Consider the following 389,422-nt stretch of genomic DNA (forward strand, 5'->3'; position numbering starts at 1 on the left):
CTGCCAGCGCTGGCGCGCGGCGTCATCCAGCCTGTCGCTCTCCGCCAGTAGCAGGCCGGAGAGGGCATCGTCCTGCGCGGCTTCGCTGATATCCAGCAGCTGGCCGAGCCAGCCGTCGGCATCGCTGGCCAGCAACAGCAGACGGCAGGGGAACAGCGTGCGATGGTAGAGCGAGGTGGCGGCGTAATCGGCCAGCGCAAAGCCCGGTTCGCGGTCGCTGAGACGCGCCACATGCTGCTGCGCCAGCGCGCGCAGCGCCGTTGGGGTGCGCGCCGACAGCAGCAGCGGGAACAGCTGATGTTCGGCGCGGGTCGCCCTGCGTGGCGGGGCCGCTTCCAGAATGGCATGGGCATTGCTGCCGCCAATGCCAAACGAACTGACGGCGGCGCGGTGCAGGCTGTTTTCCGGCTGCGGCCAGGGTTCCAGATGCGTCGGCACGCGGAACGGCGTCTGGTCAAAATTGATAGCCGGATTCGGCGTGGTGAAGTGCAGGCTGGGAGGAATCTGCTGCTGCCACAGCGCCAGGCTGGCTTTCAGCAGGCTGGCGATCCCGGCGGCGGTATCCAGATGACCGAGGTTGCTTTTCAGCGAGCCGATGGCCGCCTGGCCCGGCGTCGGGGCATCCGCTGCCCAGGCATCGGTCAGGGCGGCGATCTCCAGCGGGTCGCCGAGCGGCGTCGCGGTGCCGTGCGCTTCGACCAGGCCAATGCTGCTGGCCGCGACACCGGCGATCCCCAGCGCATCGCGGATCACCGCACGCTGCCCGGAGAGCGACGGTGCGGTAAACCCGGCTTTATCGTTGCCGTCATTGTTGGTGGCGGTGCCGCGCACCACCGCCAGAATCGCATCGCCATCCGCTAACGCGCGGTCGAGCCGTTTCAGCAGCACCACGGCGGCACCGTTGCCCACCAGGGTGCCATCCGCCTCGGCGGAGAACGGTCGGCAATGACCATCGCGTGAGAAGATCATCCCCTCGCGATGGATATAACCCGCCTGCTGCGGGAAGCTCAGGCTGGCACCGCCCGCCAGCATCATATCCGCCTCGCCGCTGGCAATGGCTTCACACGCCAGATGGGTGGCGATCAGCGAACTGGAGCAGGCGGTTTGCACCGTATAAGCCGGGCCGCGCAGCCCAAGTTTGTAGGCCACGCGGGTGGCGAGATAATCTTTGTCGTTACCGATCAGTTTCTGGAAGGTGGCGGGCGCGACAATATTTTGTGCGTCTTCCGGCTGCGCCGTCAGCCAGGTACTCATGCGCGAACTGCCGATTACCCCGACGCGTTCCTGCAACGCGCCGGGCTGATAACCGGCCATCTCCAGCGCTTCCCAGGCACACATCAGGAATAAACGCTGCTGGGGATCGATGCTCTCCGCCTCCTGACGTGAATAGCCGAAAAAGCCCCAGTCAAAACGCTCGGCATCGTCCACCACCGAGGCGGCTGGCACGTAGTCGGGCCGATCCAGCCACGCCGGATCTACCCCCGCCGCCTGCAACGCCGCCGCATCGAAGCGGGTGATCAACTCTTCGCCATCGGCAATGCGCCGCCAGAACTCAAACAGCGAACTGGCCTGGGGAAAACGGCAACCGGCACCGATAATCGCGACAGGCAGCGTGTCGCCGTAGTGTTGAGAAAACTGCTCAGTACTCATTGTGCTCATGGATGTTCTCATCGATAAAGTCGGCGCATAGCAATCTATGTGCCGCGAGATTAACGTTGGCGTTGATGGCGACGGCGCTGCCGGGCCTGTAAACGGGCGTCCGCCTGCGGCTGGCTGGCATCCGCCGTTGCCGCGCCGCTGGCGCGCAGCCGCGCGGCCAGTGCCTGCGGAGAAGCGGCATCAAACAGCGTGACCAGCGGGAAACTGATGCTGAGCGCCGCCTGCAACTGCTGGCGCAGGCGAATCAGATGCAGTGAGGTTGCGCCCGCTTCAAAGAAGTTACGTTCTGGCGCCACCGTGGTTTCCCCGGTGATCTGCTGTAACAGCTGGCAGATCAGTTGGATCAACCCGGCATCGGCCTCCGCGTCCAGCGGCGTGGCGACTGGCGCCGTCGGGATGACGGCGGCCGGGGTCGCCGCCTGCCAGGCGGGCAGCCATTGAGCGGCATCCTGTTGCCAGGCCTGCGCGTCATCCGCCAGACGTTGCAGCAGTTGGTGATAATGGTGGAACATGCTGGCGGTCAGCCCCGCCGGGAACAGCGCATCAACGCAGTCCCAGCTGAACACCAGCGCGCCGTGGCGCTCCACCACCTGATGGTCGATCCACACCTGCGGCGTCTGACTGACGCTCCAGCCAAACTCACCCAGCCAGTCAGCAGCCACGCTGGCGTCGCTGCCGCTGGCCTCCACCCCCAGACCGCTGGTGAACACCACCGGCATCGCCATGGCAGCGACCTGGCCCAGACGACGGGCGGCCTCGCGTAGCACGCGCACCGCCGACACCGCGTCGTGGCTGAGGTCGTTACCCAGCTGCTGCTGAATGGCCTGCGCCTGTTGCAGGAAACCGGTCGGGTTTCGGTAATCACAGGCCAGCAGGCTGAGCGAGGTGAAGTCACCGACCAGCGCGCCGATCTGCGGGTGCAGTTCAGGACGCTGGAACAGCGTCAGGTTTAGGGTGAAGTCGCGCGCCGCGCTCCAGTTGGCGAGCACATACCCCCAGGCAGTAAGCAGCAGCGCATTGGCGGTGATCCCGGCTTTGCTGGCCTGCTGACGCAGCTGCTGCCAGGCCTGCGGGGCCAGCTCGGCCTGGTAACGGGTAAAGTGCGGCGTGACGTCCTGCGCGGCAGCCTGCTGGATCGGCAGCTGCGGCGCACGCGGCAGGGTATCGATACGCGACAGCCAGTAATCCAGCGCGCGTTGCCAGCGGGGATGCTGTTGCCACTGCGGCTGCGCCATCACGTAATCACGGAAGCTGAGGGCCAGCGCGGGCAGCTGGTGCTGCGGCTGACGCGCCAGCAGCGCCCATTCGCTCAGCAACATCACCATCGAACGGCCATCGCAGATCAGGTTGTCGAGGCTGACGCACAGCCGCAGACGGTTATCCGCCAGCTGTCCGGCACGCAGGGTAAACATCGGCCACTGCGTGGTGTCGTGCACTTCGTGGGCGAGGCTGTCGCGCACCGCGTTTTCCCATGCCTGGCGTTGATCGGCAGAGGCGTGACGCAGATCGTCACAGGCGATGGCATAGTCCGGCACCTGCGGCAGAATGCGCTGATAACCCTGTTCATCTATCACCGCGCGCAGCATGTCATGCCGCGTCACCAGCCGTTGCCACGCCTGTTCCAGCGCCGCATGGCTGAGATCCGCCACCTCAATTTCCACATACAGATGGGTTGCCACGCCGCTTAACGGCAGGCCGCTCTGGCGGCCAATCCAGTAAGCCTGCTGCACATCGGTCAGCGGGAAGGGTTGCTCACGCTGGGCAAGGTCGATCGGCAAGGTCAGCGGCAGTTCTTCGCCCTGCTGAGCGGCGGCCACGCAGGCGGCAAACTCAGCAAAACGCGCGGCGACAAACAGGTCGCGCAACGCCACCTGGCGCTGCATCCGATGACGCACTTTTTCCACCAGGCGCACCGCCATCAGGCTATCGCCGCCCGCTTCAAAGAAGTGGGTCTGCGCCGACGGCCATTGACCGCCCAGCAGCTCGCTCCAGATCTCCGCCAGCGTGGCGTCATCGCCCTGCCAGCGGGTGCGTTCCCCCGTCAGCGGCTGGGCTTTGCTCTGCGGACGCGGCAGCGCGGCGCGCGCCACTTTGCCGGTCGGCGACAGTGGCAACGCCGTCAGACAGAAGAACTGCTGCGGGATCATATAGCCCGGCAGATGCTGGCGCAGCGCCTCCGCCAGTTGCGCCGGGCGGAACTGCCAGACGGTGGCGGGCATCTGCGCCATCACCAGATGGAAACCGCTTTCTCCGGCATCGCCGCTCAGGGTTTCGCTGCTGACAAAGCCTTGCTGCTGGCAGAGCTGCTGCCATTGCGCGGCGCTGAGCAACGGCAGGCCGCTGACGGCGCGCAGGTCGTCAAAGTGACTGTAGCCACCCTCCAGCAGCGCGACGGTCGCCAGCTGGAACGGGCTGTTGCGCGTCATCTCTGCCGCCCACAGGCTGCCGCCGGGCAGCAGCAGCGTCTGGATACGCTGCAACAGCTGCGGCAGGTTGCCGCTGCGATGCAGCGCGTTGAAAGCGATCACCACATCGACCCGTGGCACTTCGCTCAGCAGCGGCTGTTCGAGGTTGAGGGTGCTGAATTGATAGCGATGCTGCGCTGTCTCCCCGAGACGACGCTGCGCCTGCTGCACCAGCAGCGGCGAGGCATCGCTGAAGTGATATTCCAGCGCCATATCGTCCAGGGCGGTTAACAACGCCTGGCTGGCGACGCCGCTGCGGCCGCCCATTTCGAGGATACGCGGCGCACGCCCCAGACGCTGCGCCAGCGCGCGGATGGCGGCCGCCAGCGCCGTAATTAACGCATCGTTAAGCGGATGCGCGCGCGTCAGCTGCTCCGGCGATAAACGGTCATCATCGCTGTAGAACAGCTCCAGCGCGCTGATCTCGCCGCGCAGCACGCGCAGACGATCGGCCGCGCTGTGTTGCAGGCGCGTTACCGCTTCAGCGGGCAGATGGCAGGCAGCCGCCCGCGCCTGTAACGTCGCCCAGTCGGGCAGCGGCTCGCTCAGCAGACTTTGCCAGCGAGGCAGCAGGGCGCTGAATTCGGCTGCCGGTGCCAGCGGGGCGTCACCGGCGGCGGCGAACACATCCGCCACCGCGCGCTGGCCCAGCTGGTCGATCAACTGCCAGAAGTCCGCCAGCGCCGCAGCGGACGCCGTGGCATGGAGTGGCCGCTGCGCCTGGGCGATCACCTCGCGCCATGCTGCGGGCGTCAGATCGGCGTGCAGCGCTTCATGCGCCTCGCGCGCCTGCGGCTGCAACACCAGCCAGGCCGCCAGCCGTTTCTCGCCACGCGCATCGCCAACGGTATCGACCACGGCTTCCTTCACCGCCGCCTGCTGCAACAACACCGCTTCGATTTCACCCAGTTCGATGCGGTTACCGGCGATTTTGACCTGGAAGTCGCGACGGCCGAGAAACTCCAGCGTTCCGTCCGGCCAGTAGCGCGCCAGATCGCCGGTGCGATACAGACGCTGGTTGTTGTGCTGAATAAAACTTTCGGCGGTGCGCAGCGCATCGTTCTCATACCCCAGCGCCACGCCGATGCCGGAAATATAGAGATCGCCGGTGACATAATCGGGACGGTCGCGCAATGCCGCGTCCAGTACGTGATATGCCTGGTTGGTGAGCGGATAGCCGTAAGGAATGGCGCTCCAGTTCTCGCCGATCGCCTCCACCTGATACCAGTTGGACCAGATAGAGGCTTCGGTCGCACCGCCCATCGCCACCAGTCGCGCCTGCGCCGCGCATTCGCGCAGCCGTTGCGGCAGGGTGAGCGGTATCCAGTCGCCGCTGAGGAACACGTTACGCAGCGACGGCAGCGGTTGCTGGTGATGCGCGGCTTCGCTCAGCAGCAAATCAAGCAGCGCAGGCACCGAGTTCCAGACGCTGACCTGCTCCTGTTGCAGCCAGGCTAACCAGCGTTCCGGATTGCGGATCGCCTCCGCTTCCGGCAGCACCAGCGTGGCGCCCGCCGCGAAAGTGCCAAACAGGTCGTAGACCGCGAGGTCAAACCACAGCGACGACAGACCAAAGATCGTATCCTCTGCGCCGACCGCAAAACGGCGGTTGACGTCCAGCACCGTGTTCACCGCACCGCGATGATCGATCAGCACCCCTTTGGGCGTACCGGTGGAGCCGGAGGTGTAAATCACGTAGGCGGCATCGTCAGGCTGATGCTGACTCGCCCGTACGCTGTCGGAGCAGACCGGCGCGGCGGCATCCACCACCACGCAGCGGGCGAAGGCGCTGAAGGTGGCGCGATGCTCCGCCTGCACCAGCAGCAGGCGAATCTGGCTGCCCGCCAGAATCGTTTCCAGACGCCGCACTGGCGTCTCATCCGACAGCGGCACCCAGGCCGCGCCCAGCGACTGAATCGCCAGACAGGCGGCAACCTGCGCCGCGCCTTTGTGCATCACAATCGCCACGCGATCGCCGCGCTGGACGCCCAGCTGATCCAGCTGTTCGGCGATCCCCTGGCTCCAGCGTGCCAGCTGCTGATAGGACCAGCGGCCTTCGGCGCTGATCAGCGCCATGGCATCCGGTGTGCGCTCTGCCTGGCGGAAGAACAACCCGTCGAGCGTCTGATCGCTGATCGGCTGCGCCGTGGCGTTGATCTGCTGACGCACCGCGCGCTGGGTCGGCGGCAACAGCGCGGGCAGCGGGGCGCTCCACAGCGTGGTTTCACTGGCCAGCTGCGCCAGCAGCTGCGCGTAGGCGCTGAACATCGCGTCGGCAACGCCGGGCAGGAACAGGTCGTCGATGATGTCCCAGTTGTACACCAGCGCGCCGTCCTGCTCGCTCGCCTGATGATCCAGCCACACCTGCGGCGTCTGGCTCAGGCCATAACGGATTTCGCCCAGCGGGCTTTCCGGCGCCCCTTTGGTGGGATCGTTGACCCCGAGCTGGCTGGTGAACACCACCGGCATACTGATCAGCGCCTGCTGCTCACGGCCACGGTTCCATTCGCGCAGCACGTCCACCGCGCTGAACTGACGATGTTGCAGACTTTCCAGCACCTCGGCATTCACCTGCGCCGCATGGCGGGCAAAGCTCAGGCTGGGATCGTTGTCCAGCGCCAGCAGGGTCACGGCGGTGAAATCACCGACCATGCGTTGGACATCGTCATGACCGGCCAGACGATCAAAGATGGTCAGATTGAGGCAGAACTGCGGCTCACTGCTCCAGCTCGCCAGCACCTGAGAGAAGGCGGCGATCAGCAGCGAAGCCGGGGTGATGCCATGCTGCGCCGCGCGCTCGCGGAGCCGCTGCCACTGCGCGGCGGCCAGCGTCTGCTGACGGCGGCTGAAGCGCGGGTGGATCTGCATCAGGCGGTCGCTTTGCAGCGGCAGCTGCGGCGCGCCGGGCAGCGTGGGCAGGCGTTGCAGCCAGTAGTCACGATCCTGCTGCCACTGGGTCAGGCGCGCACCTGTTCGCGTCTGGCGAGCCAGCACGTAGTCGCGGAAGCTAATGTCAAACGGTTGCAGCCCGGCACGGGCGCTATCGCCCCCGGCGGTATACAGCGCCACCAGCTCCTGCCACAGCAGCTGGCTGCTGGTGGCGTCGTTGATCAACATATCGATGCTGATATACAGCCGACTGCCACCCTGCGGCAGCAGCGCCACGCGCAGATCAAACAGCGGCCAGCGATCGGTCGGCAGCACCTGATGCGACAGCGTGTCGCGCCACGCATGGCTATGCCGATCCGCCTCGGCCGGGGAGCGATCGCGCAGATCGGCGAGCTGAATCCGGTACGGCGGCAGATCGCTCAGCACCCGTTGCTGCCCGCTCTCCTCAATAATCAGGCGCAGCGCATCGTGGCGGCCAATCAGCTGGTTCCAGCAACGCTCCAGCAGCGCGACATCAAGCGGCTCCGGCGCGTCGGCCTCCAGATAGGCATGGCAGGCCACGCCGCCTAACGCGTAGTGATCCTGACGGCCGATCCAGTAGGCGTATTGCAGCTCGGTCAGCGGGAAGGGCGCATAACGGTTGGCGGCATCGTGTTGCAGGCTGATGCCGTCAGCGGCAAACGGCGTCGGCGCGACCGCGTGGGGCAGCTGGGTTTGCAGATAATGCACCAGCCGCGCCGGGGTGCTGTGTTCAAACAGCGCCTTCAGTTCGCAGCGGATACCCAGCTGGGTTTCACAGCGGCGGGCAAAATCCATCACCAGAATCGAATCCATACCCAGCGCCAGCAGTTCGGCGTCCGGCTCAATCGCCTGCGGCGACATACGCAGCGTGCGCGCCAGTTCGCTGCGCACGAAGGTTTCGATCAGATGCTGCTGCTCAGTCTCCGACAGGCTGGCGAGCTGGCTGATATCGGGAGCGTCTGCCACCGGCGCGACGCTCGCCTGTTGCGCCAGGCAGCGGCTGAACAGATGCACCGGATGGTAAAGACCAAACATCGGCACAAATTTCGCCCAGTCCACCTCGGCGGCCAGCCAGACCGCAGCCTGAGCGCTGGCGCGCGCTCCGGCGGCAAACAGCTGGTCAAGGGTAGCGATATAGCGGCCCGGCGACTGGCGATAGATCCCCGCCATGCGCAGATAATGCAGCAGGGAGGCGTCCACTTCGGACATGCCAGCGCCACCGCTCCACGGCCCCCAGGAAACGCTCATGCCCGGCAGGCCGAGATGACGGCGCTGGCGCATCAGCGCATCCTGCCACGCATTGGCGGCGCCGTAGTGAATTTGCAGACGGCTGCCCCACACCCCGGCAATCGAGGTGAAGCAGACAAACCAGCGATGGGCGCGCTGACGCGTGGCGCTATCGAGCAGCGCGGTGCCGCGCATTTTCGCAGCGGTGACAGCGTGGTAATCCTCTTCGCTGATGCTTTCCAGCGGGTTGAAACGGCCCACCCCGGCGCAGTGGAACACGCCTGCCAGCGGACGATCCAGCGCGTCGATGCGCGCAAACAGCGCATCAACCTGCTGAGGCTGGCTGATGTCCGCTTCGATGCAGCAAATCTCCACCCCGCGTGCGCGCAGCCAGTTCAGCCACGGCTGCCAGTGCGAACCCGGCGCTTTGCGCCCCGACAGCACCAGATGGCGTGCGCCGTTACGCACCAGCCACTCGCTGATATGGCGGCCTAACGCGCCCCAGGCACCCACCACCAACAGGGTTTCCTGCTCATCAATGCGGAACGGCTGGTCGGCGGCCAGTTGTTCCGCAGGCACCGGCGTCAGGCAGGGGCGCAGCCAGCGGCCGTCGCGCAGCATCAGCGCATCTTCCTCTCCGAAGCTGGCGCTGGCCTGATGCAGTGCCGCCACCCGCTGGGCGGCGCTGGCGCTTTTTTCCACATCCAGCAGCAACCATTTGCAGGCCGGATATTCAATCGCCAGCGCGCGGGCCGCTCCCCAGACGGCGGCCTGATCCGGCTGACAACCGGCATTGCCGCAGTCCTGCGCCTCTTCACTCAGCACCAGCAGACGCAACGAGGCGTTGTGCTGCTGCACCTGTTTGAGGGTGGCAATCAGCGGCCAGACATCATCCCCTGGCAGATACACCGCCACGTCGCCATCGCGCCAGTTTTCCAGCAGTTGCGCGGTGCTGGCGCACCAGCTGGCGTTGAGCTGCTGTGCGGCGAACGCCGCCAGTAGCGGCGTGGAGCAGGACGCTGCACCAAACAGCCAGTAACGGCTGTTGTGCCGGGTATTCTCCGCCAGCGTCAGTGTTTCCCATTGCTGCACATAGAGCGGTACCGGCTCGGCCCGACTCTGCGTCGGCTGCGGTTGCAACGGCAGCGGTTCGCGCGGGGCATCGCCGTCATATTCCAGCCACCAGGTCTGACGATGGAAGGCATAACGCGGCAGCTGGCGCGCCGCCAGCGGTGCGGCGGCAAAGGCGGCGGCCTGCGGGTGATCCCAGTTGAAATCGACCCCGTGCAGGTAGAGGGTTTGCATCGCCTCGCGCAGGGTGGCGATCTCATCCGCGCCACGGCGCAGGCTGCCAAGCGGGGTCACCGGATGCGGCGCGGGTTGCTGCAACAGATGACGCTGCGCCAGCGCGGTAAGAATGCTGTGCGGACCGATTTCCAGCAGCAGGTCGCACTGGGCGGCCATCTGATCGAGCGCCTGCCAGAAGCGCACCGGCTGACGCGCATGATCGCGCCAGTAATCCGCATCAGGCGCGGCGGTCAGCGCGGCGCCGGTCAGGGTCGAGATGAACGGGATACGCGGCGCGCGGCAGTTTAGCGTCGCGCAGGCCTGGTGCCAGTCGCTGAGCATTGGCTCCAGCAGCGGCGAGTGGAAGGCATGGGAAACCTGCAACGGCCGCGCGCTGATACCGGCCTCTTCCAGCTGCTGGCGCAGCGTCTCCAGCAGCGCCGCATCACCGGCGATCACCGTGTCATCCATGCCGTTAAGCGCCGCCAGCGATAAGCGGTCAGCCGGGAAGGCGGCAAGATAGTGGGCGCAGCGCCCGGCATCGAGCCGCACTGCCAGCATCCCGCCACCCGCCGGCAACGCCTGCATCAGGCGGGCGCGGGTGACAATCAGGCGCGCGGCATCATCCAGCGTCCAGCCACCGGCGATCACCATCGCGGCAAATTCCCCAATCGAATGGCCCGCCACCGCCACCGGCGTGACGCCATAGGTTTGCCACAGGCGCGCCAGCGCGTAGCCAATGGCGAACAGCGCGGGCTGAGTCCAGGCGGTTTGATGGATGCCGCCCCAGTCCGGATCGTGCAGACGGGCAAGCAATGATTCGCCCAGCCAGGGGGACAGCGCGGCGTCGGCATCATCCAGCGCCTGGCGGAACGCCGGTTCCACGGCATACAGCTGGCGCGACATCCCGGCGTATTGCGCGCCCTGGCCGGTAAATAGCAGACCGACGCGCGGTGCGCGGGTGACGCTTTCGGCGGCGCTGGCGTGGGCCAGACGCTCACGCAGTTCGGCGCTGTCGCGCGCGACCAGCGCGATACGCAGCGGATGGTGCTCACGCTGACGTGCCAGGCTGGCCGCCACGGCATTCAGCGGCAGCGCCACATCCAGCTGTGCGCACCACTGCTGGCGCAGGGCGTCCAGCGCTTCGGCGGAGCGCGCCGAGAACAGGCACAGCTGTGGCAGCCCATCAGCGACAGGCGCAGCGGTCGCCTTTTCCGGAGCCTGCTCCAGAATGATGTGCGACAGGGTACCGGCAAAGCCATAGGAGGTGACGCCGGCGCGACGCGGTGCCGCGCGCTGCGGCCAGGGTTGGCTGACCCTGGGGATCGCCGCCGGAATTTTTTCCAGATCGATCAGCGGATTGAGCTGCTTCAGCCCGGCGTGGGGCGGAATGATGCCTTTTTCCAGCGCCAGAATGGTTTTCACCAGACCTGACGCGCCCGCCGCCGCTTCCAGATGGCCGATGTTGGTTTTCACCGATCCCAGCCACAGCGGCGCGGCGGCCTGGCGTCCGTTGAACACCGCAGCCACCGACTGATATTCAATCGGATCGCCGAGGCGGGTACCGGTGCCGTGCAGTTCCAGATAATCAATATCGTCCGGGCGCAGACTGGCGCGCTTCAGCACCCGCTGCAATAAGCGGCGCTGCGCCTCGCCGTTCGGCGCGGAGAGGCTGCTGCTGGCGCCATCCTGACGCACCAGGCTGCCACGGATCACCGCGCGGATGGCATCGCCATCCGCCTGCGCCTGGGACAGCGGCTTCAGCAGGAAGGCGACACAGCCCTCGCCACGCACGTATCCATCTGCGGCGGCATCAAAGGTTTTACAATGCCCATCCGCCGCCAGCATCCCGGCTTTATGCAGCACCTCATCCACTTCCGGCAGCAGTTGCAGCTTAACGCCAGCCACCATGGCCATATCGCATTCGCCGAGGCGCAGCGCCTGACACGCCATATGCAGCGCGCTGTGCGAGGAGGAGCAGGCGGTATCGACCGCCACCGACGGGCCTTCCCAGCCGTAGAAATAGGAGATGCGCCCGCAGGCGGCGGCGAACGAGTTGCCGGTGCCGTAGTAGGCATCAAGGTGGCTGCTGTCGCCGGTGATAAACGGCAGGTGCGCGTAGTCACCGGTGCCGATACCGACATACACGCCCACATCCGCGCCGCGCAACGTCGCCGGACGCAGCCCGGCATCTTCCAGCGTATGCCAGCTCACCTCCAGCAACATACGCTGCTGTGGATCGGTGTTGATGGCTTCACGCGGCGACAGGCCGAAGAAGGCCGCATCAAAGTCTGCCGGGTTGTTCAGATAGGCGCCAAAGCCGGGGATAGTGTCGCTGCGGCGGAAACGCTCGGCGGGCATCGGACGGATAGCCGACTGGCCGCGCGCCAGCAACTGCCAGAAGGCGTCGTCATCCTGCGCCTCTGCGCCGTCCGCGCCGGGCAGACGAAACGCCATGCCGATAATGGCGATCGGTTCATCCTGCGCACTGCGACGAGTGACATCGTCACTTTCGGTCGTTCCCGCCAGCTGACCGGTTATGCGTTCAGCCAGCGCCTGGGCGCTCGGGGCGTCGTAGAGATCGCTTTCGTGCAGCGTCACCGCGTAGTGCTGACGGATTTGCGCCAGCAAAGAGGTCGCGCCGAGGGAGTCCAGTCCGTAGCTGAACAGCGAACGTTGCGGATCGATATGGCGCGCGGCCACATTGCCCAGCAACGCCGCGACCTGCTGGCTTAACCAGCGGGTGACCGCATCCTGCGGTGGCGCCCCGGCTGGCGTCGCCGCCTGGGGATCGGGCAGCAGGGCGTGCAGCTGCTGCTGAAGAAACGCCTCGCGCATGGCGCGACGGCGAACTTTGCCACTGGTGGTTCGCAGCAAGGTACCTTTGCGGATCGGCACAATGCGCCAGGCGTTGAGCTGATGCTGTTCGGCGATGCGCTGACGCACCGCATCCACCAGCGCGGCAAGTTCCGGCCCGCTGGCTCGCTGGCACTCCAGCACCAGCACCAGCCGTTCATCGGCGTTGTCGTCGGCAGGCAGCGCAAAGGCCGCCGCGCCATCGGCGATCGCCAGCGCATGAGCCGCGACCGCGCTGGCTTCGATGTCATTGGGGTAATGACATTCGCCGCGCACGATAATTACGTCTTTCAGGCGGCCGGTGATAAACAGCTGACCCTGGTGCACAAAACCGAGGTCGCCGGTCCGCAGCCAGTGACGATCGCTGCCGCTGACGGTGGCCTGAAACGTTTGCTGCGTCTCCAGCTCGCGCTGCCAGTAGCCGCTGGCGACGGCAGGGCCGCTCAGCCAGATCTCACCCACTTCATCATCGGCACAGAAACGCCCGGCCTCCGGTTCGACGATACGCAACAGCTGCGGACCAAAATCGTTGCCGCAGCCGACGTAACGCCGGGTGTTGCCTGCCGGGGCGCTGGCGATATTAACCTGGTTAGCCAGCAACGCTTCGGTGTCGAGGTCGAGGAACACCGGCTCCGGGGCGCGGTTGCCTGCGGCGATCAGCGTCGCTTCGGCCAGGCCATAGGAGGGTTTTAACGCGTCGAGGCGCAGTCCGCAGGGAGAGAAACGCTGCCAGAAACGCATCAGCTGCTGGGCCGAAACCGGTTCCGCCGAAGGCACCAGACTGCGGATGCGGCTGAGATCCAGCGCGGCGAGACGTTCGGGTTGTTGATCGGCCGCATCACAGCAGCGTTGCAGAGCAAAATTGGGGCAGGGCAGCACCGTCGCGCGGTATTCACTCGCCAACTCCAGCCAGCGCAGCGGATCCTGCACAAAGGCCATCGGCGGCAGGTAAACTGCGGTGTTGCCGTACACCAGCGGGGACAGGATCCCCATGATCAGGCCCATGTCGTGGTAGAGCGGCAGCCAGCTGGCCACCACGCAATCCTCATCGGGCAGCGTCAGGCAGGTGAGAAACGTCAGATTAGCCATCAGGTTGGCGTGGCGGTTAATCACCCCTTTCGGCTGACCGGTCGAACCTGAGGTGTATTGCAGGAAAGCGATGGTCTCGCCATCAATCGGCGGCGCGATAAACGCGGATGCAGTTTCCCCTGCCGCATCGGTCAGCAGGCAGCGTAGCTGGTATTTTTCTGAAAATGCGCTGAGGGATTCCCCCGACTGCGCAACGATATCGCTGCCGGTCAGGATCAGCTGCGGCTGGCAGTCACTGGCAATGGCATCCAGCTTGCTCAGCACGCGCTTCACGCGCGCGGCGCCGGACAGATTGACCGGTACGGCGATGATCCCGGCGTACAGGCAGCCCAGCAGCGAGATCACATAATCGATCCCGGAAGGGTGCAGGATCAGCGCGGTGCTGCCCGGCGCCGCCTGGTGTTGCAGACGTGCTGCGAGATGATGCGCTCCCTGCGCGACTTCGGCAAAAGTCAGCGTCTGACACTGACCCTCAAGAGAGAGAAAACGTAGTGCAGGCCGATCGGGCGTATGTGTTGCGTGATGATCGATCGCTGCGGTAAGCGTACCCCAACCTAAGTTGCTCTGGCGTTGCTCAGCCATTTTTACCTCAAACCGTTAAGCACCTGTTAATTATTTCGCTCACGTCATTCCAGTAAAATTCACTACCCTGCAAAGTCATTCGGATTAAAAACGCACAAAGTGCGTAAAGACATCATTAATTGTGTTGAATTCGTGTACAAATTTCATTTGCAACCGTAAATACAATGATTATCATTTGCAATATTATTCTCAACAAATTCACAATTTGCATAAGACGAACTAATTAAAACCCTGAAAATGTGGTGGTTTTTTGATCACATTGCCAATTACGCATCGGAGCCAGGATGAACGGGGAAAGAATTGAGAAACAACGGGTGCTGGCGCACCTGGAAACGCTGATCCACGCGGGGGAGTTCGCCGCACTCACGCTGCATGATGCCGGGACACCGGCAGCCTGCCCGGTCCGCCAGCGGGTGCGTCATCACGCCAGACGACACACGCAGGCCGTGAGTTCGCGCCTTGAGCAGCTGGCGCGGCGTAAGCAGTCGCCGCAGGAAGAGTGGCAGCATGTGGATATCACCAATGCCCTGGCGCGCCAGCGTCTCAGCCAGCCCGGCTTTGACCTGGTGCTGTTGCCCGCGCCGCCTGCCGACCCGCAGCTGTGGTGCGAACTGCTGAAACCCGGTGGTTTTCTGTTGTGCGACAGTGACAGCGACTGGCTGTGCTGGCGCGCGGCGCAGGGCAGCAGCGCGTTTCCCCTTACCGATATCCAGCACGCCTACTGGATTGGCCGCACCCGCACCCTGGCGCTGGGTGGCGTAAGCTGCCATGTCTGTTTTGAATGGCATCTGAACGATTTTGATCTGGTCCGTTTTGAACAGGCGTGGAATCGGGTGATTACGCGTCATGCGATGATGCGCGCCTGCGTCAATGACGACGGATTGCAGCACATTCTGCCGGAGGTACCGTGGTACAGCATCGCGGTGAGCGACTGGCGCGACCTCGCCGCCGGGCAGCAGGAACAACGTTTGCAGGAGAAACGTCACCAGCTGAGCGAGCAGGTGCTGGATGCCAGCCGCTGGCCGTTGTTTGATCTCCAGGCCACCCGCATCAGCGACCAGCAAACCCTGATCCACCTCGACCTCGATCTGCTGACTTTCGACGTGCAGAGTTTCCACATCGTGCTGGCGGAGCTGGAGCGCAATTATCATCACCCCGAACGCCAGCTGCCCGCGCTGAGCTGGACCTTCCGCGATTATCAGCTCGCCGAAGCGCAGGACAAACTGTCGCTGGCCTGGCGGCAGGATCGCGACTGGTGGCTGGCGCGGCTGGAGGCCATTCCCGCCGCGCCGGTGCTGCCGCTGGCGTGCCAGCCGGATACGCTGGCGCAGCCGCAGTTCCGCCGCCTGCAACGTCGGGTGGATGCGCAACGCTGGCAGCAACTGACGCAGTTAGCCGCCCAGGCGGGCGTCACCCCCTCGGCGATGCTGCTGGCCGCGTTTAGCGAAGTGCTGACCGGCTGGGCGGAGTCGCCGCACTTTACCCTCAACCTCACCCATTTCAATCGCCATCCGTGGCATCCCGACGTCGCGGAGATGGTGGGCGATTTTACCGCCGTGCTGCTGCTCAGCATTGACTGTGCCCAGCCGCTGGCCTTTGCCGAGCGCGCCCGGCATATTCAGCAAAATCTGCGTGAACGCCTGGCGCACAGCCGCTTTGGCGGCATCGATTTGCTGCGCGAGAAAGCGAAGCAGCAGGGGCAGAACCAGATGGCGATGATGCCGGTGGTGTTCACCAGCCTGCTGGGCATGGATCTCGACCGGCTGGTCGAGGGGGCCGATCTGCTGGGCGAACCGGCGTGGCTGTATACCGCGACGCCGCAGGTATGGCTCGATCACCAGGTGATGGTGCGTAAAGGGACGCTGGAGTACAACTGGATCGTTATCGACAACCTGTTCCCGCCGGGCATGATGGATATGATGTTCCGCGTCTATGGCGAGCTGCTCGACGCCCTGTGCGACGCGGCACGCTGGCAGCAGCCGATTGCGTCGCTGCTGACGCCGGAACACGCCCGCGTGCGTCGGCAGGTCAACGCCACGGCGCAACCCTTCGCGCTCGCGCCGCTGCACGCCGGGTTCTTCCGTCAGGCACAGCGTCAGCCGCAGGCGATTGCGCTGATCACCCCGCAGCGCACCCTGCGCTATGGCGAACTGGCGCAGCAGGCATTGCAGGTTGCGGCGGCACTCGCGCCGCTGGCGGTGGACAACCAGCCGGTGGTGGTATCCCTGCCGAAAGGCGCCGATCAAATCATCGCGGCGCTGGGCGTGATGGCTGCGGGGGCGATCCTCGTGCCTGCCGCGCATGACTGGCCGCGCGGCAGACTTGATGAGGTGATCAGCCACTCGCAGGCGCGCGCGCTGATCGCGCAGGGCGGCGATGCCGCCGTGCCGCTGCTGACGCTGGCGGATCTGCCTGCGCCGCAGCCCGATCCACGGCTGCCGCCGCTCGATCGGCTGGCCTATATCATCTACACCTCTGGCTCCACCGGCAAACCGAAAGGGGTGGCGATGCAGCACGGCGCCACCGCCAATACCCTCGCGGATCTGATCGATCGTCTGCAACTCAACGCCGATGATCGGGTGTTTGGTCTCTCTGCCCTCAGCTTCGATCTGGCTATTTTTGATCTGTTTGCCACCCTCAGCGTCGGCGCGGCGCTGGTGCTGCCCGCCAGCGAGGCACAGCGCGATCCCGCCGCGTGGCTGGCGCAGTTAACGCAGCATCAGGTCAGCATCTGGAACTCCGTACCGGCACTGATGGCGATGCTGGCGGAACAGGCAGGCGCACAAACCTTACCGGCGCTACGCGCGGTGATGTTATCCGGTGACTGGTTCCGCCGCGACCTGGCCCAGCGCATCCCGCAGCTGGCACCCCATGCGCAGGTGATCGCGCTGGGTGGCGCGACCGAAGCGGCGATCTGGTCCAACGCTTTCGTGGTTGCACCGGGCGAGGCCGACTGGCAGGCGGTGCCTTACGGCTATCCGCTGGCGAATCAGCGCTATTACGTGCTGGATGCCCAGGGGCGCGACCGTCCGGCGGGCGTCGCCGGGGATCTCTGCATCGCCGGCGACGGTCTGGCTCAGGGCTACTGGCGCGATGAGGCGCGCAGCGTGGAGGCCTTTGTCTGGTCCGATCGTCTGCAACAACGCCTGTATCGCACCGGGGATATCGCCCGCTATGACGCGCAGGGTTGCATTGAATTCCTTGGTCGGCGCGATGCCCAGGTCAAACTCAATGGTTATCGCATCGAGCTGGGGGAAATTGAACAGACGCTGCTGGCGAGCGGCGCGCTGAGCCATGCCGCCGTGGCTATCACGCAGCGCGCATCCGGTGCCGCCCAGTTGCTCGCCTGGGCCGTGCCGCTGGCCACCGCAGATCAGGCCGGGACGGCAGACTTGCGGCGGACGGGCGCTGAAGCCGCCGAGTCGCTACCGCCTGCCGAAGAGAGGGCCTCGCTGGCGGCTTTCCAGGTTGAGAGCGAAGCCATTGCGCCATTGATGATGTGGCAGCTGCTGCTGCAACTGGAATTTGTCGCGCCAGAAGGCTGGCTGATTGACCCGGCGCGCCAGCGTGCCGGGATCGATGCGCGTTTTATGCGTTTGCTGCACCAGTGGCACCATCTGCTGGAAGAGGAAGGCATGATTGAGCAGCGGGGCGAGCGCTGGTTTGCCAGTGACTGCGCCCCGGATGCCCTGGCGTTGGCACAGCACATTGATGACGGCAAAATTCGTCTCAGACGTTGTCTCGCCTGGCAATCGCAGGGCGAGACGTTCCTGAACTGGCTGTTTGCCAGCCAGCAGGCGATGGGCGAGGTGTTGCGTGAACCACGGCTCGCCAGCAGCCTGCTGTTCCCGGACGGCGACAGTTCGGCGTCGGAGGCGCTGTATCAACGCAATATGCTGGCCGATTACCTCGGGCAGATCGCCGCCGCGCTGCTGGTGGCGGCAGTGCGCGACGAGGCGCAGCCTCAGGTGCTGGAGATCGGCGCAGGGATTGGCGGCCTGACGGCCAGCACCTTACCCGCCTTTGCGGCCGCCACCGACGGCCACTATTTCCATACCGATGTCAGCCCGTGGTTTACCCGCTACGCCGAACAACGCTTTGGCGATGTGGCCGCGCTGCGCACCGGCCGTTATGACATCAATCTGACGCTCGACGAACAACCCTGGCAGGCGGCGCAGTTCCATGCGGTGCTGGCGGCCAACGTGCTGCATAACGCGCATCAGATCGATCGCACCCTGGCCGATATCTGGCGACTGCTCAAACCCGGCGGATCGCTGATTTTACTTGAGGCGACTCAGGATAAGGCGTTGCAGTGGGTCACGGCAGCGGCGGTGCTGGAACATGCGGCCGGGGGCGAGGCGCAGCATGGCTCACCGCTGCTGGCGACCCGCGCCTGGCAGGACGCGTTGCAGCGCAACGGATTTGAGTTAGTGGATTGCTGGCCGCAGGCCGATACGCCGCTGGCCTTCACCGGGCAGCAGGTGTTTATGGCACGGCGTCCGGCCCAGGCGATGGATGCCGCCGCGTTAACCCAGCTGATCGGCCAGACGCTGCCGCGCTATATGCTGCCCGATCACCTGATGTTTGTTCCGCGCATCCCGCTCAGCCCGAACGGCAAGCGGGCGCTGCATGAATTGCCGCACCCGGCCAGCCACCGCCAGGCTGACGCACCGCCAGCCACCACGCCGCTGAGCGAGGCGGAAACCCAGCTGGCCGCGGTGTGGCAGTCGCTGCTGCACTGCGGAGCTATCGGCGCGGAGCAGGATTTCTTCCGTAGCGGCGGCGACAGCCTGCTGGCGACCCAGCTGAGCACGCGCCTGAGCCAGCACTACGGCAAGAAGGTGCCGATTGGTCTGATCTTCTCGCACAGCAGCCTGCGTGTCATGGCGCAGGCGCTGGCGGCATTGCCGGACCAGCGCCTGTCACATCCGCTGGTGGCGCTGAATGAGGCCGGTGCGAAGGCGCTGATCTGTCTGCACGCCAGCGACGGCGACAGCGCGCCCTGGAGCCGTGTGGCCGCGCGTCTGCCTGAGGTGCAGTGCGTCGGGATTCAGGCCGCCGGGTTGCGGGCCGGAGAGCGCGCGCTGCATGATATTCAGGCGCAGGCGAATCGCGCGCTGACAGCGCTGCGCGCTCAGGGCTTTGCGGCGCCCTGGCATTTTGCTGGCTGGTCAATGGGCGCTTTTCTTGCCATCGAAATGGCATGGCAGGCGCAACAGGCGGGAGACGCGATCGCCTCGCTGACGCTGGTCGATCCGGTGCCGCAGGCAGCGATGCACGCCTGTGCCGCCAGCGAGTATGCGCTCTGGCAGTCGATGGCGGATAAATCGCTGCACGCCTCGCTGGCAAGTTTCGCTGGGCTGGATAACGCCGAGCGTCTGACATGGTGGCGTAAAGTCCTGCCCGCGACGTTGCAGGGCGACGACAGCACGCTGCAACGCATGATCGATCTGGTGCGCGCCAATGTGCAGGCGATGTGCAGCGCGCCGGTGCGTCGGCTGGAGGGGGTTGTACCGCTGATCCTCGCCGCCGAAACGCGTGCCGCTGAATGGGGCGATCGCTTTGACTGGCTCACGCCGCTGTTCCCGCAGGGCAGCACGGTCCGCCTGATTCCCGGCAGCACCCACTGGACCATTCTGGCGCGTCCAGCCACGGTTGATGCGCTGCATACCCGTTTTACCGGAGGTTCATTTGAGTCGTGATGCGCAGGGAGGCCAGAAGCGCCGTCTTTTTTCGTTCTATTTGCTGGTGATGGTGGCGATTGCGCTGATTCTTCTGCTGTGGTGGTGGTTCGCCTGGCGTGGCAACGAAACGACCGATGATGCCTTTGTTGATGGACATATCGCGCAGATCTCGCCACAGGTGGCCGGGCGGGTGATCGCCATTGCGGTACAGGATAACCAGCAGGTAAAGCAGGGCGATCTGCTGATGGTGCTGGATGGCCGGGATTATCAGGCGGCGTTGCAGAAGGTGATCGCCACGCGTGACGTGGATGCGGCCAATCTGGAGCAGGCGAAGGCGGCTATCACCGCCTGCATCGCCACACTGGCGCAGGATCGTGCCAATATCCTGCTGGCGGAGGCCAATCTGGCGCGCGATCGCAAGGAGCATCTGCGTTATCTCAATTCCGGCAAGGCGGTGACCGCCAGCGATCTCGACAGCAAAGCCGCCAGCGAGAAAACCAGCGCGGCGTCGCTGCTGGCGGCGCAAAAAGCAGCGGATTACAGCCAGGCGGAGCTGGATAAAGCCAGGGCGGCGCTGACGGCGGCCCAGGCCACGGTGCAGCAGGATGACGCCAGCGTGGCTGCCGCGCAGCTGAATTTGAGCTACACGCGGATTTATGCGCCGTTCGACGGCTACGTCACGCGCCGCGATGCGGAAATGGGCAACTACATGGCGGCGGGCAGCGTGGCGATGCGTCTGGTCTCGACGCACATGTGGGTCACCGCCAATTTTAAAGAAAACCAGCTGCAACATATGCGTCCGGGGCAGCCGGTGACGGTGCGGGTGGATGCGCTGCCTGATCACGATTTTACGGCGCGGATCGAGAGTATGCAGCGCGCCACCGGATCGGTGTTTACTCTGCTGCCCGCCGAAAATGCCACCGGCAACTACGTCAAAATCGTGCAGCGCATCCCGGTGAGGATCGTGTTTGACCCGCCGCTAAGCGCAACGGATCGCCTCTCGCCGGGGATGTCTGTGGTGCCGGTCGTCCATGTCCGTTGAGGTGTTGCCGCGTTCGGCGGCAGGAGGGCGCAATCCCTGGCTCGTGGCCTGTGTCGCTTCGATCGCCACCTTTATGGAGGTGCTGGATACCACCGTGGCCAGTGTCTCGCTGTGGCATATCGCCGCCAGTATGGGCGTCAGCTATCAGGAAGCGCTCTGGGTGATCACCAGCTATCTGGTGGCCAATGCCCTGATCCTGCCGATGAGCGGCTGGCTGGCCAACTGGTTTGGCCGCAAGCGTTACTATATGGGCAGCGTGGCGCTGTTTACGCTGGCGTCGCTGATGTGCAGCCTTGCCCCTTCGCTGGAGTGGCTGCTGGTGGCGCGCGTGTTGCAGGGTATTGGCGGCGGTGGGTTAGCGCCGGTGGAACAATCGATGCTGGTGGATTCGTTTAGCGCCAGAATGCGTCCCAAAGCCTTTGCCCTGTATGGCGTCACCGTGTTGTTTGCCCCCGCTATCGGGCCACTGATTGGCGGGATCATCACCGATGCGCTGAGCTGGCACTGGGTCTTTTTGATCAACGTTCCCGTAGGCGTGTTGTCGCTGATCCTGTGCCATACCTTTATCGACGAACCCCCGTTGCTGCGCGAAGAGCGCCAGCAGCGCCGGGCGCGCGGCTTCCAGCTGGACTGGCAGGGACTGCTGCTGGTGATCATCGGTTTCGCCGCGCTGCAACTCTGTATTGATCGCTTTGAGCTGTACGACGGCTTTGACTCTCCGTTTATTATCACCAGCGCGCTGATCGCCCTGGCCTGCCTTACGTTCCTGCCGCTGTGGGAGTGGTTTCACCCGGCGCCGGTGCTGGATGTGCGGCTGTTTCGCTACCGTAATTTCTCCCTCGGCGCGGCGCTGATGTTTCTGGTGGGATTGCTGGTCGTCAGCACTACGCAGTTATTGCCGCAGATGACCCAGGAGTTAATGGGGTACGACGCCTGGACCGCCGGTCTGACCCTGGGCGCGGGAGGCCTGTTTATTCTGCTGTCGATGATGGTCACCGGGATCGTCGCCAGCCGCGTGCAGCGTCAGCACTGGCTCATCGTGATCGGGCTGGTGATGAGTGGCCTATCCCTCTGGCACTTTTCCAGCCTGACGTTGCAGGTGGATTTCGCCACCCTGATGTGGGCGCGCGTGCTGCAAATGATCGGTATCCCGCTGATATTGATCCCGGTCGCCTCGCTCTCCTATCTCGGTCTGCCACCGGAGAAAAGCAGTGAAGCCTCGGCGATCTCCACCCTGCTGCGCAATCTGGGGGGCAGCATCGGGATTGCCTGGGTTGCCAATGCGCTGCATCAGCGCAGCCATCTCCATTATGCACGGCTGGGCGAAACGGCAACGCCGGGTAGCGCGGTCTCGCTGGATGCGCTGGGCAAGGCGGCGTGGAGTCAGGCGAATTTTCTGGCTTACCTGGATATTTACTGGGTGCTGGGCGGACTGGGATTGCTGCTGTGCTGGCTGCCGCTGTTATTCCGGGTGCCTGAGGGCCAGGCATAAAGGCCCTCAGGTTGTTGAGCGAACGTCAGGAGGTGAGCAGGCGGCTGGCGGTGATCGCCATGGCGTAAAGCGTAATGGCGATGATGCTGATACAGGTTCCATAGGAAATGGTGCGGGCAGAACGGCCACTGCCCAGATAATGGGTCTCAAGCACGATAATATTCGCCGCCGGTGGCAGCAGGCAGAACAGATACAGGGTGGCGGAATTATGGGTGATCAGCTGATAGTGACAGGCATAGGCAATGATCAACAGGACGGAACAAAAAATAAAGAACGCCAGCGTCCTGAAAGCAAAAACCCGCAATTCAGGACGAAAATCACTCAGGTTTAATTTAGTTTTTGCCAGCCACATCCCAAGGATAGCCATGCCAAGGAAACTCATTAAAAATTTGGCAACATCGTACAGAGCGCCAAACCCGTGTGATATTTGCTGACTGAAGGGAATTAATGCCGCACCGATAACCAGCGAAATGACCGGCGGCGTCTGTACTATTTTTTTCAGGTTTAGTGACTGCCCGGCAAGCATCGCGGCGCCCACCGAGTTGCCGACGATGGAGCTTCCCACGTAGGCCGCAATAACAATGACGGCAGCATCATTGCCAAACAGGGCATTGGCGACAGGCAACCCCAGCCAGCCAATATTCAGATAAGAAAAGCAAAGATTGGTGACAGGGTCACGCAGGACAAGCCTTCCCACAGCCAACATCACCAGCATACTCAATGCCGTGGCGATGATAATGCTGCCCATGCTGCTAAACCGGGTGGAAATATTAAATACAATCACGATGGGGATAACGATTTTTGTTAATAGCCACGAGGCTGATTTTTTTGCATCCCAGGCAGTGCGTCCTGCCAGCCAGCCCGAAAAAAGATAGATAAGCGGTAATAATATCGTCATGCCGGTTCCTTTAAAAAATGTCCCTGTCTGAGTCGCTGGTTATTCAATATTAAAAACGGCTGTGGCGACAGTTCGCGTGCATTGCGGCCAGGCGAGCATCAGGTTACTGCTGATAAATTGATCTACCGCGCCAAACGTTGGCAGCTGTTGCAGCGCATCCTCTTTTATCTGCGCAAGTATCGCGCTTTCTATTTCCAGCGAGTTGATGAATTTGAAAGGTCTGCCATGAATAGCCGATATTTCCGGCTTAATGGCGCCTGGTATCTCTTTTGCCAGCTGGAGGTCAGCCAGAAATTCACAGGCTCTAACTAAACACATTTCCCGTGCTTGCCAGTCAGCCGCCCGCAGTACAGCGTTGAGCAGCGGCGTCAGCGCCTGGGCGCAATCCAGCCGTGAAAACGCCATGCCAAACCATTTGGCATAGGGGGAATACTTCCTCTCAATTAGCATGGCCAGTCGCATGAGATTTTCGACCATCCGTGATGCGATCAGCTGAGAACCGAGTTCATCGCCGGTAATACCCGCACGGCCGATATAGGCGCGTTCTTCGGCAATTTTTCCCCATTGCGCGGCAATTTTATATAACCACACATCCTGAGGAAAATATTCCAGCCGCGACCTGAGCGCCGTGAGTTCGCCACTATCATCGCGGAATACCTCTCCGGCGGTGACGGTGAGAAATAGTTGTTCAGGATAAGTTAACCACTCTTTTGTGGTGAGTTTTGCTGAAAAGTCATTTTGTAAAAAACGCTGGCACCAGGCAGACAGGGTGTAAAGTTCCACGCCATGTTCGGCACCCAACATCTCTGGTTGCTCAGCTTCCCTGCCGGGTGGGCGGGTATTGGCTGAAAACCGTACGCGATGGCCATAAAAATCGTTGGGTAATCGCGCATCAATCCGTTGCATGATGGTACGCGCTACAGCGGGAAAAGCGGAGGCGTCCAGAAATAGCTGAACACAGGGGCCGAAGTCGTGGTCGGCTGACATTTCCGTATCATAACCAAGCACTTCCGATCCCCGGCCAATTCGCGCTGCGGCATAAGGCAGATCGGGAAAGGTTGCAGAAAGAAAAGGCGAGACATATTCCTGGTAAAACAACCGCGATAACGATAATCCTTTGCAAAATGCCATTGGCCGATATTTCCGCGTTCAGAGAATCAGAACACTATAGCGTTGAGAAAATAATACGTCAGGCATCTGCCGGTTTTTTGGCGTATTAATAAATTTTAAAAGGCTTCTTTCAGGCGTTGAAAGGCTCCCTCAAATTCCACCCGATTTGCATACATCCCAGACTGACATCATCAGGGTGATGGCACTGTTCATCTCCGTCAGAGTGACACCGTCACGCGCCTGAGTAGATAAACCCAGCAGGAAAGCATCAAACGCCGCCGTCAGGGCTTTGCTGTCGGTCTTCTCGCTTAGCTCGCCAGTGTCAATGCCGCGCTGAATATTGCTGGCGATGCCCGCGCGTGTCCGGTCGCGCGCACGCGCCAGCGGCTCAGCGATGGCGGCATGTTCTGCCGAGGGTGCACTCATCACCCCTAAGCCAACCATACAGCCTTTCGGATGGCCGGATTCACACTGCATCATGGCGGAATGGCGCAATGTGGTTTCGATGGCATAACGCGCAGGCAGGCTGGTATCCCACAGAAACTCCGTGACCTGCCCATAGGTTGACAGGTAACGCCGGACACATTCGCGAAATAGCGCTTCTTTGGAACCAAAGGCGGCATAAAAGCTGGGGGCGGAAATGCCGTTGCTGATGCCCGCTTTTAACTGGCTGAGCGAGGTTGATTCATAACCATGCTGCCAGAAAAGATACATTGCATCCTCGATCGCTTTGTCCCGATCAAAGGTTCTCGGTCGTCCCATGGTCGCCATGCGTTGCTCCGCTTATTTCTCAGAATCCGGCTTAATATACTAAACGATATATAAGTCGTTGACAAAAGTTTGCCTGCTAACTAGTGTATCGATCAGTACATATACCGTAACGCACTGCTCCCCTCTGTCAGTTTTTGCCAGGGATAATTTTTTACCCATCAATATATACCAATCGGTATGTATATAAGGTTTCCAGGATTGATGACTAAGCAACTTGCTCTTAACGATCAGCAAAAAGCAGAGATCACGCACCCGCCACTCCCCGTCGCAGCCCTGCTGGCGCTGGCGATGACCGGTTTTATCTGCATTATCACCGAGACGCTGCCTGCCGGGCTGTTACCACAAATGGCGGCAGGGCTGGCGATCTCCAATGCGTTGGCGGGGCAGCTGGTGACTGCCTATGCGCTGGGGTCACTGCTGGCGGCGATTCCTCTGACGATAGCCACGCAGGGATGGCGGCGCAGGAACGTGCTGTTATTAACCATTGTGGGTTTTCTCATCTTCAACTCAGTCACAGCCTTCTCGACACACTACGGGTTAACCCTCGCGGCGCGCTTCCTGGCCGGTGTCGCCGCAGGATTAGCCTGGAGCCTGCTCGCGGGCTATGCGCGGCGCATGGTCGCGGTTCATCAGCAGGGGAAAGCGATGGCGATAGCCATGATCGGCACCCCGATCGCCTTATCACTGGGCGTTCCGCTGGGAACCTGGCTGGGCGCGGCCATCGGCTGGCGCAGCGCATTTGCCGTGGTCTCGTTACTGGCGCTGGTGCTGATCGCATGGGTGCTGGCTAAAGTACCTGATTACCCCGGACAGGCCAGCCATCAGCGGTTGCCCCTGCATCGCGTGTTCACCACCCCCGGCGTACGCCCGGTGCTCGGTGTGGTTATCAGCTGGATGCTGGCGCACAACATTCTCTATACCTACATCGCGCCTTTCGTTTCCGCAGCCGGGCTGGGCGCCCAGGTGGATAGGGTGTTGCTGGTCTTTGGCCTCGCTGCGCTGCTGGCGATCTGGGTCATTGGTCGTCTGATTGATCATCACCTGCGTCTCAGCGTGCTGATGAGCCTGGCAGCCTTTGCCGCTGTCTCCTTACTGTTCGTCTGGCTGGCACAGGTCCCGGCGGTGATTTATGCGGGTGTGGCCCTCTGGGGATTATCGTTTGGCGGCGCCGCGACTTTGTTGCAGACAGCGCTGGCAGATACCGCAGGCGAGGGGGCGGATATTGCGCTGTCGATGAATGTTGTGGCCTGGAATGGTGCGATTGCGGCCGCAGGCGTTACCGGAGGAATTCTGCTGGATAACGGCGGCACCCAGACCTTTCCACCGGTGCTGTTTCTTCTGCTGATGGCCGCGCTTTTTATCAGCTGGCGCGCCAGCAAACAGGGTTTTAAACCGGGTGCACGTCATTAACGCTTTGTGAGGATTTTTTATGAATATTGGCATTATTGGCCTGGGTGCAATGGGCCGAGAAATTGCGCGCAATCTGGCTTTAGCCGGGCATACCGTCCAGGCATGGAGCCGGTCAGGCGTGCAGGTCGAGGGGGTTTGCAGGGTGGAAACCGCCGCGCAGGCGTTACAAGCCGATGTGGCATTGACCATGCTGGCTGACGATGCTGCGATTCAGCAGGTATTGCTTGATACGGGGCTGCTGAAGCAGGCCCGGCCGGGTTTGGTCCATATCATTAGTTCAACGATCTCCGTCGCTTTTGCGCAAACGTTAGTGGAAGCGCACCGCGCTGCTGACATCGCGCTGGTGGCGGCGCCAGTGCTGGGACGTCCCGATGTGGCTGCCCAGGGCGCACTGAATATCCTCGCGGCAGGCGCGCCAGAGGCAATGGCAAAAGCGAGGCCGGTGCTGGAGGCCATCAGCAAACGTATCTGGGATATGGGGGCGTTTCCCCCTACTGCTTATGCGTCCAAGATTGCCTGCAATATGATGATCACCATGGCGATTGAGGCGATGGCCGAGGCGGTGGTACTGACCGAGGCCAACGGACTGGAACGTGAAAAATTCTTTGATTTAATTCTTAATACCTTATTTGGCAGCCGGACCTATCAGGTCTATTCGCGCAATCTGATCCATGAAGTGTATGAACCTGGATTCAGGGCAACGCTGGGCTTAAAAGATTTGCGGCTGGCAACCGAGGCTGCTTCTGCGTTGCACGCCAGCCTGCCGGTGCTGAAGGCCGTTCATCAGCAAATGAGCGAAGCGGTTGCTGCGGGAGGCGGGGATAAGGATTGGTCCATTATGGCGGATTATACGCTGCGGACCGTCGGTTAACATTTGCAGGGAAGCTGCACTGACGGTCATGGTCAGTGCACCTTCATCAGAAATGATTCACCGTTCAGTGCCTGATTTTTTCCATGTCGCTCTCAGACAGGCCTGTCATTCTCATCACTGACATCCAGTCCTGACCGTTGTCGAGCAGAGTCCGGGCGATCTCGAGTCTGGTCTCAAGCGCACCAAGCTGTTTACCTTGCTGAAGGCCTTTCTCGATACCTTTCTGCTCAAGTTGCTGTGCGATAGTCATAAGTTCGTCCTCATGCTGGGGTACGCGTCGCGCCAGTTCGCGAATAAAGGTTTCTGCATCGGGCGTTTCGCCTACCTGTAGCATGTAGTTTACCAGCCCGCGCATTTGCTGTCCGGTCATAAATTCGTTCAGCATCAGCAACGCCAGCTGTTCAACCAGTTCTGCCAGGTTGCGATGGCGGATATGCTTCTGCAACAGGGTCAGGGCGGCCATACTGCGATGCTGCATGATTTCATCGTCGGGTATCACCGTGATGTCAACCAGCGGAAAATCATCACTGTATAGCCCTGCGGCCAATTCTGGTTCGCTAAACAGCTCCAGCCAGTTAACCGGGTAGGGGTAAGGGCTGCGTTTTCCCTGATAAAACAACACCGGTATCACTAACGGCAGCTTTTTATGTCCGGCATCCAGATGCTGCTGCATCGCGGCAATCGCATAGCGCATCAGTCGAAACGCCATATGTTTGTCCGGTGAACTTTGATGCTCGATCAGCACATGAATATAGCCGTCGCCGCGTCCGGTTCTGAGCGAGTAAAGCACATCGCTGTAATAGGGGCGCAGATCATCTTCGACAAAGCTGCCCGATTCCAGCTTCAGCGTTGACAGATCGCAGATATCCAGCAGCGCCGGTGGCAGGTGCAGCATCATAAAATCCCGCGCGGTATGCGGGTGTGAGAGGAAGGTCTTAAACACCGTATCATGCGGTGTAGGCGTGCTTTTTTTCATCATCCTGATGTCCCGCTGTCATTATTCCATCGCGAAAATTCTACCACTGCGGCAGGGCCGAAGTGGGTGAAGGCGCTAACAATTTGGGGAAAGAAGGGTGCTTGACACCCTGTCTGGCAACGTCCTAGACTGCGGCTTGTTCCAAGGGGTGCCCTGCTAGGGGGCTGAGATTCTACCTGCCTGAATGGTGTCCGGGCAACGTAGTGACCCTCCGAACCTGATCCGGCTAATACCGGCGTAGGGATGCGGGACATGGGGTGACCACACGCCCTTTTTTCCATCTTTGTGCTTTTCAGCGGACAGATCGCGCTCTTAAGGCGTTGCCTGAGAGTATTTGCAATCGCAAAGATGGACACGGACATGACCGAAGCGGCAATTATCGCAGCATTGCTGGAATTCCTTCAGCGCGCAGAGACCACAGACGACGATTTCAACCGGCTGGCACTGGCTATCTTCGCGTATCAATTCGAACACAATCCCTTCTATCGCCGTTTTGCGATCCAGCGCGGACGCACGCCGCTGACGGTAAAAACCTGGCGAAAAATTCCCGCCGTTCCCCTCTCTGCCTTTAAAGATCTGACCCTGAGCTGCCGCCCGGTGGAAGAGATCCCGCATGTGTTTATGACCAGCGGCACAACCGGAACCCGCAGGGGATGCAGCTACCATCCCACGCTGGCCGTCTACGATCGGTCGATGATCCTGAATTTCCGTCAGCGCTTTATGGCGGGGCGAGAGCGGATCCGCATGGGCATCCTGTTCCCTGATAAGGCGGCCATGCCGAACTCATCGCTGGCACATTATCTCGCGCTGGCGATGCAGGAATTTGGCCTGCCCGGCAGCGAGGTGATGATTGGCGCTGACGGCCTCGATATAGCGCGGGTGTTCGCCGCGCTTGAACGGGCGGAGGCCAGCGGAGAACCCTATGCGCTGCTGGGCGCGAGCTACAGCTTTGTCCATTTGCTTGATGAAATGCAGCGTCAGGGACGTCGTTTCACCCTGCCGCAGGGCAGCCGCCTGCTGGATACCGGGGGATTTAAAGGCCAGTCGCGCGAGATCGGGGCAAAGGAATTTTACCCCGCGCTGACAGAGGCGTTTGGCGTCCCGCCTACGGACTGCATCAACATGTACGGGATGACCGAACTCAGCACGCAGTTTTATGACTCGGGCAACGCCGTTTACCCGCCGGTTAAATCCGGGCCTCACTGGATCCGCACCAGGGTGGTCAATCCGCTTACCGGCGATGACGTGCCCGATGGCACCCTCGGAGTGCTGGTCCATCACGATCTGGCCCATTTCAACCCGGTTGCCGCGATGCTGACGGAAGATGCCGGCGTCGCAGTTCCCGGCGGCTTCCAGCTGCTGGGTCGGGTTGCCGGTGCCGATGCGAAAGGCTGCTCGCTGGCGATGGATGAATTTCTCAGCGCTGCGCAGGCGAAACGGTGAAAGAGGTCGCCGGCTATCTGCCGGGCCTCGCCGCCAGCGAGGTGCAGTGGCGCGAACTGAACTTTAGCCACCGGGGGGAGAGCCTCGTCGTCGCTGTACCGGAATTAAATGCTGATCAGATCGCCGGGCTGGCCGCGCGTATCCGTACCAATGCCCGCGCTTATCTGCGCACGCTGAGCGTAGCGCGTATCATCGCCATCATTGACGAGGCGGTGGCGCGACTGCTCGATCGCCGCCATCCGCTGCGTATCCGGGCTGAGCGGCTGTTGCCGATCGTCACCGGCTACGATGCCGAGATGGTCCGGCTCGGCCTGACCGGCTACCTCAAAACCTTCCGCCAGCCCCAGCTGAAGCGCTTTTTGTCAGAAGATTTCGCCGATCCGCAGATCCTTGATGATTTCCAGCCACGGCCCAGCGGTGGTTTCGCCAGGGCTTTCGGCCCGGAGCTGCTGCTGCATATCTGGGCCGGCAATGTGCCGGGTCTGCCGCTCTGGAGCCTGATTTGCGGCCTGCTAGTCAAAGCCGGGACCCTGGGCAAACTGCCGGGGAGCGAGCCGCTGATGGCGGGCTGGTTCGCTCAGCTGCTGGCAGAGATCGATCCGCAACTCGGTGAATGCCTCGCCGTGGTGTGGTGGAAGGGCGGCGATGCCGAGGCAGAGAACAACTGGTTCAGCCAGGCCGATGTGGTGCTCGCCTATGGCGGGAATCGTACGCTGGCCGCCATTCAACAGCGTCTGCCGGTGACCACACGTTTTCTGCCCCACGGCCACAAAATCAGCTTCGGCATGGTGTCACGGATGGCGCTGGATAGCCGCAAGGGCGCGGCGCTGGCCCGCCGGGTGGCATTTGACGTGATGCGTTACGACCAGGCCGGTTGCTATTCACCCCAGATGGTGTTTGTGGAACGTGGCGGCAAGGTCTCACCCGACGAATTCGCCGCCTATCTTGCCCATGAACTTAGCGCCCTGGCGCATCGCCATCCCCGTCGTCCGCTGTCGATGGCGGAGATGAATAGCCTCGCCGCCTGGCGCAATGGCGAAGAGATGCGCGCGCTGGCCGGTGACGCTACGCTGTTTGGCGACCCGGCTGACGGCTGGGCGGTGGTGTGCGTCGCGGAGCCGGAAGCGTTGTCTCCCGCAGCGCTGGGACGCACCCTGAAAATTGTCCCGGTCGACACCCTGGACGACGCCGTTGCGCTGGTTGCGCCGCAGCGTGATTTTCTCCAGACGGCGGGCGTGGCCGCAGCGCCGGAAGAACTGTTTCGCCTCTCCGTCCTGCTGGGCCAGGCTGGCGTCACGCGCATTGCCGCGTTGGGTGAAATGACGTCGCCTGAAGCGGGCTGGCATCATGATGGCCGTTTCAGCCTGCTCGATCTCGTCACCATAACCGGAATTGAACAGGCGGCGGAAGCGGCTGCCGAGGGGTTTGCCCCCTATGCAGACTGACTATCCCCCCCAGGAGGTGTTTTAATGAAGTTCAGAGAACGTACCATTCTCGTCACCGGTGCGAGTCGGGGCATTGGCGCAGCGATTGCCCGCGCCTTTGCCGCAGAAGGGGCCTTTGTCGTCGTGAATTATCGGCAAAGCGCCACCGCAGCGGCAGCGGTGGTGGATGACTGCCGGGCGCTGGGCGGCGAGGCACTGGCGCTGGCTGCCGATGTGACCTCGGAAGAACAGGTTGCGCAGATGATGGCGCGCATTGTCGACGCGACGGGCCGCCTCGATGCGGTGATCAACAACGCATTTTCCCCCTACGTCTTCGATACCGATAACCGCCTGCGTTTCTGGGAAACGCCCTGGGCAGGCTACCAGAGCCAGTTCGAGGGTTCCGTCAGGGCCGCATATCATGTATGCCAGGCGGCGTTGCCGTTGATGCGCGCACGCGCACGCGGGAGCATCGTCAATCTGAGCAGCGATCTGGTTGCCCGTCCTTCGGTTCCCTACCATGATTACGTAACGGCGAAAGCTGCCCTGATGGGTTTCAGCCGCACGCTGGCCACCGAGCTGGGGCCGCTCGGCATTCGTGTCAACTGCGTGGCGCCAGGGCTGGTCTATCCTACCGATGCGAGCCGATTAACCCGGGAAGATGTCCGCGCTGCGCTGACGGAACAGACGCCGCTGCGACGCATTGCCCGCGCGGAAGATATCACCGGGCCGGTTCTGTTTCTCGCCTCGGACTGGAGCGAGTTTGTTACCGGACAAACCCTGTATGTGGATGGCGGGCTGGTGATGAACTGAAGGCGCAACGGCACGGCAGGTTTAGTGGCTGGTTTGTCATCCGCTTAAAGCAGGCTACAGTAATCGCGGACAGCGGATTTTCCGGAGACTGTGATGCTCAAACCGAAAAGCAGTAGCAAGCTTGACGAAGATATTTGTGTACACATTTTTGCAGCATCAGCAGGCATGGTCGGCGTCTGTGTCACGGTCATCGGTATTTTTCAGGTCATTACCGCCTTAAGACGTGAAGATACGCTGGGCGATGATCTGCTGGCCATCAACGCGATTTTGTATCTGGCGACCACCATTATTTCCTACTGGGCGCTGCGCACCCGCAACAGGCACCGCAACCAGACGCTGGTAAAAATTGCCGATATCCTTTTTCTCGTCGCACTGACCTTCACCACCATCGTGGCCGGGGTGATCACCTGGGCAATGACCTTTACGTAAAATCAGCGTCACCAGCGGCGACTTTGCCGCAGTGATCCCCGCCATTCAGTCGGGCAAATTTGCGCTGTCGGCGGGTCTGGATGCGACACCCGAACGCCAGCAGGTGGTGGATATCGCCTCAACGGTACGTGCCGGTTATCAGCTTATCGTGCTGAAAAACCCGAGCTTAAGTGACAATGTCACGATTGCCGGATTGTGTGGCAAGACCATCGCGCTGCTGGCCAGCCATCCGGCCACGAAAACCTTCGAGCAGCAGTCGCAGCAATGTGAAGCGCAGGGGAAAGCGCCGATTAAAGTGAGTCAGTTCCCGGATCGTGGCGCCACCTGGCTGGCGCTGCGTTCAGGACGCGCCGACGCGACCCTGGGTTATACCGGGGAGAATGGCTGGCTGCTGAAAAATCAGAGCGACCTGAAACGTGTCGGCCCGATCTTTGATACCGTCTATGCCGGGATCCCGATCAGCAAACAATCCGGCGAGGCAAAATACTGGGTGGAAGCCATTAATTCGCTGATGAAAGACGGCTCCTACCAAAAAATCCTGGCGAAATATGGGGTTGAAGATGTGGCGATCGATCGCTCAGAACTTAATCCAGCGAAGGGATAAGCATGATGCAACCTTTAACCTGTTGATTTGCCATTAGGATTGAGTGGGCTATGCTGTCTGCCCTATGCCCGCGTTTTTATTCAATCTTCGGTGGTTACATGCGTAAATTTTTATTCCTGGTCGTAACTCTGGGCCTGCTGATGTCCGTAACATCACAGGCGCAGGCAAAAGGATGCCTTAAAGGCGCAGCCGTGGGCGGAATGGTGGGGCATCTTAAACATCATGCCGTTATCGGCGCAGCGGTAGGATGTGTTGTTGGCCATCATATGGCGAACAAGAAGCAGAAAAGCGCTGACGAGAAGCAGTAACAGGTTTCAGTGAAGCATTGATCATCGCGTGGAGCAGGGTTGATGATCCTGTCCACGCGATTTTTTTATCTGGACACTTCCGCAGAGAAAACCAGCCGCAGGGCGCTTAACCCAGCCAGCCGATAAGCGCGGCAGCGCACAGGCAGTAGCCGCCAAACAGATGCCAGCGGTCGTGCTCCAGCCAGCGTGACAGCCAGCGCAGCGCTAATAAGCCTGCGACAAAACTCAGCAGCATCCCGACAACGCTGGGGATCAGCACGCCACTGCTTACGGCTGCCGCCCCTGTCGGACCAGCCGTGAAGGCGCGCAGTCCCTCTTTAACAATCACCGCTGGCGTTAATACCACCGCCAGCGCAAAACTGAATTCCTCGGCCCGCTTACGCGCCACGCCCAGCGATAAACCGGTAGAAATGGTTGCGCCTGAGCGTGAGAAACCGCGGAACGGCAGACACAATCCCTGCACCATACCAATGCCCGCCGCGCTAAGTGGAGTGAGTTCCCCCTGATCTTTTTCTTTTAAGCGCGACGAGATAATAATAAGAATACCGGCGGCAGCCAGACCCACGGCAATTATTTTGCTATTGCTAAATAAAGATTCTATTTCGAAATCATCGGCGCCCGCGGCGTAAAAATGTTTGATCAGTTTCAACAACGTCAGGCCAATGACGCCCGTGACGCAGGTGGCAAGAATAATTAAAAACACGTTTTTCCTGAATGCCGTGGTCGAGCTGAAATAGGTTTCGCGCCAGTTTTTCCAGAAATAGACAATCACCGCAAACATCGTGCCGGTATGGAGCATCACGAGTAACAGCGTCATCGCCGGTGCGCTGGGGTCCAGTCCCAGCAGCTTCTCGGCCATAATCACATGTGCCGAACTCGACACTGGTAACAGCTCGGCCAGCCCCTGAATGACGGCTAATATGGATACATCAAAATAGTTCATCCGTTCGCCCTTAAAAGTAAGGATATTTTCGCATAAGCACCTTGCCACAAGGTTCTATTTTCCGGTGATGAGTTTTATCCGATTCGGAATGCGGTTTAAGAAGCATTTAAAAAAAAGATCGGCGCGCCGTTGAATGTGACGCTTTTATTAATTGCAGCCACACTTTGGCGTTTTTTTTTGTAATGGTGTGCAACTGGACGCGAGGATGCGGGCTTAAATCATCTGAGTTGACTGTCTTTACTGCCGCGCCGGTTATAACCGCTATGGCTTAATTCCTGTTTATCTTTTTGGCTCTGGCACTGCACACAATAACGCACGCCGGGCAGGGCAAGACGACGCGCCTCCGGGATAGGTTCGCCACATTCATCACAGTACTCCGCACTTGCGCCGTGGTTTAAATGACTTCTGGCGCGCGCGATCGCATCATCCACCGTGGCATCAATCTGCTTTTGCACTGCGCCATCTTCAGACCAGCCGCCTGCCATATCTCTTCCTCCGAACGGTATCTGATAAATTTTAGCGCCAACCGGTGCAGACGTCCCTGCCATTTTTGTGGTCGCTGACTGCATTGCACGTTTTGGAGCAGAAACTGACGGGTTCGGGCGCGTGGGGCGGGCGTAAAACCCCCTATGATGCGGAAACACCCGTTAAACATGGATGCCCCAATGAAATACCCGCAAATGATCGCCATCAGCCTGTTATCAGTGAGTGTCGCCGGAATGGCGGCCACAGCACCGAAATTCAGCCTCACCAGCCCGCAGATAGACCACGGACACATCAGAAATGAACAGTTGCAGAGCGCAGCTTATGGCTTTGGCTGTAAAGGGAATAATCTCTCGCCCGCGCTGACATGGCAGGGCGCGCCTGCTGGTACGAAAAGTTTCGCCGTGAAGATTTTTGATCGCGATGCGCCAACCGGGCAGGGCTGGGTTCACTGGATGGTGGTCAATATTCCTGGCGGATCTGACTCCCTCGCCACAGGGATTACCAATGATAATAAGGGCTTGCCCGCCCCTGCGATCCAGACCCGAACCGACTTCGGCGTCCCCGGATATGGCGGGCCTTGCCCGCCAGTGGGCCAGACGCATCGTTATGTCATCACGCTGACGGCCCTTAACGTCGCTACGCTGCCGCATATCACTGCCGACGCCACCCCGGCTATGGTGGGCTTTATGACCAAAGCGAATGCGCTCGGCACCGCCCGCCTTGATTTCACTCAGGGTCGTTAAGCGTAAACCCTTCAGCCAGCAGCCAGCAAATGGGCTGCTGCTGAACGCGCCCGAATCTGGCCGGGGTTAAAACCAAAACGCGTACGAAAACGCGCCGTAAATTTTGACGGACTTTCGTAACCCACATCATAAGCGACCTGTGAAACCGGCAGGTCGGTAACCTGCAACAGCGTCAGAGCATGGCACATGCGTACTTCTGTCAGCAGCTGCTGAAATGAGGCATTTTCTGCTTTGAGTTTACGGCGCAGCGTGGCTTCCGACATGGCAAAATGCTGAGCGACCTCGGCTGCCGACCACTCTCTCACCATGTCCCCGGCAAATAGCAGCCTGGCTTTCTGGCTCAGTCGCTTTTCGACGACCGGGCTAAGGGCTATCGCGTATTCCTCCAGCCAGAGCACCATTTCCTCCATGCGCTTTCTGGCGACCCGCTCGGGCACGCCATCGGTGTCCACGATGGCCTCAGCGGTATGATTAAACGCGCTTTTAAATCGGCTACTGACCTGACGCAGTACGCGCGGCAGGCCATCTGCATCATTGCTGATGGTCAAACCAGGAAAACTCAGCCAGTGCGCTTCATAGAGGGAAGTATGCGGAGACGGAATGTTGGTGACGTCGTAGTGAATCCCTGCACTGACGAGGATCGCCTCGCCCGCAGTCAGCAGAATGTCCTGCCCCTCCCGACTCAGGCGTTTGCTGCCCTGATGAACCATGATCAGGGCGGTTTCATCAAGAGAGAGATTGCGGGTCAGCAAGGTTTGCGCCTGCACCACACGAGCCGTGCTGCCAATCGCGGCCCGGCTCCAGATCTTTCTGGTTGTCATACCTTCACCCCGCTCCAGGCGCGTTAGATTCCCAATACGGCACGCAGCTTATTCAGTGCCGCCTCGTGTTTGTCTGCTGACATCTTTTCCAGATTTTGTAGCTTCCAGCGCACGGCAGGGAGTTTGTCGATTCCCGCCAGCCCTGATAAATGCCAGTCCGGTTGTCGCTGTTTAAACGTCAGCAGGAACTGGCGTTCAGAATCGGTTAACGAAACGTTGACCTGCTCGATCAGCGCCTTACGCGTGGCTTCCAGCTCGGCCAGCGGAACATCGACTTCCGCCATATGCCGAAACTCACCCTCATAAATGGCGCTGATCTCTTTCAGCTGCGGTTGCAGCAGTTCCGCAATCGGCCGGGGATGGCTGATGATGTACACCAGCAGCGCTTTGCGCAGGGCTTCGGTCAGCCCTTCGTTGTCGAGGAGAAATTTTACATCAAACAGATCTCTGGGATGCTGGCGATCCAGCGCGGCGCAGATTTTACCGGCATAAAGGTCTGGAAACGCCACTACCGGCATCTCGGCATAACCGAATTCCTCTTCAACCACTTCGCTAACCGCCATCATGCCGCTGTCATACACGGTCCCGCGCAGAACGGGTGAAAGCTCAATCTTTATCATGACGCCTTCACGGTCTACCAGCAGACGCAGCGCATCATTTTTGTCTTCATAGGATTTGGTAACGCGACTGCCAGGGATCGCGGTCAGCGTCTCTGTTGCTATCGCATCTAACGCCGTTCTGATGGCGAGTAATGACTCTGCGCGCGCCATCACCGGCAAGAAGACTAAATCAATATCGACCGACAGCCTGGGCAGGTCACGGACAAAGAGGTTAATCGCCGTTCCGCCTTTTAAGGCAAAACAGTCGTGTCTGGCAATAACCGGTACCAGTTGCAGAAGTAACTGAACCTGCCGGTAGTAAATAGTCGTTCTGTCCATAAGTGATCACATCTCTTTCGGTACGGTGATATTCCACGTTTTATCCAGGCGGCCATCCTTTGCCAGCTCGCGTTTACCGGACCCAAAATCATAGTGTTGCGGTGCCAGGTGTTTTAGCCAGGCATGGTTGTGTCGCCCGGCCAGCCACATAAACAGCCTCTTTGATTTGATGCTGGTGCTCGCTCGCAGAATGACATCGAGTTTACGTGGTGAGAGCGTTGCAAGCCCCTGCACTAACTGATCAACATGCTCGAAACTGACCGCGCCAGGCACATCAGCTAATACCTCGATGATGGCTTTTTCCGGGACCGAATAGAGCACGGGCGGCAGAGACTCACGCCAGTGATCCTCGCGCACCAGTTTTTTATCCGCCATGACCGTCTCTGGCCACAGCTGGCGGGTGCCATGCCATGCAAATTGTCCGATGGCGGTGTCGAATTTATGCAGCCAGGCAGGCAACTGCGTAGCCGAATAGAGATGAACTGACGCCAGCTTTCCCCGCTCCTGATAATGAGCTAAACCCTCCATGTTGAGAGCCGTAAGGCCCCCGACGAGAACAGGAAACCCGGACATGCGCTGTAGCGAGGCGACGATCCCTTTCCAGCTCAGCGTCGCTTCATCCCTGGCATACACCCCTGGCTGGAGGACGCGCAACATCCGTCCTTTCACCGCATTATCGATAAAATGCAGGCTCAGCCCCTGATGTTGCAGCCATGCCTTTGTCGCTATCAGATCAGGAGGGAGCAACGCCTTCAGTTTTTGCCTGCTTTCATGATTAAGCATAAAACTCACCGGTTTATGAAGTGGTGAAATTACGGCAATTATTGCCGTGAATTACAGATACGTCAAACCAAAAGTATGCCACGGTTTGTTATGATGGCAAAACACGGCGATTAACGCCGTATATTTATGAAATTATAAACCATCAATCTCAGCGCAGGGTCAGACTTTAACGCGAGCACCAATACGGGTTAAGGAAGAGGGTGGGTGGCAGGAAAGTGCCTGAACATTATTCAGGCACCTGGAAAAGCGCAGTGCTAGGTACGCGCTGGCTTATTGAGCAATAACCCGTCGGATTCCTGGCGTATTTCCCAATATATAAAATTATTTTCTATCGCTTTATGGCTGATGCTCGCGTCTGCCCATTTATTATTCGCCTGGATGACCTGTGGCCGGGCTGTAACTGCATAGGGGGAGCCTTTCAGCGGTGAAACGGCCCTGCGAATAATGACAGGTTTGGCTATCTCAGAGGGTTTGGCCGGGTGCTTCAGATGTAATTTAAATGGGGGCTTGCGCGGGTTGCTCTGAACGGGTGGCACAAATTTATTAACGATCTTTTGCTCAGAAGAAAAGGTAGATTTCATGTAGTTGCGTTCAGCCGTGGTCACAGCGGCTAAGCGGGGGGATTGCTGTTGTGGTAAGGGCGTTGCTGCAAGTGAATCCTTTAAGGTGGGAGAGCGAGGCTTTATATTCCGTGCATAAGCATTTGATGTAATTTTGGCTCCGTGGTGATTTCGCATTTCCTTTATTGGGACGAGCGGGTTCGTGTAATTTTTTAGGTTTACTCGATAAATTGAATGGCCAGTATTAATTATGGCACTCGAAGTCATATCAGCTTCTCCATTAGCAGATTTAATCATTATTATCCTTTTACCACAGCATTTATATTAACGCCGACCCAGGCTATGGCAAAACATTTTATATTTTCTTTATAGAGGAAATTAAAATAATGTGATATGGCCCCATTCCCTGCGCACGCAGCGCATATCCATCCCTGACGGAGCGTGACAGAGGCAAAAAAAAGCCGCCTCAGTGGGCGGCCTTTGTCAGAAAGTCCTTCAGCGGCTATCTGTTATTTGTACAGTTCAGCAGTCATATGAACGAGGTTGTTGGTGTTAGCCTCGGTGATTTTGTAATGTTCACCCTGCTGCTGAGCCTGTGCGGCAATCTGCGACTCTGCGCCGTCCAGGGTTGTATCGGTTACAGAAACGCTCTGCGCGAAGCTGCCAAATGACATCAGTGAAAGAGCGGCAACAGCGGCGATTGACATAGCTTTGATAGTTTTCATGGTCTTATCCTTGGTTTGTTTGAGTGGAAGGCTGTGTGCCTCCGATAGGTGAAATAATAACCATGGTGATAATTATCATATTAACAATAAATGCTGGTATTGTGATCATGCTAACTATCGCGGCGATAGGGATTATCAATAGACGGGAACGATTGTGTGATGGGACCGGGCTGCCTGACCCGGTGATTTTGCGCAGCAGGGTTTTGAGTTAGCCGTCACACACCGGCCATCAGGCCATAAGGAATGGGCCTCTGCGAGAGGCCCTCCAGATCGTGAACCCTGTATTTCCGGCTGTTTATTTACTCGCACGCACGGACAACAAGCTCACTGACTAATCGATCCCCTGATATCCATCCATATAGGTAGCTGAAACAGCCTCTGCCATTTCTTTACGCCAGCGCGGTGAAATCGATTTGTCCGGGTTGTAATCCGCCCCGGCAAAACGGGATTTGCCCCTGATGGCGTTTATAAACTCATCACTGTGAAAGTAGCCTGTGCGTTTCTGCGCTTCCTCCAGGGAGACGCCAGACGCACGGTCCTTCTTGCCCTGCTGCCAAAACTGTTCAAAAAACGGCGTGGCCATACGTGCAGAATCGGCCGTGTTCATGCGGAAATTGGGACCCGATGCATCGTCAGCCGTGGCCATAACAAAATGGTTTGCATGGCGCTGGGCGCTGTTTTGTGTCTGAGCGCAACCACTGAGTAACAAAAGGGGAAAAGCGGTGATAAAGGTAAGCCGGGTAATGTTGTTCAATTTTCACTCCATGTGTTATAAATCAATTTAACTTCATCCATTTGGAAATCCATTTTATTATAAATACGCGCGACTGACATAATATTTTTTCGAAAAAAATAGCGCTGAGATGCTGTAATCAAATACAGCTGAATTTGCAATAACCATATTTATGTTATTCCCAATATCTGATAGCATAATCGCCGCTGAGATTTTTATTGAAACTGATAGCCAAACCATTCAAAAGGAATTTGATCATGACGATAAACTACTACCGAAAGAATATTATCTGGGGTGTCATTCTCTTTTCCTTACATGCTTATGTATTTTATGACATAGAAATCAGCATAAGATACAGACTCATATTGATTTATGCGGCAATCAGTTGCGTATTATACCCCTTTGCCATACTTGCAGTTGAAACAATTGCGCTGAAATTCAGCAGCAGGACGTTCTGGACTTCGGGATTTTTTGCACCGAACATAGGTCAGTATGGTATTAATGCTTTATTCTTTTTATTGTGTTTTTACCTGGCGATCCCACTGAGCGCTTTGTATTATTTTCTGCATATCAAAAAAGCCGGATGATCACCCGGTTTCACAACATGTTAAATACCCAGGAATTTATTTATTGAGCCAATAAGAGCATCATTGATCATAGCCCCGACCAGTGCCATCAGCACCGCGTAGCCGATAATGCCGAGTGGCGTGCTGGTAATAATAGCAAATGACAAGGCCACTGCGGCTGTTGCCACTTTACCGGCGGCAATTGTTTCAATCTTTTCGAAAACAGGTCTCCATGTATTTGTCTCCAGTGCTTTTCTGATCTCATTGACCACATCCGCAACATCAGAAATGGGTCCGTAATAACCCAGTGCCTTACTATACCGTTTGAGATCTCTGGCGATCGCTGAGTAATCAGCAGACTTTAACGCGTTCGCAATGGCCTTCCGGTCAACCTCCCCAAAACGGGTAGCAATGGAATATCGGTACTTATCAAATGCAGTTAGTGCATCCCTGGCATTCCGCAACTTTTTACCTTTAGCCTGTTCTGCAAAACTCTGGGCAAGCTGGGAAGCTTTACTGCCAAATTTATCAGCCGCTGTTGAATAAAAGTCAGTAGCCAATTTCAGTGCATCCTGAAGATCCGAGGCCGACGGCTGATTTTTTCGTGTGTCATAAATAATCGCAAGCTCTGACAGGGCAAGATCCGTCAGATTACGTGCCTGCGTTATCCGTGTTCCACTCTGACCGGAACTCAAAAACTTCGCATTATCTTCAATGACTTTTTTCAGCACAGCCTCGCGGGCGGGTGAAATATCGACATTAGCGGGAACCGTGCCCCCTGGCGCTGCGCTGTTAGCCGCTCCACTGTTACCTGTGGGGCCGGCAGGGTAGCCCAGATTTACGCCATACGCGTCACCTACCAGACCCCGGGTGATCCCCAGAACATTGCCGTCAGCGCCAAGCACATAGCCGACAAATTCAGCCGGATTTATGCCAAACTGCCGGGCAAGTCCGTCACCGATACTCTTATTGACACTCATTACCGGGCCATTGCTAACTGAACCGCCGTTCCCGCTAATCCCGTTACCGGCGTTACCCGAGGAACCGGCATAGCCGCCACCGTCACCACGCTCTGAACTCCAGTTTGTACCGTCTCCATATCCTGACATGTTAAATCTCCATTTTATTACAGGTTATAATATTTTTATTTCAGGGTAGTGATTACGTTTAATACTCTTTATCACTCAGCGGAAAAAACCGACCGACATATATTTATCCTGAGTTAAAGCATTCGCAACCCATGGCACTCAGAATTAATAAAAAATAATCATCGCAGAACACTAAATAACAGATGGTAAGGGAAATTATTTTAATCAATACGTTGCGTTATAAAAATTTAATGAAAAATAAACGGCATTATTGGTTCTTCAGCGAAAGGTAAACGAAAGTGTTATCCCCGCTTTGAAAATGTGAGGCGCATTATGAATGCTGAATTTTAAGTATTGCCATACATCACCGCCTTGCTGTAGTAACCTGACAGAAGGATCTGGATAAAAACAAAAGGAGATGTGATGTATATAATTATCGATGAATTAGAAAGATCGATTTACACGGAAGGGAAAATAATATCTCTGACCAGAATGGAGTTTTCACTCTATCTTCTTCTTGTGAAAAACAGGAACAGGACCGTTGATGCTAAGACTGTCATTAACCACTTATGGCCCGATCGGCATGGCATTGTCAGCCAGAACAACCTTTCTCAGCTGGCGTTTAAATTGAAAAGTAAGATAAATGACTCGGGTGCTGCGGTGCGTCTGAACTCATCGATAAAAAATGGTTGCATATTATCTTACCGACGCAGGGTTTTTATCGTTCGCGTAAGGAGTCGTTTTTTCTTAAAGGTAATGAAAACACTCCTTTCCGTTCATGATAAATTAATAAAAAGTCAGACTTCCCCACCATCCTGTAAGACGCACACTCAATAAAAAAGACGTGATACTTTGGTGCGATGGCTGAGCAGATAGACATTGCCCGCAGACGTTATCCGCTGCGGTTAGCGATTGCGCCTTACAGCAAACAACATCAGCAACGGCAGGGCGGTAAACAGCAGCAGCGCGTTGTCGGTGCCGATTCCGACATAAAGCTGACCGAAAAGCACAGAACCGGCGATTTGACCAGCAGCCAGCATGAAAAACAGCACACTGACGCCGGTGGCGGGTGTCTTTTCTGTCGCAGCCGCGCCCCATACCAGCAGCACACCGGAAAGCGTCACATAGCCCGCTCCGCCCAGCGCAACGGCAGGATAAAACCACCCGATAAAATGATGGCTCAGGGCCAGCAGCAATATCGGTGCCGCCAGGCAGAGTTGAGAGAGACGATAAACCTGCACCATACCAATGCGCTCCGCCAGCGGACCGGTGAGCGCCCCGAAAATGCCGGCAGCGCCACCGATAAGCCACAGCAGGCTGACGGTGCTTTCCTTCACATCAATTCGTTGCAGCAGCGCCGGCCCAAAGCTCCACCAGGCGGCACTGGCTAACCCACTGATAAACGCAATCAGGATAAGACGCAGCAGCGAGCGCTGGCGAAATGCACGCTGCCATGGCGCTGTGCGAAGATGCTGCACGTCACCCGGCAGCCGCCGCCATAGCGGAACCAGGCAGATCAATGCCAGCAGGCCAAACAGCACACACGCCCCGCGCCAGCCACCGGGAAGCCAGTAAAGTACCGCTACGGATACCATGATCCCTGCGCTGGTTCCGGCGTTAATCACGGTATTCATCTGCGGCTGTCGCGCCACGGTAATCTGCTGGCTGACAGCCGCAGCCAGTGCCGGTGAGGCGAACCCCGCACCCAGTCCGGCGATGAGCAGCCCGACGCCGAGCATCAGCGGAGAACCGGCAACGGACAGCAGAAAGAGGCCGCTTGCTGCGCTAAGTGCGGCGAAAGCAGCAGGAAGCCGGGGACCGGCACGGGCAGTGAGGCGGGGAGCCACCATCACGGCGATGCAGTACGCCGCAAAGCTGCCAGCCGAAAGCACGCCTGCCAGGCGCGGCGTGAAAGGGATGTCGTGCATCACGGTGGGTAGCATCAGCCCCCAGGCAAAGCGCGCCATACCATAAGTGATAGCGATCAGCGAAAAACCGGTCAGACCCAGTATGACAGAAGATCTCATCCATCATCCCTGCCGCTGAGCAGTTGAAGCGCGGCCATTTTACCTGCCTCACAGGCAGCAACTGCCCCGAGGATCAGCGACGTGGTCAGCACGCCCTCAAACAGCAGCCAGATAGCGTCCGTCAGCGCGGTATTCGGTTGACCAACGCAGCGGGCGATATAGGCGCGCATCGCGTGGCGGTATGCCATCGCCTTGTCCGCCAGCGTGGCATCCATTGCGGCATACTCCCCCCAGGCTTTGAGAAAAAAACAGCCTCTGGTGCCGTGTTCTGTCATCCAGCGGCTCATCACATCAAAAAGCTGGTTTATCGCCTGCGGATCTTCAGGGGCGAGCAGGGCAGCGAAGAAGCGATCGCTGCGCGCGTCCATCACCGCCCAGGTCAGCGCTTCGCGCGAGGGAAAATAGCGATACAGCGTGCGGGTAGAGACACCCGCCTCACTGCAAATGCGGTCGGTACTGGTGGCGTGAAAACCGTTGAGGTAGAACAACCGCTCGGCCGCCTGAAGGATATCCTGTTTTTTATTCATTCTGTAAAAGTAAACCGATCGTTTTACTTTTGCAAAAATAGCGATGAACTTTTTACCTCAACAGGGCGCCGCTGCGTCGAATTATTCCTCTTCCGGCCCGGCGTGATAGGCAAAATAATCGAAATCCGCATACATATTCTCCCCGGTAAAGTCCTGGCAGCAGATCCCGACAAACGCCCCGGTGAATCGCTCAAACCCACGCTCTTTGAAGTATTCGTCGGATAGTTTGCTGTATTCGACGTAACCTCCGACCCTGTGCCACTCTTGTTCATCGAGGGAGTAATAAAAGAAGGCGGCATCATGGTTTACCTCAACTTTCAGATAAACCGGCCCATGCCCCTGAACCACGATCCCGTCGCCGGTTGGTTCACTGAAGCGGTTGAGATCGTTAATCATCAGATTAATGCTGCGTTGGCCCTGGGCATTAAGCGTCAGATAAAGATAGAGATAGTTTGTCGTATCATAAAAGCAGACCAGACCCGCCATATGCTGGAAAGAACGGGGATGGAACTCCACACAGGTCTGTGCTGTAAAAGCAAAATCAGTCTGCCGCCGGGCGATCAGGCTCTGATGATGGTGTGAACTCAGTGACTCCCGGCCAAACAGGCGCAACCATCCTTTTCTCGAATGGAGGTCGCAGACTTTATCCGATAAAGGGAGACGCAGGCTCTGCAACTCCAGCGGTAGTGATGGGGTATCAAAATCAGCACGCAGGTCAGCGCCCCCCGTTTCAGACCAGGGTTGCTCCGCCAGCTCGCTATAAACCTCCAGATCCGGCACGGTGCTTTCGTTAATCAGCCGGAGCCAGCCATCCTGGTTCCAGTAAACCTTCTGAATCGCCGTTTCTCTGCCCATTGGGCTTCTGCCACGCGCCGGCAGCGGTCTGCCACAGAGATGCACCATAAACCATTCTCCCGTCGCTGCCCGGACCAGATCGGCATGGCCGGTGCGCTGGAGGGGAAGGCGACAGTCATAGCGCGACGTCATCATCTGCCCCAGCGGATCTGTCTCGTAAGGTCCCAGCAGCGCGCGCGAGCGCGCCAGGGTCACGCCATGGTTGTAAAACGTGCCGCCTTCGGCGGTAAGCAGGTAAAACCAGCCGTCATGTTCATAAAGGTGAGGGCCTTCCGTCGTCCCCAGCTCACTCCCTGCATAAATTTTGTGGCAGTCGCCAGTCAGCTGGCGGCGTTTTTCATCGTATTGCTGAATAATGATCCCGTTCCACTGAGGAAAGCCCGGCTTCCCGCCGTCCCGGTAGCTCAGTTCCATGCTGACAAGCCACTTTGTCCCATCACTTTTATGGAACAGGGAGGGATCAATGCCGCGGCTATTCAGGTAGTCAGGCTCGGACCAGTCACCTTCAATATCACGCGTGGTAACGACATAATTGTTCACATCCCAGAAGCGTCCGGTCAGATTTTTGACATCGGTATAGACCAGATAAAAAACACCGTCTGAAACGCTGAGACAGGGAGCGAAAATCCCGCCGGAATCCGGGTTCCCGGTCATATCAAGCTGACTGATGCGGTTTAATGGAAAGGAAATTAACTTCCAGTTCTTCAAATCAAAGGATTTGTATAAACAAACCCCCGGAAACCACTCAAAGGTAGAGGTGGCGATATAGAATGCGCCGTTAGCAAAGATGATCGATGGGTCCGGGTTAAAACCTGGCAGGATAGGGTTGGTAATTTTGGTCATTGTGCTTCTCCTTTTGCTTCAGACCGGGAGGCAGCCGCATCTGCGTTCAGATCCGTGGGGGCGTTGTCGAGATTATATTTACGCAGAATGTAGATCAGGCTGAGCAGCAGCAGCGCCGGAATAATGGTGAAGATCAGCCGGATGCAGAGCGTTGCGCTGTCCGTCTGTACCGCTACATTGCCAACATAGCCGCCCATGGTCAGCATCCAGCCGATTAATGCCCCACCAATCGCAATACCGACTTTTATCGCAAAGAGATTGGTTGAAAACACGAGGCCACTGAATGATTTTCCTGCTTTCTTTTCTATATTATCGATAATATCGCTCAGTAAACTCCATTGCAGCGGTGTGGCCGTGGAATTAATAAAATGAATGATGCCAATGACGGCGCAGATAATGTAAATATGCTCCGAAGGGATGAAGAATAACCCCATCATGATCGCGGCCTGTAATGTCATCGCCCCCTTGTAGGCTTTCAGGCGTTCTGATTTTCCATACAGGAGAGTGGTAAACATCGAACCGATAAGTTTTGCACCCAGAATAATGGTCAGGACCATGCTGACCAGTCCGGGACTTTGCAGATAATAGGTAACGAAATACATGGCACCACCGGTCTTAAGAATACCCGCGGTCAGATTCACAACGTTTAATATAAACAGACTTCTCCAGTTCTGGTCGGACGCCAGCTGACGCAGCCCGACAAGTACGCTACTAAACCGCTGGCCTTTTTCCACCGGGCGGCTGTAACGTTCACGCGTGAGCGCGAAACAGAGATAAAACATCAGGGTGCTGACTCCGCCCATCAATAACATCGAATAAAAATAGCCGTGCTGCAAATTGCCACCGCCTAATATTCTGGTTAGCGGCAACGCGATCATCGAGACAATAATCCCGCCAATGGCGGCAAATGCAAAACGGTAAGACTGCATGGACACACGTTCTTCGGGACTCTTAGACAGATTATTAATCATCGCGCAGTAGGGAACGTTCACCAGCGTGTAGAGCAATGAAAGCGCGGTGTAAGAGACATAGGCATAAACCACTTTGCCCGTTTCTCCGATATCCGGGGTGAAAAAGGTCAATGCGCCCAATACCCCAAAAGGCAAGGAGAACCACAGCAGATAAGGTCGAAACTGGCCGTGCCGGGTCGCGGTATGGTCGGCAATAAAACCGACGTAAACATCAAAGAAGGCATCGACAATACGGACGACCAGAAACATGGTTCCCATATGAAAGGCGCTCAGGCCGTAAATGTCGGTATAAAAATACGCCATGAAAAGCATGATGGTCTGCCAGATGATGTTCGACGCGCCATCACCAAGCCCATAGCCAATTTTCTCTTTAACGGTGAGTGCTGACATATTGATACCTTTGGATTTTATTGTTTTGCCGGGGCAGCAAATTATCGTTTCGGTATCAAAAATAAGCTTTATCAGCGCGTCGGAATGTAGAGGAGAAGGGGATTTATATAATTTTTCTGCTCTTCTGCTGAAGCCTGGATCACTCTTTCTGTAAAACGTCGCTCTCCGTACGCGGTAAACCGGCGTCAGAGGGGATGGCGTCATGTTTTGTAGAAAGCTGCCGGGTCGAACGGCTGTTCATTCTGAACTTTTTCGGCGTCACGCCCATTAACGTTCTGAATTTAAAGCAATAGTATGCGCTGTCCGTAAACTCGCACTGATAGGCAATGTCCGTGATGCTTAGCTCGGTGTTCCTCAGCAGCTCGGCAGAAAGTGCCAGCTTTTTCCTGAGCAGATAATCTTTAAAGCTCAGTTGCATTATTTTTTTAAACGATCGGGAAAAGTGGCTGGGTGAAAGCCTGCACAGAGCAGCCGCGTCATTCAGTGAGATGCTAAAGGTTTTATTCCGCTCAGTTTTTACGACAAAGTCGATAATATTATCGAACGTGCTGTTATTTGCCTGATTCACCCGCACCTTGTCTGCCCGCTGTGCATGTGAATAGACGGTGTTCAGCAGCAGGATCAAAAGCGAATCCGCTTCACCCGACGTAAAAGGCTCATCATGCAGTTCAGTAAACCAGCTAAAAACACATTGCAGCCTTTCCGCATCCCGCTCATTCAGACGCAGCACGAAACCGTCAAGTGGGCGAGGGTCAGGAAACGGGAACTTCAGCCTGTTGAGTACGGCATGATCGAACTGGAAAAGAAAACGCTCATGGTCGGGCGTAAAAGCCAGTTCCATATCATGCAGGATCATGGAGGAAACAAATACCAGCGTCTTGTCGGTGATGCGGAACTTTTCACTGCCGATGGTAAAAAAACCGCTGGAACGATGAAACCACATGATCTCGTGTTCCAGATGAACATGCGGCCTGATGTAAACCCCGTTATGCGGAACCCCCTCGCGGGCGCGCAACATGTAGTCCGCGTCCGGGGTGGTCTCAATGCGTTCGAAATAGTGGTCTGAATCCGACATCAGAAGCAAATTCCTTATAAAAACCGCTGAATACACGCAGATTTAAAACATCGGCATACGTTCAAACTTCTTACGATATTCGCGCGGACTCAGCTGGTGATGCTGACTGAATATCCGCGAAAAATAGAGCGGATCCTCGTACCCGACTGCGCGCGCAATCTGCGTTATTGAAAGCTGTGTCTGCTGCAACAAATCACAGGCGCGGGAAATGCGCTGACTTTCACGCCAGCCATAAATGGTATTGCCCATTTCTTTTCTGAAAATATGGGCCAGACGCGACGAGGAGATAAAGGTCATTCTCGCCAGATCTTCAACCCGGATATCTTCAGCGAGATGCTCATTGAGATAATGGCACACCGTCTGGATGCGCGGATCGCGGTTATGGCGATTGCTGGCAGGCTGGCGCTGGAACAGTTGCAGAATAATGCGCTCCAGCGTGTTCATTGCCATGGCTTCGGCAAGTGGATCTGATGCCGCATTCCAGCGGATAACGTCTTTAAACCAGTGCGCCATCTGCTGGCTGTCGGCCGCGTTTGTCAGTTGCATTCGGCCAATTTTTCCTTCGGCACGGTCCCAGTGCAGCCAGTCAATCCAGTAAGGACGAGGGATGAAATAGATCCATAGATGATCCCAGCCAGGGCTTTCCCTGGCGCGGCCGTAATGGTGGAGAACGCCGGGAGGAAACAGCAGCATTTCGTCTGCCTGACAGTGAAACTCCCCCTCCGCGTGGTGAATGACGCCTTTCCCGTTTAGCGTCAGGTTGAGCATATAACCTTTCATGCCATTAGGGCGATGAATGAAATAATCGAGCCTGCTGCCAGGACTTATCGGGGTAAACCCGGACACCATAAATGCATTAAAGGTGAAACTCCTCATCAGAGGTGAAAAGTTCACCATTTCTGCGTCGTTCAGCTCTGCCATCAGCACCCATCCCGTGGTTGAATTGCGGGAAGTATAACGGCAACGCCAGTTTCAGGCTGGCGTTGCCTGTCAGATTTGAGGTGAACCTCACTCCTGACTTTGCCATCGGTCCGTAGCGGAAGAAAGCGTGGATGTTTTAGCCTGCTGGTAACGACCTGCCGATAAATCATGGGCAACCGTCGGGTAAAAATCATCCAGCTTATAAAACCAGAGCAGGGTCAGATTGATTAAGGCGAGCAGCAAGGGAAAGAGAATGAACAGAAACTCAATGGTCTGTATCACTGCGGCGGGCTGCGGTGTATTGCCGCCGCTGACAAAACCCGCCGCGCCCAGTATCCAGCCGACGCTGGCCGTACCCAGCCCCATACCCAGCGTCTGTCCCAGCGTTCCCGCGCTGAACAGGATCCCCTCAATGCGCAAACCGGTTCGCCATTCGCCGTAATCGATGGTGTCGGCCAGTAGCGCAAACATGGTGGCGCCAATGCCGCAGAAACCCACGCTGCGCACCGCCGTGGAGACAATGACAAAAAGCGCCTCCTGTTTGTTGATCAGTGGGATCAGATAAGCCACGCAGCACACCAGTAATCCCAGCACGGCCAGACGTCGCTTACCCATTTTTTTCAACAGCAGAGGAATCACCATCAGGGTCAGCAGGCCCGGTATATATTGCGCCATGCTGATGTAGGCAATCAGTGAAACGTCAGACAAAATATACTTCGAGTAATAAACCCCGACGGCGGAGAGCGCCGTCAGGCTGGTAAAGGTGATGAGCAGATAAAAGAAGATGATTAACCAGTAGCGGTTTGCCAGCATCGAATGCACCACCTGCCGGGCGTTGATGCGCCTGCTGTTGTCTTTGCTCACCGGCTCCACGCGTTCACGCGTTCCCAGTGCGGTCAGCAACAGAAACAGCGCCGTGAAAAAACCTAATATCGCGAAGACGATAATCCAGGACGTTCTGCTGTTACCAAAAAAGGCGACGAGTGGCAGGGTGAAAACCCCCACGGTCAGGGATCCACAGGTCGAGAGTCCTTTGCGGAAAACGCTGAGAATGCCGCGCTGATAGTTATCCCGGGTGATAAGCGCCAGCAGTGAGCCATAGGCGATGTTGTTCGCGGTGAAGAAAATATTCGCCAGCAGATAGGTGATGCAGACATAAGCGACTTTCAGGCCGTCGCTAACGTCCGGGACCGTTGACATTAAAAATGCCGACAGCCCAAAGGGAATGGCCGTCCAGAGCACCCACGGACGCGCTTTACCCATCCGCGAGCGGGTTTTATCAATGCGAATGCCGACGAAAATACAGATGACGCCATCCAGCACACGGGCGAAAAACATCAGTGAGCCAATTAATAGCGCCGACATGCCCACCACGTCAGTGTAAAAATACGCCAGGAAGGTCACCATCAGCGTATAGGTCAGGTTAGTCCCGTAGTCGCCGACGCCAAAAGCCAGGCGTTCACGGATGCCGATGCGTTGCAGATCTTCATGAGCAGAAGGTTGTGTCATCACGCGTTCTCCAGTTCAAAAATCGCCACTCCCCAGTCAGCCAGCGTCAGCGTGTTGCCCTGCTGATAGCGCTGATCGCTCACTAATTCCCGCCCGGCGTGGAACGTCAGCGTGACGTCCACAGACGCACTGGAATAATTGAAATAGAAGAGGAGGGTATGGCCCGCGCGATTGACGGCGCGCTTTACGATAAGCGGAAAACGGTGAAGTTCCGCCTCCGCGCTCAGTTCAAGTCGTTGTTGTAAGTGCGTCAGCACGCTTTCCAGTGCGTTTTCGCTTATGTTGCAGCCCACGTAGGTTGCCGTACCTGCACCGTGCCGTTTATGCACAATGGCGGCATATTTTTTCCAGTAGGGATGCTGATAGCGCGCCCAGACTTCTGTATCCGGCCCATCAGTCTCCAGCAACTCCATCCAGTGGCTGACGGCAGCGAAAGCGGGTGGGATGTTCAGCACGTCGGATTGCAGGGTGACATCATGGGGTTCAACAAACAGCTGATAGCTGGCCCCCACGCTTTCACGGATAACCGCAGGCTGACGTTCATGACGCACCTTCAGATGTTCATTGGCAAAGCCTGATTTGAAGGAATACAGAATATGACCGCCATCGGCGACGAATTGATTTAGCCGCTGAAGCGATGCATCAGAAACCGCGTAGAGCAGGGGCGCAACCAGCAACTGATAGCGGGACAGGCGCGGATCATCAACGGTGAGAATATCGACCTCAATGTTCAGACGATACAGCGTGTCATAGAAGCTGCGCAGCAGGTCGTTATATTGATGCTCTTTAGAGCGACCAAACTGGTGCCCCTGCCAGGGATGCCAGTCAATCGCCGTCAGCGAATCATTACTGACGATGATGGCCACCCGATTTTGTTTTTTCAGCCCGGTTAACTGAGGCGATAAGCGCGCCAGCGCCTGTCCAATCTGCTTAGCCTCGTCATACACCGGATTGGGTTGCAGGTCGTGGCTGAGTAAACCTTTCCAGTATGTCTCATAGGCATTATGCAGCGAGTGCCAGTGCCAGTAGCCGATCATCGCTGCGCCCGAGGCAATATGGCTGAAGGCCTGCAAGCGCAATTGCCCCGGATAGGGCGTCCAGTTTTTAAATGCCTGAGCCTGAGTTTCCAGCACCAGGTAATTGCTGTCTTTTGTGGTGCGCGCAATGTCGCCGCAGAAGGCAATTTCTGCACCCGTAAGCTGATGCTGACTGGGGTGATAAATATCGACGCCGGTGATATCGAGGGCGGATGATGCCGCAAAGTGGTCGACCTCGCCACGCATACCCCAGGACCATGTGCGCCATTCGAAATCGAAGTTGTGCGTGATGAACTGATCGGGCAAACGATATTCGCTGACCAGCTGCGCCTGCCAGGTGAGAAAATCAGTCACCAGCTGGCGCTGATACTGCTGAAATGCCGCGCCAAGGCTGGCGTTGATGGTGCTCTCCAGCGGCGGGAAGTCTTCCCAGGCATCAATCCGGTTGCTCCAGTAGTTAAGACCATATTCCGCGTTGAGTTTTTCCAGGTCGCCGCCGAAACGTTGTTTCAGATGCCCGACAAAATCCCGCTGTACGTGTTCACCGCAGGTGTCGTAGTACTTCGATTCATTATCAATCTGATAGCCAATCACCGCCGGGTGGTTGGCGGTCGCGGCGAGTAACGCGCGGATGATACGTTCGGCATAACGCAGATAGATTGGGCTGGTAATATCCATTTTCTGCCGATGACCATATTTGTTCACCCCCAGAGGCGTTGTGGCCATGACGGAAGGGTGCTTTTTGGCAAGCCAGACGGGTATCGCATACGTGGGGGTGCCAATAATGACGGCAATCTGGTTGGCATACATCCGTTCGAGCACGGTCAGCACGCTGGAAAAATCAAACTCGCCGTCCCGGCGCTCGTAGCTGCTCCAGGTGCTCTCCGCGATACGTACCACGTTTATACCGGCCGCTTTCATCAGACGGATGTCCTCATCCAGCCGTTCTACCGGCATATATTCACGATAATAGGCGACACCGTATAACAGCTTATCCATTGCACTTCCCTCATCTCAGTACCGATAGGGCGGTACGTTATCTGAAGGGATCCGGTGAAAGATGAAGTATGTCGCTGCCTGCCAGCACCGGGCGGAGCTGACATCGTTGACTCATGGGATGCTCAGGGGACAGGGCGGTTGCGCACCGCCAATGGCGAGACAGTAAAGAGCCTGGAAGAAAAAATGATAGCTGACTGGCTTTTCTATCAGGGGGTCGAATACTACTACGAAGGCAGTTACCAATATGAGACCGCTGATGAAGACCATCGCCAGTATAGGCCGGATTTCTATTACCCCGAGTTGGAGCTTTACCACGAACATTTCGCCCTAAACGCCCAGGGTTTACCTCCCGACAATTTCGAAGGCTATCTGGATGGTGTCCACTGGAAGCGACAGTTGCACTATGACAGGGGCACATCGCTGTTTGAAACCACCTCGTACGGCCTGCGCCAGGGTAACGATTTACAGCGCCTTGCAAGCAAACTTACCTCTCTCGGGATAATTCTTGACCCTAATCCGGACCGGCCAATTCCTCCGAAAGGGCAGAAGCCAATGGAATCCGTGGAACTGGTTGGATTAGTGCGGACGTTCATCAGTCATGTAAAAAGTAATTCTCTGAGCATAAACGTATTACGCCACCGGCTGAAAGATTTACCGGGAGGCACATTCGTTAATCGCTATCAAATGTTCCTGGATATTGTTGAACCTATCCTTGCAGCATGGGACTCAGCGTTAAGGGCGGAAGGGAGTATCGATTTCGAGGATATGCTCAATCTGGCGGCAAGCCATCTGGAGAGTGGTCGCTACGTAGCCCCCTATGAACTGGTGATGGCTGATGAGTTCCAGGACGCCTCGCGTGCACGAGCGCGTTTGTGCCGTGCGTTGGTGCAAAAACCGCACAGATTTCTCTTCGCGGTGGGCGACGACTGGCAGTCTATCAACCGATTTGCAGGTGCCGATGTTTCGGTAATGACCGGTTTTAAACAGTGGTTCGGCCACGGGCAGGTGTTGAAACTTGAGCAAACATTCCGCTGTCCGCAGACATTGTGCGATATATCCAGCACCTTCATCGCTAAAAATCCGGCGCAGATTGCTAAATCGGTTCATTCTGCCACACCGGCTCATGGTCCGGTGCTTCAGGCATTCCAGGCAGACAGCAAAGATAAGCTGGCCGATGCAGTCGATCAGTTTGTTATGACACTGGCGGAAAAGGTACGTGATGGCTCAATCCCTCCAGGCCGCGACGGTAAGGTGTCCGTCTTCATCCTTGGACGCTATAACAGCGATCGCCAATACCTACCGTCACGAGTAGGCCGATTCGATCACTGGGTCAATGTGTCATTTCTGACTATCCATCGTTCCAAAGGCAGTGAAGCTGACTACGTGATCCTGCCAGAAATGATCAGTATCTCGCGGGGACGTAGCTTTCCTAACACGCGTACTGATGACCCCATCCTCGCTATGGCCATGCCTGATGGCGATAAATTTCCGCTGGGTGAAGAACGCCGGTTGTTTTATGTCGCCATGACCCGTGCGCGACGCAGTGTGGCAATGTTTACCGTGAAAGGGAAAAATTCCAGTTTTCTGCGTGAACTCAGACAGGACGGGAAAATTACGATTACTGACGTCGATGGGAGAGCGATTCAGGAAGAGAGTTGCCCGCTCTGTAAACAGGGTGTCATGGTGCTGCGCTCTGGTCCATATGGAGAATTTCATTCCTGTTCAAACTTTCCGGATTGCGGATATAAAAGCAATAAGCGCAATCCATCCCGATTGCAGGCACCAACATCTGGTGCATCAGTACAGAAGTCTGATGCGCGACCAAGACTGGATTTTCGGAAAACGATCAACGACGTTTTAGCCGACATTAGCCGAAACCAGAATCAAGACCAGCCCCCGCTTATTGAAAATGCCACGACCGATCTGAACAGCCTGATAGAGATTAAACTGAAAGATCCGTTATTTAGAGCAAATTATGAGAGATTGCAAAAAGTGTTGTCCTCTTCTGAGGATAAGAAATAGCATTTAAATATAGCCGTCTCTGACTCAAGGTAAACCTGACAGGGAGAGGAAATCGGGATATGAAACCCAGTAGTGATAAATTGACATCTGAACCTTATAGTTACCTTCTGGTCGATCCGGAATTTCTTTTCGAAGATTTCGAAGAATATGACTACGATTTTGACCGTGCTGCTGATGCTCGTTGTGCAGGATCTGGATTCATTCCTTTCAAAGAGAGTCCAGGGTGTGATGCATTCGCTATCCAATTCAGGGAGAAAAATGCAGCTTTAAACCTCCTGAAAATACACAAAAATTGCCACATTTAGAGGAAAGAACCAGAACCTGACAATACCCCTTTCCGCCGCAAGGAAGTCACGTACTGGCTTGTTACGCCCCCTGAAAAAACGATCTTTCGAATAAAAAACAACAGAAGATATTTACCCTGGCGACTCAGCGACGTTCCAAAACCGCATTATATGCTGGATATGGTATCCGACGAATTTATGGATGAATTTGGTGGTGTCGATCTTTGTTGGAGTGTAGACAGGCGTTTCTTCAGCCAGTCTGGCCTTACGGTAGATATGGTATTGAAGCATATCGCAAGATTTAGTATGTATCCGGGCTTGAGCAAACATATAGAAAAACCGCGTTCAATGTCCAGCCTCAGACAACATCTGAATCAACAGGACAAGACGATTGAAAAAATCAATGATTTTGTCTGCGTGGTCATATCTAACGATGATGAAGCCAGTGATTACGCCTGGCTAATTAATGATGAAAGTGGCACGCTGATATGCACGAATTATAACTCTGGCATGGAAAATATTTTCGAGGAGACGAAATGATATGACAGCTCAGATCAGAGAAAAGATTACGATCGGGTCAGAAAAGTATTATCTTCTTAATTATCCACTGGACGGTTATTTGAAGAGCAAAAACATCAGTTTTCATCCAGTAATCACCGCCTGCTGGCGCGGGTATGTGGCAGAATGGTCGGTTACCGATGACCGTCTGCTACTGCAACAGATAAAGCTGGTTGATCCTGAGTTGAATGCGGAAAAAATTTTCGATTTTGGTACTCACTTTCCTGTAAGCGCAGAATGGTTCACCGGCTACCTGGATTTTCACGATGGTTCGAGTATCTATACGATGAGCTGTGAAGTATTGAAGGGAGAGATCATCATGCCGACAAGGGAAATGCAAAGAGAAAAAAGTTCACGTAGCGGCATTCTTAAATATTATTAACGCGCATTTATTGGCTTTCCATTCTCCACTGTCCACAGCCACCAATCAACTAAACCGATGCCAGTGAAGGCGTGAAATAAGTTGGTTGTTTTGCCGATAGCGCGGCCGGTAAAAGAACCAACCCATAGTGATAATTATGCTGATCGGCATCGTTAGCTATGCCACCCTCATTACATCCTGGCGGGTGTCGCGTGATTTTATAATTAGTCAGCCAAACGCTGAAACTCATGTTCTTTTCTAATGGGGATTTTGGTCAGCGCCATAAACTGTGCCATTGGCACGGGTTCACCTTTCAACGTATCGAAGGCACTCGGCATTGGGGCGGGCAGCTCTTGCGCGGGGAAAACAAAGCCGCTACCCGGTTCAAAAGCCACAATGGCTTTCACCTTGTGGTTTTTCATCGCGGTATACCAGCCAGGACCACCCCCCTGAGAGTGGGTGAAGAGGATAGCCGGACCGGATTTATCAACCACAGCTGACATGGCGTCAGAAATAACATTGACATCAAATGACCCGGTGTTCGGCGTCATCTGGCGGAAATACTGATTCAGGGCCGCTTTGTCGTGAGAGAACTGAACGCCTGGAAAATAGTTGGGCCAGACACCAAGGCGAAACTGATTAAACCACATCTGCTCATCCGGCTTGGGTGCGATGGTGCCTGCGACAGTGCTGCGGCCAGCGCCTCCCCGACGGGGCTGATCAACCAGATAAGTTGAAAAACCGCGACGTAGAAAAATATTCTGGAAGCCTTCGCGACCATCCGGCGTCGTTTCCCAGGTCCGGGAGAACTGTCCCGCGCCATGCAGCATGACAATTGGGTATTTGTGGGGTTTTACCGGGATTTGGTAGAACACTTGCGCGTGATCGCCATGATAAGTTTGACCGGCAGAATCCAGCGGATTTTTCGTCTCAAATTTGGCAGGAGCGGTGATAACGCTGCCACCAGCGGCAAAACTTCCTTGCTCCTGAATAACGAGTGGCTCGGCCTGCACGGACTGAGCCATGATGCACATCAGCAGCGTGGTTAAAAGGGTCTTCAAGGTTATCTCCTCTGTGAAGGGTTGCTGCGGATCACGGATCAATCCGTGCCTGTTGCAGCGCATGCTCAGCCCGCATGGCTGCATCTTGTTCGCCGTGTTCACGCAGGATCTGCACCAGCTGCCGCAGTTGTCCTGCCGTCAGGCCGACGCGCTGGCTGGCGCGCATATGAGATAACAACTGAGCTTCAACGCCAGGGGTGGCGGCTAGTGCTCCGACGGTTGCCAGTTCGCGGCTTTGCCAGTCGAGGTTGTCACGGGCAAAAATGTCCCCGAACAAATGGGTTTGCAGGTACTGATTAATCACTGGCGCGAAATCAAACAATGGCCCCTGGACGGGGGCACCAGAGATTTTGGTCTGGTTAGCGATACCCACCCGGCGAAGTTCATCCCCGACCGGAATCGGTGTGGTTGGCTCGTTACCCTTGATATCGTGGATTCCGCGTTGTTGACGCGCTTCAACCACCTTCATCAGGGCATTTAACGCATTTAAGCTGCGCGGAAAGCCGGTATAGGCATACAGCTGAACCAAAACTTCTTTGATTTCGTTAACCGTTAATCCTGCGTCAAGCCCCTGATTCAGCGCAGTATTCAGCTTTTCCATCTGGCTGGTTGCCATATACGCGGCAATTAACGGAATGGCCTGTTGGCTTGCCGACAACGTGGATGACACGGTGTGTTCCTGCTGCCCGGTCGTCACTGGCGCAGCATGCACCGTGAGACTGCTACCCAGCATCAGCAACACCGCCGCGGTCAATACTTTAATGGGCGTGGTATTGTTCATCAGTCACCTTCTCCATCCAGTTAACGTTGCTGCCATTGACATTCCCGGTGATCGCCAGGTGTGTCATGGCACTGCCAGCGGCGGCACCATGCCAGTGTTTGACGCCAGGCGGGCATGACACGACATCACCCGCACGAATGATCTGTACCGGTTGGCCTTCCTGCTGCGTCAGCCCCACACCAGCGGTCACGATCAGTCGCTGGCCTGCCGGATGCGTATGCCAAGCGGAACGAGCACCAGGTTCAAAGGTGACATACGCCGCCGAAACATTGATGTCCTTATCGGGTTTGAATAACGGATCAACCCGGACTCGCCCGGTAAAGTTGTCCGCGGGTCCATATAACGCGTTTTGACTGCCTGCGGGGGACAAACTTTGCGTCTCAGCCGAAGACGCAAAAGTGAAGAGGGGCAGTAATAGCCCGAGGTAACGTATTTTTCCGGTCATGCTGAGCGTCCTTTTCATTGATGAAGGGGAGAACCAGCCATGATTCTAACGAGGGTGAAATGTCATCAGACTGACGCTTCCCTGACAATTTTGTCAGTTGGGCGACCCGTGGGTGGAATAGCGCTTCGCTCCGTATCCGGTTGCCTGGCAAAGGTCAGCCCAAAGGTATTGATGCCGCTTTCACTGTACGCAAAGACCTCCCCCCGGTGCATAATTGCCACGGCACGGACGATCGACAGGCCCAGCCCGTGATGGGTATCGCTGCGGGTGCGAGAGGAGTCAACCCGATAAAAGCGTTCAAAAAGCCGATGCTACTGCTCCGGTGCGATGGGATCACCCGGGTTGGAAACCGCAACACGGGCCTGATTATTGTTCTCGCTTAACTGAACGGTCACCTGACTGTTGTCTGGCGCATGCCTTGCGCTATTCTCCAGGAGATTAGCCAGCGAACGGTGAAATAACCGCCGATCAATATCGATCCTGACATCACCCTGTACTGCCAGAGAAAGCTGTTTTTCCGCAAATGAGGGTTCGACATATTCAGCTGTTTTCAACGTCTCTTCGCGTAGTGAGACCTGCGTGAGCTGAGCTGCATGTTCACCGGCGTGCGCATGGGACAGAAACAGCATGTCATTAACGATGGATGTCATCCGCTCAAGCTCTTCAAGGTTGGAACCCAATAACTCTTCCAACTCATCCTGTGAACGTCGACGTGATAAACCCAATTGCGTTTGACCAATCAGGTTGGTGAGCGGCGTGCGGAGTTCATGCGCGACGTCCGCGTTAAAGCTTTCGAGCTGTCGCCAGGCAATCTCCTGTCGTTCCAGGACACCGTTAAATGATGCAGCCAACTGCTGTAATTCTCCGGGTAAAGCGGTGGTATCCAGCCGTTGACCATGATCGCCCGGTGCGAGCAGTTGCGCCTGTTTGCCCAGCGTGCCCACCGGCCGCAGACCAATTTTTGAGACGCCATAGCCCAGTAACGCAACGATCAACACACCCACTATGGCAATCATCAATAGCGTGCGAGTAAAGGCATCCAGTGTGCCCATGTACGGTGTGGAGTCGATGGCGACGATAAAGCGCAACGCTGGTCGTTCGCCATTGGCAGGGATGGTTTTGACCAACAGGAAAAGCGAGCAGACGCCGTCTGATGCACCGGGCATCTTGTTAAAACCTTCCTGCAAAGACGACCACTGAACCCCCACCGGTGGCGCGCCGCCGACGTTGAAGCGCGGGTCGGCGCTGACTATCCAGTAGCGCACACGCTCCCCCTCAGAGTTGGCTAACACGGTGAATTTATTCGCCAGCGTAGACCAGTCATTCGCTGAGGTTCGCGCTGTGTTCCACGGACTCATTAATGATTGCCGGAACAACAGTTCGTTGTGCATCTGTTTTTGCAGCGAGTCATGCAACGAGCCGCGCAACAAAATGCCGATCCCGGTGACAATCAACAGCGCGGATAACGCAAACATCAATGCCAGATGTACCGAGATAGATCGCTTAACCATGCTGATCTTCCGGTCTGACTTCAAGGACATACCCCATCCCGCGCACGGTATGCAGTAACCTGACCTCAAACGGGGTATCAACTTTGGCGCGTAAGCGTTTTATCGCGACCTCAACCACGTTGGCGTCGCTGTCAAAATTCATGTCCCATACCTGTTCAGCGATCATCATCTTCGACAAAATTTCCCCCTGATGGCGGGCCAGCAGACTCAGCAAGGCAAACTCTTTCGCTGTCAGTTCCAGCCGGATACCCGCGCGACTTACCCGTCTGGACAGCAGGTCTACCTGCAAATCATGAATATGCAGTTGTGTGATATCCGCGCCATCGGTTGAGCGGCGACGAACCAGTGCCTGAATGCGGGCGACCAACTCAATCAGCGAGAAGGGTTTGGGGAGATAATCATCTGCCCCAAGCCGTAACCCTTTGACGCGTTCATCAACCGATCCCCGTGCAGATAACATCAACACCGGCGTCTGTTTGCTGGAGCGCATACCTTCCAGTACCCGATAACCATCCATTCCTGGTAGCATGACATCAAGGATGATCGCGTCGTAATCGAACTCCAGCGCGTAATGCAACCCTTCAGCACCATTCGCCGAGACATCCACCGTGAACCCGGACTCGCCCAAAGCGCGACGAAGATAGGTTGATGTTTTTTCTTCATCTTCGACCAACAACAGGCGCATAACGCTTTTTCCTCTTGAATATAAACTGGGGCCATTCTGCCCCTGACTTGCCAACATCACGCTGACGCTTTCCTGACAAAAATGTTATTCACCCGTCACCATGCTGACAGCCGTTCCTCCCTAATCTGGCCGCGTATATTTGCTTTCACGAGCCAGACAAACGGGAGATACCATGAAATTCACGCTGTTAAATGCAATGCTGCTTACCGCTATGGCCAGCGTCGCCTCCGTGCAGGCGGCTGATTACAAAAAGAATCCGTTCACCCTCGTGTATGACGGTGCCATCACCGCGAATGTCTAGGGGCAGGTCAATATCCATCCGGTCAAATACGATCTCCACGGCATTCAAATTGCCGCGAATGTCTATACGCCAGCCAATTACGATCCCGCGAAAAAATATCCGGCGATTGTGGTTGCCCACCCAAATGGTGGCGTAAAAGAGCAGGTTGCCGGGTTGTATGCACAACGTCTGGCCGAACACGGATACATCACCATCACCGCAGATGCGGCCTATCAGGGTGCCAGTGGGGGTATGCCTCGTAGCGTTGATAAACCCGCTAATCGCATCGAGGATATTCATGGCATGGCTGACTACATCAGCCAGTACCCTGGGGTTGATACCGCCCGCATTGGCTTGCTGGGCATCTGTGGTGGTGGCGGTTATTCATTAAAAGCTGCTCAGACTGATAAGCGTTTTAAAGCGCTGGCGACGCTGAGTATGTTTGACTCTGGCCGTGTGCGCCGCAATGGTTATCAGGATTCACAGATCTCCACCATTCAGACGCGTCTGCAACAGGCCAGCGATGCGCGCGCGAAAGAAGCCGCAACCGGTGAAGTCAGTTACTCCGGCGATGCCAACCTGACAGATGACCAGATCGCGAAACTGCCGTTCGATCTCTACCGCCAGGGCTACGAGTACTACTGGAAAACCCATGCTCACCCGAACTCAACATTCCGCTATACCACCAGCAGCCTGCTTGATTTGATGAGCTTTGATGCGCAAAGCAATATGGATCTGATCAATCAACCACTGTTGATGATGGCCGGAACCAAAGCGGACTCGCGTTATATGACCGAAAGTGCCTTCAAAATGGCCACAGGAACAAAGAATAAAGAACTGTTCCTGATCGATGGTGCCACCCATATCGAAACCTATTGGGTACCACGCTACGTTGACCAGGCGATGAGCAAGTTAGATACCTTCTTCGATAAGAATATTTAAACCGCTATTAACAGGCAGATTAACCTGGCAGGTTCAAAAGATAATTGCGCCTGCCGAATAAACGCTATGAATTAAATTCATAAATTAAATTTAGCGGGGCGCAGTAATAAACATTATTTTTTCACCTGAATTGTCAGAACTATCAAGGCGCTGGCTAGCGTAAACACAGCAATGATCCAGCCCATGGTCCAGGGTGTGCCATCGCTAAACAGCGCCAGTAATAGTGAAGAGACAATTCCACTGCCGTACTGAAGCGACCCCATCAACGCTGATGCCGAGCCTGCAACATTGGGAACCGCATCCAGTGCGCAAGCCGTAGACGTTGCGGCGATGATGCCATTCATGGAGAAGAAGACAAACACGGTCCCCACAATCATGCCCATCCCGCCAATACCCAATCCGGTTGCGACAGCAAGCCCTATGGCGGCAAGGGTTGCCACGGATACGGCAATTTTCAGTAAGGCTTCCAATGGAAAGCGGTGAACCAGGCGTCGGTTCACCATGCTCACCGCCATCAATCCAACGATATTAACGGCAAACAGCCACCCGTAATGCTGCGGGTCAACACCAAACCAGGTGATGTAAACAAATGGGGATCCGGTGATAAAGGCATAAGCGGCAATGTAGTAGAACGTCACGCAGAGCGTAAAGCGCATGTACTTGCCGTTCGTCAGTAAGGCGTAGTAGTTGCCAAAGGCGCTGGATACGGACGCTGCTGAACGTTTATCTTCAGCTAACGTTTCTGGTAGCCACAATAACGAAAACAACATCAATGTGCCGATCAGTGCCAGCAGCCAGAAAATGGCATGCCACGACGTGACCTTAATCATTTGTCCGCCCAGGAGAGGCCCGGCAATGGGTGCTATTGCCATGATGATGATCAGGGTCGAGAGCATTTGCGCGGCACGCGTGCGACTAAACAGATCGCGAATCATCGCACGCGCCAGCATGGGACCGGTACAGGCACCTAACGCCTGAAAGACGCGCCAGAAGACGATCTGCACGATATCGGTTGATAACGCACAACCCACAGAACCTATCACGAATAAAACCATACCGATGAATAGCGGCAGGCGGCGTCCGTAGCGATCGCTAATCGGTCCCCAAATTAACTGTGCAATGCTAAAGCCGATTAAAAATCCTGTAATGGTGAGTTCCGCATCGCCCTGTAAATCTTTTGCCATCAGGGGCATGGCGGGAAGATAGATATCCGTTGATAAGGAGGTAACAGCCATCAATGCGCTGAGAATAAGAACAAATGTCAGGCTGCTTTTGTTAACCGTCGCTGACTGCGTTCGTGCCTGTAAATTAAGCATGGTGACCCGTCTGGAGACAAAGAGAGGGGTGCATGTTAACGGGTTTAAGCGGTGAGATAATGTCAGGTAACGGGATAGGGATTATGAATTTTATTCATTAATTTGTTGCATTACCGGCACTGACGTACCGGTATTGAGGAGACCTCAAAAAATATATGGAAGATAACCTTCAAGTTAACGAGGTAATGAAGACGTTCGCTGTTAATTGCAGTTTACTGGTTTAACTCGGTCAATAACCGGGTGTTGAGATATAACCTCTCTCGCCCCAAACTTATCTCCTCCAGCACGCCTATCTCAACCAGTTGTTTAAGGTAGATTGAAGCCGTCTGGCGTTTTGCTATGCCTCGTTCAACCAAATTTTCAATGCGGCAATAGGGCTGTGCAAAGAGTACCTGCATGAGTTCGTGCGTATATATTTTTGGCAATTTTTCGCGCACATATTCAGTTACTTCAGCCATAAGCTCACGAACCATCGCTATTTTTTTCGTTGTCCAGCTGGCTGTTTTCTCTACCGCTTCCAGCATGAAGAGAATCCAGGATTCCCAGTCGCCATCAGCGGTCACACCACGTAATAAGGTGTAGTAATCGTCACGTCTTTCCAGGATAAATCGAGAAAGGTAGAGAATGGGTAATGACAGCAATTCTGTTTGAATCAGATACAGAATATTCACGATACGCCCAGTTCGCCCGTTCCCGTCGGGGAAAGGGTGAATACATTCGAATTGGTAGTGTGAAATAGCCATTTTTATTAACGGATCGATGTCATCTTCAGCATGTATGAAGCGTTCCCAGTTCGCCAGTAAATCACGAATTGCCGTTTCACCGACCGGGGGCGTGTACACTACATCGTTGTTTTGATCCCGCAATACAGTTCCGGGTGTTTTACGGATATCCGTCTGAACAGACCGCAGCTTGGTGCAAATGGCTATCGCTGTGTTTGTACAAAGAGGGTGCGTTTCCAGCTGGAGAAAGCCATCGTACAAAGCAGTACGATAACGTAATGCTTCTTTTGTGGCCGGATCAGCGTTCTCTGCACGATCCGCATACTGAAAAAGCTGATCGCTTGTTGTCACGATGTTTTCAATGCGGGAAGAGTCCTTTGCTTCCATCATTGGCAGGATATTTATCAGCAGTCCCTGATCAGGAATCAGTTCTCCTGCGGTTTTCAGTTCGGCGATCGCCGCACGTGCGTTGATGCATGCCTTAAGAACACGGCGTGTCTCAATGTTTTCGAGGTCTGGAGGCAGGACCGGAAGGTTGTTGTAGGGTATTTCGGGATTCCAGCGCATATGTTTATAAAAACCGTTTTTATCGACATATAGCCATAATATGTCGATGCCATAAACATGTCACGCTATCATGTTTAAAAAAAGCGGTTTTATCGACATATAGGCTTAACGTGTCGATAGCATAAACATGTTGGGGCGATATGTTTAAAATAATGGGTTTATTAAACATATCCTCAAGCGTATTTACCTACAACACATGATGGGACAAAGTGCTGTCATGGCTCATTCGTCTTCTTCCATCAGCCCGATCATCGCCCCTTTATGTGCTTCAACCATACGTATGTAGCGCATGACTGTTTCTGTCCGGGTCCAGGTGCCTTCCTGCATAATCTGCGCTACTGAAAACCCCTTTCTTGCCATATCCTGAGCTGCACCGACGCGGGCACTGTGGCCGCTCCATCCGGCATACCTTCCTTTATTGGTTCTGCTGAGGGCCGCCACACCCGCCGCTTCCCTGGCGCGAAGAAATATTTCCTCGAGGCAGGGTGTACTCATCGGTGAAAAAATCGGTTTCGTCACCCGGTTAGAACGATGGACAGGACAAAAAATAATGGCATCCGGTTCACCGGTCAGTCCAGCCGCGACAATCCAATCGGTCAGGCGCTGGCTGGACTGCGTACTCAACGCCTTCACGATGCCACCAGACTGAACGATGGTTTTTGTCCAGGCCACGTCCAGAATAATTCGGCCGTCAGCTGCGCGGGAAATATCGCGTACCCGCAGGCGCGATAATTCACTGAGACGCAGCAGCGTACTGTAAGCCACATGCATAAAGGCAAGATCGCGTAACTGCTGCAACCGAGGTGAACCCAGCCAGGCTGCATCGAGTTTTTTCAGATCCTGTCGGCAAAAAGGAACGGCCTGCCCGGTGCGCTCACCCGCAATCACCGCAGCGCGATTAATTTTCTTAACTACTCGAAAGACATCGGGAGAAACGTTAGGCGGCACCAACCCGGCGTTACGGTGTAACATTGATATAAGTGCAGCATGCGTTGAGATGGTGGAAGACGCCCGCCCGATAGACTGCAAATGCAACAGATAATCCCGGAGGTCTTCCGCTGTCATGGGTAGAAAAGAGCGATGGTTTTCATCGGCCCATCGCCAGCTGATGCGCATCACGCTGAGCAACTGCCGCCAGGTGTTGGAAGAGAACGCCTCACGATCACGGACGAAGGAAGCCAGCTTTGCTGAAATATCGTCGGTGGCGCTGAACTGCGCGAGCAGCGGATTGGCCACGATCATTTCGGTCATTTTTGTTTAATTTTAGTCCGTTAAGAAGGCGATCGCGCTACGTGAAATCTGCCAAAAGAGCAGGGGAGTTATGCGTCAGATTTCACGTACCAGCGCCTGTTTTTTAGGCGTTTTTTCTGTTCTCCAGGTCTCAGGGGCGTTTTTACCCGAGGATCTGAGGCAGATCCTCATGATACAGGCTTTCAATGGTGTTGTCCTGACCTAATATAAATACAATTATATTAGGTTAGCTGTTTAAGATAGGCTTTTGATTATCAAGAAATCATCCTGGAACCCATCGGCTACTGGCATTGGTCAACAGGCCACTACAAGTTTCCAATGTTTATGCCATATGCATTCATTGAACCCCGCCCGAAAGGGGCGAGGGTATGGCAAAATCGCCAGCCATAGCTGAAGGAAAATTAAAGCGATCGTCGATTGATCACCTTTCTGGCAATAATGGGGAGCGAAATCACCACAATCAGCATTACGCCAATGATGATTGACATCACGATGCCCGGAACATTCAGCAGACTCAGACCAAATGTCACAAGTCCCATCAGGAAGGCGGCGATAATCACCCCGCCCATGCTACCGGAACCACCGAGAATATTGACACCGCCGAGCACCGCCATGGTGACGGCAGCCAGCTCCCACCCCATTGCCAGCGTTGGCCGTGTGCTGCCAAGCCGAGACGTCAGTAATACCGCCGCCAACCCCGCCATCAGTCCCACCAGCGCGAAGAGTATGAGATTGTGACGCTTCACATTGATCCCGGAAAACCAGGCACCTGTGGGGTTATTGCCAATCGCGTAAGTACGGCGACCAAAATTGGTCTTGTGCAACAGAAAGGTAAAGGCAACGGCAAGGAGGATAAACAGCGCAAACTCGAAAGAGAGCGCCCCCCACACATACCCCTGGCCGAACCAGGCGAAGCTGGCAGGGTAACTGTTAAGTGCCTTGTCACCCAGCAGGATATAGGCAATCCCGCGATACAGGCTCATCGTGCCGATGGTAATGACGATCGATGACAAATTAAAACGCGTCACCAGAATGCCGTTGAACAAGCCACACAGCAGACCCACACCAAGACCAACGATGACCAGCAGCGGTGTATCCATACCCGCCGCAGCGCAGAAACCCATCGCCGTTGAACTGAGTGCCATCGTTGAAGCCACCGAAAGATCAATTTCCCTGGCGATAATCAGCATCGCCATCGGCAATACGATGATCGCCTTTTCCGTAAAGTTAAATGTCGCGTCCGACAGGTTCCAGATATTGAGGAAATAGGGCGAAGCCAGGGCGTTGACCGCGAATACCGCGAGAGTGACCGCCAGCAAGAATCCCTCCCAACACAGCAGGCGGCGCAGCGGCGACGACGTTATCGGTGTGCTTTTCATCTCTTCGGACATCATCATTTTGCTCATGATTTCACCGTCAGTTTTTGTCGTGCTAACGCAACGTTGCGTAGGATTAACCGCCCCTGGTTTTTATTGCCACGTTCGTTAAGTAAGACTGCAATCACGATAACCGCGCCAGAGATCGCCATTTGCCAGAATGGCGAGATGCCAATCACCGGCAACGCATTATTGATTACGCCAAGGAACAATGCGCCACACACACAACCCGCCACCCGACCGATGCCCCCCATGGTGCTAATACCACCGATCACACAGGCAGCAACGATTTGTAGTTCAAAGCCATTCGCCGCATCAACGTAGGCAACGGCAAAGCGTGAGACCCACAAATAGCCGCAGAAGCCCGCCAACGCCCCGGAAAGGCAGAAGCTGACAAACTGCATTTTTCCGGCGTTAATCCCTGTGTAATACGCCGCCGTGGCGTTGCCCCCAGCGGCGTAAAGCGCCCGGCCGGTACGGCTGTAACGTAAAAAATAACCCAACAGCACGAGTGCGGCGATGGCGATCCAACTCAGTATCGGGAGTCCTGACAGCACTGTGCGCGGCAAACCGAGGAAATCGGCACTCATCTGGTATGAGTTGATCCAACCACCGTTAGAAAGCAGGAAAATGATACCGCGATAAATGCTCATGGTGCCAAGTGTGACCACAATAGCCGGAATGCCCAACCGCCAGACCATCAGGCCGTTAATCACCCCCATCAGCAGGCCAAGCAGGGTCGCCAGCAGCAGCAACGCCCATACCGGAATGCCCGGATAGTGAGCGTTAAGCATGGCAACGATCATGCCCGTTAACGCAAGGTTAGCGGCCATCGACAGATCGATACCTTTCGTCAAGAGCACCAGCATCTGACCGAGAGCGAGAATGATCAGAATCGAGGTGTCATTAAAGATCTCCACCAAATTGCCCGGCGCAATAAATGCCGGTATCCGACTGCCAATAGCGGCGATCATCAGGATGATGACCGCCGCCAGCAATGCTTCACGATGTTTCATCCAATGTCGCCACATCACGCTACCTCCTGATTCAAGCCACTGGCGGCGCTGACGATGGTTTCCGCTGTGGCTTCTCCGGCGCGATACTCTGCTGCTACCAATCCTTCATGCATCACGATTATCCGGTCAGCCATTCCCATCACCTCAGGCAACTCTGAAGAGACCATAATGACCGCCAGCCCCTGGCTGACCAGCTCGGACATAAACTGGTGTACCGCCGCTTTTGAGCCGATATCGATACCTTTCGTGGGTTCATCAAGAATTATCACCTCCGGGTGGGTCGCCAGCCATTTGCCGATCACCACCTTTTGTTGATTGCCGCCTGAGAGCGTCTCCACCGTTTGCCGCCAGCTGGACGCTTTAACCTGCAAGCGCGATGCGTACTGGTCCGCCAGCCGCCATTCACGCTCAGCGTCCAGTACGCCATTGGGATTCAACTTATGTAATTGCGGCAAACTGATGTTCTGCGCAATCGACAGGGCTGTGATCGCCCCCTGTTTCTGCCGTTCCTCCGGCACGCAGACAATTCCGGCATTAATCGCGTCGGCAGGCTGCCGAAAGTGCCTTCTTTGCCCCTTAAGTACGATCTCGCCTGCCGAGGGATGGGTTACCCCTGAGAGCGCCTGCATCAGCTCAGTGCGTCCGGCACCGACCAGACCATAAAAGCCAAGGATTTCCCCCTTGCGCAGGGTAAAGTTGATATGTGCGAATTCCGTTGGATGGCAGAGGTTTTTTACCTCCAGCACCGTTTCACCTGGGATGCAGGTGATTTTCGGATAGGTTTGCGTAATAGTGCGGCCGACCATCATCGAGACCATCTGTTCTTCGGTGATGTCTTGAATAGCGCCGGAGCTGACGTATACACCGTCACGCAGGATGGTGTAATAATCCGCGAGTGCGAAGATTTCGTCGAACTTATGCGAGATAAACAGGATAGCCTTCCCGTCTTGCTTCAGACGCTCAACGATTTGATAAAACTCGGAAATCTCGTGTCGGGAAAGTGCCGCGGTGGGTTCATCGAGGATCACCACCTGCGCATCAAAAGAGAGAGCACGGGCGATTGCAACCATATGACGTTGGGCGATACTCAGTGTTTTCAGTGTTGCACGCGGATCTATTTGCACTTCAAGACGGTCAAGGATTTCACGGGCTTTATGGTCCATCGCGCGCCAGTCGAGTTTCTTAAACAGGCCCTTATACAGATACTGGCCGACAAAAATATTCTCCGTAACCGAGAGTTCGTCAAACAGCACGGTTTCCTGATGGATTGCCGTAATCCCCACCTTATGGGCGGCTTCCGGGGTCGCGAGCTGAATGGGGATTGCTTTATAAAGAATTTCGCCCTCTTCGGGTTGATAAATACCGGTCATCACTTTGACCAGCGTTGATTTACCGGCACCATTTTCACCGATTAAAGCGGTGACTTTGCCAGGCCAGAGGTCGAGCTGAACGTTCTCAAGCGCGCGCACACCAGGAAAGATCTTGGTGATACCCTTTAGTGAGAGCAACGGAGTGGATGAGTTCATGATAAATATCCAAAAATGCCCCTGAACCGAAATAAACCAGCAGGGGCAGGTGATTAGAAAATCTTTGAGAACTTATCGATGTTGCTGGCATCGTAGATAAACGGTTTGGCCATCGCCCCGCTACCGTCTGCATCCAGCTTGAGTTTGCCCAGTTTCCCCATATCGGCTTCGGTTTTCGTCGCCGTCCCTTTGACTAAATCATTGGCCAGATAAGTGGCGGCATAACCAAGATCAATGGGGTTCCAGATGGCGAAACTTTTACTGGCTCCAGATTTTATTGCCCCAGCCATTTCCGACGGCAACCCAAGGCCGGTTACATATACCTTACCAATGTCCCCCTGATCTTTGACCGCCTGCGCAGCCGCGACAATCCCCACTGATGAAGGAGAGATGATGACCTTAAGGTCCGGGTTCGATTTCAGCAGACCCACAGCTTCCCGATAGCTCTTATCAGAAAGATCGTCGCCATAAGCAACAGTCACCAGGTTGATCGAGGGGTAGTGTGGCATCACTTTTTTCATCTCATCAATCCAGATATTCTGATTTGTCGAGGTCGGCGTGGCACTCAAAATAGCGACATTACCTTTTTCAACATTCAGGGCTTTTAGCGCATCGGCTGCCAGTTTGACATTGGTCTCACCAATCAATGCGTTATTAGACGGATTCAGATGGATTTGGCGGCCAGCCGGGGCGACGCCAGAATCCCAGGACACCACTTTAATGCCGCGTTGCATCGCTTTTTTCAGCACTGGCACTAAAGCGTCAGGATCGTTGGCGGAAATGGCTATTGCATCCACCCCTTGGGCGATGAGGCCATTGACAACCTCTATCTGGGCTTCGGCGGTGGTCGTAGTCGGGCCGGTATAAATAACTTTGACATCACCTAACTCTTTGGCCGCTTCCTGTGCGCCAACGTTAGCCGCCTCGAAGAAACCATTTCCCAATGATTTTGCGACGAGTGCGATTTTAACTTCAGCTAAAGCAGAACTGGACAGCGCCAGGGCGGCAATGGTGAGACTCAAGCTTAGTTTTATTTTCATTGTTTTTACTCCACATAATTGAGTGAGTTCCCACCGTCTTTCACCTTGCAGAAGCTTTGGCTTTCTGTAACGGGAAATTCGTAGGGGATGGTGTTCAGGTGGCAGAGTTCACCCCTTCTTTATGAGCGGGGCGCGATGTCATTATTGATAACAGTCTGAATCGGCGGCGATGTCACGCTGTATGCAGTCTAAAAAAGTCATCATTCGCCCACCTTGTCACTACTGACAAAGGGGATTGCCGCCTGGCAAGAAAGCAAAGGTGATAATGAGAAAGGTCACGGTTTCACTGTTAACACCGCATAAGGTGGGAAGATGAACGTATTAATTGCCATCCCAAATTTGCATCATCTGCGTGATAGCGCTGTTAAGCTCATCAATACTGACGCCATCCCGTGCCTGAATTGAAATACCAAACAGAAAGGTACTGAACATCGTTGCCAGCGCATCAACATTCGCGTGTTGAGAAAGCTGTCCGCTCGCAACACCACGCGCAATGGTCGCGGCCATCCCTGCCCGGGTGCGGTCACGTGAGCGTGTTAACGGCGCAGCGACCGCAGCATTCTCAGCAGAAGGGGCGCTCATTACACCCAGTCCCACCATACAACCCGTTGGGTGCCCCGGCTCACACTGCATCTTCGCTGACTGGCGCAGTGTGGTTTCTAACGCCTCGCGCGGGGACAGGTTGGTATCCCATAAGAATTCCGTCACCTGACCATAGCTGGAGATATAACGCTGGACGCACTCGCGGAACAACGCTTCTTTTGAGTCAAAAGCTGCATAGAAGCTGGGTGCCGAGATGCCGTTATTGATCCCTGCTTTCAGTTGGGCGAGTGACGTTGATTCATAGCCATGCTGCCAGAAAAGAAACATGGCATCTTCGATTGCCTTATCCCTGTCAAATGTTCTTGGTCGGCCCATGGTCGCCATATCTCTCTCCTGTCACACGCGAAACAATGACTAACATACTAATCGATACATATATCCTTGACAAAGGATTCCTCGCTGACTAATGTATCGATCGATACAAAACACTTTTATTTAACCCCGCCGTAACGGGGATGAATGTTCACACACAAATATATACCGATTGGTATGAAACAAGTCATTGAAGGATATATGGCGAAAGAGATCACCTTTACAAACTCGGATGAAAACGTGTTAACGCAGAAGCTGCCGGTTTCCGCGCTGTTGGCACTGGCGATGACCGGTTTCATCTGCATCATCACGGAAACCTTGCCAGCCGGGTTGCTGCCGCAAATCGCGTCAGGCCTGGGTATTTCTGCTTCTCTGGCGGGGCAGACGGTAACTGCTTATGCACTTGGTTCGTTGCTGGCTGCAATACCGCTAACCATCGCCACGCAAAGTTGGCGGCGCAGAAACGTGCTGCTGCTCGCCATTGCAGGTTTTTTCATCTTCAACTCGATTACTGCGCTGTCCTCAAACTACTGGCTCACGCTTACGGCGCGATTCTTTGCTGGCGTGGCGGCGGGGCTGTCCTGGAGTTTGCTGGCCGGGTATGCGCGCCGTATGGTTGCCATCCACCAGCAGGGTAAAGCGATGGCGATTGCCATGGTCGGAACACCGATCGCACTATCACTGGGCCTGCCAGTAGGGACATGGCTTGGCGGGATAATTGGCTGGAGAAGTGCTTTTGCCGGAATCTCTGCCATGACCCTTATCCTGGTGATATGGGTGCTGACCAGCGTAACTGATTATCCGGGACAGTCACGCCACGAACGCCTGCCTCTGCTGCGGGTACTGACCACTAAAGGTGTACGTCCGGTGCTGGGCGTGGTTATCGCCTGGATGCTGGCTCACAACATTCTTTATACCTACATCGCACCTTTCCTTGATTTGGCCGGTCTCGCTTCACAGACAGATATCATCCTGCTCACGTTTGGACTCGCTGCTTTGCTGGCAATAGCCATTACCGGACGCCTTGTGGATCGCCATCTACGAACCTGCGTGTTAGCCAGCCTTGCCATCTTCGCCCTAGTCTCTGCGGCTTTCATGGCCTTTTCACAGGTTCCGGCGGTGATCTATGTCGGCGTGGCGATATGGGGTTTCACCTTCGGTGGGGCAGCAACGCTGCTACAAACCGCGCTGGCGGATACCGCAGGCGAGGGCGCAGATATCGCGCTGTCAATGAATGTGGTGGCCTGGAATGGTGCGATTGCACTCGGCGGCATTGTAGGCGGAATTCTGCTGAAAAACTGGGGTGCACAGGCGTTCCCGCCGGTACTTATCCTGTTGCTGGTCATCGCATTTCTTATCACATGGCGGGCTGATAAACAGGGGTTCAAAACAGGTGTCCGACCCGGGCATTGACCAGCATTGTTCCAATACTCATCACGCGCTGACAACCGTCAGCGTCAACGACAGGACAACATCATGAACATTGGCATCATTGGACTTGGCGCGATGGGCAGTGCCATCGCAGGTAATTTAGTGACCGCCGGACACCGTGTATCTGCCTGGAGCCGATCGGGGCGCGAGATAGAGGGCGTCACTTCAGTCAATACGCCTGAACAGGCGTTGTCGGGCGATGTCGCGATAACGCTGCTTTCTGACGATGCAGCAATCCGGGAGATCATCATTGATGGCAATCTCCTTTCCAGGGCAAACCCAAAGCTGGTACATGTCATTTCCTCCACCATTTCAGTGGGTTTCTCGCATCGGTTGACCACCCTTCACGAGGAAGCGGGTATCGCTTATGTCGCGGCTCCGGTACTGGGACGACCCGATGTAGCAGCCCTTGGCGAACTGAATGTGCTTGCTGCGGGGCTGCCAGAAGCCTTGAGCAGAGTGAAACCCGTACTGGAAGCGATCAGCAAACGGGTGTGGGAGATGGGAGATAAACCCAGTGCCGCTCATGCAACGAAGATTGCCTGCAACATGATGATCACCATGGCGATTGAAGCCATGGCGGAAGCCGTGGTGCTAACGGAATCTAACGGGTTGGATCGTACACAATTCTTTGACCTCATTCTTAACACGCTGTTTGGTGGTCGCAGCTATCAGGTCTATTCAGGCAAAATCATTGAGGAGGCTTATGAACCTGGGTTCAAAGCCAGTCTGGGCCTTAAAGACCTTAGGCTTGCCAGAGAAGCCGCCGCAACGCTGAGTGCAGACTTACCGATGCTGGCAGCCGTGTACGAGCAAATGGCCCGAGCTGTTGATGCGGATGGAGGTAATAAGGACTGGTCGGTAATCGCGGATTATACAATTCGATCAGTGAACAAACAGGACTAGGCCTGCTACCTCAGCGATTGTACACCCTACGATAGCTGGACGCGATATAGCAGTATTTGGCCGATGAAAAAAAAGGCGATATACTAATAGTTATTAACTAATAGTAATCTCAGTTGGAGACACGATCATGCCAACCAGCGTCGCGCTCAGCCCCTACTTCGAAGCATTCATCCGTGAGCAGATAGAAAGTGGACGCTATAACAATACCAGTGAAGTCATCCGTGCCGGACTTCGGGCGTTGGAAGAACGTGAGCAACATACGAAACTTGAATCACTGCAAAAGGCGATCACTGCCGGAATCAACAGCGGAGAAAGCAAAACAGCTGAAGAAGTATTCGGGCGACTTTCGAACAAATATCGGCAGATGGCAGAAGGTAAGCTGATGAAATGAAATTAGCGATATCGCCCCTGGCAGAACAGGATATCGAAGCCATCGGTGACTATATCGCACAGGATAATCCGGTGCGTGCGGCCAGCTTCACGGAAGAACTTTACCAACAGTGCCTGTTGATTGCCGAATCACCCGTTATCTACCGGCAAAGGCCGGAGCTTGGACCAGGCATCAGAATCTGTGCCTACGGTCGGTATATCATCGTATTCAGAATCCTTGATATGGACGTCCGAATAGAACGAATGCTGCATGGATCACGCGATATCAACAGCCTTTTCGCCGAAGCAGATCCTGAGTTCGGATCACATCTGGAGCCACAAGATGATGGCAACGTATAAAAAATTGCTCGAAAAACGCTCCCCTGAAAGCCAGGAACGCATCGCTGCACGTACTGCAGAAATTAGACAGGAAATCGCCTTGGAGAAAACCAGAAGTGCCGCAAACTCAGCTTGCGCCGGTTCCTGTTTCAAGACAGATTCAGGAAATCCTTTAACGTAAGCTGAAATCCAGTGGAAATCTTTTCGATGGTAGCCAGTGTCGGGCTGGATTCTCCCCGCTCGATCTGACCCAACATCGATTTACTGACCCCGGTCATTCTCTCAGTTTCGCTTAAACTCCAGCCCTGCGCTTTGCGCAATTGTCGCAAGCGTTCAGAGATATAGATATCAATCGAAGCCATTTTTACCTTCATCAATACTGGAGTTGATTTTTTTATATTCCAATGAAAGGATGCAAACAAGTCATTCTTGTAGCCGTTAAAAATATAAGCTCAGGCTATGATAAAAATAAGATATTCATATTATACAAGGCGGAGTTCATGGAGCAGAAAAAAAATCCAGACGTCACAAATGGTGATAAAACACTCGATCGCTTTGACATGGCAATACTCCGAATTTTACAGCGCGACAGTTCAATCGCGAATGTCACTCTGGCTGAAAAAATCAACCTCAGTCCTCCCGCTTGTCTACGTCGTGTCGAACGTCTGAAAAAACTAGGATACATTAAAAACACTGTTGCCTTGCTCAACCCGGAAACATTGAATGCAGGCCTGGTAGTGATAATAGGCATTGTTCTCGATCGCTCTACTCCAGAATCATTTAAAGATTTCGAAGGTGAGGCGGGTAAAATACGCGGTTGCATGGAATGCCATATGGTTAGTGGTGAGTTCGATTATATTATGTTAATTCGCACAGCAGACAATCAGAGCTTTAATAAACTTCATGCCGAGCAATTATTATTTCTCCCCGGTGTACGCCAGATCCGTTCCTTTATGGGTTTGCGCGAAGTGTTTTCCACCACGCAAATTCCTTTATAAAACGGTTGTCGCGTTTTTTCTCCGCGTCAGTAACGCAATACCGAGGGCAATCAGCAACGCGCCCGCCACCAGCGGCAACGTCAGTTCTTCGTGCAAAGCCGGCACTGACACCAGCAGGCCGGTAATCGGCACCAGTAACATCATGGATGAAAGGGTGACGCCGGATAACCATGCACTGGCGGCATTGACCGCACAAAAGCAGAAAGCCGTGGCTATCGGCCCGACAAACAAGGTGATAGCTAACAGCTCGCGGGTATTATCGCCGCTCCAGCTGCCCTCAAACACCCACGCCAGCGGCAGTAGCACGAGGGTTGCGAGCAACATTTGCCACGGGGCCAGTTCAAAGGCATTAAGCCGGGATCCGGTGTGGCGCAGATGCAGAATGCAGATTGCCCAGCAAAGTGAGGCCAGCAACAGCAGCCCGTTAGCGATAATTTGCCAGTGATCGTGCCAGTCAATGGACAGGGGATTAAATAAGACCACGATACCAATAATGCCAATTAACGCGCCGGATAACTGGAAAGCTGATAATTTTTCTTTAAAGAGAATCACTGAAGCTGGCACCACCCATAAAGGCGTAGTATAAGCCAGCACCGCGGATTTCCCGGCTGGCAGGTAATTCATCGCAATACAACCCAGCGCGGTAAAGGCCATCATCTGTAGTAGTCCAACGCTGAATATTACCGGCAGCTCCCGACGGCCAGGAGTACGTATTTTTCCCGTCGATAATTGCAATAAGAAAAGCACTGCGGCACTGGTAGAAAAACGCAACGTAGAAAACCACAATGGCGTGATATGAGAAAGCCCCGCTTTCATTACCGGCCAGTTACAACCCCATAAGACAATCGCAACGACTAATAAAATAATGCCTTTTAACATCCCTTGTCTGGCATGGTTCGCATATTGGTAATTTTCAGTCATGTGATCATTCTTTATTAACATGGGGAGGGGTGGGCAAAGAAATAGCATTATTAGTCGTACCAATTCAATAGAGGACGTTCCCGTAGAGAAACGTTCTGCGCCAGGCTGGCAGCAATCGCACAAAAATCATAACCAATTGATAATTAACAAAGTAATCACAACCCACCTAAAGCCAGACAAGGTGGTTGTTAATTTTATTTCGTCATTAGAGTGAAAAATGTAATTTTTAATCACATAACCACCCTGTGATCTATTTTTATTATAAAAATGACACATAAAACGAAATATGAAAAATTATCCTGATGGGATATTGTTATTTCGCAAACCAATATCAACAGCGCAGCATAATTTAAGGCGTGCGACTTCATTTATCCCGGAGAGAAGCTATGAATCTTGAAAAATTCCCCCGTTATCCTCTGACGTTTGGTCCATCGCCGATTACCCCGTTGAAACGTCTGAGTGCGGAGTTAGGCGGCAAAGTGGAACTTTATGCCAAACGTGAAGACTGTAACAGCGGCCTGGCTTTTGGTGGCAACAAAACCCGTAAGCTGGAATATCTGATCCCGGAAGCACTGGCGCAGGGATGTGACACCCTGGTCTCCATTGGCGGCGTGCAGTCCAACCAGACCCGTCAGGTGGCCGCGGTGGCTGCACATCTCGGGATGAAGTGTGTTCTGGTGCAGGAGAACTGGGTGAACTATTCCGATGCCGTCTATGATCGCGTCGGCAATATCGAGCTTTCACGCATTATGGGTGCCGATGTACGCCTTGATGCTGCTGGTTTTGATATCGGCATCCGCGAAAGCTGGAAGCAGGCGATGGAAGAAGCGGCTGAAAATGGCGGCAAGCCGTTCCCAATCCCGGCGGGATGTTCAGAGCATCCATACGGCGGCCTGGGCTTTGTCGGCTTTGCCGAAGAAGTCCGTCAGCAAGAGAAAGAGCTGGGCTTTAAATTTGATTACATCGTGGTGTGCTCGGTCACCGGCAGTACCCAGGCGGGCATGGTGGTAGGTTTTGCTGCTGACGGCCGTTCACGCAATGTGATTGGTATTGATGCTTCAGCCAAACCCGAGCAGACCAAGGCCCAAATCCTGCGCATTGCGCAGAACACGGCGAATCTGGTCGAGCTGGGACGTGAAATCACCGAAGAAGACGTGGTGCTGGATACCCGTTACGGCGGCCCGGAATACGGCTTACCGAGCGAAGGCACGCTGGAAGCGATTCGCCTGTGCGCCCGCACCGAAGGGGTGCTTACCGACCCGGTTTACGAAGGGAAATCCATGCAGGGCATGATTGATATGGTGCGTAATGGCGAATTCCCGGAAGGCTCGAAAGTCCTGTATGCCCACCTGGGCGGTGCGCCAGCCCTGAGCGCCTACAGCTATATCTTCCGTAACGGCTAATCCCGTCAGAAAATCAGGTCGCCACTGCGGCGACCTGACTCAACGAAACTGCAAATCAAACTCTTTCCGACACTGCTGATCCCGCTGCTGAATTTCTTCCCGCAGAAATACAAAAAAGGTATCCAGCATCGCATTACGCGGTTTCCCCATCTCACTTTGCAATTGCAGGCTGCGCTGGCTTAACTGGTCGCGGTTAATGGTCTTGATGAGCAGGCCATCCTGCCGCGCGCGCGTCATAATCGAATAATGGCTGCTGACGCTGATGGCACCCGGCGTCTGGCAGACAAATTCGTACAGCGTGGAGAAGTGGTTACAGGTGAAGACGGGATCGATAAACACATTATTCATGCGGCAGGAGAGGTCAAACAGCTGGCGAATGGTCGCTGACTGGTCTGGCAACACCACGGGCCAGGCGTTCAGATCCGCCAACTGAATATCCCGCTGCGCTAACGGATGATCGTCCTTCATAAATATCAGCACCGGCGAGGGGAATGACGCCAGCACTTCAACACCGGATTCAGGAGACAGGATAAAGCGGATAGCCAGATCGCACTCACCGTTACGCACCAGTTCCGGCACCTGCCTGCCGGTGCCGACGGTAAGAATAAAACTGACGCGGGGATGGAGCAGACGGAACTTCGCCATCAGGTTTGGCAGCAGGTTAAACGCCAGCCCATCGGTGCACACTACCCGAATAGTGGTTTGGTCAGCGGCTTTGATACCTTTTAGCTCCGCGACGGCCAACTCCATATCCGCCATGCTGCGGCGGACATGGTTTGCCAGAATATGCCCGGCGTCACTGAGCTGCATCCCACGTGGGCTGCGTTCAAACAGCGTCACCCCCAGCCGGGTTTCCAGCCGCTGAATATGCCGACTGATAGCGGAGATGGCGACAAACAGTTGCTGGCTGGCGGCGCTGATCGAGCCGGTGGTTGCGACCGCCATAAAGTAACGAATCTCAGTGTTATGCACAGGACCTCCCTGATGTCAGCCTTGCCGTTCGAGTAGTACCTCCCGGCCCTGCTCAGCAAGATCCCAATACAGGCCGGTCATGATTTGCAGCGCTTCGCAGGCCACATCGGCGAGCAGATGCTCATCGGGAGCGTGCTGGGAACATGCCGGATACGAGTGCGGAATCCACAGCGTGGGAACCCCAAAAGTATCAAGAAAACAGGCATTGGGTAAGCCACCGCCGAAGTTTGGCAGCACTGCGGCGTCCTTTCCGGTTGAACGCCTAATGGAGGCGAGGCTCCAGCCGACCCACGGGTCTTCAGGATCAATACGTGTGGCTTTAAAACAGTTCACCGGTGCCACCACATCAACATCGTGAAAACCATGCTGGTCAAGATGTTGGCGAATATGACTGGCAAAGTTGTCGACATCACTACCCGGCACATAACGCATATGGCAATGTGCCTGTGCGGTCGGCGGGATAGCATGTGCCGGTTTATCGGGGTTGCCGCTAATAATGGCCAGCGTCTCGAGGGTATTCCAGCCATAGAGTTTTTCCGCCGCATTTAACCCCGGCTCTCCCCACTGCGGAGCGATTTGCGGATCGCCAGGGGCATTGCCCAACTCAAGCCCGGAAAGATGATGGCGGATGCTCTCCGATAACGGTGGCGGCAACAACTCAGGCAGCAAGATGCGACCATTGGCATCCACCAGACTCCCAATCGCATGGGCCAGCCGGATGCCGGGGTTGCTGAGCAAACCGCCCCAGTTGCCGGAGTGATGGGCACCATCGCGCAATGTCACCTGCAACGAGAAATTGAATACGCCACGCGAACCGAGGAACAACGTAGGACGTGACGCTGTCACGCGCGGGCCATCCGAGGCGATAAACAGGTCGGCGGCCAGCCAGTCGCGATACTGCTGGCAAACCGTCTCCAGCCCGGGTGATCCGATCTCTTCACCCATCTCCAGAATCATTTTGACGTTATAGCCCAGCCGTCCGTTACGCGCTTTGAGTACCAACGCCAGCGCCGCCAGGTTAATGCTGTGCTGGCCTTTGTTATCGGCAGTCCCACGTCCGTACCAGCGATTACCCTCAACACTCAGCTCCCACGGATTCAGGCCGCTGCGCCAGTTTGCCTCATCCCCCGGCACCACATCGCCGTGACCATAAGTCAGCAGGGTAAAGGTGGCATCGTCTTCCAGGCGACGCGCCAGCAGAAACGGACTTTTTCCCGCCTCGGGATTGGCGACCACCTGACAGCTGAATCCCAGTGCGGTCAGGTACGGGATCATCTCTTCATTGAGGTAAGCCATCTGCTGTGGATGCTGGCTTTCCGTCCGCCAGGTGACCCGGCGCGCCAGGGTCTCACGTAAGGCACCGCTGTGAAAATGGTCCAGCGCCGCCTGTAAGGTCGCTTCACGTGTGATAGTCATTATCCGTCGATTCCTTCAATTTCCGGAATGCCGAGACCCGGTTCCGGGGTCATCACTGATGCCAGCAACGCCCTGGTATAAGGATGTTGCGGCTGGTTAAAGATCTGTTCCCGCGTTCCCTGTTCAACGATCTGGCCTTTGCGCATCACCGCAACATGATCAACCAGATGCTCCACGACCGACAGGTTGTGGCTGATAAACAGGTAAGTCAGGGAAAATTCCTGTTTCAACGCCAGCAACAGATTGAGGATCTGCGCCTGTACCGAGACGTCCAGCGCCGAAGTGGGTTCGTCACAGATAAGAATTTCCGGGCGCAAAATCAACGCGCGGGCAATGGCGACGCGCTGACGCTGACCACCAGAAAGCTGTCCCGGATACTGGCTATGGGTACGTGACGGCATCCCCACCAGATCCAGCATTTCCCGCACCTGTTTTTTGCGTTCAGTTGGCGTGCCAATGTTATGCAGTCGCAAGGCAACTTCGACGACATCCGAGACGGTGCGCCGCGGGTTAAGAGAAGAGTAGGGATCCTGAAAAATGGGTTGTATACGCGCGCTCAATTTACGTCGATCGGCGGCATCGACTTCACGTCCCTCAATCAGCACGTTGCCGGTAGTGGGCGGTAGCAAACCCAGTAACATTTTCGCCAAGGTACTTTTGCCGCAGCCTGATTCACCGACCAGTCCCAGCGTCTCCCCGCGCCGGATGCGCAGTGAGACATTGCTTACCGCCCGGATCTCAGCAGGGGACTTAAACAGGCCGCGATTGAGACGGAAAGTCCGAGTCAGCGCGCAGAGTTCCAGCGCGATATCCTTATTGCCAGCAATATGCGGTAGTGTCAGGTTGCTCATAGCGACTCCCTGATGGTTAAAGGACGAATGCAGCGCACCTGATGCTGTGCATTGAGCGGCTGATAAGGCGGATTCTCGTTACACGCCTCCTGGCACTGGTTACAACGGTTGCGAAACGCACAACCCTGCTGCGGACCGGTCAGATTAGGGACGACGCCCGGAATGGTAGGCAGAGGCTGCCCCGGCTGAGTGCGGCCAGCTACAGGGATACACTCCAGCAGACCACGGGTGTAGGGATGCTGCGGCTGGCGAAACAGTTCATTGACTGGCGCGGTTTCCACCACCTGCCCGGCGTACATCACTGCCACGCGATCGGCGATCCGCGCCACTACGCCCAGATCGTGGGTAATGAAGATCACCGCCAGACCCATTTCCTGTTGCAGCTCGCGCAGCAGCCGCAGGATCTGCGCCTGGATGGTGACATCCAGCGCGGTGGTCGGTTCATCGGCAATGATCAGTTCAGGTTCACACATCAGCGACATCGCGATCATAATGCGTTGTCGCAGGCCACCAGAAAGTTGATGCGGATACTGTTTCAGTCGATCCGCCGCCTGTGGGATACCGACGCGCTCCATCAGATAAACCGCGCGTTCCCGCGCCTGCGCCCGCGAAACCTTACGATGTGCCAGCAGGGTTTCGCATAACTGTTCGCCGAGCGTCCAGGAAGGATTCAGTGATGTCATCGGTTCCTGGAATATCATCGACATGCTGTTGCCGCGCATCGCGGCGCGTTCGCGTCGGTTGAGTGCCAGCAGATCGTGCCCCTTAAAACGCAGGCTGTCTGCCTCGCGCCGGGCATTGCGCGGCAGCAAATCCATCATCGCCAGCGAGGTCATGGATTTGCCACAGCCGGATTCTCCCACCAGGCATAGCATTTCGCCGCGATTGACATTGAAATCGATGCCGCGTACGGCGTGCAGCGTGCCACGCGGTGTCTGTAGATCCACCCGCAGATTTTTCACTTCCAGCAGAGGTGCGTCAGTCTGGTTCATGTCATTTCCCTCTTAGTTGCGACCGTCGAGTGCCGTGATATCGCGCAGACCATCACCCACCAGGTTGATACTCAATACCAACAACGCCAGTGCCACACCGGGGATCACAATCACCCAGGGCTGAAAGAACATATAGGCCTTGCCTTCCGCCACCATCAGTCCCCAGGACGGCATCGGGGGTTGCACGCCAAGTCCCAGAAACGACAGGGTGGCCTCCAGCAAAATGGCGTGCGCAATTTCGAGCGTTACCACCACGGTCAGTGGCCCGAGCAGATTCGGCAGAATTTCGCGCAGCATGATAAACAGCGAGGACGCACCCAGCGTTCTGGCTGCCGCGATGAATTCGGCCTCACGCAATTGGCGGGTGACGGAGCGGGAGACAATCAGAAAGCGATCCCACAGCAGCAGGCCAAGTAACATAATCACCACTTTGACCGAACCCCCAATCAGCGAAGCCAGCGCCAGCGCCACCAGGATCACCGGCATCGCCAGTCGGACGGTGAGCAGATAGCTGACCACCGCATCAACCCGGCCACCAAAGTAACCAGCCAGCACACCGAGCGTGACGCCGATCAGCGCGGAGATCAGCACCGAAACCAGACCAATCACCAGGGATACCCGCGCGCCATACAACAGGCGGCTTAGGTAGTCGCGCCCGAGTTTGTCGGTGCCCAGCAGATGCGTCCATTCGCCTTTCTCAAACCACACCGGCGGCACCAGACGGCGACTGACTTCCTGCGCGAAGGGATCGTGTGGGCTAATTAATGGGGCCAGCAACGCCAGCAGAACAATGGTCCCAAGGATCACCACGCCGAGCGTCATGCTGTGATGGCCGAAGACGCGGCGACACAGGCGCTGCCACGCCGTGGGTTCCGGCAGCAGGCCGGTTTCCGGGCTAATGACGTTTTTCATGGTTCCTGCCATAGTCGTTTTCATTGAGGTTCCTTATTTGCTACGCAAACGGGGATCGAGCACGGCATTGAGCACATCGGCCAGGAACGTCAGCCCGATGTAGAAGATGGCGATGATCAGCACGATGGCCTGCACCACCGGGAAGTCGTTGCGGGAGATGGAGTCCCATGCCAGTTGGCCCAGTCCCTGCAACGAGAAGACCGATTCAATCACCACCGAGCCGCCCAGCATAAAACCGAGTTCCACCGTTGCCAGCGCCACCACCGGGATGATGGCGTTACGCAGACCATGCTTCACCACCACCTTAAAGGCACTTAATCCTTTGGCATGGGCGGTGCGGATATAATCCGCACCCAGCACATCCAGCATGCCTGAACGCGTCAGACGCATCAGCGACGGCATGGCGTAATATCCCAGCGCCACGGCTGGCAACACAAAATGTTGCCAGCTGCCTTTGCCAGCCACTGGCAGCCATTTCAGCCCTACGGCAAAAATCAGGATCAATACCAGAGCAAACCAGAAGTTGGGGATGGCCTGACCCAGCACCGAGATAAACATCGCGCAGCGGTCGACCCAACTGTCGCGAAACACCGCAGCCACCACACCAAGCGGGATCGCCACCACCAGCGCCAGCAGCAGCGCTACCCCCCCCAACTGCAGTGTGATGGGCATGCGCTGACCGACCAGCTCCATTACGGTGTTCTCAAAATAGAACGAGCGGCCAAAATCAAGGTGCAACGCCGACCAGAACCAGTGCGAAAACTGCACCAGCAACGGCTGGTCCAGTCCATTCTGCACCCGGATCTGTGCTACGGTTTCCGCACTGGCATCGGGTCCGGCAATGGCGATCGCGAGGTCACCCGAGAGATGGAGCAGGGCAAAGCTGACGACCGCCACGGTAAACAGCACCGCCAGCGCCACCAGCAGTCGGTTAAAGATAAAGCGCACCATAACTCGGCTCCTTATTTCCAGCTGGACTGGGCAAAGCGCGGCAGTTCATCCGGCCAATCCTGGAAGTTCAGATCGGCATTGAAGGCGTAGTGGGTGGAGTAGGAAAACATCGGCGCAATGTAAGCCTGAGCAGAGATGCGCCCCAGCGCCTCGCCGTATTCTTCATTGCGCTGCTTAGGATCGACGGTGGCATCGGCTTTTTTCAGCATCGCGGTCAGCGTCGCATCTTTCCAGATATCGCTACCTTTGCCGCCAAAGTAGGGGGTGGTAAAGGCCGAGGTATCATTGATGGAGAACGATCCCCAGGTGTTGAAGGCCATCGGTGCCTGGCCAGAGCTAAGGGCGGTCGCCATCACCGGATACTGGACATAGTGGAGGCGGGCGCGAATCCCCACCTTACGCAGATCGCCGATAATCGCTTCTGCGTAGTCACGCTCGCGATAGGCCCACAGGTCAGTGTCAAAACCGTTGGCATAACCCGCTTCTGCCAGCAGCTGCTTCGCTTTGGCAGGGTCGTAATTGTACTTAATCACCTTGCTGTCGTTGCAGGCGACCTGGGTACGAAAACACGCGGTGTAAACCGGTTTGCTACCCCCACGCACCAGGTTATCGACAATGCCCTGACGGTTAATGGCGTAGTTAATCGCCTGACGTACGCGCAGATCTTTTAGCGGAGCCGCTTCTGGCCCGGTGGCGTTGGTGTTGAGCGCAAGGAAACCGATACGCATGGTTTCACCGCTTTTCACCGCGATATTAGGCATGGCCGAGAGCGGCTCGACCTGATCGGCCGCCACACGCCAGATCCAGTCCACCTGGCCGGTCATCAGCTGGGCGACACGCGCTTCCGGGTCGCGGATGACCACAAACTGCACCTTACCGATGTGCGGCTGTCCCTGCGGGCTTTCTTTGAAATAGTCAGGGTTTTTCACCATATCAACACCCTGACCAGGGATCACTTTCACGATCTTATACGGCCCGGTGCCGATCGGGGCTTTACTGAAACCTTCGAGTTTCACCTGCTGAAAATATTTCGCCGGATATATCGGTGTAGGGCCGGAGAGGTACTCCAGCGCTGCCGGGAAGGGCTGTTTCAGGTGCAAACGAACGGTGAAGTCATCGACTTTCTCAACATGATCAATCCAGTCAACACTTTGCGGCACTACAGAGGCGGTATTAGGGCCAGCGATATTCTGGAAGGTGTAGACCACATCATCCGCACTGAAGGGATCGCCATTGTGGAATTTAACGTCTTTGCGTAGATGAATTAACAGCGACGTCGGGGATTCCCATTTCCAGTCGGAGGCCAGTTCTGGCTTATATTCGCCGGTTTTCGGGTCATGATATATCAGCGTGTCCCACACCATATGCGACAGAATAACGCCTTCACGCAGGGTGTTATGATAAGGACTGATATTTTCCACTTCATTATCTGAGGCATAAACCAGCGTGTCGTTCTGTTTACCTGCATAGCTGTAAGAAGCGCAGCACAACAATAATGCAGTAAAAGCATACTTGTGAATCTGTCTTGTCTTGTAACGAGCCATACCGTTCTCCAGCGATCAATGAAAAGTTAACAACAAAAGCAGATGGCACTGATGTAGCAAGAGCAGCGCCAATGCCCGCTATTTGCCGTTACCGATTTTCGACAGCCGATTTCTCAAAATGAGAAACACCAGAGCAGACAGACATCACAGCGATATAAATAAGGTTTAAGGGGTGGGATGAATACCAACCCGTGGATGGCGGGTTTATCGCAGTGCTATGAGATGGGCGTTACGATGGTGCAGAAAAGTTTAATCCTGCACTTTTTGTGTGAAGGTTATTTGCGCAAAGCGCATTCTTTTTTTGTGAAAGCTCTGAACAGTCGGCTCGTTTGCGCTGACGTGCATCCATATTTCGCTACTGACCGAAGCATCGCATTCTGACAGGCATACACTGACGCCATCTTAATGATGGAGTGTTGAAATGATTGCGGTTCTTTTTGAAGCAGAAGCCTTACCCGTGGCCCAGGCGCGCTATTTGCAGCTCGCCTCAGAGTTAAAACCCTTGCTGTCAGATGATCCGGGGTTTATCGCCATTGAACGGTTTCAGAGCCTGAACACGCCCGGAAAGATACTTTCACTCTCATGGTGGGAGGATGAAGCAGCGGTAATCCGCTGGAAGCAGAACATGATGCACCAGGCTGCTCAGCATGAGGGTAAAAGTTCGATTTTTTCGTTCTACCGAATTCGCGTTGCCCACGTATTGCGGGATTACTCGTCAGATCAGGAGTCGCCACACCATGTATGATATTCACGTCGTGCTAAAACATCGCCCCGGCTCGCTGGCGGATTTTGGTAAATTGTTGGGGAAAAACGGTGTTGGCCTGGAAGGGGGTGGGATGTTTGCAACTGCGGAAGAAGGGCATGCCCACTTTTTGGTTGAAGACGGAGAAAAAGCGCGCCAGGTGCTCACTGACGCAGGCTTTGATGTCAGGCACATTTGCCGTCCGTTGATCAGAAAATTACGCCAGGAACGACCGGGTGAACTGGGGGAAATTGCCGATGCGATTGCCCGCAGCTGTGTGAATATCCTGGTACAGTACAGCGATCACAGCAACCGCCTTATCCTTGTCACGGACAATGATGATCGGGCAGCCGAAGTGACGCGTGAATGGGAAACACCTTCTGTATGAATCTGCTGAAAACCGCATCTAACGACGTACCGGAGAGTTCGCTTGAACACGCCATGTCAGCCGTTGCCGCAGCCATCTCTGACCCGTCAAGGGTCAGTATGCTCTGTGCGTTGATGGATGGTCGCGCCTGGACAGCGACCGAACTTAGCGCGGTGGCGGGTATTGCGCCATCCACTGCCAGCGGCCATCTCTCGCGGCTCCTCAATAACGGGCTGATTCATTGTCTGACTCAAGGGCGGCATCGCTATTACCGCCTTGCCGGGCATGAGATTGCCGGACTGCTGGAAACGCTGATGGGTGTGTCGATGAATCCCGGCACGTCAGCGGTATCACGAACACCGCTGCATCTCCGTCATACCAGAACCTGCTATGACCACCTCGCCGGTGAAATTGCGGTGAAAATTTATGACGTTATGCAGGAAGAGGGCTGGCTGGAGCCGGGAGGTGCAGCTCTGACCGCTGTCGGCAAAACACATTTTTTGCATCTGGGTGCCGTGTTAAATCCCGCATCTCGCCGTAAAAGCTGTTGTGCCTGCCTCGACTGGAGCGAAAGGCGTTTTCATCTGGGAGGAGATGCCGGTGCGGCGCTGCTGGGTGATCCCCTCCCGGCTCTCCACCCAGCAGCGCCCCTGGTGCAATTGCATAATGGAGTTGACGATCGACAGCCCCAGCCCGCTGGAGTGGGCCGAGTTATTACGGGAGGGGTCCGCCCGATAAAAACGATCAAAAATCCGCTCCTGATGTAAGGGGGCGATCGTCTCACCGTGGTTAATCACCTGGATACGCATCCCATCAGGCTGGGCTTCAGCAATCAGATCAATTTGACTGCCCGCGCGCGCGTAGCGCACGGCGTTTGACAGCAGATTTGCCATCGCTCTGCGCAGCAGCAGCGCATCGGCAAAAACCGTTCCGCTGCCGTGTGTCTGGATGGTCACATCCCGCTCAGCGGCCAAATCTTCGAAGTATTCACACATCCGCCCCATTTCTGCGCTGATATCAATCTCGCTACACTGGATGACCCGATCAGGCTGCTCCGCCTGCGCGAGGAACAGCATGTTGTCGATCATCCGCGACATACGCTGTAACTCTTCAAAGTTCGACCCCAGCAACCGCTGATAATAAGCGTTATCGCGCGTCGCGCTCAGCCCGACTTCGGTCTGCCCCAGCAGGGTAGTGAGGGGGGTACGCAAGTCATGCTCCATATCCGCACTCACCTGCTTCAGTTGCTCGAACCCCCGCTCCATGCGATCCAGCATGGCGTTGGTCTGGTCAATTAACGTATCCAACTCAGTCGGGACATCGTGCTTATTCAGCCGGAAGGAGAGGGTTTGGGTGCCAATCTGCGCGGTGCGATCCGCCAGTCTGCGCAGCGGCGAAAGCCCGCGACGGGCAAAAATGACCGCCAGCACCACGGAGATCGCCGCCATCAACGACGCGAAGAACAAAATGTTATTACGATACTCGGCAAGAATATGGGTTCTGTCGCTTAACACCCGCGCCGACAGAATCTCCAGAGGCGGCAAATTATTCGTCGAGGGGCTGATGGCGGCCATGTAAATCATGGGGGTTCCATCCGCCGTCATCGCGTGTTGTACGGCCCCCAGAGAGAGCTTCTGACCGACGGGAACCGGTGTCACCGCTGGGAGATCGCGCTGCATGGGATTCACTTCCAGCAAGGTTGCGCCGCCGACATAACGGATCACTAACAGTGACTCGGTATTGCCCAGCATATTGGCAAACAGATGCGGTTTTTCATCAATCAACTGCCGCGCATCAAGGTTCCTGAGCAAGGTGCTGATTTGGTCAATGCGGGATACCAGTGCCGCGTCATCACGCATCGACAATTGTTGGCGCAGCGCAAAGTACAGGGCACTGCCCATCACGCTAAATGCAATCAAGGAGAACGCCGCGAGCAACACAGAAAGGCGAAAAGTAAGCGAGGCACGCTTCATGCCTCGACCTCACAGCGGTAGCCGACGCCGTGCACGGTGTGAATCAGCCGAACCGGGAAAGGATCGTCAACTTTTTGCCGGAGTCGGCGTATGGACACATCCACCACGTTGGTATCGCTGTCGAAGTTCATATCCCAGACACGGGAAGCCAGAAAGGTGCGCGACAGCACTTGCCCCGGATGTTGCAGCAAACAGGCCAGCAGCTTGAACTCTTTGTTGGTTAGCGTGATGCGTTGCCCTGCACGTTCACAGCGAAACTTCGCCACATCCAACAACAGATCACCCAGCGAGAGCACTTCCTCAGATTCCGCAACCGGTTGTCCCCGACGCAAAATGATACGGATGCGCGCCAGCAGTTCGGCAAAAGAGAAGGGCTTCACCAGATATTCATCCGCACCCAACCCCAGACCACGCAAACGATCTTCCAGCGTGCCGCGTGCACTGAGAAACAGCACTGGCGTCTGGCTATGTTGGCGCAGGCGCTCCATCACCGTCCAGCCGGACATTTCCGGCAGCATCACATCCAGCAGAATCAGGTCGTAGACTTCTTCCCGCGCAAGATGGAGACCATCAATACCGTTCGCCGCCCAGTCCACGGTGTAGCCCGCTTCATTGAGGCCATTCACCAGATAGGCTGCCGTTTTTGCTTCGTCTTCGATGATGAGGATTTTCAAACGCTGGCAATCCTGTAACAAGAAGAGAAAAGGGCGTGCAAGCCGCCCCAATCCGGTGATTATAACTTAGTAGCCCGGCACATGTGCGGCTTTCATGATCAGATTGGCGACCGCGACGGGTTGTGAAATCAACGACACATGACTGGACTTCAGTTCGATCGTTTGTGCGTGCATACGCTTAGCCATGAAGCGTTCTAAATCCGGGTTGATGGTACGGTCCTCGGTCGATACCGCATACCAGGTGGGTTTGTCATGCCAGGCGGCAACCGTGGTTTTTGCCATCGTGATGGCTTTACCGATTGGCTGCTGTACCGCGTAATAAGCCATCGCCTCTTTATTCGGCAGATCCCCGGCGAAATCATGCACGAAAGCAGACTGCGTCAGCATGCCGTAGCCATCATTATTCCATTTCAGGCCCGCAGAGGCCGGTGCCGCCGGGTATTTTTTGGTCAGTGCCGGATAATCTTCACCTGCGTCAGGGGCACGAGCGGCGATATAAACCAGCCCCTTAACTTCAGGTACATCACCCGCCTGGCTGATCACCATACCCCCGTATGAGTGGGCCACCAGGATAACCGGACCGTTTTGTTGCGCCAGCGCGCGTTGCACTGCGGCAACGTCATCATCCAGAGAGGTTGTGGGGTTCTGTACTGCGGTGACGTGCAGGCCTTTCGCCTGCAATAGCGGAATGACTTTGCCCCAACTGGAACCGTCGGCAAACAAGCCATGCACCAGCACAATATTTTTCACTTCCTGTGATGATGACGTGGTATCAGCATGGGCGGTAGCACTAAGGCCAGCCATAAGCAAAGCTGCAAGCGCAGAGAGATGACGCATTTTCATGATTTATCCTCAGATTCAACAAAGGTGTTCATGAGCCAATCTATCCGCCGGGGACCAACAAAGTGCTGACCAGATAATGACAAAACAATGACAAACCCGTGGAGCCGCGTCGGCTGAGGTATTCTCTGACATTCCGTCGCGCCGTTACGGGTGAAGTGGGGCATGCGGTCCGACATTTTGCAAAAAACCGGCGATGAGTTATAGTCAGTTTATCATGTTTATCTTTTTTTCATAAACAACCTAAACTTTATAGGAAAGCCATGAATCGTGTAATGAACCCTTTCTCTCCTGGAGCAGGAGCCGTACCAATGGAGCTGGCCGGAAGAGGAGCGATTCAGACCAAAATCGCTGAGAACCTTGAAAGGATTCGCATAGGTAGAAACAGTCAGGGCGTCATTCTCGTTGGGCTGCGTGGAGTGGGCAAAACTGTTCTACTTCAGACAGTTTTAACGACCGCAGAAGACAATGGCTTTCATACTATCAACATTGAAGCCTCTGAAAGAAAGTCTCTCCCGGCAATGCTGGCTCCAGACATTCGAACTGCTTTGCTGAGATTGAGCAGAATTGAGGAAGTTAAAGACCTGGCTCAGCGTGGTTTGGCTGCACTTGCAGGTTTCGCTTCGAAATTAAAGGTTACGTACAACGATATTGAGGTTGGATTAGACCTTGACCCGGAGCCGGGGTTAGCTGACAACGGCGATTTAGAGATCGACCTCACGGCTCTGCTTGAACAGGTAGGGATTGCCGCTCAAAAGGCCAAAACAGCACTGGTGATATTTATTGATGAACTTCAATATATTCAGGAAAAAGAGATGTCGGCTCTTATTTCTGCGTTACATCGATGTGCACAAAAAAAATATCCAATCACCGTTGTCGCAGCCGGTCTTCCTCAGCTACGAGGCCGGATGGGTGACGCTAAGTCATACGCTGAAAGGCTTTTTGAGTTTGTAGATATTGGTCCTTTGAATAGAGAATACTGTATTGAGGCAATCAGAAAACCCATTGAGGCGGAAAACGAATCAATTAATGATGATGCCATTGACTGCATTTTCGAAAATACCTACGGCTATCCGTATTTCATACAGGAATGGGGGAGTCATACATGGAATATTGCGGACGCATCACCCATCACTAAAGAAGATGTTCAAGTTGCAACGCCAGAAACAATAGCCAAGCTGGATGCCAGTTTCTTTATGGTCCGATTTGATCGCTTAACGCCAAAAGAGAAAGAGTACCTAAAAGCGATGGCGGTACTGGGTCCTGGTCCACACCGTTCCGGTGATATTGCCAATGAACTGGATAAGAACGTGAGGTCATTAGGACCTGTACGACAAAGCTTGATCGACAAGGGGATGGTCTGGAGTCCATCACATGGCGACACCGCATTTACCGTTCCTATATTTGATCAGTTTCTGAATCGAATTATGCCTTGAACAATCACGCGAATACTGTGTATCAGTCTTTTTCAGCATCTACAGTAGCGGAGATAAATAATTACACTCATCAACAAGGATCGTATCTTCACTGGTCAATAAGCGAGCTAATGAAAAACAGGATCGTGCCGATAACCAATAAGCATAACTTTGGAAAGTATTAACGGAGGAGCACGGCAATGAATTTTTTGGTTTTCATTTTAGTAATAGCCGCAACGATTTTTATCTTCAGAAAGATTAGAACAAAATCGATACAGAAAGGCAGGAGTTCTCTCAGAGCGTCAGCCACGGCGGGTATTATCTCGTTTGTTGTATTCGTTTTACTGATGGGGTTGAGTTCAGGGGAGAAAACGTCCAGTAATGTTGAAACAGCAGTAAAAGAACAGCCTTCACCACAGAGTTCCAAGGCCACGCTGACGGATACCGATGGCAAAGTGACAACTTTCGATCTTGCGGATGTTTACCAGAAAGCGGTCTATGACCGAATCAAAGCCATGCCAGATACAGGAACGATTGAAGGTAATTTCGATCGTGACAGAGCCATGGACCTTTTCCGGAGTTATGGTTTAAGCGATGTCGATTTTGACCGATTAGTGCTACCTGGATGTACGGTAGAATTAAATCACATGAAATCCATCTATCACACCGAAACCAGTCTTTGGCTGCCGCTTAATGATGACAACTATGTCGTCTCTGCGGAGATTGAGCGTCGCAAAGCCTGGAATGACCAATATTATAAAAAGCTCAAAATAGTAACCGATAACATGTTGCAGTGTTTCTATACCGAGAGCCAAAAGCAGCCAATGCATATTCCTCGTCAGCCAGAGAGCAGATAAACAGCTGAACTGCCCTCAGCTCAACCCCAGCAGTTCCGCCACATCATCACTAACCTGCAATCCGGATTGCAACGCCGCGGCCCGGTTAATCCTGCGGCGTTCACCGGGCAGATGCAGCGCCGGGTCACTATGCAGATGCCGCACCAGGCCGGCAATGCGCGGCACAAAAGGGGTGGATGAGCTAAATGCAGGATCGATGACGATCAACATTTGTCCGGCATTCGAGCTGGCCGCGCCGGGATACTGTGCCGACTGGTCCTCAAAGCCAAAACTGGCTCCGGTCAGCGCTGCCGCCATTACTTCCACCATCAGCGCTATCCCGGAACCTTTATGTTCGCCGAAGGGCAGTAAGGTGCCGCCTTGCAGCACGGCCTGGGCAGCGGTGGTGGGATTGCCATGCCGATCAAGACCCACGCCAGGTGGCAGAGGCTGCTGGCGCAGCGCATATTGTTTCACCTCGCCCAGCGACATCACGCTGGATGCCTGGTCCCAGCTCACCACGCCGTGTTCACCATCATGAAAGGCAAAGGCCATCGCATTGGTGCCTAACAGGGGACGACTGGCACCATAAGGTGCCAGCCGGGGTCGCGAGTTGACAAAGTTGAGGGCGACAAACCCTTGTGCCGCATAGGTTTCAATATCGGTCCACAACGCACCAATATGATGGGCATTGCGCACCGACAGCAGACCGACGCCATAGGTTTTAACGCGTTCCAGCATGGCTTCAGTTGCCAGCGCAGCGGCAACCTGCGTAAAACCGTTGTCTCCTTCAACCTGAACGAAAGGCGTCGCGCTGGTTAAAATCTGTTGTTTTGCTTCTGGATTAATCCAGCCAGCACGCAGCGAAGCCTGATAATCCGCCACACGCATCAGGCCGTGGCTGCGCGTGCCATCCCGCTCGGCTGCGACTATCCGGCTGGCAAGTATTTGCGCGACTTCAGGCGTCAGATGTTCACGGATCAAGGTGGCGGTCACCGCGTGCGTAAGTTGTTCGATGCTGAAATAACGACTCAAAATTTATCTCCTGGTAAACCGTTGCGGATCAAAAGGTTTTAAACTGCGCTCACTGGCGCTACCGGCAATAATTGCCTGCACCAGTTGGGCCGTTTTCGGCGCACCTGACATGCCGTAATGCCCATGACCAAACGCCAGAATCAGGTTGTCAGCTGAGGGGTGGCGTCCAATGTAGGGCAGGGAATCTGGGGTGGAGGGACGATGCCCATACCACTGCGACAGCCGTTCGACGGGATAATCAGGAAAGCACTCGCGGAAGTGCTGTTCCAGCCGGTCATAACAGCGCGGGTTTGCCGGGGCATCAGCGGTGCAATATTCAACAAAACCGGTCACGCGGATCCCCTCCTTCATCTCAGTGAACACCCGCTTGCGCGTGGCATCATGGAGTACGCAAGGCAGCAGTCCACGTCCTGGCTGAGGGTGAAACAACGAACGATGCTTTTTCAGCATGATGTGATAACCGCGTTCAGCGATCAGGGGCAGGTTCAATGTCGATTCGGGTAACAGCCCGGCGGAGGCATGACCTGAGGCGAGGATATAGTGGTGAGCAGTCAAGCCCGACAGGCCCGTTATGTTGCCGTGTGCAACCTGTAAGCGGGCTACCCGCTGCTGCCGGTATTGACCACCGGCAGCAATAAATTGCCTGATGAGTTCCTTCAGCAATTGCAGCGGGTTGAGTACTGACGCGGTGTTGTCGACGGCGCTAAAAGCACTGTCCGTGGCTTGCAACGACGGGCAACACTGACGGAGAACACTCTGCCGGATAATACGGCTGGTCACACCGACTTCCCGCCGCAAGCGTGCACTGAGCGCGGTTAACAGCGCCTCATCATTATCGATATTATGGTGTTGCGACAACGTGCTACCCACACGAAATAACTGCCTCCAGCTTTCCTCGCCCACCAGCCGCCGCCAGTCGCGTAGGGTATGCTGGTTGAGATGAAATAAACCATCCCGGCTCTGCACCAGTTGCGCCTGATTTGCCATGCTCAGGCATTGCCGAAACCAGTGCATGGCGCTGACTGCCGCATGTGGGGCCAACAAGACACTGCGATCAGCGCCGAACAGCAAACCGGGCAGTTGTCGGAGCAAACCGGGCGTTACCACCGGAACGACGGCATTTGGCCCAATCATCCCGGCATTACCCGACGACGTTCCGGCACCCGGTGCTTCCGCTTCCAGTAACACGACCGCATGACCGGCACGCTGCAGTTGCAGCGCGAGGGTACAACCGATCACACCCGCACCGATCACGATGCAATCGGTCATAACGAGGGCAACTTAAAGGTGGTGTGGCTGGCAAGAAAGCGCTGGGTATGCGGTTTTTCCGGCGTCAGCAGGACCTGATCCGGCGTTCCCTGTTCGTAGATTTTGCCGTCACGCAGAAAAACAATCCGATCCGCCACATGCCAGGCGAACCCCAACTCATGCGTGACGATCGCCATCGTCATACCTTCGTCGCGTAAGCCACGGATGGTGTTCAACACCTCGCCGACCAGTTCCGGGTCCAGTGCCGATGTCGCCTCGTCGAATAGCATCAACTCTGGTGTCATCGCCAGCGCGCGGGCGATAGCGACACGCTGTTGCTGACCACCCGAGAGTTGCGCCGGCAATGCCTGAGCTTTATCCGCCAGTCCGACCTGCTGCAAATAGCGCTGAGCCAGTTGCTGTGCCTCGGCCTGACTGCGGCGCAAAATATGCGTCTGCGCCACGGTGATATTTTTTTCTACCGTCAGATGGGGGAACAAATTGAATTGCTGGAATACCATGCCGGTTTGCTGGCGCAGCAAACGCAGATCGCTGGCGCTATAATGGCGCTGTCCCTGTTTACCGACTTTGCCCAGCGATTGACCATGCAGCACAATCTCGCCCTGTTCGGGTTTCTCCAGCAGATTCATACACCGAAGCAGGGTGCTTTTACCCGAACCGCTGGCACCGAGGATCACCACCACTTCGCCCTTGTTGATGGTCAAATCAATCCCACGCAACACATGCTGATTGCCAAAATGTTTATGCAGGTTTCTGAATTCAATCATGATGAGTCACTCGGGTTGAAGGGGTGTAACGGGATTCAATCAGCCAGGCAATGGCGCTTAACAACAGGATGAACACCATAATGATCACCGCCACGGCGGTGTAGGTTTCCACCGGGCGATACTCACTGTCGCTGATCATCCGTGCCTGACTAAGCAGTTCCGGGAAGGCTATGGTGGCAGCGATGGCGCTGATTTTGACGATCTCAATCACTTCGTTAACCAGCGCCGGTAAGGCATGGCGTAGTGCCTGTGGCAGCATCAGGACCATAAACGCCCTGCGGCGGGAAAAGCCCAGCATCTCCGCAGCTTCCCATTGCCCGTTGGGGATTTTCTGTAAACTGCCGCGCAGAATTTCGCAGAAATAGGCGGCGGTGTAGAGGGTAAAGGCCAGCCATGCGGTCAGAAAGCGACTGACCTGCACGCCGGTAAACAGTGGCAAGGCGTAAAAGAACCAAAACAGCACGATCAACGACGGCAGGTTGCGCAGCAGGTTGACATAAATCTGGCCAACCATGCGCACACCCCGATGCGGCGACAGGCGAAGCAACGCAATCAGCGTACCCAGCAGAAAACCACTCACCATAATGGCGAAGGAGAGTTGCATGGTGTTGAGCAGCCCTTCCCACAGCACCTGACGGTAATTGAGCAGGAAATGGAAGTTCAGGCTGTAGTTCATACCCGCTCCCCGGCTTGCCAGTGCTGTTCCAGCCATCTTGCCATCAGCGCAATCACCGCCAGCAGGACAAAGAACAGCCCCCCTAGCAACGTGAACGTTTCCAGCGGACGAAAGGTCAGGGAGGAGATGCGTCCGGCGTTATACACCACCTCGCCATAGCTGATCACCGACGCCAGCGTGGTGGTTTTGATCAAATCGATCAGGCGATTCATCAGCGCAGGCAGGACATGCCTGAGCGCCTGAGGGAGAATGATGACGCGAAATCGGGTCCAGCCGTGCATGCCCAGTACCGCAGAAGCCTCCCATTGTCCGCGATCAACACCCTGAATCCCGGCACGAAACACTTCACAAAAGAACGCCGCTGCCTGGAGACTGATCGCCATCACCGCCGAGGTCAGTGGTGCAGGACGGAATGACAACAGAATGGGTGCGGCAAAGAAAAACCAGTAGATCAGCACGATGGCGGGTGCAGAACGAAAAAATGCCACGTAGATCCCGGCAAAATGCCGGAGCATGCCCTGGGGTGACAAGCGCATCAGTGCCAGCAGCAATCCCAGCGGGATGGCAACCAGCATCGAACACGCCACCAGCACCACCATACCCTGCAATCCACTTAACAGCAGTGGCAGCTGATGGATGACCTGGGAGAAGTCCCATTGATAATGCATAACAGCCTCAATTCCTGAAACAGTGAAACCGGGCATGATCCGCCCGGTTAAATCCGCAGATCCCGTCAGGCAGATTCGCGCTGCACGGGGATGACCTGCTTAGGATCGATGCCACGGAAATGGAGGAAGGTTTCGTAAAACTGCTGTGATTTGCCGGTGTAGTAGAAGTAACCGGCACAGGTGTTCAGATAGTTTAGCCAGCGGGAGTCAGTTTCCTGTCGCACGGCAATGCCACCGGGGATATACACTTTGGGAGCCGGAACCAGCGTCTTGCCGCTGCCAATACGGGCGCGCGCCAGATCGGCAGCGACTGCGGAGATCAGCCCGGCATTAATTCTGCCGGACTGGAATGCCGCGAAGATTTCTGCGCTGCTCTGGAAGCGGCTGATGGTTGCTTTAGGGGCTTCTTTGGTGATGAATTCGTCCCAGGTGGTGCCCAATCCGACACCAATATTGAAGGCAGGATCATTAATCTGCTGCCAGTTCTCAATGTTGGCATCGTCTTTCGCCAACAGTGCCAGCGGATACCACAGCAGCGGCGTCGGCACAAAGCTGACGGACAGCGCCCGTGTCGGTGTCGCGTCCAGCAGCACAAAGGTATCAAACTGGCCGGTTTGCAACCCGGCTACGGCGTTTGCCCAGGTCGTTTCAACAATTTCCAGCTTCACGTTCATCGCCTCAGCAACCGACTGGGCGAAACTGATACCCACGCCGCGCCAGGTGACGCCATTGCTGATCACCGCCCCGGGAGCGTCAGATCCGCTGCTGTCCTTGAAATACCAGGGTTCCATCACCGGTGCGCCGATACGCAGCGTTTTGGTTTTCTGGATGCGATCCCAGGTGCTGTCCCCGACATTTAGTGCTTGTGGTGCCTGTTCTGCATTGGCGACTAGCGGTATTGCAGCAGCAGCCAAAGCCAGCGGCATTGAAGCGAGAAGCTCGCGACGGTTCATATTGTTTCTCCTGGTAAATAAAAAATTAAAAAGTTAAACGCTGACTTTGCTATAGATTTTTTTCACCACACCCTGGCTGTGCCAGGCATTGCTGACGCCACGATTGACGATAAATCCTTCGTGCGCGCCAAATGCCTGCGCTTCACCCAGCGCATTGGTGATTTCAATTTCACCCTCGATCGGGTACATCAATTCATAGTCCCCAAAGGCGGCCAGACGGCGGGTATAGGCTGTCGCCTGCCAGATCCCGACACTGAATTTGCCATCAGCGCTGAGATAAACCACGTTACGCTGCACCTCGGGACGTTGGGCAGAAGTGATAAGTTCAGCCGAGGGTCCGTCAATGGCTGCCAGCTCAAGGTTCGGATTCACTTTGAAGGGTGGCTGCGGCGCGGTCTCGGCAGGGTTTTGCTGCGGTTGATAAGCCACAAACCAGACCTCAGTAGCGGTGGCGTTAAGCCAGTGAAAGGCCGCTCCACGCGGGATCACCAGGCTTTCCTGAGCCTGTGCCACGATTTCTTCGCCCGTTGCTAACCGCAGCGTGATCTGTCCGGCAGTGACAATCAGAAAAAGATCGATAGCGAAGTGATCAATATGCTGCGCAAACGGTTGCAGCTGCGCGCTACCGGCATAGATGCCGTGTTGTTCGTTTTTGCTGTAATAAAAAACACGTTCTATCAACGGATCATCGTTATGGCGCTGTTGCAGGTCTAGCCATGATGTGACACTGTCACTGCGCCTTTCAGCGCGTACAAACGGGATAATGGGATACATAGCGATCTCTGGTGTTATGAAGGAAGTGAAGCAACGGAACGGGCGTACTGGTTATCGTAATGGCGATCTTCCACCCGATAGCCGGTCACCAGTGTCTGCACCAACGGGCGATGAATGGCGTGATACCAATTCGGCTGAACGGCCGAGACCGGGTGGACAAGTTGATCTTCTGCGTGCCCCAGCGCCAGATGGGCCAGATCGCGCCCCATCAGGGTGCCAATCGCCACCCCACGGCCACTAAAGCCGTAGGCCGCCAGCACCCCAGGGGCAAGCCGATGCAGGCGAGGGTAGTGATCCACCGTCATATCGACCCAACGCGCCCAGTGGTAATCCCAGCGCAATGCCCGCAGTTGTGGAAACATCAGTTGCAGACGCTTTGACGCCCCCTGCAACCAACCTGATGCATTGGCCCGGAACAACGGACCATCCAGGCCAACGTGCAGCCGACCATCCGGCCAGACACGTACGCCGGAAAACATCCGCCGTGTGTCGTTGAAAGGCTGTCCACCGGGTAACAGGGTGTTCAGCACCTCTGCTGACAACGGCTCGCTAATCGCCTGATAAGCCCGTACCGGGAAAATTTCCTGCTGAGTCTGACTCTGTAGCAGATTGCCGGTGAATGCCCCGGTCGCCATCACCACCTGTCTGGTGATAACGCGGCCCTGGGGTGTCGTCACCTGCCAGTCGGCTCCGACTTTTTGCAGGGAAAGAAGCGGGGATTGCGTGAAAATCTGGCTGCCCGCCGCCTGAGCGGCGCGTGCCAGACCGCGCGCGTAACCTAATGGGTTCAGCGCTCCGCCACGTTCATCGATCAATGCACAGCGATAACGCGGGCTGCCGGTCAACGCAGCAGTCTCTTCCGCTTCCAGCAACCTTACCGGATATCCGCGCGCCTGAAGATCGGCGGCAGCGGAACGAATCCACTGCGCTTTATCACCATTATGGGCGGCAATGATGTTGCCGTTTTGCACCGCATCGCAGCACATACCATGTTGTTTAATCAGCCCGAACACCAAATCCGGTGCCAGGGCGGCGGCACGATTAATCCGGCCGGCAATCTCCGGCGGGAAATCCTTTTCAACCTGCGCAGGCATAAATTTCGCCGCCGCCGCAACCTGACCCCAGGCGCGCCCGGAGGCACCCCAGCCAATTTCCCGTGCCTCAAGCACCAGGTTACTGACGCCCTGTTCTGACAGTTCCAGCGCACAGGACAGTCCGGTAAATCCAGCGCCAATGATCACCACATCGGTATGGTGATCACCCTGCAATACGGATGTTTCAATCGGAGGTTCTGCGCGTTGCGCCAGGTAATTGGAGAAGGATCCTGCGGAGTCCAGTAAATGTTCAGGAGAGTTTGACACGGCGTTTTAATTCATACGGTTAAAACACCACCTTAGTTATTCAGGCTATGTATGTGAAATGACGAATACAGGAGAGGTTATGTCGATAACGCAATAGCGCGTCCCCCTGAAAATGTCAGACTATTTCACGTCTAACGCTTCACCTGTTTTATAAAAATGTTTTCCGGCAATGTAATGTAAGCTCTTCCATTCATCATCCGCCGTTTCAAACTGCCAGTGGCCGTCCCGGAAAATACGGCTATCCGCCCATGCGCCTTTCACTTCCCCGATGAACAGATCGTGATCGCGTTGATTCGCTTCAACAGGAATAAGCTCACAATATAACCAGGCCGAACATCCGCTGACAAAAGGCTGCGCAATGCCATCAATATAGAAGCACTCAACGCCGATATCAGACAGTTTATTCTGGTTGTTTGCTTTTGAATGGGTTCCAAGGTAATGCACCATTTCGGCTTGTTTTGCATTCGGAACCTGAATTACAAACTTATTACTTTGTTCAATTAACTGACGGGTAAACGCGGATTTATCCAGCACCACGGTCAGTTTTGCCGGTTTGAAATCCAGCCCGCACACCCATGACGCTGCCATCACATTGGTGATGCCATCATGACAGGCGGACACCAGGGTTGCAGGACCATGATTAATAAGGCGATAGGCTTTCTCAAGTTCCACTGAAGTGAAATACTGATTCATTGCATCTTCCTGTAACTCATTGGCGAAATAAAATAAGGTAACGGCCCCAGTCATTTTACATTTTTCCTTGAAAAACAGCAGGCCAAAAGAGCTTATGCCAGGTTCGCCCCGCCATGACATGCGATGACATAAGTCTGGAACAATTGATAACCCCTGCCGACGCCGCTTTTTTATATCCTCTTTCCCGTGAATTTCTGCTTGTCCCTTTACGCTTTAATCAACGGTTAATCGAGGTAATAAATGAAAAAGTTTCTGATTCTGGTCGCCGGTTTCGCGTTTATCATCGCTGCCAGCGCCGCACCCACCGCCGCATTCGCGCAACTGATGCAAAATCGCTTCAATGCAGCCAATACCAATCATGATGGCAAGCTGACCCTGGCAGAGGCACAGGCCGGTATGCCTCGGGTTGCGCAGCATTTTTCTGAAATAGATACGGCGAAAAAAGGCTATATCACCTTCGCGCAACTCAGCGCATTTATGGCTGAGAAAAAATAACCAACCTGATGAACGCGCTATCCATGAAAATACTCAGTGTGGCATGCCGCTATGGGCTGCTGGTGCTGGCAGGCTGTGCGCTGGCGGGCTGCAAGCCACAGCAACATGTTCACCCGCAGCCGGTTCCTGCTGTGTCGGTGAGTGTGCCGCAAAAACTCACGTTTGATCCGTCAATCACCGTCACGGGCACACTGAGTGCCTCAGAGCAGGTGCAGATTGTGGCGCGAGTCGCCGCGACGCTGCAATCAGTCAATTTCAGGGATGGCGATATCGTTCACGCCGGTCAGGTGTTGTTTACGCTGGACCCCGCCACCTTGCAGGCGCAGCTTAATTCGGATCAGGCCACGCTGGTGAATGCCCAGCGTGAAACCGACCGGGACCAGGCGCTCTATCCGTCACATGTTGTCTCTCTGTCTGCCTTGCAGGATGCACAGACAGCCCGAGATCAGGCGCAGTCACAACGCGATATTGCGCAAATTAATCTCGGGTATACGCGGATTACCGCCCCCTTTACCGGACGTATTGGGCGGCGCACGGTCGATGTGGGTAATCTGGTCGGTAGTAGCGGTAACACCGTGTTAGCTACACTGAATAAAATTGACTCACTGTATGTCACGTTCAGCCTTAACCAGTCAGACGCGACACGTTTCGGCATTATCGCCGCACGTAGCGATGCCATCCCGCATCAGCCGGTGGATATCATGGTTCCTGGTCTGAGCGAGCCTCTGCATACCACCATCGATTTTGTCGATAACCAGCTCGACAGCGCCAGCGGCAATATCACCCTGCGAGCGCCCCTGCACCAACCGCCGGTCAACCTGCTGCCGGGCATGTTTGTCCAGGTCACCCTGCATGCGGCAGCGCCAGTGAGCCAGCTACAGCTTCCGGTGACGGCCGTGAAGGACGGCAGCATTTTCCCGGTATCCCCGGATGGCACGGTCAGCCAGCTCAGGATTAAAACTGCTCCCGGCAGCGATGAGCATGTCATTTTACTCAGTGGCAATGACAGCACACAACCTGTCCTGACCTTTGCCCGCCCGGATCTGGTCGGCAAAAAAGTCAACGTCAGCAACGAGGCGCAAAGCCAGCATGATTAAGTTCTTTCTCGACCGGCCGGTTTTTGCCAATGTGCTGTCATTGATCATCCTGATCCTTGGCGCGGTTGCTTTGTGGGCGTTGCCGGTATCGCAATATCCTCCCATCACGCCGCCGGTGGTTCAGGTGGTGACGCATTATCCCGGTGCTAACGCGCAAACCTTGCAGGATCAGGTGGCGTTCCCGATCGAGCAGCAGGTGAATGGTGTCGAGAACATGCTGTATATGAAATCGACCACTGGAAATGATGGCACCTACACCCTGAATATCACCTTTGCCATCGGCACCGACAGCAACCAGGCACAGGTCCTGGTACAGAACCGTGTCCAGGCGGCGCTTTCCCAGTTGCCAGATGTGGTGCAGCAGCAGGGCGTGACGGTGCGAAAAAGATCGACAGCAATTTTGCAATTGTACAGTCTGCAATCTTCTGACCCGAACCAGGGCACGTTGTTTTTAAGCAACTATGCCACCAACCATCTGCGCGACTCACTGGCGCGCATCCCCGGCGTGGGTGATGTCACGGTGTTTGGCACCGGAGATTACAGCATTCGCATCTGGCTGGATGCGGCGCGTATGCAGCAATATGGCCTAGTGCCGGATGATGTGATCAACGCCATTAAGGCGCAAAACCGCAGCGTCAGCGCCGGACAGCTGGGCGCACCGCCCGCCAACAGCGGCCAGCAGATGCAACTGACGCTCAACGTCAATGGCCTGCTGAGTGATGCCAGCCAGTTCAATCAGATCGTGATCAAAAGCAGCACCCAGGACGGCGGCAGGCTGGTCCGTTTACAGGATGTGGGCCATGCGGAGCTGGGTTCATCGAGCTATTCGCAGTTTTTCACCCTGGACGGTAAACCGGCGGCAGGGATTGCTATTTCACAGCTACCGGATGCTAACGCACTTGAAGTCGGTAAGGCGGTCGCTGCCGAGATGCAGACGTTGTCTGCCCGGATGCCAGCCGGGATGCACTATTCGCTGCCTTTCGACACCACCACCTTTATCAAGAGTTCAGTCAATGATGTCTACAGCACCCTGCTGATTGCCGGGCTGCTGGTCTTGCTGGTGATCGTGATTTTTTTGCAAAACTGGCGTGCCGTGCTGGTGCCTGCCACCACCGTGCCGGTCACCCTTATCGGGACGTTCGGTGCCATCTATCTGATGGGGTTTTCCATCAATCTGCTGACACTTTTTGCCATCGTGCTGGCGATTGGTATCGTTATCGATGATGCAATCGTGGTGGTTGAGGGTGTGAGTCACCATATCGAGCAGGGATACGCACCGCGCGAGGCCACGCTACGCGCCATGCGTCAGTTGCTGTCACCGATCATATCCATCACGCTGGTGCTGGTCGCCGTGTATATTCCGGCCAGCTTCTTACCCGGCCTCAGCGGCCAGATGTACCGTCAGTTTGCGTTGGTGATCGCCGTGACCACCTTACTCAGCGCCCTGAATGCCCTGACGCTGAAACCGGTACAAAGCGCACAATGGCTGCGACCGGTGAAGAAGGGCACCAAACCCTGGGTTTACCGTAAGTTCAACCAGGTATTCAACTGGCTGGAAAACGCCTATCTCAACGGTATTCGCCGCTTAATCCGCCATAGCAAAGCGGCGTTTATCGGCGGTCTGGGGGTAATCGCTCTGACGTTAGTGGCCTTTTTCAGCATACCGACTGGATTTATTCCGCTGGAAGACCAGGGCTACCTGCTGGTGTCGCTGCAACTGCCAGACGCTGCGTCGCTGGAAAAAACCGCCAGCGTGACCCAGCGAGTTGAACAGGTGCTGGCTCAGCAGCCTGGCGTGGATCATGCCGTGGTCATTGGCGGGCTTTCACCGCTCGACAATAATGCGGCCTTGTCCAACGCGGCGCTGATTTATGTCACCCTGAAACCCTGGAACCAGCGTGGCAAGAACCAGGATCTGCGTTCAATCTATAGCAACCTGAACCAACAGCTGGCGCGTATTCCCGATACCAATACGCTGGTGATTGTACCTCCGCCGATTCAGGGCGTGGGTAACGGTGGTGGGATGCAGATGGTCCTGAGCGAAAATGACGGGCAACGTGACTATGCGCATTTGCAGCAGGTGAGTGACAATTTTGTTCGGCAGGCGATGGCCCTGCCACAAGTGTCGCGGATGTTCAGCACGCTGCGTGCCAACGTCCCACAAATTAATGTCACGTTAGACAGAACGCGCGCGGCAGCCATGGGGGTCTCGCCGGGTGATGCCTTTGATGCGATGCAGCAATATCTCGGTGCCAGCTATGTCAATCAAATCACCCGAGAAAACCATAACGTGAAAGTGTATGTGCAGGCTCAGTCTGACCAGCGCCGACTGCAACAGCAAATCTCCGCGCTGACGGTAAAAAATGCCAGCGGCGAGCCGGTGTCACTGGCGACGCTGGTCAGTTTCACCCCGACAGAGGGGCCAGCAGTTGCGTCTTTATATAATCTCAATCCGTCAGCCACCCTTAATGGGATGCCAGCCCAGGGTTACAGCACTGGCGCGGCAATGCAGGCCGTGGAAGCGCTGGCAGAAGCCACACTGCCGCCGGATATCAGCCTGTCGTGGACGGATATGTCGTATCAGGAAAAAGTGGCCGGAAACCGCATTTATCTTGCGTTCGCCATGTCATTGCTGCTGGTTTATCTGGTGCTGGCGGCACAATATGAAAGCTACTGGTTGCCCGTGAGTGTGATTCTCGGTGTCCCGCTTGCATTATCAGGAACGGCGATCACATTGTTAGCGCTGAATATCGCTAACAATATTTATACGCAGATTGGCGTGCTACTGCTGGCCGGGCTGTCTGCCAAAAATGCGATTCTGATTGTCGAATATGCCCGCCAACAACGTCTGGCCGGTAGCAGCATCATCGATGCCGCACTGACGGCGGCTCGGACGCGTTTCCGCCCGATTATCATGACCTCGCTGGCCTTTACGCTGGGCGTCATACCGCTGATATTTTCCAGCGCGGCCAGCGCCAGTGCCAGGAAATCACTGGGGATTACCGTTTTTTCGGGGATGTTGTCAGCGACGTTGCTTGCCATCCTGTTAGTCCCTTGTTTTTATGTCGTTTTGCAACGAGCGCAAGAGGCCTGGCAAGCGCATAGGTCCAGGGGTGAATAACCTATGAGTGACGCGAAAACCGAGCACAAGGCGAAGAAAATTCTGATCCTTGACGATGAAAATGAACTGCGCAGCATGCTGCAACGCTATTTACGCGATCAGGGATTTGACGTCAGAACGGCGGAAAACAGCGCCCGACTCGACCGCTATTTGCAACGTGAACCCTTTGATCTGCTGGTGCTGGACCTGATGATGGAACCGGAAGATGGTCTGTCCGTTTGCCGTCGCCTGCGGGCGACCAACTTCACGTTGCCGATCCTGATGTTGACTGCGCGTGGTGATCCGGTAGACCGGGTGATTGGTCTGGAAACCGGTGCGGATGACTATCTTGCCAAGCCTTTTCTGCCGCAGGAACTGGTGGCACGTATCAAAGCGATCTTCCGGCGTCAAACGTTGCAGCGGGGTGAAACGCCCACCGCTGCCGGAGAGGTCCGTTTTGGCCCTTATCGCCTGGATATCACGCGTCAAACGCTTTACCGCGAAGACCAGTTGCTGACGCTGAATTCTGCGGAAATGAATTTGCTGATTGCACTGGCCACCACACCCAACCGACCTGTCAGCCGCGAAAATCTGCTGAACCGTGCCAGAGGACGTGAATACGCAGCGCTGGACCGAAGTGTCGATGTGCAAATGTTACGTCTGCGCCAGCAGCTTGAGGCGCAACCTTCCGAGCCTCGCTGGCTGAAGACCGTGTGGGGTATGGGTTATATGCTGATTGTAGATAGCGAAACGTGAAAAAATTCTGGCCCCGCTCGCTGCTGGCACGCAACAGTGTCCTGCTGATCTTACTGGTGACATTGACGCAAATCACCACCTTCACGGTGTTTCTGGTTTTTATCCAGATGCCTCGGGTCAATGATGCTGCCTCGCTCATTGCTTCACAGATCATTATGCTCGATAAGCTGCTGGCAACCGTACCGGCAGCGGATCGCGATCGTTATGTGCAGGCGGTGCAGGGCGTAGCGGTGCCACCGGCGCATCTGATAGAAATTCCCACCCTGGGTGTAGCGGGGTTCTATCGCCGTTATTATCTGAAAGTCTTCCTTGATAGCCTGCATCAGCAACTTCCGGCAGGGATTCCGCTGCGCTGGGAACAGGCACCTGAGAAAAAATTATGGGTGGAGGTAAAAATCGCCGGCCAGCCGTACTGGGTCGCACTGGCGGTAGAGCCTTCGAACCACCTTTCCAGTCTGATCAGTGCGCTTTTGCTGTCCGTTGGCCTGGCCCTGCTGGCGCTGCTGACTGCTTATGGCCTGCAACGACGGATCAACCGCCCGCTAACATCACTGGCGCAGGCGGCTACAGACGTAGGAAAAGGGGGATGGCCACGCCCGTTATCGCCGGAAGGACCGAGCGAAATCAGGACGGTCAGCCTGACCTTTAACCGTATGCTGGATGGTCTGGCCGAAATGGAAAATACCCGGGCGCAAATGCTGGCCGGTATCTCTCACGACCTGCGCACACCGATGACCAAGCTGCGGCTGGCGATGGCAATCAGCGGGCAGGGCGCCTCGAACCAGGACGATGTTAGCCGCTACTTCGAGGATGTTGATACGATTCTCCAACAATTCATTGATTATGCCCGCGGCAGCACCACTGAGCAGAGCCAACCCGGTGACATTAATCAGATGATTACCGAGTTGAATCATGACTTTACCGGACTTGGGCAGAATTTTAGCCTGGCCCTGACCCCACTCCCGGTATTCCTTTTTCGTCCGGTCAGCATGATGCGTCTGTTGACTAACCTGCTGCAGAACGCAGCCAAATATGGTCGGACGGGGCTGGAGGTTGCCAGCTGGCGGGAGCGCGATGTCGCAAAGATTGCGGTCCAGGATCGCGGTCCCGGCGTTTCAGATGAAGAATTGTTGCTGATAACCAAGCCTTTCCACCGGGGAAAAGGCGCAGCCGCCCGACACAATGGTTCTGGCCTCGGATTAGCCATCGCGCGCCAGATTGCCCAGCAGCATGGCGGGGATCTCAGTGTCAGCCAGCGGGCGGGCGGTGGATTGACGGTGGTGGTGACGCTGCCTTTGGCACATGTATCAGAATAAATGATTGTCACTTTTAAGTGATGATTGTAATTGATTCATTGTAACCTTTAAGAGACAATGCGGCATATAATAAGGAAATGAAGGTGGCAAGATGCCTTATACAGCTAAACGATACCAGACGGAAAGTGGGGATATCCCTTATTCCGACTGGATGAAAAAGTTAAGAAAAAAAGATCAGACAGCTGCGTTAAAGATTGATTCGAGAGTAGCCCGCGCAATCGGGGGCAACTTTGGCGATCATAAGTTTGAAAGAGAGGGTGTCTGGGAACTACGAATTGATTATGGTCCTGGTTACAGAGTTTATTATTCGATAGAAAACGGTGAAATTATCCTCCTGTTGGTCGGTGGAAGTAAAAAAACACAAACAGCTGATTTAGAAAACGCAGTTAACTATTTACAAGATTTCAAAAAGAGGTCGAAAAAATGACAACGACTAAAAAAGTAACAAGACCTACAACTACCCATCCAGCAGCGGTGGATCATAATGCAGCAATGATTGAAGAACTTCGTGCCGACCCCGAATATGCGAATGCTTACCTTGCCACTGCACTGGAAGAGATTAACGAGCCTGGTGGTTTAGGCGGCTTTCTTGTCGCATTACGACAGGTGATTGAAGCGCGTGGTGGTATTACTGAGGCCGCCAAAAAAACCGGTCTTGCCCGTCAGAGCATCTACCGCGCCTTATCAGCTAATGGTAATCCGACGATCACGACTCTTGCACAGCTTGCAGCTGTTGCAGGGTTGCAGCTAACACTCAGTAAACCACAGCATTAACAGGAGTTAATCTCTCCCATTGTGTCAATGCCAGCGACACCTGGGGCAAATCTCCGATAGCCAGATGCATCGGGCAAGTGACGGCGTCACACTGATCTACCCTTCATCACTTCAGCGTCACGCCGAAACCTTTCCTCGGGGATCATCAATATGCTGTTTTGCCACGTCATACCGGATGCCCTCGCGATGCAGAATACGTACGTTTTTAACGACCGTTGCCAGCGCCTGTAAAAACGTTGCGGAGTGTTCATGTCGCTCATAGGCGTCAATATCGGCCCATCCTTCGGACAAATGGAAAGCATCCGGGTTTACCAGGTCTTGAGAAAATGCATAGAAGACGCAACCCGGCAATTGTTGTGCGGCCTGCATTTCAGGTTTTACCGCATCGATAAACGTTTGGCGGTCATCCGGATGCACACGATAATAAGCGCTGACAATGATTTCAGTGGATTGCGTTTTATCATGATCGCCCGCAGACGAGATACGTGCATCGGGGGTATTGGTACTCATTTTTCTCTCCAGAAATGCGCTGATAATTGATGTGATTAATGCAAAAACTCATGCCAAACTGCCGCTTCAGGCGGGTTGTTAGCCGTTAAACGCGCGCCAGGCGGCCAGCGTATCCAGTGATTCACGTAGCAGTTTTATTTTTCCCTCTGCGGCCACCAGGCGTCCGGCGTAGGTTTGTTTATACAGACGGTCAGTGCCGGTTATTTCAGCTTCGACACTGTATTCGCCGAATGCTTGCGTCGGCGTATCGATTAAAAACTGGATATTGCGAAAGCGAAAATCCGGCACCTTTTTCAATAACCCGGCGATGAATGCCTCGATTTCTTGCGGCCCCTGAACCCGATGCGGTAATCCCAGCGTTTGCAGGTAAGGTAATTCCAGCACGCCATCTGCCGCAAAAAGTGCAGCAGCGGTTTTAGGATCCTGAATGTTGTCGAGGTAGTTCTGAAGCAATTGCACGGCTGTTTTCATGGTGAGGGTGCTCCTGTCGTTGTCGGTGCCAGACCCGTATCGTTGGCGTGCAGTAACAATAAACAAAGACAGGAGATCGCAAAATAGCAAAGAATGAAATATATCATTTCAATATTGCAATGATGGACGACATGTCAGGGCAGGTGAAGAGGGTCTCAGGGTGCCCGCGCCATTCGGATTCGCTGAGGTGTCTGGCAAAAAAGTCAGACAGCCCCCTCACTTTTAACGGGTGGCTGCGTGCGGTGGATGTAATGATGGGATTGTTGTCCTGAGTTGATTCGTTAAAATGTGGCATCTCGTCCATTAACAGGGAGTCATCCGTGGCAGATTTTGAGCGACCTAAGTCATTGACAGCGGTAGTAACAGACCATGTTCGTAAACTGATCGTCCATGGCGATATTCCACTTGGCGCAGCCATCAGTGAACGCACCGTTGCCGCTGAGTTGAATGTCTCAAAAACACCGGTCCGTGAAGCGCTTGCCCAGCTCAGTATTGAAGGGCTGGTCACGATCAAACCGCAGTCAGGCGTGCGGGTGTTTACGCTGAGCGCCCGTGAAGTGCGCGAAATCTGTGCGTTCAGGCAGGTTCTTGAAACAGCGGCACTGACACTGGCGATGCAGCAGAATGCCAGTGGGCTGGCTGATGCGTTGGATGTGGTGGTTAAACAAATGGACGTCGCCCAGAGTGAGGGGGATTTTCGCCGATATCTGGAGCTGGATAATGATTTCCACCAGCGTTTTTTTGATTTCTGTGACAACGCTTACCTGACCAATTCTTACGTGCGTTACGCAGCCAAAATTGCGGCATTACGTACCCATCTCGCTGCGAAACCACAGCATACATCGCTTTCTTATCAGGAACATGGCGAAATTGTTGCTGCTATCAGAAATGATGCCCACGCGGAAGTACTGACCATCCTCGAACGCCACTTGGGCCGTACCCGTGAAACCTATGAGATTGGCGTTGAAGATATCGCCGCCGCCGACGCGGTTTCCCTGACAACCTCCTCCTGAACTTCTGAGCCAGGGATCCCTGGCCATTTTCTGCGAAATCACTAAAAAGCCAATGTTGGTCACATTTCTTTAACCTTTCTTTGACTGGTATACCAGATCTCAGTTATTTTTTTCCAAACCCGCTGCTGCTGACGGTGGCGAAAACTACTCAATCTGGTTAAAGGAGCGTCTGATGAGTCGAAGATTTAAGGTGGTGATTACCGATTACGATTACGGCGATATCGCCATTGAAGAAGAAATCCTCAATGCCGCTGGTGCGGATGTCATTGGTCTGCAAGCGAAATCAGAGGATGAGCTGGTTGAGATGGCGCGTGATTGCGACGCCATCATGAATCAATATGCCCGCGTCGGCGCAAAGGTGATTTCCGCCATGACGCAATGCAAGGTGATTGCCCGTTATGGTGTGGGTGTTGATATCGTTGATGTGGACGCCGCCACTAAGCGCAACATTTTAGTAACAAATGTGCGTGATTACTGCACCGAAGAAGTCGCCGACCATGCCATCAGCATGTGGCTGGCTCTGGCACGTAACCTGTTTGCTTACAACACCGCCACACATCAGGGCATCTGGCAGTGGCAATCCGGCGCTCCCGTCTATCGCCTGCGTGGACAAACTATGGGGATTGTCTCATTCGGACGCATTGGGCAGGCCATTGCCGAACGCGCTCGCGCCTTTGGCGTAAATGTCATTGTCTACGATCCTTACATCGATCCGGCATTAGCGCAGCAACACCAGGTGATGCTGGTCAATAAAGAAACGCTTATCGCGCAATCCGACATTTTCATGATGCAGGTGCCGATGACTGAGGATACCCGTCATTTCCTCAGCGAAGCAGAATTCAGAGCCATGAAGCGCCGGGCGTTAATCATTAACACCGGACGTGGTCCCACTATCGATAATCAAGCGCTGTACCGCGCGCTGCATGAAGGCTGGATTACTGGCGCGGCGCTGGATGATCCCGAAGAGGAACCAGCAAAACGCGCGCAATGGAATCCTGCGGATAACCCGATCTTCTCTCTGCCAAATGTCATCGTGACACCCCATTCGGCCTACTACTCCGAAGAATCCATTCGTGCGGCACGTCAGCTGGTGGCCACTGAAGTTGCCAGCGTACTGACAGGTAAAACACCGCGATTCCCGGTTAATGGCGCAGCCCTGGCGCTTCGCATCAAAGGAGCAAATGACCATGCTGAAGCAGTTTAATGATTTCACCCGCCAGCCAGAGCTGCTGGCTCAGTTTGATGCCTTATTGCAGATCTATTCGATTGCTGCGGTTTTTGCCGATGTGCAGTACCGCACTGGGGTTATGGACAGTGGTATTAAGCCTGCATTCCGCGCCAAAGCCTGTGGGCAAGCCATTACCGTACAGCTTTCTAAAGGCGATCTTGTTGATCCACTGAAAGCACTGGAGATGGGACAGCCCGGCGATGTCATCGTGGTGGATGCGGGTGGTGATTGTAACACCTCGGTTTGCGGTGGCCTGATGGGCGGCCTGGCGCAGAACCGTGGGATTCGCGCCATGATCATCGACGGGGCCGGGCGCGACACGGATGAACTGGAAGATATTAACTGGCCCATCTGGAGTCGGGCGATCACACCTCGCGGCACCCACACCATGTTTTCTGGCCGCAAAGAGGAACTGTCCATCAACGTTCCCATCGCGGTCGGCGGCCAGTTAGTGAAGCCGGGCGATTTTATCGTGGCTGACCTGATGGGGGTGGTGGTGATTCCACAGGAAAACGCGCAGGAGGTTTTAAAACTGGCGAAAGAACAGGTCGAGCGTGAACAGGCCACGCGCGAATGGGTTAAACAAGGCAAAACCGTCGAAGACCTGCTGGCAGAGTTTGGCCGTATCTGATCCTGTGCTCTGCACTCCGGGTGCAGAGCGTGTTAATCCGGAGATAAAGATGAGCAACAAAGCGGAATTTGGACTCTGTGACTGGGGCACCTCAAGTTTTCGTCTGTGGCTGGTAGACGGGAAGGGCCAAACCCTGAGTGAGGTGCGTACCCACCAGGGACTGGGAAGTGTCGCCGACAACGCATTTTCCTCCCTGCTGGAACAGCATCTGACGGAACTTGGGGCTTCAGCTGACCTGCGGGTGTTGATATGTGGTATGGCGGGTTCGCGCCAGGGCTGGCAGGACGCCGGTTACAGTACCGTCCCGGTGACGGTAAACGAACTTCTGCGTTCACCGATCAGGATTGCTGGCGCAAGAGACATCCGCATATTGCCAGGCGTGTGCCAACTTTCTCCTGCTTACGATGTCATGCGCGGCGAGGAAACCATGTTGTTGGGAGCGGTGCGATCAAGCCAGCTGAAGGACGGATTGATCGTGATGCCCGGCACCCACAGCAAATGGGTATCGCTGGAGAATGCGGTTGTCACCGGTTTCAGCACCTTTATGACCGGGGAACTATTCTGCCTGATGAGCACACATTCAATTCTGCGCCATGCGGTAGCGGATGCGGCCGGAGACATTGATGCAAACGCCCCGGCGTTTATCTCCGCAGTGAACATGATGTTAAGTGGAGCATCGCTCAGCCATCAGTTGTTCACGGTTCGCTCAACCACCTTACTGAGTGATTGCACTCCAGCCGAAAGCCTCTCGCGCTTGTCGGGACTGTTGATTGGTGCAGAGGTAGCGGCTCGCTATCACCAGACGTCTCTGCGTCAGGTGATATTAATCGCGTCAGGTTCCCTCGCCGCGCTTTATCACAAGGCTTTAGCGCTGGCAGGCTTTGATGTCAGCGTGCTGGATGCGGACGAAGCGGTACGCGCCGGGCTGTTCCAGAGTGCACAAACCCTGTGGCAACGGCAGGAGGAAGCACATCATGTCTGATTCAGGATGGTTGGGCGCTAAACGGGGACTGATCGCCATCCTGCGTGGTGTTAAGCCGGAAGAGGTGGTAGAGATTGGCTATGCGCTGGTCGAGGCGGGGATCACGATCATTGAGGTGCCCCTCAATTCACCGACACCATTTGAGTCCATATCTCGTCTGAGAAAGTCATTGCCTGCGGATATTCTGATCGGTGCTGGCACAGTGCTGAACCCGCATGATGTTGACCGGCTGGCAGACTGTGGTGGCGGAGTCGTGGTGAGTCCTAATGTCGATAAGGCGGTCATTGAGCAAACCCGCTCACGGGGCATGCTATCTCTGCCCGGTGTGTTTACCGCAACCGAAGCTTTTCAGGCGATTGCCGCAGGTGCCAGCGGTCTTAAATTCTTTCCTGCATCAGTGATGGGGGCCAGTGGAATGAAGGCGCTACGCGCGGTTCTCCCCTCAGACATTCCATTAGGCGCGGTGGGTGGGGTAGAAGCAGAGCAGTTTAATGATTATCACCAAGCCGGAATTCATTTTTTCGGACTTGGCAGCAACCTGTACAAAGCCGGAGATAACGCTCGGACCGTATCACAAAGAGCAACAAATCTGGTGCAAGCCTGGGACGCCATAAAAAACCAATAACGATTTTCCCGTAATAAAACGCCTACGGCGTTAAGAACGTGGCCTTATTCTCTCTACCCTGCAGGAGAAAATAAATGTCTGGATTTACTCTGCCAAAATCAAGCTCCACCATGAAGCCACAAGGACGCCAGCGCTGGGGAGTTCTTGGATTACTTTGCCTGCTGGCGATCATTAATAATATCGACCGCCTGACACTCTCCATCGCCGCCCCGGTAATGCAAACTGAAATGCATATTACCGCCACGGATATTGGCCTGCTCGGCAGCGCCTTTGCCCTGGCTTATGCTTTCGGCCAATTACCTTCAGGCTGGTTTGTCGATCGTTTCAGCCCGCGCATCCTGCTGGGCGCGTCGGTGATCATCTGGAGCGCGGCGACTGTCGCGATGGGTCTGTCTTACACGCTGACGGGCTTTATCCTCGCCCGTATCTGGCTCGGCCTGGCAGAAGCACCGTCCCTACCGGCCACCAATAAGATCGTGACCCGTTGGTTTCCCAAAAAAGAGCAGGGCATTGCCAATGCCAGTTGGGATGCCGCACTGAAAGTAGGTCCGGCTTTCTTTACCTTTTTACTGATCTGGATCGTTTCAGAGATTGGTTGGCGTGAAATGTATTTTATTGCCGGCGGGGCAGGCATCATTGCCGCAATCATCTTTTTCACCTTTTATCGAGATATTGAAAAGCATAAATCCCTGACAAAAGAAGAAAGAGAATATATCCAACATGATGCCACGCCAATAATTACAAAAAACAATTTGCCCTGGAGGGAATTATTCAAGCATCAAACGATGTGGGGCATGATGGCAGGCTTCTTTTGTAACATGTGGGTTTATCAGATTTTCCTGGTCTTTATCCCGCTTTATATTATTAGCCAGTTTGGTATTAAATTTTCCTCTCTGGGCCTCGTCGCCAGTGTTCCGTGGATTGGTGCAATCATTGGTGATCTCGTGAGCGGTGTGATTTCAGGCAAACTCTCAGAACGCTCTGGCTGGAGCACACTGAAAGCCAAGAAAGTCACCATCATTGGTGCGTTAGTGTTACAGGCCATCGTCCTGGCGCTGTTGCCCTTTAATGGCATGTTTGGTGCAGGTGCGGGCCTGACGGTCGCGGTGATTTTAATGGCTTTTGCACTCGGTTTTAATGGCGGCGTGGTGGCCCATGCATGGTCGATTCCGGCTGAAGTCACGGCCCCCTCAACGGTAGCTTCGGTCGCCGCAGTGCAGAATTTTGGCGGTTTTCTCGGTGCGACGGTTTCACCGCTGGTTGCTGGCGCAATTGTCGATGCCACACACAGTTTCACGCTGGTCTTTCTGATCTCCGCGGTTGTCTCGGTGATTGGCGCGGGCATTTATTTCTGGTTCGTGGGTAAACCCATTATCCGTGAAGAAAAAACCTCATCCCTCATGACACAAGCTGCGCAGGAGTAATCTGATATGAAAATTACTGAAGTGGAAACCTATATCCTGAAGAGCAAACTGGATCGTCCGTTTGCCTACTCGCAAGGCTGGGTACAGGGGCGCTCTACGGTACTTGTGCGCATCGCCACCGATGAAGGCATTGAGGGTTGGGGTGAGACGTTCAGTGTCGGCTTACAACCGCCAGAAATCGCTGCCGCCGCCATCAACAGTGCCCTGAAACCCTTGATTATCGGTAAAGACCCGCGCAATACCGAAGTGTTGTGGCATGACATGTATGTCAAAACGCGCGATTACGGCCGAAAGGGTGTGGTGCTGGGTGCCATCAGCGCAGTCGATATTGCGTTGTGGGACATCTGTGGTAAAGCAGCAGGATTACCGTTATGGCAACTGCTTGGCGGTGCGTTTCGTGAGCGTGTGCAATGTTATGCGACAGGTTTTTTCCGCACGGAAGGGCGGGGCCAGGTTGATGCCATGGCCAGTGAGGCGGTACGCCACAGTGAAGCCGGTTTCTCCCTGATGAAGGTGAAACTCGGTTTTGGTGTGGATGATGACGTAAAAGTGATGTCTGCCATCAGGGAAGCCGTTGGCGAACGCAGCAAGTTTATGATCGATGTGAATCACGGCTACGGTGCCAATGATGCCATTCGCCTTGGACGCGCCCTGGCCGATTACGATTTGCTGTGGATGGAAGAACCGGTCATTCCTGAAGATTATGTTGCTTACCGTCGGGTAAGGGATGCACTTGATATCCCGATTGCTGGCGGAGAAGCGGAGTTTTCATTGTTTGGCTTCCGCGATCTCATTGCATCGCAGGCTATTGATATTGCACAGCCAGATATCTGCATGGCGGGTGGGGTGACTGCGCTGCGCCATATAAATGTCCTTGCGATGGCAGGCGGTGTGCAGGTCAATCCTCATGTCTGGGGGACAGCCGTAGGGCAATATGCATCATTGCATATGATCGCTTCTACACCGGTCACTCACTATGCGTTGTATGCCAGCCAACCGCTGTTCGAATACGACACATCATCACATCCGTTCCGTACAGCTTTGGTTGAGAATCCGCTTGAACATCAACAGGGTTGGTTAACGCTACCGCAGGAACCTGGGCTTGGTTTCACCATTGACAGAGAATTCCTGCGAGAAAATGCGATGATTGATTAAATTCATTACCGCTAATTATCAGCAGATGTTATCCGAAGATAAGGCATAGATTGTAAGTAGACCGCTTTTAGTTCTACGCGCTCTGTGATTTCCCGTGCTTCATTCAGCGTTCTGAACAGATAAAAGTCCAGAATAACCTGGAGAGTTATGGCGAAATTCTGGGGGACGAGGACCTGACGGTACTGGAAAAAACAGCGCAGTCAGCGGGTAGTTTGATCTGTTAAAGTTACAGTGTAACATGCAGACCGGAGCGGCATGCGTACCGATGGTGAAAGGGGAAAGTCCAATCGCCTGCAGGTGCAGAAGATAGTCGCGCAGAGGATCGGCAATATCACCGTTGCCGTGGGCGAGCAGGGCTGTTGCAGGTGAATTTTCCGTCATATTCTCCTTTTCCGGGCAATTATTTCGTAGGCGTAGCTGTGTGAATTCTGCAGAACCAGGCGGGGTAATGTCCTGCAGATTTCACACAGCTACGCCGGTTTTACGAGCACAACTCCAGTCCATCGTCCGTTCAGTATCGGATACCGTCGGCCAGAACCCATGATACGGGGAATCTTCTTAAGAATCCTGGATTAATATATGAAGTTGATCCCAGAAAAATCAGTTATACGCCGCTGTGACCACAGAGGGGGATACAAGCGTCGGGAAATTCTAACTATCTATTAATATTATTACGAGAAGTAAGACAGAGCAGCAATCCACTCCAGGAATGACACCAAATATACATGAGTCAAAAATAATAACCACCTCATTTAGATTAGCTAATGCAGTCATCATGAGTAGACATACGCTGAGTTATATTTTTGATAAGCTAGAAAATATAAGTTAAATGATAATAAAAATGAATTATCAAATGAGTTGGTATATTAGGCAGGAACACTGCATTAAGAATGATTAGAAGTTAATATAAAACAAGTGACAGGGCGTGCACAAGCAGATGTGATTTCAACAGAATGCTGATACATTCAAGCATGACCTTTTAGTAAGTTAATTCATGTAAAAAAATATAGTTATATTAAAACATCAAAAATGAGTCATTATGAAAATCACAGATGTTCTTCAACAAAGACCTAAAAAGACATTATTGGAAACAAATAATATCGCTTCATGTTAAAATCAGCAGTGATAACGTTAAAACATCAACCCTCACTACAAAACTCGCATCATGAATGACATCAAAGATATGAAAGAATTCGATGGTGACTTTTTAATTAGCATTGTCTTAATTTATAGAAATATACAAGCGCAGACAACCACCAACAAAAGCATTACTTACATAGATGCGAGTTAAATATATTATATTGAAAACATACCACTAAGATTAGTCTTACTTAACTAAAGATTTCCTAATTGACTTTAACGCACTAAAAATAGCACTAAGTTCAACCCGCGAGAAAATAGAATTAAATAATACAAATATCACATATAACAGGACATAAACCTATATATTGAATATTTTATAATATATAGTTCCATTTGAGGATGCATGAGTTAACATCTAGTCCTATATAACACTCGATTCAAATAATGCGCATCTCTATTAGCTCTCGGGGGGAGGTAAGATGATTATAAATGTGAATGCTATTAACATATCCTATCAAATAGGACTGATAATTTTAATTTTATTCACCTTAGCGGCTGGACTATAGTAAGGATTTATATAAAATCCCTCCTTTTAGTTAGAAGTAAGCATTTTCTTTCAATGCTTTACTATTTAATAAGAAACTTAATTTACAATTGAGAGTTATTGTGTATGAGTCTTCAAGAATTCGAAATTTTTTTTGTTATAGGTAAATTATGGTGAAAGTAAATTCTTCTCAGATGTTAATAATGGATGCCATTATCGAGCATGCAACCATAGCAAAACCAGATGAAGTATATAAAGGAAAACGTCGTTATTCCTTCATCAAAGATACTCAACAAAAGGTATACATAATTAGTGAAGGTGATTTTTTTCTAAGAGCCAAGCAATTTAATAAAATAATAAGTGTTTTTTATGAGCCTTCCATTGTTGGTGCATCCTCATGTTTTGGGCGTTCTTCCCTTTACCTGGAGAAAGCTGATTATGGAAAATGTTACGAAATAGAATTTAACTATTTCTGGGAGTTAATAAGACTCAACCATTTAGAGGATGAGGCGAAAGATATTATAAATGACTGTTATAATGAATTGATTAATGCATATTTAAGAGGAGATAAAGACACGCATAACGAAATTAAATTAAATATTGAATACTGGCAATCATTACCAAAAAGGATAACTAAAGGTTATTCATTACTCCATTTACTTGAGTTGAGTACAAATCTTTCCAAAAGCACGATTAGTAGGACATTAAGAGAGCTTAAGAATGACAGGGAAATCACTCTGATAAATGGAAAAATTAAAGAATACAACGAACAGCAAGTAGTAACCAGATAAATTCCCTAACAAGTGGTATTATTATATGAATGTTTTAATTATTTCTGAAAACTCGTATCAAATTATAGCTATTTGTAGCATCATCCGGAAGGCAATATGCGAATCAGCTGATATTAAAATAATGAAAAAAGCTGGTTACTCACAAATAAGTGATGCTGATATCATTTTTATGGATATTGATAACGGAGAACAATATTTTTGCAACCCACATTTCAGGGGGAGAAAGAATGGAAGTAATCTTTTCTTTTTAACAGAGAAAAAAATAATAGCTAGCACAGGAAAGCTGCCATACTGTTTTAAAGACGTAAAATTTATTGATAAAAGGATTAATATACTTGATTTTGCTTGTAACATTGCATCATGCAAAGAGATTTCAACTTTTTCAGAATGTAATAGAAATGAATATCGAGCATGCCATGGATGCCCGTGCATCTATTTAACACCAGGGCAGCTTAAAGTTGCATATGGATTTATGAGTGGGTTAACATTAAAAGAAATGGCCTGGGCGCTTAAATTATCATTGAAGACGATACATAGTCAGAAGAGAAGGGTAATGAGAGCATTAGATATAGAGACTGATCAAGAGCTATTTGCCGTTCTTCATGGCATAAGGTTAATACACTCACTGCCTCTAATAAAAGAATAAATATTCTTTACGGGTATTATTTTTATCCAACAGGTGAATTTAGCATGAAGGATGTTCATTATTAATTCAATGAATTAATATAAATGTTCGCATGCTGAGTTATTCTTAACGCTAAATTTCAGTTTATAACAATTCATACGGTGGATAGATAATGATTGTGAAATTCAGAAGACTATAATCAATATGTCCTCGATAGCATTTGTATCGAAATTTGAAATTTTTAGTATCGAGATAAATGCCATCACTGCCCTGGCCAATCGTGATCTTTTTTCACCTTTCCTTAGTGTAAACTATGATTACTTAATAGTGTTTTCAATAAGGAAAGATAAAATTTTGTCTTTTATTTCATAGAAAGAAAGGATAGAACCATCGAATGTGAACTGTCCGAAGAAGAAAACAATAAAAACAATGCGAGTAACTCTAAAAATAATAAAGAAAGCGCAACTAACTTCACAGCTCACACTCCTGTTTTGCAAAACTTACAAAAAACACCCTTAAAATATGCAGGTATTTTATTATGTATTTTTCCTGAATTTATTGATTTACAACATAAAAAAACTCTATTACCCATATTTGTTTTAAGAAAAGAAAATAATTGGAGTCAAATGATAGTAATAATCACATAATTTATTACTTTTTCATTTGGCCCCCATGCTATGCATAGTCATAATGTTACGTGTTGAAGCATGGGTATGGTAAAAAAATCTCCTAACGCTAGAAATTATTATTAGATTCAATTTAGGAGAAAGTAATAGTTTAGATGAGAAAATAACATGCTTTTACACCATGGATTACTACATGAAGTTAACTGATCATGTTTTTCTAAACAGATAGTTAGTAATGCTATTGCCCCTGGGTTAAAGGATAAGGAATTACGTTAATCTTACATAAAACCTTTGCTTCCATTGCGTTAGGTAAAGAAATACTTTGAAAATTGCATCATGAAGGATTAGTATATTTTCATATCAGAACAATGAAAGATAAAGGTAAATTTGCAGATCTGCCTACTCAAACACTCATGAACTTGGTAAAGTTTGAAATTTACTGGTAAAATTTTTGCCATAAACTAAAAAACAATAGAATTTACCAACACTTAAGTTGAGGTCATTAATTTTAATTGTTAGGGATTATAATCCCAGAACTAGTCAGTATTTTGAGGCGCATTATGATTTACTATATCAATGGCATATTGATGTTCAATACCGATGATGGTGTATTGCTCCACGTACAAACAGGCGATGAGGTAAAGTTAACCTTGCCCGCCAGTAGATTGCTCGAAATATTGATCAACTCAAATGGCTCAATCCTGGAACGCGATTATTTGCTAACAGAAGTATGGGATAAACATGGTTTAAAAGGCTCAGGAAGCAATCTGAACAATTACATAAGTAACATTAGAAAAGTATTATTTTCATTTGGGATAAGTGATGCGATAATTACCATACCAAAAGCTGGTTTCAAAATATCATCAAATATAGATATAGCCTGTGACTCTAAGGAGTTTCAAAGTATTAATATTGAAGCAGAACATTCTGACACAGCAACGCCCAAAAAAACACATCATTCCATTATTTCGGTTAAAAAAGCCTGTGTAAGGCTATTACCTTTCGTAAACCTGTCATTGGTAATGATAATTATTTTTTTCATTTCATCATTCATGCTCGACCATTTTTCGTTGAAGGAAGTTAGTCCTCATAGCAAAAACCTAATAGAAAAATGTGATATTACATACCTTCAGAACTACAGTGCTTCTGATCAACATGAAATAGATGATCAAGTCATAAAAGTCTTAAATGATAATAAGCTGTCATGCACGTCGAAAAGAATGGTTGTTTTTGATTATTATCCATCACTTTCACCCAATAATCCTGGCAGGACTCTTATCGCGTATTGTAGGATTGGAAGTGATAACGAGATCGTAAATTGTGATAATATTTACTATAATGCGAAGGTGTGGAGATGAAAAAAATACACATTTATATTTTTGCTGTTCTGTGTTTGGTTGCAACACCAGTTGCATTCTTCAAGATATCCCCTTCCACACATCTAATACCTTTTAATTGCACGTCTTTTAGTCTTTATGCACTAAACAAAAAAAGCGAAAGAATAACCTTTAAAGTAGCTCAAGAAATCAGATTACCAAGCCTTGAAAGTGGATATATTATCATTAAGGGAACCACATCGGACAAAGATGGAGTGGACACAGTTCTGGACAGAAGAATTGCACTAATTAATGGCTCTATAATTGAGAGTTCGACTGTAAATTACAAAATAAGCGAAATAAGTAAGTCTGCAACAGACACAACACCTGATGCCATGTTTAATATTCTCCTTAACGAAATATCGGCTGCAAACAATACACTTGCGTTAGATATCTTAAAAGTAGATGACGACATATGGATAGTAGGAACTCCTGTATCATTTATTTTTGCTTGTAAACGTTATTAGCAGACAACAAAACATAACAAGTTTAACTATGATTACTGCTTAAAAAAGGCTGACCCTGTTCAAGAATCAGCCATAAAGTGTCATGATGGAATATTTTTCCTTACCTATTTTACTTCTGCATCATAAGATAAAGCTTGTCCATCATCATTAATATTCGTGAAAGAAAGTTTTCTTCCTAATAATTTAATGTTTTTCACTCTCAATGTTGTATCTGTCTTAGGAGATGCCACAACCTGTATTGGCTTATCCTCACCCATATAAATGCTCAATACCATAAACCATGGAGTAGGGTTGGTGATCTTAAGCTCATCCCCCACTTTTTTGAACTCTAATCGTTTGGGATCTTCAGCCGTTGGGGCATTTAAATTTAGTGGTCGCACAAAAATCTTCATACGCAGTCTTAGCGGTAAAAGTATTTTTTTTGGTGCATTTTTCTGTGCTTCGCTCATTGAAGGAATCTGATATATATTCAGCCAATATAAACTCTCTTTATCAATAGCCTGTCCTTTTCTAGATGTCATTAAAAGGCGTAGTGACCGAATCTCATGTGGAAACATCTTAAATACAGGTGGTAAAATAACAATTGGGGTTTTGTTCTCCTCAGGAGAATTTGTCACATCCCCTGCATCAGCCCAGACCTGAATCATAGCAGGAGTGTCACTGTCATTTGAAAGAGAAATAGACTGAGCAGCCGAATCTGACGAAAAAATAATTCTCGATTTATTAACATTCACGAATGCATTAGCCGAATAAGTCGTCAACAGAGACATAGCTAAAAAGATACTATTGAAAATCGATAAGTACTTGTAATTGAGCATTAACTGTTCCTGCTGTAACGGTTTGACCATCTATCGCTTCTAAAGAGGCGGTAAAATCACCACTATAACTCTCAACAGATCCTGAAGAAACAAGACTGGTTAGATCTTTAAAACCATACCATCCATATGAGTTACCATTACCATTACCTGAATTTGCAGGCAATAAATTTATAGCTGTCCCATTACTGTCATATATCTTTATTCCTACGCCAGAAGCTACTCCGCTTGTACCATAATTAGTATCAAGTAACCATGTCAATCCGCCACCTGAAGTGACAAGGCCCAAACTGGTGGCCTGACTAACCGCATTCGACTGATTCACTAGAAAACCCATCGCTACATTCGCTGAACTAGAGGTGGATGTACTGGTACTTGAAACTGCACCTTCTTCACATTGTAGACCTATATGGAATGCAGCTTGACTCTTGCCACCATCAGACAAAGAAGAAATGCTAATTGTTGGTAATAGCACAATTGAAGGATAATCAGTGACTGTACAGGCAGAGCCTCGGACATATGTCTGAGTGCCAGATGAATTCCAGTTCCCAGGCCAAACGCCATACCAACCATCATAGCGGCTTGCGTGGTCAAGTCCGGCAGTAAGGTTTTGTGTATCTAACCCAGGCCCACGCATTGTAATATAACCTCTGGGTTGACCACGCGAATCTGTCCATCGAGTATCAGAGTTAGTGTAATGCTCAGTACCATCGATCTTAAAAACCTCATATAGAACATTACTAAATGCACTTGCAGGAACATATATATAAGTACCGTCAGAATACCAACTATCTGATGTCAACTTCCTTTCTTTCCAATAGCGACTGTAATATTCTCCAGTTGATAGATTGGTGAGTCTTACAGCAACATATTTTGCATTATCATAGTACGCACCATCTATTTCTGATGTCGCATATTTCCCAGTATAATCATCATCACCATTTCTCGAATACATCTCATATAAGCTATCGGCATCACTAACAGCACATCTGAACAGAACTTGATTACTCGTATAACCTGAACTTGACCCTGACGTTAAAAAGTTTCCCACCGCGCTTGCTAAAAGGGTACCCGAAGGTTGAAAGCTCGAACTGTTACTTAATGTAATGATCGAAGGCAGACCGATCGTCCCAAAATTCGAATCATAAGCGCCAGACCAAGATGAAGCAGTGTAACCAGCTGCTATTGCTGCTGCTGATAGATATGAAGTACTTTCTACCTTGGAGCAATTCGCTAATGCTGGTAAAGAAAATGAAACAAGTAAAGGAAACAACAATATGTATAATCTTTTCACAAAATCATCCCTTTAAACATTTACTAGTCAACAAAACGATATCTTCATTATCGCGACCAGAAACTGAATAGTTCACGTTGCAATGCTCTTCGTGTTGCCCACGCCAGATAACACGGAGTACACCAGAGGCATCTGGTACACGTGCATAAATTTGGCCACCTTGCCCGACAACACCTACTACGACATTATCCTTATCATAGACCTCAGCACCCATAGGAGGAGAAGACTCTGCATTTGAGTCCAGGTTAATCAACACCGCTTTTCCTTTCAAGGTAGTAAAGTTCACTTTAGCGATGGCTCCACCATAAGGAACTACGCGTTTGCTACCTCCATTTAACTCTGCATCACGGCTCATTTTCAATGTATCTAAACTGACATTGTTTTCCCGGTAAGGAGTTAAGGAAGGCAAAATAGCGTAGCCAAATCGGTCGATGACGGCTCCTTGCCCATTATTTACCACAGCGCCTGAGGCTCCATCAGCGTGAATTAGTGCAAAGGTGTCGCTGGCATAAGGCCCAACAGTTATACCGCCACTATGTAAAACAATGGTTCCAGATGCTCCTAATGTCGCCTGCTTATAGTTGTTACTTTGACCGTAACTGGCACGATAGGCACCGGTAGAGGTATTTTTCTGTAGATTTCCACCAAATGTTGTTGAGTTATTATCAGAACCATCTTTATACTTCTCAGAACCTCCGTAAACAGAATATGAAAGGTCACTCTTCTGACCAGTCGTTCCTGAAAGTGATACCGTTGAAGAATTTGTTTCTTTAGATTGATTATAATTATAGGCCACAGTCGACGTTGTATCCCGCCAATTTAATGGCATAGAAATATTCAAGGAAATTACATTTTCTGTATATTTTTTCTTGGTGCTATCATCATTTGAATCATTAACATTTATATTATATCTACTGTAATCCCAACTAGTTCGCTGTCTGGCCACATTAATACCATAACTCACTTTCTTCCATGTATTATTGTATCCCATCTGCAATTGTGTAATTCGAGATTGATTATTATAATAATCCGCAGTACTTGCACTAAGACTCAACACACCAAAGTCATGCATATTTTGACTTAATGTTGCTGAGAGTCTATTCCGTTGATTTAAGCTATCAGAATAGTAAGTTGTTCCACTTTTCTCTTGTCTCCGCACGCCTAAAACATCCTGAAGATCGCGGAACCCTCTTGTTGAGTAACGATAAGCTGCAAGTGTGAGGTTTGTACCTGAGTTAAACGATTTACTATAATTTATCTCACCTCGCCACCCCTGTTTTCGCTCATCATTTTCAACAGTGGCATCTGAGAATGTAGAATTCAAGCCAAAAGCGCCCACTTCAGTGGCCCACACACCTCCCAATAACCAAGCCTGATAGTTCTCTGCCAAACGAGCTCCTGCTGTAGCGGTAATACTATTGCTCAGGCCATTTTGAAGAATTCCCTCAAAAAATGTATTATTTACACTGTAATATTGTCGTACTTTACCCAACGCGATGGAGTAATGTAAATTCCCTGGTCGAACTGAGTCGGGAACAGAAGCATAAGGTACAGTGAAGGTCGAGGTCTTACCGTTTGCCTCAATAACAGAAACTTCAAGATCTCCCTGATTACGTGTGTTATTCAGATCGTTAATCAAAAATGGACCTGGTGGAACAGTTGTCTCATAAATGGTTTTACCTAATTGTTTGATAACAACACGTGCGTCTGAAGAGGCAATGCCTCGTACTTCTGGAGCATACCCACGTCGACTTTGCGGCCACATCTTTTCATCAGTACTTAGCTTTACTCCATTAAAAGCAAGACTGCCAAAAAGACTACTCTCTGTATAACTATCACCTAACACTACAATGCTATTAATTTGTTCAATGGGTCGTTGCACAAATGTACGTACACTATTATAGTGATAAGCACTGCCACTAATGTTTGAATTTACATAACGTATATTCCCCTGATGTCTTATTTGCCATAACCCAACATTCGTGCCACCAGTTATGCCACTCCATAAGTATTGATACTTATAGCCAGTGCCTACACTTTCAGTCCAGTTATAATTGGTATTGTGTTTAATAAAGAGCGCAGTCGTCCCATCATCCCATTCTGATGGATCGACATAGCCTTTAGGTTTGGTATTTAGTTCGGCTGATGGTATGCTCAGCATCAGTTTTAAATTGGGTTGGTCAAACTGCCAACTCCCACTTTCAACCCATTTCTTTAAAGGTTGGCACTCATGACTATTAGTAACCACAGCTTCTTTTTTTAGTGAAAAAATATTCACTATTTGATAAGGTATGCAGGGTTCTACGTCAGCCTGCCCCTGCCTGATGAATTCAATTTTCACTCCATCTTTTAATAATTTACCATTTAGATATACATCAACGAGATATTTTCCCGTTTGAGTAATATTCCCATTAAATTGCTCGAGACCCTGTCCATAAGCAGACCCCTGAAAGAGATCTGGATCAAAAAAATAATCTTCTGAATGCGCCTTACTTAAAATTGCCATTTGAAGAGAAATAAATACAAAGCTGAGCCTGAATCCATTAGAACGTAACTTTAATATTCTCACTTATCATCGCTCCCTGATCGTTTATCGCAGTAACCGAAGCCTCTTTTTCTCCTGAAATTGAAACGCTCGTTTTCGGCATCCAAACAATACCCTCTGAAAATGGTGCTATCATTTCAGCTGGTATTCTTATTTTTTTATCACCGCCAGGAATGGAGATATTTGTTAGAGAAGCATACCAGGGCTGCGGATTAATGATTTTAATCCCGTTACCTTTAACTTTGTCTCTGATTACTTCAATCTTTATTCCTTTGAGAATGTTCTCAGGTTTTCCTAAAGAAGCTGGCCTGAAAAAAACCTTTACCCGATTACGTAACATAACCAACATTGCGTTACTTTTTCCGCTTGCAGTTACGTTTGATGGTGGTATTTGTAAAGAGTTAAACCAAAAAAGTGTTTCCCTGTCACTTGGAAGTGCTTTTCCTTGATCATAAATAATACGCACTATCTGCCCTGATTTTCCCTGAATCCGGAAAACAGGTGGGGTTGATATCATTGGAACATTATTCTTTTTTTGAGGCTGAGAGTTTATATCACCATTATCAAACCAGGTTTGTACAACATATGGGAAATCATCATTGTTTTTCATCTGCACATCTACCGATTTGGCATCAGAAGGATAAATTATTCGATTGCCAATCATAGTGACGCTTGCCCAGCTAACCACTGGAATTACCGCGACACAAAACATATATGTGCATAACATTCTATAAATAAAAGACTTCTTCATGATAGATGCCATTGTTCAATAAATAAAACTGCACGACAGAAAAATAACTGTCGTGCAGGTATTATTAATTACTGGTAGGTAACTGCGTATTGCAAGGAAGCAGCGACGGTACCTGAAGTTGCCGCGCCTGTTGCATAATACTGTGCAGTATAGGTAGCAGAAGATGAAGTTTCACCCGCTGCAAGCGTCAAGTCACCACTCGCAGTGTAACCACTGGTCAAATCAATTGCCGCATCAGCCGTATCCAAAATCTGTACTTCGACATTTGATGCAGTACCGGTATTTGAAAGATTACCGTTAGTGCTTACGTTATTGCCTACGAAGACACTTGAGATGGTAGTTGCATTTGCAGAGTCGCCAGTACAGCCTGACACACCAACTTCAAAAGTGGTTTGACCTGCAGTAGAACCACTAGCTTCGAGATCAGATGTACTAACAGTTGGTAGCAGCACAACTGGAGAAGAAGCGTTACCATTTACAGTTACAGAACAGGTCTCGGCAGCAACTTCTCCCTGGAATGAAATTGTATTATCTGATGCTGCTGATGCATAGTTTACAAAAAGAATGCTGCCTAAAATCAGTGCAACGTGGCTTTTCTTCATTTTAGAAATCATTTTTAATCCTATATAGTGTATCCCAACAAAATAAGATAATTCCTTATATTGTCAGTTTTGTTTGCTTATTAATTGTTTGTCATGAATTAGACATCTGCAACGATGCTAATTTTTCTTGCTTAACATATTGTCTCTTAACAATTTGTTAGCGGCATCCATTATTCTACACTTAGCCTAAACAGAAAAGCGCTTCACATTCATTTCAGAATCGATAGTCAAATCATTAAAATATTCCAACTTTAGAGTTATTACATTTTACAAAAATAAAGATGAAAAACCCAACCACCAGATAACAACCAAGGTCATTTGAAGATGAACATTATCTTTGAGTTAAAAGAAATATCATAAATTTCATTTTTCTCCCTTATGCATATAGAATTTCGTTTTCATAGTATTATTTATTTTTATTTTTGAAATTAAGAATTCCTTACCAGGGCGTAAGTAATCCGCATAATCGTGCCATACACTTTTAGAGCTCTTCCAGCATTCTCATTCTGACAACGAATGAGTTCGCCATTCGTAAAGCCGTTTTACTGAGCATAAAAGCATCACTGTGATTAAGGCGGACGAACTGTGAAAGATGCCTGCCGTGATACCAGTGTCTACGAAACTACCTGCTGCAACGGGAAATCTAAGTACTGATGTAAGGAAACCTCTGGTATCAGTGGAGTGACCCCGAGCCCGTAGACAAATTGACCTGCTCCCCGTTGATTAATACACCGCGATGTTAGTAATGTCTTCATCAGTCACATGAGGACATCCCCATGAAGAAGCGATTTTCCGACGAACAGATCATCAGTATTCTCCGCGAGGCCGAAGCCGGGGTTTCAGCCCGGGAACTCTGCCGCAAGCATGCTATTTCAGACGCCACCTTTTACACCTGGCGCAAGAAGTTTGGCGGCATGGAAGTTCCCGAAGTGAAGCGGCTCAAGTCGCTTGAAGAGGAGAACGCCCGCCTCAAGAAGCTGCTCGCTGAAGCCATGCTGGATAAGGAGGCACTTCAGGTGGCTCTTGGCCGAAAGTTCTGACGACAGACCAGAAGCGGGAAGCCGTGGAAGTCATGTTTGAGGCAACAGGTCTGTCGCAACGTCGTGCCTGCAGGCTGGCAGGTTTGTCCCTGTCCACCTGCCGTTATTCGGCTCAGCGTCCGGCTGCTGACGCGCAGCTGTCTCTACGCATCACAGCGCTGGCACTTGAGCGCCGCCGCTTTGGTTACCGGCGCATCTGGCAGTTATTGCGTCGGGAGGGCCTTCACGTCAACCACAAGCGGGTATACCGCATCTATCATCTCAACGGCCTGAGTGTAAAACGCAGGCGACGCCGCAAGGGGCTGGCGACTGAGCGGCTTCCGCTTCTTCGTCCGGATGCGTCGAACCTGACATGGTCGATGGATTTTGTCATGGATGCACTTGCCAGCGGCCGCAGGATTAAGTGCCTGACCTGCGTGGATGATTTCACGAAGGAGTGTCTGACGATCACCACGGCATTCGGGATTACAGGCGTTCAGGTGACACGTATTCTGGACAGCATTGCGCTGTTTCGTGGATATCCTACGACGATAAGCACTGATCAGGGCCCGGAATTTACCTGCCGCACGCTGGATCAATGGGCCTTTGAGCATGGTGTTGAGTTGCGCTTAATCCAGCCGGGCAAGCCAACTCAGAACGGATTTATTGAGAGTTTCAACGGTCGCTTTCGGGATGAATGCTTGAATGAACACTGGTTCAGCGATGTTCTTCATGCCCGAAAAATCATTAATGGCTGGCGGCAGGACTATAACGAGTCCAGACCTCATTCATCGCTGAATTACCAGACGCCATTTGAATTTGCAGCAGGCTTGCGAAACGGGAAACATGAAGAAAAATCAACCGACATTACTAACTGAAGGTTGTATCTAATACTAGGGGCAGGTCAGAACAAATGAGAAAAAGCTCTCAATGAAATGAGTCCATCCTTAGAAAAGGATAGATACATTGCCAGAAGATACGGGAGATTACCTCAGCAGCCTGTAGCCTGAAAAGACAAATATTAAGATTTTGTAATTTTACTCAGCATGAAATCATGCTGAGTTTATAAACTATTGGTAAGTCACTGCATATTGTAATGACGCCGTAACTGTTCCGGGCGTTGCCTCACCAGTTGCATAATATTGAGCAGCATAGGTTGCACTAGATGCCGTCTCTCCTGCTGCAAGAGTTAAGTCACCACTAGCAGTATAGCCATTACTCAAGTCTATTGCCTGACCAGATATATCAAGGATCTGGACTTCAACATTTGATGCAGTACCAGAATTTCCAAGATTGCCAGTGTTACTTAAATTGTTACCTACAAATACGCTTGAAACAGTGGTTGCATTAACCGAATCACCAGTGCAACCAGATAAACCAACTTCAAAACTTGTCTCACCGGCTGTTGAACCACTTGTCAAGAGTCGAGTCGCAGTGACAGTTGGCAACGGAACAACGGGGGAATTTGCATTACCGTCTATCGTTACCGAGCATGTCTCGGAGGTGAGTTCTCCCTGAAAAGAAATTGAATTATCAGACATAGCTGAAGCGATATTTACGAAAATTAAACTACTGAGCATTAATACAATCTGATTTTTTTTCATCATAAAATTCATTTTCAATCCTTAGTTATAACACAATCCCTTATGAGGGCTTACCTACATCTACTGTTTTCGTATTTCGCTATATGAGTATACATTCGCTTTTAAACAATAAACATATAGACTAATGAATTCAGAAAAACGTTCTTACTCATTAATTATATTAAACATTCACTACTTATAACACGTTGATACACTGTCTATTCATCGTTACGAGCCCGCAAGTTCCTGTGACTATGTTGATATGTCCCCATCAGCGAGATGGTTCAGGCCATTAAGCTCTCTTTGGCCCGGTCATCTAGCTTCGGCCATCCAAGTAATGCGACTGTTGGCTTGGGGGCACTCATGCACAAAAGTTGTTCCTGTATTCAGAGAGTTTTTAAGGAAGTTTTGGTGAAGCTTGCGACACTGAAAATTGTTACCTAATATTTACTTTTATGTCTTTGAAAAAAGATAAATATGTAAGTAGATCTTTTAGTCTGCATCTGGAAGCAACTGAAATTAACACTAAAGACACTAATTAGCTATCTCCCCATATATTTCATTAATGAAGCCAATTAAAGCAGTCCCTATGGAATAACCAGGCCGATGTCCGTAGCAGCGTACCTGGCCGAATGAGGAGTTTACATACGAAATATTCAAATTACTCCATTGGGCAAGCTCGCTCACTAGCTCATTGGAGATATTATAAATATCTTCGGTCATTAATAAAACTTAGAATTTTAGGTTAAATGATAAGTTTTAATACAAAAACTCACTCATTTGTTATGAGGTTTTAGTTAGTTAGCTATGATTCATTGTTTTTATTAATTAGAAATACAATCTCACTTTATAACCTCCCAGGCAATAACAATCCAGAAAGAAAAACAAAACAAAAACACCCCTAAAAATACGTTTGCGCGTAAATAATTCATTTGAACCCCCTGGCACTAGAAATAAAAAATTGATAAACAGAAAATCACATTAAGCCCTAATAGTTAAACACTAGTAAAACAATGACACATATAAAAACGCCTGCCGTTAAATCTTCTATTCCTTTTGATCTAGCGCAATTTTGGAAAGTTGAATGATGTTATGTCGATAAAGCTATGACCTCCCTCATTCATATTTTTTCATCTACATATTCTGAATTGTTAATCTTCACGCACAGTCACTTCAATAATTCCTAAAAGACATGTTTTGATGTCACGGTTGATATTTGTTTAGTGTTTCCACATTATGATTCTCCGGCTGCAGTGAATCCCCCTCAGCGGCGGGGCTAAGCCATTACTCCTGTATCAGTTAATTCAGCTAAAGCGAGTCAGAATATGGCTTTTCTGACTCACCGGGAGGCACCCGGCATTGCAGCACTATTTATCTGTTAAATCGAAGTTTGGGATTGAAATTCTGCGCCAGATTTCCACAATGTGGATGTCTCTGATTCCCAGAGACATCATTTTTGTTTACAGCGTTATGGTGCGTTGATCGCATTTCGCAGTAACAATGCGAGATCTCCACACAGCGCTATCTCATAGTTAAAACACTGGTATATAGTCTTGCTGCAAACCATCAAAATGAGGAAAGGTTTTTCCCGCCTGGCAGACACACCAGGGTATCCGGTCCATGATTTTTATCGTGATCCGGGCCAACAGTTAACACTGACACAGTTGCCAGCACAGGGTGAAAAGGTTTAATTATAATACACAATCTCATAGCAATGATGGGTTCATCTCTATTAAGGAGACTGCGATGATTAAAAAAATTTTTATTGCTATTACGTTTTTTTCAATGACCGGATGTTCAGGCATGGTCGATAAGATAAAAAACACTGAACTTACGAATGTTTCATTTCCCGCCAAACAAACATACACCATCAACTGCCTTGACACTGCCGCAACACGGCGAGACTACTTCCTTGAAAAAGGTGATCATATTGGTGTAGTAGACCGTTATACGCTGAGAAAAGTGGGTGGTAAACCGACAGTCACATTAGACGTTCAGGGGATGAGCAATTCTACCACTATCACCATCATGTATGACCAACGGGATCAAAACACCGCGAATGATGTTGAAGGAATTCTCGGATACTGTAAAAAATACATTGGATAAATCAGTCTCATTTGAGACTGAAAAATTAAACTCGCCCCAGCTTTGTGGAATTCCTGGCAATGCAGCAGGATAATAAAATGGGTATGTGTCCGATGCATCTTGCCGTTTACTGGAGTGGATATCCTTCGCTTCCACTCCTTTTTCTTCGAGTCATCTTCATCACCGATTCTCATTCTAAGTCTCATCGCCGGATTACAACCTCCAGCCAGCATACCATTCTTCGGAGAGGTTGAGCTGGATGTCTCGTCAAAATTATGTGGTGATTAGCCGTGATGCATTTACTACTTAAGTATTCTCTTCGGCAAACGCTGACCGGGACACAGAAATTCAGAATAAAAACCTGAATTGCTTAACTCCTTTGGCTTGCTAATGCAAAAGTCCAATAATTTTTTTGAAGAAAAATCTTAATTTTAGTGAATTGATGACCATAAAATCCTTTTTTAAAAAGAAACATCGGTAGAAACTTGATCCATATGACTATTTTGTTTTTATTTTTGTGCTAAACGCAAACCCAGGCTACATTAATACACGTCAACCGCTTCTAAACAAAAGTTGTAACTTTCTTACAAGAATTTAATTTTCATCATAATATAACCTTATCGAAATCATAATGTTAAGCTTACTGTTTCAAGGTGATGGAATGAAGATAAAACTACTGCCGCATCTCATACTAATGTTTCCTATGGTGGGCTGGAGCGAGCCACAGACACCGACTGCTCCAATCGGTAAAAATATACTCGCCATTACTGAAAACTACATTAACCGCCAGTTAACAGGTGATTCAACTACCACCCCAACGGCGGCACAGGTATCAGCTTACGATACTGTCGTCTACATAGACTCATTATCGAGCGGAGCGACACCAAGATTATTATCCGGAGAAGGCTCGGACAAATATACCGATTTCGATTTATACGGCCTTAATGGCTTCTACCTTGGCAATGGATTTGCCTCAAATGCAATTAACAATGGACAGACCGGTGCTCCAGGTGATTTGACTTCTGTTTATAACTTTGGCGACTATCTCTATTATCTCGCCTCCGGCTCATCATTCTATCGGTGGGAAAATGATATACCGTTGCTTTCCGGGAAAGGGCGGATCCTCTGGGTCGGTGCCGGGGCCAGTACCGGGGACGTGGTTAATGATGCCGGTATGGTGATGAATTCTGAGACCACGGCCCTGACATTCAGCGGTGACGTTGCCAGTTTCAGCAACCTCGGAACGGTTACGGCCACCAATACGGCACTCGAAATCACTGATACAGGTACCGTCGGTTCCGTTAACAACAGCGGAACCCTTACCGCCCAAAATGCCATCGAGAATGCGGGCACTGTCAGCGGTGCCGTAACGAATACGGGCACCATTACCGGCAATATCAACAACACAGGAACAATCGGTGAGGGTATCGCGAACAGTGGCACGATCAATGGTGAAATAGCCAATCTGGGTACTCTCAGCGGGACGACCGGCTTGCTGAACACCGGAAGTATCACCGGCTCCTTTGCCAATATAGGGAGCGTTGACGGCGATATCATCAACGCGGCGAATGGCACGATAAACGGACTGATAGCAAACGGGAACATCATTTCCGGCTCCGTTATAAATGCCGGTACGATCAATGGCGTTAACATTCAAACTGATGATAATGCACCAGAGGTATTATTGAATACCGGTACCATCGCTGGCAGCGTTACCAACACCGGCACCCTCAACGGTGATATCAACAACACCGGTACCATCAGCGGCGGTATCCTGAACTATGGCATCATTAACGGAAATGTCGCGCTGGGCGATGCGGCAATGACCCTGGCAGGCAGTGCAGCGTCCGTCTCCGGCACCATTACCGGCAGCGACGCTTCGTCTGTCAGCATCGGCACGACCAGTGATGCTACCGCGTACACCACAGCCAGTGCGGCCACCGTCGGCAGCATAAGTGTGGCGACGGGCAGTACGCTCACCCTGGCGGATAACACGCAGTGGACGGCCACCGACACTGCTGCCGATGCCATCAGTAATAGTGGCAGCCTTATACTGAGCAATGGCTCGGTACTGAATGGCAACCTGACCAATACCGGGACGGTCTCACTCAGTGATGAGAGCAATACCTCTTCAACTTTAAACGGTAGCCTGGTCAACAGCGGCACACTGGTGCTAAACCCGACAGACACCAGCGCCGGCAATACGCTGACCATTAACGGCGATTACACCGGTACGGCTGGCAGTTCTGTGTCGCTTGGCTCGGTGCTGGCCGGGGATGACTCGCTGACCGACCGTCTGGTGATTACCGGCGATACCAGCGGCAGCAGCACACTTTACGTGGCCAACGAAAACGGTTCAGGCGCGCAGACGCTGGAAGGCATTCAGCTGATTGAAGTGGACGGTACGTCCGGTGCTGACTTCACGTTAGGTAACCGCGTGGTTGCCGGTGCCTATGACTACAGCCTGCAGAAGGGAAACACCTCCGGCACCGACACATCAGGTTGGTATCTTACGTCGTATCTGACCGACGGAGACAGTTCCGGCACAGATACCGTCCGGGCCGTGCGTCCTGAGACGGGCAGTTACACCGCCAACCTCCAGGCGGCCAATACGATGTTTGCAATGAGCCTGCACGACCGCGCCGGAGAAACGCAATACGTTGACCCGCTGACAGGCAACACAGAAACCAGCAGCCTGTGGCTGCGACAACTCGGGGGGCGTAATAAGGCTTCACTGTCTGACGGACAGAATAAAACCGCGGCCAACCGCTATGTCGTTCAGCTCGGGGGGGATGTCTGGCAGTCACAGGGGAATGCAGGAAAACTTCGCCTGGGCGTGATGGGCGGCTACGCCGATCAGAACAGTAAAACGCGAAATTCGCTGACCGGCTACCGCTCTGAAGGCTCAGTGGACGGCTACAGTGCAGGTCTGTACGCGACCTGGTATCAGGATCCTGAAGCGAAAGGTGGCTTGTATGTTGACAGCTGGCTGCAATATGCGTGGTTCGACAACGAAGTGAAAGGGCAGGATCTTTCACCGGAAACCTATAACAGCAAAGGGCTGATGGCGTCGGCAGAGACCGGCTACGACTGGCAGGTGTCAGGGTGGACGACAGAAAGCGGCCTCGAAAACACCTTATGGCTCCAGCCACATGGACAGATTATCTGGAGTGGTATCAAAGCGGACGACCACATGGAAAGCAACGGTACGCAGGTGCAGTCCTCCGGCCAGGATAACGTGACGCTTAAGCTTGGCATGCGCACCTACCTCAACGGGAAAAGTGCACTGGATAAGGATACCGGGCGGGAGTTCCAGCCATTTATTGAAGCCAACTGGATTTATAACACGAAGCAGTACGGTGCCTCACTCGGGGGTACAGAAGATAACGTGACCGGGACGCGTAATGCCGGAGAGCTGAAAGCCGGGCTGGAAGGCAAAGTATCACAGGCAATGACCGTCTGGACCAGCGTGGCTCAGGTAATGGGCGGTAAAGGTTACAGCGATACGGAAGGGATGCTGGGACTGCGTTACCAGTTCTGACGGTGATATAACCTGAACTGCCGGTCCTGCAGCGAGCGGTTCAGGTTTTTGGTACTGTTTCTGCAGGATACCCCGGAAAAACAAGGGAAACACCATGAAAAAATACGCATTTTTTACGATTTTCGCCGCAGCAGCTTTACTGACAGGCTGTTCCAGTGATTACGTTATTCAGACCCGCAGCGGGGATATGATTGTTACGAAAGGCAAACCCGAAACCGACAAAGCTACCGGCCTTGTGACATACAAGGATGCAGGCGGGAATAAGCACGAAATCAACCGTGACCAGATACAACAGATGGTCGAAAAATAGAGTTCTGTTAGCCGAAAATCACGGTAAAAACGGAAAATGCCTGGCTCCCCCTTTCCCTGAAGGAAAGGGGGCTTAGAAATCTGCATAAGTCGTTTTTTGTCCCTTCCGGCAGTTAAAACACGGAATAAAGGCAGGGTAGACACTGTTATCAGGCCACCAATAATAACGCTGACATCGCGCAGGTTCTCTGAGTTGAATCACCAACCAGCACCGCCTTACTGTTCCTGACAACGCAGAGAGATCCTGATGGACATCATTTTCTTTAACCACACACCCATCCTTGTGCCAGCTATTGCCGTTCTGATGCTGATACTGAGCCTGGCAGTTGCATTCTGGGGGCAGATATTCAATACGGATGCGAAGTTCTGGCGTAACCTGCTGGCAGAGCATATACGGAATAACACCGAAACAGAGAATACGAAGGCCGATAATATGGAATGTATTTATGCTGATGCCGCCCGCAGCTGTACTCTGAATGCCACAGTATGCTACATCAGCGCAGCACTGATGCCGCTGGCGGCGACTGGTTTTGTCAGCATGGTGATGTCCGCGCTTATCTGAAAAGGGCAATGATATCCATTTGACATTACTAATACACAATTGAAAAAATGACAAGTACGCCGCCTGGCGGCGTTAAAATATTTAATCTCATTTGAGAATGTCAGACAAATAGCTTCCCACATCGCTATCAGAGTTACTGCACCCGCTATTTTATTTATTTGCATTTGGTATTCAGGCCACATTACCGGGCCAATAGCAGTTCTGTTTTCCGGACTGGAGGTTAAAGTCTAAAAAAAACGCCCAAAGAACAGGGCGTTATCGAGAATCGATTAAATATGAAAATGAAGGTTAAAGATTGTATGGGAAGTAAGTTATGCACTAACTCACGGAAGAAATTCTGACACAGATCACTTAAACATATAATCAATACCATAGATAAAAAAACCTATTTTTATTCATGATTGATATATCAACTACGGACAGAAGACGACTTCCACATTAAAACATTTAAAAATAGTTTAAAATATGGGTCATTTTTTGGCTATTTTTGTAATATATAAGGTACAGCACAGCATGCTGTGAATCTTGCGAAAAATTAAAAGAATGTAACGTCAAATTAGAACACGCACACCTTTTATAAAAACACCCCCCAGTAGTTCATTTATCGATATTAATTAACTCACTAAAAGTAGTGGCGAGTCGAGGACTGATGAATGAATTTACCGTTCTACACGATGTATATAATAGTTTTCTTTCAAGAAAACTTAATATCGGAACGATTCGAATCCGATAGTTACCATAAATAACAGACGACCAGTAATTTGTGATGTTTGCAGTTGAGTGCAACACTACATATTCCCTTACTGAAAATAATTCGCATGGAAAGTATAATCAATCTGTAATGCCAACTTAAAGAAGATAAAAGAATTTGGTGCAAGCAGTTTATTTGTGTGTTCTATCGCAAGATTCAAGTATTATTTTTCGACTCATTTCAAAATGATAGCATTAAACAACAAGTTAAAAATGTAAGTGTTTTTTTGACTATATGTATATACTATTGCATAGTAATTAAAGAGGACAAAGAAAGTTTGGGGTTTATGATGCATTAAAATACACCCCTTTAGTAAATTATATGTATTTATACTATTCCTTTTAAAAATCATAACTTATTGAAATTAGGCTAATTGCAGTTTCTTTATTAACAAGGAGTGATGATATGATGTTTCAAGTCATAGAGAGTTTAGCCTGTTCATCAACTGGAAGCTTCTTTACAATAATGCTTTCAGATAGGGATGAGTTTATGATTGTCTGGAGTACGAATCATCATATACTAATGATGTGCGATGAAGTACACATTCTGGATTTTATGGCATTAAACATCAGGAATGGAGAATTTCTGGATATCCTGAAGATACACCCTTTTCGGCCAGAAGTCTGGGGGGAAATTCACAAAGAGTGCGAGTGCCCAGGGCGCGGGCATAAAAATAGCATTTGCCTCTCTAACAAAAGGTGTCTGTTCAAAGATTGCCCCTACGGATTACAGAAAATATAGTTTTATTGTCACTCTTTTGCTTTCGGGCGATACGGCGAGGGTATTCGCGAGATACTATGTATCAGTACTCCTGTCATAACGCCGCATTACGTTATCTGAAAATTATCAATCCGCCGCCCAGCCATTTTTTGTATTATTTGTGCGGCGGAATGAAGTTTCCGGCTTAAAATAAGATAGCGCTTACTGCTGTGTGAGAAATATCTTATTAATACCGGCGATTTGATGGTTATTTTTCGTGAAAATATAAATTTCGTTTCCTTCTGTGGTATATCGATTATCATAATCCCGTTTTATGTAAAGCTGTTAATCATTAACGAGTAATAGAAGGAACTATGGATGTTGAGAAAAAATGTTGCTGAATTCTTTGGTACGTTCTGGTTGGTATTTGGTGGTTGCGGGAGTGCTGTGTTAGCTACGGCCTATCCCCAGCTTGGTATCGGGTTCTCTGGGGTAGCACTCGCCTTCGGCCTGACAGTTTTAACAATGGCATTTGCTGTTGGTCATATATCTGGTGCTCATTTTAACCCGGCTGTAACACTGGGATTGTGGGCTGGTGGCAGAATTTCGTTCAAAGATGTTATCCCTTACATCATTTCTCAGGTTATTGGTGGAATAGCTGCTGGAGGTGTTCTGTATCTGATAGCAAGTGGAAAGTCTGATTTCGATGTGACAGTCAGTGGTTTTGCATCGAATGGGTTTGGTGACCATTCTCCTGGAGGGTATTCTCTTCAGGCTGCCATTATGATTGAGCTGGTCCTGACAGCATTTTTCTTGATTGTTATACATGGAGCTACTGATAAACGAGCCCCGACTGGCTTCGCACCGATTGCTATTGGTCTGTCGCTAACACTTATTCATCTTATCAGTATTCCGGTAACTAACACATCTGTGAATCCGGCGCGAAGCACTGCTGTTGCCATTTATCAGGGAACCTGGGCTTTGCAGCAGCTCTGGGTATTCTGGGCTGTTCCACTGGCTGGAGGCGTTCTTGGTGGGCTGATTTATCGCTTCTTTTTTCAGAGTAAAGACTAACACCTGAACAGTCAGAACATGTTAAAAGCCCGCCAATGTGCGGGTTTTAACGTTTCTGAACCCGGGATTTGTTAAAATAACCAGGATCATCCCAAGATTGGTAACTTTACCTCTGAAAATTATATTTTTACGAATTGGCCCTTATATCGGCGCTGAGGTGAATCCCCCTAAACAACGGGGCTAAGTCAGGTTTAGCTCAATGTAAGGCGAGCAGTTCAGGTTGCTAACTTGCCTTAACTACCGAGAGGCCCCCGACACTGCAGTAGTTGATACCAGAGAATATAAACCAACATATCTTCTCATATGACATTGTTTTTATGTCATTTAGAGTGCGTAAGTTGACATTAATCAAATATTGAAAGTCACATTAATTTAATATCACAGGCGTGTTAAACGCGAATTTGACACGCTTTAATCGTTAAGCCTTATGCCTGTCATTATTAAAAATAGCTATATACTCTTAACCTGCGAAAGCAGGTTTTTTTTACGCCTCAGATCAATAATTGCTTAACCAACCAATTGTACGGGTTTCTCGTATTGCGATTCAAACCCTCCCCAGTTGCTTCTTCCCTCCGGGGCTTTTAAACCACTCCGGGCCATGCCGTAGACGGAGATGCGCTGCAGGCACAGAAGTACCGACCGCGTGGCCAGTCATGACTGAAACGTTGACCACCGGCATCGATGCGTTGGTGCTGAGTGGTAGAAGGGTGGCGCTATTTTGGAAATCCCTCATTGGCGAGATCTCTTCCTGCGTCACTAATAATCGCGCCAGTGGCGACATCATCTCCGGCTACAAAGAGCAGGTCTTGCCGGATCTCGCTGCCGCGTGAAGGGCGTGCAGGGTAAAGCAGGTCGCTAGAGAAGAAGAAATGAAGTGAGTCGGATTATTGGAATACTGAATTATGAAGAGGGCTATCGGGAAAAGCCTTACCTCACCATGCTGCGTTGCCCCACGGCGGCGGCTGGTATCAGCACCGCCGAAAGTTTAGTGATGGCCGCGCTATGTTTATGCTTCTCTGTCGTCATCGGCCACACATGTCTACTGTATGGTTCTGCCGAGCTATGCAGCCACTTTTTCTTGCAGTCATGCTATTCCGTTACTGATCCGACGGCGAGCAGCGAACTTTAATAAGGTAATTATTGTACTGCAGATTAATACGGTTATTTATTCTGAAAAAATGAAAACGAGAAGTTATCTTGCAAAAAATTGACACGTATTAAGGAACCTATAGTTTGTGACTTTTATGTATTTATGGAAAAGCTTATGAGCGTTTATAGTGCTGATGGTTTTATATAGAAAATCAACTAATGGAAGGTTATATGAAATATTGTCGTCTGATTTTTGGTATTACATTGTTCGTAAGTGGAGTGTCATTGAGTCATGCTTCTCTTCCTCACTGGAACTATGAGGGCAAAGCTGGGCCGCAGCACTGGGGGGATTTAGGCAGTGAATATAAAGAATGTCACAATGGCAAGTTTCAGTCACCTATAGACATCAGAAATGCCGTTAAGGGAGGTCTTCCTCCTCTTAAAATTGATTTTCACACTGCTCCAGAATCCATAATAAATAACGGGCATACTTTGCAGGTCAACGTAACAGATCAGGACGATTTCATTATTGACGGTGAGAAATTTGAGCTTAAACAGTTTCACTTTCACACACCTAGTGAAAATATGGTTGAAGGAAAAAGTTTTCCACTGGAGGCACATTTCGTACATAGTAACAAAACTGGCGACGTGGCTGTCATAGCTGTTATGTTTACAGTAGGGAAAGAGAACTCAGTAATAAGCTCTATTCTTTCTGATTTACCCAAAAAAATTAACCAGGAAGTAAAAGTAAAGAATGAAATAGATTTAACGCCTCTATTCCCACAGGATAAGCATTACTATCGATATAGCGGTTCACTGACCACACCTCCCTGTACCGAAGGATTACGCTGGATAGTGATGAAGAACACTGTCGAGTTATCTCAGGCACAGCTTGAAAAAATTCAGCAAGCACTTAGGACAAGTAACAACAGACCTCTACAGCCATTAAACGGAAGGGTTATAGTTGAATAAGTTAAGCTGACATTGAAATAAGTCCCTCTGTGATTTTGGAGGGGCTATTTCAGTATCTAAATGCTGTCAGAGTCAATTTCTACCCGGCCATCATCACGATCAATTTCACCAACCACTCTTACCCTTCCCGTGATTTTCCCTTCAAGCAACTAGCTAGTGTTAAATAATCCATAGCGTATGAGTAATTTTTCATTTATAGAGACAGTGTTAAAACATATCATTATAGCCATTTGAGTGTGATTATTTTACGAATGTTTCGTGTTTGTATGTTTTAAGATAACGCAGCTCCGGGAATAGGCAATTAATCTGTAAAACCACTTTAAATTTTTTTAGAGATATAGTTTCTGGTCACAAGGGAAATTAAAGGCAGAGAGATGGAAATGTTTCGACGGTCAGTATGGATTTTAATGGTGCTTTTCTGCACTTTATCCTGGATAACCTCAATAACAATAATTAAAACCGGTTAGTTACCGGCTTTAATTATCGAACACAAAGAGAACGTGCTGATTTTAAATGAATGTGAATTGGCTTTTGATGGTTTTTATGAGTCTGATATGATTCCTCGGTATTTTTATCATTAAAATTTAAGTTGCCACAGGACTGAGTATTTTGTCTTTCAATTACTCGATCGGTGGCTAGTGCTTATAAAATCATGAAGAGATAATTTAAAACAATAACACAAAATAAACCTACAACAGAGTTAATCAACTCCAATAACCCCCAAGTTTTAAATGTATCTTTCATTGATATTCCAAATGTCTCTTTGAAAAGTAGAAAGCCACCATCATACATTAAAGTAATAGTATTACTACCGCATGCTACCGCAAGCACCATCATTGCAGGGTTCAAATCGAAGGCATCAATCATTGGAGCTACAATACCAGCGGATGTAATTGCAGCTACAGCACCCTGACCAGTGAGAATACGTATTACAGCCGTTATAAGCCATGCAATTAAAAATGGGGATATGTCTAACTTGCTCATTAGTAAGGCAATGCTATCTCCAACGTTTGAATCAACAATTACTTGTTTTAATATTCCGCCTGCACTAATTACAAAGAGTACATTCGCAATTCGTGAAATTGAGTCAGAAACATCTTCGGTGATCTTTTCAAAAGTTAAATTTCTTTTTACTCCCAGAAGCCAAATTGCAGCAATAGTTGCCAAAAGCATACTAATTTCTGCACTACCAATAAAACTAAATAATTTATAAAAAAATGACCCTTCTGGACTGACTGTCTTAATTATTGAAGCTAGAATCATAAGTACTGCAGGTATAAGAGGAATTGCTATACTTGTTTTAAAAGAAGGAAGGAATTCAAATTTTACGTCTGGAGATAATTTAATCATAGAATTAAGCTGAATATCCTTAATTCCTGGCAAAAATTTTGGTAGAAGGATGCCTGCGCACAGCAAAGAGGGTATAAGTATCAGCGCCCCATAAACATACACTTGCACAATACTTGCGTTAAAAGCAGTGATGAGAGCTACCGGTCCCGGTTGAGGAGGGAAAATGCTATGTCCCATCGTGGCTCCTACTACAACCGGTATTACTAGTTTCATATAAGGAATATTTGATTTTTTTGCAATACTTAATACCAATGGGGTTGCAATCAGGAAAGCAACTTCATAAAACATTGCCATGCCGAAGATCACCCCGATAAGGAGCAATCCGAAAGGTAAGTATTTTTGTCCACAATACCTTAAAACAGTTTCGGCAATAACATGACTGGCGCCAGATTCACTCATGAATTTACCGATTACTGCTCCAAATATTATAATTAGCGCAAGATGCCCCATTATGCTCCCGAGTCCGTTTTGAACTAGCGGGACAACTTTATCAATAGGTATTCCAACCATTACAGCAACAAAAATCCCAGCAATAAGCAAAGAAAAAATGTTGTGAAATTTAAATTTTTGATTGAGTAGTATCAATAATCCAATGCCCAGCAACACCCATATCAAAGAGAGTGATTCTGTCATATTAAAACCCTTATCAAGATGAATTGGCCTTCTACCATACCAGTAAGCATCTTTTTTTTTATGCGTTAGTTCACACTTCATAGTCGAGTTGGGAAATATCCATATTCTCGCTGCAGTGCAGATTCATATGACAAAGGATGTTAGCGCAATTGTAAATCCACTTTTGTTTGATTTAGTGACTTAATGGTCAGATAAGATGGATAACTCAGCCTTATTATCAGGCCAGGCGGAATTCCTCACGCAGTATCATTTTTCTTTAATCTGTGCCAATGGCTTACTCGTTACTTTTCATTTCCTCCAGCCTGCGCCAGGCCAGCTCTAACTCACCCGCCGATGTCTTCTATCTTTTCTAATGAAAACCTACACAATTTGTTAGTAAATCGTTAATATTATGATTCATTAAAATTCAATATATTGATTTTTAGTGAGAAAATATCATCCCCTAAGAGTTATTCCGGTAAAAATTGATTTTTATCAAATTGGAGACATTTTTTTAAACTTGATTGGGTCACGTAATATTACCAATCTCTATACATACCATCATTAATTATGATAAATGAAATATTTCACAATCAAAGAGCGATCATTACTTTAAACTCAACATCTATAACATTACGACTTTATTACTTTAACACATACAATTATTATCATATAACACCACTTATTGAATAAATGTAAACTCGATGCTGAATCAGTTAATTCCCATTGTGTATAATCACGGAACTTGATGAGCGGGGTTTAGCAATGGGGTATTCTAAGAGTGGATTTTTACAGCGTAGGCGCTACGAGATAAAATTAGAGAATTTAGAATCATTGCAACAATGGAGATTGTCATATTGGAGTGTGGAGATGGAATGTTATCAAGGAGTGTAATGAAAGATTTTCTTGATGTCAGTAAGTGGACGTTATTTTCAATAGCTATTTTTTCTTCAGCCATCAACGTGTTGATGCTTGCTCCATCAATTTATATGCTTCAGGTTTATGACCGTGCCTTGACCTCAGGGAATACTGACACGTTGCTGATGTTGACTGTGCTTGTTCTGGCTATGTTCGCTATCATGGCTCTACTGGAATATAGCCGAAGCATGATCGTAATTAGAGTTGGAAATCAATTTGATAATGCGTTGTCAGGAAAAATTTTCACAGCAGCCTGCAATAAAAACCTGGCAAAAAATGGTGGCGATGCATCTCAGACACTCAATGACCTGACAAGCCTACGACAGTTTATTACCGGACCAGCATTGTTTTCATTTTTTGATGCACTATGGTTTCCATTATATATGTTGGTTATTTTTTTATTTAACTTCTGGATGGGTGTGTTTGCACTTGGCGGCGTACTCTTACTCATTACCCTCGCGTTGATCAATAATAAACTGACTTATAAACTGCTTAGCCAAGCCAACCATCTTTCAATTATATCCAATCATCAAGCACACAGTAGCTTACAACATGCAGAAATCATCGTATCAATGGGAATGCTGGATAATCTCAGAACGCGATGGAATCGCATGCATCAGACGTTTCTGTTTCATCAAAGCAAGGCCAGCGAATATGCCTCTTTGATGGTGGCAATCACTAAATATTGTCGTATGGCGCTGCAATCCTTGATTCTCGGCTTGGGTTGTTGGTTGGCCATCCGCGGTGATATCTCCCCAGGGATGATGATCGCAGGTTCCATACTACTGGGGCGCGTTTTATCACCGGTTGAACAGTTAATTGGTGTTGCACGTCCGGTCTGCCAGATTGTCCTGGAACCGAATAACCCGTTTATTAGTCGATTTTCCAGCCCCAACCCTTGGTCTGTCTTTACCACCCCCGCAAGGACGATTAACTGTAGAAAACATCACGCTCACGCCCCCACATAATGATGAGCACATTATCCTCGAGCATGTCTCCTTTTCTGTTAATCCGGGGGAAGTGCTCGGTATTGTGGGTGCGAGCGCCTCGGGGAAATCCTCCCTTGCTCGTGCCCTTACGGGGATTTGGCTCCCAATTAAAGGGTCGGTCAGACTGGATGATGCCGAACTTTTCCTGTGGCATAAGCAATCTTCCGGACCTGGCATCGGTTATCTTCCACAGGAGGTGATCTTTTTTTCGGGGAGCATTGCTGAAAATATTGCACGCTTTGGCGAGATCGATGAAAAACAAGTGATTTGCGCTGCCGAAATGGCCGGTGTACATCAAATGATCCTTCGATTTCCTGAAGGCTATAACACCATTATTGGTGAACAAGGTATCGGCCTGTCTGGCGGACAAAAGCAACGTATTGCTTTGGCCAGGGCACTGTATGGCGATCCTGCTCTCATTATACTTGATGAACCGAATGCTAGTTTGGATGACGCTGGAGAAAAATCACTTCATAAAGCATTGGAACAACTGAAAGTGCGTAATAAAAGTGTGGTGGTTATTTCACACCGCCCAGGCATTGTGCCTTTGACTACGCATCTGATGCTGTTAAGTGATGGCAAAATCCGCGCGCATGGTCCTACATCACAGGTTTTACAACAACTCACTCCTCACGGAAAAGAAATTTCAAGGGGGGAGTATGTCGCATCATAGTTACCTCGAATTACCAGAAAACGAGTCGTCCACGGTCAACCAGCATCATTATATATTTTTCGGTTGGCTGATATTGCTGGCAGGCGCAGGGAGTTTTTTTCTTTGGGCAACTTTTGCTCCCCTGGAGAAAGGCGTTGTCGCAGCCGGAACTGTCATGGTTGAAGGATATCGTAAAGTAATTCAGGCACCTGTCAGTGGTGTCATCACGTTAATTTCCGCCAGAGAGGGGATGCAGGTCCAGGAAGGAGAGACTCTTGCCATACTCAGCCAGACCCCGATGTTGGCTCAGCTAAATGCAATTCGTCTTATGTATGTGACCTCAATTCTGACAAAACAACGCTTAGAGGCTGAACGTATAGGGCGTGACACAATAACATTTCCTGAGCTGCCAGAATCATTGCTTCCAAAAGAGGATCTGGATCGCATTTTACAACAGCAGACCATGCTGATGCATGCCCGGCAGAGTGCTTTAAAAGAAGATATGGATGGCTTACAACAATCCATCCATGGAATCAATCAGCAGGTTAATTACCTTATTCAGTCGAACAGGAATAAAACCAAAAGTATGTCATGGCTGGCTCAACAACTGAAAAATCTTCAACCATTGATGAGTGAGGGATACTATCCACACAACCGCTATCTGGATTCAGAACAGCAGCTATCTTCCCTTGCTGCTGATATTAACGAAACCGAAGGGCGTATAGCACAAATGAAAAGTCAGATGGAGGAGATTAATCTTCGCATCCGACAACACCGCGCTGAGTATGACAAAGATGTCGAAACTCAGTTGGACCAGATCCATCTGAAAATTAGCGAAAGTCGTAAGCAATTATCTCTGATGGAGTTTGAGCTTGCTCAGACCACAATCAAGGCACCCCACGATGGTGTGATCCTCGGGCTTAATCTCACTACCGATGGTGCAGTTGTCTCTCAGGGCGAACAATTAATGGAACTTGTGCCCCAAAAGGCAACGCTAATTATAGATGCACATCTGGATGTGAATATGCGGGATCAGGTTCATAATGACCTGCCCGTCACTTTGATGTTTACCGCTTTTCATCACCAGCGAACCCCGAGAATTCCCGGAAAAGTTATCCTGGTTTCTGCAGACCGCCAAACCGATCAGATAACACATAAGCCTTATTATAAAATTCAGGTGGCGGTGACACCTGAAGGAATGAAAATGTTGAGTGATGAAGAGGTAAAACCAGGCATGTCAGCTGAAGTATTTATAAAAACAGGTGAACGGACACTGTTGAGTTATTTAATCAGACCTATCAAAGATCGTCTGTCACGTTCATTTATTGAGGAATAGTCGTGTTTTCAGGAAGAGAGTTAATGATATGGCTGAGTATCATGATCGCATTAATTTTACCCGTTAATGTGAATGCTTTAACATTATCTCAGGCATGGTTTATGGCGATGGATAATGATCCTCAATATCTTGCTGCGGTAAAAGAGAAACTGGCAGGTCAGGAATATATTGCGATTGGTCGGGCAGGATTACTGCCGAAAGTATCAACGAGTTACCAGCGCACACCGCATAACAGGCAGAAGCAACAATATCGTCAGACTAATTATTATGGGCAGAAATCCGATGTAACCACCCATCAGAATTATGGCAGTCATTCTGCTTCGATTACATTGGTACAACCTTTATTTGATTACGAGGCATATTCCCGCTACCGCATTGGTATATTGCAAAAATTACAAGCGGATGAGCGTTATCGCAGTGAGCTTCTGAGCCTGCAAACGCGTCTAGTTGACGCCTGGCTTACGTTAACTCAAGCACAGCAACGACTTAAATTTACAACATTTCGTAAGTTAACTTTGCAAGCCCTGCGGACGCTCAATGAAAAGCGTTTTAAGGCTGGAGATGGGATTCTAACGGATATTGTCGAGACCAATGCTGCACTGAGTATGGCTATCGCTGATGAGCAGGAGGCGATTGATGACCTGGAGACTGCCCGTGACAATTTGGCTTTGTTGGTTGGTCTGGATGTGTCCCAACTGCAGGAGGTTCCTATGCTTTCGAATAAACCGCTTTTGTTGCCATTAGCATCAACTGACTATGGTTACTGGCTTAAAAAAGCCTATGCACATAACCCGGATATGATATCAGCCCGCCAGGAAGTGGAAACTAAACGTCGCGAGATAGAAGTCAGTCGTGCTGGGTTTCTGCCTCGTATCCAGCTCTATGCTATGCACTCGGAAAATGATTCGAGCAATGATAATACTGTCAACCAGAAATATCGGACCAACAGTATTGGAGTTCGGTTAAGTATGGATCTCTATTCAGGTGGTGCCGACTCCGCACATCTTCGTCAATCAACGGCAAAATATGAACAGGCACAATATAAACAAGATGAGCAATATATAAAAACCCTAAAGGAAATAAAAAAATCATTAAATAAATGCCGTCATGCCCCGAATAAAATAAAGGCATATAATCATGCCGTTGAGGCCACGCTTGAACAGGTTGATGCGACTCGGAAAAGTATTGTCGCGGGACAAAAACAAAACAGTGATCTGCTTAACGCAGAGAAAGATTTATATAAAAGAAAAGTTGAGCTTTCTGAAGAGAAAAATGCGCATATAAAGGCATGGTTTGGATTGCTCTCACAATCCGGTGAAATAACCTATAGTGATTTATCGCTGATAGATAGCTATTTCCCCAGGTAATTTTACAATGCAAAATGAAGGAGTTATTATGCCGGTATTTTCATATAAGGGCGAGAACGACGCACAGTTAATTAAAGATGCACTTACTATTGACAGTATAAACTTTGGGGCAGTTACAGATAGTAGCTCCAGTTTCTCCGGCGATGATGGCTGGAAGATACTCGATGGTTCAACGTTAAATTACGATGGTAGCAGCAATCCATACGGAGCATTTTATGGTGAGTCTCTATTATTCAGTAGTGCAGAATGTAGTGTCCTGGGTAAATACGATGAACAGGGTCATCTGACAAACATTGGAGTTAGCTTCTGGGGAACGGGAACATATGCTGGTGCATCTGATGATTTGACTAATACTCTACTGGATGGAGTCAGCGATGTGTTATCGGCATTTGTAGATGGATATGCAGATAACTACATTCTGAATGCTTACAGCAAATTGATGTCATCCGTTGCGACGCTCGCACAAGCTAATGGATTAAACGGCAGTGATATTATTTTCAGCGGACACAGCCTTGGTGGCCTGGCTGTAAACAGTATGGCAACTCTCGCTTCTGAGGGTGCCTGGGATGGCTTCTTCCAGGATTCCAGTTATGTTGCGTTTGCCTCACCTACCCAAAATCAAGCGAATGATTCTGTCTTAAATATTGGTTATGAAAATGATCCGGTGTTCAGGGTTCTTGAAGGCCACAGCTTGTCACTTGAAAGTTTTTTTAATCACGATTCGCCACTTGAAACCTGTACAAATAACATTGTTACCTTCAATGATTATTATGCTGGTTTGACAGGTGAGTGCAGTCTTATGTCGCTGCTGAATCCATCAGCCTGGGCTGCACACAATGGAAATGGTTATTATGATGGTGTTATGCGTATCATTAGCTCTGAGGCCTATGACTTTACCAATCAAAACTCCAATATCATTGTCTCTAACCTCTCCGAAGAGAATCGATCGACCACATGGGTTTCAGATTTAAATAAATCCATTGATCATACGGGCTCTACTTTTATCATCGGAACCGAAAGCGCAGATCTTTTGCAAGGTGGCTCGGGTACGGACTATCTCTGTGGTGGCGCAGGCGATGACTCTTTTAAAGATCACAGCGGTTATAATATTATTTACGGTGGAGAAGGAACAAACACTTACTATACTGAATGCAGTACCTCAGATTTTTCATTTAGTTGCGATACCAATGGTTCACTTTATTTTAAATACTCAACCGGTGACATTACCAAAGCAGAAAACATCCAATATGTAAATGCCGATCATACGCTTTTCAGTATTTTCAGTTTCGATGTAAATATTAATCAGCAGTATAGCGTTACCGATTCAGGGCTGCAAGGAAGTTTAAGTTCATATAGCTACGCCAGCAGCTATTATGCGAATATCGATAATAACTATACGATTGCATCTAATGATGATGATAGTTGGTTATTTTCAGGTGATAGCGGCAGTAACATCAGCAGTAACGCACAGGGTAGCAATGTTGTTACCGGTGCAGGCAATGATACTATCTATCTGAACGGGAGTGATAATACGGTGTTATTCTATGGTGATTTTGCCAATGATACTATTTACAATATGACCAGTACCGACAGTTTAGTTTTCATGGCTAACAGTTATATTCAGGATAATGACAGTTACCTGAATCATCTCTCATTCATAAACAATGATGCATTACTTACCTTTGGTGACAGCAGTGTGACATTAGTCGGTGTAAACGCAGATATGCTAACGGATATGCATATCATGGTTGCCTGATAAACAGCCCGCAGCATTGCTGCGGGCTTACATTCACTGGAGATCCTCCTGAAAGCGGAGGCCATTTTTATTAATTTCTGTATATTATTCCGGCATGGCAGACGAATGGTGAGTAGAAATTCTCCATTCTTTACCATCCCAGGTATAAGTGAAAGTATAGCGGGCACGTACTTCAGACTTATCAACAAAGGTGAAGGTGTAAATACCAGTATCAATAGCTTTATTACAACCAATACGGATATTTCGACTGTTTATTTTCCCTTGTGGTTTCTTCTGAAGAAAATGTTCAAAATAGTCAATACGTTCTTCATCAGTAAGACGTACATGATTAGATACGGTAGGAAGAAGAACCGCATCACTGACGTAGTTTTCGGAAACCGTCTTTGCGTTACCGGTTTTTAACGAATCATTCCATTTATCAAACAGGCTAGCTATCTGGTCTTCATTTGTTTTTTGGCAAGACACCTTAGAACTGGCAAATGCCTGGACAGATATTAAAGAAAATGACGCGACAAGTAAGATTTTTTTCATTTATAACCTCGTTTCAGATTAATACTTATGATAGCCAGGTGGCGATAAATGCAGGCTAAACAATGTCAGAGCATATGCAATGAATGGGTGTCAAATGAGAATAGTGGTTATCAAACCACAACACATAAGATTGAAAGTAATATGTAAAACAATCCATGTTATTATAATTTTCGCCGTAACAAATGTTAATTATCATTGTCACAGACCAGTTTTCATTCACGTCTGGTCAATGTTGATCACCTGAAAGACCGTTGTGTTTTCTATTCCCATTTGACACTTAATGTTATGTGCGCGTAAGTTTGCAACATTTCATTATACAACAACCTTTCTTATGAAATTTTGTGGCCTGGCTAAATCCAGACCTTTAATTTCTTGCAATGTAAAGATATGCAAATCACAATTAATATTTAGAATCACATGCCAAAATACATCTGTGTGTAACCACTGAGGACTTTTTAATCCACACCGAAGATAAGCAACAGCGTGGATAAGTTGTACAATCATGAAAAAAACGTTAGCTCGACTGATGGTGTTAATCTCTTCGTTATCCTGCATTACAATCTGCGATCAGCACTGGCGCTTTGCGCTTTAGTATCGTTTCTCCTCATCTTTTTTATTTTTTATGACTTTGTCTATTTTAGTGTTGTTTGAGAGCATTTCTCACTGAGGAGAAATTATGTGGTACTGGATATTATTAGCCTTGGCAATCATCGCCGAAATAACAGGCACTATTTCGATGAAATGGGCCAGCCTTAACGATAATAATTCGGGCTATATCATCATGTTAGTGATGATTGCGACGTCTTATATTTTTCTTTCTTTCGCAGTGAAACGCATCGCGTTGGGTGTGGCCTATGCGATGTGGGAAGGCATCGGTATTTTATTTATCACTTTGTTCAGCGTACTCCTGTTTGAAGAAGCATTGTCGGTGATGAAGATCGCCGGATTACTGACGTTAATCATTGGTATCATCCTGATTAAATCGGGTACTGTGAATTGCAGGGAGACCACCGATGGACACATTTAACTGGTTGCACATTAGTTGGTTGGCGCTTGCTATTGGGCTGGAAATTGCTGCGAATATTTTTCTTAAATTCTCGGATGGTTTTCGCCGCCCCATGTATGGCGTATTATCCCTCGTCGCAGTGCTGGCCGCGTTTAGTGCATTAGCGCAGTCGGTGAAGGGCATCGACTTATCAGTAGCTTATGCGTTGTGGGGTGGATTTGGTCTGGTTGCCACGGTCGGGGCAGGTTGGATACTGTTTGGACAACGTCTCAGTCGCACCGGTTGGCTGGGTATGGGATTTTTATTGATGGGTATGGTATTGATTAAATTTGCATGACAGCCTGATCAATCCTGGCAACGGAAGACCCGTAAAACGGGTCTTTCATGTATCAATTACTTCCCGACCCGATGTTAAAGGTATGGACCCCACCTTGTGCCAAAATGGAGTGACCCTGAGGTGTCTGTTAAACCCGTGGCGATTCAGTCAGCCTGTATGGCGGTTTTCCGGGCCCACGCACTTCCTGCCGTCATGCTTCAACCAGGTCGGAGCATTATTGCCCTGATAGCAAATCGGGCTCCAGGTCGGATATAACCCAAGTTTTTGTACCTTCCTCATGGGGATTCCTGCGTAAACGCTGTGGAAAGGCATTGTCGTCGGCTGCAAGATTATAAATTCAGTTTTCCTGCTATGCCCCTCATTTTTTCTCTCCAGCTATTCTGAACTATATACCTGAAAATGAATGAATATATTTAATGCCAATATATTGATTTGGGTCAATTAAAGATCATTTCATTAACAATTTTCCTTTTGCCTTAACTATTACGGCACAAATGTCCGTTTGGTGTGCTAAAGGTAGTACATTTTACTGACATATCAGTGCTATTCACTATTAACATTTAGCGGAAAATTCTTAAAAAAATTATTATTGCCGATTAATGATCTGCACATTTGATCTTATATCGATCATTATTCTATTATCGAGTGTAAAGAAATGCAGTGAGAAAACTATACACAGCGATAAAACGAGGGATGATGAGATGGCTGACAGTTTCCAGAATGAGGTGCCAAAGGCACGTATTAATCTAAAGCTTGACCTGCATACGGGGGGCGCGAGCAAGAAAACGGAGCTCCCCCTGAAATTACTGGTGGCGGGCGACTTCAGTAATGGCCAGGAGTCTGCACCACTGTCTGAGCGCAAAAAAGTTAACTTGAACAAAAATAACTTTGACTCAGTGCTTTCCGAATATTCCCCAAAAGTAAACCTGACCGTTAAAAACACGCTTGCTGGTGACGGTAGCGAAGAAAATATCAGTCTGACATTCCAGAGCATGAAGGATTTCACCCCAGAGCAGGTTTCCCGGCAGATCCCTCAGCTGAAGGCGATGCTTTCCATGCGCAATCTGCTTCGCGATTTAAAAGCTAACCTGCTGGACAATCAGGCTTTCCGAAAGGAGCTGGAAAAAATTCTGCTCGACCCGGCCTTAAGCGCAGAACTCAGAGCCGAACTTTCAGCTCTGGCTCCTAAACAGCCATAACGCTCACGATGATTTAACGGATTAATAAGGAAGATGCTGATGTCGGTAAAAAATGAGAATGCGACTGGCGGCGAGAGTGTGGTGCTGGAACATCCTGCTGCAGGTGGGGTTTATGCGTCCCTGTTTGAGAAAATCAACCTGAACCCGGTCTCTGCGCTGAGTGCGCTGGACATCTGGCAGGACGCGCAGGCGATGTCGGATGCGACTGCGGATGAACGTTTAACGGCCGGGATGCAGGTATTTCTGGAGTGCCTGACAAAATCGGGTTCAAAAATTGAAAAACTCGACAAAAACCTGATTGACCATCATATCGCTGAGCTGGACTACCAGATTAGTCGTCAGCTTGATGCAGTCATGCACCATGAGGCCTTTCAGGCAGTAGAAAGTTTGTGGAGCGGGTTAAAATCTCTTGTCGACAAAACTGATTTCCGCCAGAACGTGAAAGTTGAGCTGCTGGATATGTCTAAAGAAGACCTGCGTCAGGATTTCGAAGACAGCCCGGAAATCATCCAGAGCGGACTGTATAAACATACATATATTGATGAGTATGACACTCCGGGTGGAGAACCAATTGCTGCGCTGATTTCCGCTTACGAATTTGATGCGTCTGCGCAGGATATTGCCCTGCTGCGCAACATCTCTAAAGTGTCTGCTGCTGCGCATATGCCGTTTATCGGCTCTGCTGGCCCTAAATTCTTCCTGAAGGATTCGATGGAGGATGTGGCCGCCATTAAAGATATCGGTAACTACTTTGACCGCGCTGAATACATCAAGTGGAAATCCTTCCGCGAGACGGACGATTCCCGCTACATCGGTCTGGTGATGCCGCGCGTGCTTGGGCGTCTGCCGTATGGCCCGGACACCGTGCCTGTTCGTAGTTTCAACTACATAGAAGAAGTGAAAGGCCCGGATCATGACAAATACCTGTGGACCAACGCCTCGTTTGCCTTTGCATCGAACATGGTACGCAGTTTTATCAATAACGGCTGGTGTGTACAAATTCGTGGCCCGCAGGCAGGGGGTGCCGTTCAGGATCTGCCAATTCACCTGTATGACCTGGGCACCGGTAATCAGGTGAAGATCCCGTCAGAAGTGATGATCCCGGAAACCCGCGAATTTGAATTTGCGAATCTGGGATTTATTCCCCTGTCCTACTACAAGAACCGCGATTACAGCTGTTTCTTCTCCGCGAACTCCACGCAGAAACCGGCCCTGTATGAAACCGCCGATGCAACGGCCAACAGCCGCATCAATGCCCGTCTGCCGTACATCTTCCTGCTGTCGCGAATCGCCCACTACCTGAAGCTCATTCAGCGCGAGAATATCGGTACGACGAAAGACCGTCGTTTGCTGGAACTTGAGCTCAACACCTGGGTTCGCAGTCTGGTCACCGAAATGACTGACCCGGGCGATGAGTTGCAGGCCTCTCACCCGCTGCGTGATGCGAAAGTGGTGGTGGAAGACATTGAGGATAATCCGGGCTTCTTCCGCGTGAAGCTGTACGCTGTGCCGCACTTCCAGGTGGAGGGTATGGACGTCAACCTGTCACTGGTTTCCCAGATGCCGAAGGCCAAATCGTAAGCTAAGGCAGGAAGCCAATGAAAACGGAACAACCGTTATGGGGTAGGGGCCAGATGGTCTCTCCTCAGCACTTCCAGCAACAGGTCGCGTATGCGGCCTGGTCTGCGGAATGCATCTCCCGACTGGGCCTCTCCCAACCCTGGGGGATGATTGATGCCACTTTCGAACCGGATGCACTGAAACTGGGCCGTCTGCAGGCCCGTCATCTGTACATCCGTTTCCCCGACGGCACGCTTATCGACACAGATAATGCCGATGATCTGCCGCCAGTGCTGGCACTTGAGAGTGAATCACAGGACGTGGTGGTGGTTTTGGCACTTCCGCTGCTTCGGGCGAATGGCGGCAACTGTCTTAAACCTGATGAGGTGGCCGATCGCCCTGTTCGCTATCGCCAGCGCTGGCAGGATGTCCGCAATACCTTCGGGGACGATACCCGCCAGATTGCAGTGATGCGCCCGGAGCTGACGCTGCGGTTTGCCCATCAGAACAACAGTGATTACCTGACCTGCCCGGTTGCCCGCCTGCAGCAGGATTCGCAGGGTGCATGGAAACTGGATGAGACGTTTCTCCCACCGCTCCTTACCATCCAGGGCAGTCACTGGCTGGTGACCCAGCTGGAACAACTGATGACGCAACTGCGTGCCCGACTGAGTCGTCTGATGGACATGCGTCGTGAAAGTAACGCGCGCATGGCCGATTTTGCCGTGGCGGATGTGTCTCTGTTCTGGTTGCTCAATGCCCTGAACAGCGCAGAACCCGTGCTCGGACAGTTTCAGCGCCACCCGCAAAGTCCACCGGAGCGTCTGTACCCGGAACTGACCCGCCTTGCGGGCAGCCTGCTGACCTTCTCACTGGAACACCAGGTGAGTGCTATTCCTGTCTGGCAGCATGAGCATCTGAATAACGTATTTCCGCCGCTGTTTGACTTACTGGGCGACCTGCTGGAAGCCAGCCTGCCGTCGCGAGTGGTGGCGATTGAGCTTGAGCACGATGCCCGGCTTCACTTCTGGCAGGCCCGTCTGCATGACCCACGCCTGCGTGAAGGGGCGGATTACTATCTCTCCGTGCGTTCGCCAATGCCGGTGGCACAGCTGCAGGAACAGTTCCCGCGTCAGTGCAAGGTCGGTAGTCCCGATCATGTCAGGAGTATCGTCAATTCTTCACGGGTGGGTGTGCCTCTGACGCCGCTGCGTCATGTGCCGGCCGCCATTCCACTGCGTCTGGAAAACCAGTATTTCAGCCTCGATGTCTCTCATCCTCTGGCCACCGAAATGCTCCAGGGTGGGACCTGTATGTTTTACGTTCCGGGCATGCTCGGCGAGCCTGAACTTGAACTCTTTGCGGTACTGAGAACATGAGTGAGCGCAAACGCGGCGCGGCCGCGTCCATTGATATTGATGCCCTGCTGCAGGACACCTGGCTGCAGGTGATCAGCCTGCGTCACGGTCCGAAGTTTCAGGATGGAGAAGGGCGCACGTTGTGGGAGCGCTGCATTGCTGATGTTGAGCGTGTGCAGCGTGAGCTGAAAGCGAGCCAACTCAATGAAGCCAGCTGTCAGCATATTCTCACTGCACAGTGTGCGCTGCTTGATGAAGCCGTCAAAGGTCGTGGTGTGGAGGATGATGCCTGCGTGCAGTGGTATGACATTCCCCTGCAGGGGCACTTCCTCGGCACCATGGATGCCGGTGATACGCTGTGCGATCGGATGCGCGATGTGCTGCGTGAACCGGCGCCTGACCATGCTATTGTGATCTGCTTCCAGCGGGTCATGATGCTGGGGTTCCTCGGCAATTTCCGTTCGCTGAACGATCCGGAGCGCCAGAAACTCGTCAATGCGCTCAGTGAACATGTCACGCCGTTCAGCTATCCGCAGACTCACCCGGTACTGGCAGAAAGCCGTACCGGGCGTGGAATGGGCGGCTGGCTGGCGTCATGGCCCGTGCGTATTGGCCTGAGCGTGGTGGTGGTTGCCGCGCTGTGGTGGGGACTGAGCCACTGGCTGGATCAGACACTGCTGACCCTGTTGCCAGGAGCTGTGAAATGAGTCCCGCACAACAGCGCGGGCTTGCGCTGTGGGCCGCCCTGCTGAGTGCAGTGGTCTGCCTGGGTTTCCTGCCGGTATCCCGACTGGTTTCTGTGCTTGTTCTGCTGGCGATGCTGGGGCTGCTTCTGGTGTACAGGACTGTCGCCAGTCGTCGTGCGGAGCATGACGTCACCCTGCATCTGGATGACTTCCCGGAAGCCACTTACCGTCAGCCCGTGGTGCTGGTCTGTGGCGATCTGCCGCTGGCCTGGCCGCAGCAGTCACCGGTGCTTACGGTCACGCAGGGTTGCTGGATCCGCGTGGAGGATCATCAGGATCTGGAGCAGGCCGCCCGCCAGGTACTGTGGTTGCGACCTGACTGGGGTCGCCAGCTGTCGGTGATGGTCAGCGTCTGTCCGCAGAAACACGCCGACAGCGAAGCGCTGACCAGCCGTCTGCTGGCCCTGCGCTGGCAAATCAGCCAGTTGCGTAAAGATACGGGTCATTCTGTGCCGCTGGTTCTGAATGGTCAGGTTGGCAGCGCGATGACGAATGATCTGCTCTGGCAGGCGGCTATCCCGGGGGAAGGGGTGAGGGTCTGGCGTGAGTCTTCAGCGCCGGGTTCAATCGCTGCATGGGTTACCACCGGTGGGTCGCCTGCGATGCAGCAACAGGTGCTGATGAACAGCCTGATGAGCTGGTTCCATCAGCATGTCAAAGCTGTCTTTATGGATGAGAACCCCGATGTTCCTGTCATTGCACCTGTTGCGGTGCTGTGGGGAATGGGACCGTTCCTGGCCGGAAGTCTGGCCACATCTGCCTGGACGGCATGGCTTTCCAGTCACACTGCGATGCAGCAGGTGGCGGGCTGGCAGCCGGTGGGAACAGACAGTACGGTTATATCCCCCTTCCCGGATTTTATCCTGCCGCTGCTACCCGAAGGGCGAGGCCTGACGCCGCGTGGGCGAGCCTTCCGTTGTGCGCTCGGGATTTTCACGCTGGCAGCCATTGCTGCGCTGCTCAGTAGTGGCTGGAACAATCACCAGCTGCTGCAGCGTGTGAGTTTTGATATTGCCCGCTATGACCGTATCCCGATGCATGATTTCGGCCCAAAAGCCGACGCCGTTGCCATCCTGCATGACGATGCGGCAGTGCTGGATGACCTGGCGCGCAATGGCGTACCGATGCGGATGGGCTTGGGTCTGTATCAGGGTGAGCGTCTGCGAATGCCTGTGCTGGATGCGATCCGTTCTTATGTGCCTCCACCACCGCCACCTGGACCACAGCCGAAACCCAAACCGGTACCGAAAATTGTCCGCCTCGACAGCATGTCGCTGTTCGATTCCGGCAAATCCTTGCTGAAGGCAGGTTCCACCAAAATGCTGGTCAACTCACTGGTCGGCATCAAAGCGAAACCCGGCTGGCTGATTGTCGTGTCGGGCCATACCGATAACACCGGCAATCCAAAACTCAATCAGATGCTGTCCCTGAAACGTGCCGAAGCGGTACGCGACTGGATGCGTGACACCGGTGACGTGCCGGAAAGCTGTTTTGCGGTGCAGGGCTATGGCGAGGGCCGTCCTGTCGCAACCAACGACACCCCGGAGGGCCGTGCGCTTAACCGCCGTGTCGAAATCAGTCTGGTACCACAGGCCGATGCCTGCCAGATACCGGGCCACACCCAGGCGTCATCGCAGGATGATGACGCATCACAACACAATGGAGAGTAATTCCATGGCAATTCCTGTTTATCTTTGGCTGAAAGACGATGGCGGCGCGGACATTAAAGGTTCTGTGGACGTTCAGGATCGTGAAGGCAGCATCGAGGTTGTCGCTCAGGAACATAACCTGTACATCCCGACCGACAACAACACCGGCAAGCTGACCGGTACTCGTATCCACACCCCGTTCCTGTTTACCAAGGAAATCGACTCGTCCAGTCCGTACCTGTACAAGGCTGTGACCACCGGTCAGACCCTCAAGTCTGCGGAATTCAAGTGGTACAAAATCAACGACGCGGGCCAGGAAGTGGAGTACTTCAACACCAAACTGGAAAACGTGAAAGTGGTGAAAGTGAATCCTGAAATGTATGACATCAAGGATCCTTCTAAAGAGAAGCACAACCACCTTGAGCGCATTGAACTGCGTTACGAAAAAATTACCTGGACCTACAAAGACGGCAACATCATTCATTCCGACTCCTGGAACGAACGCGCCACCGCGTAAGCCTGATGCGGACGGGGTTTCCTGTCCGCAGTTTTTTTGCTGAGAGCCTGTCTGAAACGAGCTTTCAGCAAAGAAAACCACAAACTGCCAGCCTGACCGCATGCGCTTTGGTCCCCTTAACGGGAAACAGCGATGGGCGGTAGCGTGTCCAGGAACCGACAAAGAGAGAGAGATTCATGGAAAATCCAGCCATCCTGTTGCGACGTCTGAACCCTTACTGTGCCCGTGCGATGGAAGGGGCGGCGTCGCTCTGCCAGACCCGTGCCCATGCGGAAATTTTGCCGGAGCACTGGCTGCTGAAGCTGCTTGAACAGGGGGAAGGCGACCTGACGGTGCTGGCCCGCCGCTACGAGTGGGATATGGATGCACTGTGGCAGGCGTTACTCGGCTGGCTGGATAATCAACCGCGTTCGGTTCGCAGCCGCCCGCAGCTGTCCGCGGATATTCAGAAACTGATGCAGGAAGCCTGGATGCAGGCCTCACTTGCCGGAGAGGAAAGTATCCGCAGCGTGCACCTGCTGATGGCGCTGACGGAAAACCCACGGCTTGCTCACTGCGACGGTCTGTGGCCACTGCTGACACTCGGGGTGAGTCAGCTTTCCCGACTACGCCCGCTGCTGGATGCACAATCTGATGAACGCCCGGAGCTGCAGTTTGAGACTGAACTGGCCCAGGAGCATGGCAGTGAGGTGATGTTTGTTGGCCGCCCGGTCGGTGCAGAGCTGAAAGAGGGTGAACTGAACCCGGCGCTACAGAACGCGTTGGATAAATTCACTCTCGATGTCACCGCCAAAGCGAAAGAGGGCAAGATTGACCCGGTGTTCGGCCGTGACACGGAAATCCGCCAGATGGTCGACATTCTCTCGCGCCGTCGCAAAAACAATCCGATCCTGGTCGGTGAGCCAGGCGTCGGTAAAACTGCGCTGGTCGAAGGCCTGGCGCTGCGTATTGCCGAGGGCAACGTCCCGGAATCTCTCAAGCCGGTGATTCTGCGAACCCTTGACCTCGGTCTGTTGCAGGCGGGCGCAGGCGTGAAAGGGGAATTTGAACAGCGCCTGAAAAACGTCATCGACGCGGTGCAGCAGTCACCGGTACCAATTTTGCTGTTTATCGACGAAGCCCACACCATTATCGGTGCAGGTAACCAGGCGGGTGGCGCGGATGCCGCGAACCTGCTGAAACCGGCACTCGCCCGCGGCGAACTGCGCACCATCGCCGCGACCACCTGGTCCGAATACAAGCAGTACTTCGAGCGCGATGCCGCGCTGGAACGTCGCTTCCAGATGGTGAAGGTGGACGAGCCGGACGATGACACGGCGTGTCTGATGCTGCGTGGCCTGAAATCCCGCTACGCAGAACACCACAACGTACATATCACCGATGACGCCGTTCGTGCCGCAGTCACACTGTCGCGTCGTTATCTGACGGGTCGACAGCTGCCGGACAAGGCGGTTGACCTGCTGGATACGGCCGCCGCGCGGGTGCGTATGAGCCTCGACACCGTACCTGAACAAATTGTGCGCCTGAAAGCACAGCTGATCGCACTCGAACTGGAAGAGCTGGCGTTGCTGGAAGATATCGCCGCCGGCGGCAACCGTCATGGCAACCGCCTGAGTGTGATTGAACAACAGCGTGCGGAACTGGAAAGCACCCTGCTGCTGCAGGAAACTCGCTTCACCGATGAAAAACTGCTGGCACAGCAGCTGATAGCCAGCCGCCAGGATATCAGCAACCAGGCTGAAATCTCTGCCCTGCAACAGCAGCTCGAACAGGCACAACAGGGCGATGTGCTGGTTCAGGTGGATGTGGACACCCGCACGGTTGCCAACGTGATTGCCGACTGGACCGGCGTACCGCTGTCTTCCCTGATGAAAGACGAGCAGACCGAACTGCTGACGCTGGATGATGAAATTGGTAAGCGTGTCGTCGGCCAGGATGTTTCCCTTGAAGCTATTGCCCAGCGACTGCGCGCGGCGAAGACCGGACTGACGTCAGAGAATGGCCCGCAGGGTGTGTTCCTTCTGGTTGGCCCGAGTGGTGTCGGAAAAACGGAAACCGCCCTGGCGCTGGCGGACGTGCTGTACGGCGGTGAAAAATCGCTGATTACCATTAACCTGTCCGAGTACCAGGAGCCGCATACCGTTTCCCAGCTGAAGGGCTCGCCTCCGGGCTACGTTGGTTACGGTCAGGGCGGTATCCTCACCGAGGCAGTGCGCAAGCGCCCGTACAGCGTGGTGCTGCTGGATGAAGTGGAGAAAGCTCACCGCGACGTCATGAACCTGTTCTACCAGGTCTTCGATCGTGGCTTTATGCGTGACGGCGAGGGGCGTGAAATCGACTTCCGCAATACGGTCATCCTGATGACCTCCAACCTCGGCAGCGATCACCTGATGCAGCTGTTGGATGAAAACCCGGACGCTCCCGAAAGCGACCTGCACGAACTGCTGCGCCCGATATTGTGCGACCACTTCCAGCCGGCGCTGCTGGCTCGCTTCCAGACAGTGATTTACCGCCCATTAGCCGAAGCTGCGATGCGTACCATTGTGGAAATGAAACTGGCACAGGTCAGCAAACGCCTGCATCGTCACTACGGGCTGACCACGCATATTGACGAAAGCCTGTATGACGCGCTGACCGTCGCCTGCCTGCTGCCGGATACCGGCGCACGCAACGTCGACAGCCTGCTCAATCAACAAATTCTGCCGGTTCTGAGTCAGCAGCTGCTGATCCACATGGCCGCCAGACAGAAACCACAGTCGTTACGCCTTAGCTGGAGTGAGGAAGAGGGTATCGGGCTGGAGTTTGACCGTACACAAGGAGTGCACGCATGAGCAGTAATCCCCCGATCAGATTCAGCCACAACCATCACCAGTTGTCGGTGAAGGGATGTGAAGCAGAACTCGATGTGCTGGCGTTTGAAGGCGATGAAGCCCTGAGCACGCCGTTCCGCTACCGGATTGAATTTACCAGCGGTGACCATGCCATCAGCAAAGAAATGATGCTGATGAAAGCAGCCTCCCTGACGCTGCAGGCCCCGGTGGATCAGGGTTACGGCATCAAAATGCAGCAGGCCGTGCGAACTCTTCAGGGAGTGGTGAGCGGCTTTGAACGTCTCAACACCTCAAAGGATGAAACCCATTATGCCCTGACGCTGCAGCCACGCCTGGCGCTGCTCAGCCGTTCGCACCAGAACGCCATTTATCAGGACATGTCGGTCCCACAAATCGTGGAAAAAATTCTGCGCGAGCGTCACAACATGCGCGGTCAGGATTTTCTGTTCTCGCTGGCAAAAGAGTACCCGCGTCGTGAACAGGTGATGCAGTACGGCGAGAATGACCTGCACTTTATTACCCGCCTGTTGGGGGAGGTGGGTATCTGGTTCCGCTTTACCACTGATACCCGCCTGAACATCGACGTCGTGGAGTTTTACGACGGTCAGCAGGGGTATGAAAAAGGCCTGACGCTGCCATCAGTTCCACCATCAGGACAGCATTCTGAAGGTGTGGACTCGGTCTGGGGCATGGAGAGCCATCATAACGTGGTGCAGAAGCAGGTCAGCACCCGTGATTACAACTACCGTCAGGCCACGGATGACATGAACACCCAGGTCGATGCGACCCGCGGGGATGCCACCACCTACGGTGATGCCTATCACTATGCGGATAACTACCTGACAGCGGGGAGTACCTACGACCGCAATCCGGCCCCGGAGTCCGGGGCGTTTTATGCCCGCATTCGTCATGAGCGCTACCTGAATGGCCAGACGCAGACCCATGCCATCACCAGTTGTCCGACCCTCTCTCCGGGGCAGGTGCTGAAAGTCACCGGCGGGTATGAAGTGGCCGACGTGTTTGCTCAGGGCGTGGTCATCACGGCGATGCACAGCCATGCGCGGCGGGATGAAGATTTTGGCGTCAACTTCGACGGGATCCCGGACAGCTCTGATTTTAGTTTCCGTCCTGAGCCGGGCTCACGCCCGGTGATGGCCGGCACATTACCGGCCCGGGTCACGAGCACCACCGAGAACGACACCTACGGCCACATCGATAAAGACGGCCGTTATCGTGTCAACATGCTGTTTGACCGTGATAACTGGGAGACCGGGTTCGAGAGCCTGTGGGTCCGTCAGTCCCGCCCGTATGCCGGCGACACTTACGGTCTGCACCTGCCGCTGCTGGCAGGCACCGAAGTGGCGATTGGCTTTGAGGACGGTAACCCGGACAGGCCATATATTTCCGGCGTGCTGCACGACTCGGCGCACGGTGATCATGTCACTATCCGTAACTACAAACGTAACGTCCTGCGCACCCCGGCGAACAACAAAATCCGCCTTGATGACAGCCGTGATCAGGAGCATATCAAGGTCTCCACCGAGTACGGCGGCAAGAGTCAGCTGAATCTCGGACATTTAGTGGATGCTGAGAAGCAGAAGCGTGGTGAGGGTTTTGAGCTCAGAACCGACAGCTGGGGAGCCATCCGGGCACAGAAAGGGATGTTCATCAGCGCTGATGGCCAGACGAAAGCACAGGGCCAGGTGCTGGAGATGCAGCCGGCGGTCAGCAATCTGGGTGATGCCCGGGAGCAGATGACGTCCATCTCCGATGATGCGCAGAAGGCGACCGCGAACCCGGCCGATCTCCAGGCGCAAATAAAACTACTGGAACAGCAGCTGACAGACCTCAAAAAATCAGTGCTGCTGCTCAGCGCACCGGATGGAATGGCGCTGACCAGCGGGCAACATCTGCAGGTATCTGCTGGCCAGAACCTGATAGCCACTGCCGGTAAAAATGCAGACGTCAGCGTGGTGAAAAATCTGTTCATCGGGGTGGGCAATGCCCTGAGCGTGTTTGTTCGCAAGCTGGGGATCAAGCTCATTGCGAACCAGGGGCCGGTGCAGGTACAGGCGCAGAACGACCTGATGGAGCTCATCGCTCGTGGAGAAATCAGCGTCGTCAGTACCGAAGATAGTATCGAGATTATTGCCAGGAAGCAGGTCACGATCAACGGGGGTGGAAGCTATATCACCCTCGATGCCAATGGCATTGAATCTGCCACACAGGGGGAGTACCGGACTAAAGCCGGGCATTACGGGCGAAAAGAAAAGGCTAACAAGCCAGAAGACTTCCCGAATGTGGCTCCTGAAACCACAGAACCTTCCAGTAAATTCAGCTTTTCCTGACAAGGAGTCAGTTTATGATTATCAGCCCACCGCTTCTGAAAGCGAAAGATGCCCATGAAACTGATGCAGCCTGGATTGAAAGAGTCATGACCGTAGTTGACCGCCGTGGGTATCCGGTTAACGGTTATGGTTCGTGGCATGGCGGGATCCACATCAGTCATACTGACGCAGGCAGGCCGGCAGAGAATGTAAGGGCGATCGCGAACGGTACCATTGTTTCGCTGCGCAAAGACTCCGACAAACGCGACCTGGCCCCGCTGAACATCAATGCCGATAAACCCAAGTCCAAAGGCAGCAATGATGGTTATGTGCTGTTAAAGCATGAAACCGAGATCGGCAGCGGTGATGAAGCAAAAGTAGTTTTCTACTCCCTCTACATGCACCTGAAGTCGCTGGCTGAAACTGTTAAAGTCGGTGAGAAAGTTTATCGTAAAGATCCGTTGGGTACTCCCGGGGTGGTGGATGGAGTGAATGCGTTCCACTTCCAGGTTTTCTGCGATGACGACAACATCAGTAAGCTCACGGGCAGGAAAACAGGAGAGCTGGATATTTCGAAGAATGGCCGCACCGATGCGGTTTACGGTGATATTCACTTTTATCTGCCACCGCAGACAAAGTTTTATGACAAGGCCCCTGCAGATAACAGCACGTCTATCACCGGACTTTCTGAACTCTATACCAGCAATGCGCCTCTGTATGCCAGCATGACTCTGGCCCAAGGCAACTGCACGATGGTAACGCGGCAGAAAAATACGCAGGTTGACGGGAAATATGATCTACTGGGCGAGCCACTGGTTAATGCTGATGGCAATGACTACGAATACAATCTCTATAAAACCGCGATGCGGAATTATAAGGAAAGCCCGAGTGCCGGGTTCGAATTACTTCGCTTTGGGCGGGTAATCAACACGGACAATGAAACCCTGGTACCGGCAGACGCGCCATTATGGATGACGGTCAATTACCCGGGTGGAAAAGGCGTCGTCAATCTTGCTGATTCGGGCATCAAAAAGTTTACTGATGCTGATTTTCCTCACTGGACAGGCTGGAGGCTGGTTGATGACGATAGTGATAACAATAGCCAATGTAACTCAGTAGCGATTAAGAAGCTTCAGGAAGACGGCGACTATGATAATCAGTGTGGAAAGCTAATCTGTCATTTCCCGTTTGAATGGGAAAAAAGTACGATCGACACCCGTTTTTCATGGCTGAAAACCGGAAGTGAAGAACATGATCCGATGACGGAAGAAGATTACGCAAAGTTTAAAGCTCATGCAGAAGCTCTGTGCTTTGAATCAGCATTCAGTAGCGGAAGCCTTTGGCACTTCAATCCCACTAAACTTATAAATAATTTGAGAGCGTGCGGCTGGCTTAGCCATGAAGAAATTTCCTCCATGATTCCAAGGAAATATTATGAAGGCTACCCCAGTAAACCAGTTAATGTGACTGTTCCATGGGCTACTTCGTTTGGTCGGTGGGAGAAGTATGTGAAAGATTTTAACAATACGTGTAATAAGTACAATATAATATCCCCGCTAAGGCGTTCTGCATTTTTAGGACAGATTTATATTGAGACTGGAATGCTCAGGACAATGACTGAAGGCGGGAAGGGGCAGAAAAATAGAAAAGGTAAGTTTGTATCCCCAGCGGCTGAGTATTACCAGCCATTTTATGGCAGAGGTTTCATGCAGCTAACTTGGCCGCAAAATTTCGATGACTATAGAAAATTTAGAACGAAAGAGAAGCTGCCTGATGAAACTTCAGGGTATGCTTACGATGATAGTCGAATAACAAATGTAAGTGAACACTACTGGGCAGATCCAAGAAAGACAGTTGTAGATAAGCATACCCATGAAAAACACACGGTTATTGATGATGAACTATTAAAAAGATGGCACCCACGTTACGACCCTAAAATTGTTGCTGAGGATTCGTTCTGTGCAACTGATAGTGCTGGTTTTTATTGGGTTTCAAAACATCATAGTCACGAAATTAATATTAATCGAGTCCCGGACAATGGAATTACGTCAGAATCAATTGGTAGATGTTCAGTTCTGGTTAATGGTGGCGGGTATGGATATTTTGAAAGGCAAGCGTATACGCGATATGCATTCTATTATTTAAATGATTCTGTTATTACAAATTCCAAGGAAGTAATTGAAGTTCAAAAAGGAAGAAGCACGGTAAAAATCACCGTTGATTATACAAAACAATGTGAGTGAGGTATGACGTGATTATGAAAAATATATTTTTATTGTTGGGTTTAGTTAGTTTTGTTAACTTTTATTCTTCAGGTGCGCTTGCGAATGCCACGGATGTTTCAACAGCAGTAAAAAATTATACTTTTAAAGATGGGGAGCCTTACGGCCTCTCTCAAGTCTACCAAGTTAATGCCCCTGATGCAGGGTTTCAACCTTACTATGTTTTTCTTAAATTAGGTGTTGATAATGCATACCCATTTGTATTTAATCGTGAAGGTGTGCTAGGGAAAGATGAGCCTTATAGTCGATGCAATGTAGTACTCAAAGTTAAAGATCAAAACTTTATACCAGAAAGGAAATTTAAGTCAGGATATGCAGAAGATTCTGAGCCATGTCTCGGTATAGAGAAACTGAGAGTTTTGCAAGGTAATAAAGATATTAAATGGTATGTAACTTATGCTCTATATCAATCAGAAGGTGACACACCAGAAAAAACAGAAGAGGTTTACTTTTATTCAGGTGGCCATTTTTGCTTCTCAGAAGAAATGAGCAAAAAACTAGCTGCGGAGAAAATTTCAATGATAGAGTTAAAGAATATTAACTTAGGCAAGAAAGACTTCGAAGAATGCGCAAAGTAAAATTCTGAGAATTGACTCAAACCCTCTTTTTTCACCGTTAAAACTAAAAGGAGGTAATAGATGGTAAACAAACAATTTATTTTTCTCGCATTTTTTTGTAACGTCTCCCTTGCAGATATAGACCCAAAAAATAAATACGCCTGCTGATTTTAATAGTGATGATTTCACAATAAAAGAGATTAATGACACTTCGTCTATTTCTTACAATACTGTAGAATCCAGCGGTTGTAGCAATATATTTTTTAAAAAATATGCTCCTTCAAATAAGAGTAAAGCAAACACCGAAGATAACCATTCCGCTGACAAATTCCCTGTCAATAGTTTTGGATCTGCTTATCGTCTGATACGGTCTACGGTACCGGGTATGACAGAAGTATGGATGAAAGAGTTGTTTATTCGAAAAGCAAATCTTTATGGGTTAAAAAAAAATAAAAAATCTGACATTATTCCTTCTGATCAAGATGGACCTTACAAGCCGCTGAAGTTATACAATATTAAAGCAAAGAATACTAAGGGATACGTTGTATTTGATGAAAACTTTACTAAGGATGATAAAGAAGCAAATAAAAATACAAATGTACTGGTTAGTTTTTGTTTAGTTCAAGATTCTACCTATAATGCACTTTGCGGGTCAGGTGGCCTTGCCTCAGGCAGTGGTCAGATCCCTTACTTATTAAAGTCTCTTGAAAGTATGGAAATAGGTTTGGATAATAAAGCAAATGAAAAGATGTTAAATGCCAGTAACAAACATAAAGCCAATTAGGGGTATTGCCGATTATGTTGTAGCTACTGGCTAGAAAATGAATCTGATTATTTCAATAACTATCAGTTTTTATATTTCATTTAATGCATATGCATCAGGTGTTACATTAAATGGAACTAACTCAATAACCGTTAAAATTAACAATCATACAAAGACTCTTAAGTTTGATACTGTTATCAATGGCTATAGTGTTAAATGTAGTGGTGATAAAATAATTCTCTGGGGTAAACCGAAAATAATTAATGATGGCAATCCTCAGGATACAAATGTGATCCTTGTAGATTTGGATCACAGATATAAAAAGATTGAAAAGAGTGTGAGTGAAGGTATTTTTATCATTGATTTTATAAATAGAAAGAATTGATGTTTCATCTGAGAAAAAAAACCACATTTCATTTGAAGATTACAACCATGATGGTTATAGGGATTTTAGTATTTGGCATCTGGACGAGGGAATGGGCACTTATAAAATATATAGATTATTTATCTTTTTCCCTGATGATAAAAAATTCAAAGAGATAAAGCCCTCATGCGGAGATGAATTTGTCAATATCAGGGTTGAGGGGGATACTTTGATTAATGTTATTTATGACGATAATACCCACAAATCATACTATATTCGACTCAAAGCGCTTGAGGGAATTAAATATTGATATAGATGGCTGAGGGTCGGTGATTACTGTTAATTGGAAGGGGGTGAATAATGAAATGGATAATCAATTATTCTTTCACATTTAGTAGGTCGGTATCAAATTTAATTTTTTGTGGTCTATTGATTGTTTTGCCGACAACTTATTGCCTTGCAGATGATAACGTTGACAAAGAATCTGTATCAATGTGTGCTATGATCCCCACTGATACTATTTCTGATGTTAATCAAAGCATGAGTGCTAAAACGAGTGAAGATAATTCTTACCTTCTTCTAACAAGTGCCAGTGAAGCAAATTATTCTTGGGGTGACGACAGGTTAGCTATCGATGGGCATGCATATATTTTAAATGGCACTCTTTTAAAATTAGATTCCTTGACCATATATAGCATGGAAAATGGCAACCCAACTGACGAAGTTATATATTTAAGCAAATCTAATCGTGGGGTTGGAGGGATGTTTTATCGTGATATTGCTAAAGATGGATCGCCTGATGTAAGTGCTATGTATATTAGTGATATAGGTCACGTTAGCCATTTTAATGTAACTGTAAGCCCTGAATGCCTGAACCACTTCCCTAAAAGGGTTTTGTCCAAGGTTTCTACTGAGTAGAAGCTTTGGCAACTCATTATTGACCAAGTTTTATTGCGATGAGCATTACTCATAATCAAAAAATTCGTTTGTGGTATTTTCATATCGAGATAATTAATGTTGTATTCCCTTAAACATCTTCCTGAATCTTATCCACGTCCAGATCAACCAAAAGTATCGCGCTGGTTTGCCGTCCTGGCAGCAATGTTGGTCATTAGCGTGATCCTCATGCGCATATTCGGACGCTACATTGATACCCGGCACTTTTGGTTAATTGCCATAGGCACACCCGTCGTTATATGGATTGTGAGTTTCATTATTCGCATGTGGGCGTGGTCATTACAGGACAGTAAAGCGAATGGTTGTGACCGGCGTCGGGAGCAATGGATCTTGAGTGAGCCCCGTAGGGCTCGTCGTGCGCTTCAGGTGTTGAATACGACATTTATTACGGCCCATCAGGGAAATGAACAAGTTTCTGTTGCAGTTGAAATGCTCAATAACCAAAGCATTATCAGGACGGTAACCCGGACAGACCGTACATTTCTGGCGTACTTCACGATTCGGCACACGGCGACCACGTCACCATCCGCAACTACAAACGCAACGTCCTGCGGACGCCTGCGAACAACAAAATCCGCCTTGATGACAGCCGTGACCAGGAGCATATCAAGGTCTCCACCGAGTACGGCGGCAAGAGTCAGCTGAATCTCGGACATTTAGTGGATGCGGAGAAGCAGAAGCGCGGCGAAGGTTTTGAGCTCAGAACCGACAGCTGGGGAGCCATCCGGGCACAGAAAGGGATGTTCATCAGCGCTGATGGCCAGACGAAAGCACAGGGGCTGGTGCTGGAGATGCAGCCGGCGGTCAGCAATCTGGATGATGCCCGGGAGCAGATGACGTCCATCTCCGATGATGCGCAGAAGGCGACCGCGAACCCGGCCGATCTCCAGGCGCAAATAAAACTACTGGAACAGCAGCTGACAGACCTCAAAAAATCAGTGCTGCTGCTCAGCGCGCCGGATGGAATGGCACTAACCAGCGGACAACATCTGCAGGTATCTGCCGGGCAGAACCTGATAGCTACGGCCGGTAAAAATGCCGACGTCAGCGTGGTGAAAAATCTGTTCATCGGGGTGGGTAATGCCCTGAGCGTGTTTGTTCGCAAATTGGGGATCAAGCTCATCGCGAACCAGGGGCCAGTGAGGATCCAGGCACAGAATGACCTGATGGAGTTGATCGCCCGCGGCGGACTCAGTCTCACCAGCACCGAAGATGAAATCCATATTACTGCGAAGAAAAAAGTGACGATTAACGGGGGCGGCAGTTATATCACCCTTGATGCCAATGGCATTGAGTCTGCCACTCAGGGGGAGTACCGGACCAAAGCCGGGCATTACGGGCGAAAAGATAAGGCCAATGAGCCAAAAGACTTCCCGAATGTGGCTCCAGAAACCACTGAACTCTCCTGTAAATTCAGCTTTTCCTGACAAGGAGTCTTAACATGATTATCAGTCCTCCGTTTCTGAGAGATAAAGATGCCGCTCAGTCTGACGCAGACTGGATTGAAGCGATGATGCCTGTCAATTCTCGACGGGGATATCCTCTCAATGCATCGGAGTCCTGGCATGGGGGCATCCATATATCACATACGGATGCAGGTACAACGCCTGAGAAAGTGAGGGCAATCGCTGACGGGACGGTGGTGTCGTTCCGCAAGCCCTCGCCGCCAGAGAAAAGAGACCAGTTCCCACTAAAGTATGCCCCTGTAAGGGGTACGGATGATGGTTATGTTTTATTGAAACATGAGACTGAAATAGGTTCCGGAGAGGACGGTAAGGTCGTTTTTTACTCTTTGTATATGCATCTGAAGTTTCTGGAAGCAGAGATAAAAGCTAACGCCAAAATTTACCGGAAAGACCCACTCGGCTCTTCCGGAATGGCTGACGGCCAGAATGAATTTCACTTCCAGGTTTTCTGCGATGATGACAACATCAGTAAACTGACGGGACGAAAAACGAAGGAACTGGATATTTCGAAAGATGGTCGTACTGATGCTGTTTACGGTGATATCCATTTTTATCTTCCGAGCGGGACGAAATTTTATGCGACCCGCCCGATAGACAATACACCTGCCGCAATCGGCCTGACCGAAGTGCACGCAAGTACGGTGCCCCTTTATGTCAGTATGACCCTCGGCCAAGGTGCCTGCACAATGATTACGCGCAAGGCGTGTACCGACACTGAAGATGTCTTTGAAACCGTAGGTACCCCATTGCTTAACGCAGATGGTGTAGATTATGAATACAATCTTTATCACACAGCTATGCGGAATTATAAGGAAAACCCCAGTGCAGGCTTTGAGTTGCTTCGCTTTGGGCGTGTTATCAATACTGACAACGAAACGCTGGTGCCGGCAGACGCGCCGTTATGGATGACAGTCAGCTATCCGGGTGGAACAGGCGTGGTAAATCTCGCAGATCCCGGTATTAAAAAATTCAGCGATGCAGACTTTCCTCACTGGGCGGGATGGTTACTTGTTGATGATGACAATGATACTCACAGCCAGTGTAATTCGCAGATCATCAGCAAGCTACAGAAAGCAGGCAGGTTCGAGGCTCAAAGCAACAGGCTTATCTGTTGTTTACCATTCGAGTGGGAAAAAAGCACAATAGATGCCAGGTATAAATGGTTGATGACTGGTCTGCCCTGGGAGCAGTGCACGCCGGAAAAAACGGCCATATGGCAGATTCCCGGGACGCAGGAGTCAAATGAACGAACGCTGATGAGTGAGGAAGACTATGGAAAATTTAAGCAACACGCAGAAGCGCTGTGTTTTGATTCAGGATCTCTCGGTAGCGGAAAATTGTGGCATATAGAACCAAGAGTATTTATTTCTCACTTTCGTAAGTGTAATTGGCTCAGTCGAGAAGAATTTAAACAAGTTGTACCACGTAATATAATAAGGCCCTCGGGTTCTCGCTATAGTTGGGAACCAGTCACGTTTCATGAAAATGATACATCTGTCTTCTCAAAACATTATCCAATGCTGAATAAGATGTTTAGGAAGTATTGCATTAACACACCTTCCAGATTGGTGAGTTTTTTAGGGAATTCGGTACAGGAAACCAAATGGCTGAATGTGACTAGAGAAGATTATCGATATTCCGCTACAGATGAACATGGACATAGATACCATTATAATATTTGGTATTTCCCGTGGTACGGCAGGGGATTCCTGCAGTTAACTAACCCTGATAATTTCTATAAATATTTTACATATCGGGGAAGGTCATTTAATAATGATGTACGAGACGAATTGGTCAGTGACTACAGAAGGGTCCAAGGTGACCGTGCTCTCAGGGAACGGGAAAAAAGATTAGATAACAGGATTCTATATGACGGACAACATCCTGGACTTGAGCAAGAAGTGGTGTCTTGGCGTGAAGATGTCGATGTTGGACTTTTCGACCCCTCCGATAGCGCAGGATTTTATTGGTCATTAACCGGCATGGCAAAATATGCCGATGAAGTTCATGAACTACAGAGACAGGCAGTGACAGCAGGGCATGGTATTAAGATCTATTACCGTAGCCCAGCATTCTGGCGGGCGAGTGCAACTGTGAATTTGCCAGGAGCTATCAGTAGACGAAATTATCAAGGGATAAATGGATTTATAGAGCGTTGCTGCGCATATACCTGTGCCTTGGCTGTGTTGACTGAAATTAAATTCCCAGATGAAAACAATGCGTTCACTTTAGATAAGCCTGAAGGCATTGTGTTAAGGAGATAAGAGATGAAAACAAAATATTTTGCTTTGTTCATATTTTCAATTTGTAAGTTCACCTTTGCAGATATCAATCCTGAAATAAATATGCCCGCTGATTTTAATGGTGATAATTTTATAGCAAAGGAAATTAATGATAATTCATCTATTTCTTACAATACTGCAGAGTCTAGCGGTTGCAGTATTATAAAATTTAAAGAGTATAGAGCATCACCTAAAAATAAAGTAAGTGCCGAGGTAAATAACCCCACTAACACATTCCCTGTCAATACCTGGGTCTGTTTATCGTCCGATACTGTGTACAGTAATGGGTATGACAGAAGTATGAATGAAAAAATTGTTTATTCGAGAAGCAAATCTTTATGGGTCAAAGCAAACAATAAAAAATCTGAAATTATTCCTTCAGATCAAGATGGACCTTACAAGTCGCTGAAGTTATATAATATCAAAGCAAAAAATGCTGAGGGATATGTTGTATTTGATGAGAATCTTACAAAAGATGATAAAGAAACCTATAAGAATGCAAAAGAGCTGGTTAGTTTTTGCTTAGTTCAAGATTCTACTTATAGTGCACTTTGCGGTTCAGGTGGCCTTGCCTCAGATAGTAGTCAAATCCCTTACATATTAAAGACTTTTGAAAGTATGGAAATAGGTTTGGATAATAAAGCAAATGAAAAAATGTTGAATGGCAGTAACAAATCAAAGGTCAATTAGGGGGGGGATATAATTGCTACGGTTATTTGATGGGTTAATAAATGAATTTTATTATTTCAACAATTGCCGGTTTTTTATTTCATTTAATGCATATGCTTCAGGAGTTACATTAAGTGGTACTGACTCAATAACCGTTGACATTAACAATCATACAAAGACTCTTAAGTTTGATACTGTTATCAATGGCTATAGTGTTAAATGTAGCGGTGATAAAATAATTCTCTTGGGTAAGCCGAAAATAATTAATGAGGGCAATCCTTCAGGATACAAATGTGATTCTTGTAGATTTGGATCACAGATATAGAAAAATTGAAAAGAGTGTGAGTGAAGGTGTTTTTAGCATTGATTTTATAAAAGGAAAGGATCTCGCTTATATCGGAACCAATCAGGGGTTGTTTTTCAATCTTGCAAATGGAAATTTGAAGCCAGTTAAGTCAGAATTTGATCCTACGGATGATAATAACTTTGAAACGTGCAAGAAAAATAGCTCGTGGGAATTTAATAGATATCCTTAAGCCACTGCCCGTCTAAGCCTTGCTGGAGAATTACTCAAAATCCCTAATGATACTATCATGAAATATATTTTTTTCTTCCTGTGCATTTTTACAAAGATTGCAATTGGATGTGATAATTGCATTTTAGATGTTAATAATGGAAAAAAACTTTCTGCAGAGGTTTTGCTGATTGATAATGATTCGTTGTTAGTATCCGTTTTAGATGCAGATAAACAGGTTAATATAGAAAGAATTGATGTTTCATCTGAGAAAGAAAATCACATATTATTTGAAGATTACAACCATGATGGTTATAGGGATTTTAGTATTTGGCACATGGATGAGGGGATGGGCATTTATAAAATATATAGGTTATTTATCTTTTTCCCTGGTGATAAACAATTCAAAGAGATAAAGCCATCATGCGGGGATGAATTTGTCAATATCAGGGTTGAGAGGGATACTTTGGTTAATGTTATTTATGACGGCAATACCCACAAATTATGCTATATTCGACTCAAAGCGCTTGAGGAAATTAAATATTAATATAGATAGCTGAGGGTCGGTGATTACTGTTAATTGGAAGGGGTGAATAATGAAATGGATAATCAATTATTCCTTCACATTTAGTAGGTCGATATCAAATTTGATTTTGTGTGGTATATTGATTGTTTTGCCGGCAACTTATTGCCTTGCTGATGATAACGCTGACAAAGAATCTGTATCAATGTGTGCTATGATTCCCACTGATGCTATTTCTGATGTTAATCAAAGCATGAGTACTAAAACGAGTGAAGATAATTCTTACCTTCTTGTAACAAGTGCCAGTGAAGCAAATTATTCTTGGGGTGACGACAGGTTAGCTATCGATGGGCATGCATATATTTTAAATGGTGCCCTTTTAAAATTAGATTCCTTGACCATATATAGTATGGGAAATGGCAACCCAACTGACGAAGTTATATATTTAAGTAAATCTAATCGCGGGGTTGGAGGGGTAGTTTATCGTGATATTGCTAAAGATGGATCGCCTGATGTAAGTGCTATGTATATTAGTGATATAGGTCACGTTAGCCATTTTAATGTAACTGTAAGCCCTGAATGCCTGAACCACTTCCCTAAAAGTGTTTTGTCCAAGGTATCTACTGAATAGACGCTTTGGCAACTCATTATTGACTAATTTTTATTGTGATGAGCATTACTCATAATCAAAAAATTCGTTTGTGGTATTTTCATATCGAGATAATTAATGTTGTATTCCCTTAAACATCTTCCTGATTGTTATCCACGTCCAGATCAACCAAAAGTATCGCGCTGGTTTGCCGTCCTGGCAGCAATGTTGGTCATTAGCGTGACCCTCATGCGCATATTCGGACGCTACATTGATACCCGGCCCTTTTGGTTAATTGCCATAGGCACACCCGTCGTTATATGGATTGTTAGTTTCATTATTCGCATGTGGGCGTGGTCATTACAAGACAGTAAAGCGAATGGTTTTGACCGACGTCGGGAGCAATGGATCTTAAGTGAGACCCGTAGGGCACGTCGTGCGCTTCAGGTGTTGAATACGACATTTATTACGGCCCATCAGGCAAATGAACAAGTTTCTATTGCAGTTGAAATGCTCAATAACCAAAGCATTATCAGGACGGTAACCCGGACAGACCGTACATTTCTGGCGTACTTCACGATTCGGCACACGGCGACCACGTCACCATCCGCAACTACAAACGCAACGTCCTGCGGACGCCTGCGGACAACAAAATCCGCCTTGATGACAGCCGTGACCAGGAGCATATCAAGGTCTCCACCGAGTACGGCGGCAAGAGTCAGCTGAATCTCGGACATTTAGTGGATGCGGAGAAGCAGAAGCGCGGCGAAGGTTTTGAGCTCAGAACCGACAGCTGGGGAGCCATCCGGGCACAGAAAGGGATGTTCATCAGCGCTGATGGCCAGACGAAAGCACAGGGGCTGGTGCTGGAGATGCAGCCGGCGGTCAGCAATCTGGATGATGCCCGGGAGCAGATGACGTCCATCTCCGATGATGCGCAGAAGGCAACCGCGAACCCGGCCGATCTCCAGGCGCAAATCAAACTGCTGGAACAGCAGCTGACAGACCTCAAAAAATCAGTGCTGCTGCTCAGTGCACCGGATGGAATGGCGCTGACCAGCGGACAACATCTGCAGGTATCAGCCGGGCAGAACCTGATAGCTACGGCCGGTAAAAATGCCGACGTCAGCGTGGTGAAAAATCTGTTCGTCGGGGTAGGTAATGCCCTGAGCGTGTTTGTTCGCAAATTGGGGATCAAGCTCATCGCGAACCAGGGGCCGGTGAGGATCCAGGCACAGAATGACCTGATGGAGCTCATCGCTCGTGGAGAAATCAGCGTCGTCAGTACCGAAGATAGTATCGAGATTATTGCCAGGAAGCAGGTCACGATCAACGGGGGTGGAAGCTATATCACCCTCGATGCCAATGGCATTGAATCAGCCACACAGGGGGAGTACCGGACTAAAGCCGGGCATTACGGGCGAAAAGAAAAGGCTAACAAGCCAGAAGACTTCCCGAATGTGGCTCCTGAAACCACAGAACCTTCCAGTAAATTCAGCTTTTCCTGACAAGGAGTCAGTTTATGATTATCAGCCCACCGCTTTTGAAAGCGAAAGATGCCCATGAAACTGATGCGGCCTGGATTGAAAGAGTCATGACCGTAGTTGACCGCCGTGGGTATCCGGTTAACGGTTATGGTTCGTGGCATGGCGGAATACATATACGTCAGACTGACGAAGGGAGACCTGCTGAGAGCGTGCGGGCGATAGCGGATGGTACCGTCGTTTCACTCCGCAAAAGCTCAGACAAGCGCGATCAGGCACCATTTAACATCAACGCCGATAAACCCAATACAAAGGGGAGTGATGATGGTTATGTGCTGATAAAGCATGAAACCGAGATCGGTAGCGGTGATGAAGCAAAAGTGGCTTTCTACTCCCTATACATGCACCTGAAGTCGTTGGCTGAAACTGTTAAAGCCGGTGAGAAAGTTTACCGTAAGGATCCGTTAGGCCTTCCGGGCATGGTGGATGGAGTCAATGCTTTCCATTTCCAGATTTTCTGCGATGACGACAACATCAGCAAGCTGACGGGCAGGAAATCAGGAGAGCTGGATATTTCGAAGAATGGCCGCACTGATGCAGTTTACGGTGATATTCACTTTTATCTGCCTCCGCAGACAAAGTTTTATGACAAGGCCCCTGCAGATAACAGCACGTCTATCACCGGACTTTCTGAGCTCTATACCAGCAATGCGCCTCTGTATGCCAGCATGACTCTGGCCCAAGGCAACTGCACGATGGTAACGCGGCAGAAAAATACGCAGGTTGACGGGAAATATGATCTGCTGGGCGAGCCACTGGTTAATGCTGATGGTAATGACTACGAATACAATCTCTATAAAACCGCGATGCGGAATTATAAGGAAAGCCCGAGTGCCGGGTTCGAATTACTTCGCTTTGGGCGGGTAATCAACACGGACAATGAAACCCTGGTACCGGCAGATGCGCCATTATGGATGACGGTCAATTACCCGGGGGGAAAGGGGGTAGTCAATCTTGCTGATTCCGGTATTAAAAAGTTTAGTGACGCTGATTTCCCTCACTGGACGGGCTGGCAGTTGGTTGATGACGATAGTGACAGCGACAGCCAGTGTAATTCAGCCGCTATTAAGAAACTTCAGGAAGATGGTGAGTTCGATAACCAGTGCGGAAAGCTAATCTGCCATTTCCCGTTTGAATGGGAAAAAAGTACGATCGACACCCGCTTCTCGTGGCTGAAAACGGGAAGTGAAGAGCATGATCCGATGACGGAAGAAGATTATGCAAAATTCAAGGCTCATGCCGAAGCATTGTGTTTCGACATTGGGGAACTTAGCAGCGGAAGCTTGTGGCATTTTGAGCCAAAGGCAATAATTAGCCATTTTAGAAATTGTGGGTGGTTAAGCTTCTCTGAAATGAAACAAATAGTACCTAGCCATGCTCTACGCCAATCAGGCAGAAATCGGTTTGCCTGGGAAGCTATTAACACAAATTTAAGAACATCGGGCTCGATTTTGAGCAGCCAGATTTCAAATCTAAACTCCTCCATGAGAAAGTATTGTATTAATACTCCATTTAGAGTTTCTTGTTTTTTAGGTAATGCAATACAAGAAACCGGGTGGTTGAGTACGCTTCATGAAGGGAACGGCAGTAACCTCTGGTACGCCCCATGGTACGGACGTGGCTTTTTGCAATTAACTAACCCAGAAAACTACCTTAACTATTTTAAATATATTGGTAGAACAGTTCAAGAGCAATTAAAACAGAGTTTGGTTGATGCATATGCATCAATTGCAGCACAACCTCCTGCGAATAGGTCCAATGCTACATTGCAAGATCGCCATTTCCCTACGCTTACAACAGAAATTATAGAGCTAAGGAATACTGTTAGTGATTCACATAGCACACTAGCTGCAGATAGTGCGGGGTTTTATTGGGTGAAAAATAAGATGGCAAAATATGCTGATGAGGAGCATGTTTTAGAGAGAGTTTCGGTTAATACAAATCTTGGAACAAAGTATTACTACCGAAGCCCTAGTTTTTGGGAAGCAAGTGCCGCAGTTAATTTGCCTGGTAGGATTGGTTCGCTTTATCATCACTCACTAAACGGATTCGACTCGAGATGTTGTGCCTACGGAGTTGCCCTTGCAATTTTAACGGAAAATAAATTCCCGAATGCTTCTGGAAGTTTGGTTTTGAACTTCCCGGAAGGATATAAACATAGGAAGTAAAAATTATGAAATTGCTATATATATCAGTTTTTCTTAGCGTTAGCTCCTTCGCTATGGCTTCAGCACCAGTTGCTAAAGTGGAAGGTGCCTCAGTAACTAGAGCGTTGACATCAGATTCTAACGCAGATATTTCTTCGTCATCCAGTTTTGATGCATGCAATATGCATTTTAGTGATTTTAAATACCCCGCATTGTCTGATGATGAGTACTTCAAAAAAAAATCACCAATATCGGAGTGGACTTGCCTGTATTCTGGTGAAGCATTTGAAGCAGGATATGATGTACAGCAAGTTAACAACAAAGGGGTCAGTGTTAGTGCCGCTGATAATAAAATTGTTTATGACTACAAAAATAAGGTATGGGAATCAATTCCGGATGCCACATATGTGAAAAATGGGAAGGTAAATCATCTATCTCTATTTCAAGTTAAAAGCAAAGATGCATCTGGTTTTATGGCTGTTAATGCCATGGCGAAACTTAAAGATGGAACGCTAGGCCAGAGTGTTTATTTTTGTTTGATACATAAAAATAATGCCCTATGTGGTTCTGGTGTTAATTCTTCGGATGATAAAGGTGAAGATCTATCTAAAGAAATGTTGAAGTTGCTTGAGAATATTTCATTTGATGATGACTAGCCTTAGTTAAAATTTGGAAATTTTAAAGCATGAGCGTGTGAATGTCGTATTCCCTGAAAGATCTTCCGAAATGTTATCCCCGGCAAGTTCCACCTAAAATATCCCGTTGGCTTGCCGTATTGGTGGCGATGCTGGTCATCAGCGTGATCTTTATGCGGATATTCGGACGATACATCGATAACAGTCACTTTTGGATGTTGGCCATTGGCACACCATTAGTTGTGTGGATTGTGTGTTTCACAATTCGCATGTGGGCCTGGTCATTACAGGACAGTAAAGCGAATGGTTTTGACCGGCGTCGGGAGCAATGGATCCTAAGTGAGACCCGTAGGGCTCGTCGTGCACTTCAGGTTTTGAATACGACATTTATTACAGCCCATCAGGAAGACGAACAGCTTTCTGTTGCTGATGATATGCTCAATAATCACAGCATTATCATTTCGCAGTCGGACTGGAAAGGCGAAAAAAGCAGGAGGCTGAGCCGTATTACGGCAGAACCAGAAGATACTCCTGGATTAGTTATCTCACGTCTGTTTTCAGAGCTGATTGCCGATCTTCCAGTTCGCCAGTTTCCTGAGAACGCTTCGCTTGTTGTCATCCTTGATGTCTCGTCATCTCTGCCATTCCCTGCTGTCAGAAATATCTGGCAGGAAGCCTGGCAGGAGAGTGGCATAACCTGCGCGCTTGAATACACAGACAGCAATGGGCCGGGGGTAGTCAACCACTGGCTGGATCACCGCATCAAAGATGATGCGATGTTGTTGATTGTTGGCCTCCAGATTGATCCGGTTGTTTCAAACAATACTGCTGAAGCAGCCGTTACTCTGCTTCTTGGCAACCGCCTGACCCAGGAGGCACTCGAACCTCTCGCGTTGCTCCACCGGCCAGATGCTGCTCCAACCGGTGAGCTTAGGGAGGGGATGAACATGGCTGCCTATAACGTCCCGCTCAAAGAAAATATCGTTAAAAATTTATGGCTTGCCGGGCTGACAGGTGAGCAGCGTGCAGAAGTTATTGAGTGCCAGAATGTGCACCCTGCGCAGTCTGTAGAGGACGAAGCCGTCGTTTCGCTCGATACATCTATGGGACATGCCGGTGCCGCGGCCCCCTGGCTGGCTATCGCTGCCGCCACCGAAATCGCCCGACAAACTCAGTTACCACAGATGATTATCTGCGGTGATACCACACAGAATGTGCTGTGGAGCACGCTCATTACCCCGATTGCTTCCCGACAGGAGATGGATCCGTGAAGCTACCTTTAGCACCGAAGACTACAGAAGGCCGCTATCTTGCTGTCGCATTGATTTTCTTTTTGCTGTTAGCCGTTATGACTTTCATGGTCTGGAAGCATCCGGATATAGCCGGGATTGAAGACGGAAGTCAGCAGCAAATTTACTGGCTTATTGCCGGCGGATGTATTTCAGGCTGCGCCCTTATCGTTTCCGTAGTGCTTCTGGCGGCGGTACGCAATGCCGGCAAACAGGAGTTTAATAAGCTTGTCGACAACACCAACGGTGATGATGAGAAAAAGAAGCGGGAAAATGATAAAGCGCCTGTTCACCCTGCAGTGGTCATGTGTAACAAGATCCGGGGACATCTCCGCTCCCGTATTGGCCTTTACTGGCGTCGTAAAACCCGTCTGCTGTTAATCACTGGCGATGAGGCGGCAATCGAACTACTGGTACCTGGCCTGCAGGAAAACCAGTGGCTTGAAGGTAACCGTACCGTTCTGATTTACGGCGGCAGTCTGACTGCTGAGCCCGATAAGGAAAAATACGCCGCGCTGCGTAAACTGCGTCGCGGGCGTCCACTGGACGGTATTGTCCGCGTCATGCCGCAGTCGCTTAATCTGACCCCACAAATCAGCGACAACGATTTACGCGGACTGGAAAAAATCAGCGAACTGCTCCGTTATTCCGCCCCGGTCTGGCTGTGGCAGCTGTGCGACAGCACCTGGTCGCAGGCAAAACGTACTGAGCAGCCGGTCGGGGCCAGTTTCCCACTGCGTGCTAAGCCCGACGATATTACCCGCCAGCTTGAGCTGATGCTGCCGGCCCTGCGAACACAGGGCGTGAGTCAGGTCGCTGAGAACAATGGCCACGACTTCCTGCTGCGCCTGGGCCAGCACCTCAAAGACGGCGGTATCGCCCGCTGGGCTCAGCAACTGGTGCCATGGCTGGCTGCCTCCCAGCAGCGTGTGCCGCTGCGTGGCCTGATGTTCAGTCTTCCGGAGAATAAACCCACCGCTATCACAGGAGAAACAGCCGGTGCTGCACCTGCCGACGCTGAGAAATATATCCCGGAATCACAACGCCATGCGCTGACCCTACCGGTGACCTGGCAGGGGATCGTTGATGACTGTACCCGCGTGCGTGGCCACCGTGTCGGTATGGCGTGGGAACAGACGCTGGCCTGGACGCTGATGGCCATTATCGGTGTCTGGGGCGCGGGAATACTGCTGTCGTTCGCGGTCAATCGGATGCAGATAGTCTATGTTGCCGAAAAGGCCCGCGCCGTGGTGGAGCATCCTTCCATATCGGATTACCAGCTGACGGCTCTGCATACGCTGCGTAATGACGCCGGCCGCCTGCAGCACCATATTCAGGAAGGCGCGCCCTGGCATCAACGCTTCGGCCTGGACCATAACCAGCAGTTGCTCGACGCGATGCTGCCCTGGTACGGCGTGGCGAACAACCGCCTGATTCGTGACCCGGCAAATGAAGCGCTTACGCAGAAACTCAGCGCACTTGCAGGCTCCGCACCTGGCAGCGATCAACGGGCACAACTGGCGAGGCCGGGCTATGACCAGCTGAAGGCCTGGCTGATGATGGCCCGTCCGGATAAAGCCGACGGCGCGTATTACGCCCAGACCATGAAAGCCGTGCAGCCGACGCGATTAGGCATCTCAGCCGGCCTGTGGCAAAGCCTGTCGCCGGATTTGTGGGCCTTCTACATCAACGAACTGCCTGAGCAACCACAGTGGAAAATTACGCCGGATGCGCAGCTGGTGAGTCAGAGCCGTCAGGTGCTGTTGCAGCAAATTGGCCGGCGTAACGCTGAAAGCACCCTATATGAGAACATGCTCAAATCCGTGCGTCGTAACTTTGCCGATGTGTCTCTGGAAGACATGACCAGCGGTACCGATGCGCGGCGACTGTTCACCACCGAGGAGGTGGTGCCTGGCATGTTCACCCGCCAGGCGTGGGAAGGGGGCATTCAGCAGGCTATCGAAAAGGCCGCAAACTCCCGCCGGGATGAAATTGACTGGGTGCTGAGTGACAGCCGGAAAGCGGTCTCCTCAGACCTGTCACCAGAAGCACTGAAAGCACGTCTGACGCAACGATACTTCACCGACTTTGCCGGCAGCTGGCTGAGTTTCCTCAACAGCCTGCGACTTAACCCGGCAAACAATATTGCTGACGTTACCGACCAGCTGACGCTGATGAGTGATGTCCGCCAGTCGCCATTGATTGCCCTGATGAATACCATCGCCTGGCAGGGGCAGACCGGCCAGCAAAGCGAAGGCCTTTCGGATTCCATCATCAAATCGGCTAAAGACCTCGTAGGCGGAAAAGACAAACCTGCGATTGACCAGTCTGCGTCAGGGCCGCAGGGGCCGCTCGATGAAACCTTTGGCCCGCTGCTGACGTTGATGGGTAAAAATAAAGGCAGCAACGTAATGTCGGCTGACAACTCCCTGAGTCTGCAGACGTATCTGACCCGCATCACCCGCGTGCGTCTGCGCCTGCAACAGGTAGCCAGTGCTTCTGATCCGCAGGAGATGATGCAGACACTGGCGCAGACCGTATTCCAGGGCAAAAGCGTGGATCTCACTGACACCCAACAGTACGGCAGCCTGATTTCGGCAAGTCTTGGCGAAGAGTGGAGCGGTTTTGGCAGCACGATGTTTGTTCAGCCACTGACTCAGGCCTGGGAGACCGTGCTTCAGCCGTCGGCGGCGAGCCTGAATGACAAATGGAGCCGCTCCGTGGTGGCGAACTGGCACACCGCCTTTGACGGGCGTTTCCCGTTCGCTGCGAGCAAAAGTGATGCCTCCCTGCCGATGCTGGCTGAGTTTTTGCGCAAGGACAGCGGACGTATTGAACGCTTCCTGACGACAGAGCTTAGCGGGGTGCTGCACAAGGAGGGCAGCCAGTGGGTACCGGATAAAGTCAACAGCCAGGGGCTGAACTTTAACCCGGCCTTCCTGCGGGCGATTAATCAGCTGAGCCAGCTTTCAGACATTCTGTTCACCGATGGAAGCCAGGGTATCAGCTTTGAGCTGCAGGCGCGCCCTGCACCGCAGGTGGTCGAAACGCAACTGACTATCGATGGCCAGCCGCTGCACTACTTCAACCAAATGGCTGACTGGCAGAGCTTCCGCTGGCCGGGAGAGACTTACAAGCCGGGGACGATGCTGACCTGGACTACAGTCAACGCTGGTGCGCGCCTGTTCGGGGATTACAGCGGAACCTGGGGCTTTATTCGCTGGCTGGACCAGGGCAAGCGCCAGCAGCTTGACCGCAGCCAGTGGATGATGAGCTTTACTGCCCCGGACGGTCGCACTCTGCAGTGGGTAATGCGCTCACAACTAGGAAAAGGTCCGCTGGCGCTGTTGGATCTGCGTGGTTTCACGCTGCCGGATCAGATATTCAGTGTCGACAGCGCGGCCACTGCACAGGCGCTGATGGCCAACACCGAAAACAGTGACATGGATGGAGTCGAATAATGAGCACACTACAGAATCTGGTCGCCGCCTGTCAGTCTGACGACACGCAGCTGCGGCAACAGGCGCAGACACGCACGGAAAACTGGCAGCCCTGGTTTGCTCCGGTAAGCGACGCCAGTCCGACCGGAGAAGACCCCGGCTATCACGATGATTTTCAGCGTATCCGGGAGGAGGTCAATAAACTTTCCGGCATCGATACCGGGTTGATTTGCACGCTTGCCGAAAAACTGCTGACCACCACTGCAAAAGATATCCGGATTGCCACCTATTACTGCTGGGCGCGTCTGCACCAGGACGGGGAAACCGGCTTTGCCGAAGGGCTTGAACTGCTGGCGGGATTGATACGGCGTTATGGAACGCAGCTTCATCCTCAGCGTGAGCGGAGCCGTAAACCGGCGCTGGAGTGGCTCGCAGGCTCCCGCGTTCTGGACAGCCTGTCACTCTGGCCGGAAGTGGTACGCGACGATGCACTGCGCACAGCAGGTGCGCTGTTGCTCATCCGCGACAGTCTGGAGTTAGAGCCGGAAGCGTCACGGCCAGAGCTGAATGCCCTGTACAGCGCGCTGGAATCTCGCCTGATGAAGGCCGGTGGTGTGGATGCCATGGTACCGCAGAACGCAGGTAATAAGGCTCAGTCGCAGACTTCCACGCATACAACCGAGTCAGACGCGCCAGTTCTGAGCCGCATTACCTCCGGTCAGGATTTGCTGGCCCAGGCCCGAACACTGACCGGGTATCTGCGTGAGCAACCCGATGGCTGGCTGGCAGCACACCGGCTGATGAAAAGCCTGCGTCATGACACGCTTAGCGCTATCCCGGCACCGGATGCTGAAGGGAAAACGCGCATCGAACCGCCGCGGGCTGACCAGCGGGCCATGCTCAAACGTCTGTACCTGCAACAGAGCTGGCTGGAGATACTGGAGCAGGCGGACAGCACTTTCTCGCGCGGTGCCAATCACCTCTGGCTGGATTTGCAGTGGTACACCCACCAGGCACTGGTGAAGTCGGGGCAGGATGTATTGGCCGACATCATCACCGCCGACCTGAAAGGGCTGCTGCGTCGCCTTACCGGACTTGAAACGCTGGCCTTTAACGACAGTACGCCGTTTGCCGATGAAGTCACGCTGAACTGGATAAATCAGAGCGTGCTGGACGATATGTCCGGCTGGCGGGATGAGCCTGTCAGTGCCGTGGTTGAGACGGATAACGATATCCTGGCTCTCGAGCCGGAAGCGCTGGATAAAGCGGACACTGACGGTCTGGATGCCACACTTCACTGGCTGCAGACCCGCCCGGGCACTGACACCACAAAAGACAAATGGCTGCTGCGTCTGCTGATGGCCCGTGTGGCCGAGCAGAAGGGCAAGAATGAACTGGCCCTGCATCTGCTGGGTGAGCTCGATAGTGCCGCACAGTCAATCACCCTCACGCAGTGGACACCAGCACTGTTGTTTGAAGTGAAATCGCGTCGCCTCAGACTGCTGCGTATGAAAGCCACACGCAGTGAAACCGATAAATCACGGTTACAGCCAGAGATGGACCAGCTTCTGGCGGGTCTGATTGCGCTCGATCCGGCCAGCAGTGCAGTGCTTTGCGGGTAACCAGGACTGAATTTAGCGAAAAGGGAAACGTATGGGAGCTGAAGGCTATTATCTGGTGCAGGGCGACAAAACGACCTGCGGCGGGAAAATCACCACAGGCGCAGAGGATCACACTCTGTTTGATAAACCTGTTGCCCGGGAGCAGGACAGTGTGACCTGTGGTAAACATGCCGGACTATTCAAGATAGCCGGTGGCATCGACAACGATACCATCCACGACAGGCGAATGGCCGGTACCCTCGACAGCTACAGTACCTGCCCCTGCAAGGCGAAGTTTATTCCGTCGATGATGGATGATACGTACGAGAAGACAACCTCAGGCCAGAGCGAACCTGAACAACATGCACAGTCAACAAATAAGAAAAATAAAAAAAACGATGGAAAGCTGGATTATAGGATCCTGCTGTCAGGAAATAAAATCCTTACGCCTCTCTCAGTTCCAGATTATGATGAGATGATAAAGGGAGGAAATACCAACAACACTGAGAAAATTGGTTTCCGAATCATCAATAAAGGCGATGAGGCAGAAGGGCTTTCCCTGGAGGTTATGGATGGAGCTGAACTTATTTACAGTGAAAAGCATACTTCCAAGTTCTTTGAGCAAGGCGAGCATGAATGGTATTGGGATGGTTACAGTAATGCAGGAATACTGGATACTCGCAGGCTTAAAAGTATATCATTAACAGTCAGATTAATTGCCCTTAGGGGCGATCAAATGATAAAGGTAGATCTACCGCTAAATAATTCACCTAAAGAACAAGATTGGGTGGATGTGCAGATCAATAGAAATAGTACCACAGCTGATGTTTTCTGGCGGGTCGCTTTTGATGATGGCGGTATTGACGGTAACAATCAATCGCTCCAACCCGTGAGTTATACTGATTTACAGAAGATGGCAAAAGAAGGGATAGAACTATATTGGTCTCGAAATGGTAGTCGGCTACCAACAATTGGTGAGGATATTCTAACAAAGAATGGGCGTTATAAAGTAAAGGTCTCGGTGAGTATTAATATAGCTCCGGCCATGCCATCATTTGATTTGATAGAGGTTCTGGATAGTGAATTTGGACGTTCAACAAGCCTGAAGGGATTCAGAAAAGTTTGCCATAATCTTGGTTTCTATTCGAAGATCTATCAATTCTTACCTTCACAAAATGCATCATCTCAAGCTGATATGTTATTTAAGCTGACAGCGTCCCACGAAATGGGGCACATAGTGCTTGATAAATATGCACCTTTTGGTTGGACAAAAGACTATTCGTGGACACATAAGAGTAGCTCAAGCCTTTCCCAGGAGTCTCTGCCCGGTACCACTATGCCATCAAGTGGAGAAATAGATATAATGAAATATGCAGATAAGCAGCAATCATTGGACATTCAGAGTAAACATTCAGTGGCGGCTGAAGAAGATGTAAAAGGTTTGCTCTGGCTGAGTAGGGTAAAATTCAATGACTAGATTACTTCTTGTTTGTCTTTTTTTTAGCATGTCAGCGTGTTCGTCGCAAAAGCCATTCCCCGGCGTCATTTTTATAAAAAACCCTTGTGATGCGCCGCTTTCTGTCTCGGTTTCAAAATTCTCAGGCTATATCTCATCATTGGATGGAAATACCGATGAACATTTTACGCTTGCTGTCGGACAACAGAAAGCATTTGCTCAGTTTCAACGATCCAGTAAAGAGCAGAATCTAGAATGGTTGTTTTCAGATGAATATGGTGGTGGATTTAATTTAACAACAGGGGGTGGTGTTCATCAAAAAAATTACTCTGGAGCCAACATATACCCTTTACTGAAAACTGTGTCTGATAAAGACCAGGATTTCATATATCTTGAAATTAGCTCTCATGGCATTTGTCCGTGAAATCTTGACGAATTTGACTAGCAGTATATCCTTTTAAACGACGAGTAATTGAATTTTTCGGAGTGGTATTCTTCCTGGTGGTTTCCGTCGGGATTTCATATCTCGGTATTTTTAAGTTGCGTGAATACCTTTCTTACCCCGATGTCGTTAACTTCTCTTTTTGGGTTACTTTTGCTGCCGCGTTTTTCTTTTTTTTCTCACCGTTATTGGCGATGATCTTCCCTGTTATTGTTACCGGCAAGCAGATAACCGCTACATCAGGTAAAAAATCACTGAAAAACACGTTTGTTATCTTGGGGCTAACTGTCCTGGGAATGTTCATCTTTTCAGAAAGATACACGACATCTTTAATGCATAAAGGATTCACAGAATGCCAGTGGATCCCTTCAGGTTGGATGCCTGGTATGGCAAAAAAATATGCCATAGAACCGTCTCTTTGTACTCAGCATTGATGGTTCTCTTTTCTATATGATTATCTGTGTCAGACTCCCGGAGTCTGCTTCAGTGTTTAACACGCAGCAATTTACTAAGCAGAATAAATATGGATGATTTAACCCTGCGTTATTATGACGCTGAAATGCGCTATCTGCTGGAAGCTGGTGAAGAGTTTGCCCGTGCTCACCCCGAGCAGGCGGCAATGCTCAACCTCGATAAAGCGGGGGCGCGCGACCCGTACGTGGAACGCCTGTTCGAAGGTTTTGCCTTCCTGATGGGCAGGCTGCGTGAAAAGCTCGATGACGACCTGCCTGAACTGACCGAAGGGCTGGTCAGCCTGCTGTGGCCGCATTACCTGCGTACCATTCCGTCAATGTCGGTGGTGGAATTCACCCCTGACTGGCGTGAGATGAAAGAGCAGATGCGCATCGTCAAAGGTTTCGAGGTGAACTCGCGGCCGATCGGTGAGAAGGGCACGCGTTGTCGGTACACCACAACCAAAGAGATTACCCTTCAGCCGTTGTCGCTGGAGCACGCCCGCCTGTCGACTGCCCCTGACGGACGTTCGGTCATCAGCCTGCGGTTTAACTGCAGCCATCTTGCCGACTGGAGTCATGTCGATCTCAGCCAGATTCCGTTCTACTTCAACGCTGATGCACCGCTGGCCTGTGCCATGCATGAGGCCTTTACCATGAACACGGCGCGTTTCTGGTTGCGAATGCCGGGTGAAATGGACAGAAGACCGCTTGACGGGTATTTCACCGCGCTCGGATTTGGCGATGACGATGACCTGTGGCCGAAGGGCAGCAGCAGCTTTAGCGGCTATCAGCTGCTGCTGGAGTACTTCACCTTCCGTGAGAAATTCATGTTCACGGGTCTGCGTGGGCTGGAGACCGTGGTCTTTCCGGCTGAGCTCCCATGGTTTGAAATCGATGTGGTACTGGCGGAACGCTGGGAGCATGACTTCAGCTTTACCGAAAAGCATCTGCGCCTGAACTGTGTACCGGTGATTAACCTGTTCCCGCTGGAATCTGACCCGCTAACGCTCAATTCTCTGCAAACAGAATACATGCTGCGCCCGATGCGCGTTCAGGATGGCCATACAGAAATATACGCGGTGGATTCGGTGATGTCATCGAGCCAGCATACCTACGTGCCATTCTCAAGCTTCCGCCACAAAGGCGGAATGATGCGCCATGAAGCCCCGGAATATTACTACCACACCCGCGTGCGCCGTGGCCCATCGGGCCTGCATAACACCTGGCTTATCCTCGGCGGTGAAGCCTTTGATAGCCACACGGTGCCGGAAGACGAAAGCCTGTCACTGACGCTCACCGGCACCAACGGCCAGCTGCCACGACGTGCACTGCAGAGCACAGTGCTCGATACGGTGATGAAAACCACCTCGGCCAGTATCGCCGTGCGTAACCTGTGTGCGCCGACACTCCCCTGTTATCCACCGGCGCAGGATCGTTTCCACTGGCGTGTGCTGAGTCACCTCGGCAGCGGATTCCTGTCGATGATGGATAATGCCGACGTACTGCGTGGCACCCTGGCGTTGTACGAATGGACCGACAGCGAGATGAACCGACGTCGCCTGGAAGCCATCATTGACGTTAAGCACAGCGAAACCGAGCGTTTCGAGCAGGGCTATCTGGTACGCGGTGTGCAGATTGAGGTGACGCTGGACAGTCACGGCTTTGCGGGGCGTGGCGATATCTGCCTGTTTGGCGAGATGCTGAGTCGCTTCTTCGCGCTCTACACCGATATCTATCTGTTTAACCGCCTGATTATCATTCTGCAACCGACCGGAGAGCGCCTGGAATGGGAAGAGAAGCACAACCGCCGCATTCCCGGCTGACCCCGCGGCTGGAAGCCGACCTTCACCGCATCAACTTTTACCGTTTATGCCAGCTGTTGGAAAAACGTAATCCGGGCCGGCCGCTGATGGGGTCGACCAGCCATCCGGCGGATGACCCGGTGCGGTTTGTGCCGCATCCGGGGATGGGTTTCCCTGCCAGTGAACTGAAGGCTGTCGAATATGGCGAGGATGATGACAGCAAGCCACCGCTCATCCGCACGACTTTTATGGGGATGTACGGTGTCGATTCCCCCTTACCAACGGCCTACCTGGATGACATCACCCAGCGTCGCGAAGGGCACGAGGCGCTTCAGGGCTTTCTGGATATCTTCAGCCACCGCATTCTGACGCAGTTTTATCGCATCTGGCGTAAATACTCGTACCCGGCCACGTTTGAGCCCGGCGGCACCGACAGCATTTCGCAGTCGTTGCTGGGTCTGGTGGGGCTGGGCATTCCGGGCACTGCAGAGCACATCGCCACCCCGGTATCCCGTTTTCTGTCACTGCTGGGCGTACTGCAACAGCCAGGTAAAACCCAGGAGGGGATGCAGGCCTTGGTGAGCCTGCTGGCACCTGACACGACGGTGCAGGTGAGCCCGTATTGCCTGCGGCCGGTAGAGGTCAGTCAGCCACTGGGCTTTTATGGTGATGACGATTTTCGCCTCGACGGTAACACACCGCTTGGCGATGAGGCGATGGATGCCAACAGCCAGCTGCTGATTGCCCTGTCCACCGAAAACGAGCTGGAATCACAGGGCTGGAAACCGGATGGCCTGCTGTGTCAGGACTTTCTGGTAATGCTGCGGGTGTATCTGGGCTGGCGCTTTAAGGCAAAAATCACCCTGACCACCCGGATCCGTCTGCTTGCCGCGCCGCCGCTCGGCGAAGGTCCTTTCTGGCTGGGGATGAATGGCGTGCTGGGCGCGGAAGACGAAGACCTCCCGGACGATATCCCGCAGACCTTTACGACGGAACTGGGCTATTACACCGGCCTGCAGCCCGCAACACCACAACGAGGAAACCGACGTGTTACGTACAAGTTTGATTAAACCCGCGTGCTGGCTACCTGCACTGCTGGCGTTCAGCCTGACGGGCTGTGGGGTGGCGCAGGGCGTCGCAGATGGCACCAAATCGGTCTATACCGCCGTGTTTTACAAGAAAATTAAAGTGCTCCATCTGGATTTCACGGCGCGTGAAGCACTGAACACCGATGCGCGCGAGAGTAACTCACTCTCCGAGCCGGTGGTGGTCCGTGTCTACCAGTTGAAAGACCGCAAAGCATTCGACAAAACGGTCTATCAGCAGCTCCTCAAGGACGGTGACACGCTCCTGAAAGCCGACCTGCTGGCGACCCGGGACGTCGTGGTGAAACCTGGCGGGGATGCAAATCTTAATATGCCCATGGAAGAAGACGCGCGGTTTGTCGCAGTGGTCGGGTTGTTCCGCCATCCGGATATGATCAACAACACCTGGAAGCAGGTTCTCAAACGTGAAGATCTCGATCCGGATAAACCCCGCATTCTGGAAGCCGGTAGCAATCATCTGACGCTGCAACCGCTAAAGGACAACTGATGCCACAGGGACATAACACGCCATCGTTGTATGAAATGCTGAGCGGGAACTTCTCCGGTGGCCTGAGCCTCCGTCAGGTCAGTGAGCAGAACCAGGTGATTTTGTCCGTGCTCGATAACATGCAACGCATCCTCAACTGCCGCGCCGGTACGCTGGCGCATTTGCCGGACTATGGCCTGCCCGATATGACCACAATCCTACAGGGCATGCCCGGTACTGCCCATGAGCTGATGGGCACCCTGTCGGCTGTTCTGCTCAAATATGAGCCACGCCTGAGAAAAATAGCCGTTGTCCTGCTGGAGCAGAGTGTCCCGGGTCAATTGAGTTACGCCATTGATGCTGAGCTGAAAGGCATTGGCCTCGTGCGTTACGGCACCGAGTTTATGCCCGAGGGACGAGTGATGCTGAGGCACCTGAAGCAACAACAGTATCTCGACACCACAACCCGTTTGTAAGGCCAGATAACAGCATGTCAGTCAAATCAAAGTTCCTTAAAAAACTGCAGGCCAGACAACCCGCTCCGGTCTCGTTTACCAGCAAAACTCAGGCCGATATTGCAGAGTTTTGTCTGCGAATAATGCAACTTCAGGAGCAGATGGACGCGTGGCTGGAGGGTACCGGACTGCACGTGGAGACGTTTACCGTCTCTGTTACTGACCTGCTGGTTAAGGGGGGAGCATTTGATATAGCCACCCTCGTTCTGCGTATCGACGAGCGGTCTGTGAAATTTGTGCCTGTATTCCTGTATGGTCAGGGTGTGACCGGGTGCGTGGAGGTGGCCTTCCATAATGGAGGACTCGTGACGCCTCTGGGGCGATTATTTATGCGGTCAGGAACGGTGAACAACTGGACCTTTACTCCCCCTGGTGCTTTATCCTCCCCAAGGCAGGGTTTTGATGAGAGTTCGTTTTTTTCCCTGATTTTAGCGCTCCTTCCATAGCGGAACCGGAATGAGTAATAGTTTGTTTGCCTGTTAGTTACTGCGTATTTACCAGGTAAAACAGTCAATAGCTGACGGGAAACAGAGTCCCAATATAACGAAATAATTCACGGATATGGAAATGAGAAAATTAATCTTCCTTCTGGTCTCAGGAATTCTTTTTACGGCACAAGCTGATGCTGCGCGTGGAAGGCAACCCTGTTCAGGCTCAAAAGGCGGTATAGCGCACTGCACATCGGATGGACGCTTTGTCTGTAATGACGGGAGTCTGAGTCAGTCGAAACGATTCTGTTCCGGCTATGGTTCCTCAGAAGCCGGCAATCGGGTAAAACCGTCCACATCCACCCGAAAAACGCAGACGAAAAAGATGACAACTGCGGAAAAGCAGACTCAGCAACGCGTGACAGAAAATGACGAACCGGTCAGCACACAACCCCGACAGCCAACATGCGCTCCCCTCTATATGGCCAGCAAGCCCGGATATACCCATTTACCGATTTGCTCAGGGAACCAGTATTAATCGGATATGGCACAGATTCCCTGCCTTATTATTGGCGTAATTGCCCGGGGTATTTATGTCGCGGTAAGAGCATTAATTGACGCCACTGCGCTTGAAAAGACGCTGCATGACCATCTGGAAAGCTACCGGATTAACCGAATTAACCTGCGTAAGGAGTTTTTCCGGGTCGAGCTCAGCAGAATTATCGAGGAGGTGGAGCGTCACCACGGACAGGTTGAATATATTGCTGACCCGGTGGCGCTACAGTATCTGCAGAGTCTCGAATATGCAGAAAGCGAAGCCGCATAAACAATAACCTTTAATAGCTCCTGGTACGTCAAATGGACAACTGGTCATGAATGACATCCCCACACGTAAAAAAACCGGCGGCGACCCACGCATGCTGCCGGATTATGCTGCCCTGCGTGATGAACTGAGTAAGCTGACACATCCGGCTCGCCCGGATGTGAGCTGGCAGTATGTCGAAAAACTTTGTCTCTCACTGTTTGAGCAGAACGGAGTGGAATTGCAAACGGCAGCCTGGTATACACTTGCGCGTACGCAACTGGCCGGCTTATTCGGGCTCAATGAAGGGCTGACAATACTCGCGGCACTGATAAGTCATCAGTGGGGGGCGCTGTGGCCTCAGCCAGTCCATGCCCGCATGGAAATCCTCAGCAGTCTGAGTCAACGCCTGAAGCAACAAATGCGTTCACTCCCGCTGAATTACAGTGACCTCAGTCAGTTGAATCGGGCAGAGCAGCTGCTTACTGCTATGGGGCAGGTATTGCAGCATCTGGAGCTTAAGCATCTGAGCCAGCTCGATACGTTGCGTACTCTGATGCACAATCGTGCTGTCAGGCTGGAAAGCAGCGATGTCATAACAAGCTCCGGGTCGAACGTTCAGCCAGATATCGTGTTGCCTGCCTCCGTGATGAATGATGCGACAGCATCAACGCGAGACCTTGCTGGTGGTCCGAGTGAAGATTTCCAGGTTCCAGGCAGTGCAGTGAAGTGGGTATATGTCGCGCAACCGGAACAGCAGCCGAACGTGGAAGTGCTGGCAGCTGTGCCCACTCCGGTAAAAAAATGGAAATCCTTCGCCGCCGGGATGTGTACCATGCTGGTAATAAGTATCGTCGCAGTGTGGAGCTGGCATTTTCTTCACCGGCCAGACCCTCTACAGAACCAGCTTGCTGCTTCACTGGCTCCGTTCCCTGCACCTCTCACGTCTGAACAGCTGGGGATGTTGCGTCAGCAGACTCCGTTATTGCAGGACCTTATCGCACAGACACAGCAGCAGCTTGCCCGACTGGATAAGTTGCCTCCTGACTGGGATATTACATACGGCAGAAAACTCATTGAACAGATTCAGGCGTTGTGGCCGGAACAAGCTGAGCCCCTGATACAACAGTGGCGGCAACAGATTAATGTCTCAGTACTTCCTGTCGATACAATGAACGGCTGGCATGAAGGTATGACACAGCTTCAGGCACTTGCCGATAAACTGGATGCGCTTGACGGCCAGAAAGGGAAATATATCACCGTCAGTGAACTTAAATCGCAGGTCTTTGGCATGCTGACAAGCTTCCGGCAAACCGTCCCGCTGGAAGAACAGCTTCGGCAACTGAAGCTGCTCCCTGAAGACTCACTGCAGCGTCAGCAGCAGGTCCGGCAGATCGAGCAAGGCCTCCGGGCTCAAATCTCAACACTGGCGCAGGAAAAGCAACGTGACTAATACCAGGGAGTTCTGACATGGAGGATAAAACGCAGCGTCAGCGGAATCACCAGGCACAGTGGACGGTCGCCAAAAATACGTTTGTGGAACAACGCTATGGTCAGCTATCTTCCGGCAGGCCTTCCGGGCAGAGATCACCGGTCGCAGCTGTTGGAGCCGTGAAGAGAAGGCCTTTCTGGAAAAACATTACGGAAATCTGCCAACAAAAGAAATTGCCGCCAGACTGGGCAGAAGCGTCAGTGCGGTGAGGGCGGCAGTCGTCCAGCTTGGCCCTGGAACGTGGAAAAACAGACCCTGAACTGAAATGGAATAGGTGTTGATGCTGGCACTACAGTAAAGGGATTAATAAAATAAAAGCGTTACTGCCGGTTCGTACCCGGGAGGCCATTTTTGTCCAGGCCGGAAAAATGAGGCTGACGGAGACCCGGTTCTGGCAGCCTGATGAAGACCGCCTTTTACCCTGAGTCTGGAGTGAGCGGATGGGACTGAATCAGCCCGATGGGGCGGCTTTCAGGTTGAAAGATCGAGAAAAATAACCGGTAACTGTCAGATCTGGTCTGAGCTAATACAGGTGAGCCATCCAAGACTTTTCCGCCCACTTCATGGCCAATAGCTTCTTTGCTTAACTCTGTATCCCTCTGCTCCTATTATTTTTTGGAAAATCCCCTGCGGGTTTAGCCAACCAGTTGAGCAAGATCGCTGCATTGTACATAACTGAAACATTACTATTATATGCATCGTAGCGGTTGTTGATAGCTGAAATCTGGTTGTTAAAGTGGTCGCTTTCAGCGGTCAATACATCGAGTAGGGTACGTGTCCCCAGGTGATACCATTGACGGTAAAACATATCGCGTACACGATCGGTTTCTTTGCTCAGCAGAACGTAATTTTCCGCACGCAGCAGGGAGGAGTCGCGAGTCTCCACCATATTGCGAATTTGATACTCCAGCTCATAGCGCGAAGTCTGGTTTTTCTCTTGTGCGGAACGAACTTTGGCCAGTGCAGCCTGCCGGGCCGCGCGTTCAGAGCCGCCACTAAAGGCGTTCCATTGAACGTTCAGACCTGTAAACCAGGCATTTTCATCGCCATACTCATCCCTCGCGGTGCTTTTCTGAACAACCCAATTCAACTGCGGCAAACCAGCCGCTTTAATAGACTCAGCCTCAGCATCGGCTGCACGCACTTGTGCCTCGTTGCGCAGTAATGTTGGGTGGTGGGACAGGGCGCTAAGGGCGGTATTAAGAGGTATAAAATCAGCAGTCCAGCGCACAGCTGGAGGGGATTCAGGCTCGATACCCATAAGACGTATCAGCTTGATGCGCGTATTGTCATACTGATGTTGCAACTGCTTCTCTTGTGCCTGTGCTGAGAGCAGCCGCGCTCGGGCCTGTACCAGTTCACTTGCACGCCCTGTATCCACTTTCGCGATACCAGACAACATCGTAACCAGTTCCTGCATGCGCACCACATAAGCTTTGGCGGCCCGCAGGCTTTCTCTATACCGGCTCAGGTTTAGCAACTCCGTCATGGTGTTGGAAGCCACCTGCTCGCGCGTCTCTTTAATCAGAAACTCTGACGCACTCAACGTTTGTTTGGCTCCTTCCAGGTCGGCGCTGATTTTTCCCCAGTCGAATACCGTTGTGTTGACGGAAACGGAAACACTGGTATCGCTCATGGAATTGTTATAACGCGTACTGGTTCCGCTACCGAAAGAACCGAATGGGGCGTTACTTCCCACGGTGATCTGAGGCAGGCGTTTACCTTCGACCTGCTTCACATCCCAGCCAGAGGCATCCATATCGGACAATGCACCACGTATCTCCGGGCTGTAATTTAATGCAATACCCACCATTTTCTGAAACCATGTGTGCAACTTCGCGCTGTCCATAACGCTCTCCGGTGCACTATTTCGCCTCGGCGGGATATCTTTCATGTCTGCCGTCGGAGTCCCCACCGTCTGAGGTGTGTCTATATCAGTACCGATCGACTCTCCGATGGTTTCGCTTCGTGGCGCAGGCGCTATAGTCAGCATTCGTGTTCCTGATGTGGCGCCGGATAAATTATTACTGGCAGCCTGAACACCTGATACCAACGCTAAGGGCAGTAACAATGTGACTGCCTGTAAAACAAACTTCTTATGCATAAAATTAACGCTCCCTGAATGCTTCGCGAGCCTTCAGTACTGGCTTCAACAAGTAAGACAAAATTGATTTTTCACCGGTGCGAATCTCTACAGTCGCAACCATGCCGGGAATAATTGGAAACTGCTTATCCTTTACGTGGAGGGCTGCAGTGTCGGTACGTATGTATACGCGGTAGTAATTAGGATCGCCCCGACCTGTGCGAGCACGCTCTTCATCGTAAATCGTATCCGGACTGATATGCTCAACCTGTCCGTTCAGCCCACCATAAATCGCATAATCATAAGCTGTGATTTTTACCGTCGCTGGCATGCCAGGACGGAGAAACGCAACATCTGAGGGTTTAATTTTTGCTTCCACCAATAACCGATCCTCCAGGGGTATTAGCGTCATAATCTCCGCACCTTCCTGGATAACACCACCGCGAGTCGTCACTTTGATGTTATTAATCGTACCGCGCAGCGGCGCCACAATTGTGGTGCGCTGCATCACGTCCTTTCGCCCGGCTAGGATCTGCCTTGCCTGGGCCAGCTCACTTTCTGCCTTGGTTAAATCGCTGTTAGCGTCAGACCGAAAGCGGTTAGTGCGATCGGCAATCTGCAGCCTGAATTCGTTTGCCTGACGTTTGAGCCGCAGTATTTCTACATCGGAGATCAGCCCCTGCCGCGCCAGAGGCTCGGACAGCTTTACTTCACCCTCGGACAACTCCAGGCTATGTTTTAGCGCATCAACGGATTCATTCAGGGTTTTCTGTCGCGATATCCAAGCCTGTGTTTCATCATGGATGATCGAATTGATGTTTTTAATCTCATCAGGGAAGTCAAGTGGGGTGCTATAAGCTTCAGAACGCAGGCGGGCCACGGTACCTTCAAGCCCTTGAACACGAGAAAGCGCTTCCTGATAGCTGGCATTGGAGCGGGTAGGATCGATGTTGAGCAACACCTGACCCTTTTCCACTACGTCTCCCTCTTTTACGTTTAGATCTTCGAGGATCCCGCCTTCGAGGCTCTGAATGACCTGCTCGTGTGAGGCAGGAATGACCTTTCCTTCACCCGTAGTTATTTCTTCCACGATGGCGAAATGAGCCCATGTCAGGGCAATAACCAAAATCGCCATGATTAGCCATAGCACCACGGTGGTGACCGGTGTTTTCTGTACCAGCAGCGCGCCTTGCAGATCGCGCATGAATTTCAAGTCATCTCCATTCGCCCTGCCTCCAGCTTTTTGGGCCGGTACTATTTGCAACGCATTGCCCGAATTAGCTTCTCCTGCCTGAACGGGCACATTCGATTTATCATTCATAACCTTTCTCTTCAGCCCTGTTCAGGCAAATCTTTCCTATTTTCAACGTTGGTGGCTGCATGAAGTTCCGCGAAAACTGCATCCTTATCTCCATCACGCGTGATACGCCCATCAACCAAAACCATCAGACGGTTCACGAGTTTTAATAATGAGAAACGGTGCGTCACGATGATCAGCGTCTGGTCCGTGATCGCTTTCTGAAGCTGATCAATAAATTTCGCCTCAGTCAGCGCATCCATTGAACTGGTCGGCTCATCCATCAAAATGATTTTGGGTTCCAGGAGCATGCATCTCGCCAGAGCCACCAATTGACGCTGACCGCCAGAAAGTAGCTGTCCCATCTCACCAACCGGCATATCGAATCCCATAGGATGGTGCGCTGCAATCTGATCAAGACCGGTCATTTTCGATATACGCAGGAAATGCGAGGTACTGGCCGAAGGGTTGCCAATCATTACGTTTTCACGTAGCGAACCGTAAAAGAGTCGACAATCCTGTCCCACGTAACCTACAGCAGTACGCCAGTCGGACGGATCAATCTGCGATACATCAACGCCGTCGATAGTCATCTGACCACTGTCTGGCTGATAAAGACGGGCAATGAGTTTGAGAAGGGTAGATTTACCACTACCGATATTGCCAATGATCGCTACACGCTCACCACGTCCAATCTGAAAAGAGAGGTTATCAATGACCTTAATTGTGTTGGCCATTCCGGGAATCGGGTAGTCAAAATTGACCTGCTTCAGATGAATGTTGCCTTCAAAACTCGGTGAAGGGAGATAGCTGCGCGTATGGTCGCGGTCCGTCGGCATTTTCATAAACTGGTTAAGCGATCTCAGAGCAGTTTTCGCCTGCTGGTAACGGATCGCCAGACCTACCATTGCGGCCAATGGTGACAATAAACGGCCAGAAAGGATCACCACGCCAACCATCGAACCCATAGTGAGTTGCCCGGCATGAATTAAGTAGACTCCCCACACCACGATGGTTACCGTGGTGAGTTGTTGAGTAAATGTGGCAAAGCTGAGTGTCAGGCTGGAGAGGTGACGGATCTTCATCGAGGTAGCAGCAGAAAGCGCACTGAAGTCTTCCCATCGCTTTTGCATGACACCTTCACCGCGAGAAGCTTTTAGCGCTTCAATGCCTTCGATGCTTTCTATCAACAAACCGTGCTTAAGCGACGACTCACGCATATTCTCGCTCATATAGCGGGACAGCGGACGCTGGATCAGAATGCTGACAATCAGGATGATCGGGATTGCCATAAATGGCACCCACGCCAGCGGGCCACCGATCAAATAAATGATCAGCAAAAAGAGGATACTGAACGGAAGATCCGACAATGTTGCTAACGTAGCTGAGGTCATAAAGTCACGTACCGACTCAAACTCACGTAACTGGTTAGCAAAGGAGCCAGCAGATTGAGGCTTATACTCCAGTCGTACCGACATCATCTGGCGAAATAGCGTTGTACCAAGTACCAGGTCAGCTTTTTTACCAGCAACATCAATCAGCCAGGCACGGATCTGGCGAGACACAAACTCAAATATAATCGCTATTGCCACGCCAATCGCCAAAGACCAGAGGGTCGCGTAAGCTTGGTTAGGTACCACGCGATCGTAAACGTTCATGGTGAAAAAAGTGGTGGCCAGTGTCAGAATGTTAGCCAGTAGCGCGGCGATCGCGGCGCTATAAAAGAAATGGCGGTAACGCCATAAGGTACTGAATAGCCAATGCCCTTCACGATTAACCTCCGGCAGGATAGTATCTATGCCAGATTTCATTTCCGGTCTGCGGCTGGAGAGTAATGCATAGCCAGTAAAATCACGCATTAAATCATCAGTACTTACCTTACACTCAGTATTGCTCTCTGGCAGGATTATGGTGTAAGTAATCTGACCTGCTTTCCCTTTATTGCGCGATGTCAGTACACAATAGGTATCGTCTTTTTTAGCAATGACAACTGGAAACAGATAATCAGAAATATTTTTCAGATCGCGCTTAACCCAACCGGCTGATATTCCTGTTTGCCCAAGCATTTTAACGGCCATTTCTGGAGAAAGCCTACGCTCTCTTGGCAGGTCTGAATATAATACCGCTGTACTAACATTCTTGTCATAGAATCTGGTTAGCCATTTGACAGATGCTAACAGTGTATCTTGCATCCCACTGTTAGCTGCTTCGTCCAGAGCCATAAGCGGTGGCACTGGCGCGAGTTGAATATCACCCATAACGTTCTTTTTACTTAAATAACAATTCGGATTGCATTTATATCATAGATTTTATTTTTACTCGCGACGTTATGGATTATTATCCACTTAATTATGATTAGAAATCACACAGAAAATTAAGTTTTCTTAAATGCGCGAGCAATGATGAGGCACCTTCTTAGAAGGTGAAGTTTTAACCAATAAAAACAATGAATTATGAAATAAAAAAATAAGTAATTTCTTAGAGACACCATCATACTTTAACCAATGGCAGAAACATTTTAGAGAAGGGAGCATCTCTGGCAGAAATTGTGTCACTCACAAGACCAAGCCTGCCTGCCTGCCTGTGAGCTTGTCATTTTATGTTAGAGATGAAATATTTAAATTTGATTGAGATCAGGTTTTACGGATGAATTTACTGATGCATGAACAAGATAGAAATATTAATTAACCTTTAATAAAAAAAGCTCCGCCGAAAAATTAACTGGGCGGAGCAACAACATAACAAACATTAACTATATGGAAATCATTTTACTACTGGCTATTCACCATAATGTCAACACGACGACTCAATTTATTACAGCCATCGCCCTGTTGCTTACTGCAACCATTTGCGCTCTGGGCAATGCCCTGTCCTTGGGTATCAATAATGGCTGCTGTAATACCAGCATCAATTAAAGCTTTGCGTACGGTTTCCGCACGCGCCGCTGAAAGACGACGGTTACTTTCACTGTTGCCAATACCATCAGTAAATCCAATAAGAACAATACCCCCAATGTTATTGGAATGACGGGTGAATTCGATTATCCGCTCCAGTTTTCGTTTCGATTCAGGCAGGAGTTGCTCATAGCTACTACCGGCAAAGCGAAACAGGACTGAATCTTTAATAAGCGTGACATCCTTGCCACCACCAGTGTAACGACATTGCTGTACGCTGGAAGCGCGGTTAATCAGACGATGGTTGCGGTCCATAGACGATAGTTCCCTTTCCGCGTCCTGCCGATATACAGGTTTGCTGATAAGACTTTGTCCTGGTTCAGCACGTATGAAGTAACTTGTGCCGCCATTAAACTGCGCGTGCGCAGTGGCGTTGGTTTTCTCACGATAAAATGGCTCGTCGTGCACGGCTGCGACCAGTGTATGCTGACCTGCTGCCACGCACAAAGTCGTAAACTCACCCGGTAGTAGTGCAGTGTGAAACTCTTTATCGACATAGATACTTATCGGTGCTGAGCTAACCTTTGCAGAAATCGGATAATAGTAGGTAATGAGTGCCTGCTCAGGCACCACCTGCGCGCTGGGCTGATATAAGCTTGCAACAGATGTGTTTTGATCCTTCTTTTCGCTGCCATTCAGCAGAAAACCTTTGGCCTGAGCCTGGGTTGATAACAGTAAGGCACCGCCAAGCAGACATGCCAATGCCTGCTTCACGCCACGCATAGTAGGATTACATTTCATATTAATGCTCCATATTCTCTAGTACGGTTCCATTTACCCGCAAAGAGTTTTTCGATAGCGCAGCCCGTAAGAGCTGCGCTTTTATTTACCTGTCCCTCACCAGAGGCGGTGGACATTCGTCAACGTAGCAACTGCATCACACCATGATCTGATTGTTCTGCAGCAGAGTTACGAGGTCGGTATGAACATCCGTCAGCGTTACAACCGCAGTAAAATTGTGGCTGCCACCTGTTCCGTCACGATCAATACTGATCACCGTATCGTTGCCCGACACTTCTACCTTCAGATAATCCATGAGGCCTTTTGAAGAGTTATCCAGCTTCAGTACGCCGTCATCCTTATAGAAGGAAACGCTACCTGTGTAGTCGAGCATAGCGCTGAGGTCGATAACGTCAGCGTTTCCGTCCGTAGCGATATTGCCTACATGGAATCCCTGAACCGTGTCATGACCGTTACCGCCAGCACCGTCCTGCTCAGCGCCAGTCAGCACTTTGTACATGAGTACATCGTTACCGCCACCGGTCAGGATAAACGTGTCATTGCCACCGCGACCTTCAAACTGGTTGTTAGCCGCGTTGTCAGTGAACGTATCTGCCTGGCTGGTGCCGATCAGACCTTCGATACTGATCAGTGTGTCATTACCGATGCCTGCACCACTGGCTGTGCCCGTACTTAAGTTTGCCGTGACCGCGCTGGTTGAGTTGCTGTAGTCCAGCGTATCCAGACCTGCGTTTGCGTCCCACGTCTGTTCCCCAATAACGGTAAGATTCCAACCGCCGCCGCCGGTGTAAGTATCATCACCCAATGAACCGTGGAAGGTATCGTTATAACCGGTACCTGTAATGCCATCGGAGCCGATGGTACTGTTGTCCGCCGTATCACTCTCAGCCGTCAGAACATAGGCATCGTGTGCTTTACCGGTGGTCAGTCCCCCCCAAGTTTCGTTTACTGTGCCGTTGACGTAGCCGCCAATACTGTCAGTAGCCCCGACATGGTCAGTTACGCCATTAGTGATACGCAGCAGCTGTACCGAGTAAACTTCATTCGGATCCAACCCGAAGAAGCTCACCAGTCCCATACTGTTGCTGGAACCTGAACTTTGCGGGTTAATCAGCTGCGTGGACACCAGTTCACCCGCGGAGTTGTAAAGCTTCACGGTGTTGCTGTAGTACGTATTGATGCCATTACCATCAAGGATACGGATCTGCAGGCTGGTACCGTCCGCGGCAATGTTGGTGTTTTTCACCAGCAATGTCGGTGCAGAATCGTCGCTAGCCACCACGTCAGTCCTGGTGCCAGAACGATAAAGCACCAGGTCCATCGAGCCATCCCAGTCATAATCCAGCGCTACTGCACCCGTCAGGTTACTGTAGGCTGTATCAGTCAGGGCGATTCCGTCACCACTCCAGTCGTTGGTGCCATTATTCAGATACAACATCGGTGTAGCTGAAGTGCCGGTACGCGGAACTTCGATGATGTCCATCTTCCCATCGTGGTTCCAGTCAACGGCCAGTGAAGTACCGCCAAGCAAGTCGTCACCAAACCACAGAGCATCAGCGTCCGTTGCCAGCAGATGGCCCTCACCATCGTTCAGATAAATGCGACTTTCCGACGTGTTGTTCGCCGCCTTCGAACCACTGGCGAGGAACAGATCCAACCAGCCATCACCGTTGAAGTCTGCATAGGTCATTGATATGGAATAATTTCCATAATCATCTGAACCATCATTTTTGAAAACATCAGCGTAGTAACCTACGGAGCTAAAGGTGGTGGTACCATCACCATTAGTGGTGTTGTACAAAATCCCCAACCCACGTGAACCATTGCCCACATAGTTACCGGCGCCGTTGTAATCAATGTGGGCGGTGATATCAACAGTACCGTTGTTATCGATATCTACCGCACCTACTTCGTGCATGATGCTCAGATCAGCCGGTACAGCACCTCCTGGATGACCGTTATCAAATCCATCATTTTTCTCATAAGAAAGCGTACCATTTACGTTTTTAAGAAACGAAATGGAGTCCGCTTCAGAGTCTGCCAGCACAAAGTCCAGATAACCGTCACCCTCACGATCGTAAGCGATCACGCCGCCAAGGTGGTTCAGGGTACCCTGGTCCACAACTTGCGGTGTCCAGGTGCCGTCGGCATTCTGTATCCAATAACCAGTACGCCCGTAGTTATTATAATCACTGACCTGCGCCATCAAATCGGTGTAACCATCGCGGTTGATATCGGCAAAGGTCATCGAGTTGACGAAGTGCCAGTAGCCTCCAGCGCTGAGGTTCCAGTTAGCACCATTGTCATTGGTCGCCTCCTCAAGATAGGTGGAGGTGTAATCCTCAATGGTTACCGCATCGTAAACGCGCACGGCGTTGGCCAGGTCATCGTTTTGAGTACCCCCCACACTCTGAGCAAACGACCAGCCACCTGAACCATCAATGGTTACCGCTGCGGCGTTTAGCCCGATTTCTGGTGATGCCGTTCCCCCCCAGGATTGTTCAAGTAACGTAACACCTGTACCGTCAGTTACACCTGTACTGGTAGAGAGCGACATAGATGAACGGTTACCCGCCGCATCCCAGACCACAAAGGCCAGGTTCAGAGCACCTGCTGGCAGAGTAGTAGTCAGAGTCCAGGTTCCATCACTGTTGGCAGTGGCGAACCCTATCACCTGATCCAAACCTTCCTGGTAAGTACCGTTCTGATTTACATCACTGACCAGCGAGACGATTGCCCCAGCTTCGACTGTACCGTAAGTGGCACTGGTGAATGTCATGACATCCTCAGAGCCAACCGCCGTATCGACTTTCGGTGCCATCGTCAACGCATCAGGCGCATCCAGATCGATCACGACGCTGTAGCTGTCCTGGAATCCAGTGTCATCCGCCACATTTCCCAGACTGTCCATCACACGAAGCTGGAAGTCATAGGTAGTACTGACTGTGGCTTCCGCCAGCCCGTAACTCCAGGTGGATCCGCTTTCAGACAGCAGTGTGGTCCAGGTACTACCGTTATCGAACGAAATCTGCAGATATTCGTCGTCCTTCAGCTCCTGGCTCAGAGTACCGCTGACAGTTACCGTGGTGTCACGGGTGACCAGGTCACTGTTGGTAGCATCTGCACTGTGGCTGAACAAATCACCTTCTGTCAGACCATTGCTGGTGTCAGTAGTGATGAGCGCCGTGGTGGTGATACCCGCAACGTCTGGACCTGTGGTTTTCAGCGTCAGGTCAAAGACATTGCTTTCAGCACTTGTCTGTCCCACATCACTACTGGATGTTGCCGTAAACGCATGGGTACCATCCTCCAGGCCACTGGCGGTGAAAGTCCAATTACCCGTAGCGTCCGCCTGAGTAGTGCCAATCTCCGTGCCATTGTCCAGGATATGCACCACGCTGTCGGCAACCGCTGTACCGCTTAGCGTCGGCGTAGCGTCGTCCGTGCTGTCGCCACTGGCCAAATCCCCCGTATAAATGCCCGCATCGTCATATCCCTTATCAATCGTTGGTGCGTCGATTGACTCAGACACCACAGTGATCGTGTATGCCGGGGTCGGGTCGGTACTGTTACCCGCTGCATCGGTCTCTACCGCCGTCAGATCGTTCACGCCTACTGAAAGTGCGTTGCTGTCGTCCAGCGCCAGGCTCCAGCTGCCGTCCCCGTCAACGGTCGCGCTGCCCAGCACGGACTGCGTGCCGTTCAGCGTGGCGCTGACGGTGATCGTGTCGCCTGCGGTGCCGGTACCGGAGATCACCGGCTGGGTGTCGTCGGTGCTGCCGCCGCTGACGACGTTGCCCTGGATTTCGCCCACGTCATCCGCGAACCCGCTGATGGCAAGCTTCGAGGCGTCCGGCGGAGTCGTGTCAACCGTAATGGTGACCGCCGCCGACGGTTCAGAGGCGTTGCCTGCCGCATCGATTTCGGTGGTGGAGAGCGTGTGATCGCCTTCGTCCAGCGGCGTCTCCGGCGTCCACGACCAGCTGCCGTCGTCGCCGACGGTGGTGCTGCCGATCACCTCGCCGTTGTCCAGAATGGCGATGGTGTCACCGGCTTCGCCCTGACCGGACAGCGCCGGCTGGGCGTCGTCGGTCACGTCGCCGTCGGCCAGCGGACCGGTGATGTCGCCCACGTTGTCGGTGACGACCGGCGCCGCCGGGGTGGCCGGAGCCGTGGTGTCCACGGTCACGGTGATGGCCGCTGACGGTTCGGAGGTGTTGCCCGCCGCATCCGTGGCGGTGGTCGAGAGGGTGTGATCGCCCTCGTCCAGCGCGGTGTCCGGCGTCCACGACCAGCTGCCGTCGTCGCCGACGGTGGTGCTGCCGATCACCTCACCGTTGTCGAAGATGGCGATGGTGTCACCGGCTTCGCCCTGACCGGACAGCGCCGGCTGGGTGTCGTCGGTCACGTCGCCGTCGGCCAGCGGACCGGTGATGTCGCCCACGTTATCGGTCACCACCGGGGCGGCCGGGGTGGCCGGAGCCGTGGTGTCCACGGTCACGGTGATGGCCGCTGACGGCTCGGAGGTGTTGCCCGCCGCGTCCGTGGCGGTGGTCGAGAGCGTGTGGTCACCGTCGTCCAGCGCGGTGTCCGGCGTCCACGACCAGCTGCCGTCGTCGCCGACGGTGGTGCTGCCGATCACCTCACCGTTGTCCAGAATGGCGATGGTGTCACCGGCGTCGCCCTGACCGGACAGCGCCGGCTGGGTGTCGTCGGTCACGTCGCCGTCGGCCAGCGGACCGGTAATGTCGCCCACGTTGTCGGTGACGACCGGCGCCGCCGGGGTGGCCGGGGCGGTGGTGTCCACGGTCACGGTGATGGCCGCTGACGGTTCCGAGGTGTTACCCGCCGCGTCGGTGGCGGTGGTGGAGAGGGTGTGGTCACCGTCGTCCAGCGCGGTGTCCGGCGTCCACGACCAGCTGCCGTCGTCGCCGACGGTGGTGCTGCCGATCACCTCGCCGTTGTCGAGGATGGCGATGGTGTCACCGGCCTCGCCCTGGCCGGACAGCGCCGGCTGGGTGTCGTCGGTGGTGTCGCCGTCGGCCAGCGGACCGGTAATGTCGCCCACGTTATCGGTGACGACCGGCGCCGCCGGGGTGGCCGGCGCGGTGGTGTCCACGGTCACGGTGATGGCCGCTGACGGTTCGGAGGTGTTGCCCGCTGCGTCAGTCGCGGTGGTGGTGAAGCTGTGCGCGCCTTCGCTCAGGGTGGAGGTCGGCGTGTAGCTCCAGTTGCCGCTGCCGTCGGCTTTCACCGAGCCCATCGCCTTGTCGCCGTCATAGACGGTAATGATGCTGCCCGCTTCCGCCGTGCCGCTCAGGGTCGGCGTCGGATCGTCGGTGGTGCTGCCGTTCGCCAGCTCGCCCTGCACGCTGCCCACATCGTCGGTGACGCTGCCGATGGCCGGGGCGGCCGGGGCGGCGGTATCGACGGTGAAGGCCGTCACCGCATCCTCACTGACGTTGCCCGCCGCGTCGGTGGCGTTCGCGGTGATGGTGTGCGCGCCGTCAGCCAGCGCACTGGCCGGTGTGAAGCTCCAGCTGCCGCTCTGGTCCACGGTGGCGGTACCCAGCAGGGTGCCGTTGTCCAGCACGCTGATGATGCTGCCCGCCTTGCCGCTGCCGCGGATCTCCGGCAGGGCATCGTCGGTCACGCCGTTCTGCGCCACGTTGCCGGTGACGCTGCCCGCATCGTCCACCACGCTGGTGATGGCGATGGTTACCGCGCTGGTGTCAACGGTGATGCTCACCGCCGGCGTCAGCGCCGACTCGTTGCCCGCCGCGTCGGTGACGCTGACGGCCAGGCTGTGATCCCCGTCGGACAGCGCGCTGCCCGGCGTGAAGCTCCAGCTGCCGTCTTCGCCGGCCGTAACGGAGCCGATGACCTCGCTGCCGTCGTACACGCTGACCACGCTGCCCGGCTCGGCGGTGCCGCCGAAGGTCGGGGTGCTGTCGTCGGTGGTGTCACCGCTCAGGAGGGTCCCCTGGCTGTCGCCGACGTTGTCGGTCAGGCTCAGATCGCTGACGGCGGCCGGGGCCTGGGTATCCACGGTGAGATCCCACGCGCCGCTTTCGCTGCTGACCTGGCCGACGCTGCCTCACCGCGTCTGCGGTAAACACGTGGTCACCGTCCTGCAGGGCAGTGGCCGGGGTGAAGCTCCAGTTGCCGTCGTTATCGGCGGTGCTGCTGCCCAGCAGGCTGCCGTTGTCGTACACGCGGACCACCATGCCGGCCCCCGCAGAGCCGTTGAGGGCAGGGGTGCTGTCATTGGTGACGGCACCTTTCTGCACGGCTTCCGTGAGGCCCACGTCGTCGATCACGCTGTTAATGCTCGGTGCCGCCGGGGCGCCGGTCACCACGGTGACGTCGTAGGCCGGGGTCGGGCTGGTGCTGTTGCCCGCCGCGTCGGTCTCCACCGCCGTCAGGCTGTGGGTGCCCGCCGCCAGCGCGTTGCTGCCGTCCAGCGCCAGGCTCCAGCTGCCGTCCCCGTCAACGGTCGCGCTGCCCAGCACGGACTGCGTGCCGTTCAGCGTGGTATAGACGGTGATCGTGTCGCCTGCGGTGCCGGTACCGGAAATCACCGGCTGGGTGTCGTCGGTGCTGCCGCCGCTGACGACGTTGCCCTGGATTTCGCCCACGTCATCCGCGAACCCGCTGATGGCAAGCTTCGAGGCGTCCGGCGGGGTGATGTCAACCGTGATGGTGACCGTCGCTGACGGCTCAGAGGTGTTGCCTGCCGCGTCGGTGGCGGTGGTGGAGAGGGTGTGATCGCCTTCGTCCAGCGCGGTGTCCGGCGTCCACGACCAGCTGCCGTCGTCGCCGACGGTGGTGCTGCCGATCACCTCGCCGTTGTCCAGAATGGCGATGGTGTCACCGGCTTCGCCCTGGCCGGACAGCGCCGGCTGGGCGTCGTCGGTCACGTCGCCGTCGGCCAGCGGACCGGTGATGTCACCCACGTTATCGGTGACGACCGGCGCCGCCGGGGTGGCCGGGGCCGCAGTGTCAACCGTGATGGTGACCGCCGCTGACGGCTCGGAGGTGTTGCCCGCCGCGTCGGTGGCGGTGGTCGAGAGCGTGTGGTCACCGTCGTCCAGCGCGGTGTCCGGCGTCCACGACCAGCTGCCGTCGTCGCCGACGGTGGCCGTGCCAATCACCTCGCCGTTGTCCAGAATGGCGATGGTGTCACCGGCCTCGCCCTGGCCGGACAGCGCCGGCTGGGTGTCGTCGGTGGTGCCGCCGTCGGCCAGCTGACCGGTAATGTCGCCCACGTTGTCGGTCACCACCGGGGCGGCCGGGGTGGCCGGGGCGGTGGTGTCCACGGTCACGGTGATGGCCGCTGACGGTTCCGAGGTGTTACCCGCCGCATCCGTGGCAGTGGTGGAGAGGGTGTGGTCACCGTCGTCCAGCGCGGTGTCCGGCGTCCACGACCAGCTGCCGTCGTCGCCGACGGTGGTGCTGCCGATCACCTCGCCGTTGTCGAGGATGGCGATGGTGTCACCGGCCTCGCCCTGGCCGGACAGCGCCGGCTGGGTGTCGTCGGTGGTGTCGCCGTCGGCCAGCGGACCGGTGATGTCGCCCACGTTGTCGGTGACGACCGGCGCCGCCGGGGTGGCCGGAGCCGTGGTGTCCACGGTCACGGTAATGGCCGCAGACGGTTCCGAGGTGTTACCCGCCGCGTCGGTGGCGGTGGTCGAGAGCGTGTGGTCACCGTCGTCCAGCGCGGTGTCCGGCGTCCACGACCAGCTGCCGTCGTCGCCGACGGTGGCCGTGCCGATCACCTCACCGTTGTCCAGAATGGCGATGGTGTCACCGGCCTCGCCCTGGCCGGACAGCGCCGGCTGGGTGTCGTCGGTGGTGTCGCCGTCGGCCAGCGGACCGGTGATGTCACCCACGTTGTCGGTGACGACCGGCGCTGCCGGGGTGGCCGGCGCGGTGGTGTCCACGGTCACGGTGATGGCCGCTGACGGCTCGGAGGTGTTGCCCGCCGCGTCGGTGGCGGTGGTCGAGAGCGTGTGGTCACCGTCGTCCAGCGCGGTGTCCGGCGTCCACGACCAGCTGCCGTCGTCGCCGACGGTGGTGCTGCCGATCACCTCGCCGTTGTCGAGGATGGCGATGGTGTCACCGGCCTCGCCCTGGCCGGACAGCGCCGGCTGGGTGTCATCGGTGGTGTCGCCGTCGGCCAGCGGACCGGTGATGTCGCCCACGTTGTCGGTGACGACCGGGGCGGCCGGGGTGGCCGGCTGACTGTAGTCGGTGGTCAGATCAAACGCTTCTGACTGCCCGCTGACGTTGCCCGCTGCGTCAGTCGCGGTGGTGGTGAAGCTGTGCGCGCCTTCGCTCAGGGTGGAGGTCGGCGTGTAGCTCCAGTTGCCGCTGCCGTCGGCTTTCACCGAGCCCATCGCCTTGTCGCCGTCATAGACGGTAATGATGCTGCCCGCTTCCGCCGTGCCGCTCAGGGTCGGCGTCGGATCGTCGGTGGTGCTGCCGTTCGCCAGCTCGCCCTGCACGCTGCCCACATCGTCGGTGACGCTGCCGATGGCCGGGGCGGCCGGGGCGGCGGTATCGACGGTGAAGGCCGTCACCGCATCCTCACTGACGTTGCCCGCCGCGTCGGTGGCGTTCGCGGTGATGGTGTGCGCGCCGTCAGCCAGCGCACTGGCCGGTGTGAAGCTCCAGCTGCCGCTCTGGTCCACGGTGGCGGTACCCAGCAGGGTGCCGTTGTCCAGCACGCTGATGATGCTGCCCGCCTTGCCGCTGCCGCGGATCTCCGGCAGGGCATCGTCGGTCACGCCGTTCTGCGCCACGTTGCCGGTGACGCTGCCCGCATCGTCCACCACGCTGGTGATGGCGATGGTTACCGCGCTGGTGTCAACGGTGATGCTCACCGCCGGCGTCAGCGCCGACTCGTTGCCCGCCGCGTCGGTGACGCTGACGGCCAGGCTGTGATCCCCGTCGGACAGCGCGCTGCCCGGCGTGAAGCTCCAGCTGCCGTCTTCGCCGGCCGTAACGGAGCCGATGACCTCGCTGCCGTCGTACACGCTGACCACGCTGCCCGGCTCGGCGGTGCCGCCGAAGGTCGGGGTGCTGTCGTCGGTGGTGTCACCGCTCAGGAGGGTCCCCTGGCTGTCGCCGACGTTGTCGGTCAGGCTCAGATCGCTGACGGCGGCCGGGGCCTGGGTATCCACGGTGAGATCCCACGCGCCGCTTTCGCTGCTGACCTGGCCGACGCTGCTCACCGCGTCTGCGGTAAACACGTGGTCACCGTCCTGCAGGGCAGTGGCCGGGGTGAAGCTCCAGTTGCCGTCGTTATCGGCGGTGCTGCTGCCCAGCAGGCTGCCGTTGTCGTACACGCGGACCACCATGCCGGCCCCCGCAGAGCCGTTGAGGGCAGGGGTGCTGTCATTGGTGACGGCACCTTTCTGCACGGCTTCCGTGAGGCCCACGTCGTCGATCACGCTGTTAATGCTCGGTGCCGCCGGGGCGCCGGTCACCACGGTGACGTCGTAGGCCGGGGTCGGGCTGGTGCTGTTGCCCGCCGCGTCGGTCTCCACCGCCGTCAGGCTGTGGGTGCCCGCCGCCAGCGCGTTGCTGCCGTCCAGCGCCAGGCTCCAGCTGCCGTCCCCGTCAACGGTCGCGCTGCCCAGCACGGACTGCGTGCCGTTCAGCGTGGTATAGACGGTGATCGTGTCGCCTGCGGTGCCGGTACCGGAAATCACCGGCTGGGTGTCGTCGGTGCTGCCGCCGCTGACGACGTTGCCCTGGATTTCGCCCACGTCATCCGCGAACCCGCTGATGGCAAGCTTCGAGGCGTCCGGCGGGGTGATGTCAACCGTGATGGTGACCGTCGCCGACGGCTCAGAGGTGTTGCCTGCCGCGTCGGTGGCGGTGGTGGAGAGCGTGTGATCGCCTTCGTCCAGCGCGGTGTCCGGCGTCCACGACCAGCTGCCGTCGTCGCCGACGGTGGTGCTGCCGATCACCTCGCCGTTGTCCAGAATGGCGATGGTGTCACCGGCTTCGCCCTGACCGGACAGCGCCGGCTGGGTGTCGTCGGTCACGTCGCCGTCGGCCAGCGGACCGGTGATGTCACCCACGTTGTCGGTGACGACCGGGGCGGCCGGGGTGGCCGGAGCCGTGGTGTCCACGGTCACGGTGATGGCCGCTGACGGCTCGGAGGTGTTGCCCGCCGCGTCCGTGGCGGTGGTCGAGAGCGTGTGGTCACCGTCGTCCAGCGCGGTGTCCGGCGTCCACGACCAGCTGCCGTCGTCGCCGACGGTGGTGCTGCCGATCACCTCGCCGTTGTCCAGAATGGCGATGGTGTCACCGGCTTCGCCCTGGCCGGACAGCGCCGGCTGGGTGTCGTCGGTGGTGCCGCCGTCGGCCAGCGGACCGGTGATGTCGCCCACGTTGTCGGTGACGACCGGCGCCGCCGGGGTGGCCGGAGCCGTGGTGTCCACGGTCACGGTAATGGCCGCAGACGGTTCCGAGGTGTTACCCGCCGCGTCGGTGGCGGTGGTCGAGAGGGTGTGGTCACCGTCGTCCAGCGCAGTGTCCGGCGTCCACGACCAGCTGCCGTCGTCGCCGACGGTGGTGCTGCCGATCACCTCGCCGTTGTCCAGAATGGCGATGGTGTCACCGGCTTCGCCCTGGCCGGACAGCGCCGGCTGGGTGTCGTCGGTGGTGCCGCCGTCGGCCAGCGGACCGGTGATGTCACCCACGTTATCGGTCACGACCGGCGCTGCCGGGGTGGCCGGCGCGGTGGTGTCCACGGTCACGGTGATGGCCGCTGACGGCTCGGAGGTGTTGCCCGCCGCGTCGGTGGCGGTGGTCGAGAGCGTGTGATCGCCTTCGTCCAGCGCGGTGTCCGGCGTCCACGACCAGCTGCCGTCGTCGCCGACGGTGGTGCTGCCGATCACCTCGCCGTTGTCGAGGATGGCGATGGTGTCACCGGCCTCGCCCTGGCCGGACAGCGCCGGCTGGGTGTCGTCGGTGGTGTCGCCGTCGGCCAGCGGACCGGTGATGTCGCCCACGTTGTCGGTGACGACCGGCGCCGCCGGGGTGGCCGGCGCGGTGGTGTCCACGGTCACGGTAATGGCCGCTGACGGCTCGGAGGTGTTACCCGCCGCGTCGGTGGCGGTGGTGGAGAGGGTGTGGTCACCGTCGTCCAGCGCGATGTCCGGCGTCCACGACCAGCTGCCGTCGTCGCCGACGGTGGTGCTGCCGATCACCTCGCCGTTGTCCAGAATGGCGATGGTGTCACCGGCTTCGCCCTGGCCGGACAGCGCCGGCTGGGTGTCGTCGGTGGTGCCGCCGTCGGCCAGCGGACCGGTGATGTCGCCCACGTTGTCGGTGACGACCGGGGCGGCCGGGGTGGCCGGGGCGGTGGTGTCCACGGTCACGGTAATGGCCGCTGACGGCTCGGAGGTGTTGCCCGCCGCGTCGGTGGCGGTGGTGGAGAGGGTGTGGTCACCGTCGTCCAGCGCGGTGTCCGGCGTCCACGACCAGCTGCCGTCGTCGCCGACGGTGGTGCTGCCGATCACCTCACCGTTGTCCAGAATGGCGATGGTGTCACCGGCCTCGCCCTGGCCGGACAGCGCCGGCTGGGTGTCGTCGGTGGTGTCGCCGTCGGCCAGCTGACCGGTGATGTCACCCACGTTATCGGTCACGACCGGCGCTGCCGGGGTGGCCGGCGCGGTGGTGTCCACGGTCACGGTGATGGCCGCTGACGGTTCCGAGGTGTTACCCGCCGCGTCGGTGGCGGTGGTCGAGAGCGTGTGGTCACCGTCGTCCAGCGCGGTGTCCGGCGTCCACGACCAGCTGCCGTCGTCGCCGACGGTGGTGCTGCCGATCACCTCGCCGTTGTCCAGAATGGCGATGGTGTCACCGGCTTCGCCCTGGCCGGACAGCGCCGGCTGGGTGTCGTCGGTGGTGTCGCCGTCGGCCAGCGGACCGGTGATGTCACCCACGTTATCGGTGACGACCGGCGCCGCCGGGGTGGCCGGCGCGGTGGTGTCCACGGTCACGGTAATGGCCGCTGACGGCTCGGAGGTGTTGCCCGCCGCGTCGGTGGCGGTGGTGGAGAGCGTGTGGTCACCGTCGTCCAGCGCGGTGTCCGGCGTCCACGACCAGCTGCCGTCGTCGCCGACGGTGGTGCTGCCGATCACCTCGCCGTTGTCCAGAATGGCGATGGTGTCACCGGCTTCGCCCTGGCCGGACAGCGCCGGCTGGGTGTCGTCGGTGGTGCCGCCGTCGGCCAGCGGACCGGTGATGTCGCCCACGTTGTCGGTGACGACCGGGGCGACCGGGGTGGCCGGGGCGGTGGTGTCCACGGTCACGGTGATGGCCGCTGACGGTTCGGAGGTGTTGCCCGCCGCGTCGGTGGCGGTGGTGGAGAGGGTGTGATCGCCTTCGTCCAGCGGCGTCTCCGGCGTCCACGACCAGCTGCCGTCGTCGCCGACGGTGGTGCTGCCGATCACCTCGCCGTTGTCGAGGATGGCGATGGTGTCACCGGCCTCGCCCTGGCCGGACAGCGCCGGCTGGGTGTCGTCGGTGGTGCCGCCGTCGGCCAGCGGGCCGGTAATGTCGCCCACGTTATCGGTGACGACCGGTGCCGCCAGGGTGGTCGGCGCGGTGGTGTCCACGGTCACGGTAATGGCCGCTGACGGTTCGGAGGTGTTGCCCGCCGCGTCGGTGGCGGTGGTGGAGAGCGTGTGATCGCCCTCGTCCAGCGGCGTCTCCGGCGTCCACGACCAGCTGCCGTCGTCGCCGACGGTGGCCGTGCCAATCACCTCGCCGTTGTCGAGGATGGTGATGGTGTCACCGGCCTCGCCCTGGCCGGACAGCGCCGGCTGGGTGTCGTCGGTGGTGCCGCCGTCGGCCAGCGGGCCGGTAATGTCGCCCACGTTATCGGTGACGACCGGGGCGGCCGGGGTGGCCGGCGCGGTGGTGTCCACGGTCACGGTAATGGCCGCTGACGGTTCGGAGGTGTTGCCCGCCGCGTCGGTGGCGGTGGTCGAGAGGGTGTGGTCACCGTCGTCCAGCGCGGTATCCGGCGTCCACGACCAGCTGCCGTCTTCGCCGACGGTGGCCGTGCCAATCACCTCGCCGTTGTCGAGGATGGCGATGGTGTCACCGGCCTCGCCCTGGCCGGACAGCGCCGGCTGGGTGTCGTCGGTGGTGCCACCGTCGGCCAGCGGGCCGGTCACGTCGCCCACGTTGTCGGTGACGACCGGGGCGACCGGGGTGGCCGGAGCGGTGGTGTCGACGGCAATTACAAATGCCGCGGATTCTGTACTGATGTTGCCAGCTGGATCCGATTCAGTAGTGGTCAGTGAGTGACTACCATCTGCAAGATCCACGTCAGGCGTAAAGCTCCAGTTGCCATTCTTATCTACGGTTGCCGAACCAATGGCGCTACCATTGTCGTAAATGGTTATGGTGTTACCCGATTCGCCAGTTCCCCCCAAGACAGGACGCTTCTCGTCGGTCGTATCGCCACTTTGGAGTGAACCAGTAACAGTACCTGTATTGTCCAGTGCGCTTCCAACCCCTGTTGATACAGGCACGGTCTTCTCTGAGTGATGGCTGTCATTGTCGTTATGATGGGCAATGGCAACTCCAGCGCCTACGGCTCCGGCCAGCCCAAGCAGGCCGAACAGAATAGGATAGAAGTGAGAGTCAGATTCTTCGCTCGCAAAGAAGACTTCACCTGCGCCCAATGGCTGGCCTCCTAACGCCACAGGAGACAATTGGCTGTCAGTCAACAAATAGCCAGTATCATAGCTTTCGCCGGATAGGGGGATATATTGATAAATCTGCCCATCTTCAGACATACCAAGCAGAAGAGGATGCTCTCCCCCTTGTTTAAAATAGTCTTCAAGAATCAGGCACGGCTTATCATCGCCTTCATTAAAAACTTCAAGATTGCTACCTGTGCGCTTTAATGTGATGTTTTCAGGCGCAAAGTTATTGTTTTCATTCTTTAAAAGATAAACATTTCCAGGCTCTACCTTAACCTTGAGTAAATGTGTGGTGCTTGCAGATTGGCTTTCACCTTTGCCTTCCACGTTTTTAGTTACTAAAACGATTGAGTTTCCGTTTAGCTTCCCGATCATATGCTCTCCTGAGACGCAACTACCATTTTACTTCGAGTTTCAACTTTGCCATCACTTGTAAATAAGGCCATTTTCGATGGCTCACTTATTTTATTTATTAAAAGACAGTACGGATATAGACGCAGCCATGGCATATACAAAAAGGAAAAACACTTAGAAATGGATTAATGACATTTAACACGTTGTATTAAAACGATTTATGGATTATTCACCTCTTATAAAACTACAATGTAAATAATCCACACTTAATATTTTAGGCGCAATTTAACTCAATATAAAGATAGTGATATTTAAAGTATCGCCATAATAAAAAACGCAAACGTTAAGCAATTCTGAATAAGAAAAGAAAAGTCCGATAATTATCCAGCTTTAAGTTGCCACCCTTGTATCCCCAGCTTCTTGAGTAAATTTGATTTATGGGCACTGATAGTTTTTTCACTGCGAGAAAGCTTAACTGATATGGCTTTGTTTGATTGCCCAGCCAAAAATAGCTCAAGTATCTGACGTTCTCGTTTGGTCAGCCTGGCTGTCTCATACATGTCTTCACTGAAATCATTAGCCGAAATATTTTGAATATTCAATACATTCCATGAATAGCAGTAGCAGCCATCAAATATGAGATTAATCGTGGAGACGAACTGATTGACACTACTATCTCTGTTTAATATTCCCCGCATTGAAGGGATGTGCTTTTGTAGCCACCTTATCTGCTTCATGTCATCTACCAAAGCCAGTATAGGGGTGTTTGTTTTTGTAAGTTCCCGGGTTAGTAATTCGGTGTACTGATAGGCTTCTTCGCAATCTAACACAATTATATCAAAGTGTTCTTTAGTTAAAGCCGAATGCACTTTTTGTATCGCCGAGGTAGTAACCCCAGTTCCAGGAAACCCTTTCTCCAGTATATAAGAAACACCATAGAAACTAAGATTCTCTGCACCTAAAAATAAGATATTCATATCACCCCACTAAAGCATGTAACTTTTCAATGCTTTCCATTGAAAACCATTAATTCCCAACAAAATACTTTCTATAACAACTAAAAATAGATAAAAAAATGACAAAAACCTTACTAATTGGTGTGGAAAATATCACACAATATGCAACAAATCCTCTCTAAGACGAGAGGATTATAATAATTGGGATAATTCGTACTTTTATGTAATCCTCTTACTCAATCTAAGATTTAACAAGGAATAAAATAGGAATCTGTCAGAGGGATAGATTGTCAACAGATCTAAAACAAAAAACTTAATATTTTAATTTTTATCCATTCTCAAATGAGAATGAATGTAAAAAGAAATAAAAAACCTTCTGTAATTAAACAAAAAAAGCAACTTAATTGTATGCTTAAACAGCATTTATACTTGGCTAAAATGTGATAGAAAAAATTGGCTTACCAGTAGAGACAGCAACAAGAATGTCGAATTTGATACCTGAAGATACGAAGTTCCGAGTGGTATCGACGGGTGATTGCATGCAATGGAAATGAACTTTAATCCTAATCTGTTTATCCGATGTGCCGTAAATATCTGTCTGGGTTGATAACTCCCCTGCCTGTCAGGCAGGGGAACTGTGGTTCAGAAATGATAGCTCAGGCCGACCTGGCCGCTGTAGTCAGTTTTGAACGTCCCACCGAAGCTGTTTTTGACTTTTGCACTAACTGACAGGCTGTCGGTCAATTGTCCTTCCACACCGAGGTGTGCTCGATAGCGGTTATCTGACCAGGCATCATAACGACGAACTGACTGGTGATCGGTAAGAATAGTTTTTGTTCCCGATTTCCCCAGTGAATACTGATACTCAATACCCGCCGTCAGCATAATACTATCATTACCTGCCCACATGCCGCGTTTCTGTACCAACAAACCACCGGTTCCGTAATAAGGCGTGCCTGAACTCAGTGATATCTCCGCGTCATGTCCTGTCACATTATAGCCTGAAAGTGCACCACCGCTTACGCCGAGATAGGGGGAAATCAGCAGCGTATCATCCGAAGTGCTGAACTGATAACCTGACCTTACGCCACCGGCCAGTATGTGGGTATCGCGTTTTGCCTCGCCAGCACCGAGCACAGGAACAAGCATCAGTTCCTGACTGAGGTACATATACCGGCTGGCCACATCAACAAAGATACCTTTCCACGGCCGCCACGAGTAGTACATTCCAGCTGTGGCCAGACGGTGATTTTCTCTTCCCTTACTGCGGATATCCCCCTTGGTATAATCTGCGCTGATACCAAATATCTGACCGTTGTTCAGCGTATCCCATCCCACTGTCAGGGTCTGCTGAGTCGCTGATGAATCAAGAAAACTTCCCCGTGTGTGATCAACCGTTACCCACACCCCGCTGGTTTCCCCGGCTGTATGGAGCTGGGTGGAGCGGTCATGAAGCCTGCTGAGTGACTCGCTAAAAATGTACTGACGTGAGGCCATCATGGCTCGTACCGTGCGGATGAGGGGTTTATTGTCCTGAATGGTGAACCAGTCATCAGGATTGAATTGCGGCTGCGCGGCTGCGCTGGCTCCAGTATCTGCTCCGCTGCCATTTACTGCACGCTGTTCATCCTGTGCAGCCGTGACCTGATCTTCCGTTTCATTAATTTCCTGCACAGTAGGTTCGCTGTCCCTGTCTATCACCGCTTCTTTATTCTTTTTAAGCATCCACAGCACACGGTCTGCCTCATCCTGCACCATATAGTCTGGTGTATAAATAGTGAAGCCACTGTAGGTACTGGCAAACGTGAAGTAGTCGTGTGCCGTGCCCATTGGCGCATCAACCATGACCAGGTTCTGTTCCAGCGCAACCTGTTCTCCTTCCCTGACCAGCAGATCCACATCGAGCAGATTATTACCGCCGGTGGCGGCATTTTTAATGGTAATGCGGTCACTTTCCAGAGTGGAAGGCCGGACGCCCAGCGTGACCGTCAGACCGGTCGCATCAAATGTGTCCGTTGCTAGCGTTTTGGCTGTCCAGTTCCCGGAAGATGTGAGAGATAAGGATGCCCCGTTACCAGCCACCAAGCTGCTGATATTGCTGTCCCCGGTCATCTGCCAGTAGGCATCAGAGGCCAGCGTCATGCGGGTCGCTCCTGTTGACGTGACTGCCCCCTGGTAGAATACTTTCCCGAGATACAGGCTGGCGTTATCAGCCAACTGCACGTTGCCGTTCACGGTACTGGCGGGTAGAAGCTCCAGCGCATCTGCATCACGTACCGGCTGGCTGCAGGTCACATTGTTAAGATAAATTACCGCGTAACAACGCCATGATTTTTCCACTTCACTGTCGCTGTCGTTGTATCCCAGAGATACCTTTGCCGATTCACCAGTTGTAATATCGGCGGTTACGCTGGCATATTCACCGACCTGAAAAATAGCATTACTGCCCACGTTGATGCTGTCCGCTTTAAACAGAGACATCAACCAGTCATCGTCAATCACCACACTGCCAGCGTGAGCCACGGGCTGACCGGATAGAATGACGACGCCGTTGTCAACATTCAGGCTGCCGTTAAGGTTCATGCCGCCCGTGAGTGCCACCAGTGCCGTGCTCTTTTCTGGAGTGATGCTGACGTTCAGTGCACCATTGACGTTATCTTAATCGGTCTCACCGATAAAACCGCGAAACACCTGCTTGTCGGGTTGTGTATGGCCAGTGATAGTAAGGTTTGCCATATTCGTGCTGCTATGGTTTACCAGCCTGGCACCACTGTCGGTATGGTTTATTTTCGTGAAGGTCAGCGCGTTACCGTTCAGATCCAACGTCCCGCCCCGGTAGCCGAAATAAATATTACTAGTCGGAACCTGCCCGCCATCGCTCAACACGACGGTTGGGCGTCCACTGACCATTGTGACGGAAGAAAAAGCCTGTTTCTGACCTAATGCATCAGCCTGCTGATCGAGAATGACCGTTCCTGCTCCAACATTAAGGCTGCCGGGGTTTATGCCTTCCGCGTTCACATGCAGCGTGCCATCCCCGATTTTGTGCAGTGCATCACCGGTTAGACCGTTGACCTGCCAGAGCACCTCGTTACCGGCATCAACTTCAACCCCGCCACCCACCCAAGTGGCGCTGACTCCCGCAGCCGATGTCAGCGTGTAATCAGCGGAAAACCGCAGCTTCCCAGCCCCCAGGTTGACGGGCCCGCTCAGCTCGATGACACCGCCATCACCGTTAAAACATATGTCTTTTGTGGCATCCAGCTCCTTACCCGTTGCCGCTGACGGTACGAGTGTGCTGTAAGTGTCTGCCAGACCGGCCCATGACCACGTACTTCCCAGTTGAGTTATCGTATCCCAGCCCCAACTGATGATACCGCCTCCGGCACTGTCAGTAACGTCGGGCGAGGTGTTAGCAGCAACCGTGTCCTGGATATAGCCATCTGGTATGTACTCCCACATGGAAATGGCCCCATAGGCATTTGACGACGTACCACCATGAAGCACACCTGCAATTTTCCACACGCTGTCCACTTCGTCATAGACCATGACAGGGCTTCCACTGTCACCAGCTAATGTGCCAATCGACAACGGAGAAGTCAGCGGACTATCTGGGCCATAATCAGGCGCACGTAGAGTCCCGGAAGGCCATGTCACCGCAGCAGTATTGATGGTCCCCCCGCTGACCCAGTTATACGCCCCGCTGAGCCTGATACTTCCGGTCTGATCATCTGTTACCTGGGTTTGTACACCGCCACCGGCCCGGGTGTACCAGGAATAACGGGAGGTATCCCCCTTTCGAATCTCAGACTTTACGACTACCCCGACCGGGGCAGCATCCGTCACCACCTTGTTTAAACGTGGCAGATGAAAATCTATATCATCGAGGGGGGACTCATTACGATTGATCAAAGTGTAAGTGGCAGCATACTGCGCACTATTCCCGAAGGTGACAGTCTTATACCCGGTGTTGTGACGCGCGCTGGCGAGATAAGAGGGTGAAACGAGTGTGCTGTATCCGTAGGTCGCAACCATGCCAAAATCAGGCATGGAAAACTCAAGGATGCCGGATAGCGTACAACCCCTCTGACATAAGCAGGAATAAAAATAAAAAGGATAAATGTATTTTTTAAATTCAGGCAACGACCTGAATAGCAGGGCTCATACCCTGAAAATATTTAGCGCATAACATCAGCGCGTGATTTCTCAGCCTCATTCAATGGAAAAAGCCCCGCGAAATTAAATAATTGCATATGGTGGTTATTTTTGTCTTTATGTGTCATCTCAGTCGTTATTTTATTTCTCCTTATGTACTGTTTGTAATCATCAATTTCTATCAAAGTTGTAACAGAAAGTAAATGCAAGCATCTTGCCAGGTAAAATAAAAGTAGACTCATATGAGACTGGGTTAATTATATTAGCGACAGACACATATAACACATTGTTTTTATTGATGAAGTTATTCACATACAAAGAAGGTCAAAGTTGTTTAATTTAAAACAATGGAACTTATATGCGTAGAAAATTGAAAACACCATCTCATTAAAGAGCTCACCCCCCCGGGGGCCTGCAACAGGAAAAAAAAACGGAACCAGCTACTTCTTATCGATTTTGCGAAGTGATAATAAAATGTGACCTGAATCATTTTGTGATTCTGAGAAAGTGATAATATTTAACGTTGATTTTAAGAAAAAAGCATCAGGGGTGAATTTTTCCGAATATTGGCTGCTTAATGTTCCTATCAGATAAAAAACCGCTCTGCCGATACTCAACTTTTTTGTCCCTTTCGACAGTTAAAACATGAAATAGGGCAGGGCAGAGTTAGGTTAATAAATTATACCATGGCATTCCCAAGGCGAAGGACTTTTCAGTTTAAGCAGGCAGTAAATCCGGTGAACGCGTTTATCGTCTAATCAGTCAATATCAGGATCAGGCGGGGTCTTTGTCGTCTTCGTAGTCATCTATTGATGCTACAACATGTTGCAAGACGTCGTCTTCATTCCTATGTGATTCCCGCAAGGCTTTTACCCTGCAAAGCGTGTTCCGGAATTGAAGTGAAAGACGAACTCACTCTGATTGGTCATGACTTTTTGCTTGTTAATTTACCGCGTTAAGACGTTCATTATAAAAAGTTTCTGACTTCCACATACTCAACATCAATGTTGTCAGTTTCCTCGCCAGTGCAACAATGACTTTTTTCAGCGACAAGATCCTGCATGCCTGACGGATACTCATCGCAAATTGCGAAACCAGATACCTGGAGAGTTCCCGTTTTATCGCTGGTTTTAAAGCTTTTTTTCGATAACGTCCTTCAGTGCCCGACACTTGAGACTGAGATCGGCAAACATCTGTTTGAGACGTCGGTTTTCATCCTCCAGATCTTTCATCTTTTTGATATCAGAGGCTTCCATACCGCCGAACTTTGCTTTCCAGTTGTCGTAAGTAGCCTCAGAAATACCCGCCTCAGGGCAAACGTCTTTCACCGTTCTTCCAACCTCAACAGACTTCAACACGGCGATGATCTGGTGTTCGGTGAATCGTGCTTTACGCATGGCAATCTCCTCCGGAAACATAAACAGTATGTCGGAAGATCTCTAAAAGTGAACGGTTCGTTTTGCAGGGATACTTACAGGAGAGGCGGGCGCTTCGGGGATTAGTTGGATATATTATTTAACATAATTATGATTATGCGTACTAAATGGGTTGCTCTAAAGCGCCAGTCTCGCCTCAAACAATTCACAGATGTCGCCCCTGAACCGGTCTTTAATCTTTGCAGGCTTTTGTCAGTATCAGCCGAAACGCTCGACTAAAAAATCAATAATGCTTCTGAGCATCGCCGTAGGACGCAGATCCTGGTGATAAACCAGAAACATCGGCACCGGTTTGTATGACCAGTCTGGCAGCACCTGCTCCAGCCGCCCGGTGGCAAGATCGGCGGCTAATAATAATTCGGGTTGCAGGATAATGCCGGAGCCGCATATTGCCGCCACCCGTAACGCATTGCCCTGATTAGCTTTAAAGCGTCCGGTGACCGGTATTTCGCAGGTTTCGCCATCGGCCTTCACCAAATGCCAGACAGAGGAATTGCGCCAATATAACTGACCCAGACAGTGATGATCGCGTAACTGGGCGGCATTTTCCGGTCTGCCGTGTTGTTGCAGGTAAGCAGGAGCCGCGGCCAGTATCCTGCGATAGGGTTTCAACGGTCTGGCAACCAGGCTGGGAATGTTGACCTCGCCAATATGAATGCCCAATTCAAAACCTTCTGCCACCTTATCCGAAGCACGATTGTCGAGGATAAGTTCGACGCTCACTTCCGGATACTGGCTAAGGTAAGCGGACAGTACAGGCACCAAATCCTCTTCACCAAAGCTGACCGGCGCAACCAGCCGCAGACGACCGCGCGGCGTTTCCCGCAGCTCGGTGGCGCTGGCATCCGCCAGTGCCACGCCCGCCAGCGCCTGCCGGCAACGTTGGTAGTAAAGCTCGCCCACTTCCGTCAATTGGTGGCGGCGGGTGGTGCGATGGATCAGCTTCGCGTTGAGGCGCTGTTCAATCGCGTGAATATGCTTCGCCACCATGGTCGCTGAAACGCCACAATCCTCTGCGGCAGCGGCAAAACTACCGCGCTCCACCACCCTGATATACATCGCCATGCTGGCAAGCTTGTCCATCATTCACAACCTCCAGGTTTGGAATGAAGGAACATAATGCGCATTTATGTGCTGATCAAGCTTATTTATATTTAGCCACGTCAGCACTTCACACCGAGGCGCTTCAATAAAAGGAAATTGCTATGCCAGTCTTACACTTAGAGATGCATCCGGGCCGCACGCTGGAGCAAAAACGTGCCTTTGTCACTGAAGTCACCCGCGTGACCGCCGAAACGCTGGTTTGTCCGGTGGAAAGCATTGAAATCATTGTTACGGAAATCAGCAAAGATGATTGGGCCGTGGCAGGCAAGCTGAAGTCCGATAATTAACCGGGATCTTAGGTTATCGGGCAGGCAACCTGACGTTGGGGCCTGCCTGTTTTTTTGGGCTTAGCTTTCTGTTGTGTTTTCTGCACATCACCATGCCATGACACCGCCCCACCCTAAGCATCCCTCCCTTCCCGCTCATGATGTCAGCGGGAAGCAAATAACCAGGATTATCCTGATAAACTTAAGGTTTATTGAATATAATCGCTATTTCAATCTGCTATGCTAGCGTTTGTTTTTCACACAAAACTCAGATTAATCGCATGGATTTTTACTTTAAAAAACGATTTTTCTGCTGCAAGAAAATTATATCGCTGCGAAACACAAAAATTAACACAATGTATTTTAATGTATTTCTGCAAAACGCAGCGCAGAAAGACACCATCTGTTACCCATAGCGTCAAATCCAAAGCGGTCTGATACTCAGTTGACAACCTGTGACGCCCGACATAAGTTTAATTAATAAGTCATGCGCTCGATTCCTGAACCAATAAGAGAAACTACTCAAATATTGGCACCCTGCCTGAGGGTTCTGCGTAACCGGGCAGTTTGTTTCTCTGTGAATAAACCTTTCTGACGGACAAGGCTGAAGTCATTCGGCGAGGTTTTGCTGTGCCTGTGTCATAAACCATCCCTGCATCATGACCTATCTGTTTCAGGATTTAGAATAAACAACCGTTTAATCTGACTTTACAGCGAGGGTATTACCATGATTATTGACGATGATGAATCGAAAAATATAAGAGAATTTATTGATTATGTGAGAAAAAACAAACCCATTATAAGATCAACGAGCGCAAAAAAAATTGAACCTGGAGAAAGCGGCTATCCCGCTAATTTATATAATGTCGAGGGAAGTACTGATGACCCCAAACCCGGGAAGGAAACAAGCTGGACTCAATTACTAACACAAAACGGAATAGGGACCGGGACTAACGATAAATGCTATGTCGAATTACCGTTGCCGCCAGTAGGAGAAAAAACAAGCCATCCAATATACAGTAAAGGCGGTCATATGACCACCAACGCCAATGGTAAGGTAGATGATGGTGGGACCTGCTACCTGATGCCACTCTGCGCCTGGCATAATAGTAAAGGGCGTGACAGGGTCAAATTTACTTATTTTAAACTTACCATCCTGCAACTTTTCGGCTATATGAAAAAAGATACGTTATTAACATTCCTGATGCGGATGCCTGCCGCGGAGAGAAATATATTACTCTATCATAATGACTCAGGCTGGCAGTTCAAAAATTTCGACAGCATTGAAGATGTTAATGATATTACCGCAGCGCCACAGACTATCGAGCACTTTATCTTTAACCGCAGTGCCGATGGCCAGACATTGACACTGATTAATTAATGTCCTCTTTTACTATCTGTAAATCTTTCTCACAGCGTTCAACTATCGTGGAGAGTCAAAATGACAATTGATGTTACCCCGAATACCGTGGCGACCAGTGCGTTACAGGCATTAAATTTTTCGTCTCTGATTGGCGGCCCGATGGACGCAATAATCAAAGCGCAGGCCCTGGCGGCGAAAACCACCTATGAATTTATTAATGAAGTCTGTCTGACAGTCGATCCGGTTACCGGTGAGAAGACGCCGGTTAACGTCACCTTTATTTATAATAATAATGGTAAAGAAGCGAGTCTGACTGTTCCCCTGCTGGTTATCTTAACGATTCCAAGTATTGAAGTTTCTGAATTTACCATCGACTTTATTGCGAATATCTCTGCGGCATCGTCTTCCACCAGTGAAACCTCATCGGATACGGAATTAGGTGTTGATGCCACAGCCGAAGCATCGCTGAATATTGGCCCGTTTAGCCTGAAAGTCACCGCCAAAGCCAATTATTCATCAAAACAGCATTCACGAGCAGCTCAGGACTCACGCTATTCCGTTGAGTACACCATGAACGTGAATGTTAAAGGCAAACAGTCTGATATGCCTACTGGTTTACAGACCGTGCTGAATATTCTTCAGGGCAGTGCAACATCCATCGATCTCGATAGCCTGGTTAAGCTCTCCCCCGCCAGTCTTAATATCGAAAACCCAACCGGGCAAACGACACAGGTAACCATTAAAGATAAACAAGGATTATTGGTTAAAGGGGCGTTGGTAACAATCACTCCTCCGGTGACGTTAAATCCCTTCGGTGATATTACGGTGATAAAAGGCACTCCGCAGACGGTAATGGATGTTGAGGTATCAAACCTGTTAAATGGTAAACGCCTTAATGTGACGAAAGATATTATCAAAGCCTACAGCCACCGCAGAGCCGCACTTCCCATCGCAGAAGCGGGGGCAGTATCGGCGGTAACCGACCGCAATGGCGTCGTACAATTTCTCCTGCCGCTGGCGGCCAGCATTACCACGGAAATGCTACAGGGCACGCTACGCTTTGATGCACATATTCCCGTGCCCTATTCCGAAGACGTCGATCAGGAGATCCTGTTCCAGGAATATACTATCGCCCCTGATAATGTGACGCCAGCAGAGGCAAAAAAATCTAAGGTTTCTGATTAAAGAATAAACCCTTCACAACCTACAGAATATTAAGGAGAAGTTGTGTCGAACATTTTAGAACCTGTGCTATCTACCATCCTGATTGATATGATAAATGCACAGAATGAAGCTAATATCCGTTCGGCACAACTTGCCGAAGAATACATGAAGCCTGATCGCGAAATCGATCTTTTGCAGTTTTTTGACATCCCTAACGCGTCAATAAAATCATTTAATCTTGATATGAAATTCGCACTTGAATCTACCGGCGCACCGGTTACTGATGAAAACAAAAGCAAGCTGACACAAATAATTGATCAGCACGTCAACGATCTCGTGTCACTCTGTATGAATAAATATCCGTTACTGCGGCAGGATGAAAAGCAGATAAAACGGATGATCTTTCAGCTATGGAAAAAGGAGCAGCCGATCGTGCCGGTTACCCTCGGCTTGCCCGAGCAGGATAAATTGTTATCTGATATCAACAATGAACTCGATATGCTCAGAATTAAAGTCAAGGCGTTAATTGAAAACGAGCTATCTCTGGACGTGACAGATCATAACCACAATCTTAAAGCGATATTCAGCGTCAACGATCTGAAAAGCTATGATGGCAATATTATGTGCTCGATTAGCATCAATGCTGAGATTACCGGAATGAAAGCAGGGTACGAAGATAAGATTGCTGAAGAGGAAGGTGTCAAAACCCGAAAACGAAAGATTTATATGATAGGTAGGTAACATGAATAATGACGCTAATGATGTTGTGATGTCAAACCTGTTTACCTTTGAAAGTCTGGTGCAGTTTCCTTTGACATCTATAATACAATCGAGTGCCAATGGTAATAGTGCGACACTGGAGTTTCTTAACGATTTTTGTTTCGAAGTAAAAGATGGTGTGCAGCGTGTGGCAAAAACCTTCACTTTTTATTACGATTATATAAAAGGTGATGCCAGACAAACAATGAAGGTTGAAATCCCGGTTATTTCATTGGTGACCATTCCTTACTATACGATTGACCGCGCTACCTTTGAAATGGGTGTTAACATTATCAGCTGGCTTGAGCCAGCACTAAAGAATGAACACCAGGAAGAAAATTACAGACTACTGGCAATGCTGGGGCCTTATAATTCATCTTTATCCAATGCCGTGCCCGGTTCTCAATCGTTAAATCAGGTCAATACCAATATGAAGGTCAAAATGGAGGTAGTTACTTCTGATCTTCCTGCCGGGATATTGCAGCTGATTAATGTTTCAAGCCAGGGTATTAGTGGCGATATTGCCAGCGATGTGAGAATCAAAACATCGGCAACACGATTAATCCTGGACAATGAGCCAGTAAAATTCACGGTAAAACTCGAAAACAAAGAGAGTGCGGTCAGCGGTCAGGATAGCAGCCAGGACTTTACAGCAATACCTGTCACCATAAACATCGACACTAATGTTAAAGGGGTAGATATGCATGATCTTTTTAATCATGAAATATCGGTTGTAAAAGGTGATATCATTGGTAGCGCCAGCTATGAACAGGTTGTGATTCTGACGAATAACGATGGGGAAGTTGAAATTGAACTTCATCCTTCGGGCAAGGGAATCGTCAACGGGTTTATCGTTATTTCCAGCCCGGTATCTTCTAAAACTAAAGTTTACTACAGGATTGAACATGCTGAATAATAACCTTAATGCACCTGGCATACAGTGCCCCAACCCAGGATGCGGTGAAAAAATCTCGGTCTCATTGCAGGATTTGCTCTACCGGCAAAATATCCAGTGCCCGCATTGCTTATTAGTTCTGACGATGGATCGCGAAAAATCGCGCGACACCATTGCGGCTATGGATAAGCTCAACACAGCCATCCAAAATGCCGAAACAGCAAACAAATTCGAAGGACGTAAACCCTGAACCCAGGCATCCTTATTAACGTGAATAATTACCGATGCTGCGGCATCGGTAGTTTTTTTATTTAAATCATTTGCTGCAATGGATACAACTTATTCATCTAACTGCCCCAGCGCCGCTATGACAGGATGACCGTCTATTCTGAGGAGGTCATTATGAGTCAGGCAGCAGATTTACCCGTAGCCATCGTCACGGGCGGTACCAGCGGTATTGGTTTAGCCATCGTGCATGATCTGGCGCGCGATCATCATGTCTACGCGTTAGGCCGCAACCCGGAGGCGCTGCACGCGCTGCGTTCTGTGGAAAATGTCGATGCGGTTGAGATTGATTTGCTCGATTTCAGCGCGCAGCAACGCTTTATTGCTTCGCTGTCAGGCATCAACGTGCTGATCCATTCGGCCGCGATCTCCGAGCGGGCGCGGGTGGAGAGCGCCACCCCCGATCAGTGGCAGAAACAATTTTCCATCAACGTGTTTGCCCCTGCCGAACTGACCCGGCTGGCGCTGCCTGCGCTGCGTGCAACCCAGGGTCAGCTGGTATTTATCAATTCCGGTTCAGGCACCCTGGCGCTGCCCGGCCATACTCTCTACTCCGCGACCAAGTTTGCGCTTAATGCGCTCGCTCACGGCTTACGCGGTGAGGAGAGCCACCACGGCGTGCGCGTCGCGACCGTCTCGCCGGGACCGACCGATACGCCGATGAACCGTAAAAGTCGCGAACGGGCGGGTGACTTTGCCGCGATCGACCCACGGGAATACAGCCGCCCGGATTCGGTCGCTGCCGCCGTGCGTCTGGTAGTGAACGCAACCGAAGATACGCAAATCACCGATATCAGCGTGCGGCCCCGTCACGACAAGGCCCAGCGCTAACCAACCTGCCCTGCGCACGCTGCTGGGTAAAACAGCAGCGTTGCTGATAGAGGGTCGCATGGCAATCTCCCCTATAGATGACATGGTAATCAGCGGAAAGGGTATGGGTGCTGGTCGATTTCCTGTGCGCAAAGGTGTTCCCGGCGTAACGCCTGTAGGGCCGCCATTTACCGCAGTCTGGCCCTATCCTTTTCCGTTTTGCTATTCAGCGTCTTCCACACCAGCAACGCGGACACAAAGGTAATCAAAGCCAGTGCGTCGAATAACAGCGTATAAGCCTGGTTATAGCTGTGGCGCAGCAGCTGCGGGGAGACGTCCGGCAACAGTTTTTGCGCCTGTTGCAGGTTACCGTTGCCCAGCCAGGTCGCCGCTTCGGTCATCACCTGTGCCGTCTGGTTTGTTAACGTCGCATCGAGGTTGAAATGATTCACCGCCGCGAGAAAAGCCATCACTATCACCAGCGTCACCCCCTCCCCGGCGACCCGGACGGTGTTAAATAACCCCGCCGCCATCCCGGCCTTCTCCACCGGAACACCGGACACCGCCAGACCATCCATCAGTCCCCACGGCAGCGCCGCCCCCGCACCGGTGAGCAGCATCGACGCCACCAGCAGGAGCCGGTTGTCGCTCTGCAACGCCTGGCCAAGTAACAGCAGCCCGATAGCGGAGACCACCAGCCCGAACGCCGACAGCGATCCGGGACGGAACCAGCGTGTCAGCAGCGCCGCCACCGTCGGTAACAGCAACACCGGCACCGTCAGCGCCATCAGGTAGAGGGCGCTTTTGGTGGCGCTGAAGGCCTCGCCGCCGGTGAAACGCAGCGGTAGCAGAATCAGCAGCACCACATAACAGCAGCAGGTAGCTAAGGGCAAAATCAGCACGCCGACAAAACGGGGATAGCGCAGCAGCGAGAGTTCAAACACCGGGTTATCCGCCTTACGGCAGCGGATAATAAATAACCGTGCCGCCAGCAGCGCGGCAACAAACAGCGCCAGCACCGGCCAGGAGGTTACGCCCTGCTCCGGCACCAGCAGCAGCGCGACGGTGAAAAAAACCAGGCAGGCGCTGAACAGCGTCAACCCCTTTACGTCCGGCTTAGCGCCCACCACGCTGGCCGCGGGCGGGAGAAAAATCATTCCCATCACGGCGGTGACAGCGGCAAACAGCGCGAAAAAGGCGTAAACCCAGCGCCAGCCGAATTGCCCGATGATCATTCCCGTCACTAACGGACCGAAAGCCAGTCCGGCGCCGAACATGGTGCCGAGGATGCCAAACACCCGGGTGCGGGGCGGGCCGTCAAACAGCTGCGCCAGCATGGCACTGCCTCCGGCGAGGGTCATGGCCGCGGCGACGCCCTGCACGGTTCTGAACACGCCAATTAACGGCGTATTGCCGGCAAAACAGACCAGCACACAGCTGAAGAAGAAAAACATCAATCCGGCGATAAACACGTTTTTCCTGCCGGTGAGATCGGCGGTGACGCCTGCCGCCAGCAACGTGCTGCCGAAGGTCAGCATAAATCCGTTGGTCAGCCATGCCAGCGACAGCGGGCTTCCGCCAAGTTCCTCACTGATGGCTGGCGTGGTGATCACGCCGCCGGTAAAGCTCAGCGGCAATATCATCGCCGCCAGTAGCACCGACAGGGCAGCGGCGCCGGAAGCGTAATCAGGTTGGGTTGTTTCACTCAAAGACATCAGATGACCTTAAACCGTTGGGTTGGTAATAACAGACATCTGGCGATTCTATTGCGGACTTATAGCTGGATAAATATACTGAAAATCCACTCTTTAAAGACATAAAGTTGATAATCGATGGACAGCTTCAGCGCCCTCACCTCTTTTGTGCGCACCGCAGAAACCCTGAGCTTCGTTGAAGCGGCCCGTACGCTGGGGATCTCAGCCTCGGCGGTTGGGAAAAATGTTTCCCGGCTGGAAAAAAAGCTCGGGGTACGGCTGTTCAACCGCAGCACCCGCAGCGTCAGCCTGACCGCCGAGGGAGAAAAACTGCTGGTGCGCAGCCGTCATATTCTTGAACAGCTGCGTGAGGCGGAAGCGGAGCTGACCTCGACAACCGAGCAACCCGCTGGCAGGCTGCGGGTGTCGCTCCCGGTAGTTGGCTACCATCTGCTGTTCCACCTGCTACCCGCACTGACGCAGCAGTACCCGGATATTCAGCTCGATCTCGATTTCAGCGATCGGCTGGTGAACCTCGTCGAGGAAGGTTTTGATGTCGCCATTCGCAGCGGCGAGATTGCTGATTCACGCCTCACCGCCAAAACGCTGGGCCATTTTCAGTTTGTGTTGTGTGCCAGCCCGGCCTACCTCGACGCCTGGGGCTCTCCCTCCTCACCCGCGGATCTGAAAAATCATCGCTGCATTCTGTTTCGCTTCCCGTCTACCGGGTTGATTCAGCCGTGGGAGATGACCGGGATGCAGCTGACCGGCGAACATCAGGTGCTTTCGGCGATGACGGTCAACAATATCGAGGCAGTGCTCAGGGCGACCCGGTTGGGCCTCGGTATCAGCTACATCCCGGATTTTATGGTCAGGGATGCGCTGAACAACGGTGAATTACAGCAGGTGATGGCGGGGATTTGCCCGGTCAGAGGCGCATTTTCGGCGCTGTGGCCAACCAGCCGCTATCTGTCGCCCCGCATTCGCTGCTTTGTTGATTTCCTTAAAGCGCACTGGGCGAAATCTTAGGCGTGTGCGGTTGTCCACATTCCGCGTGCATATCCCGCCGCGAACCCTGTGGATAACCACGGCTACGCCACGGCCTGCATACGCAAAAAAGGTGGCGGTCATTAAGTGACCAGTACCAGTCTTAAATCAAATATGAGACACCCCCTCGGCACGCAAAGCCGCCTGTACGGCAGGCCGCGCGCCAACCCGCGCCACATAAGCCAGCAGCGCAGGCCAGCGCTGAAGATCGATGGAAAACAGCGGACACCAGCCCAGCACGGTAAACAGGTAGGCATCGGCTACGCTGAAATCGTCCCCCAGCAGGTGCGTCTGCTGGCCCAGAGTCTGCTGAAGCAGATCGAAGCGGCTGAACAGCTTTGTGCGAAAAATCGTCCTGATCGCCTCGGGCAGCGCGGCATTGAACAGCGGGGCCGACCCGGCGTGGATCTCACTGCTGATAAAATTCAGCCACTCCTGTAAGCGCACCCGCTGCCAGTCGCCCGCGCGCGGTGCCAGTCCGCTTTGCGGCCTGAGGTCTGCGAGGTACTGCACTATGGCCGGGCCTTCGGTCAGCACCTGCCCATTCTCCAGCTCCAGCGCGGCTACGTAGCCTTTAGGATTGATGGCGAGGAAATCACGGCCATCGGCGGTGCGCTTCGTCTTGTTATCGACCCGCACCAGTTCGAACGGCAGGCCAAGTTCGCGCAGCACAATGTGGGGCGAGAGTGAACAGGTGTGGGGGGCGTAATACAGCTTCATAGCAACTCCGGACAGGTTGAACATCGGTTGTACGGCAGCTTGCCTGTGGCGATTAAGGCTGTAAAATTAATGTTTAATTTCTTAGGTATTAGCTGAGCTACTGATCATCATGATGAATTTGCTGCACTGGCAACTGCTGGTCGCCGTGGCCGAGACCGGCAACATCTCACGCGGTGCGGAGCGCGTAGGGATCACCCAGTCGGGGGCCAGCCAGGCCATCGCCCAGCTGGAAAGCTCGCTGGGATTCACGGTATTCAGCCGCGAACGGCGCAACATCGGCCTGACGGCGCTGGGTGAACCGGTGATTAAGCACGCGCGGGAGATGCTGGTGCAGCTGGACGCCATTCGTACGCTGGCCGACGACAGTCGCGGCCTCCACGGCAGCCGCATCCGTCTGGCGAGTTTCCCCTCGGTGATTTCGCTGCTCCTGCCTGGCCTGCTGCGCGACTTCCGGCGTCGTCATCCCGGTATTGAGCTGGTGGCGCTGGAAGGCAGCGACGAGGAGGTGGAGCAGTGGCTGGCCGCAGACACCGTGGAGCTGGGCGTGGTGCTGAATCCCGCCCCTGAGCGGGCGGCGATGCTGCTGGGACGGGATGCCTGGGTGGCGCTGCTGCCCGCCAGTCATCCGCTGGCACGCCGGGCCAGCGCGAGCGGCATCAGCCTGGCGGAACTGGCCGCCCAACCCTTTATTCTTGCTACCGGCGGCTGCGCCGTTAACGGGCAGAGTCTGATGGCGCAGGCGGGAGTCAGCCTGACGGATATCCGGGTGACGGTGCGCGACTGGGCCAGCGCCTGCGTGCTGGTGCGCGAAGGCATGGGCGTGGCGGTGGTGCCGGAATCGACCCTGCCCGAGGATCAGCGCGGCCTGCGCGTGATGCCGCTGCTGCCCGCCATCCACCGTGACTTCGGTCTGGTGTGTTCCGCGGCGGGCAGGCGTTCACGGCCGGTGCAGGCGCTGCTGGAGGGATTGCAGCGCCACAACCTCAGCCGATTTTCTGGTAAATCGCCTGCAAATCCTCGCGACTCAGGATGTCCGGGCGACTAAAGAACGGGCTGACCAGCGCGCTGAATTCCGCGAACGACTGCGCCTGTCGCGCGATCTTTTCCGGCCCGTGGATCACCAGCTGCTGATTAAACAGGTTGTGCTGAACGCCGTTAATAATCCCTGCCATCATCAGGTTATGGCGAAACAGCGAGCTTTCATAGGTCGCGACAAAATGGCTGGCAACCAGGATATCGGCCTGTTCACAGGGGCGCTCATCAAACAGGTACATCAGCCTGTGCTGTTCAGCGCCACCCAGCGCGAGCAGCCACTGGTCCGCGCCGGTTCGCGTCAGCACAAATCCCTGCTGCTCACCCTCTTCCAGACGTAAAGGCGCCGTCATACTGACGCCGCCAAAGCCGACGTCGACCAGATAACGGATGCCGTCGAGCGTGACGATCAGCAGCATATGCGTCTGCGGCGTGGCTTCGGGTTTATCCAGTCCCCAGACAACCCGCGCAAGATGCGGCGTAACGGCGAAACCCACTTCCTCAAGGATCTGTTTAAATAGCAGGTTGTGTTCAAAGCAGTAGCCGCCGCGTCTTTTGATCAGGAGTTTGTCCGCAATATCCGCCACCGCAATGCTGAGCGGTCGGTTCAGCAGCACCTCGATGTTTTCAAACGGGATGGTTTGCGGCCAGGCGTGGTTCAGGGCGTTAAGCGTAGCCAGCTGCGGCGCAAAAGGTCCGGCGAGGTTCGCCGCGGCGGTGAATAAGCTGAGGGTGTTGGTCGGATTCATTGATTCTTACCTGGTGGATGATAAAGACAGCGTAACGTTGCTATAAAACAGGGTTTTCTTTCTGGTGCGATCGCAGACGCAAAGGCGCCCATTGTTATCAGCTTTTCTGATTTATTTGAAGCTAAACTGATAATCCATAAGGTATAAACCCCGGTTATTGCTGCGCGCCGTCACCCGACGTTATTCATGCCGGATGACTGTTCCGCAGATAAGTTGCCTGAATAATCGCAGAATGACGTTTCGGGCCGGATCGCCTCCCGCCTCCCCACCCCACGCCGCGGGTCATAATAAATTCGAATCACAGGTTGATGACAGGAAGATTGACGCTGAAAAATCGGTGTGCTTAAACTTATTGCACCCACTGAGACCGGTCTCACTTATTCTGCGTCTCGCTGGGCCACCTGCGTTGAGACCGGTCTCAAAAACATTACAGCTTACCGGCTCAACAGACTCTGATGTTTAACCTGCAAAAACGGATGAGCTATGAAATCGCATAATCAGCACCTGAGCGCCCTGTTCGGCGCCGCCATCGCCTTGTGTTCGTTTTCCGTGAGTACGCTGGCCGCCAGCAACGACAACCCTTACGGCCTGCTGTCGCCGGGCCACCTGCGCGTCGCCAGCGTCGGCGACTCCAAACCCTATACCTTCACCGACGCCAGCGGCCAGTTCACCGGTTTTGATGTCGAGTTCTTCAAAAACGTGGCGCACCGCATGGGTATCAACCAGGTCGATTTTGTCGGACAGGATTTCTCCGCCATTCTGCCTGCCGTAGCTAACGGCCAGTTCGATGCGGGCGTCGCGGCGATTGGCATCACCCCGGCACGGCAGAAAACCGTGGATTTCTCCACCGGCTATCTTGCCGGTTATCTGACGGTGCTGACGCGCAAGGACAGCGGCGTGACCAATGTTGAGACGCTGGCGAAGCATCGTCTGGGGGTGATTCAGGGCACGTTGCAGGAAAACTATGCGGTGCAGCACTTCACCCAGACCGATGTGGTGCGCTTCCCGGACAACAACACCGCCGTGTCGGCAATGAATAACGGCACGCTGGATGCGGTCTTCCTCGATTACGAAGCGGCGAAAAGCTATGCCGATCGCTACAAACTGGTTTCCGCCGCCGATATCCCGTCATTCGATGCCCCGGCGGGCGTCGCCATCGCCAAAGACAAACCCGCGTTTAAGGCCGCACTGGATACCGCCATCAAAGCGGCGATGCAGGATGGCACCTGGAAACAGCTCTACGAGAAGTGGTTTCCCGGTTCCCCCATGCCGAAGCAATATCTGCCTGGCGGTCAGTAACGCTGCATAGCGTTGGTCTTTTCACCGGTGATGGGTGCGCTCATCACCCGTCTTATAGGGAGACGCCGATGGACGTGCTCACCATTCTTTCCCGGACCTTCTTTGATGTGCCGTCGATGCTGGAAGTGTTGCCGCAGCTGCTGGCGACCGGCCTGGTTAACACGCTGATCATCTCGCTGGCCGCGACCCTGCTGGGGACGCTGCTCGGCCTGCTGCTGGCGCTGCTGGGCATCTCGCCCTCGCGCTGGCTGCGCCTGCCCGCACGCATCTATACCGATCTGTTTCGCGGGCTACCGTCAATTCTCACCATTCTGCTGATCGGTCAGGGATTAGCGCGCTTCAGCTACCAGCTGTTTGGTCCCTCCCCTTATCCGCTTGGCATCTTTGCGCTCAGTCTGATCGCCAGCGCCTATATGGGCGAGATCTTCCGCGCCGGAATTCAGAGCGTGGAACGCGGGCAGATGGAAGCCTGTCGCGCCCTTGGCATGAGCTACAGCCGGGCGATGCGGCTGGTGGTGATCCCGCAGGGTATTCGCCGCGTGCTGCCCGCCATCGTTAACCAGTTCATCGCCATCATCAAAGATTCCTCGCTGGTTTACCTGCTGGGACTGATGACCAACCAGCGCGAACTGTTTCGCGTCGGCCAGGATGCGGCAGTGCTGACCGGCAACCTCTCGCCGCTGATGATGTCCGGTCTGTTCTATCTGATTATCACCGTGCCGCTGACGCATATGGTGAACTACGTTGACGTGCGCTACCGCACCGGACGCCGCCGTCTGACGTCGCCACAAAGCGGCCTGAAGGAGGTGGAAGAAGTGCAAAAGCGATCCAACAAAGCGCTGTTAATCAGTGACCGGGGGCAATCATGAACGAAGCGAGCTGGAAAGGCGCCAGCCTTGAGCTGCGCGAGCTGTCGCTGGCTTATGGACCGATTGAGGTGCTGCGCCGGGTGTCGCTCAGCGTTGCGCCAGGCACCACCACCTGCATTATCGGCCCCTCAGGATCGGGCAAATCCACCCTGCTGCGCGGCATCAACCGGCTGCACGAACCAAAATCCGGTGACGTGCTGCTGGCCGGGCGCTCGGTGCTGCGCGATAAACCCGACGCGCTGCGTCTGCGTATCGGCATGGTGTTTCAGCACTTCAACCTGTTCCCCGATCACAGCGCGCTGGAGAACGTGGCGCTGGCGCCGTGGAAGGTCAAAGGTTTGCCGAAAGCGCAGGCGATGGCGATTGCGCGCCAGCGGCTGGACGACGTGGGGCTGGGGCAGCGTGCCGATCATCATCCGCGCGATCTTTCCGGCGGCCAGCAGCAGCGAGTCGCTATTGCCCGCGCGCTGGCGATGGACCCGGAGGTAATGCTGTTTGATGAGGCCACCTCGGCGCTCGATCCCGAGCTGGTGAAAGGCGTGCTGACCCTGATGGCCGACCTGTGCCGACGCGGCATGACGATGGTGGTGGTCACCCACGAAATGGGTTTTGCCCGCAAAGTCGCTGATCAGGTGGTGTTTATGGACGAAGGCGAGATTATCGAGGTTGGCACCCCTGCCGACCTGTTTGATGCTCCTCAGTCGCCGCGTCTGCAACGTTTTCTTTCTGAAGTGCTGTGAACAAGGAATCGAACAATGGCGGTAGAAAATCAGGCTCGTGTAGTGGTGCTGGGCGGCGGCGTGCTCGGCGTATCCAGCGCGTTGCAGCTGGCGAAACGGGGCGCGGCGGTGACGCTGATCACCGAGGCTGAGCTATGCTCCGGCGCCTCTGGCCGGTCGCTGTCGTGGCTCAACTCTGCCGGAGAGCGTTCACAAGCCTACCATGCGTTACGCATGGCGGGCATCGATCGCTATCGGACGCTGTTTGCTGACGATCCCACACGCGACTGGCTGCGTTTTGACGGCGGCGTGTTCTGGAGCGCCAGCGCGAACGCCGCCCTCCACGCGCGCCATGCGTATGAGACGGCGCACGGCTACGATTCACACCTCGTCACTAACAACCATCTGCCGCAGGTTAATCCTGCCGCGCTGACCGGCGAGGCGATTTTCAATCCGGGCGAAGGCTGGGTCAGTCTGCCGCATCTGGTCGCCTTTCTGGCGCAACAGCTGCGCGCGCTCGGAGCGGAAATTATCGAACACGCTAGCCAGGGCGAAGTGTTAACCCACGCGGGCCGCGCCTGCGGCGTGCGCTGTGCAAAAGGTGAATTCCGCGCCGATGCGGTGCTGGTGGCCTGCGGGCCCGCCACGCCCGACGTGGTAGCCCCGCTCGGCGTCACCATTCCCAACGGTTCGCCGCTCTCGATGCTGGTGATCACCGCGCCTGCCGATCAGGATCTGCACGCGGTGCTGAATACGCCGCGTGCCGCGGTGCGGCCAAATCCGGGCAACACGCTGGCGCTGGATCATGACTGGTATGAAAACGACATCCTGCCGCTGGCGGATGGCGGTTTTCATATCGATGAGAGCGTGGTTAACCAGCTGGTGCAGGAGGCGGATAAACTGCTGCTGAACGACACGCCCTTGCAGGCGCAGAGCTGGAAGATGGGATACAAACCGATCCCCGGTGACGGTGAACCGGTGCTGGGCGAATTGCAGCAGGTGCCAGGCTGTTTTGTCGCCTTCACCCATTCGGGTGCTACCCTGGCGTTGATTGCTGGCGAATTATTGGCCCAGGAGATCATCAGCGGCGAGAAACACCCGATGCTGGCAACATTTCGTCCTGAACGTTTTAACTGAGGTGATGGCCGGTCAGAGTGACCGGCCAGACTGTCTCACCCGATATCCGCATCGACGGCTTCATTGAATTTGCTGCGCACGATGTTCCACGGCAAAGCCGGTTGCTTGCGGATGCGCTTATGGCGGCCGCGCACGAAAACATGGGTTTGCAGTTCATCAAAGGCGCGATGGCCTTTTTCGGTATGGAAGGTGATCAGAAAAAATATCAGGGCCTTATCGCTATCGCCCCAGATTTTGCTGGCCCGCTGGATCACCGTCTGCACATGTTCTTTCTGGCTATAAGAAATAAAGGTGCTGAAAAACGGCTCCTCCCACTTCTCCTTAAGCTTATCCAGCTCGTTCACCTTTGGCTTATAGGCCGAGATCCACTCCCATTCGACATTGGAGAGGATCTGATCGTCCGGGTACTTCATTACCGCGTCGGTTCTGTTGCCCTGCTCAAAATAGGCTTTAGCGCCTAATAAATTCGCGCACTGGCGAATAACCAGCCCGATATGGATGGTCCAGTTAGCCCGGTTGACATACTGTCCTTCCCGCACCGGAAAATCCTGATACCAGAGACAGTTAAACAGGCTCACAAAATCACGTTCTACTCTTTTCATGGCGACCGATGTTCTCCCTTGGCAGTGAAAATCATTTCCTGCCAGGGTTATCGGCAATGTTGACGCAATATTTATGGCTGTGCCGGTACTGACGTACCGGCATTCCCGGTTACTTCTCAATCATTTGTTTAATCTGGTCGCGGTTAATTTCGTGAGTATTGCCGCCTGCGTCTTTATAGGTTACCAGTCCGGTCGCCTTGTCCGTTTCCGGTTTGCCTTTGGTGACAATCATTTCGCCGCTGCGTGTCTGGATAATATAATCGCTGGCACAGCCCGCCAGCAGCGCCGTGGCGGCGACGATGGCCAATAAGGAAAGTTTTTTCATGTGAGAGCCTTTCTGGTGTGGTTTATAAAGATACATTGTAGACAATAAGATTCTGCGCTTGCGGAAATATTAACTTATGAAAAAACTGGCGGCGACGCATCAGCTTTATTTATTTAGGGAATATTTAATTAATCCCTAATAAAACGCACGTCCCTAACATATTAGAAAATTAAAAAATACCTGAGCAGATCAATTAACAACGCATCAGCCAGCTGCCTTTCCCGGATAGCGCGGGGACTGGAGGCCCGCTCACCCATTGCTGGCATGAGGTGTAACCCTTTAGGGTGCGCATAAATGCGCACCCTAGGTAATGAATTGCCCAATCCAGATGCGCATCCGACAAGACTCACGCGTAGGGTCGCCATTCATGGCGACCCGGCCTGAGACCGGGTCGCAGACATCAACCCATTGTTTTCAGCATATGCTCCGCCAGACGCAGGCTCAGCGCCGCGCCGGTCAGAGTCGGGTTCATACATGAAGCAGAAGGCATTACGCTGGTTCCGGCGATCCACAAATTAGCATGGTCATGCGTACGGCAATCCCTGTCCACCACCGAGTTTTTCGCATCATCGCCCATAATGGTGGTGCCCATGATGTGCTGACGATCCTGATATTTGGTGTCGATAGACAGAATCTCCGCATTCAGCAGTTCGGCGAATTTGTTAAAATCCTTAATCCCCTCCTCCTTACCCGCGTGCCAGTAATCGGTGACGCTGTAATAAATCTCCGGCAGCGGAATACCAATCGCATCCTTTTTGGTTTTGCTTGGCGTTACGCGGTTTTCCGGCAAGGGCAGCGTTTCGAAGTCGATCGCGAAATTCAGCGAACGCGCCGACTGACGACGGATCTCCTCATCCAGCTTCGATCCCAGCACCCCTTTGGCGATCAGCGAGGCGGTGTAATCGGCGGTCGGCACGGTGTTACGCACCTTGATCTTGTAGCTGGGGAAATCCTTGCGGAACGCGCCATCACGGTTGTTGAGATACACCAGCAGCTCGGTGGGTCCCTGGCCCGGCCAGACATCTTCCGCCATCATCACGTTCATGCTGATACCGGTATGCCCCATCAGGTTACGCCCCACCTGATCGGAAGAGTTGGCAATGCCGTTGGGATACTTATCCGAAGTGGACATCAGCAGCAGCTTCGGCGATTCGATGCCGTACGCCGCCAGCACAAAATAATCGGCAGTCAGATGATGTTCCGAGCCATCCGGTTTTTTGTACCAGACGCCGGTGATCTTCCCGTCGTCACCCGCTTCAATACGGTAGACCACCGAATTATCCAGCAGCGTCGCCCCCAGCCGCTCGGCCTCATCGATATGCATCGAGCCATCGTACTTGGCGGCGATCGGGCACACCGGGTTGCAGTTGTTGTTCCCGGCGCACATCGGACGTTTACCCCAGGGTTTCGTGGCACGACCGTTCGGTTCCAGCACCGGGTTATAGCCCCCTTTGCCCAGCATGTCGCTCAGCCGGTCGAACATATAGCTGGTAGGTAAACCCGGCATCGGGAAAGGGGTGGAACGCGGCGGCCAGGCTTTACCGCCCTGTCCGCTTTCGTCCTGTCCATCCACGCCAGACACGCCGAGTTCATGCTCGGCTTTGCCATACCACGGCTCCAGCTCATCATAACCAAACGGCCAGTCGCGCCCGCGCCCGTACAGAGTGTTAAGTTTGAAATCGTTGGGGATCATGCGCCACAGCGCCGAGCCGAAGTGCCACGTCGTGCCGCCCACCACGCGCAGATACTTAGTGGAATACTTCACCGGCCCCACCTGTTGCAGATAATCGCCGTAGGTGGAGGGAATGTGCGGTGGGTTGGGATAAGGCGACCCCACGCCCTGCAATTTGATGTTGGTCAGTGACATCTTAAACGGTGAATTGCGGAAGCGTTCAACGATCTCCTGACGCGAAACGCGCGGCCCCGCCTCCAGAATGATCACTGACTTGCCCGCTTTCGCCAGTTGGGTGGCAATCAGACCGCCCATCACGCCAGAACCAATGATGATGACGTCTGCATCTTTTTTTGCTGCACTCATGCGCGTTCTCCTGCTGTTGCCACTTTGCCCGGTTGCGTTACTGCCCAATAGAAAGGTCCGCCGCCATAGGTCGGCACCACCAGCACATCACGGGTGGGCAGATACATCAGGGCATCGGCATAGGCAATCAGCTCGAGGTCGCTACCCTCGCCCACCACCCCGGAATACCAGGCGGAGATGAGGGTGCGCGCGGTTTGCCAGACAGGATTATCACTGGCGGTTACGGCAAGGAAATCATCGACGTGGGCAAATTTCTGCTGTTGCAACACGCTGTTAAGCGCCGCCAGTTTCTGGCTGAATTGCGCATCGTGACGCATCAGCGCCGCGTAGTAGCGCTGACCAAGGATCGGGCTGACCGGACGGCTGACAAGAAAACCGGATACCGCGAGGAACGGGTTATCCGCCATCTGCTCCGCCGCCAGACCGCGAGCCGGGAAAATCGTATTGCACATGGCACCCAGCGAAAGGATGCCCATCCCCTGTAACAACCGACGTCGTGAAAGGGAAATGTTATGCGCCATGATGTTTTCTCCTGCGCGAAATCAGAACGGCCAGCACAATGATGATCAGCACCACCAGCGCGCCGCCCCAGACCAGCGACTGCGCAACACGGGCAATCAGCGGGCGTTCGCCCCCTTCGCGTACGCTTTTCACCTGATCTGCGGTGACGCTGAGTTGGGCATTGCCAAAGTTTTTCAGCACGTAATTGCTGACGTCGGCGATTTGCTGATCGGTCAGACGATCGGTAAACAGGCCATCCGGGCCAAAGCCCGGCATATCTACCGGTTTGCCATCGACGTTACGATGCACGCCGTACAGGATGGCGGCGATCAGGTTATCGGTCTGCGCCGCGCCGGTGGCGGAGTTGTGAAACAGCGAAGGATAGATGGCGTTGCCCGCGCCATCCGGCTGATGGCAGTTGGCGCAGGTGCTGGCGTAAACCTGCCAGCCCGCATCAGGGTTTTTACTGGCGCGTTGCGCCGCTTCGTCGCTGGCGGGTTGCCCCTGATGATCACGCGACTCAGTGCCTGACTGACTTACCGCCGGGATCTGCCGCAGGTAGGCGACCATCGCATTGATGTCGTCATCCGACAGATATTGCAGGCTGTGCTCCACCGCTTCGGCCATCGGTCCCGCCGCCTGGGCTTTGCCCGCCACATGCCCGGTTTTCAGGTATTGGGCGATCTCGGCATCGCTCCAGTTACCGATCCCCGCCACGCGATCCGGCGTGATATTCGGCGCATACCAGCTGCCCAGGCTGCCGCCTGCCAGCGCCTGGTCGTTTTTCTGCGCCATTAGCGCATTGCGCGGTGTATGGCAGGTATCGCAGTGGGCCAGCGCATTGACCAGATAATCACCACGATTCACTGCCGCTGATGCAGCCGCCTGCGGGGTGAATCGCGCGTTATCCGCGAACAACAGATTCCAGGCGAACATGCTGGCACGGATATTAAACGGGAAAGGTAAATCAGTTTGTGCAGGAATATTATCGTCCGGCTTTACCCCGTGCATAAAATAAGCGTAAAGCGCATGAATATCTTCATCGCTAATTTTTGCATAAGAAGTATACGGCATCGCCGGATACAGATGCTGACCCTGTTTATTAATTCCTTCCCTGACCGCCATAGCAAAATCGGCTTCACTATAATTACCAATTCCTGCGATTTTTGATGGCGTAATATTACTCGAAATGATATTGCCCAGCGGTGAGGAGATAATATATCCCCCACTCATGGCAGCCCCTTTCTCTGGTGGGGTATGGCAGGCTCCACAGTCTGCTGCAATAGCCAGATACTTGCCTTTCGCAATAAGCGTCGCAGCGTCAGTCGCACTTTCAGCGTGGGCTGAAAATGTGGCTGACAACAACATGCTCAACGCGAAAGGCAGACAACACCGTCTAACCTTTCTTGCCTTCATTTTAATTGCTTCCGGTAAATAATAATTAGAATTGTTTAAATTGTGATCGTATCCCTGCGGTATTTTCCGCAGGGATACACATTATCAGAAATCTGATTACGTTATAGATACATAAATGAAACAATTTTAAATTGGCTACAACAACTCATAATCATTAAAGACGATATTCTGGTCACTACCGGCCGTGAGATCGACGCGACCAGGCTCGGTGAGGAAGGCATCACCAGGGTGCACCCACACTTCTTTAACCCGGTTCGGATGCGCATGATCGGCAATCAGCACCCGGCCTTCAGTAAAGAACACCCGCACGCCGGGGCCATGCTGCACATAGTCGCCGGTGCTTTCTCCCGGTTTCAGCGTCACTTTCCAGCCTTTCACCGTTGGCTTATCTAACACCTGCTGAAACGCCGTGCTGGCCGGGCGGGTAGCGCCGCCAAAATGCTGCGGTCCGGGAATATTGATCTCAAACGCGACCTGATGGTTGACGTTATTACCGGTGTTAGTGACTTTGTCCGTCTCCGATTTACCCTGATGTGCACCAAATTTAACGTTGCCGCTTTTCATTTCGGTGTTGTTTGCTGGTTTATTCGGATACTCAATTTTCACCGGACTGCCTTCGATATGGGTATTCACATAATCGAGATGTTGTTCATGAAAAAAGGTGCTTTGTCCCGGCGGGATCAGCACGCGCATCACGGTGACGTATTTATTTTCCAGAATCACGTGATGCAGCGGCTCAAGGTGGGTGGCAACCCCGGTTTCTGCCGCATAAGTCGATAATCCCACGCTCAATAAGGCAGAAAATAAAGCGGCGCGCAGCAGCGCCGGGCGAATTTCGGACATGAAAACTCCTTGTTTAAAGCTATTTATCACCGGACGTAATGGCATTGATGCTTAATCACTCGACAATGGTCACCCAATTAGCGCCCGCGCCAGTGGGTACTCGCTCAATTAAAGAAAGCCGGCCACTCTCCTGGTTAATGGTATAAAGCGCGATGTGGTTCGATTTCTGTCCGGACTCGATTAAATAACGCCCGCTATTATCTATAGCAAACCCGCGCGGCTGCGTTTCGGTTGGCGTGCTGTTAATTAATTGCAGACGACCGTCATCTTTTGCGATGCGAAAGGCGGTGATATGGCTGCTGGTCCGCTCAGTGGAATAGAGGAAACGTCCGTCCGGTGTGATATGAATATCGGCCTGCCACAGGCGCGGTTTGGCCGACGGCGGCAGATCGTCGTCACCAGTCAGCGGTCGCGCCTCACCGCGTTGCATATGTTGCGCAATCGCCGGATCGAGCGCTGGTGTCGCTTCATGTTCGGTCATGGTGCCGTCATCGTTCAGCGTCAGGCGCGAGATATTGCCCGCCATTTCGGTCAGCAGATACATGTTCTGCTCTCCTTTGCCATCCCGCGCCGGTGCGAAGACAAAATGGCGTGGCCCGCTGGCCGCTTCACGCTGGATATTGATAAAGCCGGGCGTGTTGGCGCTGACTGTGCCGCTGGCGGCAGCAAAACGAAACTGTAGCAGCTGATCGGCGCCCAGTAGCGGTACAAACAGGTAACGGTTGCTGGGATCGGTCTGGATGGAGTGAGCGCGTTTGCCGGTATGCACCACCTGCACGGGCGCGCTTTCCACTTTGCCATCATTAGCGATGCGGTTGATGCTGAACAGGTCGCCGCCATACGAGGACGACAGCAGAAAGCGACCGGTTTTATCCAGCGCCAGGTAAGCCATCGCTTCCGGCAGCGGCGTATCGGCGAAATGGCTTAGCGTGCCATCCGCGCCGATGCGCCATGCTGAGACGTGATAAGGCTGGCTGCGTACCGAGACATACAATGTCTTTTTATCGTTCGAGACCACCATTGGCATACTTTTCAGTCCGGTTGGCCAGGCGCCGATCGGGTGCAGACGGTGGTGGGTTTTGTCAAGGCTGTAGCCGGTGACGGTGCCGCTGTCGCCGTTGGAGACATACACGTAGCTTGGTTTTTCCTGCGCCATCAATGATGAAGCAAACAGCATCATGCCTGCCGCAAATACGATTTTTTTCATGTTTTTCTCTTAATGAATAGCGGGAAGGAATCACCAGCGGGTGCTGAAGTGCTGGCACAACTCCGCCACTGCCGCTGGCGGCAACGCGGCAGGTTTGTCCACGCAGTTCAGCCACAGACGCGCGGTTTCTTCCAGTTCCTCCAGCGCAAAGCTGGCGGCAGAGACCGAGTCGCCCCAGATGACCGGCCCGAGGCGTTCCAGCATCACGCCGCGTACCGCATTCGCCAGCCCGGCCACCTGCTCCGCCACCGCAGGATGACCGGGGCGGCAGTAGCCAATCAGCGGGATGCGTCCCACCTTCATCACCTGATACGGCGTCAGCGGCGGCAGAATGCTGTCGCGTTGCCATACCCCGGCCAGCGTCAGCTGCACCAGATGCGTGGAATGGGTGTGCACCACGCCGTGCGCGTCTGGATTACGGTCGTAAATCTGGCGATGCAGCAGCAGCGTTTTCGACGGTTTATCACCGGAGACCCACTCGCCGTCGCGGTTAACCTTAGCGATGCGTTCTGGTGCCAGATGACCAAGACAGGCGTCGGTCGGGGTAATCAGCCAGCCATCCTCCAGCCGCGCGCTGATATTACCGGCGGTGCCGGTGGTGTAGCCGCGGTTAAACAGGTCAGCGCCGACCTGAACGATCTCATCACGTATCTGGTTTTCACTTTTCATAGGGGATCTCCTTATTTGCTGGCTGTGGCCATTGCACGCACGCCGTCAGCCGGGGCGAGTTTGAGCGGTTCGATTTTGCCGATGATGAACATGAAGTTGAGGGCACCGAACAGACAGATGCCGCCCGCCACCAGCAACGGGATAACGAAGGAGCCGTGGCTCAGGGTCAGCATCAGGCCGGTAAAGGAAGCGGTAACGATCCCGGCGAGGTTCCCGGCAAAGTTCTGGATACCGCCGAGTGTGGCCACATAACCGGAACCCGGCGCCACGTCAGCCGGTAAGGTCCAGATATTGGCGGCGGTAAACGCCAGTCCGGCGTAGGTCAGGGAGAACAGCGTCAGGATCACCGTGATACTGTCGGTAAAGGCGGCAAAGGCGATCACCGAGGAGAGCAACATGCCGCCGATCAGACAGGTTTTGCGCGCGGTGGTCAGGCTGAAGCCTTTGCGATACAGCCAGTCCGACACCACGCCGCCCAGCAGGCTGCCGGGAATGCCCATCAATGCCGGGATGGCCCCCAGCGTGCCCAGCTCTTTCAGCGAGAAACCGTGCGCCATGGTGAGATAGGTCGGGAACCAGGTGACAAAGAAATAGGTGGCGAAGTTCATGCAGAAGAAGCCGATCATCATGCCCCACACCGTACGGTAGCGGAACAGCGCGCCAATCTTCACGTTGTCGTTGTCGTGGGACGTCGGCGCGGCGCGATCGTTCAGCAGGTTCTGGCGTTCGGTTTCGTCCAGCCCTTGCATCTCTTCCGGTTCGCGGTAGAACACCAGCCAGATTGCCACCCATACCAGGCCGATGGCCCCGGTCACCATAAATGAAGTTTCCCAGCCCCAGGTGCTGATCAGCCAGGCCACCAGCGGCAGCGCCAGCGCGCTACCGGCACGCGGACCGGCATCGAAGATGCCGCTGGCCGTGGCGCGTTCCCGCTTCGCGAACCAGTTGTACACCACCTTGGCACACCCCGGATAGCCGCCGGACTCGCCCACGCCGAGCATCAGGCGTGCCGCAAAGATGGAGGTGAAGCCTTTACCAAACGCGGTAAACACGGTAAATAGCGACCACCAGCCGACAGCTAACGCCAGGCCGGCACGGGTGCCGAGTTTATCGATAATGCGCCCCGCCGGAATTTGCAGCAGCGCGTAGGTCCAGAAGAAAGCCCCAAGAATCAGCCCCATGCTGACATCATCCAGCCCGAGGTCAGCTTTGATGTGGGGAGCGGCAATCGCCAGGTTGATACGGTCGATGTAGTTGATAGCGATGGCGAAAAAGCAGAACACGATCATCAACCAGCGAATACGTGGATATCTGCGCATGGTGAATTCCTTTATGATTTATTGATGAGTAACAACAGGCTCTGCTGCCGCGCGGCGGTCATCAGAGACTTTTTGTTTACAACCAGGGGGAGACGTCATGAAACTGTTAATAAAACGTGAGCAGGCACCCCCAACCTGATAACATGATGTAAAAAGTAAGCGATTACAAAATGGAGTCAAGGCAAAAGTAAGCGCTTTCAAAATTGAGGTGCAGTTGCCTGCAAATTTTGTGGGCAAGCTCACTGTTTCAACAGGAGTGACTTGATGAGTGAAAAGCAGAATGGATCCGGACGCGTCTCGCTGGAGGATGTCGCCCATCTTTCCGGTGTCTCTACCGCTACCGTCTCACGCGTATTGAACGGCAGTTCTACCGTGAAGGCGAAGAGTCGTGCGGCCGTGGAGAAGGCATGTGAGGAGCTGGGATACGTCATCAACCGCGCGGCGCGCACCCTCGCCTCACGCCGCAGCATGACGATTGGTGCGGTGGTGCCGACGCTGGCTACCGAAACCTTTTCCCGTCCGCTGGCCGCGTTTCAGCAACTGATCCACGACGCGGGCTATACCCTGCTGCTGGCGAACTCCAATTTCGATCCCGATATCGAGCTGAAAGAGGTCAACAAACTGATTGAGTATGGGATCGATGGCCTGATGCTGGTGGGCCATACCCACCATCCCCGGCTGTGGGAGCGCATTACGCTCCAGGATTTACCCTGCGTGCAGACCTTTTCCCAGGATAGCGAAAAACCCTGCGTCGGGTATGACAGCGAAGGTGCCGCCCAGACCATTGCTAACCATCTGCTGGCGCTGGGACACACCCGGTTTGGCGTGATTGTCGGGACACCGCCTTCGAACGATCGTATCTCCGATCGTCTGTATGGCACGCGCAAAGCGCTGGCGGAACAGGGGCTGACGCTGCCGGATAGCCATCTGATTGATAATGCATACAGCATGAACGATGCGCGTAAGGCGGTTTTCACCCTGCTGGATGGCCCTGAGCCGCCCACCGCCATCATCTGCGGCAACGACCTGCTGGCCTTTGGCGCGATGCGCGCGGCCAGCGAACGCTACCTGCGCATCCCCAATGACATCTCGATTGTGGGTTTTAACGATTACGAATACGCCGAGCATCTGGACCATCCGCTGACCACCATGCGCGTCGATCTGGCCTCCATCGGCGTGCACGCCGCTGAATACCTGCTGGCGACGCTGAACAACCAGCCCGCGCAGCGCCACACGCAGATCAAAACCGAACTGATTGTACGGGGCAGCAGTGGTTCGGTGCCCCGCCAGACAGGTTAATGACGGCTCACCAGCCCGTAATGGCTGAAGATATCCGTCACGGCAGGGGTCTTCAGCCAGGCCAGCAGCCTGGCCGCAGTTGGCGGTTGTGCGGCGCTTGTCAGCACCGCCGCCGAAAGCGAAATAGGGCGCTGTACCTCCGGCGGCAGCGGCCCGACTATCTCAATGCCCTCCACCATCAGCAGCTCGCTGATTTGCTGCACCGCCAAATCCGCCCTGCCGCTGACCAGCTGTTCAGCGGTGAAACCCGCCGGGATTACCGTACCGCGCGCGCGCAGCGCGGCATCAATCTCCAGCGTTTTTAGCAGGTCGGCAAAATAGACGCCGCTGGCGCCCGCTGCTGACCACGCCACCGATCGCGCCGCCAGCAGGGTTTGCACCAGCGCCGCGGTATCGTTGATGGCGGGTTTTGGCGCGCCGTGACGCACCGCCAGGCCAATCGGGGAATCCACCAGCTCGATACGGCTGTGCCCGTCGGCCAGTCCTGCCGCTATCAGCCGGTCCAGCGTCTCAACCGTGGCAATCACCACATCCCCGCTGTTTCCGGCGTTGATTTTGTTCTCAATCACGCTGCTGGGATGCCAGTGGCAATTCAGCCCGACCTGCGGATACGTAGCCTGCCAGAGCGTCACGAGACGATCGAACGGCGCGCGGATCGTCAGCGCGCTAAACAGGGTTAATGCCGACATTACGCCTCCTCACGGGCAAAAAACGGGGCGCGGCGCAGCAGCGATTTATCCAGCTGCGCGGGATGGGTTACGCCTATCAACGCCATATCGCGGTCGATCTCATCGCGCAGAATATGCATACCATGTTCGATACCCGCCTGTGCACCGATCACCGCGCCGTACAGCCACGGACGGCCAAGGAAAACAAAATCAGCGCCGAGCGCCATCGCTTTCATCACATCGGTGCCACGGCGGATGCCGCTGTCGATAATCACCTTCATATTGCCTTTAGCAGCAGCGATCTCCGCCAGGGTATGCAGCGGCGGCACGGTATGGTCGAGCTGACGACCACCGTGGTTGGAGAGGATCACCGCGTCAGCCCCGAGATCGCGGGCGATAAACGCATCATCCGGCGACATCAGACCTTTGATCACCAGATTGCCCGGCCATTTTTTGCGGATCGCTTCGACATGCTTCCAGCTCAGCCTGTCACGTGCGTTGGTGTTACGCACCTTGCCTGACATCATCGGTGGCCCGCGTTCGGCATCGGTATTTTCAAAGTGCGGCGCACCGTGACGCATAAAGGTTTGTGCCACGGTGCCAAGCAACCAGCGCGGGCTGAGCGCGCTTTGCCACATCACTTGCGGCGTGATTTTGATCGGCATACTGAAACCGCTGCGCGTGTTGTGCTCGCGGTTACCCAGCATCGGCGTATCGCCGGTGACCACCAGCGTCTGATATCCGGCGTTGGCGACGCGATCCACCAGCCGATCGATGCGCGGCTGGTCACCCGCCAGATAGGCCTGAAACCAGGCGTTCGGGTTCTCGGCAATCACCTCTTCCAGCGGGATCAGTGAGGAGGCGCTGAGAATCATCGGCACGTTCATGGCGCGCGCCGCGCGCGCCAGCATGATGTCGGCGCGATAGCTGACGAACGAGGCACCGCCCAGCGGCGCGACGCCAAACGGATGCGACCAGTGATGACCAAACAGATTGACGCTCTGGTCACGCCCTGACACGTCGCGGAACATTCGCGGCACAAAAACATATTGCTGATAGGCCTCATACGCAGCAGCGATCCCCCGTCCGGTTTCCACGCCGCCCGCCACGTACTGATAAATCATATTGGGTAAGCGTTTACGCGCATGTCGTTCAAAGTCTTCCAGCGCCAGCAGATCGCGAAATTGCCGTGGCACCGTATTCGCCGGGCGGGCCTGCGCTTCCGGGGTCACCGCTCTGCTTAACGGGGTCGTCTCTCCATGTGTTGTCATAGTGCGCTCTCAGCGTGTAAGCGATTTCAAATTGCGCATTCCAATGAATGCATCCCACTTAATCCTGACAGAAATGATGTTTTTTTATGTGATCGTTGTCACCTTGTGAGTAATTTTGTAAGCACTTACATTTTCATGTTGCGCAAGTTATGGTGTTGTAGAGATACAGCTCAACAGCCTGGTGATGGGGATAATGATGGGAACACGAATTGTTTTACTGCACGCAACGCCGGTGGCGATGGCACCGGTGCAAAGCGCTTTCCGCGCTAACTGGCCTGAAGCCGAGGTGGTCAATCTGCTGGATGACGGCCTGACCCTTGACCGGGCGAAGGAAGAACGGCTGTCGCCGACCCTCATCGATCGCTTTGTCGCCCTCGGCCAATACGGCTATGCCATGCAGACGCAGGGCATTCTTGTCACCTGCTCGGCGTTCGGCCCGGCGATCGATGCGCTGGCGGAAAGCGTGCCGGTTCCGGTGCTGAAACCTAACGAAGCGATGTTCGAAGCGGCGCTGCAACAGGGGCAGCGGATAGGGATGCTGGCTACCTTCGGCCCGTCGCTGGTCACCATGAAGGACGAATTCGACCATTACGCCTCGCTGACCGGCTCCCCTGCCCGGCTGGAAACGGTGCTGGTGCCGGACGCCATCGATCTGCTGCGTCAGGGCGATGTGGCACGCCATAACCATCTGGTGGCACAGGCTGCGCCGCAGCTCAGCCATTGTGATGTGATTATGCTGGCGCATTTTTCCACCTCCCAGGCGGCCGACGCGGTGAGAAGCCAGCTCAGCGTCCCGGTACTCACCGCACCCCATGCGGCGGTGGATAAAATGAAGCGGCTGGTAACCGCAAAAGGAGCCGCATTATGTTGATCGGGGTGATTGCCGATGATTTTACCGGTGCCAGCGATATCGCGGTGACCCTGTCCAAAGGGTTGCCAGCGGAAGGTGGCCTGCGTACCACGCAGTATCTCGGCCTGCCAACGCAACCGGCCGCGCCGGATGTCGAGGCGGGCGTGGTAGCGCTGAAATCCCGCTCTCTCCCCGCCGCTGAGGCGGTGCGTCAGTCACTGGCGGCCTGCGACTGGCTGCTGGATCAGGGATGCGAGCAGATCGTGTTTAAATATTGTTCCACTTTTGACTCGACCGATGACGGCAATATCGGCCCGGTGCTGGATGCGCTGGCAGCGAGGCTGGGCGCGCGTCGCGTTATCGTCTGTCCGGCCTTTCCGGCAATGGGCCGCACGCTGTATCAGGGACATCTTTTTGTGCGTGACCGCCTGCTGAATGAATCCGGCATGGAACATCATCCCCTCACCCCGATGACCGATGCGGATATCCGTCGGGTGCTGGCGCGTCAGGCCAGCACGCCGGTTGGTTTTATCAGCTGGCAGCAGGTCATGCAGGGCAGCGAGGCGATACGTCAGGCATTGCAGGGTGACGACGCCGCTCTGCTGGTGACCGATGCGATCACCGATCAGGATTTAACCCGCATCGGCATCGCTGCCGCCGGAGCACGGTTGATCAGCGGCGGCTCGGGGATTGCCAGCGCCCTGCCGCATCATTTTATTCAGGCAGGCAAAGCCAGCGGCGGCCAGCCGACACAACCGGCACTGCCCGGACCGGGAGCGATCCTCGTAGGCAGCTGTTCAGGCACCACCCTTAGCCAGATTGAAGAACATAAGAAGCACTGGGCGGTGATGCCTGTTGCCCTTGATGCAGTGATGGAGGGGACCATCGATGCGGAGACATTGGTGGCGTTTATCATCGCCAATCAGGATCGGTGCCCGCTGGTCTTCTCCTCCGGCGATCCTGACACCATTAAAATGGCCCAGCAGCGCTATGGTCAGCCGGCGATTTCAGCAGCGCTTGATCGCTTGTTTGGCGAGACGGCGAAAAAACTGGTTTATGAGCGAGGGATACAACGTCTGGTGGTCGGCGGCGGCGAAACCTCCGGCGCGGTGGTCAGCGCGTTGGACCTCGGCAAACTGCGGGTGGGTGACGAGATCGATCCTGGCGTACCAGCCCTGTTCGCCGCAGAGAAAACGCCGCTGGCGCTGGCGCTGAAGTCTGGAAATTTTGGCCGGGTGGGCTTTTTCCATCATGCGCTGGCGAAGCTGGGCGCGGGTTAAGCTGGCCCGCGCCTGACTTATTCAGGCAACGCAAAGTTGATTAACGTTGCCTGCGGGGAGGCCTCTTCCGGCATCGGTATAAATTCAGGCAAAAAGTCAGTGGCGATTTCTTCTTTATTGTCAGGCGGCGTAGCGCTGTCCGTGACTTGCTGGCGGGCAAGTCGGATGGCGCGGTCCACCGTTGAAAAAGGTTCGCCATGATCCGTCGCTAACAGAAAACGCAGCAAAACCGGCGATGTCGTTTTAAACGGTTTTAACTGCTCCGGTACCTCCTCGCCAACCAGCAGCTGGGCCAGCCTTTTGGGCTGATTGGGGAAATATTGCGGCTGTAATGCATCGTACTTATCGCTAAACCAGACCAGATCCTCATGCCGGTACGAAACTTTGAGCGCGGCCAAAAGCAGGCCCAGATATTGTGACTCCTGACGCTGATCATTTCGTTCCAACGCGATAAATACCGGCCCCAGCCGCATTTCCGCCTGCGGATAGCCCGGTCGGCCGAGTAGCTGGTACAACCATGTCAGATGGCTCCTGGCGTTTTTGTGGTTGGCGGGGCGCGGATACTCAGCCAGCCCCTCCGCAATCCACTGCACCTCCTCGGGCGTGGTCTCCGCGCGAAAGATTTCCAGCGCCGTTTTGACCCCCCTTAAACTTATCCGCATCCCCGCCAGTTGCAGCAGCAGCACTACCTGCTCCTCGGAGATCGCCTTGTATCGGGCGGGTAATTGACGCAGCAGCCATAACAGCTGCCAGGATCGCGCGCCTCTGACGATGGCCCGGCAGTGGTCGGCAAAAGATTGCGCCAGCTCCAGCGTGATCTGGGCCTCAATGGCCGCAAAAACCAGCCTCTTTATTGCCACGCTGATGATGATGCCCGCCTCCTGTAGCCCCCGCTTCAGCACCGGCGTCACCAGGTTTGCACGTAAAATATCAGGATGGCTGAGCAGTTGGAGGAGCCGGAATGGCATGGGTTGCGTATGGTGGTCGGGATCGTTCCAGCGGTGTTTAATCAGTTGCACCACCTCAGCAGCGGGCTTCGCCCGCGCGCTGTCGAGGATGCCGCTGAGCGTGCCCTGATTTAACTCGACCCCTTTGCCCTGCATAAAATTGTCCACATCCCCGATGGTGATCGCCTGAAGTACCTCGTCGTCGAGCCGGTACACCAGCTCTTTTACCAGCGTCACCGCGTGGAGCCTTTTTGTCAGCTTTCTCCAGCTCTCTGCCAGAACGGATTCTATATTTATGTCCGGCTCCTGCGTCGCCACACTTTCTGGCGCGCTGAATTCTTGCTGGCTGGCTTTCAGACGTTTGGGTTGAGGTTGCGTCGCGGCCACCTCTGTCGGCGGGGCGGTATTTTCGGGCGGTGGCGCATCGGCAAATATCATGGCAACCACCTCCGCGGCGCTGGGGAGTCTCTCTCTGGCTGCGATTAACGCGCTGCTGACCAGCGAAATACCCACATCATAACGAACCTCATTCAGCAGGAGGCTTAACAATTGCAGCGGCCGCAACTTCGCCGGGAGCGTGCTGATGCTCAGCTGCGTGGCCCATGTGTACTTCCTGACGTTTTCTTCACTGAATAATTCCTTATTAGCACTGTGCCAGGCCTGAATATCCGGCGGTATGTACTTTCTCACTACTTTCCTGGCGAGATTCAGCTTATGTTGCGTCACGCCGAACACGGGTTGGCTGAGAATAAAGGCCAGCTTCTCATCAGACAGATTCAGCGAAGCAAACCCGGACGATCGCCGCAGCATGACCACCCTGGCGACGATACAGGAGGCGTTGCCATAGCGACGCCACAGGCACTTGACCTGGTTGATCTCCCCAGGCGTGACGGGGCTTTTGGCGATACTCACCCGCGCCATTCGTTCTTTAAAAGCGTTCCTTACGGCGTCTCTGTTTATCAGTTTTTTATTGTTAATCGGGTCCGGCGGTACGGCATCCAGCAGTTGTGACAGCGTCACACCCTCAAACTGCGCGTCGGTGAACTGGTCGAGAATTTTTCGCATGATGTTGGTGTGATTGGGACAAAATTCATAAGGCGCCGTCCGGAAGACTTCCTTGTAGTAAAACGAGAAATTCGTGGTTAGCGCTGGCAGACACGACCTTTCGTCGTGGGGGATGCTGGGGACAGTTATGGCCGGAACAAAACTTTGCGGAGTGGCAGCGCTGTTTTTTGCATTTTGCACTGAGACAAGCGCTGCGCCAGAGGTGCCCGCCGCGGTACCGGGTAAAAAGGTGTTTGTGACGCCATCGGTTTCCATAGACATTCCGTTTCTTAGTGAAGTGATGGGTTTAGTTCAATAATGACAGAGGCACCCGTCGGCCAATGAATACGGGTCAGGGTTCCAGTTCCTGATTGAGCTGAAACAAAAGATGTTGTAATGCGTCCGGATCATCCCAGGTGAATACCGGGTCAGGCACGGCAGGGTACTGCTCCCGATCGTACATCGTTAATATATCGTGCAGTGGCGCGTCAGAAGAGGGATAAACGTTTATCTGCGAAGCCGACGATAAGAAAACATTGCTGGCTAAGCCGGGCGACAGGCTTCGCTCAAAGAATGTCATTTCATCCGGCGTCCAGTTATTCGGCTCGCCTGACAGAGAAGATGTTTCTGAACGATCGGATTGGGGATTAATCACAGATAACGTTGCCTCAGATTCATTATCCTGATTTTTAAGGTCGTTGAGATCTTTGTAGACCTTCCAGTATCCCAGGTAATAACGTTTTTCGTTCAACAGCAGACTTAACAACTGCGCTGTCGAGAGATTGGGAAAGTTACTCACGCGCAGCTGATTTGGCAGTCCGTGTTTCATCAGCAACTCTTCGGTAAAGAGTTGTTCATTCTCCCTGAACCAATCGACATAATTTGAAACGTTGGCATGTACGATATCCATGGCGAGCATGAATTTGTTTTCGGAAACGGTCCATCCTGATTTCTTCAGGGCGTATCTCAGTTTCGCTTCTGACAGACCCAGCACCTGATATTCAGGCGAGCGTTGCAGTAATACCAGTTTGGTCACATTACAGATGGCCTCATCATAACTTTCCAGCCGTTGTTTAACCGTCTCCACGGCGTGGTTTAATTCTTTTTTCAGTCTGGCATCATGCGTGTTCTCCAGGGCCTGCACTTCCCCCGCCATCTGTCTTTCTTTCAGGGCTTTTTGCACCTCCTTATTCTTCATCACGATACCCTGGGTTTTCATCACCTCCTGAACCTGGCTTACGGAGACATTCTCAAGTTCCTTATAGTCAAATTGTGCAAAGAGTTTGCGCATCCGGTAAACCTTCGTCTTCCGTCTCGCCCGGCTCGCGTAAGGATCGGGCTGGCTGGTTTTACGCCAGAGCGGCAGAAAATTTGCGGTCAGTTTTTCTATAAAGGATTTATTGGCGTTATGGAGGGTGATTTTAATTTTTTTTCTCACACCCGGCTGCGGCTTTATGCGACAGGCTTGGGGAAGAGGGTCTTGCTCCTGAAACAACGCTTCGGCCCGTTTGCGCTCATTCAGGGGGTTACGTATTGATCTGTCGCCCAGAACAATGCCATGCAGATTCAGAATATATTGCACCTGAGATACTTTCGCTTCAGCAACTCGCGATAGAGGGAACAGGCTTAAGAATTTCCTCATACGGGCGGTCTGATTGTTTTGGCTCACCAGATTCTGACTGGGATCAATCTCGCAGGCAATTTTCCAGCGTTCTTCACACTTCTCATCCAGTTCTTTTAAAAACGCCGTCGTGAGTTCGCTCTTAAGATATTTCAATTTTCTGGTCATCACTTTGGCCAGTGAACTGAAATCAGGATCGCTGGTATCCGTCAGCGCAAATTGCTCTTTCGCCTCCCGCTGATCCAGTGCGGCTTTTACGGTTTTATAATCCATCTTTACGCCATGGTGCTGGCAGATGTCCTTTAGCTGGCGTGCCGTCGCCCCCTCAATTTTCCACCAGGGGAACTGATTGAGCAGTTTCCTCAATCGGGAAATCTGCGTGGTTTGAGTGAAAAGATTCTTAAAAGGATCAACTTTACAGGCGATGGCCCAGCACTCACCAAAGCGCTTATCCAGCTCTTTTATAAAGGCGTTGTCCTTATTTACCGCCGTAATTTGCCGATAAGGCCGCTTCGGTTTCTTTTTGCTGACGCTCTGTGGTGTTTTAAGGCTGTTTTTCACTGTCCTGATTTTTTCAGGAAGTTTACATTCTCTGTTTGTCCTGACCTCATAGGCCTGTAGCCTGAGTGTGTCTGTCGCCGGGATGATATCCATAGGAATTCCGCTTCTTCGTCATTGAATGGCTGTACTGCGAAATGATATGGCTTCCCGTCAGGCAAAACCGTCTGCCGCGACACATTTTGTGCCTTATCGCATTTTTCGCTGAAGCGCAGGCTTTCATATTTACGAAGCCCGGTAACTTGACCCATTAACGCTTCTTCGCCCCAGTCATTGCTCCCTCTGGAGATCGCATTAAACAACCGGGATCTTTATGCCTGGCCTGACATTAAACACGGCGTCAGACATTTTGACGCTTCTCACAACTATAAATGATGAATTTGTGCTGACGCTTCTTAAATGTTGTCATTTATAACGGCCTGGCATTAAAATTACCCCATCATCTGTACCGCAATTTGCAGATTAAGTTAAAACTGAGATGCAATGTGCTTTATTCTCAGCGTCAGTTGTGTTGTACTTCTCTACACAGAAATGTATGGTCATACGCGCTACTAATAATTGCGTTGTAAAAATTGACACAATCTAATTTTATTCGTTCAACGACACAGAATGTTTTGGGAGAAGTTCATGAGTGATCCATTGAAGGCGTTAAATAATATCCGCACCCTGCGCGCGCAGGCGCGTGAACTGCCGCTGACAGACCTCGAAGAAATGCTGGAGAAATTAACAATCATCGTGGCTGAGCGTCGTGAAGTTATCGATGCCGAAGAGGCAGCCGGACGTGAGAAAGCAGAAAAACTGGCTAAGTATCGTGAGCTGCTTTTAGGCGATGGTATCGATCCGACCGAATTACTGGGCGCGATACAGTCGGCAGGTAAAGCCCGCAACAAACGTGCTCCGCGTCCGGCAAAGTATAAATACACCGATGAAGATGGTCAGGAAAAAAACTGGACAGGTCAGGGACGTACCCCTGCGGTGATTAAAGCTGCGCTCAATAGCGGAAAATCACTGGACGACTTCCTGATCTAATTGAGGATCATCTCGATTAAGAGGATCAGGAAATGATTTCTCGCGTCAGGTGATGTGGGCGGCAATGCCCACATCATTTTTATATTCCGGCTTTGCGTCGCTACGCTTATGTGTTAACTCCCCCAGTAACACCTGATTAGGATTATTACCGGCTTTACTCAGGATGCAGCTCAGGGTAATGTTCGGTGAAAGCAGAACACAGGCATACAATAACAACATAAAGAGTCGGTGACTTCCCATGCACGCGTTGCTAACTTCGTTGAGATTCCCTTCGCCTTTCGATCAGGTTAAATCGTTAAGCCCGTTTCAGGCTGATATCATTAAAACGATCGCGCTGGCGGCGATGTTAGCCGATCACATCAACACCATCTTATTAAATGGTCGCAGTGCGCTGCTTTGCGCCATCGGTCATATCGCCTTTCCTTTATTTACCATTATCTGGGCAGCCAACCTGCCGGATGACGCCGCACGTCTGCGCCAGCGCGCTACACGTTTATGGCTATGGGCGATCGCCACCCAACCGCTATTCTGGCTGGCCTTTATGATGAAAGGACAATCCTGGTTAGCGCTTAACATCCTGTTTGCCTACGCGGGTTGTACGCAGATGCTCAGCTGGGCGGCGCGCTGGGGCGCTAATGGCGCAATGGCCGGTCTGGCGATTCTGCTGCTGCTGGCATGGCCACTGACACCGGCCAGTTACGGCCTTACCGGCATCGTATTTTGCCTGCTGTGCATGGCGGCGCGCTGCATCAGCGCGGTGGCGGCAAGTCGGTTGTTTTTACTGCTGGTGTTTGCGGCCATGGCCTGGCTGAATATCCCGGCAGCGGGCAGCTATCAAAATACCCTTGTTTATGATCTCCTGCCTTCGCTGGCGATTCCCCTGCTGATTATCGCGGCAGTGGCGGCGCTGCCGCGTGTCTCCGCAACCCGATTCTGGCCGCGTCGTTTCTTCTATCATGCCTACGCCGGTCATCTCACCCTGCTCGGCGTGCTGGCGGTGATGCCGGTGCGCCCTTAATTGGGGATGTAATGAAACCCCGTGATAAGTGTTTACACGCGATTACCCATTGGGCCAGCGGCGCTGAAGATGTAGAAGCGTTGATCCTTACCGGTTCACTGGCAAGGAACGATAATAGTGCTGACGATCTTTCAGACATTGATATCGAAATTATCACTTCCCGACCGGAAGCCCTGATCGTTGAAGATAAATGGCTGAGTGAACCGGGGCAGCTGGTGACGGTTTTGCGGCTCGATCCTGAGGCGGGCCAGCAATGGGCGACCCGACTTGCCATCTATAATGATGGCGTAAAAGTCGATTTTACATTGGCGGGCACGGAGCGCCTCATCAGGATGATTGATAATGCCAGCCTGTGCGAACTCTACCAGCGTGGATACCATATTCTGCTCGATAAAACCGGCATGGCGGGAAGGCTACCGGCACCAGCCCATCACGTTCCCGCCAGAGCGCTGCCATCACCGGCTGCATTCACGCAGTCTGTAGAAGAGTTCTGGTTTGAAGCCTTCCACATCCCCAAATACCTTGCCCGTGGTGATCTGTGGATGGTTAAGCTACGTGATAACACGATGAAAACGCTATTACTGAGTATGCTGGAGTGGCACTCCCTGGCGCGTAGTCAGGGTTCGTCAGATACCTGGCACCACGGTTTACATATGAACCAATGGGCTGATGCGCAAACGTGGGACGAGCTACAAGCTACTTACGGGCGGTTTGATGCGACGGATGCACAACGTGCGTTTGAGGCTACCCTTCGGCTCTACGGACGCCTGGGGCGGGAAGTGGCGCAAATTACAGGACTGTTCTATCCCCAAGCCTGCGAAGACGCGATTACATCTCTTAACCGCAGGGTGTTAGCACAGGACAGATAACGAGAAGCAGCAAGAGCGCCATCACACGGCTGCTGACTGAACAGGGAAGTTAACCATGTTAATACAACAAATGAACCCGGCAACCCTGCCTGAATGGGTAACACTGCGTATGCAGTTATGGCCTCACCATTGCCGCGAGCTGCACATGCGTGATGGTAATAATATCCTGTTAAATCCTGAAAAACTCAGCTCCTGGCTGGCCATCACCGGGTCTGGCGAGGCCGTCGGTTTCGCGGATTGCTCGCTACGCCATGATTATGTCAACGGTTGTGCGCATGTTCCCGTGGCGTTTCTGGAGGGGATATTTGTTGTTGGTATCCATAGAAAACAGGGTGTTGCCGCGAGTCTGATTATCACGCTTCAGAACTGGGCCTGCGTGCGAGGCTGCCGTGAACTGGCTTCTGATACGGCCCTTAATAATATTGCATCGCAAAAGATGCATCGGGCATTAGGGTTTCAGGAAACCGAACGCGTAGTGTTTTTCCGTAAGAAGCTACCTTAACGGCTGATTTCACCACCATAGCCCGTCACGCTCAGTGTCTCGCCGTTCAGCTCCACGACCGCAAAAGGCGCGGCATCGGCACCATCCAGCATCCCTTTCATAATAAAAAATTCGGTGCTGCCGATACGTGTGTAGCCACCCCGATGATCATGTCCGGCAAAGCACGCCCGTACCTGATAGTGGCAAAAAAGGTCGGCCAGCTGATTACCATTCCACAGGCAATGCGTATTGTGCGGCGCCAGCGGGTAGTGACCAAACACCACCACCCGCTCATGGCAGGCCTGCGCATCCTGCAATTGCTGCTCAATCCACAGCAGCTGCTGGCTGCCGACCGCACCATTCCAGGGTTGCGCCTGTGGCTGCTGACGTGCCAGTAAATCGGCCAGCACGCCTTCAGCCTGCTGGCGATCATCGCCAGTGCCATACAGGCTGATATCGTTGCCGTCGTACACCACTACGCGCCAGCCCTTCAGGCGAAAGGCGTAATAACTTTTCGGCAGCGTGACGCTATGACACATCTGCTCAGCGATGGTCTGCGCATCATGGTTGCCGATAACCACCACATGCGGATGCTGTAACCGATCATACAGCGGCAGCAAGGTCGCGTAGCTTTGCCAGTGGCGATCCACCAAATCACCCAGCGTCACAACAAAATCCAGCGGCTGCTGGTTCAGCTGCGCAATAACCGGCGGCAGCTTGTGCAGCGCGTGACGGTAATAAAGATGGTTTTCCAGATCCGCATCGACGTCGGCGTACTGCGGGTCGGCAATCAGGCCGAAACGCAGCGTGGCGTCATCCGGGGCGGTCGGACGCAGCGCAGGCAGCTGATAAAGCTGAGCGACATCACCCAGTAAAACATGTTGCTGAGGCGTGAGCGGATGCGGATACGACATAGCGGGAACTCCTTAACGAATACCGGCGCGCATAAATGACTGAATAAACTGACGCTGGAAAACTAAAAACAGCAGCAACAACGGCAAAGTGGTCATCAGCGTGGCGGCACCAATCAGCGCCCATTGCACCCCCTGCTCAGGGGCGGAAAACAGCTGCAAACCCACGGTTAAGGGACGCACATTGACCGAATCGGTGATCACCAGCGGCCAGAGGAAATCATTCCAGTGAAAGCTGATCGACACCAGCGCGAAGGCAATATAAATCGGCTTCGCCAGCGGGATATAGATCCTGCGCAAAATATAAAAACGGCTGGCCCCTTCAATAATCGCCGCCTCTTCCAGCACCAGCGGAATGCTTTTAAACGCCTGGCGCAGCAAAAAGATAGCAAACGCCGAGGCGAAATAAGGCAGCGCAATGCCGGTCAGGGTATCGCGCAGGCCGAGCGCGCCAATGGTTTTATAGTTATTCAGGATCAGTACGTCAGGGCTGATCATCAGTTGCAGCAGGATCAGCGCAAACAACACGCCGGAATATTTCATTCGGAAGCGGACCAGCGCGTATGCCGCCATGGTCGCCAGCACCAGCTGACAGACCACGATCATCAGTACCAGCAAGGTGGTATTGATAAAGTAGCGGCCAAAAGGCGCAGCGTGCCAGGCGTTGACGAAGTTTTGCAGCGTCAGCGGCGAAAACAGCGCAAAGGTTCCCTGATCCGACGCCGGATGGATCGCCACCCACAGCGCCACCAGAATCGGTAAAAACCACAGCAGCGCCGCCAGCCAAATCACCAGATTCAGAAGTCTCATTGGTAATGCGCTCGCTTATCCAGCAGATTGAATTTGATCAGCGCGATGGTCGCGAGGATCACCAGCAACACCACCGTCATCGCCGCCGCGGCAGGCATATCCCAGAAGCTGAACGCCGTGCGATAGATGTAGAACAGCAGCAGGCTGCTGCTGTTATCCGGGCCGCCGTTGGTCATGGCAATCACCTGATCGACAATGCGGAAGGCGTTCATCGAGGCGTTAATCAGCACGAACAGCGTGGTCGGCATCAGCAGCGGCCACTGCACGCGACGGAAGAAATAGAAGCGTGAAGCCCCTTCAATCTCCGCCGCTTCGCTCAGGCGCGGATCGATTTGCTGCAACGCGGCAAGATAGAAAATCATAAAAAATCCGGCCTCGCGCCACACGGAAACCGCCATCAGGCAATAGAGGGCGCTGCCCGGCTCGCCCAGCCAGTTCACCGCAGGCAGGGAAAACAGCGCCAGTAGCTTGTTCAGCAAGCCGAGCTGCGGCGTGTAGAAAAACAGCCACAAATTGGCTATGGCGATCATCGGCAACAGCGAAGGGATAAAGAAGGCGGCGCGCACCAGAGCATTGCCACGCAGATGGCGGTTCACCGCCAGCGCCATCATCAGTGACAACGTCACTGCGAGCGGGATGGTGATCACCGCATATAACAGGTTATTCCACAGCGACCGGATAAAGATATCGTCATCCAGCAGCGCGAGATAATTGTCCAGACCGACGAAACGGGCCGGATGGCCGTTGCGCGCGGCGCTGAACACACTCTCCCACAGCGTTGCCAGCGCCGGGTAATGGGTAAACAGCAGCAGGAAAGCCAGTGCCGGTAACATCAGCAGGTAGCCATACAGCTGCAACGACCAGAACCTGGGGCGGCTGGCCGCCGCCGTGGTGAGAAGTGTGCTCATCGGTTACTGGTAAGCCTTCAGCAGACGGTCGGCCTGCTTCTGCGCCGCTTCCAGCGCGTCGGCCGGGGTCTTCGCCTGGGTCACTGCCGCTTCTACCGCGTGATTGAGCGCGTCCTGGATCTGCACACTGTTGTAGGTCGACAGTTCCGGTTGCGCGTATTTCAGCTGTTCGCGCGCCACCAGCGCCTGCGGCACCTGCTTAACGTAATCTTTCATCACGCTGGTATCCCAGGCGGCTGGCGACGTCGCCACATAGCCGGTGGCAATGCTCCAGCGTGCGGCCTGCTCAGGTGCGGAGACCCAGCGGATAAACGCCATCGCGGCTTTCTGCTGTTCCGGTGACGCGTTTTTGAACACGTAAAGGTTGCCGCCGCCGGTCGGACTGCCGCGCTGGGTTTTCTCCGGCAGCATCGCCACGCCGAACGGGAATTTGGCGTTATCACGCACGCCGGTCAGGTTGCCGGTGGTGGTGACCATCATCGCGGTTTTGCCGCTGATAAAGTCCTGCGGCGTGGTGCCCCAGGCAATCGCGCCCTTCGGCGACACGCCCTCTTTCTGACCGAGATCGGTCAGCCATTGCAGCGTTTCGATATTTCCCGGCGTGTTGAAGTTCACCGCTGTGCCTTTACCGTTATCCAGACGACCGCCGTTAGTGGCGGAGAGTCCCTGGAAGTTCCAGTAACCGTTCGGCGTTGACGGGATCTCAATCCCCCACTGGCTGACCCCTTTGTCATCTTTGATCACCAGCTTCTTACCGAAATCCACCACCTGCTGCCAGGTCGCTGGTGGCGTGTTGCCATCCAGACCGGCTTTCTCAAACGCCTGCTTATTCCAGTACATCACCACCGTTGAGCGCTGGAACGGGATGCCCCAGACTTTGCCATCGATGCGACGCAGGAACGCCGGATAAAAACCGTCGATCCATTTTTTCCCCTCAGCGTCGTTGGCCAGATCGCTGGCGGCAACGATGGCACCGGCATCAATCAGGGAATAGGCTTCGATATCACCAATCACCGCCAGCTGCGGCGCATTGCCGCCGCGAAAGGCGGTCAGCGCCTTGGTGACGGTCGTGGCATAGTCACCGGTGTAAACCGGCTGAATGCTGACTTCCGGGTGAATTTTTTCAAAATCGGCAACCAGCGAATCCACGGTGTGGCTGACCTTGCCACCCACCGCAATCGGATAATACATCTGCAATTTGACCGGATCGGCGGCGAAAGCCGTGGAAACGGTAGCGATCAATACAGCAGAAGCCAGGCGTAAGTGACGAATAGCAGACATGATTTTTCCCTGATCGAAAGGACAACGGTTAAACAGCGTATTTTTTTACTGATTCGAAGATGTGTTGCTCGGCATGAACGCAGCGCTTTCCGCTGGCGGTGGAAAACAGGTATTGCTTCGCGGCCGACCATTGCAGGCCGATCTGGCTGCCTTCGTCGAAGCGCTTCATTCCCGGCACTTTTACCGTCAGCGGTTCTGTGAATCCCGGCAATGCGCACACCAACAGGGTGTCGGCACCCATATATTCGTAACTGATGACATGGGCAGTGAGCGTGGCGTCGGAGGCATCAATCAGCTGAATATCTTCGGCGCGCAACCCGAGGCTCAGCGCATCGTCTGCATCTGTGTCCACCACCGGGTAGTCCATCTGGCCCAGATAGTGGCCGCTGCCCCGGCGTTGCAACGGCAGGATGTTCTTCGGCGGTGCGCCAATAAACTGCGCGGCGAACACGCTGGCAGGATTGTTGTAGAGATCGTCCGGGGTCGCGTGTTGTTCAATGCGACCGTCGTTCAGCAGAATGATGCTATCCGCCATGCTCATGGCTTCGGTCTGATCGTGGGTGACGTACAACATCGTCAGGCCGAGCTTCTTCTGCAACCCACGGATTTCCCGACGCATACTTTGACGCAGCTTGGCATCGAGGTTTGAAAGCGGTTCATCCATCAGGCACAGGCTGTGGTTGGCGATTACCGCCCTGCCCAGCGCCACACGCTGCTGCTGCCCGCCGGAGAGCTGTGACGGCAGACGCGCCAGCAGCGTGTCCAGCTCCATCAGTTTGCTCACTTCCGCCAGACGCGTGGCAAATGTCTGCTTATCTTCCCCACGCGCCTTCAGGCCAAACAGCAGATTTTCCTGCACGCTGAGGTGCGGGAACAACGCATAGGACTGAAACACCATGGAGAGTTTGCGCTGCGACGGCGGCAGATGGGTGATGGGGGTATTGCGGCAGTGGATTTCGCCCGCGTCGGCGGTTTCCAGTCCGGCGATGGTGCGCAGCAGCGTCGATTTGCCGCAGCCGGATGGCCCAAGCAGCGCGACAAATGTCCCTTCCTCAGCCATAAAACTGATGTCATTCAGGGCAATTTTTTCGCCCCAGGCTTTGGTGATGTGGTGAAGAGAAAGGTAGCTCATGCGCCCTCTGGGCTGGAATCAGAATGGCGGTACGTTAGCTGGGGATAATGAAAGATTTATTTAACCTGAATGACGTTTAGGTGATAAGGCCCGCGCGCAGGGCTTATTTGCGGGTTTCACGCCAGCAGGCGTAACTACAGACGATAATTGTCAGGGCGAAAACCAGCTGATTAATCAGCCAGTCAGGAGTGATCATGCGCAGGATCAGACGGGAAAACGGTTCTGCATACGCGGTAGCTTTTGCACTTTTGACGGCAATAACATACAGCACGCCGAGGATGACAAATTTGCTGGTTAGCCATGCGAGAAAAGGAGTGATCAGCAGCACGGTTTTATTGTGGGTGCGATAGCGGGTGAAAAACAAAAAGCACACCAGTGGCATCAGTGCCGGGAACAGCGCGACGCTGACATTGGCGATCAGTTGTAAAACCGGGATGTTAAACTGCTGATACAGCTGCCATCCCTGAGCGACATCGGATGGCAGGGTGCGATAGAGCAACAGAAAGCACACCATTCCCCAGATAAACGCTGCCCGTAATCTATTGTCCATTTTTCCTCTCCGTTCGGCTTCCTGTGCCCGCCTTTCAGTTTGTTGCTGATATTGTCACCGCAAAGGCTTTTGTTGCAGCGCTTCCCCTGTCGGAATCATCTTTTCAGGTTAGCCTTGTTCCGCCATCAGCGCCCGGAGATCTTCCAGCCGGCATGGCTGATCATCCGGCGGGCGACTGAAAGCTAACGTGCTGATAAAAAAGTAATCCCGGCGCTCTGGCCGGGATTGGTGCGTTTAATCACGATCAGACTTGCGGGCGTCTATCTTTGCGAAAATCCATGAACCAGTACCACCCGCAACACCTATGATCATACTTCCAACAAATATATTAAGAAGCCATTTACGTTCAAAGCTGACTTTTCCATCAAAAATAAAATCAATAACCATTCCTGCTAAAAATAAAAAAACGAAAAAACATACAACTAAAGATATTATTCCTATGGATAATTTAATCAGTGTAACTTCATGCTTTTTCTTACTTTTCATTCTGCCGGGCATTCTTATTATCAACTTTATCCTTGATTTTATTACCTATTTTTTCGCTACTAATCGAACCGGCAGCATCACCAATAAATCCCGCTGAGGGTCCAGGCACTGGATTCAATAGAACGGGTGCATAAGCGCCAACGGCTCCACCGACTAATGCCCCTGCCACCGCATTCGCGACCATCGGGTAAGTTCCCCAGAGATCGGCCACCGCCTTATATTCGGGATCGCGTTGCACCGGCGCATTGACCTGCGCAGCAGTGGTGGTGATATCACGTCCAGCCAGAATGGTGGTGTTGCCGCTGCTTTGCGCCAGGTTGACCTGGCCGGCGACAATCGCGCTACCCTGCAACGGGCGGCTGTCGGCCTGGGCCAGATAGAGGCGCGGCACCAGTATCGTCTGGCCGTTAACGCTGACGTTTTCCCACCAGATAATGCTGTGCGCAAGGCTGGCGACCTGATCGCTACTCAGGCTGATGCCCAGCGTCAGTTGCAGCGACTGCTGGGCGTCAACGGCGTTGTCCAGCAGATACTGCATCTGCGACAGGTCGGAACCTACGCCGCCAATATAACGCTGCCCGGTCTGGCTCAGCACCGCGTTGCTGACGTTGAGCTGCGCGAAGTTCTGCTGGAGTTGATCGCGCAGGCTGGCGCCGTTGCCCGCAGGGGCGTCAGGCGTGGCCATCAGTTGATGCTGGCTCTGCGTCTTAAGCGTGCCGGGCGAATTCAGGGCGTTAATGGTGGGCGCGCTGATTAATGACGTCCCCACATCGGTATTGGCGGCGACGGCGGTGTTGCCAATGCTGCTACGGAAACGGGCGTTAATCGACCCACCGGCCTGCAACGCGGCATAGACGCTATCGCCGCTGCTGACGCTTTCATAGGTCGGGGCGTCGGCGAGGGTGAAGCGAATGCTGGTGTTTCCCCCCCGGATAGCAGGATCATCCGGGATATTTGGCCGGACAGGTTTGGCGGAGCCGGCACCGAAACGGAAAGTCTGATATTGGGTGGTCATGCTGCCCAGATAAGAGAGGTTGTTCAGCTGCTCACCGCTCAGGGTGATATCACCCTGCGCCGAGATTCGCGAACCCAGGTTATCGAGCTGACCGGTATATCCGCTGAGGTTCCGCCCCGAGGAGATGCGACCTGCTGCATCGCCGGGATTCACCGTGATGGTGTGGGTGGATAGCGCAAGGGTTTGGCTGGCGGCGCTCGCATAGGGGACGTAGCGGTAATGGATAGCATAAAGCTCATCGCCATGCCCCATCCCCAGATACTCGTCATAGCGATAAAGCCCGTAGTCCGCTGGGTTAAACCAGCTCAGCGGGATATCGACATCGCTCCCGCTACTCGCCCACGATGGCATGTCCAGCGCCGAGTGCTGCTCCGTGACCGTCAGGCCACGGCGATCGTTCAGGAGATGCGCGGTATTCAGCGTGATATCGCCACTGCGCGTCTCAATCGTGCCCGAGCGGTTCAGCACCTCGCTGTTACGATTATTCGCGTTATCGCGCGCAATGGTCAGGTGGTTGCCTGCCAGAATATCACCCGCCAGGTTATGCACCCGGTCAGCCAGCAGATGGATGTTCCCGGCGGCGTACAGCAGGCTGCTGTTCTGCAACGTATCCGCCGCCTGCGCCGTGAGGTTGCCCAGCGTGCTGATGAAACCGAGGTTATTCAGCGCACGCTGGCTGATGAGCGTCAGGTTGCCGCCCGACTGAATCGAGCCGCTGCCATTCAGTTGCAGGTTTTGCGCCCGCAGGATGCTGTCATGCGCACCGGCAGTGATCGTGCCATTGTTGGTCAGCAGCCCGCTGCTGATCAGGTTGATGCCCTGCGCCTGAATCTGCCCCTGCTGCACAAAATCGCCGTTTACCTTCAGCGTCAGGTCCGTCGCCTGCAACCAGCCCGCATTGTGCAGCGTTGGGGTTTGCAGGCTGGTTGGCCCGCCACTCAACATCTGACCGCTGGCGGTATTGATGATGCTGTCGCCTGCCGTTACGCCGAGGCTGTCGGCGGCCTGCACCTGACCGTGATTGGTCAAATCCTCAGCAGCAAGCGTGACACTGTCACCCGACATCATGCCAGAATTGATAATGGTTCTGGCGGCGATGCGCAGCATATCGCCTGCGGCGTCTAAGATGCCGCTGTTGTTGAGCGAATCGTCGAGTTCGAGCAACAACTCCTGCGTGCTTTGCAGACTGCCGCTGTTATCCAGCCCGTCTGCGCTGAGAGCCAGGTTGTGCGCCAGCAGCTGCCCCTCATTGCTTAGCTGTGCCGCGCTCAGACGGGCGTCGCCCTGGCTTTGCAGCGTGCCGCTGTTATCCGCACGCTGATGCGCCGTCAGGGTAAGCGTGTCCAGACCGGTGATTACGCCAGCGTTATCCAGCGTCTGACTGGCGCTGGTCAGTGCTGCTGCCTGAATGGCGCCGCTGTTGCTGAGCGCCCCCGCATTCAGGCTGAGATCACCCGCTGCCAGCAGGTTGCCGCGATTGCTTATCTGCGGAGCAGTGACTACCAGGCTCGTGCCGGTTTTCAGCTGTCCGCTGTTGCTGAGGCGGTCGCTTAACGCCAGATTGATGTCGCCCTGCGCCAGCACGCTGCCGCTCTGCAACCATTGCCCGCCCTGCCAGTTCAGAACGCCGGTTTGCAGGGTGCCAGCGTTGATGGCTGTGGCGGCGCTGACGTCGAGCACGCCATCTGACAGCAGCTGCCCCTGATTCACTAACCGATTGGCCTGCACACGAACGCCGGACGTCCCCTGCAACAGGTCGCTATTAACAAAAGAGGTTGCGTGCAGCCTCAGCTGATCTGCCAGCATCTGACCACGGTTGTCGATGTTATCGGCACGGATATCAAGGGTGTTTTTCGCCTGCCACCGGCCGCTGTTAGCGATGGATTTCCCTTGCAGCGCCAGCTGCTCTGTCAGCATCTGACCACGGTTGTTGATATTGTCAGCCTGGACATTGAGGGTGTTGTTTGCCTGCAACAGGCCGCTGTTAATAAGTTGAGTTGCGCCCAACGCCAGCGCGTTGCCTGCGACCAGATTGCCGCTGTTATCCAGTGAACCCAGCATAAAGTTGCCGCTGTCCAGCGCGTGGAGCCAGCCGCTGTTCTGCCACTGCGTCGCCGTGACAGCAATGCTGTTGCCCTGGATGTTCCCGGCGCTGGTCATCAGGTTGCCGGACAATACCAACGCACCGTGGGTCAGCAGCTGTCCATTTTCCGCCTGATGCAGCTGGTGCTGACTTATTACGTCGAGGCGGTTATTTCCCTGTAATAAGCCGTGGTTAAACAGATCGGTGGTATTGAGTTGCAGCCTGCCCCCCATCAGCGCGCCGTGGTTATCCAAAGACCCGGCCTGCAACGTCAGTTGATCATCAGCGAGCCACCTGCCGCTGTTACTGAGCGTCTGTGCCTGCACGCTTACGCGCGGTGCGGCGACGGTGCCGTTCTGCGCCAGCGCGCCCGCCTGGAGGGTCGCCTGCTGGCCAGCTTTCAGGCTGCCATCCAGCGTGGCGGCATTCCCGATTGTCATCTGTAGCTGATTATCTGCGCTCAGTTCGCTACCGGTCGCCGTCGTAAGGTGCGTGCCGCTCAGCTGGATATCCTGGGCGCCGGTGACGCCTGCCAGCGAGACGCGGTCGCCCTGCAACGCGGCGTTGTGGCTGACTTTGAGGGTGCCGGATGGCTGCTGGCGCAGGTGTTTATGGCCGGTTAAGGCCACATCAGCCGCCTGCTGGTTGCCCTGTAAAGCCAGCGACTGCGCTTCTGCCGCCAGCGTACCTGCTGCGGTGGCATTGCCGATCGTCAGTTGACCATTGGCGCTCAGCTGGATATCGCCCTGCTGCGCGACCAGATTGCCGAGGTTAACCCCGACACCGCGATCGCTGGACACCAGGCGGATGCGGTTGGCATACATGCCGCCCAGCGCGCCGGTATCAATGGCGACCGACGGGTCCGCGCCTGCCCCGGCCAGCGCCGTAACCGATCCATCCTTTGCCACGCGGTTGGCACCGACGATCACCGACAGATCTTTCGCATAAATGCCCGCGTTGATCGCCGTGGCACGCGCCACAAGCGACACCGCATCGGCCTGACTGCCGTCCAGCCCAGCGCCTTCGACGATCACCGATCCCCGGCTGACGGCCAGCGCCTCCAGATCGCCATTGGCATCGAACTGCGGTTTCCCGGTGGTCAGGGTGACATGCGGCGTGTTGATAAAGCCGCAACCGTTACAGGTGATGCCGTAGGGATTGGCAACCATCACACTGGCGGCTTTACCCGCCACCTCGGTGTAGCCCTGCAACTGTGAGCGGCTGGTACCGGTGACTTCATTGATGATCGCCCGCGCTTCCTGTCCGGCGTGCAGATTGGGGTTGTTCTGGATCAGGCCGCCCAGTTGCGTTTGATTGAGCTGGCCGGCGGCGTTATTGAGGATCAGTCCCTCTTTGCCGACGTTGTATTGCTGATACTGATTGTGCGAAATACCCGCCTGATTCGGCGTGGCGATGTTCACCACCGGCACACCATTGCCCGCAGCGTCAAGCTGCGTACCGGGCTTAACCGGCGTTATGCCTGCCGCCGCCACCGGCAGCATCGGCTGCGCGGCGATCAGTGAACAAATCAGGTAGCTGCGCGCGCGCCTTGCACGCGAGGTGGGTTGACGATCATCCATAATCATTGCCGCTCCTTAGAAAATCAGCCCGATGCGGGCATATATGCTCATGCGGTCCGGTTGCAGATTGCCGGGATAGCTGAGCGGAGTACCGAGGGTGTATTGGGTGTAGAAATGCCTGTTGCGGGTGCTGAGACCGGTCGCGCTGCCCCACAGGGTGCCGGTGGTGCCGCTGTTGAGCGCATCGCTTTGCAGCCAGCCGCCATCGATAGCCAGCAGCGCGCTGACATCACCGAAAACCGGCAGCGTCAGCAGGTGATAATTCGCTTCGTTACGCAAATAACCGCCCACTTCGCCGGACAGATAGTGTTCTTTAAAACCGCGTACCGAGCTTTCGCCGCCAATGGTCAGCCGTTCGCTGCCGTAGAGGCGATCTGGCGACCATTGCCCGTAGAGACTGCTCAGCCACCAGACATCCTCGCCGAGGGGCCGCTGGAAACTGCTGCTCAGGCTCCATTTGCGGAACTGCGCCTTCGGCAGATCGCCGGTTTTGTCGTTATCTCTTTCGGCGTCAAACCACGGCATCCCGCGGCTGAAGCCGGGATTAAGCGTGGTGACACCCCCCGCGACTTTCTGGGTGTGATTGAGGCCAAACAACAGGCTGGTGAGTTTACGGCTGCTGCTCTGGAGCAGCGTGTCATTGAGGTAGTTATGATTGGCATACTGGCTGAGGCCGAGCTGTGCGCCGGTTTTAATAGCGCCGTTGCGGAACAGCACCCAATTGCCGTTGAAGCGGTGTGCGGCGTTGTCGCCATAGCTTTGCCAGCTAAAACCGTTGTTGCTGAAGCGGCTGTGGTAGTTATTCCAGCTGAAGCTGTAATCCAGCGATCCATAGCCAAAAGGCACGCTGACGCCGGTTTGCAGGTTTTGTGCATCCTGCCATTTGCGGAACTCGCTGCTGCGTCCACCGCTGATAAACCAGCGGTCGGCCAGGCCCAGCAGATTGCTGGCGGAGAGCGAGGCGTTCAGCTGACCCACGCCGGTACTTTTCTGCCCGCTGTTGTCTGCACCGATGCTGGCGCTGAGCGGAAATTCGGGCGTTGCCGTCAGGTTAAGCACCGAATATCCGGCACGCGGCGACGGCTGAATATCAATCTGTACCGGCGTGGTTCGCAGTCGGTTAATCTGCTCCATGCCCTGCTCAATATCGCGCAGATTGAGGATACTGCCTGCCATAGCGGGAAAGGCCATTTTCAGCATAGATGGCTGCTGACCATCAAGATAGATGGCTTCCAGTCGCCCTTCCAATACTGGCAGGATTAATTCTCCGTGCGACAGATCCTGCCCGACCAGAAAGGCGCGGCTGGTAATGTAGCCGCGCTGCATATACCACGCCGACACGGCATGAACCAACGCGTTAATCTGCGTGACATTCAGGCAACGCTGAAGATAGGGCGCGGTCAGCGTCTGCTGCTGTTTTGCCGACAATAACGTCGCGTTGCGGATGATAATCCGCTGAATTGGGAAACAGCGGCCAGAAGAGGATACCTGCGGCGCAGGTGCGACGCGTAGCGCGGGCGTATGCTCCAGCGCATCACGCTGCTGCTGATCCTGTCGCAGGCGTTGCTGCTGCTGGGTTTGAATAAAATCACGGTCGCCAGGCGTAAGCTCCACCGCCCTTGTCTGGCATATGATCAGCCCGGCGCTGAGCGCCAGCCACTTCCATGTGGTCAGGTTCATGAGTTCGCCATGTCATGTGCATCAGGCTGACTGTAAGGATTTCGTCAGCAAAGGCGTCAGAATATCAGCAAAACAATCAGAATGTTCCTAATTGTTAAAAACAACATCAAATTCTGTTAATGGCGATTGAACTGTTTTTTTACAGCGCGGTAACGTGATTGTGCGGGATTTAAAATTGGCGGCGTCAGGAAGAGCAACGGTAAGATTAAAATAACGCAAAAATGCCCCCGCCTGCAACTTCGGCCAATTTATGATATTTTCATGAAATTAACCTTCAATCGGCCCGGACTCACTTTAATATTAATATTCTTCGCTATCCTTGCCCCGACAAAATGCCAACCAAATATACCCGTAAAAAACCCAAATATATCGAGGAATAATTTTATGTGCCCAATGTCTATTTCAGGGAGCTATGGTTATGATGTTAATAACTCCAACAGCCGAAAAGACGAAATCAATGAAACGACAACCGCTGTGGATGTCATTGACTGTCCTTTAAGAAAGGTCACCACCACATCAGGAGCTATTACGCTTAAAATTTGCAACATTGGCGATGATGAATCAATGAATGAGAGCGTGGTTCATTCTTTGGCTGGATTTATAACAATCGGTGTCGATTGTGTCATCAAAGGCGCCGTTGAGAGTGCAACAGGTGTGATTTCCGCAGAATACGCCGATATTTTTGGCCCGGCAATCAGCACCGAAGGTAACATGTTATTTACTGCAAGTAGTGCCTATGCCATTATTTCTGATTCTGGCAAGATCAGTGTCGTAGCGTCTAAAATAAATATTAAAAAATACCTCCCTGGAGAAGGTATCAGGGAAACAGAAATCCTGGCATCCCCAATGGGATCCCCCGCTCTGCATGATAGCCAGAGTGAAACAAAAAACATTGTCATCCAGTCACTGGAAAACGATATAGAAATCACCAAAGAAAGCCTGGTCATTGGCGATGTTTATACCTTCAAAGGCGGAATAAACACACACTCTTCAACCATCATGGGAGATATCACAAACCTTCATGGCCCAACGACGTTGATCGCCAGCCAGGTTAAAAACATCTATCAGAAAGAAGGGGATTTGTCTTTAGAAACCACAAGGGTTAACTATATTCATGCCGCGGGAAACACCGTCTCCTTTAGCCAGGCTTGCCATGTGATGAGCGGTATGAGAATGGACGGTGAACGCGTAAATATTTCACTCTCCACCATTGAAGGCCGAACGGAAATGGCCGGGAAATACCTTCATATAACAGAATACTCGACAGTGGAAAGTGTAGTTTTAATCAGACCCGAAGGAGCAACTGAAGAACCAACCTTTTATATCACCATCGAGAAAGGGTCAATATTGAAATTTATCGACAACAACGACATGAACTGTATTTTAACCATTAAAGGCAATGCTGAATATTCAGGTTTTCGCGACCTTAAAGGGTTGGAAATTCGCCTGCTCGCGAATTAAATCAACCTGCACATGCCCCATACCATCAATTCGGAGCATGTGCCTGTTACTGCTTGCGGTTATTTATCACAACAGCCTTTGCAGTTGCCACAGCCCGCTGCATTGCCCATCGCCAGCGCCGGGAGAGTGAGGCGCTGTTCTTTTGCCCGATCGCCGTATTTACGCAGCAGCGCCAGCAGCACGCCATTCAACGCGATCACGCTCAGCAGGCATAGTGCGCTGTAGCCCGGATGCCGGGTAAAGCTTACGCTCTGATAAAACAGCGTGGAGATGGAGTACGCCACGTTTAAGCCCCAGAAGAAGGAAAACAGCATCCAGTTCCGCCCGGCTTCACGCGCGATAGCGCCCATCACGGAAACGCAGGGCACATACAGCAGCACGAAAATCAGGTAGCTGTAGGCAGCAAAACCGTTGCCAAATTTCGCACTCATTACCCCCATCTGTCCGGCGGCCATCTCGCCGTCGCCTTTGCTGGCTTCGATGGGGTTCGCCAGCGCACTGGCCCTGAACACCGCGCTTAAGCCATCCCTGGTTTGCGTCAGCGAGTTTTTCAGTTCGCTCAGCAGGTTAAATTCCTGCGGATTGAACTCGCCACTTTGAACATCTTCTCCGGTGTAAAGGCTGTTAAGCGTCCCCACCACCACTTCTTTTGCCATGATGCCGGTCACCAGCCCCACCGTGGCCTGCCAGTTATCCTGCGTGACGCCAATCGGTAGCAATACTGGCGTGATCACTTTACTGGTGGCGGCCAGCGCGGAATCGTTGATGTTGTCGACCGGCTTGCCGCTGAACGAGAAGCTGCTCAGCACGCCAATCAACATGCTGACAAGGATAATCACCCGCCCCGCCCGCACAATAAACATCTTCAGCCGCTGCCAGGTCTGGATCAGCAGGCTTTTAAGATGCGGACGGTGGTAGACCGGCAGCTCCATAATGAAAGGCGATGCTTCACCGCGCAGCAGGGTATGTTTCAGCACCAATCCGGTGATGATCGCCACCACAATGCCTAATACATATAAGGAGAAAACCAGGCTGGCGCTGTGCGCGCCGAAGAACGCCGCGGCAAACACCGCAAAGATGGCCAGACGCGCGCCACAGGACATAAAAGGCGCGATCAGTACCGTGGTCAGGCGCTCACGGGGGGTATCCAGCGTTCGCGCCCCCATCACCGAGGGTACATTACAGCCAAAGCCCACGATCAGCGGAACAAAGGATTTTCCCGGCAGCCCCAGCGATTGCATCAGGCGGTCCATCACGAAGGCAGCGCGTGCCATATAACCTGAATCTTCCAGAAACGACAGGAAAAGGTACATCAGGCCAATTTGCGGAATGATTGGCAGCACCGTATTGATTCCGGCACCGATACCCTGCGCCAGAAATACCGTCAGCCACGCAGGGAAATGGAAGGTGTAGCCCAGCCATTGTGTGCCGTGGATAAATATCGCCACTGAGCCACTATCAAACACCGGCTGCAACGCCGCCCCGATATTTATCGACAGCACAAACATCAGATACATCACGCCGAGGAACACCGGAATGCCCGTCCAGCGGTTGAGAATCACTTTATCGAGCAGGTCAGTCAGTCGGCTCGGCGTTGAATGGTGAATATTGCTGACGGCAGCGCAGAGATCGGTAATGGCGCGGTAGCGAAAATCGGCAATCAGCATTCCTGGATCCCCCCCGCCTGCTGAATGATATCCGGCAAATGCGGCACAACTTCCGGGCAGAGTTGCTGGCTGTTGAGATCCCCTTCCAGCAGCTGCAATGCCAGCCAGTATTGTTTTTGTGCGGGAATATCGGATGACATCATGGCGCAGATGCGACGAATTACCCTCTCCACCTCAGCCGGATAGGCTACCTGCTTCAGCGGCGTATGGCTGCGAGGGGTATCGATGACGTCTTTGAGTCTGGCAATCCCTTCGCCACGCGTAGAGGTGAGCGCTACCACCGGGCAACCCAGCCGCTCCGACAACGCCGTCACGTCAATGATGATGTTTTGACTGGCGGCAATATCCTGCATGTTGAGCGCGACAATGCAGGGCAGGCCCAGCTCCAGCAACTGGAAGGTCAGAAACAGGTTACTTTCCAGGTTCGAGGCATCGACAACGTTGATCACCAGGTCGGCGTGATCGTTAAACAGATACTGACAGGCAATGCTTTCATCAATCGAGGTGTCCACCGACATAGTGGTAAGCGATCGGGTGCCGGGTAAATCGATCAGACGCACATCCGACTGAGCGGTAAAAAACTGCCCTTCTTTGCGTTCAACGGTCACCCCGGCCCAGTTCCCTACCCGCTGCCGCGCGCCGGTAAGCTGATTAAACAGGGTGGTTTTACCGGTATTAGGGTTGCCGATTAGGCCGATGGTTAATTTTTTCATGAGGTGATTTCCTCCAGGATGACCGCCGCGAGGTCTCGTCGGCGCACCGCCAGGCTGACACGACGGGTGCGAATCTGCACCGGATCACCCATCGGCGCGACACGGATAACCTCGATAATCGATCCGGGGATCATGCCCATGGTTAACATTTTTTGCCGCCAGGCGGGGTTAATAGACGTCTGGTAACCCACAATGCGGTAGCTGCTGTAGTTTTTTATATGCATATCATCATCCAGTGCAGTAACAAGGAAGGGGTGATTATATAAATGATAAGCATTCACATTTTTTGATCTGGGATTGGATTGATGCGGACAATGGGATGCCAACATCAATGGCACGTTAACAACCGGCAAATTTTATTGCCCGACTGGATAGCTTTGGCTGGCACAACATCGGATGCGGCGGCCGGTGCATAAATTAATAAGTATGTTGTAATTATTATGACATCAGGCCAACCGGTGCGCAGGCCACAGAGCTGGAAACATGCCCGAAAGCCCTGGCAGTTGTCTTCTCTGCTTATTCCCGGCCAGCCGTTACCGGTGGCGCAAGAGAAATAATGTCCTGCGCTTCGTTTGCCAGCCAACCCAGAATCGCGACTATCGAATCCGGGAAAAAGATAAAGATATCCAGTTTTAGTTGCGGATTACTAAACACGGTGTCGATTATTTTATTGAGTTTTTCCATCATATATTTCGTTAATGGCTCCTGCCAGTCCGCGAGCAATCCTGCTGCAAGGCCAGATAGTTGCTGGTTTGAAGAGTAAAAACAGGCATGAACAAATGCATCAATATAATTTGGTTCATCATTGATATAGGCGAGAAAAACAGCCTGAGAAGACATGATTTGACTGAAAAGCTCTGTCTGTTGCTGTTGTGACAAGGGGATTATTTTATCGTTAAAATCAAGATAGACTTCATGCCGGATATTTACTTCATTCTCTATCCACTTAGAGATAGGCGGGTGTCCTGATTCATGCATTAATGTGGAGAAAACCGTCTTCGGTTCCGCATTCACAATACACGAGATAGCAATGATAGCTTCTGAATTGTTATCGACGTAGATCGTTTCTCCTACCACGCCAGAATGGCGCAGATTCTTTCTCTCGATCAGGGTGTTCAGGTTTAGTCGTTCAGGTTTATTGGTATCAGGATTAATCCGGCTATAATCTTTGAAGACTCGGATCTTATAATCACTAGGATCTTCCAGAGACTCTTTAATCTCTGAAAATATTTTCTCAAGCAACGTCGTGTTTAATCGGGAATGCTCAGGAACATGGAATAATTTCGCGACTTCACGCATCATAAATTGATGATCCTGCTTTACGGCCAGCTTAACATTTTCTATCTGTTTTTTTCCCATGCTGTATGATTTATCGAGATCTTTTGCCAGGCGGGGGAACTTTTCCTCAATGGTTTCTTCGCCCGTGGCGACATAACGGATTTGATTTAACTGTTCCGACCATGAAAGCTCAGTGCCTGTCAGAAATTTGCTGATGATGCTCTCACTTTTTATAATTTTCTTTCTGTATTTAATACTATAAATATTAAGTCTCTCATTATAATTCTTGCTTATTGAACGGAACGTTTTCACTCTGAAGCCAAAAACACCCGCCGCGTTAGCAAAGCCGGACACATGCGTATTAAAGAAATCAATATCAGCCCTGGTGATTGAATGGTCAGAACCCGGCAACTCAAGCAGAGCGGCAATATTCGTAACCGCTTTGGTTAAATTTATATCACGCTGCAAAGCACTGGCATGGTCCGGGCTTTCCTTATCGGATATCGGGCCAATATCGTAAAAATCTGCTGATGCTACGCCTTCAACCACTTTAATAAAGTCCAGATAATACTTCCGCTCCACATCATTTTCCGCCAGCGATGCCGCATAATCGGTGATCACTGGATAGCAGGAGGCGGATTTTATGCCATTTGCGCGCCAGACCATATCCAGCTTTAGTTGTTTTTCCGTAGGCAAGGTGTTCAGAAATTTACGCTGCCTTTCCAGCATCAGCAGCTCTTCTTTCCGCTGCGGATCGGAGATATTGTCCAGACCATATCGACCGTGCATCTCCATCGATCCCGTGCTTGAAGGATCGCCATCAATACTGCGTGTTGACCTGGCCGCAACCTCATAAAATATGCCGGGTTCGAAAGGTATAAATTCACCCGTCGCGCTCACCTCACGTAAATAGGTGTGTCCCTCTTCTCCCGCATTTTCCACCTCAATCACCATCCGGTTATCATTAAATATTGAAACCGAAACACCGGTTAAGGTCATACCCGGCGGCGTCTTTAATGGACAGCTATCCGTTTCAGCGGAGGAGGTGCTGTTGCCAAACAGGTCGGATACGGTGATGTAACTATTGGCGATCAGGGTCAGATTGTCCTGTTCGTCTTTGATGACCGTGACGATCCGATCCGCAGGCACGCCCGCCGGGAGGCGATATTGGATCTCACCGTTGACCGACGTGGACTCGCTTATCACTTCATAATAAATAACGGAGTCGCCAAATCTGTAGGGTAGATATTTTTTATCCTCAGCGCGCTGACGCTGCTCTACGGCATAACCTGCGAGGCTGTCCAGCGCCTCTCTGCTGTCCGGCGTTGGGCGAAATGCCGCGCCTGACAGCGGCAAAGTTGAAGGTTGTATCGGTACTGGCAGGTAATTTTTCAAATCTTCATGTGCGTAGAGATACACCGATCGCGGAAAAAGATTGATGAATTTATCGGCACTGCCATCCTCCCAGCTAAAAAATTCTGTGCCATCGGTCGGTGATGAACGGGTGGTTTGCGTAGCATGGCCACTTTTCACCGCGCGCAAGGCATGGCGTACCCCGATTTCAGCAATGGTGACAGGAATACTCAATTCCTCTTCACCGGGTAGCAGCTCCTCCGCGCAAAGCGATCCTTTCCCCATCAGCTCCAGCCCTGAATGTTTTTCAGGACTGAAAAGATCATCAAGTAATTCCACACAGGAACCAAAAGGCGTGTAGTAAAGCAGCGTTTTGGCCATCGTCCAGACGGAAGCCGGGTTTTGTATACCCGCCGCGGTGGTTCTGGTTGCGGATAACGTGTCAGCGCTGACGTTCATCGCTGAAACCACCTTCTCAGCCACTATCTGATTCCACGGACCACTGCGATGCTGTTTAAAGAACAATGGCTTAGAGGTCAGTGTCAGCTCATGCAGGGGAGCGCTGTCATCGTTACCAAACAACAGCTGGGACAAGGCGCGTTTTTGTTGTGTGGTGCGAAATCCGGATGATGAACCGATGGCGGTCACATCAATGGCATCCTTCCGCGTAGGATCGCCGATCCTGAGAAACGGGGTGATCAGATGGGCCTGCGCGCCCGTCTGCACAATAAAGCCGAGAACCGGTTTATCGGGCGAAAGTTCACCGGGTAAGGCTATCTGCACCATCGTGACCGTCAGCGGATGAGGAAAGTTTTGCGCCAGCCACGTCTGCTCACGCGCGGGTAAGGACAACAGGACGCGGGAATAAAACCGCTGGCTGGCTACATGCAGAGTGTCTTTTGCGGCAGCCAGTTGCGCTGGCTCAACCTGTTCGGGTGCCAGCAACAACTTATCCAGCGCCCGCCGCGCACGGGCAAACTCCAGCAGAGCAACCAAACGCAGGGTTTCCAGCTGCATCATATTTTTTATCTGGCTTTCACCCGTCGCGTTGCCAACATATAAGGTGTGCCCAAGCATACTGAGCAGCATCGCCAGCGGCTGAGAAAGCAATAAATGCAGCGCTATCCGCTCAGCTATTTTGGGCGGAATGGTGCGACGCTGATCTTCGGCGACAGAAAGTGCTGCCAGCGATAGCCGAATGCCCTGATTATCAAAACACTTCCGTTCGCGTAGTTGTGGATGCGTGGCGAAATTTAATATCGGAAATTCCCTGTCGATCCGATTCCCGATCAGCACCCGGATACGTGCCATATCCTCTGCGGAAAATTCAGGATGCTGCTTCTGCAGTTCAGCGCAGAACCTGTCGATGCTCTCCTCCGTCAGACGGGCAAAGTCCTGCACCGTGATATCCGGCACAGCGGTATCCGGCAGACGCGAGATGATGTGGGTGACGATGGAGGAAAACCCGGCGAAAACCGGTCCGGTCGATTTCTGCCACAACAGGCTATCCAGCAGCGGCAAGACGATCTCCGCCAGAACCCTCAGGCTGGTGCGCTGCTCACCGCCGCTCAGCACAGGCAGCCCCTCATACAATCCGCTGCGAAGATCATTTTGCAAAATGGCAAATTCTTTCGGGTCCAGGCTGAACGGCGCATCCGGATCTTCGCGGCTTAATAGGTTTTCCACCACCTCCAGCACGATTGCCAGCCGTTCAGGCAGACCTGAAGTGACCTGTTCCTGCAGCATCGGGTCGAGTCCAATCTGACGTATCGCCAGTTTCTTATCCATTAACGCGTAAAAACGCTGAAACCCCGCTTCGGTCAGCGCGGAAGGCGCTGCGGCCAAAGCATGAAGCCAATGATTGACTGCGTTGGCGGCGATGTGAACCGCTTCCGGAGAGGGGGTAGCTTCGGCTGCTATCGGACCAGCGCCGGGCAGCCGATCATATTGTTCCGGGCGAACCAGGGCTGGCGTGGGATTACGATCAACCAGCACATCACGCTTCCAGGGCGGGTCGGGACGGTTAAGCGCTGCGGCGCCCTCAACCCCCAGCCCATTCACTACGCGGGAAAGCGTCTGCGCGATCCAGGTAAAAGGTGATGGCTGCGGTAGCATGGCTAAGGTTTGCGGAGCGGAAAGGTATGTTGCGACTAAGGCAGGCTCGGCAATGGAGGTTGAATCGACCTGTCTGGTATGTGCCGCAAAGGTTAACTGTGGTCGGGTAGCGGGATGGGACGTCGAGCTAAATGGGGTAGCGCGCTGACGACTATGCAAATTTATGTGTAGGGGTGCCGGAGCAAAATTCACGATAAGCAGATGGGTATCGTTATTATCTTCAGTGCCAAACCCTCTCAGGGCGATGCCACCGCTGATAGCCGTGTCGTTTTGCTCCCCGCCCATCGGACACTGGGGCATAAAAAGCAAAACCTCTTCTCCCGGCGCAAGCGCCATCAACCCACTGCCCTGCACCTGGGCCGCAGCGTTGGGCAGATGGATAACGGGCGCAGGTGGCGCAACGGCTTTTGGTTCCGGCATTTCCGCCACCGGTGAGGCCAGCTGATGATTTGCCCATCGCCACAGATGTTGCCTGGACCAGGCGGGTACGCCTGACCACTGCACCAGCATTTCGCCGCTGACAAAATAGTGAGAAATCAGTTGGGCAAAACAGCCGCTCAGATATTGCTGTAGTACAGCATCCTGATATTCCACCCACGCATGATCCTCGTCGTCGCTATATTTCAGCACCTTCTCTTCCCGCAGCGCGGCCTTGAGCGACAGAAACACCGGTTTATTTATCTGCCACGGCTGCACCTCACTTCCCCCACCACCAATGACTCCCATCAGTAACGACATAAATCGCTGGATTTCCGACTCCAGTGTCGCCGCGTCTGACTGCGCGGGGCTGTAAAGCTGTAGCAGCTGTTGCCGGATTTCAGATTTGCCAAGCACGCTTTCTGCCTCAGCAAAATGAATAACGTCGTGTAAAATAACAGGGCGTTTTTCTGCTTCAACGCCCAGCAGCTTAAGCACCGGTTGCTCCAGCAGATATTTTGCCAGGGTGCTAATCAACGGTTCTACCTGATGTTTCAGTACCTCATGCAGTGACCTGTCAGGCTCCCTTAGCCACGTCTGCAACTGCGCAACCTGCTCCTGTGTAATCAAGGGCTTGCCCCAGGATTGGTTCAACAGCCCGGTTACGTCGGGTAGTAAGTTAATTACCCTCTCCGTCCCCCATGCGGCTGCACGGTTAAGCGCAAACGTAACCGGATAATCGATCGACTTTCTGAAAAAAATTGCCGAACTCAGTAAACCGTTGGCGGAGGTAAAAAGGGTCAGAATCGGCTTTTTACGTAGAGATGCAATGAAGGTTTTCGGTGTTTCAATCATCATTTTTTCCCGCAAAAAAATAATAATTTAACAGCTTAGTTCATATAATTTTTCCACTTGAGAATGAAACCTGAGAAATTAATGAAAGCGTTTACCCGTTAAAATAACGATGGTTACCGATGGCTCAGTGCGAAATAATCCCCGGCTGATTCCTGACTTTTAAATGAAGCCAGTCTGAGTTTTTACAATAAAGGTTAACCCTGCTGTTTCACGTAGTTTATTGAAACACTGAGATTGATGCGGGCAGGACGTTATCCTGCCGCCTGAGAAATGGGATGATTAGCAAAAACCGCGCACCTGGCCAGTGCGGTGGTTTTCTCTGCGGCCGGGTGTTCCCTTTCGTTAATACGCATACAAGGCGGGCGTTTTGTAAGAGCATGAAACACATGGCGTAATTGGGTGACCGGCATTGCAGTTTCAGCATTTCCCGCAAAATTTTCTCAGGAAGAAAAATCCCGATACCCATTGATTTTAAAGAATAAATATTGCGCTACCGATGCATTTTTACAACAACGCGTTAATTGTTTGCGGATTGAAGTGCTGAGAGGGAAGACGTAGCATCACGGCGGGTGCTTGAGACTTTCTGTCTTAAGCATTGGCTGACGGCAGAAAGAGAAAAGCCCCAGGAGATTTATCATCAACCTGAGGCCCCCCTTATGCCCGACAGCATGAAGGTAGCCTCTTACGTGCCGGAAGGCAAGGAGAAGCAGCCATGAAGCAGCATACGGCGATCATTATCGCCACCCTTTTGTTAATGACGGTTACAGCCGTCGTGCTGGTCTCGCGCAAGGATCTCTGCGAGGTACGATTCCGAACCGGCTTTGCGGAGGTTGCTGCTTCAATGACCTGTGAATCCATTAAGTAAGAGCAACCACGGCGGGGTTCGCCCCGCCGTTTTTGGCTGTTGTCCGGCAAAAGCTCTCAGGCACCCTTCTTTCGAAACATCTTTCGTAACAGACTCAGGCACCCCCGCAGTCTGCCCTCATTCGCTTTTTCCCTTGATTCACCGCTGATGACGGAACAATCCGCGCCCTGCGTAGCAGGAACCTACAACACGCTTCCTGATTTCACAGGCAGCTAGCGAACATTCTCAACATCGCCAAGCCAGATCTCGTTCTTTTGTCGCTGACAACCCGACATAGTGTTTCACGAATACGACAATATGTTTCTAAATATGTATGGATTGCGAGTTCTATGAAAAAAACAACGTTGGCTTTATTGATTTGCTCCACCCTGAGCGTTACTGCCTGGGCAGACGAGCAGGTCAGTAGCGAAAATGCCTGGGAAGGCACCACACACCATGCCGTGATAGTTAAGCTGAAACCCACAGAGGAACTCAGCCGGGCTACTGGCAGCTTACAACTGAGTGATACATCGTTATCAGTCAGTCGCCTGTATCAGCAGGATGAAATGAACCGATCTGCCATGACGGAAATGGCGGAGCTGGATAAACGCTATGGCTTTGACCGTTATCTGCGAATAGCTCTCCCGGAAAGCAAAAGCCGGGACAGCGACTATATTAACAGCCTCATTAATGAACTGAAGCAGAACAATGATGTTGAACTGGTTTACCCGGAGCCGGAAGTCGTTTCACTGAAACTCACCCCGGAGGATAACCAACCCCAGCGCAACGCGCGGAGTATCAGCGAATTCGCCAGCGTTCCGGATTTCCGTGATAAGCAACACTACGCCAAAGCGCCTGACGACACGCAACCCGGCTACGTTATGGGCGGCGTTAACCGCGCCAGCGCTGATAAGTATCCTGGCAACGACGGCACCGGCGTTTCGCTGGCTTCCGTTGAACCTGAGCCATGGAACTACAACCACATCAACCTGCCCGCCGTGAGTTTTTGGGGTGCGCAACGGCCCTATATCGGTGACGACCATGACACCGCCTCCGTCGGCATTATGGCGGCCAAAGATATCGGCAGCGGTATCAGAGGCATGGCCTGGAATGTGCGTATGGGCTACTCCAACAGCGGAAAAGAGTTATATAAAATCATCCCGCACCTCAATGCCGGAGATGTGGTGCAGATCGGGGTACAGACTACGGATAACAAGGCTACCGATTGCACCACCAACTGTTTTGTCCCGCTGGAAAGTTCCCCGGACTGGTACAGCCTGATCAAAGCGATGACCGACAAAGGCGTTCACGTTATTGAAGCCGCCGGTAACGGTAATATCAATCTTGATCACCCTGGATTTAACGGCAAATATAACCTCGCGACCCGCGACTCCGGCGCCATCATCGCCGGTGCTTTCTGTGCCAAAAACGGACAGAAAGCCTCATTCAGCACCTATGGTTCGCGCGTCACCAGCTCCAGCTGGGGCTGCGCAGATGTGGTTTCCACCGGTTATAGTGACCTGAATGGCGGCCAGAACACCGGCTATACCGCGATGTTTTCAGGAACATCAGCGGCGAACCCGATTATTGCCGGCGTTGTTGCCAGCCTGTCGGGCATTGCCAAAGCGCACAACATTGAGGTGACGCCCGTTCAAATGCGCGAAATCCTCCATGATACCGGCACGCTGCTGGCCAATGGCGATTCCGCCAAAATTGGTACCCATCCCAATATGGAAAAAGCCATCGCCAGAATTATGGAGCTGAAGGAAGACGAGAATGCGGGCAAACCTGTAGCGGATGCCGGTAAGAACTTTACCGTGACCGGTACCGCCGCTGGCCAGGGGTCGCGTGCTTACACGCTTGATGGCAGCGCCAGCCTGAATGCAACGTCCTGGGAATGGAGCATCAGCAAAGGCAAAGGCAACTTCTGGATGCAGGAAAAGCAGGGTGGTCAATGGTATAGCACCCTTTCCGGCCCGCAGATCCGTGCCCTGATTCCGGAGAACACGTCGGGCGAAGTCACCTATCTCCTGACCGTCACCGGCGAAAATAAGGAAAAAGTGACCAGCGAAGTGACCATCACCGTGGAAAAACCGCAGCCGATCGACAACGATCCGGCATTTATTGCCGCGGTGACACTGACTGTGCCATCGGTGGATAACGGCACCAGCGTCACCTTCAATGGCACCGTGGCTTCCAGCATCAGCGCCACCAGCACGCCGGGATATAGTTGGATCCTGCCTGCCGGCGCCCAGGGAAGTAACCAGGGACAGGCATCGCAGTCCTTTACGCTGAACAAAACTGCGCAGCCGCAAACGCTGGAAGTTCAGGTTACGGTGACGGCCGGCAAGCAGCAGAAGACGCTGAAACACGCCATTACGGTGCCGGCGCTGGAAGTACCGGAAGTGCCGGTGGTGCCAGAAGTACCGGAAGTACCGGCCAACGCCGCACCAGCGTATAACCCGAATATTCCGTATGCGACAGCCTGTACCCGCGTGATGTACAACGGCCAGGTCTATCAAAACCAGTGGTATGCCAACCCAGGCCAGGAAGTGCCTGGATCGGGCGGCGCATGGGGAGCGATCTGGCAGGCTGAGAAGTCAGAAAACAACCGAGCCTGTCTGAAGTAATCGTCGTCAGGGTTAAGTCCGGTCTCGCGCCGGGCTTAGCCCTTCAGATAGCCAGATCGTTACGCACCTCTGCGGGAAGATACATTTTTTCCTGCACCAGCCCTTCCGCTATCTGTCTGAGTTGCTTCCAGGTCGCGACATCATTGCATTGAAGATAGTTATCGTAAAACGCCTCGAGTCTGATGAGATTAGCCAGTAACTTCTTTATATCCTCAGGTTGCTTATTATAATCAGACCGTTCAAATGACTCTTCACATAATCGTCGTGCCACCTGCACATTGGCAATGGCGGTCGCAACATCATTTTTAATCTCTGACGGAAAGAAATGTTTATACGGCTCTGGCAGCTCAACACCCTCCATCTCCAGCGCATAATAAAGAATATGGTAAGCAAAGTTATATTTACAACAATCCCAGGCATATTCCCAGTTCTCGTCGGTGATGTTGTATTTGCTTCTGTCCCCCAGATCCAGCGTTAATCTCGCAGAGTTTAAAAAGCGATCAATCTCCAGGTACATATCCAATGATGATAAGAAACTCTGCCAGTCAAGATCCCCACATCTGAAGGTCAGCATACCATATTGAATATAAAGCACCTGATACTCCAGCGCCAGCGCATCCCTGCTCCCCGCCGTCTTACCCACCATCAGTCGGAGGGTATTGATATTATTCGCTATCTGCTCACTCAGATGTTTTTTCTTCTCCACAGCAGACTGTATTTGCTGTTCATCATAATTGTGCTTATTAAGAGTAAAATCGATAAAATTCAAATCTCCCTCAATCTCTTTCAGGTGATTATTCACTGCATTGAGTACAGACTCATCTTTATTTATTATTTGTGGAGGATAGCCATAATAACCAGGAAGCAATAAACGCATTATATCTCTCTGAAGTTCGATAGTTATTTTTATTCATCAGGTTCCTTTTTCATAAATAACCTGATCCACGAATTTTTCAGTTCTGCAAAATTGAGTTTCGGATTGTGATAACAAACCCCTCTGGCCAGTGCATCAAAAAGATTGGTCTGTGCATTCCTGCTCAGCCTTGGGGCTTTCCAGCTTATCGGACTACCGACATTTTTCTTCGGCATATCCAGACCATCGTACATTAACAGTCCACGTTTATTCTGCCGGGCGCGGATTGCCACCATATTGTCCATTGGCAGCACCTCATCCCCCAGGCTGTTCGGCAACCAGCCCGCAGGCGTACATATGCGAACCTGATCTTCCAGCGTCACCACCATAATATTCAGGCTGTTTACCTGCGCGATGCGGGCGATTTGTTCATTTTTCTCTGCTTCAAACAGGGGAAGATGGGTTTTTGCCAGAGTATGGTCAGGGCCATAATCAGCCAGGCACTCTTCACCCGCGCGGATAACCCTTTTCGTATAGCACCCCACCATCAAACCCGCGTGGTTTCGTTTTTTGATATAGAAAAAGCCGACATTATTTTCCCCACGCAACGGGTGGCCAGGCAGATTGGCGGTATTGATCAACGCCAGCGGCGTGGGATGTCCATAGCCGCTGATCGTGACGCCCGGCTGGCGGGCGGCAAAGGTAAAGGTCGAAACCGCATGAAAACCACTTTTCTGGATGGCGGCGGCCAGGCTTGCCTCGGTCTGAAGAACTTCACCGGCATACAAACCCAGATAAGTCCCGGCAGGGAGATCTTTTTTAGCCACGATCTTGTTACCGACCGGATCGTCCGGGTCATTGCGGATGCTGAGATTACGACTAAATACGTCGGCATCGCTTAAGCCATCGGTTCTTGCCGCCTCCTGGACCTGCGCCAGCAGCTGCCCACGCTTCGCGGTCGGCATCGGCAATTTATAAAGATCGGAGATCTCCACCTCGGACCAATGTCCCAGCAACGCCGCGGTAAGACTCTCTCCGCTCACAGGATCTTTCAGTAGCGGTCCGGCATAACGTTCGGCCCGAATCGCCAGAAACGTCTCCTCGACAATCTCCGGCTCATCAAATCCTTCATCCTCCGTCACCGCTTCCGGTTCCTGCTTCACCTCGCTGGTCTCCAGCTTTCTTTGCCTGCGCCAGCAGCGGTCGATAGCCACTTTTAGCGAGGCGAGCTTTAAGTCGTAACGGTTGGCGATATGCCCAGGGTCGATCTCAGCGGGACGACAGGGTTCGAGGTAGAGCCGGGCCGCCTCTGCGGGTTTCATCGACAGATCGTGACGCGGAAGCCTCTCCATCCATGCTATTGCCACAGCAGAAGTCAGGGGTTTTACCTTCAGCTGTAGCTGTCGCTTGATGTTCGCCGTTTCCAGCGAGTCCAGCTTAACGCCATAACGCACCGCCATATGTGCCAGTTTCACCCCATCCGGGCGGCTGTCATCCAGATAACGATCAAGGACTTTTTCCACCTTGCCATGTCCGTCCGGGATGAAAAAATCCATCAGCCACGGCATGGCCGCCGGTAGTAAATCAGGCAGGTTTTGCGTGGCCCTGATGCGATGAATGACGCTGCGCAGATGGTTCGGTTTGAGGCCATTGTAAACCGCCAGATGCAGCTGGCTAACATCCCTTGGGCGGGAGGGGTCCATGCACCAGTGCGCGACTCGCTCGGATTTATCCACGCCGCTGGTCTGGATGCGATCCATGACCCATTGCAGATCCGACGGTGGCAGTGGCGGCAAATCACGCTTCGCCTTCAGCTGCCGCAGGGTACTTTTCAGCGAGTCCGGATTAACATCGTTATAGGCGGCGATATGCAGCAGCGTTACCTTCTCCGGGCAGTGATTATCCAGTATTGCGGTCGCCAGCCTGACGAGTTGTCCCAGCATCGCAGGCCAGGCATTAGTCTTCAGCCATTGCTGATCTTTTGCCGGTAATCCGGGTAAATCACGCAGCGCCTGACGCCAGCCAAGTGTGGTTTTCAGCGACTCCAGATTGACCTTATAACGTTCCGCCATATGCAACGGCATCACCCGCTTTGGCCGATTTTTTTCCTCGTAACGATCGGCCAGTTTCGCCAGTTTTCCGCGCCCGGTAAACAGCGGCCCCTGCTCCAGCCATTGCCGATCCTGCGCCGAGAGCGGAGGAAGACTCTGCGCCAGCTGCTCGCGACGGATGTGGCTATACAGAGAGTTGAGGCTCAGGTTGTTATACGCCGCCAGATGCAACAGGCTGATTCCGACCGGACAATCCTTCGTCTGCAATAAGGCCAGCACTTTAGCGACCTTGCCGGGTTCATCAGGAATGATGCGTTCCATCAGCCATCTATGGGCCAGCCCTGTCAAATCAGGCCGGTTACGCAGCTTTTTCAGCAACCGAATCGTTGTCGCCAGGGATTCCGCGTTCACCCTGTTGCGCAGCGCCACATGCGCGGATAACACAGCGTCCGGGGGATGATTCTCAAGGAAGCGCACAGCCAGCCTGACCAGTTTCCCCAGACCCTCAGCTTCAATATTATCTTCCACCCATTGGCGATCCGCGCCGACCAGGTCAGGCAGGTTGCGTAGCCTTCGGATCTGGCGCAGCGTCGACTCAAAAGAATCCGGGTTAAGATTGTTGCGGCAAATAATATGGGCTTCTGTCACCCCTGGCGGGGGATCGCCATCCAGAAAATGGGTCGCCAGCCTGAGAACCCGCCCGCGGCAGTGGGGCAACACACTGTCATCAATCCACTTTTGCGCCTCTTGTGACAACGCCAGCGGCGGAGAGGCGGTACGAGGTTTTTTCTGCCGATTTTCCCGCGGCGAGGTAAGCAGCCGTTTGTTCTCGGCGGAAGCAGGTTCTGGCAGCGGGCAGATGGCCACCCGTAAGGCATCGACGCATTGCAGCGGCGCACCGGCCCGCTGCGACGGTTCAGCCGACTCTGCCGTCGGCTGATAATAGGTAATTTGCAGCGGCAGCGCATCATCATGGCGCGGCGAGGATGCAGGCGCCGCGCCGCGATTGATAATCCCTTCGGCCACGTCACGGGCGTGGGTGTAACCTGGAGCAAACAGCGGCAACCCGCTGTCGGACTGCACATCCACGGCGATATTGCGCTCAAAATGGCTATTTACCAGTACGGTTTTTCTTAACTGGCGCCCCGCCCGCACCGGCGCCGTTGCTGGCGGTACGCAGTAACTATCGCGGACTTGTTCAGGAGCATACTGATGGCCCACCCTGGCGCAGATAAACTGATGCTGCGCCTCGCGCGTCATCCCGTTGAATTCGTTAAGCTGTTGCTGGCTCACGGTGACTTTAAAACGACGGCTTTCGCGGCGTTGCGTATCCTGGGTGAGATGTTCGCCGTTGCCTGCCAGGTGCTGATAAACCACCCGCAGCGTCTGGTCATGGCAGTCCTCACAAATAATATCCACCAGGATGCTATTGCGGCTATCTTCGCGGATAGTCTGATCCAGCAGTCCGCCACGCGTGACCTCCTCTTCCGCCCGGTTCCGCGCCCAGCGATGATTTTGTTCGGCAAAGGGTACGTCCTCACGCGCGGCATCCCGCTCGTCGCACCCCTGACGCCAGGCGCTGACCGCAATCTCGTTACCCTGATTAAACCCGCTGAAACAATGTTCCGACGCCTCCCGGCGAAGATCGCTGAGCTGCTGTTTCATCTGAGCCGCGTGAAATGCCGCTTCCGCACGCTGGCTGTTGTGCATCGTTTCCGGCGAGGTTAGCCCATCGCACAACTTCGCCACTACGGGGTGAAAACCAATAGCGTAAAACGCCTGACGGGTCGGGAGCAGCAGCTGGTTAAGCGCATCACGAAACCGCGCCGCCATCTCGCCGGGCTGAGCGAGGTAGAGACCTCTGATCGGGTTGAACGCCTGATGCGGTGAAGGATTGAGCTGCTCGGTTATGTGGCGCAGCTGCGATTGCAGCCGATCCCAGACCACGCCTTTATCGTTCTTCTGGCTCAGCAATTTTTGTTGCCGCTTAATCAGTCGGTTTTGTTTGCTTTTTAGTATCGACCGCTGCGCCTGCGCCTGGCTGGAGGCGGCAACTGCGTCCGCAAGGGGCAGATTGAGATCGGTCAGCACGCCAGCAGGTCCCTGCGGTTGCCCCTTATCGGGAGAAAGCTGAACACGTTCACCGGGTCCCGCCTGCATAATGCGGTTGATGTCATGATTGAGGGGGCGCAGCACTCGCTTAAGCTGACTCAATGCCCCCAGCACCACGCCCTCAAGATTCGCCGCCTCCAGATCCAGCAGGGTTGCTCCCTGACGCAGATCTTTGGCAGCCGTATGCGGCCCACCTGCGTCGCCTACCCTTTTTCGCAACGCCGTGGCATGGCGATAGATACCATCGAGCCGGTCGAGACGGGCGCCGGTATCGAAGTCCTGATCGCATTCGGCAATCGCGACCAGATGACTGAGATATTGCTGCCACTCCTGAAAATCGCACAACGCCATCAGGGTATTCAGCGCGGTTTCTCTGATCATGCCGCGCGGTAACAGGCCATTGCGCACATTCATCATGGTTGCCACAAAACCACGCTCATAAACCGACTGAAGCAGCGTGGTTCTGGCATGGGAGACCGTGTTTTGCAGACGCAGCGCTAACCTTTGATTGATCGCCGTCAGCACCGCCTGCACCCCCGCCGCGCCCAGAGGCGCATCAATCAGCGCCTGACGATGCTGGTTGCGTAGCGCCAGCGCGCCGGGGTACTCGTGTGCAAAATGGGCTGGCAGTGGGTGATGAATCATTTCACCTGCATCGGCCCAAAGCCGGGACAGCAGCACAATATTCTGCACCACCGCAGCAGATAGCGGAATGGGTGGGTTGATTGGTCGGGGGATGAATGCGGTTGCTGTCTGACTGGAACGCTCCGGGCAGGCCATAGAAGAACCGGCATTCCCCGGAGGGGCGGATCGGGAAGCGCGATCCTGAGAGGCGGGTTGAGAACGCGGATAGCCAGGCGAACTGAGCACCTGCAAGACGGGCAAAGCGGGAGAAGCGATAACGGGCCGTTCTGATTGACGAGCAGGCGGAGCGGAATAAGGCACGATGCTTTGTTCATACATAGAAGCCACATTTCCTGAATTGAATTCATGCCGGGTAGGGAGGGATCGCAGGTCAATGCAGATAAACCCTCGATAAGCATTTGAAATGTGGCCAAGACAATGGACTAACTTTCCGGACAGCGACCTTGCTGATAGCTGAAGCCGGAATACTTATTGTAATTAATCCCTTCCGGATCATCGCTGACGCGCTTCAACCATAAGCGATTACGAAACTGGCTATAAAGGGGAACCATTTGGTTTTGTGAAAATTCGCCCGCGGCGATATAGGCACGCGCCGGACTGCGATTGATGGCGCTGGCCAGATCGTACGACCAGCGATACCTGTTGTCAGTGTTCAGCGGGGACAGGGTGACGTATTCGTTACCCCCCTGTCGTTTATCCAGCCTGAGGCAGACGCGACTGCTTAACACTTCGCCAGCCGCCAGATTGATGGCGTTAAAATCCGCCACCGGATTGCTCAGCCACTGCTGGGTCCGAACCGGTGCGCTGTTATCCACTTCCGGGTCTGAAAGTGTGACCGTCCAGCCCCGTGCCAGCAAATCGACCGGTAACCAAAGATGATTACGATAGCTACTGGCTAACGGATGAATGTGGCGGTTCTTCTCCCTTTCGCCGGCCTGCAAAAAGGCCTGCTGCGCATTGATTTTGGCCGCCACACGCAGTGGCCAGAGCCATTCATTGCGGGACTGCTGATCCGCGCTGTCCAGCAGGATATCGCCCTGCTGCCTGATCCTGTTCTGCTCATCCCGCACTTCCCAGCGCAATTTATAGTAATCATGGCTGGATGCCAGCGGACGGCCCGCGATAATGGTTTCGGTTTGCGTCCAGCGTTTTTCCAGCATCCTTTCCGGCTCGGATAAATGAAATACCATCAGTTCGCCGCCTGCCAGAATATAAAGTCGGCCCTGTTGTAGCTTCAGCGATTGCAACTTCCCCACGCCCGCTTTACGGAAAATAATATCGCTCTTATGGGTGGTGGCATTGAAGCGCCAGATGCCCCATTCACGCCCGGCGTCAACGTCATTGATGGCGGCGATGCTGTGGTAATAACTGTATCCTTCGCCGGTTGCCGGATCGAAAACCGGCGTGGACACCTCAACATGCACGCTTTGATGCGTCAGCCTTGCGGTGGGGAAAGCAATAAAGCCTTCCCGCTCGCCATCCTGCGCGCGGATCATCCATAACCCTTCAGCAGGTCGCTTCGAGGCCAGATAAATCAACCCGTTTGGGGACAACGCCGTCTGTGGCTGGTTTTCCCTGTAAAGCCGGGTGAGCGTTTGTTTCGCCTGGGAGGCGATATCAATAGCCTCAAGCGAGCTATCTTCTCTGGAACTGAACCTGCTGCCCGTCACAACATAAAGGGTGGTATCGCTGTTCTTCAGGAAAAGCTTTGCGGGAATGCGCCCTTTATCGCTTTGATAGATCTTCGTTGCGGTAACGTCGTTACCGGCGGCTGTCATGGCGAAAACCAGGCTGTGGTTCTGGCTGCTGAGAAGAATGTAAGAATGCCCCTCTTTTGCCATTACCACGCTCTGCGGACAGTTCAGCACCTCACCCGCCATCACAATCTGGCCGTGATATTCATGGGTGAGATCGGCGCTGATGACACGATAACCCAGCGCACCATTGCCGAGCGGCGAGAAAGTATAGATTTCGCCGTTGGGCGCCAGGGCCATACGGCAAATATCTTCACCAAGCAGCGAGCGGGGACGGGTAAATTCGACGGCGAACGCCGCCTCGGTAATCAACAACAAACTAAAGATGAATAAAAAGAGGGCTGTCAGACGGCGATGTTTATTCATTGCGGTATTTCCAGGTAAGAGAGGACGATTGCGATGGTTCAGGAAGTGCGCTGCTGCTTGCGCGCCTGGCTCAGCCACTCCTCCGACAACCCGGTCATCTTCATTACCGTGTTCTTATCCATGCCGTCCAGCAGCATGTTGCTGGCAATGTTTAAGGCCGCATCCAGTCGCCCCTGCTCAACACCCTTCGCTATGCCGATCTCAATGCCGCGTTCTTCTCCCAACTGCAGGCCTTCAAGATGGCCCTTCTTCTCGAGTTGTTCCGCAATGGTCATCAAAACCTCCTTGTGCTGCGGTAAACGCTCCGCCATCTCACGCAGAAAAACTTCCGGTTTTCCGGCGTTGCCGGTCTGTAACATCCAGCGGATCAATACGGTCAGCTGTTCTGCCGTCATGTAATTGATGGTCAGCAACGAGACCAGCTGCGGCATCAGGGTTGTTAATTTCCGCGTGAAGATATGTTTAAGCAGCAGCTCGACCGCAGCCATACGGCGATGCGCCATAATGACGCTGTCGGGTAAGGACAAAACATCAACCAATGGAAAATCATGGGTATAAAACTGCTGAGCCAGTGCTGGATTGGGAAAAAGATCGATCCAGTTAAGCGGTGGCGACGGCTCCCTGCCGTAGCAGAACAATACCGGGATCACCAGTGGCAGCTGACCGGGTCCCGTCGCCAGATGTTTTTGCATCACCGTGATGGCAACCTGCATCAACCGGAAGGCGATATAGCGATCCGGCGTACTGCCCGGATGTTGCAGCAGGCAATACACATAAGCATCGCCGCCCGGCGTTTTCACTACGTAAAGCACCTCGCTGTAGCGGGTGAGTAGCGTTTCTTCAATAAAATGTCCGGGTACCACGCGCAGCGTATTGAGGTCGCAGCTCGCCAGCAGCGGTACGGGTAAGTGAAATTGCAGGAAATCCCGGGCAGTACCCGGATGGCTAAAAAAGGTATGAAATAACAGATCATACGAAACGGGGTTATTTTTCTTCATCAACACGCCTGACTTTGTAAGTTAATACTGAAGGGGGCGATAACGCCCCGCTGTTAAGAAAAGATTACCAGGAAGGGGGATACGAAAGGCAAATAGGTACCGGTGACGTCGTATGTTCTCCGCCATATTCCGCCACAAAATAATCCACCAGTGGATTTTCATTTGCCGAGTAAATAAAAAAGCACATCACCACATTATCATCGACAATATCATAGGGTTTCAGATGGTCATGATCGCCATAATGGTGCGCGAATCCCACCTTTTCACCTTTGACATCGGTATAACAGGGTCTGCGCTTCGCCATTTCCCGATTGCCTTTCCAGATTAAGCGCGTGCCCGAACGGGTACGAAACCGAATGGTTTCTTTAAGATGAGCGTGATGAGGAAATACTGCTTCCCCTTCTTTATTCTGAAATTTCATTTTCACTACCACCGGGCCGTGATGCATACCATCGGGAATAATGAATTTGATTGCCGAATCTCTTTTATCTGCCAGTTCCATTGAGAATTCGGTCAGATGATATTGATCATCAGTCATACTATCCTCCACATTATCGGGTCAAAAAAAGGAAAGCAGCGCCACCCAGGGTGGCGCTAAAAATATATCAAGGTGAATCAATTAATCAATTACAGCCCGCGGTTGGTCGCCCGTCGGGTAGCTTCAACACTACTCAGGATGCTCTTATTGCTTTCATGCAGCGCAGCCAGCATCGCCCGAATTTCTTCAGACGCGGTTCTTTCCGAAATGCTCAGGCTGGAATTACTCATTTGAATAGCCATATCATCTTCATAAATACTAACCTGCGCCAGGCTAATATTATATTGCAAAGCACTGTGCGCCGATGCATTGGAGAGTTGTGCAAACTGCGTGGCAAATACCTGAAAGAGCACCATTGCCGCCTGATCCCATTTTTTAGCTAACGTTTGTTCCACGCGCATAAGATCGGTATGCAACTGAATCTGCTCCTTCGCATAACCCCCTCCCTCTGTTCTGATAACTCTCACTGCATCATTAACGGAATTAATAAATTCTCCTTTTAACACCGTAAACTTTTTCCTGAGGTAATCGAGACGTGCGAAATCTTTTGATTGCCCCGTTTCAATCATCTGCTTATGACGTTCATATTCTTCCTTAACCTGATTTATTTCTCTGCAACGCACTTTAACCTCTTCCATGCGTTCCAGCATCGGCTCCCGAACGTTATCAGGTACGGGCTTCTCACACTTATTCAGTGCTTCAATCGCATCTCGGGTTTCATTAAAACTGGCGGTTTTGGCATCAACACGCTGTGTAATATCGTTCTTTCTGCAATCGGATAACCTGGTTTTAAAATCTTCAAACTCTGTCTGTTCTATGGGGAGAACAAAACGGTTATATACCACGAGGTTGCCCGTTTCGAGGAAATATCTATTGAAGACATTTTTTTCTTTCAGCGTACTTTTGAATACTTTTCGAGAAAAAATCACACCTTCATCACTGATATGGGTACGTTTAAATCGCATAAACTCTGCATTTAAACCGCCCTTGAATTCCGGAACCGTCTCAAACATCCGGTAAGTTTCCAATTCATCCCTTTTCGCGATAACCAGCGGAACAGGCGGTGGTGCGGGTATTTCCTTACTCTTTGATATTGCGCCCTTCTTATCAGGCGTCGGCGTTGCTGGTTTGGACAGACTTGTTATTGATACCGCATCATAATCCGGCCGCGGCGTCTCTGGCCGGGACAGGTTTGTTGTTGATATCGCATCATCATCCAGCGCCTGAACAGGCCGGGTTGCCGCCTGGGAGGTGGATGGCACAGCCGGCGGCGTATCTTTCAGGGCTGCGGCGGTCGCATTGCTGGCGCTGGCATTCGCCCCCCTGATATCCTTCGTTCCGATCGAGGCAAAAAGCGCTGACGGCTGCCCGGCCGGGGGTGTCGCAGGCTTGCTGGCAATAGCGGCCCCAGGCGGGGGCAAAAGTTCTGTAAGAACTTTATTGAATTTCCCCTCCCAATGCGCATCCCTTTTAAAATTGTCGGTGACCCGCCAGCCTACTTCCGGATTATTTCTAGATCCCCCATTTGGATCGGGTCTGCCTATCACTGCATTTTTATCAACGCCAAACTCAGGATGATCTCGCATTTCCACAAATTTTTTGTGCGTTTGAAGAGAACTCGTGATCGCGCCAGTCGCACTAAGATCCTGCCCCGGTGCACCAATAAAATTTAATCCGGCTTCTGAATCAAAAGCATATTTCTCAGATGACAATACAGATGGCTGCGTCCCGTTCGATACCATCCAGGTACGCGAGGCTGCCGGCGTTGGCGTTGGCGTTGGCGCTGTAATTTCATCAGGGATAGCGGGGGCCGGCTCCGGTACCACTGCTGTAGTTTTATCCGGGCGCGGTATATTCAACGGTTCTATCACCGGCTGTTGTGGTGCCGGTGGCAATTCATCCGTTGACGTCGATACGCTTTTATTCGGTACGGTTGCCGGTTTCACTTCCTCCGGAAATACCGTCCTGTCGCCGTAATCCTTATTTTTGCATTTGGGGAGTTTATCAAAAAACTTCGGAGTCATCGCTTTGTTGAAATCTTCAAAATGCCCCACCCTGTCCTGAAGTTTCTGGGCTTTTTTGGTGTGGGAATTGGCTTCCTTCGCACAGAACGAACCCGCCGTTACCGCAACAACCGAAACGCCAAGCCCGGAAAATGCGGCGGTCAGCGTCTGTGTTGACGAACTCTCCCCCTGGTTCCAGGTATGCTGTTGCTTAGATTGTGTATCCTTGCGCAGCATAAAGCGTTGCGAGTCCTGACGCTGCATATTGAAAACAGCCAGATTGCAATACTCCGTTTGCAACTTCATATTCTGCAATGTCGAAGCGTCATCAGTAATGTGTAATCGGGTTAAGGGCGCAGCGTCTTTCAATGCAGCCACTTCATCCAATCTTTTCTGATTTTCAAAAACATTCCCTGCACGGGAAGCGGTGTCTTTATCAGCTGCGATTGCCTGCCTCAGGTCATAACCTGATTTCCCTTGCAGCAGAAGCTGAGCCTGTTGCAGGTTTCCCTCTGCTAAAGACGCCAGAAGCGGTGTTAAGTGTGAAAGTTCTGCTTCCGTGACCTGTGACTTCTTTGGTGTGTTTAAGGGCACAATATCTAAATTGAGAGCATCATCAGAAAGCGTCTCTTGTAACGTTCTGGCATCCAGTAACGCCAGTTCTGACCATTTAGATAGCTTCTTGTGGTTTTCAATTCCTGACTCCATCCCGGGGATATAGTAAGCAGGACGCTGGGGACTGATCATTAATGTAGTCATAATTCAGATATCCTTATTGACGGGCAGCGTTCGCCAGGTTTAGCGCTATTGTTCTGTTGCGTTGAATCATTTTGGTCAGCATATTGCTGGCCATTTCGGCGTATTCTTTCGTCATTTCCGTGGATTGTGTTAACGCGTTGGGAAGGTCTTTGATCATTTGATTTAATATCACATCAATAAAATCTGCTTCATGCAGCTCCGCCTGGTTTGCCGCCAGGTCGCGTTGCGTCTTCGCTCTGGGTACCGAGTAGCCAGCCTCAATCGCCGCCAGTAACGTCGTCATAGAGCCTGTGCCCGCCTGTATCCAGCTCTTATTTCTCGCCACGAATTGCAGCGGTTTGGAGAGTTTTTCTATATCTGGCGCGCCAATGAACGACTTCCCAATTTTCGGCAATTTGTCTTTGATGGCGTTGAGCACCTTCTGCACCCCAGCCGTGTTGGAAAGCTTGCTAACCCCTTTGGTGACAAGAATGCTGAGGATAATGATCATGATCTGCGCCAGAGCATTGGCCACATGTTCAACCCATGATCCCGTTGCGCCCATCGCTCTAATCGCAGCACTGAAACCCTTGCCGAGACCTTCCACCAACTTGCCTGTCAGGCTGAAGCCCAGGGTTTCCTCCAGTACCACATCAACCACGGTAAACAGGAGTCCCACCAACATGGCGCCCGTGCCGGCTGTCAGGGCGCTGATCACCAGCCCCACAACCGCCATGACGATGCGCGTCAGCCACTTGAAGAGGATGCCTCTCTTGCGCGCAGATTCCTGCTGCTGTCGCGCTTTGTCCTGCAACTCACGATTTTCCTTCAAACGGTGATTCGCTATCGCCAGTTGATAGTCCTGAGTGGCTTTTGCTGAAAGGTTATCGGTTTCGATTTTCTGCGAAGAGTTTTCAATTCTGAGCACGCGCAGCGCCATCAGCATCATCTCAATGGTCGTCGGGCGGCTATTGGTTGGCGCGACTAACGGCGGTCGATCTTCGCTTTGTGGTTGGATCTGAGGGAGAGGATTTTGTTTAAGGACGGCTGGATTATTGACCAGCACGGTAATCACTGCATTGCGGGCCTGCTCCAGCATTTCTTTCCAGGATTGATCCAGCTCCCCGGCCAGCATCACCAGATCTTCAGCAAGTTGTTGCAGAATAGCGGCATCGGGAACGTCCTCTGCCGGGGCAGATTTAACTTGCTGGTTTGCGGCGACAGCGGATACCGGCTGCGTCTCTGCCTGTTGCGTAAGGTGCGGGGCCTGGGTTTGCTGCACATTATCTTTCGCAAGGTTTTGCTGGATCTGGAAAGGCGTGGCAAACGGCAGGATAGCTGCCGTTTTCACCGTGGGTTTGCTGACCGGCGCTGTATCCTGCTGCGCCACAAGAGTATTTGCTTGCTGTGACCAGGCTTTTTTAATTGCAGCCGGGAGCGAAACCGAATCGCGGCTGTTGATTGCCTTGCGATCCGTCACTTCCTGTTGTTCTTCTGCCAGCAGCTGCACCAGCCTTTTCTCCAGCAGTTGCAGCTTTTCGCGGTTCTCTTTGCGCGCCATCTCAGCGGATGTGCCCAGGCTGAAAAGCGCCCTATTGGCCCTGAGACTTAAGGTAGCGAAATCGTCAGATAACGGCTCCCGTTGTGCGGGCTGTTGCCTGATGGCTTTCTGTTTCTCACGCATTTCATTAAGCAGGGCTTCGATTTCATCAAACTGTGCCTGAGCATTAATTACGCGCCTGGTATTACGTTCACTGACCTCCGTCACAATGGTTTTATCCTGACGGGGTTTATGATCTGCTGGAGTAAAATATTGCAGTTGAAACGAATGGCGATAACCTGCCGTGAGTGCCGTCATGGCTATTCTCCTTTAATGATTCACGTCGGGGGATTGCTTATGGCGTTTAAATATCCCTGTGCGGTAAGTTTTATTTGTGGATCACTGCTCGATGCATACACCTCCTCAAAACATTCTCGTGCCTGTACCATTTTTTTAATCATTAATTGGCAATATCCCAGCTGGAGCAAAGGACGATAGTCATTTTCCGCCCTTAAGGATGCTGCGCGATACAATTCGATCGCGCGATGATATTGTTTTTTTTGTTGAAAGGTGGCGCCTAAGCCCATCAGATAATCTTTATTCAATGGCCTGAGCATACATAGATACTGAAATAAGGTATGCGCTTCCTCCAGCTTAGAACGCTGGTAAAGATTCCAGGCGCAGCTGTATAAATTATCCAGCGTTTCCTGGGCGCAGGGCTGTTCAGTTTCCCCGCTCTGCTCATGCGGCACTGCTGCGGTGTCGTCCAATCTTTTGCTCCTTATCTAATGGGGACTGCCCAATCCGACAATGCGCGATAAATCACGCCATTACACCAGGTGCGTATTTCGGCTATGGCACGCTGATTTTTATGGTCAGAGAATTATTTCCTGTATCTAATTCTGATTGATACTGTGGATGAAATTTTGCAGAGTGGATTTATAGGTGCGTCGCGGATCTGAGGTTTTGTCGAGTAATAAAATCAGTTTATCCTGAAGCTTACTTGAGAAATCGCCAAGATTATCGATCTGGTGCTTCATTTCGGCCAGAGTTGCCAGCAAGTCATCATGGATATCGACAAAAGGATTTAGAACGACTTCATTATTATCATTGGTGGAAAAGGATAGCCCTGCATTATTTAGCAACTCAGCGATCTGAACCCGAATCACCCCATTTGGGATTTTTACGGTTCTCTGCTGCGCCTGAACTATTTGCATCACTTCCGCATAAACACTAAGCCAGTCGGGGTGAACAGAAACAAAACCGGAAAGATAATGTAATTTCCTGATTAGATCACAACTCTCTGATTGTTCCGGAACCAAAGCAGGTTGATATCCGGAAAGCCACAGCTTAAATGATAGTTCGCGCAAAAAAAGCGATTCCGCTGTCATATTATCGGTTTCGATGTTGAGGTCTGCCGAATTTTCCGTAATCGTGACAGATTGCGATGGATGAACTTCCGGTTGCAGGTAAAGGCGATACCCGACGTCGAATGTCGTCATGACTTTATTCCTTGCTGGGTTATTACGATGAGATATCTGATCACAAAAGTGTTAGTTATTGTTATGTATATCTGGCAAAGGATGCTTCCCCTGCCAGATAAAACGCAATAAATCGCGCAGCTATGGTATATGTGATTGTCAAACTATCTGATCATCTTCGCCAGATCGGCTAACAGGCTCTCGTATGTTTTGATTAAATTGCTCAGTGCCTCTCGGGTATCATTAAAGAGTGATTTTGCGGATTCGGTTTTGGTATTGACTTTTTTAACCACGGTATCGAATTGCGTCTGCACCTGCGTGAGGACGCTATTAAACTGTGCCAGTTGTTCAGGTGTGACGAGGTATTTTTTATCTTTGGTTTCGCTAAATGCACTCTGCACGGCTTCTTTTAGCATCTTAACCACATCACTACCGATATTGACTAACGCAACCGTTCCGACCATCGCTGTATAATTGATGCCCGTTCCTTCGAGCAGATTTTGCAAATCAGTTTCCGTGATGCCGCCCAATATCAATGCCATCTGGTGCTCCATTACCGAAATATCATCCGGCAACGACAGCATTTCATTTACTTTTGCGATGTCAAAACGATGCTTCCCATCATTTTGATCTACACCGCCAGAGTTTTTCAAAACCTCAGCATATTTAGCGTTGAATTCATTTATCTTACTTTGCCATGAGGTAATTAATGAAATCAGGGATTTATAGAAATTAACATTACTCTTATCAATAGAGTCAAACGCTGGCAGCATTCCCTGCAGCCAGCCACTAAGGCTACTGTCATCCGACTCAGGGATTTCTGGATAAGGATAGTTCTTATTAAGTGCATCCATAATTTCTTTCGGAGGGAAATTATCAAAAAATTCCCGCAGTGGTGTGATAACAAAAACTATAACATCTTCCACCATACCTTCCATATTAACCGTTTCATTATCCATATAACGGATTAATGCCGCCATATTTATACGGGCGCGTGTCAGGCATTCGTCATTTTCAATTATCCCTTTAAGCTTAACGCTGCCATCATCATTGAACTCATAAGACACACCGGCTTTTTTGAGCAAATCCTCAACCTGTGCCTTACTTAACCCTTCCGGGACAGGCAATATCGGACCGCCATTGTTGATAAAGTTGTCAAGTCTGGCATGAATGGCTTTGAGTTTTGCCTGGAATTCATTTTTTGAAATTGATGTACCCAGGTTAATAAGCGCCTGCACCTCACTTATAATTTTCTGAAGTTCAGCATTCCCACCAGCCATAACGATTGATAGCTCATGCCAGAATTTTTCTTCCGGCGTCATCTTATCCTGACCGATGGAGGTGATATCATCTTTCGCTCCTTCAGTAGCATAAGTAGCTTTATCAGCCTTTTCGGTCGCGGTGTAAGGCTGCAACGGGATACTTTCCGGCAGCTCTCGCAGAGTTGCATTCTGCGGGGCATTTTCCTGATTCATTTCAGGCAACATAGACCTGATTGTGGTCTGCTCCGGCATCGTTTCTTTCACTACCGCTGAAACCGATACCGTGAAGTTAGTTTTAATAGCGCGTGTATCCGCCTGCTCCAGTTCGTTTTGCGCCTGCATCAGCTGCGCCAGCCTTTGTGTTGCTGAGCGTATCTCCAGACGCGCCTGCTCGCTGGATGTCTGATAAAAAGTGAGCTGTTCTTTACGTAACGCTTTATTCTGCTCGAGTTTGTAGCTGGCTAACTGTTCCAGCAGTTGCTCACGCAGATTAGGTCGCTGTTTTAGGGTATTACGTAATGTTCTGAAGCGGGCCAGGAAAGCCTCGATATCTTCCGCAAGATCCTTTCGATTATTTTCCGGTAACCTTTCTCGCTGATTATTCTCCCGTTCGGCTTTCTCCTCCTTCGCTTTTTTATCTTGCTGAACAGTAAATTGTGGCTGAAGATAATTTCGATAGCCGGCGTAAAATGTTGTCATAACGCTTCCTTGTTGATTTTATGCTGCCCTGCGCAAAGTCGGGCATAACGCGATGTGAGATTCTCAATTTATCTGATCATCTTTGCCAGATCGGCCAACAGGCTTTCGTATGTTTTGATCAAATTACTCAATGCCTCACGGGTATCATTAAACAATGATTTTGCCGATTCCGTTTTGGTGTTGACTTTTTTAACCACGGTGTCGAATTGCGTTTGCACTTGTGTCAGGACACTATTAAATTGCGCCAGCTGCTCCGGTGTGACCAGATATTGTTTATCCTGCGTGGCGCTAAAACAGTTACTAACGGCCTCTTTTAACATTTTCACCACGTCACTACCGATATCAACCAGAGCAACAGTACCAACCATTTCAGAATAATTGATGCCTGTTCCTTCAAGCAGATTAGCCAGGTCAGTTTCGGTAACACCACCTAATATCAGAGCCATCTGATATTCCATCGCGTTAATATCATCCAGCACTGCCAGCATCTCATTGACGGCCTTGGTATCAAAACGATGCTTGCCATCATTTTGATCGACACCGTTGGAACCTTTTAACACCTCGGCATATTTTGCGTTAAATTCATTGATCTTACTTTGCCAGGCAGTAATCAATGCAATCAGAGATTTATAAAAGTTGATATTGCTTTTATCAATGGAGTCGAAACCAGGCAGCATACCTTGTAACCAGCCACTCAGGCTGCTGTCATCCGCTTCAGGAATGATTGGGAAAGGATAAAAAGCAGTAAGCTTTTCGTTCAATGTTATAAACGCGCCAGACAGTCCGGTTAAATTGTTCAGCACTTCCTGCCGCCATTGTTTTATTGCAGCATCATTATTTGTTTCCTGATTAAGTACTTTGTAAAATCTGTCTAAAGCATTATACAGCGCAGTAGTGTCAACTTTAATATCTAAAAAGACTCTCCCATCTTTCACGCTATAGCCAATCCCTGCATTATCAAGCAAATTTTTAAGCGCTTCATCACTAAGCCCTTCAGGAATAGGAAAACCTTGATTTAGCTGAGCCGCAAACTTATCGATCAGAGGTTTTAACTCATCCATGATGACCCCTAAAGCCCAACCACAATCCCAGCGATTTTGATAGTCGGCATTATTTAAAATCCATTCAAGCGTATAGCCTTCCTTAGCCTGAAATTTTTGCCAGTCGATCAATGGGTTTGTCGCTAACAGCATCGACAACTCATGCCAGAATTTTTCTTCCGGTGTCATCTTATCCTGACCAATGCTGGTGATGTCATCTTTCGCTCCTGCAGGCTCTGTAGCATAAGTCTCCTTCTCAGGCGCCTCCGCCGGTGCGGAACGTAACAACGGGTTATCCGGCGTGGTATTTTCGGGTAGCGGCTGCTGAATTACGCTGGGTAATACGGGTACGGGTTCAAATGCTGCCTCTCGCAGCATCGCTTTCTTCACCAGCGCTGAAGCTGGCAGAATAAAGCCAGTTTCATTTATCGTTGTCTCTACCTGTTCCAGCTCAGTCTGAGCTGCCATCAGTTGCTCCAGCCGCTGAGTTGCCGTCCGTATCTCCTGGCGTGCTTGCACGCTGGATGACTGATAAAAAGTGAGCTGACTTTCGCGTAACGCCTGACTCTGCCTGAGTTTCAATGCCGCCAGCTGCTCATGCAGCTGCTCGCTCAGTCGGGGTTGCTGACTCAATGTTTTTCGTTGCTTCTTAAGCAGGGAGAGGAACGCTTCAATCTCTTCACCGATATCCTTACGCATATCGATACGCGATATTGTACGTTCGTTAAGTTCACGATCGGTCTTTTTCTCCTCGTCAGGTTTATTATCTGGTCGATTAAATATTGGCGCCTGAAAATAATTGTGATGCCCGGAGTTAAATATAGTCATGACTTTCTCTATTTAATATATATGTCTTCGCTAGGATTATCCGGCGTTGCGCGTTAGTTCGCGCCGCTACGGTGTATAGAGTTCACTGCAAATCAAATGGATTATTTATCAGGAAAAGTTTGCTATGAAAGATCAGGCTGGTGGCGTTTTTGTCTGCTGGCGTAATAGCGCCTTTTGCTCGGCCAATGTTAAAAGCAGAGAAACGTTGAGTAGGCGCACTTCAGTTTCCGCCTCCTCAAGTTCGTTTTTCACATCCAGTAATTGTTCAACCCGACGCGTGACTTCGCGATTTTCCTTACGCACCAGTTCACCCGAGCAATCGAAAAATGCCAGCTGAACATCAAGCAGTGCCTTATTCATTTTAATAATTAAAATGGTAATTTCTTCAAACAACAGATCCAATAGAGCTGGCTGCTGGGTTAATGTTTTTCTATGTTCCTGCATGCGAGAGATAAATTCGTCAACATCCGCAAACATCGCCTGAAGTTTCCTCGCGTTCTCCCGCTCAGATTCACTAACTTCCGGCCCGGTGGTTTTCTCCGGCTGAGATACGTTGTCGATCAGGAATCGGTATTGTGGCTGAAAAGGGTAATATCTGGAGATATTGCTCATGCCATTTCCTTTTCCCTCCTCCCGACTTATGTCTGGTGAAGGTTATCGGTTTCACTCTCTGTCCCATCTGGCGAAATGTACTGCTTTTCCACTTCTTCCAGCCAGCGAAGGGCGGTGAGCAATGCGTCGAACCAGCGCCAGTGCAAAAACGTATAGGGCTTAACCGTTTTGAACATCTCCCGGACCAGTTTCTTATCGCGGTAAATGGGTTTCCCGATTTCGCTGGCGTACTTCAGTACAGCGCGTGCTGCGGCCCCACTCTGCACTAACGAAACAAAGGGATAAGGTGATAACGACAGATTAAAATAGATACCTATAGCAATATGAGTCGGGTTGGCAAGCAAGACCTGCGAATCGCGGACATTCTTTTTAATGTCTTCATTTAATATTTCCTGATGCAATTCGCGTCGTTTATTTTTAATTTCCGGTTTACCGTTCTGCTCGGTATGTTCCTTTTTCACTTCCTGTCGGGTCATCATCAATTCTTTGATGTAATGAAAATACTCCAGCAGGAAATCCAGCACCGCAATCAATCCGCAGGTCAGCAACACTGCCAGCAAGGTAGTGAGGAATACCGTTTCACATAAGGCGATAATTGTTCTTAGCGATGTCGCGTTAACGCCTGAAAGCAGAGAGCGCAATATCGCGTGATAGCAAAGCCAGCTGACTACCGCGACAGCGGCGACATAGAGCAGTGATTTCAGCGTATTAAAAAATGTACGCATGGAGAAAATGCGTTTAAAACCGGCTACCGGATCAACACGTTTGAAATCAATTTTTAGCGCCTGGGTGGCAATCACAAAGCGACTTTGCAGCAACGATGGCAGGATGGATGACACTAGCGTGACGACCAACAGTACCAGCGTGGGTTTCACCAGCACCATCATCAATGTACGAAACCAGGCGTTGCGGTTGATGTCGTTAATCGCAGGTAAGGTATTGAGCAGGAAACTCAGCGTCTCATCCAGACCGTTAAAAAAATAAAACAGGTAGGACATCACCACCACCAGGTTAATGGTAGTGGTAACGTCACGGCTTTTCAGTACCTGCCCTCGCTTCGCGGCATCGCGCTTTTTTTTCAGCGTCGGCAGTTCGGTTTTGCTCTGATTCATGGCAGCCGGAAATAGTGTTTTAACGGCAGGGTGTCATCAATAATCTGCTGGAAGGTTTGATGAAACACTGGGTTATAAAACAACAGCAGCACCGCAAAGGCGATCAGACTTTTCAACGATAATGCCATCATAAATGGATTGAGCTGCGGGGTGTAGCGATACAAAACGGCCAGCAACATATCAGTCAGAAATAAGGTTATTAATACCGGTGATACCAGAATAATGCCTTTAAGAATGGATAGGTCCAGCAGCGTAATAAAACTGACAATCTTCATCAGCGAGAAGTCGATCGCTGCGCCAGGCGGGAACAGGGCATAACTCTCCAGCAACAGATTACATAAGTGGATAAAGCCATTGCCGGCGACAAACACCACGCAGCAATAAAAATTAAACCAGCTCGACAGGGTGGATGAATCCACGCCGCTATTGGGATCAAAGGTGCTGCTGATCGTGGCCCCGCGCTGGTTATCGACAAATTGTCCGGCCACATTGGCTACCCAGAACGGCAGACCGATCGGAAAGGCAATCAGCACCCCGAGAACCACTTCAGTCACTGCCGTACGCACCAGATGGTTAGCGATGTCAGGCAGTGCAGGCTGGATATGCGGAATAAACGCCAGCCCCAGCATCACGATCAGGCAATTTTTGATCATGCTGTGGGTGAGCCAGTTGCCCTGAAATAGCGGAATCATCAGGAACATTGGCAAAACGCGCAGATAAAACACCGCCAGCGCATAGAGTCCTTCCAGCATTCTGTACTCCCGCTAGCTGCGGCTGATTAAGGTGAACAGTTCATTGGCGTAGTTCATCACCACCTGGGACATCCAGCCAGAGAGCTGAAACAGGCATACGGAGACGGCGATAAGCTTGATGCCAAAAGATAACGTCTGTTCCTGAATCTGAGTCACGGTCTGAATAACGGCGACGAGGAGCCCCACCAGCGTGGCGACAATCACCGGCCACGCCGAGAGTACCAGGATGAGCCAGATGGCTTTATTACTGACGTAACTGATTTCGCCCATTACAGCTCCAGATATTTTGTCAGGGTCCCCTGCACCACTTTTGCCCAGCCATCCACCGCCACAAACAACACCAGCTTAATTGGCAGAGATATGGTGACCGGACTCATCATCATCATGCCCAGCGCCAGTAAAATATTGGACACCAGAATGTCGATGACAATAAACGGCAGGTAGATGTAGAAGCCGATTTCAAAGGCGTCTTTAATTTCCGTTAAGGCATAAGCAGGCAGCAGTGCAAACACCGACGGCTCTGGCGGCTCCTCGGCGTTCTCAGCCTGCTCGGGAACCTCTTTGTCACGTTGCTGCCAGATGGTAGTGAAATACCGGATCAGTGCAGGATCGGCAAATTTGGTCAGATATTCACGGTAGCTTTGGGTGCCTTCATTCATCAGCGCCTGGAGGGAGGCCGGATCGCTATAGCTGACAGGATGTTCCTCCGTCCAGGCGATGACCGGTTTTACCACCGGTATCATCACAAACAGGGTAAGGATCAGCGCCAGTCCATTCAGCGTCAGGTTACTGGGAATCTGTTGAATACCTAATGCGTTGCGTACCAGTGCAAAAACAATGCTGAATTTAATGAAACAGGTGCCACCAGCGATGAGGAAAGGCAGCGTGGCGGCCAGTGACAGCGTTAATATAAGTGCTGCTTCGTTCATGATTCAGGGCTGTCCTGCGGGACGAAAATAGATGTGGTTCAGAATGACACCCAGTTGGCCGTCAACTTCAACCAGCTCACCCTTTGCCAGCGTCTGATTACCGAGACGCAGACGGGTCTCTTTCAGGCCGCCACTGGCGAGGGGCACAAAATCACCGGCCTGTAGCGCAATAGCCTGAGTGAGGCGCAGCCCGGCTTTTCCGAGTGAAACCTCCAGCGTTAACTCAACGTCCTGTAACGCCAGACCGCTTCCTGCTTCCTGTTCATCAACGCCTGATTCTGCTATCTCATCGTCGTCTTCATCCTCCTCGTCTATCTCGTCGTCCTCATCATCTTCATCGTCGTCAAACATCCACTCGTCATCCGTTTCCATGCGTTCCATCACCACCCCTTTATCGTCAAATTTCCATTGCCCAATTGGGCTACCCGTCACCGTCAGATGCTGCTGACGGCGGGTAATCATCACCAAATCCCCCTTTTCCAGCTGCCGCAGTTGACTGAGCGGCATGGAAGACCACCCCACCCGACATTGCAGCGGCAAATACCAGTCAGGATAGTTTCCCCTGTGGCTACGGGCAGATATCGGCGGGGAGACAATTTCCGGGTTGTCATCCATGCATAACGCGGCCGATCCAAGGCTGGTAGGCACGCCATAACACCAGTTATTCAGTGTTTGCGGTGCCTCTTCGGCTTTGGTTGCCAGGTTCAGCTGAGCCGATGTATAGACACAACCGCACACCTCGAATCCGTGGTTCTCCAAATGCTGCATTAACAGGGCGTGACGAAGCTGACTATCCATTAGCACCGCATCAGGCGGAGGCGCGGGGGCGAATACCCGCTCGATCATGCTTTGCACTGGCAGAAACAGGCGTAACGGAGAGGCAGAATCAGAAGCATGTAGCAGCAGGATATCTCCCTCACTCTGCGGCCACCCACCGCGTGAGCACCGCTCCCGATACATCAGGTGATAGACGGTTTTGGTCATGGCGGGTATGGCGGGAGGCACTCGCGTCTTACTGGTCACGTTCTTTCCATGTCTTATCTTCAGCTTTCACTCGCTCGCCGCTACTGGTGACGGCGAGATAATAAGGTCGGGTTTGCTTTGCGCCTTGCAGCGTCCAGCCAGCATCAAACGCCGCCAGCGATGCCTGTCCCACCAGCATTTCATTCAGTCGGACGTTGCTGCTGACCGGTGCAATCGTCTGTTCAGCCACCTGTAGCTTCACTGTGGCCTGTTCGGCGACGGAATAACGCACCTCAACCTGATCGGCCTGAAAATCCAGGCTGATGTTTTTACTGATCACTGCCGGGGAGACCTCATCTGCCGCATGGCGGTTCAACACCGTGGGAAGTTGCGTCGTTGGCATGGCGGATTCCTGCGGCTTTGCCGTTTCTACGACAGCGGGTAACACCTGACTCGGCTCCCCACCGGTTACACGCGCCGTTAACGGAACCATGCCGGTCATCTTGTCGCTTTGCTCGTCCATAACGTTGCGGTCTGCACGCGTTATCACGACGGCGTCGGCTGCGGGTTGAGCAACTACCGGGGCTGAGATCCCGGCTGGCAATATCGACATTGGGATAGCGGTGCGCGTTTGTCGCATCTCACTCGCGGGCTTGTCCGCCAACGTTGGCGCCGTTGGCGCGTCATCCCTACTTTCTGCTGTGGCTTGTTCTATGCGGACTGCAAGGGGCTTCACCGTCGATGCGTTATCCATCATTGGCGTCAGGGCAGGCTTTGTTTCTATGTTTTTAGCGTTTTCTATGTTTTCTGCGTTTTCTGCCGCCGTTAGCTGTAGCAACACCTGGGATAAGGGCCGGTTTTCCAGTGGTTGCTGCGCTGATGGCGTTTGCGGCTGAAACTGTGAGAAACCAACACCTTCGTCTTGCGTTTTAAAACGCTTCTTTATCCGATCTATCGCGTCTTGTTTATTTTGCGTCAGGCGATCGGCCAGGCATTGTGCTAAGTCACCCGTTTCATCGGCGCAGGCTACCGCACCCGAATTACTGGCAATCGGGTTCGAGACGGTTTGATTTGTCACACGTTCCTCCTTTTACCCTGAGAAATTTCTTCCGCCGCTGGCACGGGTAAACCCGACGCGATCAATCGCGCCGCTTCACCTGGTACGGCTCTCAATAAATGCCGCGTAATTACACCGTGGCCAAAATTTGCAGCTGGCTGTGGTCCGAAATTTCCTGCCACGACAATACGTCGAGATCGGTAAATTTATTTTCCAGCAGCTTTTTCACGAAACGCCGAATATCCATGCTGCACATAATCACCAGCTCATCGGCGGCGAACGCGGTTTCCGCGATGGCATTGGAAAACAGCGAAAAAATCTCTTCCATTTGCCCAGGTTCCATATTGATGGAACTGCCTGATCCGCTGGTTTTGATATTGCTGCGGACTTCCTCCTCTACCCCCTGGGTCATCATCACGCAACGAATATAACCACGGCTCTGATATTTATTTGAGATGTAGCGCGCCAGTCTGCCCCGGACTAATTCGGTCAGCGCGAGGTTGTCTTTTTCTTTACCCGCGTGCTGAGCAATCGTTTCAAGAATTATTTTATTATTCCTGAGCGAGATTCCTTCACTGATTAAACGTTGAAAAATTTCTGATATTCTCTGAACAGTGGCGTTTCGATACACTTCTTTCATCAGTTCAGGGGATTTGCTGTCTATTTTGTCCAGCATTTCTTTGGTGTCCTGAATGCCAAAATATTCATTGACCAGACGGCTCAGGCCACGCGACATCAGACGGTATATTTCCTCACGGGCGCTGCGACTCTGAATATTGAGCGGCGTCAGCTGGCTGCTGAATTGATTATCACACCAATATTGTGGCGGCGTCCGCTCCAGTCGGGTGAGCGTAATCCCCAGAGATTCCAGCAGCGGCAGCTGCTCAATGGCCAGGATACGACGCTGATGCGGCAACACCTCGATCTGATCAACGTCAATTTCATGAATCAGCAGCTTTATCGTTCCCTCAGGGATGCCTTCGTTTGCCAGAAATTCAGTACGGGGTAGCGGAATACCAAATTCGAGGAAGAACGCCTGGCGAAACCATGCCACATCTTCAGGCTGGTTGATCCATGCGTAGGTCTGCGGCGCCATCACCAGCATCACCGGCACAGTCTCGGGAAACAGCTGCCCATCCGATTGTTCTTCGCTTTTCGCCTGCGCGGCCTGCTCCGCTGCTTTGATCTCCTCAGCTGTACGCATCAAGCCAATGCGCTGAAGCCAGGTCACCATCATCAACTTGAATTTTCCGTCACGCTTTATCAGCGTCACCAAACCCAGCAGAGCCGCGAGTGAACCGAAAACCAGCAGCGGGAAACCGGGTAGCAAACCGACAATCAGGATCATTACGGCAGCGCCGCCCATCACGAAAGGGTTGCTGAACAATTGCAGAACAATGCTGGCCCCGAGGTTTTTATTGTCATCGTTGACGCGCGTCACCACAAAGCCGGCACCAATGGAGATCAGCAGTGCGGGTATCTGGGCGACCAGTCCATCGCCGATGGTCAGCATGGTGTAAATATCCAGTGCCTCGGAGAAGCTCATACCATAGGAGTGCTGAGCAATCAGGATGCCACCGATGAAATTGACGAGGATGATTAACAACCCGGCAATCGCATCCCCTTTCACGAAACGCATCGCGCCGTCCATCGAACCAAACAGCTGGCTCTCCTGCTCCAGACGTTTACGTTTTGCCGTCGCCTGTTCGGCCGTCAGAGTGTTGGCTTTCAGATCGCCATCGATACTCATCTGCTTACCGGGCATACCATCCAGCGAGAAACGCGCACACACCTCTGCCACACGCTCCGACCCTTTGGTGATAACGATAAACTGCACAATGGTGACGATGAAAAAGATCACCACCCCCACCGCCAGACTGCCGCCAATAACAAACTGACCAAAAGTGGATACCACTTCCCCGGCATAGCCATCCAGCAAAATGAGTCGACTGGTGCTGATGGAAAGCGCAAGGCGAAACAGGGTGCTAATCAGCAACACTGCCGGGAAGGTGGAGAACTGGATCAGGTCATTCACGTATAGCGAGCTGAGAAAAATCAGCAATGCCAGCGCGATATTCATGCCAATCAGGAAATCAATCAGCCGTGGCGGTAACGGAATGATCAGCATGGCGATCACCGTGCCAATCAGTATCACGATTGCCAGCTCAGGTTTGATCAGCGTGGATAGCCCCAGTTTACGCAACATGCAGCCACTCCTTTAGTCGTGCGGCAACCGCATGAAGATCACTCAAAATGTGACCGGTCAGCTCCGCATAGTAGCGGTGCAGATAGCATTGCTCGCGCAGTAGCAGCAACAGATAGTCGGGGAAATCCCGTTCAACCCGGCTAAGCACTGCCAGGGAGAACGGTATCCCGGCCAGTAACACCAGCGTCTCCCAGCCGCGCTGACGACGGTGGATATCAATCGTGATACCGCCGATGTCCACGCGCATCGCAGCACCGGGAGCCAGTTCATGCCATGACCCTAATAACCCGTTTTCCTCAGCATCCCACATCATGTTGCCCTGCATCCTTTCCCTGCCAACGTTCACTCAATTCCTGAACCACTTTTGCATCCAGCCTGGCCCGGTCACTTTGTTCCTTAAAGAAGAGATCCGGGAGATCCACCAGCGCCGAACGCAGTTCACGCAAAAACCGTCGCTGCTGCGCGATGTCGGCTAATAATTTGTGGCGCTGCAACTCTCGCCACTGCGGTAAAAACACCACCGGTTGCGCCAGGATGGATCGGATAAAGTGGACAACCGGGCCAGCCAGAGGGGATTCAGGCTGTTCAGCGCCCGGCTGTCCGATCGGGGACAACCCACAGATGCGTTGCACCAGGGTAGTAAATCGCGTCATCGCGGAAATTTTGTTCAGCAACAGGCTGAGCCGCGCTGGCTGGGTACTGGGACGCAGAGCGTTAATGTCGTGACGTAAAGCCCGCGAGATGTAGTGAAATAACGTGCCCAGACCGGAAAGTTCGACTTCATCGGTCATCGCCCAGAGGAATCCATCTTCGTCTTCCTCGTCCCAGGTTAACCATACCCGATACCAGCGCCGCAGCTGCTGGGGAGAAAAGCGTGTCATTCTGGCGTATTGCTGCGTCAGCGCGTGGGTATTCACCCCGGCCCACATGGCCTGGCGCTCCTCGTCACTGGATTCGGCTTCCAGTAAATCCTGCGTTTCCTGCAACAACAGACGATCCAGCTTCCAGTTATAGAAGTTATTGATCATCGCATTCAAAATCAGCCAGATATCCGTAATGTCGTTAAACCGCTGACGCAGCATCAACAGCAGATCGCTGGCGCGCGTCACGGGTTGCACTTCCGGTACCAGGGAAGACGCGCTGCCTTCGATATCCAGTTCCACCTTGTTGTTGATTTCCTGGGCGAGTGTCCTCGTGCCTGGCAGGACTTTCTGCATCGACATCATGCCAAAATCATCGGCCGCCCCGACCAGTTCGTAATAATTCGGGTATACCGATTGCACGACGATTTTGTCAGGTTCGACCTTGCGAACGTCATCCCTGTCACTCATGGCCTGCTGGATGCTGGCCAGAATCTGAATCTGGTTACTACTCATGGCAGGCTCCGTGCCGTTTCCTGACGCGTACGCTGTAGCCACTCTTCCAGCCGGGTGACCGAGCTATCGGATTCATTCAGCACGCGCGGTTCGATAAGAAATAAGCGGACCACATTGGTACGACGTGGCTCCTCATAACGAAACAGGCCCCCGATAAACGGAATACGGCTCAGCAACGGGATGCTGTTTTCATCTTCTATCCGCTCGCTGCGGGTGTAACCACCAATCAGCAGGCTGTCGCCCGAGGGAACCCGCGCCACCGTTTCGATACGCGTCTGGCTTATCTGTTTATTGTTAACATCGCTGACGGCATCGCTGCTGCCATCTTCCACTGTCAACTGCATTTCGACTTTTGGCGATTGACCCAGAGTCGTGATAATCCGCGGCGTCACCGAGATCAGCGTACCGTAGGTAATGGTTTTCAAATCGACGAAGCGTTCGGCTTCCAGCTTGATATAGAAGGAGTGACTGTTGTCAAAATAGGCGGTGACGTTATCCTGGGTCAGCACCATTGGCCGCGAAATGACACGCGCCTTTGACTGCACGGTAAGCGCGTGAATGCGCGCCAGAATCGAGGTGGTCTGAACCAGCGTTTGCGCAGTACCGACCGGGTTGATCTCACCGATCAAATTGCCACTGCTAAAACTCCCGGACCAGTTAATCCCCAGGTGCTCCACTTCGCTCTCTTTCACGTCAATGATTTGCAGGCTGAGCTGTACCTGTTGGCGCGGGTTGTCGAGTTGCCGAATCAGGTAACGTGCATCGCGAATTTGCGCCGGCTCGCCGCGTAAAATGATGCTGTTGGTGTCGTTGTCGCCCAATATCCACAGTTGCTGACCGGCAGACTGCGGGGCCACCAGCGCAAGGGTTTCACCTTCGGTGGCCGGTGTTTCAGTGACCACAGGCGGGAGCAAAGCCGCCGCCGGATTAGCATCCTGGTTGGGCGCGAGGGTGAGACGGTCAGCGCCCTGCCACAACGCACGCAGGGTATCGATCAATCCTGGCTCAGATATTTTTTCTCCGCGCAGGGTCAGATTACGGGCAAAGATAGGGCGATAACGCACACGGACCACGGCGACGGTGGCGTTCGCCCCGCTACGATCCTCCTGTGCCAGCTGTTGCTGCTTATCCAGCAGCGCCGCCGTCTGCGTGACCAACTGGACGTATTTGGGTGGACCGGAGAGATAAAATGAATGGGCGTCCGGCCGCGCTTTTAACGGATATTGTTCGTCATACAATCCGGCGTCACGCAATGCACGCGCCAACGCATCGACGCTCATTTGCTCCAGCCGCACCAGCGCGCTGGCCAGCTCATCCTGACGGTAAACGTAAAGCGCAAGGCCATCAAAATACCAAATCAGCCCCATATCATGGCTAAAGGTTTTCAGCGCTTCCATGGGGTCGGTGAGATCAAACTGTCCGGAAACCTCGAGCTTTTTGGCGGCAGCGCTGAGGATGACAGGTCTTTCCATCAAAGCTGATAACGCCTGGAAATAGACCGTGGCGGGCTGTTTCTGCAATGTCAGCAGCGCCGGTTCCTTTGCCGATGCGCCGCTCACCATGACAAGCAGTAATAAACTGACAGGTAAGAGAAACCATCCCATCAAATACCGACTGATAGCTACAGTCCATTGTTCTCGTACCCTGTTTCTCACCCTACATCCTCTTCAATTATCAATTTTCCTTGCGTTTCCTGTGTCAGCCATTGCAATAAAGCCTGACATTCAACTCCCTGTTCTTCTGACTCAGTAACGTCTAGCGCTATACGGCAGCTGCTTTCGTCGGGGAGAATATTAACGGTTATAGTAACGCGTTCTCGTAATATCAAAATCATCAGCGACAACAAGCTATAGTGATAAGAAAATAATTCATCCACAGCCAACCTGGCATATATGATCATCCAGCCTACCCCGGCTATTTTTCGCGCGATGTAAAAATGTAGCCTAATATTACCGATAAGCGTTCAATAAAACCATGCAGAGACGATTGATAATCTTCTGAAAAGAATGATTTAAATCTGATAAATACCTACTTATAAGCATGATAAATCCAAAATTAACCCATAAAAAACAATGAACTAATGAATATAAGCATAAAAACCCTCATGCTACCTTCCTTTTTATGGGTTTCATAATTGGCATATCTCAATAAAATACCAGAAATTCATTTCACACTTCCACGTCGTGAGTGCGTGCTGTTAACCTTGGGTTTCTCATGTTTTCACTAAAAATTTTAAATGGTCCACTGAGTGGTTTTGACATGATGTTGAACAGTGGATTATGGCATCTCTACCTTTACAATCAAAATAATGAACCAGAACAAATTCGGGTTGCTAATAATGTAAAAGTCGCCAGTGATAATGTTATTTTCATTCCGGTGTATGGCGATGAAAACGCACGACATATGCAGCTCCAGCTCGGTGAAAATCCACTTGATTGTCGCTATGGCTGGCAGGATGAACCCACGTCTTTTCAGACGCTGACGCCGCAGCAGAAAATTGATTTTGGCGGGCTGTGTTTTGCCCTAAAAAACCAGCAGGAAGAGTGGTCGCTAATCAATGAGGACGTCAGCAGTGCGTTAATCTGTCCCGAGGAGCGGCCACGAAAGCCCCAGACGCGTTCATTCGTTCTCACCCCGCTCCGGATAATCCTTTTGATCGGCGCGCTGATTATCTGCCTGCTGTCCGCGTTGTTTTATTACGTCACACCCCCACAGCCTCAGGTTTCCCCCCAGGCCAGCAGCAGCTTTCAGCTAACGCCAAAAATCCGCAAGGTAATCCAGCGACGGCTTTCCGAAGCCGGGATTTTGTGGCTGACCCTGAACCAGAATGAACAGAACAAAGTGGTGCTGCGTTTGCTCACCGATGGGCAAAAAGATGCCGAGCAGCGCGCTCAGCAACTGTTGCAGCAGGCGTATCCCCAAATGGGCGCGGTGATCATCCACCCCCACTCGCTACAGGAAATGCAGCGCGAATTGCAGATGCTTTTTGCCCAAACCGGGATTCAGTATTACCAGGAAACCACGGCAGAAGGCATTTATGTTGCAGTGCGCCAGGCGCTGGCCCCCGAAGCGCTGGATTTTCTTAATAAACGGTTGAGTGCCTTTTATCAGCGCTGGGGACAGCAGCGCGTTCATGTATCCATTCAACTTCCTGATACCAGCAGCACGCCCCGCGCGGTGTTACAGCGTGGGCAGGATGATCTTATCTGGGACCGGAAAAATCACATCTTCCGTCCTGTTCTGAAGCAAACACTGTAAGGAGAATAGCTATGGCAGATGTAATTGATCCCGATTTTGGCGTTGGTCCCAAGCCGCTGGATGGCAATTTTTATGACCTCTATGAAGCATTCAGAGACCAGGTAAAAGACGCGCATAGCAAGCTGAATCTGGCCACGGAAGCGTGGAAAAAGAAGCCGACCGATCCCACTCTCACCCTCGAAATGCAGGCCGCACAAGGCGATCTCGGCAACATCACACGCGGTGTGGGCAGCCTAATCAGTGCGCTGGTTGCGCTGCAAAGCGAAGCAACGCAGAAGATTAAATAATATGGCGCAAATTCAACTTATTACCCTGCCCGAGGTGGCAGGCGTACTCAATCACGACGTGGCAGTCTCGCTCGATGAACGGATGATGGCCGCCATGAGTCAGATGATTACCGATAATCAACAATTACGCGCAGCCGGCACTGAGGCGATGGATAAAGCTGTGACCAATAACTCTCCCGCGGAAATGCTGAAGTCACTGGCTTTGCTGGGCGATCATAAAATCCATACTGAGACGTTACTGGCCTTCGCACGAGAAGTGAACCGGGGAATTGAGACGCTGGTTAAAGCCTGATGAAACTGTTTGCCACGGGAAAGATCTGCCTTTTAGCACTACTGGTACTACTACTGACGGGCTGCCGGGAAGAGGTATTAACCGGCCTGAGCGAACGTCAGGCAAATGAGGTTATCGCGTTACTGGATCGCTATCAGATCGCGGCAACTAAAGTGCATGGCGAGAAAAAGCTGTTTAATGTGCTGGTTGATCAGCAACATATGAAGCAAGCCATTTCGCTGATAGCCGATTATCGCCTGCCCTCACATGAGGATGTCGAGATAGACCGTTTCTTCCCGACTGATGCATTGGTTGCTTCACCACGCGCCGAAAAAGCGCGTTTGATTTCTGCCATTGAGCAAAAGTTACAGCAATCTTTGCTCAGGCTGGATGAAGCGGTGGAAGTGCGGGTGCATATCAGCTATCCCCTGGAAGATGAGAGTCGGCTGGCCAATCCGCCGGATAAACGTATTTCGGTCCTGATGATGCATCGTCCGCTGGAGGATGCCACCATTTTTGCTAATAAAATTCGTTTATTTATTCTCAACAGCTTCCCTGACGTGAAACTGGAAGACATCACGGTGGTACTGTTTGCCAAACAGGAACCGCAGATTTCTTCAGCTTCCACTCGCACGAAGGAGACGTCAGAAAATAACATGATGTTCACCGTCGGTATTGGTTTGCTGCTGTTGGTATTGCTGATTATCGCGGGCATATGGCTGTACAAGCGGAGAAACGCAGATGCAGGCCGACATTCATAAACGTTTATGCCTGCTGGGTGATATCAGTAGCTGGCTTCATCCACTGCGGTCTACGGCGGATTACCAATCGCTAAGTAAACCGCAGCAGAACCGGCTATTGAGCCTGCAATATCAGCTCAGGCTGCCGCGTATTGCCGATATCTCCGGGGCGCCCGGCAGCGATTTTATCGCTTGCTGGGCGCAGCTGCCCCGTTTGTGTCTGCTGGCCGGTAGCCTGGGTTTGATCGGCGTGATCCATGCTGAGCGCCAGCAGTCGCTGTATCAGCCTGGCGATCTCCTCTTTATCAGCGCCTTGTCGCAGCAGTGCTTCCCGGTAATGACGCATATAGCGGGTGGCATGATAAATGAAGCCGTGCTGTGTGAACGAGGCTGGCTGGCCCTTTGCCATGCTTTTACACTGCCGGACGAACTGGCACGGGCAGGCGCGCTGGGTCTGCCCCCCTCACCTGCAACCGCCTTACCCCCGCTAGAGATCTCGCTGCGGGTTTGCCTCTCTCTCAGTAAAATCCTCCACTACCTTCAGGGAACATTGCATGTATGAGTGATATCTCGCTATTTACGGCGTTTGTGGCCAACACCATGATCAGTTCTTCATCGCAGTCGCTGGATACCATCATGTCGCAGCGCCTGTCATCTCAGCCCAGCGGTCAGGTATTTAAGGAGGTCGAAAGCGAAGAGGCGCAGCGACTCAGAGCCAAGCAGGAGTTCCTGTTGCGCTACCTGCAGGCTATGGAACGTGGCGAATTTATCCTCGTCTATGACGCTAAAGATCCGGACAAAATGTCTGATCAATTTGCCGATGACCTGGCGTTACTTTACGCATTGATGATGCCGACTGAAAATGATGATTTCGGCCCGCCATCGATGTCAGAAATGGAGAACTGGTTAATTGCACTGGTCGGGGCAAAAGCTGAAGATGAGACGGAGAATGAAACTGAAGATGATAAAACCAGCATCCCCCTGCCTGATGCCGATGAAAGAAAGTTCCTGATGCTGGCATTCAATAATTTCCAGCTGGTATACAAGAAGAACTGGGAAAACCTGTTTGATAAAGTTAAAGAGGAGATGATTAAACCGTTAACGGTAAACTGGGATCAGCCCTTTGCCGAGCCAGACTGGCCGACAGGCAGCGGCGAATATACGCCAACGGCTGTTTTAACCAAGGGAAATTAATACTCCACCAGGCAGAAACTAACCTCCTGCTAAATCCTTATTAGAATGTTATGGAGGATGCCGACATCTAATATAGTCATTTCAGTGAATCATAAGATAATTATTAGAAATAAATACCACGCGTAATATAAAATCAAAAAACAATTCGTGATTAATTATCCTGGCATTATTAACTTTATCTATTTCGTCAATTAATCATTTTTAGATAAATTTTAAGCCAGGAGATTTCCACCGATGATAACAGGTACAAGTAGTATTCAGCCCACCACTTCTTATCACAATGCATCAGAACCCCTACCCGACAATGTTTTCCTTGAGAGGAATGTTAAAAATATTAAATGGTCAGAATTCCCTAAAGACGACACCACAGAAAAAATCAAGGCTATTATTGATAACCTGCCAAACCCACAGGGTCTGCATCGTGTTTTCGTCACCCTCCTTGGCTTTTCCGGGCAGGGATATGAAGGTGATGCTTTTAAAGTCAAATTCAACCAGCTTCTTTCAGACATGTGCGGAAAAAATCAGGATGCACAGATTATTATTGTCGGTGGCGTAACGGAGGTCGGCGTCGGACAGCTATTTGCCGAGGCATCGAGGGAAATATATAATAATATTCTGTTTTTAGGCATCATTTCCCAGGATGTAATCGGGACACATCTAAACATCGCTGAACCCTTCCTGAAAAAAGGCGCTGACCCGGAAAATTCTCCTGATGGAATTACGAAAGATATGTTCAGGGATAATGTTGCGCTAATTCCTTCCAGTGAAGAACATCCCTGGTCGACCCTCAATGAAGAAGGCCACTCGTACACTATTTATCCGGGTAGCATTAACCCTGAAGCGAGTGTGATATGGGCATTTGGCGGTGGAGACATTGCCAGCAAAGAGGCATTCCAGGGTGTTGGTTATGGCATCCCTACACATGTGATGGTGTTCGAGCCGGAAGTGAAAGGCAAAAGCACAGCGGTGAACAATTCCATAGGCGATTTTTATGCATTATCCAAAAAATAAATGATTTGTGGGTGTGACTTATCTCCCCTGCTTCAGAATTTTATTTCAGACAACAGGGAATCAGTCCGGACACGCATTTTTATTAACCAGATAAACTCCCGACGCTAAAGATATTTGCAGAAATCGTCTCTCTGCATATCCCCCGGCTACCTGACATAATAAGTAACCGGGGGTCCCTCTCTTGCTACCTTCCTCACTGCAAAACATTCAGGGTTATAACTGATAATCATTTTCAACAATAAGCCCCCACACCAGCCATTACTATACCAAGGTATAGGGCCGGTTTCTACCCGCATAAACATCTTTCTGTCTCCTTTACGATAGTTAATGTTTGGGTTCCGCCAATTCTTCTGCGCTAATTCCTGTTAATGCCTTGATCGTTTTCTGATCGAAACCCTGCTTTTGCATTTCTTTCGCGATATCACATGATGCCCGATACGCCCCCTTCTCATAACCCATTAATTCAATTTGTTCCGCAATCACTTGTGCAACTTTTTCAATATTCTTCATTAGTTCCTGACCTTTATCCTGTTTGCAGCGGTCTTATTATCGATAATTTTCTTAATCATCATCTCTATCATGGATCGTCGAAATTTTTAGCCTTATCCATGCTGCCGTTTATTTTCTTTCTGGTGAAATTTAAAGATGTACCAACGTTATTAATATATTTTATAAATCTGCGACTGTCCTTTTCTGGCGCCTTATTTCCCATAAGAAGATCAATATACTGTGAAGTCGCAACCATGCACGGACGGTTTATGACCATTGGATACCTCTCAGACACAAACGTTTATCTGAAATCAGGCATCCATCATTACCGCCAGCCAGTGCGTTGTCGAGTCATTCTCATGAATTTATCAGAGCAGTTATCCCTACGATCGTCCAGGATTTTTATTCATGCTGGCAATTGCCTGGCGTTTTATAAATGCCAATATAGCCAGCAAACCCGGCGCGTTACACACTAATAACTAACAGGAATTTCATTTAATTTATTACTAAGTATAGTAACGATACTCACTAAATAAACTTACTAACAAACAATCGAAAAATATTAACCCGGACCTTGATTAAAAAATCAGGTCGCCGATAACGATAATTTTGGGATATGTGAGGAAATTTATGACGCCTGTAGCGGCAGGAATGCCTGTTTTAAAAATAGAGAACATCAGCCAGCCATCTCCGGCGCCCGAAGCCCCCCCTTTTCTGTTGCGATGCGCGCGTAATGTTCTCACTGCACTGCTCACGTTACGCCCCTCGTTACCGGCAATCGATCCTGAGCGGGTACAGCGGGAATTTGCCGAATGGACGAACGGAAAAGCCGGTGCAATGGCTTTCGCTGATTTGGTTAAACATATTCAGTCGGTGCTTAATGCTCCAGACGAGGAGGTGAGGGCCAGACAATCTGATGCTCAGTCAGCCTGGCACTGGCAACGTATTTGCCAGGATCTCTCAGAATTCATTGCGGAAAAATATCAGGAGCTGTGTGAAGGCACGCCATTTCTGCCCGCACGTCCCTTATTAACCGATCAGCAAAAACGGGCTATCCTGCAAAAAATCTTCCCGTTTATGTCAGCCCCGCACAGCTTCGAGCAGCTGCCCTGCCGTTGTCCTGACCTGAATAATCTGCTGGATCGGGAAATATATCAGGTTGCAACAAAACCTCTATTAGAGGTGGCGCCAGGTGCAGGAACCGCGTTACTCACCCATCTGCTGATTTTTTTTTACCCTCCTCTGGCGTGGATTTATAGCGGCCTCCATGCGGCACGTCATATGCCCGCAGAGGGTATCAAGCCGGGTTTGCGCTGTATTGATCAGCACGTTACCTCCTATCTGCTGACCAGCAGCGCTGACACTGCCCATCATCCCACACCCGTGACTTTGTCTAACCTCTTCCGGCAACTGGAGATTCAGTGCCAAAGGCTGGCAGCCCTCATATCGCCACCCACATCGCGCCCGCAGGCTGGCAACCTACCCGATCCGCTGATCATCACCCTGCGGTTAATCGCGAACTCCGCCTTAAATCACGCTGAACACCCCCCTTTTCTGACGCTTTCACCGCACAGCTGTGCCGAGTTTCTGAGAGCGGATACCGCATACCTCACCTGCACGGGTGGCGGCAACGTCGCGCCCTTCAATGAGAGCATCCCCCTGCCCGGCCACCGCGTTATCACCCTGACGCGCATCGTCGGCGAGAATAGCCAGGGCAGGCAGCAGGAAGGGTTGCGTATCGCAACCGGCAGCCAGCCGATGCGCATCCTCGGCTGTACCCTCCCGCTGCATCAAAGCCCACAGCGCCTCACATCGCCCCAGGTGCAGCCCCTTCCCTGGCAACGCAGCACGCCGGCCAAATCGATCGACCTTCCTGTCGAAAAAGCGCAACAGCGGGCCATGCCCATCGCCTGGCAGCGTTTTATTCCCGCCGTCGCGGCATCGGAGAGCACGCCTGCCAATGTAGAAAACTGGTGGGTGCCATCAGGTGAAAAGCAGAAACGCTACGGTACTTATCTGATGCATGAATTAATGCAACACAACCTGGGCACGTCTTCCCAACAGCCATTGACCACCGCGCCAGCCGAAGAAAGCTGGCCAGACTGGCTGGCGATGCCGGATACAGCTCCCGGTTGCCTGACAGCATCCAGCCCCATTGATAGCGCCGGTTTACACGACACCCTCAATCAGCTCAGTCATCTGCTGGAAAACCTTTCGTTACCACAGCTGGAAACGGCGATTGCGTCTTTTGTTGCCCCTCAGTACAGCCTGACGGAACTGCATGAAAAGGTGCTGGCGGTATGCGAACAGATCGTCGCCTGGGACGATGAAAACGAAAGGGTTCATCTCGATCTGTTGCAGGCGGCGCGTTTTATCGCTGAACTGCCGGGCATTGCGGATTTCGTAGCCCATCCGTCGTCGATAGATGCTTTCATCCGCTCTGCCAAAGGCATTGGCACCCTGGCTAACAGCCTGCTACTGGTGTTAGACCATGCGCTGGCACCCGCCTGGCAGCCAACGTTCGCCAGCAGCCAGCAATTTATCCGCAGCATCAAATCCGCCACCACCACCTACGGGCAGCTCACGCCCTTGTTGCAGCAGATGGAACAGGTGTTCAGCAGCAAGATGCGTGAAGCGGTTGGCGTCCGGGGCACCATCACCCAGGATATTATGGTGGCGAAGCTGGATTACCTGGCGCTGAAGAGGATGGAACGCCTTTATCCATTTCTGAGGTATCGTGATCGCAGCGATCTGGCCAGTGAACGCTGTCTGTCACACGCCGGAATTCAGAAAGCGGCGGCGGCGCTGGAGATCCAGAGCCAGCCGATCCTCGACAACACCCCCGGTGAGAACCTCGAACAATTTGGCATCCATCTGCTGCTGAAACGTTCTCAGGCGTCGCAGCAGGCGGATTTCGCCCCCATCGAGGCCTTGTACTTCAACCCCGAGGACGGGGTAGCCAGCTATCTGACGCAGCTTAAGCAGCAGGTCGAATTGTTAATTCGCTGCCATCAGGCTGATATCACGCTGCGCCATCTGCTCAGTCACCCGGCGGGAAAAAACGCTGAAATCATCAGTCACTACAACGCGCTGCGCCAGCTAAAGCGGCAATGGTATGCCCGGACGCTGGAGAGTCTGGCCGCGCAGGATCAGTCGTTTTACCGCGAGGCGATGCAGTCCGGCGACCTGAGCCTGCATCTGGTGCGAATGGTGCAAACGTCAGGCGATATTGCCTGTGCTGGCTGCTATGTCTCTGCCACACTCAACAACGTGGTGCGGGCCGTTTTCCTTACCCAGATATCCCCCTCGCATGATCCGAGCCGACCGGGGATTTATGACGCCACGGATGAATACGCCAGCAATGCCCAGCTGCGGGAGTTTATTAACGGCGGCGGCAAGTCTGCCATGTTGACACTGCTGTCGTCCGCAGCAATGCCCGATATCGCCCGCATTCGCTTTCTGCTAGACCCGGAAGTCAGGATCGTCGCAGATGCGAATGCCCACGACTGGCCCCAAACTGCTGCGGCCATCGCGCGCCAGATCAGCGCTTATCAGTTCCCTGATATCAAGATCGCGGCGACGGCGCCAGCCATTGAACCACCCAGCCTGTTACAAAGCCTGATCGCTTTAAGCCCGGTTGCGGGCTGTGTGGCAGCGGTACAGGCTGTGGCGCAACACCAACCCGCCTTCACTATTCTGGCGCGTATCGGGCAATGTTTATACGCGGCAGCAGCTCCCGGCGCAGAAGAGGAGTCGGCGGTGAAATTCGCCTATTACGTCGGGGGATCGGTGCTGAATGCGGTGTTTGATCAATTCACCCAGCATCCTGTCACCACACCCGGCATCAATATAACCCTCGCCGCAGAGGTCCTTGAGCCAGAAATGCTTGATGACAGCCGGGTTGGTTATGATTTGTGCAGCAGAAGTCACTTACGCGATCGCTTCGGCGCAGAGCTGCTGCAACGCTCTCTGCCGCTCAACTCACTGCCCGCGGGTTTTCACCTGACGCAGGTGTGCTGGGATGAGTTTACCGACGCCCTGCACTGCAACGTCACCACGCCCGCCGGGGCGCGACACTATCTGTTCGACAGGCAAAACCAGCATCTGCTTCCCTCAACGGACAACACGGCGCCGACCGGCATCACTATCCCGGTCATCGCCTTTCAACAGGCGATCCAGCAGCAAAGCCTGCCCGCTTTACTCGCCAGCTTAACGCCCCCTTCAGCAGTCGCGCTGGCTTTTAGCGATGTGCCAGCGGAGAACAACGACAACGACAGCGTCCGTAACCATCTCGACCCGGCCAGCATTCCTCCGGGCTGGCAACATCAGCAGAGCTGGGTGAAAACGGCACCCGATCTTCAATTGATCACCGAGTGGACAAATGCCACCGGTGCGACGGTGTATCTGCAACTTACCCACTCAGGTCTGTGGCGGCAGTGGCAGTCCGCCAGTCCCATCATCCGTTTGCGACGAAATGACGCTGAGAAACCTCCGCTGTACATCGACGCATTAAAACCCAGCGCCAGCGGCTATCACGCCTTGTTGCCATACAATTCGCCGCAGCGCCACGCCAGGTTGACGATGCTGGTGCAACATCTCCACCAGCTCTCATCACCGCTGATCTTTAAGCGAATGCAGGTGGAAAATCTTTTTCGCCACGTTGCCGCCACTATCCCCGCCTCTTTTTCCGCCATTGGTTCCGGCGAGCCAGCGGAATATTTACGCGAATTAAGCGAATGGCGTAATTTGCTGACGGAGGGAGGGATCGCCAGTCTTGAACAGGTGGTTAAAAATTATAAGCCTGTGACAGGCAGCATAGATGAACTGGACTTTATCGAGAATCTGCAATCCGCGATTTCCCAGCAAAAAAGGCTGGCAATTTTGTATGAGGTGTTCAGGGAGAAGTATCTGACCTACTGGCAATCCTATAAGGAATACGAAAAAACCATTCCCAGACTTGAATCGTCCATCACCACCTATCTCGGGAAGATAAAGCGCCAGATAAAGCACTGGCCTTTACCGGTATCGCCGTTCATTTTAAAAACGAAAACGGAGGAGCAGCTACGCACTGAATATCCGCAAATGGCTGCTGGCATTCAGCAGGCCATCACCGAACTCCAGCATCATGCCCGGCAGGTTTCGGCGATGATCAATAATCCGGACAAACCCGACACCTTCGCGAAATTAATTAATAGCTTTTATGGCCGCGTCTTTACCAAAGAGCAGGTCGATTTTTTCTCCGGCCATTTCAACTCGATCCTGACATCGTTTAACCAGCTGGATCTGAGCATTTTTCATATTGTTGATGACCGGCTGGTTCTGAATGGTCGGGTTGCCAGTAGCTGCCTGAAGTCCCAGGAAGAAAAAATGCTCTTTGGTTCCGGCACCGTGGGTTACACCAAAGAGGGGGACAGATTTAATCATATCTATTTGTTGTCTCATGTCTCAGAAGGGCTGGCTGATATTCTTACTCATGAGGGTGTGCATCGTATAATGAATGCCGCCACCGACGATTATATCGGTGATGAGATCTATCTTGATACCGGACATCCGCTGAAAAAATTAACCCTGCATGGCATGGGTGTCCTGATGCGGAAACTGATGGCTGATGAAAATGCATTTCAGCGTTATCTGTTAAATGATGATGACTATCTCAGCGCCTTTCTGTCTCAATACGCTGCCTATAGCAGCAGTCCCGCCATGAAACGACAGATCAGCGTCTACAGAAATAAATTTCTGCCGGGAAAAATCACCAGCAAAAACATCAAATATAAAAGTATGCCGAAAGAACGATACGAACAGTTCACGCCAATCTTACATGAGGCGTTCGAGGATAATCTGTTTATGCTGAAAAAAGCGTTTCAGAATGCCGACTGGCTTACCAGTATCTTCGGCGCGTTTGTCGATAAAGCTAACACACAGCTGCAACGCGCGACGCATACTGCGCATAAACGCAGTGCGGCGGCGGCCACGCGGGCCTATTTCTTCCAACAGCCGGGAAATAATGCCGTCACGGATATTGCAGCGGCGATGAGCCGTCAAATCGTTACGATGATCACGGGTGCCAGCAGGCCCACGGAATGATATAAGGCTACAATCAGGTTGGCGTCAGTCAGATTGAGGATATCCCGATTAAAAAAACGCTGCTTTACTGGGCAGGCTTTGCCACGCTTTACACCGGGCTGGCACTGTTCAGCTTTCAAAATCGCGACCCCTGGAGCTTCTCCTCAACCGTATGGTTCCCGGCGGGTTTGCTGCTGGCGGCGTTGTGGTTATCACCACGGCGTGACTGGCCATTGTGGCTGATTACCGCAGGGTTGCTGCACGCGCTCTGTGGCGTGTATACCGGTCGTCCGCCGCTGCTGGCGGGTATCTTTGCCGCCTTTGATATCGTGGTGTTTCCGCTTTGCGTACTGCTGCTGCGGATGCTGCCACAACTGCGCGGGCAACAACCGGTGTTGGTGGTGTTATGTCAGATGGTGGTGGTGGCGATGTGTCTGAGCCTGGGCAGCATCCTGCTGAGCTGCTGCTTATTGCTGGCAGGCTATGCCGTGGCACCGCAACATTTTATCTCCTGGACACTGGCGGCGCTCACGGCAGCGTTGTCGACCCTGCCTTTTCTGCACAGCAAAGGCGCAGTGTACGCGACCGGTCGCTGGCGCAGCGGCGCTATCATCACCCTCAATCTCGCCCTGATGACGTTGCTGGCCGCCACTGACAGCGGTCCGTGGATGGGGCTGAATCCGCTTTGGCTGCAATTCTGCGCGCTATTATTCAGCGTATCTGTCCTCTCTGCCCGCCAGGTGGGGCTACTGCTGTTGCTGCAATATGCCATCATGACCACGGCGATTTCGTTTGATCACTCGCCGCAGGCCACCATTGTCACGGTGTGGCAGGCGCAGTGGTATCTGATTTTCTCCGCCATTCTGGCCGGATGTCTGAGCCAGTTTGTCACCCACCACCGGGCGTTACTCAGCCGCACGCAAAGTGAGCAGGCGGTGATCGCCCAGTTGGCCGATACGGCCACCAGCCTGATGTTCAACCTCAACCTGACGGAAGGCGAGATTGAGTGGCGCGGCTCGCCTTCGGTGTTTTTTCCTGAAGAGAACCTGTCCGTCAGCACGCTGGAGTTACTTAACGCCCATTGCTCCCCCCCGTTTCTCAACGAGGTTTTGCAGTGGTACCCCGACACCGACAGCGTACAGTTCCGCCAGCAATTGTGGGTGCAGCGCCTGACCGGTGAGCAGATCCACTGCCTGTTGTTGTTGCAGCGCATTGCCGGGCAGCCCTGGCTGGTCGGGGGCCTGAGTCTGTTGCCCGAAAGGGAAGCCTGATAATGACGATTCCCTGATTTTGCCAGCCCGTTGAACCACGATTCACATCCATCGGCTATCCTTAGCCTCGCATGTTTATCATTCCGTGTGTGATAGTCATATTGCGGAATGAGTTCAATCAGACAACGATCAGGGAGAGATGATGATAATGAAAAATCAGGGTAAAAAGGCGTGTTTAGCGCTGGCGACATTGCTGACGGCCTGGTCATGGCATGCCAGCGCCGCGTCGGTAAGCGGGTTAATTGCACAGCGCCTGTCATGGATGAAAGAGGTGGCGGCCTGGAAAGCGGCTAATCATCTGCCGGTGGAAGATCTGCCGCAGGAACAGCGCGTACTGGCCAGCACGCTGGCAGATGCGCAAAAATTAGGGTTAGCGCCTGATTCCGTCAGCCCCTTTATTCGCGCGCAGATGGACGTTGCCAAGGCGATTCAGTACCGCTATCGCGCCGACTGGCTGTCACAATCCCAGCCCCCCACTCCGCCAGATTCGCTTATCGAGGTCAGAAGCCAAATCAACCGCATCAGCAGCGATATTCTGGTCCAGCTGGCAGGCGACCTGCGCAGCGATCCACAGGCCGGTGTCAAAGCGTGCGGCGCAATCCAGGCACTGCGGGTCAAGCATCTGACCACGGATGATAAGCGTTATCTATGCCAGACCCTGCGCCAGGTGGAATGGCATAGAAAATAGCAGGCAAAAAAAAGCGTAAGCGGCTAAGCCGTTTACGCTTTTTATCCTTCAGCTGCGGGTGATTATTTCACCTCAGCCCACAGGCTAAACGCAACGCCCGGCGCCCAGTCAGTCTGCGCACGGTGGTTGTTGACACAACGGTACGTTTTGCCCTGATAAGTCACGACATCATTCACCGCGTAGCTTTTACCCACTACCCAGCTACCGCTTTCCGGCGTTTCATGACCCGGATGATCGTTACCCGGCGTTTCGTTTCCGGTGTTGTTATCTTCCACCACGACGGTGATGTCTTTAGTGACGGAGCCAAAATCATTGCTGGCGGTCAGACGATAGACACCCGTACCGGTATGATTAGCCGCTACCCAGGCACGGGGAGTGGTCATCGCTGGACCTTCCAGTTTGCTGTAAGTTGGGGAGCCGTTCTTTTCCTGCAACTGGAAGCCGCTAAACCCGCTGATCACTTCCCAGCTGTATTTGGTGGCATGGAGGCTATTGGTCGCATCCAGGGTATAGCCGGCGTTGGCGGCGTTTTTCTCCACCACGATTCGATCCTGTTTCACATGGATCACCGGCTGATGCTGCTGCTCCTGCTCACCTTCGTCGCCGCCGCCGATATTGTTGCCGGTGAATTCGACGTCAGCGGTATTGTAGAACGCCGCGCTGGTATCGCCGACGGTCCAGACCGCCAGGATCACCTGATAACCATCTCGTGCCGGGACGTTACAGGTGTGGCTGTCAGTCTGACCCGGTCTTTCCCCGCCGCGCGTTACGGTACAGAACGGGGTCGCTTCGAAGGAGGCACGGCTCAGTGCCAGATTCGGATTCCAGTCATTTTTAGTGATGAAATATTGATAGCTGGTGGTGACGTGTGGCGTCGTGAAGTACCAGGTAAACTGGTGCTGACCGGCAGACATCGGTGTTTTCTTCCAGCGCGTTTCGCTCTGAGCTTCCATCTCCGAGCCACGTACGCCGTTTGCACTGGCAATTCTGCCATCTACCGGACCCGCAGGCGTACCGTTCGCATGGTATGGAAAGCCTTTATCGGTCTCCAGACTCTGCGGTTCGTACTCGACGGCACCGCAATGGCTATTCATCTGCTCGACCGGGTAGTTTTTGTCATGCGTTGTCTTAATTTTGTTACACAGCAGCGCACGCGCTGGCGGCTCCAGTAAATAGCCGTGTGACCATGCGGCCCCACTTACCAGTAACGTGGTGACTGCAAAAGCAAGTTTATTAAATTTCATTTTTCGCTCGTTAATATCAATGTGGAATGAATTCAATCCCCGCACTCGTTCCAGATTAATTATTAAGGGGGGTTATTGATTGGTTATTCATTGTGAATTCGGATCGAATAATGGCGCTCTGCTTCACAAACGGGAATGAGAAATTTCTCCCTGCAACCAGGAATGACTTAATAGCTGACACGAAAATTCATCTTTCCTAATCTTCCGCCATTTCTCATCCACCTAAAGAAATTACTCGTTCTGCCCTATTACAGATTTTGTCAGAATCGTCACGAGCGCATTTTTATTTAAATGCCATTTAGTAAATCCAATTTTTATTCTTCGCGAGAGAATTGACGAGAGAGTTATGAAAATAAATAAAGTTGCCATTGCCCTGGCCACATTACTGGCAAGCGGCGTTGCATGGTCGCATGGGTATGTAATTGATCCACCGTCTCGTGCGGCATTGTGTAAACAAGGAAAAAATAATCAATGCGATCGCGCAGCGGTATACAACGCTGACAGCATTATCACTTCGGCCGATTTTGCTGGCGATTTCCCGCAAGATGGCAAACTGGCGAGCGGTGGTCTGAAACAGTTTTCGTCATTAAACAGTGAACGTGCGACCCGCTGGGAAAAAAACTCGCTGGATAAAGGCCAGCTGGATATCAGCTGGCAGTTCACGTCGCCGTCGCGCGTTGCAACCTACAAGTATTATCTCACCAAACCTGACTGGCAGCAGCGGCTGGATAGCGCGCATCACCTGACGAGAGACAGCTTTGCCAGCACGCCGTTCTGTGAACACAGCGGCAGCGATGAAAAGGTGCAGGGATTAATCAGCCACAGCTGCCAGCTGCCTGAAAGTCACGGTTATCAGCTTATTTATGCGGTCGCTGACATGGCCAAAGAGATCGATGGTTCACGCGAACGTATTTTTAACGTTATTGATGTCGATATTGATCATATCAAAGTGGGCCGTCCTGCCATCATTAATAGCGAATGGAACAAAGAAATCGCCACGATTGATCGCATCGTCAATGACGTTCCGATGAAAGCCCCGGCCGGTAAAACCATTCTGGTGCGTTTCTTCAGTGATGAAGGCGAACTGACCCTGCGTGAAGGCCAGGTTGCGCTACTTCCGGGCGAAGAAAATGACTGGTCTTATTATGTCGCTGAAACCATTAACGGGAAATATAACGACGTTCGTGCCGGTGTGATGCATGAAAACGGCGTTATCTATCCAGAAAAAGACAAAATCAACAGCATCTTTGTTAAGTCTGACAGCCCGTTAATTCATGCTGAAATTTCTTTTAATTAATTCCCGGTAAAGTTTTCATGAAACGAAAAAATTTAATACTCGTACCCTGCACTCTGGCGCTGCTGATCGGTACCCTTTATTCTGCCACCTCCAGTGCGCATGGCTATCTCGACACACCACCCAGCCGTCAGATTCAGTATTATAACGGCGGCTGGCAGATCAATGCGGTTGAAGGCCCAAAACTCCCGCCTGGCGGGGTAATGACGGGTGATGACGCATCTGAAAACAGCGTTGAATTCCCGGCGCAGGCTTTCGCCAACGGCAACTCCGATCAAAACAACATCGGCGCATTTGCGCTGAGCAACGAACAGTACAAATGGAATCACACCCCGATGAAACCTGGGGTGCAGAATTTCGTCTGGAAATTTTCCGCGCCACACCGTACCACCTATTTCACCTATTTCATCACTAAGCAGGACTGGAAATCCAAACCCGGTTACGGCCAAAAACTGACCCGCGAAATGTTTGAAGACAAACCATTCTGTCATCACATCTGGGGATCAAACCTCGACAGACCCGACGGGACTGTCGTTCATGCCTGTAATATTCCGCAACGTAGCGGTGAGCAGAAAATTTATGCCATCTGGCGTGTGCGCGACACCTCTAACGCCTTCTATTCCATGGCTGACGTGAAATTCGACGGCGACAATACCCCTGGCGGCGACAACGGTGGTGAAGTTGAACAACATAAACCGGTGATTGGCCTGGCGAACGCGCATCTGATCGTCAATCAATCCACCTCATCCGCCGCGTACACCCTTGATGCCTCTGCAACTCAGCACGCAACGCGTTATAAGTGGGAAGTGATCGGCGGTAACAGCAGCAGCTTTATGTTGCAGAAGGCATCGGAAGGCTCGCTCGCCTTCTCGCTGGAAGGGGATGACATCAAAACTGCACGGGCGTGGATTGCCGCCAATTACAGCGGAATCGGCAAATACCGTCTGACTGCCACCAACCAATACGGCTCCGACAGCAAAGAGATTACGGTTGAAGTGAAAGCCCAGGAAGTGCAGCAGAAACCGATTATCACTGTGGCAAAAGAGAAGATTGTCGTGAATCAGTCAGCGGCTAACGAGGGCTACACGCTTGATGCTTCCGGCACCCAGAATGCCACCCACTACAGCTGGGAAGTGATTCAGGGCTTCAGCAACTTCCAGTTGCAGGAGAAAGCACAGATGGCGACCAGCCAGAAACTGGCAGGTCCTGCGCTGTCTGCGCCGCGCGCCTGGGTCGCGGCGAATCACACCGGCACTGGCGTCTATCGTCTGACTGCCAGCAACAAGTATGGCTCGGTAAGCAAAGACATCACGGTTGAAGTGAAAGCAAATCAGCCTGGCGGTGATACCGGCGGTATCGAGGCGTACAGAACGGATGAGCCGTATAAAGTGGCCTGTACCAAAGTCTCCTTTAACGGTCAAATCTGGCAGAACCAGTGGTGGGCAAATGCAGGTCAGGAAACGCCTGGCACCGGCGGCGCCTGGGGCATCTGGCGACTGACAGGAAGCAGCGACAACAGCTGTAAATAAGGGGACGTAATTTGCCCCCATTAAGCAGCCCGTAGCGATAGCTGCGGGCTGCATCCTTTTGTATTGTTAAATAACCTTGTTGCTCATCAATAGATATTCGTACTTAGCTAAATCTTGCATGTGGGTGGTAATAGAACCATCAAGAACTTCAAAAGCCGCCAGATAGTCCCATTTCATATCTTTTGGAACGCTTTGTCTGTGCTTTACCATATACGTTATCAGAGAATAAAGCTTTTCCAGCTCATGTTTATCATCAATCATCCGGTCATAGATTTGCCTGATCTCAGACTCAACCTTTGCAGCCGTTATATTTTCCCTGAAGTTGTCGCCAAAAAAATTCCTCCATTTTTCAATTTTAGCCTGACATTTATCCAGCAGCAGGATTGTTCTGCCCAATACATATTTTTTAATGGCGCTTGGTCCTCTTAAAGCCTTCAGCGCATTCTCCTGCGCCTTTAACTCTTCGGCTCTTTCCTCAACCATTGAACGCTGGATTTTTAATGGCCAGAGATCGATTTTAAGATTGACCGTTTCATTATTACGCGTACTGATAGTAAACTCGCCGACATCCAGCAAATTATATAGCGTGGTATTGTCGAGAGACTCATTATGAAGCGTGCCATTGTTCAAAAACAAGACGTCAGATTCGGCCTGTTGCCAGAGATAATTATCTTTTGGGGAAAGATCTTGTGATGATTTGATAAATATCATGGCACCCACCACCGTTAAGCTGATCGTTGCCAGCCCAATGGTGACGTATTTACACACTGATGAAGACATATTAGCGGGCGAGTTTTTTACATCAACCGCCATATCAATGATATGTTTTTTGTTCTCTGCACCTGCAGATGTTTGCAGAAGTGGTTGTGAACTTGTGGAAGTGGAAGAAATAGCCTGGAAATTAATCATTTTGTATTACCTTTATAGTTTATATTAGGCAATACTAGTAAAATTCAATGGGTTCAGTGGGTTATTGATAAATAATAATCTTCATGGCTTCACCATAAAAATATCACCACGTAAAAATAAATGAATCAGTATTGATTCAGCGCGGCAAAGAGTGATAACGCCATTAATTTCAGACGCTGTATTGCATGATTTCGTGTGAAGAAACTGAAACTGCCCGCGCAGAATCAACCTGAGCGGGCGGGGAGGCAGGAGATTTATTTATTCTTCTGACAATCGATTTTTTCAACCTGACAGAACATAGAATCAGTGCCATTACCGGCTTCGCATTTGGCTTTTACCGCCTGACGGGTTTCCAGCTCCGTACGGCCAAAAGCAGAGTATTCCGTCCCGAAGGTTTTTATTTTACAGAAATAATTGCGGCCGGAACTTTCAGTATTGCCGTTACCTGGGCGATGAAAACCTGGGCGATCGTTTCCGACATTAATATTTATGGTCGGCGAACCCTGAGAAGGGTAGGACGGTTGTTCATGCCCGTCATCCTGCCGTTTGGTGTCGCGTCCCTGCATATAACCATCGCGATAGGCTTGCTGCATCGCATTACGGGAATCTTCAGGACAGTAATTAATATAGTTACTTTCCATCGGGCTACCGGCCATACCATCATTCATCCCACGCGTGAAACTGGTGTTAGCATTACAGGATTTCGGATCAACTAAATCTGACGCCGAAATAGTACAGCCTGACAATAGAGATAAAGTTGCGACCATGATAACGGTACGTTGCACGGTACAAAATTTCATAAAAGTCATCTCAAGGTAAGTTGATAAAATCAGAACGTCGCTTAGCGCGAGCACAGATTTCCGTCCCGTCGCCACTATTTTTCCCACTATGGCACCTGCTTTCCATCAGTCAGGTTCGAAAAATGATCCTCCTCGTGTTTACTATTACTCGATCTTAGGTTTTCCCAGCATTCTGGCCGCAACGTTATACGTCAGCCCGGTTGACGCAAATTTACCCGCTGAGATACCGGGGCAATTAATCTCTAACGCGGATGGCTGAGATTCGCTACCGGGAAAAATAAGCTTTGCCAGCGAGGCAGTAAAAAAATTTCCGGCAGAAAAGGACGCCGTCGTCCTTGTCAGGTCAGGGGGCAGCAAACAGAAATCCACTAAACCTGCCGTCGTGGCACCGACGCCAGTCAGGATAAGATTCAGCCACAGATTCCAGTCGTTAATGGAATAGATTTCCTTACCGCAACTCACACCAAAGTTGTACGAAGATTGAACACCATGCTGCTGGCTACTTATTGACGCCTGGGGGGTAATTCGCACCACGCCTTCGCGCGCAACCTTAATGCCTGCTCCATCCAGTTTATAGCCCTTATTATCGGCTTTACGATTAAACATGATGCTGAATGTCGTTCTGTGCATCCCTGATAATTTGCCACTGAGAGAAAAATGCGCATCCTCTTTAGCAACACCCACCTGTTCCAGCGCTCCCCAGCCCAGTCTCGGCCCCGACCCCAATGTCACGCAAAGATCTGCTGACAATGCCGCAGGCATTTCACGCTGTAACATGCCAATGATGTTTGATTTTTTTAACACCAGACGAGCCTGTGCCGAAATTGTTGTCTGGATTGGAAGGAATCCGCCAGTTTGCGTCGCCCAGGCAACGCCACCCAGCACCACGCTGTTTTCTATTTCCGTGATTTTCTGCATAAATACGGCGAATGTCTGGCTAATTTCCTGTGAGAATTCCTTTCCCATTTTATTTATCATTGTCTGTACCGCCTGATAATATTCAGCATAATCATTTTGCGATTTCGCTAAATCGTCTTTATAGCGGGAAAGGCGTAGATCTTCCTCATCAGAGATAGCGCCGTTATTGTTATATTCCGCGATCTCATTTTTTAAAAAATCCATAAAACATTTCTCTTTCTCACTGCGTAACAGCGCGTCTACCAGATTTTTAACCTGGCGGTGATCTATCCCACAAGGACTGACGATGCTGCCAATTCTTTGCACCAGCTTCTTTCGCGCTCCACCTAATTTCCCCTGAAGATCCGTTATTGCCTCTTCTGTCTTTTCAGTCAGCAGATCTATGGTATTTTTCTCCAGCGACATTCTGGATTCCTGCCATATCTTACCGGCAGTATTCATAATGCTTTTTGGCAACCAGAAAATAGCGTTAAAAATGTCCTTCAGCATACCTGCATTCGAACGCACATCTGCCTGATTATTATCAATGGTGATGACATTTTCTGCCAGACATTGCTGCTGGCGCTTATCAAACTCGTTGAGATGACCAGAGGCCGGGCTGCAATGTAATGCTGCTGCAAAAGAGATACTCATAAAAACATGCCACTCCAGAGAAATTAAACACAACACAGCTTTATATAGACCATCACAATTACCTGCCTTCATTGCTGATATGAATAAAATCCAAAAATTCAATGAAAAAACATACTCACCTCTGAAAACAGCCGCTTCGCAGCCAATTAATCTCAAAAATATATGAGGACATAAAAATGTAATAATCGCTGTACGCTCTTTATCAACTGGCTACGGCACACCGTGGTTAGTCGGGCAAGATGCAGGCGTTGTCGCGGCCCCTTTTGACAGAGACTACGCCAGGTACTCATCTCTATGGTTAGCGCTATGTCATTATTGACAACAACCCATCCGACGACGCCAGAGTTAGCCGGTGCGTTATGATGTCTCCGGGGGCCAGCGGAAAACGGATAATCATCGATAAAATTATGTGTCAGATTTTAAACTGAAAGATTAAATTATTTAACCCCGCTTAACATCAACAATAAATCATATATACCCTAAGATGTGATGATGCAGATCTTCAATTTTAGACCATATGTAAACCAATAAGCGAAGTGAGATAACCGGAGGTTATGTTAATATTTAACCTGCAACATAAAACTATCGCTCCGCTTATTAACCTCACCGGCAAAAACCCTGGAAAAATAATTATTACCCTCTATACCTTCTCGTGAGAGTATTTCTCTCAGCTACGAACCAGGAATTCGTTTGCAGACTAACCATTCGTTCACGGTTAAATAGGTTTATCGCCCTCCTCTTCGCTGAAGGAATTTAATTCCATGAAAAGAATCAAGATAAACTCATCCGTGCTAAAAGGAATGATAGTGATAATCACTCTCCTATTATCCCATTTAGCCTGGGGCCACGGTTCGGTGTCCTACCCTATATCACGCCAGATGCAATGTTATGAAGATGGCGCACTGTGGGGTCCTATTGAATCCGTCCCCAATGCTGGCTGCCGTGCCAGCATACAAATATCGCAACAATACCCTTTTGTGCAATGGGCTGAAGGCGCAGCTAACCCCGACCCACGCGACGATCAGGCCGCCATCAAGCGTGCAGTACCGGATGGCTTGTTATGCGCCGCCGGCGATCCCAAAAAACGTGGCCTTGACGCGCCACAGAATGCGGGCTGGAAGCTCACCACGGTGCCTTCAGGCCAGCCGCTTCAGCTCACCTGGGCAGCCACTGCGCCTCATAATCCGGCGACCTTTCAGGTCTATATCACCCGCCAGGATGCTAATTTTCAAAACCGGGAGCTACGCTGGGATGATCTCACCTTAATCGCCAGCGGCAGTATGCCTCAGCCGGTTCAGGGTACGCGGTATAAAGAGTACAAAATTCCGATCACGTTGCCTGCTAACCGCAGCGGCACCGCCATTCTCTACAGCATCTGGCAACGCATTGATGCGGGTAATGAAGGTTTCTTCAACTGTAGCGACATCAGATTTGAAGGTTCGGCAACCGAACCGGAACAACCGGCACCGACAGATGAATGGCTGGAAGAAAAAGCCTTTATCAGTCACGGCTTCCCCGCAGCGAAAGAGGGTGACCGCATTCGTTTCCGCTTAATGGATGGCAGCAAAGCGAGCGGCGTGGAGTTGGTCGATATCAATATTCCCATCACGGCGAATAACGAAAGCCATTTCCGCTGGGCAGAAGAACTGGCTAATGCCCTCAACAGCCAGGATAAATACCTGCAGATTGGGGTGAAAAATGGTAACCAGATCCACTTTGAGAGCGATCCCGATCGTATCTACCAAAACCTGGTCTGGGTGAAAGACACGCGCAACACCAGCTATATGGAATATATGAAACCGGACGTCCCTGAAGAAGGACCGAATCCCGGCCCCGGACCGGATAACGGCACGGTGAAGGTCTGGCCTGACGGTATCGGTAATTACAAACTTGGTGAAACCGTGGTCAAAGGCAAAGATGGTAACTTGTGGCGCTGCCGTCCTTTCCCACAGGGCGGATGGTGCAATATCAACCACCCTGCTTATGAACCCGGCGGCGCCAACATGGCCAAAGAGGAAAGCGCCCAGGCCTGGGAACGGGTGAAATAAGTTCAGACGACGTACAACGCGGCCTGCCTTGCGTAATTTTTAAGGCAGGCCGCGGTTGATTTAGTCCGGCCAGCGCGTTAACGAACCATTATCAAACAGGCTGGACTGGCAGGCGACCGTGCCGATAATGGGAACCGTAAATTTCACCCTCGACATGTCCGTTTTATTGCCATAACGATCTTTGAAGTAAAGGAAATACTCCAGCGTCGAGTTTCGCTCGACCGGCAAATCCTTGATGATGCCAGCGGCGGCACTGGCCTGCATCTCCCTGCCATAATAAGCAACCATCGTCACTTCATCCCCCACGTTCGCCATATTCCATCTCACCTGGCCGCCCGGCGGCGGATTGAGTGTACAGCTCTCGCCATAAAAGGCGGCGCGCGGCAGCATGACCGGATTAACACTTGCCGTCGGCGAACTCGTCACCGCGGTTCCGCTAATGCCGTTCAGGTTTTTAGGCGTGACGGTGACCGTCAAGGTTTTGCCTGGATTATTTCGCCTTACCGTATAGCTGCGTCCTGTGGCACCGGAAATAGCGCTGCCATTGAGTGACCACTGGAAGGTGGTGCCCGATTCCGCCGATCCGCCATTCGCCTGCCAGCTGTAATTCGCCGTCAGCGTTTTGCTCACCGTCGGGTCGCCACTGATCGCCACATTGGTCACGCCAGGAGTCGCATGGCGCACCATGATCGGGTCGCTGAAAATTTCCGTACCGGACAATGGCGGGTTGCTCCCTTTGGGCGTTACCCCGACCCGTACTTCATATCCGTCATAGCTATCGTCCGGGGTGAATAATCGTGTTTTCGCATCGGCACGTTGAGATTCGGCCCAGCGTCCTCCCGGCGCTCGCCAGTACCACTGATGCGTGGATCGGTCAGATCCCGTTCCCGCCGCATCGAAACCGCCGTAGATGGCGGTGAGCCGCTGGTTGGTTGCCACTGTGCCATTCGGCGTAACGCTGACGTAGGCAATCGACGGCGTGCCATAGAAGATGACCTGGGTGATCACCTCGGCACTGCTAGCCACACGCGCCCCCGGATTGTAGATACCCACCCTCTGCTGGCTATAACCCTCCCATGTCGCCACGCCGTTGATATCCGTCGCCAGCTGCTGGATGGTCAGGCCCCCGGCTTTTTCCACGAATTTGACCACCACACTCGACACCACGTTGCCGTACTGATCCCTGACCGTAGCCTTCAGCGCCACCCTGGTATGGGTCTGCGCCGTCTCCGATGCTGGCTCCAGGGTAGTCACCCGTGCGCTGAGGGAGTCCGCCGTGAAGTTGACCAGGGTATCCACCTCCGCGCCCGCCGCCACTCGCGCCGCCGGTTGATAAACCGCCATCGTCGTCTGCGTGTAATCGGGATAGGATGCCTCGCCGTTTTCATTGGTGGTCAGCGTCTTCAGCACCGTTCCGCCTTTTACGCTCAGGAAATTTACCGGGACATTGCGCACCGGATTGCCGTACCTGTCCTGCACCAATGCCGTCAGATTCACCGGCTTCCCGGCTGAGGCCCTCGCGGGGGACGCCACCAGCGTCCTTACCGATGCGCTGTTCAGATCTGGCGTAAAGGTCACGCTCACGTCCCTGGCAAGACCGCCCGGCACGCGCGCTGCGGGAAGGTAACGTCCCGCTGTCGTCTGGCTGTAACCCGCCAGGGAGACCTCACCCTGCGCATTGGTGGTCAGGGTTGCCAGCTCCGTCCCTGCCGTGGCGGCGCTGAGGAATTGCACGTCGGTATTCGCCAGCGGGTTGCCGTGCTTATCCTGCACCGTCGCCGTCAGCGTCACTTCGCTGCCAACCACCACCGTGGCGGGACTGGCTGTCAGCTGCGTGACCTGCGCGGCCGCGCTGTCTGCCACCCAGTTCAGGGTTTTCGTTTGTTTCTCTGATGGGTTTTCCGCCAGCGTAGCGGTGACGTCATAGCGACCCGGCGCGCCCTGTTCTTTGCCTGCCCTGATGTTCAGCACCGCCTCCGCCAGTCCGTCTGCACCGGTTTCGACGCCTGCGGCCTCAGTCATCACCGCCGGGTGATCATTGGTGAAATCCACCAGCACGCCTGCCAGCGGATCACCCGCCAGGTTGGTCACCCGTGCCGTCAATATGACGTCACCGCCCACCACCGGTTTTTCGCTACTGGCCCCAATTGATACCAGCGTCGGCACCGGCAGCAGGGTTACGCTGTCGCTATCCTGTGCGGCGCCAGACACCACCGTCACCGTCAGCGCGCCGTTTCTGGTCGGCAGCCTGACCGTGGCAGAGCCTGTCCCCTGTGCGTTGGTCATTGCGTCCTGCTGCGGCACGATCTCTCCTGCCGGGCCTGTCACTTTCCACTTCAGCGCGGCCGCCGGCACCGGGTTGCTGTGCGCATCTTTCGCCGTGACCGTCCAGCTCACCGACGTCCTGCCGTCCGCCAGCAGATCCCCGCTAAAGTTACGCGCCAGTGACAGCGAGGCGACCTCACCCGACGTAAAGGTCACCCTGGTGTCGAGCGCCGGACCGCTGCCTGCGCGGGCCGCCGGATGATAGTCGCCGGTTGTCTGCCGGGAGTAGCCATAGGTCGCCACGCCAGCCGCATCGGTCGCCACCGGCTCGCCCAGCGCCGTTCCGGTTTTGCTGCTGAGGAAACTCACCAGCGCCTGGCCATTTTTCACCCGGTTGCCATATTTATCCTGCACCGTTGCCTGTAACGTTACCTGAGCGCCCGCCACCGCCGTGGCGGGTTCGGCTTTGAGATCAGTCACCTGCGCGCTGGCAGCATCCGCCAGCAAGCCGATCATCGCTTCATCCCCTTTTTCGCTGCTGCCGTTTAATGCCGCCGACACGGTCCATTTCTCCGGTTCGGCGCTGCGCGGCGATACCAGGGTAAAGGTCGCTTTACCATTGCTATCAGTTTGATAAACGGTGGTTTTACCGGCGCTGGTGATTTGCAGCGCTACGTTCTCCATCGCCGCATCATCCTCATCGGTGACCTGAACGGTGAAATCGTTATTGGTCCCTACGGTGGTCTGTTGTGGCGGATTGATAAACTTCACGTTGGTCGCCGTGCTGAAGATGATGGCTAACGGCAGCGACTTTCTGCTGGTGTCGCTGCTGGCCCTGGCGGCGGGTGCGTCAGGTTGCAGTGCGGCGACGATGATGTCTTCGCCGCTGGCGATCACATCGCTGAATTTCACCAGCGACACGCCGTTGCTGTTGGTCATTTGCCGCGTATGCTCCAGCTTACCCAGCGCCGGATTGCTGTGCGACCAGTACACCGGCTGGTCAGCCACCGGTTTACCCTCGCTATCCCGCACGATCGCTTCAAAGAACAGGGTACCGGTTTCACCCGCTTTGAATTTTACCCGCCCCTGCGCCAGGATCTCACCGTTGCCGGTGAGACCGGCAATGTTCAGGCTGTTGAGGATCAGTTGCGGACCCGACTGCCGGGCGTTGCCCGGCGTGCCGCGCAGGCCCGCTTTATTTACCGGCGTCACTTCGTACACCAGCGTTTTGCCGACGTCGGCGCCGGATAACGCGTACCGGGCGCTGGCGGATAATGTTTGTTCCGGTGCCTCCTCGCGATACCAGCGCTGGGCGGTTTCACCCTCGTCTTCCCCTTCATTACTGACAAAGGTGTAGCTGCCGCTCAGGGTGCTGCCGATGGCGGAATCACCGCTGATTCGGACATTCGTCACCGCTGGTGCAAAATCCCCCGGCTGGATCGTCAGCCGGTATTCCGCCCGGCTATACAGCCTCTTCTGGCTGGCGTCCTGATACTCCTCGGCGGAAATGGTCACTTCACCGCGTTTCAGCGGCGCCACCGTACCGCCCTGCGCGTTCACCACCTCGGCCACCTCCGGCTGGCTGGAGTGATAGACGATAAAGCCGCCGCGCCCGCCTTTCACCGCATGGATAAAGGGCGCGCTGCCCGCTCTGGTGGACAGCGACGCCGGTTCAAAATAGAGCCGCAGATCTTTTTCGCGCTGCTGATACGTCAGCACAATATTGTTGTTGCGGCTGACAAAATCGTGGCGCGCCTGTTTCAGATCGGGCAGCACGGCGGCGGCGGCGGGATCGAGCATCTGCGCCAGGGTGCGGCCAAACTGCCAGTTAAGGTTGAGGCCGAGGCGGGATTCATCGTTCTGCCCGCTGATGGCGCTGTGCTCCGCCGCCAGATCCAGCAGCGGGACCGGCTGCCAGCGGGTAGCCAGCGTCACGCCGCGCGGATTGCGGCTCGCCTGGCTGCGCGTGCCGGTGACGTCCACTTTGTCGCCGTACCACTGAAACCAGGTGCCTTTGACGCCAATTTGCCGGGTCAGCGCCGCTTCGACGGAGAGATCCCAGCCGCGTGCCGGGCGTTCATACAGATCGTAAAACAGCGGGTTGTCATTCAGATTGTCATCATGCGACAGACGCCAGTCGCTTAGCGGAAGATAGTAGTTAAGCGAGGTGCGCACACTTTCGCCCCATAGCTCCCCGCCCACGCCGAGACGGCTGTGACGGCGGCTGAGATCGCGGTCATAAAAGAGGTTGCTGCCCGCCATCCAGCGATCGTTCAGTTGATGGCGGTAGCCCAGCCCGACGTTGAACTGATTGCGCCCGTTCCAGCGATGGTAGCTGAACTGGCTAAACAGCGTGCTGTCTTGCCAGTCCATCAGCGGATAGAAGTAGTCCAGCCCGAGATCGCGGCTGTGGCTGGCGGAAATCCCGCTATCAAGGGAGACCCGCGCTTTGGCCCCGCCCATATTGAGCCAGCGTTCCACTTCCGCCGTCAGCGCGCTGTTCACGACGCTGCCCGCCATACCGCGCGCCGCGCTACCGCCGCCACCCTGCTGCGCTGCGCCCCAGAACTGTGCCATCTGATCGCGCAGCGGCTGATTTTCATCTGCTGCGCTGCTGGCAGGAACCTGCATCGTCTGAGTATAGGGATCGTAAAGCGGCGTGCGGACACCCGCCCCGCTTACCGGCGCAGGCAGGGAAACAACCATTAAGGTGAACAGATAATGAAATAAAAAAATCAGGCTTTGGCAGCGCAGATAAGGGGAAATCGTCCGTTGATTCATAGTTCGTTCCAGGCACATTGGGGGTCACGTCCCTGAACCTGAAGTCGTTCAGGAATTCCTTTCCGCTGCGATTGTTCTGCACTTAAGAACAGCGAGCTATACCCCGGTAGTGATAATCACATTAATTTATTGTGATTACCTGAAACTACCCTGATGATTTTTACCCGAACGGGCAGATCAAACCGGCCCTGCATGGCACGATAAAAAGCGTCGCGACAGCAGGGCCAGTTTTCAGCCAAAAAAAAGCCATTGTCTGCGTTAAAACAGACAATGGCTTGTTGTCACATTACTTAGTCAGGCCAGCGAGAGAAGGTTCCCGTGTCTGAGAAGGTTGTCTCACACAGACCAGCAAATGACCTGGCGAATTTGACTTTCGACGCATTGGTTCTGTTGCCATACCTATCGCTAAAGTAGATGACATACTCAAAGGTCTGCCCCGCAGTTAAAACCGGATTCATCACAATCTGCCCCCTTGACGCTGCGGTGGACCCTCCCCCCTGAGTCCCGGAGTTGGCACGATCGGCATACATCGCGACGTCATCCTTAGCATTGCTCATACTCCAGTTGATCTGATTGCCGGCATTGCTACAGCTGCCGCCATTAAATGCCGCAACAGGTAACACGACAGGATTCACATTCGCTGTCGGCGAGCTGGTGACGCTATCTCCGGCTATTCCGCGCTGATTTTTTGGCGTCACTGTTACCGTCACCGGCTTACCTGGGTTATCCCGCAACACCGTGTAGGTTTTCCCGGTCGCCCCCGGAATGACGTTGCCATCCAGATACCATTGCAATTCCGTGCCGGATTCCGCTGCGCCGCCATTCCCCTGCCAGGTGTAACTGGCCGTCAGCGTTTTCGTGACTGTCGGATCGCCACTGATAGCGACATTGATCACTGACGGCGCAATATGCTGGATGGTTACCGCATCACTGAATATCTCATCACCTTTGACCTCCTGCGCGCTGCCCTTCGGTGTCACACCCACGCGCACGTAAGTACCTGCAAAGGTGTTATTCGGTGTGAACGCCTGCTGCACGGCGTTATCAATGATCTGCCAGTTGCCGTTGCCGGTCTGGCTCCAGTACCACTGATAGCGTGAATCGTTCGCACCCGTTGCCTGTGAGACAAAGCCATTGATGGTGGCCGTCAGCGGCTGGTTCACCTTCACCGTCGGACCCGGCGCGACGGTAACCGACGCAATCGCTGGCGTGCCGTACAGACTCACCGCACTGCTGTACTGCTCCTCGCCTTTGATCTCCTGATCGCTGCCCTTCGGCGTTACGCCAACCCGCACGTCATAGCCGATATAGTCGTTATTCGGCGTGAACCCATTCTGCACGGCGTTATCAATAGCCTGCCAGTCGCTGGTGCCGGTCTGGCGCCAGTACCACTGATAGCGTGAATCGTTCGCACCCGTTGCCTGCGAAGTAAAGCCATTGATGGTGGCCGTCAGCGGCTGGTTTACCTTCACCGTCGGACCCGGCGCGACGTTAACCGACGCAATCGCGGGCGTGCCGTACAGGCTTACCGCACTGCTGTACTTCTCCTCACCTTTGATCTCCTGATCGCTGCCCTTCGGCGTTACGCCAACCCGCACGTCATAGCCGATATAGTCGTTATTTGACGTGAACTCATTCTGCACGGCGTTATCAATGGCCTGCCAGTCGCTGGTGCCGGTCTGACGCCAGTACCACTGATAGCGCGAATCGTCGGCCCCGGTCCCTTTGGCAAGGAATCCGCTGTAGACTGCCCGCAATGGTTGATTCACCTTTGCGCTGCCACTCGCCGAGACGTTCACGCTGGTGATTGAGGGTTCGCCGTAAATAGCCACCGCATCGCTGAACTGCTCGACGCCCGTCACGTCCTGCTCGCTCCCTTTCGGCGTCACCCGCACGCGCACGCTAAAGCCTGGATAGGTTATATCCGGCGTGAAGGTTTTCTGTTCGGCACCTTTAATCAGGGTCCAGTTGGTACCCGCTGTCGGGCGGAAGAACCACTGATACAGAGAGGCGTCTTCACCCGTCCCCTGGGCATCAAAGCCCCGGATGCTGGCGGTGAGCGCCACTTCCGCCTTAACCGTTCCCGCTGGCGTCACGTCTACAGCGGCAATAGCTGGCGTTCCCCACAATGTCACCGTGGTATCCTGCGCGGCCGAGTTATTGACGCGCGCTGCCGGGTAATAGGCACCCGCCGCCTGCTGCATGTAACCAAACGTCGCCATACCCCTGGCGTTGGTTGCCACCGGCGTACCCAGCGCACTGCCCGTGGCGCTGCTCAGGAAGCTGACCTGTGCCATGCCATCGCTCAGCGGGTTGCCATATTTATCCTTCACCGTTGCGGTCAGCGTCACTTGCGTGCCTGCCGCTGCCCTGTCCGGACTGGCGTTAAGGGTGGTGACCTGCGGGCTTGCTGCGTCTGCGATAAACACCACGGGCGTTCCCAGCGCGGCACCGCCACTCACCCGTGCTGCTGGTTGATACTCACCCGCCGTAGTCTGTGAATATTCCGGCCAGGTGCTCTCGCCTTTTCCATTGGTGGCAAGTTTCGTCAGCACCGTGCCGCCGGTGACCGCGCTGAGGAATTCGACATCAGCATTCGCCATCGGGTTGCCATGCTTATCCTGCACCGTGGCGGTCAGCGTCACGGGTGCACCCACGACCGCCGTAGCCGGGCTGGCTTTCAGTGCAGTAACCTGCACCGTCGTGCCGTCCACCACCCAGTTCAGCGTCTGCGTCTTTGTCTCCGACGGTTTCTCCGGCAAGGTCGCCGTTACCACATAGCGGCCCGGTGCGCCCAGTTCTTTGCCGGTGCTGATATTCAGTACGGCCTGCGCCTCGCCGTTGTCGTTGGTTTTTACGCCTGGCACATCCGCCATGACGTCGGAGTGATCGCTGCTGAAATCCACCAGCACGCCTGCCAGCGGTTTGCCCGCCAGGCTGGTCACCTTCGCCGTCAGCGTCACGTCGCTGCCGACCACCGGGTTGCTGCTGCTGGTGGTCAGCGATGCCAGTTGCAGGACCGGCAGCAGCGTGACGCTGTCGTCTTGCTTCACCGCACCCGACGACACCGCTATTTTCAGCGCACCGTTGGTGGTCGGCAGCGTGATGGTTGCCGACCCTGTACCGCTGGCGCTGGTGGTTGCGTCTTTCTGCGCGACGATCTCTCCGGCCGGGCCATTGACCTCCCAGACCAGCGGCGCGTCCGGCACCCGATTGCCATGTTCATCCTTCGCCGTCACCGTCCAGCTCACCGGCGTGGTACCGTCGGCCAGTAAATTGCCGCTGAAGTTGCGCGCCAGCGTCAGCGTCGCCACGCTGTCTGCCGCGAAGGCCACCGGGGTGTCCTTCGCCGTACCGCTGCCCACGCGCGCCGCCGGGCGATAGTTACCCTCGACGGTTTGCGAGTAGCCGGGGTATGACGCCTGTCCCTGCGCATTGGTGGCGGCGTTGACCAGCGTCGTACCACCGGTGATGGCGCTCAGGAAACTCACATCCACATCCGCTACCGGATTGCCATGCTTATCCTGCACCGTGGCGGTCAGCGCCACCGGTGCACCCACGACCGCCGTCGCCGGGCTGGCTTTCAGATCAATCACCTGCGCACTGGCTTTATCCGCCAGCAGCCCAATCACCGCGTCATCACCTTTTTCTGTGCTGCCGGTCAGGGATGCCGCCACCCGCCATTGCACAGGCTCGGTAGTCTGGGGAGCCGTCAGAGTAAAGGTCGCTTTACCGTCTTTGTCGGTTTCATAGCGGGTGGTATTGCCAACACTGGTGATATCGATCGCTACCTTTTCTACCGCCACATGATCTTCATCGGTCACCTGCACGGTAAAGCCGGTATCTGTGCCCACCATGACCTGTTGCGGCGGGTCGATAAATTTCACGTTAGTTGCGGCGCTGAAGGTGATGGCCAGCGGCAGCGATTTCGTCGTCTCAGTACCGTTCAGGGTTTTGACTGCGATGGCGTCCGGCAGCAGGGAGGCCACGATAAGGTCTTCACCGCCGACGGTGATGTCGCTGAATTTCACCAGCGACTCCCCTTTGCTGTTGGTCATCTGCCGGGCCTGATCCAGCCTGCCCAGCGCCGGGTTGCTGTGTGACCAGTACACCGGCTGATCTGCCACCGGATTACCGTCTTTGTCCACCACCGAGGCTTCAAAGAACAGCAAACCGGTTTCACCCGCTTTGAATTTAATCTGACCGCTGGTCTGACGTTCGCCGCCGCCGCCGTTGACGGCGGTAAGTGCCAGACTTTGCAGCGTCAGCTGCGGCCCTGTCTGCTGCGCGCTGCCCGGCGAACCGCGCAGGCCCGCCTTATTCACTGGCGTCACTTCGTAAACCAGCGTTTTGCCGACGTCGGCGGCCGTCTGCTGATACTGCGCGCTGTCCGACAGCACCTCTTGCGGCGCCTCTGCGCGATACCAGCGCTGAGTAGTTGCGCCTTCATCTTCTCCTTCATTACTGACAAAGGTGTAGCTGCCGCTCAGGGTGCCGCCGATGGCGGAATCGCCGCTGATCTGAACATCCGTCACCGCTGGCGCGAAGTCGCCCGGCTGAATGGTCAGACGGTATTCCGCCCGGCTGTACAGCTTCGTCCGGCTGGCATCCTGATACTCCTCGGCGGAAATGGTCACCTCACCGCGTTTCAGCGGCGCCACCGTACCGCCCTGCTCATTCACCACCTGCGCCACCTCCGGCTGGCTGGAGTGATAGACGATAAAGCCGCCGCGGCCCCCTTTTACCGCGTGAATAAAGGGCGCGCTGCCCGCTCTGGTGGTCAGCGATGTCGGTTCAAAATAGAGCCGCAGATCTTTTTCGCGCTGCTGATACGCCAGCACGATGTTGTTGTTGCGGCTGACAAAATCGTGGCGCGCCTCTTTCAGCCCGGACAGCACGACCGCGGCGGCGGGATCGAGCATCTGCGCCAGGCTGCGGCCAAACTGCCAGTTAAGGCTGAGGCCGAGGCGGGAATCATCGTTCTGCCCGCTGATGGTGCTGTGCTCCGCGCTGAGGCTCAGCAGCGGCACCGGCTGCCAGCTGGCGCCCAGCGTCACGCCGTGCGGATCGCGGCTCGCCTGGCTGCGCGTGCCGGTGACGTCCACTTTGTCGCCGTACCACTGGAACCAGGTGCCTTTGACGGCAATCTGCCGGGTCAGCGCCGCTTCGGCGGAGAGATCCCAGCCGCGCGCCGGACGTTCGTACAGATCGTAAAGCAGCGGGTTGTCATTCAGATTGTCATCATGCGACAGACGCCAGTCGCTCAGCGGAAGATAGTAGTTAACCGAGGTGCGCAGGCGGTCGCCCCACAGCTCTCCGCCTGCGCCGAGACGGCTGTGACGGCGGCTGATATCGCGGTCATAAAAGACATTGCTGCCCGCCATCCAGTGGTCACTGAGGTCGTAGCGGTAGCCCAGACCGACGTTGAACTGGTTGCGATCGTTCCAGCGGTGGAAGCTGAGCTGGGTAAACAGCGTGCTGTCTTGCCAGTCCATCAGCGGATAGAAGTAGTCCAGCCCGGCATCGCGACCGTGGCTGCCTGAAATGCCGCTATCAAGCGTGACCCGCGCTCTGGCGCCGCCCATATTGAGCCAGCTTTCCACTTCCGCCGTCAGCGCGCTGTTCACGGCGCTGCCCGCCATGCCGCGCGCTGCGTCACCGGCACTGCCCTGCTGTGCGGAACCCCAGAACTGCGTCATACGATCGCGCAGCGGCTGCGCATCTTCAGTGGCACTGTTTTGGGAAGGCTCCTGTTTCAGGATCGCCGGGAGCAGCACCGTCTGACCGCGCAGGTTATTCAGCTGTTGCGCCGTCTTGTAGGGGCGATTCAGATTACGCAGCTGTTCCAGCGACAGATGATGGCGGAACGCCACTACCGCAGGATCGTCATCCTTCGCTAGCGTATAGAGCTGCACAACCGACAAACCCTGCATAGTCGCAGGATTGTACGGCAACAGCAGCCACTCTTTCGACCGTAACCCCGCTCTGGTGCTGAGCTGCTTCTGTTCACGGGCTATCTCGTCAGCAGCGAAATGGAACTGTTCACCCAGCGCCGCCAGCGTTTTCCCTGATGCGTTATGCCAGCTGACATAGTACGGGCCGGACTCAGCTGACAGCGATGCGCGAACATTCTCCCCCGCACGGGCATTCACAGGCAGGGAAAAAATCAAAACTGAAAAAAGATAATTAAGTAAGACAAAAATAGTTTGCCAGCGAAGATAAGGGGAGATAGTCCGTTCCGTCATAACTCAATACTCAAACCAGGGACAGGGTGTCGGTTAGCTGAACAAAAAGCGTCCAGATGTCGTTGCCCTAGGATTGTTCCGAAAATGAGCCGAATGGACTATATGAGTGGAGTGATAATCACCCAACTTAATTATGAAAATCTGATATTAACCTGATAAAAACCGGTATGGGATTCATAAATCAATAAGTTACCACCCGGCAAGAGCGTCAACGATCGCCGTCCGGGTGTTTTTGAAACAAAAAAAACGCTGCCCAATCGGCAGCGTTGAAAAGGTAATCCAGGCAGGGCCAGCCTCTGGCCGACCTTATTAAATCCGCCGTTTACCAGTCACAGGAACTGGTGCCATTCGCATTAAAGGTTTTAGATTCCGTCTCGCCGGCGGTGCCATCTTTATTGACCGGCGTGACAAAGAGCGTCACCTCTCCCCAGTACCCGAGGGTTACCGACTGAACATTCGAAACAACGCTGGAACCCCATTTCCACTTGAATATCGTTTTTCCCTCCGCAGGACCGCCATTGGCGTTATAGGTGTAGGTTGCTGTGATCCTGTTACAGGCACCGGTTCTCCCGCTGTACCCTAAGTTGGAGACGGAGGGAACGGGGACCGCCCTGGCTATTGCGATAACATTGCTGAAAATCTCTGTGCCTTTAGTGTCCTGACCGCTGCCTTTCGGCGTCACGCCTGCCTGCACTTCGTAACCGGCATAAGTTGCATCAGGTGTGAAAGACGGCTGTTGCGCATCAGCTCTTTGGGCTTTAGCCCAGCTGCCGCCCGGCGAACGCCAGTACCATTGGTACAAAGAAGCATTCGTCCCGGTACCCTGTGCATCGAAGCCATTGATTATCGCCGTCAGTTTCACATCCGGTTCGACAGTGCCACCCGGCGTGACCGCCACTGACGCAATAGCTGGCGTGCCGGAGACAGTGACTGGATCGCTAAACTTCGTCACCCCCTTCACATCCTGCAGGCTGCCCTTCGGTGTCACCCCGACCTGCACCTCATAGCCCGCATAACTGGCATCAGGTGTGAAGATCGGCTGTTTGGCATCCGGCCGCTGCGAAATACTCCAGTTGCTGTCACCCGGCGTTCTCCAGTACCACTGATAGAGCGATGCATCAGTCCCAGTCCCTTGCGCATCAAAGCCGCTAAGGGTGGCAGTTAATGCCTCATTCACTTTGAACGCCGCCTTTGACGAGATGCTGACCGTGCGAATGGATGGCGTTCCGTACAGGCTTACCGCATTGCTATCTTTCGGCTGCCCGGTGACCTGCTGATTACTGCCTTTGGGCGTCACACGAACCCGGACGTCAAGGCCGATATAGTCGTCGTTCGAGGTAAATTCATGCTGCACGGCATTATCAATAACCTGCCAGTTAGTGGTTCCGGTCGGGCGTGAGTACCACTGATAGAGTGAATCATCCTTGCCTGTGCCATTCGCATTAAAACCACTGTGGCTGCCAGTCAGTTTCTCATGCACCGGCGAGGAACCGGCCGGTGTAATACTGGCTGACGTAATGGATGGCGTGCCGTAAATATCGACCGGATCGCTAAACTTCTCGTCACCCTCATCAGCACGCTCACTGCCTTTGGGTGTGATCCCGACGCGCACGCTAAACCCTGAGTAGGACGAAATTATCGTTAAGGTTTTGTTTTGCGCATTTTTGATGGTGCTCCAGCTACTGCCTTCACCCGCCGGGCGGAAGTACCACTGATAGGTTGAAACATCCCTGCCCGTTCCATGAGCATTAAAGCCATCATAGCTGGCGGTGAGCGTCTCGTTTACCTCTGCCGATCCTGCTGGCGACACTCTGACTGTCTCAATCGTTGGCTTAGCGTACAGGCTTACCGCGTTGCTGAATTTCGGCACCCCCTGAATGTCCCGATCGCTGCCTTTGGGCGTCACGCGAACCTGGACATCCAGTCCGATATAGTCGTCATTCGAGGTAAACTCATTCTGCACGGCATTATCAATCACCTGCCAGTCACTGGTTCCGGTCGGTCGTGAGAACCATTGATAGCGCGAATCGTCTGCTCCCGTTCCGTTTGCATTAAAACCACTGTGGCTGCCGGTCAGTTTCTGGCCAACCAGGGATGATCCGCTGGGAGTCACGCTGGCAGAATAAATAGCAGGTACGCCGTAAACAGTGACCGGATCGCTGTACTTCACCTCTCCCTCAATCTGCTGTGCATCCCCTTTCGGCATGACGCCAAGCCGTATGTCATAACCCGCATAGCCTGCATCCGGGGTGAAGGTTTTCAATCTGGCGGCATTGATCTTTATCCAGCTGTCTGCCGCCGCACCCGGTCGGCGGTAGAACCACTGATACGTTGACGCATCCCCACCGGTACCCTGCGCATTAAATCCCTGATGATTGCCAGTAATGGTTTCACCCACCATCACGCCTCCCTGCGGCGAGGTATGGACAGAGTCGATTGTTGGCGCACCGTACACCGCCACCGGGTCACTGTATACCGGGTCCCCGGTTGCTGCCTGCTCGCTGCCTTTCGGCGTGACGCGCACGCGCACTTCCTGGCCAGCGAAGTGGTTATCCGGCGTAAATGTTTTCTGCCCTGCATTGTTAACGGCTTGCCAGTCATCGCCCTCGCGGGAAAACCACTGATACAGGGAGGCATCCTCTCCTGTCCCCTGAGCGTTAAAACCTATGACGCTGCTGGTCAGGGTCTCGCCCGCCTTAACGTATCCAGCCGGGGTGGTCCCGACAGCATCGATTGATGGGCGTCCCCAGAGCGTGACCGTGGTTTCCAGCGCCGCGCCGCTGCCTGCGCGCGCCGCCGGGTGATACTCTGCCGCCACCCGCTGGGTATAGTTGTAGGTCGCTACCCCCGTTGCGTTGGTCGCCACCGCTTCGCCCAGCGCGCTACCCGATTTGCTGCTAAGGAAGGACACCAGCGCCTGGCCGTTTTTCACCAGGTTACCAAATCTGTCCTTCACCGTTGCCGTCAGCAGCACCACCGATCCTATTGCGGCCTTCTCGGGTTCAGCGATCAGTTGCGAAACCTGAGCGCTCGCCACATCAGCCTGCCAGTTGAGCGTTGTTGTCTGTTGCTCCGAGGGTTTGTCCTTCAGTGTCGCCGTAACGATATAGCGGCCGGGTGCGTCCAGTTCTTTGCCGCTTTTGATCATCAGCATCGCCTGCGCCAGGCCGTCGGCGCCCGTGCGCTCGCCCGGCTGCTCCGTCATCAGGTCGCTATGGTCATTGGTAAAATCAACCGTTACACCTTCCAGTGGGTCACCGGCCAGGTTAGTTACCCGCGCGGTCAGCATCACGTTGCTGCCCACGGCCGGATTCGCGTTGCTGGCCTCCAGCAATGCCAGCTTCATCACCGGCAGCAAGGTCACGCTGTCGTTGCTGTTGCCGTTAGCCGATGTGACCTCCACCGTTAACGCGCCATTTGCGCCAGGCAGCGTCACCGTCAGGGTGCCTTCGCCTTTGTTATCGGTCGCATCATCTTTCTCAAAGGTGATGTTGCTGGACGGACCTTTCACCACCCACCGCAGGGGAGCATCCGCCGCGAGGTTGCTGTGTGCATCTTTAGCCGTCACCGTCCAGCTCACCCTGGTGCTGCCGTCTGCATGCAGATCGCCACTGAAGTTACGTTTCAGTTCCAGTGTGGCCACTGTGTCCGCCTTGAAGCTCACTGTGGTTTGCTGTGCAGTACCGCTTTCTGTGCGCGCCGCCGGATGATAGAGGCCCTCCACCCGCTGCATATAATCGGGGTATGATGCCGTACCCTCGGCGCTGGTGGCTAACCTCGCCAGCGGCGCACCACCGCCGGTATCGTTCAGGAACAGCACGTCAATATTCGGTACCGGGTTGCCGTGCCGATCCTGCACCCTGGCGATCAGCGTGACCTTCGATCCGGCAGCTGCCGTAGCCGGGTCGGCGCGCAGCTCACTGACCTGCGCACTTGCCACATCCGCCTGCCAGTGCACCGTCGCCGTTCGCTGTTCCGCCGGTTTATCCGCCAGCGTCGCCGTCACCAGATAGTCACCTGGCGCACCCAGCTCTGCGCCGCGCTTAATCTTCAGCACCGCCTTCGCCAGGCCACGGTCATCCGTTCTGACCGCAGATTCTTCCGTCATCCTGTCATTATGGTTGTTGGCAAAATCCACCAGTACGCCTGCCAGCGGATTACCCGCCAGGCTGGTCACCTTCGCCGTCAGCGTCACGTCACCGCCAACCATGGGCCTGTTGTCGCTGGCCTCCAGTGACACCAGCGTCAATACCGGTTGCAGCGTCACGCTGTCTTCAGTTGATGCAGCCCCTGATGACACCGTCACCCTGAGCATACCTTCGCTTGTCGGCAGCGTAACCGTCGCTGTCCCTTCGCCTTTATCGTTTGTGACGTCGGCCTTCTGCGGTACGAGGTCGCCCGACGGGCCAGTCACCTTCCATATCAGCGCCGCGCCTGGCACCCGATTGCCATGTTCATCCTTCGTCGTCACTGTCCAGCTCACCGGCGTGGTGCCGTCGGCCAGCAAATCACCACTGAAGTGACGAGCCAGCTCCAGGGTCGCTACCGTATCTGCCGTGAAGTTAACCGGGGTATCGATCGCCGTGCCGCCACCGATGCGCGCCGCCGGATGATACTCACCCGTGGACTTCTGGGTGTAGCCAAAGGTCGCTACGCCAGCCGCATTAGTCGCCACGGTATCCCCCAGCGGGCCACCTGCTTTACTGTTCAGGAAACTCACCATCACCTGGCCGTTTCGCAGCAGATTGCCATGCTGGTCTTTAACCGTTGCGGCCAGCATTACCTGCGAACCCACGACCGCCGTGGCCGGGTCGGCTTTGAGATCGGTGACCCTGGCGCTGTTGATATCCGCCAGCAGCCCAATCACCGCATCATCACCCTGCTCAGCGCTGCCGATCAGGTTCGCTTTTACCGTCCATTGCGCAGGTTCAGCGCTTAGCGGCGCGGCCAGGATAAAGGACGCCTTACCCTCTTTGTCGGTTTGATAATCGGTGGTTTTACCCGCGCTGGTGATTTGCAGCCCCGCTTTCTCTATCGCCTGATGATCCTCGTCGGTCACCTGCACGGTAAAGTGGGTCTCATCGCCCACCGTGACCTGTTGCGGCGGGTCGATAAACTTCAGGTTAGTCGCGGCGCTGAAGGTGATGGCCAGCGGCAGCGATTTCGTCGTCTCGGTAACGTTCAGGGTTTTGACTGCGACGGCGTCTGGCAGCAGGGAGGCCACGATAAGGTCCTCACCGCCGACGGTGATGTCGCTGAATTTCACCAGCGACTCCCCTTTGCTGTTGGTCATCTGCCGGGCCTGATCCAGCCGGCCCAGCGCCGGGTTGCTGTGTGACCAGTACACCGGCTGGTCAGCCACCGGATTACCGTCTTTATCGAGCACCGAAGCTTCGAACAGCAACATGCCGGATTCGCCCGCTTTGAATTTAATCTGACCGCTGGCCTGACGTTCGCCGCCACCGTTGATCGCGGTAATGACCAGTTTATCGAGGGTAAACTGCGGCCCTGTCTGCTGCGCGCTGCGCGGCGAACCGCGCAGGTCATCCTTATTCACTGGCGTCACTTCGTATACCAGCGTTTTGCCGACGTCGGCGGCTGTCTGCTGATACTGCGCGCTGTCCGACAGCACCTCTGACGGTGCCTCTGCGCGATACCAGCGTTGTACAGAGTTTCCTTCGTCTTCCCCTTCATTGCTGACAAAGGTGTAGCTGCCGCTCAGGGTGCCGCCGATGGCGGAATCACCGCTGATCTGAACATCCGTCACCGCTGGCGTGAAGTCTCCCGGCTGAATGGTCAGACGGTATTCCGCCCGGCTGTACAGCTTCGTCCGGCTGGCGTCCTGATACTCCTCGGCGGAAATGGTCACCTCGCCGCGCTTCAGTGGGATCACCATACCGCCCTGTCCGTTAACCACCTGCGCCACCTCCGGCTGGCTGGAGTGATAAACAATAAAGCCGCCGCGGCCCCCTTTTACCGCGTGAATAAAGGGCGCGCTGCCCGCTCTGGTGGTCAGCGATGTCGGTTCAAAATAGAGCCGCAGATCTTTTTCGCGCTGCTGATACGCCAGCACGATGTTGTTGTTGCGGCTGACAAAATCGTGGCGCGCCTCTTTCAGCCCGGACAGCACGACCGCGGCGGCGGGATCGAGCATCTGCGCCAGGCTGCGGCCAAATTGCCAGTTAAGGCTGAGGCCGAGGCGGGAATCACTGTTCTGCCCGCTGATGGTGCTGTGCTCCGCGCTGAGGCTCAGCAGCGGCACCGGCTGCCAGCTGGCGCCCAGCGTCACGCCGTGCGGATCGCGGCTCGCCTGGCTGCGCGTGCCGGTGACGTCCACTTTGTCGCCGTACCACTGGAACCAGGTGCCTTTGACGGCAATCTGCCGGGTCAGCGCCGCTTCGGCGGAGAGATCCCAGCCGCGCGCCGGGCGTTCGTACAGATCGTAAAGCAGCGGGTTGTCATTCAGATTGTCATCATGCGACAGACGCCAGTCGCTCAGCGGAAGATAGTAGTTAACCGAGGTGCGCAGGCGGTCGCCCCACAGCTCTCCGCCTGCGCCGAGACGGCTGTGACGGCGGCTGATATCGCGGTCATAAAAGACATTGCTGCCCGCCATCCAGTGGTCACTGAGGTCGTAGCGGTAGCCCAGACCGACGTTGAACTGGTTGCGATCGTTCCAGCGGTGGAAGCTGAGCTGGGTAAACAGCGTGCTGTCTTGCCAGTCCATCAGCGGATAGAAGTAGTCCAGCCCGGCATCGCGACCGTGGCTGCCGGAAATGCCGCTATCAAGCGTGACCCGCGCTCTGGCACCGCCCATATTGAGCCAGCTTTCCACCTCGGCGGTCAGCGCGCTGTTCACAGCGCTGCCCGCCATGCCGCGCGCTGCGTCACCGCCGCCGCCCTGCTGTGCGGAACCCCAGAACTGCGTCATACGATCGCGCAGCGGCTGACTATCTTCTGCTGCGTCGGAGGCGGGAAGCGGCGTGGTCTGGGTATAGGGATCAGAAAGCGATGGGCGGGCATCTCCCCTGCTGGCCTGCACTGGCAGGGAGAAAACAATTAAAGTGAACAGATAATGAAATAAGAAAAACAGGCTTTGCCAGCGTAGATAGGGAGAGGCCGTCCGTTGCGTCATAGCTCATCACTCAATCAGAGACATTGAAAGCGTCTGTCCGAGATTTGTCCAGGCGCTGAATTTGCCCGCGATTGTTCCTGGAGTCGTTGCAATGAGCTATATGAGAAGAGTGATAATCACCTAAGTTAATTATGATTCAGGAATCAGACACCTGATTTTCCCTGAGAAACCATCGGTGGCTTACCGAGTTGCCAGACCACCTGCTGAGTCACCTGTTTGCGCGCATCAAAAACCCATACCATCGGCCCCGCTTCAAGGCGAAACATATGCTTTTCATCATGGGCTTTTAAGGCAAAGGAGGTAATTCCCAGTGCTTTGCAGCGCTGCTCGATATGTCCGGCCTCCTCGATGACCTTCCTCGGCAGCCATAGCGTCACCTCGGTGATGGTGAACTCCCGCGTCAGGGTGCGGATGAAATTATCCAGCGCCATCGGGGTCATCAGATAGTCGGGTAAACGCTGTTCAAGCTCTGTCTTGATCCAGACCAGCCAGTTATCCATCAGTTGCTGCTGCTGTGCGACAGCATCCGGCACCTGGTTCAGCACATGGCGAAATCCATCATTAACCCCCTGTTCGAAGGCTTGCTGATAGCGGCTTTCCGCCTCTTTTTCCGTATTGCGTAGCTGGACGGAGAGATAACGTCTGAACTGAACCAGCGCATCTTCAATGGATGGACGTGGTGCCGCCACGGCTTTGATCACCGGTCCTTCGGTTGCAGTAAAGGCGGTTAGCTTTCTCGGTTGCATAATGTTTGCTGGCTTCGATCTGCAGGGAGTGGTGCGCGCAATAGTAGATTTTCAGACGGCCGCGACAAGCATTACCGGGTAATTATCAGGGTAATATCAGATTGCGATAACGGGAGTTCTTTATAATTGTCCGGCGAATAGTTGGATAGCCTGAAAATAAAAGATACCCCCAATGAAAAAGACATTCTTTATAGCATTTTTGTCTTGCGTGCTGCTTTCAGCCTGTTCTTCACCGGAATCGCAAGTAGACGAAACGAGCAATCACGCCACCGATCAGCAGACAACAGAAGAAATTCAACGTCTGATCCTGCGTTGCATGTTGCCACGGGTTTATTACCGCTGGTCTGACGAAAAACCCGTCCAGGTGAGCTGGCACACCACCGGGAAGACCATACAGGTAAGCAGTTCATTGAATGGCGGTATTCAGTCATGCGTTGACCAGCAATACATCGCGCAGCCTTTTACTTTTCCGCCCGGCTTATCCGGCAGAATGGATATTCGCAGTAGTTGAATCCTTTTCGCCCTTAGAATTTTAAAATCAAACTTAATAAGGAAAAACGATGCAATTTGATCTCGCAGAGATGTTACGCCGTTCGTTGGATAAGATGGGCTATAAAGGCGAAGAGTTTGAATTTGATTCCCACTCCACCATTGAAATTGGTCTTGAGAATATCCCGAGCATGTTTTTATCGCTGATTGATGAGCGGGTTTGGTTATGGAGTCGTTTGAGCTGGATGAACCGCGACACGCTGGATGCGTGGGGAACCGAGTTATGGCTGGAGTTACAGGAGGCGCTGCCCTCGGTGGTGACCGGACAACCGGTGCTGGGCCACGGTGATGAAGGCTATGAACTCAAAGCGCTGGTGGATGAAAACTGTTTTGAACAGGAGGATGGGTTTGAGTCGCTGCTGGAGAGTTTTTTCCTGCTCTGCACCCGCCTGCAAGACCGCTTTAGCCGTTTAGGATAACGGTCCGCCATGCTCAACTTTATCGAACATTACGCCCGTCCTCTCCGGGTGCAGGGCGGCATCATGGAGGTTCCTCTGCCACACGCCAGGCTCGGCGAGATCTGTCTGATTCAGGCCGATACCCGTGTTGAAACATGGCGTCGGGGACAGGTCATTGGCTTCAAACCAGACTGCGCTATCGTCAGTTTGTTTGATGACGGCCAGGGGCTAAGCGGCCGCTCCCAGGTGTTCCCCACCGGACAACCCTTGTGTGTCGAAATTGGCGAGCAAAGCCTGGGCAGTATCTACAATGGCGCCGGTGAGTTATGCGCACGTATGGTGCCTGAGACGCCTGCGACTCAGACGCGTTTTAACACCCAATGGCGAACGATCGATAATCCGGTTGCTGATCCCTTAAGACGCCAGCCCATTACCCAGCCTTTTTATTCCGGCGTGCGGGCGATTGATGGCCTGATGACCTGTAGCAAAGGTCAGCGTGTCGGCATTTTTGCCGCCGCAGGCGCGGGCAAATCGTCGTTACTTCAGGCGCTGCTGCTGCGAGACAGCGCAGAAATCATCGTTATCGCATTGATTGGCGAACGTGGCCGCGAAGTGCAGGATTTTATCCAGCATGGCCTTAGCGCCCGGCAGCGTGCGCGGACGGTGCTGGTGTTCGCCACCTCCGATGCCCCCCCCATTGAAAGGAAAAATGCCGCGCTGGTTGCAGTGACCATCGCTGAATATTTCCGCGATGCCGGCTGTGAAGTGCTGCTGATAATGGATTCGATCACTCGCTATGCGCGCGCCTTACGTGAAGTCGGGTTTGCTGCGGGCGAACCCGTGGCATCGTCAGGCTTTCCCGCCTCGGTTTTTGCGGAATTACCCCGCTTACTCGAACGCGCAGGCCCAGGCCCGGAGCGAGGCGTGATAACCGCCTTCTATAGCATCCTGCTTGAATCGAAGGACGGGCACGACGCAATCGGCGAAGAAGTACGATCCATACTCGATGGTCACATCTATCTTTCCAGCAAACTGGCTGCCCAGAACCACTACCCTGCCATTGATGTTCTGAATAGCCTCAGCCGTTTATTTAGCCGGATTACCTCACCACAGCAACAGGAAGTGGCGGGTATCCTGCGACGTGCGCTGCAAAGACTGGATGAGGTGCAGCTGCTGCTGGAGTTAGGCGAATATCAGACCGGGAACGATCCTTTCACCGATAAAGTGATTGAGCATAAATCCTTATTAATGTCCTTCCTTCAGCAGGCGTCGGCCGAATGTGAGGAACCGGAAAAAACGCTGGAGAAAATGCTACATGTCGCGCACGCTTTTTTCTAAGCTCGCTGAAATTAATCGCCGCCGTAAATTGCAATGTCTGGCGAAACTCGATGAAACACAAAAGACCATCTCACGCCTGGCAGCAAAAATAACGGAGATTGAACAGGCCAGAAAACAGGCGCAGCTCAGCATTAATCAGGCCATGCTGCACCTGACTCGGCAACAAATGGTTAAGACACATCAGGTGTATGATATTCGGCTGCTGGAAGCCGCTATGCGGCGCACTATCCTGCAAATGGAAACAGAAGTGGATCAATGCCAGAAAGAGAAAACCCGCCATGAATCAGACGCGCAGGAACTGCGCAGAGTAGTGCGATATTTTGGCATTAAAGAAGAAAAAATGGTGCGTGGCGAAGCGCGCAGTCTAAAGAATTCAACCCGCAGGTGAACGCCTTCCACGTTGGTAATGGCGAGTTTCAACGGTGGCCGCACGTCTTTTCCTGTCGGCGGCAGGCAGTCTTTGCATCAAAAGTCTCCCCAGCGCCACCGTTAATCCGGCAATTGAATCCGGGTTAGAAAGATTTATTTTGATGCGTTTTTTCGGGTTAGTGGCATAGCTGCGCCACGCCTCTTTTAAATTTTTCGCTTTCATTTTTCGCATAAAATTCCCCCCTTCGTCATCATCATAAGCCGCTTTTGTCCAGTCACCTTTTGCTATCTCGCCATAATGGAGATCGTTGAGTTCATCTCCGACGTAATATAAATCGGGTATCGATAATCCAGGAAATTTGAGGTCAATAAGTTTTCCATGTCCAAGTTCATGGAGCAACGTATGCAGACGATACCATCTGCCGCTGTTGAAAAAACCATCGAAAAAGGCGATTTTATTGATCACCGGATAATAGGCCGCATCATAATTTGCTGCGTGATCGGGAAAATTTTTCAACGTCATAATGCTGTAATTGCAGCGACGCAGCCATAACATCCCGGATTGTAATGCTATCAGGTTGTTTTTAACTTCATTGATTAATTTATCGGTGATATCTGATTCAGGAATAGCGAAATGTTCGCTTAAAACTTTCCTTGCCTCAGGATTAGCGGCATTAGCGAGCACAGTTTGCGCCGATTTTAAATAATTCTCTGCATCCTTTAAGGTACGTTGAAGTTTGGTAAATCGCCGAAAGTCGGCCTGTTCCAGTTGAGCGAATCCATCGGCTTCGAATCTATGATTAATATCACCAATTTTTACTTCTCCGCCGGGCGTGGTGCGATAATTCATCATGGGACTTTCATTGCGTCTCCTGAGTTCTTTTTCAATCATCTGTTTCTTTAACACATTACTGATTTTCCCTAATCCCGAGGTCGTATAGCGATGCTGCGGTGTACTAAATATTTTTGTTTCCCAGCTAAAACTATCTCTTTTAAATTCGACAGGGTAATCCAGCCCATCCTCGGTTTTAACTACATAAGAGCGCAGCTCGTTGTTATATTCAACTTTATAAACACCATAATTTCCTTTTATATACTCTTCGCCGTCAATGGTAACAATACCCGTGGTAACATCGGGTTCAGCAATATCCAAAGCATGTGCAGAAGCAGCGGAAGCCAGCCGATGTTCCCAGACGATATCAGGCGCTGCGGAAATGTTTTTTTTGTTACGCATCCCGTAAATCACACGCCATTTCTCATCATTTCCTGGCACCCGCTCAACCGGGATGGTGGTGCGTTTCTTGCCATTAATGATAAAAGCGTTATCTGGCTGGCCTTTAATAAATTCAACCGGATAATAATCATGATTAATTTCAATAAAATTACGTTCGTCTGGTGAGTGATAAATCCCCTTCCCTTGCTCTATCAGCATCTCTTTTTTGCTGGCCCGATAGCCGCTAAGCGGTACCTGCCACTCACCACCGTCGGGATGATTCCTCTTCTTAAACCACCTGACAGGCAAAGTATGTGATTTCCCCTTACTGTCGATGACCAGCACCGTGGCACCCTTTTCTCCCAGGCGATGTTCTGTGTGCCTGACGGAGAAGCTATCCTGCTTCATAAAGGCCTTTAAGGCGTTCAGGTCATTCAGCAGATCAATCAAATCGTCTATGTTGGGTGTTTTTTCCGGCGTTGACATTATCAGCGAGAATTTAAACGGAATTCTGGATAAATTAACCTTTGGTATCAACGAGGTTATATCATCAATCACTCCCCCAATACGTCGTAATACTTTTTTTGTCTGAAGGTTCACCTCCTTTCCGCTCAGCAATGCGTAAGCGTGATTACCCATATCCATCAGGGAGGTAAAAGGCTTCGCACCCCCTCTGCCTATGCTGGCAAAGATATCGCCCCAGCCGTGGTATTTCTTAACCACAAAGCGAGGCAACGGGGAAATTTTTATCACGTCTTTAACGAAGGTGGCCGCGGTGGTGGCGACTTCAGGCCGGGACGTTATTGGGAGCGATCTTTTTTTTATAGCGCGCACTCCCTGGCAGGTCAGCGGTGCTGACGTTGTGTATGGCCTGACCGGACTGGCAGAGCGCGCTGGCGCTGAAGCTGAACGCCTGACTTCCCGCGCCACCACCTGGGCGATAATATGGGAGCGGGTGTGGGCGTCAGCACGCTGAATGTTTTCGTTAAGCCGCAGGGATTCCGCCTTTTGCAGGCTAATCGCAGGCTGGATGTTGTCATTCCGTATCGAACTCAACAAAAGCAGCAGCAGATTTGCCATTTGTTGCTGTTGTACATTTTTAGAATGCAGACCGGGCTGACGTGCAATTTTTTTAATATGATGATCATGTTTTTTTTGCCTGCCGCCGTTTTTATCCTGTCTGTTTATGTACAGGCCCGTTAATCGTCGGTGTTGCTGGAGGGAAACACACGGCATAAAACATTCCTTTTTTATTAAATCGATGATGAGTAACCAGCGCTTTGATTTAAAAAAATCCCATTAATTTTAAGCCTATTTTCTGGCAGGTGCTTTACCAGGCATCACACGATAGCACCTCCAGCTTCGCATTATTGATATAATTATCGAGTTAAGTATTTAACAAGGCTAATGGATATTTTCGCTTCGCTTTCACTTCATTTAAATGCAACATCAACAGCAATGAATGAAAAATGCTTTATAAGCGAGACGATAAAAAAATACGCCGATAACGGGATGCATTTTTCTTTTTATTTTCTGATGATTACATATTTTAAAATCACCCTGTCGTTGTGCTTAAAAATATTTATCGCTATATCTGGCAACAATTTGCACGCCGGGGCATAATTAACAAAACATCACACCACAATTACACAACTATAACAAACAACCTCTTTCCTGCTCCTTTTTCACTGCCGAGACAGGTATCAGGCTGACGTTTTTAAGTAAGCGGATTACCTGGTGCACGACAATGACCAAGGGGGAATCCATGAACAGCTGCTATAAGACCCTGTGGAGCGTCGTAAGACACTGTATGGAGGGGATGCGTGGGTGGACTAAAAACAGGCATGTCGCGGGATTAACAAATATCGGGTTGGCGATGTTTATTGCGTTACAGGCAGGCAGTGCCTGTGCGGTTGACAACTCCACCGCTTATATAGGCGTACAAACTGCCGCAGGGGGAATCAAAAACTTTTGTATAAATGATGGTACGGCGCATGATCTCTGCTCGTCATGGGCAGCGAATGTCACAAATCTAACCGGTACTTCATTCGGTTATATGTCCGCCTTAAACGGTACCAATCAGGGGCTGTCCTGGGCTGGCAGCAGTACGGCAGGATTTTCATTTGGCGGCCTGAGTCGCGCTGCGGCGACCAGCCAGGTTATCGCTGCATCGACAGGGTTAACGCTTAACGGGGATGCGATCAACTTCAGCAGTAATACCATCACGATCAACTCCGTTAACGGCATAGTGATGTCCGGGGGGAAAATTACCTCGCTGGGCGCAGGTACCATCAGCAGCACAAGCCAGGATGCGGTCAACGGCAGCCAGCTATTCACGACCAGCCAGAGCGTGGCCGCCGCGCTGGGCGGCGGGGCCGCTGTTGCCGCTAATGGTAGCGTCAGCGCACCGTCCTATGCATTGCCCAACAGCGGTGGCCCTTATACCAACGCTGGCAGCGCACTTGCTGCGCTGGACAGCGGACTCGGCACCACCAAAACCAGTGTCACGAACCTTAGCAGCACCGTCAGCAGCCTCACCACCAACGGCACCCGCTACTTCCACGCCAACTCCGGCGCCAGCGGCCCTGACTCCGCGGCCACCGGCACCAATGCCGTTGCCATCGGCTCCGCCGCCGCCGCCAGCAACGGCAGCGCTGTGGCGCTCGGCGCCGGTTCCGTGACCGCCGCGGCGGTCGCCACCCCCTCCGGCACCGTCGCCGGGGCGAATTACGGCTTTGCCGGGACCGCGCCGTCCAGCACCGTCAGCATCGGCGCGGCGGGCAGCGAGCGCACCCTGACCAACCTCGCCGCCGGACGCCTCAGCGCCGCCAGCACCGACGCCGTTAACGGCTCCCAGCTGTTTGCCAGCAACCAGGCGATCGGCAGCCTTGCCAGCAGCCTCAGCAGCGGCGGGATTGGCCTCGTGCAGCAGGCCGCGCCGGACGCGCCGATCACCGTCGGCCAGAACACCGCCGGCGCCAGCGTCAGCTTCGCCGGTACCGCCGGCAACCGCACCCTGACCGGCGTGGCGCCCGGCGCTGTCAGCCAGACCAGCAGCGACGCCATCAACGGCCGCCAGCTGTACGGCACCAGCCAGAGCGTCGCCGCCGCGCTGGGCGGCGGGGCCACCGCCGCCAGCGACGGCAGCATCACCTCACCGGCCTATCCGCTGACCACCACCGGCGTCACCTATAACAGCGTCGGCAGCGCGCTGGCTGCGCTGGATACCGGACTCGGCACCACCAACAGCAACGTCACCAGCCTGGGCAGCACCGTCAGCAGCCTCACCACCAACGGCACCCGCTACTTCCACGCCAACTCCGGCGCCAGCGGCCCTGACTCAGCGGCCACCGGCACCAATGCCGTTGCCATCGGCTCGGCCGCCGCCGCCAGTAACGACAGCGCTGTGGCGCTCGGCGCCGGTTCCGTGACGGCCGCCGCGGTCGCCACCCCCTCCGGCACCGTCGCCGGGGCGAATTACGGCTTTGCCGGGACCGCGCCGTCCAGCACCGTCAGCATCGGCGCGGCGGGCAGCGAGCGCACCCTGACCAACCTCGCCGCCGGGCGCCTCAGCGCCGGAAGCACCGACGCCGTTAACGGCTCCCAGCTGTTTGCCAGCAACCAGGCGATCGGCAGCCTTGCCAGCAGCCTCAGCAGCGGCGGGATTGGCCTCGTGCAGCAGGCCGCGCCGGACGCGCCGATCACCGTCGGCCAGAACACCGCCGGCGCCAGCGTCAGCTTCGCCGGTACCGCCGGGAACCGCACCCTGACCGGCGTGGCGCCCGGCGCCGTCAGCCAGACCAGCAGCGAGGCCATCAACGGCCGCCAGCTGTACGGCACCAGCCAGAGCGTCGCCGCCGCGCTGGGCGGCGGAGCCACCGCCGCCAGCGACGGCAGCATCACTTCACCGGCCTATCCGCTGACCACCACCGGCGTCACCTATAACAGCGTCGGCAGCGCGCTGGCTGCGCTGGACAGCGGCCTCGGCACCACCAACAGCAACGTGACCAGCCTGGGCAGCACCGTCAGCAGCCTCACCACCAACGGCACCCGCTACTTCCACGCCAACTCCGGCACCAGCGGCACTGACTCCATCGCCACCGGCAACAATGCTGTGGCGATTGGCGCCTCCGCCGTAGCGAGCAGCAATGGCGATGTCGCACTTGGGTATGGCTCTATTACTGCCCCGGCGATAGGCACCGCCTCCACCACCATCGCCGGTGCCCATTACAATTTCGCCGGTTCGGTTCCGTCCAGCACCGTCAGCGTCGGCGCGGCAGGCAGTCCGCGCACCATCACCAACGTTGCCGCCGGACGGCTTACTGACGCCAGCACCGACGCCGTGAACGGCTCCCAGCTGTTTGCCAGCAATCTGGCTATCGACAGTCTTGCTAACACCATCAGCAGCGGCACCGTGGGCCTGGTGCAGCAGACCGCGCCGGGCGCGCCGATCACCGTCGGCCAGAATACCGGCGGCACCGAAGTCGCTTTCGCCGGTACCGCCGGGAACCGCACCCTGACCGGCGTGGCACCCGGCGCCGTCAGCCAGACCAGCACTGAAGCCATCAACGGTGGCCAGCTGTACGGCACCAGCCAGAGCGTCGCCGCCGCGCTGGGCGGCGGAGCCACCGCCGCCAGTGACGGCAGCATCACCTCACCGGCCTATCCGCTGACCACCACCGGCGTCACCTATAACAACGTCGGCAGCGCCCTCAGCGCGCTGGACAGCGGCCTTGACACCACCAATACCAACGTCGCTAATCTGACCACTAACGGCACCCGCTACTTTCACGCCAACTCCGGGCCGACCGGGACGGATTCCTCTGCTGCCGGTACTAACGCCGTTGCCATCGGTTCCGCCGCCGTCGCCAGCAACGGCAGCGATGTGGCGCTCGGCACCGGTTCCGTGACCGCCGCGGCGGTTGCCACCCCCTCGGCCTCTATCGCCGGAGCAAATTACGGTTTTGCCGGGATCGCGCCGTCCAGCACCGTCAGCATCGGCGTAAAAGGAAGTGAGCGCACACTAACAAATGTCGCTGCCGGACGCCTCAACGCCGACAGCACCGACGCCGTGAACGGCTCGCAGCTGTTTGCCAGCGATCAGGCCATCGACAACCTCTCCACCCTTATCAATAACGGTGGCAGTGGCACCAGCCTGGTACAGCAGCCCGATCCCAATGGCCCCATCACTGTCGCCGCTCAGAACGGCGGCGGTAGCGTGTCCTTTGCCGGGAATAGCGGTGCGCGCATCCTGCTCGGGGTTGCCGCCGGGCAGGTCAACGCCACCAGCACTCAGGCAGTCAATGGTTCACAACTGTATGGCACCACCCAGAGCGTCGCCAGCGCGCTGGGTGGCGGGTCGACGGTGGATAGCAATGGCAACCTGGCGCAGCCCAGCTACGACATTCAGGGTAGTGTGAAAAATAACGTTGGTGCTGCCCTCAGCGCCCTGGATACCGCCACCACCAGCAATTCAAACAACATCGTTAACTTAATGAACAACGTTAATAACGGCATTGTTGGGCTGGTTCGGCAGGACGCCAGCAGCGGCATTGTGTCGGTGGCCGCCAGCACCGGGGGAAACCTGGTCTCTTTTGCGGGCACCAGCGGTAATCGCCAGCTGACGGGGGTGGCTGCGGGAGCCATTACTGCTGCCAGTGCTGATGCGGTTAACGGTAGCCAGCTTTTTGCCACCAATCAGCAGGTGACACAAAACACCACTAACATCAGCGCGCTGTACCAGGACATCAATACTCAGGGCAATAATTTAGTTACCCAGGAGAGTAACGGCACGGTAGATGTTGCCAGTGCCACCGGAGGCAGCGAGGTGGATATCGCTGGCGATGCGGGGACGCGGACGCTTTCCGGACTCAGCCCAGGCGTCAACGACAGCGATGCGGTAACGGTGGGGCAAATTAAGGCCCTTGAGATTGAACCGCGTAACCTGACGCAACTGGCGGTGAACGCGACCGGTATTGCCACCGCCAGTGGCAGCAACGCGGCGGCCGTGGGTAGCAATGCGCAAAGTACCGGCAGCAACAGCACCACGCTCGGCAATGACACGCTCGCCAGCGGTGCCAATAGCTCCGTCGTGGGCAACGGGGCTGTCGCTTCGGGCGAGAATAGCTCGGCGTTCGGTGCCTTTAGCAGCGCCACCGCCAGCAACGCCGTGGCGCTGGGTGCCAACTCGGTAGCCAGTGAAGCCAATACCGTCTCGGTGGGATCGCCGGGCAATGAACGACGCATCACCAATGTCGCCCCTGGCATCAATGATACCGATGCCGTCAACGTCGCCCAGCTGAATCAGGCACAGGCGGAGAACAACCAATCGTTCAACCACCTTAACCAGCGCATCGATAGCGTGCAGGACAAATTAACCGCGGGCGTCGCTTCCGCCATGGCGATGGCAGGTATTCCGCAGGCATGGCAACCCGACTCCAGCCTGGTGGGCGTATCAGTGGCCGGTTACGACAATCAATCCTCGATCGCGGTGGGTGTCTCAGCGATCTCCGGCAATGGCAAATGGATCGCTAAATTGCAGGGTTCCGGTAATACCCAGGATGATTTCGGCATTTCGCTGGGTGTAGGTTATCAGTGGTAACGCTATGAACAGATGGACAGGCAAAGCGGCAGTGATCATCGCCCTGAGTTTACTGGGGTGCGACCAGATTCTCGCGGGCGCAGACGAGCATAATATTGAAGTCTCCTCTCTGCCCCTCACCCAGCAAATTATCAGCGCAATGGTGCCGCTGTTTGATGGCAAACGCGATAAAACCATCATGGATCAGGTCTGCCTGTATGCCAGCGGCAGGCAAAGCCTCGATCAGTTCAACACCTTTTTCACCAGCAAAGGCATCCTGGTGGAACAGCTGGCGCCGAAAGATGGCGGTTTTCGCTTTCTTGCCACCGCCAGCAAACCCGACATGGTCACCGCCTGTGCTGCTTTTGTCGCCTCAACCTTTTTCACCGAACAGGCGTTGATCGATGGCGCAGGGATCAAACCCGATGACCCGCAGCTCAGCACCAAACTGCTGCGTTTTACCCCGCTGGCGGTGGCGACGGTTAATATGCTGGCGGGCCTGCTGGCCGCCCATCAAAGCGAGGTTTTCAGCAGTCTCGATAACTGCAAAAGCGTGCTACGGCGGGATTTTGAACGCGACGCACCGGACTTTATTAGCCGCACCCTGAACAGCAATTTTGTCTTAACCAACTATGTCGGTAACGGTGGGGAAAACGGTTTTTATTATACCTTTGCCAATGGCAACGTCAGGCTGAATCTCTACGACGAAGCCTGGCTGGGCGACGGGAAAATCATGGGGACGAGGTATGTGGTGTATCTCAAAGATATCGCGCCCAATGCAGCCAACGCGGCGAAAAAATAAAGGTGAGTTATGCTGCGTATGGCAACGCTCATTACCTTAAGCGCTTTAATGATCCTGCCTGCGCTGGCGGTGCCAAAATCTGCGTTTACTCCACAGCAGCAGGAACAAATTGGCAAAATCGCCAGTGATTACCTGCTCGCCCATCCTGAAATCCTCGACCAGCTGGCGCAGAAACGTCAGGCGCAGCAGATACAGCAGCGTGACGAAAAAATCAGCGCCCTGACAGACAAAGCTTTCGCCCAGCGCCGGATGCTGCTCGCCAGCAATAAGGCTCCGCAAATCGGCCCCGACAGCGCCGCGGTGGTGGTGATTAATTTTTATGATTATCGCTGCCTGCCTTGTGGCGCAATGAACGCCGTGATGATGCAAATGATGCGCACTTATCCACAGGTGCGATTTGTCTTCAGAGACTGGCCGATGCCCGGACAAGGCTGGTCGGCATCGGAAACCGCATCGGCGATTGGTGTTGCGCTGTGGCAACAACAGGGAGAAACGCTGTGGCTGCGTTACCATCAGGCGCTGTTCAGTGTGGTGCAGGGAGAAGGCATGGTACAGGTGGACGATATTGCACGGGTAATCAAAGCGCTGCATGTGGCAGTGCCGGGCCAGCCCGCCATCACCCAGGCCCGTCGGGTGCTGAGCAGCAATGCGCAGCTGGCGGAAAAACTGAAACTGAGCAACCTGCCGACGCTGATTGTCATGCCAGCAGAGGGGGCGACACGGGAGAATACATCGGTATTTATCAGTGCCGTTCCCGCGGACATGGTACAGAAGGCAATCCTCCAAAGTTTTCGTGCCCGGCAGCAGTCTGGGGAGTGAAAAGAGCTCGTCGCATTGTGGTCCACCTCAGCATAACCAAATTTCAGGAAATCCTCAGACAGTAAATCCGATCGTTAACATAGGATTTAATGAGACACTTAAAAACAGGAAATTCCTATGTCCGATCTCATGGTTACCAATTTAAACCACTCTATTTTCAACGCGTCGAATGGTATTCACACTCAGTTATCAACGATTAATATCAATAACATATCGAACATTGTTAATGATCCTAAAACACTGGCATTCGTCTACTCGTCAATAGAACACATTGCATTTCTTGATGACCTGCCGCATCAACAGAAAATTAAACTTCGTCATGGAGCCACGAAATCCAACAACACCAAACAAACAGCGAGAGAGACAAGAAAGTTGCATCAAAAAAGGTGTGTGCATGATGTGAACAGAATTGTCGAAAATGCCAGGACTACGCACAGAAATGCGAGGATGGGACAGCCGCCGGAAATAACGCAGGATCAATTGTTTACGCAATTCACCGAGACAAAGATCGCCGACCGCGATTGCCACAAAGGATATGGCATTCATTTGATGACCACTTTGCGCGCAAATACCGGCGCCGCATTTCGTCAGGCAGAAAGAAATCAGAAAAGCGTTTCACTATGCCAGCAGCAAAATACACAGCTGCAGACAAGGAATGTTTCGGCAAAAAAAATCAACAAACTGATAAGAAGCATACTCGCTTCTGGCCTTCTGGTGCCAAAAGGCGTGCAGAGTTTTAAATTTCTTCGGCGTAAAAAATTTTCCGGCGAAGAGATCATGAAAAACATCGGGAATGACATCGACCATTGCAAACATAACATCGCGGTTGCGCAAAAAATGAAGCAAACCGTCCTTCAGCATTTCCATAAAGAATTAGACACATTAATTAAGCATTGCCTGCATCAGATAGTCATCGCGGCAAGACTCTGGAACCTGTATGAACCGGTATGATTTTCGATAAATACACGACAGGGATTGCGCTGAGGCGTTAACCATCACGGTTTAACGCCTTATTCCACATCATCCAGGCTGAAGGATGCCGTCTGGTCGTTATACGAAAAGATCTCACCAAAGCGTCCCCACTGAATGGCGGTATCCAGTGTCTGCCGACCGGCATTATCTGACAGATCCTTCTCCAGTACCTGTTCGAACCAGGCGCGGGTTAGACGGTGATCGGGGCGCTCATCCAGCTCTGCCTTAATCAACGCAATCAGCGGGATATAGCGCAACGCCTGCTCGGCAAATAACACCTTGCGGCGCTGGGTATCTGATTCCGCGAAAATGCGCCCCTGCGGCGTGAGGAATATATCCCCCTCCTGCATCTCGACAAAGCCGAGCGCCTGCAAGGCTTCGGCCACCGGGAACAACTCGTCCACCTCCAGCAACTGCGCACGCGCAATGTCAGGCATATCCGCCCGGCCATGGTAAGGCGCCAGCACCAGCGTTTCGATCAAGCCCGCCATCAGGTTCGTGGAGACGCGTGGCAACCGACTGCCGAGGGTTAACCCTTTGCGATCCAGTCCATGCGCCAGTCGTGCCGTCATCCTGCCGTAGACGTTATCCACCAGACGACGGAACTGCGGGTCAAGGCGGTCACGCGGGTGGCTGAAAGGCACCGTGACTTCGCCAATCACCTTACCTGGATTGGAGGAGAGGATCAGAATGCGGTCGCACATAAATACCGCTTCTTCGATATTGTGCGTCACCAGCAGCACTGATTTGATTGGCATTTTACCGCTGCGCCACAGAGATATTAAATCGCTCCTGAGATTTTCCGCCGTTAACACATCTAACGCCGAAAAGGGTTCGTCCATTAATAACAATACCGGATTGACGACCAGCGCCCGGGCAATACCGACACGCTGACGCATTCCGCCAGAAAGTTCGCGCGGGTACGCATTTTCAAAACCGTCCAGACCAATGAGGTCGATAGCCTCCAGTGCACGTCGTCTGCGCTCTGCTGCCGCAACCCCCTGCGCTTCCAGTCCGGCCTCCACGTTTTGCATCACCGTCAGCCACGGGAACAGCGCGAATGTCTGAAACACCATCGCAATGCCCTGCGCTGGCTCTCGCAGCGGTACTCCCTGATACGTCACTTCACCACCGCCAGGGGCAATCAAGCCGGCGATAATGCGCAGCAGGGTCGATTTGCCGGAACCCGATCGCCCAAGCAGGCCCACCACTTCGTTCTCATGGAGCGTCAGGTTGACCTGGTCGAGGATAAGCACCTGTCCCTGCGCCTTGCTAAAGCCATGGCTGACGTCCGCTACCTTAAGCAAATCATGATGCGCTGTGTTCATGCGTGCGCTCCTGTGCTAATCCGCCCGGCTTCCCGCCACGACCCGATCATAGACAGGTCGCCACACCAGCCGATTGCATAAGGTGACAAATAACGCCATCACGGCAATGCCAAGGATGATGCGTGGGAAGTCCCCCGCCGCTGTGGTTCTGGCGATATATGCGCCGAGGCCATGCGCGGTAAGTTGCGTATCCCCCCATTGGACAAACTCCGCCACAATGCTGGCGTTCCACGCGCCGCCGAATGCGGTAATTGCGCCGGTCACGAAGTAAGGCAAAATGCCCGGCAAAATCACCTGTCGCCACCATTGCCAGCCGCGGATATGGAAATTTTTGGCCACTTCAAGGTAGTCATACGGCAACGCCGTGCATCCTGCGACCACGTTAAACAAGATGTACCACTGGGTACCCAGCACGATCAGGGGTGACAGCCAGATATCCGGGTTGAGGTGAAAATGGACAATGCCAATGACGAAGAAAGGAAACAACAGGTTGGCAGGAAACGCGGCGAGGAACTGCGCAACCGGCTGAACTTTCTCTGCCAGCGCCGGACGCAGACCAATGTACACGCCCAGCGGCACCCAAATCAGCGAAGACAGCAGGATCATCAGCACCACACGCAATAGAGTGATGACCCCGAGCAGCATCACCTGCCCTGCTTCGCGCAGAGTCAGGTCGTCATGGATGTCGTATACCACCCGCCAGGTGACCGCCACGGTGATCCCGATAATGATCAGGTTCCAGATAACATCCGACCGTGCTGACCGCGTCTGTGGCCGCCATTGCTGACCAGGCGCAGAGAGTCGCCACGGGATCCGTGCCGCAGCAGAAAACATCCCGCCACAATATTGCAGCAGCAGATGAACCAGGCGGGTGCGACGCAGCAAATTTAACAGCCACGAGGAAGGCTGCGTTGCCGCATGTGTAGTACCCAACTGAAACTTATCGGCCCAGGCCACCAGCGGGCGAAACAGCAGTTGATCATAGGTAAAGATCACCACAATCATCGTCAGCAGGACCCGGCCTACGGCGGCAAGATCCTTGTGGTCGATGGCCAGCGCCAGATACGATCCCAGCCCCGGCAGACTTACCGAGGTGCTGCCTACGATGATCACCTCTGATGCCACAATAAAGAACCAGCCGCCCGACATCGACACCATCATGTTCCAGATCAGGCCGGGCATGGCGTAGGGCACTTCGAGTTTCCAGAAGCGCTGCCAGGCCGTCAGGTTGAATCCTCGTGATACTTCAACCAAATCGCGCGGCACGGTCCGTAGTGACTGATAAAAGCTAAAAGTCATATTCCACGCCTGACTGGTAAAAATTGCGAAGATGGCGGCCAGCTCCATACCGAGAATGCGGCCAGGAAACAGTGCAATAAAAAAGGCCACGGTAAAGGAGACATAACCCAGTACCGGCACCGATTGCAGAATATCCAGCGCCGGGATCAGAATCTTCTCTGCCCGACGACTTTTGGCCGCCAGGGTGCCATAAATCAGGGTGAACACCAGCGATGCCACCATTGCCACCAACATGCGTAACGAGGTTCGCATGGCATATTCGGGTAGTCTGGCAGTGTCGAGTGTAATCGGCTCAGCAGTCAGCGTGCTGACGGGCTGCAAAGTTTGATGAAAATCGAGAGCAAACAAGGCAATAAGACAAAGAATGAGCGGAAAAGCGATAGCATCCCAGCGATTAGGACGTCGCCATCTGGTGCTTTGGTTAAAACGCAGAGTCATCGTTTCACCCACTTGCGATCAATGTTAAATAGCCAGGATTGAGGATAGTTTTACTTTAGATGAGCACAGGTGATAGTGGTCACGTCTGTCGCGGTTTATTTACTCAATACCTGAGAATCAACCCTAAGGTACGGCAGGACAGCACATCCTGCGGGATTTACTCTGTGACAGGCAAAAAAAAACCCTCTCCACTTCCACATAGAGAGGGTGCCTTATCGGCCAACACCAGGGAAATTGCTCCCACTATGCCTAAGTATCACGACTATACCAAAGCACAGTTACGATGACATAATTTATGTCGCCACGCAAACAGAATTTCATGTTCAATTTCCGATAAATCAATGAATTAGCATAATAATTTGATTTTAAAAGCTATTTTCTGCGGAAGAACGTTAACAATAGTGATTAACCTAACTAAGACTACTTACTATGATGAGTAATTCGCCTTGAGCGAGTATCCAGAGATGGGTAAACGACTTTTCCCTTCAGAGCTTTATCAGCCTTTAATCACATTGACTGACTTATTGAGGCATGTGTGTATCGATATATGTGCCTGCGCCTCGAAAATAACGACTATTACAAGGCGTAGCTAAATAGCCTGACGGACGAAGGTCCAGTTCAATCCTGATTTTTGCTCAGTTGAATAAGGAGATTCAGGGCTTTCGGCCATGTGATTGCCGCAACGCCAGCAATAGCAATCGTATGATGTATTGAGACATGCTGAGCCACGCCATATGCGACAATAACCAGCGCCGCAATGACACCATGGATCATATTGCTACTGATTTTTCGTACTGAGAAAGACCCGGGCGAATTAAGGACATTTGCCACAATTCCGGATTCAAGTATTACCAGCACCAATATTAATTCGCTGAAGGGATAGCCATGTAAAAGAGTCATCTTGTCGCCTTTTGTTTTCGATTAGATATGACGGATATATTTCATTGCCCGCTGGCTGTGTGGTTAAAACTCACTATCGCCTAAGGATGAGGTTACTATACCTTGGTATAATAAAACGACGTATTAGCATTCTCTCCGACCTATCGAGAACATTCTCATGAAAAGAGAGAATAAGGATTCTTTAGAAGCAATAGAAAACGGGCACCGATACTGGGCACCCGTTTTATTTAGGGGAGGAGGTTAATAAGAAGGTCTGTCACGATAGACATAATTTAGTGCCACAGGCGCATTAATACCGTCTATCTGACAAGTCTGGCGATACTGTCTGATCGTCCACATTTTGTTATTCTCCTGCCAGGGAACAGGTAATATCAATCTACCCTCGCTGCGATCAACCAGCCATAACGGGTAATCGTGAAAGTCATAGTTCTGCCATCCATATAAACCTTCCCATACGTCCGGAGAACAAAAAATGTAAGGTTTTTTGCCATGCAATCCGTTTAAGCATACCCATTCAAGCAGTGTATGAAACGTTTCTAACACGTCTGCTGAATGGCACCCTTCAGAGCCAGAAACATTCAGCCTCAGCGCCAGTTTATCCAGACTGGGATTAAACTTTATAGCCTTCAGAGCAGAGACAATATTCCGCAGCTGCGTTCTGATATCACCCGATGAGTAAGTGAAGTCATGCCAGGCACCGAGTTCAAACCCGGCATTTCTCGCAGCTTCCCAATGTTTAATGAATAAAGACTCGTGACACCGGGTGCCTTCGCTTATCCTGAAAAAAACATGGGATATACTCGCCGCCTTGATGCTTTCCCATGAAATATCCTCATTGCCATCGCAATAAGGAATTTCTATGCCTTTATCGTAACAATTATTCATCATAGATAACCATCTCGCTTTATGGTTTGACAACACGGTGAGAAATAACTAACAGCTACCGACAAAGGCAAAAATAAAAGATGATTAAAATTACAGTCGTGATTTCTGTCGGAACAGAGTTCTATCGATACTATGTATTATTTGTTTTCACACATCATAATCCAGTTATCGTTAATCAACATAAGCCAGCTGTTACGATCAATGGGTTTAAAGAGCAATGTAAGGTCTTTGCCTTTCTCACCTAAAATGACATAGCCGGGTGGCAGTTTGTCATCATTGAAGATCTTCAGGTCACTAATTTTCGCCTGAATAACGCCTTTTTTTGCCGTAACGGTTTGCAACTGTAATGCTCTGTCGAAAACAATGCCTGTATTTTCCTTATCACTTTTTACACCAAACAGCGTAATTTTATTAGCCTGAGGCCACCAGGTTATCACGCCATTAAACTGATAAGTACTTTGATACTGGTCAATTAAGTTTGCCCCCTGAATGATACTGGAACAAGGTTGTTCCGGACGCTGTGCATTTTCAAAATGGTGCCAGAGCGTCCAGGACAGCAAAGCACCTGCCGAAGCGCAAACAGCAGCCATCAATACGAGGAATAGAGTTCGTATCGACATTTATTCTCCTTAGATAGTTCTCCTTCGCATTCAGCAACCCAAAACTTAGGACCGTTGGAGGCGATGTAGACATTAGTGATCGATTTAGGTAATTTGGCGCGCCGCTGTTCGAGTACTTCGCGGCTTATGCCACGTAATGAACTCAAGTGGAAAGTCACCTCCCCCACATTTGTTTCATACGGAAATGCCTGCTGTGGTTGCTGCGTGAATTTATACATACATGTTAGCAGTGCTGGTAAGACAAAAATAACCGCTCCGAATAATACTAGTTTTTTTTCAGGAAGAAATCGTCCTGAATTCAGCTTTCCCTTACTCACGACAGGCGGAAGAAGTTCGGTCAATGTCTCATGTTCAATGTCTTCGCGTGCAATTTCCCCTTCGCAGATTTCGCTTTCACTGGCTGACGGACACAGCACAGATTCATCCGGTTCCGGACATTTAGCGAGATTCAGGGTAATGCCGTGCCGGGGAATAGTTTTGATCACCGAATATGGCAAACCCGCGATCTGCAGCTTGCGTCGCAGCATTTTTATAAGTTGGTGATAGCTGGACTCTCCAACTATGGTTCCCCGGCTGTGCCATATTTCCTCAATGATCGTTTCTTTCTTGCCTTTACCGCTGATAATCAGCTCAAGCAGACGTCGTTCATTGGGCGTTAAATGTATATCTTCCTGCCCATGGCAAGAAAGACACGAACGTTCTTGAATAAACGTGATTTCTGGCGAGAGTGAGATTTCATTCTGGTTCACAGATGGTTCCTAAATGTAAAAAATCCGATTAATATACATAACATATTGAATTAATTAGGTATCATGCAGGTAAACGCCAAAGCGCACTCTTCTCAAACCGAGAGACATCTTATTTAGAATGGAAAAATAACAAATTAAGCAAAGAAATTACAGCTCCCTCCCTGCCATGAGCATGATTTTTACTGAAATCACACATCACCACCCAATGAGATCGGAGTTTAATATGATTTAAAAATAATAAAAACATGATTTTTCATTAGCATGATAAGAAATGTCGCCTGGCGCATAAGAACAATCTCACTTTTAAATGTGATTTTTTTGTTTTTCATAAAGATGCAGAATCCTCTTACCGTGATAATCAGCGGTAAATTCGCGCCAATTATCTTCTTATCGCACAGATAATGCCAGGATAAATAATTGCATATACGCCATTTTGTTCTAAGGTGTCATATTGACGTTAACACAGCGGCATTGCCATAATGCCCTCGGTTTGGAATTTAGCCATCAACTAACAGCAATACTGGTATATCACCTATTCATCTGCACCTGGCAGGTGGACGCATCCTTTTTAAAAAAATTTGCATATTCTGCATTGAGATTAACCATGAACATTTATCTGGTTTCAGACGATTACTATTTTTCGTACGGTATGAAATCTAAATTTCTTGCTGATAATCAGAAATTTTTTATACAGAAATGGAAAAACTACACCCCGGAGTTTACCCAGGCACATCTCAGACACGGCGATATTTTGCTGCTGGATTCCAGCACCCAAAATTTTGTCGAAAAAAGCATCAGCCATCCCATCATCTCCTGTAAGGTGAACGTTCTGATCCTTTATTCATCCTGCAAGAATCTGTCTCCGATTTTCAAACCTTATGCGAAGGCCCCTAAGAATCTCTCTTTCAGTCACCTGACTATGCTGGTGCATACGATGAAAGATACACCGAAAACGTTGAAATATTGCCCAGGACATCTGACGGCGACGGAGTGCCTCATCATCCGACGTCTTTATGAGCAGGCTTCTCATGCGCAGATTTCAAAAGAACTGGATATATCTATTAAAACCGTTAGCACGCATAAAATTAACGCACTACGTAAATTAGGCGTTCGTAATTTTAATCAACTTTACTTTTCCAGCTAAGTAGTCAACTAATATACTGGTGCATATCTTTTAAATGCATCTGATTCCGTTCTGTTAATTCTCCGTTCATCATCACCGTTGTGGCGATAGTTTATCGCCACAGCATTTCATTATTTAATAAATTCCAATAAACCTCCATCTTTCAGCCATTACTTTTTTCCATTCTCTCAGGATAATCTGTTGTCCTGCTTTGCTGGAATGTCTACCATGCTCATATAAGTTCATCTGCTTACACGTTCCTGTAAATCAGGGAGGGGACATGACATCTCATCGCAAAGGCTATATCTTCTACACACAATCAATGAACACTAAAATATTCATAAATGAAAAATTTAAGGAGGAAAATTGCCATATAATTTACCAGCAATCGTCGCCTCATGACTTACAGACTTTACGCAATTGTTTGCAGGACCTTAATCCTGGCGACACGTTAATATTATGGCGTCTGGATAAAACCATCCCCAAATATCACAACAAAGTTATCTGGTTGACGGAGTTGCTAATGCGCAAGATCCGGGTAATCAGTTTAGCCGATGAATTAACGCTTGATTATACTCCGGAGGCTCCCTCTTCCCGATTCTTTCTTTTCTTAAAAAACAGGCAATTACAACATTCTCTTCCACTCCAGGGTCGTCGTAAAAGTCTTAACCGCGAACAGATGGAAAAGATTTGCCACGCTATTAACAGTAACAATTGCACCATTTCAAGCCAGGCGCGCAAATATGCAATTTCTCGTACAACACTCTACGCCGCGCTGCAACGTTACAAGGAAGGTGAACAACATGGAAAATAAACCATATCAAATGACGGGTTATTGTCGGGGAACGCTGGTCGAACGAAAGGAACAAATACGAAAATTAAAAAAGGCGAGTTGTCATTCGGTAATAGAAGATCCCGATCTGAGTAATGATCTCTGTCCTGCACTGCAGCCAATTTCTGTGTCTGATGTGACGCTTGTGATCACCAATCTCGATATTTTACGCGGCTCGCAATATTTTCAACTTAGCTGGCTACGCAAATGGCTGCTGAAGGGTAATCAAATTATTACCCTTGATGGTGTGATTAATAGCGTCCAGTGGCCGGAAGCAATCTCACTGATTGCTGCGCTGACCGGCCATAATCCCCGCGCCCAGCAGGCACCCTCCGGACGCCCTGCCGGTTTATCGATAGAAGCCCAGCAACTCAAAGAACGCGCTAAAGGAATGTATGCGCAGAAAAAACTCAATTCGAGCCAGTGTGCACGGCGTTTGGGCATCGCCCGCAGCACCTATTATCGCTATCTCAGCCTTAAACAGCACAGGAGTCAGAAGGACTAGCCACAGCCTTTGTTTATCGGATGCGTCTGTCGCCACCGCAAAAACTTGCCTGAAGGAGCAGGCGCATTAGCAGGCAGGCCCGAACCGCTGGTGTGACTGAACAGACGGGCCTGAAAATTCTGTTCCACATCCCCTGGCCGGAGCCACTCTTCCCTATGCCAGGGGCGACGCCCTCCCGAAACATGCTGGCACTCTTCAGCTTTAGGCTGATGAAAACATAAAAACCCGGCTGCGCAACCTGATTTTTCCTACATGGCCCTGTTACAGAGCAGCATGACAGTCCATTTTTACCCCTTGACAATCAAAGGTTAATCGAGCCAGCCGCCTGTTCAGACTTTATTCGTCCCTGATTTGTAGATGTGGGTGACTGGCGGTTTGTCGGCGCTAAGGATAAAAATGAGCCCCATTTAACACAAAGGTAGATGCAGTGAGACGGATGATGAAATGGCTGTGCGGAAGTCTGTTGCTTATTTGTTGTTGTACATTCGCACGGATGCCTGCACTGGAAAAAAAACATATTACCCTGGCCGTCGGTGGGAAAAGCGTTCTCTATCATCTTCCTCTGACCATTGCCGAGCGGCTGGGATATTTTAAAGAAGTTGGTCTGGATGTCCGTATTGTCGATTTTTCCGGTGGTGGAAAAGCGCTACAGGCGCTGATTGGCAGCAGCGCCGATGTCGTCAGCGGTGCTTATGAACACACCATAAAAATGCAGAGTAAACAGCAATATATCACTGCATTTCTGCTTACCAGCCAGGCTCCGCAAATCGTGATAGCAGCGTCATGCAAGACTCTGCCAGCCTGGCATCAACCCTCTGATTTGATTGGCAAGAAAATCGGCATCAGCGCACCAGGCTCGTCAACACATATGGTGGCGAGTTTCTGGCTAATGAAGCATGGGATACGCCCGCAGGATGTTGCCTGGATAGCGGTGGGCACCGGATCGAGCGCGGTCGAGGCCTTACGCTCCGGTAAAATTGATGTTATCGCTCATTCAGAACCGGTCATTTCCCTGCTGGAAAAAAGCCATGACATCCGAATCATTGCCGATACACGTACGGTGGCAGGTAGCGAAGCACTGTTTGGTGGCGAAATGCCCGCCGGCTCCCTGTATACGAAGGAATCTTTTCTGCACAGCAACCCCATCACCGTGCGCGCCCTGACTGAAGCGATGCTCAAATCTCTGCACTGGTTAACCAATGCGACCCCAGAAATGGTTGCAGCAGTCGTGCCTGAAAATTATCTTGCAGGCGATCCGCTGCTCTATCAGCAGGCGTTTCGTAATGTTCAGCCCGCTTTTTCACGCGACGGGCTTTTTTCGCCAGAGGCTCCCGCCACCGCGCTTAAAGCCCTTAGTGCTTTTGATGCCACCATCCACCCGGAAAAGATCGATCTGCTCCGTACCTGGACCAATCAGGATGTGCTGGAGGTGCAACAGCATGAACAACCCTAAAGAGACCACGCCCCCTGCCCTGCAATGTCATGCGGTTTCATATTCCTGTCCGACCGGTAGCGGGGAGAATGAAGTCTGCGTTCTAGCCAATACCACTCTGAGTGTGCAGGCGGGGGAATTCGTGGCCATTGTCGGTCCGAGCGGATGTGGAAAATCGACGCTATTAAATCTTTGTGCCGGGCTGCTATCCCCCTCGTTTGGCCATATTACTTTATTCGGTGAACCATTAACCGGCGTAGATCCGCGCATTGGCTATGTGTTTCAGGACGAGGTATTGATGCCCTGGCTGACGGTGATGGAAAACGTGGTGCTGGGCCTCCACTATCGGGGCATCTATGGTGCTCCGGCAGACGCTCAGGGCCGCGACTGGCTGAAGCGGACCGGATTGAGTCACGTAACCGATTTTTATCCTTCGCAACTTTCTGGCGGGATGCGTAAGCGGGTCGCGCTGGCGCAAACCCTGATTCGCAATCCGCAAATTATCCTGATGGATGAGCCATTCTCCGCACTGGATATCCAGACGCGTCAGCTGATGGAGGAAGAACTTCTGACGCTTTGGGAAAGCAACCGAAGCGCGGTGCTGTTTGTTACCCACGATCTGGATGAAGCCATTACTCTCGCCGACCGGATTATCGTCCTGTCGGCTGGGCCAGAGGCGCATCCCATTCGTGAATTTCCGGTCAGGCTCCCACGTCCGCGTCATGTGGCGAAAATCCGCACGCTTCCAGCGTACATGAAACTTTATCAGAAAATCTGGGATGTGCTGGGAAGTGAAGTCCTGAAAAGTCACCAACAAAGAAAAATATAACATGAAAAATCAGATACATAACGTCGGTGTTATCCTGTCAGGTAAGCTTGCGGTGTCTGCTGTGGCTATCACCCTATGGGAAATCATTTCATGGGATCCGCAGCTGGCCTTTTTCTTTGGTAGCCCGCAACAGGTACTGATGGTGCTCTGGCAATGGTTTAGCGAAGGCGAAGGTAGCCTGGTGGTTGAGCTGGCGAATGAACAACATTTTATGCTGCATTTTCCAGCGCAGATTTATCCACACCTCATCATTACCTTAACTGAAACGCTGCTGGCATTTATTATCGGCACCACACTGGGTCTGCTGATGGGCCTGGTGATCGGCATCAGCCCGCTGGTGACTGCCATCATGTCGCCATACATTAAGGCATTAAACGCGCTGCCCCGAATTATTCTGGCACCGATTTTTGCCATGTGGTTTGGTCTGGGCATATGGTCAAAAGTCGCCTTCGCCATTACCCTGGTGTTCTTTGTGGTGTTCTTTAATGTGACACAGGGGGTGCGCAACGTGAATCCCATGTTGCTGGCCAATGCGCGGATGCTGGGTGCAGGTCGCCGTCAGCTATTGCTGACGGTGTATTTCCCTTCAGCGCTTTGCTGGGTGTTCTCAGGCTTGCGCATCGCTGTTGGTCTGGCTTTTGTTGGCGCAGTGGTGGGTGAATATCTGGGTTCTTCGCAAGGTCTGGGATATCTGATTTTGCAGGCTGAAGGTAATTTTGACATCAATAGCATTATTGCGGGTACCCTCCTGCTGACGTTCTTTGCGCTGCTGCTCGATTATGCCGTCAATTTGATTGAACGTCAGATGCTGAAGTACCGGTCATATGGGGCTTAAGTAGCCCCTTTTGTGCGCAGGTAATCTTTAAAAGCCGCGACAGGCAGGGGTTTCGAAAAAAGATATCCCTGAAGAGATATATCACCCTGCTGTTGCAGAAAACTTGCCTGTTGTTCGGTTTCCACCCCTTCCGCAATCACTGATGCGTTAATTCTTTCCGCCAGGTCAAGGATATTACCAATGATGTCCTGGCAGACAGGATTGCTGCCAATACCAGAAACAAACATCTTATCGATTTTCAACAGGTCAACATTAACATGATGCAGAATTTCCAGCGTTGAATAGCCGGTGCCAAAGTCGTCGAGAGCAAAAAGAACGCCCTCCTCCTGCAACTTGCGAATGTTGTCTTTGACATGCTGACTGGCAACAACAATTTCCCGCTCGGTAATTTCCAGTGCCAGTTTTATTTTCTCGTTCAGATTCGTAAGCAGATAACTCAAATCACGCAGCAAATCAGGCGACTGTAAATGCTGCGCACTAATGTTCAAACTAATATAGAAGGGCTCCGCAGGATGAAAGTCCTTAAGGAAGTCATCAGTGACCTGGGCAATAAGTTTTTTCGTCATTGGAATAATTAGCCCGGATTGTTCCGCCAGGGGAATAAACTGATTTGGAGGGATAATCCCCTCTCTGCCTACCCACCTGACCAATACTTCGCAGCCGACTACCCGCCTGCCGTTCGCTTTTATGATCGGTTGAAACCAGGCTTGAATCTCCCCGTTTTCTATAGCATTTTCCAGCAGCTGTCGCGGAGAGCCGTTGTTAGGCGCCCCACGATAGCAGGCGTAACCTGCTATCGCAGACAGTGAAAACAGTAAAAACATCATCATCCTGTTGTATTTCATACCGGCGCTCAATACGTCTCGCCGGGTAAAATTGCTGTACAGCTGATAGTGATACAATGATGAAATTAATCGCAGGTTATGTGCAGAACGGTACTTATCAAGATAAATAACGCCATCCTTTCCCATCCAGCCGCTCTCTGTAACCAATACAACAGGCAGTAAAGCCGAAGCTGACTCCAGAATATTTTTAAAATAATAGCCATCGGTACTGGTATAAACACCGAACCTTCCCTGCTGACGCAAGGAAATAATAAACGGATGTCCGGGTAAATCTTTAACCTGAGAGGAAAGATAGAGCGCATGATTTCCTCTTATCTCTTCGCCAGTGCTCACTTCTCCCAGCAACGATGAGCAATACACTACCCCGTCAGCGGTTAACTCAATGTTTCCGATGTTAGGTGTGATCGCCAGGCGTTTCCGCAGCTGCAGCACAGTCTCAGATGTGCAGGGCGCGCCCATCAGACCAGCGAGAGCATTTTCCGCCGTTGCGACATTGCTGAAAATAGCGTTGAGTTGCCTGTCTGCGAGCGCCATATTGCTATTTTGCTGATTTTTAAGCCAGGCACTGGTTTGCATGTAAATGAAAAAAATGAAACAGATAAGCACAAAAGAAAGGTCAATAGCCCAAGTGCGATCCTCACAAAATGTCCTGAGCGATTTCGGGTCATAGCATCTGTCTTCTTATTTATGGTTATCTATTGAGATTTTAATCATTTTTTTCATGCTCACCTGTGCGCATTCTCACAGTAAGAGGGATTATCAGGGCCGGATGTTCGTCGATAATTTCTTTATATATCAGCTTAACGTTGACCAGGTTGGTGTTTTTCAATTATGGAGAGCTGGCGTGATTTCCATGGATTGCTAATCGTAGCTTCGGTTAATTCGATGTTCGTTACTATGCTGTCAGACTTGTTGCTTTACGGTTCAGATATGCCTGTTTTCTCTCATACTGTAGAGCGCCTGGAAGTTTTGATCATGTATGTTGTTGAATGACAGCGAGCGACGGCAATTTGTTTTTATATTCAATGATAAACACCTTATCGTCATCGTCGGCCTGCACATTATCAATCTGAAGATATCATGATATTTTTATGAATATATCTCGCTCTTAGCAGCCCTTTAGGGGTTATGGCTCCCTCTCCTTTTTGGATTATCTCCATAGCCGTTTTATCTAAAATTATGTTATCGCTAACCACGTGCAGAGACTCTCAGAACCTTATACTGGGTGCGTTTAGCCTTTGGCTCGTGGAATGCTGTAGCAAAGCGATGGGCAAGACCTTATATCTGCAGTCAGCTGATAATTTCCCCGTAACTTCTTTTGGGTGTCGCAGTAGCATAATCTAATGCATATTTGTAATATCACTTTTATCATCAACCCACATCCTGTGGAGTTCAGGTGAAATTTATGAAAATAATAATTCACTGATTATATAAATCGCTTCTTTATTACTTTAGCGACAGAAATAAATATTTTTTCCGCATATAAATCATAGAGTTAATACGCGGAATACTATGTTGGTTCCGCGATGGCCCTTTTTTCTCTGAGTTGAATAAATATTCAAACTTCGGATAAGGATTGAGAGAGAGGCTGGAAGCGTAAACTATGTATAGCGGTTCAGCTTAGCCAGTTAGTTGTTTTAGAATGATCCATCCGCATCGATTCATAAAACACGGCTTAACAAAGCCCATAATGTTCTGGTTTATCATTTCGCAGAATTGACTATATGTTGTAGACAGCTAGCCCCCTTCCCTTACCTCTGATGAGAGACTATTCATCTGCCTCCATGGTTCACCTCATCTCTGTCATCATCAATGATCATGCCTGATAGAAGTTCTAAAGCGGCAGATAAAATGATATTTGAACGATCCTGTTTTTTGTATGTGAGTTAACTCAAAAACTGAGTTACCTATAGCCCAATGACCTTATCAGCCAGCAACGGGATAGGATAGCGACTTTCTAACATAGAACTACGTATGCATTTTTCTAAAATGCTTTTCCCAGGCGTATTTCTTAGAGAGCTAACGCAGTGTTTTGATGTCCATCGTAAGAGAAATGATATTGTCGAATATACTTACTGGTATTAAAAAAGTGTTTCGCTTTACCCGTGCGGCAGCTTAGGGGTTTCGAAATTGTAAGTTGAAAGCATCACTGCTGTAGATGAACCCTGGTGCCATTCTGGACGATGATTCTTCTATAAGTGGCAAACGAGTAATGCAACATGGAATGTTTTATTATGCTCACCCTGCCCTCTTCTCTTCATCATCGCTGTTCCTGCCCCATAATTCTTTTCACTTTGTTATGTTCAGGACGGTAGATGAATCACGGGTTTCTGATAAGTCGTACATTTTATTTTCACCACACCAAAACTTACGTAACTGATTGATTTAGCAGTATATGATTGGACATTTTCAGCCTGAAAACTCCTTTTACTGACTGTATCATTGATTCTTTTGTGCAGCGGGTATGTTACGCGTTTTGTAACGTCAATTATCAAGGATAAAAGTAACAAATGTTCGCTACGTTCAATTTAGCGATATGGTCCCTTACACACCTATCTTGTGTGAATCTGATGTCCTGTAGAATTTTGTTAAAGATATTAACTTGTATCAGGAAGCCAGAATCCTCTCTTTTGTTAAGCTTATCTTTTTATACTGCTATTTTTTATCAACAGCCTTACTAAGACATAAATTTTTAGGTTTCCCATAATTCAATATTATTACTTACATGTGCTAATCAAATTTTTGCCAAAGGAAAAAAACATTTCTCTGTGTTTTTGATGATACAGTCCAATTATCTCAAGGTTATGGATAACGTTTGTCATCAGGTTTAATTAAAAAATTGCTTTCTCAACAGCCCACCTACTCAGGAGACTCAGCTAATCTCTTTCCAATATAATTTTCCCACTTTAGTAAGCTAATAAATTCAATTGCTCATAGTGCCCTCCTGGCCTTGTCGATTACTGACGTCTGTCCTAATCGCAGAAGATGATTGCTAATCAAGATCTGTTGAAGCACTTATCTTATTTTTGTTTAAGTCATTTATAATGTTTAACGTAGCACTACGTACTATCCAGTATGAATCAATTCAAATATACTCAGTGCTTGCCTTCTCATGTAAGGCCTGACAGTCTTTTCCTAAGCATTCCCAGAAATACTCATCACCAGCCTGATCTTCATCTAAATCATTGAAAATAATCATTATTATCTGTTATTTTCAGCCTGAAAACTCCACCTAGAATGATGTGCTAATACACTTTTGAAAATATAAATATAAACATATAGCGATATTGCTGGTTCAAATTAATAAATTGTTGTGTTGTACTAACTTTATCGACGTTTGTTAAAACATACATAATTGCGACGAACCTTTGCCAATCTGGTAAATTGATAATGCATGCAACGCTATTATTGTTATCAGATTATTCATCACTCAACATGGAATAGCTTTAAGAATGGTGGAGTACATTTGTTGCTGAATTCGCTGATTAATAGCGCATTTTATTAGCATAGATTTATATCCGCAGGAGCTTTCTTTAGCTGGCACGAGAATTGATAGCTACAACTAAGCGTCTAACTCACCTGAGGAAATTTATAACTGCGCACCGAAATTTATTAATCATTAGTACGATAACCTTTTAAGTTTGTACCGAATATCACCATTCAACCCTATTTAATTCTTACGTATAAATCCAGCTATAATATTTTACCCTCCATGCTCATTGTCTCCGTAATGAGATACAGAGCTATTAGACAATGTTTGTAAACCGGAACTATTATCTGTCTTCTTGTATGAGTTTCTTATTTCAACATCTTATCCAGATACCACGTTTTAAATCCAATATCTATGCAGGATTGCCAATTTCATTGTTTGGGAAATGTATTCACTATTAATCTGCCCAAAATCTCCTGATGCACATTTTTCTATATTGCTTCTGGCGTTTATTGCTCCTTTCGTATTTGGCCACTGCGGAGCACTATTTATTCTCCCCAGTTAATATGTATATAAGAAATGATATCAACGTACTGTGTGATTGCATTTACAAATAATTGGAGATTATCCCGATTGTAGCGAAGAGAAACGTTCTTTTGATCAAAAATGAAATTGATATTGCACGTTATCTCCTTGCCATTATTGAAATTTACGCAAATCACAATTTGTGAGTAGGTATCTCAGAGAACTTTACTGATGTGGGGTATAACGGCTATTCGTCAAGGCCGGAAGTTAGAATGCAATTTTCTATTAAGCATTTTAATAGTTATCGAAGATTTTATCTTTTGTGAATAGAGAATTTATGCCGAGTGCATTTCAATCTTTTAGAAAAAATTTAATATGAATTAAGTAGCAAGATTTCTTTGGTTTAGAAAGGGCAGAGGCTTCTTACGCAATTTACTCCAAAGAAAAAACTTTTAACTAACTGATTTGTAGTGTTTTTTTAGATATTTTCATGCTGAAAACGCCATCATCTTTAACAGTCACTTTCGCTTATCCTTTTTACCTTCTTCTCAACATGGATTTATAAATCAGAGTCTGAAATGAACTTTAATTTCTATATTTAAAGTAATTAAATAACGGCATTGCTGAAATCGTGAGTTTTGATAGTTCTTGAAGAAAGTAAAATATCGTTATACAGGGAGGAGAAGGGAAGTGGCATAGACACGATTTATCATTAAAAGATGTATGGATTTTAACTGGCGTAATTACACAGTCAGTCATCAAGTTAGAAATCTACTTAAGGAATGATTTTAAAATAGATAAAGAGCTATTTGAACCCAATAGCTTATTAATGTTAATCATCTGAAGCGAACATTATAGATGTGTTGATCACTCCTTTGTGAATAGCATAAAAGTCTAAAATTAATGCTACTGTGGAATCGAGACTATCCTTGATGAGGAAGGGGGATTAATAGATTATCAGCAACCTAATCTAAATATAAAGAATGTCCTGCCTTAACTTGCGTTGTTTTTTGAAAAAAATAGCATTAATAAAATAATTGGCAATCCTTATAGAAGGATTAGAAGGAAATACAGGTAATGTCAGATGCCGGTGATATTAAGCTTATATTGTTCATAATTACAATAAAATCATATGGTTGCTAACGAACTGCCTGTTGAGGAAAATGAAGTGATGAATAATCTGGTCATTCAAGATGTTGGTTTGTCTTAAGAATCAAAATGCCCTATGAACGCTACAAGATAGTCCATTTCCAATTTAATAGTTATTCATTGGAGTAATGTATCATTGAGAGAATAAATCGAAAAAAGAAACTGAGTATCTGGAGAAGGGAAGGGCGGAGTGCTTTTCTTATACGAACAATATAAGTATAAGTGTATGTAGACCAAAATAACGTTTGTTTGGTTAATTTCTATACCAAACTCAGTTCTTACTTGTAACTTATTGAAAATAATAGAATTTATAGAATGGTTGAAGTAATAGCAGTCTTGCACTGTGTTTTTCAGCAGAGCAATACATATGTTGTCTGAAAACGAGCTTGCTGATTTTCTTCAATGAAGACGCCAAACTTTGCAGCTATTTCAAAAGTTATACTCGTTATCCACAGGGTAGATCTAATTAAGTGGATCTTATATGGATCTAATAGTGATCTTATATATGATCTATTTAAAGATCTTAAGGATCTAAGGTCGGGAAAGTTTTTATTTATCAGTGAATTATAGCACTTTTTGTTCCTCTGAATATGCATTTTGTTCCTCTGAATATGTGATCCGTTCCTCTAAAAATGCAATCTGTTCCTCTAAAAATGCTATGCGTTCCTCTGG

General features: G+C 52.5%; 294 protein-coding genes, 10 pseudogenes and 1 riboswitch (1 of these 305 running past the window's edge). Of the genes and pseudogenes, 156 read left to right on the forward strand and 148 right to left on the reverse strand.

What is annotated here, in order from left to right; translation table 11 throughout:
* A protein-coding gene (locus tag AC6I8V_RS24390) for a beta-ketoacyl synthase N-terminal-like domain-containing protein (RefSeq protein WP_497846976.1) crosses the window boundary here: on the reverse strand, positions 1-1,659 show its start. It extends 4,395 nt beyond the left edge of the window; only the first 1,659 of its 6,054 coding nucleotides appear in the window; its start codon is at positions 1,657-1,659; its stop codon lies off the left edge, out of view.
* Between the two features lie 50 nt (positions 1,660-1,709).
* Complete coding sequence (locus AC6I8V_RS24395; protein ID WP_497846977.1) at positions 1,710-14,075, reverse strand: amino acid adenylation domain-containing protein; 12,366 nt, start codon at positions 14,073-14,075, stop codon at positions 1,710-1,712.
* 284 nt (positions 14,076-14,359) lie between these two features.
* Here AC6I8V_RS24395 and AC6I8V_RS24400 point away from each other — a divergent pair, with 284 nt between their 5' ends.
* The 3 genes from AC6I8V_RS24400 to AC6I8V_RS24410 are packed head-to-tail and all read left to right on the forward strand — an operon-like array spanning position 14,360 to position 22,293.
* Positions 14,360-19,777 (forward strand): non-ribosomal peptide synthetase, encoded by a 5,418-nt coding sequence (locus AC6I8V_RS24400; protein ID WP_497846978.1) that lies wholly within the window; start codon positions 14,360-14,362, stop codon positions 19,775-19,777.
* On the forward strand, positions 19,767-20,801 hold the full coding sequence (locus AC6I8V_RS24405; RefSeq protein WP_497846979.1) for an HlyD family secretion protein: 1,035 nt from the start codon (positions 19,767-19,769) through the stop codon (positions 20,799-20,801). The genes AC6I8V_RS24400 and AC6I8V_RS24405 overlap by 11 nt, the downstream gene beginning before the upstream one ends.
* Complete coding sequence (locus tag AC6I8V_RS24410; RefSeq protein WP_497846980.1) at positions 20,791-22,293, forward strand: DHA2 family efflux MFS transporter permease subunit; 1,503 nt, start codon at positions 20,791-20,793, stop codon at positions 22,291-22,293. Before AC6I8V_RS24405 ends, AC6I8V_RS24410 begins: the two co-directional genes overlap by 11 nt.
* Before the next feature lie 25 nt (positions 22,294-22,318).
* On the opposite strand, the gene AC6I8V_RS24415 is transcribed toward AC6I8V_RS24410, so the two are convergent.
* The 3 genes from AC6I8V_RS24415 to AC6I8V_RS24425 all read right to left on the reverse strand — a co-directional run bounded on the left by AC6I8V_RS24415 (position 22,319) and on the right by AC6I8V_RS24425 (position 25,072).
* A complete protein-coding gene (locus AC6I8V_RS24415) occupies positions 22,319-23,191 on the reverse strand; it encodes an AEC family transporter (RefSeq protein ID WP_497846981.1) in 873 nt (290 codons plus the stop codon).
* A 39-nt stretch (positions 23,192-23,230) separates the two neighbouring features.
* On the reverse strand, positions 23,231-24,322 hold the full coding sequence (locus tag AC6I8V_RS24420) for a DUF4037 domain-containing protein (RefSeq protein WP_497846982.1): 1,092 nt from the start codon (positions 24,320-24,322) through the stop codon (positions 23,231-23,233).
* A gap of 129 nt (positions 24,323-24,451) precedes the next feature.
* Positions 24,452-25,072, reverse strand: a complete 621-nt coding sequence (locus tag AC6I8V_RS24425) for a TetR/AcrR family transcriptional regulator (protein ID WP_497846983.1) — start codon at positions 25,070-25,072, stop codon at positions 24,452-24,454.
* A 201-nt stretch (positions 25,073-25,273) separates the two neighbouring features.
* On the opposite strand from AC6I8V_RS24425, the gene AC6I8V_RS24430 reads away from it, so the two are divergent.
* Both AC6I8V_RS24430 and AC6I8V_RS24435 read left to right on the forward strand, forming a co-directional pair.
* On the forward strand, positions 25,274-26,482 hold the full coding sequence (locus AC6I8V_RS24430) for an MFS transporter (RefSeq protein WP_497846984.1): 1,209 nt from the start codon (positions 25,274-25,276) through the stop codon (positions 26,480-26,482).
* A gap of 19 nt (positions 26,483-26,501) precedes the next feature.
* The gene (locus tag AC6I8V_RS24435; RefSeq protein WP_497846985.1) at positions 26,502-27,353 is read left to right on the forward strand and encodes an NAD(P)-dependent oxidoreductase; all 852 of its coding nucleotides are present in this window, start codon (positions 26,502-26,504) and stop codon (positions 27,351-27,353) included.
* A gap of 64 nt (positions 27,354-27,417) precedes the next feature.
* On the opposite strand, the gene AC6I8V_RS24440 is transcribed toward AC6I8V_RS24435, so the two are convergent.
* Positions 27,418-28,332 (reverse strand): Rpn family recombination-promoting nuclease/putative transposase, encoded by a 915-nt coding sequence (locus tag AC6I8V_RS24440; RefSeq protein ID WP_497846986.1) that lies wholly within the window; start codon positions 28,330-28,332, stop codon positions 27,418-27,420.
* Positions 28,333-28,463: 131 nt separating this feature from the next.
* Positions 28,464-28,590: riboswitch (TPP riboswitch) on the forward strand.
* 99 nt (positions 28,591-28,689) lie between these two features.
* Between AC6I8V_RS24440 and AC6I8V_RS24445 the strand changes: the two genes are divergently transcribed.
* The 6 genes from AC6I8V_RS24445 to AC6I8V_RS24470 all read left to right on the forward strand — a co-directional run bounded on the left by AC6I8V_RS24445 (position 28,690) and on the right by AC6I8V_RS24470 (position 33,350).
* Positions 28,690-29,772 (forward strand): LuxE/PaaK family acyltransferase, encoded by a 1,083-nt coding sequence (locus AC6I8V_RS24445; RefSeq protein ID WP_497846987.1) that lies wholly within the window; start codon positions 28,690-28,692, stop codon positions 29,770-29,772.
* Positions 29,769-31,217: an acyl-CoA reductase gene (locus AC6I8V_RS24450; RefSeq protein WP_497846988.1), complete on the forward strand. Its 1,449-nt coding sequence runs from the start codon at positions 29,769-29,771 to the stop codon at positions 31,215-31,217. The genes AC6I8V_RS24445 and AC6I8V_RS24450 overlap by 4 nt, the downstream gene beginning before the upstream one ends.
* 24 nt (positions 31,218-31,241) lie before the next feature.
* On the forward strand, positions 31,242-32,009 hold the full coding sequence (locus tag AC6I8V_RS24455) for an SDR family oxidoreductase (RefSeq protein WP_497846989.1): 768 nt from the start codon (positions 31,242-31,244) through the stop codon (positions 32,007-32,009).
* A gap of 93 nt (positions 32,010-32,102) precedes the next feature.
* Positions 32,103-32,438, forward strand: a complete 336-nt coding sequence (locus AC6I8V_RS24460; protein WP_497846990.1) for a hypothetical protein — start codon at positions 32,103-32,105, stop codon at positions 32,436-32,438.
* A gap of 1 nt (position 32,439) precedes the next feature.
* The gene (locus AC6I8V_RS24465; RefSeq protein WP_497847030.1) at positions 32,440-33,042 is read left to right on the forward strand and encodes a transporter substrate-binding domain-containing protein; all 603 of its coding nucleotides are present in this window, start codon (positions 32,440-32,442) and stop codon (positions 33,040-33,042) included.
* Positions 33,043-33,140: 98 nt separating this feature from the next.
* Entirely contained in the window at positions 33,141-33,350 is a 210-nt protein-coding gene (locus AC6I8V_RS24470; RefSeq protein ID WP_497846991.1) for a hypothetical protein, read from the forward strand.
* 106 nt (positions 33,351-33,456) lie between these two features.
* On the opposite strand, the gene AC6I8V_RS24475 is transcribed toward AC6I8V_RS24470, so the two are convergent.
* Together AC6I8V_RS24475 and AC6I8V_RS24480 are read right to left on the reverse strand one after the other, a co-directional pair.
* The gene (locus AC6I8V_RS24475; RefSeq protein ID WP_497846992.1) at positions 33,457-34,293 is read right to left on the reverse strand and encodes an undecaprenyl-diphosphate phosphatase; all 837 of its coding nucleotides are present in this window, start codon (positions 34,291-34,293) and stop codon (positions 33,457-33,459) included.
* A gap of 218 nt (positions 34,294-34,511) precedes the next feature.
* Positions 34,512-34,778: a DksA/TraR family C4-type zinc finger protein gene (locus AC6I8V_RS24480; RefSeq protein WP_497846993.1), complete on the reverse strand. Its 267-nt coding sequence runs from the start codon at positions 34,776-34,778 to the stop codon at positions 34,512-34,514.
* A 180-nt stretch (positions 34,779-34,958) separates the two neighbouring features.
* Between AC6I8V_RS24480 and AC6I8V_RS24485 the strand changes: the two genes are divergently transcribed.
* A complete protein-coding gene (locus tag AC6I8V_RS24485) occupies positions 34,959-35,522 on the forward strand; it encodes a YbhB/YbcL family Raf kinase inhibitor-like protein (RefSeq protein ID WP_497846994.1) in 564 nt (187 codons plus the stop codon).
* Between the two features lie 11 nt (positions 35,523-35,533).
* On the opposite strand, the gene AC6I8V_RS24490 is transcribed toward AC6I8V_RS24485, so the two are convergent.
* From AC6I8V_RS24490 to AC6I8V_RS24515, 6 genes are all read right to left on the reverse strand, one after another.
* Entirely contained in the window at positions 35,534-36,343 is an 810-nt protein-coding gene (locus tag AC6I8V_RS24490) for a helix-turn-helix transcriptional regulator (protein WP_497846995.1), read from the reverse strand.
* Between the two features lie 23 nt (positions 36,344-36,366).
* Positions 36,367-37,281 (reverse strand): nucleotidyl transferase AbiEii/AbiGii toxin family protein, encoded by a 915-nt coding sequence (locus AC6I8V_RS24495; RefSeq protein WP_497846996.1) that lies wholly within the window; start codon positions 37,279-37,281, stop codon positions 36,367-36,369.
* Between the two features lie 6 nt (positions 37,282-37,287).
* Positions 37,288-38,064 carry a type IV toxin-antitoxin system AbiEi family antitoxin domain-containing protein gene (locus AC6I8V_RS24500; RefSeq protein WP_497846997.1) on the reverse strand — a complete coding sequence of 259 codons (777 nt, stop codon included), beginning with the start codon at positions 38,062-38,064 and terminating at the stop codon, positions 37,288-37,290.
* A gap of 254 nt (positions 38,065-38,318) precedes the next feature.
* Positions 38,319-38,921 (reverse strand): hypothetical protein, encoded by a 603-nt coding sequence (locus AC6I8V_RS24505; protein WP_497846998.1) that lies wholly within the window; start codon positions 38,919-38,921, stop codon positions 38,319-38,321.
* Positions 38,922-39,133: 212 nt separating this feature from the next.
* On the reverse strand, positions 39,134-39,349 hold the full coding sequence (locus AC6I8V_RS24510; RefSeq protein ID WP_497846999.1) for a YdgH/BhsA/McbA-like domain containing protein: 216 nt from the start codon (positions 39,347-39,349) through the stop codon (positions 39,134-39,136).
* A 331-nt stretch (positions 39,350-39,680) separates the two neighbouring features.
* Entirely contained in the window at positions 39,681-40,103 is a 423-nt protein-coding gene (locus AC6I8V_RS24515) for an Exc2 family lipoprotein (protein WP_497847000.1), read from the reverse strand.
* Positions 40,104-40,339: 236 nt separating this feature from the next.
* Here AC6I8V_RS24515 and AC6I8V_RS24520 point away from each other — a divergent pair, with 236 nt between their 5' ends.
* Positions 40,340-40,669 (forward strand): colicin E1 family microcin immunity protein, encoded by a 330-nt coding sequence (locus tag AC6I8V_RS24520; RefSeq protein ID WP_497847001.1) that lies wholly within the window; start codon positions 40,340-40,342, stop codon positions 40,667-40,669.
* Between the two features lie 20 nt (positions 40,670-40,689).
* On the opposite strand, the gene AC6I8V_RS24525 is transcribed toward AC6I8V_RS24520, so the two are convergent.
* Positions 40,690-41,757: a colicin-like pore-forming protein gene (locus AC6I8V_RS24525; protein WP_497847002.1), complete on the reverse strand. Its 1,068-nt coding sequence runs from the start codon at positions 41,755-41,757 to the stop codon at positions 40,690-40,692.
* Positions 41,758-42,159: 402 nt separating this feature from the next.
* Here AC6I8V_RS24525 and AC6I8V_RS24530 point away from each other — a divergent pair, with 402 nt between their 5' ends.
* Entirely contained in the window at positions 42,160-42,573 is a 414-nt protein-coding gene (locus AC6I8V_RS24530) for a winged helix-turn-helix domain-containing protein (RefSeq protein WP_497847003.1), read from the forward strand.
* A gap of 68 nt (positions 42,574-42,641) precedes the next feature.
* Here AC6I8V_RS24530 and AC6I8V_RS24535 read toward each other — a convergent pair whose 3' ends face one another.
* From AC6I8V_RS24535 to AC6I8V_RS24570, 8 genes are all read right to left on the reverse strand, one after another.
* On the reverse strand, positions 42,642-43,763 hold the full coding sequence (locus tag AC6I8V_RS24535) for an MFS transporter (protein WP_497847004.1): 1,122 nt from the start codon (positions 43,761-43,763) through the stop codon (positions 42,642-42,644).
* A complete protein-coding gene (locus AC6I8V_RS24540; protein WP_497847005.1) occupies positions 43,760-44,290 on the reverse strand; it encodes a TetR/AcrR family transcriptional regulator in 531 nt (176 codons plus the stop codon). The genes AC6I8V_RS24535 and AC6I8V_RS24540 overlap by 4 nt, the downstream gene beginning before the upstream one ends.
* An 81-nt stretch (positions 44,291-44,371) precedes the next feature.
* The gene (locus AC6I8V_RS24545) at positions 44,372-45,988 is read right to left on the reverse strand and encodes a glycoside hydrolase family 43 protein (protein ID WP_497847006.1); all 1,617 of its coding nucleotides are present in this window, start codon (positions 45,986-45,988) and stop codon (positions 44,372-44,374) included.
* A complete protein-coding gene (locus tag AC6I8V_RS24550) occupies positions 45,985-47,349 on the reverse strand; it encodes a glycoside-pentoside-hexuronide (GPH):cation symporter (RefSeq protein ID WP_497847007.1) in 1,365 nt (454 codons plus the stop codon). Before AC6I8V_RS24550 ends, AC6I8V_RS24545 begins: the two co-directional genes overlap by 4 nt.
* A 139-nt stretch (positions 47,350-47,488) precedes the next feature.
* Positions 47,489-48,367, reverse strand: coding sequence for a helix-turn-helix transcriptional regulator (locus AC6I8V_RS24555; RefSeq protein ID WP_497847008.1), 879 nt, complete (start codon positions 48,365-48,367; stop codon positions 47,489-47,491).
* Between the two features lie 99 nt (positions 48,368-48,466).
* The gene (araC, locus tag AC6I8V_RS24560; RefSeq protein ID WP_497847009.1) at positions 48,467-49,345 is read right to left on the reverse strand and encodes an arabinose operon transcriptional regulator AraC; all 879 of its coding nucleotides are present in this window, start codon (positions 49,343-49,345) and stop codon (positions 48,467-48,469) included.
* Between the two features lie 87 nt (positions 49,346-49,432).
* Positions 49,433-50,854 carry an MFS transporter gene (locus AC6I8V_RS24565; protein ID WP_497847010.1) on the reverse strand — a complete coding sequence of 474 codons (1,422 nt, stop codon included), beginning with the start codon at positions 50,852-50,854 and terminating at the stop codon, positions 49,433-49,435.
* Positions 50,854-52,890 (reverse strand): beta-galactosidase, encoded by a 2,037-nt coding sequence (locus AC6I8V_RS24570; RefSeq protein WP_497847011.1) that lies wholly within the window; start codon positions 52,888-52,890, stop codon positions 50,854-50,856. Before AC6I8V_RS24570 ends, AC6I8V_RS24565 begins: the two co-directional genes overlap by 1 nt.
* 72 nt (positions 52,891-52,962) lie before the next feature.
* On the opposite strand from AC6I8V_RS24570, the pseudogene AC6I8V_RS24575 reads away from it, so the two are divergent.
* The 4 genes and pseudogenes from AC6I8V_RS24575 to AC6I8V_RS24590 all read left to right on the forward strand — a co-directional run.
* Positions 52,963-54,639: pseudogene (locus AC6I8V_RS24575) on the forward strand (UvrD-helicase domain-containing protein); the annotation flags it as partial.
* 332 nt (positions 54,640-54,971) lie between these two features.
* Positions 54,972-55,217, forward strand: coding sequence for a hypothetical protein (locus AC6I8V_RS24580; protein ID WP_497847012.1), 246 nt, complete (start codon positions 54,972-54,974; stop codon positions 55,215-55,217).
* Positions 55,218-55,394: 177 nt separating this feature from the next.
* Complete coding sequence (locus tag AC6I8V_RS24585) at positions 55,395-55,736, forward strand: hypothetical protein (RefSeq protein WP_497847013.1); 342 nt, start codon at positions 55,395-55,397, stop codon at positions 55,734-55,736.
* 1 nt (position 55,737) lies between these two features.
* Positions 55,738-56,136 carry a hypothetical protein gene (locus AC6I8V_RS24590; protein ID WP_497847014.1) on the forward strand — a complete coding sequence of 133 codons (399 nt, stop codon included), beginning with the start codon at positions 55,738-55,740 and terminating at the stop codon, positions 56,134-56,136.
* A 239-nt stretch (positions 56,137-56,375) separates the two neighbouring features.
* Here AC6I8V_RS24590 and AC6I8V_RS24595 read toward each other — a convergent pair.
* The 5 genes and pseudogenes from AC6I8V_RS24595 to AC6I8V_RS24615 form a co-directional block, all read right to left on the reverse strand.
* Positions 56,376-57,176 (reverse strand): annotated as a pseudogene (locus tag AC6I8V_RS24595) (alpha/beta hydrolase); the annotation flags it as partial.
* A gap of 31 nt (positions 57,177-57,207) precedes the next feature.
* Positions 57,208-57,957, reverse strand: coding sequence for a carboxymuconolactone decarboxylase family protein (locus tag AC6I8V_RS24600; RefSeq protein WP_497847015.1), 750 nt, complete (start codon positions 57,955-57,957; stop codon positions 57,208-57,210).
* Complete coding sequence (locus AC6I8V_RS24605) at positions 57,935-58,402, reverse strand: (R)-mandelonitrile lyase (RefSeq protein WP_497847016.1); 468 nt, start codon at positions 58,400-58,402, stop codon at positions 57,935-57,937. The genes AC6I8V_RS24600 and AC6I8V_RS24605 overlap by 23 nt, the downstream gene beginning before the upstream one ends.
* A 65-nt stretch (positions 58,403-58,467) precedes the next feature.
* Positions 58,468-59,913 (reverse strand): annotated as a pseudogene (locus tag AC6I8V_RS24610) (heavy metal sensor histidine kinase).
* Positions 59,906-60,598: a heavy metal response regulator transcription factor gene (locus AC6I8V_RS24615; RefSeq protein ID WP_497847017.1), complete on the reverse strand. Its 693-nt coding sequence runs from the start codon at positions 60,596-60,598 to the stop codon at positions 59,906-59,908. Before AC6I8V_RS24615 ends, AC6I8V_RS24610 begins: the two are co-directional and overlap by 8 nt.
* Positions 60,599-60,794: 196 nt before the next feature.
* Here AC6I8V_RS24615 and AC6I8V_RS24620 point away from each other — a divergent pair.
* Positions 60,795-61,820 (forward strand): annotated as a pseudogene (locus AC6I8V_RS24620) (alpha/beta hydrolase).
* 113 nt (positions 61,821-61,933) lie between these two features.
* Here the strand turns inward: AC6I8V_RS24620 and AC6I8V_RS24625 are convergent.
* The 8 genes from AC6I8V_RS24625 to AC6I8V_RS24660 form a co-directional block, all read right to left on the reverse strand.
* Entirely contained in the window at positions 61,934-63,136 is a 1,203-nt protein-coding gene (locus AC6I8V_RS24625) for a multidrug effflux MFS transporter (protein WP_497847018.1), read from the reverse strand.
* A gap of 212 nt (positions 63,137-63,348) precedes the next feature.
* Positions 63,349-64,425 carry a protein adenylyltransferase Fic gene (gene fic, locus AC6I8V_RS24630; protein WP_497839152.1) on the reverse strand — a complete coding sequence of 359 codons (1,077 nt, stop codon included), beginning with the start codon at positions 64,423-64,425 and terminating at the stop codon, positions 63,349-63,351.
* A 222-nt stretch (positions 64,426-64,647) separates the two neighbouring features.
* Positions 64,648-65,676, reverse strand: coding sequence for a tyrosine-type recombinase/integrase (locus AC6I8V_RS24635; protein WP_497847019.1), 1,029 nt, complete (start codon positions 65,674-65,676; stop codon positions 64,648-64,650).
* Positions 65,677-66,077: 401 nt separating this feature from the next.
* Positions 66,078-67,082 carry an ABC transporter permease gene (locus tag AC6I8V_RS24640; protein WP_497847020.1) on the reverse strand — a complete coding sequence of 335 codons (1,005 nt, stop codon included), beginning with the start codon at positions 67,080-67,082 and terminating at the stop codon, positions 66,078-66,080.
* Complete coding sequence (locus AC6I8V_RS24645) at positions 67,079-68,083, reverse strand: ABC transporter permease (protein WP_497847031.1); 1,005 nt, start codon at positions 68,081-68,083, stop codon at positions 67,079-67,081. The genes AC6I8V_RS24640 and AC6I8V_RS24645 overlap by 4 nt, the downstream gene beginning before the upstream one ends.
* Positions 68,083-69,594: a sugar ABC transporter ATP-binding protein gene (locus tag AC6I8V_RS24650; protein WP_497847021.1), complete on the reverse strand. Its 1,512-nt coding sequence runs from the start codon at positions 69,592-69,594 to the stop codon at positions 68,083-68,085. The genes AC6I8V_RS24645 and AC6I8V_RS24650 overlap by 1 nt, the downstream gene beginning before the upstream one ends.
* Positions 69,595-69,647: 53 nt before the next feature.
* Positions 69,648-70,634 carry a rhamnose ABC transporter substrate-binding protein gene (rhaS, locus tag AC6I8V_RS24655; RefSeq protein ID WP_497847022.1) on the reverse strand — a complete coding sequence of 329 codons (987 nt, stop codon included), beginning with the start codon at positions 70,632-70,634 and terminating at the stop codon, positions 69,648-69,650.
* A gap of 321 nt (positions 70,635-70,955) precedes the next feature.
* Complete coding sequence (locus tag AC6I8V_RS24660) at positions 70,956-71,561, reverse strand: TetR/AcrR family transcriptional regulator (protein WP_497847023.1); 606 nt, start codon at positions 71,559-71,561, stop codon at positions 70,956-70,958.
* A 189-nt stretch (positions 71,562-71,750) separates the two neighbouring features.
* Between AC6I8V_RS24660 and AC6I8V_RS24665 the strand changes: the two genes are divergently transcribed.
* From AC6I8V_RS24665 to AC6I8V_RS24685, 5 genes and pseudogenes are all read left to right on the forward strand, one after another.
* Positions 71,751-72,962 carry an MFS transporter gene (locus tag AC6I8V_RS24665; RefSeq protein WP_497847032.1) on the forward strand — a complete coding sequence of 404 codons (1,212 nt, stop codon included), beginning with the start codon at positions 71,751-71,753 and terminating at the stop codon, positions 72,960-72,962.
* 63 nt (positions 72,963-73,025) lie between these two features.
* Positions 73,026-73,886: an NAD(P)-dependent oxidoreductase gene (locus AC6I8V_RS24670; protein WP_497847024.1), complete on the forward strand. Its 861-nt coding sequence runs from the start codon at positions 73,026-73,028 to the stop codon at positions 73,884-73,886.
* A gap of 127 nt (positions 73,887-74,013) precedes the next feature.
* Positions 74,014-74,277: a type II toxin-antitoxin system ParD family antitoxin gene (locus AC6I8V_RS24675; protein WP_497847025.1), complete on the forward strand. Its 264-nt coding sequence runs from the start codon at positions 74,014-74,016 to the stop codon at positions 74,275-74,277.
* Positions 74,274-74,615: a type II toxin-antitoxin system RelE/ParE family toxin gene (locus AC6I8V_RS24680; protein WP_497847026.1), complete on the forward strand. Its 342-nt coding sequence runs from the start codon at positions 74,274-74,276 to the stop codon at positions 74,613-74,615. Before AC6I8V_RS24675 ends, AC6I8V_RS24680 begins: the two co-directional genes overlap by 4 nt.
* A pseudogene (locus AC6I8V_RS24685) lies at positions 74,602-74,709 on the forward strand (helix-turn-helix domain-containing protein); the annotation flags it as partial. The gene AC6I8V_RS24680 and the pseudogene AC6I8V_RS24685, both read left to right, overlap by 14 nt.
* Positions 74,710-74,743: 34 nt before the next feature.
* Here the strand turns inward: AC6I8V_RS24685 and AC6I8V_RS24690 are convergent.
* The gene (locus AC6I8V_RS24690; protein WP_497847027.1) at positions 74,744-74,956 is read right to left on the reverse strand and encodes a helix-turn-helix domain-containing protein; all 213 of its coding nucleotides are present in this window, start codon (positions 74,954-74,956) and stop codon (positions 74,744-74,746) included.
* 138 nt (positions 74,957-75,094) lie between these two features.
* Here AC6I8V_RS24690 and AC6I8V_RS24695 point away from each other — a divergent pair, with 138 nt between their 5' ends.
* On the forward strand, positions 75,095-75,592 hold the full coding sequence (locus tag AC6I8V_RS24695) for an Lrp/AsnC family transcriptional regulator (protein WP_497847028.1): 498 nt from the start codon (positions 75,095-75,097) through the stop codon (positions 75,590-75,592).
* Here the strand turns inward: AC6I8V_RS24695 and AC6I8V_RS24700 are convergent.
* Complete coding sequence (locus tag AC6I8V_RS24700) at positions 75,587-76,561, reverse strand: DMT family transporter (RefSeq protein WP_497847033.1); 975 nt, start codon at positions 76,559-76,561, stop codon at positions 75,587-75,589. The genes AC6I8V_RS24695 and AC6I8V_RS24700 overlap by 6 nt on opposite strands.
* A gap of 338 nt (positions 76,562-76,899) precedes the next feature.
* Here AC6I8V_RS24700 and AC6I8V_RS24705 point away from each other — a divergent pair, with 338 nt between their 5' ends.
* A complete protein-coding gene (locus AC6I8V_RS24705; RefSeq protein WP_497839137.1) occupies positions 76,900-77,916 on the forward strand; it encodes a 1-aminocyclopropane-1-carboxylate deaminase in 1,017 nt (338 codons plus the stop codon).
* Between the two features lie 39 nt (positions 77,917-77,955).
* Here the strand turns inward: AC6I8V_RS24705 and AC6I8V_RS24710 are convergent, their stop codons facing one another.
* From AC6I8V_RS24710 to AC6I8V_RS24740, 7 genes are read right to left on the reverse strand one after another with little or no spacing between them, the layout of a single operon-like run.
* Entirely contained in the window at positions 77,956-78,888 is a 933-nt protein-coding gene (locus tag AC6I8V_RS24710; RefSeq protein WP_497847029.1) for a LysR family transcriptional regulator, read from the reverse strand.
* A gap of 15 nt (positions 78,889-78,903) precedes the next feature.
* Positions 78,904-80,298: a M20 family metallopeptidase gene (locus AC6I8V_RS24715; RefSeq protein WP_497847034.1), complete on the reverse strand. Its 1,395-nt coding sequence runs from the start codon at positions 80,296-80,298 to the stop codon at positions 78,904-78,906.
* A 5-nt stretch (positions 80,299-80,303) separates the two neighbouring features.
* Positions 80,304-81,155: an ATP-binding cassette domain-containing protein gene (locus AC6I8V_RS24720; protein WP_497846599.1), complete on the reverse strand. Its 852-nt coding sequence runs from the start codon at positions 81,153-81,155 to the stop codon at positions 80,304-80,306.
* Entirely contained in the window at positions 81,152-82,147 is a 996-nt protein-coding gene (locus AC6I8V_RS24725; protein ID WP_497846600.1) for an ABC transporter ATP-binding protein, read from the reverse strand. Before AC6I8V_RS24725 ends, AC6I8V_RS24720 begins: the two co-directional genes overlap by 4 nt.
* 12 nt (positions 82,148-82,159) lie before the next feature.
* Positions 82,160-83,083: an ABC transporter permease gene (locus AC6I8V_RS24730; RefSeq protein WP_497839133.1), complete on the reverse strand. Its 924-nt coding sequence runs from the start codon at positions 83,081-83,083 to the stop codon at positions 82,160-82,162.
* Between the two features lie 9 nt (positions 83,084-83,092).
* A complete protein-coding gene (locus tag AC6I8V_RS24735) occupies positions 83,093-84,010 on the reverse strand; it encodes an ABC transporter permease (RefSeq protein ID WP_497846601.1) in 918 nt (305 codons plus the stop codon).
* Between the two features lie 11 nt (positions 84,011-84,021).
* On the reverse strand, positions 84,022-85,554 hold the full coding sequence (locus AC6I8V_RS24740; protein WP_497846602.1) for an ABC transporter substrate-binding protein: 1,533 nt from the start codon (positions 85,552-85,554) through the stop codon (positions 84,022-84,024).
* Positions 85,555-85,975: 421 nt separating this feature from the next.
* On the opposite strand from AC6I8V_RS24740, the gene AC6I8V_RS24745 reads away from it, so the two are divergent.
* From AC6I8V_RS24745 to AC6I8V_RS24755, 3 genes and pseudogenes are all read left to right on the forward strand, one after another.
* Positions 85,976-86,299, forward strand: a complete 324-nt coding sequence (locus AC6I8V_RS24745; RefSeq protein ID WP_497846603.1) for an antibiotic biosynthesis monooxygenase family protein — start codon at positions 85,976-85,978, stop codon at positions 86,297-86,299.
* Entirely contained in the window at positions 86,292-86,684 is a 393-nt protein-coding gene (locus tag AC6I8V_RS24750) for an amino acid-binding protein (protein WP_497846604.1), read from the forward strand. The genes AC6I8V_RS24745 and AC6I8V_RS24750 overlap by 8 nt, the downstream gene beginning before the upstream one ends.
* Positions 86,681-87,277 (forward strand): annotated as a pseudogene (locus tag AC6I8V_RS24755) (ArsR/SmtB family transcription factor); the annotation flags it as partial. The gene AC6I8V_RS24750 and the pseudogene AC6I8V_RS24755, both read left to right, overlap by 4 nt.
* Here the strand turns inward: AC6I8V_RS24755 and AC6I8V_RS24760 are convergent.
* The 3 genes from AC6I8V_RS24760 to AC6I8V_RS24770 all read right to left on the reverse strand — a co-directional run bounded on the left by AC6I8V_RS24760 (position 87,182) and on the right by AC6I8V_RS24770 (position 90,153).
* Complete coding sequence (locus AC6I8V_RS24760) at positions 87,182-88,636, reverse strand: heavy metal sensor histidine kinase (protein WP_497846605.1); 1,455 nt, start codon at positions 88,634-88,636, stop codon at positions 87,182-87,184. The pseudogene AC6I8V_RS24755 and the gene AC6I8V_RS24760 sit on opposite strands and share 96 nt — an antisense overlap.
* Positions 88,633-89,310, reverse strand: coding sequence for a heavy metal response regulator transcription factor (locus AC6I8V_RS24765; protein ID WP_497846606.1), 678 nt, complete (start codon positions 89,308-89,310; stop codon positions 88,633-88,635). Before AC6I8V_RS24765 ends, AC6I8V_RS24760 begins: the two co-directional genes overlap by 4 nt.
* A gap of 66 nt (positions 89,311-89,376) precedes the next feature.
* Positions 89,377-90,153, reverse strand: a complete 777-nt coding sequence (locus tag AC6I8V_RS24770) for an alpha/beta hydrolase (protein ID WP_497846607.1) — start codon at positions 90,151-90,153, stop codon at positions 89,377-89,379.
* A 260-nt stretch (positions 90,154-90,413) separates the two neighbouring features.
* Between AC6I8V_RS24770 and AC6I8V_RS24775 the strand changes: the two genes are divergently transcribed.
* Entirely contained in the window at positions 90,414-91,586 is a 1,173-nt protein-coding gene (locus AC6I8V_RS24775; RefSeq protein ID WP_497846608.1) for an ATP-binding protein, read from the forward strand.
* A gap of 179 nt (positions 91,587-91,765) precedes the next feature.
* Positions 91,766-92,422: a hypothetical protein gene (locus AC6I8V_RS24780; RefSeq protein ID WP_497846609.1), complete on the forward strand. Its 657-nt coding sequence runs from the start codon at positions 91,766-91,768 to the stop codon at positions 92,420-92,422.
* Between the two features lie 15 nt (positions 92,423-92,437).
* On the opposite strand, the gene AC6I8V_RS24785 is transcribed toward AC6I8V_RS24780, so the two are convergent.
* The 9 genes from AC6I8V_RS24785 to AC6I8V_RS24825 form a co-directional block, all read right to left on the reverse strand.
* A complete protein-coding gene (locus AC6I8V_RS24785; protein WP_497846610.1) occupies positions 92,438-93,436 on the reverse strand; it encodes an Ldh family oxidoreductase in 999 nt (332 codons plus the stop codon).
* Between the two features lie 3 nt (positions 93,437-93,439).
* Positions 93,440-94,705, reverse strand: a complete 1,266-nt coding sequence (locus tag AC6I8V_RS24790; RefSeq protein WP_497846611.1) for an NAD(P)/FAD-dependent oxidoreductase — start codon at positions 94,703-94,705, stop codon at positions 93,440-93,442.
* Positions 94,702-95,472 (reverse strand): amino acid ABC transporter ATP-binding protein, encoded by a 771-nt coding sequence (locus tag AC6I8V_RS24795; RefSeq protein ID WP_497846612.1) that lies wholly within the window; start codon positions 95,470-95,472, stop codon positions 94,702-94,704. Before AC6I8V_RS24795 ends, AC6I8V_RS24790 begins: the two co-directional genes overlap by 4 nt.
* Entirely contained in the window at positions 95,465-96,184 is a 720-nt protein-coding gene (locus tag AC6I8V_RS24800) for an amino acid ABC transporter permease (RefSeq protein ID WP_497846613.1), read from the reverse strand. The genes AC6I8V_RS24795 and AC6I8V_RS24800 overlap by 8 nt, the downstream gene beginning before the upstream one ends.
* Positions 96,145-96,816 (reverse strand): amino acid ABC transporter permease, encoded by a 672-nt coding sequence (locus AC6I8V_RS24805; protein ID WP_497846614.1) that lies wholly within the window; start codon positions 96,814-96,816, stop codon positions 96,145-96,147. Before AC6I8V_RS24805 ends, AC6I8V_RS24800 begins: the two co-directional genes overlap by 40 nt.
* A 65-nt stretch (positions 96,817-96,881) precedes the next feature.
* Positions 96,882-97,769 carry a transporter substrate-binding domain-containing protein gene (locus AC6I8V_RS24810; RefSeq protein ID WP_497846615.1) on the reverse strand — a complete coding sequence of 296 codons (888 nt, stop codon included), beginning with the start codon at positions 97,767-97,769 and terminating at the stop codon, positions 96,882-96,884.
* A 33-nt stretch (positions 97,770-97,802) separates the two neighbouring features.
* Complete coding sequence (locus AC6I8V_RS24815) at positions 97,803-98,543, reverse strand: cupin domain-containing protein (RefSeq protein ID WP_497846616.1); 741 nt, start codon at positions 98,541-98,543, stop codon at positions 97,803-97,805.
* Between the two features lie 14 nt (positions 98,544-98,557).
* Complete coding sequence (locus AC6I8V_RS24820; protein ID WP_497846617.1) at positions 98,558-99,904, reverse strand: NAD(P)/FAD-dependent oxidoreductase; 1,347 nt, start codon at positions 99,902-99,904, stop codon at positions 98,558-98,560.
* A gap of 120 nt (positions 99,905-100,024) precedes the next feature.
* Positions 100,025-100,597 carry a flavin reductase family protein gene (locus tag AC6I8V_RS24825; protein ID WP_497847035.1) on the reverse strand — a complete coding sequence of 191 codons (573 nt, stop codon included), beginning with the start codon at positions 100,595-100,597 and terminating at the stop codon, positions 100,025-100,027.
* Between the two features lie 240 nt (positions 100,598-100,837).
* Here AC6I8V_RS24825 and AC6I8V_RS24830 point away from each other — a divergent pair, with 240 nt between their 5' ends.
* The 7 genes from AC6I8V_RS24830 (at position 100,838) to AC6I8V_RS24860 (ending at position 108,135) form a co-directional block, all read left to right on the forward strand.
* The gene (locus AC6I8V_RS24830) at positions 100,838-101,092 is read left to right on the forward strand and encodes an EF-hand domain-containing protein (protein ID WP_497846618.1); all 255 of its coding nucleotides are present in this window, start codon (positions 100,838-100,840) and stop codon (positions 101,090-101,092) included.
* Between the two features lie 23 nt (positions 101,093-101,115).
* Positions 101,116-102,189, forward strand: a complete 1,074-nt coding sequence (locus AC6I8V_RS24835) for an efflux RND transporter periplasmic adaptor subunit (RefSeq protein WP_497846619.1) — start codon at positions 101,116-101,118, stop codon at positions 102,187-102,189.
* Complete coding sequence (locus AC6I8V_RS24840; RefSeq protein WP_497846620.1) at positions 102,182-105,310, forward strand: efflux RND transporter permease subunit; 3,129 nt, start codon at positions 102,182-102,184, stop codon at positions 105,308-105,310. Before AC6I8V_RS24835 ends, AC6I8V_RS24840 begins: the two co-directional genes overlap by 8 nt.
* A 3-nt stretch (positions 105,311-105,313) precedes the next feature.
* Positions 105,314-106,045, forward strand: a complete 732-nt coding sequence (locus AC6I8V_RS24845) for a response regulator (RefSeq protein ID WP_497846621.1) — start codon at positions 105,314-105,316, stop codon at positions 106,043-106,045.
* Positions 106,042-107,361 carry an ATP-binding protein gene (locus AC6I8V_RS24850; RefSeq protein ID WP_497846622.1) on the forward strand — a complete coding sequence of 440 codons (1,320 nt, stop codon included), beginning with the start codon at positions 106,042-106,044 and terminating at the stop codon, positions 107,359-107,361. The genes AC6I8V_RS24845 and AC6I8V_RS24850 overlap by 4 nt, the downstream gene beginning before the upstream one ends.
* A 91-nt stretch (positions 107,362-107,452) precedes the next feature.
* Positions 107,453-107,788 (forward strand): type II toxin-antitoxin system RelE/ParE family toxin, encoded by a 336-nt coding sequence (locus AC6I8V_RS24855; protein ID WP_497846623.1) that lies wholly within the window; start codon positions 107,453-107,455, stop codon positions 107,786-107,788.
* Entirely contained in the window at positions 107,785-108,135 is a 351-nt protein-coding gene (locus AC6I8V_RS24860; protein ID WP_497846624.1) for a helix-turn-helix domain-containing transcriptional regulator, read from the forward strand. The genes AC6I8V_RS24855 and AC6I8V_RS24860 overlap by 4 nt, the downstream gene beginning before the upstream one ends.
* Positions 108,136-108,252: 117 nt before the next feature.
* Here AC6I8V_RS24860 and AC6I8V_RS24865 read toward each other — a convergent pair whose 3' ends face one another.
* Together AC6I8V_RS24865 and AC6I8V_RS24870 are read right to left on the reverse strand one after the other, a co-directional pair.
* On the reverse strand, positions 108,253-108,645 hold the full coding sequence (locus AC6I8V_RS24865; RefSeq protein WP_497839122.1) for a putative quinol monooxygenase: 393 nt from the start codon (positions 108,643-108,645) through the stop codon (positions 108,253-108,255).
* Between the two features lie 78 nt (positions 108,646-108,723).
* Positions 108,724-109,116: a nuclear transport factor 2 family protein gene (locus AC6I8V_RS24870; protein WP_497847036.1), complete on the reverse strand. Its 393-nt coding sequence runs from the start codon at positions 109,114-109,116 to the stop codon at positions 108,724-108,726.
* Between the two features lie 320 nt (positions 109,117-109,436).
* Here AC6I8V_RS24870 and AC6I8V_RS24875 point away from each other — a divergent pair, with 320 nt between their 5' ends.
* The 7 genes from AC6I8V_RS24875 (at position 109,437) to AC6I8V_RS24905 (ending at position 116,174) form a co-directional block, all read left to right on the forward strand.
* Positions 109,437-110,129 (forward strand): GntR family transcriptional regulator, encoded by a 693-nt coding sequence (locus AC6I8V_RS24875; RefSeq protein WP_497846625.1) that lies wholly within the window; start codon positions 109,437-109,439, stop codon positions 110,127-110,129.
* Positions 110,130-110,301: 172 nt separating this feature from the next.
* On the forward strand, positions 110,302-111,333 hold the full coding sequence (locus AC6I8V_RS24880; RefSeq protein WP_497846626.1) for a C-terminal binding protein: 1,032 nt from the start codon (positions 110,302-110,304) through the stop codon (positions 111,331-111,333).
* Positions 111,317-111,988 (forward strand): RraA family protein, encoded by a 672-nt coding sequence (locus AC6I8V_RS24885; RefSeq protein WP_497846627.1) that lies wholly within the window; start codon positions 111,317-111,319, stop codon positions 111,986-111,988. Before AC6I8V_RS24880 ends, AC6I8V_RS24885 begins: the two co-directional genes overlap by 17 nt.
* Positions 111,989-112,037: 49 nt before the next feature.
* Positions 112,038-112,970 carry a 2-dehydro-3-deoxygalactonokinase gene (locus tag AC6I8V_RS24890; RefSeq protein ID WP_497846628.1) on the forward strand — a complete coding sequence of 311 codons (933 nt, stop codon included), beginning with the start codon at positions 112,038-112,040 and terminating at the stop codon, positions 112,968-112,970.
* Positions 112,963-113,595 (forward strand): 2-dehydro-3-deoxy-6-phosphogalactonate aldolase, encoded by a 633-nt coding sequence (locus tag AC6I8V_RS24895; protein ID WP_497846629.1) that lies wholly within the window; start codon positions 112,963-112,965, stop codon positions 113,593-113,595. Before AC6I8V_RS24890 ends, AC6I8V_RS24895 begins: the two co-directional genes overlap by 8 nt.
* A 74-nt stretch (positions 113,596-113,669) precedes the next feature.
* Positions 113,670-115,019: an MFS transporter gene (locus AC6I8V_RS24900; RefSeq protein WP_497846630.1), complete on the forward strand. Its 1,350-nt coding sequence runs from the start codon at positions 113,670-113,672 to the stop codon at positions 115,017-115,019.
* A 6-nt stretch (positions 115,020-115,025) separates the two neighbouring features.
* Positions 115,026-116,174 (forward strand): mandelate racemase/muconate lactonizing enzyme family protein, encoded by a 1,149-nt coding sequence (locus AC6I8V_RS24905; protein ID WP_497846631.1) that lies wholly within the window; start codon positions 115,026-115,028, stop codon positions 116,172-116,174.
* Positions 116,175-116,273: 99 nt separating this feature from the next.
* Here the strand turns inward: AC6I8V_RS24905 and AC6I8V_RS24910 are convergent, their stop codons facing one another.
* Positions 116,274-116,555, reverse strand: coding sequence for a hypothetical protein (locus AC6I8V_RS24910; protein WP_497846632.1), 282 nt, complete (start codon positions 116,553-116,555; stop codon positions 116,274-116,276).
* Between the two features lie 1,449 nt (positions 116,556-118,004).
* On the opposite strand from AC6I8V_RS24910, the gene AC6I8V_RS24915 reads away from it, so the two are divergent.
* From AC6I8V_RS24915 to AC6I8V_RS24930, 4 genes are all read left to right on the forward strand, one after another.
* Positions 118,005-118,592 (forward strand): hypothetical protein, encoded by a 588-nt coding sequence (locus AC6I8V_RS24915; RefSeq protein ID WP_497846633.1) that lies wholly within the window; start codon positions 118,005-118,007, stop codon positions 118,590-118,592.
* 25 nt (positions 118,593-118,617) lie between these two features.
* Positions 118,618-119,238 carry a helix-turn-helix transcriptional regulator gene (locus AC6I8V_RS24920; protein WP_497846634.1) on the forward strand — a complete coding sequence of 207 codons (621 nt, stop codon included), beginning with the start codon at positions 118,618-118,620 and terminating at the stop codon, positions 119,236-119,238.
* Positions 119,239-120,403: 1,165 nt separating this feature from the next.
* A complete protein-coding gene (locus AC6I8V_RS24925; protein WP_497846635.1) occupies positions 120,404-121,201 on the forward strand; it encodes a winged helix-turn-helix domain-containing protein in 798 nt (265 codons plus the stop codon).
* Entirely contained in the window at positions 121,198-121,686 is a 489-nt protein-coding gene (locus AC6I8V_RS24930; protein ID WP_497846636.1) for a FidL-like protein, read from the forward strand. Before AC6I8V_RS24925 ends, AC6I8V_RS24930 begins: the two co-directional genes overlap by 4 nt.
* Positions 121,687-121,790: 104 nt before the next feature.
* On the opposite strand, the gene AC6I8V_RS24935 is transcribed toward AC6I8V_RS24930, so the two are convergent.
* From AC6I8V_RS24935 to AC6I8V_RS24955, 5 genes are all read right to left on the reverse strand, one after another.
* A complete protein-coding gene (locus AC6I8V_RS24935; protein WP_497846637.1) occupies positions 121,791-122,504 on the reverse strand; it encodes a fimbria/pilus periplasmic chaperone in 714 nt (237 codons plus the stop codon).
* A complete protein-coding gene (stbD, locus tag AC6I8V_RS24940) occupies positions 122,470-123,795 on the reverse strand; it encodes a fimbrial usher protein StbD (protein ID WP_497846638.1) in 1,326 nt (441 codons plus the stop codon). The genes AC6I8V_RS24935 and stbD overlap by 35 nt, the downstream gene beginning before the upstream one ends.
* 4 nt (positions 123,796-123,799) lie before the next feature.
* The gene (locus AC6I8V_RS24945) at positions 123,800-126,364 is read right to left on the reverse strand and encodes a fimbrial outer membrane usher protein (RefSeq protein ID WP_497846639.1); all 2,565 of its coding nucleotides are present in this window, start codon (positions 126,362-126,364) and stop codon (positions 123,800-123,802) included.
* A complete protein-coding gene (locus tag AC6I8V_RS24950; protein WP_497846640.1) occupies positions 126,339-127,091 on the reverse strand; it encodes a fimbria/pilus periplasmic chaperone in 753 nt (250 codons plus the stop codon). Before AC6I8V_RS24950 ends, AC6I8V_RS24945 begins: the two co-directional genes overlap by 26 nt.
* Before the next feature lie 68 nt (positions 127,092-127,159).
* Positions 127,160-127,693, reverse strand: coding sequence for a fimbrial protein (locus AC6I8V_RS24955; RefSeq protein WP_497839384.1), 534 nt, complete (start codon positions 127,691-127,693; stop codon positions 127,160-127,162).
* Between the two features lie 776 nt (positions 127,694-128,469).
* Between AC6I8V_RS24955 and AC6I8V_RS24960 the strand changes: the two genes are divergently transcribed.
* Positions 128,470-129,590, forward strand: a protein-coding gene (locus AC6I8V_RS24960; protein ID WP_497846641.1) for an IS3 family transposase whose coding sequence is annotated in 2 segments (ribosomal slippage) — positions 128,470-128,728 and positions 128,728-129,590 — 1,122 coding nt in all. Because the reading frame shifts where the segments join, the coding sequence is not laid out codon by codon here.
* A 192-nt stretch (positions 129,591-129,782) separates the two neighbouring features.
* Here AC6I8V_RS24960 and AC6I8V_RS24965 read toward each other — a convergent pair.
* The gene (locus tag AC6I8V_RS24965) at positions 129,783-130,319 is read right to left on the reverse strand and encodes a fimbrial protein (protein ID WP_497847037.1); all 537 of its coding nucleotides are present in this window, start codon (positions 130,317-130,319) and stop codon (positions 129,783-129,785) included.
* Between the two features lie 1,722 nt (positions 130,320-132,041).
* Here AC6I8V_RS24965 and AC6I8V_RS24970 point away from each other — a divergent pair.
* From AC6I8V_RS24970 to AC6I8V_RS25005, 8 genes are all read left to right on the forward strand, one after another.
* Positions 132,042-132,401: a hypothetical protein gene (locus AC6I8V_RS24970; RefSeq protein WP_497839103.1), complete on the forward strand. Its 360-nt coding sequence runs from the start codon at positions 132,042-132,044 to the stop codon at positions 132,399-132,401.
* Between the two features lie 610 nt (positions 132,402-133,011).
* The gene (locus AC6I8V_RS24975) at positions 133,012-135,921 is read left to right on the forward strand and encodes an autotransporter outer membrane beta-barrel domain-containing protein (protein WP_497846642.1); all 2,910 of its coding nucleotides are present in this window, start codon (positions 133,012-133,014) and stop codon (positions 135,919-135,921) included.
* 94 nt (positions 135,922-136,015) lie between these two features.
* Positions 136,016-136,231, forward strand: coding sequence for a YgdI/YgdR family lipoprotein (locus AC6I8V_RS24980; RefSeq protein WP_497839101.1), 216 nt, complete (start codon positions 136,016-136,018; stop codon positions 136,229-136,231).
* A 246-nt stretch (positions 136,232-136,477) separates the two neighbouring features.
* The gene (locus tag AC6I8V_RS24985) at positions 136,478-136,792 is read left to right on the forward strand and encodes a hypothetical protein (protein WP_497846643.1); all 315 of its coding nucleotides are present in this window, start codon (positions 136,478-136,480) and stop codon (positions 136,790-136,792) included.
* Positions 136,793-137,951: 1,159 nt separating this feature from the next.
* Positions 137,952-138,284, forward strand: coding sequence for a hypothetical protein (locus AC6I8V_RS24990; RefSeq protein WP_497847038.1), 333 nt, complete (start codon positions 137,952-137,954; stop codon positions 138,282-138,284).
* Positions 138,285-138,620: 336 nt separating this feature from the next.
* The gene (gene aqpZ / locus AC6I8V_RS24995) at positions 138,621-139,316 is read left to right on the forward strand and encodes an aquaporin Z (protein WP_497846644.1); all 696 of its coding nucleotides are present in this window, start codon (positions 138,621-138,623) and stop codon (positions 139,314-139,316) included.
* A gap of 653 nt (positions 139,317-139,969) precedes the next feature.
* A complete protein-coding gene (locus tag AC6I8V_RS25000) occupies positions 139,970-140,146 on the forward strand; it encodes a hypothetical protein (protein ID WP_497846645.1) in 177 nt (58 codons plus the stop codon).
* 490 nt (positions 140,147-140,636) lie between these two features.
* Positions 140,637-141,377 carry a carbonic anhydrase gene (locus AC6I8V_RS25005; protein ID WP_497846646.1) on the forward strand — a complete coding sequence of 247 codons (741 nt, stop codon included), beginning with the start codon at positions 140,637-140,639 and terminating at the stop codon, positions 141,375-141,377.
* A 642-nt stretch (positions 141,378-142,019) separates the two neighbouring features.
* Here the strand turns inward: AC6I8V_RS25005 and AC6I8V_RS25010 are convergent.
* Positions 142,020-143,360: a gluconate:H+ symporter gene (locus tag AC6I8V_RS25010; RefSeq protein WP_497846647.1), complete on the reverse strand. Its 1,341-nt coding sequence runs from the start codon at positions 143,358-143,360 to the stop codon at positions 142,020-142,022.
* 872 nt (positions 143,361-144,232) lie between these two features.
* Between AC6I8V_RS25010 and AC6I8V_RS25015 the strand changes: the two genes are divergently transcribed.
* The 5 genes from AC6I8V_RS25015 to AC6I8V_RS25035 are packed head-to-tail and all read left to right on the forward strand — an operon-like array spanning position 144,233 to position 150,357.
* Complete coding sequence (locus AC6I8V_RS25015; RefSeq protein ID WP_497846648.1) at positions 144,233-145,225, forward strand: ABC transporter transmembrane domain-containing protein; 993 nt, start codon at positions 144,233-144,235, stop codon at positions 145,223-145,225.
* 52 nt (positions 145,226-145,277) lie between these two features.
* Positions 145,278-145,919, forward strand: coding sequence for an ATP-binding cassette domain-containing protein (locus AC6I8V_RS25020; protein ID WP_497846649.1), 642 nt, complete (start codon positions 145,278-145,280; stop codon positions 145,917-145,919).
* Positions 145,906-147,234, forward strand: a complete 1,329-nt coding sequence (locus AC6I8V_RS25025; protein WP_497846650.1) for an HlyD family type I secretion periplasmic adaptor subunit — start codon at positions 145,906-145,908, stop codon at positions 147,232-147,234. Before AC6I8V_RS25020 ends, AC6I8V_RS25025 begins: the two co-directional genes overlap by 14 nt.
* Positions 147,235-147,275: 41 nt before the next feature.
* On the forward strand, positions 147,276-148,601 hold the full coding sequence (locus AC6I8V_RS25030; protein ID WP_497846651.1) for a TolC family outer membrane protein: 1,326 nt from the start codon (positions 147,276-147,278) through the stop codon (positions 148,599-148,601).
* A 7-nt stretch (positions 148,602-148,608) separates the two neighbouring features.
* Complete coding sequence (locus tag AC6I8V_RS25035; RefSeq protein WP_497846652.1) at positions 148,609-150,357, forward strand: polyurethane esterase; 1,749 nt, start codon at positions 148,609-148,611, stop codon at positions 150,355-150,357.
* Positions 150,358-150,441: 84 nt separating this feature from the next.
* Here AC6I8V_RS25035 and AC6I8V_RS25040 read toward each other — a convergent pair whose 3' ends face one another.
* Positions 150,442-150,888 carry an SgcJ/EcaC family oxidoreductase gene (locus tag AC6I8V_RS25040; RefSeq protein WP_497846653.1) on the reverse strand — a complete coding sequence of 149 codons (447 nt, stop codon included), beginning with the start codon at positions 150,886-150,888 and terminating at the stop codon, positions 150,442-150,444.
* Positions 150,889-151,564: 676 nt separating this feature from the next.
* Between AC6I8V_RS25040 and mdtJ the strand changes: the two genes are divergently transcribed.
* The 43 genes and pseudogenes from mdtJ to AC6I8V_RS25255 form a co-directional block, all read left to right on the forward strand.
* Complete coding sequence (mdtJ, locus tag AC6I8V_RS25045; protein ID WP_497846654.1) at positions 151,565-151,915, forward strand: multidrug/spermidine efflux SMR transporter subunit MdtJ; 351 nt, start codon at positions 151,565-151,567, stop codon at positions 151,913-151,915.
* Positions 151,902-152,231 carry a multidrug/spermidine efflux SMR transporter subunit MdtI gene (mdtI, locus tag AC6I8V_RS25050; protein ID WP_497839372.1) on the forward strand — a complete coding sequence of 110 codons (330 nt, stop codon included), beginning with the start codon at positions 151,902-151,904 and terminating at the stop codon, positions 152,229-152,231. The genes mdtJ and mdtI overlap by 14 nt, the downstream gene beginning before the upstream one ends.
* Positions 152,232-152,932: 701 nt before the next feature.
* Positions 152,933-153,430, forward strand: a complete 498-nt coding sequence (gene tssB / locus AC6I8V_RS25055) for a type VI secretion system contractile sheath small subunit (protein ID WP_497839371.1) — start codon at positions 152,933-152,935, stop codon at positions 153,428-153,430.
* 33 nt (positions 153,431-153,463) lie between these two features.
* Positions 153,464-155,011 (forward strand): type VI secretion system contractile sheath large subunit, encoded by a 1,548-nt coding sequence (gene tssC, locus AC6I8V_RS25060; protein ID WP_497846655.1) that lies wholly within the window; start codon positions 153,464-153,466, stop codon positions 155,009-155,011.
* A gap of 17 nt (positions 155,012-155,028) precedes the next feature.
* Complete coding sequence (tssK, locus tag AC6I8V_RS25065) at positions 155,029-156,369, forward strand: type VI secretion system baseplate subunit TssK (protein WP_497846656.1); 1,341 nt, start codon at positions 155,029-155,031, stop codon at positions 156,367-156,369.
* Complete coding sequence (tssL, locus tag AC6I8V_RS25070) at positions 156,366-157,055, forward strand: type VI secretion system protein TssL, short form (protein ID WP_497846657.1); 690 nt, start codon at positions 156,366-156,368, stop codon at positions 157,053-157,055. The genes tssK and tssL overlap by 4 nt, the downstream gene beginning before the upstream one ends.
* Complete coding sequence (locus tag AC6I8V_RS25075; protein WP_497846658.1) at positions 157,052-158,764, forward strand: OmpA family protein; 1,713 nt, start codon at positions 157,052-157,054, stop codon at positions 158,762-158,764. The genes tssL and AC6I8V_RS25075 overlap by 4 nt, the downstream gene beginning before the upstream one ends.
* 4 nt (positions 158,765-158,768) lie before the next feature.
* Positions 158,769-159,260: a type VI secretion system effector Hcp gene (hcp, locus tag AC6I8V_RS25080; protein ID WP_024558534.1), complete on the forward strand. Its 492-nt coding sequence runs from the start codon at positions 158,769-158,771 to the stop codon at positions 159,258-159,260.
* 176 nt (positions 159,261-159,436) lie between these two features.
* Positions 159,437-162,091, forward strand: coding sequence for a type VI secretion system ATPase TssH (gene tssH / locus AC6I8V_RS25085; RefSeq protein WP_497846659.1), 2,655 nt, complete (start codon positions 159,437-159,439; stop codon positions 162,089-162,091).
* Positions 162,088-164,439: a type VI secretion system Vgr family protein gene (locus AC6I8V_RS25090; protein ID WP_497846660.1), complete on the forward strand. Its 2,352-nt coding sequence runs from the start codon at positions 162,088-162,090 to the stop codon at positions 164,437-164,439. Before tssH ends, AC6I8V_RS25090 begins: the two co-directional genes overlap by 4 nt.
* A gap of 14 nt (positions 164,440-164,453) precedes the next feature.
* The gene (locus AC6I8V_RS25095; RefSeq protein WP_497846661.1) at positions 164,454-166,661 is read left to right on the forward strand and encodes a M23 family metallopeptidase; all 2,208 of its coding nucleotides are present in this window, start codon (positions 164,454-164,456) and stop codon (positions 166,659-166,661) included.
* Positions 166,662-166,675: 14 nt separating this feature from the next.
* Positions 166,676-167,278, forward strand: coding sequence for a hypothetical protein (locus AC6I8V_RS25100; protein ID WP_497846662.1), 603 nt, complete (start codon positions 166,676-166,678; stop codon positions 167,276-167,278).
* Positions 167,279-167,657: 379 nt separating this feature from the next.
* The gene (locus AC6I8V_RS25105; RefSeq protein WP_497846663.1) at positions 167,658-168,041 is read left to right on the forward strand and encodes a hypothetical protein; all 384 of its coding nucleotides are present in this window, start codon (positions 167,658-167,660) and stop codon (positions 168,039-168,041) included.
* A 37-nt stretch (positions 168,042-168,078) separates the two neighbouring features.
* Positions 168,079-168,405, forward strand: a complete 327-nt coding sequence (locus tag AC6I8V_RS25110) for a hypothetical protein (RefSeq protein WP_497846664.1) — start codon at positions 168,079-168,081, stop codon at positions 168,403-168,405.
* Positions 168,406-168,430: 25 nt separating this feature from the next.
* Positions 168,431-168,694 carry an XAC2610-related protein gene (locus AC6I8V_RS25115; RefSeq protein WP_497847039.1) on the forward strand — a complete coding sequence of 88 codons (264 nt, stop codon included), beginning with the start codon at positions 168,431-168,433 and terminating at the stop codon, positions 168,692-168,694.
* A gap of 50 nt (positions 168,695-168,744) precedes the next feature.
* The gene (locus AC6I8V_RS25120; protein WP_497846665.1) at positions 168,745-169,302 is read left to right on the forward strand and encodes a hypothetical protein; all 558 of its coding nucleotides are present in this window, start codon (positions 168,745-168,747) and stop codon (positions 169,300-169,302) included.
* 96 nt (positions 169,303-169,398) lie between these two features.
* Positions 169,399-169,986, forward strand: coding sequence for a KPHS_23130 family T6SS system protein (locus AC6I8V_RS25125; RefSeq protein WP_497846666.1), 588 nt, complete (start codon positions 169,399-169,401; stop codon positions 169,984-169,986).
* Positions 169,890-170,768: a DUF2345 domain-containing protein gene (locus tag AC6I8V_RS25130; RefSeq protein ID WP_497847040.1), complete on the forward strand. Its 879-nt coding sequence runs from the start codon at positions 169,890-169,892 to the stop codon at positions 170,766-170,768. The genes AC6I8V_RS25125 and AC6I8V_RS25130 overlap by 97 nt, the downstream gene beginning before the upstream one ends.
* Before the next feature lie 14 nt (positions 170,769-170,782).
* The gene (locus tag AC6I8V_RS25135) at positions 170,783-173,071 is read left to right on the forward strand and encodes a M23 family metallopeptidase (protein WP_497846667.1); all 2,289 of its coding nucleotides are present in this window, start codon (positions 170,783-170,785) and stop codon (positions 173,069-173,071) included.
* A 3-nt stretch (positions 173,072-173,074) separates the two neighbouring features.
* On the forward strand, positions 173,075-173,779 hold the full coding sequence (locus AC6I8V_RS25140) for a hypothetical protein (RefSeq protein ID WP_497846668.1): 705 nt from the start codon (positions 173,075-173,077) through the stop codon (positions 173,777-173,779).
* 272 nt (positions 173,780-174,051) lie between these two features.
* Positions 174,052-174,294 carry a hypothetical protein gene (locus AC6I8V_RS25145; protein WP_497846669.1) on the forward strand — a complete coding sequence of 81 codons (243 nt, stop codon included), beginning with the start codon at positions 174,052-174,054 and terminating at the stop codon, positions 174,292-174,294.
* 57 nt (positions 174,295-174,351) lie between these two features.
* Complete coding sequence (locus AC6I8V_RS25150; RefSeq protein WP_497846670.1) at positions 174,352-174,819, forward strand: hypothetical protein; 468 nt, start codon at positions 174,352-174,354, stop codon at positions 174,817-174,819.
* 49 nt (positions 174,820-174,868) lie between these two features.
* Positions 174,869-175,426 (forward strand): hypothetical protein, encoded by a 558-nt coding sequence (locus tag AC6I8V_RS25155; RefSeq protein WP_497846671.1) that lies wholly within the window; start codon positions 174,869-174,871, stop codon positions 175,424-175,426.
* A gap of 96 nt (positions 175,427-175,522) precedes the next feature.
* Entirely contained in the window at positions 175,523-176,110 is a 588-nt protein-coding gene (locus AC6I8V_RS25160; RefSeq protein ID WP_497846672.1) for a KPHS_23130 family T6SS system protein, read from the forward strand.
* Positions 176,014-176,892, forward strand: a complete 879-nt coding sequence (locus AC6I8V_RS25165; RefSeq protein ID WP_497847041.1) for a DUF2345 domain-containing protein — start codon at positions 176,014-176,016, stop codon at positions 176,890-176,892. The genes AC6I8V_RS25160 and AC6I8V_RS25165 overlap by 97 nt, the downstream gene beginning before the upstream one ends.
* Before the next feature lie 14 nt (positions 176,893-176,906).
* Complete coding sequence (locus AC6I8V_RS25170) at positions 176,907-179,096, forward strand: M23 family metallopeptidase (RefSeq protein ID WP_497846673.1); 2,190 nt, start codon at positions 176,907-176,909, stop codon at positions 179,094-179,096.
* A 5-nt stretch (positions 179,097-179,101) separates the two neighbouring features.
* Positions 179,102-179,731, forward strand: a complete 630-nt coding sequence (locus AC6I8V_RS25175) for a hypothetical protein (RefSeq protein ID WP_497846674.1) — start codon at positions 179,102-179,104, stop codon at positions 179,729-179,731.
* A 41-nt stretch (positions 179,732-179,772) separates the two neighbouring features.
* On the forward strand, positions 179,773-180,981 hold the full coding sequence (locus tag AC6I8V_RS25180; protein WP_497846675.1) for a KPHS_23130 family T6SS system protein: 1,209 nt from the start codon (positions 179,773-179,775) through the stop codon (positions 180,979-180,981).
* Positions 180,978-184,460, forward strand: coding sequence for an ImcF-related family protein (locus tag AC6I8V_RS25185; RefSeq protein ID WP_497846676.1), 3,483 nt, complete (start codon positions 180,978-180,980; stop codon positions 184,458-184,460). The genes AC6I8V_RS25180 and AC6I8V_RS25185 overlap by 4 nt, the downstream gene beginning before the upstream one ends.
* Positions 184,460-186,061, forward strand: a complete 1,602-nt coding sequence (gene tssA, locus AC6I8V_RS25190) for a type VI secretion system protein TssA (protein ID WP_497846677.1) — start codon at positions 184,460-184,462, stop codon at positions 186,059-186,061. The genes AC6I8V_RS25185 and tssA overlap by 1 nt, the downstream gene beginning before the upstream one ends.
* 31 nt (positions 186,062-186,092) lie before the next feature.
* On the forward strand, positions 186,093-187,517 hold the full coding sequence (locus AC6I8V_RS25195; protein ID WP_497846678.1) for a PAAR domain-containing protein: 1,425 nt from the start codon (positions 186,093-186,095) through the stop codon (positions 187,515-187,517).
* On the forward strand, positions 187,510-187,920 hold the full coding sequence (locus AC6I8V_RS25200; RefSeq protein ID WP_497839356.1) for a hypothetical protein: 411 nt from the start codon (positions 187,510-187,512) through the stop codon (positions 187,918-187,920). Before AC6I8V_RS25195 ends, AC6I8V_RS25200 begins: the two co-directional genes overlap by 8 nt.
* A gap of 77 nt (positions 187,921-187,997) precedes the next feature.
* Positions 187,998-188,372: a DUF1240 domain-containing protein gene (locus AC6I8V_RS25205; protein WP_497847042.1), complete on the forward strand. Its 375-nt coding sequence runs from the start codon at positions 187,998-188,000 to the stop codon at positions 188,370-188,372.
* A gap of 89 nt (positions 188,373-188,461) precedes the next feature.
* A complete protein-coding gene (gene tssF / locus AC6I8V_RS25210; RefSeq protein ID WP_497846679.1) occupies positions 188,462-190,216 on the forward strand; it encodes a type VI secretion system baseplate subunit TssF in 1,755 nt (584 codons plus the stop codon).
* On the forward strand, positions 190,180-191,265 hold the full coding sequence (tssG, locus tag AC6I8V_RS25215) for a type VI secretion system baseplate subunit TssG (RefSeq protein WP_497846680.1): 1,086 nt from the start codon (positions 190,180-190,182) through the stop codon (positions 191,263-191,265). The genes tssF and tssG overlap by 37 nt, the downstream gene beginning before the upstream one ends.
* A complete protein-coding gene (gene tssJ / locus AC6I8V_RS25220) occupies positions 191,243-191,788 on the forward strand; it encodes a type VI secretion system lipoprotein TssJ (protein ID WP_497846681.1) in 546 nt (181 codons plus the stop codon). The genes tssG and tssJ overlap by 23 nt, the downstream gene beginning before the upstream one ends.
* The gene (gene tssE / locus AC6I8V_RS25225; protein ID WP_497839351.1) at positions 191,788-192,243 is read left to right on the forward strand and encodes a type VI secretion system baseplate subunit TssE; all 456 of its coding nucleotides are present in this window, start codon (positions 191,788-191,790) and stop codon (positions 192,241-192,243) included. Before tssJ ends, tssE begins: the two co-directional genes overlap by 1 nt.
* A gap of 14 nt (positions 192,244-192,257) precedes the next feature.
* Positions 192,258-192,728, forward strand: coding sequence for a hypothetical protein (locus tag AC6I8V_RS25230; RefSeq protein ID WP_497846682.1), 471 nt, complete (start codon positions 192,258-192,260; stop codon positions 192,726-192,728).
* Between the two features lie 121 nt (positions 192,729-192,849).
* Positions 192,850-193,248: a YdcA family protein gene (locus AC6I8V_RS25235; protein ID WP_497846683.1), complete on the forward strand. Its 399-nt coding sequence runs from the start codon at positions 192,850-192,852 to the stop codon at positions 193,246-193,248.
* 6 nt (positions 193,249-193,254) lie between these two features.
* A complete protein-coding gene (locus tag AC6I8V_RS25240) occupies positions 193,255-193,536 on the forward strand; it encodes a GIY-YIG nuclease family protein (RefSeq protein WP_497846684.1) in 282 nt (93 codons plus the stop codon).
* Between the two features lie 46 nt (positions 193,537-193,582).
* Positions 193,583-194,965 (forward strand): VasL domain-containing protein, encoded by a 1,383-nt coding sequence (locus AC6I8V_RS25245; RefSeq protein ID WP_497846685.1) that lies wholly within the window; start codon positions 193,583-193,585, stop codon positions 194,963-194,965.
* Between the two features lie 17 nt (positions 194,966-194,982).
* On the forward strand, positions 194,983-195,213 hold the full coding sequence (locus tag AC6I8V_RS25250; protein ID WP_497846686.1) for a hypothetical protein: 231 nt from the start codon (positions 194,983-194,985) through the stop codon (positions 195,211-195,213).
* Positions 195,171-195,263 (forward strand): annotated as a pseudogene (locus AC6I8V_RS25255) (hypothetical protein); the annotation flags it as partial. The gene AC6I8V_RS25250 and the pseudogene AC6I8V_RS25255, both read left to right, overlap by 43 nt.
* A gap of 324 nt (positions 195,264-195,587) precedes the next feature.
* Here the strand turns inward: AC6I8V_RS25255 and AC6I8V_RS25260 are convergent.
* The 11 genes and pseudogenes from AC6I8V_RS25260 to AC6I8V_RS25310 all read right to left on the reverse strand — a co-directional run bounded on the left by AC6I8V_RS25260 (position 195,588) and on the right by AC6I8V_RS25310 (position 223,799).
* A complete protein-coding gene (locus AC6I8V_RS25260) occupies positions 195,588-197,108 on the reverse strand; it encodes a TolC family protein (RefSeq protein WP_497839345.1) in 1,521 nt (506 codons plus the stop codon).
* Positions 197,109-197,112: 4 nt separating this feature from the next.
* Positions 197,113-198,291, reverse strand: coding sequence for an HlyD family type I secretion periplasmic adaptor subunit (locus AC6I8V_RS25265; RefSeq protein WP_497847043.1), 1,179 nt, complete (start codon positions 198,289-198,291; stop codon positions 197,113-197,115).
* Positions 198,292-198,419: 128 nt separating this feature from the next.
* Positions 198,420-200,642, reverse strand: coding sequence for a type I secretion system permease/ATPase (locus tag AC6I8V_RS25270; RefSeq protein ID WP_497846687.1), 2,223 nt, complete (start codon positions 200,640-200,642; stop codon positions 198,420-198,422).
* A 513-nt stretch (positions 200,643-201,155) separates the two neighbouring features.
* A complete protein-coding gene (locus tag AC6I8V_RS25275; protein WP_497846688.1) occupies positions 201,156-202,079 on the reverse strand; it encodes an OmpA family protein in 924 nt (307 codons plus the stop codon).
* Positions 202,080-202,215: 136 nt separating this feature from the next.
* Complete coding sequence (locus AC6I8V_RS25280) at positions 202,216-208,128, reverse strand: Ig-like domain-containing protein (protein WP_497846689.1); 5,913 nt, start codon at positions 208,126-208,128, stop codon at positions 202,216-202,218.
* The gene (locus AC6I8V_RS25285) at positions 208,043-216,190 is read right to left on the reverse strand and encodes an Ig-like domain-containing protein (protein ID WP_497846690.1); all 8,148 of its coding nucleotides are present in this window, start codon (positions 216,188-216,190) and stop codon (positions 208,043-208,045) included. Before AC6I8V_RS25285 ends, AC6I8V_RS25280 begins: the two co-directional genes overlap by 86 nt.
* A 359-nt stretch (positions 216,191-216,549) precedes the next feature.
* Entirely contained in the window at positions 216,550-217,146 is a 597-nt protein-coding gene (locus AC6I8V_RS25290) for a helix-turn-helix transcriptional regulator (RefSeq protein WP_497846691.1), read from the reverse strand.
* Between the two features lie 621 nt (positions 217,147-217,767).
* Entirely contained in the window at positions 217,768-219,765 is a 1,998-nt protein-coding gene (locus AC6I8V_RS25295) for an autotransporter outer membrane beta-barrel domain-containing protein (protein WP_497847044.1), read from the reverse strand.
* Positions 219,766-219,783: 18 nt separating this feature from the next.
* Positions 219,784-221,268, reverse strand: coding sequence for a S6 family peptidase (locus tag AC6I8V_RS25300; RefSeq protein ID WP_497846692.1), 1,485 nt, complete (start codon positions 221,266-221,268; stop codon positions 219,784-219,786).
* A gap of 1,044 nt (positions 221,269-222,312) precedes the next feature.
* Positions 222,313-222,677, reverse strand: a pseudogene (locus AC6I8V_RS25305) (transposase); the annotation flags it as partial.
* A gap of 237 nt (positions 222,678-222,914) precedes the next feature.
* On the reverse strand, positions 222,915-223,799 hold the full coding sequence (locus AC6I8V_RS25310; RefSeq protein WP_497847045.1) for a LysR family transcriptional regulator: 885 nt from the start codon (positions 223,797-223,799) through the stop codon (positions 222,915-222,917).
* Between the two features lie 122 nt (positions 223,800-223,921).
* Here AC6I8V_RS25310 and AC6I8V_RS25315 point away from each other — a divergent pair, with 122 nt between their 5' ends.
* From AC6I8V_RS25315 to AC6I8V_RS25345, 7 genes are all read left to right on the forward strand, one after another.
* A complete protein-coding gene (locus tag AC6I8V_RS25315; RefSeq protein ID WP_497846693.1) occupies positions 223,922-224,107 on the forward strand; it encodes a 4-oxalocrotonate tautomerase in 186 nt (61 codons plus the stop codon).
* A 706-nt stretch (positions 224,108-224,813) separates the two neighbouring features.
* The gene (locus tag AC6I8V_RS25320) at positions 224,814-225,467 is read left to right on the forward strand and encodes a hypothetical protein (protein WP_497846694.1); all 654 of its coding nucleotides are present in this window, start codon (positions 224,814-224,816) and stop codon (positions 225,465-225,467) included.
* A gap of 60 nt (positions 225,468-225,527) precedes the next feature.
* Entirely contained in the window at positions 225,528-226,634 is a 1,107-nt protein-coding gene (locus AC6I8V_RS25325; protein WP_497846695.1) for a DUF2589 domain-containing protein, read from the forward strand.
* A 42-nt stretch (positions 226,635-226,676) separates the two neighbouring features.
* Positions 226,677-227,354 carry a hypothetical protein gene (locus AC6I8V_RS25330; protein ID WP_497846696.1) on the forward strand — a complete coding sequence of 226 codons (678 nt, stop codon included), beginning with the start codon at positions 226,677-226,679 and terminating at the stop codon, positions 227,352-227,354.
* A 1-nt stretch (position 227,355) separates the two neighbouring features.
* Positions 227,356-228,288 carry a DUF2589 domain-containing protein gene (locus AC6I8V_RS25335; RefSeq protein WP_497846697.1) on the forward strand — a complete coding sequence of 311 codons (933 nt, stop codon included), beginning with the start codon at positions 227,356-227,358 and terminating at the stop codon, positions 228,286-228,288.
* Positions 228,278-228,517, forward strand: coding sequence for a hypothetical protein (locus AC6I8V_RS25340; RefSeq protein ID WP_497846698.1), 240 nt, complete (start codon positions 228,278-228,280; stop codon positions 228,515-228,517). Before AC6I8V_RS25335 ends, AC6I8V_RS25340 begins: the two co-directional genes overlap by 11 nt.
* 152 nt (positions 228,518-228,669) lie before the next feature.
* Positions 228,670-229,383, forward strand: a complete 714-nt coding sequence (locus tag AC6I8V_RS25345; protein ID WP_497846699.1) for an SDR family oxidoreductase — start codon at positions 228,670-228,672, stop codon at positions 229,381-229,383.
* 167 nt (positions 229,384-229,550) lie between these two features.
* Here AC6I8V_RS25345 and AC6I8V_RS25350 read toward each other — a convergent pair whose 3' ends face one another.
* A complete protein-coding gene (locus AC6I8V_RS25350; RefSeq protein ID WP_497846700.1) occupies positions 229,551-231,077 on the reverse strand; it encodes an MFS transporter in 1,527 nt (508 codons plus the stop codon).
* A 117-nt stretch (positions 231,078-231,194) separates the two neighbouring features.
* Between AC6I8V_RS25350 and AC6I8V_RS25355 the strand changes: the two genes are divergently transcribed.
* The gene (locus AC6I8V_RS25355) at positions 231,195-232,085 is read left to right on the forward strand and encodes a LysR family transcriptional regulator (RefSeq protein WP_497846701.1); all 891 of its coding nucleotides are present in this window, start codon (positions 231,195-231,197) and stop codon (positions 232,083-232,085) included.
* Between the two features lie 126 nt (positions 232,086-232,211).
* Here the strand turns inward: AC6I8V_RS25355 and gstA are convergent, their stop codons facing one another.
* Positions 232,212-232,823 carry a glutathione transferase GstA gene (gene gstA / locus AC6I8V_RS25360; RefSeq protein WP_497846702.1) on the reverse strand — a complete coding sequence of 204 codons (612 nt, stop codon included), beginning with the start codon at positions 232,821-232,823 and terminating at the stop codon, positions 232,212-232,214.
* A 109-nt stretch (positions 232,824-232,932) separates the two neighbouring features.
* On the opposite strand from gstA, the gene AC6I8V_RS25365 reads away from it, so the two are divergent.
* The gene (locus tag AC6I8V_RS25365) at positions 232,933-233,868 is read left to right on the forward strand and encodes a LysR family transcriptional regulator (RefSeq protein WP_497846703.1); all 936 of its coding nucleotides are present in this window, start codon (positions 232,933-232,935) and stop codon (positions 233,866-233,868) included.
* On the opposite strand, the gene AC6I8V_RS25370 is transcribed toward AC6I8V_RS25365, so the two are convergent.
* Positions 233,807-234,604 carry an arylamine N-acetyltransferase family protein gene (locus tag AC6I8V_RS25370; RefSeq protein WP_497846704.1) on the reverse strand — a complete coding sequence of 266 codons (798 nt, stop codon included), beginning with the start codon at positions 234,602-234,604 and terminating at the stop codon, positions 233,807-233,809. The genes AC6I8V_RS25365 and AC6I8V_RS25370 overlap by 62 nt on opposite strands.
* Before the next feature lie 483 nt (positions 234,605-235,087).
* On the opposite strand from AC6I8V_RS25370, the gene AC6I8V_RS25375 reads away from it, so the two are divergent.
* The 4 genes from AC6I8V_RS25375 to AC6I8V_RS25390 all read left to right on the forward strand — a co-directional run bounded on the left by AC6I8V_RS25375 (position 235,088) and on the right by AC6I8V_RS25390 (position 238,628).
* On the forward strand, positions 235,088-235,903 hold the full coding sequence (locus AC6I8V_RS25375) for an ABC transporter substrate-binding protein (RefSeq protein ID WP_497846705.1): 816 nt from the start codon (positions 235,088-235,090) through the stop codon (positions 235,901-235,903).
* Positions 235,904-235,971: 68 nt separating this feature from the next.
* On the forward strand, positions 235,972-236,772 hold the full coding sequence (locus AC6I8V_RS25380; RefSeq protein WP_497846706.1) for an amino acid ABC transporter permease: 801 nt from the start codon (positions 235,972-235,974) through the stop codon (positions 236,770-236,772).
* Positions 236,769-237,512 (forward strand): amino acid ABC transporter ATP-binding protein, encoded by a 744-nt coding sequence (locus AC6I8V_RS25385; protein ID WP_497846707.1) that lies wholly within the window; start codon positions 236,769-236,771, stop codon positions 237,510-237,512. Before AC6I8V_RS25380 ends, AC6I8V_RS25385 begins: the two co-directional genes overlap by 4 nt.
* A 15-nt stretch (positions 237,513-237,527) precedes the next feature.
* On the forward strand, positions 237,528-238,628 hold the full coding sequence (locus AC6I8V_RS25390) for an NAD(P)/FAD-dependent oxidoreductase (protein ID WP_497846708.1): 1,101 nt from the start codon (positions 237,528-237,530) through the stop codon (positions 238,626-238,628).
* A 35-nt stretch (positions 238,629-238,663) separates the two neighbouring features.
* Here the strand turns inward: AC6I8V_RS25390 and AC6I8V_RS25395 are convergent, their stop codons facing one another.
* From AC6I8V_RS25395 to AC6I8V_RS25435, 9 genes are all read right to left on the reverse strand, one after another.
* Positions 238,664-239,230 (reverse strand): hypothetical protein, encoded by a 567-nt coding sequence (locus AC6I8V_RS25395; protein ID WP_497846709.1) that lies wholly within the window; start codon positions 239,228-239,230, stop codon positions 238,664-238,666.
* A gap of 109 nt (positions 239,231-239,339) precedes the next feature.
* Positions 239,340-239,555 (reverse strand): YgdI/YgdR family lipoprotein, encoded by a 216-nt coding sequence (locus AC6I8V_RS25400; RefSeq protein WP_497846710.1) that lies wholly within the window; start codon positions 239,553-239,555, stop codon positions 239,340-239,342.
* Positions 239,556-239,955: 400 nt separating this feature from the next.
* Positions 239,956-241,593 (reverse strand): GMC family oxidoreductase, encoded by a 1,638-nt coding sequence (locus AC6I8V_RS25405; protein WP_497846711.1) that lies wholly within the window; start codon positions 241,591-241,593, stop codon positions 239,956-239,958.
* Positions 241,590-242,114 (reverse strand): sugar dehydrogenase complex small subunit, encoded by a 525-nt coding sequence (locus AC6I8V_RS25410; protein WP_497846712.1) that lies wholly within the window; start codon positions 242,112-242,114, stop codon positions 241,590-241,592. The genes AC6I8V_RS25405 and AC6I8V_RS25410 overlap by 4 nt, the downstream gene beginning before the upstream one ends.
* Positions 242,104-243,510, reverse strand: coding sequence for a c-type cytochrome (locus AC6I8V_RS25415; protein ID WP_497846713.1), 1,407 nt, complete (start codon positions 243,508-243,510; stop codon positions 242,104-242,106). Before AC6I8V_RS25415 ends, AC6I8V_RS25410 begins: the two co-directional genes overlap by 11 nt.
* 135 nt (positions 243,511-243,645) lie before the next feature.
* Complete coding sequence (locus tag AC6I8V_RS25420) at positions 243,646-244,353, reverse strand: hypothetical protein (protein WP_497846714.1); 708 nt, start codon at positions 244,351-244,353, stop codon at positions 243,646-243,648.
* A 55-nt stretch (positions 244,354-244,408) separates the two neighbouring features.
* Positions 244,409-245,560 carry a lactonase family protein gene (locus AC6I8V_RS25425; protein ID WP_497846715.1) on the reverse strand — a complete coding sequence of 384 codons (1,152 nt, stop codon included), beginning with the start codon at positions 245,558-245,560 and terminating at the stop codon, positions 244,409-244,411.
* Between the two features lie 30 nt (positions 245,561-245,590).
* Positions 245,591-246,229, reverse strand: a complete 639-nt coding sequence (gene otnC, locus AC6I8V_RS25430; protein ID WP_497846716.1) for a 3-oxo-tetronate 4-phosphate decarboxylase — start codon at positions 246,227-246,229, stop codon at positions 245,591-245,593.
* 11 nt (positions 246,230-246,240) lie between these two features.
* A complete protein-coding gene (locus AC6I8V_RS25435; protein WP_497846717.1) occupies positions 246,241-247,548 on the reverse strand; it encodes an MFS transporter in 1,308 nt (435 codons plus the stop codon).
* A gap of 264 nt (positions 247,549-247,812) precedes the next feature.
* Here AC6I8V_RS25435 and AC6I8V_RS25440 point away from each other — a divergent pair, with 264 nt between their 5' ends.
* A complete protein-coding gene (locus AC6I8V_RS25440; RefSeq protein ID WP_497846718.1) occupies positions 247,813-248,847 on the forward strand; it encodes a LacI family DNA-binding transcriptional regulator in 1,035 nt (344 codons plus the stop codon).
* On the opposite strand, the gene AC6I8V_RS25445 is transcribed toward AC6I8V_RS25440, so the two are convergent.
* Both AC6I8V_RS25445 and AC6I8V_RS25450 read right to left on the reverse strand, forming a co-directional pair.
* Positions 248,844-249,536, reverse strand: coding sequence for a substrate-binding domain-containing protein (locus tag AC6I8V_RS25445; protein ID WP_497846719.1), 693 nt, complete (start codon positions 249,534-249,536; stop codon positions 248,844-248,846). The two genes, AC6I8V_RS25440 and AC6I8V_RS25445, sit on opposite strands and share 4 nt — an antisense overlap.
* Positions 249,536-250,786: an alpha-hydroxy acid oxidase gene (locus AC6I8V_RS25450; protein WP_497846720.1), complete on the reverse strand. Its 1,251-nt coding sequence runs from the start codon at positions 250,784-250,786 to the stop codon at positions 249,536-249,538. Before AC6I8V_RS25450 ends, AC6I8V_RS25445 begins: the two co-directional genes overlap by 1 nt.
* 196 nt (positions 250,787-250,982) lie before the next feature.
* Between AC6I8V_RS25450 and AC6I8V_RS25455 the strand changes: the two genes are divergently transcribed.
* Together AC6I8V_RS25455 and otnK are read left to right on the forward strand one after the other, a co-directional pair.
* Positions 250,983-251,657 (forward strand): aspartate/glutamate racemase family protein, encoded by a 675-nt coding sequence (locus AC6I8V_RS25455; protein WP_497847046.1) that lies wholly within the window; start codon positions 250,983-250,985, stop codon positions 251,655-251,657.
* Complete coding sequence (otnK, locus tag AC6I8V_RS25460) at positions 251,651-252,916, forward strand: 3-oxo-tetronate kinase (RefSeq protein ID WP_497846721.1); 1,266 nt, start codon at positions 251,651-251,653, stop codon at positions 252,914-252,916. The genes AC6I8V_RS25455 and otnK overlap by 7 nt, the downstream gene beginning before the upstream one ends.
* A gap of 17 nt (positions 252,917-252,933) precedes the next feature.
* Here otnK and AC6I8V_RS25465 read toward each other — a convergent pair whose 3' ends face one another.
* Together AC6I8V_RS25465 and AC6I8V_RS25470 are read right to left on the reverse strand one after the other, a co-directional pair.
* Positions 252,934-255,183 (reverse strand): hypothetical protein, encoded by a 2,250-nt coding sequence (locus AC6I8V_RS25465; protein ID WP_497846722.1) that lies wholly within the window; start codon positions 255,181-255,183, stop codon positions 252,934-252,936.
* A 76-nt stretch (positions 255,184-255,259) separates the two neighbouring features.
* Positions 255,260-257,182, reverse strand: coding sequence for a hypothetical protein (locus AC6I8V_RS25470; protein WP_497846723.1), 1,923 nt, complete (start codon positions 257,180-257,182; stop codon positions 255,260-255,262).
* Between the two features lie 531 nt (positions 257,183-257,713).
* Here AC6I8V_RS25470 and AC6I8V_RS25475 point away from each other — a divergent pair.
* Positions 257,714-258,115, forward strand: coding sequence for an H-NS family histone-like protein (locus tag AC6I8V_RS25475; RefSeq protein WP_497846724.1), 402 nt, complete (start codon positions 257,714-257,716; stop codon positions 258,113-258,115).
* 45 nt (positions 258,116-258,160) lie between these two features.
* Here the strand turns inward: AC6I8V_RS25475 and AC6I8V_RS25480 are convergent, their stop codons facing one another.
* Positions 258,161-258,334: a hypothetical protein gene (locus tag AC6I8V_RS25480; protein WP_497846725.1), complete on the reverse strand. Its 174-nt coding sequence runs from the start codon at positions 258,332-258,334 to the stop codon at positions 258,161-258,163.
* 19 nt (positions 258,335-258,353) lie between these two features.
* Here AC6I8V_RS25480 and AC6I8V_RS25485 point away from each other — a divergent pair, with 19 nt between their 5' ends.
* The 3 genes from AC6I8V_RS25485 (at position 258,354) to aac(6') (ending at position 260,504) form a co-directional block, all read left to right on the forward strand.
* Positions 258,354-259,133, forward strand: coding sequence for a TraX family protein (locus AC6I8V_RS25485; protein WP_497846726.1), 780 nt, complete (start codon positions 258,354-258,356; stop codon positions 259,131-259,133).
* Positions 259,134-259,144: 11 nt separating this feature from the next.
* Positions 259,145-260,002, forward strand: a complete 858-nt coding sequence (locus tag AC6I8V_RS25490) for an aminoglycoside 6-adenylyltransferase (RefSeq protein WP_497846727.1) — start codon at positions 259,145-259,147, stop codon at positions 260,000-260,002.
* Positions 260,003-260,072: 70 nt separating this feature from the next.
* Complete coding sequence (gene aac(6'), locus AC6I8V_RS25495) at positions 260,073-260,504, forward strand: aminoglycoside 6'-N-acetyltransferase (protein WP_497847047.1); 432 nt, start codon at positions 260,073-260,075, stop codon at positions 260,502-260,504.
* On the opposite strand, the gene AC6I8V_RS25500 is transcribed toward aac(6'), so the two are convergent.
* The 9 genes from AC6I8V_RS25500 to AC6I8V_RS25540 form a co-directional block, all read right to left on the reverse strand.
* The gene (locus tag AC6I8V_RS25500; protein WP_497846728.1) at positions 260,501-261,397 is read right to left on the reverse strand and encodes a metallophosphoesterase; all 897 of its coding nucleotides are present in this window, start codon (positions 261,395-261,397) and stop codon (positions 260,501-260,503) included. The genes aac(6') and AC6I8V_RS25500 overlap by 4 nt on opposite strands.
* A 12-nt stretch (positions 261,398-261,409) precedes the next feature.
* A complete protein-coding gene (locus AC6I8V_RS25505; RefSeq protein WP_497846729.1) occupies positions 261,410-262,204 on the reverse strand; it encodes a carbohydrate ABC transporter permease in 795 nt (264 codons plus the stop codon).
* The gene (locus tag AC6I8V_RS25510; RefSeq protein WP_497846730.1) at positions 262,201-263,112 is read right to left on the reverse strand and encodes a carbohydrate ABC transporter permease; all 912 of its coding nucleotides are present in this window, start codon (positions 263,110-263,112) and stop codon (positions 262,201-262,203) included. Before AC6I8V_RS25510 ends, AC6I8V_RS25505 begins: the two co-directional genes overlap by 4 nt.
* A 3-nt stretch (positions 263,113-263,115) precedes the next feature.
* A complete protein-coding gene (locus AC6I8V_RS25515; RefSeq protein ID WP_497846731.1) occupies positions 263,116-264,393 on the reverse strand; it encodes an ABC transporter substrate-binding protein in 1,278 nt (425 codons plus the stop codon).
* A 28-nt stretch (positions 264,394-264,421) separates the two neighbouring features.
* Positions 264,422-265,525 carry an ABC transporter ATP-binding protein gene (locus AC6I8V_RS25520; protein WP_497846732.1) on the reverse strand — a complete coding sequence of 368 codons (1,104 nt, stop codon included), beginning with the start codon at positions 265,523-265,525 and terminating at the stop codon, positions 264,422-264,424.
* A gap of 103 nt (positions 265,526-265,628) precedes the next feature.
* On the reverse strand, positions 265,629-266,075 hold the full coding sequence (locus tag AC6I8V_RS25525) for a hypothetical protein (RefSeq protein WP_497846733.1): 447 nt from the start codon (positions 266,073-266,075) through the stop codon (positions 265,629-265,631).
* Positions 266,076-266,309: 234 nt separating this feature from the next.
* A complete protein-coding gene (locus tag AC6I8V_RS25530; RefSeq protein ID WP_497846734.1) occupies positions 266,310-266,561 on the reverse strand; it encodes a hypothetical protein in 252 nt (83 codons plus the stop codon).
* Positions 266,551-271,239, reverse strand: a complete 4,689-nt coding sequence (locus AC6I8V_RS25535; protein WP_497847048.1) for a two-partner secretion domain-containing protein — start codon at positions 271,237-271,239, stop codon at positions 266,551-266,553. The genes AC6I8V_RS25530 and AC6I8V_RS25535 overlap by 11 nt, the downstream gene beginning before the upstream one ends.
* Before the next feature lie 15 nt (positions 271,240-271,254).
* Positions 271,255-272,919, reverse strand: coding sequence for a ShlB/FhaC/HecB family hemolysin secretion/activation protein (locus AC6I8V_RS25540; RefSeq protein ID WP_497846735.1), 1,665 nt, complete (start codon positions 272,917-272,919; stop codon positions 271,255-271,257).
* A 384-nt stretch (positions 272,920-273,303) separates the two neighbouring features.
* Here AC6I8V_RS25540 and AC6I8V_RS25545 point away from each other — a divergent pair, with 384 nt between their 5' ends.
* Positions 273,304-274,380 carry a hypothetical protein gene (locus AC6I8V_RS25545; protein WP_497846736.1) on the forward strand — a complete coding sequence of 359 codons (1,077 nt, stop codon included), beginning with the start codon at positions 273,304-273,306 and terminating at the stop codon, positions 274,378-274,380.
* Positions 274,381-274,439: 59 nt separating this feature from the next.
* Here AC6I8V_RS25545 and feoB read toward each other — a convergent pair.
* The 3 genes and pseudogenes from feoB to AC6I8V_RS25560 form a co-directional block, all read right to left on the reverse strand.
* Positions 274,440-276,760: pseudogene (feoB, locus tag AC6I8V_RS25550) on the reverse strand (Fe(2+) transporter permease subunit FeoB).
* On the reverse strand, positions 276,757-276,984 hold the full coding sequence (feoA, locus tag AC6I8V_RS25555) for a ferrous iron transporter A (RefSeq protein ID WP_497846737.1): 228 nt from the start codon (positions 276,982-276,984) through the stop codon (positions 276,757-276,759). Before feoA ends, feoB begins: the two are co-directional and overlap by 4 nt.
* A 292-nt stretch (positions 276,985-277,276) precedes the next feature.
* Positions 277,277-282,781: a hypothetical protein gene (locus AC6I8V_RS25560; RefSeq protein WP_497846738.1), complete on the reverse strand. Its 5,505-nt coding sequence runs from the start codon at positions 282,779-282,781 to the stop codon at positions 277,277-277,279.
* 709 nt (positions 282,782-283,490) lie between these two features.
* Here AC6I8V_RS25560 and AC6I8V_RS25565 point away from each other — a divergent pair.
* Both AC6I8V_RS25565 and AC6I8V_RS25570 read left to right on the forward strand, forming a co-directional pair.
* A complete protein-coding gene (locus AC6I8V_RS25565) occupies positions 283,491-283,643 on the forward strand; it encodes a Hok/Gef family protein (RefSeq protein WP_497846739.1) in 153 nt (50 codons plus the stop codon).
* 329 nt (positions 283,644-283,972) lie between these two features.
* The gene (locus AC6I8V_RS25570; RefSeq protein ID WP_497846740.1) at positions 283,973-286,252 is read left to right on the forward strand and encodes a S8 family serine peptidase; all 2,280 of its coding nucleotides are present in this window, start codon (positions 283,973-283,975) and stop codon (positions 286,250-286,252) included.
* Between the two features lie 43 nt (positions 286,253-286,295).
* On the opposite strand, the gene AC6I8V_RS25575 is transcribed toward AC6I8V_RS25570, so the two are convergent.
* The 22 genes from AC6I8V_RS25575 to sctC all read right to left on the reverse strand — a co-directional run bounded on the left by AC6I8V_RS25575 (position 286,296) and on the right by sctC (position 315,771).
* Positions 286,296-287,129 (reverse strand): hypothetical protein, encoded by an 834-nt coding sequence (locus tag AC6I8V_RS25575; protein ID WP_497846741.1) that lies wholly within the window; start codon positions 287,127-287,129, stop codon positions 286,296-286,298.
* Positions 287,130-287,158: 29 nt separating this feature from the next.
* Positions 287,159-291,913: an SET domain-containing protein gene (locus AC6I8V_RS25580; RefSeq protein ID WP_497846742.1), complete on the reverse strand. Its 4,755-nt coding sequence runs from the start codon at positions 291,911-291,913 to the stop codon at positions 287,159-287,161.
* A gap of 422 nt (positions 291,914-292,335) precedes the next feature.
* Positions 292,336-294,033 carry a hypothetical protein gene (locus AC6I8V_RS25585; RefSeq protein ID WP_497846743.1) on the reverse strand — a complete coding sequence of 566 codons (1,698 nt, stop codon included), beginning with the start codon at positions 294,031-294,033 and terminating at the stop codon, positions 292,336-292,338.
* A 38-nt stretch (positions 294,034-294,071) separates the two neighbouring features.
* Complete coding sequence (locus AC6I8V_RS25590; RefSeq protein ID WP_497846744.1) at positions 294,072-295,031, reverse strand: Rpn family recombination-promoting nuclease/putative transposase; 960 nt, start codon at positions 295,029-295,031, stop codon at positions 294,072-294,074.
* A 64-nt stretch (positions 295,032-295,095) separates the two neighbouring features.
* Positions 295,096-295,569: a hypothetical protein gene (locus tag AC6I8V_RS25595; RefSeq protein WP_497846745.1), complete on the reverse strand. Its 474-nt coding sequence runs from the start codon at positions 295,567-295,569 to the stop codon at positions 295,096-295,098.
* Positions 295,570-295,658: 89 nt separating this feature from the next.
* On the reverse strand, positions 295,659-298,331 hold the full coding sequence (locus AC6I8V_RS25600; RefSeq protein WP_497846746.1) for a hypothetical protein: 2,673 nt from the start codon (positions 298,329-298,331) through the stop codon (positions 295,659-295,661).
* 13 nt (positions 298,332-298,344) lie between these two features.
* Positions 298,345-300,168 carry a type III secretion system translocon subunit SseC family protein gene (sctE, locus tag AC6I8V_RS25605; RefSeq protein ID WP_497846747.1) on the reverse strand — a complete coding sequence of 608 codons (1,824 nt, stop codon included), beginning with the start codon at positions 300,166-300,168 and terminating at the stop codon, positions 298,345-298,347.
* 20 nt (positions 300,169-300,188) lie between these two features.
* Complete coding sequence (locus tag AC6I8V_RS25610; RefSeq protein ID WP_497846748.1) at positions 300,189-300,620, reverse strand: tetratricopeptide repeat protein; 432 nt, start codon at positions 300,618-300,620, stop codon at positions 300,189-300,191.
* 126 nt (positions 300,621-300,746) lie between these two features.
* Entirely contained in the window at positions 300,747-301,352 is a 606-nt protein-coding gene (locus AC6I8V_RS25615; RefSeq protein ID WP_497846749.1) for a hypothetical protein, read from the reverse strand.
* Between the two features lie 143 nt (positions 301,353-301,495).
* Positions 301,496-303,292, reverse strand: coding sequence for a hypothetical protein (locus AC6I8V_RS25620; RefSeq protein ID WP_497846750.1), 1,797 nt, complete (start codon positions 303,290-303,292; stop codon positions 301,496-301,498).
* A 68-nt stretch (positions 303,293-303,360) separates the two neighbouring features.
* A complete protein-coding gene (locus AC6I8V_RS25625) occupies positions 303,361-305,160 on the reverse strand; it encodes a hypothetical protein (RefSeq protein WP_497846751.1) in 1,800 nt (599 codons plus the stop codon).
* A gap of 132 nt (positions 305,161-305,292) precedes the next feature.
* Complete coding sequence (locus tag AC6I8V_RS25630) at positions 305,293-305,772, reverse strand: hypothetical protein (protein WP_497846752.1); 480 nt, start codon at positions 305,770-305,772, stop codon at positions 305,293-305,295.
* 26 nt (positions 305,773-305,798) lie between these two features.
* The gene (locus AC6I8V_RS25635) at positions 305,799-306,884 is read right to left on the reverse strand and encodes an EscU/YscU/HrcU family type III secretion system export apparatus switch protein (protein ID WP_497846753.1); all 1,086 of its coding nucleotides are present in this window, start codon (positions 306,882-306,884) and stop codon (positions 305,799-305,801) included.
* On the reverse strand, positions 306,881-307,636 hold the full coding sequence (gene sctT, locus AC6I8V_RS25640) for a type III secretion system export apparatus subunit SctT (protein ID WP_497846754.1): 756 nt from the start codon (positions 307,634-307,636) through the stop codon (positions 306,881-306,883). Before sctT ends, AC6I8V_RS25635 begins: the two co-directional genes overlap by 4 nt.
* Positions 307,637-307,648: 12 nt before the next feature.
* Positions 307,649-307,906 carry a type III secretion system export apparatus subunit SctS gene (sctS, locus tag AC6I8V_RS25645; RefSeq protein WP_497846755.1) on the reverse strand — a complete coding sequence of 86 codons (258 nt, stop codon included), beginning with the start codon at positions 307,904-307,906 and terminating at the stop codon, positions 307,649-307,651.
* The gene (locus tag AC6I8V_RS25650; protein WP_497846756.1) at positions 307,906-308,565 is read right to left on the reverse strand and encodes an EscR/YscR/HrcR family type III secretion system export apparatus protein; all 660 of its coding nucleotides are present in this window, start codon (positions 308,563-308,565) and stop codon (positions 307,906-307,908) included. The genes sctS and AC6I8V_RS25650 overlap by 1 nt, the downstream gene beginning before the upstream one ends.
* Positions 308,566-308,568: 3 nt before the next feature.
* Positions 308,569-309,588, reverse strand: coding sequence for a FliM/FliN family flagellar motor switch protein (locus AC6I8V_RS25655; protein ID WP_497846757.1), 1,020 nt, complete (start codon positions 309,586-309,588; stop codon positions 308,569-308,571).
* The gene (locus AC6I8V_RS25660) at positions 309,578-310,606 is read right to left on the reverse strand and encodes a hypothetical protein (protein ID WP_497846758.1); all 1,029 of its coding nucleotides are present in this window, start codon (positions 310,604-310,606) and stop codon (positions 309,578-309,580) included. Before AC6I8V_RS25660 ends, AC6I8V_RS25655 begins: the two co-directional genes overlap by 11 nt.
* A gap of 109 nt (positions 310,607-310,715) precedes the next feature.
* The gene (locus AC6I8V_RS25665; RefSeq protein ID WP_497846759.1) at positions 310,716-312,791 is read right to left on the reverse strand and encodes an EscV/YscV/HrcV family type III secretion system export apparatus protein; all 2,076 of its coding nucleotides are present in this window, start codon (positions 312,789-312,791) and stop codon (positions 310,716-310,718) included.
* A complete protein-coding gene (locus AC6I8V_RS25670) occupies positions 312,781-313,104 on the reverse strand; it encodes a hypothetical protein (protein ID WP_497846760.1) in 324 nt (107 codons plus the stop codon). The genes AC6I8V_RS25665 and AC6I8V_RS25670 overlap by 11 nt, the downstream gene beginning before the upstream one ends.
* Entirely contained in the window at positions 313,088-314,167 is a 1,080-nt protein-coding gene (locus AC6I8V_RS25675) for an HrpJ domain-containing protein (protein ID WP_497846761.1), read from the reverse strand. Before AC6I8V_RS25675 ends, AC6I8V_RS25670 begins: the two co-directional genes overlap by 17 nt.
* A complete protein-coding gene (gene sctC, locus AC6I8V_RS25680) occupies positions 314,164-315,771 on the reverse strand; it encodes a type III secretion system outer membrane ring subunit SctC (protein WP_497846762.1) in 1,608 nt (535 codons plus the stop codon). The genes AC6I8V_RS25675 and sctC overlap by 4 nt, the downstream gene beginning before the upstream one ends.
* Before the next feature lie 583 nt (positions 315,772-316,354).
* Here sctC and AC6I8V_RS25685 point away from each other — a divergent pair.
* From AC6I8V_RS25685 to AC6I8V_RS25715, 7 genes are all read left to right on the forward strand, one after another.
* Positions 316,355-317,425, forward strand: a complete 1,071-nt coding sequence (locus AC6I8V_RS25685; RefSeq protein ID WP_497846763.1) for a PrgH/EprH family type III secretion apparatus protein — start codon at positions 316,355-316,357, stop codon at positions 317,423-317,425.
* Positions 317,426-317,436: 11 nt separating this feature from the next.
* On the forward strand, positions 317,437-317,712 hold the full coding sequence (locus AC6I8V_RS25690) for a hypothetical protein (protein ID WP_497846764.1): 276 nt from the start codon (positions 317,437-317,439) through the stop codon (positions 317,710-317,712).
* Between the two features lies 1 nt (position 317,713).
* The gene (locus AC6I8V_RS25695; RefSeq protein WP_497846765.1) at positions 317,714-318,004 is read left to right on the forward strand and encodes a hypothetical protein; all 291 of its coding nucleotides are present in this window, start codon (positions 317,714-317,716) and stop codon (positions 318,002-318,004) included.
* Positions 318,004-318,744, forward strand: coding sequence for a type III secretion system inner membrane ring lipoprotein SctJ (sctJ, locus tag AC6I8V_RS25700; RefSeq protein WP_497846766.1), 741 nt, complete (start codon positions 318,004-318,006; stop codon positions 318,742-318,744). The genes AC6I8V_RS25695 and sctJ overlap by 1 nt, the downstream gene beginning before the upstream one ends.
* Positions 318,725-319,285 carry a hypothetical protein gene (locus AC6I8V_RS25705; protein ID WP_497846767.1) on the forward strand — a complete coding sequence of 187 codons (561 nt, stop codon included), beginning with the start codon at positions 318,725-318,727 and terminating at the stop codon, positions 319,283-319,285. Before sctJ ends, AC6I8V_RS25705 begins: the two co-directional genes overlap by 20 nt.
* Positions 319,282-319,917 carry a hypothetical protein gene (locus AC6I8V_RS25710; RefSeq protein WP_497846768.1) on the forward strand — a complete coding sequence of 212 codons (636 nt, stop codon included), beginning with the start codon at positions 319,282-319,284 and terminating at the stop codon, positions 319,915-319,917. The genes AC6I8V_RS25705 and AC6I8V_RS25710 overlap by 4 nt, the downstream gene beginning before the upstream one ends.
* Positions 319,918-320,151: 234 nt before the next feature.
* A complete protein-coding gene (locus tag AC6I8V_RS25715) occupies positions 320,152-320,928 on the forward strand; it encodes a hypothetical protein (RefSeq protein WP_497846769.1) in 777 nt (258 codons plus the stop codon).
* 324 nt (positions 320,929-321,252) lie between these two features.
* Here the strand turns inward: AC6I8V_RS25715 and AC6I8V_RS25720 are convergent, their stop codons facing one another.
* Positions 321,253-321,438 carry an Rpn/YhgA-type helix-turn-helix domain-containing protein gene (locus tag AC6I8V_RS25720; RefSeq protein ID WP_497846770.1) on the reverse strand — a complete coding sequence of 62 codons (186 nt, stop codon included), beginning with the start codon at positions 321,436-321,438 and terminating at the stop codon, positions 321,253-321,255.
* A 557-nt stretch (positions 321,439-321,995) separates the two neighbouring features.
* Positions 321,996-322,172 (reverse strand): hypothetical protein, encoded by a 177-nt coding sequence (locus tag AC6I8V_RS25725; RefSeq protein WP_497846771.1) that lies wholly within the window; start codon positions 322,170-322,172, stop codon positions 321,996-321,998.
* A gap of 82 nt (positions 322,173-322,254) precedes the next feature.
* On the opposite strand from AC6I8V_RS25725, the gene AC6I8V_RS25730 reads away from it, so the two are divergent.
* The 3 genes from AC6I8V_RS25730 (at position 322,255) to AC6I8V_RS25740 (ending at position 329,439) form a co-directional block, all read left to right on the forward strand.
* The gene (locus AC6I8V_RS25730) at positions 322,255-327,501 is read left to right on the forward strand and encodes a hypothetical protein (RefSeq protein ID WP_497846772.1); all 5,247 of its coding nucleotides are present in this window, start codon (positions 322,255-322,257) and stop codon (positions 327,499-327,501) included.
* Positions 327,502-327,683: 182 nt separating this feature from the next.
* A complete protein-coding gene (locus AC6I8V_RS25735; protein WP_497846773.1) occupies positions 327,684-328,751 on the forward strand; it encodes a hypothetical protein in 1,068 nt (355 codons plus the stop codon).
* Positions 328,752-328,890: 139 nt separating this feature from the next.
* Positions 328,891-329,439, forward strand: coding sequence for a chorismate mutase (locus AC6I8V_RS25740; protein ID WP_497846774.1), 549 nt, complete (start codon positions 328,891-328,893; stop codon positions 329,437-329,439).
* 62 nt (positions 329,440-329,501) lie between these two features.
* Here AC6I8V_RS25740 and AC6I8V_RS25745 read toward each other — a convergent pair whose 3' ends face one another.
* Positions 329,502-330,683 carry a lytic polysaccharide monooxygenase gene (locus tag AC6I8V_RS25745; RefSeq protein ID WP_497846775.1) on the reverse strand — a complete coding sequence of 394 codons (1,182 nt, stop codon included), beginning with the start codon at positions 330,681-330,683 and terminating at the stop codon, positions 329,502-329,504.
* 346 nt (positions 330,684-331,029) lie between these two features.
* Here AC6I8V_RS25745 and AC6I8V_RS25750 point away from each other — a divergent pair, with 346 nt between their 5' ends.
* Complete coding sequence (locus AC6I8V_RS25750) at positions 331,030-331,980, forward strand: lytic polysaccharide monooxygenase (protein ID WP_497846776.1); 951 nt, start codon at positions 331,030-331,032, stop codon at positions 331,978-331,980.
* A 17-nt stretch (positions 331,981-331,997) separates the two neighbouring features.
* Complete coding sequence (locus tag AC6I8V_RS25755; protein WP_497846777.1) at positions 331,998-333,506, forward strand: lytic polysaccharide monooxygenase; 1,509 nt, start codon at positions 331,998-332,000, stop codon at positions 333,504-333,506.
* A 66-nt stretch (positions 333,507-333,572) separates the two neighbouring features.
* On the opposite strand, the gene AC6I8V_RS25760 is transcribed toward AC6I8V_RS25755, so the two are convergent.
* The 3 genes from AC6I8V_RS25760 to AC6I8V_RS25770 form a co-directional block, all read right to left on the reverse strand.
* Positions 333,573-334,415 carry a hypothetical protein gene (locus tag AC6I8V_RS25760; protein ID WP_497846778.1) on the reverse strand — a complete coding sequence of 281 codons (843 nt, stop codon included), beginning with the start codon at positions 334,413-334,415 and terminating at the stop codon, positions 333,573-333,575.
* Positions 334,416-334,669: 254 nt separating this feature from the next.
* Positions 334,670-335,302: a hypothetical protein gene (locus tag AC6I8V_RS25765; RefSeq protein ID WP_497846779.1), complete on the reverse strand. Its 633-nt coding sequence runs from the start codon at positions 335,300-335,302 to the stop codon at positions 334,670-334,672.
* A 57-nt stretch (positions 335,303-335,359) separates the two neighbouring features.
* A complete protein-coding gene (locus tag AC6I8V_RS25770) occupies positions 335,360-336,766 on the reverse strand; it encodes an SF-assemblin family protein (protein ID WP_497846780.1) in 1,407 nt (468 codons plus the stop codon).
* A gap of 800 nt (positions 336,767-337,566) precedes the next feature.
* Here AC6I8V_RS25770 and AC6I8V_RS25775 point away from each other — a divergent pair.
* Positions 337,567-338,814, forward strand: coding sequence for a lytic polysaccharide monooxygenase (locus AC6I8V_RS25775; RefSeq protein ID WP_497846781.1), 1,248 nt, complete (start codon positions 337,567-337,569; stop codon positions 338,812-338,814).
* A gap of 60 nt (positions 338,815-338,874) precedes the next feature.
* Here AC6I8V_RS25775 and AC6I8V_RS25780 read toward each other — a convergent pair whose 3' ends face one another.
* The 4 genes from AC6I8V_RS25780 to AC6I8V_RS25795 form a co-directional block, all read right to left on the reverse strand.
* Positions 338,875-343,860: an inverse autotransporter beta domain-containing protein gene (locus AC6I8V_RS25780; protein WP_497846782.1), complete on the reverse strand. Its 4,986-nt coding sequence runs from the start codon at positions 343,858-343,860 to the stop codon at positions 338,875-338,877.
* Between the two features lie 290 nt (positions 343,861-344,150).
* Positions 344,151-350,012: an inverse autotransporter beta domain-containing protein gene (locus AC6I8V_RS25785; RefSeq protein ID WP_497846783.1), complete on the reverse strand. Its 5,862-nt coding sequence runs from the start codon at positions 350,010-350,012 to the stop codon at positions 344,151-344,153.
* 415 nt (positions 350,013-350,427) lie between these two features.
* The gene (locus tag AC6I8V_RS25790) at positions 350,428-357,240 is read right to left on the reverse strand and encodes an inverse autotransporter beta domain-containing protein (protein WP_497846784.1); all 6,813 of its coding nucleotides are present in this window, start codon (positions 357,238-357,240) and stop codon (positions 350,428-350,430) included.
* Between the two features lie 143 nt (positions 357,241-357,383).
* Complete coding sequence (locus tag AC6I8V_RS25795) at positions 357,384-357,986, reverse strand: hypothetical protein (RefSeq protein WP_497846785.1); 603 nt, start codon at positions 357,984-357,986, stop codon at positions 357,384-357,386.
* Positions 357,987-358,158: 172 nt separating this feature from the next.
* Between AC6I8V_RS25795 and AC6I8V_RS25800 the strand changes: the two genes are divergently transcribed.
* Genes AC6I8V_RS25800 through AC6I8V_RS25815 form a run of 4 tightly spaced genes read left to right on the forward strand, consistent with a single transcriptional unit; the run spans position 358,159 to position 360,659 of the window.
* Positions 358,159-358,497, forward strand: coding sequence for a hypothetical protein (locus AC6I8V_RS25800; RefSeq protein WP_497846786.1), 339 nt, complete (start codon positions 358,159-358,161; stop codon positions 358,495-358,497).
* Positions 358,498-358,546: 49 nt separating this feature from the next.
* A complete protein-coding gene (locus AC6I8V_RS25805) occupies positions 358,547-358,954 on the forward strand; it encodes an InvB/SpaK family type III secretion system chaperone (RefSeq protein ID WP_497846787.1) in 408 nt (135 codons plus the stop codon).
* Between the two features lie 9 nt (positions 358,955-358,963).
* On the forward strand, positions 358,964-360,271 hold the full coding sequence (locus tag AC6I8V_RS25810) for a FliI/YscN family ATPase (protein ID WP_497846788.1): 1,308 nt from the start codon (positions 358,964-358,966) through the stop codon (positions 360,269-360,271).
* A complete protein-coding gene (locus tag AC6I8V_RS25815) occupies positions 360,249-360,659 on the forward strand; it encodes a hypothetical protein (protein ID WP_497846789.1) in 411 nt (136 codons plus the stop codon). Before AC6I8V_RS25810 ends, AC6I8V_RS25815 begins: the two co-directional genes overlap by 23 nt.
* Here the strand turns inward: AC6I8V_RS25815 and AC6I8V_RS25820 are convergent.
* Entirely contained in the window at positions 360,645-363,089 is a 2,445-nt protein-coding gene (locus AC6I8V_RS25820; RefSeq protein ID WP_497846790.1) for a hypothetical protein, read from the reverse strand. The two genes, AC6I8V_RS25815 and AC6I8V_RS25820, sit on opposite strands and share 15 nt — an antisense overlap.
* Positions 363,090-364,128: 1,039 nt before the next feature.
* Between AC6I8V_RS25820 and AC6I8V_RS25825 the strand changes: the two are divergent.
* From AC6I8V_RS25825 to AC6I8V_RS25840, 4 genes and pseudogenes are all read left to right on the forward strand, one after another.
* A pseudogene (locus AC6I8V_RS25825) lies at positions 364,129-368,439 on the forward strand (YadA-like family protein); the annotation flags it as partial.
* Between the two features lie 19 nt (positions 368,440-368,458).
* Positions 368,459-369,235, forward strand: coding sequence for a hypothetical protein (locus AC6I8V_RS25830; RefSeq protein ID WP_497846791.1), 777 nt, complete (start codon positions 368,459-368,461; stop codon positions 369,233-369,235).
* Positions 369,236-369,253: 18 nt separating this feature from the next.
* A complete protein-coding gene (locus AC6I8V_RS25835) occupies positions 369,254-370,054 on the forward strand; it encodes a thioredoxin domain-containing protein (RefSeq protein WP_497846792.1) in 801 nt (266 codons plus the stop codon).
* A gap of 117 nt (positions 370,055-370,171) precedes the next feature.
* On the forward strand, positions 370,172-371,005 hold the full coding sequence (locus AC6I8V_RS25840; RefSeq protein WP_497846793.1) for a hypothetical protein: 834 nt from the start codon (positions 370,172-370,174) through the stop codon (positions 371,003-371,005).
* A 59-nt stretch (positions 371,006-371,064) separates the two neighbouring features.
* Here the strand turns inward: AC6I8V_RS25840 and AC6I8V_RS25845 are convergent, their stop codons facing one another.
* From AC6I8V_RS25845 to AC6I8V_RS25870, 6 genes are all read right to left on the reverse strand, one after another.
* A complete protein-coding gene (locus tag AC6I8V_RS25845) occupies positions 371,065-372,354 on the reverse strand; it encodes an ABC transporter ATP-binding protein (RefSeq protein WP_497846794.1) in 1,290 nt (429 codons plus the stop codon).
* A gap of 15 nt (positions 372,355-372,369) precedes the next feature.
* Positions 372,370-374,091: an ABC transporter permease gene (locus AC6I8V_RS25850; RefSeq protein ID WP_497846795.1), complete on the reverse strand. Its 1,722-nt coding sequence runs from the start codon at positions 374,089-374,091 to the stop codon at positions 372,370-372,372.
* 618 nt (positions 374,092-374,709) lie between these two features.
* Positions 374,710-374,991, reverse strand: coding sequence for a hypothetical protein (locus AC6I8V_RS25855; protein WP_497846796.1), 282 nt, complete (start codon positions 374,989-374,991; stop codon positions 374,710-374,712).
* Positions 374,992-375,231: 240 nt separating this feature from the next.
* Positions 375,232-375,879 carry a GH25 family lysozyme gene (locus tag AC6I8V_RS25860; protein ID WP_497846797.1) on the reverse strand — a complete coding sequence of 216 codons (648 nt, stop codon included), beginning with the start codon at positions 375,877-375,879 and terminating at the stop codon, positions 375,232-375,234.
* 134 nt (positions 375,880-376,013) lie between these two features.
* Positions 376,014-376,496, reverse strand: coding sequence for a hypothetical protein (locus AC6I8V_RS25865; protein ID WP_497846798.1), 483 nt, complete (start codon positions 376,494-376,496; stop codon positions 376,014-376,016).
* Entirely contained in the window at positions 376,466-377,245 is a 780-nt protein-coding gene (locus AC6I8V_RS25870) for a winged helix-turn-helix domain-containing protein (protein ID WP_497846799.1), read from the reverse strand. Before AC6I8V_RS25870 ends, AC6I8V_RS25865 begins: the two co-directional genes overlap by 31 nt.
* Positions 377,246-377,696: 451 nt before the next feature.
* Here AC6I8V_RS25870 and AC6I8V_RS25875 point away from each other — a divergent pair, with 451 nt between their 5' ends.
* The 6 genes from AC6I8V_RS25875 to AC6I8V_RS25900 all read left to right on the forward strand — a co-directional run bounded on the left by AC6I8V_RS25875 (position 377,697) and on the right by AC6I8V_RS25900 (position 382,801).
* On the forward strand, positions 377,697-378,389 hold the full coding sequence (locus AC6I8V_RS25875; RefSeq protein WP_497846800.1) for a helix-turn-helix domain-containing protein: 693 nt from the start codon (positions 377,697-377,699) through the stop codon (positions 378,387-378,389).
* Positions 378,390-378,648: 259 nt separating this feature from the next.
* Positions 378,649-379,182: a hypothetical protein gene (locus AC6I8V_RS25880; protein ID WP_497846801.1), complete on the forward strand. Its 534-nt coding sequence runs from the start codon at positions 378,649-378,651 to the stop codon at positions 379,180-379,182.
* The gene (locus AC6I8V_RS25885) at positions 379,172-379,705 is read left to right on the forward strand and encodes a hypothetical protein (RefSeq protein WP_497846802.1); all 534 of its coding nucleotides are present in this window, start codon (positions 379,172-379,174) and stop codon (positions 379,703-379,705) included. Before AC6I8V_RS25880 ends, AC6I8V_RS25885 begins: the two co-directional genes overlap by 11 nt.
* Positions 379,706-380,141: 436 nt before the next feature.
* Entirely contained in the window at positions 380,142-381,158 is a 1,017-nt protein-coding gene (locus tag AC6I8V_RS25890) for an ABC transporter substrate-binding protein (RefSeq protein ID WP_497846803.1), read from the forward strand.
* Positions 381,145-381,966, forward strand: a complete 822-nt coding sequence (locus tag AC6I8V_RS25895; RefSeq protein WP_497846804.1) for an ABC transporter ATP-binding protein — start codon at positions 381,145-381,147, stop codon at positions 381,964-381,966. The genes AC6I8V_RS25890 and AC6I8V_RS25895 overlap by 14 nt, the downstream gene beginning before the upstream one ends.
* 1 nt (position 381,967) lies before the next feature.
* Positions 381,968-382,801, forward strand: a complete 834-nt coding sequence (locus AC6I8V_RS25900; RefSeq protein ID WP_497846805.1) for an ABC transporter permease — start codon at positions 381,968-381,970, stop codon at positions 382,799-382,801.
* Here the strand turns inward: AC6I8V_RS25900 and AC6I8V_RS25905 are convergent.
* Positions 382,798-384,222: an EAL domain-containing protein gene (locus tag AC6I8V_RS25905; RefSeq protein ID WP_497846806.1), complete on the reverse strand. Its 1,425-nt coding sequence runs from the start codon at positions 384,220-384,222 to the stop codon at positions 382,798-382,800. The genes AC6I8V_RS25900 and AC6I8V_RS25905 overlap by 4 nt on opposite strands.
* Positions 384,223-389,422: the final 5,200 nt, after the last annotated feature.

This window comes from Pantoea sp. X-Soil-TKNS-1207 (assembly GCF_059730485.1).

Coding starts and splice junctions, on each gene's coding strand:
- AC6I8V_RS24775 (WP_497846608.1), top strand. CDS start 90,414: ATGAATCGTGTAATGAACCCTTTCTCTCCTGGAGCAGGAGCCGTACCA.
- AC6I8V_RS25365 (WP_497846703.1), top strand. CDS start 232,933: ATGATGAATTTGCTGCACTGGCAACTGCTGGTCGCCGTGGCCGAGACC.
- AC6I8V_RS24495 (WP_497846996.1), bottom strand. CDS start 37,281: ATGGACAGAACGACTATTTACTACCGGCAGGTTCAGTTACTTCTGCAA.
- AC6I8V_RS25275 (WP_497846688.1), bottom strand. CDS start 202,079: ATGAAATGTAATCCTACTATGCGTGGCGTGAAGCAGGCATTGGCATGT.
- AC6I8V_RS24825 (WP_497847035.1), bottom strand. CDS start 100,597: ATGAATCAGTATTTCACTTCAGTGGAACTTGAGAAAGCCTATCGCCTT.
- mdtJ (WP_497846654.1), top strand. CDS start 151,565: ATGTGGTACTGGATATTATTAGCCTTGGCAATCATCGCCGAAATAACA.
- AC6I8V_RS25450 (WP_497846720.1), bottom strand. CDS start 250,786: ATGACAACACATGGAGAGACGACCCCGTTAAGCAGAGCGGTGACCCCG.
- AC6I8V_RS24790 (WP_497846611.1), bottom strand. CDS start 94,705: ATGACCGATTGCATCGTGATCGGTGCGGGTGTGATCGGTTGTACCCTC.
- AC6I8V_RS25485 (WP_497846726.1), top strand. CDS start 258,354: ATGCACGCGTTGCTAACTTCGTTGAGATTCCCTTCGCCTTTCGATCAG.
- tssG (WP_497846680.1), top strand. CDS start 190,180: ATGGGAAGAGAAGCACAACCGCCGCATTCCCGGCTGACCCCGCGGCTG.
- AC6I8V_RS24830 (WP_497846618.1), top strand. CDS start 100,838: ATGAAAAAGTTTCTGATTCTGGTCGCCGGTTTCGCGTTTATCATCGCT.
- araC (WP_497847009.1), bottom strand. CDS start 49,345: ATGGCAGAGCTGAACGACGCAGAAATGGTGAACTTTTCACCTCTGATG.
- AC6I8V_RS25865 (WP_497846798.1), bottom strand. CDS start 376,496: ATGTCGATACGAACTCTATTCCTCGTATTGATGGCTGCTGTTTGCGCT.
- AC6I8V_RS24720 (WP_497846599.1), bottom strand. CDS start 81,155: ATGAGCAACCTGACACTACCGCATATTGCTGGCAATAAGGATATCGCG.
- AC6I8V_RS24695 (WP_497847028.1), top strand. CDS start 75,095: ATGGAGCAGAAAAAAAATCCAGACGTCACAAATGGTGATAAAACACTC.
- AC6I8V_RS24975 (WP_497846642.1), top strand. CDS start 133,012: ATGTTAAGCTTACTGTTTCAAGGTGATGGAATGAAGATAAAACTACTG.
- AC6I8V_RS25400 (WP_497846710.1), bottom strand. CDS start 239,555: ATGAAAAAACTTTCCTTATTGGCCATCGTCGCCGCCACGGCGCTGCTG.
- AC6I8V_RS25565 (WP_497846739.1), top strand. CDS start 283,491: ATGAAGCAGCATACGGCGATCATTATCGCCACCCTTTTGTTAATGACG.
- AC6I8V_RS24980 (WP_497839101.1), top strand. CDS start 136,016: ATGAAAAAATACGCATTTTTTACGATTTTCGCCGCAGCAGCTTTACTG.
- AC6I8V_RS24565 (WP_497847010.1), bottom strand. CDS start 50,854: ATGACACAACCTTCTGCTCATGAAGATCTGCAACGCATCGGCATCCGT.
- AC6I8V_RS25630 (WP_497846752.1), bottom strand. CDS start 305,772: ATGAGCAATATCTCCAGATATTACCCTTTTCAGCCACAATACCGATTC.
- AC6I8V_RS24670 (WP_497847024.1), top strand. CDS start 73,026: ATGAACATTGGCATCATTGGACTTGGCGCGATGGGCAGTGCCATCGCA.
- AC6I8V_RS24690 (WP_497847027.1), bottom strand. CDS start 74,956: ATGGCTTCGATTGATATCTATATCTCTGAACGCTTGCGACAATTGCGC.
- AC6I8V_RS24640 (WP_497847020.1), bottom strand. CDS start 67,082: ATGAGCAAAATGATGATGTCCGAAGAGATGAAAAGCACACCGATAACG.
- AC6I8V_RS24590 (WP_497847014.1), top strand. CDS start 55,738: ATGACAGCTCAGATCAGAGAAAAGATTACGATCGGGTCAGAAAAGTAT.
- feoA (WP_497846737.1), bottom strand. CDS start 276,984: ATGCATATAAAAAACTACAGCAGCTACCGCATTGTGGGTTACCAGACG.
- AC6I8V_RS25835 (WP_497846792.1), top strand. CDS start 369,254: ATGGCAACGCTCATTACCTTAAGCGCTTTAATGATCCTGCCTGCGCTG.
- AC6I8V_RS25005 (WP_497846646.1), top strand. CDS start 140,637: ATGAAATATTGTCGTCTGATTTTTGGTATTACATTGTTCGTAAGTGGA.
- AC6I8V_RS24625 (WP_497847018.1), bottom strand. CDS start 63,136: ATGCTTAATTTACAGGCACGAACGCAGTCAGCGACGGTTAACAAAAGC.
- AC6I8V_RS25315 (WP_497846693.1), top strand. CDS start 223,922: ATGCCAGTCTTACACTTAGAGATGCATCCGGGCCGCACGCTGGAGCAA.
- AC6I8V_RS25590 (WP_497846744.1), bottom strand. CDS start 295,031: ATGAAGAAAAATAACCCCGTTTCGTATGATCTGTTATTTCATACCTTT.
- AC6I8V_RS24475 (WP_497846992.1), bottom strand. CDS start 34,293: ATGAACTATTTTGATGTATCCATATTAGCCGTCATTCAGGGGCTGGCC.
- AC6I8V_RS24920 (WP_497846634.1), top strand. CDS start 118,618: ATGAATGTTTTAATTATTTCTGAAAACTCGTATCAAATTATAGCTATT.
- AC6I8V_RS24510 (WP_497846999.1), bottom strand. CDS start 39,349: ATGAAAACTATCAAAGCTATGTCAATCGCCGCTGTTGCCGCTCTTTCA.
- AC6I8V_RS25750 (WP_497846776.1), top strand. CDS start 331,030: ATGAAAATAAATAAAGTTGCCATTGCCCTGGCCACATTACTGGCAAGC.
- AC6I8V_RS25230 (WP_497846682.1), top strand. CDS start 192,258: ATGTCAGTCAAATCAAAGTTCCTTAAAAAACTGCAGGCCAGACAACCC.
- AC6I8V_RS25385 (WP_497846707.1), top strand. CDS start 236,769: ATGAACGAAGCGAGCTGGAAAGGCGCCAGCCTTGAGCTGCGCGAGCTG.
- AC6I8V_RS24490 (WP_497846995.1), bottom strand. CDS start 36,343: ATGACAACCAGAAAGATCTGGAGCCGGGCCGCGATTGGCAGCACGGCT.
- AC6I8V_RS25345 (WP_497846699.1), top strand. CDS start 228,670: ATGAGTCAGGCAGCAGATTTACCCGTAGCCATCGTCACGGGCGGTACC.
- AC6I8V_RS25615 (WP_497846749.1), bottom strand. CDS start 301,352: ATGACGACATTCGACGTCGGGTATCGCCTTTACCTGCAACCGGAAGTT.
- tssL (WP_497846657.1), top strand. CDS start 156,366: ATGAGTGAGCGCAAACGCGGCGCGGCCGCGTCCATTGATATTGATGCC.
- AC6I8V_RS25235 (WP_497846683.1), top strand. CDS start 192,850: ATGAGAAAATTAATCTTCCTTCTGGTCTCAGGAATTCTTTTTACGGCA.
- AC6I8V_RS25620 (WP_497846750.1), bottom strand. CDS start 303,292: ATGACAACATTTTACGCCGGCTATCGAAATTATCTTCAGCCACAATTT.
- AC6I8V_RS25755 (WP_497846777.1), top strand. CDS start 331,998: ATGAAACGAAAAAATTTAATACTCGTACCCTGCACTCTGGCGCTGCTG.
- AC6I8V_RS24730 (WP_497839133.1), bottom strand. CDS start 83,083: ATGAAAACGACTATGGCAGGAACCATGAAAAACGTCATTAGCCCGGAA.
- tssF (WP_497846679.1), top strand. CDS start 188,462: ATGGATGATTTAACCCTGCGTTATTATGACGCTGAAATGCGCTATCTG.
- AC6I8V_RS25800 (WP_497846786.1), top strand. CDS start 358,159: ATGAAAAAGACATTCTTTATAGCATTTTTGTCTTGCGTGCTGCTTTCA.
- AC6I8V_RS25030 (WP_497846651.1), top strand. CDS start 147,276: ATGATCGCATTAATTTTACCCGTTAATGTGAATGCTTTAACATTATCT.
- AC6I8V_RS25445 (WP_497846719.1), bottom strand. CDS start 249,536: ATGTCGGCATTAACCCTGTTTAGCGCGCTGACGATCCGCGCGCCGTTC.
- AC6I8V_RS25880 (WP_497846801.1), top strand. CDS start 378,649: ATGACATCTCATCGCAAAGGCTATATCTTCTACACACAATCAATGAAC.
- AC6I8V_RS25820 (WP_497846790.1), bottom strand. CDS start 363,089: ATGCCGTGTGTTTCCCTCCAGCAACACCGACGATTAACGGGCCTGTAC.
- AC6I8V_RS24665 (WP_497847032.1), top strand. CDS start 71,751: ATGGCGAAAGAGATCACCTTTACAAACTCGGATGAAAACGTGTTAACG.
- AC6I8V_RS24795 (WP_497846612.1), bottom strand. CDS start 95,472: ATGATTGAATTCAGAAACCTGCATAAACATTTTGGCAATCAGCATGTG.
- AC6I8V_RS25860 (WP_497846797.1), bottom strand. CDS start 375,879: ATGATGAATAATTGTTACGATAAAGGCATAGAAATTCCTTATTGCGAT.
- AC6I8V_RS24420 (WP_497846982.1), bottom strand. CDS start 24,322: ATGGCATTTTGCAAAGGATTATCGTTATCGCGGTTGTTTTACCAGGAA.
- AC6I8V_RS25425 (WP_497846715.1), bottom strand. CDS start 245,560: ATGAAAAAAATCGTATTTGCGGCAGGCATGATGCTGTTTGCTTCATCA.
- AC6I8V_RS24455 (WP_497846989.1), top strand. CDS start 31,242: ATGAAGTTCAGAGAACGTACCATTCTCGTCACCGGTGCGAGTCGGGGC.
- AC6I8V_RS25105 (WP_497846663.1), top strand. CDS start 167,658: ATGAAAGAGTTGTTTATTCGAAAAGCAAATCTTTATGGGTTAAAAAAA.
- AC6I8V_RS25015 (WP_497846648.1), top strand. CDS start 144,233: ATGAAAGATTTTCTTGATGTCAGTAAGTGGACGTTATTTTCAATAGCT.
- AC6I8V_RS25125 (WP_497846666.1), top strand. CDS start 169,399: ATGTTGTATTCCCTTAAACATCTTCCTGAATCTTATCCACGTCCAGAT.
- AC6I8V_RS24970 (WP_497839103.1), top strand. CDS start 132,042: ATGATTAAAAAAATTTTTATTGCTATTACGTTTTTTTCAATGACCGGA.
- AC6I8V_RS25435 (WP_497846717.1), bottom strand. CDS start 247,548: ATGCGCAGATATCCACGTATTCGCTGGTTGATGATCGTGTTCTGCTTT.
- AC6I8V_RS24605 (WP_497847016.1), bottom strand. CDS start 58,402: ATGACCGGAAAAATACGTTACCTCGGGCTATTACTGCCCCTCTTCACT.
- AC6I8V_RS24845 (WP_497846621.1), top strand. CDS start 105,314: ATGAGTGACGCGAAAACCGAGCACAAGGCGAAGAAAATTCTGATCCTT.
- AC6I8V_RS25355 (WP_497846701.1), top strand. CDS start 231,195: ATGGACAGCTTCAGCGCCCTCACCTCTTTTGTGCGCACCGCAGAAACC.
- AC6I8V_RS24890 (WP_497846628.1), top strand. CDS start 112,038: ATGAGCAACAAAGCGGAATTTGGACTCTGTGACTGGGGCACCTCAAGT.
- AC6I8V_RS25665 (WP_497846759.1), bottom strand. CDS start 312,791: ATGTTGCGTAAACTGGGGCTATCCACGCTGATCAAACCTGAGCTGGCA.
- AC6I8V_RS24635 (WP_497847019.1), bottom strand. CDS start 65,676: ATGACCGAAATGATCGTGGCCAATCCGCTGCTCGCGCAGTTCAGCGCC.
- AC6I8V_RS24485 (WP_497846994.1), top strand. CDS start 34,959: ATGAAATACCCGCAAATGATCGCCATCAGCCTGTTATCAGTGAGTGTC.
- AC6I8V_RS25195 (WP_497846678.1), top strand. CDS start 186,093: ATGGGAGCTGAAGGCTATTATCTGGTGCAGGGCGACAAAACGACCTGC.
- AC6I8V_RS25035 (WP_497846652.1), top strand. CDS start 148,609: ATGCAAAATGAAGGAGTTATTATGCCGGTATTTTCATATAAGGGCGAG.
- AC6I8V_RS24660 (WP_497847023.1), bottom strand. CDS start 71,561: ATGGCGACCATGGGCCGACCAAGAACATTTGACAGGGATAAGGCAATC.
- sctE (WP_497846747.1), bottom strand. CDS start 300,168: ATGACGGCACTCACGGCAGGTTATCGCCATTCGTTTCAACTGCAATAT.
- AC6I8V_RS25830 (WP_497846791.1), top strand. CDS start 368,459: ATGAACAGATGGACAGGCAAAGCGGCAGTGATCATCGCCCTGAGTTTA.
- AC6I8V_RS25515 (WP_497846731.1), bottom strand. CDS start 264,393: ATGTCTGCTATTCGTCACTTACGCCTGGCTTCTGCTGTATTGATCGCT.
- AC6I8V_RS25455 (WP_497847046.1), top strand. CDS start 250,983: ATGGGAACACGAATTGTTTTACTGCACGCAACGCCGGTGGCGATGGCA.
- AC6I8V_RS25120 (WP_497846665.1), top strand. CDS start 168,745: ATGAAATGGATAATCAATTATTCTTTCACATTTAGTAGGTCGGTATCA.
- AC6I8V_RS25320 (WP_497846694.1), top strand. CDS start 224,814: ATGATTATTGACGATGATGAATCGAAAAATATAAGAGAATTTATTGAT.
- AC6I8V_RS25150 (WP_497846670.1), top strand. CDS start 174,352: ATGAAATATATTTTTTTCTTCCTGTGCATTTTTACAAAGATTGCAATT.
- AC6I8V_RS25380 (WP_497846706.1), top strand. CDS start 235,972: ATGGACGTGCTCACCATTCTTTCCCGGACCTTCTTTGATGTGCCGTCG.
- AC6I8V_RS25160 (WP_497846672.1), top strand. CDS start 175,523: ATGTTGTATTCCCTTAAACATCTTCCTGATTGTTATCCACGTCCAGAT.
- AC6I8V_RS24905 (WP_497846631.1), top strand. CDS start 115,026: ATGAAAATTACTGAAGTGGAAACCTATATCCTGAAGAGCAAACTGGAT.
- otnC (WP_497846716.1), bottom strand. CDS start 246,229: ATGAAAAGTGAAAACCAGATACGTGATGAGATCGTTCAGGTCGGCGCT.
- AC6I8V_RS24925 (WP_497846635.1), top strand. CDS start 120,404: ATGATTTACTATATCAATGGCATATTGATGTTCAATACCGATGATGGT.
- AC6I8V_RS24545 (WP_497847006.1), bottom strand. CDS start 45,988: ATGACCAAAATTACCAACCCTATCCTGCCAGGTTTTAACCCGGACCCA.
- AC6I8V_RS24865 (WP_497839122.1), bottom strand. CDS start 108,645: ATGAGTACCAATACCCCCGATGCACGTATCTCGTCTGCGGGCGATCAT.
- AC6I8V_RS25890 (WP_497846803.1), top strand. CDS start 380,142: ATGATGAAATGGCTGTGCGGAAGTCTGTTGCTTATTTGTTGTTGTACA.
- AC6I8V_RS25390 (WP_497846708.1), top strand. CDS start 237,528: ATGGCGGTAGAAAATCAGGCTCGTGTAGTGGTGCTGGGCGGCGGCGTG.
- AC6I8V_RS25845 (WP_497846794.1), bottom strand. CDS start 372,354: ATGAACACAGCGCATCATGATTTGCTTAAGGTAGCGGACGTCAGCCAT.
- AC6I8V_RS25410 (WP_497846712.1), bottom strand. CDS start 242,114: ATGGCGCATAACATTTCCCTTTCACGACGTCGGTTGTTACAGGGGATG.
- AC6I8V_RS24430 (WP_497846984.1), top strand. CDS start 25,274: ATGACTAAGCAACTTGCTCTTAACGATCAGCAAAAAGCAGAGATCACG.
- AC6I8V_RS24470 (WP_497846991.1), top strand. CDS start 33,141: ATGCGTAAATTTTTATTCCTGGTCGTAACTCTGGGCCTGCTGATGTCC.
- AC6I8V_RS24480 (WP_497846993.1), bottom strand. CDS start 34,778: ATGGCAGGCGGCTGGTCTGAAGATGGCGCAGTGCAAAAGCAGATTGAT.
- AC6I8V_RS24425 (WP_497846983.1), bottom strand. CDS start 25,072: ATGGCGACCATGGGACGACCGAGAACCTTTGATCGGGACAAAGCGATC.
- AC6I8V_RS24435 (WP_497846985.1), top strand. CDS start 26,502: ATGAATATTGGCATTATTGGCCTGGGTGCAATGGGCCGAGAAATTGCG.
- AC6I8V_RS25100 (WP_497846662.1), top strand. CDS start 166,676: ATGAAAAATATATTTTTATTGTTGGGTTTAGTTAGTTTTGTTAACTTT.
- AC6I8V_RS25885 (WP_497846802.1), top strand. CDS start 379,172: ATGGAAAATAAACCATATCAAATGACGGGTTATTGTCGGGGAACGCTG.
- AC6I8V_RS25350 (WP_497846700.1), bottom strand. CDS start 231,077: ATGTCTTTGAGTGAAACAACCCAACCTGATTACGCTTCCGGCGCCGCT.
- AC6I8V_RS25695 (WP_497846765.1), top strand. CDS start 317,714: ATGGCGCAAATTCAACTTATTACCCTGCCCGAGGTGGCAGGCGTACTC.
- AC6I8V_RS25090 (WP_497846660.1), top strand. CDS start 162,088: ATGAGCAGTAATCCCCCGATCAGATTCAGCCACAACCATCACCAGTTG.
- AC6I8V_RS25110 (WP_497846664.1), top strand. CDS start 168,079: ATGAATCTGATTATTTCAATAACTATCAGTTTTTATATTTCATTTAAT.
- AC6I8V_RS25740 (WP_497846774.1), top strand. CDS start 328,891: ATGATGATAATGAAAAATCAGGGTAAAAAGGCGTGTTTAGCGCTGGCG.
- AC6I8V_RS25575 (WP_497846741.1), bottom strand. CDS start 287,129: ATGCGTTTATTGCTTCCTGGTTATTATGGCTATCCTCCACAAATAATA.
- AC6I8V_RS24400 (WP_497846978.1), top strand. CDS start 14,360: ATGAACGGGGAAAGAATTGAGAAACAACGGGTGCTGGCGCACCTGGAA.
- AC6I8V_RS25490 (WP_497846727.1), top strand. CDS start 259,145: ATGAAACCCCGTGATAAGTGTTTACACGCGATTACCCATTGGGCCAGC.
- AC6I8V_RS25855 (WP_497846796.1), bottom strand. CDS start 374,991: ATGACTCTTTTACATGGCTATCCCTTCAGCGAATTAATATTGGTGCTG.
- AC6I8V_RS24990 (WP_497847038.1), top strand. CDS start 137,952: ATGTTTCAAGTCATAGAGAGTTTAGCCTGTTCATCAACTGGAAGCTTC.
- AC6I8V_RS25500 (WP_497846728.1), bottom strand. CDS start 261,397: ATGTCGTATCCGCATCCGCTCACGCCTCAGCAACATGTTTTACTGGGT.
- AC6I8V_RS25170 (WP_497846673.1), top strand. CDS start 176,907: ATGATTATCAGCCCACCGCTTTTGAAAGCGAAAGATGCCCATGAAACT.
- AC6I8V_RS25480 (WP_497846725.1), bottom strand. CDS start 258,334: ATGTTGTTATTGTATGCCTGTGTTCTGCTTTCACCGAACATTACCCTG.
- AC6I8V_RS25810 (WP_497846788.1), top strand. CDS start 358,964: ATGCTCAACTTTATCGAACATTACGCCCGTCCTCTCCGGGTGCAGGGC.
- sctT (WP_497846754.1), bottom strand. CDS start 307,636: ATGCTGGAAGGACTCTATGCGCTGGCGGTGTTTTATCTGCGCGTTTTG.
- AC6I8V_RS25760 (WP_497846778.1), bottom strand. CDS start 334,415: ATGATTAATTTCCAGGCTATTTCTTCCACTTCCACAAGTTCACAACCA.
- AC6I8V_RS24800 (WP_497846613.1), bottom strand. CDS start 96,184: ATGGCTGGAACAGCACTGGCAAGCCGGGGAGCGGGTATGAACTACAGC.
- AC6I8V_RS25580 (WP_497846742.1), bottom strand. CDS start 291,913: ATGATTCATCACCCACTGCCAGCCCATTTTGCACACGAGTACCCCGGC.
- AC6I8V_RS25475 (WP_497846724.1), top strand. CDS start 257,714: ATGAGTGATCCATTGAAGGCGTTAAATAATATCCGCACCCTGCGCGCG.
- AC6I8V_RS24570 (WP_497847011.1), bottom strand. CDS start 52,890: ATGGATAAGCTGTTATACGGTGTCGCCTATTATCGTGAATATATGCCG.
- AC6I8V_RS24860 (WP_497846624.1), top strand. CDS start 107,785: ATGACAACGACTAAAAAAGTAACAAGACCTACAACTACCCATCCAGCA.
- AC6I8V_RS24705 (WP_497839137.1), top strand. CDS start 76,900: ATGAATCTTGAAAAATTCCCCCGTTATCCTCTGACGTTTGGTCCATCG.
- AC6I8V_RS24550 (WP_497847007.1), bottom strand. CDS start 47,349: ATGTCAGCACTCACCGTTAAAGAGAAAATTGGCTATGGGCTTGGTGAT.
- AC6I8V_RS25375 (WP_497846705.1), top strand. CDS start 235,088: ATGAAATCGCATAATCAGCACCTGAGCGCCCTGTTCGGCGCCGCCATC.
- gstA (WP_497846702.1), bottom strand. CDS start 232,823: ATGAAGCTGTATTACGCCCCCCACACCTGTTCACTCTCGCCCCACATT.
- AC6I8V_RS24805 (WP_497846614.1), bottom strand. CDS start 96,816: ATGCATTATCAATGGGACTTCTCCCAGGTCATCCATCAGCTGCCACTG.
- AC6I8V_RS25200 (WP_497839356.1), top strand. CDS start 187,510: ATGACTAGATTACTTCTTGTTTGTCTTTTTTTTAGCATGTCAGCGTGT.
- AC6I8V_RS24725 (WP_497846600.1), bottom strand. CDS start 82,147: ATGAACCAGACTGACGCACCTCTGCTGGAAGTGAAAAATCTGCGGGTG.
- AC6I8V_RS25770 (WP_497846780.1), bottom strand. CDS start 336,766: ATGAGTATCTCTTTTGCAGCAGCATTACATTGCAGCCCGGCCTCTGGT.
- AC6I8V_RS25840 (WP_497846793.1), top strand. CDS start 370,172: ATGTCCGATCTCATGGTTACCAATTTAAACCACTCTATTTTCAACGCG.
- AC6I8V_RS24460 (WP_497846990.1), top strand. CDS start 32,103: ATGCTCAAACCGAAAAGCAGTAGCAAGCTTGACGAAGATATTTGTGTA.
- AC6I8V_RS25325 (WP_497846695.1), top strand. CDS start 225,528: ATGACAATTGATGTTACCCCGAATACCGTGGCGACCAGTGCGTTACAG.
- AC6I8V_RS25895 (WP_497846804.1), top strand. CDS start 381,145: ATGAACAACCCTAAAGAGACCACGCCCCCTGCCCTGCAATGTCATGCG.
- AC6I8V_RS24700 (WP_497847033.1), bottom strand. CDS start 76,561: ATGCTATTTCTTTGCCCACCCCTCCCCATGTTAATAAAGAATGATCAC.
- tssE (WP_497839351.1), top strand. CDS start 191,788: ATGCCACAGGGACATAACACGCCATCGTTGTATGAAATGCTGAGCGGG.
- AC6I8V_RS25905 (WP_497846806.1), bottom strand. CDS start 384,222: ATGCAAACCAGTGCCTGGCTTAAAAATCAGCAAAATAGCAATATGGCG.
- AC6I8V_RS25040 (WP_497846653.1), bottom strand. CDS start 150,888: ATGAAAAAAATCTTACTTGTCGCGTCATTTTCTTTAATATCTGTCCAG.
- AC6I8V_RS24740 (WP_497846602.1), bottom strand. CDS start 85,554: ATGGCTCGTTACAAGACAAGACAGATTCACAAGTATGCTTTTACTGCA.
- AC6I8V_RS24810 (WP_497846615.1), bottom strand. CDS start 97,769: ATGAACCGTCGCGAGCTTCTCGCTTCAATGCCGCTGGCTTTGGCTGCT.
- AC6I8V_RS24650 (WP_497847021.1), bottom strand. CDS start 69,594: ATGAACTCATCCACTCCGTTGCTCTCACTAAAGGGTATCACCAAGATC.
- sctJ (WP_497846766.1), top strand. CDS start 318,004: ATGAAACTGTTTGCCACGGGAAAGATCTGCCTTTTAGCACTACTGGTA.
- AC6I8V_RS25285 (WP_497846690.1), bottom strand. CDS start 216,190: ATGATCGGGAAGCTAAACGGAAACTCAATCGTTTTAGTAACTAAAAAC.
- AC6I8V_RS24600 (WP_497847015.1), bottom strand. CDS start 57,957: ATGAACAATACCACGCCCATTAAAGTATTGACCGCGGCGGTGTTGCTG.
- AC6I8V_RS25790 (WP_497846784.1), bottom strand. CDS start 357,240: ATGACGCAACGGACGGCCTCTCCCTATCTACGCTGGCAAAGCCTGTTT.
- AC6I8V_RS24585 (WP_497847013.1), top strand. CDS start 55,395: ATGGATGAATTTGGTGGTGTCGATCTTTGTTGGAGTGTAGACAGGCGT.
- AC6I8V_RS25240 (WP_497846684.1), top strand. CDS start 193,255: ATGGCACAGATTCCCTGCCTTATTATTGGCGTAATTGCCCGGGGTATT.
- AC6I8V_RS25245 (WP_497846685.1), top strand. CDS start 193,583: ATGAATGACATCCCCACACGTAAAAAAACCGGCGGCGACCCACGCATG.
- AC6I8V_RS24505 (WP_497846998.1), bottom strand. CDS start 38,921: ATGATTAAATCTGCTAATGGAGAAGCTGATATGACTTCGAGTGCCATA.
- AC6I8V_RS25715 (WP_497846769.1), top strand. CDS start 320,152: ATGATAACAGGTACAAGTAGTATTCAGCCCACCACTTCTTATCACAAT.
- AC6I8V_RS25600 (WP_497846746.1), bottom strand. CDS start 298,331: ATGACTACATTAATGATCAGTCCCCAGCGTCCTGCTTACTATATCCCC.
- AC6I8V_RS25270 (WP_497846687.1), bottom strand. CDS start 200,642: ATGGGTGATATTCAACTCGCGCCAGTGCCACCGCTTATGGCTCTGGAC.
- AC6I8V_RS25635 (WP_497846753.1), bottom strand. CDS start 306,884: ATGAATCAGAGCAAAACCGAACTGCCGACGCTGAAAAAAAAGCGCGAT.
- rhaS (WP_497847022.1), bottom strand. CDS start 70,634: ATGAAAATAAAACTAAGCTTGAGTCTCACCATTGCCGCCCTGGCGCTG.
- AC6I8V_RS25520 (WP_497846732.1), bottom strand. CDS start 265,525: ATGAGCTACCTTTCTCTTCACCACATCACCAAAGCCTGGGGCGAAAAA.
- fic (WP_497839152.1), bottom strand. CDS start 64,425: ATGCGCTGGAATCCCGAAATACCCTACAACAACCTTCCGGTCCTGCCT.
- AC6I8V_RS24395 (WP_497846977.1), bottom strand. CDS start 14,075: ATGGCTGAGCAACGCCAGAGCAACTTAGGTTGGGGTACGCTTACCGCA.
- AC6I8V_RS25560 (WP_497846738.1), bottom strand. CDS start 282,781: ATGATGATTGAAACACCGAAAACCTTCATTGCATCTCTACGTAAAAAG.
- AC6I8V_RS25510 (WP_497846730.1), bottom strand. CDS start 263,112: ATGAGCACACTTCTCACCACGGCGGCGGCCAGCCGCCCCAGGTTCTGG.
- AC6I8V_RS25470 (WP_497846723.1), bottom strand. CDS start 257,182: ATGGATATCATCCCGGCGACAGACACACTCAGGCTACAGGCCTATGAG.
- hcp (WP_024558534.1), top strand. CDS start 158,769: ATGGCAATTCCTGTTTATCTTTGGCTGAAAGACGATGGCGGCGCGGAC.
- AC6I8V_RS24735 (WP_497846601.1), bottom strand. CDS start 84,010: ATGGTGCGCTTTATCTTTAACCGACTGCTGGTGGCGCTGGCGGTGCTG.
- AC6I8V_RS25545 (WP_497846736.1), top strand. CDS start 273,304: ATGTGCCCAATGTCTATTTCAGGGAGCTATGGTTATGATGTTAATAAC.
- AC6I8V_RS25690 (WP_497846764.1), top strand. CDS start 317,437: ATGGCAGATGTAATTGATCCCGATTTTGGCGTTGGTCCCAAGCCGCTG.
- AC6I8V_RS24530 (WP_497847003.1), top strand. CDS start 42,160: ATGTATATAATTATCGATGAATTAGAAAGATCGATTTACACGGAAGGG.
- otnK (WP_497846721.1), top strand. CDS start 251,651: ATGTTGATCGGGGTGATTGCCGATGATTTTACCGGTGCCAGCGATATC.
- AC6I8V_RS25340 (WP_497846698.1), top strand. CDS start 228,278: ATGCTGAATAATAACCTTAATGCACCTGGCATACAGTGCCCCAACCCA.
- AC6I8V_RS25900 (WP_497846805.1), top strand. CDS start 381,968: ATGAAAAATCAGATACATAACGTCGGTGTTATCCTGTCAGGTAAGCTT.
- AC6I8V_RS25535 (WP_497847048.1), bottom strand. CDS start 271,239: ATGGATGATCGTCAACCCACCTCGCGTGCAAGGCGCGCGCGCAGCTAC.
- AC6I8V_RS25420 (WP_497846714.1), bottom strand. CDS start 244,353: ATGTCCGAAATTCGCCCGGCGCTGCTGCGCGCCGCTTTATTTTCTGCC.
- AC6I8V_RS25570 (WP_497846740.1), top strand. CDS start 283,973: ATGAAAAAAACAACGTTGGCTTTATTGATTTGCTCCACCCTGAGCGTT.
- tssK (WP_497846656.1), top strand. CDS start 155,029: ATGAAAACGGAACAACCGTTATGGGGTAGGGGCCAGATGGTCTCTCCT.
- AC6I8V_RS25780 (WP_497846782.1), bottom strand. CDS start 343,860: ATGAATCAACGGACGATTTCCCCTTATCTGCGCTGCCAAAGCCTGATT.
- aqpZ (WP_497846644.1), top strand. CDS start 138,621: ATGTTGAGAAAAAATGTTGCTGAATTCTTTGGTACGTTCTGGTTGGTA.
- AC6I8V_RS24645 (WP_497847031.1), bottom strand. CDS start 68,083: ATGTGGCGACATTGGATGAAACATCGTGAAGCATTGCTGGCGGCGGTC.
- AC6I8V_RS25585 (WP_497846743.1), bottom strand. CDS start 294,033: ATGAATAAACATCGCCGTCTGACAGCCCTCTTTTTATTCATCTTTAGT.
- AC6I8V_RS25595 (WP_497846745.1), bottom strand. CDS start 295,569: ATGACTGATGATCAATATCATCTGACCGAATTCTCAATGGAACTGGCA.
- AC6I8V_RS25525 (WP_497846733.1), bottom strand. CDS start 266,075: ATGGACAATAGATTACGGGCAGCGTTTATCTGGGGAATGGTGTGCTTT.
- AC6I8V_RS25675 (WP_497846761.1), bottom strand. CDS start 314,167: ATGAGTAGTAACCAGATTCAGATTCTGGCCAGCATCCAGCAGGCCATG.
- AC6I8V_RS25465 (WP_497846722.1), bottom strand. CDS start 255,183: ATGGAAACCGATGGCGTCACAAACACCTTTTTACCCGGTACCGCGGCG.
- AC6I8V_RS25670 (WP_497846760.1), bottom strand. CDS start 313,104: ATGATGTGGGATGCTGAGGAAAACGGGTTATTAGGGTCATGGCATGAA.
- AC6I8V_RS24680 (WP_497847026.1), top strand. CDS start 74,274: ATGAAATTAGCGATATCGCCCCTGGCAGAACAGGATATCGAAGCCATC.
- AC6I8V_RS24760 (WP_497846605.1), bottom strand. CDS start 88,636: ATGAAGCGTGCCTCGCTTACTTTTCGCCTTTCTGTGTTGCTCGCGGCG.
- AC6I8V_RS24815 (WP_497846616.1), bottom strand. CDS start 98,543: ATGTATCCCATTATCCCGTTTGTACGCGCTGAAAGGCGCAGTGACAGT.
- AC6I8V_RS24580 (WP_497847012.1), top strand. CDS start 54,972: ATGAAACCCAGTAGTGATAAATTGACATCTGAACCTTATAGTTACCTT.
- AC6I8V_RS24895 (WP_497846629.1), top strand. CDS start 112,963: ATGTCTGATTCAGGATGGTTGGGCGCTAAACGGGGACTGATCGCCATC.
- AC6I8V_RS24750 (WP_497846604.1), top strand. CDS start 86,292: ATGTATGATATTCACGTCGTGCTAAAACATCGCCCCGGCTCGCTGGCG.
- AC6I8V_RS25260 (WP_497839345.1), bottom strand. CDS start 197,108: ATGCATAAGAAGTTTGTTTTACAGGCAGTCACATTGTTACTGCCCTTA.
- sctS (WP_497846755.1), bottom strand. CDS start 307,906: ATGGGCGAAATCAGTTACGTCAGTAATAAAGCCATCTGGCTCATCCTG.
- tssB (WP_497839371.1), top strand. CDS start 152,933: ATGGCTGACAGTTTCCAGAATGAGGTGCCAAAGGCACGTATTAATCTA.
- AC6I8V_RS24840 (WP_497846620.1), top strand. CDS start 102,182: ATGATTAAGTTCTTTCTCGACCGGCCGGTTTTTGCCAATGTGCTGTCA.
- tssA (WP_497846677.1), top strand. CDS start 184,460: ATGAGCACACTACAGAATCTGGTCGCCGCCTGTCAGTCTGACGACACG.
- AC6I8V_RS24745 (WP_497846603.1), top strand. CDS start 85,976: ATGATTGCGGTTCTTTTTGAAGCAGAAGCCTTACCCGTGGCCCAGGCG.
- AC6I8V_RS25395 (WP_497846709.1), bottom strand. CDS start 239,230: ATGAAAAGAGTAGAACGTGATTTTGTGAGCCTGTTTAACTGTCTCTGG.
- AC6I8V_RS24615 (WP_497847017.1), bottom strand. CDS start 60,598: ATGCGCCTGTTGTTGGTCGAAGATGAAGAAAAAACATCAACCTATCTT.
- AC6I8V_RS25795 (WP_497846785.1), bottom strand. CDS start 357,986: ATGCAACCGAGAAAGCTAACCGCCTTTACTGCAACCGAAGGACCGGTG.
- tssH (WP_497846659.1), top strand. CDS start 159,437: ATGGAAAATCCAGCCATCCTGTTGCGACGTCTGAACCCTTACTGTGCC.
- AC6I8V_RS24950 (WP_497846640.1), bottom strand. CDS start 127,091: ATGAAGAAGTCTTTTATTTATAGAATGTTATGCACATATATGTTTTGT.
- mdtI (WP_497839372.1), top strand. CDS start 151,902: ATGGACACATTTAACTGGTTGCACATTAGTTGGTTGGCGCTTGCTATT.
- AC6I8V_RS24675 (WP_497847025.1), top strand. CDS start 74,014: ATGCCAACCAGCGTCGCGCTCAGCCCCTACTTCGAAGCATTCATCCGT.
- AC6I8V_RS24965 (WP_497847037.1), bottom strand. CDS start 130,319: ATGATGAAAAAAAATCAGATTGTATTAATGCTCAGTAGTTTAATTTTC.
- AC6I8V_RS25265 (WP_497847043.1), bottom strand. CDS start 198,291: ATGCGCGATCTGCAAGGCGCGCTGCTGGTACAGAAAACACCGGTCACC.
- AC6I8V_RS24520 (WP_497847001.1), top strand. CDS start 40,340: ATGACGATAAACTACTACCGAAAGAATATTATCTGGGGTGTCATTCTC.
- AC6I8V_RS24985 (WP_497846643.1), top strand. CDS start 136,478: ATGGACATCATTTTCTTTAACCACACACCCATCCTTGTGCCAGCTATT.
- AC6I8V_RS24410 (WP_497846980.1), top strand. CDS start 20,791: ATGTCCGTTGAGGTGTTGCCGCGTTCGGCGGCAGGAGGGCGCAATCCC.
- AC6I8V_RS24835 (WP_497846619.1), top strand. CDS start 101,116: ATGAAAATACTCAGTGTGGCATGCCGCTATGGGCTGCTGGTGCTGGCA.
- AC6I8V_RS25135 (WP_497846667.1), top strand. CDS start 170,783: ATGATTATCAGTCCTCCGTTTCTGAGAGATAAAGATGCCGCTCAGTCT.
- AC6I8V_RS25530 (WP_497846734.1), bottom strand. CDS start 266,561: ATGAAAAGTAAGAAAAAGCATGAAGTTACACTGATTAAATTATCCATA.
- AC6I8V_RS24555 (WP_497847008.1), bottom strand. CDS start 48,367: ATGTTGCGCGCCCGCGAGGGGGTTCCGCATAACGGGGTTTACATCAGG.
- AC6I8V_RS25180 (WP_497846675.1), top strand. CDS start 179,773: ATGTCGTATTCCCTGAAAGATCTTCCGAAATGTTATCCCCGGCAAGTT.
- AC6I8V_RS25290 (WP_497846691.1), bottom strand. CDS start 217,146: ATGAATATCTTATTTTTAGGTGCAGAGAATCTTAGTTTCTATGGTGTT.
- AC6I8V_RS25405 (WP_497846711.1), bottom strand. CDS start 241,593: ATGAGTGCAGCAAAAAAAGATGCAGACGTCATCATCATTGGTTCTGGC.
- AC6I8V_RS24780 (WP_497846609.1), top strand. CDS start 91,766: ATGAATTTTTTGGTTTTCATTTTAGTAATAGCCGCAACGATTTTTATC.
- AC6I8V_RS25650 (WP_497846756.1), bottom strand. CDS start 308,565: ATGAACGAAGCAGCACTTATATTAACGCTGTCACTGGCCGCCACGCTG.
- AC6I8V_RS25010 (WP_497846647.1), bottom strand. CDS start 143,360: ATGACAGAATCACTCTCTTTGATATGGGTGTTGCTGGGCATTGGATTA.
- AC6I8V_RS25850 (WP_497846795.1), bottom strand. CDS start 374,091: ATGACTCTGCGTTTTAACCAAAGCACCAGATGGCGACGTCCTAATCGC.
- AC6I8V_RS24870 (WP_497847036.1), bottom strand. CDS start 109,116: ATGAAAACAGCCGTGCAATTGCTTCAGAACTACCTCGACAACATTCAG.
- AC6I8V_RS25775 (WP_497846781.1), top strand. CDS start 337,567: ATGATAGTGATAATCACTCTCCTATTATCCCATTTAGCCTGGGGCCAC.
- tssC (WP_497846655.1), top strand. CDS start 153,464: ATGCTGATGTCGGTAAAAAATGAGAATGCGACTGGCGGCGAGAGTGTG.
- AC6I8V_RS25805 (WP_497846787.1), top strand. CDS start 358,547: ATGCAATTTGATCTCGCAGAGATGTTACGCCGTTCGTTGGATAAGATG.
- AC6I8V_RS25075 (WP_497846658.1), top strand. CDS start 157,052: ATGAGTCCCGCACAACAGCGCGGGCTTGCGCTGTGGGCCGCCCTGCTG.
- AC6I8V_RS24885 (WP_497846627.1), top strand. CDS start 111,317: ATGCTGAAGCAGTTTAATGATTTCACCCGCCAGCCAGAGCTGCTGGCT.
- AC6I8V_RS24525 (WP_497847002.1), bottom strand. CDS start 41,757: ATGTCAGGATATGGAGACGGTACAAACTGGAGTTCAGAGCGTGGTGAC.
- AC6I8V_RS25440 (WP_497846718.1), top strand. CDS start 247,813: ATGAGTGAAAAGCAGAATGGATCCGGACGCGTCTCGCTGGAGGATGTC.
- AC6I8V_RS25710 (WP_497846768.1), top strand. CDS start 319,282: ATGAGTGATATCTCGCTATTTACGGCGTTTGTGGCCAACACCATGATC.
- AC6I8V_RS24910 (WP_497846632.1), bottom strand. CDS start 116,555: ATGACGGAAAATTCACCTGCAACAGCCCTGCTCGCCCACGGCAACGGT.
- AC6I8V_RS24415 (WP_497846981.1), bottom strand. CDS start 23,191: ATGACGATATTATTACCGCTTATCTATCTTTTTTCGGGCTGGCTGGCA.
- AC6I8V_RS24535 (WP_497847004.1), bottom strand. CDS start 43,763: ATGAGATCTTCTGTCATACTGGGTCTGACCGGTTTTTCGCTGATCGCT.
- AC6I8V_RS25370 (WP_497846704.1), bottom strand. CDS start 234,604: ATGAATCCGACCAACACCCTCAGCTTATTCACCGCCGCGGCGAACCTC.
- AC6I8V_RS24440 (WP_497846986.1), bottom strand. CDS start 28,332: ATGATGAAAAAAAGCACGCCTACACCGCATGATACGGTGTTTAAGACC.
- AC6I8V_RS24900 (WP_497846630.1), top strand. CDS start 113,670: ATGTCTGGATTTACTCTGCCAAAATCAAGCTCCACCATGAAGCCACAA.
- AC6I8V_RS24930 (WP_497846636.1), top strand. CDS start 121,198: ATGAAAAAAATACACATTTATATTTTTGCTGTTCTGTGTTTGGTTGCA.
- AC6I8V_RS25000 (WP_497846645.1), top strand. CDS start 139,970: ATGACTGAAACGTTGACCACCGGCATCGATGCGTTGGTGCTGAGTGGT.
- AC6I8V_RS25140 (WP_497846668.1), top strand. CDS start 173,075: ATGAAAACAAAATATTTTGCTTTGTTCATATTTTCAATTTGTAAGTTC.
- AC6I8V_RS24770 (WP_497846607.1), bottom strand. CDS start 90,153: ATGAAAATGCGTCATCTCTCTGCGCTTGCAGCTTTGCTTATGGCTGGC.
- AC6I8V_RS24955 (WP_497839384.1), bottom strand. CDS start 127,693: ATGAAGAAAAGCCACGTTGCACTGATTTTAGGCAGCATTCTTTTTGTA.
- AC6I8V_RS25730 (WP_497846772.1), top strand. CDS start 322,255: ATGGCTTTCGCTGATTTGGTTAAACATATTCAGTCGGTGCTTAATGCT.
- AC6I8V_RS25025 (WP_497846650.1), top strand. CDS start 145,906: ATGTCGCATCATAGTTACCTCGAATTACCAGAAAACGAGTCGTCCACG.
- AC6I8V_RS25250 (WP_497846686.1), top strand. CDS start 194,983: ATGGAGGATAAAACGCAGCGTCAGCGGAATCACCAGGCACAGTGGACG.
- AC6I8V_RS24445 (WP_497846987.1), top strand. CDS start 28,690: ATGACCGAAGCGGCAATTATCGCAGCATTGCTGGAATTCCTTCAGCGC.
- AC6I8V_RS24935 (WP_497846637.1), bottom strand. CDS start 122,504: ATGCTCAATTACAAGTACTTATCGATTTTCAATAGTATCTTTTTAGCT.
- AC6I8V_RS25175 (WP_497846674.1), top strand. CDS start 179,102: ATGAAATTGCTATATATATCAGTTTTTCTTAGCGTTAGCTCCTTCGCT.
- AC6I8V_RS25540 (WP_497846735.1), bottom strand. CDS start 272,919: ATGAACCTGACCACATGGAAGTGGCTGGCGCTCAGCGCCGGGCTGATC.
- AC6I8V_RS25720 (WP_497846770.1), bottom strand. CDS start 321,438: ATGAAGAATATTGAAAAAGTTGCACAAGTGATTGCGGAACAAATTGAA.
- AC6I8V_RS24915 (WP_497846633.1), top strand. CDS start 118,005: ATGGATGCCATTATCGAGCATGCAACCATAGCAAAACCAGATGAAGTA.
- AC6I8V_RS25505 (WP_497846729.1), bottom strand. CDS start 262,204: ATGAGACTTCTGAATCTGGTGATTTGGCTGGCGGCGCTGCTGTGGTTT.
- AC6I8V_RS25745 (WP_497846775.1), bottom strand. CDS start 330,683: ATGAAATTTAATAAACTTGCTTTTGCAGTCACCACGTTACTGGTAAGT.
- AC6I8V_RS25415 (WP_497846713.1), bottom strand. CDS start 243,510: ATGAAGGCAAGAAAGGTTAGACGGTGTTGTCTGCCTTTCGCGTTGAGC.
- AC6I8V_RS25095 (WP_497846661.1), top strand. CDS start 164,454: ATGATTATCAGCCCACCGCTTCTGAAAGCGAAAGATGCCCATGAAACT.
- AC6I8V_RS25310 (WP_497847045.1), bottom strand. CDS start 223,799: ATGGACAAGCTTGCCAGCATGGCGATGTATATCAGGGTGGTGGAGCGC.
- AC6I8V_RS25705 (WP_497846767.1), top strand. CDS start 318,725: ATGCAGGCCGACATTCATAAACGTTTATGCCTGCTGGGTGATATCAGT.
- AC6I8V_RS25625 (WP_497846751.1), bottom strand. CDS start 305,160: ATGACTATATTTAACTCCGGGCATCACAATTATTTTCAGGCGCCAATA.
- AC6I8V_RS24855 (WP_497846623.1), top strand. CDS start 107,453: ATGCCTTATACAGCTAAACGATACCAGACGGAAAGTGGGGATATCCCT.
- AC6I8V_RS24540 (WP_497847005.1), bottom strand. CDS start 44,290: ATGAATAAAAAACAGGATATCCTTCAGGCGGCCGAGCGGTTGTTCTAC.
- AC6I8V_RS25335 (WP_497846697.1), top strand. CDS start 227,356: ATGAATAATGACGCTAATGATGTTGTGATGTCAAACCTGTTTACCTTT.
- AC6I8V_RS24880 (WP_497846626.1), top strand. CDS start 110,302: ATGAGTCGAAGATTTAAGGTGGTGATTACCGATTACGATTACGGCGAT.
- AC6I8V_RS24500 (WP_497846997.1), bottom strand. CDS start 38,064: ATGCTTAATCATGAAAGCAGGCAAAAACTGAAGGCGTTGCTCCCTCCT.
- AC6I8V_RS25815 (WP_497846789.1), top strand. CDS start 360,249: ATGTCGCGCACGCTTTTTTCTAAGCTCGCTGAAATTAATCGCCGCCGT.
- sctC (WP_497846762.1), bottom strand. CDS start 315,771: ATGGGATGGTTTCTCTTACCTGTCAGTTTATTACTGCTTGTCATGGTG.
- AC6I8V_RS25155 (WP_497846671.1), top strand. CDS start 174,869: ATGAAATGGATAATCAATTATTCCTTCACATTTAGTAGGTCGATATCA.